Source organism: Methylobacterium sp. Leaf111, assembly GCF_001423285.1.
Lineage (GTDB): Bacteria > Pseudomonadota > Alphaproteobacteria > Rhizobiales > Beijerinckiaceae > Methylobacterium.
On record NZ_LMNE01000001.1, the window covers coordinates 328,314 to 779,191 of the forward strand.

The window sequence follows — 450,878 nt, forward strand, 5'->3', positions numbered from 1 at the left end:
CCAGGCCCATTGGACCGGCCCGGTGGAGCCGGCGGCGCGGGCGAAGCCCGTCATGCTGGAGAGGATCATGGCTGTCTTCGCGTTCGTCCCGGCCCCTGTGGGGAGAGGCTGGGGGTGGTCGGGGGACCCTGCCGGTTGCGGAGGCGGGTCGGTTGCAGGACATGATACGGGCTCCGCTTGATTCAAGCGGGGTCCGTATCGCTCAGCCCGCGCGGCGCTTGAGCGAAGCCGAACTCCGCCATCCCGAAGGGATCAAACGGAGTTCGTATGACACCCCGTCATTCCGAGGCGCCGCAGGCGAGCCCGGACCCGCAGGGGCGCCGGAGGCGTGCAATCCAGAGCCGCCGACGGCGCAAGGCCTTGCCCCACCTGTGTGTCTGGATCCCGGGCACCGCTGCGCGGCCCCGGGATGACGGGGTGGATCATCCGGTTGCGTGGGCGGACGCTACGGCTGCTTGAGCACCGGCACGGTCTTGGGCGAGTTCAGGTCGAAGGTCTTGTTGCGCAGGGGGTCGAGGCGCGTGCCCTCCGAGGCGTCGAAGGCCTTCGCGCGGTTGCCGGTGCCGTCGGGGCTGGCGGCCATGTTGGTGCCGTCGGGAGCGTAGGCCGAGGCGGTGCCGGGGACGGTGGGCGCACCCGGCGGATCGGCCTTGTCGACCACCGCGTCCGGCGTCGGCGTCTGGCGGGCGCGCTCGACCTGGCGCCAGCGGGCGACGTTGCGGGAATGGCCCTCCAGGGTCTCGGCGAAGGCGTGGCCGCCGGTGCCGTCGGCCACGAAGAACAGGTCCTTGGTACGCGAGGGGTTGGCCACGGCCTCCAGGGCGGCGCGGCCCGGATTGGCGATGGGCCCCGGGGGCAGGCCCTCGATCACGTAGGTGTTGTAGGGCGTGGCGCGCTCGATCTCGGCGCGCTGGATGCCGCGCCCGAGGGTGCCGCGCCCGCCCACCAGCCCGTACACGATGGTGGGGTCCGACTGCAGCTTCATGCGCTTGTTCAGGCGGTTGACGAACACCCCGGCGACGCGGGGCCGCTCGTCGGCCCGGCCGGTCTCCTTCTCCACGATGGAGGCCAGGGTCACCATCTCGGCCGGCGTCTTCACCGGGATCTCGGCCGAGCGGCGCAGCCAGATCTGGTTCAGGACCTCGCGCTGCTTGGCGCGCATCAGGTTGACGATCTGCTGCCGGGTGGCGCCGCGCTCGAACTTGTAGGTGTCGGGCAGGAGCGAGCCCTCGGGCGGGATCTCGTTGACGTCGCCGGTGAGCACGTCGTTGTCGTTGAGGCGCATCACGATCTGCTCGGAGGTCAGCCCCTCCGGGAAGGTGATGGCGTGCTGCACCTGCCGGCCGGAGGACAGGGTCTCGATGGCCTCCCCGATGCTCGCATGGGCCTTGAAGGTGTACTCGCCGGCCTTGAGGGCCTTGCCTGAGAAGCGGGCGGCCCACTCGAACAGGGCGGTGTGGGTGATGACGCCCTCGCGGCTGAGCGCCTCGGCGATCTCGGTGGTGCCGCTGCGGGGCGGGATGACCACGACCTTGTCGGCGGGCAGCGGACCCGGCTCCTTGGTCTGGCGCTCGAACAGGGTCACGCCGATCATCACGGCGATGGCCAGAACGACCGAGGCGGTGAGCAGGCCGGAGATGCGGGCCAGCAGGCCGCCGCGCTCACGGACCGGACGGTCGGGCGGCGGCGGCGCGGCGGTGGGCTTGATCGCCTCGCTGGGGCTGCGCGGCGAGAGCCGGTTGGGCAGGGCCGGCTCGTCGGAGGGCACCGGCGTCTGCGCCGGATCTGGGCGTTTGCGGAAGAACATGGACATCCTGTTCGGGCCTCAGGTCCCCGCCCCGGCCGCAGCCGGATTTTTTAGGGGAGTCCGTACGCCCGAGTCGAGAGGGGCGCACGGGACGGGCAGTTTGGCGCGCGAACTTGGTGGGTTTTGTGGCGAAGGTTGGCTTCCAGCAACCTAGGTTGTCTAATTGCTCGCGACCACCATAGTGGGAGTTCAATACGTCGTATTTTCCTCACCACCAGATTGAGTTGCCGAACGGAAACATGCGTGTGTAAGTAAATCTAACATTTTTGATCGTATTATTTGACCGGATGTGCTTGTAGATGTATCACGAGTGTTTTTTTAGATTCCGGGTGTTAATTTGATTAATAGAAATTACTTCTATGCTAAAAGATCTTCGAGATTTCTTTTCAAACTTGTCGCTCTTTCAGGATATTCTGTATGTAAATCAATCATCGACTCGCTAAATTTATTCTCTGGCACTTTATTCTTTAGTTGGCGGAACACAAACTTACCCTTAGCGCCCTTAAGTGGCCGTTGTTGCAGTGCTTTCCAGACGACTTGATTCGTTGGGCTGCCGCCTGCCTTATGTAGTTCTTCATTATGCGCCGCGCGTTGCTTTACAAACTGCTCGTTGATCGGAACTTGGTGCTGCGCTGAAATCTCGGTTAACCAAGCTTCGCACATTTCAGGTGATTGGCCAGTAAGCGACGCAAGGAAATCGATGTGACAAAATTCAGCTTCGATATCAGACTGGTCTGTTATCCAAAGCCTAATGCCATCGCTATTATAGCCGTCTTTTAGGCGATCAACCTCATCGTCTGTCAGCGAGTCGCGATCACGGTGTACAAGTATTTTAAATTTGTTGCCCAGTGAAAGCCTTAACTCCTCAGCTTCTTCTTTTTTTATAGATGTTTATAGCCTCTACCTGGCAGAATAGCGACTGCCCGTTCGATATCTGGCCACTGACGAATTAATTTCTTAAGCAAATCGTTTTTTGCATCTTCACTGATAACAATAACTTTTTTGCCGAACGCTCCCCAACCAAGAGCTAACTCAACAACAGATCTATCATCGGTCTTTTTCTGTCCATCTGCAAGCCAAACTACATTTGTGTCAGCTGGTGCTCCTCTTACGATAAAAGGTGAGTGAGTAGTCATAATTATTTTTATCGATTGCGCACGAGCGATTCTCAGCAAACTCTCCGCAAGCTTTTCTTGAACAATTGGATGCAAATGTATATCGGGCTCGTCAATAAGCAATATCGATGGCTTGAAAAGTAATATATAGCAAAATATTTTTATTAGTTGGAGATATCCAGTGCCAAGAAGTTCGAGTGGCAACGAGAGCGCCCCAATTCTTGCATCTGCATGAATATCAAAATCCGTTGCTTCGTTAAATTTTACGTCTAATTCAATCTGCCCTAACAAAGGCTGCAGCCAGCTTTCGATTTGATCAAGTTCTTGTTCTGATAAAAGATTTAAGGCATTACGAAGATATACATTTGAGTCGCCGAATGAACATGCCTTTAATACAACTCTTTTAGGATTTTTCTGTTCAACATTTGGAATTCCAGAAATTCCTGGAATAAATCCACTAAAAAATGTTTCTTCTCCGCGGAATAGCGGGCGGACCGGATCAGGAAGCTCTCCCTGAACAGAGATGCCGGCATTCCTGGCCGATCTCATTTCAAGATGCGCGGTGATTTGTCCACCTTCATCATCGATAAACTTGAAATGGACCTTCGATGACGGACTAATTGCTCGATTGCCCCAGTCGGCTCCGTGCCCGAGACGCCAATACTCGTCAGATGGGAGGTAGTCTAAATCGCTGACCCGCACCATAACTGTCGAACCTGCACGGATTCGTTCGGCTTGCCTCATTAGGCATGAAGCCAGATGGAGGGCTTGCAAAACAGAAGATTTTCCACTTCCGTTCGAGCCGACCAATATATTTAGATCTTTGAGTGGTAGATCGATACTGTCAATTCTCTTAAATTTTTCGACTCTAATTGACTCCAGTTTCATTCTGAAACCCCATGAGACCGAAAGAATAAACTGAAAATTTCAAGTATATCGCCTTATTAGATGATTAATTTAACTTAAAAAATATACAAGATATGATTTGCTGTAAATCGATAAGTATAAATATTATGAAATCAATCCACCCGCCGCATCACCAAGCTCGCATTCGTCCCACCGAACCCAAAAGAATTCGACAGCACCGTATCCACCCGCTTGCGCTTGGCCTCGTGCGGCACGAGGTCGATCGCGGTCTCGACGGAGGGGGTGTCGAGGTTGAGGGTCGGGGGCAGGATGCCGTCGCGGATGGCCAGGATCGAGAAGATCGCTTCCACGGAGCCGGCGGCGCCGAGGAGGTGGCCGATGGAGGACTTGGTGGAGGACATCGAGGCCTGGGCCGCGTGGTCGCCGAGCAGGCGCTCCACGGCCTTCAGCTCCAGCTCATCGCCCATGGGCGTCGAGGTGCCGTGGGCGTTGATGTAGTCGAGGTCGCTGGCCTGGATGCCGGCGCGCTTCACGGCGGCGCTCATGCAACGGAAGGCGCCGTCGCCGTCCGGGGCCGGCGAGGTGATGTGGTAGGCGTCGCCCGTGAGGCCGTAGCCGATCACCTCGGCGTAGATCTTGGCGCCGCGGGCCTTGGCGTGCTCGTATTCCTCGAGCACGACGACGCCGGCGCCCTCGCCCATGACGAAGCCGTCGCGGTCGCGGTCGTAGGGGCGCGAGGCCTTGGTGGGGGCGTCGTTGAAGCCGGTGGAGAGGGCGCGGCAGGCGGCGAAACCGGCGAGCGCGAGGCGGTTCACCGGCGATTCGGCGCCGCCCGCCACCATGACGTCGGCATCGCCGAACTGGATCAGCCGGGCCGCGTCGCCGATGGCGTGGGCGCCGGTGGAGCAGGCCGTCACCACCGCGTGGTTCGGGCCCTTCAGGCCGTGCGCGATCGAGATCTGGCCCGAAGCCAGATTGATGATGCGGCCGGGAATGAAGAAGGGGGAGATCCGGCGCGGGCCCTTGTCGTGCAGGGTCACCGAGGCGTCGTAGATGCCGCCGATGCCGCCGATGCCCGAGCCGACCATGACGCCGGTGGCGCACTGGTCCTCGTAGGAGGTCGGGTGCCAGTCGGAGTCGTTCAGGGCCTCGCCGGCGGCCGCCATCGCGTAGACGATGAACGGATCGACCTTGCGCTGCTCCTTCACCTCCATGAAGGCGTCGGGATTGAAGCTGCCGTCGCTGCCGTCGCCGAAGGGCACGGAACAGGCGATGCGGCAAGCGAGATCGTCGACGGGGAACGCCGTCACGACCTTGGCCGCCGATTCGCCGGCGATCAACCGGCTCCAGGTGGCTTCGACCCCGCTGGCCAGCGGCGTCACCATCCCCAAGCCCGTCACCACTACCCGACGCATCGCGCTATCCCGAACCGGTCCTGTCATCACAACGAATGGCGCGCGGAGTCCGTTTCAGGGGACCCCGCGGACGCACGACCCGTGACGTTTAAGCGGAGTTCTTCTCGAGGAACTTCACCGCATCGCCGACCGTCTGGATGGTCTCGGCGGCGTCGTCGGGGATCTCGACGTTGAATTCTTCCTCGAACGCCATCACGAGCTCGACGGTGTCGAGGCTGTCGGCGCCGAGATCATCGATGAAGTTCGCGCCCTCGACCACCTTCTCCGGCTCCACGCCGAGGTGCTCGACAACGATCTTCTTCACGCGCTCAGCGATATCGCTCATCGGTCTTGGTCCTTAGCTCTTCAAGGTCGTGATGGTGCAAGGATCTTGTGGGTGAAGAGACTTGCTGGTGGAAGGTCGGTGAAGGTGCCGTGGCCGCCGTCCCGTCCCGGGACGACCTGTTCGGATGGAGCGGCCGGTGTGTTCGATCGCGCGTTTCGGGCAAGTCACCGGACTTGTCCAGTCAGTGACCCACGTTTTTCAAACCTCCGCAACACGCTGAATCGGCACCCCCCTCGCACGGCAGCCGGGGTGTTAACACAGGGTTCCGACGCTGGCGAGAGGCTGTTCACAACCCGTTCATCGGTGTGGCCTTTTCGAGCCAATCGCCTGTTTTTTGGTCTGTGCGCCGCAGCGAAACCGGGGGTCAGAACCCCTCAATACATGGCCATGCCGCCGTTCACGTGCAGGGTCTGGCCGGTGATGTAGGCGGCCTCGTCGGAGGCGAGGTAGATCGCGGCGGCGGCGATGTCGGCGCCGGTGCCCAGCCGCCCCATGGGGACGCGGCCGAGGATGCCCTCGCGCTGCTTCTCGTTCAGCGCGTCGGTCATCGGCGAGGTGATGAAGCCCGGCGCGATGCAGTTGACCGTGAGGTTGCGGGTGGCGACCTCGGCCGCCAGGGCCTTGGTCATGCCCACCAGGCCCGCCTTGGCGGCGGCGTAGTTGACCTGGCCCGGATTGCCGGTGGCGCCCACCACCGAGCCGATGTTCACGATGCGGCCGTGGCGGCGCTTCATCATGCCCTTCACGGCCGCCCGCGACAGCCGGAACGCCGCCGAGAGGTTGACGGCGATCACCGCGTCCCACTCGTCGTCCTTCATGCGCAGCACGAGGTTGTCGCGGGTGATGCCGGCGTTGTTGACCAGGATGTCGAGGCCGCCCAGCGCCGCCTCCGCCGCCGGCACCAGGGCCTCCACCGAGGCCTTGTCGGAGAGGTCGCCCGGCACGACGTGGATTCGCTCACCCCCGAGCTCGGCCGCGAAGGCCTCCAGGGCCGCCTGGCGCGTGCCCGAGATGGCGAGGGTCGCGCCCTGCGCGTACAGCCCCCGGGCGATGGCGCCGCCGAGGCCGCCGGTGGCGCCGGTGACGAGGGCCTTGCGGCCGGTCAGGTCGAACATGGGCTTTCCTCGAGGTTCAGCCGAAGGCAGGGAACGCGGCGATGTCGTCGGGGGTGCCGACCGCGCTCGCCGACGCGCCGGCGGCGATCCGCTTGACGAGTCCGGTGAGCACCTTGCCGGTGCCGATCTCGGTGAACTGGTCGACCCCAGCGGCCGCCATGGCGGCGACGCAGTCGCGCCAGCGCACGGTTCCGGTGACCTGGGCGACCAGGGCCTCGCGAATCGCGGCGGGATCGGTGAGGGGCGCGGCCAGCACGTTGGCGTAGACCGGCACCACGGGGCTGTGCATCGCGACCTCGACAAGTGCTCTCTGCATACGAGCGGCGGCCGGCGCCATCAGCGAGCAGTGAAACGGGGCCGAGACGTTGAGCAGGACCGCGCGCTTGATCCCCCGCCCCGGGGCCAGGGCCACGGCCCGCTCGACCGCGTCCTTGTCGCCGGAAAGCACCACCTGGCCACCGCCGTTGTCGTTGGCCACCTCGCAGACCGCGCCCTCGGCGGCCTCCGCGGCGATCGCCTGCGCGGTCTCGGCATCGGCCCCGATCAAGGCCGCCATGGCGCCGGCCCCGGGGGCCACCGCGTCCTGCATGGCGGTGCCGCGGATGCGCAGCAACCGGGCGGCGTCCGCGATGGAGAAGGTGCCGGCGGCGCACAAGGCCGTGTACTCGCCCAGGGAATGGCCGGCCACGCAGGCGACGTCCCGCTTCAGGTCGAGGCCGCGCTCGGCCTCCAGCACCCGCAGGGTCGCGAGGCTCGCGGCCATCAGGGCGGGCTGGGCGTTGGCGGTGAGGGTCAGTTCCTCCACCGGGCCCTCGAACATCAGGCGGGAGAGCGGCTGGCCCAGGGCCTCGTCGACCTCCGCGAACACGTCGCGGGCCTGATGGAAGTGTTCGGCCAGCGCCCGTCCCATGCCGACGGCCTGACTGCCCTGGCCGGGGAAGATGCAAGCGCGCGCCATGGTGAAGTCCTCGTCGTGCCGGGTCGCCCCGAGAGGCTCGGCCCGGGACAGGAAGGGCGGCGCAGTCGCACCGCCCGCCACCTGTGTCAACATGGCACCGCAGCGAGGCCGGGCGCCCTACCCCTCGTTGAAGAAGTCGACCGTGCCGGAATCGAGGCTGTAGGAGGCTCCGACGATCCGAAGCTTGCCGGCCTTCAGGGGATCGAGGAGCGACGGCTCCGAAGCGCTGCGCAGGCGCTCCACCACCCGGTTGACGTTGGCGCGCACGCAGTTCTCGGTGAAGTCGCCGGGCTTGTCGCGCTGCGACAGCACCGCGGGCACGATCGGCTCGATCATCCGGCCGATCGAACCCGGAAACACGGTGTTGTTCTGAACGACGTCGATCGCCGCTTCCACCGCGCCGCAGCGGCTGTGGCCCATCACCAGCACCAGGGGCACGCCGAGCTGCGAGACGCCGTACTCGATGGAGCCCAGAGCGGCGGTGTCGACGCAATTGCCGGCGTTGCGCACGATGAACAGCTCGCCGAGGCCGCGCCCGAACAGGATCTCCGGCGACACGCGTGAATCTGAGCAGCTCACCAGCACCACGAACGGGGTCTGGCCCAGCGCGATCTCGATCCGGCGCTCGCGACCCTGGACCGCGCGGACAGGGCTGTCGGTCTGGTAGAGGCGGTTGCCTTCCTTCAGGGCCTCCAGCGCCTGGTCGGCGGTCAGGGTCGTCTTCTTGGTCGAAGGCGCCGCGGCGAAGGCGAGGGTCGGCAACGCCGTGGCCGCGAAGCATCCGGCCCCGAGCCGGCATCCACAGCCGAGCAGGCTGCGACGACTGAGTATCGTGGTCATGGTGGAATATCCCCCCTCGCCCGGCCGATGCACCGCCGCGCCCGGATCTTCTAAACCGTGCCGCAGCACCGCGTCGCTGAGGCGTTATGCGGGACCGCAGAAAGGGATTGCCGGAGGATCGCCGAACGTGCGCAACGGGATAGACCCGCCGCAGCGCTTGTTGCCCGGCGTCAAGGGGTGTATGAGGCGGGCTCAGCCCAGAAATTCCGTCCGAGGAAGGAGCCGTCCGCCATGGCTCGCGTCACCGTTGAAGACTGCATCGACAAGGTCGAGAACCGCTTCGAGCTGGTTCTGCTGGCCAGCCACCGTGCTCGCCTGCTCGCCGCCGGCGCGCCGCTGACGATCGATCGCGACCGCGACAAGAACCCCGTCTGCGCCCTGCGCGAGATCGGCGACGAGACGATCACCGCGGACGACCTGAAGGAGCAGCTCATCCACTCGATGCAGAAGTACGTCGAGGTCGACGAGCCGGAGGCCGAGACCGTGCCGCTGCTGTCGAGCTCGCCGGCCGCTGCCGCCGTCGCCCCCCCCTCCTCCAGCGACGACAGCGCCGTCCAGTTCGATCGCATGAGCGAGGAAGACCTGCTACGCGGCCTCGAGAACCTGGCGCCGCCCACCGAGACGGACGACGAGGCCGAGTAGGCCATCGTCGATTCCCCAGATCCGATGAAGGACCCGGCCGCTGCGCCGGGTTTTTTCGTCTCGGGACCCCGGAATCGCGGCCGATGCGACGCCGTGGGGCTGGCGTGCCCGCGTGCGATGCGGGACACATCATGGGAACGGATCCGGTACCGGGGCCGTCGCGCGTGAAAGGGTCTTCCGGCGGATGATGCGCCAATACGAACTTGTCGAGCGGGTGAAGCGCTACAATCCCGCCGCGAACGAGGCCCTGCTGAACCGCGCCTACGTCTACGCCATGCGCGCCCACGGCACGCAGAAACGGGCCTCCGGGGACCCTTTCTTCGCCCACCCCCTCGAAGTCGCCGCGATCCTCACCGACCTCCGGCTCGACGATGCCACGATCGTGGCGGCCGTTCTGCACGACACCGTGGAGGATACGGCGGCGACCCTGGACGAGATCCGCGAGCTTTTCAGCCCGGAGATCGGCGCCCTGGTGGACGGCCTGACCAAGCTGAAGCGCCTCGACCTCGTGTCCAAGCGGGCGGCGCAGGGGGAGAATTTCCGCAAGCTGCTCCTGGCGGTGGCGGCCGATGTCCGGGTGCTGCTCGTCAAGCTCGCCGACCGCTTGCACAACATGCGTACACTCCACCACATGCGGGCGGACAAGCGCGAGCGGATCGCACAGGAGACCCTCGACATCTATGCGCCGCTCGCCGGGCGGATGGGCATGCAGGAGTTGCGCGAGGAACTCGAGGATCTCGCGCTCCGCAATCTCAAGCCGGAGATCTACGCCACCATCGCCCAGCGGCTGTCCGACCTCTCCGCCAAGTCGGAACGCCTCGTCGAGAGCATCGAGCATGACCTGACCGCCAAGCTCGCGGCCCAGGACATCAAGGCCGTCGTCACGGGGCGGCAGAAGCGGCCCTACTCCATCTCGGCCAAGATGGAGCGCAAGTCGGTCGCCTTCGAGCAGTTGTCCGACATCTTCGGCTTCCGTGTCGTGGTCGAGACCCTGGCCGATTGCTACGGCGCTCTCGGTGTCGTGCACACGAGCTGGCCGATGGTCCCAAGCCGGTACAAGGACTACATCTCGACGCCGAAGCAGAACGACTACCGTTCGATTCACACCACGGTGATCGGCCCGAAGAGCCAGCGCGTCGAGCTGCAGATCCGCACGGCGGCCATGGACGAGATCGCCGAGTACGGCATCGCGGCGCACGCTCACTACAAGGAGAGCGGCGGCAAGGACGAGATCGGCGGTGGACACCCGCGTCTCGCGACCGAGAGCGGCGCCTACCAATGGCTGCGTCGAACCATCGAACTCCTGGCTGAGGGCGACAGCCCCGAAGAATTCCTGGAGCACACCAAGCTCGAACTCTTCCAGGACCAGGTGTTCTGTTTCACACCGAAGGGTCGCCTGATCGCCCTCCCCCGCGGGGCGACCCCGATCGATTTCGCCTACGCCGTCCATACGGACGTTGGGAACTCGGCGGTGGGTGCCAAGATCAACGGCCGCATGGCACCGCTGCTGCACGAACTCGTCAATGGCGACGAAGTCGAGATCGCCCGGTCGGATGGCGCCTCGCCGCCTGCTGCGTGGGAATCCCTGGTGGTGACCGGTAAGGCGCGTTCGGCGATCCGGCGCGCGACCCGCTCGGCCGTCCGGCGCCAATATGCGGGCCTCGGACGCCAGATCCTCGATCGTGCCTTCGAGCGGGCGGCCAAGAGCTTCTCGGAGGATAAGCTCCGCGGGGCGCTGCCCCGTCTCGCTCGTCAGAGCACCGAAGATGTCTTCGCCGCCGTCGGACGGGGCGAGATGTTCTCGGGCGATGTCGTGCGGGCGGTCTATCCGGACTACAAGGACGAGCGCCGCGGTGCCCCGGCACCCCTGCCGCAGCCGACCTCGACCGACGGAGCCGGGCGCCTCAGTCTGTCCAAGGATCAGACCATGCGGCTGACCTTCCCGGAGGGGCGAAGCGCGGAGCATGGCCGCTCGGACGGGATTCCGATCCGCGGTCTCGACAGCGACCTGCCGGTCAGCTTTGCGCCCAACGGTGGTGCTGTTCCGGGCGACCGCATCGTCGGTATCCTGACGTCGGGCGTCGGCGTCACGATCTACCCGATCCAGTCGGCTGCCCTCGCCGATTTCGACAACGAGCCCGATCGCTGGCTTGACGTGCGCTGGGACGTCGAGGCCGGGACGAGCGAGCGCTTTCCGGCACGTCTCGCCCTGCAATCGATCAACGAGCCCGGCGTCCTCGCACAGATCGCTCAGGTGATCGCCGATCATGACGGCAATATCGACAATGTTTCGATGAAGCGGAAGACGCAGGATTTCACCCAAATCGTCATTGATCTCTCGGTCTGGGACCTGAAGCACCTGAACGCCATCATCTCTGAGCTTCGCGGAAAGCGGACCGTGAACAAGGTCGAACGCGTCAACGGCTGAGGCGAAGGCGCGCTTAAAAAACCCGAAGCGTCTATTTGGCCGCCTGCCGCTCCCCTTTCGCCCATCCGATCGCGTGAGGACGAGAACGCGAAGGACCCGATGCGGCACGCAGCGACGGTTGTATTTCTGGCGTGAACTTCTGCAGATTGCTGTCTGCCCGAATTCATATCCGACGAAATTTGACTTCTGACGTGATACGGCTTTAAACAATCAGAAGGTATTTCAGTCGACAAAGCTTCGTTGCGTGATCAATCCGTTCTTTTTTGCTTCGAGTGCATTCTGAGCATCTGCAACCAGGGCTGAGGAGCAAGCATAAGGTTCGGGGTCGCCCACCATTTTTTACAAAGATATTCGTTTTTTGTCTTCCTCTTAAGCGGGTCAACCCATGAGCGCACAACAGCGCAGCGCCATATTTATTGATGGCGCGAATCTTTACGCAGCGACAAAGGCACTCGGGTTCGACATCGATTACCGACGTCTTCTCCGAGAGTTCCAGTCAAGAGATTCGCTTCTTCGCGCCTTTTATTATACGGCAATTGTTGAAGACCAAGAATATTCGTCCATTCGTCCGCTGATCGATTGGCTCGATTACAATGGCTTTCGTGTCGTCACCAAGCCTGCGAAGGAATTCGTCGATTCGATGGGTCGGCGGAAGGTGAAGGGCAATATGGATATCGAGCTGGCGATCGACGCGCTCGAACTGGCCCCCCATATCGACCACATGGTGCTCTTCTCCGGCGATGGGGATTTTCGGTCCCTGGTCGAGGCGATGCAGCGCCGCGGTGTTCGGGTCACGGTCGTCAGCACGATCCAGACGCAGCCCGCGATGATCGCGGACGATCTGCGCCGGCAGGCCGACGAGTTCGTGGATCTCGCGCAACTGATCGCACGGATCGGCCGCGATCCCGGCGAGCGAAGCCCGCGCGCCCCGGACAGCCGAAATTCCGGCGATACGGGAACCCGCTTCCGCGGCGAGACGCCGGAGCGCTCGGCGCGGCCGAGCCCCGCTCTGGAAAGCCGTTACGGCATTCGCCAGAGCGATGAGGCGGTCGAGCCCTGAAACGTCGGAAGACTGGCGCTTGCCGCAGAGACTGAAGGATAAGGCCGGGCGATCCCGTCGCCCGGTCGAACGTCATGCCGGCCGACGGGTATCGAGCCGTCCTGGCAGAAGTCATCGGCACCTCGGTCGAGGCACAAGAGCAACGTTTGGGCGACAGCCTATCCCGTCGCATAAGCTTCGTTCCAGCGTTTGTAGCGGCGCGTGACGGCGATGCCGGAATGGCGCAACCTGCTCCGTGACGTCTCCAGCTCAAATTGGAGGCGGCGATCACGGTGCAGACGATCCTGTCCCGCGTGACCGATGCGCCGTCTGGGCCGATGTCCGGCACGACCCGTTCCTGCCGCTGGCCGGCGGGGACCCAGTGACGATGCTCGGTGTGGCCCGCCGGCGGACGCGGATGGCGTTATGGGTTCTCGGCCGCCTTCGGAAAACAGGGCTAGCGCGCAACGTCTGACGACCCGTAGGCGCCCGGACAGCGGACGCGCTGCCGCATGTCGTCTGACCCCGATCTTAATGGCCGCGGCATTGCCCGGGCTTGCGAACCACTCGTGGCCTCAGCCCTTGTCACGCATGATGCGGGCGCGGTCGCGCTGCCAATCCCGCTCCTTCGAGGCCTCGCGCTTATCGTGCAGCTTTTTGCCCCGACCGAGGCCGAGCTCGATCTTGGCGCGTCCCTGCTCGTTGAAGTAGATCTTCAGCGGCACCACGGTGAAGCCCTCACGCTGGGTGGCGCCGATCAGCTTGTTGATCTGCTTACGATGGAGCAGGAGCCGGCGGGGCCGCTTGGTCTCGTGGTTGAAGCGGTTCGCCTCGACGTATTCCGGGATGTAGGCGTTAAACAGCATCAGGTCGGTGCCGGACGGGCCTGCATAGGCCTCCCCGATCGTCGCCTTGCCCTTGCGCAGGGATTTGACCTCGGTCCCCGTCAGGGCGAGTCCGGCCTCCAGCGTATCGGTGATCTCGTAGTGGTAGCGGGCGGCGCGGTTATCAGCGACGACGCGGCGGTTCGATTCGGGTTTGGGAGCCATCACAACGTCGGGTCAGGCCGGTCGCGCCATCGCGACCGGGCCGAGGAATATGGTTCTGCGCGGACCGCTTTGCCAGTCGGGCTCAGGCGTCGAGCAGGCCCGCGTGACGCAGGGCTGCGTCGACCAAGGTTTTCGTCTCTGCACTGACGGTGAGGAGCGGCAGCCGGACCTCGTCGGTCATCAGACCGAGCCGCGCGAGCGCGTACTTCGCCGGTGACGGGTTCGGCTCCACGAACATGCTGGCGTGCAGCGGCATCAGCCGGTCCTGGATCTGCAGCGCTTTGGCATAGTCGCCACCGAGGCTCGCCTCCTGGAGATCGGCACAGAGCCGTGGCGCGACATTCGAGACCACCGAGATGCAGCCGTGGCCGCCATGAGCGTTGAAGCCGAGCGCCGTCGCATCTTCGCCCGAAAGCTGGATGAAGTCTTCGCCCATGGCTTGGCGCTGCAGGCTGACCCGGTCGAGCTTGGCCGTTGCGTCCTTCACGCCGGCGATGTTCTTCAGTTCGTACAGGCGCGCCATCGTCTCGACGCTCATATCGACGATGGAGCGCCCGGGAATGTTGTAGAGGATGATCGGAATGCCGATGGCGTCGTTCACGGCCTTGAAATGCGCGTAGAGGCCGGCCTGGGTCGGCTTGTTGTAGTACGGCGTGACCACGAGTACGGCATCCGCTCCCGCCTTCTCGGCGTGGCGGGCGCGCTCCACCGCCTCGGCAGTGGAATTGGAGCCGGCGCCAGCGATCACGGGAACGCGGCCGGCGGCCTCCTCGATGCAGATCTCCACCACCCGGTCGTGCTCGGCATGGCTGAGGGTCGGGCTCTCGCCGGTGGTACCGGTGGGAACGAGCCCGTGGATGCCCTCGGCGATCTGCCAATTCACGAATTTGCGAAAGGCCGCCTCGTCGAAGGCGCCGTCCTTGAACGGAGTCACGAGGGCGGACATCGCGCCCCTGAGGCGTCGTGTGGAGGTCTCGGTCATCCTGGCGTTCCCAGACGTCGGTCTCGTCATGCGCCGGTTGTCCGGCAGCGGCACCGCTTCGCGCGGACGGGGAGACATAGGCCGTCGCCCGCACCGGCGCAAACGCTGCTTTCATGGGGTTAATGCCTTCTTAATGCCCTTCGGGTGAGCTTGAAGGTCTGTCCACGGTGATGGGACTGGAAGAACCATGGTGTTCTCGACGCAACGCGCGGCCCTGATACTGGCCCTCAGCCTGGCTTCGGCCGGCGCTCTCGCGGCCTCGGCGGGCCCGGACGGGGAGCCGAGCCTGCGGCCGGCGAGCGACGCGGTGGCGCCCTCCGCGGCACTGCCCGAAGCCAAGATCCCCGACCCGGTCGCGGCGGACGCGCTCAAGATCGACGCGAAAGCACCGGAGGCCGCCCCGAGCCAGGTTCTTCCCGCCGCCGCCAAGGCCTATGCCTCCGCCGACCCTGAGGCCGGCATCGCGTTTCCGCTTCCCGACGCGGCGGTTTCGCCCGCAGCTCCGATTCCCGATGTGCCGGACCCGGCCCGGGCGGCACAGGTGGCGCCTGACGTGGACCTGCCGGCCCTGCGCCAAGCCATCGACGCCTATCGCAAGGGGCGCGTCTCCGAGGGCGACCGTCTGCGCGACGGGGTCAAGGACCCGGCCGCGCGCGCGCTCCTCGAATGGGTGGCGATCCGGGCCGGTGCCGGCATCGGCTTCGAACGCACCGTCGCCTTCACGCGCAGCAATCCCGACTGGCCGGCCGGCCCCCTCCTGCGCCGCCGCGCCGAGGAGGCCTTGCTGACCGAGCGCAGGAATTCCGCCACGGTGCGGGCCTTCTTCGCCGCCTCGCGGCCGGCGAGTGCGCCGGGCAAGTTCGCTCTGGCGCTGGCCTTCAAGGCCGACGGCCTCGACGGGGACGCCGCCGCTCTGGTGCGCGACCTGTGGCGCTCGGAAACCTTCGGCCGGAATCTCGAGACGAAGGTGCTGGATGCCTTTCCGACGGTTCTGACCCGGATCGATCACCGCTACCGCATGGAGCGGGCCCTTCTGAAGGAGGATTACGACACGGCCGGTCGCGCCGCGACCCTGGCCGGCGGCAGCTACGCGACCCTGGTCCGTGCCCGCCGAGCCGTGGAGGACAAGAGTTCGACCGCGCCTGCCGCCCTCAACGCGGTCCCGCCGTCGCTGCGCAGCGATTCCTCCTACATCCTGTCCCGGGCGCAGTACCTGCGCCGCCACGACAAGGTCGTGGAGGCGGCCGCGATTCTGGCCACCGCGCCGACCAACGCGGACGTTTTGGTCGACGGCGACGAATGGTGGGTCGAGCGCCGGATCGTCGCCCGCAAGCTCATCGACGCCAACGACCCCGCCGCCGCCTATGCGGTGGCCCGCGCCCCCTGCGCCCGCACGGTGGAGAAGCGCATCGAGGCCGAGTTTCACGCCGGCTGGATCGCCCTTCGCTTCCAGGACGATGCCGCGAAGGCGGCGCAGCACTTCGACGAGGCCGCCCGGATTGCCGAGACGCCGATCTCGCTCGCCCGCACCGCGTATTGGCAGGGCCGGGCCGCCGAGGCGATGGGCCAGGCCGGGTCCGCCAAGACCTTCTACGAGCGCGCCGCTCTCCAGCCCATCGCGTATTACGGACAACTGGCGCGGACCAAACTCGGACGTTCCAGCCTGTCCCTGCGCAGCATCCCCAGCCTCGACGCGACCCAGCAGGCCGCCTTCGACCAGCGCCTCTACGTCCGTGCCCTGAAGATGCTGGAGGCTGCCGCGATCCGCGACCTCGCGCTACCGCTCTACATCGATACGGCGAACCGCCTCACGGATGCGGCCGAACTCGAAGCGCTCGGCAACGTCGCCGCAGAGCAGCGCAACTCCCGCGCCCTCGTCGCCATCGGCAAGATCGCGGTGCAGCGCGGGCTACCGCTCGACGCCCACGCCTACCCGACCATCGGCATCCCGAACTACGAGGCTTCGGCCGCCGTTCCCCTGGTGGAGAAGGCGATGGTCTTCGCCATCGCTCGGCAGGAAAGTCAATTCGACCCGCAGGCGCAATCCAGCGTGGGCGCTCGCGGCTTGATGCAGATGATGCCGGCCACCGCCCAGCGCACGGCGCGCCGGGTCAGCGCCAGCTTCGACCCGGACCGCCTGACCAGCGACCCCGCCTACAATGCCCGCCTTGGTCAGGCCCATCTCGGCGAACTGATGGAGGATTGGCGCGGCTCCTACATCCTTGCCTTCGCTTCCTACAATGCCGGCGGCGGGAACGTGAAGAAATGGATCGACGCCTACGGCGATCCCCGCAAGGGCGGTGTCGACCCCATCGACTGGGTCGAGCGCATCCCGTTCACCGAGACGCGCAACTACGTTCAGCGGGTGATGGAGAACCTGCAGGTCTACCGCAATCGCCTGGACGGCAAGAGCGCCCTCCTCATCGACGGCGACCTTCAGCGCGGGGCGCGCTGAAGGTCGCGTGGTCAGGCGGGTCCAGCCGCGCTACTTGGCAGGGTCTCCCCCGCTTGCCCCGGATCCGCCGTGCCCGAACCCGCCGAAACCGCCGCCGTCACCGCCGCCGTCCTGGTCATCGGTGACGAAATCCTGTCCGGGCGCACCAAGGACAAGAACATCGGTACGATCGCGGACTATTGCACCGCCATCGGCATCGACCTAAAGGAAGTGCGGATCGTTCCCGACGAGGCCGACCGCATCGTCCCTGCCATCAATGCCCTGCGCGTTTCCTACACCTACCTGTTCACCACCGGGGGCATCGGCCCGACCCACGACGACATCACCGCCGACTGCGTGGCTGCCGCCTTCGGCGTCGCGATTGACGTGGATCCGCGGGCGAAGGCGATGCTGCTGGAGCGCCACAAGCCCGAGGACCTCAACGAGGCCCGCCTTCGCATGGCACGCATCCCCGCCGGGGCCGATCTCATCGCCAACCCGATCTCCAAGGCGCCGGGCTTCCGCATCGACAACGTCATCGTCATGGCGGGTGTGCCGGGGATCATGCAGGCCATGCTCGACAATGTCGGGCCGACGCTGGTGACCGGCGCCAAGGTCCTGTCGGAAACGATCGAGGCCGGCAATCTACCCGAAGCCAATTATGCCGGCGGTCTCGCGGCCATCGCCAAGGCTCATCCCACGGTCTCGATCGGCTCCTATCCGTCGATGACGCCGAACGGTTTTGCCAATCGCATCGTGGTGCGCGGCCGGGAAGCCACGTCTCTGGACGCCGCCCGGGCCGAGGTGGACGCGCTGCTCGCGAGATTGCGCAGCGGCACGCCCGCCTGAAGAATCCCAGAACCGGCCCGCTCCCATCGTGATCGCCCTCTTCGTCTGGCTCGGCTCGATAAGCGACGATGCCGGGCGCCTCTTCCCGCCGGCCCTGATCGGAAACATCTTCAGTGACACCGCCCTGGTGGCGGTTCTGAACTTCGGTCGGGTCGCGCCGGAGGTCGAGGCGCAAAGAGCCTCCGACGGTGCGGTGTGAGCCCTCCCTAATCGTTCTGGTCGGGCCGACCCCGGACGTAGCCGTGCGAGATGAGGCGATCCCGGCGCAGGGTCCGGCGCTCGGCCTCGCACAGGTCCGTGAGGGCATCGGCCACCGCGCGATGGAGCGCGAGAACCGCATCGCCGCCGGCCTCTTCCAGGTAGGCGGCCACGATCGCCGCCGCAGGCGAAGTCCAGGCAGGCGTGGAGGTGGACCGTGGCTGCATAAGCGATCCTGAGTAAGAACATATCAGGAACATGCGGCCGAAGGTCAGGAATGGTCAACCGATCTGTCGAGCTTTTCCTCGCCCTCCCGACATCTCGGGAGCCGGCACACGCAAATGTGCCGGCGCCGACGTCAGGCTCGGACCAGGCCCTTGCCTTTCACGGCAGCCGCGAGGGCCTTCAGGTTACGGTTGAGATCAGCGATCTCATTCAGGGCGATCGTCTTGTGGCCGTCCTTGACCGCGCGCTCGATGTCACTGACCTGGTCGGTGGCGATGCGCTTCAGTTCGGCGGCGAGCTGGTCCCGTGTCATCGTCGCTCCTGTCACGGCTGGAGGGGTGCCGGACCGGGATAGCGCGACGTGCTTAACCGGCCGTTGTCGGCCCCCGCAGTGCATCGCGGCTCGCATGCCGACGGGGCCGTCCGCCGGAATTTCTTACGCCGTCTGACGCTTCCGAGGGGGGTGTGGCTTGCGGGGCATAGTCGGCTCGGACAACCGCGAGTAGCTTGACGGCAACTCTCCGACCCTGGGACAGACACCCCGATGATTGCAAAGACTTTCCTGGCTGGCCTCGCTTCGCTCGCCGCCATCGGCGCAGCAAATGCCGCCGACCTTCCGCGCCGTCAGGCGCCCCCGCCGGTCTTCGTGCCGGTGCCGGTCTTCACCTGGACCGGTTTCTACGTGGGAACGCACAGCTCCTACACCTTCAGCGACAGCCAGACCATTCGCACGGTCGGCAACAACGCCAACACCGCCACGAACGTCGCTCTCGGCCGCCGCGCTCCCAGCTTCAAGGCCGAGCAGGATGGCATCGGCAACATCGGTGGCGGCATCGGCTATAACTACCAGTTCACCCCGGGCTCCGGCTTCGTCGTCGGCGCCGAGGCCGACGTCACCTGGACCGACATCGGCAAGCGCCGCGACTATTTCGGCCCGGCCATCGCCCAGAACAACTTCATCCCGGATCCGAGCAGCTACCGGAACCGTCTGAACTATCTCGGCACCGTCCAGGGTCGCCTGGGCTACGCTTTCGATCGGTTCCTCGTGTACGGGACCGGTGGTTTCGCCTACGGCGAGGTCAAGTACCAGGCCGACTTCTTCAACACCGCCAACCAGCTGGCCTATTTCGGTCGCTACAAGGGCATGGAGACGGGCTACGTCTACGGCGGCGGAATCGAGTACGCGATCCCCACCGACAGCTTCCTGAACCGCTTCAACTTCATCGGCGGCCTCCTCGGCGCCAGCGCCATCACGCTGAAGGCCGAGTATCTCCGCTACGACCTCGGCAGCCGCAACGTTCTGGTGAACAACACCGGTCTCGGCGCTCCGGCGACCGGCTCGTACACCTCGCGCTTCAACACCGAGGGCAACCTGATCAAGGCTGGTTTCAACTACAAGTTCGGCTCGATGTAAGCTTCGATCCGGCGGCCCCGCGGGGCCGTCGCGTTCGTGGCCCGCAAGGAAAAGCCCCGCTCTCGCGAGCGGGGCTTTTCGCTGTTCGAAGGGGGTTCGCACGCAGATCAGGTCCGCCAGGGGTGCGCGGGCAGCTCCGTCGACCCGATGCAGCTTGCGCCGGCCAGCGCCACCGCATGGTCGTTCTCGACCGTCGATCCGCTGACGCCGATGGCGCCGGACATCTCGCCGTCCTTGTCGACGATCGGGATGCCGCCCGGGAAGGTGATCAGGCCGTCGTTCGAATGCTCGATCCCGTAGAGCGGTCCGCCGGGCTGCGAGAGCTGACCGATCTGCCCGGTCATCATGCCGAAGAAGACAGAGGTCTTGGCCTTCTTCTGCGAAATGTCGATGGAGCCGACCCAGGCGCCGTCCATCCGGTAGAAGGCCTTCAGGTTTCCGCCGGAATCCACGACGGCGATGCACATCTGTGTGCCGAGCTCCGCGGCCTTCGCGCGGGCGGCCTCGATGGCCTTGTGCGCGTCTTCGATGGTCACGTGCATGATGGTATCTCCCTGAATACCTGGTGAGGGTCTTATGTCATGCGCCCGTCAGTCGGCTCGCTCTTGCAGGTTTGCCGCAACGCTTGGCCATGGCGGGCGTGGATTAACGAATGACGGGCGGTCTTGGTGCCGGCCAAGCTGCGGACCGGTCACCAAACAAAAGGGCCGCCCCGAGAGGGGCGGCCGAGTTGCGGGTTTCGTCAGGCGTCGGGCCGAGCCCTCAGCTCGCCGACATCGCGTTGGCCTTCTCGATCAGCGCCTCGGCCATGCGGATGGAGGCGATGTCGATGAGGCGGCCGTCGAGGGACACGGCGCCCTTGCCGGCCTTGGCGGCATCTTCCATGGCCGCCAGGATGCGGCGAGCCTTGTCGACCTCGGCAGCGGACGGGGTGAACACCTCGTTGGCGAGGTCGATCTGCGAGGGGTGGATCGCCCACTTGCCTTCGAAGCCGAGCGCGGCGCAGCGGCGGGCAGCGGAGGTGTAGCCGTCCGGATCGGAGAAGTCGCCGAAGGGACCGTCGATCGGGCGCAGGCCATAAGCGCGGCAGGCGACCATCATGCGGGCCTGGGCGAACAGCCACGGGTCCTGCCAATGGGTCTCGCGGTTGCCGGCCTCGTCCTTGTCGGTCAGGACCGAATAGTCCTTGTTCACGCCGCCGATGACGGTGGAGCGGGCGCGGGTCGAAGCGGCGTAGTCGGCGACGCCGAAGGACATGGCCTCCAGGCGCTTCGACGAGGTGGCGATCGCCTCGACGTTGGCCATGCCGAGAGCGGTTTCGATCAGGACCTCGAAGCCGATCTTCTTCTCGCGCTTTTTGGCCTGCTCGATCTGCGTCACCATCACGTCGATGGCGTAGACGTCGGCCGGCACGCCGACCTTGGGGATCAGGATCATGTCGAGGCGCGGACACGCTTCAACGATGTCGACCACGTCGCGGTACATGTAGTGGGTGTCGAGACCGTTGATGCGGATCATCATGGTCTTGTTGCCCCAGTCGATCTCGTTGAGCGCCTGGATGATGTTCTTGCGGGCCTGCTCCTTGTCGTCGGGAGCGACCGCGTCTTCGAGATCGAGGAAGATCACGTCGGCCTTCGAGGTGGCCGACTTCTCCATGAAGGTCGGGTTGGAGCCCGGGACGGCGAGTTCCGAGCGGTGGAGGCGCGGCGTGGCCTGTTGGATCAGGGTAAAGCTCATGGGGATTCCTTCCTGTTGCGAATGATTGGGTCGTTCAGGAGACCCGACGGTCGGGCCACCATACCCGTCCGGGTGCGGCTGCGCGCAAGACCGAGGGCCGGTGGCGGTCTTCGGTCTTGGGACAAATGGATCACCCCGTCGCGCCGAAGCCGACGGCGATGCAATTGATCGAGAGCAGCAAGGCGGACTTCACCGCCTCGCGTCGATCCTCGTCCTCCTCCGAGCGGAAGCGGCGCAGGAGCTCGACCTGCTCGCGGCTGACCTGGTTGATGGTCGGCAGGCGCCCGTTGAGGCGGTCGCGGAACAGGGGGAAGCGCTCGGCGAGCTCGCGGCCGCCGCTGACCCGCAGGGCCATCTCGCGGGTCAGGGCGTACTCGGCCTCGATCATCGGGAAGATGCTGTTGCGCGCGTTCTCGTCGGGGACGAGGCTCGCGTAGTCGCGCGCGATCTCCAGATCGACCATCAGCAGCGTCTTCTCGACCTCGTCGAGGATGAGCCGGAACGGCTTCGATTCAGCGAACAGCCGCCGCAGCTGGGCCTCGCCCTGCTGACCGCGCACGTCGAGGAAGCTCTTGAGGCCCGAACCGACACCATACCAGCCCGTGATGACGTGGCGGTTCTGCGACCAGGCGAACACCCACGGGATGGCGCGCAGGTCGGAGAGCGACCGGGCGCCGAAGCGACGGGCCGGGCGGGAGCCGATGTTGAGGAGCGCGATCTCGTCGAGGGGGCTCGCGGCGCCGAAATACGTCACCAGGTCGGGGTGCTGGATCAGGTTGACGTAGGCCGCGCGCGAGGCGCCCGACAGCGCCTCCAAGCAATCGTCGAACTCGTTACGGGGGATCTTGGCGGCCTCGCGCTCCGACTTCAGGGCGTGCTCGAAGACCGAGGAGGCCAGAAGCTCCATCTGGTAGGCGGCGGTGCCCCGGTTGGCGTACTTGAACGAGACGACTTCGCCCTGCTCGGTGGTGCGGAAGCGTCCGTTGATCGAGCCCGGTGGCTGGGCCGCGATGGCCCGTGCGGTCGGAGCGCCGCCGCGGCTGACCGAACCGCCGCGGCCGTGGAAGAACGCGATCGGCACGCCGGAGGCCTTGCCGAGCTGGGTCAGCTTGTCCTGCGCCTTGTAGAGTTCCCAGTTCGAGGCGACGAAGCCGCCGTCCTTGTTCGAATCCGAGTACCCGATCATCACCTCCTGGACGCCCCCCTGCCAGCGGGTCGAGCGGCGCACCACCGGGATCGAGAACAGCTCCTTCATGATCGCGGGCGCGGCGCGGAGATCGTCGATGGTCTCGAACAGCGGCACGATCGGCAGGCAGCAGATTTCGGTGCCGGTGGCGTCGAGGAAGTTGCCGGCCTCCTTGGCCAGCAGGTAGGCGCCGAGGATGTCCTGCACCGAGCGGGTCATCGATAGGATGAAGGCGCCGAAGGCTTCGCGGTCGAGCTGCTCACGCATCTCGCCCACCAGCGCGAAGGTCTCTAGGGTCTCGCGGGCGTCGTCCGGCAGGTCGTCGAAGCTGCGCTCCCCGGTCCGGGGTTTGGCCAGTTCCTCGATCAGCCACTTCTTCCACTCGGGTGAGTCGACGTCGGGCGGGGTGCGGTTCTGCCCATGGGACTGGATCCACAGGGCCTGCAGGGTCTTGGTGGTGCGGGTGGTGTTCTCGCGCAGGTCCAGGCGGACGGTGGAGAAGCGGAAGATCTCCACCATGCGCCGCACCGGGCGCACCAAGTCGATCGCCAGCGAGGCGCATTTCGCGTCGGCGAGCCCCTGCTCCAGGGTCCGCAGGTCGTTGATGAGGCCGTCGGCACTCGGGTAGTCGGGTCCGGTCGAGCGCTGACCCTTGTTACGCAGGATCGTCGCCTCGAGCTTGCGCAGGATGCAGGTGAGGAACTGCCGATAGGCCTCGCCCGGGTTGCGGTTGGCGATGGCGCGGCCGTCGCCGCTCTCGGCCAGCATCTGCGCCAATTCGGCCTTGAAGGTCGCCGGCACCGGCAGCGAGCGTTCGGTGAGGGAGAGCGTGCGCCCGAGGGCCGTCACGCCGTCGCGGTAGCGCCGCAGGGAGGCGAGCGCGTTGCGCTGCAGGGTGGTGCGGGTGACGGACGAGGTGACGTAGGGGTTGCCGTCGCGGTCGCCGCCGATCCAGGAGCCGAACTGGAAAAACGCCGGCACCTCGAACTTTTCGTCCGGGTAGTACTGCGCCAGGCTCTCCTCCAGGGAATAGAGCACCTCGGGCAGCATCTCGAACAGCGTCTCGTCGAAGAAGTGCAAGCCCCAGGCGACCTCGCGCTCGACGGTGGCCTTCTCCAGGTGGAGTTCGCCCGTCATCCAGACGAGCTCAATCTGGTCGCGCAGCTCGTTCATCAGGCCGTTGCGCTCGCGCTCGGTCCAGCGCGGCAGTTCCAGCTCGCGCAGCACGAGGTAGATGCGGCGGAACTTCTCCAGCACGGTGACGCGCTTGCCCTCGGTGGGATGCGCGGTGATCGTTGGGCGGATTCGGAGATCCTTGAGCAGCGCGTGGATTTCCGGAGCCTTGATGCCATTCGCCGCCGCATCGGCCAGCACGGCGCTGAAGCTGCCGCTCAGCGCCTCGCGGCCCTTGGTGCGCTCGACCTGACGGCGCCGGCGCATGGCGGCGTTCTGCTCGGCGATCGAGAGGAGCTGGAACCAGATGCCCTGCACCTGCAGCGCGCGGGCCAGCAGCTCGGGCGAGAATTCCGAGATGTTGGCGCGGCCGTGCAGCACGTCCTCGAGTTCGGGCTCGTGCCGGCGGGCAACGTCCAGAAGGGCATGGAACAGGATGTCGAGCGCTTCCTTCGACGAGGTGCCCGTGATGACGGGCGGCGCGAAGGCGTGGTCGACGGCTCCGACCGGGGCGTGAAGGGTATCCGTCATCGAAGGCCACCTCGAGGGAAGTATTAGCCGATTGACCGCGACGGAGGCAGCCAATGGATTGGTCTGTTGCGCCCCGCCGGCATGGGATCGGCGCCAGCCGTCGGGTTTTCAGTCGCGTCGCCCCTCCCCACACGCGCGATCGATTTCGGCTAGGCCGGCGATCCGCCGGGGGGGAGCGGTGAGTCGAGTTTCGAATGTCGGCGCGTGGCCGATCCGCAGGACGGATCGGCGTCGGCTCACGCCGCCAGCTTGCGCATCACCTGCGCCACCGTCGTGCCGAACTCACCGGGGCTCGGAGCGACCGTAAGACCGTAGGAGCGCATGATCTCGGCCTTCTCGGCGGCGGAATCGCCGGTCGCCGAGATGATCGCACCGGCATGGCCCATGCGGCGGCCCTTCGGGGCAGTGAGGCCGGCCACGAAGCCGATGACCGGCTTCGTCATGTTCTCCTTGATCCAGGCGGAGGCCTCGGCCTCCTGCGGACCGCCGATTTCGCCGATCATCAGGACGGCCTTGGTCTCCGGGTCCTGCTCGAACAGGGCAAGATGATCGAGGAACGACGATCCGTTGATCGGGTCGCCGCCGATGCCCACCGAGGTGGTGATGCCGATACCCTCGTCCTTCATCTGCGCGGCGGCCTCGTACCCGAGGGTGCCGGAGCGCGAGATCACGCCGACATTGCCCTTCAGGTAGATGTGACCGGGCATAATGCCGAGCATCGACTTGCCGGGCGAGATGATGCCGGCGCAGTTCGGGCCCACCACCATGGTGCGCTTGTCCTTGGGGTAGCGGCGCAGATAGCGCTTCACCCGCATCATGTCCTGGGCCGGGATGCCGTCGGTGATCGAGCAGATCAACGCGAGGCCGGCATCGGCCCCTTCCATGATGGCGTCGGCCGCGAAGGGAGGCGCCACGAAGGTGATGGAGGTGGTGGCGCCGGTGGCTTCCACGGCCTCCCTGACGGTGTTGAACACCGGCACGCCGAGATGAGTCTTGCCGCCCTTGCCGGGGGTGACGCCGCCGACGACGTTGGAGCCGTACTCCATCATCTCCTTGGCGTGGAAAGTGCCCTTGTCGCCCGTGATGCCCTGGATGATGATCGGGGTCTTCTCGTCGATCAGAATGCTCATGACGTATCCTCCCCGTTCTTAGTTGGCGCGCTTGGTCGCGGCGCAGGCCTCGACGGCCTTGGCGGCGGCGTCGGACAGGCTGTTGGCGGTGATGAGGTCGAGGCCGCTCTCGGCCAGGATCTTCTGGCCCGCCTCGACGTTCGTGCCGGCGAGCCGCACGATCAGCGGCACGTCGATCTTCACCTCGCGCGCCGCCTGAATGACGCCCTGCGCGACCCAGTCGCAGCGGTTGATGCCAGCGAAGATGTTGACGAGGATCGCCTTCACGTTGCGATCCGACAGGACGAGGCGGAAGGCCGTGGCGACCCGGTCCGGCGAGGCGCCGCCACCGACATCGAGGAAGTTCGCGGGCTCGCCGCCGGCATGCTTGATCATGTCCATGGTGGCCATGGCGAGGCCGGCGCCGTTCACGATGCAGCCGATCTCACCCTCGAGGCCGATATACGAGAGGTTGTGCTCAGCGGCCTGGGCCTCGCGCGGGTCGCCCTGCGAGGGGTCGTGCATGTCGGCGATGTTGCGCCGGCGGAACATGGCGTTGTCGTCGAAGGACATCTTCGCGTCGAGCGCCAGGACCCGGTCGTCCTTGGTGACGACCAGGGGGTTGATCTCCAGCATGGTGCCGTCGCAATCGCGGAACGCCCGGTAGGCGTTCATGATCGTCTTCACGGCGGCCGACACCTGCTTGATATTGAGGCCGAGCTGGAACGCGATCTCGCGGGCCTGGAACTGCTGCAGGCCGACGGCGGGTTCGACGACCACCTGGATCAACGCCTCCGGCTCATTGGCGGCGATCTCCTCGATGTCCATGCCGCCGCGCTGGGAGGCGATGACCCGCACGCGCTCGGCCTTCCGGTCGAGGACGTAGCCGAGGTAGAGTTCGCGCTCGAACGGATCCGCGGTCTCGACGTAGACGCGCTGGACCGGCTTGCCCTCGGGCCCCGTCTGGAGGGTCACGAGGCGCTTACCGAGGAGATCCTTGGCGGCGTCGCGCACCTCGTTGTAGGTCCGGCACAGCTTGATCCCGCCGGCCTTGCCGCGGGCGCCGGCGTGGATCTGCGCCTTCACGGCCCAGAACGATCCTCCGAGCTCGGTCGCGGCGTAGACCGCCTGGTCGGCGCTGAAGGCCACGGCTCCCTTGGGAACGGCGACACCGAAGCCGGCAAGCAGTTCCTTGGCCTGGTACTCGTGCACGTCCATCAGCGTTCTCCTCGGCGTTTCTTTCTTGGGGCGACTGTCTCGTAAATTTCACTTCACGGAAAGTGCTTCGCCATTTATATTTTTTTAAATTACCGTTCACTCTGCCTTGAGGAACGGTGAACTGTATTCAATTTGCACAAGAGCTGCCCCGATGGCGTCGGGAGCAGCTCTTGTTACCTCTGATCGTCCGGTTTGTCTTGAGCCGATGCCTCGCGGAACCGCCCGGACGTTCCCGAGGCCGACTCACCTTGGGGCCCGAGTCGGATCGCGCCTCAGTTCACCTTGGCCTTGACGACCTCATAGATGGACTCATTCAGCGGACCGGCCGAGCCCAGGAGGGTTTCGAGTTCGCGCAGGCGCTCGTCTGCGAAGGCGCGGTCGTCGAGGCCCTTGGCGTTGACGTAGACGTTCAGGGCCGCGCTGCGCAGGCCCGCATGCGCGGAGAGCACCGCAACACCGGCATCCGAGATCACGTTCAGGTTGCCCTTTTCGGCGACCGTCTGGGCGAGGTCGATGACCTTGCGGCAGGCGCGGCAACATTCGAGCGGCACGTCGGTGGCGACCTTGAGGGCGGCCTGGATCCGGTCCGCCCGCGCGGCCTTCTCCTCGTCGGTGGTCTTGGGAAGCCCATAGGCGCCCATGACCGCGTCGAAGGCCTCGACGTCGTCGGCGATCATACCGGTGAGTTCGGCGCGCAGGGCCTCGGACTGTCCGAGGATCTCCTTGAGCTCGCCCTCGACCTCGACGTACTTCTTCTTCCCGATGGTGAGGTTGCACACCATGCTGAGGAGGGCGGCACCCATGGCGCCCGAGATGGCGGCGGCACCGCCGCCGCCGGGCGTGGGCGCCGAACTCGCCAGACCATCCAAGAAGGTCTGGATCGTCTCGTGCGCGGGATTCTCTTTCTCCGCCATGGCGATCAGGCCATCTTCTTGGCGAGCGCGTAGATCGCCTCGGCGTCGAGCACCTGCTCGGTGTTGTCGAAGAGCTGGCCGACGCAGGCGCGGTGCAGCTTGAGCTTCAGGCCGCCGATGCCGAGCGCGCCGAACACTTTCTTGCCGTGCCGATCCTTGCCCTTGTCCATGGCCTCGATGCCGCCGAAGCCGAGGGGCGGCTGAGCGTTGTAATCGGCCACGAACTCGATGCTGGCCTCGTCCTTCCAGGCGTCCTCGGGCAGGAGCTCGAGGCCGATGGCGCCGGCCGAGAACACGAGGTTCTGGCCCTTGACGATCTGCGCGCGCGAGGCGGCGTCGGGCGTCTCGGCGGCCTTGATGTTCACCTTGAAGCGGGTGTTGATCTGGTCGGCGGCGGCCTGGGCCTTGTCGAGGGAGCGACCGCACAGGATGACGTCGGCGCCTTCCTGCGCGAGGAGCGCGGCCGAGCGCATGCCGACCGGGCCGGTGCCCGCGAGCACGACGGCCTTCTTGCCCTGGAGCGACCCGGCCGCCTTTTGCACCAGCGCGACGCCGGCGGCGGCGGTGGTGTTGGAGCCGTTGGAATCGAGCATGATCGAGACGCGGAACGGGCCGAAGAAGCGCTTCTTCACCGCCTCGAACACGGCCTCGCCGGCCGCCATGCTGCCGCCGCCGACGAAGATCGCCGTCGACTTCTTCTCGGAGCCGCCGCGGGTGTAGATCGTGCCGTCGACCAGTGCGCCGACATTGTCCGGAGTGACGTTGCCGTAGCCGGTGATGTGATCCGCGCCGCCATCGTAACCGACGACCACGTCGAACACGCTCGGGACGGCGTCGGTGTCGAATTGGAACAGCAGCTTCTTCATGTCTTCAGGATCCCTGTCGGTTCCGCGCTCGGCACGGCTGGCGTTTGGTTTCGATTTGGTCGATCGCTTCGGCGATCACGATGCGCCCCCGCGCGAGTGGGGAGCGCGGGCCCGCGTCACACTACGTTCTGCGGCTTGCCGGCGACGAAGGCCTCAACATTGTCGACGAGCTGGTCGGCGAGAATCTGCATGGCCTCCTTGCTGGCCCAGGCCACGTGCGGCGTGACGATGAGGTTGGGCAGGTCGAGCTCGCACAGGATGTTGCCGTTCTTGGGCGGCTCGGTCATCACCACGTCGAAGCCGGCGCCGCCGATGGTGCCCGCCTTAAGGGCTTCGGCTAGAGCCTCCTCGTCGACGAGGCCGCCGCGCGCGGTGTTGATGAGGAGCGCGTGCTTCTTCATCTTCGCGAGTTGTTCGCGCCCGATCATGTTGCGGGTTTCGGGCGTCAGCGGCGCGTGCAGCGTGATGACGTCGGACTCGCGCAGGATCGTCTCGAAATCGACGAGGCCCTCCTGGGGGAACACGTCGTAGGCGATGACCGTCATGCCGAGGGCTTCCGCCCGCTTGGCGATGGACTTGCCGAGCGCGCCGTAGCCGACGATGCCCAGCGTCGAGCCGGCGATGTCGTGGATCGGGTAGTCGAAGTAGCAGAATTGGGTCGACTTCGCCCAATCGCCCCGGCGCACGGAGTTGGCGTAGGGCACGATGGCCCGGCGCAGGGCGAACATCAGGCCGATCACGTGCTCGGGCACCGTGTTGAAGGCGTAGCCGCGGATGTTGACGATGGTGATGCCCTGGGCCTTGGCGGCCTCCTTGTCGACCACGTCGGTGCCGGTGGCGGCCACCGCGATCAGCTTGAGGTCGGGGAGCTGCTTCAGGGTTTCGGCCCGCATCGGGACCTTGTTGATCAGCGCGATCTCGGCACCCTTCAGGCGCTCGACGATCTCCTCCGGCGTCCAGGTCGACTCGTACTCGACGTACTCGTGGGGGAAGTTGAACTCACGGACGTTGGCGTCCAGGGACTCGCGGTCGAGGAACACGATCTTCTTCGTCATGGAATCCTCTGGCCGATCCGGCCAAGTCTCGGATAGGGCACGTCACGGGTGGGGTCGAGGTCGTGGCCGGGATGGGCGAACCCATCCCGGCCGAACGTCTGGCTTCGAAAGATCCGGAACCCGGAAAGGCTCAGGACTTCGAGAGCGGGTTCTCGCGCAGGTAGCTCGAGGCGGCGGCGACGCCGGAGCCGGGCTGGACCTTCACGCCGTGATCGAGCATCGACATCTCGGCACCCGCGATGGCGCCCAGCAGCGACAGTTCGTTCATGTCACCGACGTGACCGATGCGGAACACCTTGCCGGCCACCTGGCTCAGACCGGCGCCGAGCGCTAGGTTATAGCGCACGTAGGCGTGCTTGATGATCGCGGCGGCGTCGACGCCCTCCGGCACCAGGATGGCCGTGACCGTGTCGGAGTTCCACTTGGGCTCCTTGGCACAGGTCTTCAGGCCCCAGGCGGCCACGGCCTGGCGGGTCGCCTCGCCGAGGACGTGATGGCGGTGGTAGACGTTCTCGAGGCCTTCCTCGTTGAGGCAGGCCAGGGCCTCGCGCAGGCCGTAGAGCAGCGGCAGCGACGGGGTGTAGGGGAAGTAGCCGGCCGGGTTCTGCTTCTGGTGGTCGGCCCAGTCGAAGTACACGTGTGCGAGGCGGTCGTTCTGGCCCGACGAGGTGTCGGCGGCCTTGAGCGCCTTCTGGCTGACGCAGATCACGCCGAGGCCGGCGGGGAGCATCAGGCCCTTCTGCGAGCCGGCGATGGCGCAATCGACCTTCCACTCGTCCATCTTGAAGGGGAGCGAGCCGATCGAGGAGACGCCGTCGACGAACAGCAGGGCCGGGTGGCCGGCGGCGTCGATCGCCTTGCGCACGGCACCGACATCGCTGGTGACGCCGGTGGCGGTCTCGTTATGGACGACCATGACGGCTTTGATCTCGTGGTTCTTGTCGGCGCGCAGGGCCTCGCCGATCCGCTCCGGGTTCGCACCCGTGCCCCACTCCTCGTCCTGGACGATGACTTCCAGGCCGAGGCGCTGGGCCATGTCGATCCAGAGGTGGCTGAACTGGCCGAAGCGGGCGGCCAGGACCTTGTCACCGCGCGACAGGGTGTTGGACAGGGCGGATTCCCAGATGCCGGTGCCGGAGGCCGGGAACAGGAAGATGGTGCCCTCGGTCGAACCGTAGACGGCCTTCGTGTCCTGAAAGAGCGGCTTGGTCAGCGTGGGGAAGTCCACCGAACGGTGATCCTCGGACTGCACCATCATCGCGCGCATCACGCGATCCGGGATGTTCGTCGGGCCCGGGACGAACAGGTGGTTCCGGCCGGGACGTCGCGTTGCCGCCATGATGTTTTCTCCGTTTCTCACGTTAGTGACCACACGCGCCCTGGCGTGCGGCGACAATGATGCGCCGAGGGTTGAAGCGGATCGCACGGAGCGTCCCGGGACGATCCCGAGTGCTCGTAGCGGCCGCTGGTTAGATGAATCGCGGGACGAACTCGTACGTGCGCGACCTGTGGACGGATACAGGACCCAGGTCCGCCCGCGCCGAAGAAAGCCCTTCGACGCCCGTCGCCGCGCGCGCCACCGAATACCACAAGCCTCTTCTCCATGGGCCGGGTCGCGCGACACGCGCTGACCGCTGGGCCGTTTCAGCGTCGTCGTCCCCGGGGACGGCACCCTTAGTTCGCCTCGATGGGCTCCGGTCATGCGTTCTCGAACGCCGCCCGGTGGGGCACCTTGAGCGGGACTATGCCCGGCTTCCCGCCGAAAGGAAAACCCGAAATACTTGGTCTCAAATCAAAATTTTTTTTGTGGAAGAAGAGCTTACGTCGCGGCGCCGAAGGCGGCCGGTCTGACAAGGCCGACGTCATCAAACTGATACGGGAATCCGGTTTGGCTCCAGGGATCGGAGGCTGTCCCGGAGGCGAACGTGGGCGAAGACACCGAGACGACCCGCGTCCGGACCCTGTTCCTGTCCGACATGCATCTGGGGACCAAGGGTTGCCAAGCCGATCTGCTGCTGGAATTCCTGCGTGATTACGATGCGGACGAGATCTACCTCGTCGGCGATATCGTGGATGGCTGGCAACTCAAGTCCGGCTGGTACTGGCCGCAGAGCCACAACGACGTCGTGCAGAAGCTCATGCGCAAGGTTCGCAAGGGCTCGACGCTGGTCTACGTCCCGGGCAACCACGACGAGTTCCTGCGCGATTATATCGGCATGACCTTCGGTGGCATCGAAATCGCCGATCAGCGGGTGCATGAGGCCGCCGACGGCAAGCGCTACCTCGTCATCCACGGCGACCAATTCGACATGGTGGTCCGCCATGCCCGGTGGCTCGCGTTCCTGGGCGACGGCGCCTACACCTTCGCCCTCTTCGTGAACACCTACGTCAACACCGTGCGCCGCCGCCTCGGCCTCGCCTACTGGTCGCTCTCCGCCTGGGCCAAGCTGAAGGTCAAGAACGCCGTCAACTTCATCGGCAAGTTCGAGGAATTGCTCAGCGCCGAGGCCAAGCGCGTCGGGGCCGACGGGGTGATCTGCGGCCACATCCACCACGCGGCCAACCGGCAGATCAACGGTCTCACCTACCTGAACACCGGCGACTGGGTGGAATCCTGCACCGCCATCGTCGAGCACTACGACGGCACCATGGAGGTGTTGCACTATCCGAGCCTGCTGAGGGCCCGCGCCGGGCGGACCGATCTCGTCGACCGCACGCGGCCCGACGGAGCCCGGGCGGTCGCGTGAGGCTCCTCATCGCGACGGATGCCTGGCATCCGCAAGTCAACGGCGTGGTCCGCTCCCTGGAGAACATGGCCGCGGCGGGGGCTGCCTACGGCTTTGACCCGGTGTTCCTGACCCACCAGGACTTCGCCTCCCTGCCCCTGCCGGGCTATCCCGAGATTCGGGTCGCCTACGCCACCAAGCGGCACGTGGCGCGCCTCTGGGACGATCTGCAGCCCACCCACGTCCACATCTCCACGGAAGGGACCGTGGGCTATGCCACGCGGCGATACTGCCTCGCCCATGGCCGCCCGTTCACCACGAGCTATCACACCCGCTTCCCGGAATACCTCTCCGCCCGGGCCCCCGTGCCCGAAACCTGGAGCTATGCCTGGCTGCGCCGGTTCCATGGCGCGGCCAACGGCACCATGGTCTCGACCCCCTCCCTGGAGCGCGACCTCCACGCGCGCGGCTTCACCAACCTGATACGCTGGACGCGCGGCGTCGACACCGAGCTGTTCCGGCCTCGCCCGCCGGATGCGCCGGACCTTGCCGGGCTGCCGCGGCCGATCTTCCTCTCGGTGGGACGGCTCGCGGTGGAGAAGAACCTCGAGGCGTTCCTGCGCCTCGATCTGCCTGGAACGAAGGTCGTCGTCGGCGACGGCCCGGATCGGGCGCGCCTCGCGGGGATTGCGCCGGCGGCCCGCTTTCTCGGCATCCGCACCGGCGCCGCCCTCGCCGCCCTCTACGCCGCTGCCGACGTCTTCGTGTTTCCGAGCCTGACCGACACCTTCGGAATCGTGCTTCTCGAAGCCCTCGCCTGTGGCGTCCCAGTGGCCGCCTATCCCGTCACCGGGCCCCTCGACGTCATCGGCCGGACCGGTGCCGGCGTCCTCGATCACGACTTGCGTGCGGCCGCCCTGGCCGCCTTGGCAATTCCGCGGGAGCGTTGCCGCAGCGAAGCCCTGCGGTACACCTGGGCCGAGAGCGCGCGGCAGTTCTACGACAACATCGCACAAGCCCATGGCAGCACGTCCGTCCGGGTTCGGGCCGCGGGCACGCCATCGCGGGGCATCGTCGAACTCGGCTGACGCGTGGACCCGACTGGCCACGCACGCTAGGGGAAGGGATCAGCCCCCTGCCCGGACCCTGCCCGATGCCGCCCTTCGACCCGCGCCTGGCGGAGACCTACCCGGCCGTGATCGGCTGCGACGAGGTTGGGCGGGGGGCCCTCTGCGGCCCGGTGATCGTCGCGGCGGTGTGGTTTGCGCCGGCTGCATTCCCGCCCGAGCTTCTGGCGCGTCTCGACGACAGCAAGCGCCTGAAGGCGGCCGAGCGCGAGGCGTTGACTCCACTCATCCGGGCGTGGGCCCGCGTCGCGGTGGCGGCCGGATCGCGCGCGCTGGTGGACCGGATCAACGTCCGCGCTGCCACCCTCGACGCCATGCGGCGCGCGGTCCTCGGCCTGCATCTCGACGCACCGGTCTGGGTCGACGGCCGCGACACGATTCCGGGACTCGCCCTCCCCGGCCGCGCCGTGGTGGGCGGCGACCGGCTGGTGCCGCAGATCGCCGCCGCCTCCATCGTGGCCAAGACCCTGCGCGACGCATTGATGCGTCGGCTGGCCGGGCGCTACCCGGACTACGGCTGGGCGAGCAACGTCGGCTACGGCACGCGCACCCATCTCGCCGGCCTTGCACACCGCGGCCGCTCGCCCCATCATCGGCTCAGCTTCACGCGCGCCTACGATCTCAGAACAGGCTCAACTGGTCGCGCGGAACCCTGAACAGGTCGACGCGCAGGCGACGACGGACTTCGGGATAGCCGAGGCGCTGCCGGGCGAGCCGCATGCGCTGGCGGATCAGGTCGGCATAGGCGCCGGTGCCGGTCATCCGCGTGCCGAAAGCGGCGTCATAGGCCTTTCCGCCCCGCGCGGCGCGGACCAGCGACATGACGTGGCGCTGGCGGCCTGGGTAATGCTCGGCGAACCAGTCGTTCACCAGGTCATCGAGTTCGAGCGGCAGGCGCAGGAGTACGTGGCTCGCCTCCACGGCGCCGAGCGCCCGGGCCCGGGCGAGGATCGCCTCCAGCTCGTGGTCGTTCAACGAAGGGATGATCGGCGCGGCGATGACCATCACGGGAATGCCCGCGGCGCTCAGGCGGGCAATCGCGTCCAGGCGCTTTTGCGGATGCGGCGCGCGGGGCTCCAGCCGGCGTGCCAGGACGGGATCGAGGGTGGTCACCGAGATCGCGACCTTCACGAGACCGTCGCGCGCGAGGTCGGTGAGGAGGTCGAGATCGCGCACGACGAGATTCGATTTCGTCACGATGCCGACCGGGTGGCGGAACCGCGCCAGGACCTCCAGCACCGCGCGGGTGACGCGATGCTCCCGTTCGATCGGCTGGTAGGGATCGGTGGCGGTGCCCAGGGCGATCGTGGCGGGACGGTAGCCCGGTGCCGACAACTCCGTTTCGAGCAGAGCGCCGGCACCCACCTTCCGGAACAGCTTGGTCTCGAAGTCGAGGCCCGGTGACAGGCCGACATAGGCGTGGTTCGGACGGGCGAAGCAGTAAACGCAGCCGTGCTCGCAGCCGCGGTAGGGATTGATCGAGCGATCGAACGAGATGTCGGGCGAGGTGTTGCGGGTGATCAGCGTGCGGGCATGCTCCGGCCGCACCTCGGTCCGGACGGGGACCGCCTCCTCATTCCCGGACCAGCCGTCGTCGAAGGTTTCCCGTCGGGCCGCCTCGTACCGTCCGCTCGGATTGGCCGTGGCACCCCGGCCCCGCCGCCCCATCGGCTGCGGTGTGGTCTCGCCGAGGCGTCGCGCAGCCGCGGGGCCGGCGGACGATGGGCGAGTGGCGTCTGCTGGCATGGGCGAGGTTCATCCGTTGGGATCGGACGAGAACGTATCATGAACAAATGCTCGGGGCGCTGCAAAAATTTCAGGCAGAACGCGTGTCGTGTCGCGTTTCTACCCATTTGCGTCCTCTGCGTCGCCGCGATGTGGCTTGGCGCTACGCGAAAATACGGTATGCGCGCGCATGCTTTCGGCTCTCATCTCCGTGGCGCGGCCTGCCGACCCCGATTCCGTCGATCATCTCGCCGATACGCTAGGCGCGCTGGTCGCCGGAGTTGCGGCAGGACTCGTCGGTGACGCGGTGATCGTCGTGCCGGTCGCGAATGCGATGATCGAGGCCGTGGCCGAGGCGACCGGCGCGACGGTCGTTCTGCGTGGTCGTGGGTCGTCGCCCTGGTCGGCCGGTGCAAAGATCGCGCGCCGGGACTGGGTGCTGTGTCTCGAGGCCGGCGATGTTCCCGCCGAGGGTTGGATCCGTCTTCTGGACCGCTTCATTGGGACGGCCCGCCCGGAGGTGTCTTTGGCCCGCTTGCGCCGCCCCCATACCGGCCTGCCGGCACGCCTGGCCGCCGGAGGGGAGCGCGTCATCGGCGTGAACGCTCCACGCCCAGGCGATCTGGTGCGCCGCGAACGCCTGCTGGCGGGCCCGAAATTCATCCGCCGTTTGAAGGCCCGCCCGCTCGCGGCGCGCCTCGACCGGGCGTAATCGCCGCGGATCGCGGGTCGACCGTCCCGCCTACACCGAGATCGAAGCGCCGCGACGCAGGTGCTCGTCTAGGCGGGGCATGATCTCGACGAAGTTGCAGGGCCGATGGCGGTAGTCGAGCTGCGCGGCCAGGATGCCGTCCCAAGCGTCGCGGCAGGCGCCGGGAGAGCCGGGCAGAACGAAGATGTAGGTCGCGTTCGCGACGCCCGCCGTGGCGCGCGACTGCAAGGTCGAGGTTCCGATCTTGTCGTAGGAAATGCGGTGGAAGACGGCCGAGAAACCATCCATGCGCTTCTCGAACAGGGGCTCGATTGCCTCGGGCGTCACGTCGCGACCCGTGAAACCGGTGCCGCCCGTGGTGATGACCACGTCGACGGCCGGGTCACGGCTCCAGCACTCGACCTGTCCGCGGATCGCCTCGACCTCGTCGGGGACGATGGCGCGGGCGGCCAGGGTGTGCCCCGCCGCCGTGAGGCGCTCGACGAGGGTGTCGCCGGAGCGGTCGTCCCCCTCGCTGCGGGTGTCCGATACCGTGAGGACCGCGATGGCCAGCGGGATGAAGCTGCGGGTCTTGTCGGATGCGACCATCTTGGAATGCCTTCAACCGAACGCGGGCGGGACGGGACCGATCCTACGCGAAAGTCCCGCCCCCCGACAGCGCGCCGGCTGCAGCTCAGTTCCGCGCGGCCCGGAACGTGTCGCAGGATTTCGTCTGTCCGCTGCGATAGCCGGTCATGAACCAGCGCATCCGCTGCTCGGATGAGCCGTGCGTGAAGGAATCCGGCACGGCATACCCCTGCGACTGCTTCTGAAGCTTGTCGTCGCCGATGGCGCTCGCCGCCTGCATCGCCTCTTCGATGTCGCCCTGCTCCAGGGCGTTATACTTGTCGTTGGAATTCTTGGCCCAGACGCCCGCGAGGCAGTCGGCCATGAGCTCGGTGCGCACGGACAGCTGGTTCGCCTCGGTCTTGGTCGACGCGTTCTGCTGGCGGCCCTGGACCTTGCCGAGAATGCCGAGTTCGTCCTGGACGTGATGGCCGACCTCGTGGGCGATGACGTAGGCGTAGGCAAAGTCGCCCTTCACGCCGAACTTCTGCTCCATCTCCTTGAAGAACGAAGTGTCGAGATAGACCTTCTTGTCGATCGGACAGTAGAACGGCCCCATGGCGGCCTGGGCCGAGCCGCAGCCGCTGCGGGTGCCGCCGGTGTAGAGCACCATCGCGGTCGGGCGGTACTGGCGGCCCGTCTGGTTCGGCAGGACCTCCTTCCACACGTCCTCGGTGTTGCCGAGGATCGCGGCGGCGAAGCGCCCGCTCTCGTCCGTCGGCTTGGTCTTGCGCTGGGCCTGGGTCTGGGGGTCGACCTGCTCCTGGCGCGGGCGTCCGCCGCCGGACATCTGCTCGGCACCGCCGATCAGGACCGCCGGGTTGATGCCCGTGACCCAGCCGATGATGCACAGGATCACGATGGTGCCGATGCCAAGGCCACCGGCTCCGCCGCCGGGAAAGCCGAACCCACCACCGCCGCCACCTTCGCCGCGCCGATCCTCGACATTGTCCGACGAGCGGAAATCTTCCCAGCGCATGATCTCGTTACACCCTGTCCGGCCACGCGGCGTCACACACGGCCGCGTGAAGTAAGTCGCAGCTACGGGATACGGTTCCGCTTGGGCGCCGGCCCGAGCGGGCTCAGGCCTTCCCGTCGAGGGCGGCGCGCAAGGTCCGGAAGTCCCGCCAGGCGAGGCGCTTCTGCAGCGGCTGGCGAAGGAGATAGGCCGGATGCAGCGTCGCCAGGGCACGGATCTCGCGGCTCCCGACGCGGTAGGGGTAGAAGCGACCGCGCGCCTTCAAGATGCCGTCCTTGGTGCCGGTGATCGCCTGCGTCGCCGGGCTGCCGAGGCAAACGATGAGGTCCGGATCGGCGAGTTCGATCTGCCGTTCGATGAACGGCCTGCAGATCGAGACCTCCTGAGGGGTCGGGTTGCGGTTCCCCGGCGGCCGCCACGGCACGATGTTGGTGACGTAAGCGTTCGTCCGGTCGAGGCCGATGGCCGCCATCATGCGGTCGAGAAGCTTGCCCGAACGGCCCATGAAGGGTTTGCCGACGCGGTCCTCGTCGGCCCCCGGGGCCTCGCCGATGAACATCAGCTTCGCCGCCGGATTGCCGTCGGCGAAGACGAGGTTCTTGGCGGTGAATTTCAGCGGGCAACCATCGAAGCCGGCGAGCAGCGCCTCCAGCTCGTCGAGGCTCTGCACGTCGCGGGCCCGCGCACGCGCATCGCCGGCCGCCTCCCCAGGCCTGGACGCGGCCGACTGGCCGAAGGTCCGGGCCGGCGGCGGGACCGCGCCGCGCTGGGGCAAATCGGCCAGGACCATGCCGGCGCCGGGCAAGGGTGGCCGCGGCGGGGCCGGCGCGTCGCGCAAAGGCGTGGGCCGTGCGGGGGGCGCCGTCATCGGCTCGGGCGCCTCGGCCTCCGAGAAGCGATCGTGGGGCGCCTCGTCGAGGAAGAGGTCGAGTCCGGCCTCGACGTGAAAATCGAGGCTGGCGATGAGATCCCGCTGGCGGTCGTCGCTCTGGCTCATGATCCCGATGTGGCGCCTCACGCAGTTGTGGACAACCGGGCGTGCGACGCTGCGCACTGCCTTTTGACCCGCGCGACATCGTCACCCGCTGCCCCCGAGACCTTGGCGCCGCTTGCGTTCTCAGGTTGGAATGGGTTGAGAGTGATCGCCGGACACGGGATCGTCGGTCCGTAGACGGACGATCGGGACGAATGACGAGGGCCCCGCGGCAAAGCAGGGCCTCACAGGAGGATGACGGATGGCGCTGCCCGAACGCGAGGCGATGGAATTCGACGTGGTCATCGTGGGGGCCGGGCCGGCCGGGCTCGCGACCGCCATCCGCCTCAAGCAGTTGTCCGCCGATGCCAGCATCGTCGTGGTGGAGAAGGGCTCAGAGGTCGGTGCCCACATCCTGTCGGGCGCGGTGATCGATCCCTCGGGCCTCGACGGCCTGCTGCCCGGCTGGCGCCAGGACGAGGCGCGCCCGCTCAAGACGGCGGTCGCGCGAGACGAGTTCATGTTCCTGACCAAGAACAGCGGCCTCACCATGCCGAACCTGTTCTTCCCCAAGCTGATGTCGAACCACGGCAACTTCGTTGGCTCGCTCTCGAACGTGACGAAGTATCTCGGCGCCAAGGCCGAGGAGCTCGGCGTCGAGATCTACCCGGGCTTCCCGGCATCCGAGGTGCTCTACGACGAATCCGGCGTCGTCGTGGGCGTCGCCACCGGCGACCTCGGCATCGGCAAGTCCGGTGAGCCGCGCGACGACTACACCCGCGGCATGGAGTTGCGGGCCAAGTACACGGTCTTCGGTGAGGGCGCGCGCGGATCGCTGACCAAGACGGTGATCGATCGCTTCAAGCTCAACGCTTACAGCGACCACCAGAAGTACGGCCTCGGCGTCAAGGAACTCTGGCAGCTCGCCCCTGACAAGTTCCAGGCCGGCCTCGTGCAGCACACCATGGGCTGGCCCCTGCCGAACAAGGCCGGCGGCGGCTCCTGGCTCTACCATTTCGACGACGGCCTGCTCTCGGTCGGCTTCGTCACGCACCTGAACTACGAGAATCCGACCCTGTCGCCGTTCGAGGAGTTCCAGCGCTTCAAGACCCACCCGATGATCGCCGAGACCTTCGACGGGGCCAAGCGCATCGGCTACGGCGCGCGCGCCATCATGGAGGGCGGCTGGCAGTCGGTGCCGAAGCTCGTGTTCCCGGGCGGCTGCCTCGTGGGCGACTCCGCCGGCTTTGTGAACGTGCCCCGCATCAAGGGCTCGCACAATGCGGTCCTGTCCGGCATGCAGGCGGCCGAGGCCCTGGCGCAGGCACTCGAATCCGGCCGGCAGGGCGACGAGCTCGAGACCTACGAGAACGGCTGGCGCGACAGCGCCATCGGCCAGGACCTGAAGCGCGTGCGCAACGTCAAGCCGCTCTGGTCGAAGTACGGCACGCTCGTCGGCGTCGGGCTCGGCGGGCTCGACATGTGGTCGAACACCATCCTGGACGCCTCGCCCTTCGGAACGCTGCGCCACGGGAAGCCGGACCACGCGACGCTGAAGCCGCTGAGCGAGGTGAAGCCGATCGTCTATCCCAAGCCCGACGGCAAGCTGACCTTCGACCGACTCTCCTCGGTCTACCTGTCGAACACCAATCACGAGGAGGACCAGCCGGCCCACCTCAAGGTGCGGAACATGGAGCTGCAAAAGGCCTCCGAGCACGACGTCTACGGTGGCCCGTCTGCCCGCTACTGTCCGGCCGGCGTCTACGAATGGGTGGAGGATGCCGGCGCCAGCGACGGCGTACGCTACCAGATCAACGCCCAGAACTGCGTCCACTGCAAAACCTGCGACATCAAGGATCCGAACCAGAACATCAACTGGGAGACCCCGGAAGGACCGGGCGGGCCGAACTACCCGAACATGTGAGGGGGCCGGTCCGCTGCCCGGATCACGGTCGAATGAGGGGGGATGGCGGGCGCAGGGGCCGCCATCCTTATGCCTTGCGAGGATGGCGGTAAGAGTCCAGTGTCCCGCCCCGAACTAGCCCGGCCACCGAGATGGCCGGTGCGCAGGAGCCGTGATCGGTGCCCATGAACGGAACAGCCAAAACCAGCCGGACCGGCCGCCGGGTCCTCTCGGCCCTCGCCGTCTGCCTCGCGAGCTCGTCGACGGCCTACGCGGCTCAGCCGCGGGAATCCGCTCCGATCTCCGAGTACGAGCCCGCGGAGTCGCTGGAGGGCAACTTCCTCTCGGCCTACATCGCCGGTGCCTCCAAGGACACTGCAGCCGCAGCGAGCTACTACCGCGAGGCCGTGAAGGCCGATCCCCGCAACGCCGAGCTGCTGGAGCGGGCCTTCGTGTCGCTGCTCGCCGACGGCTCCCTGCCGGACGCCTTCCGGGCCGCCGAACGCCTGACCAGCCGCGACGGATCGAACGGCCTCGCCCAGCTCGCCCTCGGCGTGCGCCAGATCAAGGCGGGACAGTTCGCCCAGGCCCGCCAGAACTTCGCGCGCAGCGGCCGGGGGGCCGCCGCCGACCTGACCGGGACGCTGCTCACCGCCTGGGCCTTCGCCGGGGCCAACGACGGCAAGCGCGCGCTGGAGACCATCAACAAGCTTAAGGGCGAACGCTACTACAACACCTTCCGCGACTTCCATGCCGGGCTGATCGCCAGCCTCGTCGGCGATCAGGCGGAAGCCGAGCGCCGCCTCAAGGCCGCCTACGACGCCGACCGCAACACCCTGCGCATCGTCGACGCCTATGCGCGCTTCGAGGCCCAGGCCGGCCGCACCGACCTCGCGATCCAGGCCTATACCGAGTTCGACAAGCTGCTGCCGCGCCACCCCATCGTGCGCGATGCCCTGACCAAGCTGAAGGAGGGCAAACCCCTCAGCCGCCTCGTCAACTCGGCGCAGGAGGGCGCGGGCGAGGTGCTGTACGGTCTCGGCTCGGCCGGCTCGACCCAGGGCGACGAACTGCCGGCGGTGGTCTACCTGCGCCTCGCCCTCTACCTCGCCCCCGAGCACGCCCTCGCGCGGCTCACCCTTGCCGACATCCTCGACCGGATGAAGCAGACCGAGCGGGCCAACGAGGCCTATTCGCAGATCCCCACCACCTCGCCCCTGCGCCTCAATGCCGACGTCCAGGTCGGACTGAACCTGGAGCAGATGGGCAAGGGCGACGAGGCCATCGCCCATCTCGATGCCGCGATGAAGGCGCATCCGGACGACATCGACGTCGTCACGGCGCTCGGCAACGTCCAGCGTTCGCGCAAGAAGTACGAGGAGGCGGCGGAGACCTACAGCCGTGCCATCGCGCTGATCGGCGACAAGCCGGCCGCGAACTATTGGACGACGTTCTACTTCCGGGGGACCGCCTACGAGCGCGCCAAGCAGTGGCCGAAGGCCGAGGCCGACCTGAAGAAGGCCCTTGAGCTGGTGCCCGCGAGCCAGCCCGGCGCCCGGGCCCAGGTGCTGAACTACCTGGCCTATTCCTGGGTCGATCAGAACATGAACATCGACGAGGCCTTCACGATGCTGAAGCAGGCCGTCGATGCGGCCCCGCGCGACGGCATGATCATCGACAGCCTGGGTTGGGCCTATTTCCGCCTCGGCCGCTGGGACGATGCGGTGCGCGAGCTGGAAAAGGCGATCGAGCTGAAGCCCGGCGATCCGACCATCAACGACCACCTGGGCGACGCCTACTGGCGCGCCGGGCGTCGCCTGGAGGGCAAGTTCCAATGGCAGCACGCCAAGGACCTGAACCCAGAGCCGGACGACCTCGAGAAGATCAATGCCAAGCTCAAGGACGGCTTGCCGGAACTCGAGAAGCCCGCCGCCACCGCCGAGAATCCGCCCGAGAGCAAGGTGAACCCCGAGCTGCCGAAGGGCGCCCCGGCCCCGAACGAGCCCCCGGGCGCGGCCGATAAGAAGAGCGGCGGTTGATCGGCCCGAAGGCTTGACGGAACGCGCGTCGCGGGGCCAGACCGGCCCCGCGACTGCCCGACCCGTGAGCCCCGAGTGTCCGTGCCCCTCCTCGTCACCCGCGCTCCGGCGAAAATCAACCTCACCCTTCACGTCCTCGGCCGCCGGGCCGGCGACGGCTATCACGAGCTCGAAAGTCTCGTGGTCTTCACCGGCGCAGGCGACACGCTCAGCCTGGAGCCGGGTCCCGACCTAGCGCTGACCGTTTCGGGGCCGACGGCCGGCCCGGCCGGCCCCCTCGACGACAACCTCGTCATCCGCGCGGCGCGTCATCTCGCCCGCCTTCGGCCTGGTCTCCGCCAGGGCACCTTCCATCTCGTGAAGCGCCTGCCCGTCGCCGCAGGCATCGGCGGCGGCTCTTCCGACGCCGCGGCGGCCCTGCGCCTTCTGGGCCGCCTGAACGACATCGCCCCCGACGATTCGGACCTGGTCGCGGCCGCCCGTGCCACTGGCGCCGATGTCCCGGTCTGTCTTGTCCCACGCGCCCGCATGATGGCGGGCGCTGGCGAGGCCGTCGGACCCGCCCTGGATATGACCCCGCTGCCGGCGGTCCTCATCAATCCGGGCGTCCCGGTCGAGACTGCGCCGGTGTTCCGCGCGCTCGGGCTCGCGGTCGGCGATCGCCACGGCACCGGCGCGCATCCCGTCATCGCCCCCGGTCTCGGGGCGGAGGCCCTCCTGCGCGCGATCACCCCTGCCCGCAACGACCTCGAAACCCCGGCGCGGAGCCTCGCCCCGGTGATCGACGTGGCGCTCGGGGCCCTGCGGGCCGCCTCCGGATGCCGCTTGGCGCGGATGTCGGGGTCCGGCGCGACGGTGTTCGGGATTTTCGGGCATCGGTCCGAGGCGGCCCGCGCCGCACGCAGCATCGCGGCAGTTCATCCAGGCTGGTGGGTCACGGCAGCGATGCTGCGCTAAGCATTCGCCCTCTTGGTGGGATAGCAACTTTCCGTGCAACGGCGCCGACTTCAGACGTCAGCTTTACGCTCGCTCAAGGTTTGAGGCTGCAGGATCGGCGCGCGCAAGGAGCGGTGCATGCCCGACCAAAAAAACAACTCGTGGGGAGAGGGCGAGCTCCGAGAACTCCTGTGCCTGATGATGATCGGCTCCTGCATCTGGATCGTCGGCACTCAGCTGGGGTTCTTCACGGTTCTCATCGACGCGACCCGGACGCATCAGCTTCAGGATCTGCTGATGCTGTCCCTCTGCATGAGCCTGGGCGTGGTCGTGGCGGCCATCCGCAAGTCGTTCAAGCTGCGCAAGGCGATGCAGGATCGGGACGGGGCCGAGGCGCATGCCGAGGCCGTCGCACGCCACGATGCGATGACGGGTCTCGCCAATCGCCGCCTGTTCGGCGAAACCCTCGCGGCGCGCATCCGCGTGGCCACCGGTCTCCCGCGGGTCGCCGTGATGCTGATCGATCTCGACCGCTTCAAGCCGGTGAACGACGTCCATGGTCATGCCGCGGGTGACGCCGTCCTCTGCGTCATCGCCGATCGCCTGCGGGCCCTCGCGCCGCCCCAGAGCCTCGTCGCGCGCCTCGGGGGCGATGAGTTCGCTCTTCTTCTCGACACCGACAGCGATCCGGAAGCTCTGGCGCGGCTCGCGCAGGGCATCATCGCCTCGCTCTCTCAGCCGATCGCCTGGACCCAGAGCCGTCTCGAGATCGGCGCCACCATCGGAATCGCGACGGCGACGGAGGAGAGCCGCACCGCCGAGGCGCTGCTGCACGCCGCCGATGTCGCCATGTACCAGGGCAAGCGGGATGGGCGCGGGACCTACCGGTTCTTCCATCTCGACATGGGTCAGGCCCTGAAGGCACGCGCCCGGCTCGAAGGGGAATTGCGGGTCGGCATCGAGCAGGGCGAGATCGAGCCGTTCTACCAGCCAGTGGTGTCGCTGCCCGGCCGCGATCTCATCGGGTTCGAGGTGCTGGCCCGCTGGAATCATCCCCGGCTGGGCGTCCTGACCCCGGCCGATTTCATCAGCCTGGCCGAGGAGACCGGTCTGATCGCCGAGCTCACCTGGTCGCTGATGCGCCGGGCCTGCCGGGACGCTCGGCTCTGGCCGGCCCATCTCCAGCTGGCGATCAACATCTCGCCGCTGCAGCTGCGCGATCCGCACCTGCCCGAGCAGATCCTCGGCATCCTGACGGAGACCGGGTTCGCACCGGGTCGCCTGGAGATCGAGATCACCGAGACGGCCCTGGTGAACGATCTCGAAGCGGCGCGGACCGCTCTGAAATCGCTCCAGAGCTTTGGCGTCCGCATCGCCCTCGACGATTTCGGGACTGGATATTCCAGCCTCTACCACCTGCGCGAACTGCAGTTCGACAAGCTGAAGATCGATCGCAGCTACGTGGAATCGATGCGGCTGAGCAGCGAGCGCGCCAAGCTCGTGGATGCGATCATCGCCCTGGGCTCCAGCCTCGGCCTTCTCACCACGGCCGAGGGCATCGAGAGCGGGACCAGCGTCGATTGGCTTGCCGGCCAGGGGTGCACCTACGGCCAGGGCTACCTCTTCGGGCGGCCCATGGACAAGGCCACCACCGACGGTCTTCTCACGCAATGGTCCGACGACGCGGGCCGGATCGTGATCGCGCCGTCCCTGGCCGAAACGTCCGAGGTCACCGATTGCGAGCACGTGGCCCTCGCTCCGCCGCCGGTCATGCGCCAGGCAGCAGCCTGACGATCCGACGCTGCGCCGGGACGCTCAGTGCGCCCGGGCGATGCAGAAGTCGACGACCTGCAGCAGGGCGTGCTTCATCGGGCTCGGCGGGAACGTCTTCAGGGCATCCCGGGCCCGGTCGCCGTACAGGCGGGCGCGCGCCATCGTTTCCTCCAGGGCGCCGTGACGCCGCAGGATGGCGCGCGCTGTTTCGAGATCGTTGTCCGTGACCTCGCCGAGTTCGAGCGTCCGCTTCCAGAAGCCGCGCTCGCTACCCGTGGCACGACGCACCGCCAGGACGATGGGTAGCGTGATCTTACCCTCGCGAAAATCGTCGCCGACATTCTTGCCCAGGGTATCGCTGGTGCCGCCGTAATCGAGGACGTCGTCGATGAGCTGGAAGGCGATGCCGAGGTTCATGCCGTAGGCGCGGCAGGCTGCCTGCTCGGCGGCGTCGCGCTGAGCCAGGACCGGACCGACCTCGCAGGCGGCGGCGAACAACTCCGCCGTCTTGGCGCTGATCACCGCGAGATACTCGGCCTCGCTCGTTTCTGTGTTCTTCGCCGCGGTGAGCTGCATCACCTCGCCCTCGGCGATGATGGTGGCCGCCGCCGACAGGATGTCGAGGGCCTTCAGCGATCCGACCTCCACCATCATGCGGAAAGCTTGGCCGAGGAGGAAATCGCCCACCAGGACGCTGGCCTCGTTCCCCCACTTGATGCGGGCCGCCACCTTGCCGCGACGCATGTCGCTGCCGTCGACCACATCGTCGTGCAGGAGGGTCGCGGTATGCATGAACTCGACGCTGGCGGCGAGCTTCACCGCGCCGTCGCCGACATAGTGGCAGAGATCGGCGGTCGCGAGCGTGAGGATCGGCCGGAGGCGCTTGCCGCCCGAGGAGATCAGGTGGTTGGCGACTTCGGGAATCATCTGGACGTCGGATCCGGTGCGGGACAGGATCGTCGCGTTGACGCGCTCCATCCCACCGGACACCAGGGCGACGAGGTCGGCCAGGCTCGCCTCGGGATCGGGACTTCTCTCATCGATCGGAACTACGACGCCCAAGACCTTGAGGCCTCCCGCTTCCCTACGCCAACGCGGCGCGATCCAATCGACCGCGTCCGTGACACCCCATCGCATGCGCCCGGAGACGCTGCAACACGCACCATGCCGCAAGCTATACATCCGTAGGCGGTGCCCGGGATGGCGCCGGGGAGAGCGTGTATGACCGAACTCATTCGCAGCAACGACGTGGTCCTGATCGGGTTCGCCCAGTCGATCCTGGAGGCCGCAGCCATTCCGGCCCTCGTCGCCGACCAGCACATGAGCCTTCTCGAAGGCTCCATCGGCGCCTTCGCGCGGCGTCTCCTGGTGCCGCGGGATCAGGCGATGCAGGCGCGCCGCCTGCTCACGGATGCGGGCCTCGCCCACGAGTTGCGGGATGCCTGAGCCCGGGGCCGATCTCTGGCTCGGCGGACGGCTTCGCCTGATCCAGCCGCCGCGCGGCGCGCATCGGGCCGGCACGGACGCGGTCCTTCTGGCGGGGCTCCTGGCACCCGAGTCCGGTGCGGTCGTCTGCGACGTCGGGGCGGCGAGCGGTGCGGTGGGCCTCGCGGTCGCCCTGCGGAGCCCCGACTGCCGCGTGGTGCTGGTGGAACGCGACCCGGACCTGGCGGCTTACGCCCGGTGCAACGCAGAGGCGAATGGCCTGGTAAACCGCACGACGGTCATCGAGGCGGACGTGCTGGCGCCCGGACTGCGTCGGCAAGCCGATGGCCTGACGCCCGGCCTCGCCGACCTCCTCCTGACGAACCCGCCCTACTTCGAGCCCGGACGACACCGGCCCTCCCCCGTGACCGGCAAAGCCAGCGCGCATACCTTTTCGGGCGGCGGGATCGAGGCCTGGATGCGCAGCTGCGTCGATCTGCTCCGCCCACAAGGTCGGCTCGGCCTGATCCACCGGGCGGATCACCTCCCCGCCTGCCTCGACGCCGCCCGCGGCCGCTTCGGCGCGCTGGCGATCCGGCCGGTCCACGCCAAGCGGAATCAGCCGGCGATCCGCATCCTCGTGAGCGGCGTGAAGGGAAGCCGGGCTCCGCTGCGGCTCCTGCCGCCCGTCGTCCTTCATGACGACGAGGGCCGCTTCACCCCGCACGCCGCGGCCCTTCACGAGGGTCGCGGGTGGGTCGATGCCGGCGTCGAGGTCCCCTGAGGGGCGCGCTCAGTAGAACGTCCGGACCCGATAAGGCCGATGCCAGCCGTGATGGCGGTGGCCCCAGCCGTGGTGCCGGCGCCAATGGTGGCGGCGATACCCGTGGTGGCGATGGTGCCAGTGCCGGCGGTGATGCCAATGACGCCGATGTCCGTGCCACCGGGCCTGCGCCACCAGGGGGGCCTGCGCACCGGCCTCGATACCCGCCACGGGCATCGGCGCGGCGGTCGCCGTCGCTCCAAATCCCATCGCACCGGCCAGCATGCCGAGTGCCAGGGCCATCCAACGCATCATGCGCATGGTCGCGTCTCCTTCGCTGCTGCGCGGGCCTCCCCGGGAGGCGCGCGGGCCGCCACGATGCGGCGGCGTGAGGCGACAACGGCGACGCTGGCAAAAGGGTTCGCCCCGCCCCACCTCACCGCTCGAGCGACCCTGCCCTCCGTGGCCGACGCGCAACACCCTTCTGCTCCTCCGATCCGAGTCGAGGCCGCATGCCCGTTTCCCTGCCTGGTCCCCTGCGCGCGCTGCTTCCCCGACGCTGGCGCCGTGCGGAGCCGCGCGTCGCCGTCCTGCGGCTCAGCGGGGCGATCGGCGCCGTGTCGCCGTTCCGCGCCGGACTGTCGATCGGCAGTCTCGCGAGCAGCCTCGATCGCGCCTTCGCGACGCCCGGCATCGCCGCCGTCGCGCTGGTCATCAACTCACCCGGCGGCGCTCCGGCGCAATCGCACCTGATCCATCAGCGCATCCGCGCCCTGGCGGTCGAGAAGAAGCTCCCGGTCCTGGCCTTTGTGGAGGATGTGGCGGCGTCCGGCGGCTACATGATCGCCTGCGCGGCCGACGAGATCATCGCCGATCCGATGTCGCTGGTCGGATCGATCGGCGTCGTCTCGGCCGGGTTCGGATTCGACCGGCTGATCGAGCGCATCGGCATCGATCGCCGGGTGCACACCCAGGGCGAGGCCAAAGGGATGCTCGACCCGTTCCGTCCGGAGGATCCGGCCGACGTGGCGCGTCTCAAGGCCATCCAGACGGATGTGCAGGCCCTGTTCACGGCCCTCGTCGGCGCCCGCCGCCCGAGGCTCGCGCCTAATGGCGAAAACCTGTTCACGGGGGCTGTCTGGACCGGCCAGCAGGCGCTACCGCTGGGTCTCGTCGACGGCCTGGGGGATGCCCGCTCGACCCTGCAGGCACGCTACGGCGACAAGGTCGACCTCGTCTTTATCGCCGAGAAGAAGGGCTCGCTCGTCGCCCGCCTGTTGCGGCGATCGGCGCCCGGCAGCAGCATCGCGGGCGAAGTCCTGGCAGCGATCGAGGATCGCGCGGCCTTCGCCCGCTACGGCTTGTAGGATCTCAGCGTTTGCAACTTTCAGCGCTTGCAGCTCTCGGTGCCGTAACCGGCATAGACCACCCGGACCTTCCGGGCGCAGGTCTCGGCAACGGCGGGGGCCGGCACGGCCGCAATATCGATCGGCGTCACGGCGGCGGGCATTGTGACCGTATCCGAATACTCCGCCGTGGCGAGCGCGTTCGACGCCGTGATCACCAGCGGGGTGGCCACCAGGGATGCTGCGACGAGGGCGGCGAAGACTGTGAAGGACGAGCGCATGGCGCGATGTTCCAAATTGTCGACCGCCCTTGAGGATGGTGAGAACCCTTTGATTGCCTAATAAACTTGGCAGCAAGCGAGACCGTTCCACCGCTAAGGCGGATCGTGGCCGAATTGTGTGTGGCGACGCACGCCCATGGTGCGGTGCCGTCGCTTGACACGACCGGGCCGCCTCTTAAACGCTGGCCGCCCCTCCACGGACCGGAAAACCCATGTCGAGCGCCGTCGATCTAGCGCCCAAAACCTCGTTCCAGGGCCTGATCCTGACCCTGCAGCGATTCTGGGCGGCGCAGGGCTGCGTGATCCTGCAGCCCTACGACATGGAAGTCGGTGCCGGTACCTTCCACCCGGCGACGACCCTGCGGGCGCTCGGCCCGAAGCCTTGGAAGGCCGCCTATGTCCAGCCCTCGCGGCGGCCGAAAGATGGCCGCTACGGCGAGAACCCGAACCGGCTGCAGCACTATTACCAGTTCCAAGTGATCCTGAAGCCGAACCCGCCCAACCTGCAGGAGCTTTACCTCGCTTCCCTCGACGCCATCGGGGTCGACTTGAAGCTGCACGACATCCGCTTCGTCGAGGACGACTGGGAGAGCCCAACCCTCGGGGCCTGGGGCCTCGGCTGGGAGTGCTGGTGCGACGGCATGGAGGTGAGCCAGTTCACCTATTTCCAGCAGGTCGCCGGCTTCGAGTGCGCCCCCGTGGCGGGCGAACTCACCTACGGGCTTGAGCGGCTGGCAATGTACGTCCAGGGCGTCGAGAACGTCTACGACCTGAATTTCAATGGTGGGACGGGCGAGGATCGGGTGTCGTACGGCGACGTCTTTCTCCAGTCCGAGCAGGAATATTCCCGCCACAACTTCGAGGCGGCGGACACCGCCATGCTGTTTCGCCAGTTCACCGACGCGGAAAAGGCCTGCCGGACCTATCTCGACGCCGGTGCGCCGGAGGACGAGACCAGCCGGCACCGGATGGCGCAGCCGGCCTACGACCAGTGCATCAAGGCGAGCCACGTCTTCAACCTGCTCGACGCCCGGGGCGTCATCTCGGTGACCGAGCGCCAGAGCTACATCCTGCGGGTGCGCGAACTCGCGAAGGCCTGCGGGGCGGCGTACCTGCGCACGGCGGGTGGTGGCGCGGCGTGATCCGCAACGCCGACCGCGCCCGTCACCCCGAACACCATTACCTGGACGCCGCCTGATCCCATGCCCGACCTCCTTCTCGAACTGCGCTCCGAAGAGATTCCCGCCCGCATGCAGCGGCGGGCGGCCGACGACCTGAAGAAGCTCGTCACCGACGCCCTCGTGGAGCGCGGCTTCCTCTACGAGGGCGCCAAGGCCTTCGCCACGCCGCGCCGGCTGGCGCTGCACGTGGCCGGCCTGCCGCCGCGCGGCCAGGACGTGCGCGAGGAGCGCAAAGGGCCCCGGGTCGGGGCACCGGAGGGCGCGGTCCTGGGCTTCCTGAAGAGCGCTGGGCTGGCGAGCCTCGATCAGGCGACCATCGTCACCGACCCGAAGAAGGGCGAATTCTACGTCGCGGTGATCGAGCGGCCCGGGCGCGAGACCCTCGACGTCCTCGCCGAGATCCTGCCGCAGATCATCCGCGGCTTCCCGTGGCCGAAATCGATGCGCTGGGGCAAGGCCTCGGCACAACCGGGCGCCCTCCGTTGGGTGCGTCCGCTCCAGTCCATCGTGGCCACCTTCGGACCGGAGACCGAGACGCCGGACGTGGTGCCGTTCGCAGTGGACGGCATCGTTGCCGGAACCACGACCTACGGCCACCGATTCCTGGCGCCGGAGGCCATCGAGGTCCGGCGCTTCGACGATTACGTGCAGGCCCTGGAGCGCGCGAAGGTTGTGCTCGACGTGGAGCGGCGCAAGGACATCATCCTGCACGACGCCCGCGACCTCGCCTTCGCGCGGGGCCTCGAACTGGTGGAGGACGAGGGGCTGCTGGAGGAGGTCGCCGGCCTCGTCGAATGGCCCGTGGTGCTGATGGGCTCCTTCGACGAGGCCTTCCTCGACATCCCGTCGGAGGCCATCCGCGCCACCATCCGGGCCAACCAGAAGTGCTTCGTCCTGCGCCAAGCCGGCACCGACACCCTCGCGCCGGCCTTCGTCCTGACCTCGAATCTGGTCGCCAGTGACGGTGGCCTCGCCATCACTGCCGGCAATGAGCGGGTGGTGCGCGCCCGGCTGTCGGACGCCAAGTTCTTCTGGGAGACCGACAAGGCGATCCGCCTCGAGGACCGGCTGCCGAAGCTCGACAGCATCGTGTTCCACGAGAAGCTCGGCACGCAGGGCGCGCGCGTTCAGCGCATTGCGGCCCTGGCCCGCGAGCTGGCACCCCTGGTCGGCGCCGACCCAGACCAGGCCGAGCGTGCCGCGACGCTCGCCAAAGCCGACCTCGTCACCGAGATGGTCGGCGAGTTTCCCGAGCTTCAGGGTTTGATGGGGCGCAAGTATGCGGCACTGCAGGGCGAACCTTTGAGTGTCGCAGCGGCGATCGAGGACCACTACAAGCCGGTCGGTCCTTCCGACCGGGTCCCCACCGATGCCGTCGCCGTGGCCGTGGCGCTCGCCGACAAGCTCGACACCCTGGTGGGGTTCTGGTCCATCGACGAGAAGCCGACGGGCAGCAAGGACCCCTACGCCCTGCGCCGCGCGGCGCTCGGAGTGATCCGGCTGCTCATCGAGAACACCGTCAAGCTGTCGCTGCTTCGCGACGGCTATCAAGCCGCCGCCGACGGCCATGCGAACTACGGCAACCCGGCGAATGAAGACGCGCCAGCGAGCGCCGCTGACGCGGATGCCGCAAGCCTCCTCGGCTTCTTCGCCGATCGCCTGAAGGTCTACCTGCGCGACAAGGGCGCCCGGCACGACCTCATCGACGCCGTCTTCGCCCTGCCGGGCCAGGACGATCTGCTGATGGTGGTCCGCCGTGTCGAGGCCCTCGGCACCTTCCTCGAGACCGACGACGGCCGGAATCTGTTGGCCGGCTACAAGCGCGCCGCCAACATCCTGCGCATCGAAGAGAAGAAGGACGGCCGCGCCTACGACGCTGCCCCCGACACGGCCCTGGCCGCCCACGGCGAGCCGGAGGAGCGGGCCCTCGCCGAAGCCCTGGCGGCGGCGCGGGACACCGCGTCGGCGGCGGTGGCGGCGGAGGATTTCGCCGGGGCCATGCAGGCTCTCTCCACGCTGCGCGCTCCGGTGGATGCGTTCTTCGAGCGGGTCACGGTGAATGCCGATGATCCGGCCCTGCGCGAGAACCGTCTCGCCCTGCTCAACGCCTTGCGGGCGGCGACCCGCGAGGTCGCAGACTTCTCGCGCATCGAGGGCTGAGCGGCCGGATTTAACCCCTCAAGGCTCGGCTTGGAACCGTGTCCGGGCCGCGCGGATGGCGGGGTGATTCCGCTCCGCCCAGTCCACCAGCCCGGCGAGGGGCCGGAGCAACGAACCGCCCAGGGGCGTCAGGCTGTATTCGACGCTGGGTGGGCTCGTGGGAAACACGTGCCGTGTGACGAGACCGTCGCGCTCCAGGTCGCGCAGGGTCTGCGTCAGCATCCGCTTCGAGATGTCGGGGATCACCCGGTGGATGGCGCCGAACCGGCGGGTGCCGCCGGCAAGGGACGCGATGATGAGGGTCGTCCACTTGTCCCCGAGGTGACTCAGCACGTCGCGGACCGGGCAGTGATGCGGGTCGAAGCCGAGATCCTGCCAAGCCGCGAACCGCTCCGCGAGATCAGGGCCATCGGTCATGGGCGGTTCCCTCCGGGTAACCAGGGTTCAAAAACCTGCCGCCTTACGGGGCCTGTCGGTCTCTTTTATAGACCTTGTGGAGAGTCAGAACCACGAGGCAGCCCGACATGTCCCAGATTCCGTCATCGAGACTGTTCGTCACTGGAGCCACCGGCCAACTCGGACGGCTCGTGATCGCGGCCCTTCTGCGGCGGGTCCCCGCCGCCCGGATCGTCGCCGGCGTCCGGCAGGGCGAAGGCCCGGCGGCGCAGGACCTTCGCGCACAGGGCGTCGCGGTGCGCGTGGCCGACTACGCCCGCCCGGAAACCCTCGCGGAGGCCTTCGCGGGAATCGAACGGCTGCTGCTGATCTCCTCCAGCGAGATCGGTCAGCGCGTGACCCAGCACCGGAACGTCATCGCGGCCGCCGCCCGGGCGCGCGTTGGTCTGATCGCCTATACCAGCCTGCTGCACGCAGACACCTCGCCGCTCGGACTTGCCGAGGAGCATCGCGCCACCGAGGCGATCCTTACGGAGTCCGGCCTGCCCGCCATCATCCTGCGCAATGGCTGGTACACCGAGAACTATACGGCGTCCCTGCCGTCGGCCCTCGCGCACGGCGTCCTGCTCGGAAGCGCCGGGACGGGACGGATCTCCAGCGCCGCCCGTGCCGACTACGCCGAGGCCGCCGCCGCGGTGCTCACCGGTGACCAAGCAGCCGGGCGCATCTACGAATTGGCGGGAGACGAGGCCTACACCCTGCCCGACTTCGCGGCGGAAGCCGCGCGGGCCTCCGGCCGGCCGCTCCGCTACCAGGATCTGCCGCCCGCGGATTACGCGGCGGCCCTCCTCGCGGCGGGCCTACCGGAAGGGGTCGCGCGCCTCCTCGCGGATTCCGATGCCGGCGCCGCCCAAGGTGCCCTGTTCGACGACGGCCACGCCCTGCGTGACCTGATCGGCCGGCCGACGACGCCCTACGCCAGCGTCGTCGGGGCCCTCGCGTAAGGTCTCAGACGAAATCGGCAGGGCATTGTTCACTGAGGGGACGAGATCCAGAAGATTTCGGCTGGTCCGCCAGCCAACAAGCGGAACGGTTTCTGGATGAACGCCGTTGGGGCTGCAGATTTTCCTCAAGGGAGATGTTCATGCGCAACCCCATCATCGCCGCCCTCACCCTGGCAACGCTCTTCGGCGCTTCGGCCGTGCAGGCGGAGACCACGGTCATCCGCCGCGATGCGCCCGACGCCGTCGTTGTCGACCGTCCGTCCACCGAGAGCCGCACGGTCGAGCGCCGGGAATCCAGCGACGGGTGCTCCTCGAAGACCGTGACCAAGGAGAACGATCTCGGCGACCGCAAGACGGTTACCAAGGAGAGCTGCGACTGAACCCAGCGTCCGAGTTCGGATGGCTGCAACGCCCGCTCCGGTCCAACCGGGGCGGGCTTTCGCGTTTCAGAGGGTCTTTTCGTAGCGCCAGGCTTCCATGCCATCCTCGTAGTAATCTGGGATGACGGCGAAGCGCGTGTAGCCCCGCCGTTCGTAGAGCCGGATTCCGGCACCGTTGTCGGCTCGGACCTCGAGGCGCAGGCGTGCGCAGCCATGAGAGCGCGCATCCGCTTCGGCGGCATCGAGGACGAGGCTGCCGAGCCCGAGACCGGCCCGCGCCGGGGACACGGCGATGGAGGAGAGGCGAGCGCTGCGGCTGCCGCGTCGGCGCTCCAGGGTGGCGGAGCCCACAAGGGTCGCCTGCCCCGCCGCGTCGTGGGTGAGCGCGACGAGAAGCGACATGCTGGCCGAGCGAATCGCGTGGCGAATCGCCCGCCGCTCGGCACGGTCGCTGGCGAAGGCGGCGTGTTCGAGGGCCACCAGGGCGTCGAGGTCGGCCAGGGTCGCGGGGCGGATCTCCACCACCGGCGCCGGATCGGGCTGGATCGAGGGCGCCCTCACCGGGCCGTCCAGGGATAGACCCAGGTTTCCGTCAGGGCACGGCCGGAGGTTCGCAGGAAGACGCGCAGGTCCGTCGCCTGGCCCGGCGCCTCCAGGGTCACGTCGAGAGCGGCCCGCAGGCCGCGGATATGCGGGTTCGGCGTCACCGAACTGTGCGTGATGTGGCCGGTGGAGGTGCTGGCCACCACCTCCACCCGGCTCGGATCGGCGCGATAGTAGTCGAGGTCGCCGCCGGCGAAATCCACGAGGAAGCGCCGCGTCAGGCCGCCCTTGGCCTCTTCGGCCTTGGTGGTGCCGCTGGCCACCGGGGCGACGCTGAACGTGTTGATCACGCGCCCCCCCGGATGGAGGGGGGCGCCGCCGACGGCGCGAACCCGGTAGGACAGTGGGACCGGCGTGCCCGCCGGATAGGGGTTCGCCGGCCGCCAGCACGCGACGACGTTGTCGTTGGTCTCGGTGTCGGTGGGCAGCTCCATCAACATCACCGCGCCCTCCCCCCAGGGGCTGTCCGGTTCCACGAAATAGCCGGGCCGGCGGTCGTAGGAGGCTTCGAGGTCCTGGTAGGTCTCGAAGGTCCGATCGCGCTGCATCAGCCCGAAGCCCTTCGGGTCGCGGTCGATGAAGCTGGAGATGCGCCGGTCGCGCGGATTGTGCAGCGGGCGCCACAGCCATTCCCCGCTGCCCGCCGCGATCTGAAGCCCGTCGGAGTCGTGAAGCTCCGGCCGGTAATCGTCGGCGTGGCGGCGGTCGTTCTCGCCGATGAAGAACATCGAGGTGAGCGGTGCCAGGCCCACCGTCGCGAGGTCGACCCGCGGGATCAGGGTGGCGCGCACCGCCACGCTGGTCTCGTCACCCGGCGTCACGGTGAACTGGTAGGCGCCGGTGAGCGAGGGGCTGTCGAGGAGCGCGTAGAGCGTCAGGGCATCGTCGGCTTTCTCCGGCGCGCCCACCCAGAACTCGCGGAACACCGGAAACTCCTCCGGACCGCCCTGCCCCTCGACGTTGACCGCCAGCCCCCGGGCCGAAAGCCCGTAGAGCTGATCGCGTCCGAGGAAGCGATAGTAGCTGGCCCCGAGGAAGACGACGAGCTCGTCGAGCAGGTTCGGCTTGTTCAGCGGCGCATGGATGCGCAGACCGGCGAAGCCGAGATCGACCGGCAACGCCTTGTCGAGCTTGGTGCGCCCCATGTCGTAGAGGCTCGACTGGTAGGGGATCGGCGTCGCCACGCCACCGCGCACGAGGTTCACCGTCACCGGACGGGTGTAGAGGAAGCCGAGATGGAAGAGCTGGAGCCGGAACGGGCTCCCCTCCCCGAGGAAGGCCTTGTCGGGCTTGAAGCGGATGTCGCGCCAGGCGTCGTAGTCGAGCTTGGCGATCGGTGCCGGCAGGGCCGGGACGCGCGGATCATGGGCGACCTTGGCCAGGTCCTGCGCCCGGCGCTCCACGTCGGCGAAGCCGAACGGGGTCTCCGGGCGCCCCTCGCGGCGTTGGGCCCGCGCCTCCCCGGTTGCTGCCAGGAGAGTCGTGGCCGCGAGTCCCTGCACGATTCTGCGCCGGTTGGGTTTTGACATCGTCCTGCGATCCGGTGCGCCTGTGGGAAAACCGTGCGCTTGATGGCCCGTCCGCACGGGCTTGGGAAGGGCCCATCGTCGGCCGGACGGCGGTGTCCGCGGCGTTTCTGCAACAGCCCAGGAAGACAACCCGGTTTCGGGTGAAAGATCGCGGTTTTCCCTTGTGGGGAGAACACCCTGACCGTATATGCGCCTTGCCCAATTTCGCACGTGCCTGTGGCCGCGTGTCGGTTGGTGGGCATCCGGCCAACTGCCGGACAGCCGCCAGGGGTCTTAAAGGATCGATGGTCGACAGGGTGGATTCCCTCCGGCCGGCATCCAGGTGGCAACACCGGACCCCGACAACAACCGGCAGCCGGAGGCGAAACCGGCGAACCCCGCTCTCCACGGGGGACGCAGCTTAAAGCAACGACGAACGGGCTTTTTTGGTCTCGTCGGCCCTCCAAAGGCCGGCACCGAAGAGGCTTGTTTCTCTTTGCCCGGCGTGCGGTGGGGGTCCTCCCTTCCAATCCAAGGCAGCTTCCGGGTGCTCTCGCGCCCGCTGCGCTTCGCGTGTCTCCAAAGCACGCGGTGCGTCGCGACGCAGCGCCCCCAGACGCCGGACGGCTCACGTCGTCCTGACATTCGACAGCGCGCCCCTTGAGGGCGGCCGCGAACCTATGGGTTGGAACGACCATGACCGATCGTATCCGCGATTTCCTCCGCGCACGCCGCGACATGGGCCAGGACGAGGGCCCGGTGATGGTGCTCGACCTCGAGGTCGTGCGCGACAACTACACCGCGTTCGCCCGTGCCCTGCCGGACACCCGGGTATTCTACGCCGTGAAGGCGAACCCGGCCCCCGAGGTCCTGCGCCTCCTCGCCGAGATGGGCTCCTGCTTCGACACGGCCTCGGTGGTCGAGGTGGAGATGGCGCTCGCCGCCGGTGCCACCGCCGACCGCGTCTCCTTCGGCAACACCATCAAGAAGGAGCGCTGCATCACCCGCGCGCTCAAGCTCGGCGTGCGCCTCTTCGCCGTCGATTGCCAGGCCGAGGTCGAGAAGATCGCCCGGGCCGCCGAGGCCGCGGGCGTCGCGGCTGCCGATGTGCAGGTGTTCTGCCGCATCCTCTGCGACGGGGCCGGGGCCGAATGGCCGCTGTCGCGCAAGTTCGGCTGCGTGCCGGAGATGGCCGTCGACGTGCTGGAGCACGCCCACCGCCAGGGTCTCACGGCCTATGGCGTCTCGTTTCACGTCGGCTCGCAGCAGGGCAACACCGGTGCCTGGGACGGCGCGCTCGCCTCCGCCGCCGCGATCTTCGAGGAGTGTGCCCTGCGCGGCATCAGCCTGTCGATGGTCAATCTCGGTGGCGGCTTCCCGACCAAGTACCTCAAGGCGGTCCCGGGCGTGGAATCGTACGGCGACGCGATCTTCCGCGCCCTGACCAAGCATTTCGGCAACCACATGCCGGAGACCATCATCGAGCCGGGTCGCGGCATGGTCGGCAATGCCGGCGTGATCGAAGCCGAGGTGGTGCTGGTCTCGAAGAAGTCCGACGCCGAGGACGAGGTGCGCTGGGTCTACCTCGACATCGGCAAGTTCGGCGGCCTGGCCGAGACCATGGACGAGTCGATCCGCTACGCGATCCGCACCGAGCATGACGAGGACCGCATGGCGCCCTGCGTACTCGCCGGCCCGACCTGCGACTCGGCGGACGTGCTCTACGAGAAGGTGCCCTACCCGCTGCCGGTGTCGCTCTCCATCGGCGACAAGGTGCTGATCGAGGGGGCCGGCGCCTACACCACGACCTACGCGGCGGTCGCCTTCAACGGTTTCCCGCCCCTCCAGCAATACGTCATCTAAACGCCTTCACGGTCATGACGCGAATGCCGGGCATTCCCCATGGGGACGCCCGGCGTTGAAACTCTCCACGCCCGTCCCGTTCAGGCCGGCGGACCCGGCCGCAGCCTGAACGGATTCGTCCTGTCGCCTGCCCAACGTTCGGGAGGGGTGCGGCCTTGGTCCAGATCCGTGATGAAGTGGAAGGCGACGTCGTCGCCCGCGAGCACCTCCTCGACGCCTGCTTCGGCGAGGCACGCCGCCTGAAGACGTCCGAGCGCCTGCGCGAGGGGCGGCTTCCTGCGGAGGGCCTCGCCCTAGCCGCCGAGCAGGACGGTCGCGTCGTCGGCACCTGCCGTCTCTGGCATGTCGAGTCGGGTTCCCGGCGTCCGGCCCTGCTGCTCGGGCCGTTGGCGGTCGACCCGGCGATCCAGGGGCTCGGCCTCGGATCAATCCTCATGCGGGCGGCCCTGCGTCGCGCGGAGCGTCTCGGGCACGGCGCGGTGCTGCTGATGGGGGACGCGCCCTACTATGCGCGCTTCGGATTCTTGGCGGAGCGTGCAGAGGGGCTGTTCATGCCCGGTCCGTTCGCGCGCGAGCGCTTCCTCGGCCTGGAACTGCGTCCGGGCGCGCTGGCCGGCGCACGGGGCATCCTGCGGGCTTCGGGCGCCTGGGATCAGGCGGCGCCCATCCCCCTGGGGCCGGCGGTGACCGAGATCGGCGCGGAGTCCCGACGACGGGTCGCCTGACGGCCGTTCCGGCGCAGCCGCCGGTTAGATCGCAGTGTGATAGTCGGTCTTGGCAGCGAGGTCGCAGCGGCGCTGAAAGGCGGCCTCGTTGCGACGCGTCACCGCGCGAAGCAGCGAGGCGGCGAGCGTGATGATGCCGGGATCGCGATCGATGGGCTCGTCGACCGGAGCGGCGAGGCGCGAGGCGATGAGTGCGAGCATGGCAGATGTCCGTGGCGTCGAAGGGGCGGACGCTTCCTCGTCTAGGGTCGCTCTTGTTCTGTTGCAGTGCAATATCGGTGGGTGGAACCGCGCTCGCAATGCGCCGAGATGGGATGTCGCCCTGCGTGCAGGGCATGCGCCCCTTCAATCTTCCGTAAGACTTGGTGCATGGCGCATGACGCGGTCGCGTCCTGGCGGTTGACCGCCGGAGCCGCAAACGTCACTGAGCCCGTCGCTTGTTCGTCATTTGCGCCGCCTAAGGCATGCGGTCGCCGTGCGAAGACTGAAATCGACACGTCTCTGAGAAGGACATCACGCCCATGACCGAAGCCGCCACCACCTGGCCCGTCCACGGCCGCATCACCGGCCCCATCGTGATGATCGGCTTCGGCTCCATCGGACGCGGCACGCTCCCGCTGATTGAGCGACACTTCGCCTACGACAAGGCCCGCTTCACGGTCATCGAGCCGTCCGACGCGCACAAGGCCCTGGCCGATCAGCACGGCCTGCGCTTCGAGCAGGTCGCGCTGACCAAGGAGAACTACCGCGAGATCCTGACGCCCCTCCTCACCGAGGGCGGCGGCCAGGGCTTCTGTGTGAACCTCTCGGTCGACACCTCGTCGCGGGCGATCATGGAGCTGTGCCGCGAACTCGGCGCCTTCTACATCGACACCGTGGCGGAGCCCTGGCCGGGCTTCTACTTCGACAAGACCAAGAGCCAGGGCGACCGCACCAACTACGCTCTGCGCCAGGAGATCCTGGACGCCCGCACCGCGAACCCCGGCGGCATCACCGCCGTGTCGTGCTGCGGCGCCAATCCCGGCATGGTGTCGTGGTTCGTGAAGCAGGCCCTCCTCAACGTCGCCGGCGATCTCGGGCTGAAGATCTCCGAGCCGAAGGACCGCGCCGGTTGGGCCGCGCTCATGCGCGAGGTCGGCGTCAAGGGCGTCCACATCGCCGAACGCGACACCCAGCGCGCCAAGTCGGCCAAGCCCATGGGCGTCTTCGTCAACACCTGGTCGGTGGAGGGCTTCGTCTCCGAGGGCAACCAGCCGGCCGAGCTCGGCTGGGGCACCCACGAGACCTGGAAGCCAGAGAACGCCCGTGAGCAGGAGAAGGGGTCGCGCTGCGCGATCTACCTGCTCCAGCCCGGCGCCGACACCCGTGTGCGCTCCTGGACGCCGACCGCCCAGTCGCAGTTCGGCTTCCTCGTGACCCACAACGAGGCCGTCTCGATCTCCGACTACTACACGGTGCTGGAGGGCGAGCGCGCCGCCTACCGCCCGACCTGCCACTACGCCTATCACCCGGCCAACGACGCGGTCCTGTCGCTTCACGAGATGTTCGGGAACGGCGGCAAGGTGCAGGAGCAGCACCACATCCTCGACGAGACCGAGATCGTGGACGGCATCGACGAGCTCGGCGTCCTCCTCTACGGCCACGCCAAGAACGCCTACTGGTACGGCTCGCAGCTCTCCATCGAGGAGACCCGGCGCATCGCCCCCTACCAGAACGCCACGGGCCTGCAGGTCACCTCGGCGGTGCTCGCCGGCATGGTCTGGGCCCTGGAGAACCCGGAGGCCGGCATCGTCGAGGCCGACGAGATGGACTTCCGGCGCTGCCTTGAGGTGCAGACGCCGTATCTCGGCCCCGTCGTCGGGGTCTACACCGACTGGACCCCGCTGACCGGCCGCCCGGGCTTGTTCCCCGAGGACATCGACACCAGCGATCCCTGGCAGTTCCGCAACGTGCTCGTGCACGGCTGAGCCGCCCCGTCGTCGCGTCCCCGGCACGGCTTCCGCGCCGGGGACGCGAGCGATGCATCGAAGCCCGTTGTGCCCGGGACTGACGGACGGCTACGATGGCGTTGCGCTGCGATGCGCGCCATCTTCGTCTCCAGCCAGGACTGAGCCGCCCGGTGCCCCACTTCGAAGATTTCTACGCCAACAAGCTGCGCGGTTCGCTCGGGGTGACCGATGCGGAATCGGTCCTCGACCTGCGCGAGACCAATCGTCCGACCGCGGAGGCCTCCCTCGCGGACATGCTGGAACGCAGTCGCTTCGGGAAGGGCAAGACGGTGGCGATCCGCCTGGCTCCACCGCCGGAGGGCGGGGGCGAAACCCTGTTCCAGCCGATCGGGCGCCTGCTCCTCGACGCGAAGCGCAAGGGCCTCGTCGATCGCCTGCAGACCCTCCCGGCCGGCGATGGCCTCGGGTTCTACGTGGCACTATCCGGTAAGGCTGTGCGTTCCTCCGACGGATAACGTCGCGCGACCCCGGGAAATGCCTTGCTCACCCTCGGACACAACACCATCGAGCGCGTCGCTCGATTCGGCTACGGCGCCCGCGGCATCGTCTACTGCATCGTTGGGGGGCTGGCGGTGCTGGCCGCCATCGGCCAGGGCGGCCGTGCCGGTGACAGCGAGAGTGCGCTCCGCTGGGTCCTCGCCGGACCGTTCGGCGTGGTGCTCGTCGGTTTGATCGCGGCCGGGCTGCTGGGATTCGCCGTCTGGCGCTTTATCGAGGGCCTCACCGATGCCGACCGGCGCGGGACCTCGCTGAAGGGCCTGACCGTCCGGCTCGCCCATCTCCTGAGCGCCGCGATCTATACCGGCCTCGCCATCACCGCCGCGAGCCTCGCCCTTGGCCTCGGGCGCGGGGGCGGCGACGCCGCCCAGGATTGGACGGCCTGGCTTCTGGCCAAGCCCTTCGGCCTGTGGCTCGTGGGCCTGATCGGCCTCGGGGTGATGGGGGGCGGTGTCGCCTTCCTGGTCAAGGCGTTCAAGGGCGACGTCACCGATCGCCTGAAGCTCGATGCCGACCATTGCCGCTGGGCCAAGCCCGTGGGCCAGTTCGGGTACACCGCCCGGGGCGTCGCCTTCCTGATCATCGGCGGGTTCTTCATCGCGGCGGCCTGGTATCAGGCTTCTTCGGAGGTCAAGGGTCTGGCCGGCGCCTTCGCGGCGTTGCGCGCGCAACCCTATGGCTGGGTGCTGCTCGCCATCGTGGCCGCGGGCCACTTCGCCTTCGGCGCTTTCGGCCTCATCCAGGCGCGCTTCCGCCACATCGACGCGCCGGACATCGACCAGACCGACGACGCCGTGGCCGCAGCGATTCGCGCGGTACGCTGACGCTGCTCAGGAACAAATTCAGACCCGCGTCGATTGAGGCCCCAAACTGAAGGATGCGCAGCGACGGCGATGGGTCGAGGCGGCGCGCCTGTCAGAGGGGGGAAGACATCATGCGAATCCATTCGACACGCCTGGTTGGCAGCCTCGTGGCCCTGGGCCTTGGCCTGTCCGCCGCTCCCGCTTTCGCCCAGGGCATCTCCATCGGTCCCGGCGGCGTCCAGGTCGATCCGGGCTACCGCCGCGGCTACGACGATCGCGGCCCGCCGCGCAGCGAGCTGACGCGCGGTGAGGCTGCCCGCATCGCCCGCCGCGAGGGTCTGGTGGATGTCGACGGCGTCGACCGCCGCGGCCCGCGCCTGATCGTCCGCGGTTCGGACCGCCGGGGCGACGACATCTCCGTCGTTCTCGACAGCCGGTCCGGCGAAGTGCTCGACGTCCGTCGCTGAGCCGGCAGACCGCGAAAAACTTCGCATCGGTCGAGGCCCGGCAGGCGATGCCGGGCCTTCGTCATGTCTGGCTGCGGGCGAAGCGTTCCAGACCGTCCCGCGCCGTGCCCTCCGGCCTCCATCCCAGCGATGCCAATCCATCCGCGCGCGCGACGAGGCTGGTCGAGAGGCGGGCATAGGCCGCCTCCTGTCCGGCCATCCGACAGGCGAGCCCCAGCAACACGGACGGCGTCGGCAGAAGGCCGGCGCTTCGTCCGAAGCCGGCCCGCAACGCCGTGACCATCTCGCCCGGCGTCAGCGGGTCGGGCTCGGCCACGATGAGCGGGCGACGCAAGGGACCGGGCGCTTCGAGCGCCACGGCGACCGCCTGCGCCAGCGATTCCACCGAGACGAGGGAGCGGCGGCCCCTGAGGCTGGCAAGGGGCAGCGGCATGGCGGAGCGCGCCAGTTGCACAAGGGTCGCGACGTTGCCCTTCACGCCGGCGCCATAGACCAGCACGGGGCGCAGAGCGACCCAGTCGAGCCCCGTCTCGGCCAGGGCCGCTTCGGCTGCGAGCTTCGAGCGCCCGTAGGCGTCGGTCGGGGCGGCCAGATCGGACTCCGTCACGATCCCGGCCGCCGAGATCCCGGTCTGCGCCCGGATCGAGGACAGGAAGACGAAGCGTTGGACCCGGGCGCGAACCGCGGCCTCGGCGAGCCGCAGGGTCGCTTCGGTATTGGACGACCGGAAATCGTCCTCGGGCGTGCCCGACATGGTCAGCGACAATCCGGCGGAATGCACCACCGCGTCGACCCCTGCGAGGGCCGCGGCCATGTTCATCGGCCGGGTCAGGTCGCCGACGACGGCGCTGCTCGCGCCCTCCGCGACCTCGACCGGCCGACGGAGCAGGACGCGCACCCGAAAGCCGCGCTGCGACAGGCTTCGCAGCAGGTGCCGCCCGATGAAGCCCGTGGCGCCGGTGAGTGCGATCAGCGGCCCACCCATGGGACGAACCCCTCCTACGGCAGCAGCGCCGTGACCTCGATCTCGACCTTCATCTCGGGACGCAACAGGCCGGCGACGATCACGATCGTGGCGGCGGGCCGGATCTCAGCCAGGTTCCGGCCGCAGACCCCGAGTACCGCCTCGGCCTCCGTTCGATCCGTCACGTAGTAGGTTGCCCGCACGATGTCCGCGAGCCCGGCCCCGGCCTGTCCCAGGACGTCGCCGATGGTGCGCCAGCAGGCCTCGGCCTGGTCGGCCGCCGAGACCGGCATCGTCATCGTGGCATAGTCGTAGCCGGTGGTGCCGGCCACGAAGACGAAGCCGCCTTGCACCACGGCGCGGGAATAGCCGTAGGCCGACTCGAAGGGCGAGCCGGAGTCGATCAGGCGCCGTGTGCTCATCCGCGTCGCAGCGCCTCTAGGACCTTGGCCCCTGGCCGGCCGGTGGGCGGCATGCCGAGGCTGCGCTCGACCTCCTTGATGGCGTCGCGGGTCTTGGACCCGACCTTGCCGTCCGGCTCGCCGACGTCGAAGCCGCGCTTGGTCAGGCGGGCCTGCAGGTCGCGGCGCTCGGCCCGCGACAGCGGCGGATCGTCGGTGGGCCAGTCGGCCTGGATGCCGCCGCGACCGCGGAGGCGGTCGGACAGCACCGCGATGGCGAGACCGTAGGATTCGGCGGCGTTGTAGGAATAGAGCGCGTCGAAGTTCTTCGTCACCAGGAAGGCCGGTCCGTCGATGCCGGCCGGAAGCAGGATACCGGCAGGTCCCTCGCCCGAGAGTGGACGGCCGTCGATGCGGGTGACGCCGAGGGAGGCCCAGTGGGCGATCGCCTTCTTGTTCTTGCGCCCCGCCGCGCCGGCATTGAAGCCGCGCGGCACCTTCACCTCGTAGCCCCAGGGCTGGCCGTTGTTCCACCTGGCCACGCGCAGGAAGTTCGCCGTGGAGGCGACCGCGTCCGGCACCGAATCGACGAGGTCGCGGCGCCCGTCGCCGTCCCCGTCGACGGCGAGGCGCTGATAGGTTGTGGGCATGAACTGGGTCTGCCCGAAGGCGCCGGCCCAGGAGCCGTTCAAGCGGGAGGGATCGATATCGCCGCGCTCGATGATCTTCAGGGTCGCCATCAGCTCGCCCTTGAAGAACTCCTTCCGGCGATGATTGGCGCAGATCAGGGTGGCGAAGGACTGCACCAGCGGCATCTTGCCGAGGTTCTTCCCGAAGTTCGACTCGACGCCCCAGACCGCCGCGATGGTGTGCCGGTCGACGCCGTAGCGAGCCTCCGCATTGGCCAGGGCCTGCGCGTGCTGGCGCATGGCGGCCTTGCCGTCGTCGACGCGCTCCTCGTCCACGAGGGCGGCCATGTAGTCCCAGATCGGCGTCTTGAACTCGGGCTGAGCCTGAGAGAGTTCCAGCACCTTCTCGTCGTAGGTGATCCCGGCCGTCGCCGCACGGAAGGTCTGGGCCGAGATGCCCTGCGCGGCGGCCTGTGCCTGCAGGCTGCCGAGGCAATCCTGGAAGTCGGCCCGGGCCGGTGCGCAGATCGCCAGGAGGGCCGCGGCCGCTCCGCAGGAGAGGGTCGCCGTCTTACCCGATCGGCCGAATGCCATCGTGTTCTCCGCCAATGCGTTCGTTGAAACTGTGATCGCCGATTCAGGCGATACCAGGGTTAACGAACGGTTGAGGCCGGAGCGGAATGCTCCGGGGCGGTCGCCCTCCGGACCCGGCCACCCCGAGCCCAACCGCGCTGCGATCGAGCGGAGGGCCGGGTTCGCCCGAATTCAGGCCAAGCCGCGCGCGGCGAGCTTCTCTTCGTAGGCGTCGATGGCGGGCGCCCGCTTCAGGGTCAGGCCGATCTCGTCGAGGCCGTTCAGGAGGCTCTCCTTGCGGCCGGGATCGATGTCGAAGTGCAGGGTGCCGCCGTCGGGCCCCTTGATGGTCTGGGCCTCGAGATCCACCGACAGGGTCGCGTTGGAGCCACGCTCCGCATCCTCGAACAGCTTCTCCAGGTCTTCCGGCGAGACCGTGATCGCCAGGATGCCGTTCTTGGCGCAGTTGTTGAAGAAGATGTCGGCGAAGCTCGTGGAGATGACGCAGCGGATGCCGAAATCGGTCAGGGCCCAGGGCGCGTGCTCGCGCGACGAGCCGCAGCCGAAATTGTCGCCGACCACGAGGATCCTGGCGTTGCGGTAGGCCGGCTTGTTCAGGACGAAATCCGGGTTCTCGGAACCGTCGTCGTGGTAGCGCATCTCCGAGAACAGGCCCTTGCCGAGGCCGGTGCGCTTGATGGTCTTGAGATACTGCTTCGGGATGATCCGGTCGGTGTCGACGTTGATGATCCGCATGGGCGCCGCGACGCCCTCCAGGGTGGTGAATTTTTCCATGATGCCGGTTGCCGTGGTCTCGCGATGCGCGGCGGCCTCTCCCAGGAACGGTCGGGGCGTCGCGCTTGGGCGATATCTAACAGCCAGGGGGCGCCCCTGAAAGACGGGGGCCGCGCGTCTCGCGATCGTCGCGCATCGCGCCTATGCTCCCTGTCCGGCACGACACGAGGGGCGGCGATGACCGAGACCACCAACCAGTTCAAGAAAGCGCCCAAGCGCAAGAAGGAAAAAGCGCGCTCGGTGACAGTGTCGCCCGAGATGCGCCAAGCCTACGCGGACCTGATCAAGCAGAAGGAAGAGCGTGAGGAATACGCAAAACACCTGCCCTCCGAGAAGGGCAGGTGAGGGTCGCTCCGAACCCGCCCGCCGAAACGGGCGGGCCGTGACGGCTTCCGCCGCCTAGCGCTTTCCGGCCTCGATCACGTCCTCGACCGTGCGCAGGCCGGCGCGGGGCGCGTTGACGAGGCAGGCCATGTTGCCCGGGGCGTGCTGGTTCTTCCACATCTTGGTGTGGGCCTGGGGGATCTTCTCCCAGGGGAAGACCTCGCTCATGCACGGGTCGATGCGCTGGTCGAGGACGAACTGGTTGGCGGCCGAGGCCTGCTTCAGGTGGGCGAAGTGCGAGCCCTGGATGCGCTTCTGGCGCATCCAGACGTAGCGAGCGTCGAAGGTGATGTTGAAGCCCGTGGTGCCGGCACAGAACACGATCATGCCGCCGCGCTTGGCCACCAGGGTCGAGACCGGGAAGGTCGACTCGCCCGGATGCTCGAACACGATGTCGACGTCGTTGCCCTTGCCGGTGATGTCCCAGATCGCCTTGCCGAACTTGCGGGCTTCCTTGAGCCAGGTGTTGTACTCAGGCGAGTTCACCTTCGGCAGCTGGCCCCAGCAGTCGAATTCCTTGCGGTTGATCACGCCCTTGGCGCCCAGGCTCATGACGTAGTCGCGCTTGGAATCGTCGGAGATCACCGCGATGGCGTTGGCGCCCGAGGCGGCGCAGAGCTGCACGGCGAACACGCCGAGACCGCCAGAGGCGCCCCAGACCAGGACGTTCTGGCCCGGGCGTACGGTGTGCGGGGCGTGACCGAACAGCATGCGGTAGGCGGTGGCGAGGGTCAGCGTGTAGCAGGCCGCCTCCTCCCAGGTCAGGTGCTTGGGGCGCACCATGAGCTGGCGCGACTGCACCCGGCAGAACTGGGCGAAGGAGCCGTCGCCGGTCTCGTAACCCCAGATGCGCTGGGATGGGGAGAACATCGGGTCGCCGCCGTTGCACTCCTCGTCGTCGCCGTCGTCGCGGTTGCAGTGGACGATGACCTCGTCGCCGACCTTCCAGCGCTTCACCTTAGCGCCGACCTTCCAGACGATGCCGGAGGCGTCCGAGCCGGCGATGTGGTACTCGCCCTTGTGCACGTCGAAGGGCGAGATCGGCTCGCCGAGGCCCGCCCAGACGCCGTTGTAGTTCACGCCGGCGGCCATGACGTAGACCAGCACCTCGTCGTCGCCGATCTCCCAGACGGGCAGAACCTCGAGCTGGTGCGACTGCTCGGGCGGCCCGTGCCGCTCGCGCCGGATCGCCCAGGCGTACATCTTCGCCGGCACGTGCCCGAGGGGCGGCACTTCGCCCATCTCGTACAGGTCCTTCAGTTCCGTCGTGCTCGACGCAGCGCTCGCGGCCATCTTGGCTCTCCCCGTCACTTCTTGTGCTGCTCGCTATATCGGCGAACCGAGAGCCGTCCAAGAGCCCGAACCGCCAAGAATCTTTTCGGCTGAGGCCAAGAAACCTTCACGCCCACAAGAAGAGGCCACTTCTTGAGCCGACGGCATCCTGTATTCAATATTCTCGTGATGCACCGGGCCTTTAGCGCCCATCGTACAGAGGCTTATCTGCCCGTGGCCCACCTCCCGACGATCTGCCGCCCGCGGCAGCGCCGCGATACGGCCCGACGCCGCCTTGTACCAATGTCCAATTCGCGGATGTGCGACGGGGCTACCCGACCCACCCAGCTTTGCGGAAGTTGTCCACAGGTCGCTGGGACCGTCCCCGGAAGGCCGGGCTGCGGCACCAGGGTTGGACCGCACGGTCCCCCCGATGGGCGGCACGTTTCCGTGAGTTCGAGGGCGTCGACGAGACCGCGCAGACCTGGGCTGCCGCGGATGGTCTTTGGTGCTGATGACGTGGCGAACGCGCTTCGCTAGGGTGCGCCGCAAGTGATCGACAGCAGTCAAATGCAATTTGAGATCACATCAAATTCAGTCTTGAGGGAGTGTTCCGGGATGAGCGGACAGGCAGCGGTCGCCGAGACCAAGCGCGACAAGCCGTGGATCATCCGCACCTATGCGGGTCATTCCAATGCCAAGGAGTCGAACGCGCTCTATCGCGGCAACCTGGCCAAGGGACAGACCGGCCTCTCGGTGGCCTTCGATCTGCCGACCCAGACCGGCTACGACCCCGACCACGAGCTCGCCCGGGGGGAAGTCGGCAAGGTCGGCGTGTCGATCGCGCATCTCGGCGACATGCGGACCCTGTTCGACCAGATTCCGCTGCAGCAGATGAACACCTCGATGACGATCAACGCCACGGCGCCGTGGCTGCTGTCGCTCTATCTCGCGGTGGCCGAGGAGCAGGGCGCGCCGTTCGCAGGGCTTCAGGGCACCACCCAGAACGACATCATCAAGGAATACCTCTCGCGGGGCACCTACGTGTTCCCGCCCGCGCCGTCCCTCCGGCTGACCAAGGACGTGATCCTGTTCACGACCAAGGAAGTGCCGAAGTGGAACCCAATGAACGTCTGCTCCTACCACCTGCAGGAGGCCGGGGCGACGCCGGTGCAGGAACTGTCCTACGCGCTCGCCATCGCCATCGCGGTGCTCGACACCGTGCGCGACGACCCCGATTTCGACGAGGCCAGCTTCGCCGACGTGTTCAGCCGGATCTCGTTCTTCGTGAACGCGGGCATGCGGTTCGTCACCGAGATCTGCAAGATGCGGGCGTTCTCCGAGCTTTGGGATGAGATCGCCCAGGAGCGCTACGGCATCACCGATCCGAAGAAGCGAATCTTCCGCTACGGCGTTCAGGTGAACTCGCTCGGACTGACCGAGCAGCAGCCCGAGAACAACGTCCACCGCATCCTCATCGAAATGCTCGCCGTGACCCTGTCGAAGCGGGCGCGCGCCCGCGCCGTGCAGCTGCCGGCCTGGAACGAGGCCCTCGGCCTGCCGCGCCCCTGGGACCAGCAATGGTCGATGCGCATGCAGCAGATCCTCGCCTTCGAGACCGACCTCTTGGAATACGAAGACATCTTCGACGGCTCGAAGGTCATCGACGCCAAGGTCGAGGCCCTGAAGGCCGAGACCCGCCAGGCTCTTGAAGAGATCGGCGGCATCGGTGGCGCCGTGGCGGCGGTTGAGACCGGCGCCCTCAAGCGCGCCCTGGTGGAATCTAACGCCCGGCGCATCTCGGCCATCGAGGCCGGCGATCAGGTCGTAGTCGGCGTGAACAAGTTCCAGGCCGGCGAACCCTCGCCCCTCACCGCCGGCGAGGGCGCGATCTTCACCGTCTCCGAGACGGTGGAGATGGAGGCCGAGCAGCGCATCCGCGAGTGGCGGTCCAAGCGCGACGGCAAGGCGGTGGAGACCGCCCTTGACGCGCTCGAGGCTGCGGCGCGCTCGGGCGCCAACATCATGCCGGTCTCGATCGCGGCGGCGAAGGCCGGCGTCACCACCGGCGAGTGGGGCGGGCGCCTGCGCCAGGTCTTCGGCGAGTACCGCGCCCCCACCGGCGTCACCCTGGAGACCATCTCCTCGGGGGCGGCCCAGGACGCCAAGCTCCTGATCGCCGATCTCGGCGAACGTCTTGGCGAGACCCCGAAGCTGGTGGTCGGCAAGCCCGGCCTCGACGGCCATTCCAACGGCGCCGAGCAGATCGCGCTGCGCGCCCGCGACGTCGGCTTCGACGTGACCTACGACGGCATCCGCCAGACCCCGGCCGAGATCGTCGCCAAGGCCAAGTCGACCGGCGCCCACGTGGTCGGCCTGTCCATCCTCTCGGGCAGCCACGTGCCGCTGGTGCGGGACGTCCGGGCCAAGATGCGCGAGGCCGGCCTCGACCACATCCCGCTGGTGGTCGGCGGCATCATCTCGCCCGACGACGAACTGGTGCTCAAGAACATGGGCGTCACGGCGGTCTACACCCCGAAGGACTACGTCCTCGACACCATCATGGTGGGCATCGCCAAGGTGGTGGAGCGCGCCCTCGACAAGCGCGCCGCCGAGCAGGCCGATGCCAAGGCCGGCATCGCGGGCGCGACACCGCGCGGCGACACGTCTGAAAAGGTGTTCTGACGAACCACGCTCACGCGTCGCCCTCCTGCATGACGCAGAGGGCGCCGCGCTCCGGGAGCGCCCGGACGGGAGCGTGATCGCTCCCGGCGCCGCGGAGCGGCGGCGGTCGGCCCTCAGCCCGTCACGGCTTGCCCACGTAGCGGTCGCGCCCCGCGCTCAGGCTGCACAGGAAGGCGCCGGCCGCGATGGTGCAGAACAGGGCCGTCGAGGCGGCCCAGGTGCCCGTCAGATCGTGCGCCAGCCCGAAGCTCAAGGGCCCGAGGGACGCCACCGTATATCCGACGCTCTGGGACATCGCCGCGAGGCTGCCGGCGGTGGCCGGATCGCGGGCGCGCAGGACGATGATCGTGAGGCCGAGGCCGAACAGGCCGCCGAGGCCTGCTCCGAGCAGCATCCCGACCGGCAAGGCCCAGGCGAGCGGGCCGTAGACCAGGGCGACGAGGGCCAGCACGCAGAGGGCGAGCAGGCCCGCCGCGAAGCCCCGCTGATCGCGGACCCGGGCCGCGAAGGACGGCACCAGGAGCGCGGCCGGCGCCTGCCCGATGCTCATCAGCGAGGACACGAAGCCCGCTTCCACCGCGCTGAGCCCCCGATCGTGCAGCACCAGGGGCAGCCAGCCGAACATGATGTAGGCCAGCGACGATTGCAGGCCCATGAAGCCGGTGACCTGCCACGCGAGGCGATCGCGCCATAGGGAGATCCGCTGCGCCGCGCCGGGGGCGGTCTCGGGTGCCCGGGCGAAGGGGGCCCAGGCGAGGGTGGCCGCCAGGGCAGGCACGGCCCAGAGGGCGAGCGCGGCGGGCCAGCCGCCGAGCCCGTCGGCGAGGGGCACCGACAGGCCTGCGCCCGCCGCGGCGCCGAGGCAGAGCACCATGGTGTAGAGGCCGGTGACGACGCCCGTCAGGCCCGGGAAGTCGCGCTTGACCAGGCCCGGCAGCAGCACGCCCGAGAGACCGATGCCGAGGGCGGCGAGGCAGGCGCCGACGAAGAGCGGTCCCAGCCCCCCGAGGCCGCGCAGGCCGGAGCCGAGGGCGACCACCGCCACGGCGAGGAGCACGCCGCGATCGGAGCCGAGGCGTCGCATCACCCAGGGGCCGAGGGTGCAGGCGAGGCCGATGCAGAGCACCGGGAGCGTGGTGAGCAGCGCCGCCCCGGCCGCACTCAGGGCCGTCTCGGCGCGGATGCGCTCGAGGAGCGGGCCGACGGTCGTCAGGGCCGGACGCATGTTGAAGGCGACCAGCATGATGCCGAGACCGAGCAGGATCGGGCGGGCCGTGATCCGCAGGGTGGTCTTCACGCGCTTCGCCGCCGTGCCGCCAGGAGGGTCAGGAAGCATCCGACCCAGACCAGACCGAAGGGCAGGTCGCCGAGGCGGGCATAGAGGGTCCGGCCCGGCAGGCGCGCCGGAAGATCGGCGTCGAGGACGCCCTCGACGCCCAGCGGCAGGCTGGCGGTGATCCGGCCATGGGCGTCGATCACGGCCGAGATGCCGGTATTGGCGTCGCGGACCAAGGGGAGCCCTTCCTCCACGGCGCGCAGGCGCGCCTGGGCGAGGTGCTGGCGCGGCCCCGGCGTGTCGCCGAACCAGGCGTCGTTGGTGAGGTTGAGGATCAGCCCCGGCACCAGCGGCGGACCGTTCGGCGTCGCGCCGGGCACGATCGCCCCCGGAAAGATCGCCTCGTAGCAGATCGTCGCCGCCACCGGCGGCAGGCCCGGCACGGTCATGATCCGCTGGGTCGCCCGGTCGCCCGCCGTGAAGCCCCCCGGAATCGAGACGAACTGCCGGATGTGCAGGGCGCGCAGGGTCGCGTCGAGGGGGCCCGGCAGGTACTCGCCGAAGGGGACCAGGTGGACCTTGTCGTAGATGTCGCCGAATTTCGGTCCGCCGGAGAGCGTCAGGATGCTGTTGAAGAAGCGCGGCCGCTCGTCGCCCACCGGCACCTTGGCCCGGGCCGCGCCGGTGATAAGCTGCTTGCCCGGCGGGAACGCGGCGGCGATCCGGGCCAGGGCCTCGGGGTCGCGCTGGATCAGGAACGGGAAGGCGGATTCCGGCCAGATCACGTGGGTGACGTCGGCGATGCCGGAGCGGTCAGGCGCGGCGGCGCGGTCGCTGAGTTCGAGGTAGCGGTCGAGGATGTCCTGGCGGTTCTCGGGCCGGAACTTGGCGTCCTGGTTCAGGTTCGGCTGGACGAGGCGCAGGCGCACGCCCTGGACCACCGGATCCGCGATGGCCGGCACCCGTCGGGCGCCGAAGCCCGCGAGCCCCGCGAGGGCGAGAGCGGCGAGGCCGAGGGGAACGAAGCGGCCGCGCCACGTCTCGGCGACCGCCAGGGTCGCGGGCGCGGCCGCGACGAGGATCGCCAGGACGGTCAGGCCGTAGAGGCCGACCACGGCCGCGCCCTGCATCAGCCAGAGGTTCTGGCCGAGCGCCATGCCCAGGGTGTTCCAGGGGAAGCCGGTGAAGAGATGCCCGCGCAGCCACTCGCAGGCGGAGAGGCCGAGCGCGAGGCTGACGAGGCGCAGCGCCCCCCGAAACCAGAGCAGGCGGGCCAGCGCGAAGCCGAAGGCGTAGAACAGGGCGAGCACCGCCGGCAGGCCGACGACGCCGAGGGGCAGGGCCCAGAGAAATTCCTCGGCCTCCACCAGGAAGGCGGAGCCGAGCCACCACAGGCCAGCGGTGAGGTAGCCGAAGCCCCAGGCCCAGCCGATCACCGCGCTCGCGAGAACCGCGCCGCGGGTGGCCTGGCGCCCCGTGGCAGCTCCGTCGACGAGCCAGACGGCAACGCTCAGGGAGACCACGAGGGCGGGGAACAGCCCGAAGGGCGGCATGGCGAGGGCGCCCAGCGCGCCGGAGGCCATCGCGACGGCGAGGCGGCGCCAGCCGGCGGTCAGCATGACCCACTGGGCCAGGGCGGCGAGCGGTCCCGTCGCCGGACCGCGCCCGACGCGGTCCGCGAGGATCGAGGTCATGCCGGCTCCGTCACGCGGCCGGCGATTCGGGCGCGGGCTTCGGGGCGGGCAGCGCCAGAGGCACCACCGCGGTGATGCGGGCGTCGCCGCGCTGCAGGCGCAGGCGCTTCACCCGGCGCGGATCGGCGTCGAGCACCTCGAATTCGAGATCGCCCGGTCCGCTGATGAGCTCGCCCCGGGAGGGCACCCGCCCGGCGAGGGTCACGATCAGACCGCCGATGGTGTCGATCTCCTCGGCCATCTCCCCGACGGCCGCTACGAGGTCGACACCGCTCGCGGCCGAGACCTCGGCGAGGCCGGCCCGGGCATCGGCCACGAAGACGTCGCCCTCCCCGTCGACGCGCTGGACGAGGTGTCCCTCGGCGACGTCGTGCTCGTCCTCGATGTCGCCGACCACCACCTCGATCAGATCCTCGATCGAGATCAGGCCGTCGGTGCCGCCGTACTCGTCGATGACGAGGGCCATGTGGGTGCGGGTCGCCTGCATCCGCACCAGAAGGTCGATGGCCGGCATCGAGGGCGGCACGAACAGCACGGGGCGCTGGATGCGGGTGGCGGCCAGGGTGGCCGAGAGGTCGACATTGGCGAGGTTGAGGGTGCGCAGGGCCCGCGCGCCCCGCCGCGCCCGGGGCGGCAGCACGGGGGCGGCCTCGCCCTCGGTCGCCGGGGCCACGGGCGGCGTGCGACGGCTGCCGGCCTCGGCCCGGGCCGCGATGTGGTCGACGAAGTCGCGGATGTGGACCATGCCGCGGGGGTCGTCGAGGGTCTCGCCGTAGACCGGCAGGCGCGAATGCCCGGCCGTGCGGAACAGCTTCAGGAGATCGCCGAGGCTCGTCTCCATCGACACCGCGACGATGTCGGCCCGGGGGATCATCACGTCGTCGACCCGCACCTTGTGCAGGCCGAGGACGTTCTTGAGCATGGCGCGTTCGAGGGGCGAGAACGCGTTCTCGCCGGTGTCGGGCTCGGCTAGCGCGTCCTCGATGTCGTCGCGCAGCGAATCGCGTGGACGAAGGTGGAAGACGTGCAGGAGTCGGTCGTACCAGGGCTCGCGGGCCTGGCTCTCACCGTCGCCGGAACTGGGCGCGGCCTGGGCCGCGCCGCGACTTCGATCGTTTGTCATGTCTCTCTGATCTGGAGTGTCAGGCGGGATCGCCGCTCACGGGGCCGCTCGCTCGGCAGGCGGTTCTGCCGAAGAGGGGTCGGGCGCATAGGGATCGGGCACGCCGAGGGTACGGAGGGCCGCGACCTCGAGGACTTCCATCGCATCGGCATCCGCCTCGCCGGTCTCGTGGTCCTGACCAAGGAGGTGAAGGGTGCCATGGACGAGGAGATGGGCCAGATGATCGCTGAGCGGCTTCGACTGCTCCGCACTTTCGCGCAGCATCGTGTCATACGCAAGAACCACGTCGCCCAGGGGCACCGGCATGCCCGCATGGGCGGGTTGCGCCGGCGCCGGGAAGGACAGCACGTTGGTGGGCTTGTCCTTGCCGCGCCAGGTCCGGTTCAGGTCTTGAACCACCGCGTCGGTGGCCAGCAGGATGCTGATCTCGACCGGCCCCTCGGGCGGCGCGGGGGCCACGGCGAGGCCGGCCTCGACGGCCCGAATCACGAAGGCTTCGAGGTCGGGCGCGACGCTCTCCCAGCGCGGGTCCTCGATCGCGACGTCGATCTCCGCCTCGCCGGCGCGGCCGGCGCTCACGACAGCGGCCTCCGGCGCGAGACCGTCTGGCGGTCGGCGTCGCCCTCCCCGTGGGCCGCGGCCTCGTAGGCGGTGACGATGCGGCGCACGAGGTCGTGGCGCACCACGTCGACGTCCCGGAAGGTGATGCGGCCGATGCCCTCGACGCCGTCGAGGACGCGCACCGCCTCGACGAGGCCGGATTTCTGGCCCGGCGGTAGGTCGATCTGGCTCGGATCACCGGTGATGATCATGCGGGAATTCTCACCGAGGCGGGTGAGGAACATCTTCATCTGCATGGACGTGGTGTTCTGCGCCTCGTCGAGGAGCACCACGGCGTTGGTCAGGGTGCGGCCGCGCATGAACGCGAGGGGCGCGATCTCGATGACGCCGGTCTGCAGGCCGCGGTCGACGTGGCGGGCCTCCATGAAGTCGTAGAGGGCGTCGTAGATCGGCCGCAGGTAGGGGTCGACCTTCTCGCGCATGTCGCCAGGGAGAAAGCCGAGACGCTCGCCGGCCTCCACGGCGGGGCGCGACAGGATCAGGCGCTCCACGTGCCCCTGTTCCAGCAGCGACACGGCGTAGCCCACGGCGAGCCAGGTCTTGCCGGTGCCGGCCGGCCCTTCGGCGAAGACGAGCTCGTGGCTGCGCAGGGCCTTGATGTAGGCGTCCTGCGCCGCGTTGCGGGCACGCACCGCGCCGCGCTTGCGGGTGGCGAGCTGGTCGAACACGGCCCGGTCGGGCTCGGCGCTAACCTCCGCCGCCGGGAACAGGTTGCCCTGCTGCGTCGTCTCGTGGATCGCCCCGTCCACGTCGCCGAGGGTCAGGGGCAGGCCGCTCGCCTTCACCCGGGCATAGAGCCGCTCGAACACCTTGCGGGCCTTCTCGGCCGCCTCGACGCCGCCCTTGACCACGAGATGGTTGCCGAGCGCGGTGGCGGTCACGGCCAGGCGCCGTTCGATATGCGCGACGTTCTGGTCGTACTGGCCGAAGACCAGGCTCGCGAGTCGATTGTCGTCGAAGGTCAGGGAGACCTCCTCGGTCTCGACCAGGCCCTCGATCCGCGCCGCCGGGCCGCGCCCGCGCAACGCGCCACCGCGTCCACTCGACCCTTCAGATCCCGGCACGCCGTCGTCCTTCATTCATTACAGGGGGTCCGCGCCGACCGTCCGAGGCCGCATCGCATCGCAGACGATTCCGAGATGGTCGCCCGGGGCGCGCCGGACAGGGGCGGATCGGCGCGGCGTATCGACCGACGGGGCCGGAACGCGCCCTCAAGCCGCCGCCGCCGTGCCGCCGAGGGCCTCGCCGAAGAGGCTGTTCGAGCCGGCGCGGATCACCCGCACAGGAACGACGGTGCCGATGGTGGAGGCCGGCGCGTCGAACTGGACCGGCAGGAGATGGGGCGTCTTGCCGGCGACTTGGCCGGGATGGCGTCCGGCCTTCTCCACCAGCACCTCGACCACGTGCCCCACCGCGGCTGCGTTGAAGGCGTGGCGCTGCGCGTCGAGGAGGGTCTGGAGCGCGGCGAGGCGCTCGGACTTCACGGCTTCCGGCACGGCATCGGCGCTGTCGGCCGCCGGGGTACCGGGGCGCGGGCTGTACTTGAAGGAGAAGGCGCTGGCGAAGCCGATCTCGCGCACCAGCCGCATCGTGTCCTCGAACTCGGCGTCCGTCTCACCGGGGAAGCCGACGATGAAGTCGGAGGACAGGGCGATGTCGGGCCGGGCCGCGCGCACGCGCTCGATGATTCGGCGATAGGCGTCGCCGGTATGCTTGCGGTTCATCGCCTTGAGCACCCGGTCGGAGCCCGACTGCACCGGCAGGTGCAGGTAGGGCATCAGGGCCGGCAGGGTGCCGTGGGCGGCGATGAGGTCGTCGTCCATGTCGTTGGGATGGCTGGTGGTGTAGCGCAGGCGCAGGAGGCCCGGGAGGCGCTCCAGGGCGCGCATCAGCGCCGGCAGGGTCGCGCTCCCGCCGTCCTGGCCCAGGCCATGATAGGCGTTCACGTTCTGACCGATGAGGGTGATCTCGCGGACGCCGCCGCGCACCAGCTTCTCGGCCTCGGCCAGGATCGCGTCCACGGAGCGCGAGACCTCGGCGCCGCGGGTATAGGGCACGACGCAGAAGGCGCAGAACTTGTCGCAGCCCTCCTGCACGGTGAGGAAGGCCGTGACCCCGTGGGTGCGGCGGGCCGGCAGGTGGTCGAACTTGTCCTCGGCCGGAAACTCGGTGTCGACCACGCGCTTCGAGGCCGAGCGCGCCAGCAGGTCCGGCAGGCGGTGATAGTTCTGCGGGCCGACCACCACGTCGACGGTGGGGGCGCGGGCCAGGATCTCGGCCCCTTCCGCCTGGGCGACGCAGCCGGCGACGACGATCCGGGTCTCGTACCCAGCCTCGGCCCGCTCACCCTTGAGCACCCGCAGCCGGCCGAGCTCGGAATAGACCTTGTCGGCGGCCTTTTCGCGGATGTGGCAGGTGTTCAGGATGACGACGTCCGCCTCCTCCACCGCGTCGGTCGCCGCATAGCCCTCGGCACCCAGCACGTCCGCCATCCGGGCGGCGTCGTAGGCGTTCATCTGGCAGCCGTAGGATTTGACGTAGGCTTTCTTCAACGGTCCGATTCCGGTGACAGCACTTCCGCGCCGCGCATAGCACGGTTCGTCTGCGGCGTCGCGATCCCTCGCCCCGGCGATGCGCCATCCTCGATGCCGGGGCGAATCCGGGGACCCGACCAGACCGGCCCCAGGGGTGGCCGGCCGGTGACGCCGCGCTGGAGTGCGGCGCGCACCGAGGCCTCCGCCAGGGCGGTGGCGCGCTTGCGATCCGTGCCGGCCTCGACGGCGATCGGCGCGCCCCAGACCACGTGGACGTCGATGGGGCCGCCGTCGAAGAAAGCGGAGAGATGGGGCGCCAGCTCCATGTCCCCGTACCAGGCCACCTCCGGGCGCTGATGGCGGACGAGCGGCAGGCCGTTGCGGCGGGGATAGGTGATGGCGAGCGGCTGAAGCCGGATGCGGGCGGGACCCTCCCCGGCGACCGCCGCGCGGGCGGCGCCGACCAGCGAGGAGCGGAACGGCAGCAGCCGGGTGCCGTCCCCGGTGGTGCCCTCCGCGAAGAGCACGATGAGGTCGCCGCGGCCGAGGCGCTGCGCCACCGTGGCGTTGACGGCGGCGGTGTCGGCCCGGCGCGCCCGGTCGATGAACACCGTGCGCTGCAGCCGCGCCAGGGTGCCGATGACGGGCCAGCCGGCGATCTCGGACTTCGCCACGAAGGACAGCGGCCGCAGGGAGCCCAGGACGATGATGTCGAGCCAGGAGACGTGGTTCGCCAGCACGAGCGCCGGTTCATCCGCCGCCGGCGGCGAGCCGCTCTGGGTCACCCGCAGGCCGAACAAGGCGACGAACACCTGGTGGAACAGCACCGGCATCCAGGCCGCGATCCGGCCGCGTCCGAAGCGCAGGCTGAGGAGGTGAGGCCCGACGATGACGAGGAAGACCACGACGCAGAGCGCCAGGCGGCAATACGCGCCGAGGCGGGACATCGGCTGGCTAGCGCGCGCCGGGTGGCGTCACGCCAGCACCGCCGTCATGGTCAGGGCCGTCGCGCGGGTTCCGTCGGCCCGGGTGTAGTACCCCGTCCGCTCGCCCACCTGCCGGAAGCCGTGGCGCGCGTAGAGCTTCAGGGCCGGCGCGTTGCCCTCGTCGACCTCGAGGTGGACCGTCCGGACGCCGGACTGGACGAGGTGCTCGAGATGGGCGGCGACGAGCTTGTGCGAGAGGCCGCCGCCGCGGGCGGCGGGCGCCAGCACGACGGTGAGGATCTCGGCCTCGTCGGCCGCCCGGCGCGACAGGACGAAGCCCTGGATCGCACCGTTCTTCCACAGGGCATGCGCCTCGGTCGAGCGCTCGCACAGCATGCGCTCGAACTCGTGCGCGTCCCAGGGCCGCGCGAAGGCGGTGGCGTGGATGCGCGCCAGGGCCCGAGCCTGGCCGGAATCCCGCAGCAGCGTGACGTAGGGCGCCGTGCCCCAGGCTTCCCACCAGGCGGACCAGATCTCGAAGGGCCAGAACGGCGTCAGCGAACGGGTCATCGGCGGGCGAGCCTCGCGTGGTCTTGCGGCTGGGCGTCGGGACCGCGGAGGTAGAGGGGACGCGCCAGCGCCTGGGCGGGGTCCGCCAGCATGCCGAGCGAGGCGACCCAGGCGATCTCGGCCGCGCCGGTGCCGGCGACCGCCACGTCGAGGCCCCGGGCCTTCGCCGCCTGGGCGACCAGGGGCGCGCCGGAGCCGACGAGGGTGACGACGCCATCGAGCATCGCCGCCGCCTCGGTCACCGGGAGGTGGCTCGGCGGCACGACGATCCCGTCCGTCATGCTCATCGCCTGAAGGTAGACCGATCCGTGCCGGGCATCGATCGCGGCCACGATCAGGCCCTCGCCGTTCTGGGCGAGCAGGGGCGCCAGCAGGGCCGACAGGGTCGTGACGCCGACCACGGGGATGCCGGTGGCCAGCCCCACGGCCCGGGCCGCAGAGAGCCCCACCCGCAGGCCCGTGTAGCTGCCCGGCCCGACCGTCACGGCGACGCGGTCCAGGGCCTCGAAGCCGCCCTCGGCCCGCGCGACGACCCGCTCGATCATCGGCAGCAGCGCCTCAGCATGGCCGCGGCCGAGGACCATCGACTCGTGCGCGAGGAGATCGTCGGTCGAATCCGAGGCGATGCAGACGGAACAGGCGTCGAGCGCCGTGTCGATGGCGAGGATACGCAAACTCACTCCCGATCGTGCCACACCCCCGGACCGCGCGAAGGCGTCCGGGGCCACGACTTTAAGACAAAAACGGCCGCTCCGTCAGGGCGGAGCGGCCATCGTGGAGAAATTCGGGCGAACCTGTTGCGGCTTTGCGTCGGCCCGCCGGAATGTCGGGCCTCAGATCGCCTGGACTTCGCGGATCTCCGGCAGGAAGTGGCGGAACAGGTTCTGCACGCCGTTGCGCAGGGTCGCGGTGGAAGACGGGCAGCCCGAGCAGGCGCCCTTCATCTCCAGGTAGACCACGCCTTCCTTGTAGCCCCGGAAGGTGATGTCGCCGCCATCGCTGGCCACGGCGGGGCGCACGCGGGTCTCGAGCAGGTCCTTGATCGTCTCGACGGTCTCGAGGTCGGCCGGGTCGAAGAACTCCTCGGCGTCGTCGCTGCCGGCGACGTGGCCCTCGGCCAGGGGCGGGGCGCCGGACTGGAAGTGCTCCATGATGGCGCCGAGAACCGCCGGTTTCACCTGCGGCCAGAGGTTGTCGTCCTCGGCCTTGGTGACCGAGATGAAGTCGTGACCGAGATAGACGCCCGAGACGCCGGGCACGTCGAAGAGCCGGCTCGCCAGGGGCGAGCGGGCGGCGGCCTCGGAATCGCGCGCCTCGAAGGTGCCCTCGGGCAGGACGACCCGGCCGGGCAGGAACTTCAGGGTGGCGGGGTTCGGGGTGGCTTCGGTTTGGATGAACATGGTGGACAGGATCCTCGTCCGCTGCGCCGGTTCAAGGCCGGCCGGGAATGGCGGCGGACGTCCCCGCCGCACCCTCCATGTGGACCGCGCGCGGGATTTTCTCAACCGCGTCCGCGCCACGCCGCCCGCGCGGGGGGGCGTTCACCGGCCATTGGACAAGGGGCCGCACCTCGTGTAAGGCCCGCCTCAACTCAAAACAGGATGCCGAAATCCTGACGCACGCGGTCCCATCCGGGGGCCTCGGGCGCGCACCGGCAGGAACTTGACCATGAACATCATCCAGCAGCTGGAGCAGGAGCAGATCGCTTCGCTCGGCAAGACCATCCCCGATTTCCAGCCCGGCGACACGGTGACCGTGAACGTCAAGGTGAAGGAAGGCGAGCGCACCCGCGTGCAGGCCTACGAGGGCGTGTGCATCGGCCGCTCCGGCGGCGGCCTCAACGAGAGCTTCACCGTCCGCAAGATCTCCTACGGCGAGGGCGTCGAGCGCGTGTTTCCGCTCTACTCGCCGCTGATCGATTCGATTGCCGTCGTCCGTCGCGGCAAGGTGCGTCGCGCCAAGCTGTACTACCTGCGCGACCGTCGCGGGAAGTCCGCCCGCATCGTCGAGCGCGCCGACCGCCCCGCCGAGAAGGCCGCCAAGGCCGATGCCTCGAAGGCGAACAAGGACGCCCGCAAGGCCGAGAAGGCCGCCAAGAGCGCCGCGAAGACCGCCGCCGAGTAAGATTTGGGGTGAGACCCGGGCGGCGCACCGCGCCCCCGCCCCCGCCATCAGGCCCGCTCGAGCGATCGAGCGGGCCTTTTTTCGGTTTCGGCGATCAGGCCTGCGCGACCGCGGGGTGCGCCGCGATCGTCCAACCGCTGGCCGCCCAGCCCTGCCGGGCGATGCGCGCGGTGAGATCGTTCTCGGTGATCCAGGCCAGGGTCTGCGTCGACGGCATGGCCCGGGCGAAGTGGTAGCCCTGTACGGCCGGGCATCCGAGCTGGCGCAGCAGCTGGAACTGCGCGTTCGTCTCCACCCCCTCCGCCAGGACCGTCACCCCGAGGGTGCGGGCGAAGGCCAGGATGGCCTCCAGGAGCACGCGGTCCCGGGGACTGTCGACGATTCCCTGGATGAAGCTCCGGTCGACCTTCAGGCCGTCGAAGCGCAGGTCGCGCAGCGACCCGACCGACGAGTAGGCCACCCCGAAATCGTCCACGATGATGCCCACCCCCATGTCGATCAGGGCGTCGACGTCCTTGCCGCCGCGCTCGTTCGAGTAGACCGCCTCCTCGGTGATCTCGAGGGCGATCCGGGCGGCGGACAGGCCGTGCCCGGACAGTTCGGCCGCCACCATGTCGGCGATCGGATAGGCCCCGAACTCGTTGGGCGAGACGTTGACCGAGACCACGACGGACTCGTGCCCGTTCTCGTCGAGAACCTGCGCCATGCGGCAGGCCTGCCGCAGGATGGTCCGGGTCAGGGCCTGCGATCGACGGGTGGCGGCGGCGGCGGCGATCGCGTCCGGGGGAGAGATCCAGCCCAGCGCCGGATGCTTCCAGCGCAGGAGCGCCTCGACGCCCATGACGAGCCCGGTTTCGCAGTCGAGCTGCGGCTGGAACCAGGCCTGGACCGCGCCGCTCTCCAGCGCCTCGGGGAGATCCCGCTCGATGACGTGGCGGGCCTTCAGCTGCGCGCCCATGCTCGCGTGGAAGGGGCGCCAGGTGCCGCGTCCCGCCGTCTTGGCGGCATAGAGGGCGAGATCGGCCTGGCACTGCAGGTCGGTAAGGGTGTGGGCGTCACCCGGATACCGGGCGATGCCGACGCTGGCCCCGGCCTGCATGGTGCGGCCGGATCCCGTGACGAGGACGGCGAGCTGCGCCACGATCTCCCCCGCCAGCCTCGGCCCGTCCTCCTTCCCGGACCGGTTGGGGATCAGGGCTGCGAACTCGTCGCCGCCGAGCCGGGCCACCACGGCATCCTCTCCGAGAATCCGCCTCAGGCGTGCGCCCGCCTCCGCCAGGACCTCGTCGCCCACGGCATGCCCGAAGGTGTCGTTGATGACCTTGAAGCGGTCGAGATCGATCAGCAGAACCGAAAATCCTTTCCCATGCGCCGCCCCGTCCCTCAACCACGCCTCGAAGGCTGTCTGGTAGGCGGCCCGGTTGAGCAGGCCGGTCAGGTGATCGTGGGTCGCCGCATATTCCACCCGGCGCAGGGCCTGTTCCGCCGCGATGTTGGCGGCCTTCAGCGATGCGGCCAGCTCCGTGGCTTCCAGCTTCAGGCGGCTCGACCGCAGGTAATGCATCTCCTGATCGGTCGCGTTGCGGATCATCAGCACCGCGAGGACGATCAGGTTCGCGGCGATGAACGGCGAGCTCGGCGCGTCCTCGACGAGGAACAGGACCGTCAGGATCGTGAGGCTCGGAAGCATGAAGGCGATGGCGGGCGCGCGGGACACCTTGCTCTGGATGACCCCGACGTTCAGGCTCCAGAAGGCCAGGGCGATCGCGACGGACTGGGTCTGTCCGTTCCAGGCGAGGCCGATCAGGGCCACGGCCCAGCACAGGCCCGAGAACAGGGCCCCGATCCACGCAAAGGCCAGGATCCGGCCCGGGTGCCGGGTGGCGTGGTCCCGCTTCAGCCATCGGGCGGCGATCAGAGCGCGAGCGAGATTGAGCAGACCGTTGAGGCCGACGAAGGCGAGGATGAGCCCACGCGGCACGAGGTCCCACATCATACCGCCGAGGGACACCGAGACCAGAACGTTCGCGATCAGCGTCGCGGGCATGCCCCGCAGAACCGCGCGCGCCCGATCGCGCTCGATGATCGTTTCGACGGAGTTTTTCTGGTTCGCGATCAATGCCGATCTCTAGTCCTGCGCCGCAATAGCCTGAAACTTCCTCATGCCTGGCATTTAGCGACCCGATCTGTAAACATATCGTGCTCAGTTCTGGAAACACCTTCGCTCGTCACAATAAGAGCCGCCGAATAGACTGCCCGATAAGCGTCAGTGCTCAGCGTTCCCAGAAGACGAATCCCGAGGTTCGCGACCGTCGCGCGATGTATTCGCCTCGCGTCCCGATGGATGTCGTCGCGTCGACCCCTCCGTTGAGGGCTCCTTCCGATCCGCCCTGGACCTGCCGTGCACCGGGGACCGACCAACGAAAAAGTCCCGCAGGGTCGCTTGACCCTGCGGGACTCGATCAGTCTTCGTTATGGGAAGGGCGGTCTATTCGGCGGCGATGCTGTGGGCCTGGCTGCCGTCGGTATAGGTCTCGGCCTGGAGGCGCTGGCCCGGAGCCGCGCGGCCCGGCAGCGGCGGCAGAGCACGGGCCTTCTCCAGGTCGATGCCCGCACCCTCGGCGACGCGGCGGCCGTAATCCTCATCCGCATGGAGGAAATGCCAGACCATCCGCAGCTGGATCGGCTCCGGGCACTGCTTCATGTCGCCGACGAGGTTGGCGATCAGGTCCTCGCGCTCCCAATCCTGGAACGAGCGGTAGCGCACGCCGGCCTGGGTGTAGTCGTCCTCGGTGCGCGAGGTCTGGTAGCGACCGAGGTTGCCCTGGACCGGCTGGTGGTAGTCCTTGGCGGGCTTGGGAGCCTCCCGCAGACCCTCGGCCAGGGTCGAAGGCTCGTAGTTGATGTGGCGGTTCGGACCCGTGCCGTCGACGCCGTAGGTCATCTGGCCGTCGCGCTGGTTCGAATAGACCTTCACGCCCGGCTGCGGGGCGTTGATCGGCAGCTGCAGGTAGTTGGCGCCGACGCGGTAGCGCTGCGTGTCCGAGTAGGACAGCGTGCGCCCCTGGAGCATCTTGTCGTCCGAGAAGTCGATGCCGTCCACGAGGACGCCCGTGCCGAAGGCCGACTGCTCGACTTCCGCGAAGAAGTTGTCCGGCACGCGATCCAGCACCATGCGGCCCACCGGCAACAGGGGGAAGTCCTCCACCGGCCAGAGCTTGGTGTCGTCGAGGGGATCGAACGACAGGTGGTCGTTCGGGCCGTCGGGCATGATCTGCACGCAGAACTCCCACTCGGGGAAGTTGCCGGCCTTGATGTTGTCGTAGAGGTCACGGGTGGCGTGGCCGACATCCTTGGCCTGGATCTCGGACGCCTGGGCCGAGGTCAGGTTGCGGATGCCCTGCTTGGGCTCCCAGTGGAACTTGCACAGCACCGCTTCGCCCTGGTCGTTGACCAGCTTGTAGGTGTTGACGCCCGAGCCCTCCATCTCGCGGTAGTTGGCGGGGATGCCCCAGGGCGACTTCAGGTGCGTCACCATGTGGATGGCTTCGGGGTGCTGCGCCACGAAGTCGAAGAAGCGCCACGCCTCCTGACGGTTGGTCACCGGGTCCGGCTTGAACGCGTGGATCATGTCGGGGAACTTGATCGCGTCGCGGATGAAGAAGACCTTGAGGTTGTTGCCCACCAGGTCCCAGTTGCCGTCGACGGTCTTGAACTTCACCGCGAAGCCGCGCGGGTCGCGCTCGGTCTCGGGCGACTCCTTGGCGCCGGCGACGGTGGAGAAGCGCACGAACATCGGGGTCTTCACGCCGGTCTCGTTCAGGACGCGGGCGCGGGTGTACTTGGAGGCGGGCTCGTTGCCGATCTTGCCATACGCCTCGAAGTAGCCGTGGGCGCCGGCGCCGCGGGCGTGGACCACGCGCTCCGGAATCCGCTCCCGGTCGAAATGGGTGATCTTCTCGATGAACTGGTAGTTCTCGAGGGTCGCCGGGCCGCGCTCGCCCACCGTCCGGGTGCTCTGGTTGTCGCGAACCGGGTGGCCTTGGCGGGTGGTGAGAATCGGGCGCTGATCGCTCATGCGGTGCTCTCTCGTTCGGAACAGATCGACGCGGCGGTGGCCGCGTTCAGACCTTGGCTGAAAACCTGGAATGGTTCTGAGACAGCCTTATGGCCCGCCGCGAGCGATTTGGCCAATGCATCGTGGCGAACGCGATGATAGTCACAGCCTATGAATATGTCCGGCCTGTCCCTGCGGGATCTCGAATACGTCGTCGCCGTGGCGGAGGAGATGCATTTCGGCCGGGCTGCCGAGCGCTGCAACGTCAGCCAGCCGACCCTCAGCGTCCAGGTCCGCAAGCTGGAGGACCTCCTCGGCCTCGCCCTGTTCGAGCGCGGCAACCGCCGGGTGATGCTGACGCCGGCCGGGCAGACCATCGTGCGGCAGGCCCGCATCGTCATGGCGGAGGCCCAGCGCCTCCTCGTGCTGGCGAGCGAGGGGCGCGGCGCGCCGCTCACCGGCCGCCTCGTCCTGGCGGCGATCCAGACCCTCGGGCCCTACCTGTTTCCCCTGATCCTGCGGACCCTGCGCCAGGACTTCCCGCTCCTCGCCCTCGCCCTGAGCGAGGCGCGCACGGCCGAGATTCTCGAAGGGCTGCACAACGGGCGCATCGACGCCGCCCTGATCTCCTTGCCGGTGCCGGCGTCCGGGCTCACGGTGTCACCCCTCTTCGTCGAACCGTTCCAGCTCGCCTGCCCGGCCGAGCATCCCCTCGCCCGGGGCGGCGCCCTGCGCGCCACCGACATCGCCGGCCCCGACCTGCTCCTCCTCGACGAGGGCAACTGCCTGCGCGACCAGACCGTGGCGGCCTGCGGGGCCGGCTCGGCCGCCGGGCGCCACGCCACCAGCCTGGAGACCCTGCGCTCGATGGTGGCGGCGGGGGCGGGCTACACCCTGCTCCCGGCCCTGGCAGTGCCCTCCGGTCCCGATCCCAGCGGCCTCACGGTGACGCGCAGCTTCGACGTTGATGGGCCGGGGCGCACCGTCGCCCTGGCCTGGCGCACCAGCGATCCGCGGGCCGACGGCCTCGCGCACCTGGCGGCGTTCTTCCGGGCCCACGCGCCGGCGGGCACCACGGCCTGCCGGGACGACGGCATGCCCCGTCCGCGCGCCGGGCGCCGTGACAGCGTCAGCGATCCGGTGTAGCGCCCGGCGCGACGGGCGTTCCCTGCCCGGCCCATTCCCGGCATCACCGTGCTCTCACTGCGCTTCATCGGCCGTTGGGCGGCCCTCCTCGGCGCCTCCGGCCTGCTGGCCTACGGCCTCGACCGCGCGCATTTCCCGGCGGCTCTCCTGCTCGGGCCGATGGTGGCGGCGATCGCCTTCGGGGTCAGGGGCGCGAACCTGTCGGTGCCGAAGTTCGGCTTCCAGGCCGCCCAGGCGATGATCGGCTGTCTCGTCGCCCACACGGTGACGGGTGAGATCGTCGGCACCGTGGTGGATGACGGCTTCCTCATCCTCGCGGTGGTGCTCGTCACCGTCCTGGTCGGCGGGGCGGTCGGCTGGGCCCTGACCCGCCTGCGCATCCTGCCGGGGTCGACCGCCGCCTGGGGCTCGTCGCCCGGCGGCGCCGCCGCCATGGTGGCGATGTCGGAGGAATACGGCGCCGATCCGCGCCTCGTCGCCTTCATGCAGTACGTGCGCGTGGTCGCCGTGGTGCTCTCGGCCTCCGTCATGGCGCGCCTGCTCACCAACGTCTCCGACGTGGTCCCGGCCTCCGATCCCGTCACGGTGGCCCCGCTCGCCCTCCTGGCGACCCTGGCTGTCGCCGCCTGCGGCGCCGGCCTCGCCAAGCTCCTGCACCTTCCGGCCTTCGCCTTGACCGGGCCGATGCTGCTCGGCGCCGCCCTGCACGCCTCCGGCCTGGTCTCCATGGCCCTGCCGATGCCGATCCTCGACCTCGCCTACGCCACCATCGGCTGGTATGTCGGCCTGCGCTTCCGGCGCGAGACCCTGCGCGAGACGCTCAGCGCCATGCCGGGCATCGTCGTGGCCACCCTCGGCGTGATCGCCCTGTGCGGCGGCTGGGCCTACGGCCTGACCTTCCTGCTGCCCGTCGACTTCCTCACCGCCTACCTCGCCACCAGCCCGGGCGGTCTCGATTCGGTGGCCATCATCGCGGTCGGCTCGAAGGTCGACGTCTCCTTCGTGCTGGCGGTGCAGACCCTCCGGCTGTTCGTGGTGCTGGTGACGGGGCCGATCGTGGCGAAGTGGATCGCCCGCGGCGCCCCGGCGGCGCCCTGAGACAGCGCCCGGACATGCACGCCCTCTACCTCGCCTTCCTGAATTCCTGGCGCGGCCTCGTGCACGGCGCCCGGACCGAGCGGGCGGTGCGCCTGGAACTCATGCTCCTCGCCCTCGGGGTTCCCCTGGCCCTCCTCCTCGGGTCGGGCCTCTGGGTCCGGGTCGCCCTGGTGGCGAGCCTGCTCCTGATGCTCGCCGCCGAGTTCCTGAACACCGCGGTGGAGAAGCTCTGCGACCACCTCCACCCGGCCCGGCACCCGAAGATCGGCATCGTCAAGGATCTCGCCTCGGCCGGGACCTTCTCCGCCCAGGGAATCGCCGCCCTGGTCTGGATCGCGGCCCTGATCGAGCGGCTGTCGGGTCAGCCCTGAAGCCCGGGGAATTTCTCCGAGAAGATCCGCCGGTTTCGTAAAGCCGCGGGGGCCGGTCCGATCTGGACAGGACCGGCACGGTCCTTCAACGCTGACCGCTCGGTCGATCCCTGATGGAACGACCGGAGTCAACCGAGGTGCGTTCATGGCCGTTGCCACAATCCTGAGACGAACACTGTTCGGCCTCAGCGGTCTACTTCTTCTCATGCCTCCAGCGAGCGCGGCGGACCTGCCGAAGATTGCGGTCATCGCCACCGGCGGCACGATCGCGATGAAGCTCGACCCCACCACCCACGCGCCGGTGCCGGCGCTCTCCGGCGAGGACCTCGTCGCGGCGGTCCCGAAGCTCAAGGACATCGCCGCGATCGCCGTGACGGAGTTCAGCAACGTCCCCAGCGACTACATGGGACCGGACCGCTGGCCCGGCCTGGCCCGCAAGGTCGACGAGATCCTGGCCGATCCCACGATCCGCGGCGCCATCGTCCTGCACGGCACCGACACGCTCGACCAGACCGCCTACTTCCTCGACCTCACCGTGAAGAACGACAAGCCGATCGTGCTGGTGGGCGCCCAGCGCAACGCCTCCGACTGGGATTCGGACGGGTCGCGCAACCTGCTCAACGCCGCCCGGCAGATCCTCGCCGACGGTTCGACCGGCATGGGCGTGACCGTGACGCTCAACCACCACATCAACGCCGCCCGCGAGGTGCGCAAGACCCACACGAGCAACGTCGAGACCTTCAATTCCGGCGATGCGGGCTTCCTCGGCTACGTCGACGAGGATCGGGTCGTGTTCAGCCGCAAGTCCCTGCGCCGGCAGACCCTGCCCCTGCCCGACCGCATGCCGCAGGTCGATCTGGTGGCGATGTATGCGGGGGCCGACGGCAGCCAGGTGCGTCATGCGGCCGAGACCGGCGCAGAGGCCATCGTGGTCGAGGCCTATGGCTGGGGCAACATGAACGCCGAGATGCACGACGCGATCGCGGAGGTCATCGCCAAGGGCGTGCCGGTCGTCGTGGCCACCAAGGTCTATGACGGCCGCGCCCTGCCGGTGTACGGCTTCAAGGGCGGCGGCAACACGCTGCTGAAGGCCGGCGCCGTCTTCGCCGACGACCTGACGCCGGACAAGGCGCGCATCCTCACCCTGATCGCGCTGCCGAAGACCAAGGACCGCGCGGCCCTGCAGGCCCTGTTCGACCGGTAGCCCCTGCCGCCCCGCGACGGCGGCCACGCCGCCGTTGCGGGGCGGGAACCGGGCCGGCGCCCCGCGACAGCGCCTCGCTCGCTTCTGGCGCGCCGAGCGCCTATGTGCGGGGCGAGTCCCCTCGCACCGCAGCACCGCCGGAGCCCGTGTCTCCTTGACCGACTACATCCGCAAGATCCTCACCGCCCGCGTCTACGACGTCGCCATCGAGAGCCCGCTGGACCCGATGCCGCGCATGTCGGCGCGTCTGGCCCGCCCAGTGCTCCTGAAGCGCGAGGACCTGCAGCCGGTCTTCTCGTTCAAGCTGCGCGGCGCCTACAACAAGATGTGGGGCCTGGCCCCCGAGCTGCTCGCCAAGGGCGTCGTCTGCGCCTCGGCCGGCAACCATGCGCAGGGCGTGGCCCTGGCGGCCGCCCGCCTGAATGTCCGCGCCGTGATCGTGATGCCGCGCACCACCCCGGCGATCAAGGTCGACGCCTGCCGGGCGCGCGGGGCCGAAGTCATCCTGTTCGGCGATGCCTTCGACGAGGCCCTGGGCCATGCCCGGGAGCTGGAGGCGCGCGACGGCCTGACCTTCCTGCATCCCTTCGACGATCCCGACGTGATCGCCGGCCAGGGCACCATCGGGATGGAGATCCTGACCCAGCATTCCGGGCCGATCGAGGCGATCTTCGTGCCCGTCGGGGGCGGCGGCCTCGCGGCGGGCGTCGCCACCTTCGTGAAATACCTGCGGCCCGAAACCAAGGTCATCGGCGTCGAGCCGGACGATGCCGCCTGCATGGCTGCGGCGCTGGCCGCCGGGAAACGCGTGGTGCTGCCCACGGTCGGCCTGTTCGCGGACGGCGTCGCCGTGCGCGAGGCCGGCGCCGAGACCTTCCGGCTCTGCCGCGAGTACCTCGACGAGGTCATCACCGTCGACACCGACGCCATGTGCGCGGCGGTGAAGGACATCTTCGACGACACCCGCGCCATCTCGGAGCCCTCCGGCGCCCTGGCCCTGGCCGGCGCCAAGGCCTACGCCGCCCGGCAGGAGGGCGGCACCGGCACCCTGGTGGCGATCTCCAGCGGGGCGAACCTCAACTTCGACCGCCTGCGCCACATCGCCGAGCGCGCCGAGCTCGGCGAGCAGCGCGAGGTCCTGCTCGGCGTCACCATCCCCGAGCGGCCGGGCGCCTATCGCGCCTTCATCCAGACCCTCGGCCCCCGGGCGATCACCGAATTCAACTACCGCTACGCCGCCGGCGCCGACGCGCAGATCTTCGTGGGCATCAACCTCGCCGGCGGCCTGCGAGAGAAGCATGCCCTGATCGATTCGCTGAAGGCCGCCGGCTACCGCACCGTCGACATGAGCGACAACGAGATGGCCAAGGTCCACATCCGCTACATGGTGGGCGGACGCGCCACGGGCCTCGCCGACGAGCGGCTCTACCGCTTCCAGTTTCCCGAGCGGCCGGGGGCGCTGATGAAGTTCCTCGACGCCCTGGGCGACGGCTTCGCCATCACGCTGTTCCACTACCGCAACCATGGCGCCGATTACGGCCGGGTCCTCGCCGGCATCGACGTACCGCCGGCCGAGCGCGCCCGCTTCGATGCGGCGATCGAGGCCCTGCACTACCCGTGCGTCGACGAGACCGACAACCCGGCCTACCGGATGTTCCTGGACGACGGCCAGGGCATGGCCGGCGTTGCGGCCTGAAGCAGGCCGGCGGCATCGCCGGATCAGGGGCAGTGGTGAACGAGGTGTCGATCGCCCGCACGTCCCTTCGTCCGCGCAGCCACAAGACTTGACAAGCGCCGGGCGGTTGTCGCGCACGGACTGGAATTCTGGATACGCTGCCAGATTGTCCCGAACGAAAGTTTTAATTCAACATTTCTCCGTAGCAACGACGTCCGCACTTCCTCTTCGGGCGTATCCCATGGCACGTTTGACCAGCCTCAACTTTCGTCTGCCCGCGATCACCGTCGGTCTGGCCCTCGTCAGCGCCACGGTGATGGGCGGGCTGAGCTGGTACAGCGCCCGCTCCGGCCTGGTCGACGCGGCCCGGGAGCGCCTCCAGTTCGCCGCCTCGGCCCGGAAGGCGGGGATCGAGCTGATCGCCGAACGGATCGGCGGAGACCTCGTCACGGTGGCGGGCAATCCGCAGGTCGGCGGCAACTTCGGTGATCTGGCCGAAGCTCTCGACCCCGCCAAGCCCGACTTCGCCGGGCTCGTCCGGACCTATACGGGTGGCGCGAACCTCGAGGCGCGCCTCGGGGCGGAGGCTTCGGGCACGATGTACGGGCGCCGCCACGCCAAGGTGCAGGAGGTCGCCCGCAAGCTCCTCGAGCGCCCGGGCTACGCCGATCTCGTCTTCGTGTCGGAGGACGGGCGCGTCGTCTACACCACCACCAAGGGCGCCGATTTCGGCCAGGCCCTGTCCGAGCCCGCGCTGGCCTCGACCGGCCTCGCCCGCCTGGTGGCGCGCCTGAAGAGCGCCGATTCCGACGCGACGCTGTACGAGGACTACGCCGCCTATCCGGCGGAGGCCGTCCCGTCGGCCTTCATCGGCCGGGCCATCGCCCGCCGCGCCAACGTCGCCATGGGTACCGGCCAGGAGGCCGCGCGCATCGGCTTCGTCCTCCTGCGCCTGACTCCCGCCCTGTTCGATCGCACCCTCTCGGACCGCGCCGGCCTCGGCGAGACCGGCCAGATCCTCGCGGTGGGCGCCGACGGCGCCCTGCGGTCCAACCCGCCCCTGTCCCCGGCCGTCACGGCCGGCAAGCCCGCGACCGACCTCGGCCTCGACAAAGCGGAGCTCGCCAGCGAGCACCCCTTCACCTACGCCAACGGGAGCGACCGTCGGATGGTGGCGACCGCCAAGGTCTCGGTGCTCGGCGCCCCCTGGACGATCCTGGCCGAGCAGGCCGAGGACGAGACCCTCACGGCGGTGGGCACCCTCACCCGGGCCCTGGCGGTCACGGCCCTCGCCGTCCTCGCCGCCACGGCGATCCTCGGCCTCCTCTTCGCCCGCACCATCGTGGGTCCCCTCGGCGCGCTGACCCGGGCCCTGCAGGCGCTGGCCCGGCGCGAATCCCTGGCCGAGGTGCCGGGCAGCCGGCGTGCCGACGAGATCGGCGACATCGCCCGGGCCGTCGTCACCATCCGCGACATCTCTTTGGAGGAGGCCGCGCAGCAGCTGAAGACCACCGAGGCGGCGCGCCTGCGGGAGGAGACGGAGCGGCGGACCCTGCTCCGCGACCTCGCGGACCGCTTCGAGCGCTCCGTGGGCGGCATCGTCGGCACGGTTTCGCAGGCCTCCGGCGACCTGCAGGGCGCCGCCACCGGCATGACCGAGGCGGTGGCCGGCACGGCCCGGCGCTCGACTTCCGTGGCGGCCACCGCGCAGGAGACCGCGGGCAACGTCAACTCCGTGGCGGTGGCGGCCGAGGAGCTCGGCGCCACGGTCGGCGAGATCGGCCGCCAGGTCGAACAGGCCGCGACCATGTCGGCCCAGGCCGTGGACGAGGCTGGCCGCACCGCCGCCACCATGCAGACCCTGTCCGAAGCCGCGACCCGGATCGGCGACGTGGTCGGCCTCGTCTCGCAGATCGCCAGCCAGACCAACCTGCTGGCCCTGAACGCCACCATCGAGGCGGCGCGGGCCGGCGAGGCGGGCCGCGGCTTCGCGGTCGTCGCCGCGGAGGTGAAGAACCTCGCCGAGCAGACCAGCCGCGCCACCACGGAGATCGCCGAGCAGGTCGATGCCATCCGCTCGGCCACCACCGGCGCCACCGGGGCGATCCGCAGCATCGTCACGCGGATCGAGGGCATGAGCTTCGTCACCAGCAGCATCGCCGCCGCGGTGGAGGAGCAGGGCGTGACGACCCAGGAGATCGTGCGCAACATGGGCCAGGCCTCCTCGGGCACCGGTGTCATGAGCCAGGACATCGAGGCGGTGGCCCGCTCGGCCGCCGAGGCGGGCGCGACGGCGGACCAGGTGCAGCGGGCCTCCGCGGACCTCTCGCGGCAGTCCGAGCAGCTGCGCACGGAAGTGGCGAGCTTCCTCGCCACCGTCCGGGCCGCCTGATCGCGGCGGCCGGCGGTGGACCGCCGGGAGGTGATCGGGGAGGCTTGGTTACAGGGCGGGCGGCGGGGCCGGCCATGTCCGTGGCGGGGTTGACCCCCGGGCGGGCTCGGGCCCAATGCCCCGGCACAACCGGGACACCGCCTCGATGCCGCCGCTCTTCGCCCTGCCCTTCCCCGCCATCGATCCGGTGGCGGTGGCGATCGGGCCGATCACCATCAAGTGGTACGCCCTCGCCTACATCGTCGGCCTGCTGGGCGGCTGGTACTATGCCCGCCGGCTGGTGGCGGCGGACCGCTACTGGGGCGTGGTGCGCCGCCCGAGCCTGAACGACATCGACGACCTCATCGTCTGGGTGGCGCTGGGCGTCGTGCTGGGCGGCCGCATCGGCTACGTGCTGTTCTACAACCTGCCGCTCTACATCGCCGACCCCATCGAGATCCTGGCCATCCGCAACGGCGGCATGTCGTTCCACGGCGGCTTCCTCGGCGCCGTGCTGGCCATGGTGCTGTTCGCCCGCTCCCGGAAGCTCCAGGCCCTCACCCTCCTCGACCTCGCCGCCGTCGTGGTGCCGATCGGGCTGTTCTTCGGGCGGATCGCCAACTTCGTGAACGGCGAGCTCTGGGGCCGCATCGCCCCGGACTTTCCCTACGCCATCGTGTTTCCCACCGGCGGCCCCCTGCCCCGGCACCCGAGCCAGCTCTACGAGGCGGCCACCGAGGGCGCTCTCCTGTTCGTGGTGATGATGATCGCGGTGCGGGCCCGCGGCTTCCGCAGGCCCGGCCTCATGGGCGGCATCTTCGTCCTCGGTTACGCCGTCGCGCGCACGTTCTGCGAGTTCTTCCGCGAGCCCGACCGCCAGCTCGGCTACCTGTTCGGCACCGAGACCTGGTCCACCGGCGGCATCACCATGGGCATGGTGCTGTGCGTGCCAATGGCGCTCGTCGGCCTCGCCGCCATCGTCCTGGCCCTGCGCGGTACCACCCGCCCGCGCGTGGCGATCGAGGACGGGACGGCGTCGCCCGCGAAGGTCGATCCGGCGTGACGAGCCCGCTCTTCGCCGCGATCCGCGACGAGATCCTGGCCTCGGGTCCGATCGGACTCGACCGCTACATGACCCTCTGCCTCGGCCATCCGGTGCATGGCTACTACCGCACCCGCGACCCCCTCGGGGCGCGGGGCGATTTCGTCACCGCCCCCGAGATCAGCCAGATGTTCGGCGAGCTGATCGGGATCTGGATCGCGGCGACCTGGGAGGCGATGGGCGCTCCCCCCGACCTCGCCCTGGTGGAGCTCGGCCCCGGTCGCGGCACCCTGATGCAGGACGCCCTGCGGGCGCTGTCCCGCGCCGCGCCGGCCCTGCGCCCGGCCCTGCACCTCGTGGAGACGAGCCCGGTGCTCCGGGGCGAGCAGGAATCCCGCCTGTCGAGGGCGGCCCCGACCTGGCACGAATCCCTCGACACCCTGCCGTACGGCCCGAGCCTCGTCGTCGCCAACGAGTTCTTCGACGCCCTCCCCGTCCGCCAGTTCCAGCGGGCCGAGCGCGGCTGGTTCGAGCGCCTCGTCGGCCTCTCGCCGGACGGCAGCGCCCTCGCCTTCGGCCTGGCGGCGGAGCCCGACACGCGCATCGCCGCGAGCGGCCCCACCGGCGTCCTGATGACCCTGCCGAGCGCCGCCCTGGACGCCGTGCGCGGCCTCGCCCGCCGCGTGGTCGCCCACCGGGGCGCCGTCCTCCTGGTGGATTACGGCCACGTCCGGCCGGGCTTCGGCGATTCGCTCCAGGCCGTGCGCGGCCACGCCTTCGTTCCGCCGCTGGCCGCCCCCGGCGAGGCCGACCTGACCACCCACGTGGATTTCAGCGCCCTCGGCCGGGCCTCCACCGGCGAAGGGGCGATCCTGCACGGCCCCGTGGACCAGCGCGACTTCCTTCTGGCGCTGGGCCTGCGCGAGCGCGCCGAGGGGCTGGGCCGGACCGCGAGCGAGGCGCAGCGCGAGGCCATCACGGCGGCGGCGACCCGCCTGACCGATCCGTCCCGGCGCGGCATGGGCAGCCTGTTCAAGGCGATGGCGTTCTCGGATGCGACGCTCGCGGCGCTGCCGGGGCTTCCGCCGGCGGGGCGATGATCGGACAGGTCGGCTCAGTGGGCGCGGCGGGCGAACCACAGGGTCCCGAGGCCCAGCGCCAGGGCGCCGAGTGGGAACAGCAGCAGGGTCAGAGTGTGGGCGTCCATGGCCGAACCCTCGATGGCGGGACTCCCCATGCCGACGAACCCGCGCCGCGTGTCGGAGCGGCAGGATGCCCGTGCAGGCCGTGCCCATCAACCGCAAAACTTGACTCAGGCCCGCCGTCGGACTAACCGCCTCCCTATTCATTCGACGGTCTGATCGTCACCACGAACGCCGACCGGCCCCGCGAGGCCGGAGGTCAACGCCCGACAGCGCGATGCGCCCTCGGGCGGGTTTCGCGTTGGGGACAGGGCGTCGGCCCCGGCCACACCGTCGTCGCGAGTCCCGATGCCCAACGCTGCCGCGAACACGACCCTGCGCATCGAGGATGCGGTGAACGACACCTGCCCGTGGTCGGGCAAGCCGATCGCGGCCGATTCGCTCACCCTCTACAACGGCGCGGTGGTGGGCTTCTGCGACCCGGGCTGCCGGGACAAGTTCGCCCAGGCGATCCGCGGCTTCGAGGACGCGCTCCAGGCGCGCCGGGCCGAGAGCGCGGGCGTCAACCAGTGACCGGTCCGACGACGATGCCGGTCCAGGGAGCCTGACGCATGTTCGAAGGCCTGTCCGATCGCCTCTCCGGAATCCTCTCCGGCCTCACGCGCCGCGGCGCCCTCACCGAGGCCGACGTCACCGCCGCCCTGCGCGAGGTCCGGCGCGCCCTGCTGGAGGCCGACGTCGCCCTCGAGGTGGTGCGCGGCTTCACCGAGAAGGTGCGCGAGAAGGCCGTCGGCGCCGTCGTCCTCAAGTCGGTCACCCCCGGCCAGATGGTCGTCAAGATCGTCAACGACGAACTCGTAGCGATGCTGGGCTCGGAAGCCGGCATCATCGATCTCAACGCCCCGGCCCCCGTCGCCATCCTGATGGTCGGCCTGCAGGGCTCGGGCAAGACCACCACCACCGCCAAGATCGCCCGCCGGCTGGTCGCCCGCGACAAGCGCCGGGTGCTGCTGGCCTCCCTCGACACCCGCCGCCCGGCCGCCATGGAGCAGCTCGCGATCCTGGCCAAGCAGGTCGAGGTCGAGAGCCTGCCGATCGTCGCCGGCCAGTCGGCGGTTCAGATCGCCCGGCGCGCCATGGACGCGGCCCGCCTCGGCGGCTTCGACGTGGTCATGCTCGACACCGCCGGCCGCATCACCCTCGACGAGGCGCTGATGGCGGAGGCGGCCGAGGTCAAGGCCGCCACCAACCCGCACGAGGTGCTCCTCGTCGCCGACGCCCTCACCGGCCAGGACGCGGTCAACACCGCCCGCGCCTTCGACGAGCGCCTCGGCGTCACCGGCATCGTGCTGACCCGCATGGACGGAGATTCCCGCGGCGGCGCGGCCCTCTCGATGCGCGCCGTCACCGGCAAGCCGATCAAGCTCGTCGGCACCGGCGAGAAGGTCGACGCCCTGGAGGAGTTCCACCCCTCCCGCGTCGCCAACCGCATCCTCGGCATGGGCGACATCGTCTCCCTCGTCGAAAAGGCGGCCGAGACCATCGACCACGAGCAGGCGCTCCGCACCGCGGAGAAGATGCGCAAGGGCAAGTTCGACCTCGACGACCTGTCGATGCAGCTCGCCCAGATGGAGAAGATGGGCGGCATCGGCGGCCTGATGGGCATGCTTCCCGGCATGGGCCAGATGAAGAAGCAGGTCGAGAACGCCAATCTCGACGAGAAGATGTTCAAGCGCCAGCGGGCCATCATCTCGTCGATGACCGCCCAGGAGCGGAAGAATCCCGACATCCTCAAGAATTCCCGCAAGAAGCGCATCGCGGCGGGCTCGGGGACGAAGGTGGAGGAGCTCAACAAGCTCCTCAAGATGCACCGGACCATGGCCGATATGATGAAGGCGATGGGCTCGGGCAAGCGCGGCATCGGCCAGGCCCTCGGCTCGATGTTCGGCATGGGGGGCGGTGGAATGCCGGGCGGCATGCCCGGCCTGCCCCCCGGCATGCCGGAGCCGACGCCGGAAATGATCGCCGACATGCAGAAGCAGCTCGGCGGCAAGCTCCCCCCGATGCCTCCGGGCCTCGGGGGCAAGATGCCGGGCCTGCCCGGGCTCGGGGGTCCCAAGGGCCCCGGCGGCCTGCCGGGTCTCGGCGGATTCCCCTTCGGGAAGAAGAAGTAGCGACGGGGGCGTAGCGCATAGCGAGTCGGGTTCGCCCCCACGGACTCGCCATTCGCTACGCGCGCCTCGCCCTCACACGACACACTGACCTTTGGAGTAGAACCATGTCCCTCAAGATCCGTCTCACCCGTGGCGGCGCCAAGAAGCGCCCGTACTACCGCATCGTCGTCGCCGACGCCCGCGCCCCCCGCGACGGCCGCTTCATCGACAAGGTCGGCGTCTACGACCCGATGAAGGCCAAGGACGATCCGGCCCGCATCGTGCTCGAGGCCGACAAGATCCAGGCTTGGCTCGCCAAGGGCGCCCAGCCCACCGACCGCGTCCTGCGCTTCCTCGACGCCGCCGGCCTCGCCAAGCGCCCCGCGCGCAACAACCCGCAGAAGGCCGAGCCAGGCGAGAAGGCCAAGGAGCGCGCCGCCAAGCGTGCCGAGAAGGCCGCCGCCCCGGCCGAAGACGCCGCGGCCTGAGGTCCCCCGCATGGCCCGTCGTCCCGGAGGCACATCGACCCACGGTGACGGCGGGCGCCGTGCGCGGCCCGGCCGCATCGGCAGCGCGGCGGCCACCTCGGCCCACCGGCCGCGGCCCGAGGCCGACGCGCCCCTGCCGCCCACCGACCCGAGCCTCGTCCAGATGGGCGAGTTCGGGCGGGCGCACGGGCTCAACGGCGAGGTCCGGTTGAAATCCTACACCGGCGACCCGCAGGCGATCGCGTCCTACGGGCCGCTGATCGGCGCCGACGGCCGCCGCGTCGAACTCACGGACGTCCGGCAGGCCGGCGGCGCCTCCCCCGACCTGCTGGTCGTGCGGGTGAAGGGCGTCGGCGACCGCACCGGCGCGGAAGGCCTCAACCGCCTCGCCCTGTACCTGCCGCGCGAGCGTCTCGGCACCGTGTCGGACGCGGACGAATTCTTCACCGCCGACCTCGTCGGCCTCGCGGTGGTCGACACGCAGGGCACGGTCCTGGGCACCGTCGCGGACGTGCCGAACTACGGCGGCGGCGATCTCCTGGAGATCAAGCCGGCCCTGGGCGGCGCCACCGCCCTCCTGCCCTTCACCAAAATCTTCGTGCCCGAGCTCGACATCGCCGGCGGCCGCGTCGTGGTCGATCCGCCGGAGGACCTGTTCGCCCCGGCCCAGCCGCGCCCCCCGGACGAGCCCGCCTGAGGGGAAGGCGGCCGCGCGATCGCGCCGACGCCGCCGATTGCCGAAATCCCTCTTGCCCGGACGGGAAAGAGTCCTCCGCCTGCGATCTCCGCACCCGGCCGCGCGACGCACCCGGCCCTCAGGCGGCGTCGGCCTGCGCGCCCGGTGCCCCCTCGCCCGGTGCGCACGCGCTCCACGGCGGACCGATGCAGGTCCGGTTGCGACCACTCCCCTTCGCGGCGTAGAGCGCCGCGTCGGCGACGCGGTAGAGCTCTCTGGCCCCTCTCGCCCCCGCGCGGACCGACGCGGTGCTGGCCAGGCCGATGCTCACCGTCAGGGCGCCCGCCGGGATGCCGGCGGCGGGTAGCCCGAGGCGGCGGACTTCGGCATGGACGGCGTCGGCCACCCGCTGGGCGCCCGCCCCGTCCGTTCCGGCGAGCAGCATCACGAACTCCTCGCCGCCCACCCGGCAGACGAGATCGCCCGGGTGGCGCGCACTCGCCAGGAGGCAGCGCGCCAATCCCTGCAGGACCTCGTCCCCGACGGCGTGTCCGTGGCGGTCGTTCACGGCCTTGAAGTGATCGGCGTCGATGACCAGCAGGGAGAACGGCGCGCCGCCGGAGCGACCCGACCGTTCGACATCCGCCAGGGCCTCCTCGAAGCGGCGCCGGTTCGGCAGGCCGGTCAGCGGATCGGTGAGGGAGAGGCGCGCCAGTTCCACCTGCATCCGTCCCCTGTGCCGGAGCTCGCGCCCGAAGAGCAGCGAGAGGCCGGCGCAGAGCCCGCACAGGATCGACACGATGCTGCCGATCACCAGCGCCTTGGCGCGCCACTCGGCATCGATCTCGTCGGGCGCCAGGGTCACGGCGAGGATCAGGGGGAGGTCGCCGATCCGCGTGAAGGTGTGGTGGCGCGGCTCGGTGCTGCGGACGGCGCTGCCGAGGAAGCTGCCGCTGCCCTCCCGCACGAAGCGCTGAAAGGACGGCGAGGCCGCGACGCTGTCCCCGATCGCGCCTTCGAAGAAGGGGTGCCGCATGATGCGCCGCCCGTCTCGGGCGTAGAGGTTGATCGCGCCCTTCGCGCCGAGGGCGAGATTGGCGAACAGGCGGCTGAAATAGGTGAGCTTCAGGGAGGCCTGGACCACGCCCCCGAAGCTGCCGTCCGGCTTGTTGATCCGGCGACTGAGCACGATGATGGGGACGCCGAGCATCCGAGAGGTCATGGGCTCGCTGATGAACAGGCCGAGGTCGGGCCGGTCGCGATGGGCGCGGAAATAGCTGCGGTCGGCGTTGCTCAGGGGCCGGGCCGGGACCGCGTTCGCGTCGTAGACGGTGTCGCCGTTCTCGTCGACCACGAGGAAGACCCCCATGTCCCGTGCCGTGACGGCCCGGTCGAAGAGGATGAGCTGGCGCAGGGCCGGACCCACGGCCGAGAAGCCCGGCGCCGCGAGGTTGTCGACGGCGCCGCGCAGGGAGAGGTCGACGATCTCGACGTTGCGCGCGATGTCGCGTTCGATGACCTGAAGCAGGTTGCGGGACGTCTGCGCGGCCTTGTCCCAGGCATCGTTGCGCAGATCGACCAGCATCAGGCCGGACACCACGAGGAGGCCGAGAGGCGCCAGGACGCCGAGTCCGATCCAGGCTCGCGCCGCGTTCAGGCGGCTCGTGAGATCCGGCAGCATCCGCATCGGCGACTCCGAAACCTCCGGTTGTGCATTCCGGACTCAGATGCCACGGAAAGTCCTAAGCAGAGCTTGTCGGTCCCCAAGCCGGAAACCAACGCGGTGACGCCGGAGCCCATTTGTCTCAGCAAACCACTTCGGGACGCCGAGGCCGGGAGTCGCCGGGCGGTTCCGCGGCCTTGGGGGGCCCGGTGGGGCACCTTTTCGGGTCACATGGCGCGGCGATCCGACTCGGAGGAAGGGCATGGCCCCGGCTGAATCAGGCCCCGCCTGGGCTGCCGCATGCCCGCTCCGGTCGAGTCCGACGGCACCTGTCACGCGCGGGTCCCCTCTCCAGGACGGAGAGGGACGGATGGAGTGTGGAACCGCGTCGGATGGGGCATGCCCCTCACCCCGGCCTCCGCCCGCACGGAAAAGGGGTCCTGATCCGACCGAGCCACCCGAGGCCATCCATCGGACGGGGTCTCAGGCGGCGCGGACGCCCGAGAGGAACCGGCTCACCTCGGCGCTGAGATGCTCGGACTGGCGCGACAGCTCGGAGGCCGAGGCGAGCACCTGCGTGGCCGCCGCACCGGTCTCCTCCGAGGCCCTGGCCACGCCCGAGATGTTGCCGGTGACCTCGCTCGTGCCCTGGGCCGCCTGGGCGACGTTGCGCACGATCTCCTGGGTGGCGGCCCCCTGCTGCTCGACCGCCGCGGCGATGCCGCTCGCCATTCCGTCGATCTCGCGGATCCGGCCGGTGATGCCCCCTATCGCGGAGACCGCCTGGTCGGTGACGCCCTGGATCTCGCCGATCTGGCGCGCGATCTCCTCCGTCGCCCGGGCGGTCTGCCCGGCCAGCTCCTTGACCTCCGTGGCAACCACCGCGAAACCCCGCCCCGCTTCGCCGGCCCGCGCCGCCTCGATGGTGGCGTTCAGTGCCAGCAGGTTGGTCTGCCCGGCGATGTTCGAGATCAGCCCGACCATGTCGCCGATCCGGGCCGAGGTGGTCCGCAGGGCCTGGACGAGCTGGCCCGTCTGATCCGCCTCGCCGACGGCCGCCTGCGCGAGCCCCGCCGAGCCTTGAACCTGTCGGCCGATCTCCTGGACCGAGGAGCCGAGTTCCTCGGCGGCGGCCGCCACGGTGCCGACGTTCGACGCGGCCTCCTCGGCCGCCGCCGCGACTTGGCTGGACTGGGCCGCCGTCTCCTGGGCCGTCGCGGTCATCTGCTGGGCCGTCGCCTGCAACTCCGTCGCCGAGGACGAGACGAGACCGACGATGCCGCCCACGGCGCGCTCGAAGCCGTCCGCAAGCTCGATCATCGTGCGCCTGCGTTCCGTCACCGCGGCCGAGTCGGCGATGCGGCGGATCTCGGCCTGTTCGGCCGCCTTCTGCGCCACCATCGTCTTGATGCCCTCAACCGCGCGGGCGACCGCGCCGACCTCGTCGCCGCGGCGCGCCTCCGGGATCGTCGCCTCGAAGGAGCCCTGCGCCATGCGCTCGAGAACGCCGACCAGGCTGGCCAGCGGCCGGGTGATCCCCAGGATGCCCACGAAGGCGGCGGTCAGGAGGCCGGCGAGCATGCCGAGGGTGCTGAACAGGATCAGGCTGTGGCGGGTGGCATTGGTCTGGGCAGTCAAATCGGCCGAGCCCTTCTCCATTGACGCGGCGATGTCCTCGCCGAGCTGGCCGCCTTCCTGGACCATGAGGGCGAAGGTCGGGTCGATGGTGCGGTGCACCAGAACGATGGCCTCCGCGTTCCGGTTCGCCGTCCCCAGCCGGCGGACCTCGGACACGTCTTGCATGAACCGCTCGACGCGAGCGGTCTGCGCCTCGACGCGGGTGCCGAAGGACGGGGCCTGCAGACGCAGGTCGGCGAGGGCCTGGCGCATCGGCGCGAGCGTGGCCTCGAATCCGTCATTGGCCACCTTCATCTGGGCGTCGTCGGTTTCCGCGATGACCCGGTAGACCCAGTAATTCATCTCGAAAACGAGCCGGTTCACCCGGCGGGCGGTCGCCGCACCCTTGGCATCCCGTGAGATGAACACACTATAGGCATTGTCGATCTCCGTCATACGCCCCTGAGCGAACCAGACACAGACGCCGACCATTATTGCGATGAGCGCTACGATGGCTCCCAGCTTCGGTAAAATCTTGACCCTGGATAAAAACGACATGGGAGCACCCCGGATTTTCCGGCCAAGATCCAGCACGCCGATTAAAGTTTAATGGAGATTGCGGAGGATTTCTTCTTCTAGATGAACTGAAACCCGTCATTTCGAGAAGCCCGGTGGTGCGGATCGATCCGAGACCGCTCGAAGCCGCGGATCATCCCCGATCCAGCTCGGCGCGAGCGCGGCCGAGGCCCACCTGCCTTCCCCGGATCAGGCGCCCGGGGAGACGTCGCGGAGCTGGCCGATGAGCCAGCGGCCGGCCGGGCCCGGCGGACGCTCCATCGGGTAGACGGCCCACATCGGCAGGAACAGACCGCCCTTCGGCAGGGCGGCGACGTCGAGGCGCACGAGCTGACCGTTGGCGAGATCCTCGGCCACCACGTCCAGGGGCATGCCGCCCCAACCGAGGCCGGAGCGCAGGAAGGCGTGCTTCGATCCGAGGTCGGCGAGCCGCCAAGTGCGCGGCGAGAACACGCCGAATTCCCGCCCCTTGGTCAGGTCGCTGCGGTCGGTCAGAACGAGCTGGACCTGTTCGGCGAGGTCGGCGGTGGCGATCGGGCCGGTCCGGCGGGCGAGCGGGTGAGCGGGCGCCGCGACCATCACGAGTTCGATCTGCCGCAGGGGCTCGCGGGCAAGTTCGGGAGGCAACAGGGGCGTCGCCCCCGCCACCGCGAAGGCGCAGCGTCCGTCGAGGACCGGCGCGATCACCGCCCCCAGGGTCTCGACCTGAATGCGCAGGGGCGTCTCGGGGAAGGCCGGCTGGAAGGCCGCGACCGCCTGCGTCACCACCTGGATCGGAAACAGCACGTCGAGGACGATGCTCACCTCCGGCTCCAGGCCGCCGGCGAGGTCGCGGGCCTGCGCCTTGAAGGTCTCGGCAGCCGCCACCGTGGCGCGCGCATGGGCCAGGAGCACGCGCCCGGCCTCCGTCAGCACCGGGTACCGGCTGGTGCGGTCGAACAGCTTCACCCCCGACTGGGCTTCCAGGTTGGCCAGGGACTGGCTCACCAGGGACTGGGCGCGTCCGAGCTTGCGTCCGGCGGCCGAGAAGCTGCCGGTGTCCACGGCGGCCACGAAGGTGCGGAGCTGATCGAGGGTGAGCGGGTCGAGCATCCATCTGCCAGGGTGATGGGACGCATCGAATGATAGAGGCTTCGCTGAGAGAGGGCCACCACCTAGATCGGGACCCACAGCCGAGCCGCTCCGGCCCCGGCGATCGCAGACCCGGATGATCCCCTATGTCCGTCACCCTCACCGCCTCTCCCGCTCCCACGCGCGCCCGCACCGTCTCGGCCTGGGCGCTGCAGGGTCTCCTCGCCCTCGTCTTCCTCGCGGCGGGCGGCGCCAAGCTCACCGGCGCGCCGATGATGGTGCAGGTCTACGACCTCATCGGCGTCGGCCAGTGGTTCCGGATCGTCACCGGCCTCGTGGAGGTCGCCGGCGCCGTCGCCCTGCTGATCCCCGGCTTCGCGGGCCTCGCCGCCCTCTGGCTCGCCGCCACCATGGTGGGCGCCGTGATCGCCCACTTGGTCGTCCTGCCCACGCCCGCCGCCCCGGCCGCGGTGCTCCTCGTCCTGACCGCGACCCTGGCCTAGCTGCGCCGGGACCAGACCCGCTCGGTCCTGGGCCTGCGGCGCTGATCGGCGGAACCCCTTCGCTGCCCGTCGCCCCCGCGTCACGTCGCCCCCGCCCGCGAGAAACCCCACCATGGACATCGGCATCGACAGCTTCGCCGTCACCCTCCCCGATCCGAAGACGGGCCGGACCCTCTCGGCGGCCGAGCGCATGGAACGCCTGCTCGACGAGGTCGAAGCCGCCGACCGCTCCGGCCTCGACGTGTTCGGCATCGGCGAGCATCACCGGGCGGAGTTCCTCGACGCCGCCCCCGCCGTCATCCTGGCGGCCGCGGCCGCCCGCACCCGTCGCATCCGCCTGACCAGCGCCGTGACCGTGCTGATCGCGGCCGATCCGGTGCGGGTCTTCCAGGACTTCGCCACCCTCGACCTGATCGCCCGGGGCCGCGCCGAGATGGTGGTCGGACGGGGCTCCTTCGGCGAGGCCTACCCGCTCTTCGGCTTCGCGGCCGAGGACTACGACGCCCTGTTCGCGGAGAAGCTCGAGCTGCTGCTCGCCCTGCGCGCGCAGACCCACGTCACCTGGCGGGGCCGCTTCCGCCCCCCCGCTCACCGGCCAGGGCGTCTACCCGCGCCCGTACCAGGAGCGCCTCCCGATCTGGGTCGGCGTGGGCGGGACGCCGGCCTCCTTCGCCCGCGCCGGTACCCTCGGCCTGCCCCTGATGGTGGCGATCATCGGCGGCCGCTTCGAGCGCTTCCGGCCCCTGGTGGAGCTCTACCGCGAGGCCGGCCGCCGGGCCGGGCACGCCCCCGAGACCCTGAAGGTCGGCGTCCACGCCATCGGCTTCGTCGCCGACACCGACCGCGCGGCCCGGGAGGCGTTCTATCCGGGCTGGGCCGCGATGTTCGGCAAGATCGGGGCCGAACGCGGCTGGCCGAGTTCCGGCCTCGAGGAGCAGTTCGCCGCCATGTGCGCGCCCGGCGGGTCCTACCTCATCGGCGCCCCGGAGACGGTCGCCGCGAAGGTGCGGGCCGCCGACGCCGCCCTCGGCGGCCTGTCCCGCCTCACCTTCCAGATGAGCTCGGCGATGCAGGAGCCGGAGGCGATGCAGCGCTCCATCGCCCTGCTGGGCACCGAGGTGAAGCCGCGGCTGACGGCGGCCGCCTGACACTCCCGCCCCGTCACCGCCCCGCCGAATCGTGAAACCCGGATAACCGGCCGTTAAGAGTCGCGTGGGTAGATTTCCCACGTATCGACGGCCGGGCTTTCCCGGTGCCCCGAACCCCCGTGCGCCCCCATGAGCACCATCGCCTCCGCGGCCTCCCCGGTTTTCGCTCCGCGGCCGCCACCGCGCCCTCACGGGGCGATGACGGAGCAGATGGCGTCGACCATCTCCAGCGAAGTGTCCGCCGGCGCCCTGAGCGGCACGGACGCCACCGCCCTCACCTCGGCCCTCACGGCGATCGATACGGGCCTGACCGCAGGGTCGAAAGGCAAGGCCGCCGGGGGAGCGGCGGCGGCGCGCGATCCGGCCTCCCTGACGGACCGGATCGACGGACTGATCGCGGATCAGGTCAGCGCCGGCACCCTCACGGACGATCAGGCGGGCGCGCTGAAGGCACTCTTCGCCAGCGGCGGGCAGAGCACGCTCGCGTCGCAGGCCAACGGTGCGCGCGAGGCGGGCGGCCCGCCCCCCGGTCCGCCGCCGGACGGCGCGGCGTCCAATTCGGATGACGACACGACGAACGGCTACGCCACGCGCGCCTCGGTCAGCGACCTCCTGAGCAGCTTCATCAAGCAGTTGCAGAGCGTTCAGGTCACCGGGTCCGCCTACGGCGCCAATGGAACGAACCGCACCAGCAGCGCCTCCTCGGCCCTGGTCCTCGACACCAGCGCCTGAGGGCGGAGTCGCCCACCCGCTCACCGCGCGCGCTTGGACGCCCCATCCTTGGTGCCCCGGGTGGTCTCGTCCCGGCAGGGGCGGATGGAATGCGGATTCGGCCGGTCGGCGGCGGCGGGCGCCGCGAAGATCGCGAGGTAGCCGACGCCGCCCTCCAGCACCGAGAAGCCGGTCTGACGGTATCCGGCGGCCGTCAGCTCGCAGGCGAGCAGCGCCGGCGGCGTGCCGTGCCGCGAGGGCAGATCGTCGGCGTCGACGATCCCGACCCGGCCGCCCGGCTTCATCATCGGCGCGAGGTTGTGGAGCAGGCCGAAGGGCTGGGCGATCTCGTGGTACATGTGGACCAGCACGGCGGCGTCGAGGGAGGCCGGCGGCAGGCGTGGATCGTGCGGCTCGCCACGCACCACCGTGACGTTGGTAAGCGCGCTCTTGGCGATGCGCCCCTCCAGGCCCGCCAGGTAGCGCGGCGTCACATCCTCGGCATAGACGTGTCCCTGGGGACCGACCCGCTCGGCCATCCGCACCGTGTAGTAGCCGCTGCCCGCGCCGATATCGGTGACGCTCTGGCCGGCCGCGATACCCATGAGCCGCATCACCTGCCCGACCTCGTCGACCGAATCGCGCTGCGCCTCCGAGGCCCAGAGCGGGGCGACGATCTCAGCCACCGGCCGGTCGGGCTTCGGGAAGGCCGCGGCGGGCGCGCCCGCCGGAGCCAGGGGCTCGGCCGCCCGGACGGGCCGCAACAGGCCGAACCCCGTCAGGGCCAGCGCCAGGGTGACGGTCCGGACGAGGGCAACGAGGAGCCGGGGACGGAGCGAGGGGGAAGCGGCCATGCAGGCTTAACCCGCCGTCGCCGGATCGGTGCCACGTTGACCCGGCGCGCCTGCGCGCGCCAGTAGGCACCATGACCGCCAGTCCCTGGAACGCCACCGTCCTCACCCTCTATCCGGAGATGTTTCCGGGGCCGCTCGGGGTGTCCCTGTCCGGGGATGCGCTGGCGCGGGGCACCTGGAGCCTGGAGGCCCGCGACATCCGCGAGCACGGCCTAGGCCGGCACCGGGCGGTGGACGACACCCCCGCCGGGGGCGGCGCCGGCATGGTGCTGCGCTGCGACGTCCTCGCCGCCGCCATCGACGCCGCGGGCGCGCCCGACGATCCCCGGCCCCGGCTCCTGATGAGCCCACGGGGCCGCCCCCTGACGCAGGCGCGCGTCCGGTCCTTGAGCGCGGGGCCCGGCGTGCTCGTCGTCTGCGGCCGCTTCGAGGGCGTGGACGAGCGCGTGATCGCCGGGCGCGGCCTCGAGGAGGTCTCCATCGGCGACTACATCCTCTCCGGCGGCGAGATCGCCGCCCTTGTGGTGCTCGACGCCTGCGTGCGCCTCCTGCCCGGCGTGATGGGCAAGCTCGCCTCCGGCGAGGAGGAGAGCTTCGAGACGGGCCATCTCGAATACCCGCACTACACCCGCCCCCGGGACTGGGAGGGCCGGGCGATCCCGGACGTACTCACCGGCGGCAACCACGGCGCCATCGCGCGATGGCGCCGGGCCGAGGCCCTGCGCCTCACCCAGGAGCGCCGACCCGACCTGCTGCGCTCCCGCGAAGACTGACGCGTCGCCTCCGGCCGGGTTGCCCCGCCACCCGCACCGGGCATAGTCGCCGGGATCCGAACCGGGAGAGGCCGATGCCGAACGAGCGCGTAACGATCCGGACGCCCGACGGGGATTGCCCGATGGACGTCCTGGTGCCCCCCGGCCACGGGCCGTGGCCGGCGGTGATCCTCTACATGGATGCCGGGGGAATCCGGCCGGCGATGCGAGACATGGCCCGGCACCTGTCCGAGGCCGGCTACGTCGTCGCCCTGCCGGATCTCTTCTACCGCTACGGGCCCTACGGCCCCTTCGTGCCGCGGGAGGTCTTCGCCGGCGACTTCCGCGCAACCCTCGGCCCGCTGATGGCCACGACCGATCCCCAGAAGGCGGCGGGGGATACGGACGCGATCCTGGCCTATCTCGATACGCGCGCCGACGTCGCGGGCGCGACCGTCGGTGCCGTGGGCTTCTGCATGGGTGGCGGCATGGCGTTGGCCGCGGCGGGGCGGAACCCGGATCGCTTCGCGGCGGTGGCCAGCTTCCACGGCGGCAACCTCGCCACCGACGCACCGACGAGCCCGCACCGGTTCGTCGCGAAGCTGCGGGCGGAGGTCACCATCGCGGCGGCCGAGAACGATGGCAGCTACCCGCCCGCGATGGCCGAGCGCCTGGAGGTGGCCCTGACGCAGGCGGGCGTCCGGTACAATTCCCGGATCTACCCGGCCGCCCACGGCTGGATGATGCCGGACTTCCCCGTCTAGGACGCCGAGGCCGCCGCGCAGGGATGGGACGCGCTGCTTGCCCTGTTCCGCCGAACCCTGCCGGGCGGCCCCCGCGCGGGCGCATGAGGCGTGCGGGGACCGCGCGGAATGCAGCCGTCCCGCACGGCCCACGCGACCGTTTCAGGCGGCGAGGTCGCGCATCACCGCGATGAGGTCCGACTTGCCCTCGAAGCCGATGCCGGGAAGCTCGGGCATGACGATATGCCCGGCCTCGACCCGCACCCCGTCCGGGAAGCCGCCATAGGGCTGGAACAGGTCCGGATAGCTCTCGTTTCCGCCGAGGCCGAGGCCCGCCGCGATGTTCAGTGACATCTGGTGCCCACCATGCGGGATGCAGCGCTTCGGCGACCAGCCGAACTGCTCCAGCACGTCGAGGGTGCGCAGGTACTCCACCAGGCCGTAGGACAGGGCGCAGTCGAACTGCAGCCAGTCGCGGTCCGGGCGCATGCCGCCGTAGCGCAGGAGGTTGCGGGCGTCCTGATGCGAGAACAGGTTCTCGCCCGTGGCCATCGGACCCGGATAGAATTCCGACATCGCCGCCTGCAGGGCATAGTCGAGGGGATCGCCGATCTCTTCGTACCAGAACAGCGGGTACTGGCGCAGCATCTTGGCGTAGGCGATGGCGGTCTCGAGGTCGAAGCGCCCGTTCACGTCGACGGCGAGCTGCGCGGCCGAGCCGATCTCCGCGAGCACCGCCTCGATGCGGCGCTGGTCCTCCGCGATCGGAACGCCGCCGATCTTCATCTTCACCACGGTGTAGCCGCGGTCGAGGTAGCTGCGCATCTCGGCGCGCAGCTGGGTGTCGTCCTTGCCCGGATAGTAGTAGCCGCCCGCCGCGTAGACGAAGACGCGCGGGTCGGCCTCGATGCCCTTCTGCTCGGCGAGCATCCGGAACAGCGGCTTGCCGGCGATCTTGGCGGTCGCGTCCCAGATCGCCATGTCGAGGGTGCCCACCGCCACCGAGCGCTCGCCGTGGCCGCCGGGCTTCTCGTTGGTCATCATCGCCGCCCAGAGCTTGTGCGGGTCGAGGTTGTCGCCGGCCGCGTTCAGCACGCTCTTGGGGTCAGCTTCCAGGAGGCGATTGCGGAAGCGCTCGCGGATGAGGCCGCCCTGGCCGTAGCGGCCGTTCGAGTTGAAGCCGTAGCCCACCACCCGGCGGCCGTCGCGCTCGACGTCGGTGACGACGGCGACGAGGCTGGCGGTCATCTTCGAGAAGTCGATGTAGGCGTTGCGGATGGGCGAGGCGATCGGCTTGGTGACCTCGCAGACGTCGACGATGCGCATGGGGACTCTCCTGGGTTCACTGGGCGGAGGGAAATGGGTGGGGTGACGGGGGCGCGGCCTCAGGAGGCGAGCGCGGCGGGCAATGCCCGATCGGCTCCCGGCCGGGTCTCGGCCGGAACGACGTCGGCGGCGGCGATGGCGGCCCGGTTGCGGTAGGCCTCCTCGGCCCTGCCGCGATCGAAGGCGCCCTCCCACTGGGCGATCGCGATGGTGGCCACCGCGTTGCCGATGAGGTTGGTGACCGCCCGCGCCTCGTTCATGAAGCGGTCGACGCCGAGCAGGAGCACGAGGCCGGCGACCGGGACGGTGTGGAGGCTCGACAGGGTGGCGGCGAGGGTGACGAACCCGGCCCCGGCCACGCCCGCGGAGCCTTTCGAGGTCAGGAGCAGCACCCCGAGGACGACGAGCTGGTCGCCGAGGCCCAGTGGCGTGTTGGTGGCCTGCGCCACGAAGATCGCCGCCATGGTCAGGTAGATGCAGGTGCCGTCCGCGTTGAAGGTGTAGCCCGTGGGCAGCACCAGGCCGACGACGGATTTCTCGCAGCCCAGCCGTTCCAGCTTGGCCATCATGCGCGGCATCACGGCCTCGGTGGAGCAGGTCCCGAAGGTGATGAGGATCTCGTCCTTGAAGTAGCTCAGCACCTTGGCGAGGGAGAACCCGGTCCAGGTGCAGACCGAGCCGAGCACCAGCACGACGAACAGGATCGACGTGGCGTAGACGCCGAGCATCAGGTAGGCGAGCGACCAGACGGTGCCGAACCCGTACTTGCCGATGGTGAAGGCGACCCCCGCCCCGGCCCCGATGGGGGCCAGCCGCATCACCATGGCGACGACGCGGAACAGCGCGTCGAGCAGGCTGTCGATGACGGCGACCACCGGCTTGCCGCGCTCGCCGGCCTGGACCAGGGCGAGGCCGAGCAGCAGCGAGATCAGGATGATCTGCAGCATGGCGCCCTTGGCGAAGGCATCCACGATGGTGGTGGGGATGATGTCCATCAGGAAGCCGACGAAGCCCGGCTGCGCCTCGGCCCGCTTGGCGTAGGCGGCGATGGCGCTGCCGTCGATGTGGCTGGCGTCGATGTTCATGCCCACGCCCGGCTGCATCAGGTTGACCACGACGAGGCCGATGACGAGGGCGAGCGTCGAGACGACCTCGAAGTAGACGAGCGCCCGCACGCCGATGCGCCCGACCTCCTTCATGTTGCCCATCTTGGCGATGCCGACGACGATGGTGCCGAAAATGACCGGCGCGAGCAGCATCTTGATCAGCTTGATGAAGCCGTCGGCCAGGGGCTGGAGCGTCACGGCGACCTCCGGCAGCAAGACGCCGACAAGACCGCCCAAGACAATCGCAATGAAGACCTGAACATAGAGCCTGCCGAGCCATGACTTCATGCTCTGTTTCCTCCCATCTACCACGTTCTGGGCAGTTTCCTCGGTGATCCCTCTTGTGGGGCTTGGCGTTGTGCTTACGCCTGGACAGCCGCGCTCGGCCAATGCCATGTTCGGTTCGCGCTATGCAGGGACGGCATCGGACGGGCGGATGGACCTGGACTGGCTGAAGGACTTCCTCGCGCTGGCCGAGCAGAAGACGTTCTCGCGCGCGGCCGAGGCGCGGAGCGTGACGCAGCCCGCCTTCAGCCGCCGCATCCGGGCCCTGGAGGACTGGGTCGGTACGCCCCTGTTCCTGCGCGGGGCGCAGGGGGCGACGCTGACGCCGGCCGGACTCCACTTCCAGCCGGCGGCCCAGGACCTGCTGCGGAGCCTCGAGCGGGCGCGGCGGGAGGCGCAGGGGGTCGGCGCCCAGGACACCGCGACGCTGTCGATCGCGGCGACGCACGCCCTGTCCTTCACGTTCTTCCCGGGCTGGGTCCGGCAGGTCATGCAGTCCCGGATGCTCGGGACCCTGAACCTCGTCTCGGACAGCATGGAAGCCTGCGAGCAGATCATGCTGTCGGGCGAGGTCCACTTCCTGTTCTGCCACTTCCACGCGGATGCGCCGACGCGCTTCGATCCGGACCGGTTCGAGAGCGTCCGGGTCGGGCACGACCTCCTCGTTCCGCTCTGCGCGCCGGCTCCGGGCGGCGCGGGCACCTGGTCGCTGCCCGGATCGCCCGACGACCCGATCCCCTACCTGGCCTACAGTCAGGCCTCGGGCCTCGGGCGCATCCTCGCGAGCTGCCGGACGGGCGCGTCGCTCCACCTCGCGACCCGCTTCACCTCGCACCTCGCCGCGACGCTGACGACCATGGCGCGCGAAGGCCACGGCGTCGCCTGGCTGCCGCAGACGGTGGCGGCCGAGGACCAGGCCCGCGGCCAGCTGGTCCGGGCCGGGCCCGACGCCTGCGACGTGCCGATCGAGATCCGTCTGTTCCGGTCGCCGGAGTGCCGCAACCACGCCGCCGACGCGCTTTGGGCCTATCTCCGCGACACGTGACCCGCGCCGTCATCGGGAGATCCGTTTCGCCCCGGCTCGTGTGCGGTCCGATCCCGGCCGGGCGGACGACCGCTTGCGTCCCGTGCGGCGCGGGTCCATTGGCGTCGGTGGGCCACTCCTCCCCAACGAGGAGCTCTCATCTGGAAGGATGACGCACGTGACCAACCGACCCGCCACGCGCCCCCGCGTGCCGAATTTCTCCTCCGGCCCCTGCACCAAGCGTCCGGGCTGGAGCCTCGAGGCCCTGGCCGACGCGCCGCTGGGCCGCTCGCACCGCTCGGCCATCGGCAAGGCCAAGCTCAAGGAGGCCATCGACCTCACCCGCAGCGTCCTGCAGGTGCCGGCCGATTACCGGATCGGCATCGTGCCGGCCTCCGACACCGGCGCCGTCGAGATGGCGATGTGGTCGATGCTGGGCCCGAAGACCGTCGAGGTCGTCGCCTGGGAGGCCTTCGGCCTCGAATGGGTCACCGACGCCCTGAAGGAACTGAAGATCGCGCCGCGGGTGCATGTCGGCGATTACGGCGTCCTGCCCGATCTGTCGGCCGTCGACACCCGACGAAACGACGTCATCTTCACCTGGAACGGCACCGCCGCCGGCGTCCGCGTGCCGAACGGCGACTGGATCGCCGCCGACCGCGAGGGCGTCACCATCTGCGACGCGACCTCGGCGGCCTTCGCGATGCCACTGGACTGGGCCAAGCTCGATGTCGTCACCTTCTCCTGGCAGAAGGTCATGGGCGGCGAGGCCGCGCACGGCATGATCGTGCTCTCGCCCCGCGCCGTCGCCCGCATCGAATCGAACGTCCCGGCCTGGCCAGTCCCGAAGGTCTTCCGCCTGGCCAAGGACGGCAAGCTGATCGAGGGCATCTTCAAGGGCGACACCATCAACACGCCCTCGATGCTGGCGGTCGAGGATTACCTCGACACCCTGAAATGGGCCGCGCGCATCGGCGGCCTGCCGGCGCTGCACGCCCGGGCCGACGCCAACGCCCGGGTCATCCACGACTGGGTGGCGCGGACGCCCTGGATCGGCCACCTCGCCGCCGATCCCGGCACCTACAGCAACACCGGGATCTGCCTCGTCCTCACCGACCCGGACATCCTCGCCATGGGCGACGCCGTCGTCGGTGCGGTCGCCAAGGGCATCGCCGACACCCTGGACCGCGAGGGCATCGCCTTCGACATCGGCGCCTACCGGGATGCTCCGGCCGGCCTCAGGATCTGGTGCGGCGGCACGGTCGAGTCCGCGGACCTCGAGGCCCTGACCCCGTGGCTCGACTGGGCCTTCGCGTCTGAGAAGGCGAAGCTCGCCCGGGCCGCCTGACGCCCGCGCGACCTCGACGTCACCCGCGTCGTATACCGTGCGCGCGACGGAGCCGCTGTCCGGCCCCGTCGCGCGTCGGTTTTCCCCCGCCCGAGCCGGACACCGCCATGCCCGCGCCCAAGGTGCTCATCTCCGACGCCCTCTCCGAAGCCGCCGTGCAGCGCCTGCGCGACCGCGGCCTCGACGTCGACTTCCGGCCCGAGCTCGGCCGGGATCGCGACGCCTGCGCCGCCCTGATCGGTACCTATGACGGTCTCGCGATCCGCTCCACCACCAGGGTCACGGCCAAGCTGCTGGCGCAGGCCGACCGTCTGAAGGTGGTCGGTCGCGCCGGAATCGGGGTCGACAACGTCGACGTGGCGGCGGCCAGCGCCCGCGGCGTCATCGTGATGAACACCCCCTTCGGCAACGCGATCACCACCGCCGAGCACGCCATCGCGATGATGTTCGCCCTCGCCCGGCAGATCCCGCAGGCCGACGCCTCGACCCAGGCCGGCCGCTGGGAGAAGGCCCGCTTCATGGGCATGGAGCTGACGGGCAAGACCCTGGGGATCATCGGCTGCGGCAACATCGGCGCCGTCGTCGCCGACCGGGCGATCGGTCTCAAGCTCAAGGTGATCGCCTACGATCCCTACCTCACGCCGGAGCGCGCCGTCGAGATCGGCGTCGAGAAGCGCGAACTCGACGCGCTTCTCACGCGGGCCGACCTGATCAGCCTGCACGTCCCGCTGACCGAGCGGACCCGGAACATCCTCTCGGCCGACGCCCTGGCGCGGACGAAGCCGGGCGTCCGCATCATCAACTGTGCCCGCGGTGGCCTGGTCGACGAGGTCGCACTGCGCGCTGCCCTCGAGTCCGGCCAGGTCGGGGGCGCCGCCTTCGACGTGTTCGCGACCGAGCCGGCTTACGAGAACCCGCTCTTCGGGCATCCGAACGTGGTCTGCACGCCCCATCTCGGCGCCGCGACGAAGGAGGCGCAGGAGAACGTCGCCCTGCAGATCGCGGAGCAGATGGCGGACTACCTCCTGCAGGGCGCCGTCGTAAACGCCGTCAACACGCCGTCGATCTCGGCCGACGAGGCGCCGCGCCTGAGACCCTTCGTGGAGCTGGCCGAGAACCTCGGCTCGTTCCTGGGCCAGCTCACCGACGCGCCGATCCACGGCATCCGGGTGACGTATGAAGGCGCGGTAGCGGCGATGAACACCCGCGCACTCACGGCGGCCGCCGTCACCGGCGTGCTCCGCCCCGTCCTGTCGGGCATCAACATGATCTCCGCCCCGGCGGTGGCGCGCGAGCGCGGCATCCGTGTCGAGGAGGTCACCCGCGCCGGCGGGGCACCCGATTTCGGATCGGTGATCCGCATCACCGTCGAGGCCGAGGACATGCCCCGCGATGCCGCCGGCACGGTCTTCCACGACGGCAAGCCGCGCATGATCGAGATCCGCTCCATTCCGATCGATTCCGCCTTCGCAGAGCACATGCTGTACGTGCGCAATCACGACCAGCCGGGCTTCATCGGACGCTTCGGCAGCGCGCTCGGCGCAGCCGGCGTCAACGTGGCGACGTTCGCCCTCGGACGCGATGGGATGGGCGGCAATGCCATCTGTTTCTGCGCCGTCGATGCGCCGGTCTCGAAGGACGTTCTGGCTAGCATCGCCGCGATCCCACAGGTGAAGCGGGTGCGGCCGCTGCGGTTCTGAGAATTTTGCGGTCTCGACAGATCGGGCCGCAAGCTGGCCTCCCGACCGCATTCTGACGTAAACGCCGTCCAACGACGAGGCTTCTCGGCCTCGAAACCGCCAGCATCCGGATCCCCCCATGAAGATCGACGGCAAGCCCTACCGCACCATCTTCCCCGCAGAGGACGGCGCCTCCGTGGCAGTGATCGACCAGACCCGCCTGCCCTTCGCCTTCGAGCTGAAGACGCTGTCCACCCTGGAAGAGGCCGCGGTGGCGATCCGCACCATGGTCGTGCGCGGCGCCCCGCTGATCGGTGTCACGGCCGCCTATGGGCTCGCGCTCGGCCTGCGCGCGGATGCCTCCGAAGCCGGGCTCGACCGGGCCGTGGCGATCCTCGCCGCCACGCGGCCGACCGCGATCAACCTGCGCTGGGCCCTCGACCGTGTCGCCGCCAAGCTTCGCACGGTGCCGGCGGTCGAGCGCGCAGCCTTCGCCTACGCGGAGGCCGGCCGTATCGCCGAGGAGGACGTGGAGAGCTGCCACGCCATCGGCGTCCACGGTGCACAGATCCTGAGCGACCTGCACCGTCAAAAGAATCGCACCATCAACGTGCTGACCCACTGCAACGCCGGCTGGCTCGCGACGGTGGATTGGGGAACGGCCCTGGCACCCATCTACGTGGCGCACGATACCGGCGTGCCGGTCCACGTTTTCGTGGACGAGACTCGCCCTCGGAACCAGGGCGCGGCCCTGACGGCGTTCGAACTCAACGCCCACGGCGTCCCGCACACCGTCATCGCCGACAATGCCGGCGGTCACCTCATGCAGCACGGTGCCGTCGACGTCTGCATCGTCGGCTCGGATCGTACCACGGCCTCGGGTGACGTCTGCAACAAGATCGGCACCTACCTGAAGGCGCTGGCCGCCAGCGACAACCGGGTGCCGTTCTACGCCGCCCTGCCCTTCTCGACGATCGATTGGACCCTGGACGACGGCGTGCGCGAGATCCCCATCGAGGAGCGCGACGGACGCGAGGTCACGCATCTCACCGGGCGTCTGGCCGATGGCGGCTTCGCCACCGTCGAAGTCGTCTCGCCGGGAAGCCCTGTGGCGAACCCCGCCTTCGACGTGACGCCGGCACGCCTCGTCACCGGTCTCATCACGGAGCGCGGCGTCGCCGCGGCCGATGCCGAGGGGCTTCTCGGCCTTTACCCGGAACGGCGCAAGGCCGCCTGACCCCTCAGGCGTCGGATGCCCATTGCCAGAACACAGAGCCAGTGAAGGCGAAGACTTTCTCGCCGCGCTGGTTTACGCCAGTGTTCTGGTGGGAGGCGAGGCCCCAGCCGGGGCGCGACGCGGTCTCGCGCTTGTCGATCAGGGTACAGCTGTATCGGATCGTGTCGCCGGCATAGACCGGCGCCAGCCAGCGCATGTCGCGAAAGCCCGGTGAGGGACCGAGTTGCGGGACCGGACCGGTCTTCGCCGTATAGGCGATGTCGCGGCCGCGGGTGATGTGGAGCCGTTTCATCCAAGCGGCAGCGGTATGCCAACCGGAGGCGCAGAGCGCGCCGAAATGGGTGTGCTGGGCGGCCTCCGGGTCGAGGTGGAACGCCTGCGGGTCGTAGGCTTGCGCGAAGGCCATGACCGCCTCCGGCGTGAAGTGGTGGCCGCCGAGATCCCGCACGGCACCGATGGGTGTCGCTTCGAGGAAGTGGAGCTGTTCGGCATCGTCGGGCTCTGCGGACGGCACGGCGTCCGCAGGCGATACGGCCCGCGGCGGCAAGGAGGCCACGCCGCGCCGCGGAAACATCACCGTGAAGATCTGTGTCATCACGCGCTCGCCATCCCCGTTCAGGACGGTCATCGCGAAACCGACGAAGCCGCGGTCCGGCTTCGAGTTCGAGGCCCGGCAGGTGTCGACCCGGACCGAGATGCTCAGGCGATCGCCCGGCAGCACCGGCCGGATCCAGCGCAGCTCGTTGATCCCGGGCGAGCCCATCGAGGTAGCGCCGCGGAAGACATGCTTCTGCAGGAGACGCATCCCGAAGCCGGCGGTCTGCCAGCCGGAGCCGATCAGCTGACCGACGAAGGTTTCCTTGGCGGCCTCTGGGTCGAGGTGGAACGGTTGCGGGTCGAATTCCTGAGCGAAGGCAATGATCTCGGCTTCTGTCACCGTCAGCGGACCACCCTCGATCACCGTACCGGGCGTGAAGTCCTCGAAGGTGATGCCGTTCATGCGGATCCTTTCAGGCGCTGGAACTCGACGGGCCGAGGGACGGCTCGCCGATGCGGGAGCGAGGCCGCCCTCGCCCGTGTCAGATCAGTTGGCGAAGCGGAAATGCAGCACGTCGCCGTCCTGCACCACGTATTCCTTGCCTTCGAGGCGGAACTTGCCGGCCTCCTTGGCGCCGGCTTCACCCTTCAGGCTCGTATAATCGTGGAAGGCGATGGTCTCGGCGCGGATGAACCCCTTCTCGAAGTCCGTATGGATCACGCCGGCGGCGGCGGGAGCCCGGGTGCCTTTTTCGATGGTCCAGGCGCGCGCTTCCTTGGGCCCCACCGTGAAGTAGGTGATGAGGCCGAGAAGCTCGTAGCCGGCGCGGATGACACGATTCAGGCCGGGCTCGGCGAGACCGACAGCCTCCAGGAAATCGCCCTGGTCGCCGAGCGGCATCACGGCGATCTCGCTCTCGATCTTGGCGGAGACAACGACCGCCTTGGCGTCTTCCGCCTTGGCGCGGGCCATCACGGCATCCGAGTAGGCGTTGCCCTTGTCGGCATCGCCTTCATCGACGTTGCAGACGTAGAGGACGGGTTTCGCCGTCATTAAGCCGAGGCTCTGGAACAGGTGCTCCTCCTCGGGCTTACGCTGCACGAGGCGCGCGGGCTTGCCTTCGCGCAGCAGCGGCAGGGCACGCTGGACGAGATCGAGGGTCTCCTTGGCCTCCTTGTCGGCGCCCTTGGCCTTCTTCTCGAGGGCGATGACGCGCTTCTCGAGGCTGTCGAGGTCGGCGAGCATCAGCTCGGTCTCGATCGTCTCGATGTCGGCCGCTGGGTCGACCTTGCCCTCGACATGCGTCACGTCGCCGTCGGTGAAGCAGCGGACCACATGCGCGATGGCGTCGACCTCGCGGATGTTGGCGAGGAACTGGTTCCCCAGGCCTTCGCCCTTCGAGGCGCCGCGCACGAGGCCGGCGATATCCACGAACGTGAGCCGGGTCGGAATGATTTCCTTCGAGGCTGCGATCCTGGCGAGATCGTCGAGACGCGGATCCGGCACCGCCACCTCGCCGACATTCGGCTCGATCGTGCAGAAGGGATAGTTCGCCGCCTGCGCCGCCGCCGTCTGCGTCAGCGCATTGAAAAGGGTCGACTTGCCGACGTTCGGCAGGCCGACGATGCCGCATTTGAAGCCCATGGGTCACCTGTCCGTTCGCGGGTCCGCTGAAAAGCTGCCCGCGTGAAATCCGATGTCACCGCTGCGGTCAATCGCGCGCGTTGACCTGTTTGACGTCGTCCCAGCCGCGCCCCGCCATGGCGAGGTGGACCTTGTTCTGAAAGCTCGCATCCTCGCCACCGGCCAGCAGGGGCGCATGGTCGGCGATGGCCCGGCAGAGGTCGTCGACCCAAGCCTCCTCCGCCTTGCCGAAGTTGTTCAGCACGTAGGCGTGCACCAGAGCCTTGTCCCCTGGATGTCCGATACCGAGGCGGACCCGGCGGTAATCGTTGCCGCATTGCGCCGTGATCGAGCGCAGCCCATTGTGGCCGGCATTGCCCCCCCCCGTCTTCACCCGCAGCTTGGCCGGGGCGAGATCCAGTTCGTCGTGCAAGACGATGACGTCGGAGAGGGCGATCTTGTAGAAGCGCTGCGCTTCCTGCACGGCACGCCCGGATTCGTTCATGAAGGTCTGCGGCTTCAGCAGTATCGCCCGCTCGGACCCGAGGGCCACTTCGGCGATCTCCCCCTGGAACTTTTGGCGCCACGGTCCGGCGCGGTGCACGCGCGCGATCTCGTCCACGGCGAGGAAGCCGATATTGTGGCGGTTCCTGGCGTAGCGTGGGCCGGGATTACCGAGGCCGACGATCAGGCGCATTGCGCGAATCGATCCAGACAAGTTTTCGCATCGGAACGTCGCGGGCGTCCCCGGAAACGGAGATGCCCCGGCCTGATGGCCGGGGCACCCGCAAGGATGGGGTGAGACAGGGCTTGCGCCCCAGGCTCAATCCTCCTTCTTCTCGTCCTCGCCGGCCTCCTCGGTGGCCTCTTCTTCGGCCTTCTCCTCGGCGGCCTCGGCGGACTGCGCCTCGGCGATCGCGGCCTCTTCGGCCTCGACCTCGGCGCCAAGCACGGTCGGCGGCACGATGTTAGCGACGGTGGCGTCGGGCTCACCGGTGAAGGTGGCGCCGGACGGCAGCTTCACGTCGGTGATGTGGATGGCATCGCCGATATCACGGCCGGTTAGATCGATCTCGATGGCATCCGGGATCGCGTCGGGCGCAACCTCGAGCGCAAGCGTGTGAAGCACGACGTTGAGCGTGCCGCCCTTCTGCTTGATGCCGGGGGCCGCGTCCTCGTTCAGGAAGTGGACCGGGACCTCGACCGTGATCGACTGGCCGGCAACGACGCGCAAAAAATCGACGTGGATCGGCACGCCGGACACCGGATCCAAGTGGAAGTCGCGCGGGATTGCGCGAGTCTTCTTGCCGCCCGCATTGATCTCGAACAGGGTGGTCTTGAAGCCACCAGCGTAGATCAGCGTGCGGACGCGGACCAGGTCGACGGCGATGGACTGCGGAGCCTGACCGCCACCATAGATGACGGCGGGAACTTGACCCTGGCGACGAACGGCCCGGGCGGCCCCCTTGCCGACCCGGTCGCGTGCCACGGCCTCAAGCGTCTTGACTGCGCTCATGGCGTGATCCTTTTGAAAATGAAAATCTCGGGAAAACGCGAAAGGCCGCCCGAAACGGACGGCCATGCCCCGATCCCCGAAGCGCCCGTGCCTCCAAGGGTGTCTGGCGGGCGCTGGCGCGGCCTATACCCGCAAGTAACGCGCGGCGCAACCGAGGCGTCGTCCGGACGCGGTCATTTGGTCGCGAGCCGATCGCCCCAAGGCGATCCATCCGACCCGGATCCGCATCGTGGACCGAAGCCTGGCTGACGATATGTCGGCGTGCAGCTAGGCGAGCCCGGCCGGAGACACGAGCGCGCTATCTTACTAATCGAATCTATAGAGCGGATAATTTGAGAGATCTTTCGCTTTCGGCCACGAGGCATTAACGAAAACGCTCCAATGGGAAACGTCCCACTGGAGCGCGGATCGGAGAGATACTGCCCTGACGCACGGGGCGGTCGTCTTAACGAACGGACACGTCAGCGGTCTCGGCAATGACCCGCCGGGTGGCAGGCACGCGTGGGGTCAGGGAAGGCGTCGTCGTCAACTCGGAAGTGGGACGCACGGTGGCCGTTGCGCGGGCCTGCTCGCGATACAGCGGCGGCATAAGGAATGTACGGTCGTCCGCCATCGCAGTATTGGCAAGGCTGGCCGTTGCGAGGGTCGCGAGAATCAAGATACGGCTGGTCATGACAGGTGTCCTTCTTTTCACCGGAGGTCCATGCCTCATCCGGTGATCGCAATGTATTTGCACCGCACCATCATTCAAACAGGTGATTTCAATAATTGATATCGATGAAATCAATGAGAGGGTAATGCGTATGGCTGGCCGCGTCCCCTTCAGTCGGCGCCACCGGCATCAAGCCGTGCACCCGAGCCTTTGAGGGGTGTGGTTCGCTTGACCGCAGACGGAGCCAGCAGGCTTGCTCACGGTGACAATCCCGCCCGGGGAGAACGATAGTACTTGGGCACCCGTCGTGCGGGCAGCGACGCGCTCCGTCGCGGGGAAGGTCTCGGCCGCGCCCCGATTCCACGTTTCGAAGGTTTGGCTCCAGGCTTCATCGGTGTGCAGTTCGGCAGCATCAGCCCAAGCGACGCGTTCACCCCAATTAAGCCCCGCTATCGCCGCGACGGTAGAGTAGGCGTGTTTGAACTTCGCGGCCCAGCAGGCGGCCCGCGCCGAGCAACTTGCCAACGTTGGGTAGGACACCTTTCTATCCGAGGTTGCCGACCTCCAGGGTCAGCAATTGCGGTGCCGCAGCGCGATCTCATCAATCGATCCCGTCAGCGACTCTGAAACCATAAGCCTTGGTCACAGCGAATCACGAGAAGATTCCCGCCCCAAACCGACGGCTCGTTCACCCTGGCGGATCTATTCTTCCGCATCGAGGAAGGAATGGATGCTATGACACGACCGATCGTATGGGCGCTCGGAGTGACGGCAGCCGCCGCAATGTGGGCCGTCGGGCTAGCAGAGCGATTCCAACGTCCGCTGGCCCCGGAGACTGCCATCATTGCCACGCCGCTGGGCGAGCGCGCCATGGGCGCATCGGTGCGAGGCGGCCCGAGCACCCTGACGCTCTTCTCCGATGCGCAAGGACACTTCTCGACCGATGCGGTGATCGACGGGAAGCGTCTACGCATGTTGGTCGATACCGGTGCAACAGCCTGCGCCTTCACTTACGAGGATGCAGAGCGCGCGGGCTTGCGGGTCGGCGAACACGAATTCCGCGTACCGGTCCAGACTGCCAACGGTACCATCCTGGCGGCGCCGGTGCGTATTCCTGAAATACGGATCGGCACCATCACCGTTCAAGGGGTCAACGGCATGGTCATGCCTCGCGGGCGCCTGTCCACCAGCCTCCTCGGCATGTCCTTTCTGAAGCGCTTGAACGAGTTCAGTATGAATGGAGGCCGCCTCACCCTGCGGGGGTGACCCTGTCGACGTCCTATCGGGTCCAAGGTGTCAACGATCAGGCCCCGCCCGTGGGCCCAGTCGTCGGCACCTGAGACCATCCGAGACGTCCTCAATGGCCCTGGCTGACCACAGCTTTGAGCCTGTACAGGGCCTCCAGGGCCTCGCGTGGCGTTAGCGCGTCCGGATCGATGGCTTCGAGAGCGAGGCGCAGGGTGTCGTCGGGCGCTTCGGAGACCGGCTCCGGCATCGGCGGCGGCGCCAGATTGGCAAAGAGCGGCAAGTCGTCGATGCGGGGCCTTGAGGGTCGGTCGCGCTCGGCTTTCTCGAGATGCTTCAGGATCGAACCCGCGCGGGCGATCACGCCGGCCGGAAGGCCTGCCAGCCGTGCCACCTGCAACCCGTAGGAGCGCTCGGCCACGCCCGGCACCACTTCATGCAGGAAGACGACTTCGCCCTTGTGCTCGGCCACCCGGAGAGTCGCGTTGTCGAGGTGGGAAAGGCGCTGTCCAAGGGCGGTAAGCTCGTGGAAGTGGGTCGCGAACAGGGCGCGGCCGCCATTCTGCTCGTGCAGGTGCTCAAGGCAGGCCCAGGCGATGGAGAGGCCATCGAAGGTCGCGGTGCCGCGACCGATCTCGTCCAAGATCACGAGGGAGCGACGGGTCGCCTGATTCAGGATCGCAGCGGTCTCGACCATCTCGACCATGAAGGTCGATTGCCCTCGGGCGAGGTCGTCAGCGGCACCAACGCGGGAGAACAGCCGATCGACGACGCCGAGGCGAACGCGCGCCGCCGGCACGAACGCGCCGATCTGCGCCAGGACGGCAATCAGCGCGTTCTGACGCAGGAAAGTCGACTTGCCGCCCATATTGGGACCCGTCACCAGGCGGATGCGCCCGCGCCCCTCCCCCGACAGATCGCAATCGTTGGCGATGAAGGGAGCCCCGGAGCGGTGGAGCGCCGCCTCCACCACGGGATGGCGTCCTCCTTCCACCACGAAGGCGTAGCTTTCATCGACAAGAGGGCGGCGCCAGTCGCGCTCGACCGCGAGTTCGGCGTGCGACGCGGCCACATCGAGCCGCGCGAGGGCCTCGGCCACTTCAGCAATAGCGGTTGCCTGCGTCAGGACTCGTCCGGCGAGGGCATCGAACACGGCGTTTTCCAAGGCCAGGGCCCGGTCGGATGCACCCGAGATCCGGCTTTCGAGCTGGCCGAGTTCGATACTGGTGAAGCGCATCGCATCGACCATGGTCTGGCGATGGATGAAGGTCTCGCGCATCACACCTTTGAGGCAGGCCTCGCCCACCCCCTGCGGCACCTCGATGTAGTAGCCGAGCATGTTGTTGTGTTTGATCCGAAGGGTACGACAGCCAGTCTCCTCGGCGTAACGCGCCTGCAGGGCAGCGATGACCTTTCGTGAATCCTGGCCGAGCAGTCGGCTTTCGTCGATCTCCGAATCGTAGCCGGGGCGTACGAACCCCCCATCTTGACGCTTCAGGGGGAGGTCGTCGGCCAGCGCCGCACGAAGTTCCGACACCAGGGCGCGGTCCACGGCAGCAAGGCAGGTCGCGACCGCCAAGAGATCCTCCGGCAGGCGCACAAGGCTCCCACATCGATCGGCGAGATCCTGCGCCGCGTCGAGACCATCACGGAGAGCCGCGAGGTCACGTGGGCCGCCCCGTCCTAAGGCAAGACGCGAGAGGGCTCGGGCGAGATCCGGCGCTCTTGCGAGGCTGTCGCGGAAGGCGGCGCGGGTAGGCGCATCATCGACCAGGAACTCCACAGCTGCGTGGCGGTGCCGGATCGCCTCGAGATCAGTCAGGGGGCCGGCGAGGTGCTCCGCAAGGAGGCGGGCCCCACCCGCGGAGACAGTCCGGTCGATGGCGTCCAGCAGGCTTCCCTTACGCTCACCGGATAGGGTTCGGGTCAGTTCGAGATTGGCACGGGTGGATGCATCGATGGAGAGGGTCGCGGCGGAACTCTCTCGAGTCGGCGGTGACAGGGTCGGACGCGCACCGACCTGTGTACGCTCGATGTAAAGCAGTGCCGCCCCTGCGGCGGCGATCTCGGCCCGCCCGAACTGGCCGAAGCCCTCCAGAGTCGAAACCCCGAATTGCGCCTTGAGCCGCCGTTCTGCCGCGGAGAGTTCGAGTTCAGCCTGGGCCAACGGCGTTACGGGGGCCGAGCATTCGCGCCACAACCGGGCGAGCGCCGGATCGGCGTGAATGGTTTCCGACAGCACGATCTCGCGCGGATCGTGCCGGGCGATCGCGGAGTCGAGTTCGCCGGACGGCACCTCGCTCAGGGAGAAGCGCCCCGTCGAGATGTCCACGGCTGCAAGACCATAGACGGAGGCCGTTTCCCCCGCCTTACGACGGGCGATCGCGAGCAGGATATTCGCACGAGCCGGATCGAGGAGGTGATCTTCGGTGATGGTCCCGGGCGTGACAAGTCGGACCACTTCGCGCCGGACGACGGATTTTGGACCCCGCTTCTTCGCTTCGGCTGGATCTTCCGTCTGCGCACAGACCGCAACACGATGGCCGAGCGCGATGAGGCGGCTGAGGTAGTCGTCGGCGCGATCCACCGGCACGCCGCACATGGGGATGTCGGTCCCGCCGTGCTTCCCCCGTTTGGTGAGCACGATCCCCAAGGCGCGGGATGCGATTTCCGCATCCTCGAAGAACAGTTCGTAGAAATCGCCCATCCGATAAAACAGAAGGCAATCGGTGTTAGCGGCCTTGATCTCGATATACTGCGCCATCATCGGGGTGGCGCCAGCCGTCTCGAGGACGGCCGTACTGGTCGCGTAATCCGAGGGAGCGGAACCGGACTTGGCAACGGAGCGGGCGATGCGCTGTGACATGGGCTCAGCATAGCAGAGCGGCCGTCGGAGAATCAGCGCGAGGATGCGTCTCGCCTGGGGAGAAGCAAAAAAGCGCCAGCGCTGGGGAATGTGAAAAGGGCCGACGTGCTCTGCACGTCGGCCCTACGATCAACCGGACTGCTGTGACCGACGCCGATGATCAGTAGCGCGGGCCGCCTGAGGTGTTGCCCTTCTGCTGCTGATAGCCGGGCTGCGACGGATTGCGGGAATTCGGATCGCTCATCATCCGCGATCGCGGCATGCGGTGCATGCGGCGGTGATGACGGTGATAGCGCATGCCGCGGTGGTGACGGCGATAAGCGACCTGGTCGACCACTTGATCACCGGCGACGGCAAGGGCAGGCGTTGGCATCACGGGAGCGGCCGACGCAGACGTCAGTCCGATGGCGCCGAGCAGAGTGCTGGCGGCCAGAGCGATCGCAAGTTTCGTCATGAGTTCCATCTTCCGTCGACGCGCCCGTTGCGCATCCAGCGAACAAGTCCTTCCAAGTGAATCCGTTCCCATTCGTGGGCATCGAAGATGCCACTCTTTGCGAAGATTTGTTGGGATGAAAGAGACAATGGAAGCCCGCGTGCGGGGCAGCTCAGCGAGCAGTCTTCAGATGCATTGCTCTTCGACGGCAGATTCGGACGGGTTCATGGAAAAGAACGCTGTCCGGGACCCACCGGCGATTGGCGCCTTCATTGCGCGCGTGCCGGTGCTGCGTGATGCCGACTGGCTGTTGAAGCAACGCCACCGTCGACGTTTCGCCGATCCCCCCGCTTGAACGTTCAGCTGGAGAATTGGGCTTGTTTCAGGAGTAGGCGATGTCCTGGACCGTCCCTTGGAGCGAATCGGTCAAAGCAGGCTTATCCGAGGAGGATGTTGTGTCGCATGTCTATCTCGCCATACGAGGCGAAGAGGAGGCGTTACGCGTCGCGTGCGAATTCTTGAATCAAGGGTTGATCGTCTGGTCGATCCGGCGGGATCATGGAATCCTGGAGATGGACCGACATCGCATCTTTCATCACTTCAATCCGCTCACCTCGTAGGTCGCCAGATCGGATCTCTGGATCTTCGCTCTGTCCTACCCCCGGGACGGGCCGGCACGCTCGTTGGATGAAGCGAGGGATCGGTATCGGGCGAGCACGAAGATTTATCGCGCTAGACTACGGGCAGAGGAAGTGAGCTTCAGAAGGCGTTGGTGCGGCGGGTGATTTCGGCCAGGACGGTGCGCAGGAGGATCTGGAGGTCGAGGCGCAGGCTCTGGTTCTCGATGTACCAGAGGTCGAGGGCGGCGCGGCGCTGCATGTCGGCCAGGGTGGAGGAGGATCTGGAGGTCGAGGCGCAGGCTCTGGTTCTCGATGTACCAGAGGTCGAGGGCGGCGCGGCGCTGCATGTCGGCCAGGGTGGGGGTGGGCCCGCGCGAACCGTTGATCTGGGCCCAGCCGGTAATGCCGGGCTTGACGGCGAAGCGGTGGCGGTAGGTCGGGATCTCGGCGCCGTAGTAGAGGTCGTGGGCCAGGGCATGGGGGCGCGGGCCGACCAGGGCCATGTCGCCCTGCAGCACGTTGAGGAGCTGGGGCARCTCGTCGATGCTGGTCCGGCGCAGCAGGGCGCCGACGCGGGTCACCCGGGCGTCGCCCCGGGTGGCCTGGTGCACGACCGCCCCGTCATCCAGCACGCGCATGGTGCGGAACTTGTAGATCTGGAACGGGTGCCCGTCCTTGCCRGTRCGGGTCTGGCGGAACAGGACCGGGCCCTTGCTGTCGAGGCGCACCAGGAGGGCGACCAGGACCAGSAGCGGGGCGACCAGGAACAGGGCCAGGGCGGCCAGGGTCTGGTCCAGGGCGGGGCGGAGGGCCGCCAGGCTGGGACGGGCAAGGCYGGGAYGGGCAAGGCCGGGATGGGATGGGGTCAGCGCGGTCGTGGTGGTGCCGACGGGAAGGCCCTTCCGAGCAGAAGTGGTGTCCATCGTGACAGTGCCCTCAGAATAAGCAGACATCGATTCCCATCAGCCCGTGGCGCTGAAGCGAAACAGGCCAGGTCCATCCCGTACTACAGCGAACAATGACTACGGAAAGCATCAATAGCAGGAATTAGGCTAAATTCCTTGTAAACCATACCCTTGAATTACGACAAACCGAAGGCAGCAGCATGCACGAAAATACAGGTTTGGCAGTATATTTGCCGGCATATTGAAACATATTTCAGTTATTTGAAATGGTACTATCTGAAGTAACCATCGATATTCAAATTCGTGCTCCCGCCCCCTGTACTTCACTAAGGAAGTGCATGTTGACGTCGATGATCCGCCAAATGCCTGGCCCATCAGGGTGACAAAGCCGATGGTTGCACATGCCATGCAGAGCCCGGCGTCATGCGTGGTCGGTGCCCCCCACGGGTCTATGGGCGCCTACTCATCGCTCAGGCTTACCCACCAGGCCGACTCGACCGCAACTTTCGAGTGTCGTGTTCCTTCGGGATTGGCGCGGGGGGACAGGTCGATGCTCGTCATCTCATGTGATGGACGACATCCGCAGGATCGGTCTGACCTTTCCGAAATCCTGGCGTGCCATTACGGCACACACGTCGACATTTGCAATCCGGTACGTTGCTGCGCCGCTAATTCTGCAGGTCGTTGCGCAATCGGATCCTGCGCCCTTAATTGGGCACATCTGAATGCATCCCTCAACACGTTTTCGAGCCTGTCGGCAGTCCTGAGCCGGCAGCGAACGGATACTTTCGGGAAGGGAGAAGTACACTCAGCTCATGCTGAAGATCGGCCGAACGTTGCTCGATTTCCCGAACCTTCTTGCGTCCATCCACGAAACTTGCGGGAAAGAAGCCTCCGCCGACGATCCGTTCAGTTGGGTCGCTCAGTCGCGCCAAGGTCCAGTGCTACCACCAACCGTTTAGGGGCCGGCCGGGTCGAGGGGTCCATAGGTCGGGTTCGCCAAAACCGGCGGGCGGGCGTTCGGCCGTGGCGCGCAAGGCGGGACCTTCGGAATTCACCTCCCGGATCCGCGACCGCCGCCCTTCGTCCAGGGGTTTAGGTGCCGCCGTCAGGGCGGGCACAGTTCGCGCCGTCACCGCGGGCTTCTTCTGCACCGACCGCCGGGCTTCCGGGGTTTTGCCGTCCGCCCCGCGCGCAACCAATAGGTTTCCTGGGCTCAGGCCGAGGGCGATTTTCATACGGGAGTCGTACCCGTAGAGGTCGGGTAGGGTCCGCACCGTGCCGGCCTCGTCCACCGACATCGTGAAATAGGCGAGGTGTACCGGCAGCTTTTCACTCAGGCGGATCTGGCGCTCGCCCTTCCCGATCAGCTTCTTCAAGCGCTCACTCGACCAGGCTTCAGGCAAAACTGCGTCGGCGAACCGGAAGGGATCCTCCACGCGCACACAGCCATGGCTTAGGGCACGGTGAGCGGAGGAAAAGAGGGTTCGGTTCGGCGTATCGTGCAGATAGACGGCGTGGTTGTTCGGGAACATAAACTTGATGAAGCCAAGAGCGTTGCGCTCCCCGGGCGGCTGACGCACCGAGACGTTGCCGTTGCGGTAGACCACTTCGTAGCCCCGACGGGCCGCGTAGTTCGGGTCGCGGGCGAGACCCGGCAGGAACTCGTTCTTCAGGATCGAAGGCGGGACGTTCCAAGAGGGATTGACGACGGCGTACTCCATCATCCCCGAGAAGATCGGTGTGGGCGATTCCGTTTTGCCGACGATCACGCGTGCTTCGTCGCGCTGACGCCCATCCCGGACGACCCGTAGGCGGAACTCCGGGATGTTGACCATGACGTAGTCGCGGCCGAGGTCGGAGGGCAACCAGCGCCAGCGCTCCATGTTCACGATGAGCGCGGCCTCCGCGTCGTCGGTGCGGGCTGCGGACTCGGGCCGGGAAAGAGCGGACACTGTTTGCAGGGTCAATGTGCCATTCGGGGCTAGACCTCGCGCGCGCTGGAACGCCGTCACGGCCGCGACCACGCCGGCATCGTAGAATTCTGGATTGCCCGGTCCGGCATCGAGGGTGCCGGCCGTCCGGGTTTCGAGTCCAAATCGCCTACGCAGGGCCGGAACGCGCGGGTCCGTCATGCCGAGCTTGAGCACTGGCCCCGGCGGCAGATGCACACCGGCCGCGGACGGAGTCTGGCCGTTACCTCGCAACACCGCGAGGCGCGCCTTCAGGGAGAGGTAGCCCGACTGAGCCGGATTGTAGCCCTGCAGCAGCGAACCGGCCGACGCGCCGCCGGATGCGATGCGGGCGAGGACGGCATCCGGTGCCGGCAAATCGAGGACCGGCGTGATCAAGCGAGACAGGTTGGCAAGATGGATGCGACCACCGCGCGCATCCCGTGCATAGAGCACGACGGCGGCCGAGAGCTTCAGGTCCGCATCCGCGATCTGCGCTTCGGTGGCGCCCTGCGTTCCAAGAACCGGCACAGGATAGGCGGACGCCGCTAGACCGTCCTCCCCCGCGGAGGCCAGACGGGCGGCCGCGGATTTTGCCGCAGGCGTGAGTGCTCCATCGACGATCCAGACCGGCTTGAAGGCACCCAACGCATAGAACGCCTGAATGGCCTCGCGATCCTTCGTCGAGAGCCGGAAGAGGAGCGGTGTCGGATCGGCAAGCCGGGTGGCGATGGCAGCGGCCTGCGGGTCGGTCGGCAGGGGCGGCGGTGCCGTTGCTTCGCTCGCAGAAGGCGTTCCCGGAATGGACGCGTTCGCGTCCGGTCCCCTCGCCGCAATCGGACCCGCGCTATCGGCAGACGGATCGGGCCTGGCTGCCTCGGGCGCGCCCGGATCGACCGAGGCGTTCCGCGTAACCGGGGTCGCGGAGGCTGCATCCGGAGCCTGTGCGTGTGAAGGCTGGGCCTGCGATTTCTGAGCGTCGGATGCGCGACCCTCTTGCTGCCGCATGTCGGAAACCTGGGCCTGGGCCCCATAGGCTGAGCAGCCCGCCAGCAGTGCGGACAGCGCGACGGAGGCAGAGCGCAAAACGCCCATGATGGCAACTCCTCGGGACCGACCATACCGGCCGATAGCATTAGGATAATCGGACCAGGCGGCCGCGTGCGCAATCGCACGATCGCCGATGAGAGGTCTCAGGCAGCAGCCTCGTCGACCTTGTCCTCTTCCGCGAGACCAAGATCCTTGAGTTTCCGGTAAAGGGTAGATCGGCCAATTCCGAGGCGGCGTGAGACCTCGGACATTCGGCCGCGATAGAATTGGAGTGCGAAGCGAATGATCTCTGCTTCCAAGCCGTCCATCGTCTTCATCTCGCCGGTCTCTTCCGCGACCAGACTCATGGCATGCGGATCGCGCACTTCCACCCGGACGATCTCCCTCACGGGCTGCGGCGCGCCGCCCTGCACCATCGGCTGGATCGGTGCGGCGGGAATCCGGATGTCGAAGCCTTCTACCTGGGCGGCGATCTGCGGGAATTCGGACACCGTGAGTTCGTCGCCATCCGCCAGCACCACCGCGCGGAACAGAGCGTTTTCCAGTTGGCGGACGTTACCCGGCCAGCCGTACCGGGTTACGAGCGCCATCGCCTCGGGTGTGATGGCTCTGATCTTCTTGCCTTCTTCGGCCGCGAAGCGCGCGCAAAAGGAGCGCACCAGATCAGGAATGTCCTCGCGGCGAGCCCGTAACGGCGGCAGCGTCATGGGGAAGACGTTCAGGCGATAATACAGGTCCTCGCGGAATCGGCCCTGCTTGACCAAGTCGAGGAGCGAGCGATTCGTCGCCGAGATCAGACGGATGTCCACCCGTACGCTGCGCTTTCCGCCCACCGGATCGACCTCACCTTCCTGGAGAGCGCGCAAAAGCTTCACCTGTGCATCGAGGGGCAGTTCGCCGATCTCGTCAAGGAAAAGCGTTCCACCCGAGGCTTCGACAAACTTGCCAACATGACGCTCGGTAGCGCCCGTGAAGGCGCCCTTCTCGTGGCCGAACAGGGTGGACTCGACGAGGTTGTCGGGGATCGCGCCACAGTTGACGGTGACAAAGGCCTTGCCGCGTCGATCGCCGGACCCCTGGATCGCCCGTGCCAGCACCTCCTTGCCGACGCCGGACTCCCCTTCGATCAGCACCGGGATGTTCGATTTGGCCGAGCGCTCGGCGAGGCGGATCACGCGCTCCATATCCGGGCTCCGCGATGTCAGATCCTTGAAGCTCAGCGCGCCTGAGGCGCGCCGGCGCATGCGGCGGACCTCTTCCTCGAGCTGATCGACCTTCAGAGCGTTCTTGATCGAGACCTGCAGACGCTCGGCACCGGCTGGCTTGACCACGAAATCCGTGGCGCCCGCACGCATCGCCGTGACAACGGCATCGATCGAGCCGTTCGACGTCTGAACGATCACCGGCACGTCGAGGCCGGTTCTGCGCATCTCGGACATGACTCCCAGTCCATCGAGGCCACCGGGCATGACGAGGTCGAGAAGTACCACATCGATCGCATCGCCAGCGCGCAACGCCTGGAGGCCCTGCTCGCCACTCTCGGCCACCCGCGCCTCGAAGCCGAGGCGCCGAACCATCGTTTCGGCGAGGCGGCGCTGCACGGGATCATCGTCGACGATCAGGACCGTTGTCGACATGGGGCAGCCTCGCTGTTCGCAAGCGGACGGCATCCGGCGACACGAGGGTCGTCCGGGCGTCATCGTCGCTGGCGTGTTTCGTTTCGAACCGCAGGGTGCCCCAAGAGCGTAAAGCCGTGCTTAACGACGATCCGACTTTTGCGGAGCGGAGAGCGTTCGGCACGCCCCCCACTTCACACCCCCTGACAAACCGTCCAGACCCGCAGGATTCTGATCGACTCGGATTGATCGGACGGCCTTTGCACTCGATATCACCGCGCACGGACCTGACCGGTCCGAGAGGGAACCAGATCATCATGCCGAGCCGAGCCGTCGCCACTGCCAGTCGTTCGGGCATCGTCGCGAATGCGGAAGGGGCCAGCGCTGCCAGAGTCGCCGCGCATGCGGCCGATCTGGGGGCTTTGCCGGAATGGGACCTTACCGACCTGTATGTTGGGATCGATTCTCCCGATTTCTCGGCTGATCTGGTCCGCGCCGAAGCGGATTGTGCCCGGTTCTCCGAGCGCTACGCCGGTCGCCTCGCCGAGATGGCGGCCGCGTCGGATGCCTCGGCCCAACTAGCCGAGGCGGTCGCGACATACGAAGGCATCGAAGATCTGCTCGGACGCCTGATGTCTTTCGCGGGCTTGGTCTATTCCGGCGACACCACCGATGAGCTCAGGGAAAAATTCTACGGAGACACGCAGGAGCGGCTGACGGCGGCCTCCAGCAATCTGTTGTTCTTTGCCCTCGAACTGAACCGAATCTCAGACGAGTCGATGGATCGGGCCATGGCGGATGGGCCGCTCAACCATTACGCGCCTTGGCTGGAAGACTTACGGCGCGAGAAGCCGTTCCAATTGGACGATCGCACCGAGAAACTTTTCCTGGAGAAGTCCGTCACCGGGCGCTCGGCCTGGAATCGGCTCTTCGACGGTACGATCGCGGCGCTCCGCTTCCCCGTGCAGGGTGAGCAGCTTACCCTGGAGCCGACCCTCAACAAGCTTCAGGATCCGGATGGCGCCATTCGACAGGACGCTGCGGGCGCTCTCAGCGAAGTCTTCCGTGCGAACCTGCGCACTTTTACGCTGATCACCAACACGCTCGCCAAGGACAAGGAAATTTCCGACCGCTGGCGTGGCTTCAAGGACGTCGCGGATGCGCGTCATCTCTCGAACCGCGTCGAGCCCGAGGTGGTCGCCGCGATGGTGGAGGCCGTCCAGGCCGCGTATCCGCGGCTGTCGCACCGCTATTATCGCTTGAAGGCCAAGTGGTTCGGCGTCGAGGCTCTGCCCTATTGGGACCGAAACGCTCCTCTCCCCAAGGTCGATCAGCGCACCATTCCGTGGAGCGAGGCGCGTGACACTGTCCTCGACGCCTACCAGGCGTTCTCTCCGCAGATGGCCGACATCGCCCGGACGTTCTTCGACCGCAACTGGATCGACGCTCCGACCCGCCCCGGAAAGGCGCCCGGCGCCTTCGCGCACCCGACCGTGCCCTCGGCCCACCCCTACGTCCTGGTCAACTACCAGGGCAAGCCGCGGGACGTGATGACTCTTGCGCACGAGCTCGGCCACGGCGTGCATCAGGTCCTCGCCGGCCCGAACGGCGCCCTGATGGCGCCTACGCCTCTGACCCTAGCCGAGACTGCCAGCGTCTTCGGTGAGATGCTGACCTTCCGCCGCCTCCTAGCCGCCACCACGAACACGAACCAGCGCCGCGCCATGCTGGCGGCGAAGGTCGAGGACATGATCAACACGGTCGTGCGCCAGATCGCGTTTTACGCCTTCGAGCGGAAGGTCCACCTCGCCCGGGCACAGGGCGAGCTGACCGCCGAGCAGATCAACGGCCTCTGGATGTCGGTGCAGGCCGAGAGCCTCGGTCCGGCGATCGCGCTCGATGCGGGTTACGAGCCGTTCTGGGCCTACATCCCTCACTTCATCCATTCGCCGTTCTACGTCTATGCCTATGCTTTCGGCGATTGCCTTGTGAACTCGCTCTACGGCGTCTACGCCAAGGCCGAAGTCGGGTTCGTGGAGCGCTACTTCGCCCTCCTGTCGGCTGGCGGTGCCAAGCCCTACGGAGAACTCCTGGGCCCCTTCGGCCTTGACGCCCGCGACCCTGGCTTCTGGCAGATCGGACTGTCGATGATCGAGGGCATGATCGCTGAACTGGAGGGGATGGAGGCTGCGTAAGCGCTCAGCGATATGAGCGATGGAAGAAGGATGCCTCTCGTTGTTCGTCCCGGACAACGGGGGGTGGTTCATCGGTGGACCCGGCGCCTCGCTCGTCCCGGGCTGACCAGCCCGTCCCGTGGCATCGCGAAGGGCGATCCAAGTGAAACATGCCGGAGCTGTAAGGGTAATTCGCGGGCTCGCCACCGGTGAGAGTGACGTCGGCTGACTGACACGCCCAATTTTCGATGATCGGCCCGGCACTGGACTGTCGAGCCGCGACCCATGAGCCCGCTGCCCTGGCGTGATCGATCACTGCGCTTATCTCCGAAGAAAGTTTCTCCCGACGAGTTGATTGATCCCGATGGCCGACACCGATCGTGAAGCCAACCGCTTCTCCGCCCGCGCAAGTCGCTATGCCCGCGTCGGCGCCAATGTCGGAGGGGTGGCGGCGCGCATGGCCGGCGCGAAGCTGTTCGGCGGAAAGGAGGCTCCGACCAATGCGGTAGCCCTCGCGCAAGCCCTTGGCGGTTTGAAGGGCCCGATCATGAAGGTAGCGCAGCTTTTGGCGACGGTGCCGGACCTGTTGCCGCCCGATTACGCCACCGAACTGCAGAAGCTTCAGGCCGATGCGCCTCCGATGGGCGCCGCTTTCGTCAAGCGACGCATGATCTCCGAACTGGGGGCCAATTGGCAGACCCGATTCCGGACCTTCGACCTCAAACCGGCGGCAGCTGCCTCCCTCGGTCAGGTCCACCGCGCCACGGCCCTCGACGGCACGCACCTCGCTTGCAAGCTTCAATACCCGGATATGCAATCGGCCGTAGAGGCCGACCTTAAACAGCTTGAAGTCGCATTTGCCCTGCATCGGCGGATGTCCACGTGGCTCGATACCCGTGAAATCGCAAAAGAAATCGGTGCCCGTGTCCGCGAGGAACTCGACTACGAGCGCGAGGCCAAGCATGCCGTCCTCTACGGCGACGTCCTTCGCGACGTCGATGCGGTCCGCGTGCCTGCCATCCACAAGGATCTCTCGACGAAGCGCCTCCTGACGCTCGGCTGGCTCGACGGGCAGCGCATCCTCGATTTCGCCGAGAGTCCAGTAGACGTCCGCAATCGTCTGGCCCGGTCGATGTTCAAGGCCTGGTGGCATCCGTTCAGCCGTGCCGCCGTCATTCACGGCGACCCACACCTTGGCAATTACACGGTCTTCTCAGAAGGGGGCGAGGCGCGGGGGATCAACCTGCTCGACTACGGCTGCGTCCGCATCTTCCATCCACGCTTCGTCGGCGGTGTCGTCGACCTGTATCGGGGCTTGCTCACCAACGACAACGCACGCATCGTCCATGCCTACGAGACCTGGGGGTTCAAGAATCTCAACAAGGAACTCGTTGAAATCCTGAATATCTGGGCGCGCTTTATCTATGGGCCGATCCTGGAAGATCGCACGCGAACCGTGGCCGACGGGGTCAAGCCCGGCGAGTATGGGCGCCGACAAGCCTTCGAGGTTCATCAGGCCCTGAAGGCACGCGGTCCGGTTACGATCCCGCAGGAATTCGTCTTCATGGACCGGGCGGCGGTCGGCCTCGGCGCCGTCTTCCTGCATCTCCGGTCGGAGCTGAACTATCACCAGTTGTTCGAGGCCGAGATCGACCGTTTCTCCCTCGCGGATCTCGAAGGGCGACAGGGCGAGGCACTGGCAAAGGCAGGACTTGCTTCTCCGGCTTGAAAGCGTGGCCACAAAAAGCCGTTCGAGGCGATTGCCGGGCGCGCATGTCGATTGCGAGCGACCTTGGCTTGCGCTAAATCCCCTTGGAACAAATCAAGATGATGCCCAAGGGGACGCCCACAAGATGGCTGATACCAAGACCGTGTCCGGCGCGCATTACAGCCCGGCGATGGATGAGAAGACCCACGAGCAGACCTATCGCGGATTCGTTCGGTTCGTAGAGATCGGCACCGGTGTTGTGCTGTGTTGGGTTCTGGCCCTGGCGGTCGGCGGTATCCGCGAGGCCTGGCTGACGGCGATCTTCGGTGTAATCCTTTCCGGTATCGCCGGTGCGGTCGGTGCTCTCGCCCCCGCGATCGGCTGGAAGGCCCCCCTGGCGGTCGGCATCCTGCTGGCGCTTTACCTCGCTTTCGCCTGATCACTCTCCAACCACAACTTGACTGATTTGCGGGTCGCCTTCGGGCCGTCCTTTAAGGAGCATTCCTGCATGCGCATCGCTGTATTATCGGAAACCGATCCCGCGGAGCCGCGGGTCGCGGCGGTGCCAGAGACGGTCAAAAAGTTCATCGGCCTCGGGGCCGACGTCACCGTCCAGTCTGGTGCCGGTCTGAAGGCCGGCGTTCCGGACGCCGATTACGAGGCCGCCGGGGCCTCCATCGCCGGATCGGCCTCCGAGGCCGCCGGGTCCGCAGACCTTGTTCTGAAGGTCCGGCGTCCCTCGGCCGAGGAGATCGCCCTCCTGCCGCGCGGCGCCACGGTCATCGCAATCATGGATCCGTACGGCCACGAGGCCGAACTCGGTGCCATGGCGGAGGCCGGTCTCGACGCCTTCGCTATGGAGCTGATGCCCCGCATCACCCGCGCGCAGGTGATGGACGTACTGTCGTCCCAGGCCAATCTTGCGGGTTACCGCGCCGTGGTCGACGGCGCGTCCGAATACGGCCGTGCCATGCCCATGATGATGACCGCCGCCGGAACCGTACCGGCCGCCCGCGTCTTCGTCATGGGTGTCGGCGTTGCCGGCCTTCAGGCTATCGCAACGGCCCGCCGGATGGGCGCGGTGGTCACCGCCACCGACGTGCGCCCGGCCACCAAGGAGCAGGTCGAATCCCTCGGCGCCAAGTTCGTCGCGGTCGAAGATGAGGAGTTCAAGCAGGCCGAGACTTCCGGCGGATACGCCAAGGAGATGTCGACCGAGTACAAGAAGAAGCAGGCCGACCTCGTCACCACCCACATCGCCAAACAGGACATCGTCATTACCACGGCGCTGATTCCGGGCCGGCCGGCGCCGAAGCTTGTCTCGGAGGCGATGGTCGCCTCCATGAAGCCCGGCTCGGTCCTGGTCGACCTCGCAGTCGAGCGCGGCGGCAACGTCGAGGGCGCCAAGCCCGGCGAAGTCGTGGTGACCGACAAGGGGGTGAAGATCGTCGGCCATCTCAACGTGGCCGGCCGCCTCGCGGCGACGGCCTCCAGCCTCTACGCCCGCAACCTCTACGCCTTCGTCGAGACCCTGGTCGACAAGGAGTCCAAGGCCCTGGCGGTGAAGTGGGACGACGAACTCGTCAAGGCGACCAACCTGACCCGTGACGGCCAGGTCTCGCACCCCTCGTTCCAGCCCCAATCCTGATCCCGCCGGAGGATACGATGGCTATGCTTCCCCCCGATCAGGCCGCCGAGCAGGCGCGCGCCGCCGCCGCCGCGGCCCGAACTGCCGCTGACATCGCGCAGCAGCACGCGCTCCAGGCGCAGAAATACGCCGACGGCCTCGGTCACGGCCTCAGCGCCGTGACTCACGGAGCCGTCGACCCGACGGTCTTCCAGCTCGCGATCTTCGTCCTGGCAATCTTCGTGGGCTACTATGTTGTCTGGTCAGTTACCCCGGCTCTGCACACGCCGCTGATGTCCGTCACCAACGCGATCTCGTCGGTCATCATCGTCGGCGCCCTGCTCGCCGCCGGCGTGCCTTACGTCGAGCACGGCACCGGATGGGCCCGCTTCTTCGGCTTCGTCGGCATCATCCTCGCCAGCGTGAACATCTTCGGCGGGTTCCTCGTCACTCAGCGCATGCTCGGCATGTACAAGAAGAAGGCCTGAGACATGTCCCAGAACGTCTCATCCCTTCTCTACATCGTCTCCGGCGTCCTGTTCATCATGGCGCTGCGGGGGCTCTCGCACCCGACCACTTCGCGACAGGGCAACCTGTACGGCATGATCGGCATGGGCCTCGCCATGCTCACCACCCTGGTCGGCCATCCGCCAGCCGGGCTCGGCGCCTGGGTCATTGTCATCTTGGGCCTCGCCATCGGCGGCGGTGCCGGCGCAGTCATCGCCAAGCGTGTGCCGATGACGGCGATGCCGCAGCTCGTGGCCGCCTTTCACTCCCTCGTCGGCCTTGCGGCCGTAATGGGCGCGGCGGCAACGCTCTACGCGCCGCAGGCGGTCGGCATCCTCGAGAACGGCCACATTCACAAGGAATCGCTGTTCGAAATGGCGCTCGGCGTCGCCATCGGCGCCATCACCTTCACGGGCTCGGTCATCGCGTTCCTGAAGCTTGATGGCCGTATGTCCGGCAAGCCTATCATGCTGCCGCAGCGGCACCTCATCAACATCGGCCTCGGCGTCGCCCTTGTGGTGCTGATCGCAATCTTCATCGGCAACGAGAGCAAGGCGATCTTCTGGTTGATCGTGCTGCTGTCCTTCGTACTCGGCGGCCTCCTCATCATTCCGATCGGCGGCGCGGACATGCCCGTCGTCGTCTCGATGCTGAACTCCTACTCGGGCTGGGCCGCGGCTGGTATCGGCTTCACCCTGGGCAACCTCGCGCTCATCATCACGGGTGCGCTGGTCGGATCGTCCGGTGCGATCCTGTCCTATATCATGTGCAAGGCGATGAACCGCTCGTTCGTCTCCGTCATCCTCGGTGGCTTCGGCGGTGACGCCGCAGCAACCGGCGCCGGTGGCGCTGTCGAGACCCGTCCGGTCAAGCAGGGCTCGGCCGACGACGCGGCCTACATCATGAAGAACGCCGAGCGCGTCATCATCGTGCCGGGCTACGGCATGGCTGTAGCCCAGGCCCAGCACAGCCTTCGCGAGATGGTCGATATGCTCAAGAAGGAAGGTGTGGACGTGAAATACGCGATCCACCCGGTCGCCGGCCGCATGCCCGGTCACATGAACGTGCTGCTCGCCGAGGCGAACGTGCCCTACGACGAAGTCTTCGAGCTGGAGGACATCAACGGCGAGTTCCCGCAAGCCGACGTGGCCTTCGTGATTGGTGCCAACGACGTCACCAACCCGGCGGCAAAGACCGACAAAGCCTCGCCGATCTACGGCATGCCGATCCTGGACGTCGAGAAGGCCAAGACCGTCCTGTTCATCAAGCGCGGCATGGGCTCAGGTTACGCCGGCGTCGAGAACGAGGTGTTCTTCCGCGATAACACCATGATGCTGTTCGGTGACGCCAAGAAGGTGGTCGACAACATCCTCAAGAATCTCTGATGCGACCGCGGGCGCTGGCCCGCGAGACCTTCCTCGAGGGGCCGGCGCGTGTTCGCCGGCCCCTTTGTCGTTTGGGATGCAGTCCTGCGTCCCAGATGGCGCTATGATCCCCCCGTGTCAGCCGCCCTCGCCCTCGACGCGCCTCGCGCGTTCCTCGACATCTCCCACTCGGTTCTCGGCCGGCCCTGGCGCGACCGCTGCGCCGATCCGGCCCTCCAGGCTTACGCGGCGACGATGGTGCAGGCGCATGCCCTGCCCGAGTTGCTGGCCCGGGTCCTGGCCGGGCGCGGCATCCGACCGGCCGAAGCGGAGGCGTATCTGCAGCCGCGAATGCGCGACCTGATGCCGGACCCGAACTGCTTGGTCGATATGGCGACGGCTACCGAGCGGCTCGCGCGCGCTGTTCTGACCGGCGAGCGAGTGGCGGTATTCGGCGACTACGATGTCGACGGTGCAGCCAGCGCGTCGCTCCTGGCCGGCTACCTGCGTAGCCTCGGCCTGATCGTCCAAATCCACATTCCTGACCGAATCACCGAAGGCTATGGCCCCAACGTCGCCGCCGTCGAGGCTCTGCGGGAGGCCGGCGCTACGCTGCTGATCACCGTCGATTGCGGCACGAGCGGACACGCGCCCTTGGAGGCCGCAGCGGCAGTCGGCCTTGATGTCGTCGTCCTCGACCATCATGGCGCCCCAGAGCACCTGCCCCCGGCCCGTGCGCTCGTGAACCCGAATCGCCTCGACGACTTGTCGGGGCTCGGCCATCTCTGCGCCGCTGGGGTCGTCTTCCTTACGCTTGTTGCGCTAAACCGGCGACTTCGGCGAGAACCGGAATTCGTCGATCGGCTGCCTGACCTCGCCGAGTCGCTCGACCTCGTTGGCCTGGCCACCGTCGCGGATGTCGTCCCGTTGGTTGGCCTGAATCGCGCCTTCGTCGTGCAAGGCCTTAAGGTGATGCGCGCCCGCGGCCGCATTGGTCTCGCAGCGCTTCTGGATGCTGCGTCTCTGACTGAGCCGCCAGAGGCTTGGCACCTCGGCTACCTTGTCGGCCCGCGCATCAATGCCGGGGGGCGCATCGGGAATGCGGCTCTTGGGGCAACCCTCCTCACCACGGCCGACCCGGCCGAGGCTGCACGGATTGCGGCGGAACTCGATCGGCTCAATCGCGAACGTCAGGTCATCGAGGCGACAGCGGTCGCCGCCGCCGAGTCCGAGATGGACCACGCGCTCAGTCTCGATCCCGAGCAACCGGTGCTGGTGGCCGCGTCCACCGACTGGCATCCCGGCGTCGTCGGGCTCATCGCGGCGCGCTTGAAGGAGCGCTTCGGCCGCCCGGCCTTCGCTTTCGCCCTTCGGCCGGACGGCACCGCAACCGGTTCGGGTCGATCGATCGTCGGTGCGGATTTAGGGCACGCGGTCCGCACGGCGGTCGAGGCAGGGGTTGCCCTGAAGGGTGGAGGCCACGCTATGGCGGCGGGCGTCACGCTGCCTGGTCCGAACGTCACGGGTTTTCGCGATCACCTCACGGCTGTTCTATCCGAGACCGTTGCCGAGGCACGGGCTGTCGAAGCGCTTCTGGTGGATGGCGCAATGAGCGCGGGCGGTGTCACCGCCGAACTCGTGCGCACGATTCACCGGGCCGGCCCATTCGGATCCGCGGCCCCGGAGCCGACCTTCGTCCTGCCGCGACACCGCATCGTGGACGCCGCGGTCGTCGGTCATGGGCACGTTCGAGCCCGTCTGCGAAGTCGGGATGGCCAGGCCATCGGCGCCATCGCATTCCGTTCGGCACAGGGTCCTCTCGGACAGGCAATCCTATCCAGCGTCGGCCGAGAGGTGCATGTCGCTGGGACGCTGTCCGTGGATACCTGGCGTGGCGCTGAGCGTGCCCAAATGCGCATCTGCGATCTCGCATATTTCGATTGAGCGATGCGGTTGACTCCCGCCCGGGCGGTCATCATAAGGACGGCGCGCCGTCGAAAGACGGTCGGTTTGGGGGAATGTCCCGAGCGGCAAAGGGGGCGGACTGTAAATCCGCTGCGTAAGCTTCGTAGGTTCGAGTCCTACTTCCCCCACCAAATCTTTACCGAGATCCCGAAACTCTCCGGGATGTCTCTAGCCTCGGCGACCTATTACAAAGGTCGGCGATGCGGGTGTAGCTCAATGGTAGAGCAGCAGCCTTCCAAGCTGAATACCCGGGTTCGATTCCCGGTACCCGCTCCATCCGATTTCTGAATCCGACGCCGCTGAAGCGGCATGAAAACTTCTCCATCGTTTGCCGAGGGTCCGAACGAGGCCGATTGATCGGTTGCTTGGTGCGGGTTGGCTCGCGCAACGACGTTTTGCGTTGGCTTTCCAGCGGTTGATATCGACGGATGGGGATGTCCTCCCCTAGCGAACCAAGGGGGCGAAGCGGCGAACCCTCCGTGACGATCTCGACACATCGGCGCGCGGCCGTCGCATCGATCAGCCTTTCGTCGACGTGCCTGCCCAAATCGCGTTCGCCGCACCTAGGCTTTGGTACACCGTGGACACAGACGGGGGTGGAGGAATCGCTTCGTGCAGCGGGAGCGCCTACCTCTGCCCCAGATGAGTTAGGAACAAAATCTGACCTGTGTGCCTGCGCACACCCTGGCACGATTTCGCCACGGTTCAGACTTAGCCGTTGCACATCGAGCGGCGAAGTGTCGAGGACCCGGTAAACCGGACGTTTACGGTTTTCGGCAACCTTGCGTTCACCATGATCCGTGCCCCGCGCGCGAATGGGTAGAGGGTGAGACCACGGTGGGTAAGCTTCTGCGGAACGGCCGGACGACCCATCGCCCCGGCTCTTGGAAGCGGGCCGGACGTCTGACCGTCTTCGGTGCCAGTTTCGGTCTGGCTCTGGCGGGTGGAACCCGCGGCACCCAGGACGCCGTCGCCAACGGTGATACGCGGACTCTTTCGATTTATCACACCCATACCAAGGAAAGCCTGACGGTCACCTTCAAGCGCGACGGACGTTACGACAGGGCGGCTCTGGAGCAATTGAATTGGCTCTTGCGCGACTGGCGATCCGATGAGCCGATCAAAATGGACCCTCGCCTGTTCGACACGGTCTGGGAAGCCTACCGGTCGGTGGGTTCGCAGGAACCGATCAACGTCGTCTCTGCCTATCGCTCGCCCGGCACCAACGCGATGCTGCGCCGGCGATCCAAGATGGTCGCCGAGTACAGTCAGCACATGCTCGGCAAGGCGATGGATTTCTACCTGCCGGATGTGTCGATCGACCAAATCCGGGCCATCGGCATGCGAATGCAGAGGGGCGGCGTCGGTTGGTATCCCCGCTCCGGCTCCCCCTTCGTGCACCTCGACGTTGGCTCGGTCCGCTCATGGCCGCGTATGACGCACGATCAGTTGGCCCGTTTATTTCCGGATGGAAAGACCGTTCACCTGCCCTCGGACAATCGCCCCCTGCCCGGCTACGAAATGGCCCGTTCCGAAATCCTCTCGCGCGGCGGAACCGTTCTTGGGGTCACCGAGGTGGCGCAAATGGACGAGGACGACGGGCCGAGCATCAAGGGGTTCTTTGCCAGCCTCTTCGGCGGCGGCCGCGCGCAAGATACCGCACCGCCCGTGCAGGCAGCGACGAAAGCGTCGGAGCGAGCCCGAGCGAGGACGGCAGCCGTGGTGGTCGCCAGCGCCGATCCCGAGGACCCGGTCGGTGCGCGCACGGCGCTCGCCTACGCGGCACCCGCCGCGGATGAGGCCCTCAAAAGCAATTTCCTTCGTCGCGACGGCAGTGACGCCCAGAGCCTCCTGACCAGCGAAACGCCCACAACTGCAACGTCAGCCTCGGATACGGTCGCTTCTGTGGCCCTGCCGCTGCCGCCCCGTCGTCCGGCGGAATTTGCAGCGGTGACCGCCGCCCTGACGATGCCTCTACCGCCCCCACGGCCCGTCGTACACCTTGCCGGCCTCGGCAATGCCGGCATGGCCAATCTCTCCCCGTCGATACCCCCCCGTGCAGCCCTCGTGCCAGCCAATGCCGATCCGCGAACGCAGCTCAATGCTCTCTTCGTGGCGGCTGCCGCGAATGTCGAGCCCGCGAGTCGGATGGCGCCGGTGAGGCTTGCCAACGCGAAGGCAAAGCTCGACGGAGCGCCGACCGCGATTGTCTTGCCGCAAGTCGGCGTCGCCACCCGCTTCTCGGCCCGAAGCCCAGGCGACGACCTCGCGGCCTCGCGATTTACTGGCTCGGCCACACGCGTCGTACCCGGCACACGCTGATCGCAACGCGCTCACTTGCCTGTAACGCGACAGATTAACTTTGCATCCCGCTTGAGGTCGGAGGAACCGTCGAAGTTCCTCGGACGCGAGCGCACGAACCGGTAGGTCGCGACCCGGCGGAGTGAGGCTCGGGACTGACCGTGGAGGTCGTCCATCAGAAGCGCGACGGGCGTTCGCATTACGAGAACCGAGAGGGTAGTTCGCTGCCACGGACCACCTCGTCCGCCCATGAAATATCTGCCCCGAACACAACGTGTGGCTTGCCCAGCATTTTCCTTGCCGACACCAAATTTTTAAAACGGCCCACCAATCGGAAGCATCGCGACAGACGATCAACCGAACAAATCTTCACTGAACAGCCTGGAGGTAAGTTAAGTTATCATCGAACCCATAGTCCAAAATGAAAGGTGAAACTGATGTCAGTCTATCAAACTGATTAATCTGAGCGCTTTTATAGGACGATGTTCAAACGCGTAATTTGTAAAAAGATGTTTTTCAAAGACTGGCAGAGCACTTTGCAATTATGAACTTGAATTTCGAGGGGAATCCGGCTTTCGCGAAGATTTTTATTGTGTGCGAAAGCCTCGCCGATCCGCCAAATGGGGTATGCCATTCCGAATTCATTTCAAAGACAAGGAGGTGTCTGCGGCGTTGGAAGGATCAGGCAACCTTTCGATGAGGACCGCAATAGCTCAAACACCCAAGGAAGGCGGTTCTTGATGTTCAAGGTAAGTGCAAGTTTCCTGCTGGCAGGTATTGCTCTGGCCGCCGCTGCCCAGGCCTCGCCGCGGCGTCGGATTGCCTTGGAATGGGCTGGCGGTACGCTGCTCATTGCAGGCCTTGGTCTTCTCGGCGCAGGACTCCGTTTGTTTCGATAACGTGCCGGCCGGCGGGCCCGGTAAGCCGATCGCTCCGGTATGTACCGAACGGGACTCCCGATCCGGCTGCCCTATGTGCAGGACATGACACGCATTCACGTCCGCACGCTCGGGATGGCACTCCTGATCGCCCTTAGCCCGATACGCGCTTTGGCCTCGGGAGACGCACCGGCCTTCCTGCTTGTCGGCCTCGATGGCAAAACGTTCTTCACGCTGGATGGCAGCCGCAACGGACCGAACGGGAGTGATGCCGTTGGGATCATCGACGCCAGTGATGAGGCACATCCTCGCTTGGTCCATACCCTAACTCTCGACAACTCGGTGTACGGACCGCCGACGAACCTGCGGGTCACGCCGGACGGGCGTCTCGGTTTGGTCGCAAGTTCGGTGCTGATGCACCATGACGGTACCGCTTGGTACGCTCACGCGGACAATCGCCTGCATGTCATCGATCTGACCGCGACGCCACCGCGCCTCATTGAGACAGTCGAGGTTGGACAGCAACCCTCCGGTATCAGCATTTCGAGGACCGGCGATCTCGCGCTCATCGCCAATCGCGAGGGACGCAGCGTCACCGTGCTCTCAATCCTCGGCTCAAAGGTTCGGCCGGTCGCAACGATCGATGTGGGCGATGAAGCTGCGGCGGTCGCCTTCGCTGCGAATGGACGGCGCGCCTTCGTCGCAAAGAACAAAGCGGCGCGTATTGGCGTCCTGTCGATCAATGGCACTTCGGTGCGCTATGAGCCGGAGTACGATATGCCAGTTGGCGCAGGGGTCTACGGGCTCGATGTGACGCCCGACGGAACGCTCGCGCTCACTGGGAACACCGGACAGGAGCCAAGCGACGGGCACGCCGATACCATCAGTGTCATTCGCGCCGATGGTCGACGCCCGGTCGTCCTCGATCACCTGGGAATCGGCGACACGCCGGAAGCACTGGTGATCGCGCCGGACGGCCGACATGCCGCCGTCTCGATCGTCCGGGGGTCGAGCGCAGCACGTGGAAGCCCGGGCTATACGCCGACTGGCGCTGTCGCGTTGCTGACCCTCTCGTCACAGAGCGTGCAGATGACGTCCCAGGCGGAAGCGGGCGCCGTCACGCAGGGTGTCGCATTCAGTCCCTCCGGCGATTACGTTTATGTCTGTAATTACGTCGACCGGAACTTGGGCATCTACCGCATCTCGGGCGATACCCTGATCGATACGGGCAATCGCCTATCGCTTCCCGGCCAACCCGCGTCTCTGGCCGGACGATAGGATCGTCGATGCCGAGGGATGCACGCAAAACCTCACTTCAGCCGCTTCTCCCTCGCCCGAGACAAAGCCATGGCTGACGAACCGGCGCAGTCCGCTCGAAGCGTTCACTATGTGGGGTTTCGCGATGATCGCTATTGGAACGCGTACCGTCTCTTCGGCGGTCCCCGGATCACCCACCGGCGCTGGGACTTCTACGCCACGCGCGACGTCGGTCCCAACGATATCGTAATCTTCGCGCAAGGTGACGACACCCAGCCGATCACCGATCGGAACGCTACGGACCTCGATGAACGTTGGCTCTAGAACCCGTCGAATACCCAGCCACGGGGTTGATGCAACGACCGCCGAGGTCACGCGCCGTCAAGGGGGAGCGTAACCTCGACAAGGCGCGAGGCGGTGACTTAAGCAGCCTGTTTGCGGCCCTTGGTCTTCGGCGGGACCTCTTCGTCTTCGTTGCGGTTCGCAACCTGACCGAGGCCGATTGACTTCGCGAGTTCCGAACGCATGGCGGCGTAGGACGGGGCGACCATCGGGTAATCGGCCGGGAGGCCGTAACGCTGCCGGTAGCTGTGGGGATCAAGGCCGTGGCTGCTGAGGTGACGCTTCAGCGTCTTGTAGCTCTTGCCGTCGAGAAAGCTGATGATGCCGTCCGGCATCACGGATTTGCGGATCTGGGCGGGCGTCGGCTTTTCGGGCGCAACCTCCTCGGCGGTCTGGGCGGCACCGGTGACGAGGCCGTTGAGCGCGGCGTGCACATTGCGGATCAGATCCGGTAGATCGGTGGTCCGGACTGGATTGTTCGATACATACGCCGCGACGATGTCGGCGGCGAGATCGACGAAGTCGGTCGTTTGAATTTCGGTGCTTTCGGACATGCGTAATTTTCTTTTCCCTGTGCCCCCAAGGCAGCAGATCGCCCATTCGTAGACATTTATCAAGCGCCCGAGGCCAAATTCGGCGATGAACATGCCTGACATGCGCATCACAGATAAGAGATGTCCACAACAGAGACGCTGCATGCGGAAGCGTACTCGCGATTATTGCTTGTGTGCTCGGCCACGTCCGCCGGCACAACCATCGGGCCGCGGTGGATAGGTCGAGCGTTGTCCATACTGCCCGATCCGATGTGGAGTCGCAGCGATTTCCGGTTTGTCGCGTGACGCCGCCACGCCCAGAACTCCTTGGCATCGGGGCTTGCTACCGGCCGGTTGCGGTCTGATCCTGCACGATGCTGTCCTGACGCGCCTGACGCTCCCCTTGCCGACGCCCGAGCCAGAGACTGTTCAGAAGCCATGCCACGGACAGCGGGACCGCCGTCACGGCGACAGCGGTCGAACCGAGCCCCAGAGCGGCGATCCCGGCGAATGACCAGGCCCCGACCTGATCACCGACGCGATACACCACCGTGTCGATGAAGTTCTTCGCCTTATAGCGATCCTCTCGCGGTACGACCGTGAACAGCACCTCACGGATAGGCCGTGCAATGGCGAAGTTTCCGGCGCGTCGCAGAACCTGGAAGAGCACAATGGCGGTGATCGTCGGCGAAACGGCCAGGACCGCGAAACCCAGGATGCTGGCCGCTGGCAGGACGGCCAGGGCCGGCCCCACACCGATCCGGCGCACGATCCGTCCGGTCAGGAAGAATTGCACGCCAAGAGTGAGCGCGTTCACCAGCAGATCCACGCTTGCGAAGAAGGCCGTCTGCGCACCTCGATCGGGAAAGCTGCGCTTCGCGATGCCGGCTTGTTCGAAATACAGGAACGTCGATGTGGTCGAGAACAGCAACAGGAACAGACTGATATTCAGAAGGTAGGGTGACCGGAGCGTCCGCGTGATACCCGCGAAGGCGCTGCCACCGATGGCCTCGGCGGCCGGTGCATCACCGGCGGTTGGTGCCTGACGCAGGCGGTCCGACAAACGGGCGAGTCCGCGCATGCTGAAGACCGCCGCCTCGAGAAGGACTGCCGCGCCGGTCAGGAGGGCCCAGGTCGGCACGTCGCGAGCGAGGATGGCGGTGGTCGCCGAGCCCGCGATGGCCCCGAGGGTCGCCCCGGCTGCGATGAAACCGAACAGCCGCTTACCCTGCTCCGTCGAGAAGACATCGACGATGGTAGCCCAAAAGACCGAGACGACGAACAGGTTGAAGATCGACAACCATATGAAGAACGCACGGCCGATCCAGATATTCCCTTCCGGACCCGCGAGGTACAGAGTAGCGGCGAAGACGAGAATGTTGGCCGCGAAGAACCGATAGGTGAGCGGTACGAACCGCGCCCGCGGCAGCGTTTTCACGAGCCAGGCGAAGGGCAGGTTAAGAGCCAGCATCCCCACCAAAGTGCCCGTGAAGAGCCAGGGCAGATTCTCGATGCCGCCCGCCAAGCCCATCTGGTCGCGGATGGGACGGAGCACATAATAGGCCGCCAGGATCGAGAAGATGTACGCCCACGACCAGGCAAGTGCCGGTGCCTCGCCCGGCCGCATATCGACGAGGCGCCCAAGCCAAGCAGCGGCCTGCTGACCCGCCGGCACTTTGGGTGATGCGCCGGCGGACGTTTCACCACTCAAGGTGTGACACCCAGGCGCGTGCGCAGGTCCGGAGCGGTAAGTTCGAGCCCGAAGCCGGGCGAGCCCATGGCGAAGCTGTCCGCCGTCCTGAGAGGTCCGACGACCACCGGAGCGAAGCCCGCATCGGTGACGAGCTTCGACACTTCCGCGACGGACTGAGGGTCGTCACCTGCGAGGGGGATCGCCATCCGGCCCCCTTCGCGGTGAGCGTTCTGGGCGAACACCTTGTAATTCGCCGCGTTGAAGGCACGAACGATGTGGGCGCCAATCAGGTACTTGGCCGAAACGGCTGCGATGCCGCTCGCCTGGACCTCGCCGTAGACCTCGCCGTCGCGGGCTTGGGTGGCGTTACCGGCATCGATGACGATCTTGCCCTTCAGGGCGGCACCGTGATCCTGCGCGATCTGTGGATACGCCTTATAGGGAACCGCCACCAGCACGACGTCGCCGAAGGCGATCGCTTCGGCCGGAGTCCCGGCGCGGGCCTTGGGTCCCAGCCCGTCGACGAGGCCCTTCAGGTCTTCTGGGTGCCGGGACGACAGCATTACCGGATGGCCGGCCCTAGCCCACAGGCCGCCGAGTGTGCCGCCGATATTGCCGGCACCGATGATCCCGATGCGCATCGGCTCCGATTCGGTCTGCGCCCAGGCGGAGCCGACTAGAGCGAAGGCGACGGCAGCGCCGGAGACGTGCGCGAGGATCGAGCGGCGTTTCACGAACTCAAAGTGCATCGACGAGGGCCTCCATGCGGGTGCGTTGCGCGGCATCGGGCAGACGGCCCCGTGCGGCGCCGAGGTTGTCCTCGACATAGGCCACCTTGGCCATGCCGGGGATCGGGCAAGTCACCGCTTGGTGCGCGAGGACGTATTTCAGGAAGAATTGGGGCCAACTCGCGCAGTCGAACTCCGCAGCCCAGGGTGGCAGCGCGCGCCCTTGCACGGCCTTGAACAGGCGATCGCGCCCGAAGGGAACGTTGACCATCACGGCGGTCCCGCGCTCCTTTGCCAGGGGCAGGATGCGCGCGGCAGCGCTGCGATCGTCGAGGGCGTAGTTCACCTGGATGAAGTCCAGGGTCTCGCGCGTCATCAGCGCTTCGAGATCCGCAAGCTGACTGTCGCGCCAGACCGTTGCGCCGAGATACCGGATCTTCCCCTGCGCCTTCAGATCGCGAAGGGTCGCGAGATTTGCATCCGGATCGATGAGGTTGTGGACCGCGATGAGGTCGATCACCGATGTCTTCATGCGCTGGAAGGATCGCGCGATCTCCGCCGCGCCGGCCTCCCGGCCCGGCGTCCCGACCTTGCTGCACAGGAACACCTTCTCGCGCAGGCCATCCTGGCTGAGGATCAGTCCAAGCACGTCCTCGGCGGTGCCGTAGCTCGGCGCGGTATCGATGACCGTTCCACCGAGCGCAACGAACCGCTGGACCGCCTCGCGCAACGGCGCGATCTTCTCCGGCGTCGGTTCGACCTCGTAGCGACGCGACGTACCGATGCCGATCACCGGCAGGGTTTCGCCGGATGAAGGAATTGGGCGGCGGAGTAATCCGGAGAATTGCGCCTTCTCGGCCATCGCCCTGCGCTTCAGCGGACCTGCCGACAGAGGCAGAAGAGCGGCGCCGGCGATGACGGCGCGTCGATTGGGATGCATCGGGGCACGAACTCCAGCGAGGCGAGCGTCCGGACCATCTAGGGCCCGGTGCCGGACTTCGACATATCCACTGGCGCACGGATCGTGCCTGCGACGGCCGGTGGCGAAGGACGGCGTATCCGTCACGGGCCGGAGCAGCGGGCGATGCAGGGCGGCGTCAACGTCGCGCACGGAAGGTCCGTGCATCGACCTCCAGCGCCTTCATCCGCGAGGCCAGGGTGGTCGGCCGCAGGCCGAGCAGTTCGGCGGCGCCCCCCGGGCCGAAAACCTTGCCGCCGGCCAGGGTCAGGGCTCCCTCGATCTCGGAGCGGTCGCGGGCGCGCCGCTCAAGCTCCGTCAACGGGTTCAGGATCGGCAAGGCCATGGCGACGGCGTCACGGCCGCGCGGCGGTAAATCGACTTCCGGCAAGTCGAGATGGAGCCGCCCACGCACCGCGAGGATCGCCCCCCGCTCGATCACGTTCTCCAGTTCGCGGACGTTTCCCGGCCACGGATAGCGGCTGAGGCGGCGCGCGTCGCCTTCCGTGAGCCGCGGCTCGGCGATGTTGAGCCGCCGCGCCGCGCCCTTGAGGAAGTGCTGGGCGATCAACGGAATGTCCTCGGGCCGCTCGCGCAAGGGACTCGCGGCGATCGGAAAAACGTTGAGGCGAAAATACAGGTCCTCGCGGAAGCGACCGCGCCGCACCTCCTCCCGCAGGTCGCGATTGGTGGCCGCGATCAGCCGGACGTCGACCGCGCGGGTGCGCTCCTCTCCCACCCGCTCGAAGGAGCGCTCCTGCAGCACCCGCAGCAGCTTGCCCTGGAGGTCCAGGGGAATTTCACCGACCTCGTCGAGGAACAGCGTGCCGCCATCGGCGAGTTCGAAGCGCCCGACCCGGTCGCGGACGGCCCCGGTGAAGGCGCCCTTCGCGTGGCCGAAGAACTCGCTTTCGAACAGCTCTCGGGGCACGGCGGCGCAGTTCACCCGGATCAGGGGGCGATCGGAGCGGCGGCTGGCCTCGTGGATCGCTCGCGCGATCAGCTCCTTGCCGGTGCCGGATTCACCAGTGACCAGCACGGTCGCGTCGGTGCCCGCGACCACGTCGATCTGGCGAAGGGTCGCTTCGATGGCGGGTGAGCGGCCGATGATGCCCTGGTGATGGCTTTCGAAGCGGATTTCTTCCTTGAGGTAGGCGTTCTCGAGCTCCAGGCGCTCACGCAGGGAATCGACCTCGGCGAGCGCCTGACGCAGCCGCTCGTCGGCCTCGCGCCGGGGGCCGACGTCGCGGAAGACGATGACGGCGCCGAGGAGCTGGCCTTGGTCGCGGATCGGCGTCGATGTGTATTCCACGGGGAACGCGCGTCCGTCACGCCGCCAGAACACCTCGGTGTCGACCTGATGCACGACACCGTCGCGAAACGCCGCGTAGATCGGGCAATCGTGATGGTGATAGTGCGCCCCGTCCGGATGCGTGTGATGCACCGTGGCGTGCATGTCCCGCCCGACGAGGTCGGCGGCGGTCCAGCCCAGCATGCGCTCGGCGGCTGGGTTGACGAAGGTCGTCACCCCCTCCGCGTTGACGCCGTAGATGCCCTCCCCGGCCGCCCGCAGGATGAGCTGGTTCTCGCGTTCGAGATTGCGGAAGACCCGCTCCATCCGCTGCCACTCGGAGAGGCCGGCCCGCATATGGGCATCGGCCTGCGCATCCACCTGGCGCCTACGGCGCGCGTCGAGGTCGGCCAGGGTCACCAGCATCAGCGGTGGGTGGCCGAGGAGGAGCGAACCGGCATATTCAAGGCGCAGGGCCTTGTCCGCACCATGCCGCGGCGTCAGGGCGTCGGTCCACCAATGGCCCTTGGCCTGGACCGCCTGCGTGAACACGATCAGCGTCGGGAGCTGGCCCGGATGCAGGACGCTCGCCGGCAGGCCGCGCAGCACGGTGTCGGGATATCCGAGCAGATCGGCGGCCGCCGGGTTGGCATCCGCGACGCAATCCCGATCCGGGTCGAGGACCAGCATCGCCTCGCGGCTTTCGCGAAACGCGATGCCGAGATCGAGCGGAGCGGGCGGAATCGTCATCTGCCCTTATGTTATTACGAGATCTCGTTGCGCAACCACGATCTTTCGTGAACCACGATATTTCGTGTTCAGGCCCTACGAGGTCAAGCATCTGCTTTCACTCAACAAACAGTCGTTGTCGATCCTGGCATGGGGGTTGCTCATAAGTGTGCAGTTTCCAGTGGCGAGGCGACCATGGCCCTGTTCGACAATCCCTTCGATGCCACCCGACGCCTTGGCCGAGGCGGCTGCTCCTGCGGCGCTCACCGTTCGCAGGGTGAACACGATGCGGCCCAGCCGACGGGCGACGCGGCCCTGCAGCGGGTGGTCGACGGGACGGTGATGCGGGCGCTGTTTCCCCACGATGCGGAGCGGCGGGCGTTCCTGCGCAGCGTCGGAGCCGCGACAGCCTTGGCGGCCGTCAGCCAGTTTCTGCCCACCCGCCTGATCGCCGAGGCTTTTGCCGAGGGCGCCAAGCCCGAAAAGACCGACCTGAAGATCGGCTTCATCCCGATCACCTGCGCCACGCCGATCATCATGGCGAAACCCATGGGCTTCTACGAGAAGCAGGGCCTGAACGTCGACGTGGTGAAGACGGCCGGCTGGGCGGTGATCCGCGACAAGACCCTGAACCGCGAATACGACGCCGCCCACATGCTGGCGCCGATGCCGATCGCGATCTCGCTGGGCGTCGGTTCGAACCCGCAACCCTACACGATGCCGGCGGTGGAGAACGTGAACGGCCAGGCGATCACGCTCGCCATGAAGCACAAGGACCGGCGCGACCCGAAGGACTGGAAGGGCTTCAAGCTCGCGGTGCCGTTCGACTATTCGATGCACAACTACCTGCTGCGCTACTACCTCGCGGAGGCCGGCATCGATCCCGACGCGGACGTGCAGATCCGCGCCGTGCCGCCGCCCGACATGGTCGCGAACCTGCGGGCCGACAACATCGACGGGTTCCTGGCCCCGGATCCCGTGAACCAGCGCGCGGTCTATGACGGCGTCGGCTTCATCCACATCCTGTCGAAGGAGATCTGGGACCGGCACCCCTGCTGCGCCTTCGCCGCCTCGCAGGACTTCATCACCCAGACGCCCAACACCTACGCAGCCCTGCTGCGGGCCATCATCGAGGCCACTACCTACGCCTCCAAGCCGGAAAATCGGAAGGAGATCGCCGCCCAGATCGCCCCGGCGAATTACCTGAACCAGCCCGTCACGGTGGTGGAGCAGGTTCTCACCGGCACCTTCGCGGACGGCCTCGGCAACGTGCGCAAGGTGCCCGACCGCGTCGATTTCGATGCCTTCCCGTGGCAGTCCTTCGCCGTCTGGATCCTGACGCAGATGCAGCGCTGGGGTCAGATCAAGGGCGATGTCGACTACGCGGCGGTAGCCGCCAAGGTCTATCTCGCCACCGATGCCGCCCGGCTGATGAAGCAGAACGGGCTTACCCCGCCCGAGACCACCAGCAAGACCTTCGCGGTCATGGGCAAGACCTTCGATCCGGCCAAGCCGAAGGAATATCTCGCGTCCTTCAAGATCAAGCGGGCGGGTTGAGCCATGGCCACCAGCCTGTCCCTCCGCGCCGGCCTCGTCTCGCTGGGCCTGCTGCTGGCGTTCCTGCTCACATGGCAGATCGCGGTCAGCGGCACGGGCAAGACCGAGGCGATGGACCCGGAATACGCCGCCCTGATGGGCGCCAGCGCCACCACCGGCAAGTCGGCGATGCCGGGGCCCCTCGATGTCGGGGCGACGATGTGGAAGCACCTCAAGGACCCATTCTACGACCGGGGGCCGAATGACAAGGGGCTGGGCATCCAGCTCGCCTACTCGATCGGCCGTGTAGCGCTGGGCTACGGGCTCGCCGTGATCGTGGCGATCCCGATCGGCTTCCTCATCGGCATGTCGCCCCTGATGGGCCGGGCCCTCGATCCCTTCATCCAGCTCCTGAAGCCGGTTTCGCCTTTGGCCTGGATGCCGCTCGCCCTCTATACGATCAAGGATTCCGGGCTCTCGGCGATCTTTGTGATCTTCATCTGCTCGCTCTGGCCCATGCTGATCAACACCGCCTTCGGCGTCGCCGGGACCCGCCGGGAATGGCTGAACGTCGCCCGCACCCTTGAGGTCGGACCCTTCCGCCGGGCGGTCACGGTGATCCTCCCGGCAGCCGCCCCCACCATCCTCACCGGCATGCGCATTTCCGTCGGCATTGCTTGGCTCGTCATCGTGGCGGCCGAGATGCTCGTGGGCGGCACCGGCATCGGCTACTTCGTCTGGAACGAGTGGAACAACCTCTCGATCACCAACGTGATCACCTCGATCCTGGTGATCGGCCTCGTTGGCATGATCCTCGACCAGTTGCTGGCGCAGGCACAACGCCTCGTCACCTTCCCGGAGTGAGCGCCATGACCGCCCTCCTCCCGTTCCGCTCCAAATCCTCGGACAAGACCGGAGACGCCCGCATGTCGTCCCAGACCATGCCGTCCTCGGAAAAATTCATCTCGATCGAGGGCATCGCCCGGCGCTATCCGGCGCCGGGGGGCAAGAACACCACCGTGTTCGAGAACCTGTGGCTGCCCATGCGCCGGGGCGAGTTCGTCTGCATGATCGGCCATTCCGGCTGCGGCAAGACCACGGTCCTGAACATCCTGGCCGGGCTGGAGGCGCCGAGCGAGGGCGTCGTCATTGCCGACGGGCAGGCCATCGAGGGGACCAGCCTCGATCGGGCGGTGATCTTCCAGGGCCACGCGCTCCTGCCCTGGCGTACGGTGCTGGGCAATGTCGCCTACGCGGTCGCGTCGCGCTGGCGCCAGGCGCCCCGGGCCGAGGTCGAGGCCAGGGCCCGCAAGGCCATCTCGACGGTGGGGCTCGCCGGGTCCGAGCACAAGCGGCCGTCGGAACTGTCGGGGGGGATGAAGCAGCGGGTCGGCATCGCGCGCGCTTTGGCCATCGAGCCCAAGATCCTGCTCATGGACGAGCCCTTCTCGGCCCTCGACGCGCTCACCCGGGGCACGTTGCAGGACGAGGTCCGGCGGATCTGCGTCGAGACCGGACAGACCGTGTTCATGATCACCCACGACGTCGACGAGTCGATCTACTTGGCCGACCGCATCGTGCTGATGACCAACGGCCCCCAGGCCAAGGTGGCGGAGATCGTCGAGAATCCGCTGCCGAAGGTCCGCGACCGCACGCAGTTGCATCATGCGCCCGGCTACTACGCGCTGCGCAACCACCTGATGGACTTCCTCGTCAGCCGCTCGAAGACGCTCCGTGACGCGATGCCTGCCGGTTACGACCAGCGCCACCCGCCCGTGATCCGCCCGAGCCTCAGCGAGGCCGATGCCACCGCCCTGTCGGCGGACGCGCCCCCCGCCTGGCGCGCCTGACCTTCCCTCACCCACTCGCCACGGAGACCCAAGCCATGAAGCGCGAAGACCTCACCGAGAAGCTGCTCGACATCAAGCGCGAGAAGGGCTGGACCTGGAAGTACATCCAGGATGAGATCGGCGGCATCTCGCCGATCCTCATCACCGCCGCCTGCATGGGCCAGATGAAGCTGCCCAAGGCCCAGGCCGCCAAGGCCGCTGCCTTGTTCGGCCTCAGCCAGTCAGAGGAGCGCATGCTGAACGAGGCGCCGTTCCGCGGCTCGATCGCGCAGATGCCGCCCACGGACCCGCTGATCTACCGCTTCTACGAGCTGGTGATGGTCTACGGCACCACCTGGAAGGAACTGATCCAGGAAGAGTTCGGCGACGGCATCATGTCGGCCATCGATTTCAACATGACCATGGAACGTGAGCCCAACAACAAGGGCGACCGGGTCAAGATGAATCTCTCGGGCAAGTTCCTACCGTACAAGTACTACGGCAACGAGGAAGGGGTCCCGGATTACGGCTTCAAGGAAGGCTGATTGGAGCGAGGCCGCTCGGCCTGCGCGTGAGCGGCCTCGACGCATCGTTCTGTACTTCGGCTTTCATCAAGCCATCGCGGATCCCCGTGGGGCGTGACGACACGGCCATCCGTGAAAGGCAGGCGATCGCGAGCCTGACAGCTTCATCATTCCGGGGCGCCGCAGGCGCGCCCGGACCCGAAGGGGCGCGGCCGGAGGCGTGCAATCCAGAACCGCCGACGCGTGGAAGGTCTGCACCTCCTGCGTGTCTGGATCCCGGGCTCCGCTGCGCGGACCCGGGATGACATGGTGCTGCAGGCAACCTGGTTGGAAGTCTCGGACCGGGACGGTCCCACAACGCCCGGGTGCCGTCCGATCTCATTCCATCGTGGGCGCGAGCTTCTTGACGCTTTCCACGTCCTCGCCGAGCCAGGCCGCATTCTTGGCGGTGCCGTCGAAGGTGGCGGAAGTCTTGAACAGCTCGTACTTGCCGTGAAGCGCGTAGGGCTTGCTGCGCTCCAAAAGCTCGGCGACGGTCGCCTTGTCCATGGGCTTGAAGGTCTTCACCGCCTCGAAGGCCTGGTCGAGGTCGCGCTGGCTCTCAATGCCGGTGATCACCACGGTGGTCGGCAGGTTCAGGGAGAAGTGCAGGTATTCCAGCGGCTTGATCGGCGCGTCGCTCTTCAGGATGACGCCGTCGCCGAAGGTTTTCATGCCGAGGGCCGCAATTCCGTGCTGGACCAGGTAGGGCAGCACGAGATGCCCGAACGAGCGGAAATGCGCGTCCATCACGTTGAGCGGCATCTGCACGGAATCGAACTGGAATCCGCGCTCCTCGGCGACTTCGAGCATCTGAAGGTGGATGCGCGGGTCCTTGTGGCCGGTGAACCCGATGTAGCGCAGCTTGCCGGCCTTCTTGGCCTCCACGAAGGCCTCCATGGCGCCGCCCTCGGCGAAGACCCGGTCCGGATCGTCGAAGCGCAGGATTTCATGGTGCTGCACGAGGTCGATGCGATCGGTGCGCAGGCGCTTGAGGGATTCGTCGATCTGACGCATCGCCTCCTGCTTCGTGCGACCGTCCATCTTGGACATCAGGAAGACCTTGTCGCGGTAGCCGCCCTGTGAGAGGGCGACCCCCATGCGCAGTTCCGAACGGCCGCCGTTGTAGTCCCAGCAATTGTCCATGAATGTGATGCCGCGTTCGATGCCGGCATGGATGAGGCGGGTCGCCTCGTCGTCGGAGACCGCGTTCTTGCCGAGGTGGAAGCCGCCCATCCCGATCGCCGAGATCTTCTCGTCGTGGCGACCAAAGGACCGGTACAGCATCTCGCCCCGGCGCTCGCCGGGATCGCTGAGCAAAGGCAGGTCGGCCGGGTCCTTCGGCCGGGTGTTGGGCAGGCCGGGGGCGGTCACGGCCGCGCTGGCGCTGCTGGTGGCGGCGAGTCCGGCGCCGGCTGCGGCGCCCTGGAGAAAGCTGCGGCGTTCCATGTCTGCTCTCCGGTGTGAAGGGGGGTGTTGCGGGATGCGCGCGGCATGTCAGGCCGCCGTCCCCTCGACGCGATTGGCTTCCGAGAGGGTGCGGGCGGCCTGGAGCAGGCGCATCGCCGCGCAGGCGGCCCCGTAGCCGTTGTCGATGTTGACGACGGTGATGCCGGGGGCGCAGCTCGCCAGGATGGCGTCGAGGGCCGTACGGCCGCCCTCGGCTACCCCGTATCCGACGGAGGTCGGCACCGCGATCAGGGCGCTGGCGACGAGGCCGCCGACGACGCTCGGCAGGGCCGCGTCCATGCCGGCGGCCACGATGAGAATCGGATGAGCGCGAATTTCGTCGAGCCGGGTGGTCAAGCGCCAGAGCCCGGCGACCCCGACATCGGCGAAAAGGGTCGTGGCATGCCCTTGATAGGCCAAGGTCCGCACGGCCTCCCGAGCGACCGGAACGTCGGAGGTCCCGGCGGCGACGATGCCGATCCGGGCCGGCCCGGTGAGCGGCCGAGCTCGCCCGAAGATCGCCGTGCGCGACACCGCGCAGTAATCGATCCGGTCCCGGTGATGCCCGGCAAGGGCCGCGTGCTTGTCGGCGTCGAGGCGCGTCAGCAGCAGCTGCGCGCCGCGCGCCGCGGCGGCGTCCAGGATCGCGTCGATCTGCACCGGGGACTTGCCGGCCGCGTAGATCGCCTCCTCGAGGCCGATCCGCTCGGGTCGGGCGAAATCGAGGACGAACTCGTCGGAGACGCTCATCGTGCCGCTCCCGTCAGGAAGGCACTGCCGGTGCGGTAGACCGTGAACCGCACCGGAATCTCCGGCAGGTTTGCCGGGGCACCCGCGCGGATCTGCGCCGCCAGCGCGGTCTGGCGTGTGCCGTCCAGGGCAGCGAGGCTGACGGGGTCGAGCTCCACCACGATCCCGGCGGCCCGGACGCGGCAGCGCACGGCACGGCGCGGTCCGATCCCCGCCCCGAGGCTGCGACTCACCAGGCCCTCGACGGCGTGGATGAAGGCGAGGGTCTCGGGCTCGATTCGGATCCCGGTCTCGACGCGGCTCGACAGGCAGGGTGCCGCCGGAAGCTCCGCCACCGATCCGAGACCGAGCGCTCGGGCGAGCGATCGCACCGTGGCCTTGTCCAAGCCGGCCTCGACGTAGGGATGGCGGACGCCGTGCTCGCGCGCCGCGTCGAGGCCCGGGCGGTACTCGCCGAGATCGTCGAGGTTGGCGCCCGACACCATGATCCGGTCGGTGACCTGACGAATCCTGCCGTAGAGGTTAGTCTTGCAGAAGAAGCAGCGATTGACCGGATTGGCCCGGTAATTCGGGTCGGCGAACTCGCCGGCTTCGACCACGCGCAGGGACCAGCCCGCCCGCGCCGCCTCGTCCCGGACCCGCTGCGTCGCCTCGACGGGCACCGCCGGCGAAGCCGCGTGGACCATCAGCGCCCGGTCGGCCCCGAGCAGGCGGTGGGCGGTCTCGGCAAGAGTCAGGCTGTCGACACCGCCGCTGACCGCGACTGCGAGGGGTCCGATCGCGAGCAGGAGGTCGTTCAGACGTTGCAAGACCTCGGGGCTCATGCCGCGCCTCCCGCCTCGTCATCCGCCCGGAGCGCCAGGGCCTCGGCGGCGCGGCGCAGGCCGGCACGGTTGGCGTGGGTCTCCTGCGCGATTGCGTCGTCGGCCTCCGCCTTGGCGGTGCGTCCACCCGGCCGGTCGACCACCTTCACCCGCACGGTCTGACCCTCCACCGTGACCGTGTGCATCCGCCGCGGCAGGGCTGCGCCGGAGACGATGCGATGTCGCAGGCCGATCGTGGTGGTTTCGCGGAAGCAGGCCGCGATCGCCTCCTCCAGCGCGCTGGCTCGGGCGAGCGCCCGCACATGGGTCATCATCCGTCCCTTCTTGCCGACGACCGGCATCTGGACGACGTCGAAGATGTCGGGGTGCCTGCGCAGGCGATCGAGGCCCATGCCGAGGTCCTCCGCCGATTGATCGTCAACCTCGAACTCGATCACGCCGAGGTCGCGGTGCTCGCCGCTCCCGTTCGACGTCGCCGCCTCGTACGCCACCGCGCGCAGGCAGTTGCTCAGGCCCGGCAGCACCTTCGTGCCGAAGCCGATGCCCGACCCCTTCAGGATCCGCGGCGCCGCTGGAAGCGGCGGTGCGATGTCCCGCAGGTAGCACAGGATCGCGGCCCCCGTCGGGGTGACGCGCTCACCCGGCACACCGTCGTCCAGGGTTTCGAAGCCCTCGACGAGGAGACTCGTGGCCGGGGCCGGCACGGGCAGCGGCCCGTGCTGGGTCTGGACCCGGCCCGAGCCGAGGGGCAGGGCCGACACGCTCCAGGCCTTCGCATCCAGGGCCGCGATCAGGTGGGCGGCCGCCACGATATCGGCGATCGAATCCCAGGCGCCGACCTCGTGGAACGCCACCGCCTCGACGGCGATGCCATGCACCCGCGCCTCGGCCTCGGCCAGACGGGTGAAGATACCGATCGCGTGGGCGCTGACGGTGGACTCGAGCGGACAGGCCTGCAGGTCCGCGCGAATCTGCGACCAGTGGCGATGCCCGTGACCGGCTCCGCCGGCGGGATCGTGTCGGTGGCCATGCTCGTGCGCGTGATGGCGATGCGTGTGACCGGGAGCGACGCCGTCCCGATGCTCCGCACTGCGCGCGACGACGAAGCGGCGCCCGGCGAGGATGCCGTCGTTGTGTCCGACGAGTTCGCACGAGACCCCCGGCAAGGCGGCTCGGATGCTCCCCAGCACGCCGGCTTCCCGGTCGGGAAAGAGATCGAGAAGGGCGGCGGCGAACATGTCGCCGGCGACGCCGCCAAGGGCGTCCAGATGAATCTGCATGCGTGTCGTGTTCGTTGTCCCGTCACCGCGAGGAGCGAACGCGACATCGTTCGGAAAGGTCCGGCGGCAAGCGCCTCGGCCCGGAGACCGAAGGCCGCAGCGACGGTGCTCAGTCAGCCCGGATCTGGAGCGGGCCGACGATCTTCGCCCAGAACGAGCACCCGCACGGCAGCGGCTGCGCGGTCCCTGCGGAGGACGGGGTTTCGCAGGTGAGCAGATGCCGGAGCAGCCGCTCCATCTGAGCCACCTGATAGGGCTTCTGCATCACCGGGATGGCCTGGTAGGCGGGCTCGATGCCGGAGAGACCGTAGCCCGTCGCGAAGATGAAGGGGATGCCCCGTTCGAACAGGGCGTCGGCCACGGGATAGCTGCAGGTTTCCCCGAGATTCACGTCGAGGATCGCCATGTCGAGGTCCGCCCCGCGGGCCAAGTCGATCGCCTTGTCGAGGCGCATGGCGACCTCGACCTCACAACCCAGATCGAGGAGCATGTCCTCGCCGAGCATGGCAACAAGGCTCTCGTCTTCCACCAGTAGAACGCGCCGTCCCTGAAGGCCGCTCATCGGGCGGTCCGTCCGGTCACCCGTTCCTGCCCATGCCACCCGAGGGCGGTCAGCGGGATCCGGAGACGGCAGGTCACGCCTGTCGGCGCGAAGGTCAGGTCCGCGCTGCCGTCGAATTCCATCGGCAGTTGGCGCTCGATGAGCCGGCTGCCAAATCCCTTCCGCGTGGGCTCCGCGACCGGCGGCCCGCCCGTCTCGGTCCAGACGAGTTCGAGGCGCTCGCCCGACTCCCCCGGCTCCAGGGTCCAGGATACGCCGACCCGGCCTTCCGGGACGGACAGCGCGCCGTACTTGGCCGCGTTCGTCATGAGCTCGTGCAGCGCCATCGCGAGGGTTACGGCGACCTTCGGATGCAAACGGGTGTCCGGGCCGACGAGGTCGAAGCGCGCCGTATCGACCTCGGCCAGAGCATGCGGTGCCAGGGCGCCCTCGACGACGCTGCGCAGGCTCGCGCTCTCCCAGTTCTCGGCCGTGAGCACGTTGTGCGTGTTCGACAGAGCGACCATCCGCGCATCGAAGGTCTGGCGCACGGCGACGTCGGTATTGCCCCTGAAGGTCTGGGCGGCGATCGACTGAACGGTCGCCAGCGTATTCTTGACCCGGTGGTTGAGCTCGTTGGTGAGCAGGCGCTGACGCTCGGCGGCCGCCTTCTCCTCGGTGATGTCACGCACCTCGATGATCGTGCCGATGATGCGGGTTTCGTCGTCGCGGATGGGACTGGCGGTGAATCCGACCGGGTAGAAATGTCCGTCCTTATGAACGAACACCTCCTCGCCGCGCTCCTGGTTGTTCTCCGGAAAGGCGCGGTCGATGGCGCATTCCGCGAGCGGGAACGGGCGGCCATCCGGGTAGGTGTGATGGACGATGTCGTGCAGCGGGCAATCGCGCGCGAGCACCTCGGTCAAGCTGAAACCGGTGAGCAGTTCGGCGGCACGGTTCATGTAGACGCAGTGCTGGCGGTCATCCATCAGGAAGATGGCCACCGAGGCATTGTTCAGGACCGCGTTGAGTCGCCGCTCCGTTTCGTACAGCTGCGAACCGCGCCGCAGGGTCGTCAGGGTGGTCGTGGTCGTATCGAACGTCTGCATCGGTCCAAAACTCGGCACGAACGATCGTTTCCCGGAACGGACAGCGATGCCGCTGGCCAGTGAACAACGAAAAGGCGGTGCAGGGTCATCCATCGGCCAGGGCCGACACACTGCAGGCACAGGTCTAACGTCAGCGCCTATCGCAATCCATGGTCCGCGCAATGGTTCCGACGCCTTCGCCGTCATGCTCGACAGCGCGTGAGCGACGCGCCGACGGGCGTGGGATAGGGAGGCGTGACGCGGCAGAACCCGCGATGGACACGGCTTCGAGCTGCTTCGCAACCCCTACGCGGTCGAGGATCTATTCCGGAACCTCCGACGCGCGGTGGCGCATGCCGCGAGTCATTAGCGCCACGGGTGAGAGCGCGCTCGTGATCGGACGCGAATGAACCGGAGCGACCGGCTCCGGGTTGACGCGCAACAGAGCCGTGCGAACGACGAACGCCATGGGACGTCCCCCCCGGCGTGCGGCTCAACCATCAGGATACGAAAAATGAGCGACGGTGCGACCGCCAGCGACAGCCCCTTCATCAAGGGCCGCAATGCCCGCCTCTACGGCAGGCAGCGCGAAAGTTGCCCCTATGCCGAGGGAAGCGAGGACCGAGCCGCCTGGATGCAGGCGTTCGACGAGGCCTCCGACGATCGTCCGGAAAGCGAAACCGGTACGATCGATCCTCAATCGTCCGTCAAAGCCTGAGCCGGGCCTATCACCCGGTGCGCTAAGAACCGGCGGCTCGGCACCCGAGCCTCGAACCGAGGCAGACCGACGCCTCGGTTCGAGTCATCCATCCAGACTCCGGCGACCGAGTTGCAGGTAACTCGGGTTGAATTCGGCCAATTCGCTGAGGGTGGCCCAGTCTAGGATGGTCAGCCGCTTGCCGGACAAGGCGATGAGCCGCTGGCGGCGAAGGGCCTGCAGGGAACGGTTGACGTGCACGTTCGACAACCCGACGGTGACGGCGATGTCGCTCTGCGTGAACGGTAGTTCGTAGGTCATCCCCCGGGTCAGCCCCACCGCGTTGAGGCGCAGGTACAGTTCGCAGAACAGATGCGCGATGCGCTCGACGGCCGTCCGGCATCCGATGTTGACGATCCACTCGCGGAGCGTGGCCTCGTTGACGAGGATGCTCATCCGGAGGGCCTGCCGGATGGCCGGGTGTTGCCGCAGGATCGCCTGCAGGGCATCCGCGTTCACGCGCGCCACACGGCAGGGTGAGAGCGTGCTCACGGCGTGATCCATCCGATTGATGAGGCCGGCTTCCAAATTGCAATGGTCACCGGGGACCAGGAAGGCGGTGATCTGCCGTGCACCGTTCTGACGGAACTGGTTGCGACAGGCGAACCCCTTCACCACGATCAGAACGCCGTCGGCGGGCTCTCCCTCGCGCAGGATGTCGGTATGAGCGGGGTAGTCCCGCGCGGTCGTCGCCAGACGTGACAGTGCATTCCGATCCTCCGTCGACAAGTCCTGGAACGCTTCGAGCTTCTGTATCAGCGCAGACGCGGGCGACTCCATCATGGGGACGAGGACGCGATCGCCGGACGTTTGACTGCTGAGGGCCTGTCCCATGTCACACACTCCCGATCGCAAATTCGTCGTGGGCACTCACGACGTCCCAGGGGATCGTGGGCTTCGCGAGCCAAGCCGCGTCGCCGAAACCCCGCGTGATCGGATCCTCGCGATGGCAGGTCGTTGGCAGAACGAAGGTCACACTGTGCCTGCGGAAACACCGAAAGGGCCTTGAGCGGTCGCCATCCTGGCGCCGTGGCTCGATGACGGGCGGATCGACGCGTTGGCGCCTCCGAAGCGCCCCGGTCGCCGCCGCCGTCGTCAGCGGGCCGGCAACGCGAGAATCGGCCTTCCGGAGGATTTCGTACAAGTCGAGGGGGAGAATCGTGTCGCTTTCGGCGACCGGCCCCCGTGATGTTCCGGCTTCTTCCATCACTCGACCCTGTTTTCGAGACGGAGCCAGATCCCATCAGACCCGGAACACAAGTAAGCCCCTTATCCATTATCGATGCAAGTGCAGTATCGATGCAAGTGCAGTTGCCGATTTCGATCCGCAAGATTCCATGCGTCAACTGTGTGTGCGATACGAAACAATCATTTGTTAGACGCAGAGATCTGTCCAAAATCTATTACACGTGAAGGTGTCGCACTGACGTGATGGATCAGCCATCGGATATGCAACTTAGGATAGATTCACAACCGTGGCTGTTCCGTGGGCCGGAAATTCAGCGACCGCCATCGCTCCGCGCCATGGCGCTCACCGGCAAATCATCCGCCAGTATCGACGAAAAACGACATGTTGGTTTATGCATCCTGTACTTAAGGATCTATTCAGTCTTCTGTTCAAATCAATCGCCGAAAGTCGATGATTGCATTGCGGTTCGCATGCGGACCCATGACTTTCGGTCGGAGAGGGTCGGAGGATCTCGAATGGAAATTGCACGCCTGCTTCACACCTTCGCGGGTCCTGTGATGGCCCTCGTCGGCACGCTGCCGTCGTGGCGGCGGCCCGCCGCACCTCCCCCGGTGCTGGAGGGACCGGTCGAGCGGACCTACGACTTCCCGGCGCTTCAGCCGCGGGAATCCGCGTATTGGCCTGAGCGCTCACACATCCTGTCGGGCAAGCCGGAGCAGACGGCGACCTACGTCTACAGAAGCCCCGACGGCCTGTTCGCCGCCGGCATCTGGACCTGCCAGCCCGGCAAGTTCCGCATCGACTTCGGCCGGGCGGAGTTCATCCAACTGATCGCGGGCGTGGTGACGGTGACGGACGCGGAGGGCGTCGCGAAGACCTACCGGGCCGGCGATGCCTTCGTCACGCCGGCGGGCTTCTCCGGCACCTGGGACGTGATCGAACCGGTCAAGAAGCACTTCACCTGGTACGGTCCCGAGCCGGTCTGGTAGGGCGGCCTCGCGCCCTACTCGGCGGCGTCGGTGATCCGGAAGCCTTCGATGCCCTGGCGCTCGGGATTGATCGCCGCCAGGGCGCGCTTGGCAGCTTCCAGGGGGTGTTCGGCCTCGATTCGCACGGAGGAGAGATCCGGGCTCTTGTAGACGGTAACGATGGTGTCCATCACCTCGGTCAAGGTCGTCCGCTTGTCTTCCGGGGCCGCGATCAGCAGTTGCAGCCCCCACGCCTGATAGAGATCGACCAGGGCCTGACTGTTGCGCACGTCGAGCTTGGAGAACGCCTCGTCGAGAAGGCAGAGGCCGAGGCCGGGGTTCTCGTCGCCGGGTCGGTCGCCCGGATAATACGCCGAGGCGAGCGACGCCGCGATGGCGACGTAGAAGGGCGCCTGCGCTTCGCCGCCCGAACCTCGCAGCGCGCGGTTCGACATCGTGGTGCGGTTTCCCGCCCGATCCCGCATACCGATCTCGTAGACGAAGTAGTTCCGGTAGTCCGCGAGGCGCGCGGCGCTCTCCTCACCGGCGATCAGGGCGGTGATCTCGTCGATCGCCGCCGCGAGCGGACCATCGGGAATCGCGCCGCCCTCGTCCGGCAGGATCGCCTGGGCCGCATCCGGCGAGCGGGCGACCTCTGTCGCCAGGGCATGGACGGCGGCGTAGCGCCGATCCACCTCGGCCTCGAAGGCATAGGTCTGCCCCGTGAAGGTCTGGCTCGACAGGCGCTCGTTAAGGGCCTCGAGCCGGGCGCGTACGCGCTCGAACTTGTCCGCGAGCCGGGTCAACAGGTCTTCGATCATCAGGCGGCGCATCTCGCTCTCCGCCCGCCGCGCCTGGTCCCGGTAGCGCCGCAGTTCGTGGCTCGCCACCTCGTCATGGGCCCGCTTCGCCCAGCCGTAGCCGAAGGAGGCCGGCACGTCGCCCGCCCCCAGCGGATTTTCCACCCGCCACTGCACGCAGTACTCGGCGAGGTCGCGCTCGGCCGCCCTGCCCTGCGTTCGCGCCGTCTCCGCCGCTTCACGGGCTCGCGCACGCCCGGTATTGGCATGGCTCGCCAGCGCCTTGGCGTCGAGATCCGCACGCTCGGCACGCAGCGTCGCGAGCGCCTTCGGGTCGAAGGCGTCCGGACGCACGAGCCGGATGCGCATGCTGTCGCCGCCTGCCCAGCGCTGATACGCGGTCCGGCGCGCCTGGAGCGCAGCACGGGCGGCCTCGCGGCTCGCCGCAACCTTGGCCTTCAGGCCGGCCTCCTCGCCCAGCAGCAGGTCTCGCTTCGGCTCCAGCACCTGGACGAGCTCGGTGAGATAGGCCGAACGCTCCTTGGCGAGCTCCGCGAGCTCGGCCTCCAGGACGCCGGTCTCGGCCCGCTCGACGCTCTCCCGCTCCGTGGTCAGGCTGCGGCGTCGGCCCTCGATCGCGTCCGCCTCGGCGCGCAATTCAGCGAGATCCAGGTTCGTTTCGGACAGGCGGCGCGCGAGGGCGGCCCCGATCCGGGCCGCTTCCCGCAGGACATCGGCCTCTGCCCGGGCTCGGCGCGCCTCGGAGACCGCTTGCTCCCAATCCTGGCGGCTCTCTGCGGTCGGACCCCGGTGGCCCCGGGTCATCATGAGCTGGACCGGGCGCACCACCGAATAAGCCATGCCCGAGGTCGAGCGCCCGCTCGGGGCCACGGCCCGGCTCATATGCGCGAGGGCCGCGTCGTTCGGGGCGAGATCGTAGCCGCCGAGGCGCGCCCCGAGGAAGGCCTGCGCGTGGGGATCGGCCGTCTCGATCAGGGCGAGCGGACCCTCGTCGTCGCGCCCGCCGCGCCGCCGGGCCGTATCGCTCGTCTTTACGAGGAGACAGCGGTAGAACTGGCTCTTGCGCGCTTCGAGATGCGCGAACGCTTCGTTGAGGCGGTCCGGTTGCACGACCAGCGCCTCGCGGGCGCCGCCAAGGAGGCCCTCGAGGGCCTGCCCCCATTTTGGATCGATGATCTCGGCCAGCTCGCAGATCGGTGTCGCCACGATGCCGAGGCGGGACAGCTCTTCGCGGAACGCCGCCACGTCCGAGGACAGACGCGGCGCCGCCCCCCGCCCCGCGCTCGGTGCCGGCGCGCGGGACTGCGCCTCGTTCTCGAGGGCGCGGGCCCGCAGGGCCGCGTCCTCCGCCGCCCGCTCGAGGGGCGCGGCGATCGGGGGCATTCCAGCCAGTCCGGCGATCAGCGCGGCGAGCGGACCGTCCGACCGCAGGGTTTCTTCCGGATTGGCCTCGCGTCGCAGACCCGATCGGGCGCAGGCCTCCACCAGGCGGGCGGCCTCCGGCGAAACCTTGCGGATTTCGCCGAGGATCACCGCGAGCTTGCCGGTATCGAGGACGATTCCGACCAGTTCGGCGACCCGGGCGGCCAGGTCGCGTCGGTCGCGGGCCAGCATGGCGAGGCCGGCGTTCGAGGCGGCGAGGCGCCCCTCGGCGGCGGTTCCGGCGAGCAGCGCCTTCTTACCCGCGATCTCGCCGTCGATTTCACGCACGAAGCCCTGGCTGGTGGCGACGCTCTCGCGCGCGATGCGCAGGCGCTCGGCGACGTCCTTGAGGGTCTGGCGGGCGGTCACAGTGTCGATGATGCGCCGACGCAGGTCCGCATCAGCGGCGCGCAGGTCTCCGAGAACCGAGGCGAGGCTCGCCTCGGCCCAGGTCTCATAGCGCCCGACGATCCGGGCGAGGTGGGCGAGGCGCCGTTCCAACTCCTCGATGGTCTCGAGGAGGCGCCGCCAGGTCTCCACCGATTGCCGGATGCGGGCAACGTCCAGGGGTTCGGGTTCGAGCACGAAGGACCGGACGAAGGCGGACGAATCGAAGATCGGCTTGAACGCCACGGCGTTGGAGAAGGTGCGCAGGAAGTGGCGCGGCTCCGGCACCGCCGCGCCCTCGCGAAGGTTTCCGAGGAGTTCGGCGGTGAAGCGCTCGCCGGACGCTCGGTACTCGTCGAAGGTAGTCCCGCGGGTGCGCAGGTCCTTGGCGATCTCGGCCCAGGGCGCGACGAAGCTTCCGCCCGGCGCCTCACGGACGTAGTCGGCGACCTCGAAGCGGTGGCCGACATGGACGAAGCGGGACAGGGTCGTCTCGCGGCTGTCTTCTGCCCGGGCCGCCAGGGCGAGCCCGGCGGAGACGACGCGCCCCGTGGTCTCGTTCTCGAAGACCAGGACGATCAGTGTCTCGCAGGCTTCACGGGTAGGGCGTCCGCCCTCGGCCGGATCGCTGATCCAGCCGAGGCAGTAATCCCGCACGGTCCGGGCGCTGCGTCCCGAGGCCGAAGCGTTGAGGGCGAGGCGGCTGGCATTGTTGCCCGCCAGCACCGTGCCGACCGCATCGAAGATGGTCGACTTGCCGGCCCCCGTAGGTCCCACCAGCGCAGCCGCGCCCCGGATCCGAATCTGCTCGCGGCGGATCAGGTACCAGTTCGAGAGGACAATATCGGTAAGGCGGTACACGGCCGGCGCTGACGATCCCGAGTTCGAGAAGACACCCCTCGCATGAACGCTGAGCGCCCGGGATGCAAGCCGGCGGGGCCGCCGGCCTGGGGACGCGGCACCGCTGGGCGAGAGTCGGGACGATCCCACGCTCCCCGCGCCGCGTCGCGTCGTGGGTGACCGCGGAGTTGGGACTGGCGAGGGAGGCGATTAATGCGGCAATCTCCTCCAAGGCGATGTTGCGCTGACTCAGCGAGAGAGGGCGGTGGACCCGGAAGAACCCGGCGTCCATGACATCGGCCGGCGCCGTTGGGTCCTCCGAGCGGATCGTCGTTACCGCTTGATCGCGCCTGTTCCGGGCGCATCCCGCGATGGTCGCGCCGCCGGGCGACCGGAACCGATGCTCGAAGGCTGGAAGCCAGGGGATTGCGAGGACAAGAACGCCCTCGACGCGGTGGGCGATCGACTCTCACCGCGGATGCGCAGCCTCCTCGATTTCCTCGGCAAGCGCGTGCGGATCGACGCCTGAGACCTCACGCCTCCTCGTCGCCGCGCGCAGCCCCCCAGGCTCGGACCTGATCCATCCAGGCGTCCGGCGACAACACCGCGATCCCGGGCATCACCATCAAGGGTGTGATCTTCTCGACCTTGTCGCGTTCGCCGAGGCGCAGGGCCCCCTTGCGCGCGAACAGACGGAGGATCTCGGTGAGTCGAGCCTCTTCCGGCGGATCGCTACGCGTAGCGGTGCGGATCGATTCGACGATGTCGTCGGTCGTGCATTCCACGACACCCTCGGTGGTCACCCGGTGGGCACGCAGGCCTTCCTCGTAGGCGAGACGCAGGGCGAGCAAGACCAGAGTCTCGTCCTTGCGCAGGCGCTCGGCCTGGGCATCGTGACGGACGCCCTCGGGCGGAACCCGCAGGCACACCATCTGATCGCGATGCATCACGTCGAACTGGTAGCCGAGGCACGCGAAGTAGGCTTGGAAGAAGGGCGCGTAGTGCCGTGCGAGCTCATAGGAGCGCCCGATGCCCGGTGTTCCGGCATAGACGCATTGGCTCTTCAGGAGGACCTGAAGCGCCCGGGTCAACTCCTCTTCCGAAGGCGCGCGGGCTCCGGGCGGCGGCAAGTCCTCACCGTCGACGATGGCGCGAAACGATTCGAGCATGGCTGGCCTCGCGGTCGCGGGATCTGCCCGCGCCGGCCGGTGTCTCTAGCGCCTCGCGGCGACGCGCGCCAACGGTCGTGGCCGCGAGCGGGTCCGCGAGAGTGCGACGCCAGTTCCGCGATGTCGCTCAGGCCGCGACGGCCGGCGTCGCACGGAAGAGCGAGAGGCAGGCCGTGTCGCGGTGCATGCTGAGGATCGAAGCGCGGTCGAGCGAGGGATTCGCCGCGAGAACGCGCTGGACCTCGGAAACGATCGCCTCGTAGCGGGCCGGATCGTAGTTCGGTTCCAGCGGGCTGACCGCAATGTAGGTCTCGACCACCAGGACCCGCTCACAGCGCTCCCGGCCGACTTCCGCGGCAATCCAGGCGGACTTGATCAGGCATTTGGCGCTGGTCATGGACGAACGCTCCCGCAGTCTTCTCGAATTTCGTGTCGCATCGCGCGAATAAAGTCCAGCGGAGCATGAACCCGTCACAGTAGTTTGCCAAGGCCCGGGATTAAACCGGGATCATCAATTCAACCGTTCGCGACGAACGCCGTCGCGCAGAGAATTCGGCCGTGAAGGCAGCATAGCCGCGACCGGACTCGGACGGCCCCGGATCTAGCGGCGCAGCGTCGGCGCCCGCTCCAGCAGGAAGTCCGGGCAATCGAGCCAGCCATTCGACACCCGACCCTCCATCCGCGAAAGCCGATAGCGGCCGCGCAGGCTCCCGTCGAACAGGACGTCGATCTCCCGCAGGCGCTGGAACACGACGAAATCGTCGACGTCGGCGATCCGGATCTGGGAGCCCCGGATGGTGCGCTCCGGCCCGAGCCGTGCCTCGATAAAGGCCACGATCCGCTCGGGCGTGACCGCGACGCGCTCCCGGAACGCGTCCTTGGCGGCGATGAAGGCTTCGATGACGGGATCGATCTCGATCTCGGGCAACGGCTCGGATTCGATCGCCGCCCGGCGCAGGCGCGGTGCGTAACAATGCGGCTCGCCGATCGGGGGACGGAACAGCGAGACCTGGGGATCGGGCAGGCCGGCGAGGTCGTCATCGCCACCAGCCACCGCGCGCAGGGCCGCGGCCGTGCGCTCGATCCGGTCGGAATCCCGATGGTCCAGGTAGCGCAGCGTGGCGGCGATCCGGCGCTCGAGCCGGGCGACGATGTCGGCGACCACGTCGAGGTGGCGATCGAGACCCTCGAAGATCGCCAGGATCTCGGCCAGATCGCCGCGGACGGCGCGCTCGGCCGTCTCCCGGTCGGGCGCCCGCCCCTCCCGGAGACCCGCATCGGTCAGGGCGCGCAGGGTGAGGGGATCGCGCAGGGCACGGCCGGCCTCGCGCACGATTCCCGACCGGAAGCGGAAAGGATTGAAGCGGGTGTGCAGCGTCCGGTAGTCGCTGACGAGGTGCCGCGCGACGAACTCCTCGAAGTAGAGGCGCAGGGCGACGCCCTGATCCGCCTCGCGCAGGATGCGCTCCTCGCTCTTGCGCATCGATCCAGCAAGGCTGCGCAGATGACTGAGGAAGGTACGGGCCGACTTGGCCGCGTTGACCAGGGCCTCGGACCTCTCGGCGGGGTTGGCGATCGCGCTTTCCAGGCTGCCCAGCACGTCGAGGACGGCACCGCCGTAGGAGCGCCGCTCGCCCCTGTCGAGCCGCGCCAGTTCCTCGATGACCATCCGGGCCTCGGGGTCGAACTCGACCACCGGAACATAGCGCTCCCGCCGCTCCACCAGCCAGCCGGCATCGAGAAGGCGACGATAGACGACCGAGCGGCGCTCGCTCGGTTCCACCGTGCCGGAGGCGTCGTCGTCGATCTCCCGGTCCACGAATTCGGCGGCGAAGTCACCGATCGCCGTCAGAAGTTCGCTCTTGCGCAGGGGTTCGGCGGTGTCCCCGAAGACCCGACCGTGCAGGTGCAGCAGGAGCGCCGCATTGAAGGCCCGGCTCGGCGAGGCGAGCGGCTTGAACAGGTCGTCGGAGAGGTGTGTGAATAGCATGGCGAAGCCGGCAGAGATCAGCCCTGCCCGGCGCGGAGAGTCAAATCGCCGGAGGGGTTGCGCGCGGATCGCCCTGAACTCAGGACGTGAACCGCGCGTTGTCCACCGGTCGTTCGCGTTCTGCGAAGCCAGTTGTTTTCGTGGAGTTTGCGATGTCTGTCCGCCGCCGGAGCACCTTGCTCCTCGCCCTGTCCGTTCTCGCTCTGCCGCTGGCGTCCGGGGGGCCGGTCCATGCACAACCGGCCTCGGACGGAACCGGCGCCGGGTTTGCCCAGCCGCAGCCGGGGGCGATGCGGGGATCCAAGATGATCGGCCTTCCGGTGGTGGGCATGGACCATGTGCGGGTCGGATCGATCGAGGACGTTCTCATCGGCGACGCCGGGAAGGTCGAGGCGGTGGTGATCGGCGTCGGCGGCTTCCTCGGAATCGGCGAGAAGCTGGTGGCAATTCCCTACCACTCGCTCGCGTGGAACATGAAGGACGTTCCCCTCACGCGTGGGCCGACCTCGGTGGTCACACCCGAGACGAAGCCCAGCACCGAGGCCGCAGCCCGCGTGCAGCCCGAGACCATGCCGGGGGCCGACACGACGCGCGAGGTCCTGGGCGCCGTCCAGAACAAGCACACCGATCAGGTCACGGCGACCACCGGCACGGTCGACGAAAACCGGAAGGCGCCCGCCGATCGCGCCACAGTGCTGGCCGGCGGTGTGCCCGTCGAGGCCGAGATCCGCATGACCAAGGCACAGCTCAACGCGGCGCCGGCCTTCCAGTACGGAGCGGCCCGCCAGGCCGACAAGTAGCCGTGGAGACCACGATGACGATGACCCGAACTCTCACCACGAGTGCCTTCCTGTGGACGGCAACGCTCGGAAGTGCGCTCGCCCAGCAGACCAATCCGGCCCCACCGATCCCGGAGACGGGACCCGCCGGCTCGAATTCCGCCGCCGCCAACGCGGCGGCGACGGATTTCAACTGGATCTGGCTGAGCCTCGTCATCGCGGTCGTCGCGCTGGCAGTCTGGTACGTCGCCCGGCGCCGGCAATCGGGAAACATCCGCTGAGAGCACAACGCCCGTCGATCCGATCGGCAATTCGTGAACGCCGTTTCCACGAGAGGGCAACGGCGTTCATCGAACCGACAGCTCACGACGCAGATGCTCTGCCCATTCAGCCGGGCCCGAGGGGCTCAGAAATCGGACGAGGTTCACCACATGACCCAATCCAAATTCACCCTCGTCACCTTATCACTTTTTCTCTCAGCCTCAGCGGTGCTGCCGGCCCTTGCGCAGTCTGACGCAGCGATTCAGCGCCGCGACAACGGGCGAGCGGCTGCGGAGCGCCGCGATCTGAACCGCGCTGAGCAATCAAGCGCCGATGATCGCAGGTCCGTCGGGACGGACCGGGCCAGGGAATATCATGATGGCGCAGTCTTGCGCCGAGACGAACGGCGCGGAGACCGAGCCGCCATCGCGCGGGATCAGGCGGCCATCAACCAGGACGGGGCAGGTCTGCGCAGAGACAATCACACTGCGGCTGTCGGTCGGAGTGCCGTGAACCGAGATCGTGCCAGGGCCGATCACGGCGCCGCCGTCGTCCGTCGCGATCGGCACTGATTAGATGAGAGCGCCGGGTAATCGCAGGATTGCCCGGCAGATCGATCCGGGAAACCGTCCTGCGGCACCGTTCGGACCGCAGGCGTGACGAGGTGCGGCCCGGAGGACTCGTCGTTCGTACGAGCGGCGGGTCCAGCGACTACTCAGCGACGCCTTCCACGACGTCCACGAAGCGCGCGCTCAGGCCCTCACACCCGGGGCACCACGGCGAGCGGTAGAGGCCGTAGGCGAAGAAGCACCCGGCGAAGTTGGCGTAGCCCGTCGGGCCGGCGTAATCGACGATTAGCTTGTCATCGACTCTCACCTTCAGCAGGCCCTCGCCGCCGGCCCCATCCGCGAAGTCGATGGCGACTGCATAGGAGCGATCCCGCTGCAACGGGACGACGGCCTCCGGTCCCAGATCGACGTGACGGCCTTGTTCCTGAGATCCGGCCGTGGGGAAGGTGGCGAGATCGACGTAGAGGACTTCCTCTCGAGCGTGAGGGGCCTGCGGCCTGACCCCGATCGAGAAGGGCGGATTTCGCCAGCGCTCGCCCGGGCTCGGGCGTGCGTTGTATTGGCTGACGATGCACCAATCGTGCGTCATCAGCAGGCCCGGGAGAACGTTGATCGTGAAACTGGCCCGCATCGTTTTTCCGGGTGGATGAACATCGCGTCGACTTGCGTCGAAGACCGCCATCGCCCGGGCCGGCGCGTCCCGCAGCCGGCCCGCGTAATGACGCGCTTCATTCGCGGAAAGGTCACCCTTCTGGATGCTGAAGGTTCGCACCCTTCGGCCATCAGACAACTCGTCCCTGCACGCCCCTCGGGTGACAGGGAGGTCGAACCGCCATGCCGGCAGGATGAACCGGACCCCGTGACCGTCTTCCAGGATCTCCTCGCCGTCGGTGTGCTCGATGAACTCGGTCATGATTCACCGATAGGCCCTGGAGCGAGATGGCGGCAAGGCACTCGACGTGGCGCCGTCCGCATGCCCGCATCGCATCCCGATCGGTGTCAGGGCGCGCACCCTGCGCGACGCATTCTCGTCGCGCATCGCCGCAGCCGGCAGGCTTGCGGGAGCCGGCGTCACCCGTCTCGAAGAAAAGATCCATGAACGATTGCCCCGCCCGGAGGGCAGCTCGACCCGACTCTTTCCCCGATGATCCGGCTTCCCCGTACGAAAGCTTCGGCCCTACTTGCTCGCGTTGGGGAAGAACAGCTCCTTGCCCTCGATCTTGTAGCTCGCGATCACCGCCTGCCCCTCTTGTGAGATCAGCCAGTCGATGAAGGCTTGGCCCTCCTTCGCCTTCACGTTCGGATGCTTGGCCGGGTTCACCAGCATCACCCCATAGGGATTGAACAGGCGCTTGTCGCCCTCGACGAGAATGGTGAGATCGCCGCGATTCTTGAACGCGAGCCAGGTCCCGCGGTCGGCCAGGAGGTAAGCGTTCAGGGCCGAAGCGGTGTTGAGGGCCGGTCCCATGCCCTGGCCGATGTCGCGGTACCAGTCGCCCTTGATGTCCGCGAGATCGACGCCGGCTTCCTTCCAGGTCCGCAACTCCGCACTGTGGGTGCCGGACCGGTCGCCGCGCGAGACGAAGGGAGCCTTGGCCACCGCGAGCTTGCCGAAAGCCGCGACCGCGTCGCCCCCACGGACACCGGCCGGGTCGGATTTCGGTCCGATCAGGACGAAGTCGTTGTACATCACGTCCCAGCGCTTCGTGGCGAAGCCCTCGGCCAGGAACTTCTCCTCGGCCGGGCGATCATGCACCAGAACCACGTCGGCATCGCCCCGGCGGGCCGCGTCGAGGGCCTGTCCGGTGCCGAGGGCCACGACCTTCACGGCGATGCCGGACTTCGCCTCGAAGAGCGGCAGCAGGTGCTTGAACAGGCCCGATTGCTCGGTGGACGTGGTGGAGGCAACGACGATGGAGGCCGGTTCGGCTCGGACGCCGGATGCGGCACCGAGCGCGAACAGGAGGCCGAAGGTCAGGAGGCCGCGGCGAAGGATGTCCAAGGAAGTTCTCCGGTGATGTAGGCCCGCGTTTCGGGGGCCCGGGGCGAGGTGAGAAGCGTGCGGGTCGGACCCTGCTCGACGGCCCGCCCTCGGGCGAGCACGACGACGTCGGCGGCGAGCCGCGTGACCTGTCCGAGATTGTGGGAGACGAGCACCACCTTCGTGCCCTGCCGGGCGATTTCGGCGATCAGGCCCTCGACGAGTTCGGTGGCGCCCGGATCGAGATTGGCGGTCGGCTCGTCGGCGAGGAGGAGATCGGGTTCGACCGCCCAGGCCCGCGCGAGGGCGAGGCGCTGCTGCTCGCCGCCGGAGAGGCGGGTCGCCGGCGCCGAAGCCCGGTCGCCGAGGCCGACGCGCGCCAGGGCAGCGTGGGCGCGCCGCGTCCGCTCGATCCGCGACAGGCCGAGGGGCGTCAGCGCGAGGGCGACATTGGCGAGCGCGCTGGCCCGCAGGAGAGCCGGGCGCTGGAAGACGAAGGCGCGCCGCACAGGGCCGGCGCCGACGATCCGCACCGACCCGGCATCGGGTGCGAGCAGGCCGTCGATGACGCGCAGCGTGGCGCTCTTGCCGGCGCCGTTCGGCCCGATCAGCGCCGTGATGCCGGCGGCGGAAATCCCGGCGCTCAGGCCATCCAGGATAGTGGTGCCGTTCCGGGCGAGCGCGAGGTCGCTGAGTTCGATCGCGGGCATCGGCTCAGCCGTAGGCGCGCGCGGCGTGGGCGCGCAGGGTCGCCGCCAACGCGTTGATCAGGATGACGAGCCCGATCAGCACCAGCCCGAGCGCGAGGGCCAGACTGAGGTCGCCCTTCTGGGTCTCCAGAGAGATCGCCGTGGTCATCGTGCGGGTGTGACCATCGATGTTGCCCCCGACCACGAGGACGGCGCCGATCTCCGAGATCGCGCGCCCGAAGGCGGCCAGGGCAGTCGTCACGAGGGAGAAGCGCGTATCGTGGATCAGCGCGAGCGCCCGGCGCGGGGCCGACAGTCCGAGCGAACGCAGTTGCTCACCGAGATGCGCCTCGGCATCGGCGACCACCTGCCGAGTGAGCGCCGCGACAAGGGGCGTCGCCAGTACGGCCTGGGCAGCCACCATCGCGCCCGGGGTAAACAGGAGACCGAGCGACCCCAGCGGGCCGGAGCGCGACAGCACGAGGTAGAGCACCAACCCGACGATCACCGGGGGGAGCCCCATGAAGGCGTTCAGCAGCCCGACCAGTACCGATCGCCCCGGAAACATGGCGACCGCCAGAAGGGCCCCCACCGGGATCCCGATGCCGAGCCCGATGCCCACGGCGGTGAGGCTGACACGCAGGGAAAGCCACGCGATCACGAGGACATCGCGGTCGAGGGTCGCCAGACGTGAGATCGTCTCCTGAAGGGTCTGAAGCATCGTCACCGGGCTGCACGGAACCTCGCGGGATGATACGGAGGAGCGGGAAAGATCAATAGGAAAGACTTTGCCGATGCGTGTATCAACGCCTCTCACGCTGCAGGCTGATGGCAATTGGAACGGTCTCGCGCTGCGGCCGACCTTCGCCCTGCTGCACGCGCTTTCCACCTCCACCTCGCTGCTCGTCGCCGCGCGAAGACTCGGAATTTCCTATCGTTCTGCCTGGAGCCGGGTCTCGGACCTTGAAGCCGCCCTCGGACAGCCGGTGGCGATCAAGACCAAGGGGCACGGCACGGTGCTCACACCGTATGGCCGTACGCTCCACGCGACGCTGTCTGGGATGTACGATCGGCTCGGCCCCCTTCTCGCCGCCGAGGCGGACCGGATGACGGAGGCCTTGCGCAGACTGGAGGCCCGTCAATTGCCCCCCCTGAGGCTCGCAGCGAGCCACGATCCGCTGCTTCTGGGTGTCGTCGAAGCCCGGGCGGACGTGGAGCTCGCGATCGCCGGAAGCCTCGACGCCCTGTCGCATCTTCGTACCGGGAGCGCGGATGCGGCGGGCTTCCACTACGGCTCCGAAGGTCCGGCCCCGGATCCCTTCGGTGCCGTGTTCCGCGATCCGGACCTCCGCGTCCGACCGTTGTTCCGGCGTCAGCAGGGCCTGATGCTTCCGCCTGGCAACCCGCACGGGGTCACCGGCGTCCGCGACATCGCCCGCCTGGACCTGCGCTTCGTGAACCGCCAGCGGGGTGCCGGGACGCGCATCTGGTTCGAACGTCTCTGCGCCGAGGCCGGTCTGGAGAGCCGCGCGATCCGGGGGTCGCAGACCGAGGAATTCACCCATCAGGCCGTCGCCGCGCTCATCGCCACCGGCACCGCGGATGTCGGCATGGGGACACCCGCGATCGCCGAGCGCTTCGGCCTCGCTTTCCAGTCCCTGGGCTGGGAAACTTACTTCCTGGCCGCCCGCACCACCATTGACGAGGCGTTGTTAACGCAATTGACGGAGGCCGCCGGACGAGCGGCGTCCGTCACCCTCGGCTACCAGAGCACGGCGTGCGGATAGAAGGTGAGGATGTCGCCCGCGGCCACGGCCGTCACCGCCTCGTCGAGTTCGACGAGGCCGTCGCTCTCCGTCAGCGACGAGAGCACACCGGCACCTTCGCGGGGGTACTTCACGGCCTCCAGGACGGCATCGGGCCCGCGGGCGACGCTGACGCGGACGAATTCGCGCCGGCCCGCCTTCTTGCGATAGGCGAAGGCGGCCCGGACGGGCTGGCCGAGGGGTGCAACGTCGTTTGCGCCGCCCAGGCGCGCGAGGAGTGGGCGCACCACGAACAGGAGCGTGACGTAGACGGCACCGGGATTGCCCGGCAGCCCGACGAACGGCGTACCGTCGACAACGCCCATCGCGACCGGACGGCCGGGCTTGATCGCAAGGCGCCAGAACATCAGCGCGCCGACCGCCTCGACGGCGGCCTTCACGTGGTCCTCCTCACCGGAGGAGACACCGCCCGAGGTCAGGATCAGGTCATGATCCCGGGCCGCTTGCCGCAGGCGCGCCGCGAGGGCATCGGGTTCATCGCGCAGGATGCCGAGATCCGCGACCTCGGCTCCGAGGCGGGCGAGCAGGGTCGCGAGCATCACGCGGTTCGAATCGTGGATCGCGCCGGAGGGAAGCGGCGCGCCCGGCTCTGTAAGTTCGTCGCCGGTGGAGAACAGGGCGACCCGCAGGCGCGTGCGCACGGCGATCCGGTCATGGCCGGAAGCGGCCGCGAGGGCGAGATCCTGTGGCCGCAGGCGCCGCCCAGCCGGGATCGCGCAGGCCCCGCGGGCGATGTCCTCACCGGCGTCTCGAGCGTTGGCGCCGCGTTTCAGCCCGGGGGGCAGCGCGACGACGTCGCCCTCGCGGCGCACGTCCTCCTGCATGAACACCGTGTCGGCCCCGGGCGGCATCGGAGCCCCGGTGAAGATCCGGATCGCGCCGCCAGCGCCCGAGATTCCCTCCGCGGCCGTCCCCGCGGGGAGTCGACCGCGGACCAGGAGCCGCGTCTCGCCCTCCAGGCTGAGGTCACCGTGGCGGATCGCGTAGCCGTCGACGGCGGAATTCGGGAATGGAGGCACGTCATGGAGCGCCAGGACGGGCTCGGCCGCCACGCGTCCATCGGCCAGCCCGAGCGGCAGCCACTCGGTCCCGGCCAGGATCGGCAGGCGCTCGCCGATCAGCGCCACGGCGTCCTCGATGCGCATCAGCGCACCGCCGAACGCGAAGCAGTCGTCGGTCAACTGGGCCATGGCCCCTCCAGGTGCGCCAGCGCCGTCTCCAGCGGTTCCGACAGGGCGAGGACGAGGTCGGCGATTCGCGCGATGGCGTCGAGATCGACGATCGGCACCGGAGCATCCGTGAAGGGCTGGTCGCTCGCGACCGCCACGATCCGGGGATCGTCGGGGTAGATCGGCGGCTTGCCGTTGGCGGCGCGGTGGACCTCGAGCTTGGCATGCACGTCGCGCTTGAAGCCCTCGACGATGACGAGATCGCAGGGCGAGAGCCGGCGCAGGAGCTCGCCAAGTCGCGCTTCCCGCTCGGCGCCGATCTCGTGGATCTGGACCCAGCGCCGCGACGACGACACGATGACCTCGGACGCCCCTGCCTCGCGATGGACGTAGGAATCCTTGCCGGGATGATCGACGTCGAAGGCGTGGTGCGCGTGCTTGATCGTTGCGACCTTCACGCCGCGCGCCGTCAGCAGCGGGATCAGCCTGGACAGGAGCGTGGTCTTGCCCGCGCCGCTCCAGCCCGCGAGGCCGATGACCCGGGCGGGGTTCACGGTGCCTCCGCGGGCGAGAACCCGGCTTCGCTGAGGAGGGCGCGGGTCTCGGGATCGCGCAGGCAGGCGAGGAAGGCGGCGAGTGCCGGCCGTTCGCGGTGCTCGGCGCGGTAGGCGAAATCGTAGCGCTCATCGGCGAGCGGCAGAAAACCGAGGCCGTAGGCCCGCGCCACGGTGGCGATGGCGACGCCCCAATCGGCCCGCCCCTGGGCCACTGCCGCCGCCACGGCGTTGTGCGAGCGCGGCTGGTTCCAGAACCCGGGCGGACGGGCGCCCTTCAGGAGGCCGTCGACCAGGGCGCGGGTGCCCGAGCCGGTATTCCGGTTGACCATCACGATCTCGGGTTCGGCCAAGGCCGCGGCGACAGCCTCGTCCGGCAAGCAGCCCTCGAACAGGGGATGGCCGGGCTTGAAGACAACGCCCTGCAGGCGTCCCCAGCCTTCGGCCAACTCCAGTCCGGGCCCGAGGAACGGCCGGTTGTAGATGCCCGTCTCGGTGTCGAGGAGATGCATCGCGGCGAGGTCGCACTCCCCCCGGCCCAGGGCGGCGAGCCCCCCGGCCGAGCCGACCCAGATGGGCCGTGCACGAAGTCCGTGCTCCGCGAGTCGCCCGATCACCCGGTCGAGTCCGACGCAGTGACTGCCGATGATCGTCAGATCCGGCGGTCGGACGCCGGCACCGAGCCGGGTGACCGACACGGTTTCCCCGACCTCCAGGCCGGCCCGGGCGGCGGGAACCGCGAAGAAGCCGTCGGCCTGCGAGAAGGCCGTCACCGAGCCGGATCCCTTGGGTAGCGGCAGGGCGCGCAGGCCGCCCTCCGTCTCGGCCAGGGCGGTCATCACGAATTCCGTGCGCCCGCGCTCGGAGGGCACGCGCTGAGGCAGGATCGCCGGGACAAAGGTGTCCTCCCGCGGCGCCAGGCCGGCCATCGCCCGCACCAGCGGCACCACGACGTCGTGGAACGTGAACATCGCCGACGTCGGAAAGCCCGGCAGGACGACCACGGGCGTCTGTCCCGCGACCGCGAGGCAGAGGGGCTTCCCAGGTTTCAGGGCGACCCCGTGCACGAGGATGCCGGGTTCGCCGAGGCGCTGAAGGATGCGGTGCGAGACGTCGCCGGCCCCCTTCGAGGTCCCCCCCGACAGGACGACGATGTCGCTGTCGGCGATGGCGGTGCGGAGGGCCGCATCCAGGGCGGCCTCGTCGTCGCGAACGATACCGAGTGGCCAAACGGTGCCGCCATTCTCGCTGACGGTCGCGGCCACGATCGGCCCGTTGGAATCGTAGATCGCCCCGGGCTTCATCGCCTGGCCCGGCGCCACCAGTTCGTCGCCGGTCGAGAGAATCGCGACCCGGGGCCGGCGGACGACGTCGATGGCGGCGAGGCCGCAGGCGGCCAGCATGCCGATCTCGCGCGCGGTGATCGGCATTCCCTTGCGCAGGACCGTCTCGCCCGAGGCCATGTCGGCCCCGGCATAGCCGATGAACTGGCCCGGCCGGGCCGGACGGACGAGGTCGATCGCGAGGCTGTCGGGGCGGAACTCGGTCTGTTCGACCATCACGACGGCATCGGCGCCGCGCGGGACGACTCCGCCGGTGGCGATCGGCGTCGCGGTGCCGGTGGCCACGGCCATGACCGGCGCGACCCCACAGGCGAGGATCTCGCGGTTCAGGATCAGGCGCCGCGGCCGCGCCTCGTCCGCGCCCTCGGTATCCGCAGCGCGCAGGGCGAATCCGTCCACGAGGGCGCGATCGAAGGGCGGCACGTCGATGGGTGAGGCGACGTCGTGGGCCAGGACGCGCCCGAGTGCGTCGACGAGGGACACGGTCTCGGCCGCGAGGGCCGCGTGCGGCACCGCCGAGCGGAAGCGCGCGAGGGCCTCTTCCCGGCTGACCACCGTGAGGAATTGCTCCTGGCGCGCGGCCTGCGCCAGCCGGTCCAGGAAGGCGTCTTCCGCGGCGGTGTCGGTGGGCACGGCGTCGCTCACAGCGCGAGCCCCGGGACGACGCGGCCGGCCGGATATCCTTCCGATTCCGGTCCGACGAGGATCGCCGCATCGGCGTGGATCAAGCTGGCCAGCGCAAGATCGCTGCCGCCCAGCGGCAGAAGGCCGTCAGGCATCCGGCGGGCGAAGACGATCTCGCTCATGCCGATGGTGGAGGCGATCTTGCCCAGAAGCGGTGCGCCGCTTCCCGCCGGAGCCCGAGCTCCGGACAGACTCGCGATCAGCGGGCGCGCGAGGGCGACGAAGGCGCCGAGCGCCGCGTCGGGGCGCCCCGGCAGCAGAATGACGGGCCGTCCTCCCACCTCGCCGAAGCCCGCGGTGTCCCCCGGCTGGAGGGCGATGCCATGCGCCCGCACCGTTCCAGCCAGGGCCAGTCCGGCGGAGGCGTGGTCGTTGTGTCCGAACCCCGTCCCGCCGATCGTCAGAACGGCGTCGCCGTCCTGTGTTCTGAGCACATCCGCGATCGCGTCCGGTGTGTTGGCGGCCACGATGCTGGGCACCAGCGCGCCCGCCGCGGTGATCCAATGCGCCAGGAGGGGGGAGAGCGTGTCGGCCTCGGGCGCTCCCGCGACGATCAGGGTCAGGCGGGGACGGCGTAGGGCGAGACTCGCGAAGCCGGCCGCCTGAAGGGCCAGCCGGTGCAGGGCCGTCACCCGCTGACCGGTGGCGAGGAGCAGGGTGCCGGGCGAGGCTTCGGCACCGGCCGTACGCACGCCCTCCCCCATCGGGACATCGGCCACGATGGACGATCCCTCGATGGCTTCGGGGGGCAGGATCGTGTCCGCATCCTCCGGCAACCGCGCGCCGGCCTCGATCCAGGGCGGGCGGCGCACGACGAGAATCGGTGCGAAAGGCGAGGCGCCGACGACGTCCGCACCGCGCACGGCCCAACCGTCCCGCAGGGCCGTCGCAAATTCCGGAATGGCCCGCGGCGCATGGCAGTCGACGGCGCCGGTCCCGCCGAGGCCCTCGGCGAGAGGCACCGCCTCCGGTGCGACCGGGACAAGGTGCTCCGTCAAGAGACGAACGGCCTGCGTCAGTGGCATGAGGGCCGAGGATGCGGTCCGGCGCGGACCGGGTGCCGCTGCGGGCGAGCCGGCCTCCGGTTCGAGGGCGCTGCGGTCGGATGCGATCATGCGTCGAGCGATGCGCCATCGCCGAGCGATGATCAAGCGCCCCCCGGGTCTCCCGCGTCACCGGGTCCCGTCTCCATGCAGCGACATCTCTCTGGCGGATCGTCTAAATTCGCGCGCCGGGCCGGTATCCCGGCGTTTCCTCGCGGGGGATGCAGTGCAGGTATTCGGCAAAGCCTTGGTCGATCGTGTCCCGTCCCGGCGGGCACTCGCCCTCTGCGTTCTCGCCTCCGTCCTGTCAGGATCACCCGCGGCTGCCCAGTTGCGCGGCCACGGCGGCCCGGTTCGGGCGCTGGCGGTCGCGCCGGGGGGTGCCCTCGCGATCTCGGGCGGCTTCGATCAGGCCGCGATCCTGTGGGCGATCGACAGCGGCAGCGCGCTCACCGTCCTGCGCTTCCATGACGGGGCCGTAAACGCGGTCGCCGCCTTGTCCGAGGGCGGCTTCGTCACGGCCTCGGAAGATGGCCGTATCGCGCTCTGGCGCGCCGGCCAACCCGAGCCGGAGCGGGTCTTCACCGAACATGCGGGGCCGGTGGCGGCGCTGGCGGTCTCGCCTGACGGATCGCTGCTGGCCTCGGCCGCCTGGGACGGAACCGCCCGGATCCGCCCGATCGCCGGCGGCCCGGCCCGCGTGCTCGCGGGGCACCATGGCAACGTGAACGCCGTCGGCTTCCTGCCGGATCGGCGGCCGGTCACCGCCGGCTACGACGCCACCGTGCGGATCTGGCCGCGGGCCGACGACCCCGCGGGCGTGCCCATCGTGGTCACGCTGCCCACCATCCTGAACGCGCTGGCAGTGACGCCGGACGGCGAAATCGCAGTCGCGGGCGGGGACGCGGTCGTACGCCTGTTGCACCCGGACGGATCGGTCCGCGCCTCAGTCGATGTCGGGCCGAACCCGGTCATCGCGCTCGCGCCCTCCCCCGATGGCCGCCGGATCGCCGCCGCCACCGCCGGCGGCGCGGTCGCGGTGATCGACCGGGAATCGGGTACGATCCTGCACCGCCTCGTCGGGCCGGGCCTGCCAGTCTGGTCCATCGCGTGGCGCCCGGACGGACGCGAACTCCTCACGGGCGGCAGCGACCGGCTGATCCGGCGCTGGGATGCCATGAGCGGCGAACCGATCGGTCCCCTGGCGATGCCGCGTCCGTCGGATGCCCTGGCCGCGTATCACGGGGACCGGGGCGCCGAGGTGTTCCAGGCCTGCGTCGCGTGTCACGCTCTCACCCCGGAGGACGGCCCCCGCGCCGGCCCCACGCTCGCCGGCATCATCGGCCGGCGCATCGCCACCGCGCCGGGCTACCGCTATTCCGACGCCTTGAGGGGCATGGACATCGTCTGGGACGCGCGCACCATCGCTCGGCTCTTCGAAATAGGCCCGACCCGCTACACACCGGGGACGCGGATGCCGGAGCAGACGATCAACCGGGCGGAAGACCGGGAGGCACTCGTGAAGTTCTTGGAGAGCGCGACGGCGACGCGCTGAATCCGGCTCACAGCGTCCGGATCATGTAACGGGCCTCGCCGCCGTAGCTGGCGAGCGTCCTCGCCGTCGCGTCGCCCGGCGCGCAGCTTCGAAAGCCGTGGCGCTCCCAGAACCGCACGGTCCCGTTGACCGCCACCAAGGCCAGGTCGTGCAGCCCGGCATCCCGCATCCGGCCGATCAGGAGCGCCAGACCCGCTCTGGCCTGCCCTGCACCGGCGAGCGCCGGGTCGATGCCGAGGTCATGCAGGTAGGCAGCGCCCTCCGCCGACGGCACGGGCGCGAGTGATCGGTTCAAGGGCGGAACTCGTCCAAGCGGCCAGGGATACGCAACCGCATACCCCGCGACGCCTGCATGCGCGTCGCTCAGAGCCAGACACAGGCGGGCTCCCAACGCGAGCCGTTCGCCGAAATGCGCGGCATCCTCCGGATGGTCCGGGAACAGCCGGTCGGCCAGGGCGACGACCTGTACGAGATCCCGTTCCTCCATGCTCCGCCACGTCCAATCGCCCATGGCAGCGGCCGATCCGGCTAGATCGCCTCGCCGCGGGCGGCGCGCTCGCGGAGATAATCCTCCGTGGTGCGCGGGCGGTCGCGCTCGGGGCCGGCATGGGGATCAAAGCCCTGATTCACCGCGACCTCGACACGACAATCTTCGCACATCATGAGGGCCTGCACGCGCGCTTCGCCGGCTTCGCCCCGGAACATCCAGTGCCGATCGCGCAGCTTCTCCACTACGCGCTCGATGGTGCTGCGCGTGCCGAAGGGCTTGGCGCAGGCGATGCACGCGAAGGGCTCCTCCTCCTTCAACACCCGCCGTGGCGCGGCCCAGGCCTCGAAATCGACGCCCGGCTTCAGGGTGATGACACTCTCCGGGCAGGTATTCGCGCAGAGACCGCACTGCACGCAGAGGCTCTCCTCGAAAGCGAGGAACGGCCGGTCGGCACTGTCCGACAGTGCATGGGTCGGGCAGGCGCCGACGCAGGCCAGGCAGAGCGTGCAATCCTCGGTGCGGAACTCCAGGCCGCCGAATGGAGCCCCCCCGGCCAGCGCGATGCGCGCCACCGGCTCGGGGGCTGCCGCATGCATCTCGTTGAAGGCAAAGCGTAGAACCTCTCGCTTGCCGCCGATCGGCATGAAACGAGAGGGAACGCCGGCCGCTTTTCCGACCCGCTGTCCTGTCAGGGTGGCGCCCAGAACATCCGGGTCGTCGGTTTCGATCAGGGAGACGACCGGCTCTGAGGTTCCGCTGCCAAAACCGAGCCCGCGCGCCAGGGTGTCGCCGAGGGCCACCGCCCGGCGCAGACTGTCGAGGTCATGCTTGGGTCGGTCGCGGGCGAGAATGCGGACCCCGGCGGCGCCGTACGCAAAGAGTGCCGCGAAGGCCTCCGGGCCCAGTTGCGTGATCTCGTTCACCCGCACGGGCAGCACGTGGGCCGGCAGGCCGTCTCCATGACGGGCGAGGGCGTCGATCAGGGGTTCGCCGTGGTCGCCATCGTGAAACAGTATCACGCCGTCACGACCGCCAGCGGCCTGGTAGGCGACCATCAGGGTCCGCAGCCGGCGCATCAGCGCATCGGCCGGCGGCAGGGCATAGGCGGCAGCCCCGGTCGGGCAGACCGATGCGCAGTTTCCGCACCCGGCGCAGATATAGGGATCGATCGCCACCGTATCGCCCGCTGGCGCGATCGCCCCCGTCGGGCAAACCTCGAGACAGCGGGTACAACCGGTGATTCGGGAGCGTGAATGAGCGCAAAGCTCGGCGTGGAAATCCACGAAGCGCGTCTTGTCGAAGGTGCCGACAAGGTGTGACGCCTCCGTGATCAGGCGCTCGACCGCCGCCGGATCTCTCGGATCCGCGCGGAGATAGCCGAGCCGGACCTCGTGCGCCGGAAACAGGGCGGTGCCGCCGGTGACGTCGAGGACGATGTCGCAGGTCGAAGTGGCGCCGTTGCGGCTCGCTCCGAACAGGAGATGCGATCGGGACGACGGAGCCGGCAGGGCATAGTCGTCGATGCGCAGCTCGAAGGCCCCGAGCCGTCCCTTGGCGCCAGCGATCGTCCCCTGCACGATCGGAAAGTCATTGCGCTTAGGCGGCTCGACCGTTTCCGGCCGACTTAGAAGCACCGTCACGTCGAGGTGCTCCGCGAGACGGCGGCCGATCTCGATGGCGGTCGCATCGCGACCATAAACAAGTGCGATGCCCTGGCTCTCGATCGCGACGGTGGCTGCATCCGGGACCGGCTCGGCGCTGGCGGCGAGCAAAGCTGCCATCTTCGGACCAGCCGCGTCACCCTGGGACGACCAGCCTGCCGTCTCGCGAATTTTGGCGTAGACCACCCGGTCCTCGGCGCCGAGCTCGGAGGCGACCTCGTCGAAGAGGGGCGACTGCAGGGTGCAGGATACGGTGACCGCACCGCCCGCCTGCACGGCGCCCCGAAATCGGTCGAGCTCGCGGCCGCAGAGCTGATCGGCCACCCTGAGCGTCCCGCCGCACCCACGCCCGATCGCCTCGGCATCGAGCGACATCGTCTTCTCGCAGGTGCAGGCGAATACGATACGGTCGGACACGGACGAACCCTGGATGGATCTGGGGAAGCTGACGCAGACGACGGGCCGGCACAGCGATGGCCTCTTCGCGTCGTCGTTCGTATCTCATATACTCAAATGGTTCAAAACTGCGATCCGACACCGGAGCGCAGCGACGACACGTCCCGCGCGCATCTTGCGCCTTGTGACTCGGTCGCCGGGACGACATCTCGGTGGCAGCGCTTCTCCCGCAACCGGTTCCTCGCGAGTCCTGCCTTCTCCGTGACGACAACCCCAGACCTCGAAATCCGATCGACAGCACTCGCTCTGCCACCGGCATTCACCGGCCGCCTGGTGGGAGGTGCCTGCGATGCCTTCACGGAAGCCCGGTCGCTGGCCGAGCATCAGGGGGCTGATGCGGCGGGCACCCTCGTGCTCACCGAACGCGCGGGCGTGCTCGACCTTGCAGTGGTTCTGGCGCCGGAAGAGCCGCTGGTCTCGGCGCGCCGCGCATTCCTGGCTGCCATGACGGCCCTGGCCGACGCTGTCGGCGCGCATGGTCCACCGGAGATGCCGCTGACCTTCGGCTGGCCCGACGTGCTCGTCTTCGACGGCGCCCGGCTCGGGGGTGGACGGTTGGGCTGGCCCGCCCACTGCCCGGAGGAATCGACGCCGGACTGGCTCGTCTTCTCGGCCATGCTTCTTCTCTCGAAAGGAGCCACCGGCGATCCGGGGCTCACTCCTGGTTCGACGGCCCTCGACGAGGAGGGCTTTCCGGCGGACATCCGGTTTCCGCTGGTGGAGAGCTTTGCCCGCAATCTGATCCGGACGTTCTCCCTTTGGACGGAAGATGGCTTCGACGGGATCGCCGCCCGCTACCTCGCGCACCTGCCGACACCGCCGGGCGTGCCGGTCCATATCGATCGGGCCGGCGACGTCATTCTGGGACAGTCCGAGCGCTGGCCTCTGGCACGGCTGCTGCGCGAACCGGCATGGCTTGATCCGGAAACCGGGACGGTCCGTTTATGAGGGCGCTCAAGCTGCCGCGCACACTGCGGCTCGACCCCTCTGATACCTTCGTCTTCGCGCATCCGGCCGAGCCGGGTGAATGGGCGGTGACGGGGTCATTTCTCTTCTGGGACCAGGATCTTTCCGCCCTGGAGGGGAAAGCGCGCGCCGCCTTCCGGTCCGGTTTCGTCGGAGTGACGTCTCTCGGCTTCTCGACCCTGGTGGTGGTGACCGAAGCGTCCGAAACCGAGCGCGATGCTGCGGTCGAGGATTTGGCTCGACATCTTCACGAGCGTCTCGGTGCACCGGACCGGGTGACCGCACGGGCGGCGGCCCGCGAAGAGCTCGACTTCGCAGCCTCCCTCTGCGGTGTTCCCGTCGGGAGCGTCGTAGCGATGCACCGGACCCAGACGGACGGCGAGATCACCGAAGCCTTCCGGACGTTGCACCAGCGCGATGCCGGAACGCCGGGAGCCGACCGTCTGCATGCCCATGCCCGCGCCTTTCGCTTCGTGGAGACCGATGAGGAGGAACCCGAGGAACGCGCCGATCTCATCGGGCTCGCGCGCGCTTCGGCGTCCTCGGGAAACTGATCGATGCCAGCCCTCGTACCGGGACAGACCCTGCCATGACCGAATTCTGGGTCTCCAGCGGCCACCACCTAACGCAGCGCACCGAGGGTGGCGGATTGGCCGTCACCGACGAACTGATCCTCGCCTATCTGGCCCGCCCGGAGGTATTGCCGCCCGACGACGCCTGCGCCGCGGAGCGTGCCCTGTATGCCGACCTGCTCGCCCATCCACGCCGCGTCGTATCGATGGAGGCCGTGAGGGCCATCGCGGATCCGGATGCTCGGGAAAACTGGGAGGTGCTGCTTGCCTTCCGCGACCGCCTGTTGGCGACGCGCTCGATCGAGGCAGCCTATCTCGGAATGATCCGGGAGGGCCTGCAGGGCATTCCCTCGCTGTTCCTGAACCAGCTGGTCCACCTGATCCTGCGCAACGCCCTCGACGGCTGCGACGACCCGTTCGTGCTGCGCGCGGCGGAGCTGTTGTTCCGGCCTCAACGGATCAGTCGCCTCGACAACGCCGTTCTCCTGGCCGACGCCGAGGTGATCGAGGCGCGGGAAGGGAGCGCCCCCCTGTCGCCGCTGGTGAGCATGCTGGGCAAGGACGTGGCGAACGAACTCGACATCCTGAACGAGGACAATGCCTGGAGCTATTGGAGCCGCTCCGATGCATTCTCGATGGCGCTGAACCTCGGCTCCAGCATGCGCAGCCGCGAGGCGCTCGCCCGGGTGATCGAGGCCTTCGTCGGGCACCTCCTGAACGTCGAGGTTCGGGTCAACCCTCTCGACAAGCTCGAGGATTCCGACTGGCGCTGGTTCGTCGGCCTTGATGCGGAAGCGACGCGGATCGGCAACGCTCTCTGGCGCGGAGACCCGGTCTCGAACGCCGACCAGGAACGCGTCATCGCGCTCTTCAGCCTGACGTTCAGCGACCGGACGCGCCTCGAAGACTCGGTCGGCGACCGTCCGGTCTACCTCCTGCTGGCGGCGACGGGCGCGAACCTCGTGACGCTGAAGCCGCACAATCTGATCGCGGGTCTTCCCCTCAAGACAGCGCAGGCGCCTTGCTGATGCCGAACGATCCGACAATCCTCGACGAAGATGCGGGCGGACGAGCGCTGGACGACCCTGAGCAGGATCGCGCCAGGCCGCAGAATCATTTCGAGGTCGGTATCCTCGTCGCCCGACGGCGCCTGCGCGGCCCCTGGGCGACCCATGCCTGGCTGCCGGTCGCGGCACTCCCGGCGGCGCCTCCCGTCGCGAACTGGACCCCGCTTGCAGAAAACGAAGACGAATCAACGTTCTACGCCGGATCCTACGAGGTTCTCCTCCACCCCGCGGAGACCTCGCATTATCGCGACAACCTCGTGTCCGGACGTCCTTCCCTCTGGGTCTCGTTGCGTAAACTCGGTGAGGATTCTTACGAGATCGCGACTGTGACGGCGGACCCCTACGAGGGCGAGGCCATGGCGGAAGGCATCGGCGAGATCGTGGAGGCGGTCCCGATGCCGACGGAATGCCAGGGCATCCTGCTCGCGTTCTTCGAGGCGTTCCATGTCGAGCGGAAGTTCGAGAAGCGGAAGCGCGACCGGGCCGATCCGGAAGCGCTGGCGCGGGGCGGTCAGGGCAAGGGACGCGGCGAATGAGCGAGAGCCTTCTCTCACGCTGGGCGCGACGCAAGCAGGAGGTTCGTCAGCACGAGCGCGCGCAGGCGGTAACGGAACCGTCGGCGCTCGCGGTCCCGCCCGAACCGCAAGTCGTTGACGAAGCTCTGGTTTCATCGGAACCAGCGCTCGACGACGAGAGCCTGGCGGACGCGATCGCCCGGTTGCCGAAGATCGAGGATCTGACCGCGGAGACCGAGCTCGTTCCGTTTCTCAGGGCGGGGATTCCGGCGGCGCTGCGAAAAGCCGCCCTTCGGCGGATGTGGTCCGTCGATCCGGCGATCCGTGATTTCGTCAGCGAGGCCCGGGAATATGCCTACGACTGGAATACGCCCGGTGGGGTTCCCGGGCTCGGACCCATGCTCCCCACGGACGACATCACGGCAATGGTCGAGCGGATCATGACCGGCCACGCCCCGAAACCGCCGCAGGAGCCGGTCGGTATCCAAGAGGGTGACGTCGAGGTCGCGCCGTCGACCGTCCCGGTCGCGGATGAAACCGCCGCGGAAACGCAGATGGTCTCCATCCAGGACACGCCGACCGCGCACGTCGGCGCGGAGGACCTTCATCCATCGCAGAATGGCGAGCGCACGTTTCAATCGGCCCCGATTGTTTCGCCCCTGCGACGCCATGGCGGCGCGATGCCGAGCTAATGCGAAGAAACGCGATTGCCGTTCGGTGAAACCCTTTTTATTATCAATACAAACTAGACGGCACCTCAGGTGGAGCGGCGGGGGCCGGAAGGGTCGAGGAGTGGTATGCGTTCCGGTGCGTCGTTTTCAGAGCCGCCAGGGGAAGTCGGCGTCGGGGTGATGGATCGGATGGACGAGGCCACGACGGTGAGCTTGGCCCTGGACGAAGTCGATCACCTGCGCGCGCAGCAGTACGACCTTCTTGCGGTCCTCCTCGGCCGTCCTCCCACGGCGAATCTTCTTCGTGCGTTGGCGGGACTCGCGGGCGGCGACAGCGTCCTGGGCCGCGAGGTCGCTTCCCTCGCAGCCCTGGCCCGGGAGACGTCGGCGGATGCCGTGGAGCGGGAATATTTCGCGCTCTTCGTCGGTGTCGGGCGGGGAGAGCTTCTACCCTACGCCTCCTACTACCTGACGGGGTTCCTGAACGAGCGGCCCCTCGCCCGGGTTCGCGAGGATCTCTCGGGACTGGGCATCGAGCGCGACCCGGCGACGACCGAACCTGAGGATCATCTCGCGATTCTCTTCGACGTGATGGCCGGGCTCACGGCCGGGCGGTTCGAGGCCGAGCCCGGTGCCGCACGCGCGTTCTTCCTCCGGCACATCGCGCCGTGGGGCGAACGTTTCTTCACGGATCTGGAGCGGGCCAAGGCGGCGCGCTTCTATCGCCCGGTCGGGGCCCTGGGACGGGCCTTCCTCGAGATCGAGGCGGCGGCTTTCGCGATGGATGCCTGAGGCATCCGTCTCTTTGGATCATGGCGCTCGACCCCGTGTCGGAGAGCGCCGGAGGGAGTGTGTGGGCGATGGGACAGGATCAGAAGGACCAGCTCGGCCGTCGCCAATTCTTCCGCGCGCTCGGCGGCGGCACGGTGGCGGCCGCGGCCGGCATGGCGTCGCCGCTCTCGGTCACCGAGGCGCAGGCCTATGACCCCGGCACGGACGAGACCCGGTCGCGCTACCGCCTCACGGACGAGGTGAAGGCGTTCTACCGGACGAACGGCTACGAGACCCTTCAGAACAGCACGAACGCCGGAAAGAAGTGAGCCTGCGATGCTGACCAAGCGCAAGAGCGGCGAGGCGAGCCGCACCAAGCACCAGGCCGTCGCCGCGGGCCTCGCGGCCGGCGTGCTCGACCGTCGCGGCTTCCTAAAGAAGTCGGGCCTGACCGCCGGCGCCCTGGCGGCGGCCGGCACGATCCAGCTCGGATCGGTCCGTCAGGCCCGCGCCGCCGGCTCGTCGGCCGTCGGCCCCGACGTCCAGATCAAGAAGAATGTCTGCACCCACTGCTCGGTGGGCTGCACGGTGACGGCCGAGGTGGTGAACGGGGTCTGGGTCGGCCAGGAGCCGTCCTATGCGAGCCCGATCAACCGCGGCACGCACTGCGCCAAGGGCGCGGCGATCCGCGAGCTGGTCTCGTCCGACCGGCGCCTGAAGTACCCGATGAAGCTCGTCGGCGGCCAGTGGCAGCGCGTCTCCTGGGAACAGGCCATCGAGGAGATCGGCGACAAGCTCGGCGCCATCCGCGAGAAGAACGGCGCGGACTCGGTCTACTGGCTCGGCTCGGCCAAGTTCACCAACGAAGCCGCCTACCTGATGCGCAAGTTCGGCGCCTTCTGGGGCACCAACTCCGTCGATCACCAGGCACGCATCTGCCACTCGACCACGGTGGCGGGCGTCGCCAACACCTGGGGCTACGGCGCCCAGACCAATTCCTACAACGACATCCGCAACGCCAAGACGATGATCATCCTGGGCGGCAACCCCGCCGAGGCGCACCCGATCTCCATGCAGCACGTGCTGTCGGGCAAGGAGATCAACCGCGCGAACATGATCGTCATCGATCCGCGCTTCACCCGCACGGCGGCCCACGCCACCGAGTACGTGCGCATCCGCTCCGGCACCGACATTCCGGTGGTGTGGGGCATCCTCTGGCACGTCTTCCAGAATGGCTGGGAGGACAAGGAGTTCATCAGCCAGCGCGTCTACGCCATGGACGACGTCCGCAAGGAAGTCGCCAAGTGGACCCCCGAGGAGGTCGAGCGCGTCTCCGGCGTGCCCGGCGAGCAGCTGCGCCGGGTGGCGGAGAAGTTCGCCAAGGAGAAGCCCGCGACCCTGATCTGGTGCATGGGCGCGACCCAGCACACGGTGGGCACCGCCAACGTGCGCGCCCTCTGCATCCTGTGTCTCGCCACCGGCAACGTGGGCAAGCCCGGCACCGGCGCGAACATCTTCCGCGGCCACACCAATGTGCAGGGCGCCACCGATCTCGGTCTCGATGTCACCTCGCTGCCGCTCTACTACGGTCTCGTCGAGGGCGGCTGGCGCCACTGGGCCCGCGTCTGGGACGTGCCCTACGAGTGGCTGCAGTCCCGCTTCGACGAGGTTCCCGCCGCGGCCGGCCGCAAGGCCCGCTCGCGCAAGGAGAACATGGAAGCGCCCGGCATCACCTCGACCCGCTGGTTCGACGCCGTGAACCTGCCGCCGGAGCAGATCGACCAGCGCAGCCCGATCAAGGCGTTCATGGTGTTCGGCCACGGCGGCAACACCGTGACCCGCCTGCCCGAGGCCATCGAGGGCATGAACAAGCTCGAGCTCCTGGTAGTCGCCGACCCGCATCCGACCACCTTCGCGGCCCTCGATGCCCGCCAGGACAACACCTACCTGCTGCCGATCTGCACCTCGCTGGAGATGGAGGGCTCGCGCACGGCCTCGAACCGCTCGCTCCAGTGGGGCGAGCAGATCGTCAAGCCGGCCTTCGAGTCGAAGAACGACTACGAGGTGCTCTACCTCCTCGCCAAGAAGCTCGGCTTCGCCGAGACGCTGTTCAAAAACATCAAGGTCGAGAACAACGTCCCTTCGGCCGAGGATCTGCTGCGGGAGATCAACCGCGGCGGCTGGTCGACCGGCTATTGCGGCCAGAGCCCCGAGCGGCTGAAGGCGCACATGCGCAACCAGCACAAGTTCGATCTCATCACCCTGCGGGCGCCCAAGGACGACCCGGAGGTGGGCGGCGACTATTACGGCCTGCCCTGGCCGTGCTGGGGCAAGCCCGAGCTGCGCCATCCGGGTTCGGCCATCCTCTACAACACCTCCCTCCACGTGAAGGACGGTGGCAGCACCTTCCGGGCCCGGTTCGGCACCGAGCGCAACGGCCAGACACTGCTGGCCGAAGACAGCTTCACCAAGGATTCCGACCTCACCGACGGCTACCCGGAATTCACCTTCGGGGTGTTCAAGAAGCTCGGCTGGGACAAGGACCTGACGGCGGACGAACTCGCCACGATCCTCAAGATCGGCGGCGACAAGGCCGACACCGTGAGCTGGGCCACCGACCTGTCGGGCGGCATCCAGCGGGTCTGCCTCGATCACGGCGTGATCCCGTTCGGCAACGGCAAGGCCCGGGCGAACGCCTGGAACCTGCCCGACCCGGTGCCGGTGCACCGCGAGCCGGTCTACTCGCCGCGCCCCGACCTCGTGGCGAAGTACCCGACCCGCCCCGACGAGCGGCAGTTCCGCATGCCGAACATCGGCTTCTCGGTGCAGAAGGCGGCCGTCGAGCGCAACGTGGCGCGCGATTTCCCCATCATCCTCACCTCGGGCCGCCTCGTGGAATACGAGGGCGGCGGCGAGGAGACCCGGTCGAACCCGTGGCTGGCCGAGTTGCAGCAGGACATGTTCGTCGAGATCAACACCGGCGACGCCGTCGAGCGCGGCATCAAGGACGGGTCCTGGGTCTGGGTTACCGGCGCCGAGAACAGCTCGAAGGCCAAGGTCAAGGCGCTCGTCACCGACCGTGTCGGCAAGGGCGTCGCGTTCATGCCCTTCCACTTCTCGGGTTGGTACGAGGGCAAGGACATGCGCGACTACTACCCGAAGGGCACCGACCCGGTGGTGCTCGGCGAGAGCGTCAACTCGGTCACCACCTACGGCTTCGATCCTGTGACGGGCATGCAGGAGACGAAGTGTACCCTATGCCAGATCAAGGCCGCGTGAGAGGAGCGCATCGACCATGGCCCGTATGAAGTTCCTCTGTGACGCCGACCGTTGCATCGAGTGCAACGCCTGCGTCACCGCCTGCAAGAACGAGCACGAGGTGCCCTGGGGCATCAACCGCCGTCGCGTCGTGACGCTCAACGACGGCAAGCCCGGCGAGCGCTCGGTCTCGATGGCGTGCATGCACTGCACGGACGCGCCCTGCGCGGCCGTGTGCCCGGTGAACTGCTTCTACACCACGGCCGACGCGGTGGTGCTGCACTCCAAGGACATCTGCATCGGCTGCGGCTACTGCTTCTACGCCTGCCCCTTCGGCGCGCCCCAGTATCCGCGCGTCGGAAACTTCGGCTCGCGCGGCAAGATGGACAAGTGCACCTACTGCTCGGGCGGCCCGGAGCCGGACCTGTCGGTGGCCGAGTACGAGAAATACGGCTCGAACCGCCTCGCCGAGGGCAAACTCCCCCTCTGCGCGGAGATGTGCTCGACCAAGGCCCTGCTCGCCGGCGACGGCGAGATGATCGCCGAGATCTACAAGCAGCGCGTGATCAAGCGCGGCTACGGCTCCGGCGCCTGGGGCTGGAAGACGGCCTACCGCGAGACCGTGGCGATCTGATCGCCCCCTCGCCCCTGGAGCCGGCGGCCATCCGGCGGCTCCGAGACGACACGCCATCGAAAGGAACGCCGATGCGGCGGGCAGTCACGCTCCTCAGCACCCTCGTCGTCGCGACGACGCTCCTGGCCGCGCCGGGCGCGTTCGAACCGGCACGCGCCCAGAATCCGATCACGCAGGATGGGCAGAACCCCATGGGCGCCAAGCCCACGGCGGATTCGGTGAACGAAGAGTTTCTCTTCAAGAACGCGGACAAGATCACCGGCCGGATCAGCATCCCCGATCGGAAGGCCGCGAACCTGATCCAGCCGCAGGGTCGCGAGTACCAGTCGTTCCGCGAGCACTACCTCCCGTGGATCGGGGCCGCCCTCATTCTCGGCATGATCGGCGCGCTGGGGGCGTTCTTTCTCTGGCGCGGGCGCATCCTCACGGAGCACAGCCAGGAATCGGGCCGGAAGATCCTGCGCTTCAACACCTTCGAGCGCTTCACCCACTGGATGACGGCCGTGTGCTTCATCATCCTGTCGCTCTCCGGCCTGAACTACATCTTCGGCAAGCGCCTGCTGATGCCGCTGATCGGCCCCGAGGCCTTCGGCGCCCTGGCGCAGTGGGCCAAGTACAGCCACGTCTATCTCGCCTGGCCGTTCATGTTCGGCGTGGTGATGATGTTCGTGGTCTGGATCAAGGACAACATCCCGAACCGCCTCGACTGGGACTGGATCAAGGCCGGCGGCGGGTTCATCGGCAAGAAGCACCCGCACGCGGCCCGCTTCAACGCCGGCCAGAAGGGCGTGTTCTGGATGGTCGCCGGCTTCGGCGCCGCCATGAGCATGACCGGCCTGATGATGCTGTTCCCGTTCGCGCTACTGGACATAAACGGCATGCAGGTCATGCAGGTGATCCACTCGCTGATCGGCATCGCCTTCATCGCCGGCATCCTCGCCCATATCTACATCGGCACGCTCGGCATGAAGGGCGCCTACGACGCCATGGGCAGCGGCAAGGTCGACCTGGCCTGGGCGCGCGCCCACCACGATCTCTGGGTGGAGCAGGAGCAGGCGAAGACGGTGAGCGGCCCGCAGCTCTCCGGTCGCCACCCCGCCCCCGCCGAGTAACCGAACACCCTGCACGCCCGCGCGGCGAGGACCCCGACCATGAAAGCCTTCATCCTCGCCATCATCGCGGCCATCGGGCTCGGCGTCGTGGCGATGTACGCCCTCACGAGCAATCAGACGTTCGCCTATCAGGCCTTCGCGACGTCGGGCGCCCGCGTGTCGGAGCCGGGCACCAATCTCGTCGGGGAGAAGTGGAACGGGGATCCGCAGACGAACGACACCGGGGAATCGGCTCACGGCAAGGCCACCGGCGAGCCCTCCCATCCGAAGCGGTCCTGATCCATCCTGCGATCGCCGATACGAACGAAGCGCCCGGACCACAGGGGACCGAAGATGATCCGACGCCTGCCCTTCGCCGCACTGCTCCTGTCGGGCTGCCTCGCGGCGCCCGCAGCCTTCGCGCAGGATGCGGCGCCCGCCCCGGCGGCGGCGCCCGCGAAGGGACCGGCGAACCTGTGCCAGGAACTGATCGCGTTCGTGCAGAAGCCGGAGGAGAAGAAGCAGGAGGCCGCCACGCCGCCCAAGCAGGCCACCGCCGTCTCCAATGCCTCCGGCAAGAGCGACGGGCAGCCCTCCACGGCCGGCGGTGACCCGCAGCAGAAGTCGGGGCTGAGCGGGCCCACGAACACCGACACCAAGGCGCCCACCAGCGACACGCGGGCCCCCGTCAGCGACGGCAAGACCGTCCTGGCGCAGGCCAATGCCGCCGCAAAGTCTCCGCCGCCCCCCGGTGCGCCGGCGCCGAGCCCGAAGCCGGATCCCGCCGTCGTGGCGCAGCTCGAGGCCGCCGCCGGAGCGAACGACCAGACCGCCTGCCGCGCGGCCGCGCGCGCCATGCGTGTCGCCGGCGTCATCATGCCCCCGCCCCTCCTCGCGCTCGCCGCCCTGAACCCGAAGCTCTTCGCGGGATCGCAGCCCTGACGGTAGGTGGGACGGCGGAGAACGCGGAGGCGGGTCTGCCCGCGCGTCCCCTCATCGGACGGGACACGACCCTGTGCATGTCCCTGTCGGCCCGGCCGGGGCATTTCGGGTCGCGGTTCCACAACCGGCTCTACGCGCTGCTCGGTCTCGACTACGTCTACAAGGCGTTCTCGACCACCGACCTGCCCGGGGCGATCGGCGGCATCCGCGCCCTCGGCATCCGCGGCTGCGCGGTCTCGATGCCCTTCAAGGAGGCGGTGATCCCCCTCCTCGACACCCTCGATCCGTCCGCGCGGGCGATCGACAGCGTCAACACCATCGTCAACGACGGCGGCAGGCTGACCGGCGCGAACACGGACTATCTCGCCGTGCGCGCCCTGCTGGACCGCCACGGGATCGATCCGACGACGCGTTTCGTGCTGCGTGGGTCCGGCGGAATGGCCAAGGCGGTGGTGGCGGCCCTGCGCGATTCGGGCTTTCGGCATGGGACGATCGTCGCGCGCAACGCGGCGGCGGGTGCGGCCCTGGCGGAGCGGTCCGGCTTCGCCCATGCGACCGCGCTCGGCGACCGCACGGCGCCGCTCCTCGTCAACGTCACGCCCCTCGGCATGGAAGGGCCGGATGCCGGGGCCCTGGCCTTTCCGGAGGCGGCCATCGCCGCCTGCGCCGTCGCCTTCGATGTGGTCGCCCTGCCCTCCCGGACGCCGTTCCTCGCGGCGGCGGAACGCCTCGGGAAGCCGTGCATCACCGGGCACGAGGTCCTGGTCCTGCAGGGCCTCGAACAGTTCATCCGCTACACCGGCGTGACGCCGTCCTCCGCGCAGGTGGCGGATGCGGCCGCCTTCGCCCGGACCTGACGGGACGAGGGCGCGCGGGCGTTCAGCCCGCGGTCACCCGGGCGATGACGGCGGCGATCGACGCCATCGTGCCGAGGAGGCGCCGCGGTCGTGACCGGACCGGCACCCTTGGCGTTTCTTCCTCGGCGCGGACCATCCGGCCTTCGCCGCGGGGGACATCGGTCATTCGCGAACGAGCCTTGCGGGACCTCCGGCGAGCGTTCGCCGGGTGAAGGCGACGGTGCGCTTCGGGCGAGCGTCCGACGCGACGACGGGCTAGATCCGATGCCGGCAGCGCCGGTGTCGGGAGAGCGGCAGTCTACCCGCGCGGAGGGCCGTGCCGATGCCCGCCGCCTGTCCGCGCCGCGACGCGGGCCTGCGCCTCCGCCGCGAAGTAGGCGTCCAGGACACGCACGAGGTCCGGGTTCGGTTTCTTCATGCCGTTGATGAAACGCGAGATCCGCGGCTGGTTGATCCCGAGTTCCCAGGCGAGGCGCGCCTGGCTCCAGCCGGTGCGATGGAGGAACTGGCAGACGTCGGCGGGTTGGACCGGCATGGCTCCACCTGGGGCGATGGATTTCGCGCAGGGGCCTAAGGGTAGGCCCCCCAATCAGCCAAACCAGACGGTCGCCGCCCTTAATCCCTCCCGGACGATCACGTTGCCGTGATAATCGTTGCGGTTCGCATTACTTTTGATAGCGGCGCTTTAGCTAGGTTTCACCACCAAGACGTTCTGCGAGGAAACCCCATGCGACACACGATCTACGGTGCTCTATTTGCCGCCCTGCTCCCGATGGCCGCGCATGCCGAGGGGGATGCCGCGGCGGGGGAGAAGGCGTTCGCACCCTGCAAGGCCTGTCACGCCTTCGGCAAGAATGGGGTTGGACCGAACCTGACCGGCGTCGTCGGCCGCAAGGCCGCCTCGGAGGAAGGCTACACCTATTCCGCCGCGCTCAAAGGCTCGGGGATCACCTGGGACGAGGCCAACCTGCACGAGTGGCTGAAGAACCCGAAGGCGAAGGTCCCGGGAACCAAGATGGTGTTCGCCGGCTATCCCGACGACAAGAAGATCGACGATGTGATCGCCTACCTGGCCTCCAAGAAGTAGTCCCGCGCGACGAGACGCGTCACTCGTCGCGGACCGTCTCCGAACGTCGAAACGCCGCTGGAGACCTGTCCAGCGGCGTTTCGTGTCCGATCGGGAGACGGCCGGCCTATTGCGGCGTCGGAACGGGCATCGCGGGCTGATCCGGAACGGGCGATGGGGTGACCGGCGGATTGGGATCGGCGGCGCTCGCCGTCTCGGTCGACTTGGCGAGCTCGGGATAGGCGTCGATGACGTTCGCACCGTTCAGGGGCTTGCTGACCCCGTTGTGGCAGGTGGTGCAATTGACCTTCGGCACGTCACCCAGAGCGCCGAGGCGGTTCGGGGGGAACGTCGAGAGCAGCGGCTCGAGGTAATTGCCGTTGATGTCCCGCACCATCCGGATGCCGTGCCAGGCGGTGGTCCGTTGCGGCGTGCTCTGCGACCAGTTCGAGATCGCCCGGGTGTTGTGACAGAAGGTACAGTTGACCCCCAGTCCCTCCGACATGTGGATCATCAACCCGTAGGTCTTCTCCGCATCCTGGATCGGTTTGCCCTTGGTCGTCGGCAGCGCCGTCGTCGCGTTCACCCGGATCGCGTTGTTGTCGATGGTCTTGTCGGCGAGGTATTCGGTGAGGGTGTCGTAGGGGAGCGAGGCCAGGCCGACCGACGGCGCGGCCATGTTCTGCCCGTTGTTGCGGGCGATGAAGCCGCCCGGGCGATTGGGACCCGGCTGGGTGAACCAGATATTGGCCGGCACCGGCTGTCCCCGGTGGCAGGTGTAGCAGGTGACGCCCGCACCGCCGACGTGGTTCTCCTTCCAGGAACTGTTGATGTGCTGCGTCATCTGCAGCATCCGGCGGGCGACCTTCTTCTGATAGAGGCTGTCGTCGGCCATGTTCTCGGTATTGTGGCAGTAGGTGCAGCCTTGTTCGGGGCTGACCCACTCGGTCATCGACGCCATCAGGCGATTGAACTCGTTGACGCTGACGTTCTTGAGGACTTGGACGTTCTCGTAGGTCGTACCGGCGAGCTCCTCGCCGGGCTCGGCGGGATCGGCGGGCGCCGGCGCCAGGTTGGCGTCCCAGGTGTCCTCGACGGCTTCGCGGGTGTGGACCTGCGCCATCGCGGTCCCGCGAAAGCCATTCTGTTGAACCGCCAGCGGCGGTCGGTCCCAGTCGGTCAGACCGACCATCGCCACGGTGAGGAAGAAGGCGATGGAAGCTCCGAGGACGGCGAAGAAGGTCTTCATGGAGCTCCCCCTGGCAGGGTTGTGGGCGACACACTCAGCGGATCGACGACCGGCGGATAGACCTGCGGGTAGGACGGGGCGACGCCGTGCTTGACGGCCCAGAGGTACCAGTTGTCGACGACCGTCCCGGTGAGCAGGATTCCGATGCCGCCGGTGAGCGTCGTCAGGACCGCGAACCACCAGGCCCAGCGGTGGACCGATTCCATGGTGGCGTTGAAGCCCATGGTCCAGCGCCAGAACAGGGCGGCGCGCTCGGTGGCGGTGCCGCGGTCGACGATCTGGTCGATCTCGCGCTCGCCGCCGAAGCGGCTCACGGCCAGGATGGTGCCGCCATGCATCGCGAAGAGCAGCGTCGACCCGTAGAGGAAGACGATCGAGAGCATGTGGAAGGGGTTGTAGAACAGGTTGCCGTAGCGCAGCGAGAACGCGGCGGTCCAGTCGAGGTGGGGGAAGATGCCGAACGGGACGGCTTCGCTCCAGGATCCCATCAGCACCGGCCGGATGAAGCCGAGCACGAGGAACAGCCAGATCGCGGAGGCGAAGGCCCAGGGCACGTGGTAGCCCAGGCCCAGCGCCTTGGCGCGCCGGAACAGCCGCAGCCACCAGAGCAGGATCGAGGCAGTCAGGAAGAAGCCGGCGATCAGCCACCAGCCGCCCTCGGCCAGTGGCGGCAGGACTTTCAGGCCGTATTGCGGTCGCGGCGGCTCGAGGGCGAGCCAGGGCAATTGCCGCACGAACTGGATCGGATCCCAGTTCACGCTCGCCCACATGTTGAGGCCGATGATCTCGAAGGCGATCAACCCGCAAGCGAAGGAGAGCGCCCCGAGATAGCCGATGTAGATCGGGCCGACCTGCGCATTGCCGATGAGGCCGAACAGGTAGGAGTTGAACGGCGTGCCCCAGCGCTTGTTGGAGTCGACCGGGATGCCGAGGTCCGGCTGGACCGGGCGGACCTGCACTTCGGAGAAGATGTTCTGGTAGTAGGCCATGGTGTCGCGAGCCTCCCTATTCCGAGATCAGCGCCAGACGGGGAGATTGAGCCACCAGCCCCACCATTCGGGCCAGCCGCGGGTCCAGAACGGGCCGCTGATGACGATGCAGACGGCGCTCCAGAAGCCGGCCGACAGCGCCAGGAACAGGCCGAGCCGGTGGATGCCGAGCGTGCCGATCGAGTAGCCGATGGTGTCGCGGAAGAACGTGTCCTCGTGCTCGGGAGTCTTCACCACCTCGCCCTTGCCCGGATTGGTCGAGGACAGGATCAGCGAGCCGTGCAGCGAGAGCGCGAGCGTCGTGGTGAAGAAGAACGTCACCGCCAGCATGTGCGCGGGATTGTAGTGGAAGTGCAGGTACTGGTAGCCGGTGTTCGAGACCCAATCGAGGTGGCTGAGGATGCCGTAGGGGAACCCGTGCCCCCAGGCGCCCATCAGGAGCGGCCTGATCACGACCAGGGTCACATAGGCGAAGATCGCCACCGCGAAGGCGAAGGGCACGTGGTAGCCGATGCCGAGCTTGCGGCAGATCTCGACCTCGCGCAGGGCCCAGGACGAGAAGGCGCCGACGGCGCAGAAGGTGATGATCTGCCAGAGGCCGCCCTCCTGGAGCGGCGCCAGGGCGAGCCCGTACTTCAGATCGGGCGGCGCGATGTTGATCTGCCAGATGTTCCAGGTCGGTCCGAGCGCCGCACCGTAGATGATCAGCGCCGTTCCAAGCACCGAGAAGAACAGCGTCGTGACGCCGAAGAAGCCGACGTAGAATGGCCCGACCCAGAAATCGAACAGGTCGCCGCCGACCAGGGTGCCGCCGCGGATGCGGTATTTTCGCTCGAAACTCAGCATCGCCATCGCGACCTCCCCGCTACACCACGTCTCTCGACCACGTCTGTCGGCGATGGCCGACGGGGGGCTTTTGGGGGCCGCCCGCCGATCATCCGTGCTTGCGGTGCGCGCCGGTCAGGCGGGCATCGTGGGCAGAACCAGCGTCTGCGCGTTGGCGGCGCGCGGCGCCTTGGGACCTTCCAGCCAATTGAACCGGTCGGTGCTGAGCAAGATGAAGTGGATCAGCAGCGCCAGAATGAAGAGGAAGGTGAAGAGCGCCACCAGGGTGCGGCGCGGATCGAAGAGAAGCCAGACCTTGTGCATGATGAGGGTCCTTCTCAGGAGAGCAGGGAAGCGACGCCCTGGGCGGCCGTCTCGAGGGCGGCGTAGCCCTTCGGTCCGGGCAGCCAGGGGCGCCACAGCCACACGAGGATGTGGGCGACCACGGCGATCGCCGTGAAGATGATGAAGCTGGTCAAGAAGATCGCGTGGAACTCCTTGGCTTCCGGTTCCGTCAGCCCGGACAGGCTGCTCGGTTTCTCGACAATGCCATTGGCCATTGGGTCAAACCTCCGCTTTGGCTAGCCGCGCCCGCACATCCGGGTACGGTGGGTGTCACCGGACCGCGCGGAGCGGCCTCGGCGGTCCTTCCCGCCTGTTCGGACGGGAGGTCGATCGGGGGCGGGCGGAACGCCTCGACCCGAGGGCGAAGTCAGCCCATGAACACGAAGGGAATGGCCGAGACGGCCATCGCCCGGGCCTCGGCGAAGACCGAGCGCCGCCGCTGCGGCAGCGGCGTCCGGGCCTGCGGGATCACGCGCTGCACCAGCGCCGCGATGAGGAAGAACGGATAGGTGCTGGCCAGGATGATCCGGAACTGGACCTCGTCCTGATGCAGGCGCGACACCGGATTGAGCGAACGTTGCATGGGATGGGTCTCCTCTCGGCGTTCCGCGGCGGGACGCGTCCGGGTCGGGACGCGCAGGGTCGGCATCGACCGCTTGGACGGCGCCGCGCCGTTCCAATCGGAAAGGGAATGGGCGCCGAGGCCGGGACGCGCGCTCATGCGGCGGCTCCCAGGCTGGCCTCGGCGCGGGCGCGCTCGACGTGATCGGCGATCACCCGGCCTCCGCCCTCGCCGCGCGCGACGCGCTCGGCGGCATCACGCAGGCGCTTGGCCGCCGAGATCCGCACCAGCACGGGATGGGCCTCGACGAGTTCGTCGAGACGGGCCCGGGCCGCCTCGTCCCAGGGCAGCTCCCGGTGGAGCCGCGCCGGGGTCGCCTCGACCCTGTCCATGTCGCGGGCCAGCGGCAGGATGTGGAAGAGCATGTCGAACAGGGCGTTGCAGACCTCCTGGACGAGGTAGGTCGCGCCGGCGAACCCCATGAAGGGCGTGCCGGTGTGGCGCCGGATGATCGCGCCGGGGAACGAGGCCGGCACGAACACCGCCCGGGCACCGGCCTCGGCCGCGTACATCCGCTCGTTGAAGGAGCCGAACAGCACCAGAGGCGGGGTCTTCGCGATGAGGTCGCGGATCTCGGCGTTGTCGGTCTTCGCACCCGCCTTGCGAGCCACGGCGAAGTGGCAGGGCAGCCCCATCTCGTCCTCGAGAAAGTGCCGGACGCCGCGCGCGTAGGTCTCGGAGGCCACGATCCCGAAGCTCGCCGTGCCGAAGAAATCCTGCGTCACCGAGCGCCACAGGTCCCAGACCGGCTTGATCGTGGTGTGCTTCTCGCGGGCGATGAACGGCTCGGGGTCCAGGCCGAGGGCCTCGCCGAGCGCGCGCAGGAACCGCGTGGTCGAATGGATGCCGATGGGCGCCTGGAAGTAGGGGCGCTCCAGGGCCTCGCAGAGCAGGCGGCCGAACTCGCGGTAGAGGCAGATATTGGCATCCGCGTTCACCAGAGCGGGCACGTCGGCGAGGTGCGAGCCGAGGGGAAAGACGAGGTTCACCTCGGCGCCGATGCCCTCGACGAGGCGCCGGATCTCGGCGAGGTCCGAGGGCATGTTGAAGGTGCCGTAGGCCGGCCCGATCAGGTTCACCCGCGGTTTCACGCCCTCGCTGCGGGCGGGCCGAGCCGGGATGCCCTTCTTGGCGAAGCGCTTGGCGCCGTACTCGTTCCAGAGCCAGGCCATGGCCCGGTCGGCGGCCTGCCACTGATCCTCGTCGATGGTGCGCGGCAGGAAGCGCTGGAGGTTGGTGCCCTCCGGCGTGACGCCGCCGCCGATCATCTCGGCGATGGAGCCGGTGACGACGACGCTCGGCTGGGCGGGATCGAGGGTGGCGTGGGCCCGCTTCATCGCGGCCTCGGTGCCGTGGCGGCCGAGTTCCTCCTCGGCCAGGCCCGTCACCACGATGGGCAGTTCGTGCGGCGGCAGGGCGTCGGTGTAGTGCAGCACCGAGGTCACCGGCAGGTTCTCGCAGCCCACCGGGCCGTCGATGACGACCTGCAGACCCTTGATGGCGGTGAAGACGTAGACGGCGCCCCAGTAGCCGCCCGCTCGGTCGTGATCGAGGACGAGCATCAGGCCATCTCCCCGATCGGCGCGTGTTCGAACTGTCCCGGCGCGGGCTTGGCCCGCACGGCCGAGGCGACGTTCCGGCGGAGCTTGGGCACATCCTCCCAGATGCCCGCGGCATGACCCTCGCCGACCCCGTCGAAGAACGCCCGCATGGCATCGAAGCGGCCGCGGTTGCCGAGCGCCGCGTTGATGACCTTGGCCAGCGACCCGGCGCCGGCGACGCCCATCAGCGGGCGGGCCGAGATCAGGTTGGTGAAGTAGAGGGCCGGGATGCCGAGGGCCTTGGCCTTCTGCACCACCGGCGTGGTGCCGATGGCGAGGTCCGGCCGCGCGTCCCGCATGGCGCCGAGGTCGTCCTCCAGGGAGGCGCGGTAGCGCACCGTGACGCCGCGCGCCTCGAGCCAGGCCTGGTCGGCCTCCGAATAGGGCGTGCGCGGACAGGCGGTGCCCACATAGGCCAGGTCCGCGCCGCTCTCGACGAGGAGGCGCCCGACCAGCAGTTCGGACCCCTCGTACCCCGACAGCGTAATCCGGCCCCGGATCGGGTTGGCGGCGAGCGCGCCCCGGATCATCGGCAGGAGCCGGTTCTTGGCGGCCTCGACGGTGGCACGGGGCACCGCGCAGGCTTCGCCGATCCGGTCGAGCCAGTCGGCGGTGCCGTCATGGCCGACCGGGGCCGAACCCACGACGGGGCGGCCGGCGGCGGCGAATTCCCGGATGGAAGCGGTGTAGAACGGGTGGATCGCCGCGACCGCCGTGCAGTCGAGGGCCGCGTAGAGTTCGCGCCATTCCCGCGTCGGCACCACCGGTCCGGCGCTGAGTCCGAGGGGCTCCAGCAGGCCGCCGATGACGACCGGGTCGGCCGGAAACATCTCGCCGAGGAGGGCCACGGTCGGGCGCTCGGCCCGCCCCGTGCGGGGCGCCTGGACGGGACCCTGCTCGGCCTCCGAGCGGGCGAACTTCAGCATCGCCCCGGCGAGCACGTCCTTGGCTTCGGCATGGGTCGGCACCCCGAAGCCCGGCACGTCGATGCCGATGATGCGGACCCCGTCGATCGCCTTCGGCAGGAGGCGCAGGGGCACGCCCGAGGCGGTGGGAACGCAGAGATTGATGACGACGACGGCGTCGTAGTCGGCGGGTTTGGCCACCTGGAACACCGCCTCGCGGATGTCCTCGAACAGCTTGCCGGTGACCAGGGTCTCGGAGTTGAAGGGCACGTAGCCCACGCTCCGCCTGGCGCCGTAGAAATGCGACGTGAAGGTCAGGCCGTAGACGCAGCAGGCCGAGCCCGAGAGGATCGTCGCCGTGCGGCGCATCCGCAGGCCGACCCGGAGCGAGCCGAAAGCGGGGCACATGCTCTGGGGCTGGTCGTGCGGGCCGGCGGGGTAATCCGTCCGAAGCTGCTCGAGCGTCTCGGACATGCCGGCGGCCTCGGCCGCCGCCCGCATCGTCGCTCTGCCCGAGTGGCAGCCCAGGCCGTCCGCCTTCGCGGCGGCGAGGTTCACCACCTCGGCCGGGGCCGCGACGGGGGCCAGGGTCGAAGCCGGGCGCTCATGGCCGGCGCGAAGGGTCTGGCGGGCGCGGAGGTCGGCGATGTCGAGGGTGACGGCCATGATGCGTCAGACCTCGTCGTAGACGACTTCGAGGGACGGCTTCACGACCTGCGTCGTGCCGCACATGTCCGCGAAGGTGGCGGGCACCAGGGTGACGCCCCGGCCGACGGCCTCGCCCTTGAACAGGCCGAGGAGCCCATCCTGGCTGAGGGGCGTCGGATGGTTCGGCGCCGCGTCGTGGACGTTCCGGGCGAGATCGGAGAACAGGGAGCCCCAGGGGCTCTCGGGCCGTCCGATGATCTCGTAGTTCGCGCTCTTCCTGCGGATGTCGTCGTCGGCCGGGATCGAGGCCAGGACCGGGATGCCGACGGCGGCCGCGAAGGCCTGCGCCTCGCCGGTGCCGTCGTCCTTGTTGATGACGAGGCCTCCGACACCGACGTTGCCGCCGAGCTTGCGGAAGTATTCCACTGCCGAGCAGACGTTGTTGGCGACGTAGAGCGACTGGAGATCGTTCGAGCCGACGACGATGACCTTCTGGCACATGTCGCGGGCGATCGGCAGGCCGAAGCCGCCGCAGACCACGTCTCCGAGAAAGTCGAGCAGGACGTAGTCGAAGCCCCATTCGTGGAAGCCGAGCTTTTCCAGCAATTCGAAGCCGTGGATGATGCCGCGCCCGCCGCAGCCTCGCCCGACCTCGGGGCCGCCGAGCTCCATGGCGTAGACGCCGTCGCGCTTGAAGCAGACGTCGCCGATCGCGACCTGCTCGCCGGCGAGCTTCTTCTTGGTCGACGTCTCAATGATCGTCGGGCAGGCGCGTCCGCCGAACAGCAGCGAGGTCGTGTCGCTCTTCGGGTCGCAGCCGATCAGCAGGACCTTCTTGCCCTGCTGGGCCATCATGTAGCTGAGATTGGCGAGGGTGAACGACTTGCCGATGCCGCCCTTGCCGTAGATCGCGATGATCTGCGTCTCCTTGGAGGCGGCCACCGGCACGGGATCCGGCTCGATGCCGGCCTCGGCGCGAAGGGTCTCGGAAGCCGTCAGGGCGCCGCCGTTCAGCTGCGTGGCCTTCAGCTGGATGTTCATGCGGCTCTCCAATCCAGGATCATCTTCAGGCATCCGGCGTCGCCGAAGGCCGTGCGATAGGCGTCCGGTGCGTCCGCGGCCGGGCGCCGATGGGTGACGAGGTCGTCGAGGCAGAGGCGCTCCTCGGCGATGAGCGCGAGGGTCGCGGCGAGATCCTCCGGCCGCCACTGGGCGGCGACGCGGATCCGGGCTTCCCGGAGAAAGGCCGGCGCGAAGGCGAAGCCGAGGCGGTCTTCGTAGAACCCGGCGAGAACGACCTCGCCACCGGGCGCGAGGCGCGCGATCCCCGTATCGAGGATCGTGGAATCGCCGCTGACATCGAGGATCGTGGCGTAGTCGCGCCGCGCATCGTCGTCCGGAGCGAGGACGGGATAGGGACCCTCGCTCGCGCGCCGCACCGGGTTGGTCTCCCAAACCTGCGGCGTCCCCCCGAGGGCCTGGGCGATCCGCGCGACGAGGCGGCCGAGGACACCGTGGCCGATGACGAGGAGCGGCTGGCGCAGGTCGATCCCCGCCAGGGCGTGCCGCGCGGTAGCGGCCAGGGCGATCAGGGTTCCGCGCTCGCCCCACGCGCCGTCGATGGGCACGAGGCGCTCGCCGGCGCTGACGAGGTGGGACGCGGCCCCGCCGAACAATCCGCGGACCGGACCGAAGCATCGCGCGCCGGGGACGAACACCGTCTGCCCGACCCGGACGCCGCTCGCGACCCCGGCCTCGACGACCTCGCCCACGGACTCGTAGCCGGGCACCAGCGGGTAGCCCATGCCGGGAAACGACGGCATCCGGCCCGACCAGAGCAGGCGCTCGGTTCCTGTGCTGATGCCGCTCCAGCGGATCGCCACGACGGCATCGGCCGCCGTGGGAGCATCGAGAGCCAGGCATTCCAGGCTGATCCGACCGGGATCGCGGAGGACGACCGCATCTGTCTGCATCGCGCCTGCCCTCCCCCCATCCAACGACTCGGTCCGTTAAACCCCGAACCTTAATGTCATCCTAGATAGACACTTTGGAACGTCAAGACAAACTTACAGCGGAGTTGCCTTATCGCGTTGACACCAACAGGCGCGTCAGCAGAGGACGGCGCGTTGCGACCTCGACGGTGCGCCGGAAGCCTGCTTCGGAGAGAAGCGCTCTGAGTTCCTGCGCGGAGCGGCACCGCCCGCTGCCCATCGCGAGAAGGTAGAGGCCGAAATAGGCGTCCGTGATGGGCTCGCCGCCGGGCGTGCCACTCATGGGCTCGGCGAGGATGAGACGCCCGCCGGGGGGAAGCGCTTCGCGTACCACCGCGAGCAGGATGCGGACGGTCGCATCGTCGTGATCGTGGACCACGCGCACCAAAGTGATCGCGTCGGCGCCGGGCGGGAGCGGGTCCGTCCGGAAGCTGCCGCCGAAGGCCTCGAAGCGGCCCGCGAGCCCGGCGCGCATCATGCGCTCCTCGGCGCGATCGGCCACCGCCGGCAGGTCGAAGAGCCTGAGCTGAAGGTCCGGCGCGACGCGGCCGGCCGCCGTCAGGAAGGCGCCCTCGCCGCCGCCGACATCCATGAGGCAGCGGTGGCGCCGCATCGGGTAGGCCTCGAGGAGATCCTCCGCGATCAGCGCCTGGGAGGCCGACATCAGCCCGCTGTAGGACGCAACCGCGTCGCCCTGCAGATCGGGCCCGTCTCCGGACGCATAGGGCCAGTACCCGGCGAGACGGGTCGGTCCCGCCTCGCCCCGCAGGAGGGCCACGGGGTCGCGCAGGTCCTCGTAGAGCAGCGCGTGGTGCTCGATCATCCGGCCGATCGCGGGGTTCCCCACCAGGGCGGCGCCGAGATCGGCCAGGAGGCAGTGGCCGTCCGGCAGCCGGCGGATCAACCCGAGGGAGGCCGCGGCCTTGAGGAGACGCGTCCCGGCCTCGGGCGCGAGCCCCATCCGGTGGGCGAGCGCCGCTTCCGGCACCGGCCCCTCCGACAGCATGCCGAAGAGATCGAGCCGAACGCAGGCGAACAGGGTCTGCGAATAGGTGAAGCCCGCGCAGAGATCGAACAGGGCGCGCGTCCGCGCCTGGGCGATCCGCCGCGTCAGGGGAAAGCCGGCCGCCCAGCGCTGGAATCGCGGATCGGCGACGAGGCGGGCCCGTAACGCGTACCAGCGCGCCCGAAGGCCACCGGCGCCGGCCCGGGCCGGTGGATCGAGGGTGGCGCCGCGCGCCACCTTACGCCAACTCCCGTGCCAGGCTCGCCGGCAGGAAGAGCCGCGTCTGCGCCTCGATCTCGGCGCGGAGCGTCTCGGCTCCCGGACAATCCGGAATGACGTCGACGGCCTCGCGCACCAGGCGCTTCAGGCGCGTGAGCGCCCCGCTCATCCCGAGGAGGGCGGCGGCGTTCGGGCGACCGAGGGTCGAGTCGCGGCCGACGGGCTTGCCGACCTCCTCCTGACGGCAGGCGACGTCGCGCAGATCGTCGGCCACCTGGTAGGCCTCGCCCAGGCATTCGCCGAGGAGACGCCACGGGAGCGACGGTACGCCCGCCGCGGCGGCCCCCGTGACCGTCGCGGCGGCGAACAGGGCCCCGGTCTTGGCCTGTTGATACTCGGTCAACGCCACGGTCGGCTCGGACTCCCAGGCCTGGCCGGCGGCGATCCCGGAGGGCGAACCGGCCGCCCGGGCAACGAGGCCGACCAGGGCGGCGAGCCGCTTCGGATTCCGGGCCGCGCCGCGCGCCAGCGTCTCGAAGGCGGACACGATGAGGGCGTCGCCCGTCAGCACTGCCAGGGGCTCGCCGAAGGCCGCATGGACGGACGGCTGGCCGCGCCGAAGGGGCGCGTCGTCGAAGCACGGCAGATCGTCGTGGACCAGGGAGGCACAGTGCAGAAGTTCGATGGCTGCCGCCGCTGCGTCCGAGGCTGCCGGATCGTCGTCACCGCAGGCGCGCGCCACCGACAGGCACAGGCGGGGGCGGATCCGGTGACCGCCGGGGAAGACGGCGTAGCGGATCGACTCCGCGAGTCGTGGCGGCGCTCCGGGTGCTTCCAGGTGGGAAACGGCGGCGTCGAGGGCCTGCTCGATGCGACGGTTGGCGTCCATTGGCCGTAACTCCCATGCCGCTTGTTCTCGGACATCGAAAGTGTCAGTATTAATTGACATTCGTCAAGTCAGATTTACTTGACGGGAGGGAACCACGTGAAGATCGTCATCATCGGCGCGGGGATCGGAGGTCTGGTGGCGGCCCTGCGACTCGCCCATGCGGGCCTCGACGTGACGGTGCTGGAGCGGGCGCAGCGGCCGGGCGGCAAGATGCGACGCGTGCCGGTGGGCGAGGCGGCGGTCGATGCCGGTCCGACCGTCTTCACGATGCGCTGGGTCTTCGAGGAGATCTTCGCCGAATGCGGCGCGGATCTCGCCGCCCATGTCGGGCTGGAGCCGGCCGCGATCCTGGCCCGCCACGCCTGGGGACCGGGCGAACAGCTCGACCTCCACGCCGATCCGGACGCCTCCGAGACGGCCATCGCGGACTTTGCCGGGGCGCGCGAGCGCGACGGATACCGCCGGTTCCGCGCCCGGGCGGCCGAGGTCTACGCCACCCTGGAGGGGCCCTTCATTCGTGGCGAGCGCGCGAGCCCGATCGATCTGACCCGCCGGGCCGGCCTCTCGGGACTGGGCGACCTCTGGCGAATCCAGCCCTTCACGACCCTGTGGCGCGCGCTGGGCGACTACTTCGAAGACCCGCGCCTGCGCCAGCTCTTCGGCCGCTACGCGACCTATTGCGGCTCGTCGCCCTTCGCGGCCCCCGCGACCCTGATGCTGGTGGCCCATGTGGAGAGCCAGGGCGTCTGGCACGTGGCCGGCGGCCTCAGCCGCCTTGCCGCCGCGGTCGCCGATCTGGCGGCGGAGCGCGGCGCCGGATTCCGCTACGGGACGGCCGCGCGGGGCATCGCCGTTCAGGGCGGCCGCGTCGTCGGCGTCGATCTCGACGACGGCGAGCGGCTGACCGCGGATGCCGTCGTCTGCAATGCCGATGTGGCGGCCCTGGCCGAAGGCCTGCTCGGACGCGACGCCGCCCGGGCAGCCGAGACCGTCCCGGCCTCCGAGCGGTCGCTCTCCGCGGTCACGCTCTGCGCGCAGGCCCGCGCCGAAGGCTTTCCGCTCTCGCGGCACACGGTGTTCTTCTCGGGCGACTCCGCCGCGGAGTTCGCGCGCATCCGTGCCGGGCATCTGCCGGACGATCCCACGGTCTACGTCTGCGCGCAGGATCGCACCGACGCGAACGCGCCGTCGGGTCGGCCCGAGCGCCTGCTCTGCCTCGTCAATGCCCCGGCCCGGACCTTCAGCCCCTCGGAGATCGAGACATGCGTGACCACGATGCGGCGGCGCCTGAGCGCGAGCGGATTGACCCTCTCGGAGACGGCGGATTCGGTGACGACGGGCCCGGCGGAGTTCGCGCGCCTGTTCCCGGGATCGGCGGGCGCCCTCTACGGACGGGCGTCCCACGGCTGGATGGCCTCGTTCAAGCGCCCGGGGGCCCGCACGCGGATTCCGGGCCTCTACCTCGCGGGGGGGAGCGTCCATCCGGGTCCGGGGGTGCCGATGGCGGCGCAGTCCGGGCGGATCGCGGCGGACAGCCTGCTGCGGGACCGGAGCGGCGCCCGCGCTTCGATACGCGGGTGGATCGCGACGGCTACGTCTGGTGGTACGTCGATGCCCTGAGCGAGGACGGCCGCCAGGGCCTGACCATCATCGCCTTCATCGGCAGCGTGTTCTCGCCCTATTACGCCTGGGACCCCGCCCGCGACCCCTTCGATCACTGCGCCGTCAACGTCGTGCTCTACGGGGAGCGGGCCAACCGCTTCTGCATGACCGAGCGGGGCCGTGCGAGCCTCCACCGGGATGCGGACCACATACGGATCGGTCCGAGCGGCCTGTCCTGGGACGGCACAACCCTGACGATCCGCCTCGACGAGGTGACGGCGCCGATCCCCTCGCGGGTTCGGGGGACGGTGCGCCTGCGCCCGGGCGGCTTCACGCCGGGCCCCCGCACCCTCGACGCGCGGGGCCAGCACCGCTGGTGGCCGATGGCGCCCTCCTCGCCGGTGGAGGTGGCGCTGGAGGAGCCCGGGATCGCCTGGCGCGGAACCGCCTACTTCGACACCAACCACGGCGACACGTCTCTCGAGGCCGCATTTCGCGATTGGACCTGGTGCCGTGCCGACCTGCGCGACGGGGCCGCGATCCTGTACGACGTGAACCGGACGGACGGCACCCGGCAGGAACTCACCCTGTGCTTTGCCGCCGACGGAACGCCCCGGGACATCGATCCGCCGCGGCGTGTCGCGCTGCCGCCGACGCGGTTCTGGCGCATGCCGCGCGAGACGCGCAGCGACGATGCGCGTGCCGAGGTCGCGCGGACCTTCGAGGACACGCCGTTCTACGCGCGCTCGTGGTTACGCTCGACCCTGCGCGGCGAGGCGGTGAGGCCGGTCCACGAGAGCCTGTCGCTCGCGCGTTTCCGTCACCCGCTGGTCCGGCTGATGTTGCCGTTCCGGATGCCGCGCCGGACGCGCTGAAACGGATCAGGCCGGCGGGTCCTTCGCCCGCTCGGCCACCGCGCGCTGGGCCGCCGCCCGGTCGCGCCGGATGCCGCGCTTCAGGACGACGAGCTGCCAGATCGCCAGCCCGAGGGCGAGGGCGAAGACGAGACCGATGTCGAAGGCGGCGAAGAGCGGGTCGGTCACGGGCCGGCCGGCAGCGCGGCCTCGCGCGCCCGCAGGGTCTCGACGAGGTCGAGGACCCGGGCCGCCTGGGCGGGGACGTTCCACCAGGCCGTCGGCACCGGCACGGGCTGGGCGGCCACGGCCTCCACCAGGAAGGCGGTCTCGGCCAAAGCCGGCTCGGCAAGGTCTCGCTCGATCAGGCCCGGCGCGGCGGCCAGGGGCAGGAGGGCCCGGGCCATCAGGGCGGCCTTTCGCCGGCCGGGAACGCGGGCGCGGGTGGCGACCGGGTCGAGGCCGCCACGCTCGAGGTCGCGGCCGATCTCGGCGTAGATCAGGCGGGCGGCGCGGATGGCGGGCCGGCAATCGAGGGGCAGCCCGGGGATGCCCGCCTCGGCCCGAGCGTAGAGCGAGTCGGCGACGGCGAGCAGACGACCGACGATCGCCCGCAGTTCCGGGCCGGCGACCGGATCGGCGAGGAAGGCGTCCGGGTCGAGGCCGGCCTCCCGCATCCAGGCGAGCGGCAGGTAGAGGCGCCCGGCCCGGGCATCCTCGCCGACGTCGCGGGCGATGTTGGTGAACTGCATGGCGACGCCGAGGTCGCAGGCCCGGGCGAGCACGGCGGCGTCGCGCATGCCCATCAGCACGGTCATCATCGCGCCGACGCTGCCGGCGACCCGGGCCGCATAGGCGGTGAGGTCGGACAGGGTCTCGTAGCGCCGCCCCTGCGCGTCCCAGGCCAGCCCCTCGATGAGGGCGGCGGGCAGGGCCTGGGGCAGCGTGTGGCCGGCCACGAGGTCGGCCATGGCCCGGTCGGCGGGGGAATCGGAAGGGGCGTCGTCGTAGATGCGAGCAAGGCGGGTGGCGAGGCGCGCCAGGGCCGCCGGACGGTCGCGGGCCGGGGCATGGTCCACCGCGTCGTCGGACAGGCGGCAGAAGGCGTAGAGCCCGTAGGCCGGCCGCCGGACCCGGGCCGGCAGCAGGGCGGAGGCGGCAAAGAAGCTGCGCGAGCCGTCCCGGATCGCGGCCCGGCAGGCGGCATGGTCGGCGGCATCCGCATGGGGAATCGCCCAGAGCGGCGGCCGCTCCGGTTCGCGCCGGACGGCGTCGAAGAACGGGCGGGCGGGCCGAACGATTTCAGGCGAAGAGACGCGCATCCGGCACCACCGTGTCGAGAACCTTGGCCGAGGACAGGACGCCGGGAAGCCCGGCACCCGGATGGGTGCCCGCGCCGACGAGGTAGAGATTGCGGAACGCCGACGAGGCGTTGTGCGGCCGGAACCAGGCCGACTGCGTCAGCACGGGTTCCAGGCCGAAGCCGGAGCCGCGAAAGCTCAGGAAGTCGCCGGCGAAATCCGCGGGGGTGCTCACGCGGGAGGTCACGATCGAACTCGCGAGGCCCGGCATCACCGAACGCTCCAGGCTGTCGGCGATGGCCTTGCGGTAGGGCTCCGCGAGCACCGACCAGTCCTGCCCGCCGGCGAGGTTCGGCACCGGCGCCAGCACGTAGAACGCGTCGCAGCCCGGCGGCGCCAGGAGCGGGTCGGTGGCGGTGGGGCGGTGCAGGTACAGGCTGAAATCCGGCGCCAGCACCTTCCGGACGAAGATGTCCTCGATCAGTTCGCGATAGCGCGGCCCCATCAGGATGGTGTGGTGGGCGAGGTCGGGGAACTGCCGATTCGTGCCGAAGTACCAGACGAAGAGGCCCATGGAGGAGGACGAGGCCTTCAGCTTCGCCCGGTGCCAGGACCGGCCCTCCCCGCCGAGCAGCGACAGGTAGGTCTCGGCGGAATCGGCGTTCGACACGACGATGTCGGCGGCGATGCGGGTGCCGTCGGCGAGGGTGACGCCGGTGGCCGCCCCGGCCGCGACGTCGATGCGGGCCACGTCGGCCCGGCAGCGCAGGGTGCCGCCCTGCCCCTCGATCAGCTTGACGAGTCCGTCGACCAGGCGGCCGGTGCCGCCCATGGCGAAATGCACGCCCCAGCGGCGCTCCAGATGGGCGATCAGGCAGTAGATGGCGCTGGCCCGGAAGGGCGAGCCGCCGATCAGCAGGGGATGGAAGCTGAAGATCGTGCGCAGGCGCTCGTCGCGGATGTGGCGCGCCACGAGGTCGTAGACCGAGCGGTGACCGCCCAGGCGCAGCAGCGACGGCGTGATCCGCAGCATGTCGCGGACCGAGGAGAAGGCGACGTGCCCGAGCTCCTCGAACCCGACCCGGCAGATCGCGGCGCTGCGCTCCATGAAGCGCTCGTAGCCGGGAACGTCCTCGGGCGAGAACCGCGCCACCTCCGCCCGCATCGCCTCCGGGTCGCCGCTGTAGTCGAAGGTGGCGCCGTCCGGGAAGCGGATGCGGTAGAAGGGCAGCATCGGCGCCAGGGTGACGTCGTCGGCCATGCGCCGCCCGCACAGGGTCCAGAGTTCCTCGAACAGGAACGGCGCCGTGACGATGGTCGGCCCGGCATCGAACGTGAAACCGTCCTGGCGGTGGACCCGGGCCCGGCCGCCGGGCTGGTCCAGCCGCTCCAGCACCGTCACCCGGTAGCCGCGCGCGCCGAGGCGCACCGCCGCCGCCAGCCCGCCGAAGCCGCTGCCGATCACCACCGCGTGCGGGCGGGGAGACCGGGTCGTCGCGAGGCTCGACGAGTCGGCGAGTGTCAACATAACCTGACACTATTCGCGGGAGGGCGTCCGGCGCAAGGGCGATTCTGCGCCGGCCTCGCCGGCACGCCGCCCCGACCCGTCCGGCAACTCACCGGAGCCGGCGAAGGGTCAGCGCCGCGCCTCGGTCATCATCCGGACGGCGAGGCCGGCCAGGACCGTTCCCATGATCCAGCGCTGGACCACGGCGAAGGAGGGCCGGCGCGTCAGGAACAGGGCGATCAACCCGGCCGAGACCGCGATCGCGGCGTTGACCGCGACGCTGAGGACGATCTGGATCGCCCCGAGGCCGAGGGCCTGGGCGAAGACGCTGCCCCAGGCCGGGTCGATGAACTGCGGCAGGAGCGACAGGTACATCACGGCGATCTTCGGGTTGAGCAGGTTCGTCAGGAAGCCCATCAGGAACAGCTTCCGGGGACCGTCCTGCGGCAGGGCCTTCACTTCAAAGGGGGAGCGTCCCCCGGGCCGCACGGCCTGCCAGGCGAGCCAGAGCAGGTAGAGGGCGCCGACGATGCGGATCGCGTCGTAGGCAAACGGCACCGCCAGGACCAGGGCGGTGAGACCGAAGGCGGCGCACAGCATGTAGACCACGAACCCGAGGGCGACGCCGCCGAGCGAAATCAGGCCCGCCCGCGGGCCCTGGCAGATCGAGCGCGAGATCAGGTAGACCATGTTCGGCCCGGGCGTCAGCGCCATGCCGAGGGCGACCGCCGCGAACGCGAGGAGGCTCGTGGTTCCGGACATCGTCAGGTCCCCTTCCGTGAGAAGCCTGGGGGCGGGCGAGCCCGGACGGCTGGAGCGGCCGGCGCACGATCCGCGCCGGTCCCCCGTCATCGGACATCGGGGGCGCGATGGCTACGGGACACAGCCGACCAACCCCAGCCATTTCCCTCGGACCGGGCGGAGACGCTTTCGGCGCGGACCCGTCTTGCGGACCATCGGCGCGCGAAGCCACCTCGATCTCGGCGCTCGTCCGAACCGGGGCTCCGTCAAGCCCGCATGTTCGAGGAACTCGTCGTCGCGGTCACGCTGCTCGTGGCGGCCACGCTAGCGCGGCTTCGCGAGTTGCCAGGTCAGGTGGGTCCGCACGGTGGGCCAGTCCGGCGCGACGATGCTGTAGACGCAGGTGTCCCGCAGGGAGCCGTCCGCGAGGCGCTGGTGGTGGCGCAGGATGCCGTCGAGGCGCGCCCCGAGGCGCTCGATGGCGCGCCGGCTCGCCTGGTTCAGGACATGGGTGCGGAACTCGACGGCGAGGCAGCCGAGGGCCTCGAAGGCGTGGCCCAGAAGCAGGCGCTTCGCCTCGGTGTTGAGATGGGTGCGCTGGACCCGCGCGGCGTACCAGGTCGAGCCGATCTCCACCCGCGGCCCGGCGGCGTCGATGTTCATATAGGTGGTCATCCCGACGGGGCGCCCGCCGGGCCCGTCGAGGACGGTGAAGGGCAGCATCGTGCCGAGGTCCCGCAGGCCGAGCCGGCGCTCGATCTCGGCCGCCATCGTCTCCGGGGCGGGGATCGCCGTGTACCAGAGGCGCCAGAGCTCGCCGTCCTGCACCGCCTCGGCCAGGGCCGCGGCGTGGTCGTGCGCCAGCGGCACGAGTTCGACGTGCCGGCCGGTGAGGGTGACGGGCGTCAGGGCCATGGGCAGAAACCTCCCGGACGGGGGCCGGGCCGGCACCGCCTTCGGACATCCAAGATCGGACCATCCCCAATCGGGCGTCCTCGCGCCCGTCGGTGCGGCCGGGCTGCGTCCGCGTCAAGTCCCGGCGGACGGTTGGACGGCGACCTGCTCCCGGTAGGCCGCGACGATCTCGTCGGCGACGCGCGCCGGCGCCTCCTCGTGGGCGAGGTGCCCGAGGTTGCGGATGAGGCGGACCCGGGCGTCGGGCAGCCGGTCCTTCAGGGCGAAGGCGGTCTCGGGGGCGATCGCCTTGTCGTCGCCGCCGACGAGCAGCAGCGTCGGCACCGCGAGCCGGCCGATCTCCCGGTCGAGAGCGGCGAGGTTCCAGTTCGCCATCATGCCGAGGGCGCCGGCCACGTGGCCCGGGCAGCGGAAGAGGCGCCGGTAGAGATCGAGGCCGCGCGCGTCAAGGCGCGAGCCGGTGCCGCGGATCAGGCGCTCCACCGCCGGACGGTCGGCGGTCCAGGCGAAGATCCTCGGGGTGACGGGGTTCAGGAACAGCATCCGGGCGAGCCCCGGGAACAGCACCGAGGCGAGGCCGGGAAACGGCGTCAGGGCGCCGTTCAGGGCCACCAGCAGCCGGGGCGCGAGCCCGTCGAGGCAGAGCCGCACCAGGATCGCCGCGCCGGCGGAATGCCCGACCACGAGGTCCGGCGACAGGTCGAGGGTCCGCAGGAGGTCGCGGATCGCTTCGGCCATGCCGGGCAGGGACAGGCGCCCGGGCGGCAGCGGATCCGTGAAGCCGTGGCCAGGCAGGTCCGGGGCCACGACCCGGAAGTGTTCGGCGAGCAGCGGCGCGAGGCCGGCCCAGGAATGGGTGGCCGCGCCGGTGCCGTGCAAGAGCAGGACGACGGGGGCCTCCGGCGCCCCGAACTCCTGCACGTGCCAGGTCAGGTCGCCGGCGCGGACGAACCGGCTCGCGGCGCGGTTGGGCCAATCCGCGCCGTCGCGCTCCCACTGGGGCCGGTCGCTCGGCGCAGGCATCGCAGATCCTTCAGCGGGCCGAGCGGATCGCGGTGCTCATGGCCGCGGCATCGGCATAAGGAAGCGGGACATAGCGCGCGCCCATCGCTTCGGCGAGGCGCCGCGCGGTCTCCTGCGGCCGCGCCGCGGTGTCGATGAGGATCGTCCGGATGGCGTCGGCCCGCAGGAGGCCGGCGGCAATCAGGGCTTCGGCGCCGGCCGCGACCCGGCCGGGCGCCCCGGAGCGGGCGACGTTGGCGCGCCCGTCGGTGAGCACCACCACCACGGGGGTGCCGCCGCCGCGCCGGACGGCGCGGGCGAGGGTGCCGGCGGCGTCGAGGCCCGAGGCCAGGGGGGTGCCCCCGCCCCCCGGCAGGGCCGAGAGGCCGCGCCGGGCCCGCGCCAGGGCGCGGGTCGGGGCCAGGACGATCTCGGCGCCCGTCCCCCGGAACGCGACGAGGGCGACCTTGTCGCGCCTGACATAGGCCTCGGCCAGGAGCAGCTCGACGGCGCCCTTCGCCTCGGCCAGGCGCTCCAGGGCGGCCGAACCGGAGGCATCCACGGCGAAGATGGTGGTGGTCTCGCTGCGCTGGCGGAACCGCGTGATGCGAAAATCGTCGCTGCGCACCTGGATCAGGCGCGGGGCTCCCTCCGCACCGGAGCGCAGGCGCTGCCAGGGCGCGGCGGCCCGCAGGGTCGGCAGGAGGGAGAGGCGGCCCGTGCGCGGCGAGCCGGGCCGGGTGCCTGCCGGACGTCCGCTGCGCGGGGCCTGCATCACCGCGCCGACGCGCCCGGCCTTCGGGGAGGACGGCGCCGCGCCGGCTGCGCCCAGGCGGGCGAGGAGATCCGGCGGAATTGCCGCGCGGGCGGCCTCGACGAGGCTCTCGGCGCCCGGTTCGAGACCTTGATCGGACGACTCGGTCCCGTCCGATGCGGGCGACTCGGGCCGATCCGCCGGCGCCGCCTCCGCGTCCTCCGGGCTCGACGGCAGGCGCGTCGCGCGCGGGGCGAGGACGAGGCAGGCGGCCTCGCGAACGTCTCGCGCGCGAAGCGCCTTGTGCCCCGCCAGCAGGCGGGCGATCCGCAGGGCCAGCAGGGGCGCCCGGAGGGAGGCGATGCCGAGCGCGGCCGCGACCGCGCAGAGATCCGCGACCGCGGCGTCGGGTTCGAGGTCCGGGTCGTCCGGTTCCGGCTCGCCTTCGGTCGCCGCCCCTTGCGTGTCGCCCCAGGCGAGACCGGTCAGGTCGAGGCGGAAGGCCAGGCGATCGGCCAGGGCCTCGGGAACCGCGGCGTCGTCGCCCTCCCCCTCGTCGAGGAGGATGAGGCCGATCCGCGTGCGGGTCCGCGCCGCCAGTCCGTCGCGCTCGGCCCGCACCTCGCCGGCATCCAGCGCGGCGGCGAGGCGAGCGGCGGTGCCGGGCGAGAGGCGCTCGGCCATCGGCACCACCACGAGCCCGCCATCGGCATCGGCCAGAAGGCCGGACTGGGCGACGGGCCGCCCCGCCGCCAGGGTTGCGGCGAGGTCGAGTCCCCCGAGGAGGCGGTCGTCGGCGATGCCCGCCGGCATCCGGCGGACGGGCCGGGCGGGTGCGAGTTCGCCTGCGAGACGGTCGAGCCAGAGGTCCCGCACCGGGCCGGCCCCGGCCCGGACGAGGACGCCGCCGCAGGCATGTGGGTCGCGGGCGACGAGGTGCGCCACGCGCAGGGCGACGGCCCAGGCGGGGCTCATTGGCCCAGGATGTCCTCCACGGCGCGGGCGACCCGCGCGGTGGAACCCGATTCGTCGAGGGGGTTGCGGCGCAGGCGGTGGCGCAGGGCCGAGGGGGCGATCCGGGCCAAGTGGTCGAGGCCCACCGTCTCGGCGCCCTCGAAGGCCGCGAGCGCCCGTGCGGTGCGCATCAGCGTGAGTTCGCCGCGCAGGCCGTCGGTGCCGAGCGCCAGGCAGAGGCGGGCGGCGGCCTCCAGGGTGGCGTCGGGCACGGCGAGGGCGGGAAGCCGGGCGCGGGCGGCGGTGAGCGCCTTGCGGATGGCGCGGTCGGCCTTGGCGTAGCCGGCGCAGAAGGCCGCCGGATCGCGCTCGTAGGCGTCGCGGCGGCGGACAACGTCGATGCGGGTCGGCAGGTCCGTGGGCGTCGAAACCTCGACGGCGAGGCCGAAGCGGTCGAGGAGCTGGGGCCGCAGCTCGCCCTCCTCCGGGTTGCCGCTGCCGACGAGGACGAAGCGGGCGGGATGGCGGATGCTCAGGCCCTCGCGCTCCACGGTGTTCACGCCCGATGCCGCCACGTCGAGGAGGAGGTCGACGAGGTGGTCCTCAAGCAGGTTGACCTCGTCGATGTAGAGGAAGCCGCGATTGGCCCGGGCGAGCAGGCCCGGCTCGAAGGCCTTCTCGCCGCGGGTCAGGGCGCGCTCCAGGTCGAGGGCACCGACCACCCGGTCCTCGGTGGCGCCCAGCGGCAGGTCCACCACCGGGACAGGAACAGATTCGGCGCGCAGCTCCACCTGCTCGCGGCAGCGGTGGCAGTGCTCGGCCGGCCGGCCGGGATCGCAGGCATAGGGGCAGCCGACTACCGCCGCCATCGGCGGCAGCAGCGCGGCGAGGCCGCGGATCGCCGTCGACTTGCCGGTGCCGCGGTCGCCGAACACCAGCACGCCGCCCACCGACGGGTCGACGGCCGCGATGAGCAGCGCCCGGCGCATCTCGTCCTGCCCGACGATGGCCGTGAAGGGGAAGGTCGGCGTGGCCGAGGCCGTTTGGGCCCGCGGCGCCTTGACCGGACCCGCGGCCCGGAGGATCGGCGGCGTCTCGCTCGAAGGCGTCGCGGAGACCGGTTTGAGGGACATCGCTCGGATCGATCCATTCACGATCATGGGCGTGATCTTCCTTGCGCGAGACCGTGTGCGGGGTCCCCTGCCACCATGCGGGGTGCAGGGTTCGCGGGCGTCCTACTCGGCCGCCGCGCGCTGGACGCCCATCCGGCCCCAGATCGTGCTCAGCGCGCCGACGAGGTGGTCGATGTCGCCGTCGGAATGCAGGGGCGAGGGCGTGATCCGGAGGCGCTCGGTGCCGCGGGGCACGGTGGGGTAGTTGATCGGTTGGACGTAGATGCCGAACTCGTCGAGCAGGGTGTCGCTGATCGCCTTGCACAGCACGGGATCGCAGACCATCACCGGCACGATGTGGCTGTCGTTCGGCAGATAGGGGATGCCGGCGGCGTCGAGGCGGGCGCGCACCGCGGCGACCCGCTCCTGGTGCCGGGCCCGCTCGGCTCCGCTCGCCTTGAGGTGGCGGATGCTCGCCGCGGCCCCCGCCGCCACGGCGGGCGGCAGCGAGGTGGTGAAGATGAAGCCGGAGGCGAAGCTGCGCACGAAGTCGCAGAGCCTGGCCGAGCCGGTGATGTAGCCGCCATGGACCGCGAAGGCCTTGCCGAGCGTGCCCTCGATCACGTCGAGGCGGTGGGCGAGGCCGTCGCGCTCCGAGATGCCGCCGCCGCGCGCGCCGTAGAGGCCGACGGCGTGCACCTCGTCGAGGTAGGTGAGCGCGCCGTGCGCCTCGGCCACGTCGCAGATCTCGGCGATCGGGGCGATGTCGCCGTCCATGGAATACACGGACTCGAAGGCCACGATCTTCGGGCGGCCCGGATCGACGAGGCGCAGCTTGCGGTCGAGATCCTCGGGGTCGTTGTGGCGGAAGATGTGGCGCTCGGCGCGGCTCGCCTTGATCCCCTCGATCATCGAGGCGTGGTTGCCGGCATCCGAGAAGATCGCGCAGCCGGGGAGCTGGCTCCCGAGGGTGCCCAACGCCGCCCAGTTCGAGACGTAGCCGGAGGTGAAGAGCAGCGCGGCCTCCTTGGCGTGGAGGTCGGCGAGCTCGTGCTCGAGGAGGACGTGGTAATGGTTGGTGCCCGAGATGTTGCGGGTGCCCCCGGCACCGGCGCCGCAGCGATCCAGGGCCTCGTGCATGGCGTCGAGCACGGCCGGGTTCTGGCCCATGCCGAGATAGTCGTTGGAGCACCAGACGGTGACGGGCCGCGTGCCGGCCGGCGTGTGGTGGGTGGCGTGCGGGAAGCGGCCCGCCTGCCGTTCGAGGTCGGTGAAGACGCGGTAGCGACCCTCGCGATGCAGACCGGCCAAAGCGGAGCCGAAGACCTCTTCGTAGTTCATGCCCGTCCCCTTCCGTCGTTGCACGGCGGGTTTCGGCCCGCTCGCCCATCCTGCCGCCGCGGCGGCGTCGATCGCGCCGGTCCGCCGGGGCGGACCGGAAACCTGTTTCAGCGTCCCTCGGCCTCGGCGTGGCGGGGCTCGCCGACGCGAGGGCTTTCCCCGCGCGCGGCCGGGACGGGTGAGGACACCGGGCCGCCCCGGTCCGGTTTCGGCAGGCTCCACTGCCACAGAGCGGCCGAGGGCAGCGGCAGCATGAGGAAGCCGTGTTCCAGGGTGGCCAGCGCCATCAGGGTCGCCAGGATGCTGAGGCCGGCGACTTCGTGGGCGGTGATGCCCTCGGCCAGGGCCGCCAGCACCAGGGCGGCGGTGGCGAGGCCGGCCGCCGTCACCGAGACCGGGAACAGCGGGTTCATGGCGCGCACCCGCAGGTAGCTGCCGAGATAGGCGAGGTGCTCGGGCAGGAATTCGGCGTTGAGGTTGCGCACCCCGAGGAAGAGGTTCAGCCGGGCGGAGAGATTCATCCCCCACAGGACGAGGTAGGTCCACAGGGCGAAGAGGTTCGGCTGGCGCCAGATCAGGACCAGGATCGCGAGGCCGCCGGCGACGATGGCCGCCTCGTGCCACAGGCTGGTGGCCGCCGCCGCGCGAAAGCGCCGGAAGCCCCGTGCGTCGGGCGGGCAGCCCTCCGCCCGGGGGCCGGAGACGTAGCCCATGTAGTAGCTCATCTCCTGCCAGCCCCAGACCACCAGGGCCGCCGTGAAGGCGACATACGCGCCGCCCGCGCTGGCATCGCCGGCCGAGGCGCCGATGGCCCACAGCGCCAAGGCGAGCACGCCCGTGCCCGCCGCCATGCTGACCCCGTGCGTCGCGCGCGGGCGGTGGTCGAGGAGCAGGATCAGGCCGGTGGAGAACCACCAGACCAGCACCGCATAGAGGGCGGGAAGCGCGTAGGCGGCCATCCTACCAGACCGGCTCGAGGCGGATCTCCGCCGGCATCGGGTTGTCGCGGGTCGGCAGGGCGTAGAGCCTGGCGAAGTTCACCGCCGAGGCGGCGACCCAGGCGCCCTGCTTGAGCTTGCCGAGGAAGCCGCCTTGCGCTTTGGCATCGGCGATCCCCACCGAGCAGGCGAGTAGCCGGTCGAGGGCCTGCTTGAAGCGCGGATTGTCGAGGTCCAGCGTCAGGGGGAACGTCTGCTTCGAGATCTCCGAGGTGATCCGGAAAACCTGGAAGTCGTAATCGGTCGGATCGACCCCGAGGGCCTCATGGAAGGCCGGCCGGCAATGGTCGCGGACATACATGGTCGCGAAGACCGCCAGGAGGAAGAACTTGATCCAGTAGCGGTTGACGCCGGAGGTCAGCTTCGGGTTGGCCCGCATCAGCAGGGCGAAGGCCTCGCCGTGGCGGAACTCGTCGTTGCACCACTTCTCGAACCACTTGAAGATCGGGTGGAAGCGGCGCTCGGGCCTGCGCTCCAGCTCGCGGAAGATGGTGATGTAGCGGGCGTAACCGATCTTCTCGGAGAGATAGGTGGCGTAGAAGATGAACTTCGGCCGGAAGAAGGTGTACTTCTTCGATTTGGTCAGGAAGCCCAGATCGACGCCGATGCCGAAATCCTTCAGCACGTCGTTGATGAACCCGGCGTGCCGCGCCTCGTCCCGGCTCATGAAGCCGAACAGCTCGCGGATGTCGGGGTTCTTGGCGCGCTTGCGCATCTCGGCATAGAGCACGCAGCCCGAGAACTCGGCGGTGATCGACGAGACCAGGAAGTCCATGAACTCCTTGCGCAGGGCCGGGTCGAGCCCGGACATGTCGCAGTCGAACTCCGAATTGCGGGTGAAGTGGCGCTTGTTCGGATCGGCGCGCAGCTCGGCGATGAGTTTGTTCCACTCGGCCCGGACGGGCTCGACGTCGGTGCGGTCGAGTTCCTCGAAGTTGGTCGTGTAGAAGCGCGGCGACAGGAACGTCGTCTCCTGCGCGGCCTTGGTGGCCTCGTTGAGGGGCAGTTTGGGCGCGGGAGCCTTGGGAACGGACTGCTGAATGGCTGCGGTCACAGGCGCCTCCTCTCGGAAAAGCTGACTTCGTAGAGTTCGGTGAGCTCGAGGTGGCCCGCGAGCTTGGTCCAGAGCCGCTCCAGGCGTCCGGCGCGGGTCACGGTGGCGGTCCGGCGCACCACGAGGCGTTCGCCGTAGGGCACCGAGGTGGGCGCGTCGTGCACCTGCACGGCGTCGCCGGGCTCGATCTCGAAGCTGGCGTCGAGGACCACGTGGGCGTGCAGGCTCTCGGGCGTCTGTTCGATCTCGACGGTGCAGGGGACGTCGACGGTGCGGCGTCCGTTCAGCCAGGCCATCATCGTGCGGCTCCGTCGTTCGGCATCAGGCGGGCGAAGGCGGCGAAGTTCGAGGGACCGAAGGCGCCGAAATCGACGCTGCGGCCGGTGAGCGCGTCGTCGAGCCGGAGGGAGCCGTCGTCGAAGCGCGTCAGGCGGAAGGGGACGTCGCGCGGCAGGCCGGCCCGGAGCCGCCCCTGTGCGAAGCCCCGCAGGGTGGCACGGATGAAGTTGTCCGCGCCCGGGCGGACCGTGGCGACGAGGTCGCCGTGCTCGGCATCCCGCAGGGTGATCGAGCCGTCCGCCGCGTCGTCGACCCGGAGGGCGAGGCTCTGGACGGGGCGCGCCGGCTCCATCCGGGTCAGGCCGATGCTCTCGACCCGGCCGACGGTCACGGCCACCACGACGAAGCCGAGGAGGAGGCCGACGCCGGCCACGAGTCCCCGGGAGGTGCGGCCGGCGGTACGTGCGAGGGGATGCGGGTTGGATCGGGTCATCGGATCAGCTCGCAGTGGCGAGGCGCGGGCCGGGCGCCACGCGCGGCCGCAGGATGACCGGGCCGGCCGTCTCCTCCGGCGCCGCGCGATGGGCCGCCAGCGCGCGGGCCAGGATCGCGGCCACCTCGCCGCCCTGCGCCACCGTGCGCAGCATCGGCTCGGGCCGGTTCACGTGCCAGGGCCGGGCATGGGGCCAGAGGTGGAGGTAGGCGACGCGGTTGCCCGGGCGAAGGCGCAGGGGAAGATCAGCGCTGCCGTCGCCATAGAGGTGGCAGCCGGCCCCCTCCACCAGGGCGAAGGGCAGGTTCAGGGTCATCGGCAGGGCGATGCCGATCCGCATGACCACCCGGCGGTTGGTGATGGTGTAGGTGGTGGTGCGGGCCGAGAGCCAGCCGAGGAGGCCCAGGAGCAGGACCGCACCGGTGCCGATCCCCAGGGTGGGCAGGGCGAGCGACGTAGCCTCCCGAACCTGTCCGGCGAGGGCCGCCGGGAGCGCCGCCCACAGGGCCAGCCCGACGAACCAGAGGCCGACGAGGCGCAGATGCAGCGCCCGGAAGGCGATGCCGAAGCCGCAGGGGCGTCCCTGCCAGAGGATGTGCTCGCCGGCGGGCAGCGGCGCCGGCAGGCCGGGCGGCGCGTCGAAGGCGTTGGCGGGCAGGTGCGGCACGGGCCGCCTGATGGACCGGTTCACAGGATGGCCTCCTGCCGGGTGGGGGTCGCGTAGAGGGTGCCGCCGCCGTAGAACGCCATGATCCGCTCCTCTTCGTTGAGGGTGACCGAATCCGGATCCTTGGTGGTGGGGACGTCGGCGAACTGGTGCGCCAGCAGGGCTTCGCAGGTCACGCGCTGGGAGAACCGGCCGGTCCGGCAGAAGGTGGCGGGCATCAGCACCCGCCGGCCGCCGGCGCCGAGCTCGACCTCGTAGTAGCGCACCATGGATTCCCCGCGATCGACCCAGAGATCGCTTACGGTGCCGGCCACCTGCCGGTCGGCGCCGAACACCGACATGCCGATGGGGTTCGGGCCGAGTTCATGGACCACGAAGTGCTCCGCGACCCGCAGGGGCACGATGCGCTTCTCGCGATCCCAGGTCTCGTCGTGGCTGTCCTCGCGGTCGGCGTAGGAGCCGGGACCGATGGCGTCGTGCAGTCCATCCGTATCGGGCTCCAGCGGCGCGCCCGGCCAGACCTCGTGCTTGTGGCCGCGATAGGTCCAGGGGGTGCGCTCGCCGGTCTGGGGCGCGTGCTTCACGTGGCCGTTGGAGAGGAAGAAGGCCTTCGGCGACGGGATCAGGAACGGGTCCGGGGGCATCGCCCGGCCGCGGGCGGCCTCGGATTCGAGCGGGTAGCCCTCGCGGCGATCCTCGCGGCGCAGGTAGAAGACGAGGCCGGCGAAGAAGATCCAGAACGCGTAGAGGACCAGCTGCGCGACGTCGACGTAGCCCGTGATTTCACCTCTCGGCATGGCCGGTCTCCTTCAGGCTGAGCGAGGCAGGGATCGAGGAAGAGGCGTGCGGCTCTCGGGCCGGACGAGCGGGCCGATGGCCAGCAGCGTCGCGAACAGCAGCGCGATCTCCAGATGGTAGACGATGAGGTACCCGGTGGAGGGCAGGTTCAGCGCCTCGCCGAGCCGGCCGGTCTCGGCCAGATGCGCGCCGAGATCGCGCAGGATGCCGCTCGCCGCGATGGCGAGGCCAGCCGCGCTGGCCTGGACCGCGCCCCAGGCGCCGAGGGCGAGGCCCGTATCCTCCGGGCCGGCCTTGGCCATGGAGGCCGTCAGTGTCCCGTGAGCGAAGAGGCCGCCGCCGAGGCCGATCAGGGCGACGCCCACGGCGAAGAGCCGGGCGGAATCCAGGGGCGCGGCGAAGACCACCGCGGAGAAGGCCGCGATACCCACGACCGCCCCGGAGGCCGCGACCCGGAAGGCGTCGCCGCCCCGGTCGAGCCAGCGCGCCGCGATCAGGAGCCCGAGGCCGCCGCCGGCGGCCAGCAGCGCGGTCAGGGCCGTGGTGGCGGCCACCGGCAGGTGCAGGATCTGGCCACCATAGGGCTCGAGCAGGATGTCCTGCATCGAGAAGGCAGCGGTGCCGAGCCCGGTGGCGACGAGGCGGCGGCGCGCCCGGCCCTTGCCGGCATAGAGGGCCCAGGAGTCCGAGAAGGTCGGCCGGGGCAGGTCGCGCGCCGTGCGGGTGGGCGACCGGGGCTCCTGCTTCCAGAGGGCGATGCCGTTGAGCACGACGGTGAGGAGCGCAGCCCCCTGGATCACCTTGATGAGGCGCAGGGCCGAGAAATCCGCCAGCAGCAGCCCGAAGGCGATGGCGCTCACCACCATGCCGGCCAGCAGCATGACGCAGAGGAGCGCCACCACGCGCGGTCGCGCATGGGCCGGGGCGAGGTCGGTGGCCAGCGCCAGGCCCACGGTCTGGGTGGTGTGGAGGCCGGCGCCGACCATGACGAAGGCGAGCGCGGCGGCCACGTGGCCGGGCCAGGCCGGGCCGGTGGTGTCGCCCGACAGGATCAGCAGGGCGAAGGGCATGATGGCCAGCCCGCCGAACTGCAGCAACGTGCCGAACCAGATGTAGGGCACCCGGCGCCAGCCCAGGACCGAGCGGTGGGTGTCCGAGCGGAACCCGACGAGCGCCCGGAACGGCGCGAAGATCAGCGGCAGGGACAGCATCACGGCGACGATCCAGGCCGGCACCGCGAGTTCGACGATCATCACCCGGTTGAGGGTTCCGATGAGCAGCACCGCGGCCATGCCGACCGTGACCTGGAACAGGGCGAGCCGCAGCAGGCGCCCCATGGGCAGCTCCGCTGTCGCCGCGTCGGCGAAGGGCAGGAAGCCGGGACCGACGCGTTGCAGGGCGCGGGCCATGGAGGCGCCAAGGCGGGTCATGGCAGCCGCTGGAGTTCGAAGGCCTGGGACAGGTAGAACCCGCTGTTCACCCGGTGCGCGCGCGCGACCCGGACACCGGCCAGGGCCGGCTCCGCCGCCAGGCGACGGCGCAGGTCCGCCGCGCCGACGGGCACGATGGCGGGCGCCCGGTCGCCGCGCGGGAAGGCGCGGCCGGCCATGTGCATCAGCGTGAGAAGGGGCGTGCGCGGCGCGACGGTGAAGAGGATGCCGGCCTCGGTCCGGGCCGCCAGGGCCGCGAGCGCCTGCACGATGTCGGGCGTGGCGTAGTGGATCAGGGAATCCATCGCCACGACGTGGTCGAATCGGCCCAGCGCGGGGTCGAGCATGTCGCCGACCCGGAAGTCGATCCGCCCCGGGGCCGACAGGGTGGTGCGCTCCCGGGCGAGGCCGATCAGCGTCGGCGACACGTCGATGGCGACGACCTCGGCGCCGCGGCGCGCCGCCTCCAGGCTCAGGGCCCCGGTGCCGCAGCCGGCATCGAGGAGGCGCCGGCCCGTGAGGTCGTCGGGCAGCCAGGACAGGAGGTTGGCCCGCATGGCGTCGCGGCCGGCCCGCACCGTGGCGCGGATCTTCGAGACCGGCGCGTCCGAGGTCAGCCGGGCCCAGGCCTCGACCGCGGTGCGGTCGAAGTAGGTGGTGAGCTGGGAGCGGCGGGCGGCGTAGCTGTGCGAGGTCATGGTCCGGCGCCCGCTCAATCGAAGCCGAGGAATTCGAACAGGTCGCGGTCCTTCATGGGGATCGCGTTGAGCGGCTTGCCGCCGGCCCAGAGATGCGCCGCGAGACGCATGTACTCGGTGGTGACGGCTTCGAGTTCCGGCGTCGGCTCCATCTCGAACAGGGTCGACTTCTTGAGGCGCGAGCGCCGGACCACGTCGAGGTCGGGGAAGTGCGCGATGCGCTCGAGGCCCACGGCGGCATTGAAGCGGTCGATCTCGTCGGTCTTGGCCGAGCGGTTGGCGATGACCCCGCCGAGGCGCACCGGATAGTTCTTCGCCTTGGCGTGGATCGCGGCCACGATCCGGTTCATGGCGAAGATCGAGTCGAAGTCGTTGGCGGTGACGATGAGGGCCTGGTCGGCGTGCTGGAGCGGCGAGGCGAAGCCGCCGCAGACCACGTCGCCGAGCACGTCGAAGATCACCACGTCGGTGTCCTCGAGGAGGTGGTGCTCCTTGAGGAGCTTCACCGTCTGGCCGACCACGTAGCCGCCGCAGCCGGTGCCCGCCGGCGGGCCGCCGGCCTCGACGCACATGACGCCGTTGTAGCCCTCGGCCACGAAGTCCTCGATGCGCAGCTCCTCGGAGTGGAACTGCACGGCCTCCAGGGCATCGATCACGGTCGGGGCCAGGCGCTTCGTCAGCGTGAAGGTCGAATCGTGCTTGGGGTCGCAGCCGATCTGCAGCACGCGTTTGCCGAGCTTGGAGAACGCCACCGACAGGTTCGACGAAGTGGTCGACTTGCCGATGCCGCCCTTGCCGTAGACCGCGAACACCTTGGCGGTGCCGATCTTGAGGTTCGGGTCGAGCTCGACCTGGACGCTGCCCTCGGGCTGGCGCGCGGTGACGGGATTGCGGATGGCGATGTTCATGCGGCGACCCCTGCGGTGATGCCTTCGACGCGGTCCTCGAGTTCCTCCTCGGCGCGGTCGAGCGCGTCGCGCGTCTCCGCGTCGGGGGTCCAGAAGCCGCGCTGGTGCGCCTCGATCAGCCGGTGAGCCACCTTGGCCGAAGCGGTCGGGTTGAGGGCCGCCATGCGCGCGCGCATGGCGGGGTCGAGGACGTAGGTCTCGGTGATGCGCTGGTAGACCCAGGGGGCGACGCCGTTGGTGGTGGCCGACCAGCCCAGGGTGTTGGTGAGGTGCGCCTCGATCTGGCGCACGCCCTCGTAGCCGTGGCCGAGCATGCCCTCGGTCCATTTCGGGTTGAGCATCCGGGTGCGGGTCTCCAGGGAGACCTGCTCCGTCAGGGTCCGGACCACGCCTTCGCCGCGGGTCTGGTCGCTGATGAAGATCGGCACCGCCGCGCCGCGGGCTTCGGCGACGGCGCGGCCCATGCCGCCGAGACCGTCGAAGTAGTGGTCCACCGAGGTGACGCCGACCTCGACCGAATCGAGGTTCTGGTAGGCGAGATCGACGGTGGCGAGCACGGCCCCCATCAGGGCGCGCTGGGCGGTGGGCACGCCGGTGCGGCCGTAGGCGAAGGATTTGCGCCGCGCGAAGGTCTCGGAGATCTCGTCGGCCTCTTCCCAACGGCCGGATTCGACGAGCTGGTTGACGTTGGCGCCGTAGGTGCCTTCCGCGTTGGAGAACACCCGCAGGGCCGCGGTCTCGAGGTCGATCCCGTGCTCGGCCTGGAGCGTCAGGGCGTGCTTGCGCACGAAGTTCCGGTCGGACGGCTCGTCGGCGGTGGCGGCGAGATAGGAGGCTTCGGCCAGGAGCTTGGTCTGGAGCGGCAGCAGATCGCGGAAGATGCCCGACAGGGTCACGACCACGTCGATGCGCGGGCGACCCAGGGTTTCGAGGGGGATCAGAATGGCGCCGCAGAGGCGGCCGTAGCCGTCGAAGCGCGGGGCCGCGCCGATCAGCGCCAGGGCCTGGGCGATGGGACCGCCCTCGCTCTTCAGGTTGTCGGTGCCCCAGAGCACGAGGGCGATGCTCTCGGGCAGCGCCGCGCCCTCGTCGCGGTAGCGGGCCAGGAGACGCGCGGCCTGCCGCGCGCCGTCCGCGAGGGCGAAGGCCGAGGGCAGGCGGTAGGGGTCGAAGCCGTGCAGGTTGCGGCCCGTGGGCAGGATGTCCGGGTTGCGCAGGAGGTCCCCGCCGGCCACGGGGGCGATGAAGCGGCCGTCGAGGGCGGCGAGGAGGCCCCGGATCTCGTGATCCCGTGACAACAGGAGATCGGTCTCGCGCAGGGACGCGAAGGCGGCGCGGTTCGCATCGGAGGGGCCGAGACCGCCCTGCGCCAGGGCGGCGTCTATGGCCGCGCCGGCCACAAGGGCCTGGAGGCCGGCACGGGTGGGCACGAGGCCGTGGCTGGCCTCCGCCAGGGCGAGGAGGATGTCGGTCCGCTCCTCCGGCGGCGTCGCCTGCCCGACCACGTGGAGGCCGTGCGGGATCAGGGTGTGCTCCAGTTCATGGAGTGCCGTGCCGAGGCCGTGGACGTGGCCGGCGAGATCGGCGGTCCAGGCGGGCTCGGCGGCGACGAGGTCGAGGCCGGCGCCCTGGGCCTGGATCAGCTCGGCGAGATCGCGGCGCTCGCCCACCGCCTCCGGCTCCAGGCCGCGCCAGCGTTCGATCGAGGCCTTGAGGTCGATCAGGCCGCGATAGAGTCCGGCCTGGGCCAGGCTCGGGGTCAGGTAGCTCACCAGGGTCGCGGCCGAGCGGCGCTTGGCCAGCAGGCCCTCGGACGGGTTGTTGGCGGCGTAGAGATAGATGTGGGGCAGCGCGCCGATCAGCCGCTCGGGCCAGCAGGCGCCGGACAGGCCGGTCTGCTTGCCGGGCATGAATTCCAGCGCCCCGTGGGTGCCGAAATGCAGGACCGCGTCGGCGCGGAAATCCTCGCGCAGGTAGCGGTAGAAGGCCGAGAAGGCGTGGGTCGGGGCGAAGCCGCGCTCGAACAGCAGCCGCATCGGGTCGCCCTCGTAGCCGAAGCCCGGCTGGACGCCGACGAAGACGTTGCCGAACTGCGCGCCGAGCACGAAGATCTGCGAGCCGTTGCTGTTCTGACGGCCGGGGGCCGGCCCCCACTGCGCCTCGATCTCGGCGAGGTGGCGCTCGCGGCGGACATGGTCGTCGGCCGGGATGCGGTGGTGGACGTTGGCGGGCGTGCCGAACCGGGTGGCGTTGCCGCCGAGTACCGCCCCGCGCAGGGCTTCCACGCTCTCGGGCAGATCGACTGCGTAACCCTCGGCCTTCAGGGCCGCGAGGGTGTTGTGGAGGGAGTGGTAGACCGACAGGAAGGCGGCGGTGCCGATGCTGCCGGCGTTGGGCGGGAAGCCGAACAGCACCACGGCGACCCGGCGCTCGGCCCGCGCCTTGCGGCGCAGGACCACGAGGCGCTCGACGCGGGCGGCGAGCATGTCGGCGCGCTCGGGATGCACGACCATGTCGCGGGCGCTGGCGCCGAGGGAGCGGCTGGAGCGTCCGCCGAACACCATCGGACTGGTCGCGCCGTCGAGCTCGGGGATCGCCACCATCATGGTGGCTTCCACCGGCGACAGGCCCCGGTCGGAGGCCTCCCACTGCTCCAGGGTCTGGAACTCGAGGGCGTGGGCCGCGAGGTAGGGCACGTCGAGGTCGGCGAGGAGCGCCTGGGCCCCGGCGGCGTCGTTGTAGGCCGGGCCGCCCACCAGGGAGAAGCCGGTGAGCGAGACCAGCGCGTCGATGGTCGGGCGGCCGTCGCGCCGGAAGAACGCATCGATGGCCGGGCGGTTGTCGAGACCGCTGGCGAAGGCTGGCACGACGCTGAGCCCCCGCGCCTCCAGGGCGGCGATGACGCCGTCGTAATGCGCCGTGTTCCCGGCCAGCACGTAGGAGCGCATGACGAGGAGGCCGATGCGGCCCTTCAGGGCGCCGGCGGGTGCGGGCACCTTCGCCCCATCCTCGCCGATCCGGCCGGCCATGCGCGGATGATACAGCCCGGTCTCAGGGTAGCTGAGCGGCGCCGGCGCGGCGGCGATTCGGCGCCAGCCCTCGCGCGGGCCGGCGGCGTAGCGGCCGACCAGGAAGCGCACGAGGTTGGCGATGTTCTCGTCCGAGCCCGAGAGCCAGTATTGCAGGGTGAGGAAATAGGCCCGGACGTCCTGGGCCGAACCGGGAATGAACCGCAGGATCTTGGGCAGCTTGCGGATCATCGCCATCTGGCGGGCGCCGTTGCCCTGGGCGCCGGGCTTGCCGCGCAGCTTCTTCAGGAAATCGAGGGCGCCGCGCTTGGTGCTGTCCATGTCGAAGCGGTTGAGGCGGGTGGTCTTCACCACCTCGCTCGCCGACAGGCAGCCGATCATGGCGTCGCAATGCGGGCGCCGGGCCAGCAGGGACGGCAGGATCGCCCGGACGTGCTCGTCCATGAACAGCATGGTGGAGAGGACGATGTCGGCGCGGGCGATGTCGGCCTTGCAGGCCTCCAGGGCGGTGGCGTCGGTGTCCCAGGCGGCGGCCGCGTGGAAGTCCAGGGTGAGGCCCGGCAGGTCGCGGGCGAGCCGTTGGCGGGCGCGCTCCAGCGCGCTCGCCACGTGGTTGTCCATCGTCACGAGGACGACCCGGAGCGCCGGGCGCTCAGCGTCCGAAATGCGCTTTGGCATCGTACAATGTCTCGACGGTGATGAGCGGCAGGGCACGTTCCCGTGCGAAGCGCTCGGTGTTCGCGCGGGCCTTGCCCCGCACGAAGAACGGGATCTTCTTCAGTTCCTTCTCGGCATCGGTCGCCCAGGTCAGGAGAATCGGTTCTGCGGCCACAGAAGGTGCCGGGGCGACCGGCTGCGGCGCAGCGACGCCGTGCCGGGGCAGGTGCGAGGGCGCGGCGGCACCGTGGAACTCGGCATCCTCGCGGAACATGCCGAGCAGGTGTTCCTCCAGGCCCATCATCAGCGGGTGGACCCAGGTGTCGAACAGGACGTTGGCGCCTTCGAACCCCATCTGCGGCGAGTGGCGCGCGGGGAAATCCTGGACGTGGATCGGCGCCGAGATCACCGCGCAGGGCAACCCGAGGCGCTTGGCGATGTGCCGCTCCATCTGGGTGCCGAGCACGAGCTCCGGTCCCGCGGCCTGGATCGCGGCCTCGACGTCGAGGTAATCGTCGGTGATCGTGGCCTCGATGCCGTGGAGCGCCGCCTCGGCCCGGACCTCGCGGGCCAATTCGCGGGTGTAGGTGCCCAGGCCCACCACCTTGAAGCCGAGTTCCGTGGCGGCGACGCGGGCGGCGGCCAGCGCGTGGGTGGCGTCGCCGAAGATGAAGACCCGCTTGTCGGTGAGGTAGGTCGAATCGACCGAGCGCGAATACCAGGGCAGGCGCGAGGGGGCGCCGGCGAGGACGGGGGCGGGATCGACGCCCGCGGCGGCGGCCACCGCCTCGACGAAGCGGATGGTGGCCTGGACGCCGATCGGGACGATCTCGACCATCGGCTGGCCGAAGGTCTTCTGAAGGTGAAGGCCGGCGGCACGGGCGATCTCGGGATAGAGCACGACGTTGAAATCCGCCGCCCCGAGGCGCCCGAGATCGGCGGGCGTCGCACCGAGCGGCGCCACCACGTTCACGTCGATGCCGAGGGCGGCGAGGATCTTGGTGACCTCGACGAAGTCGTCGCGATGGCGGAAGCCCAGTGCCGTGGGGCCGAGGATGTTGCAGAGGGGGCGGCGCCCGTCGCGCGCGCTCGGCGTGCCGCCGGCCAGCGCCCGGACGAGGCGGTAGAGGGTCTCCGAGGCGCCCCAGTTCTCCTTCTTCTGGTAGGCCGGAAGCTCCAGGGGGATGACCGGGATCGGCAGGTCGAGGGCGCGGGCGAGGCCGCCCGGGTCGTCCTGGATCAGCTCGGCGGTGCAGGAGGCCCCGACGATCATCGCCTGCGGCTGAAAGCGCGCGTAGGCCTCTCCCACGGCGTTCTGGAAGATCGCGGCGGTGTCGGCGCCGAGATCGCGGGCCTGGAAGGTCGTGTAGGTCACCGGCGGGCGGGCGTCGCGCCGCTCGATCATGGTGAAGAGCAGGTCGGCATAGGTGTCGCCCTGCGGCGCGTGCAGCACGTAGTGCAGGCCCTGCATGGCGGTGGCGATCCGCATGGCGCCGATATGCGGCGGTCCCTCGTAGGTCCAGAGCGTGAGCTGCATCGCCTCAGACCTCCAGCCGGGCGCGGCGCTTCAGCGGGCGCGCAAACAGTTCGGCGAGGTCTCCGGCCTGGTCGTAGCCCTGGATCGGGGTGAACAGCAGCTCGATCGACCACTTGGTCGCCAGCCCTTCCGCCTCCAGCGGGTTGGCGAGGCCGAGGCCGCAGACCGTGAGGTCGGGCTTTTCCGACCGGCAGCGATCCATCTGCGCGTCGAGGTTCTGGCCCTCCACCACCTTCGTGCCGGCCGGCAGCAGCGCCAGTTCCGGCGCATGGTGCTGGCGATGGAGGTAGGGCATCCCGACCTCGATCAGCGCCGCCCCCATCTCGCGCGACAGGAAGCGGGCGAGCGGCAGTTCGAGCTGCGAATCGGGAAAGAAGAACACCCGCTTTCCGGCGAGGCGCTCCCGGTAGAGGTCGAGGGCGACGGCGGCGCGGGCTCGACCCGGGGCGGTGACGCGGGCGAATCGCTCGGCCGGGACGTCGAAGGTCTCCGCGGCGGCAGCGAGCCAGCCTGTCGTGCCCTCCGCCCCGAGGGGGAACGGCGCCGGGATCCGCTTCGCACCCCGGGCCTCGAGGGCGCGGGCGGTCTCGGCCAGGAAGGGCTGGGCGAGGAGGAAGCGGGTGTTGGGCCCGACCGCCGGCAGCGCCCCGGCGCGGCGCGCCGGCAGGAAGGCCACGTCGGCGAGGCCGAGATCCGCGAAGAGGCGGGCGAACTGGTCCTCGACCACGTCGGCCAGGGCGCCGACCACCAGGAGCGCGGGCGCCCCGGTCTCCGCGGCGCGGGGCATCTCGGGGACGAGGGCGGCGAGGCAGGCATCCTCCCCTTGCGTGAAGGTGGTCTCGATGCCGCTGCCCGAGTAGCTCAGCACCCGCACGTCGGGGTGGAAGCTGCGGGACAGGCGCTGGGCCGCTCGCGACAGGTCGAGCTTGATCACCTCCGAGGGGCACGAGCCCACGAGGAACAGCAGGCGGATGTCGGGGCGGCGCTCGATCAGGCGGGCGACCACCCGGTCGAGCTCATCGTTGGCGTCGACGAGGCCGGCGAGGTCGCGCTCGTCGAGGATCGCGGTGGCGAAGCGCGGCTCGGCGAAGATCATCACCCCAGCGGCGGACTGGATGAGGTGGGCGCAGGTGCGCGAGCCGACCACGAGGAAGAAGGCGTCCTGGATCTTGCGGTGCAGCCAGACGATGCCGGTCAATCCGCAGAACACCGCGCGCTGGCCGCGCTCCTGGCGGATGTCGCAGCCCGTCTCCAGGGCGGGAAGCGGCGCATGGGCGTTCATTGCGCGGCCTCCGCGACGAGGCGGGACGGCCGCGTGTGGAGCCGGGCGGCGCGCAGCTTCAGCACGAATTGCGCAGCGTTGACGGCGTAGGAGGCGTAGGCGGCCAGGGCGAGGCCCATCAGGCCGGCGGTGTCGAGGGCGCCGGCGGCCAGCGCTACGAGGTAGGCGGTGTGCAGGGCCAGCACGAGCATGCTGACCATGTCCTCCCAGTAGAAGGCCGGGGCGAAGAGGTACCGGCCGAAGACGGCCTTCTCCCAGATCGAGCCCGTGACCATGATCGCGTAGAGCACCAGGGTCTTCACCACCACGGACGCGTTGGCGGCGGTCGCGCCTTCACCTGTCCACAGGGTGCGCAGCACGAGGCCCAGACTCACGGCGAACACGAGGAATTGAAGGGGGGCCAGAACCCCCTGAACCAGGGTCCAGCGGGTGGCGTCGCGACGGGCGCGCTGATCGGCGTCGTAGAGAGGTCGTCTGGGCCTGTCCGCACTCCGGATCATGCTGTCCGCCCCCCTGTGGAGACCCCTTGCGACCAAGTCGCCGGGCCTCGTTGAAGGGGAGGTTAGGAAGGCGGTCCCGATGTGTCAAGCCAGCTTTACGTCAAAACGAAATGACAGATTGAATGCAAAATAGTTACAGAGTGCGTATTGATAAAGTCAGTTTCGGGCGTATCGTGCGACTTCATTGCAGAGGCCGGCCAAGCTGGCCCTCCCCGGCGCCGGGGTACTGAGGCGCGTGCTCAGACGTCCCGGAATTCGACGCGCAAGATCGAACCGACAGTAAAGCCGTCAGCCACATTGGGAGGGACCAATGGATGATGTGAGTCAGTTCGGTGATCGCTTGCGCTACGAACCTTCCAGCCGGGATGTCGCTGACCTGTGCGAATCCCGCATCAGCGCCCAGCTCGCAGTCTTCGGACAGGCGATCCGGCTGCAACGGGATCTGGCGCGCGTCGTCGAATCCGAGATCATTCCCCGCCTGATGCTGGCGCACCGGATCGAGCCGGCCCCGGAGCCGACGGACGTGCTGCCGAGCGAGGAGCAGATCGCGGCCTTCACGGCCCTCATGCTCGACCCGGCGGGCGACGACGTGGAGGGCAGGCTCGCGGAACTCCTGGCGACCGGCCTTGGGACCGACAGCCTCCTCCTCGACCTCCTCGCACCGACGGCCCGCCACCTCGGCACCCTGTGGGAGGAGGACCTCTGCGACTTCGTCGAGGTGACCCGCGCCATGGGGCGGCTGCAGCGAATCATGCGCGAGATCACGAGCCGCTTTCGCAGCGAGCCCGTGGCCCCCGCCGTGAACCGGAAGATCCTGCTGCTGCCCTGTCCGGGAGATTCCCACAGGTTTGGCCTCACCCTGGTGGAGCAGTTCTTTCGGGAAGCCGGCTGGTCGGTGACCTCGACGATCACGCAGCCGGAGACGGACAGCCTCCGCTGCATCCAGGAGGAGTGGTTCGACGTCGTGGGACTGTCCCTCGCCTCCGAGACCCTGCTTCCGACGATGACCGAGACCGTGGCGGCCTTGCGCCGGAATTCTCGGAACGAAGCGCTGCGGGTCCTCGTTGGGGGCCCGGCCTTCGCCGCCAATCCGGACAGCTTCCGGCGCGTCGGGGCCGACGCGAGCGCCGGCGACGCCCGCACGGCCCTGTCCGTTGCCGAATGCTTGCTTGATCTGCCGGTCAGACCCTGCTGAAAGACAGTTTCGATCGACACAGCCTCCCTCCCTGATCCGACCTGCCCGACCACATCCCGACGTGGTGATCCGTGACCAGCCTGGCGCTTCCTGCCGCGAGCCATGCGCTCGCGGCGCTTCAAAAGTCACTCGGCCCTCTCGACGCGCAGGCAGCGGGATTGCTGGTGGCTGCCGCGACGGACCTGTCCCTGGTCATCGACGGTGACGGCGTCGTCCGGGAAGCGACGTTCGGCAGCGCCGATCTCGCGGACGAGGGCTGCGAAGCCTGGCTGGGTCGGCCGTGGGTCGACACGGTCACGGTGGAGAGTCGCCCGAAGATCGCCGCGCTCCTCAAGGATGCCGCGCCCGGCGCCGTCACGCGCTGGCGCCAGGTGAACCATGTCTCGCCCACCGGCACCGACCTGCCCGTGCGCTACGCCGCCATGCGGTTGGCCAAGGACGGCCAGATCCTCGTCCTCGGGCGGAACCTGCGCGCCATGGCCTCGCTGCAGCGGACCCTGGCCGAGACGCAGCAGGCGCTGGAGCGCGACTACCTGCGCATGCGCGGCGCCGAGACCCGGTACCGCCTGCTGTTCCAGCTCGGCTCCGAGCCCGTCCTCGTGGTCGATGCAGCGACCCGCCGGGTGACCGAGGTGAATCCCGCCGCCTCCCGGCTGATCGGGCGGGCCGAGAAGCGCATCGTCGGCCAGGATGCGGTCGACCTGTTCGACGGCTCCTGTGTCCGCGACCTCGAATCGCTCTTCGCCGGCCTGCGAATGACCGGGCAGGCGGCCGACCTGGAGGCGAGGCTCGGGCATGGACGCGGCGCCGTGCGCGTCGCCGCCTCGCTGTTCCGCCAGGAGAACGCCACCAGCATCCTGCTGCGGCTGGCCTCGCCCGAACCCCTGGAGACGAGCGCGGCCCGTACGGGCGCCGGCGCCCTCGACGTCCTGCGCAATCTGCCCGAAGGCTTCGTGGTCACCGACCCCGCCCGCCGGGTGCTCACCGCGAATCCCGCCTTCCTGGACCTGGTGCAGCTCGCCACGGAGGAGCAGGTTCGCGGTCAGCCCCTCGACAGCTGGATCGGGCGGGAGGAATCCGAGGCCGCCGCCCTGTTCGCGACGCTGTCGCAGCATGGCTCCGTCCGCCACTTCCCCACGCAGGTCCGCGGGGCTTACGGCAGCGTCGAGGATGTCGAGATCGCCGCCGTCTCGGTCCCCGGCGGCAGCCAGCCCTGCATCGGCTTCACCCTCCGTGCGACGCCCCGGCGCGCCGCGGCCGTGGCCGGCGGGCGCGAGCTGCCCCGCTCCGTCGAGCAGATGACGGAGCTCGTCGGGCGCGTCTCGATGAAGAACCTCGTGCGCGAATCGACCGATCTGATCGAGCGCCTGTGCATCGAGGCCGCTCTGCGCATCACCCGCGACAACCGGGCCTCGGCCGCCGAGATGCTGGGTCTGAGCCGCCAGGGCCTCTACGCCAAGATGCACCGCTACGGCATCGGCGATCTCGAAGGCCGCGACGCCCCCGACGAAGCCTGACCTGCGGCGGAGAACCGGTCGTCACGAACGTCTGACCGGGCGACCGGATGTGGCGTCGCCGGGGCGCAGCCTCACGACAATGTTGTAAATCAAACTTGACACTCAGGTATGTAAAACTCTAGCGTCGTCGGTATGGCAACGCCTGCACCCAGCGCCCTCATCGAGCTTCTGAAGCCGATCACATGGTTCGCGCCGATGTGGGCCTTCACCTGCGGAGTGGTCTCCTCCGGCGCCTCGCCCACCGGGCAATGGCCGGTGATCGCCGCGGGGGTGATCCTGGCCGGCCCCCTCGTCTGCGCCACTTCACAGGCGGTGAACGACTGGTACGATCGCCACGTCGACGCCATCAACGAGCCGCAGCGGCCGATCCCCTCGGGTCGGATGCCCGGGCGCTGGGGTCTCTACGTCGCCGCGGGCTGGACCGTCCTGTCCCTCGTCGTGGCCGCCGCCCTCGGTCCCTGGATTCTCGGCGCCGCCCTGTTCGGCCTCGTGCTGGCCTGGATCTACAGCGCCCCGCCCCTGCGCCTGAAGCGCAACGGCTGGTGGGGCAATTCGGCGGTGGCGATCTGCTACGAAGGGTTACCCTGGTTCACCGGAGCGGCGGTGATGGCCGCGTCGGTGCCGGACCACCGGGTCCTGCTGGTCGCCCTGCTGTACTCGGTCGGTGCCCACGGCATCATGACCCTCAACGACTTCAAGTCGGTGGAGGGCGACGGCCGGACCGGCATCCGCTCCCTGCCCGTGCAGCTCGGAACGCTCGGGGCCGCCCGTCTCGCCTGCCTCGTCATGGCCGTCCCCCAGGTGGCCGTCATCCTCGGCCTGTTCGCTTGGGACCGGCCCTGGCACGGAACGGTCATCGGCCTCCTGCTGCTCGGTCAGTTCATCCTGATGCGCCGCCTCCTGGCCGCACCCCGCGAGCGGGCCGCCTGGTACAACGGCACCGGCACCACCCTCTACGTGCTCGGTATGCTGGTGGCGGCCTTCGCCCTCCGGCCCCTGGTCCAGGGAGGTCCATGATGCCGAACCCGACCTTCGGCTGGCTCGCCATCGTCCGGCTCGGCCTCGTGCAGACGGCCCTCGGCGCCGTCGTGGTCCTGATGACCTCGACCATCAACCGCGTGATGGTGGTGGAACTCGCCCTGCCGGCCATCGTGCCGGGCGGCCTCATCGCCCTGCACTACGCCGTCCAGGTCCTGCGCCCGCGCTGGGGCTACGGCTCGGATCGCACCGGCCGGCGCACGCCCTGGATCGTGGGCGGCATGGCGGCCCTGACCCTCGGCGGGTTCGGCGCGGCCGTCGCCACCGCCCTCGCCGAGACGCACCAGGCCGCGGGCCTCGCCCTGGCGGTGGTGTCCTTCCTCACGGTCGGGATGGGCGCGGGGGCCGCCGGGACCTCGCTCCTCGTGCTCCTCGCCACCGGCGTCGACGCCCGCCGGCGCGGAGCCGCCGCCACCGTCGTCTGGGTCATGATGATCGCGGGCTTCGCCATCACGGCGCCGCTGGCCGGGCACTTCCTCGATCCCTTCTCGGGCGACCGCTTGATCGCCGTGTCCGGCACGGTCTCGCTCCTCGCCTTCGCGATGGCGGTCCTGGCGCTGCGCGGCGTCGAGCCGGCAAAAGGGTCGTCCGGCGGCACCGAGGCGGCGGAGAAGCGTCCGTTCCGCGAGGTGCTGGCGCGGGTCTGGGCCGAGCCGGAATCCCGGCGCTTCACGATCTTCATCTTCATGGCGATGCTGGCCTACAGCGCGCAGGAACTCATCCTCGAACCCTTCGCCGGCCTCGTCTTCGCGATGACGCCCGGGGTGACCACCAAGCTCGCGGGCCTGCAGCACGGCGGCGTGCTCGCCGGCATGCTGACCGTGGCGGGCCTCACCATGGGCCTCGGCGGTCCGGTGCTCGGGTCCCTGAAGGTCTGGACCACGCTGGGCTGCCTCGGCTCGGCCCTCGCCCTTCTGGCCATCGCGGCGGGTGGCCTGGCGGGCGCCGACTTCCCCTTGCGGGTGCCGGTCTTCGCCCTCGGCCTGTTCAACGGCATCTTCGCCGTAGCGGCCATCGGCTCGATGATGGCGCTGGCCGGGGCCGGCGGCGAGGCCGAGCGCGGCACGCGGATGGGCGTCTGGGGCGCGGCCCAGGGCGTGGCCTTCGGAGCCGGCGGATTCCTCGGCACCGTCGCGGTGGACCTGGCCCGCCTCGTCACGCCGCGCGTGGTCGACGCCTATGCCAGCGTGTTCGCCGCCGAGGCGCTGCTCTTCCTGTTCGCCGCCGCCCTGGCTCTGCGCATCGCCCATGCTCCCATGACCCAAGCCCCAGCAACCCAGGTGCCGCGGGGCCGGCGTCAGCAGCTGTCGTTCGAGACATCGCTATCCACGAGGTGAGATCATGGCGGCCGACCGGGACACCGACCTCGAAACCTACGATGTGGTGGTTGTGGGCGGTGGCCCGGCGGGGGCCACCGCGGCGACCGACCTCGCGCGCAGCGGGCGGCGCGTGCTGCTCCTCGACAAGCCCGGACGGATCAAGCCCTGTGGCGGCGCCATCCCGCCGCGCCTGATCCGCGATTTCGCCATCCCCGACCATCTCCTTGTCGCGCGAATCCGCTCGGCCCGGATGGTCTCGCCCCGGGACAAGCGCGTGGACATGCCGATCGGCGACGGCTTCGTCGGCATGGTCGACCGGGCCGACTTCGATCCCTGGCTGCGGGAGCGGGCCGCCGCCGCGGGCGCGGTGCTCCGGCCCGCCACCTTCCGACACATCGAGCGCGACGCGGAGGGAGTCGCCGTGCACTATCTCCAGGACGGCTTTCCCCGCGCCGCCCGGACGCGCCTCGTCATCGGGGCCGACGGGGCGAGTTCGGCGGTGGGCCGCGCCGAGATCCCCGGCCACGCCGCCATGCGGCAGGTCTTCGCCTATCACGAGATCGTCCGCCTGCCCGAGGGGGATGCGCACGACGTCGAGGCCACGCGCTGCGACGTCTATTACCAGGGTAAGCTCTCGCCGGACTTCTACGCCTGGGTGTTCCCGCACGGCGACACGGTGAGCATCGGCACCGGGAGTGCCCGCAAGGGCTTCTCCCTGCGGGGCGCCATCCGGGCCCTGCGCGCCTCCACCGGCCTCGAGGCGGGCGAGACCGTCCGCCGCGAGGGCGCCCCCCTGCCCCTGAAGCCCCTGCGCCGCTGGGACAACGGCCGCGACGTCCTCCTCACCGGGGACGCCGCCGGCATCGTCGCGCCGGCCTCCGGCGAGGGCATCTACTACGCCATGCTCGGCGGACGCCTCGCCGCCGAGGCGGGCCAAGCCTTCCTCGCCACGGGGCAGGCCCGGGCCCTCGCGGGCGCGCGCCGCAACTTCATGCGGCTGCACGGACGCGTCTTCCTGATCCTGCGGATCATGCAGGCGGTCTGGTATCGCAACGACGGCCTGCGCGAGCGCTTCGTGTCGATCTGCCGGGATCGCGACGTGCAGCAGCTGACCTGGGATTCCTACATGAACAAGGAGCTGGTCCGGGCCAAGCCCGCGGCCCATGCGCGAATCTTCTTCAAGGATCTCGCGCACCTGTTCCGCTGGGTCTCGCCGTGAATCCCACCATGGCTCTCGACGGGGCGAGCGGCTGGGCGCCGGCCGGAATCGCCGCCATCACGGCGATCCTGGTGGCGCTGGCGGGTGGCCTCCTGACCACGACCGGGCCCTGGTACCAGGCCCTCAGGCGCCCCGCGTGGAAGCCGCCGGACTGGGCCTTCGGCCCGGTCTGGACCACGATCTTCACGCTGACGGCGATCTCGGCGGTGCTCGCCTGGAACGCCGATGCGAGCCCGGCGGCCCGGGCGGCCCTGGTGGCCGCCTACGCTGTCAACGCCGTGCTGAACATCGCCTGGAGCGGCCTGTTCTTCCGCCTGCGCCGGCCGGACTGGGCCTTCGTCGAGGTGCTGTTCCTGTGGCTGTCGATCGCGGTGCTGATCATCGTCACAGGGCGCGTGCACGGGATGGCTGCCCTTCTCCTGCTGCCCTACCTCCTCTGGGTCGGGATCGCCGCCTGCCTGAACCGGGCGATCGTCCGCCTCAACGGTCCGTTTCGGAGCGCGTGAGCGATGGAGGCCTTTCTTGCCAGCGGTCACCTCGTGGACGCCATCCTGCTCCTCGTGGCCATCGAGGCGTTGGGACTGATCCTGTGGAGCCGTCGGGCGCAGGGCGTCTGGCCGCTCGCGCTCCTGTGCAATCTGACCGCCGGCGCGGCCCTGATGCTGGCGCTGCGCGGCGCCCTGACCGGTGCCGGCTGGCCCGTGATCGCCGGATGCCTCGCCGGGGCCGGGCTGGCGCACCTCACCGAGATGGCGCTGCGCCTCGGCCTCCTCGCCCCGCCCGTCCGCCTTCGCGATCCCCACGACACGCCCATCTGACCACCCCCCAGACCCCACAGTTCCGGAGAGACGCCATGGACTACCGCCGCACCGCTCTCCGTCTGGGGACCGGCCTCGTCGTGGGATTGGCCGCCCCGGGCGTCTCGATCCATGGCGCCTCGGCCCAGGATGCCGAGCTGATCAAGCGCGGCGAGTACCTGGCGACCGCCGGAGACTGCGTCGCCTGCCACACGGCACCGGACGGGAAGCCCTTCGCCGGCAACTACGTGCTCAACACGCCGATCGGGAAGATCCGCACGCCGAACCTGACCCCGGACCCGGAGACCGGCCTCGGCCGGTGGAGCGCGGACGACTTCTACCGCGCCTTCCACGAGGGCATCACCAAGGACGGCTCCTACCTCTACCCGGCCTTTCCCTTCGCCTGGTACACGAAGGTCACCCGCGCCGATTCCGATGCGATCTTCGCCTATCTGAAGTCGCTGCCGGCGGTGCACGAGCCGCGCAAGCCCTCCGAGATTCCCTTCCCCTTCAACATCCGCACGGCACTCATCACCTGGCGCACCGCCTTCTTCACGGCCGGCGAATTCCAGCCGGACCCGCAGGCGAGCGCCGAGGTCAACCGCGGCGGCTACCTCGTCGAAGGGCTCGGGCATTGCGGCATGTGTCACAACGCCAACAAGATCGTCGGGAACAGCGGCCTGGCCGGCAAGCTCGGCGGCGGCGTCATCGACGGCTGGTACGCCCCCAACATCACCCCCGACGACCATACCGGCATCGGTGGCTGGAGCGACGACCAGGTCGTGACCTACCTGAAGACCGGCGCCGCCCCGGGGAACCAGCCAGGCGTCGCGGCGGGCCCGATGCGCCAGACCATCCAGGAATCCCTGTCGAAGATGACCGATGCGGACCTGAAGGCGATGGTGGCCTACCTGCGCACGCAGAAGGCCAAGGAGAGCTACAAGGTCAAGGACATCCAGGCCTTCAACCAAGCCGACGCCCCCGGTGCGGCGACCTATCTCAGCTACTGCTCCTCCTGCCACAAGCCGGACGGGAAGGGCGTCGAGGGGGCGATCCCGGCGCTCGCCGGCAACACCTCGGTGCAGGCGCAAGGCCCCGAGACGGTGATCCGCGTCATCCTCGGCGGCCTCTCGGCCCAGAACGGCTACGCGCCGATGCCCGCCATCGGCGCGGGCATGACCGACCAGGAGGTGGCCGACGTCACCGACTACGTCCGCAATGCCTGGGGCAATGCCGCCCCGGTGATCAGCGAGCGCGGCGTCGTCGCCACGGCGCGCAAGGTGACCGAGACGATGCTGGCCGGCACCGCGCCCTGCGCGGAGATCGCCCAGCCGGAGATCGCCAAGGCGGTGGCCGAGTCGGGGGCCGCCCAGAGCCTCGCGGGCCTCGCCCCCGAGAACTTCATCCCGATCCTCAACGCGCTCTTACCGAAGATCAAGGCCGCCGTCCCGGACGCCAAGGGCGACGACATCGTCAACGGGCTGACGACAGCCTTCTGCAAGGCCGGACGGAACGACACGCGCTACGACAAGGCCGGATGGCATGCGGTGATCGGCAGCTTCGCCAGCGTGACCTATGCCCAGCTCAAGAATCCCGAGCTGAAGGCCTCGACCATGGGTTCGACGCCCACGCCCTGACGGGATCGCCTCGAACGGGGCGGGTCGCGAAGACGGTGGACCCTGCGCCGCGGATCCTGCCGCGACGGGCCGCCCGGCATGGGCTCCGCTCCTGCGCCGGTGATGCGCCTCCCTAGCTCGCCATGGTGACGACGAGCGGGCCGTTGCGGGTTGCGACGACCGTGTGCTCGTACTGGACCGTGGGCGCCTGCGGCCGGCTGTAGAGGGTCCAGGGATCGTCCCCGTCCTCGGCGAATTCGGCCCCGAGGGAGAGGAATGGTTCGACGGTGAAGACCAGGCCCTCCGTCGCGACCCGGCGCTCGGAGGCGTCGGGCCAGGTGGCGATCTCGGTGGGCTCCTCGTGGAGGGAGTGGCCGACCCCGTGGCTCGCCAGGTTGCGCACCAGCGTGTAGCCGTTCCGGCGCGCGAAGGCGCCGACCGCCTGGCCGATGGCGGCGATCGGCTTGCCGGTGCCGACCTGGCGCAGGCCGGTCCACATCGCCCGGCGGCCATCCTTGCACAGCCGCTCCACCGCGCGGGTCACGGGCGGCACGGGGAACGAGGCGCCGGTATCGGCGAAGTAGCCGTCCTTCGCCGCGGAGACGTCGATGTTGACGAGGTCGCCCGGAGCGATCCGGCGGTCCCCCGGGATGCCGTGGGCGACCTCTTCGTTGACGCTGATGCAGGTGGCCCCGGGAAAGCCGTAGGCCAATTCCGGCGCCGGCTGGGCGCCGGCCGCCTCCAGGAGCCGGCGTCCGATCCGGTCCAGCTCAGCCGTCGTCATCCCGGGCTCGATGGCCTTCCCCATCGCGTCCAGCGTCTGGGCAACGATGCGCCCGATCCGCTTCAGCGCCGCCAAGTCGTCGTCGCTCGATACCGTCATGTCGCTGTCCCTCGGGGCCGCCCGAATGGCCGGCCGCGCGCATCGCCGCTCGTCGCGGCATTCCCATAGCGGATCGTCGGCCCCGGGACGACGGCGGCTCCCGCATGGCGGCCCTCGACGGTCGCGGGGCGATGCCCCGGCTTGCGGATCGCACCGGATCGCGTCACCAGCACCGGGATGGCCCAAACCCGCTCCCCCGACGCCGTTTCGGACCTGCCGATCGAGGACGCCCTCCCGGCCTTGCGCGACGCCCTCGTCGGAGGGCCGGCCGCGGTGCTAGTGGCACCGCCCGGCGCGGGCAAGACCACCCGGGTGCCGCTGGCCCTCCTCGACGCGCCCTGGTTGCGGCCCACCGACAAGATCATCCTGCTGGAGCCGCGCCGCCTCGCCGCCCGCGGGGCCGCCGAGCGCATGGCCGCTACGCTGGGCGAGCGCGTCGGCGACACGGTCGGCCTGCGGGTCCGGCTCGGCTCGAAGATCTCCGGCCGTACCCGGATCGAGGTCGTCACCGAGGGCGTCTTCACCCGCATGATCCTCGACGACCCGGAACTCACCGGCGTGGGCGCCGTCCTGTTCGACGAGTTCCACGAGCGCTCCCTCGACGCGGATCTCGGCCTCGCCCTGGCCCTCGATACGCAAGGAGCACTGCGCGAGGACCTGCGGATCCTCGTCATGTCGGCGACCCTCGACGGCGCACGGGTCGCCGGCCTACTCGGCACGGCGCCGGTGATCGAATCGGAGGGGCGCGCCTACCCGGTGGAGACGCGCTACTGGGACCGCGACCCGAACCGGCGCATCGAGGAGGTCATGGCCGAGGCCATCCTGCGGGCCCTGCGCGCCGATCCGGGCTCGGTCCTGGCCTTCCTGCCGGGCCAGGGCGAGATCCGCCGGGTCGCGACGCTGCTGGCCGACAAGGTCGACGCCGTCACCGAGATCGCGCCGCTCTACGGGGCGCTGACGCCCGCCGAGCAGGACCGCGCCGTGGCGCTTGCGCCGCCGGGCCGGCGCAAGGTGGTGCTCGCGACCAGCATCGCCGAGACCTCGCTGACCATCCAGGGCGTGCGCATCGTCGTCGATTCCGGACTGTCGCGCGTGCCCGTCTACGAGCCCGGCCTCGGGCTGACCCGCCTCGTCACCGCGCGGGCCTCGCGGGCCTCCGTGGACCAGCGCCGGGGACGCGCCGGGCGCACCGAACCGGGCATCTGCCACCGCCTCTGGGCGGAGGCCGCCACCAACGCCCTCGAGCCCTTCACCCGCCCGGAGATCCTCGCCGCCGACCTCTCGGGCCTGGTGCTCGACTGCGCCGCCTGGGGCGTTTCCGATCCCGCGACCCTCGCCTTCCTCGACCCACCGCCCGCGCCCGCCCTGACCGAGGCGCGGGCGATGCTGCGCGACCTCGGAGCGATCAAGGGCGAAGGGCGGCTCACGGAGACCGGCCGGGCCCTGCGTGCCCTGCCCCTGCCGCCGCGCCTCGCCCGCATGGTTGTCGGCGCGGCCGGATACGGCACAGCCCGCGCGGCGGCGGATCTCGCGGCGGTACTGGTCGAGCGCGGCCTCGGCGGGGACGACACCGACGTGACCCATCGGGCCGAGCGCTTCGCCCGCGATCGCGGCCAGCGGGCCGGCGACATGCGCCGCCTCGCCCAGGGCTGGGCCCGGCAGGCGGAGGGCTTCGCCGGCAAAGCCGTCGGCGCACCGGCCGGGCTCGACATGGGCGAAGCCGGGCCGCTCCTCGCACTGGCCTATCCCGACCGCGTCGCCCGCGCCCGGGGCCGCGACGGCGAGTTCGTGATGGCCAATGGCCGGGCCGGACGCGTCGATGCGGCCTCGGCCCTGGCCCGGGCGCCGTTCCTCGTCGTCGCCGAGCTCACCGGCAGCGCCGCCCAGGGGCGCATCCTGTCGGCGGCCCCGATCACCCTGGAGGCGATCGAGGCGTTGTTCGGACCGGTGATCGAGGCAGCGACGCAGATCGCCTTCGATCGGAGCGCCCGCGCCCTGCGGGCCCGCTCCCTGCGGCGCCTCGGAGCGCTTACCCTGGGGGAGCGCACCCTGCCCGTCCCGGCCGACCTCGCCTCGGCGGAGATCCTAGCGCGGGGCGTCGGCGAGATCGGTCTCCAGGCCCTGCCGTGGACGCCCGCGCTGACGCAGTGGCGCGCCCGCCTGCAGTTCCTGCGCACGGCCGATCCCGAGACCTGGCCCGACCTGTCCGACGCCCACCTCGTGTCCACGATCGAGGCCTGGCTGGCGCCCGAGATCGTCGGGCGCACCAGCCTCGATGCGATCGGTGCCGACGACCTGGCCCGCGCCCTCCAGGCGCTCCTGCCCTGGTCCCTGCGCGCCCGGCTCGATGCGGAAGCCCCGACACACGTCGAGGTACCCACCGGCTCGCGCATCGCCCTCGATTACGAGGCCGAGGGCGGGCCGGTGCTCGCCGTCCGGGTGCAGGAGCTGTTCGGGCTCGAACGCCATCCGAGCATCGCCGGGGGACGCATCCCCCTGGTGCTGCACCTGCTCTCGCCGGCCTCGCGGCCGATCCAGATCACCCGCGACCTGCCGGGTTTCTGGCGCGGGTCGTGGAGCGCGGTGCGCTCGGAGATGCGCGGGCGCTATCCCCGCCATCCCTGGCCCGAGGACCCGATTGCCGAGCCGCCGACCCGGCGGGTGAAGCCGAGGGGCACGTGAGCGAACGCCTCCACTCCCCCCTCGCCCTCTACGATCCGCGCGGGCGGCTCGCGGTCTCAGCCTACCGGTACCTGCTGATCCGCGCGCTGCTCCTCGGCTCCGGGCTGCTCTGCCTCGGCATCTGGCTCGCGAGCCTCGGCCTGCGCTGGGTCGGGTTCCTCGCGGTTGCCGGGATCCTGCCGGTGATGGGGGCGACGGCGATCCAGACGGTCCGGCGCCTGCACGACCGGAACCGCAGCGGCGGCTGGCTCGGCCTGTATGTCCTGGCGGAAACCGTCGGCGTCCTGCCCCTGGAGCGGGCCGTCGACACCCATCCCCTCCCCGTCATCGCCCTCGTGTCGGCGATGCTCGGCGTCTTCGTCTGGTTCTTCGTCGAGACGGTGTTCCGGGCGGGGAGCCCCGGGACCAACCGGTACGGTCCGGTCCCCGCAGCGCGTTGAGCGGGTCAGGCCGCGCGCCGGGCGGCCAGGACAATGCGGGCGGCGCTCCGGCTCGGGGGCTCGTCGTCCGGCAGCCGCATCAGGCTGTCGATGCGCGCGAGGGCTTCCACCTGCGCCTCCCGCGCCGGCTCACCCGCGAGGAGCGGCGCCACCGCCTCGGCGAGGCGCGGGGCCGTGCACTCGGCCTGGATGAATTCCGGCATGGCATTCCGCCCGAGGATCAGGTTCGGCAGCACGATCGTGGGCACCTGGATGAGGCGGCGGGCCACCGCCTCCTCGATCCGCGAGACCTTGTAGGCGACCACCATCGGCACGCCGGCCAAGGCCAGTTCCAGGGTGACGGTGCCCGAGGCCGCCAGGGCCGCCCGGGCCCGGCGGAAGGTGGCGTGCTTGGCCGCCTCGCCGTGCACGAGGGTGACCGGGCTGTCCCACGACAGCGCGAGGCGCTCGATCAGGGCCCTGTGCCGGGTCACCGCCGGCAGCACCGCCTCGATCGGGCCGAAGCGCGCCGTGAGCCGCGCCAGGGTGGCGCCGAAGACCGGCATCAGCCGCTCGATCTCCGAGCGGCGCGAGCCCGGCAGGATCGCCAGGACCGGCTGCCCCGTCATCCGGGCCTCGGCCTCGACGGGGTCCGGCCGCAGCTCCCCGAGCCGCTCGATCAGCGGGTGGCCGACATAGGTGCAGGCGGGGCCGTGAAGGCGCCGGTGCGCCTCCGGCTCGAACGGCAGGAGGGCCAGGACGTGGTCGATGAAAGGGCGCATCTTCGCCGCCCGCCACGGACGCCAGGCCCAGACGCTCGGAGAGACGTAGTCGACGATGGGCAGGTCCGGAATCCGCTTGCGTACCCGCGAAGCGACCGCGTGGGTGAAGCCGGGGCTGTCGATGATGACGAGGACGTCCGGCCGGGCCTCGACGACGTCGCGCACGGTCTGGCGGATACGGCGCAGCAGGGTGCGCAGCCGGGCGGCCACCGGCAGGTAGCCCATCACCGCCACGTCATCGATGGGAAACAGCGAGGCGAAGCCCTCCGCCACCATGGCCTCGCCGCCGACGCCGCCGAAGCGGATCGGCCGGTCGGACAGCTCGCGCAGGCCGCGCATCAGCTTGGCCCCGAGCTGATCCCCGGAATCCTCGCCGGCCACCAGCCAGATCGTCCGCTCGCTGTGCGGTGCGTTCATGATCCCGATCCCGTTCCGGCCTCCGGGCCGCCCGCGTCGGCGCCGAGGCCGAGGAGAAAGAGGCCCGCCCGGTCCGCGGCCGCGATCGTGGCCGGACGGTCGATGATCAGGGTGAAGGCCGCCTGGATGGCGAGGCCGGCGCAGCCCGCCGCCGCCGCGTTCGCCACCGTGCGGGGGCCGATCGCCGGCAGGTCGACGCGCAGGTCCTGACCGATCTTGGCGCATTTCACCAGCACGGTGCCGGGCTGCGCGCTGCCGTAGCCGAAGGGGCGGCGTCCGAGCATCCGGGCCCGGGCCAGCATCCGGTCGGTCCCCTCCGGACCCTCGACGGCCAGGGCCCGCTGCCCGACGACGACGGAGGCCTGGCCGACATCGAAATCCGACAGGGCCGCCAGTAGGGCGCGGCCGGTGACGATGGACTCCCGCGCCGCGGCATCGGGCGCGTGCCGGCCGAGCAGGCCCTCGGGCGTGAGAAGATCCGGGGCGACCTCGTGGACGCCGACCACCCCGTGGCCGTGCTCTTCCAGGAGCGCCAGGGCGCCGCGCAGGAGGCGGTCGTCGCCCCCGCCGGAGATGGCCTTGAGGGCGTCGCGGTTGCGCAGGGCCGCGGCGGCGTTGAGGATCGCGGCCGGGTTCGGCCTGGACACGCCGCCGGCCGGCACCACGGTGACCGGCCCCCAGGCCTTGAGGATCGCCAGGATGCCGGCGATGTCAAGGAGGTCGACGGTGGCGTCCGCACGGGCGCGCATCGCCCGCTCGGCGAAGCCCCGGATGGCCAGGACGCGGAACGGCCGTCCGGCCCGGTCGAGGGAGGTGGCCACGAGTTCCGGCAGGCGGCCGGCGCCCGCCACCAGGACTAGCGCCGCCGGTGCGGGAGCGATGCGCACCACCGGCACCGGGTTCGCGCTCAAGCGGCGCCCGGCGTCTCGCGCGGGGTGCAGAGCGAACGCTTGCCGCCGGCGCGGATGAAGGCGACGATCTCGGCCACGGCGCGGTGGGTCTCGAACTCGGCGGCGACGTCCTCGAGCCGCTCCATCAGCGTGCCCTCGTTGGCGAAGAGCAGCCGATAGGCACGCCGCAGGGTGTGGATGTCCTCCCGGGCGAAGCCACGCCGCTGAAGGCCGATGATGTTGAGGCCCGATAAGTAGGCCCGGTTGCCCAGGGCCATCCCGTAGGGGATGCAGTCGTTCTCCAGTCCCGACAGGCCGCCGACGAAGGCGTGCGCCCCGACGCGCGCGAACTGGATCACGGCGGCACCGCCGCCGAGGATGGCGTAGTCGCCGACGCTGCAATGGCCGGCGAGCATGACGTTGTTCGAGAACACGACGCCGTCGCCGACCCGGCAATCGTGCCCGACATGCGAATTGGCGAGGAAGGTGCAGTGATCGCCGACCGTGGTCTCGAGCCCACCCCCGGCCGTGCCGGGATTCATGGTCACGCCCTCGCGGATCAGGCAATCGGCGCCGATCGTGAGGGTCGAGGCCTCGCCCTTGAACTTCAGGTCCTGCGGCGGATGGCCGATGGAGGCGAAGGGATAGAGCCGGGTCCGGGGGCCGATCGTGGTCTGGCCGGCCACCACGACGTGGCTGACCAGCTCGCAGCCCGCCCCGAGGGTCACGGCCGGGCCGACATGGCAGAACGGACCGATCCGGACGCCCTCGCCCAGGGTCGCGCCGTCCTCGACCACCGCGCTCGGGTGGATCTCCGCGGCGGCGCTCACTCCGTCACCAGCATCGCGCCGATCTCGGCCTCGGCGACGAGGACGCCGTCGACCCGCGCCTCGCCCCGGAACCACCACATGGTCCGCCGGTGGTTCGTCTTGGTCATGTGGTAGCGCACGGTGTCGCCAGGCACGACGGGCTTGCGGAACTTGCACTTGTCGATGGTCATGAAGAACACCTGCTTGGTGCGCAGCTCGTCGCTCATGATGTGGCGGCAGCAGATGGCGCCCGCGGTCTGGGCCATGCCCTCGATCAGCAGGACGCCGGGAAACACCGGCAGGCCGGGGAAATGCCCGGTGAATTGCGGCTCGTTGATCGTGACGTTCTTGATCCCGACGCAGCTCCGGTCGCCGTCGATCTCGACGATCCGGTCGATCATCAGGAAGGGATAGCGGTGCGGCAGGAGTTCCAGAACCGTCTGGATGTCAGCCGAGCCGAGTTCACGCGGCATGTCGCTCATCGATTGCAATACCCTGCTGCGCGTCGGCGCCTCCGCCGCCCGCCTTTTTCCCGTGTGTCGCCAGACCTGGAGGATGCGCCTTCATTCGGCAGAAGCCCGGCGGATGCAAGCCCTCGGCGACGAATGCGGCGGCAACATGCCGTTCCCGCTCCCGGATGGACGCGGCCGCGCCTCACGCCTTCGGGTCGTCTCCGCCGGTGGACCGCTCGGCCAGGCGCGCCAGCGTGGTCAATTCGCGGAACCAGGCCCTCACGGGCTTGGCCGGGGTCCCGCCCCATCGGCTGCCGGGGGGGACGTCGCGGTTCACGTTCGACGACCCCGCGATCTGGGAGCCCATGCCGATCCGCAGGTGGCCGACGACGCCGACCTGACCACCCAGGACGACGTAGTCCTCGAGGGTGGTGGAGCCGGAGATCCCGACTCCCGAAACGATCACGCAGTGGCGTCCGACGACGACGTTGTGGGCGATCTGCACGAGGTTATCGATCTTGGTGCCCTCACCGATGATGGTGTCGCGGCTGGCGCCACGATCGATCGTGGTGTTGGCGCCGATCTCGACATCGTCCTGAACGATGACCCGGCCGATCTGGGGCACCTTCAGGTGCCCGCCGGGGCCCATGGCGAAACCGAAACCGTCCTGCCCGAGGCGGGCGCCCGGATGGATGATGACCCGGTTGCCCAGGAGGGCGTGGGTCAGGGTGGCCCCGGCCCCGATCGCGCAGTCGCGCCCGATCCGGACGCGGGGGCCGATGCTGGCATTCGGCCCGATGACGGTGCCGGAGCCGATCTCGGCACCAGGGCCGACGACGGCCCCCGGATCGACCCGCACGCCGGGTTCGAGGCGGGCCTCGGGATGGATGTGCGCGCCCGGGGCGACGCCGGTGGAGCCGAAGAGCGAGGCGGGCCGCATCGCCTCCGGATGAAGCCGGGCCAGCAGGCCGGCATAGATCCGGTAGGGATCCCGCAGGACGAGGGCCACGGTCTCGGCCGGGACGCGCGGGGCGAACCGGGGCGACACGAGGCAGAGCCCCGCCCGGGTCGCCGCGAGGGCGTCGCCGTAGCGGGCGTTGTCCATGTAGGCGACGTCGGCCGGCGTGGCGGATTCCAGCGGCGCGGCGCCGGTGATCACGCCCTCGGGGTTCGCCCCCTCGGGAAGCGAAACGCCAGCAGCCTCGGCGATGGCGCCGAGGCTGAGGGTGGTGGTCGCGGAGAAGAAGATCGGATCTGACATGCCGTCACAACGCGCTGCCTCCCCGAAAGGAGGCAGCGCTCCGGGTCAGAACCGCGAGCCGCCGGAGAACCGGAAGGCCTGGAGCTGATCCTTGCCGACGCGGCCGAGGTAGTTGCCGGTCGCATCGTAGGCCTTCACACCTTCATCCTTCGAGAGGGCGTAGGCGTAGTCGAAGCGGATCGGACCCAGCGGCGAGTTCCAGAGGATCGATGCGCCGACCGAGGAGCGGATCGTCATCTTGTCGCGCACGTTCACGCATTCGGGTTCGACGCCGATGGTGTTCTGGTTGAAGTTACAGGCGCCGCCCGGAGCGATACCGTTGATGAAGGCATCGCCGTTCACGTTGAACTGCGTCCGGCCGTTATAGCCGAACAGCGTACCGGCATCGGCGAACACCGCGCCCTTCAGGCCGAGATCGCGCGGCACGCCGGGAAGCGGGAACTGAACTTCGACCGTACCGCCGAAGTAGGTCGAGCCGCCGATGGCGTTCGAGCGGCTGTCGCTGATGCCGACGTCGCGCGGGCCGATGCCGTTGGGCGCGAAGCCGCGGACCAGCGACGGTCCGAGGAAGAACTGGTCGGTGATGCGAAGGGGCTGGTCGTTCAGCGCCGTGATGTGGCCGCCCTGGAAGCGGACGAAGCCGACCACGTCCTCGTAGAGTTCCTTGTAGTACCGGGCGTCGCCGGTCACGCGGAAGAACTTCGAGTCGCCGCCCAGGCCCGCGACGTCGGGCTTCAGCTCGGCATAGAGACCGTTCCGGGGCGAGCCCAGGTTGTCGAGGGTCGAGTAGGCCAGCGTCAGGCCGGCGAGCGAGGTCAGCGTGCTGCCCTGCGAACCCTTGAGCGCGATCGAGGCCTCGCCGTCAAGGGCACAGTTCGGGTAGATCGCCTGACCACCGACGTTTCGCACCGGGTCACCCGGGTTCAGACCCGGAAGCGTCGTGTTCGCGGCGTAGGTCGCAGTGTAGCCGGAGATCGGGTTCGAACAGTCGTTGTACGGCCGCTTGACCGTGTTCGGGACCTTCAGCTCGGTGTTGTAGAGCGAGTAGCGCAGCGTGATGCCGAACTCTTCGGTGATCGGCAGGCCGACGCGGAGCTGGCCACCATAGACCGTGGTCTCGTAGCGCGAGTAGCGGGTCTGGTCGCTGTACTTGTAGAAGGCGTCGAAGCCGGCGGCGAGGCGGTAGCCGAGGAAGTACGGCTCGGTGAACGAGAAGTCGAAGCCGCGCGAGTACTGGCCACCGGTACCGGCCACGCGGACGTACTGGCCGCGTCCGAGGAAGTTCGACTCCGAGATCGAGACCTCGCCGATGATGCCGTCCTGGGTGGAGTAGCCGCCCGCCACCGAGAACGAGCCCGTGGGCTGATCCTCGACGTCGATGTTGATGATCACGCGGTCGGCCGAGGAGCCCGGCTCGTTGGAGAAGCGCACCTTCTTGAAGAAGCCGAGGCCGTTCAGGCGCCGCTCGGCCCGGTCGGTCAGCACCCGGTTGTAGGCATCGCCCTCGGTGATATCGAGCTCGCGCCGGATGACGTAGTCGCGGGTGCGGGTGTTGCCGCGGATGTTGATGCGCTCGACGTAGACGCGCGGACCGTCCTCGACCACGAAGCCCAGGGCCACGGTGTGGGTGGCGCGGTCGCGCTGGCCGGTGGGACGTACCTGAGCGAAGGGGTATCCCTGGCGCCCGACCTGGTTGGTCACGCCGTTAAGGGTCCGCTCCACGTCCTCGGCGTTGTAGACGTCGCCAACCTGGGCGCGGATCTCGCCGTCGAGGGTCTGGGTGTCGAGGCCCGGCAGGCGGGAATCGATCGCCACCGCGCCGACGCGGTACTGCTCGCCCTCATCGACGGTGACGGTGACGACCCAGCCGGCATCGCCCTCGCCCTCGACGTAGCGGGCATCGGCGTTGACGACGCGGAAGTCGGCGTAGCCGTTCTTCAGGTAGTAGCGCCGGACGATGTCGAGGTCGTTGGTGATGCGATCCGGGTCGTAGACGTCGGACGTCTTGATGAAGCTGAGGAAGTTCATCTCCGAAGAGGACATCAGCTCGCGCAGCTTGGACGACGAGTAGGCGCTGTTGCCCACGAAGTTGATCGCCTTGATGCCGGTCTTGTCGCCTTCCTCGATCACGTAGATCACGTCGAGGCGGCCGTTCGGCAGGTCCACCGTCCGGTAGGTCACCTTCGCCGTCCCGCGGCCCGCGCGGCGGTAGACTTCCTTGATGCGCTGGATGTCGGCCTGGACCACGGCCTCGCTGAAGGCGCCGCGCGCCTTGGCCTCGACCTCGCCCTCGAGGGTGGCCTTCTCGATCTTCTTGTTGCCCTCGAACACCACCCGGTTGATCAGGTTGTTCTCGCGGACGCTGACGACGGTGCTGGCGCCGCTGCGGGAGACCTTCACGTCGGAGAACATGCCGCTCGCCAGCAGGTTGCGGCGGGCTTCCTCGGGCGAGCCGGAGGCGGTGCCGGTCACGTAGGACCGGATGGTGTCGGCATCGACACGCTTGTTACCCTGGACGACGATCTGCTGCGCCTGAGCGGTTCCACCGAGAACAAGGCCAGCGGCCGCCGCGGCGACTAGGACGATGGTCTGTTCCGCCGACTTACGCCGGCGCTTCCCCGTCATCGACATCATGTAATCGCCCGTCTCTTTATATCTTCAGCGCGAGTTTGCACCCGCAATCAGGCGTCCGTTTTCCGGGCGTCCTGACATCTGGTCCCAAGCTCAGCTTCTATCGGGATTCCGGCGTTAAGCAAACGCCGGGGGGTCCTGCACACCGGGGATTTTGGGGAGACGTGGCCTTCCGGTCACTTAACGCCCCGGCCCGATCGTCGAACAGGGTCAACAAACGGTTGCGCGCGAAACCCGGAGGTTCCGCGCGCGCGACGGATTGTGGTTAAGATCGAGGCGGTTGCGTGTCCCGTAGCGGGACCGGAGCGCGAACGCCGAACGGTCGCGCCCAGGCGTGTTCAGGTTCCGCGTGCGCCCCAGGACGCGCCGAGGTTGAGAATGTCGTTCCAGGCGGCGAACAGCATTAGGAACAGCACGAGGGCGAGGCCGATGCGGAAACCGATCTCCTGGGCCCGCTCGCTCAGCGGCCGGCCGCGGACGGCCTCGAAGGCGTAGAACAGCAGGTGGCCCCCATCGAGCAGGGGCACGGGGAAGAGGTTGAGGAGGCCGATCGAGACCGAGAGCAGCGCGATCAGCCCGATCAGGCCCCCGAGGCCGCCGCTCTGGGCCACGGCACCCGACACGCGGGCGATCCCGATCGGTCCGGAGAGCTGATCGGGGGATTCCCGGCCGGTGACCAGCTTGCCGATGTAGTCGATCGTCCGGTCGACCACGAAGTAGGTCTCGTAGGTCCCGAGGCCGAGGGACTGGACCGGGCCGTAATGCACGAGCTTCGCCTCGCTCGCCTTCGGACCCTGGATCCCGAGCCGGCCGAAGCGGTGACGACCGAACGGCGTCACATCCTCCTTGCGCTCGGGCACGGCCACGAGCTCGCGGGTCTCGCCGCCGCGCTCGACCGTGAAGGTCAGGCTGGAGCCGGCCGCCCCCGAAACCGTCCGCTGCATGTCGGTGAAGCTGTTGACCCGCGATCCGCCGATGGCGCGGATCACGTCGCCGGGCTCGAAGCCGGCCCGGGCGGCGGCACTGTCGGGCATCACGGCCTCGACGCGGGCCGGCGTCTCGTAACGCCCTCCGAAATAGATGGCGCCGGAGAACAGCGCGATGGCGAGGATGAAGTTGGCGATCGGTCCCGCGGCCACGATGGCGGCGCGCTTCGGCAGGGGCTGCGTCGGGAAGCTGGTGGCCCGCTCCTGTGGGGACATGCGGGCCAGGGCCTCGGGATCCGGAACGCTGGCACCGTTGGCGTCGCCGTGGAACTTCACGTAGCCGCCGAGGGGGATCGCCGAGAGCTTCCAGCGCGTCCCATGCCGGTCGTTGAAGCCGAATAGTTCCGGTCCGAAGCCGAGGGAGAAGGCGTGAACGCCGACCCCGCACCAACGCCCCACCAGGAAATGTCCCATCTCGTGCACGAACACGACGATGCTCAGCACGATCAGGAAGGGGATCACGGCGCCGAAGAAGCCGCTCGCCGTGCCGCCCATGGCGTTCAGAAAGTCCATTGGTCGATCCTCTCGGCCTCCCCCGGGGCCGTCGCTCCGCTGTAGCAGATCGGATGCGTCGAACGCGAACGCAAACCTTTTGGCCGGGGTTTGCGGTCGCAGGGGCGCATCGCGCGGCGCTGTCCCCGCATTCCCGGGGTCAGGGTAAAGAACCGCGCCGGCTTCGACTGCGCGCTCGACGTCCTCAGTGCCCGCCGCCGCCGGCCGCCGCACGGGGCCGCCGGATGAAGGGCACGGCGCAGGCCATGGCCACGAACAGGACGGTCAGAACCAGGAAGACGTCGGTGAATCCCATCACCAGACCTTGGACCCGCACGGTGTTCATCATGGCCTTCAGCGCCATCGCGTCGGCATCGCCGCCGAGCATCTCGAACTGCCGGCGGGTCATGTCCAGGCGCTCCAGCACGGCGGTGTTGGTCCAGGTGAAGCGCTCGTGCAGGCGGGCGAGGTGAAGGTCCCAGCGGTCGTTCAGGATGGTGTTGATCAGCGCGAGCCCGACGGCCCCGCCGAGGTTGCGGGTGAGGTTGTAGAGGCCCGAGGCATTCTTCATGCGCGCCGGCGGCAGGGTGCCGAGGGCGATGTTGTTGATCGGGATCATGCACAGCATCAGCGAACAGCCCCGCAGGATCTGCGGCACCAGGAGTTCCCAGAAGTCCCAGTCCTTGGTCAGGCCCGTGACCATCCAGGTGCCGGTGGCGAACCCGAGGAAGCCGAGCGCCATCATCAGGCGCGGGTCGACCTTGCCCGAGAAGCGCCCGGCGATCGGCGCGGTGGCGAACATGCAGAGGCCCGAGACGAACATCGTCTCGCCGATCTGGAGCGCCGAGTAACCGCGCACGCGCCCGAGATAGACCGGGTAGAGGTAGGTCAGGCCGTAGAGGCCGATGCCCAGGACGAAGCTGAAGAGGCAGCCGGCCGTGAAGTTGCGGTCGGAGAAGGCGCGCAGGTCGACGATGGGCTCGGCGGCCGTGAAGGCCCGCCAAAAGAAGGCGGGTCCGGCGGTCAGGCACACCACCGCGCAGGCGAAGACCGCCTCGTCGGCGAGCCAGTCGTGGTTCGGACCTTCTTCCAGCACGTATTCGAGGCAGCCGAGCATCAGCGCCATGAACACGAGGCCGAACCAGTCGAAGCGCTTGAACAGGGCCAGGTTCGGCTCGTCGAAATCGACCAGCAGGTAGGTCGACACCGTCACGAAGATCCCCGGCACGACGTTGACGAGGAACAGCCAGTGCCAGTCGAACAGGTCGGTGAGGTAACCGCCGACGGTCGGCCCGATGGTGGGCGCGAGCGTCGCCACGAGGCCGATCATCGGCGAGACGATGGAGCGCTTCGAGGGCGGGAAGATCGTGAAGGCGGAGGCGAAGACCGTGGGGATCATACCGCCGCCGATGAAGCCCTGCGCGGCCCGCCAGACGATCATCTCGTCGATCGAGGTGGAGGTGGCGCACATCAGGCTCATCAGCGTGAAGCCGCCGGCCGAGATCACGAACATCCAGCGCGTCGAGACGACCCGCGACAGGAAGCCGGAGAGCGGGATCGAGATCACCTCGGCGATGAGGTAGCTGGTCTGGACCCAGGGGATCTCGTCGCCCGAGGCCGACAGACCCGCCTGGATCTCGGCGAGCGACGCCGAGACGATCTGGATGTCCAGGATCGCCATGAACATCCCGAACACCATGCAGACGAACGCCACCATCCGGCGGCGGTCGAGCGGCGGCTCGGCGGCCGGTGCGGCCGGTCCCAGGGTGGCGGTCGCGGCCATCGCTGGCGCCTAGTGCCGGGCGGCCGTGCGGAGGCGGTCGTCTCCGGCCGCGGTCTCGGCGTTCTCGCGGGTGTCCACCCGGACGGTCACGGAAAGGCCGGGCCGCAGGAGGCCCGCTCGGGCAACGTCCGCCGGTACGTGGACCCGCACCGGCAGGCGCTGGACGATCTTGGTGAAGTTGCCGGTGGCGTTGTCGGGGGGCAGCAGGCTGAAGACCGAGCCGGAGGCGGGGGAGAGTGACTCGACCTCGCCGACGATATCGCGATCCGGATAGGCATCCACCGCGATGTGCACGCGCTGGCCCGGATGCATGCGCTCGACCTGGGTCTCCTTGAAGTTCGCGTCGATGCGGACGCTCTCCAGGGGAACCAGGGCGGCGATGCGCGAGCCCGGGGAGACATAGGCGCCGGCCTCCGCGGCCTTGTTGCCGATCACGCCGTCGAAGGGCGCCCGGATCGTCGTGAAGTCCAGATCGCGCGCGGCCCGTGCCTCGGCGGTGCGCAATTCGGCGGCGAGGCCCTCCGCCTCCTTGCCCTGCGCGCGCAGCACCTCGACATTGGCGCGCATGGCCACGAGGGCGGCCTCGGCCCCCTTCACGGCGGCGTCCGTCCGGTCGCGGTCGGCCCGCGCCTGCTCGATCCGCGCCTTGGCGACGAAGTCGACCTTCTCGAGCTGCTGCTGGCGGGCGTAATCGGCCGTGGCGCGGACCGCATCGGCCCGGTTGGCATCGATCTGGGCCGAGGCCTGCAGCATCTGCGCCTGCGCCGCCTCGACCTGCCGGGCGATCCGGGCGATGGCCGCCTGCTGGGTGACGAGCTTGTCGTGGGCGGCCTGCGCGGCGAGGCGGTAATCGCCGTCGTCGATCCGGGCGATGACGTCGCCCCTGTGCATCATCTGCCCGTTCACGACCGGAACCGCCGCGAGATAACCCGGGATCTTGGCGGCCAGGACCGAGATGTCGGCCTGGACATAGGCGTCGTCGGTGCTGACGAAGAACCGTCCGACGGTCCACCAGGCCTGCGCCTTGTAGGCCCCCCCGCCGAGGGCGGCGAGAAGCAGCGTTGCCAGAACGACGGTGCGCGTCCGCCGGGGCTTGACGCGGGCTTCGCCCGTCGACGGCGCGATGACCGCCGGCGTCATCGGCTGGGCCGGCGCGGCGGCCGGTGACGCCGAGACGGTCCGCGTCTCGACGGCGTCGGCTCGGATAGCGTCGCCTTGGGCCGGCACGGCCCGAAACCCGTCGTCCTGGCGCAAGCTCATGGCATCGATCTCATGGCTTCGATCCGGTTCTTCGAGAGAATTGACCGAACCGTTCGGTCATTTTCGGGGCTGCGAACGCTGGCGCGACCCGAGTGCTTGGGATATTGTGACTGAACCGTTCGGTCAATGAGGGTCAGGGCCATGGGGACCGCAGAGGCCCCGCGCGATGCGCGGGAGCGCACATCAGGGGAGACCGACAAGCGTCGCCAGATCCTCGACGGGGCGCGCGCGGTCTTCATGGCATCGGGCTTCGACGGGGCGAGCATGGGCGAGATCGCCAAGGCGGCGGGCGTCTCGAAGGGGACCCTCTACGTCTACTTCGACAGCAAGGAGGCGCTGTTCGAGGATCTGGCGCTCGCCGAGAAGCGGGGTCTCGCGGAGGTGCTGTTCCGGCTCGATGCGGACGATCCCGACGTGCGGGGCGTCCTCACCCGTCTCGGCCGCAGCTACCTTGCCGAGATGATCCGGCCGGAGCACGTCACGGTGATTCGGATGGTCATCGGCGCCTGCGAGAAGTTCCCGCGCCTGGGCCAGGCCTATTTCGAGGCCGGGCCGGTGCAGGGCACGACGCGCTTGGCCGCCTATCTCGATGCGCAGGTCGCGGCGGGGCGCCTGCGCCCGGCCGGTACGAATCTCGCCGCGCGCCAGTTCCTGCAGATCTGCCAGGCCGGTCTCCTGACGCGCCTCCTCTTCAACGCCGGCGACGGCGTCTCCGAGGCGGAGATCGAGCACAACGTCAGCGAGGCCGTGCGCGTCTTCCTGGCGGGCTACAGCCCCGAGGCCTGAGCCCGGGCTCAGGCCGCCGCGACGGCCTGGCTGCTCCAGCGGCGCACCTCGGCATCGATGGCCAGGGCCTCGTCGACATCCTCGGGCGCGGTCCGGTACTGCCCGGCGAAGTGCGCGCAGGCGCGCTCGACCAGGTCGGCGATGCCGTAGAAGCCGATCGCGCCCTTGATGAAGGCCGCGACCGCGATCTCGTTGGCCGCGTTCATCACGGTGGGCGCGGCACCCCCGGCGGCGAGCGCCGCGCGGGCGATCGCCAAGCAGGGGAAGCGCGCCTCGTCGGCGGCCTCGAAGGTCAGACTGCCGGCGGCGGCGAGATCGAGATGGCGGCCGCGGGCGATCGTCAGGCGCTCGCCGAGACCGAGGCAATGGGCGATCGGCACCCGCATGTCCGGCATGGCGAGGCCCGCGGTCACCGCGCCGTCGCGCCAGTAGACGAGGCCGTGCACGATCGATTGCGGATGGACGATGACATCGAGGCGCTCGGGTTCGAGGGCGAACAGGTGGTGCGCCTCGATCAGCTCCAGCCCCTTGTTCATCAGGGAGGCCGAATCGATGTTGATCTTCATGCCCATCGACCAGGTCGGGTGGGCCGCCGCTTCCGTGGGCGACGCGGCGGCGATGCGCTCGCGCGTCCAGGTCCGGAACGGACCGCCCGAAGCGGTGATGGTCATCTTCGCCACGTCATCGAGGCGGCCGTCGCCCAGGGCCTGCGCGAGGGCGTTGTGCTCGGAATCGACCGGCAGCAGGGTGGCGCCGTAGCGCTTGGCGTCGCGCATGAAGGCGTCGCCGGCGCAGACCAGGCTCTCCTTGTTGGCGAGGGCGACGGTACGCCCAAGCTTCAGCGCCGCGTGCGTCGGGCGCAGACCGGCGGCCCCGCTCACGGCCGCCACCACGATGTCGGCATCCCGGGCGACCGCCTCGAGGACGGCGCCCTCACCGGCCCCGTTCGGGATGCCGGTATGGGCCAGGGCGTCGCGCAGGGCCGGACCGGCGGACGCGTCGGCCAGGGCCACGAAATCGGGCTGCAGGTTGCCGGCGAGCCGGGCGATGGCCTCGACGTCGCGCCCCGCCACGAGACCGCCGATGCGGAAGCGGTCGGGATGCTGAAGCAGCAGGTCGACGGTCGATTGGCCGATGGAGCCGGTGGCGCCGAGAATGGTGACGGTCAGCAACGGAAGGGTCCTTCAGGCCGCCGCGAGGCGGCGGGCGATGAGATAGAGGCCGACCAGGACGGCCACGGCGAAGAAGCCGTCGAGGCGATCCATGACGCCGCCATGGCCGGGAATGGAACGGCCCGAATCCTTCACGCCGTAGCGGCGCTTGAGGGCGGATTCCACGAGATCCCCGCCCTGGCTCAGGATGGAGGCGGTGGCGCTGACGAGGGCGACGAGGGCGAGCGAGGTGGTCGCGAGGTCGCTCCTGCCATGGTCGCGCGCGACCATCACCAGGGCGACACCGGCCAACGTGCCCGCCGCGAGGCCGCCGAGCGCCCCGGACCAGGTCTTCTTCGGGCTGACCTTCGGCATCAGTTTCGGGCCGCCGAAGGTCCGGCCGGTGAAGTAGGCGATGATGTCGGTGGACCAGACCACGGCGAACATCCAGGCCGGTCCCAGGAGGCCGATGGAAGGATCGTCGCGCAGGGCGGTGGGAACCAGGGCGATCACCGCCGAGCTGGCCAGGCCCGCGAGGGCCCGCCCCCGTCCCGCCCCGCCGCGGGCCACGGCCGCCACGAGGACCGCCCCGACGGCGCCGACCCCGAGGGCGATCCCGAGCGGGGCGTCGCCGTGCAGGCAGAGGACGAGGCCGAACAGCGTCGCGGCAGTCAGCGCCAGGACGAGGCGCCGGGGCACGACCGCGCTCATGCCGATCCACTCGGCCGCGAAGACGATCCCGGCGGCGAGCCAGATCACCGCGAAGGGCCAGCCGCCGAGGACGAGGGCGGAGAGCACGATCGCGCCGAGCAGGACGGCCGACACCAGGCGGGTGTGGAACTCGCGGCTGGCGAGGAGGCCGCGCTGCGAGGCGGGTGCCGCCTCTCCGGGTGCCATGATCAGCCGGCCTTGCCGCTGAGGCCGCCGAAGCGACGGTCGCGGCGGTGATACTCGTCGACGGCTGCGCGGAAGGCGGCATGGTCGAAATCCGGCCAGAACTCCGGCACGATCACGTATTCCGCGTAGGCCGTCTGCCAGGTCAGGAAGTTCGACAGGCGCTGCTCGCCGGAGGTGCGGATCACGAGATCCGGGTCCGGGATGCCGGTGGTGTCGAGGGCGCCCGTGAGTACGTCGAGATCGATGGCATCGGGTGCGAGCCGTCCCGCCGCCACGTCCCGGGCCAGGCTGCGGACCGCCCGCAGGATTTCCTGCCGGCCGCCGTAGTTGAACGCTACGATGAGGGTCAGGCCCGTATTGGCCCGGGTGCGTTGCTCGGCCTCGTCGAGCAATCCGGCGATGTCCGCCGGCAGGCCTTCGCGCTCGCCAATGATGCGGATGCGCACGTTGTTGCCGTGGAGATCCGCCAGGTCGCGGCGGACGAAGAGCTTCATCAGACCCATGAGGTCCGCGACCTCGGCAGGCGGCCGCCGCCAGTTCTCGGAGGAGAAGCTGTAGATCGTCAGGTAGCGCACGCCGAGTTCGATGGCGGAGCGCACGGCGCGCCGGACCGCCTCGACGCCACGCCGATGCCCCTCGACCCGTGGCAGGCCGCGATCGGCGGCCCAGCGGCCGTTCCCGTCCATGATGATGGCGACGTGCGTCGGGGGCGCCGCCAGGGTAGGCAGGGGCGCACCCGGATACACCGCCGCAGCGGTCTCCGCCGCGCCCAGCGCGACGTCCGTGCCGTGCACCCGCGCCGTCTCGATCTGACGCGCGCCTTCTGAGCGACCCAACGCGCTTCTCCCCCAACCGTCTCTCGTGCCGATCACACGTGGCTCCGATCCCGATCTGGGATCCTAGACCTGCATGATCTCCTTCTCCTTGGCGGCGAGCACGCCGTCGATCTCGGCGATGAACTGGTCGGTGGCCTTCTGGACCTCGCCGGCCTGACGCTTCTCGTCATCCTCGCTGATCGCGCCGTCCTTCTCCAGCCTCTTGAGATGGTCCAGACCGTCCCGGCGGACGTGGCGGACGGCGACGCGCGCTTCCTCGGTGTACTTGTGCGCGACCTTGACCATCTCCTTGCGGCGCTGCTCGTTCATCTCGGGCACGCGCAGGCGGATGGTCTGGCCCTCGGTCTGCGGGTTCATGCCGAGGTCGGATTCCCGGATCGCCTTCTCGACGGCGGCGATCATGCCGCGGTCCCAGACCGAGATGCTGAGAAGACGGGGCTCGGGCACGCTCACCGTCGCCACCTGCGCCATGGGCATCATCGCCCCGTAGGCATCGACCTGGATCGGATCGAGGATGCTCGGGGTCGCGCGGCCGGTCCGGAGCGATCCGAGATCCCCCTTCAGCGACGTCACGGCGCCCTGCATGCGACGCTTGAGGTCATTCAGGTCGAATTCTGGAATGGCTGCCATGCTGGACTATCCCGACGCGAACTTGAGGGAATGGGTCGGGCCGCCGGGGCCCGTTCGTGGGCCTCAATGAACCAAAATCCAGTGGGTCGCAAATGGCGTTCGTGTCGTTGGGGCAGGAAACGCCCGGGCCGGGCGGGCGCGCTGCGGGCCCGAGCCTTCCCGGCCTCCACTGCAGCCGGTCCGGAGCGCGGCACGCCCTGGCTTCCCCCGACATCGGCGCGGGCGCGCAGGCGGGCAGACGCGGGCCGCGGACGGCGGGATCGGATCGAATCGCCGCAGCGGATGGAGAGTCTCACGGGCGTGCGGCGCGACCGGCATCCCCGACCCTACGCCCGGGGACGTCGCACGGCTCGATCGGCGCCCGACCCCCGTGGCGGCGATGCGCCGCAAGACGCTTGCGCCGCGCCGGCGACCGGAGCTCCTCCGGGGCTTCAAGAGATCGCCGGCCGCCCGACCTGGCGACAGGCTCGCGAACCCCTGATCAAGATCGGGCGCCACAGCCGGAAGGACATCGGCGACGTCCGCAGGCGTCGCCCACCGAAAGGCCGCGGCCGCAGTGATGCCTAGGGGACGACCTGGGTCGCCGGGGCACCACCCGTGAGGATCGCCAGGATCGAGCTCGGCGCGTGGACGGACCCGACGACGATCGACAGGCGGCTCTCGCGGGCGAGCGCGAAGGCGGCGGTGTCCATCACCTTGAGGTCGCGGGCGATGGCCTCGTCATGGGTCAGCCGGTCGTAGCGCGTGGCGGTGGGGTCGCGGTTCGGATCGGCTGAATAGACGCCGTCGACCTGCGTGGCCTTCAACACCGCATCGCAGCGCAGCTCGGCCGCCCGCAGGACGGCGGCGGTGTCGGTGGTGAAGAACGGGTTTCCGGTGCCGCCGGCGAGGACGACGACCTGGCCCTTGTCGAGGTGGTGCAGGGCCGGCTGGCGCGCATAGGTCTCGCAGATGGTCGGCATCGAGACCGCCGACATCGTGCGCGCCGGGACGCCGGCGGCGTTCAGGGCCGTTTCCAGAGCCAGGGAGTTCATCACGGTCGCCATCATCCCGAGGGAATCGCCGGTGGCCCGGTCGATCCAGCCGGCCGCCGAGATGCGGGCGCCGCGGATCATGTTGCCCCCGCCGACCACCAGGGCGATCTGCACGCCGGCCTCGCGGGTGCGGGCGATGTCGTCGGCGATGCCCGCCAGGGTCGGGGGATGCAGCCAGTACCCATCGGGTGCGGCCAGCGCCTCGCCGGAGAGTTTCACGAGGACGCGGCGAAACGGTGTGGTCTCCGGCATCGAGCCAGTCCCCTCTAACCCGGCCTGGATCAGGTCGGGGAGCCAATCGGAAGCGGAGGGGTGTCTAGCCCAAGGGAGGCCGGAACGTCGAGGGGCGGCGGCATTCCTGCCGCCGCCCCTTGGACGATTCCCTGGTTTCCGCGGGGCCTTACCCGGGACGGTCCGGCTCAGCCGCGGGCGGCGGCGGCCACCTCGGAAGCGAAATCGGGCGCCTCCTCCTTCTCGATACCCTCGCCGAGGGCGTAGCGCACGAAGGCGGCGAGCTTGACCGGCGCGCCGGCCTTGCCCTCGGCCTCCTTCAGCACCTGGGAGATGGTCTTGGAACCATCATGCACGAAGGGCTGCTCCAGGAGGGTGACCTCCTTGTAGTAGCTCTTCAGGCCGCTCTCGACGATCTTGGCGAGCACGTTCTCGGGCTTGCCGGCATTCTTCTCGCGCAGGATGTTGATCTCGCGGTCGAGGGTCGCCTGATCGACGCCGGCGGCATCGAGTGCCACCGGGTTGGTGGCGGCGACGTGCATGGCGATCTGACGGCCAAGGGTGGAGAGCACCTCGACGTCGCCCTCGGACTCAAGCGCGACGAGCACGCCGATCTTGCCGAGGCCCTCGACCACCTGGCCGTGGACGTAGGAGGCGATCACGCCCTTGGTCACGTCGAGCTTGGCGACGCGGCGCAGTGTCATGTTCTCGCCGATGGTGGCGATGAGGTTGGCGAGGCTCTCCTTGACCGTGGTCGCGGCGCCGGGGAACGTGGCGGCTTCGAGGCCGTCCAGCGTGCCGTCGGTGTTGAGCGCGAGCTTGGCAGCCTCGCGGGCGAAGGCCTGGAAGCTGTCGTTGCGGGCGACGAAGTCCGTCTCGGAGTTCACCTCGACGATCGCGGCGTGGTGGCCGGCGGACTCGACGGCGACCAGACCCTCGGCGGCCACGCGGCCGGCCTTCTTGGCGGCCTTGGCGAGGCCCTTCTTGCGCAGCCAGTCGACGGCGGCTTCGATGTCACCATCGGTCTCGTTGAGCGCGCCCTTGCAGTCCATCATGCCCGCGCCGGTCTTCTCGCGGAGCTCTTTCACCAGTGCGGCGGTGATGTTGGCCATGGCGGGTCCTTTCCGTGTCTTGTCGGATGCGAAACCTTCCCGCGGGAAGACTTCTGAAGCGAACGGGTTCAGCGAAGCTGAGTCTTTTGAAGCGACTGAGCCCGGCGCTCTTGGAAAGCACCGGGCTTCAGGAAGCAGTGTCCGATCTGGCGATGGCGGCCCGATGACGGGCCGCCGCAGCGGGATCAGGCGGCAGCGGCAGCCTCGACGAAGCCGCGGGCCTGGTCGACCCAGCCGTCGCGACCGATGCGGCCATTCAGCTTCAGGTCGGCATCGACCTTGGCGATGTCGTCGGCGCTCATGGAGGCCAGCTGCCAGTAGTGGTAGATGCCGGCCTCGTTGAGCTTCTGCACGATCTGCGGGCCGGCGCCGTGGAGCTTCGACAGGTCGTCGGGCGCGCCGCGGGGGGCCGAGAGCAGCTCAAAGTGCTCGGTGGACTCGACGAGGGCGGCGACGTCGGCCTGGTTGACCGAGCCCGACTCGACGGAGGTTGCCGCGTCGTCGTTGGCCGGCAGCTCCTCGGCGACCGGCTCCTCGGAGGCGCCGAGATCGATGCCCATCGAGCCCTGGCCGCGCGAGATGCCGTCGATGGCGGCGCGGGCGATCAGGTCGCAGTACAGGGCGATGGCGCGGCCGGCGTCATCGTTGGCGGGAACGACGTAGGTGATGCCGTCCGGGTTGCAGTTGGTGTCGACGATGGCCGCCACCGGGATCCCGAGGCGCTGGGCCTCCTTGATCGCCAGCTGCTCCTTGTTGGTGTCGATCACGAACAGCAGGTCCGGCACGCCGCCCATGTCCTTGATGCCGCCCAGCGCCTTCTCGAGCTTGTCCTTCTCCCGGGCCAGCATCAGGCGCTCCTTCTTGGTGAGGCCCTGGGCCCCGCCGTCGAGGGTCTCGTCGACCTTGCGCAGGCGCTGGATCGAGCCCGAGATGGTCTTCCAGTTGGTCAGCATGCCGCCGAGCCAGCGGGAGTTGACGTAGTACTGGGCCGAGCGCTTGGCCGCCTCGGCGATGGTGTCGGCCGCCTGGCGCTTGGTGCCGACGAACAGCACGCGGCCGCCCTTGGCGACGGTGTCGCTCACCGCCTGAAGGGCCTGGTGGAGGGCCGGCACGGTCTGGGCGAGATCGATGATGTGGATGTTGTTGCGCGTCCCGAAGATGTAGGACTGCATCTTCGGGTTCCAGCGGTGGGCCTGGTGTCCGAAGTGGGCGCCGGCCTCGAGAAGCTGACGCATGGTGAAATCGACGGCCATGTCTTTTGTACTCTCCGGTTGGTACCGCCGCGGAGGAAGCGATCGCGCCCGAGGGACGACGACCACCGGAAACGCCTCATTCAGGCATGAGGCCGGCTCCGCGTGTGGAATGGGCGGGGCCTTAACAGAGCCCGGCCGCCGAGGCAAGGTTCGCCGGCGCGGTCGATCTCACCGGATCGACGCCGCGATCGCCTGCTGGATCGCCAGGATGTTGGCGCCGCGCTTCAGGGTCTTACGGATCGGCTCGCCCCGGCCCGACACCCAGATCGCGAGTTCGGAATCGAGGTCGAAGCTGCCCGCCGTCTTCACCGAGAACGACGTGATCGCCCGGTAGGGCACGGTCAGGTACGAGACCTTCCGGCCGGTGAGGCCCTGCTTGTCCACCAGGATCAGGCGCCGGTCCGTGAACACGATGAGGTCGCGCAGGATCCGGAAGGCGACCTGCACCGGCTCGCCCTCGGTGAGGATGCCGGCCATCTGCTGGTTGACCTCCGCCGGCGAGAGATCGCTGCCGTGGCCGAGCAGTCCATCGAGAAAACCCATCGCGCGCCGTATCCCCCTGAAGCCTCGCCGCACCTATGTAGGGGCGCGTCCGCCGTTCCGTCAGGGCGCCACGTCCGTGCCCGGAGTCCGCCTCCATGTCCTTTCCTACCTCTCGGCCGAGCCGCCTCCGGCTCGGCGTCAACATCGACCACGTCGCGACCGTGCGGAACGCCCGCGGCGGCACGTCGCCCGATCCGATTCGCGCGGCCCGCGAGGCGGTCGCGGCGGGAGCGGATGGGATCACGGCGCATCTGCGCGAGGACCGGCGGCACATCCGCGACGCCGACATGGAAACGCTGGCGCGCATCCTGACGGTGCCGCTCAATTTCGAGATGGCGGCCACCGACGAGATGGTCGAGATGGCGATCCGGCTGAGGCCGCATGCCGCCTGTCTGGTGCCGGAGAAGCGGGCGGAGCGCACCACCGAGGGCGGCCTCGACATCATCAGCGGCCACGACGCCCTGCAACCCCGCATCGCCCGCCTGTCCGAGGTCGGCATCCGGGTCTCGCTCTTCGTCGAGCCGGACGAGGCGGTGATGGAGGCGGCCCGCCGGCTCGGGGCGCCGGTGGTCGAGCTCCATACCGGCAGCTACTGCGAGGCGGTGGCCGAGGGCGACGCCACGCGCACGGCGCACGAGCTCGACCGCATCGCCCGGGCGGCCACCTACGGGGCGGGACTCGGCCTGGAGGTCCATGCCGGTCACGGCCTGGCCCTCGACAGCGTCGGTCCGGTGGCGGCCCTGCCGGAGATCGCCGAGCTGAACATCGGCCACGCGCTCATCGGCGAGGCGATCTTCGTCGGCCTGCCCCAGGCGATCCGCGACCTGCGCGCTGCTATGGACGCGGCCCGGGCATGATTCTCGGCATCGGCTCCGACCTCTGCGACATCCGCCGGATCGAGAAATCGCTGGACCGTTACGGCGAGCGCTTCACCCATCGGGTCTTCACCGATGGCGAGCGCGCCAAATGCGATGCCCGCGCGGCGCGGGCCCCCTCCTATGCCCGTCGCTTCGCCGCCAAGGAGGCCTGCGCCAAGGCGCTGGGCACCGGCATCGCCCGGGGCGTCTTCTGGCGCGACATGGAGGTGGTGAACCTGCCCGGCGGCCGGCCGACCCTCCGCCTCACCGGGGCGGCCGCAGAGCACCTCGCCGCGATGGTCCCGGCCGGCCACGTGCCGAAGCTGCACATCACCCTCACGGACGACCCGCCTATGGCTCAGGCCTTCGTGATCATCGAGGCGGTGCCGGACAGCACGCCCGGGACTTAGCCGATAGCCCCCTGCGTTGCGGCGCCTTTCCGCATGGTCTATGCCGCCGGTCGACCGTCAACGACGGAAGCCGCCCGGAATCCGGGCGCGAGCGTCGGACCGGAGATGGCAGCCAGATGGAACGTGCCCGCGTGGACCAGCAGACGAAGCGTGACCTGAAGGCTGCTGACACCGGCACCTGGGCGAGCATCAAGGAGACGCTGAAGGTCGGCGGCCAGGCGCTGCTGATCGCGCTGGTGGTGCGCACGCTCCTGTTCCAGCCGTTCAACATCCCCTCGGGCTCCCTCGTTCCCACGCTCCTGATCGGCGATTACTTGTTTGTCTCGAAATATTCGTATGGCTATTCGAAGTACTCCCTGCCCTTGAGCGAGTACCTGCCCTTCACGGCCGATGGCAGGATCTGGGGCGCCGAGCCCAAGCGCGGCGACATCGCCGTGTTCAAGCTGCCCAAGGACAACGCCACCGACTACATCAAGCGCGTCATCGGCCTGCCCGGCGACAAGATCCAGATGAAGGCCGGGCTGCTCTACATCAACGACGTGCCGGTGAAGCGCGAGAAGATCGCGCCCTTCGAGACCACCGGGCCGTACGGCGAGCAGGCCAAGGCCGAGCAGTACCTCGAGACTCTGCCCAACGGCGTCACCCACCGGGTGATCGAGCGCGACGGCGACAACGGCTACTGGGACAACACCGAGCCCTACACCGTACCGCAAGGCCGGTTCTTCATGATGGGCGACAACCGCGACAACTCGACGGATTCGCGCGATCTCGCCAATGTCGGCTTCGTGCCGTTCGAGAACTTCGTCGGCCGCGCGGAGATGATCTTCTTCTCCATCGACGAAGGCACGCCGGCATGGCAGATCTGGAACTGGCCGGCGAAGGTGCGCTGGAACCGGCTGTTCACGACCATCCACTAGGACGTTATCCATCGTGACCGAAGAGGCGCGTCCCTCCAGCCGGGCGCGGCGCGCGCCCCGTCCGAAGCCCGACCTCGCGGTGCTCGAGGCGCGGGTCGGCCACGTCTTCGCCGACCCGAAGCTGCTGGTCCAGGCCCTCACCCACGTGAGCAAGGCCGGCGGGAACGGGCGGCTCGGCAGCTACCAGCGCCTGGAATTCCTGGGCGATCGCGTCCTCGGCCTCGCCATCGGCGACCTCCTCTACGAGGCGTTTCCGCAGGCCGACGAGGGCGAGCTGTCGCGGCGTCTCGCCGGGCTCGTCCGGCGCGAGACCTGCGCCGCCGTCGCGACCACCTGGGACGTCGGCCCGCATCTCGCCCTCGGCCCCGGCGAGGTCCAGAGCGGCGGACGGCGCAACCAGACCATCCTGGCGGACGTGTGCGAGTCGATCCTCGGGGCGGTGTTCCTCGATGCCGGCTACGAGGTCGCCAAGGGCATCGTCAACGCGGCCTTCACCCCCGACACCGACACGGCGGCCCCCCGCGGCCGCGACGCCAAATCGGCCCTGCAGGAATGGGCCATGGCCCGGGCCCTGCCGATCCCGTTCTACGAAGTGGTCGAACGCTCGGGCCCCGACCACGCGCCGGTGTTCCAGATCGCCGTCCGCGTCGAGGGACTGGAGGCCGGCATCGGCATCGGCCCCTCGAAGCGCCTCGCCGAGCAGGAGGCCGCCCGCCTCGTGCTGGAGCGCGAGATCACCGGCCCCGCTCCCTCCCGAACCCAGGAGACGTCGGCGGACGTCGCTGAAGGACATGCCCCCGATGCCTGACGCCGATGTGCCCGACGACGATTTCGACGGCGACGACGACTTCGCCCCGCCGCCGCTGCAGCCGCTTCCCGCGGTGACGATGCCGGAGAACACCACCGCAGGGTTCGTCGCGCTGATCGGCATCCCCAATGCCGGCAAGTCGACGCTGCTGAACAGCCTCGTGGGCACCAAGGTTTCGATCGTCTCCCGCAAGGTGCAGACCACCCGCGCCCTGGTGCGCGGCATCGTCATGCACGACACCGCGCAGATCATCCTCGTCGACACGCCGGGTATCTTCGCCCCCAAGCGCCGCCTCGACCGCGCGATGGTGCATTCGGCCTGGAGCGGCGCCTCGGATGCCGATGCGGTCTGCCTGCTGATCGACGCCCGTAAGGGCGTGAGCGAGGAGGTCGACGCGATCCTGGCCAAGCTGCCGGACGTGAAGCGCCCCAAGGTGCTGATCTTGAACAAGATCGACCTGATCCCGCGTGACCGCCTGCTGGCCCTCGCGGCCTCCCTGAACGAGCGGATTCCGTTCCTGCACACCTTCATGGTCTCGGCCCTGAACGGCGACGGCATCGAAACGCTGAAGACGACGTTGGCCGGCATGATGCCGAAGAGCCCTTGGCTCTACCCTGAGGACCAGGTCTCGGACGCGCCGATCCGGATGCTGGCCGCCGAGATCACGCGCGAGAAGCTGTACGACCGCCTGCACGAGGAACTACCCTACCGCTCCACCGTCGAGACGGACCAGTGGCAGGTGCGTCCCGATGGATCGGTCCGCATCGAGCAGACCATCTTCGTGGAGCGCGAGAGCCAGCGCTCCATCGTGCTCGGCAAGGGCGGCCAGACCATCAAGGCCATCGGCCAGGCGGCCCGCCACGAGATCGCGGAAGCGGCCGAGCAGACGGTGCACCTTTTCCTGCACGTGAAGGTGCGCGAGAACTGGGCGGACGATCCGGCGCGCTATCGGGAGATGGGTCTGGAGTTCCCGCGCGGCTGAGCATGGGCTATGAGAACGGGAGATCGACGCCGCGGCGATTCTTATCGCGCGCTGGCCGAGCCTCCCGATTTCCTGTCACGCCCTGAGCCGTCGAGGCGCGCGCGCCGTCGCGCCGGATCCCGTCACGATGTCCACCATGCCTGTCTCGGAAGCCGTCTACGGCGCGCCGCCCCTGGAACTGGTGAAGGTGCCCCTGCACGCGGTCCAGCTCTCGCCGCTGAGCCCCGGCGCGGCCCGCCTCGAGGATCTGGAGCCCGGGCGCCTGGAGCGGCTCGACATCCTGGCGCCGGCCGGGACGATCGAGCGGCGCTACGTGCTGGCCCTCGGCCTGAAGGCCCTGCGGCCCGGCGGGCGTCTGACGGCGCTGGCCCCCAAGGATCGCGGCGGCAGCCGCCTCGCCAAGGAACTCGCCGGGTTCGGCTGCGCGGTTCAGGAGGAGGCGCGGCGCCACCACCGGATCTGCGTCGGCACGCGCCCGGAAGCGATCAGCGGTCTCGAGGACGCCCTCCACGAGGGCGGTCCGCGCCACATCGACAACCTCGCCCTCTGCACGCAGGCCGGGATCTTCTCCTACGACCGCCTCGATCCCGGCACGGCCCTGCTCCTCGCCCACCTGCCGCCCCTCGCCGGCGCCGGCGCCGATTTCGGCTGCGGCCTCGGCATCCTGGCCCGGGCCGTCCTCCATTCGCCGAAGGTGACGGCCCTGACGCTGATCGACCTCGACCGGCGCGCCATCGAGATGGCGACGCGCAACGTCGGCGATCCGCGCGCCACCCTGCGCTGGGCCGATATCCGCGCCGGCGGCCTCGGCCTGTCGCGGCTGGACTTCGTGGTGATGAACCCGCCCTTCCACGACGGCGGCGCCGAGGACCAGGCCCTCGGCCAGGCCTTCATCGCCCGGGCGGCGGAAGCCCTGCGCCCGGGGGGCAGCCTCTGGCTCACCGCCAACACCCACCTGCCCTACGAGGCGCCCCTGAAGGCGGCCTTCAAGAGCGTGACGCTGAAGGCCTCGGCCGGCGGCTACAAGATCTACGAGGCGCGCCGATGACGCGGCCGGCCAAGATCGCGCAGCTGCGGCTCGACCGCCTGCTCGCCAATATGGGCTACGGCTCGCGGCGGGAGATCGCGCTCCTCACCCGCGCCGGCCTCGTGGTCCTCGACGGCTCGCCCCTGCGCGACGCGGATCAGCGCATCCCGGTGACGCCGGACCTCGCCCAGCGAATGACCGTCGACGGCGCCCCCCTCGACCCGCCGCCGGGCCTGACCCTGATGCTGCACAAGCCCCTCGGCGTGACCTGCTCGCACAAGGAGGCGGGCCCTCTCGTCTACGGTCTCCTGCCCGATCGCTGGCGCCGGCGCGACCCCGCCCTCTCCACGGTCGGCCGCCTGGACAAGGAGACCTCCGGCCTCCTGCTCCTCACCGATGACGGCGCCCTCCTGCATCGGATCATCGCGCCGAAGGCCAACGTGGCCAAGCGCTACCGCGTCGCCCTGGATCGTCGGCTGAAGGGCGACGAGGGCACGGTCCTCGCCTCCGGCACGCTGATGCTGGAAGGCGAGGAGAAGCCGCTCCTGCCGGTCGGATTCGAGGCCGAGGGCGAGACCGGCGCCGTGGTGACCCTGCACGAGGGGCGCTACCATCAGGTCCGGCGCATGTTCGCCGCTCTGGGCAACCACGTCACCGCCCTTCACCGCGACCGCGTCGGAGGCCTCGGCCTGCCGGACGACCTCGCGCCAGGCGAATACCGCGTCCTCGGCCCGGCGGAGATCGCCGCGATCTTCGCGGGCGAGGCGCCTTGACCGGTCCGGAACCGGACCTGGCGCGACCTGTTGGATCGGCGAACGCCAACCCGACGGGTGATCCGCAATGAACCGCTTCTCGACGCTCCTCCTCGCCCTCGCCCTCAGCACCGGCCCGGCGAGCCTCGCCCTGGCCGACACGCCGGGCGCCGACTGGATGCCGGCCGATCAGGTCAAGCAGAAGCTGATGGCCGCGGGCTACACCAGCATCACCGAATTCGAGGCCGATGACGGCCACTGGGAGGGCGAGGGCGTGAAGAACGGCGTCAAGATGCAGTTCCACGCCGACCCGAAGACCGGCGCGATCCTCTCGGAGAAGCCGGACAAGTAAGCCAGTCCCGATCGGTCGATCGGTCGCGAACGCCGCGATCGGCCTTCCGACCCGGCCCGCCGCGTCGCGGACTCATCGCGGCCCGCCCGCGTTGCGGGGTCGACCCGCCGGCCCGGGTGACGATCCGTTCGAAGCGGATCAGGCTCCGGCCGGCGGCTCGGACAGCCCCCCGCGTCCGAGCCGGCTTGCCAATCCCGACCGACTCGTTTATCCGCCACCCCTCGCGTTCGCTCCGGCTGGGGGCTGAACGGACGGTGCCGATTCGTTCGGCACAGGGTGAAGCCTCGTGAAGGGCCGATCCCGTCGTCCCGTGTCTCCGCCTTCGATCAACCGCTCGGGCCTTCAAACGGCTCGAAGGGCTTGGCGCCGGGCGATTGCGGATGAACCGGCCCGACGCTTCCTTCCCCGCACGTTTTTCGTGCCGTCGGGTCCCTTTGAATATGAAGGGCCCGTTAATGCCTCTCTACGAACACGTCTTCCTGGCGCGCCAGGACGTGACGGCCCAGCAGGTCGAGACCATGGTCGAGACCTACAAGGGCGTCATCGAAGCCAATGGCGGCAAGGTCGAGAAGATCGAGATGTGGGGCGTGAAGTCCCTCGCCTACCGCATCAAGAAGAACCGCAAGGCGCATTTCACGCTCCTCAACGTCGACGCCCCCCCGGCCGCTCTGGCCGAGATGGAGCGCCAGATGCAGATCTCCGAGGACGTCCTCCGCTTCATGACCGTCCGCGTCGAAGAGCTCGAGTCCGAGCCGTCGGCGATGATGCAGAAGCGCGACCGCGACGACCGCAAGGATCGTGAGCGCGGCCGTCGTCGGGACGACGAAGGTTTCGGCGGTGGTGGATTCGGCGGCGACCGCGATCGCGGCGACCGGGGTGATCGCGGCGACCGGGGCGACCGCCCCGAGCGCAGCTTCGGCGGGGAGGCTTAAGTCATGGCATTTGGTGCTGGACCCGGTGCACCCGCCGCTGGCGGGGCTGGTGGTGGTGCGGGCGGCGGACGCCGTCCCTTCTTCCGTCGTCGGAAGACCTGCCCCTTCTCGGGCGCGAACGCGCCCAAGATCGACTACAAGGACGTCAAGCTCCTGTCGCGCTACGTCTCCGAGCGCGGCAAGATCGTGCCGTCGCGCATCACGGCGGTGTCGGCCAAGAAGCAGCGTGAGCTCGCCCAGGCGATCAAGCGTGCCCGCTTCCTCGGCTTCCTGCCCTACGTGATCAAGTAAGCGCCTCGGCGCTCGCCCCGGCCCGTCACCACGGGCCGGGGCCTCACGCCGCTCGCGCGGCACACAGGTTCGTACCGGCCGATCCGACAGGTGGGCCGGGAATCGTTGGGGCCGGACGTGCCTCTAACCCTGCCCGGACCGGGACAGTGGGACAGCGGGATTGATGACACAGTTTCTCGGCATCGGTATCGGCGCGGGCCTCGTCTCCGCCCTCCTCTTCGGCGTCCTGCTGAAGGCGACGGCGCTCGCGATCCTGCTCTACCTGCTCGCCCCGCTCCCGATCCTGATCGTGGGCCTCGGCTGGAGCCACCGGGCCGCTCTCGTGGCCGCCGTCACCGGCGCCCTGGCCCTCGCCCTCGTGGTCCAGCCCTTCCTCGGCCTCGGCTTCTTCGCCTATCTCGCCCTGCCCGCCTGGTGGCTCGCCTATCTGGCGCTGCTCGGACGGCCGGGCGCCGACGGCACGATGGAATGGTATCCGACCGGGCGCCTGCTCGCCTGGACCGCCGGGACGGCCGGCCTCGCCTTCGTGGCCATCGCGGTCATCGCCGCCCCGAACTACGAGACTTTCCAGTCCCAGCTGCGGGGCATGACCCGGACGCTGATCCAGGTCCGGGCTGACCGCGCCGCCAATCCGGCGCCCCCCGCTCCGAAGCCGGACGCCCCCGAGGCAGACGCCAAGCCTCCGGCCGAGGCCCCGGCCGAGCCGGGTCCGCAGGATCCCGCCGAGGCGACCCGGACCGAGGTCGCCAACGCCCTCGCGGCCATCGCGCCCGGGCTCGCCACCCACGGCCTCACGGTCCTGCTGACCTTCTATCTCTGGGCCGCCGCCCGCATCGTGCGCATCTCCGGGCGCCTGCTCCGCCCCTGGCCGGACCTCGCCGCGACGATGATGCCGCGCCGGGTGCTGGCCGTGCTCGGAGGTGCGGTGCTGCTCGCCCTCGTGCCGGGCTATCCGGGCGTGCTCGGCGTCGCCGTGGCGGGGGCGCTCAGCGCCGCCTTCGCCATCCAGGGCCTCGCCGCCTTCCACGACCGCAGCCGCGGCCGGCCCGGGCGCCTCGCCCTCCTGCTCGGCCTCTACCTGATCCTCTTCTTCACCCAGGGCGTCGCTCTCGTCGCCCTGACCCTGTTCGGCATCGCCGATACCGCCCTCGACCGCCGCCGTCCCCGCGACGCGGCCGGACGACTCTGATCCTCCCCCCCAACCGAAGGACCAACACCATGGAAGTCATCCTCCTCGAGCGCGTCGCCAAGCTCGGCCAGATGGGCGAGACCGTGAACGTGAAGCCGGGCTACGCCCGCAACTTCCTCCTCGCCCGCGGCAAGGCCCTGCGCGCCACCGACGGCAACAAGAAGCATTTCGAGACCCAGCGCGCCCAGCTCGAGGCCCGCAACCTCGAGCGCAAGTCCGAGGCGCAGTCCGTCGCCGAGACCCTCGAGGGCAAGAGCTTCGTGCTCATCCGTCAGTCGGGCGAGACCGGCGTGCTCTACGGCTCGGTCTCGACCCGCGACCTGGCCGACGTCGTCACCGCCGACGGATTCACCGTGGGCCGCGACCAGTTCGCCCTCAACCAGCCGATCAAGACCCTGGGCCTGCACACCGTCCCGGTCGTGCTGCACCCCGAGGTGGAGGTCTCGATCACGGTGAACGTCGCCCGCTCGCCCGAAGAGGCCGAGCGTCAGGCCCGCGGCGAGTCCACCACCGAGCGCGAGGCCTTCAACCTCGACGACCTCGGTCTCGAGGTCGGTGCCGCCCTCGCCGAGGCCGGCGACGACCGCGAGTAATCGCGCCACAGGACGGTGAAGAATGGGGACGACCGGCCTTAACGGTTGACTAGTTCCGCATTTGTTCCAGCATGGACGCCCGTCATCCGCGAGGATGGCGGGCGTTTCTGCGACCGCCCTCCCCGTCCGCGCGTCCAAAGAATGCGGCCGCGACGGAACGGGAAGCCGCAAAGCGCGAATCGGCTAAGGTTCGGCTAACCATGCCGGCGCCATGGTCGGGCGATAGCGACGTGCGGCGGCGGACCACCGCGCGGACGATGAATCGACGAGTCGGAGCCTCGAATCAGCCCATGGCCCTGCCCAACGCCCTGACGGCCAACCTTCAGCCCGTCGCGCAGGAATTCCGCGTCGCGCCGCACAACATCGATGCGGAGCAGGCCCTGCTCGGCGCGATCCTGGTGAACAACGACGCCTATTACCGGATCTCGGACTTCCTCCTGCCCGAGCACTTCATGGAGGACGTCCACCGCAAGATCTTCGAGGTGGCCTCGCAGCTCATCAAGGCGGGCAAGCTCGCGACCCCCATCACCCTGAAGACCTACCTGGGCGACGCCGACCTCGGCGGCCAGACGGTGATGCAGTACCTGGCGCGCCTCGCCGCCGAGGCCACCACCGTCATCAATGCCGGCGATTACGGCCGCACCATCTACGACCTCGCCATCCGCCGCCGCCTCATCACCATCGGCGAGGACCTGGTGAACGGCGCCTACGAGGCGCCGGTGGAATCCTCGCCCCGCGACCAGATCGAGGGCACCGAGCGGCGTCTCTACGAGCTCGCCGAATCGGGCAAGTACGATGGCGGCTTCCAGAAGTTCTCCGACGCCCTCACGGCCGCGGTGGACATGGCGGCCAAGGCCTACCAGCGCGAGGGCAAGCTCTCGGGCGTCGCCACCGGCCTGTCGGACCTCGACGCCAAGATGGGCGGCCTGCAGCGCTCGGATCTGATCATCCTCGCGGGGCGCCCGGCCATGGGCAAGACCTCGCTCGTCACCAACATCGCCTTCAACGTCGCCAAGGCCTACCAGTCGGAGAAGCTGCCGGACGGCCGGACCGAGACGAAGAACGGCGGCATCGTCGGCTTCTTCTCCCTCGAAATGTCGGCCGAGCAATTGGCGACCCGTATCATCGCCGAGCAGTCGGGCGTGCCGTCCTACAAGATCCGCCGCGGCGACATCCAGCCGGCGGAATTCTACAAGATCACCGATGCCGCCCGGGACATGCAGACGATCCCGTTCTACATCGACCAGACCGGCGGCATCTCCATCGCGCAGCTCGCCGCCCGCGCCCGGCGCCTCAAGCGCCAGAAGGGCCTCGATCTCCTCATCGTCGACTACCTGCAGCTGCTCTCCGGCTCGGGCAAGCGCAGCGACAACCGCGTGCAGGAGATGACCGAGATCACCACCGGCATGAAGGCGCTGGCCAAGGAGCTGGCGGTGCCGATCATCGCCCTGTCCCAGCTCTCCCGTCAGGTCGAGAACCGCGAGGACAAGCGCCCGCAGCTCGCCGACCTGCGCGAATCGGGCTCGATCGAGCAGGACGCCGACGTGGTGATGTTCGTCTTCCGCGAGGAATACTACGTCAACAACAAGAAGCCCCGCGAAGGCACGGAGGAGTTCTTCGCCTGGGAGGCCGAGATGAACCGCGTGCACGGCAAGGCCGAGGTGATCCTGGGCAAGCAGCGTCACGGCCCCACCGGCACCGTCGAGCTGCAGTTCGACGCCAACATCACGCGCTTCTCGGACCTTGCGCAGTCCGACCGCCTGCCGGAGCAGATGTAGGCGGGCGGCTTCTGGCCGGGGCCGCCTGTGCGCCGACGCGCCTCGCGGACGATCCAGGAATCCTGTAAGATCGCCCGCATTCGTGAACCGTCGCACTCGGACGCGAGAAGGAGCGACCGTGGCACATCCCAAGCGCGTCGAGGCCGAACCGCGCCTCGGCGCCTCCTATGACGGCGATCTGGCCGCCTGGTCCCTTGAACAGGCCGGATATCTGCGTCAGCGCGCCTGGGCGAAGCTCGACATCCCCCATCTGATCGACGAGGTGGAATCGGTGGCGCGCGCGGAACGGAACGCCCTGACGAGCGCACTTCGGATCATCCTGCTGCACCTTCTGAAATGGGACCATCAGCCGGACATGCGAAGTCGGAGCTGGACGACCTCCATCCGCGTCCAGCGCCTCGCCGCGCTGGAGCGGATGGAGGACAGTCCGAGCCTCGGAGCGCAGATGGAGGACCTCCTGGCCCGTGCCTATCGACGCGCACGGATCGAGGCGGCGGCCGAGACGAATCTCCCAGAGGCCACCTTTCCCGAGACCTGTCCCTATTCCGCCGACGCGGTGCTGAACCGTGACATGCCCTGGCCCCAGGCCGCCAACGAGAAGGCGGGCATCTCATCCGAGCCCTGAATGATTTGGAACGGCGCCCGATGCTCGAAGGCACCCACGGCGCCCGCCTCACCATCGACCTCGCGGCCATCGCGGAGAACTGGCGCCGGCTCGGCGCCCAGGCGCCGGGGGTGGCGTGCGCCGCCGTGGTCAAGGCGGATGCCTATGGCTGCGGCCTCGCCCGGGTCGCGCCCGCTCTGTGGGCGGCCGGGTGCCGGACGTTCTTCGTCGCGCACCTGAGCGAGGGGATCGCGGCCCGGGCCGTCCTGCGCGAGGCGACGATCTACGTGCTGAACGGCCTCCTGCCCGGCCTCGGCCCGACGCTGGCGGCGCATGGGCTGCGGCCGGTCCTCGGCAGTCGGGAGGAACTCGCCGAATGGGCCACCCTGGCGGAGGCCGCCGCCGCCCCCCTTCCGGCGGCCCTGCACGTGGACACCGGCATGAACCGTCTCGGCCTCTCGGTGCCCGAGGCCCTGGCACTCTCGGGCGATCCGCTGATCGCGCGCGCCGGCATCGCGCTGCTGATGACCCACCTCGTCAGCGCCGAACTGGCGAGCGACCCGGTCAACGGGCGCCAGAGGGCGGATTTTGCGCGGGTCCGGGCGGCGCATCCCGGACTGCCAGGCTCCTTCGCCAACTCCTCCGGAATTTTCCTGGGGGCGGCGGCGCATCACGACCTGCTGCGGCCCGGCTACGCCCTGTTCGGCGGCAACCCGACCCCGTGGAAGCCCAACCCGATGCGGCCGGTGGTGCGGTTGGACGCGCAGGTCGCGCAGATCCGCGACGTCTCGCCGGGAGAGACCTGCGGCTATAACGGCCGCTGGCGGGCCACCGAGCCGCGGCGGCTGGCGACCCTCTCGATGGGCTACGCGGACGGCTATCCGCGCGCCGCGAGCGGACGCGGCATCGCCCTGGTCGACGGCGTCCGCTGCCCCATCCTCGGGCTGATCTCGATGGACCTCGTCATCCTCGACGTCACCGACGCCCCCGAGACCCGGCGCGGCACGACCGCGACCCTGATCGGCGACGCCCTCGACGTCGACACGGTCGGACGCGCCGCCGGCACCATCGGCTACGAGATCCTGACGGGTCTGGGTTCTCGCTATGTTCGCCATTATGTGACAGGAACCGGGGGCTGACCTCCGCCTGATCCGGGCGAGTCCTCCGGCTCCTCCAGCGGAATCGCGATGGCCAAGATCCAACAGAGCTTCGTCTGCCAGTCCTGCGGGGCGGTCTACAACCGCTGGCGCGGGCGCTGCGAGGCCTGCAACGGCTGGAACACCATCGTGGAGGAGACCGGGGCCACCGGTCCTCAGTCCGGGCCGGTCAAGACGCGGCCGAGCCGGGCCCGCGGCCGCGTCTTCGCCCTGGAGGGCCTGACCGGCGCGGTAAAGGAGGCGCCGCGCATCCCGTCGGGGATCAACGAGCTCGACCGCGTCACCGGGGGCGGCTTCGTGCGCGGTTCGGTGATCCTCCTGGGCGGCGATCCCGGCATCGGCAAGTCGACCCTGCTGATGCAGGCCTCCGCCGCCATGGCCCGCACGGGCGAGCGCGTCGTCTACATCTCGGGCGAGGAGGCGGTGGCGCAGGTGCGCCTGCGGGCCGAGCGCCTGGGCCTGACCTCGGCGGCGGTCGAACTGGCGGCCGAGACCAATGTCGAGGACATCGTCGAGACCCTGTCGCAGGGGCGCCCGCCGGCGCTCGCCATCATCGATTCGATCCAGACCATGTGGACCGAGACCGTGGAATCCGCCCCCGGCACCGTCACGCAGGTGCGCGGCTCGGCCCAGACTTTGATCCGCTTCGCCAAGACCAGCGGCACGGCGGTGATCCTCGTCGGGCACGTGACCAAGGACGGCCAGATCGCCGGCCCCCGCGTCGTCGAGCACATGGTCGATGCCGTCGCCTCCTTCGAGGGCGACCAGGGTCATCACTTCCGCATCCTGCGCGCGGTGAAGAACCGCTTCGGGCCCACCGACGAGATCGGCGTGTTCGAGATGACCGACATGGGACTGGCCGAGGTTCCGAATCCGTCCGCGCTGTTCCTCGCCGGCCGCGACCACGCGGCCCCCGGCACCGCGGTCTTCGCCGGCATGGAGGGCACGCGCCCGCTCCTCGTCGAGATCCAGGCCCTCGTGGCGCCCTCCTCCCTCGGGATGCCCCGTCGGGCGGTGGTCGGCTGGGACCCGAACCGCCTTTCGATGGTGCTGGCGGTGCTGGAGGCCCATGGCGGCATCCGCCTGGGAACGCACGACGTCTACCTCAACGTGGCGGGCGGCCTGCGCATCTCGGAGCCCGCCGCCGATCTCGCGGTGGCCGCCGCCCTGGTCTCGTCCCTGTCCGGGGCCACGCTGCCGCCCGAGACGGTGTATTTCGGCGAGATCGGGCTCTCCGGTGCGGTCCGCCCGGTGGCCCAGGCCCCGGCGCGGCTCAAGGAGGCGCTGAAGCTCGGCTTCGCCAAGGCGGTGATGCCGCAGGGGCGCGGCGAGGGCGGCGACGGCGCCCTCTCGACGGAGGCCCTGCGCCACATCGCCGACATGGTGGCGGGCATCGCCAGCAACGGTCCGCGCCGGGTCGCGCAGCGCCGCGGCCACAACCCGCCCGATTACGGCGACGACGATTAGGCCCTCGGCCGAACGGGCGGCCCGGTGAGCCGGCCTCGCTCGAGACCTCGGATCAGGTCTAGCGCCGGCCCGAGCGGAGGGCCGACAGACGATTCCGGCCGGGCGGAAGGTCAGGCCCGCGATCCCGGCGATGTGTTTCGGGGCAAAACCAGAAAACGGCCGGCACGCCGCCGAACAACGCGGCGCTCGGCCGGCTTTCTTGCCGTCGGAAACGGCCGGAGGACGTCGTCATGGAACCGGGCGTCACGCCGGACCCGCACGAGCACCGGACGGGAATGGGCCTCCACGCCAGGGTGACGGCCGAGTTTCCGCACGATATACAGGGCCGCGGCCGGGGGAAGCCGCACGATCCGGTCATCGTCGCCGCTCCGCCCCTTGAAGTGACAATCGTCAGAGATGCCGTTCTCCGTTCTCGATCTCGTCGTGCTGGGTATCGTCGTGGTCTCGGCGCTGTTGGCCGCCGTGCGCGGCGCGACCCGCGAAGTGCTCGCCATCATCGCCTGGGTCGCCGCCGCCGCCATCGCCTGGAAATTCCATCCGCTCCTGCTGCCCACCGTCAGCCAGCACGTGACGAATGCCACCGTCGCCCTGGTGGCCTCGATCGCGGCGATCTTCCTGGTGACGCTGATCGTCGTGTCGATCATCACCGTGAAGGTGTCGGACATGATCCTCGATTCGCGCATCGGCGCGATCGACCGTTCGCTGGGCTTCCTGTTCGGCGCCGGCCGCGGCTTCCTGATCTGCGTCATCGGGTGGGTGTTCCTGGCCTGGCTCGTGCAGGGCAAGATGCCACCCTGGGCGTCCGAGGCCCGCAGCCGCCCGATGCTGGAGAAATCCGGCGAGGCCCTGGTGGCCCAGCTGCCCGAGAATCCGGAAGGCTTGCTGAAGCAGTTCAAGAAGCCCAAGACCGAGACGCCGGCCGATCCCGTCGAGCCGCCGGAAGGGGAAGTCCCGGCCCAGCGCCGCACCGAAGCGCCAGCCACGCCTGCCCCGCGACGCTGATCTGCGTCCCTGCGCGCTTGGTTGCAGCGCGAAGGCCGACTACATGACGCCTTCTTGACGGTGCCCGCCCGGGATTCGCGCGGGGCCAAGCAGGGAACGACATCATCATGTCTGTAGCCAAGTCGAGCGCCCGCCCCCCTGTCGAGGTCGTGGACGGGCTCGACCGCGACGGCGACACGCTGCGCGAGGAGTGCGGCGTGTTCGGCATCTTCGGCCATCCCGATGCCTCCGCCATCGTCGCCCTCGGCCTGCACGCCCTGCAGCATCGCGGCCAGGAGGCGGCCGGCATCGTCTCCTTCGACGGGGCGGTCTTCCATTCCGAGCGCCGGCCCGGCCTCGTCGGCGATTCGTTCTCGGATCGCTCGACCATCGAGCATCTCGAAGGGCCGGCCGCCATCGGCCACGTCCGCTACTCCACCACCGGCGGCACCATCCTGCGCAACGTGCAGCCGCTCTTCGCCGAACTCGCCAGCGGCGGCCTCGCCGTGGCCCACAACGGCAACCTCACCAACGCCCTCTCGATCCGCCGCGACCTCGTGCGCGACGGCGCCATCACCCAGTCCACCTCCGACACGGAGGTGATCCTGCACCTGGCCGCCCGCTCCCGGGCGCCGCGCATCGTCGAGCGCTTCACCGAGGCCCTGCGCCAGATCGAGGGCGCCTACGCCATCGTGGCGCTCACCAACAAGAAGCTCATCGGCGCCCGCGATCCCATGGGCATCCGCCCCCTGGTGCTCGGCGAGCTCGACGGCCGCTACATCCTGGCCTCCGAGACCTGCGCCCTCGACATCATCGGCGCCAAGTTCATCCGCGACATCGAGAACGGCGAGATCGTGGTGATCTCGGAAGAGGGCATCGAATCGCTTCGCTTCGCCCCGGCCCAGCCGATGCGGCCGTGCATCTTCGAGTACATCTACTTCGCCCGGCCGGATTCGGTGGTGAACGGCAAGAGCGTCTACGCCGTACGCAAGAACATCGGCCACGAACTGGCCCGGGAATCGGCGACGGAGGCCGATGTGGTCATCCCGGTGCCGGATTCGGGCGTGCCGGCGGCGCTGGGCTTCGCCCAGGAGACCGGCCTGCCCTTCGAGATGGGCATCATCCGCAACCACTATGTCGGGCGCACCTTCATCCAGCCGACCCAGTCGGTGCGCGAGCTCGGCGTCCGCATGAAGCACTCGGCCAACCGCGCGGTGGTCGAAGGCAAGCGCATCGTGCTGGTTGACGACAGCCTCGTGCGCGGCACCACCTCGGTGAAGATCGTGCGCATGATGCGCGAGGCCGGCGCCCGCGAGGTGCATTTCCGGATCGCCTCGCCGCCGATCACCTACCCGGACTTCTACGGCATCGACACGCCGGAGCGGGAGAAGCTGCTCGCCGCCACCCACGATCTCGAGGGCATGCGCCGCTACATCGGCGCCGATTCGCTGGCCTTCCTATCCATCGACGGCCTCTACAAGGCCATGGGCGAGGCGCGGCGCGACGAGGCCTGCCCGCAATACACCGACCATTGCTTCACCGGCGACTACCCGACGGGCCTGACAGATCTCGCCATCGCGGGACCGCGGCGCCTCGCCATGCTCGCCGAAGCCGATTGAGCGTCCGATGAGCGACCCGACCCAGCCGCTCGCCGGCCGCCTCGCCGTCGTCACCGGCGCCTCGCGCGGCATCGGCCGCGCCGCCGCCCTCGCCCTGGCCCAGGCCGGCGCCCACATCGTCGCCGTCGCTCGGACGCAAGGGGGCCTCGAAGAGCTCGACGACGCCATCCGGGGCATCGGCGGCAGCGCCACCCTCGTGCCCCTCGACCTGACGGACTACGACGCCATCGACCGCCTCGGTGCGGGCATCCACGAGCGCTGGCAGCGCCTCGACATCCTGGTGGGCAATGCCGGCATCCTCGGCAACCTCACGCCGATCGGGCACGTGACGCCGAAGACCTGGGCGCAGGTGATGGAGATCAACGTCACGGCGAATTACCGCCTGATCCGCTCGTTCGATCCGCTGCTGCGGGCCTCCGATGCGGGCCGGGCCATCTTCGTGACCTCCGGCGCCGCCCAGAAGTGCCGGGCCTATTGGGGGCCCTACTCCGTCTCGAAGGCCGCCCTCGACGCCCTCGTGCGCACCTACGCGGCCGAGACCGCGACGACGCCCGTACGGGCCATGCTGCTGAATCCCGGCCCCTTGCGGACCGCGATGCGCAAGGCCGCGATGCCGGGCGAGGACGAGACGACCCTGAAGACCCCGGAGGATCTCGCGCCGCACTTCGTGCGCCTGGCCAGCCCGGATTTTTCGGAGTCCGGCAAGATCTACGACTTCCCGAGCGATCGGATCCTGACGCCGCAGATGGCGTGCTGACGCCGGACGTCGTCCCTCCTCCTCCGTTCTTCGAGACCGCCATGATCGACGTTCGCTGCATCTGCGCCATCGGCCTTCGCGGACAGCTGGGCCTCAACGGGCACCTGCCCTGGGAGGGCAACACCGATCCGCTCTTCGTCGAGGACGTGACGCGGTTCTTCGCCGTCACCATGGGCCACGTCCTGATCGCCGGGCCGAAGACCATCGCGTCGGTGCCCGAATTCGCCTTCCGGGACCGGACCATCGACGTCATCCGCAGCCACGAGGACCCGCAGGCCGTGCTGGCGCGCTATCCCGGGCGGCGCATCTTCGTGGGCGGCGGCATCGCGGTCTGGAACGTCTACGCCAAGTATATCCAGCACTGGGACATCACCCGCCTGCCCTACGACGGCGAGGCCGACCGCTGGTTCGACCCCGCCTGGCTCGTGGGCGGCCCCGCGCGGGCACAAACCGGCGCCTGACGGGTTGAGGGGAGCCACCCTTCCACAAGGCTCCCGATGACCTCAGCCCCTTACCGCTTCGGCATCGAGGAAGAGTACTTCCTGGCGGATGCCGAGACACGCGGCACCCCCCGTCGCTCGGTGAAGCCCTTCCACGTCCAGGCCGGCGAGGAATTGCCCGAGATCGGGCGCGAACTGCTCCAGTGCCAGATCGAGGTCTGCACCCCGCCCTCCACGGACTTCGCGCAGGCGCGGGACGTCCTGTCGCGCCAGCGCTCGGCCCTGGGCAAGCTCGGGCGCGAGCACGGCCTCCTCGTGTTCGCGGCGGGCACGCATCCGGTGGCGGACTGGGCGCGCCAGCTTCCCACCAAGGGCGACCGCTACCGGGGCATCCTGCGCGACGTCGGCCTCGCCGGGCGCCGCAGCCTGATCTGCGGCATGCACGTCCACGTGGAGGTGCCCGATCCCGACGCCCGCGTCGACCTGATGAACCGGCTCCTGCCCTACCAGCCGTTGCTCCTCGCCCTCTCGGCCTCGTCGCCGTTCTGGCAGGGCAAGCCGACGGGCCTCAGCGCCTATCGCCTCAGCGCCTTCGGCGAGTTGCCCCGCACCGGCCTGCCCGATCTCTTCGCCGACACGGCCGCCTACGACCGCTACGTGCGGATCATGACCCGGGCCGGCTCGATCCAGGATGCGAGCTTCCTGTGGTGGTCGCTGCGCCCCTCGATCAAGTTCCCGACCCTCGAATTGCGGATCGCCGATTCCTGCACCCGACTGGAGGACGCGCTGACCATCGCGGCGCTCTACCGCTGCCTCGTCCGTCTGATGGTGCGCCGGCCGGAGCTCAACGCCGACCTCGACGGCGTCTCCCGGGCGCTCGCCCAGGAGAACCTGTGGCGGGCCCAGCGCAGCGGCACCGAGGCCGAGCTGATCGACGAGGCGAGCGAGGAGGCCCTGCCCTTCGCCCGGGCCCTGGACGATCTCCTCGTGCTCATCGCCGAGGACGCCGCCGCCCTCGGCTGCGAAGCGGAGGTGGCGCAGGCCCGCCGTATCCTCGCGGACGGCACCAGCGCCGAGCGCCAGGCGGCCACCTTCGAGGGGGCCCGCGACGGCGACACCTCGAACCGCCAGGCCCTCGATGCCGTCGTGGATTGGCTGGCGCAGACGACCTGCGGAGCGGCCTGAGCCCGAGGCTCAGCCCTTGTTTTCCCGGTCGAAGGGATTCTTCGAGGTGCGCAGGGACAGCCGGATCGGCGTACCGGGCAGTTCGAACGCCTCACGCAGGGCGTTGACGAGGTAGCGGGTGTAGGATTTCGGCAGGCCGTCGAGCTGGTTGCCGAACAGGGCGAAGTGCGGCGGCCGCGCCTTCACCTGGGTGGCGTAGCGGATCTTGATCCGGCGGCCCGACACCGCCGGGGGCGGGTTGCGCTGGGTGGCGGCGCTGAGCCAGTCGTTGATCCGCGAGGTGGAGACGCGGGTGCTCCAGATCTCCTCGGCGTTGGTCACGGCCTGCATCAGCTTGTCGATGCCTTCGCCGGCGAGGCCGGAGAGCGGCACCACGGAGACGCCGCGGACCTGCGGCAGCAGGCGGGTGCAATCCTCGCGCAGCTTCTTCAGGAGGCCGTTCTGGTCGGCCACGAGGTCCCACTTGTTCAGGCCGATGACGAGGGCGCGGCCCTCGCTCTCGATCAGGTCGACGATAGTCAGGTCCTGCTTCTCGAACGGAATCGTGGCGTCGAGGAGCACCACCACCACCTCGGCGAAGCGCACGGCGCGCAGGCCGTCAGAGACCGCGAGCTTCTCGAGCTTGTCGTCGATGCGCGCCTTGCGGCGCATGCCGGCGGTGTCGTGGAGCTTGATCCGGCGGCCGCGCCATTCCCAGTCGAGGGAGATCGAATCGCGGGTGATGCCCGCCTCCGGACCGACGAGCAGGCGCTCCTCGCCGAGCATCCGGTTAATTAAGGTCGACTTGCCCGCATTGGGGCGGCCGACGATGGCGACCTTGAGGGAGCGGTTCGACGGATCGTCGTCGTATTCCTCGTCGTCGTCGTCGGGCTTCGGCAGGGACTCGATCAGCGCGTCGTGCAACTCGCCGATGCCCTCGCCGTGCTCGGCCGAGAACGGGATCGGGTCGCCGAGGCCCAGGGAGAACGCCTCGTAGGCGCCCGACAGGCCCGCGCCCCCTTCCGCCTTGTTGGCGATGAGAATCACCGGGCAGCCGGCCCGCCGCACCATCTCGGCGAAGGGCTGGTCCGCCGGGAGCACGCCCGCGCGGGCGTCGATCACGAACAGCACCACGTCGGCCTCGAGGATCGCGGCCTCGGTCTGAGCGCGCATGCGGCCGATCAGCGAGCCGGGATCGGCCTCTTCGAGGCCGGCGGTGTCGATGATGCGGAAGACGAGACCACCGAAATTGACGTCGCCCTCGCGCCGGTCGCGGGTCACGCCGGGGCGGTCGTCCACCAGGGCGAGCTTCTTGCCCACGAGGCGGTTGAACAGGGTCGACTTGCCGACGTTCGGCCGTCCGACGATCGCGACGGTCGGCATATCCATGGTGTGCTCGTTTCGATCAGGCGTCCGTGAGAAGCGGGTCGAGGGCTCAGCGCGTGACGGGTGGGGGAGCGGCCGGGGCGGCGGGGGCCGCAGCGGTCACGGTGACGGGTCCGCCGGCCACCAGGGCCGCGTAGACCTCGATGCGCTGGCGCAGGTTCTGCGGCGTCTGCGGGTCGGCGTTGATCTGGTCGAACCAGCGCCCGGCGCCGTCGTAGTCGCCGCGCTTCAGGGCGACGAGGCCCAGCATCTCGCGGGCGGTGTGGCGGAAGGGGCCGTTCGGCGCGGCGAGGCCCTGGAGCGTCGCCAGGGCGGCGTCGGGCTCCGTGCCGTCGAGGCGCAGCAGGGCCGAGCGCAGGCGGGCGAGGTCACGCAGGCCCGTGCTCACGCGGGTGTCGTTGGCCAGCGCGTCGTACTCGGCGGCCCCGGCCTTCGGGTCTCGCTTGGCGGTCTCCGTGGCGGACCGGAAGCGCGCCAGGAGGGCGTAGCCGGACGGTGCATCGCTCTCGATCGCCTCGAAGGCCTTGTCGGCTTCCGCGGCCTTGCCCTCACGGGCGAGGCGGTTGGCGACCTCGAAGCGCTCGGAGGCCGCCTCGGCGCGCACGCGCTGGTCGTGCTGCCAGTAGCGCCAGCCGCCGACAGCGACCACCACGAGGACCGCCAGGGCGATGATCACGCCGCTGTAGCGGCGCCAGATCTCGGCGACCTGATCCCGGCGATAGTCCTCGTTGACCTCGCGGATGAACTCGTTGTTTTCGGCCATGTCGTCTCACGCCGATCGGGAACCGAGCGGCCGCTGCATGAAGATGAAGGCTTGCGCCTATCACAGGCGCAGGCGGTTGGCGACCGGCTTCGACGCGAGGCCCTTCGGTCCGGACGCGTCTCAGGCCTGGCCCGGCCAGGCGGCGACGCCGATCAGGAGCGGATGCAGGTAGCGCGCGAACGCGAACCAGACCGCCAGCCCGATCACCACCGCCAGGGCGTCGTTGCGCCAGCCCGCCGGTGCGGCGGCGGGGCCGCCATGCTGCGCGGCCACGGCGCCGGGGGCGAGGGCCCGCCGCTTGGCGCTGATCCGGGCCATCACCGCCCAGGCGAGGAAGCTGCCGAACAGCAGGATCGAGCCGAGGTCGCCATTGGCCAGCAGGTGCGCGGTGGCCCAGATCTTCACGGCCAGCAGCATCGGGTGCTTGGCCCGGGCGCGGATGTGCCCCGGCAGGTAGGCCGAGGCCAGGGCGACGAAGGCCAGGGCGGTCAGGAGCAGGGCGAGGTGGCGGGTCCAGACCGGCGGGTCCCACACGGCGATGTAGCCGGACTGGCGATAGCGGTGGAAACCGTAGGCGATCAGCACGAGGCCCAGGAGGGAGGCCAGGGTGTAGGCGAGCTTGTAGCGGCCCTCGCCGACCTGATCGATCACCCGCGCCCGCCGTGCCCGTGCCATGGAGAAGGCATGCGTGCCGAGGAAGAGCACGAGCCCGAGGATGAGGAGGAGCATGGAAGGCCTTCGCGGGAGGGCGTCGGGGATCTGTGGACAGGGCCGGAATCGGACGCGTGCGCACAATCGAACTGTAACGGTTCAAAACCCAATCTGCGGCCGATGTCCAGGGACCCCCGATGACGCGCCCCCTTCCCCTCGCGGCCCAGCTCCTGCTCGCGCTGGTCTGCCTCGGCGGCCCGGCGCGCGCCGCCGCGGAGCCGCCGCTCTCCGCCCTGACCCTGGTCGGCCCCCCGGTGGTGATGTTCAAAGCCGGGCGCGACGCCTGCGACGGGGTCGACGTGCCCGACGCCTCGGCCCGCGCCTTCCGCGAGGCCTCAGGCGCCGTCGCCCTGTTCGGCATGCACTACCGGAACCGCGCCTTCCGCGGTCCCCGCCTCGACGCCCTGAAACTGGACTGCGCGGTGGTGCTCGAATCCGGCGGCAAGGCCGATCCGGCCGCCTACGACGACGCCTCGTGGATCACCGCCACCTGGACCGAGGACGGCCGCGCCGTCGCCGCCCTGGTCCACCACGAGTACCGGGCCAACGAGCATCCGGGCCGCTGCCGCGCCAAGGAGTACATGGCGTGCTGGTACAACAGCGTGGTGGCGGCCGCCTCGACCGATGGCGGACGCAGCTTCACCCGCGCGACCCCACCGGTGGTCGTGGCCGGCGCCCCCTTCCGCCAGGAGGTCGGGCAGGGCAGCCATCGCGGCTTCTTCAATCCGTCGAATGTCTTCTCGGACGGGATCTGGCGCTACTTCCTCGCCTCCACCACGGGCTGGACACGGCCCGGCAGCGACCAGTCCGCGGGGGTCTGCCTGTTCCGCACCCGCGATCCCGCCGACCCGACGCAGTGGCGCGCCTGGACCGGCACCGGCTACACGGCGGCCTTCCCCGACCCCTACGCGAAGCCCGCCAAGGCGGCGGCGACCTGTGCGCCGGTCGCGCCGTTCCCGACACCGGTCGGGGCCGTCGTGCGCCACCGGGGCAGCGGCGCCTGGATCGCGGTCTTCATGGCCAAGGCCGGGCCGGGCTTTCCGCAATCTGGCTTCTACTGGACCACCTCCCGCGACCTGCTGGACTGGGACACGCCGCGCCTGCTCCTGGCCGGCGCCACCCTGTACGACGATCCCTGCCGGGCGCCCGGCGGACTCATCGCCTACCCGTCGCTGCTCGATCCCGACGCGCAGGGGCGCAACTTCGACGACACCGGCGACACGGCCTTCCTCACCTACGTGACCCTGCGCACCGAAGGCTGCACCATCACCTCCGATCGCGACCTTCTCCGGCGCAACCTCGCGATCAAGGTGTGGCCGTGAGCCCCGCCTCCGGCCGCCGCACGAGGTCGATGAAGGCCTGCAGCGGCGGGGGGATCTGGCGCCGGCCGGCATAGTACAGGAACAGCCCGGGGAAGCTCGGACACCAGTCGGGCATCAGGCGGACGAGCCGACCGGACGCCAGGAGGTCGGCGACGCTGTCCTCGAAGACCAGGCCGAGGCCGAGCCCCGCCAGGGCCGCCTGCACGATCATCTCCTGATCGTTGACGACGAGGGGACCGTCGACGGAGACCGCCAGCGCCCGCCCGTCCTTCTCCAGTTCCCAGCGATACACCGCACCGCCGGGAAAGCGCTGCCGGATGCAGCGGTGCGCCACGAGATCGGCCGGGCTCTCGGGCGTCGGCCGTCCGGCCAGATAGGCGGGGGCGCCCACTAGGGCGAAGCGCTGGGGCCCTCCGAGGGGCACCGCGATCATGTCGCCGGCCAGGTGCTCGCCGAACCGGACGCCGGCATCGAACCCGCCGGCCACCACATCGGTCAGCGCATCGTCCCCCACGACCTCGACGCGGACGCCGGGATAGAGCGCGAGGTACCGCGCCACCAGCGGCATCAGGACGAGCCGGCAGGCCGAGCGCGGCGCGTTGATGCGCAGGGCGCCACCGAGCGTGGCGCGGAACGCGCCGGCGGCTCCGACCGCCGCGGCGATCTCGGCCAGGGCCGGCCCGATCCCCGCGAGCAGGGCCGCCCCCGCCTCGGTCGGCGCGACGCTGCGGGTGGTCCGGTGAAGCAGACGCACCCCCATCCGGGTCTCCAGGCCCCGCAGGGCGTGGCTCAGCGCGGAGGGGGACACCCCGAGTTCGAGGGCGGCCCGCCGGAAGCTGCCGTGCCGGGCGATGGCCGCGAACGCCGCGAGGTCCGCGAGGTCGGCCCGCTGCATTGATGAGCCTCGCTCAACGGTTCGTCCAGGAGTGTCGATCTTATCGCTGATCCGGCCCCATGGCACACCGATGCGGCGAATTCCGAATCCAGGCACCGCGATGCGACAGCACCCCCTCGGCCAGACCGGCCTCACCATCTCCGTCCCCGGCCTCGGCTGCATGGGCATGTCCAAATTCTACGGGCCGGCCGACGAGACGGAGTGCCTCGACGCCCTCGCGGCGGCCCTCAACCTCGGCTACGACTTCCTCGACACCGCCGACACCTACGGGCTCGGCCATAACGAGACCCTATTGGGCCGCTTCCTGAAGGGCCGCCGCGACCGGGTCGTGCTCGCCACGAAGTTCGGCATCGTCCGCCCCTACCACAGCCCCGACGACAGCGCGAAGCGGCGGATCGACAACACGCCGGCCTATCTCACCGCGGCCTGCGAGGCGTCGCTGACCCGGCTCGGCGTCGAGACCATCGATCTCTACTACTGCCACCGTCGCAACCCGGAGACCCCGCTAGCCGAGATGATCGGCGCGATGGCGCGCTTGGTCGAGCAGGGCAAGGTGCGCGGACTCGGTCTGTCCGAGGTCTCGCCCGAAACCCTGCGGGCCGCCCACGCGATTCATCCGATCGCGGCGGTCCAGAGCGAGTATTCGCTGTGGAGCCGGGGAGCCGAGGACGAGATGCTGCAGACCTGCCGTGACCTCGACGTCACCTTCGTGGCATACGCACCGCTTGGACGCGGGTTCCTCACCGGCACCCTCGATCCGGCGCGGCTCGCCGCGGACGATTTCCGCCGGGGAAATCCGCGCTTCCAGGCCGACGCCCTGGCCCGGAATCAGCGTCTGCTCGACGGGCTCGCGGCCGTCGCAGCCCGCCGGAACGCCAGCTCCGGCCAGATCGCCCTCGCCTGGCTCGTCGACCGGGCACCGGGCGTGGTGCCGATCCCCGGTACCCGGCGCGTGGCCCGCCTCGCCGAGAACGCCGCCGCCATGGACCTCGCGCTCACCCCCGGCGAGATCGCCGAGCTCGACGGGTTGTTCCCGCCCGGCGCCGCCGCCGGCGCCCGCTATGCCGAGGGCGGAACCGCCGGCATCGAGGTTCTGTGACGACCGCCGTCAGAACTGGCGCAGATACGGAGCCGGCTTCTGGCCGAGGATCCGCCAAGTCCCTGCGAGACCAAGGAGAATTGCGAAGGCGACCGCGAGGGCCGCCGCGAGGATCGCCCCCGATAGGTCGAGGGTGAACTCGAGCTTCATCACCCGGGTGACGATGACCCAGCCCGCCAGGGTGCCGGCGGCGAGGCCGAAGATCGCCGTGGCGAGGCCGAGGGCGCCGTATTCGAGGGTGTAGGCCGCCAGCAGCCGGCCCCGCGTGGCGCCCAGGGTCTTGAGCACGACCGCGTCGTAGAGCCGGGCGCGGTGCCCGGCCGCGAGCGCGCCGGCCAGAACGAACAGGCTCGCCACCACGGCGACGCCGCTGGCGCCGCGAATGGCCAGGACCAGCTTGGCGACGATGTCGCTCACGGCCTCCAGGGCCTCCTTCACCCGCACGCTGGTGACGGAGGGGTAAGCCTTTGCCACGTCACGCAGAATTTCCGCCTCTGCCTTGGCGTCGGGTCCGTTCGGCAGGGTGAGGGTCGCCAGATCGGAGTGCGGCGCGCCCCGGAACGTCCCCGGCGAGAACACCATGACGAAGTTGATCCCGAGCGAGCGCCACTCGACCTTGCGCAGGTTGGCGACCCTGACCGTCAGCGTCCGCCCCAGGACGTTGACCGTCACGTTGCTGCCGACGGCGAGGTTGAGCTTGCCCGCCAGTTCGGCATCGAAGGACACGAGCGGCGTCCGAGCCTCCTCGGCGGTCCACCAGTGACCGCCGACCAGAGACGAGCCCTCGGGAAGGTCGTCGGCGTAGGTGATGCCGCGGTCCCCGTCGAGCACCCAGGCGGCATCCTCGGGCGCCTTGATCTCGCCGGCCGGAACGCCGTTCAGGGCGGTGATCCGACCGCGCATCATCGGAACGCGTTCGATCTTCGCCCCCGGCGAAAGGCCGCCGAGGAAGGCGTGGAAGGCGTCCGCATCGCTCGACGGGATGTCGAGGAAGAACAGGTTCGGCGCCTTGGCCGGCAGGGAATTCGTCAGCGTCCGCCGAACGTTGGCGTCGATCAGGCTCAGGGTGACGAGAAGGGTCACGCCGAGGCCAAGGGAGAGCACGATGGCGGGCGTGAGCGCTCCCGGCCGATGTAGGTTCGCCAGGGCCATGCGGGGGGCGGCGAGACGCGGGCGCGGGAGCCGTCGCGCCACCGCCATCAGCCCGAGGGCGACGAGGCGCAGCAGCCCGAAGGCGAGCCCGGCGGCAACGATGAAGACGAGCGCCAGGCGCCGGTCAAAGGCGGTAAACAATGCCAGCCCGATCAGCCCCACGAGGGCGGCCGCCAGGATCAGGCGATAGCGCAGGCGGGTGCGGGCAGAACCCGGATCGACCACGTCCCGGAACAGCCCCGAAACGGGGATGTCGTGGGCGCGCCCCAGGGGCAGGATGGCGAAGGCGACCGCCGTCAGGAACCCATAGGCCGCCGCAAGAGCGAGCTCGCCGGGTGCGAGGGTCGGATTCAGCGGCAGCGGCAGGGCATCGTGGAACAGGGCGTCGAGGCCGAAGGGCAGGAGCGCGCCCACCGCGAGGCCGGTCGCGATCCCGAGGGCGGCGATCAGGAGGACCTGGGTCAGGTAGAGAACCACCACCTGTCCGCCCGGCGCACCGACACTCTTCAGGGTGGCGATGGAGCCGCGCTTTCGCTCGACGAAGGCCGCGACCGCATTGGCGACGCCGACGCCGCCGACGATGAGCGCGGTCAGGCCGACCAGGGTGAGGAACTGGGTGAAGCGTTCGATGCTCTTGGCAAAGCGCGGATCGGCGTTGGTGCGCGCCCGCATCTCCCAGCCCGCATCCGGCGCGGCCTGGGTTATGGCTGCGGCGCGCGATTCGAGATCGGCGTCCCCGACGCCCGGGATCTGCAGGCGGTAGCTCCAGCGGTTCAAGCTGCCCGGCCGGATCAGGCCCGAGGCGGTCAGAGCCTCATGCGTGATCAGCACCCGGGGGCCGAAACCGATGCCGTTGGCGATGCGATCGGGCTCCGACACGAGGGTGGCGCGGATCGCGAACGGCCGGCCCGCAATGGTGATCCGGTCACCGACCTTCAGGTCGAGGCGGGTGAGCAGGGCGGGGTCCGCCACCGCGCCGGCAGCGCCGTCGCGGTCGGCCAGGAGATCGGCGAGGGGTTCGGCCGGATCGGTGACGAGTTCGCCGGTGGTTGGGTAGTCGGCGCCCACCGCCTTCAGCTCGACCAGGGCCGCACCGGTCTCACCGGCCACGGCCATGGCGCGCAGGGTGGTCACCACGGAAACGCGCCCCTGGGCGTCCAGGGCGGCCCGCTCCTCGGGCGTCGCCTCCCGGTTGATCAGGCTGTAGGTGAGATCGCCGCCGAGGATACGCGCACCCTCGCGGCCAAGACCATCGGTGAGCGAGCGCGAGATCGAGGCGACGCCGGCGATGGCGGCGACGCCGAGGGCGATGCAGGCGAGGAACACGGTGAAGCCCGACAGCCCGCCGCGCAATTCGCGCAGCGCGAGGCGCAGGGTGAGTGGAACGTGCCCCCCTGAGGAACGTCCGCTCGGGTTGGGAAGGGTGCCATGCATCGGGTCAGGCCTGGACCGGCACCAGTGCTTCCACCCGGCCAGAGCGGAGGCGGACGGTGCGGTCACAGAGACGCGCGAGGCCGGGGTCGTGGGTGACGAGGACGAGGGTCGCGCCGCGGTCGCGCTTCAGGGCGAAGAGCAGGTCGACGATCTGGCGACCGGTCGCCTCGTCGAGGTTGCCGGTCGGCTCGTCGGCCACGAGGATCGCGGGGTCGGGCGCGATGGCCCGCGCGATGGCGACCCGCTGCTGCTCGCCACCCGAGAGCTGGGCCGGATAGTGGTGCAGACGGTGGCCGAGCCCGACCGCCTCCAGCTCGACCTGTGCCCGGCGGTGCGCGTCGGGCTGGTCGGCGAGTTCCAGGGGCAGCGCCACATTCTCCAGGGCGGTCATCGTCGGGACGAGGTGGAAGGCCTGGAACACGATGCCGATGCGGCGCCCGCGAAAGCGCGCCAGGGCATCCTCGTCGAGGCTTCCGAGATCGGTGCCCTCAACCAGGATGCGGCCCGAATCCGGTCGTTCCAGGCCCGCCATGACCATCAGCAGAGTCGATTTGCCGGAGCCGGAGGGACCCACGAGACCGACCGCCTCGCCCGGCGCCACGTCGAGGGAGATGCCGCGCAGGACATGGACGCGCGCCGCCCCACGGCCGAGGCTGAGGTCGATGTCGGAGAGGGCGATGGTCTGCGCCGTCGGCGCAATGGGGTTGTCGGACTTCAACGGGCGACCGATCTGTGTGCAGCTGTCGTCATCGTGACGGCGGGCAAGGTGGATTCAAGGTTCGGGGTTGTGATCGAATGGGTCTGTGTGGAGTCTCACGCCTCGCCGATATGGTCCGCTCACGGGCGGCGCGCCATGCCGGGCTCGGCCTCGCCGCTCTGATGACGCTCTTTGCCGCACTCGGGCTCGGCACGATGCCATCGCACGCCACGCCCGACGTGCCGCCGGTGAAGCTGGTGGCCTTCGGCGACAGCCTGACCGCCGGGTATCGCCTGCCCGCGAACGCGGCCTTTCCGGTGGTGCTGGAGCGGGCCCTGAAGGCACGCGGACGCGTCGTCACGGTGGCGAATGCGGGTGTCTCGGGCGACACCACGACCGGAGGCCTTGATCGCCTCGACTGGTCGGTCCCCGACGACACCAACGGCGTCATCCTCGAACTCGGCGCCAACGACATGCTGCGCGGCACCGACCCGGCGGTGACCCGCAAGGCCCTCGATGCGATGATCGAGCGGCTCAAGGCACGCGGCATTCCCGTGCTGCTTGCGGGGATGAAGGCCTCCCCCAACCTCGGGCCGGACTACGCCGCGCGCTTCGACGCGATCTACCCGGACCTCGCCAAGCGCTACGACCTCGTCCTGTACCCGTTCTTCCTCGACGGCATCGTCGGCGACCGGCAGGCCCACCTGGACGATGGCCTGCATCCGAACGCCAGGGGCGTCGAAACGATCGTGGCCGGCATGTTGCCGACGGTCGAGACCTTCCTCGACCGTCTCCATCCGCAGGCGCGCTGAGCCCGTGCCCCGCCTGTTCACCGGCCTTGAAGTTCCCCCCGACCTCGCGCAGGCGCTCGCCCTGAAGCGCGGCGCTCTGCGCGGAAGCCGCTGGATCGAGCCCTCGGATTATCACATCACCCTGCGCTTCCTCGGCGATGTCGAGATCGACCTCGCGGAGGCGCTGCACGAGCGCCTGATCGAGGCGCGACCCCGGTCCCCCTTCCCCGTGACCCTCGACGGTATGGCGAGCTTCGGCGGCGACAGGCCGCGCGCGATCCTCGCCACGGTGCTGCCAACCCCGGAGCTTCTCGACCTTCAGGCCGAACAGGAGCGCCTGGCACGCCAAGCCGGGGCCGAGCCGGAACGGCGCAAGTTCACGCCGCACGTCACGCTCGCACGCCTCCGACGCGAGGCCGGCGCGGAGGATGTCGCGGCCTATCTGGGCGAGCGCGGCCTGTTCACGCCCCTCACCTTCACGGCGGAGCGTGTGACGCTGTTCTCGGCGCGGGAATCGAAGGGCGGCGGTCCCTACGTGGTCGAGGCAGCCTACCCATTCGGATAGGGAACGGGCGCGCGGAGACGTCAGAGGCGGCGCAGTGCCACCGACTCGATGCGGTGGCTGGCCCCCTTGGCGAGGATCAGGCTGGCCCGCTGCCGGGTCGGCAGGATGTTGTCACGCAGGTTCGGCAGGTTGATGGTCGTCCAGAGCGTATCGGCGATCTCGATCGCCTCGGATTCCGTTACCTCGGCGTACTTTCGGAAATAGGAGAGCGGATCGCGGAAAGCGGTCTGGCGCAGGCGCAGGAAGCGATTGACGTACCAGCGGTGCAGGTCGTCCTCGTGGCCGTCGAGGTAGATCGAGAAGTCGAAGAAGTCCGAGACGAACGGGATCGCGGTGCCGTCGCGGGGCAGGCGCGCCGGCTGCAGGACGTTCAAGCCCTCGACGATGAGGATGTCGGGCGATTCGATGATCCGCTCCTCGCCCTGCACCACGTCGTAGACGAGGTGAGAGTAGAGCGGCGCCGCGACACGCTTCTTGCCGGCCTTGATGTCGGTGAGGAAGCGCAACAGCGCGGCCGTGTCGTAGCTTTCGGGGAAGCCCTTCCGCTCCATCGCGCCCATCCGCTTCAGCTCGGCATTGGGCAGCAGAAAGCCGTCGGTGGTGATGAGGTCGACCTTGGGGGTGTTGGGCCAGCGCGCGAGCAGGGCGGCGAGGACGCGGGCGGAGGTCGACTTGCCCACGGCCACAGATCCGGCGAGGCCGATGATGTACGGTACCTTCGTCTCGTGCTCGGCGAGAAGGAAGCGCTGGGTCGCCTTGAACAGGCCTTGCGTCGCTGCCACGTAGAGTGAAAGCAGCCGTGAAAGCGGCAGGTAGATCGCCTCCACCTCCTCGACCGATATCGGATCGTTGAGGGATTGCAGGCGCGCCACCTCCTCCGCCGCCAGAGTCAGGGGGGTGTCGGCACGCAGCTGAGCCCATTCTTCTCGGGTGAACAAGCGGTAAGGCGACAGCCGCTCCGAGCCCTGGCCGGTGACTGGGTCCTGGCCCCGGGCGGTCGGGCGTTCGATCACGGCAGGCGGCATCGTGAAAAGCGATTCGGCGTTCACGCGGGGCTCCGGGAGGCCTTCTCCGCGATCCCGCTCTGAACCGTGCGCCGCTCGAGCTCGGCCAGCACCTCGTTCAAAGTCACGCCACCGACCCGCAGCAGGACTAGGAGATGGTACAGCACGTCCGCGGCCTCGTTGATGAGGCCGGATCGGTCACCCTGTACGGCGGCGATCGCCGCCTCGACCGCCTCCTCGCCGAGCTTCTTGGCCGGTTTGGCCGGGCCGCCGGCTAGGAGCTTTGCGGTGTAGGAAGTCTCGGGAGACGCTGCCGCACGATCCGCGACGAGGGCTTCGAGATCGCTGAGAGTGAACTGGGTCATACAATCCTGGTCCCGGCGAACCGGGCCTATCGTGCCGTGCAACCAAGCGTGCGGCACGATGGATCATGACGCAAGGGCTGCGAAGGTCCGCCTCAGAGATCGAGGCGCATGGAGAGACCGGCCGCGGCCATGTGGACCTTGGCCTCGGATACCGTGTGCTGCCCGAAATGGAAGATCGAGGCCGCCAGAACCGCACTGGCACCGCCTTCGCGGACTCCCGCCACCAGGTCGTCTAGGCCGCCCACACCGCCCGAGGCGATGACCGGCACCGTGACGGCATCGGAAATGGCCCGCGTCAGGCCGATATCGTACCCGGAGCGCATCCCGTCGCGATCCATCGAGGTCACGAGCAATTCACCGGCGCCGCGGGCCGTGACGGTGCGGGCGAAGGCGATGGCGTCGATGCCGGTGGGCTTGCGTCCGCCATGGGTGAAGATCTGCCATTCCGGCGCCTCGCCGGGACCGGAGGTCCGCTTGGCATCGATCGCCACGACGATGCACTGGCTACCGAACTTTTCCGCACCGCGGGCGACGAAATCGGGATCGTTCACGGCTGCCGTGTTGATGGAAACCTTGTCGGCCCCGGCCAACAGAAGAGTGCGGATATCCGCCACCGTACGGATGCCACCACCGACGGTGAGCGGCATGAAGCAGGCTTCCGCCGTTCGGCTGACGACGTCGAGGAGCGTCCCGCGATCCTCATGGCTCGCCGTGATGTCGAGGAAGCAGAGCTCGTCGGCACCAGCCGCGTCGTAGGCCTTAGCCGCCTCAACGGGATCGCCGGCATCGCGCAGTTCCAGGAACTGGACGCCTTTTACGACACGGCCGTCCTTGACGTCGAGGCACGGGATGATGCGAGTTTTGAGCACGAATAACCTCGGATGCGTCAGGCCGCCGGAGCCTCATCGGGCGCACCGGTCGCGCGCCGGATGGCCGCCAGGGCCTCGCGCGGGTCGATCCGCCCGTCGTAGAGGGCACGGCCTGTGATGGCGCCGGCGAGGAGCGCGCAGTCCGGTTCCAGGATGCGGTGGACGTCCTCGATCGAGGCAAGGCCACCGGAGGCGATCACCGGGATGGTCACCGCGCGAGCAAGGCCGAGGGTCATCTCGATATTGAGGCCCTTCAGGATGCCGTCGCGGGCGATGTCGGTGTAGATGATGGCGGCAACGCCCGCGTCCTCGAAGCGACGCCCGAGTTCCTCCGCCGTCATGCTGGAGGTGGTGGCCCAGCCCTCGACCGCGACGCGGCCGTCCTTGGCGTCGATGCCGACCGCGATCTTGCCCGGATAGAGGCGGGCGGCCTCGCGCACGAAGGCGGGATCGCGCACGGCGGCAGTGCCGATGATGACGCGGCTGACGCCTTTAGCGAGCCAAGCCTCCAGGGTCCGCATCTCGCGGATGCCGCCGCCGAGTTGCACCGGAAGCGTGGTCCGCGCCAGGATCGCATCGACGGCATCCGCGTTCATCGGTGCGCCCGCGAAGGCGCCGTCGAGGTCGACGACGTGAAGCCAGGAGAAACCCTGCTCCTCGAAGACCGCCGCCTGGGCCGCAGGATCGTCGCTGAACACGATGGCCTGGGCCATGTCGCCCTGAACGAGGCGGACACAGCGCCCTTCCTTGAGATCGATGGCCGGAAACAGGATCACGCGTCGGTTCGCTTTCGGGTGGAACGGGTCACAGGTGGGGTCTGCGCCTCAGGGACGCCAGCGGAGGAAGTTGGCGAGCAGTGCGAGGCCGAGCCGTTGGCTCTTTTCCGGGTGGAATTGGGTGCCGGCGACGTTGTCGCGCGCCACCATCGCGGTGACCGAACCGCCGTAATTGCTGTGGGCGACGCGATCTTCCATCCGCTCAGGCGACAGCGCGTAACTGTGTACGAAGTAGGCGTGCAGTCCGCCCGCGCCCGTCGGGATCTCCGACAGCAAAGCGTGTGGCCGGTCGATCTCGAGGGTGTTCCAGCCCATGTGGGGTACCTTGAGGCCGGGATCGTTCGGCTGGATCGGACCGACATCGCCGGGAATCCAGCCGAGGCCCGCGGTCGTGTCGTATTCCAGGCCCCGCGTCGCCAGGAGCTGCATGCCGACGCAGATGCCGAGGAACGGGCGACCCCGCTCGTGCGCCGCATGGGTCATCGCCTCGACCATGCCGGATAGGGCGTCGAGGCCGCGGCGACAATCGGCGTAGGCGCCGACACCGGGCAGAACCACCCGGTCGGCCTTGGCGACCGCCTCGGCCTCGCTCGTCAGGACGATGCGCGTCGCGTCGAGGCCGGCCTCCCGAGCCGCCCGCTCGAACGCCTTTGCGGCGGAATGCAGGTTGCCCGAGCCGTAATCGATGATCGCGACGGTCTCTGCACTCACCGCCGACCCTCGCTGAATGGGAACATGCCGATGGCAAGGTCACTCGGCGGCACCGAGATGCCGATTTGGGACGCTGGTCCGGTGCGCCCTGTGGGAACACCGTCCAGCCAGCGTGCAGCAGCCTTCATTTCGGCCTCCTCGGCATTCGCGGCCGTCACGGCGTCGCGCACCGGACGCCCCGCCCGGGCGTAGGTCCACCGTCGGAGGGACGAAGCCTCCAGTCCGATCAGGAGCGAAACGAGGACCGTGATGACGAAACCGGCGATCGGCGTCAGCCCGAGGAACCGCCCCCCGAACGCCACCACGGCCAACAGCGCCAGAACACCGAGGCCGGCGAGCCAGAGCCGGTGAAAGAAGAACCAGAGCGGCCCGAAAGCGAAAGCCGGCCAGGAGAAGCCATCCGGCACGAGGTGCGCCCGCTCGAGACCGTGTGCCTCGCCGACGAGGGCCCCCTTCGCGGGGTGCAATGTGTAGGTGCGCATCACGTCTAGCATCCTCCCTGCCGACCCGACGGGCGGATCAGAGCGATCCCTTGGTCGAGGGAACACGGCCGCCCTCGCGGGGATCGATCGACACTGCGTGCCGCAAGGCGCGGGCCAAGCCCTTGAAGCAGCTCTCCGCGATATGGTGAGCATTCTCACCGTAGAGCGTCTCGACGTGCAACGTAATGCCAGCGTTCATGGCGAAGGCCTGGAACCACTCGCGGACGAGTTCCGTATCGAACTGTCCGATTTTTTCGACCCGAAAGTGGGTTCGGAACACGAGGAACGGGCGGCCCGAGATATCGATGGAGACCCGCGTTAGGGTCTCGTCCATCGGCAAATGGATGTCGGCATAGCGGCCGATGCCGCGCTTGTCCGCGAGGGCCTGCGCGAAGGCCTGTCCCAGGGCGATGCCCGCATCTTCCACCGTATGATGGTGATCGACATGGAGATCACCCGTGACCGCCACGTCGAGGTCGAACAGCGCGTGGCGCGCGAAGAGCTCGAGCATGTGGTCGAAGAACCCGACCCCCGTCGAGACTTGAGCCCGCCCCGTCCCGTCGAGGTCGAGCGCGACCTGCACGTCGGTCTCCGCTGTCTTGCGGCTGATGCGGGCGGCGCGCTTGGCCTCGTGGGTCACGGTTCGGTTCCGGTTTGGGGAAGAACCCGCCTTCTAGAGGGAAGACTGGGTCGCGGAAAGGGTGGACGGAGCCGATTTCACCGGCGCTCCCGGCTACTCAGCGGTGCAGGACTCGGCCCGCCACCGCGTCGAGCTTGGCGAGTAGGGCTGGGTCGCGCTGCGCGGGAGCGGTCATGATGGCGCCGTCGAGGGCGTGCTCCGTACCGACGGGGCAGGGCTCGCGCTCGGCCGGGAAATCGCGGGCGAGACGGGCGACGAGGCGCGCGGCCTTGTCGGCATTGGCTCGCGCCACCGCCACCACGGCAGCGACGTCGACGGCATCGTGGGTCGGGTGCCAACAGTCGAAATCGGTCACCATCGCGATCGTCGCATAGGTGATTTCGGCTTCGCGGGCGAGCTTGGCCTCCGGCATGTTGGTCATGCCGATCACGTCGTAGCCGAGCGCCTTGTAAGTGGTCGACTCGGCATAGGTGGAGAATTGCGGACCCTCCATGCAGACATAGGTCCCGTCGCGATGGACCGCGATATCCTCCGCCTGTGCCGCCGCAGCGATGCGCGCCTGCAGCGTCGGTCCGACGGGATGCGCCAGGGAGACGTGGGCAACGCAGCCATCGCCGAAGAACGAACCGGCGCGGCCGTGGGTGCGGTCAACGAACTGATCGACGAGCACGAAAAGACCGGGATGCAGCTCGGCTTTGAACGAGCCGCAGGCCGAGAGCGAGACGAGGTCGGTGACACCAGCCCGCTTCAGCACGTCGATGTTCGCGCGATAGTTGATACCCGATGGCGAGAAGCGGTGCCCGCGGCCGTGGCGGGCGAGGAACACCACCTTCGTCGCGCCGATGCGGCCGATACGCAGCGCGTCTGAAGGCGCGCCCCAGGGGGATTCGATCCGCTCCTCGCGGACATCCTCCAGGCCGGGCAGGTCATAGACCCCGGACCCGCCCATCACGCCGAGCACCGCTGCCGTCATCCCGATCTCCAAAAGTTAGCGCCGGTCGCCCTTCCCTGGGACGCCGGCGCGGGTCGTGTCAACGGAGGACGGGCAGCCCAGAAGGACTGCCCGAACCGGATCAGTAGGTCTTGTGCAGTTCGGGCTGGAGTCCGTGGACCTCGCCGCCGACCTTCGCCCAGATCTTCTTCTTCACGTAGTAGAGTAGACCGGAGAGCACGAGCAGGAACAGGATCACCCGTAAGCCGAGAGCCTTGCGCGCCATCATGTGGGGCTCGGCCGCCCAGGCCATGAACGCCGCAACGTCGCGGGAATACTGCTCCGTGGTCTCCGGCACCACCGGCTCGCCCTTGTCGTTCTTGGCGTAGGTCACCTGCCCATCGCTGATCGGCTTCGGCATCGCGATGAGGTGACCGGCATAGTACTTGTTGTAGTAGGTGCCAGCCGGAATCTCCTTGCCGGCCGGCGGATCCTCGTAGCCGTTCAGGAGCGCGTGAATGTAGTCAACGCCCTGCTCCGAGAAGCCGATGAACGGCATCGCGTCGAGGACGAACCACGGGAAGCCGCGCTCGTAGGTGCGGGCTTTGGCCAGCACGGAGAAGTCCGGCGGCGCCTTGCCGCCATTGGCGGCGGCCGCCGCCTTCTCGTTCGGGAAGGGCGACGGGAAGGCGTCGGCAGCGCGGGCGGGACGGTCGACGTCCTCGCCGGCATCGTTCTGCTCCTTCACCTTGTACTGGGCGGCGAGTTCCTTGACCTGCCCGGTGGTGAAGCCAGGCCCTCCCTCCTCCGAGAGGTTGCGGAAGCGCACCAGGCTCATGCTGTGACAGCTCGAGCAGACTTCCTTGTAGACCTGAAAGCCGCGCTGAAGCTGAGCTTGGTCGAAGCGGCCGAAGGTGCCAGCGAAGCTCCACTTCTCACGGGGCGGATGGGGAGTTCCCTCATCCGCCGACGCGACGGTGATGCTCATGACAGCCGCGATCAGGGTTGCGGCGAGGACGCGGGTCGTTTTCATGGTTCTCAAAAGTCCCCTGCCTTCAACCCTTGGAGGACGGTGCGGCTGCGGCGCCGACCGGCATGCCGGACCCGCCCACCTGCTTTCCGGGACCCGTCACCGTCTCGAGGATCGAGCCCGGAAGAGCCTTCGGCGTCTCGAACAGGCCGACCAGCGGCATCACGAGCAGGAAGTGCAGGAAGTAGTAGGCCGTGCAGATCCGGGCGGCGATGACGTAGCCACCCTCCGGCGGCTTGGCGCCGAGCCAACCGAGCACCACGCAGACCACCACGAACAGCCAGAAGAACTGCCGGTAGATCGGGCGGTAATTACACGAGCGAACCCGGGACGTATCGAGCCAAGGGGCCAGGGCCAGGATGAGCACGGCGCTGAACATCAGAATGACGCCGCCGAGCTTGTCCGGCACGGCGCGCAGGATCGCGTAGAACGGCAGGAAGTACCATTCCGGAACGATGTGGGCGGGCGTCACCGCCGGGTTGGCCGGCACGTAGTTGTCAGCGTGACCGAGATAGTTCGGCTGGTAGAAGATCCAGTAGGCGAAGAAGGCGAAGAACACGACCGAGGCGAAGACATCCTTGATCGTCGCGTAGGGCGTGAAGGCCACCGCGTCCTTGCCCGACTTGATCGGAATTCCGGCCGGATTGTTCTGCCCCGTCACATGCAGCGCCCAGATGTGCAGGATCACCACGCCGGTGATCATGAACGGCAGGAGGTAATGCAGCGAGAAGAACCGATTCAGGGTCGGATTGCCGACGGAGTAGCCGCCCCAGAGCAGGCTCTGGATCGTGTCACCCACCACGGGGATCGCGGCCAGGATGTTCGTGATGACGGTGGCACCCCAGAAGCTCATCTGGCCCCACGGCAGGGTGTAGCCGAGAAAGGCGGTCGCCATCATCAGGAGGTAGATGATTACGCCCAGGATGTAGAGCACCTCGCGCGGCGCCTTGTACGACCCGTAATACAGCGCCCGGAAGATGTGGACGTAGACCGCCACGAAAAACATCGATGCGCCGTTGGCGTGCATGTAGCGCAGCAGCCAGCCGTAGTTCACGTCGCGCATGATGTGCTCGACGGAGTTGAACGCATTAGCGGCCGACGGGTCGTAGTGCATCGCCAGCCAAACGCCGGTGACGATCTGCGACACCAGCATGGCGATCAGGATCGCGCCGAAGGTCCAGAAGTAGTTCAGGTTCCGCGGCACCGGGAAGGAGACGAAGGACGAATGCACCAGCCCGATCAAGGGGAGGCGCGATTCGAACCACTTCGCCAAGGCGCTCTTGGGAACGTAGGTATTGCCGTGTCCGCTCATGGGGCGACCCGCTCCAAATCCTGTTTCAGGGTGTCAGGCGACGGCCTTGCCGCCCTCCTCGCCGATCCGGATCTTGGAGTCCGACTCGAAGACGTAGGGGGGGATCGGTAGGTTCGTCGGGGCGGGACCCCGGCGTACCCGGCCCGACGTGTCGTAGAGGGAGCCGTGACAGGGGCAGGACCAGCCCTCGTACTGTCCTTGATGGCCGATCGGCACGCAGCCGAGATGCGTGCAGTTGCCGTAGACGACGAGCCACTTGGCGTGGCCTTGCTTTACGCGAGCCGAATCGGGCTGCGGATCGATCAGATCGGTGAGCTTCACCTCGGAAGCTTCCTTGATCTCTTTCTCGGAGCGACTGCGCACGAAAATGAGCTTGCCGCGCCAGAACACGTTGACGATCTGGCCTTCCTGAATTGGCGTCAGGTCGACTTCGAGGGGTGCGCCGGCCGCGATGGTCTCGGCATCGGGCGCCATTGAGGCGACGAAGGGCCAAGCCAAGGCACCGGCCCCGACGGCCAGTCCCGCGCCCGTCGCGAGGAACATGAAATCGCGACGCGTGCCGTCCGGCGCGCCGTGGGAGCTGTCGGGATCGGCTGCCGTGTTCGCCAAGTGTCAAACTCCAAGCATGATTGCGCCGGGCGACCCTGATCCCAACCCTGCGTCCAGGGCCGGCCGGGACCTTAGAGGCTTTAAAAGGAATGTCATCCCGGCGGGACGGAAGCACCATCCCACATGATTGTGCAATGCGACCCCGCGTCACCCGAAGTCAAGGCGCGAAGCCTTTCAGAACGTGCGGTTTCTATTCGTGGAGCGACCCCGTCGCGGGGGTGGCGCAGGAAGACCACAGAAGACATGCGCACACGCGCGGACCAGCTCGAATCCCGCCGGCGGCCATGCACATGCCGGGGGTATCGACAGCGGCACTCCACTGGGTGGAATTTGGAAGAATATCTCCGACCGCCGGTTCCGCGGGCGGACGCTGTCCAGCGGCGTGCCGGCTCGAAGAGCTCGCATTGCAACCGGCACAAGCTCTGGATCCGAAAGCGGCGCTGACTTTACGCGCTCCGGTTGCATGCCTTCCGCCGATCCTTCACCTTACCCCGCCTGGGCGCGATCGGCCGGATGGAGTACCTCGGCCGGACTGACTCGACAGCTCTGTCGGGGCGCTCGGTCCGGGCAGAAGCGCCGAAAGATTCGATGGATACCCCTGATCTGCAGTCCCCGCCGGCCGTGCTGCTGCGCATCGTCGCCGCCCCGGTGGTCTTTTACTGGCGGACGACGCCACGTCTGCGGATTGTCGGCGGAACTCCCCCGATGATCGCGGCGAACCTCGCGGGCGGTGAGGACGAGGCGCATCCGAATGCTACGGAAAGCGTGACCCGCTGGCGCGCGTTCCAGACCGTCGCAGGCACTGACTTGGCGATGAACCTCGAAAACGTCGTCGCGGACGCGGCGGCACGAAAGGGCCTACCATCCTGTTCCTCTTCCGCCGCGCGCTCTCGTTTCTCCTCGTCGTTTCGAGAGCCGCCCCGCGGGTCTCGATTGACGGCAGGGCGATCGCCACCGATCCCCTTGCGGTGAGCACGATCTCGAAACACGCTCAGTCGACGACCATAGCGGGAGCCGCAGGCGCCCGCCTAGCGGAAGGTATAGGCTGGCTCTACTCGCGACATCGGACGGCGCAGTTCGGAGGTGCGACGTGAAGGGAGCACTCCAAGGGCTTCAGGTCATCGGACGGATGCTCCAGCGCAGAAGGCGTGATGCGCCAAAGCGGGTGCTTCTCGACGCCGAGGTCCTGCGCGACGCGTTCGAGGCCTTTCCGGATCCGCAATTCATCGTCGCGCTCCGACCCGGCGACGAAGTTCGGCTCGAGGACTGGAACGCAGCGGCGCGAAACCCTTACGACAGCGCCGACGCCATGGGTCGCGCATTTGCCGATCTGCTGCCTGCAAGTCAGGCGGCGCTGTTGCGCGCCGGCGTCGAGCGGGCGGCCACGACCGGTGCGAGTCTTCGCATTCGGAGCGAGGCCGCGGGTGTCGAAGGTCAGAACGCGTACGAAGCGACCTTCGTCCCGCTTCGGGTGACAGGTGCGCAGGCAGACCGACGGGTCATGGTCAGCCTACACGACCTCGGACCCTCGAGGCAGGTGGACTCTGGGCCGCCGGGGCCCGATCGGCACACCGGCGAGGCCGGGTCTTCGGCTCTTCGAGGACAGGGACCCATCGAATCCGATCCCGACCGCCCCCCCACCGAATCGGCTTCGAAGCGAATCGGATCAGATCGCCGCCCGGCTGAGGCGCCCCCGGCCTCGGTTCGAGCGGATCTGATGGAGCGGCGGCCCGCTGATGAGCGCGTGCGGGAAAGCGAGGCGCGCTATCGCCTGTTGGCCAACTACACCTCGGACCTCATCGTCCTCGACGATGTCAGCGGCCGACATCTCTACATCTCGCCCGCGGTGACGAGCATGCTCGGCTACACCGTGGACGAGGCCAATCGCATGGGTCTTCGGACGCTCGTCCATCGGGAGGACATCGCAAACCTCTCGGCAATTCTGCATGCTCTTGGGCTCGGGCAGCCGACCGGATCGGTGATCTACCGGATGCGGCACCGTTCCGGGCATGACCTCTGGGTCGAGGCCGCCTTTCGGCGAATTGAGGAGCAGGGCGAGATCCAGGTCATCCAGGCGATCCGCGACGTCACGCAGCGACAGAGACAGGAGGCCGACCTGCACAGCGCTCGCATCGCAGCCGAGGCCGCCGTGCGTGCGAAAGCTGAATTCCTGGCCACCATGAGCCACGAGTTGCGCACACCGTTGGCGGGCATCCTCGGCGTGCACGACCTTCTCCAGGGCGATGCCAGCCTCAACCGAAACCAGGCACGCCTCGTCGGTCTCGCGCAGGAAGCGGGGCGCTCGCTCCTTACCATCGTGAACGACATCCTCGATGTCTCGAAGATCGAGGCCGGTCGCCTCGTGATCGAGTCACCCCCTTCAGCCTGGCCGGGCTGATCGAGGGCTGTCGGGAGCTCAGCGTCGAGATCGCACAGGGCCGCGAGATCCGCGTTGCCACGCAGATCGGACCTGATGTCCCGGACTGGGTCCTGGGCGATCCGACCCGATTGCGCCAGGTCATCCTCAATCTCACCGCCAACGCCATCAAGTTCACGCCCCAGGGCTCCGTCACCATGCGCGTGGCCTGGAAAGCGGCATCGAACGGCGGTCCGAGGCGGCGACCGGCCCTGCGGATCGAACTCATGGATACCGGGATCGGCATCCCGGAAGATGTCCTGCCCCACCTGTTCGAGCGTTTCGCGCAGGCGGACGGATCGATCTCGCGACGCTATGGTGGAACCGGTCTCGGCCTCACCATCTGCAAACGCCTGGTGCACCTGATGGGCGGCGAGATCGGTGCGCTGAGCCGGGTCGGCGAGGGCTCTACGTTCTGGTTCGAGGTGCCGCTGCGGCTCGCCGAGGCGGAGAACGATGTCGAGCACTCGCGGCTCGCCACTCTCAGCCGACCATCGCCGCAGCGCTGGCGCATCCTGTTGGCGGAAGACAATTCGATCAACCAGGAGATCATCGGGACGGTGCTGCGCCACAAGGGTCACACCGTCACGGTGGTGGATGACGGAGAGCAGGCGGCGACGGCGGCCTTCGGCCATGAACGTCCGGACCTGATCCTGATGGACGTGCAGATGCCGGGACTGGACGGTCTCGCAGCGACCCGCGCGATCCGCGCCCGGGAGCGGCAGGAAGGGCATTCTCCCACCCTGATCATCGCACTGACCGCCAATGCCATGCCCGAGGAGATGGAGCGGTGCCGCGCCGCCGGTATGGACGCACATGTCGCGAAGCCGATCGAGTGGCCGATGCTGTTCGAGACCGTCGAGCGCCTGGCGGCGCGGGTCGAACCAGCCGACCGCGAGGACATGCTCGCCCTCACAGAGGAACGCCCCGCCCCGTGAGGGGCGAGGCGTTCGAACGCGCGACGATGGTGTGTCAGCTCAGTACGCGGCCGGGTCGGCACTATCGCTCGGCGAGACGAAGGCTTTCGCCATGGCCTCGCTCATCGGCAGGTTCAGGTTGATGCCGCGCGGCGGAATCGGCTTCGTGAACCACTTGTCGTAAAGCGCCTTGCCATCGGGGCTTTTGTAGAGCTTGGCGGTGGCTTCGTCGGCGACGGCCTTGAAGGGCGCGTCATCCTTGCGCAGCATGATGCCGTAGGGCTCGGGTTTCGAGAGCGCCTCGCTGGAGATCGCGTAGGCACCCGGGTCCTTCGAGCTGGCGGCCAGCGAGGCCAGCAGTACGTCATCCATGACGAAGGCGACCGCGCGGCCAGTCTCGACCATCAGGAAGGCTTCGGCATGATCCTTGGCCGGCAGGATGGTCAGGCCGAGATTGCGTGCAGTGTTCGCCTCGTTAATCTGGCGGATATTGGTGGTGCCCGAGGTCGAAACCACGGTCTTGCCCTTCAGATCGTCGATCTTGTCGAGCTTGGCCGACTTCTTGGCGACGAAGCGAGTGGCCGTCAGGAAGTGGGTGTTGGTGAAGGAAGCCTGCTTCTGACGGTCGGCGTTGTTCGTCGTCGAACCGCACTCGAGGTCGATGGTGCCGTTGGCGATCAGCGGGATACGGGTGGCCGAGGTGACCGGATTCAGCTTCACCTCAAGGTTCGGAAGCTTCAAATTCGTCTTCACGGCCTCGGCGATCTTCTGACAGATCTCAAGGGCGTAGCCGACCGGCTTCTGGTCGCCGTCGAGGTAGGAGAACGGAACCGACGCGTCCCGGTAGCCGATGGTGATCGTATTGGTTTCCTTGATCTTCTTCAGGGTTCCGGTGAGCTCTTGCGCCTGGGCGCTCCCTACCGCGAGTACCGACAGCGCGAAGCTGACGGCAACGGCGGATAGGGTGGATCTCTGGTGACACGAACGCATCTGCGGGCTGACTCCGGAAGGTCGATCACGGTTCGGCGATCGACAGGATTGACCTGGGCAACGTAGCAGCGGCACGAGCCGCCGCAATCGTTGTTTTTGCGATGTGCAAGCTGGCAACGCCCCCGCCCCTGGCAAAGCCCGTGCCGAATGATCCCGCTACGTAGATTTCGTCAGGTCTCGCCCATGCAGATCAACACTCGGTACGCAAAAAGGCCCGACTTCTCAGCCGGGCCAGTTCGCATGTCTCGAAGATTCGGATCTGTGAGGATCCGGGCTCGCAAGGAGCCCGGATTGAGCCGCTCTGCGGCCTTAGAAGTCGCGCTGAACGCGGCCGCGGATCTGGAAGGTGTCCGATGCAGTCACAGTGCGCACTGCTCCGCTGGCGATGGAAGCAGCGGTGACGTTACCGGTGGAACGGGTCTGGTCAACGACGCGACCGTCCTGAACACCAACCTTGGTGTAGAAGCCTTCCAGACCGATATCGAGGTCCTTAACCGGCGACCAGATGATGCTTCCACCAGCAACAATCTGGTAATTGTCACGCAGGACGGGGCTGACGGCGAAGGACGCCTGACCCGGAATACCGGTGAACTGACCAGTCGAACCCAGCGTCTGGAACACGGCGGCGTTGGCGGCGCGGGCACCGTTGGCAAAGTTGAGCTCGCCGTAGCTGGCGAACACGGCCGAACGCCACTCAGGCGACCAGTAGTGCAGCAGCGAACCGACCACCGTGAAGCTGGTGGACAGCTCGATCTTGCCCGTGAACGGGTTGAGCGTCGCATCGGACATGTAGGGGTCGAACGCAGCGCCGTTGATGGTGCTGGCGCGCGAGGCGTAGCTGCCGTTGTACGAGGAGTAGCCAGTGTAGAGGGTCGCACCCTCGCCATAGGCACCCTGCAGGTACAATGTGTCGCCTGGGGCGATGAAGGGCAGGTTGATCTTGGCACCGGCCTGCACGGCCCAGCCGTACTCGCTGGGCGGACGCTGGTTCACGATCGCAGCGCCGGTCACGCCCGGGATGAAGGGCGCGGTCAGGATGCCGCCGTTGAAGTTGGTTGCATTGCCGGCGATGGCGTTGCCGGTGTTCAGCTCCTTGACGGCAGCAGAGAGCTGCATCGAGCCCCAGGCCGCATCATAACGAAGCACACCGACGAAGTCAGGCATGCGGTTACGCTGGGCCACGTCCACGTTGCCGTAAGTGCCGACGCCGGTCACGTTGTTGATGCCGATGAGCACCGGCGAAGTCGCACCCGAGAAGGCGACATTCTGAGACTGTGAGCCGGCCGGAGCGAAGTTGGCATTCGCACCGAACTGCTGCGAATAGATCGTGTTGCGACGGAAGGACGGATCTTCCAGCGAGATCGTCGCCGAGAGGCCGCTGTCGCCGAGCTTGCTCGTATAGGCGAGCAGGTTGGTGGACTGCAGGTCCGAGTTGGCGGTCGCGCCGGCGAACTCGAAATCGTGTGCGTAAAAGTCGAAGAACGAGGAAGCGCGACCGGCGGTGAGACCGGCGAACTGGATGAAGGCTTTATCGGTGTTCACGAACTGCTGGACACGGCCGGCCTGATCCTGGCCGGTCGCACCGAACGCGTTGCCGATACGCTCCTGGGTGCCCGAACGGAGGCCGCCGGTAGCGCCGGTGCGCGAGGCGAACTGGAGACGCACGAAGGCGCGCAGGGTGCCGTAGGCGGTCTGGGTGCGGGCATCGACGTTGATGCGGGCGAGGCCGATATAGCCGGTGGTATCACCGTTCGTGCCTGAACGGCTGTCGGTCGGCTGGTAGCCGACGTCAAGGCGAGCGCGGCCCGAGAGACGGATGCAGGTATCGGTGCCCGGGATGTAGAAGAAGCCGGCGCCGTAGGCGGAGCAGACGCGGACGTACTCGATCGGAACAGCTTTCTTGACCGGAAGGTCGGCTGCCTGTGCTCCTGCGACCGCAGCAAAACCTGCCGCGGAGGCGAGAAGCGAGCTCTTCAAGAGCTTCATTGATATCTCCAAAAGCTTCGAGACCCGAGGGAAGGCTTACTGCGCCCGAGACCTCTATGGATCCCGGTGTCGCGTGGCCCTTTATTCTTGAATGACCGAGCGTTGACCGCTGGAAATTGACTTGCTGCTCTGGCGTTGCCCCCAGTGCAGGATCACTCTGTGCGAGGTGGTTCCTCGCGGCAACTCGGAATCGTGATCGGCGAAGCGGTTCCAAGGCGCTGTTGCGGCGCTGCAACGTTCCGCAGGCGACTAAGTAACTGTTCTGTGGGCAGGTTTTCAGCGCTCCGGCCACCGTTCTACAGTTCGCTCCGAAGGACGCGGAGACCGCCAAGTCCTCGAAAATACGAAATAATCTGTGATCTTTGACACATTCCGATACCTTGGCGTTCAGGACTATTTCTCGGAAGCGTACCCAGCCGGCCAATCTGCAGGGCAGACCCTCCGGCATGCTGTGGATCGCCGCCTGGGACGGATCTGCCGCTGGGCCTCGCGGCGGACGCGTCCCGACAACCGGCGCCGAATCGGGTCGCGCGGCGACAGAAGCCCGTGGCGTCCGTCCGGGATCGACCAAGCGATCAATCCTGCAAGCCGATCACCTCAAAGTTGGTGCGTAGCTCATCGGACATCGGCACATTGAGACGGATGCCGGTCGGCAGGCGCTCGAGGAACCAGCGCTTTTAGATCCAGCGCAGCTCGCGGGATTCGGCAAGACGCTGCAAGGTTACGGTGACGAAGCCGGCGAGTTGCGGAACATCAGCCCATAGGGCTCGAACGAGAACTTGTCGGGCCCGACCGTGTCGGCGGAGCCGCCCGGCCCCGCGGCGGCGATCAAGCCGTAGAGCTGGACATCGTCGGGACCGAGGCATCCGCATGCCTGTCCCGGACCATCGCGAAGGGTTCGGCATGGTCGTGCCCAGTCCTTAGGGTGACAGGGATGCCGAGACGAGCGAAGAGCGCGCACACCACACTCCGTAGGTGGTACCGGCGGTGACCGCCACCGTCCGGTAGGCCAGATCGCGGAATGAACCGACCGGAGCACCGCGCTCCACCAGAAGCTTGATCGCGCTGACATAGGTGATGGGCGAGAAGGCCGCCATCTTCCGCCGCTCGGCATTGTCCGTGGTTGAGCCGCACTCGAGGTCGATCCGCCCGGACGTCACCGCCGCGATCCGCGTCTCCGACGTCACCGGCTCATACAGCACCTTCAAATCCCTACGCCCGAGTTCCGTCCCGATGTCGTCGACGACCTCCAGGCAGAGGTCGGGGGCGTAGCCGACGGGTTGGCCGGACGGGTCCCTGAAGGAGAACGTCAGGGCGTTCTCTCGATTAGCGAAGGCGGACGGTGGCGGTCCCGCCGATCGTCTTTAGGGAGCCGGAGAGAACGTCGATCGCCTAGGATGGATCGTCGCTGGCCAGCAAGCCGACGCTGGCCAGGACTCCCACGAACGGTGCGACGTGCTGACATGTGAGTCCTCGCCACGAAGCCGTACCGGTGCATCGGACGTCGCCCCGCGACGCTTGCGACCGCTTGCTACGCGACCGGTTCCGGCAGTGGACTGACTTAATGATCCAGACGCTGGTCGGTAAACGATAGTTGCCCTTCTTACTTGGCCAACGCCACGGTCGCGACGCTGTTGCGCAGCACGTTGATGGCCGAGCGGCCCTCGCCGGGCCGGAGAATGTTGACCATCATCAAACCGAGAAGCAGCGAGAAGAGCGAGGCCCCCACGAACCAGAACATCGCCCTGCCCCCGACGCGACCCACCGAAGCCGTATCGCCCCTATGTACGATGCCCGCAATGAGCGTCGAGAGGACGAGCGGCGCAATGATCATCTTGATCAAGCGCAGGAAGACATCACTGATCAGGGCGCTGTATCCGGAGATCTCCTTCGAGGTCTGCGGGTCAGGCCACGTGATGTTGCTCAGTTACCCAACAGCGATCTCGAGCAACATTTCATTGAGGATGGAGGTGGTGAGCCTGAACTGCATCGCTTCCACCCAACTGCCGCGCCTGATGGCGCTCCGCACTGGGAACTAAGCGTCTGGTTCACCCGACACAGTTCAGCACTGGGCGTGCGAGGCTTGAGGTCGCGCCATCGGCCAGAGAATGAAACTCCGGGCCGGACCATGCATTTCAGGCCCTCATCGCAGAAGACTAACCTTTTTCCGGCTACAGCAAAGTGCGTCAATCGGCCGAGAAATTGTCAGGCGCCTCGCAGGCGCAGGGCCGCCTCGGCCGAGCGCCGGATGAGATCCGGCTCCGGTGCGCCCGGCGGGACGACCCAGCTTCCACCGACGCAGAGCACCGGCTTCAGGGCGAGCCAGTCCGGTGCAGTTGCTTCGGAGATGCCCCCGGTCGGGCAGAACCGGACCTGCCCGAAGGGACCGGCGAGCGCCTTGAGTGCCTTGATGCCGCCAGCGGCTTCGGCCGGGAAGAACTTGAACCGGTCGAGGCCATGGTCGAGCCCTCGCATGATGTCCGCCGCATTGGCGACACCCGGCAGGTAGGGCACCCCCCGCGCGAGGGCGGCGCGGGTCAACGGATCGGTCAGGCCGGGGCTTACGATGAACTGCGCACCCGCCTCCATCGCCGCGTCCAGGTCGCGCGGGTTCAGGACCGTCCCAGCTCCCACTACGGCGCCTTCCACCCGCGACATGGCGCGGATCACGTCGAGGGCCGCTGGCGTGCGCAGGGTGACCTCCAGGGCGGTCAAGCCGCCCGCCACCAGGGCACGGGCGATCGGCTCGGCCTGGGCGACCTCCTCCACCACCAGCACCGGAATGACGGGAACGGAGCGCATCAGGGCATCGATGGTGGTCATGGAAAGCGTCCTTGGCGGGGTAGGCGGAGGATTCAGAGGCCGGCGGCCGCGAGCATGGCGGAGGCGCCGTGCTCGGCCCCATCGGCACCGTGGCGCATGAAGGCGAAGAGCTCGCGGCCCGTGCCGAAGGCCGGCGGCGGCGCGGCGGCGGTGTCCCGCGCGTCCCAGTCGGCGGGGTCGACGAGGACCTCCAGGGAGCCCTCCTCCGCGCTCAGGCGCACGACGTCGCCGTCGCGGATCTTGGCCAGGGGACCCCCGCCGAGGGCTTCGGGGCTGAGATGGATGGCCGCCGGCACCTTACCGGACGCGCCCGACATCCGCCCGTCGGTGACGAGGGCGACGCGAAAGCCGCGATCCTGCAGCACGCCGAGCTGCGGCGTCAGCTTGTGGAGTTCGGGCATGCCGTTGGCCCGGGGGCCCTGGAAGCGCACCACCACCACGACGTCCCGGTCGAGCTCGCCGGCCTTGAAGGCCGCCATGACGTCGTCCTGGTCGTCGAAGACGCGGGCGGGGGCCTGGATCGTCCAGCGCACCGGATCGACCGCGCTGGTCTTGAAGGTGGCCCGGCCGAGATTGCCCTTCACCAGGCGCATGCCGCCATCCGGCTGGAACGGATCGGCCGGGCTGCGCAGGATGCTCTCGTCGTGCGAGCGCTCGGGGGCGTCCTCGAAGACGAGGTCGTCGTCGATCAGCTTCGGGTCGCGGGCATGGTCGCGCAGGCGCGAGCCGGCTACTGTGAGGAGATCGTCGTGCAGGAGGCCGGCGTCGATCAGGCTGGCGATGACGTAGGACATGCCGCCGGCCGCGTGGAAGTGGTTCACGTCGCCTGAGCCGTTCGGGTAGACCTTGGCCACCTGCGGAACCACAGCCGAGAGGCGATCGAAATCCGCCCAGTCCAGGATGATGCCGGCTGCCCGTGCGATGGCCGGCAGGTGGATGGCGTGATTGGTCGAGCCGCCCGTGGCGAGCAGACCGACGACCGCGTTCACGATGGCCTTCTCGTCGATGCAGCGCCCGAGCGGCCGATAGTCGTTGCCCGAGGCGCCGATCTCGGAGAGGCGGTGCACTGCCGCCCGCGTCACAGCCTGGCGCAGCTTCGTGCCGGGATTGATGAAGGAGGCGCCGGGCATGTGCAGGCCCATCACGTCCATCATCATCTGGTTCGAGTTGGCGGTGCCGTAGAAGGTGCAGGTGCCCGCGCCGTGATAGGACGCCGACTCGCTCTCCAGCAGTTCATCGCGGCCGACCTTGCCCTCGGCGTAGAGCTGGCGGATGCGCTGCTTCTCCTTATTGGCTAGCCCCGAGGGCATCGGGCCGGCCGGAATCAGGATCATCGGCAGGTGGCCGAACCGAAGCGCCCCGATGAGGAGGCCGGGCACGATCTTGTCGCAGATGCCGAGGAGGGCCGCGCCGTCGAACATCCCGTGGCTCAGGGCTACCGCGGTGGAGAGCGCGATCGTGTCGCGCGAGAACAGAGACAGCTCCATGCCGCGCTGGCCCTGGGTGACCCCGTCGCACATCGCCGGTACGCCGCCGGCGACCTGCGCGGTCGCGCCGACCTCACGGGCGAACAGCTTCATCTGTTCGGGATAGCGGCCGTAGGGCTGATGCGCCGAGAGCATGTCGTTGTAGGCGGTGACGATGGCGATGTTCATCGCCCGGCCGGACTTGATGACGGCCTTGTCCTCGCCGGAGGCCGCGAAGCCGTGGGCCAAGTTGCCGCAATTCAGCATCGGGCGCTGAACGCCCGAGTCGCGCTCGCGGGCGATCAGGTCGAGATAGGCCTTGCGGGTCGGTCCGGAGCGTTCGATCACGCGCGCCGTAACGGCCGCGATTTCCGGGTGAAGCGCGCTCATGGCCAATTCCTCCTCAAATTCGGGCGATGCCCGCTTGCGCCGGGGGCGGCGGCCCGCGCCTGCATCAACCTCTCGCGCCAGCACGACAGGGGCGCGAAAGCGGGGCCTGATCGCAATCGGACCCACGCGCCGTCAATGGCATCCGGGCGGCGGCCTGGCCAGCACCTCCTGCAGGTTGCGGGCCAGGCCGTTCGTTAATGACTGCCAGCCGCGAGGGTTGCGCCGGGCTTGTGGTGGGTACCCAGGCGCTCGACCATCGTGGCCGTGGCGGCGTTCATGCCGACGATCTCCACAGCCACACCGTGGTGCCGGTACTTGAGCACCACGCGGTCGAGGGCATTGACCCCGCTGATGTCCCAGAAATGGGCCGCCGTGAGGTCGAGGACGATCCCCGTCAGCCCCGCTTCGCGGAACTCGAAGGCGCCGTGGAAGGCTTCCGCCGTGGCGAAGAAGATCTGGCCGGTCACCCGGTAGGTCCGCACCGTGTCGGTCCGCTCGGAGGCCACCGCGAAGTAGCGCGTCACCTTGTGGGCAAAGAACAGACCGCTCAGCACCACACCGAACAGGACGCCCTTGGCGAGGTCGTGGGTCGCCACCACCACGGCGACGGTGCCGAGCATGACGACGCTCGAGCTCTTCGGATGCGTCAGGAGGGTCCGCAGGGAGCCCCATTGGAAGGTGTTGATCGACACCATGATCATCACCGCCACCAGGGCGGCCATGGGAATCTGGGCCACGTAGGGGCCGAGCACGACGATCAGGAAGAGCAGGAAGACGCCAGCCCAGAGCGTGGAGAGCCGGCCCCGGCCACCGGACGAAACGTTGATCACCGATTGTCCGATCATGGCGCAGCCCGCCATCCCGCCGAACAGGCCGGCGCCGATATTGGCGATACCCTGCCCGGCACATTCGCGGTTCTTGTCGGAGCCCGTATCCGTCATCTCGTCGAGAATGGCCGCGGTCATCAGGCTTTCCAGCAGCCCGACCATGGTCAGCGTCAGCGCGTAGGGCAGGATGATCCGCAGGGTCTCCCAGTTCAGCGGGACCTCCGGCAGGGCGAAGACCGGCAACTGGGTGGGCATGGCCCCCATGTCGCCGACCTTGTGGATCGGTAGGCCCAGAGCCATCGAGACCGCCGTCAGGACGAGGATCGTGATGAGCGGCGAGGGTACCGCCTTGGTCAGGTACGGCAGCCCGTAGATGAGGCCGAGACCGACCGCCGTCATCAGGTAGACCGTGCTCCCCTGCCCGATCAGTTCCGGCATCTGCGCCAGGAAGATCAGGATCGCCAGCGCATTGACGAATCCCGTCACCACGGAGCGCGAGACGAAGCGCATGAGATTTCCCAGGCGCAGGAGGCCGGCCGCGATCTGCAGCAGGCCGGTGAGGATCGTGGCGGCGAACAGGTAGCCGAGGCCGTGCTCCTTCACCAGCGACACCATCACGAGGGCCATCGCCCCGGTCGCGGCGGAGATCATCGCCGGGCGTCCTCCCGCGAAGGCGGTGATCACCGCGATGCAGAACGACGCGGAGAGGCCGACCTTCGGGTCCACCCCGGCGATCAGTGAGAAGGCAATCGCCTCCGGGATCAGGGCCAGGGCGACCACGGTGCCGGCCAGGATTTCACGCGTGATATTGGGAGCCCACTGGCTCCGCAGGTTGGTCAGGGTCATGGAAATGGGACATCCAATCGTTCCCGCGCGCAGTCGGGCGGCCGGGAATCGAGACGGGGAATGCGAGACAGGCCACCCGACGCGCATCGCGGGGCGGCCATCATGGAACCCGAACGGAAGGCGGGCGCCGAGGAGAGCGGAGCTACGGCGGCGTGGGCCGTGCGTACAATCTGGCTCGATCCTTCAACATGTGGTGGGTCTTAACAGGATTCCGCCGCGGTGCAATGGACGCCGAGTCCGTGCCGGGAGGGGCCGACGCTCCGCGCGAGGCACGAATGGCGTTTACGCGCATGCAAGCAAGGCGCGTATAGGCTCTGCTCGATCGTCGGTGAACGCGCCTCATGTCCGAAACGAATTCCAGCCTGATCGAGGCTGCGCGCCGCAGACCTGGCACCGTCTGCGGCTGCCAAGAGACCTCGAAGCACAATTCACCGAGACGACGCGCTGGTCCCGGGCGACCTACATCCAGTCGTGGCTGCTGATCTTCATCGTCTTCAATGTGCTGTCACTGAAGATGGACATCGACCTGCTCGGTCCAGAGCAATTTGTGGTTCCGGCTTTCCTGACCCTGGGCGTGTTCCTGCCTGCGGGATTCTCGGCGATCACGGCGCTGCGCGGCATCACCAGTGCCCGGCGCCAGGCCGGGATCGTCATCGGCATCTCCGTGCTCGACATGGTGATCGTCCTGAACAGCGCCCGGATCGCGCCGCGGACCCATGCGGACACCTACCTGATCCTTGCGGTGATCGTGCCCATGGTGGTCGGGATGATCGCGCCGCTCTCGTTCCGGCACAGCCTCGTCCTCTGCGGAAGCGCCTTCTGTCTCTACGCGGCCTACGCCGTCGCATTCGTTCTTCCGCGCAGCGAGGCGACCGGACTGCCGCTCCTGATCGCCAGCCTCACCCTCGTCCCCATCAAGCTCGCCTATACCCGCGAATGGACGCGCAAGGAGGCCTTTCTCCTGACCCTGGAAAAATCCGCCCGCGACGTCGATCTGGCGGCCGCCAACGCGCGCCTGACGGTCCTGTCCGAGACCGACAGCCTCACCGGGCTCCGCAATCGGCGCAGCGCCACGGCCCAGATCTAGGCCGGATGGGGCGAGGCTTGCGCAGGCGGCGCCTGGGCCACGCTGGTGCTCATCGACATCGACGCCTTCAAGCGTCTGAACGACACGGCCGGCCATCCCGAAGGCGACCGCTGCCTGAGACAGGTGGCCGAGACGCTCGCTGCGGCGGCAGCCCGCCACGGCGCACAGGCGGCCCGCTACGGGGGCGAGGAGTTCATCGTGTTCCGGCCCGGAGCGGACCCTTCGGAGGCGGCGCGAATCGGGGAGAGTCTGCGACTGGCGATCCAGGCCCTGGCCTATCCCCATCCGGGTCTTCCCGACGGCGCCTGCATCACCGTCAGCATCGGGGTCGCAACGGCGCATGGAGGCCTGGGAACTCCCGCGATCACGGCCGCCGATCTCCTCAAGGCGGCGGACGATGCCCTCTATCGGGCCAAGCGCGGCGGACGGAACCGGGTCGAGAGCACGATTCTGGCGCCGGCCTCGGCCACATCCGAGGCGGCGCGAACCAGCGCCTTCGGCTGAGGGCGCCGAACAGCGAGATCCATCGCTTGGTTCGACCCGCCTAATCGAGACCGTCACCGACGAAATAGGCGTCACCGTCCCCGGCCGGGTCCCGGAAATCATAGACGGGGGCGCGGCGCGACACCAACCCGACGGCGGCGGCCGGCCGATAGGCTGCGGAGGGCTCGCGCCCCATCTGCATGCCGGCGGACATCACACCGTCCTCGGCGCCGCGGCGGCGCCGCGACGCCATCACGGAACTGCCCTCGATGACCACCCGGGTCTTGCCCATGCCCTCAGCCTTGACGAGGCTGAACAGGGTCGCGGCATTCCTTGGGGCAAGCCTAACACAACCATGGGATGCCGCGCTGCCGAGGCGCCGGGTGTGATTGGTCCCGTGGATCGCGTGGCCCTGCCCGGTGAAGAAGATTGCGTTCGGCATCGGAGCGTCGTCGAACTCCCGTGAGAAGTGCGTGCGCTCCATTCGGAACGGCCGATGGGCTCCGCTGGGAGTGTCGTAGCCGTCCACGCCCGTGGAGACGGGCCAGTCGTAGCGGGTGTGGCCATCGACCGTCACGGTCATGCGCTGCGCGTCCTTGTCGACGGCGATCAAAACCTCCGCCCAGGCAGGACAGGTCAAGAACGTCGCCAGGGCGAAACCGGAGACCAGTGACGTCAGACGGGAACGCATCGGAATCCTCGAAAACACAAACAAAGCCGGACTGCCTACGCTTGCCGCGCGCGTTGGTTCCAGCGCAGCGCGGATCAGGCGTCGGCGGTCGATTCCGGTCGACGAACCTCGGCAGCCGCCGCCTTCATCACATTTGCCACGAGCACATAGGTTTCCACCCAGGCCTCCCGGACCGCGGGGGTAAAATCCGGGCCCAGGCCCTGCTCCAGCGCCCAGAGCAGGGCGGCGCCCACCGGTTCATAATGCGCGGCCTGGGTTCCGAACGAGACATGCTGTCGGCCCAAGGTCTGCAGCGTCGGCACCACCATCTCGGGCTTATGCAGATTGGTGACCGCAAGCCCCAGCATCGCCATCAGTTTTTTCTTCTGCTCGCGCATGTCATCCGGAAACATCGGCCGAACCTGCGGAGCGATCTCGAACAGGCGTCCATAGAAAAGGTCTGCCGCAGCGCCGGCGATCGGCCGAACTTTGGCGAAACTGTCCTGGACGAGAACAACTTGTTCCGGGGTCATGCGGAGCTCTACGCGGGAGGAAGGGATTGCGGCGCGAACGCCGCGTATGACGTTCTTGCCCCGGCAGCGAAATCCCACAAGAGAGAACCCTGTTATAACCTGCGATAGGGTCGATTCGCGAGGGGGCATTCCCCGCGACGGACGTTTCTCCGATGAAACTGAACGGTTGCCGCCAACGCGCTTCAGCCTGGGTGCAGCGCCGCCTTGGCAATCTTCTTCTGAACAGCCGGGACAGCACCGGTTGGGCCACCGAGACCGCGCACGATGCCGGACTCCTCGACAAAGCAGGGGATGGGCGATGAAGACGTTGGCAGCTTTCACAGCCGTTGCGCTCTTGGCGATGGGCACGTTCGGAACGCCAGAGGCGCAGGCCCGGGGCCAGGGCGGCGCCATCTTGGCAGGCGTGATCGGGGGGCTCGCGGCGGGCGCTCTCCTGGGAACCGCCGCCTCGGAAGCTCACGAGGCTCCTGCCTACGGCTACGGTTACGGCCCTCCCGAACCCCGCTATGCCGAAGACGACGAGGCTCTCATCGTGCGCGACCGCCCGGCACCGCTGGTTCGCCACTACGGGTACGACGAGGCCCCGGTCTATCGCAGATCGCGTACCGTGGTCCGAACCTATCGTGAGGAATTCGGCGGATACGGCTATCGCCGCGCCGGATACGGGGATCGTCCGGACTGCGACCGTCCCTACGGCCGTGGCGGCTGGTAGTCAGGCCCCTCTCGAAGGCCGGCCGGGCGAACCGGACGGCCTCCTTCCAACGTCACCAGGGACGCCGGCGCAACCGTCTGTGCCGAGTCGCGTTGTCACTATTCGCGGGTAGATAGACTATCCGTCAGCGAACGGCGCCGTAGCCGACTGTTAGGATGGATTTCGAATACCTTTATCTTTGCTTTCCTCGCCCCGACAATTGCAATCGGACGTCCTTTCGCGTCGGGGTCGACCGCGCCTTGGCGCTCTCGTTTCCGCCTCAAATGGACGGAGACCTTCCCGATCGGCTGATACACTCTCTGGAAGCGCTGATCGCCGTCCTCCCGCCGCACTATGAAGCGGGCGGGCGATCACGACCGAGCTAGCTTCCCGGCGTAGCCGAGGGCGGAGCGCCGGGCGTGTGAGGTTCATCGCAGAGGCCGGCCGAAGGCGGGAAACCATCCCGCGGATTCGACCCATCGACACGCATGACGCCTCGGCAAGCGAAGATGCGCTCCTTCCTTCGGTACCGACCTGGGCGGGCGTGGTGCCCGAAGATTTCGGGCGGCGCCCAACGCGAGGGATGGTCGTGGTCGCGCACGACAGATGGACCTCCGAGTTCTGCCGAAGCGTTCCCCCGGGTGTACGTCGATGTGGAGTCCAGGACCTTGGCGCATGACCTCAGCTATCCGCCCCTGAACCAACCGAAGGAGGTGGCGGACGGCGTCTGGATCGTCGATGCCGCACCGATTCGCGCGGGCGGCATTCCACTCCCTTTGCGGATGACGGTGCTGCGACTGTCCGGCGGTGAGCTGTTGCTCCACTCGCCCGTTCCGCACCACCCGGGCCTTCAACGTGCCGTGGAGGGACTCGGGCGTATCGGGCACCTCGTAGCGCCGAGTGTCGGGCATTGGATGTTCCTGAAGGACTGGCAGACCGTTTGCCCCAACGCGATCACCTGGGCGGTGCCGGGGCTCGAAGGCCGGAGCCAGGTGCGCCGCTCTGGCCTCGCGATCGATGCGGAATTGGGAGACCAGCCGCCACGCGTCTGGGCGAACGAGATCGATCAGGTCCTCGTCGCCGGACCCGTGTTCCAGGAAATCTGTCTGTTCCATCGCCCAAGCCGGACCCTCCTGCTGACGGATCTCATCATCAACCTCGAGGGCGACCTTCTGCCGGTCTTCGCGCGCCCCCTGGCCCGTCTGCTCGGCATCGTCGCCCCGGATGGCAAGGCACCGCTCTACCTGCGAGTCCTTCTGCGCCTGAATTATCGGGACACGGTCCGCGCCGCGCAGCGTCTCGTCGGCTTTCATCCGGACCGGGTGATCTTCGCGCACGGCCAATGGTTCAACCGCGATGCCGCCGATGCACTCCGGCGCTCGCTCGCCTGGATCCTCGACGAAGACCGCGCCTCGGCTCGACTGTCTGCGGACGGCGAGATGTCCACCCGAGCGCCCCTGCGTTCGACGGCACTCGCGGGCGTGGCCCTCGCGGGTGTCGTGGGGCTTTTCGTCTATCTCCGTCGGTCGCGGCGCTGATCGTCGCTGCAAGCCGATGAATGCAGAGACAGGATCGCGTGAGTTGGTGCGGACGGCGGGAGACCCTTCGTACCACTCTATTCCATTGTAAACGTTGATGTTTTTTCAACGCTATCGAAGGGCTTTGTAGCGGTCTTTGTAGCGATTGGCGAGCGGGAGCCCATTACAGGCTCCCGAACCAGTTAGCGGGTGGTGGTACGGCTGACGCCCGGATTAACGGCATCCACATGCTGCACCCTGGCCTTGCGTGGCATCAGACCGGCCAGTCCAGCTAAACCTAGAAGGCCAAGCCAACCCCAACTGGTGTCATCCTCGCGCCTGACCGTAGTGGTGGGTACGTTGCTCGTCGTGTTTGCTCCAGGCACCGTGCTCGGTGTCGCTGGCGCTGTGACAGCGTTGTTCGAGGGGTTCGTAGCCTGTGCGAAGGCGGGGGTGGCTAAAAAGATGGTAAGAACGGCGGCGGTAATCAGCTTCATGGCAAATTCCTCAGGTGATAACAATCAGAGGGGAAAGCATTAGCCGCGCTTTAACGTTCCTCGCTATGCCCGTTTATTTATTTTCATTTACCGAAGATTACGTCGGATTTCATCGCGGTTGCGCAGGAGAACTTAGAGGCTCGGAAGGCGTACAAGGGACGTTGGAGTACAGGACCGTCCCTCGCACGAGAGGACTTTAGTACCGACGGTCGCTGCTGTCGCTCATTCGCCGCGCAACGTAGTCCCCCGAGTAGGACTTCTGCCCGAACACCAGCCACCCGATGCCGAACCCAATGGTGCCCGCAATGAACATGCTGGCCACTGTGGTGGTGTCGGCATTGCTCACGGCGCGTCTGCCATGGCGGTAGTAGTTGGCACCACGCCTGGAGAGATCATCCACCATCTCAGGGGCTCGATCGCTGACGCTGCGAAGCGTCTCCTTCGCTTGACCGGCAACGGTGCTCAGGGTGTCATTAGCTTTACCCGTCAACACCGGCCCCTCAATCCCCGGCACCGGCCTCTTGTAGCCCGGCTGCCCAGCCACTCTGCCATTTTCGTCGCGGTGCTCGGTGTCTGCCAAGGTGGTCTCCTGTGTCAGCTATCGATGCACTTAGCGGTAGGCTCGCTGCCTACCAGCTCAGCTAGCCCTTCTTGTTGGCTCGGCTGTGCCCGACTGCGCACCCGGCAGCGGCACCTACCTTCCCGTGGCCAGCCATCTTCCCAGCCACGCCACCGACGATGGCACCCTTGATGCAGCCCTTGGCTTCCACAGGGCTGACATTGGCGAGCAGCCCAAATGCGAGGCAGGCGGTGAGTGCGAGAGTGGTCTTCATGGCGTGGTCCTCCGATTGTTGTGGTATGCCAACCGGAGGCGGGACCCGAGCGTTCCCGTGGTCTTACGGGGCCGAAGAGCGTATCCTCGTCGGCAGCCCTCTATTGAAGGCCCTTGGCATGCGCACGATCACTCGCAGCCTCCTCGGTGCCCCGTTCCTGCTGGCCACGAACGCTTACGCCTCGCAGGGGCCCGGCGCGAGACTGGGAACGGCGAGCCCCGACCTGCAGGCCTTCACCCTCACCATCGTGCTCTTCCAAGTCGTCGCCATCCTCGTCTTTGCGACGGCCCGCATCATTGGCTTCTGGGAGGGGCCTTCCCAGGACTACGATAGGGCCTGTCGCAAACGCGAATGCGCCTTCGTTCACGGATCGTTAGCCATCCCTGACCAGCTTGCCGCCTCCGCCTTGGAGCCGGCCCATGATCCTGTCTGCCATCGCCGCCAAGCTGAAGCAGCGCTCCAAGGCTGACTTCAAGGGCCGGCACTACGAGGCGTCGCTCATCGTGCAGGCCGTCTCCTGGTACCTGCGCTATCCGCTCAGCTACCGCGACATCGAGGAGTTGTTCCTGGAGCGTGGCCTGAAGGTCGATCACAGCACCCTGAACCGCTGGGTCTTGGCCTACGCGCCGCGGATCGAGAAGCGGTTGCTGCAGTTCCGCAGACCGCACTGCGGCTCGGTCCGGATCGACGAAACGTACATCAAGGTGCGAGGTGAGTGGCGCTACCTATACCGGGCCGTCGATAAGCACGGGAACCCTGTCGACTTCCTGCTGACCGCCAACCGCGATCTCGATGCGGCCAAACGCTTCTTTCGCAAGATGCTTTCGGCCGAGCCGTTGCTCGCCCCAGACCGCATCGGCACGGATGGCGCCGGCACCTACCCGCGGGCCATCGCCGAGAGCCGGAAGGCGGGCCTGCTGCCGGGAACGCCGATCCACTACGTCACCAAGCATCTGCAGCAGGGGATCGAGAGCGACCACTTCCGGGTTAAGCGGTCGATGCCGCGGGTGGGCGGCTTCCGCTCGTTCAACACGGCGCGGCGCACGATCCAGGGCTTCGAGGCCATGCTGTGGCTGCGCAAGGGCTTCGGCTTTGCCGGCGCATGGACCGTGCGCGAGCAGAACCGGATGCTTGCCGTCTGCTTCGGACTTTCACAGGCGAACAAAGCATGAAAATGGGGAGGTAGAGGCCTTTCTGCGCCCTATACCCAAGCTTGCGACAGGCCCAAACGCTGTGCTGGAAGCTCAGTCCACCATCTCAGGCTCTGAGGCAGCCTCAGCCTGCTCGTGTTGTCTGCACAGCTGCAGCGTTCTCACTGAGCATGTAGCCCCGTCCCCAAACCGTCTCAACGTAGTTCCTGCCCCCTGACGCGTTAGAGAGCTTCTTGCGCAGCTTGCAGACGAACACGTCGATGATCTTGATCTCCGGTTCGTCCATGCCACCATACAGCTGGGACAGGATCATCTCCTTCGTGAGGGTTGAGCCTCTGCGAAGAGCCAGCATCTCAAGCAGCTGGTACTCTTTGGTGGTGAGATGCACACGATCACTGCCCACCATAGCTTGTTGCGCGCCGATGTTAAGCGACAGGTCACCGCAGGTGATCACCTGATCGCTGTGACCATTTGAGCGGCGGACGATCGCGTGGATGCGGGCAACGAGCTCATCCTTGTGGAAGGGTTTGGTGAGGTAGTCGTCGGCGCCGAAGCCGAGCCCCTTCACCTTGTCCTCGATGCCAGCCATACCGGAGAGGATGAGGATGGGCGTCTTGATCTTCGAGGCTCGTAAGGACCGCAGCACCTCGTAGCCTGAAATATCGGGCAGGGTCAGATCCAAGAGGATGATGTCGTAGTCGTAGAGCTTGCCGAGATCGATTCCCTCCTCACCCAGGTCAGTGGTGTAGGTGTTGAAGCTCTCGGACTTGAGCATCAGTTCGAGGCTTGCGGCGACAGAGGCATCGTCCTCGATCAGCAGCACGCGCATGGGAACGATCCTCCGAAGGTTGAGACATCCTGAAGAGACATTGGTAACAAACCGTTAAGGTGCAGCGCCAACCCAGCACGAGGCTGGCGATCAGACAGTTCGGATGCTCTCATGCGGACTTAAGCGCTGGAGTATGGACCGCGGAAGAGATCGCCCAGCGCCTTTCGCCGGAACAGAGTTCGCCAGCGTCTCCGCTGATGCTCGGGGCGGTCGTGCTTCATGTGGCAGCGCTGACAGAAGGCAGCGAGGTTCTTCGGCCCGTTGTTGGCGGTGTCATGATCGCGGTGCCCTGTTGCCAGAACCACCCGCGTCGTGCGCACGCGTCCGAGCACGTCGTCTGCTCCGATCGCAAGGCAGATGAAGCGACCTGCTCCGTCGCGCCAGGAAGCGCCTTCAGCATCCCACCAGCGTCCGTCGCCAAGGTGGAAAACGCGCTGTCCATGCGGACGGGCGCAGACCTCGCATCGGCCACCCGCACGCTTGAAGCGGATGACGGCCGAGAGCTGTGGCCAATCGATAGGATAGAAGAAGCGGTGCTCACGTCGGATCGGCATCCGCGTCAGGCCTGCCGTGCTGCATCCGCAGCGGCGGCCTGACTGCGGGCCCGGGCCTGAGGGAAGTAGTTGTAGAAGGTGTCCCGGCTGATCCCCAGGCGCTTGGCGATGGCCGCAATGGAGATAGTGCCCGATTGTAGCAGAGCACGCGCGGCCTCGATGTCAGCTTCGGTCAGCTTCTTGGGCCGACCGCCTTTGCGCCCTCGCGCCAGGGCAGCCTTCAGCCCCTCCATGGTGCGCTCGCGATTGAGGTCGAGGAAGTACTCAGCCATGGCGCCGTGCATCTGCAGGGCAAAGCGCCCATGCGCCGTGTCGCTGTCGAACTGCTCGGTCAGAGACCGGAAGTGGACCTCGTTCTTCCGCAAGCTGTCGATGGTGCGCATCATCTCGACCAGCGAGCGACCGAGCCGATCGAGCTTCCAGACTACCAGGACGTCGGTAGGACGCAGGTAAGCAAGCGCCGCTTCGAACTCGGGGCGCTTGGTCCCAGCCTTGCCGGACTTCTTCTCCTCGAACAAGCGCTCGCACCCAGCCTTGGTCAGCGCGTCACGCTGCAGGTCGAGGTTCTGATCGAGGGTGGAGACGCGGGCATATCCGACAAGCATGTCAGGATAGTGGATCAAACGCGTTTAGTCCGCAATAGAAAATCGGTCATACTTTTCTGACATTTTTAGGCCGGTTTGTTGCTTGGCCGTTCTCACGTTTGCGCAATGCCCGCAAAACGGTCGTTTAGCTGACACTTAAACCTGTTAGAAAAGGCTGAGAAGCCTTAGAGAGCGTCGGCCCAGCCGGGCGAATATAAAATCACTCGGCCGGACGGTAGATGAACCTGGAAACTGTGGGGCACCTTGCTGTTCGGAACGTTGATCAGCTCGACTCGCATCCCAAAGCTCTTCTCGGCGTCGGGATCGGACATGTCGTGGATGATGCAGGGAACTCGCGTGCCATCCGCGAACACCGCGACGCCTTGCTCGGCCATCTCTGTGCGCTCGAACTGCCGTCGATCCTTGAACTGATTTAGATCCTTCGCGCTGTGTCGATCCACCCTCGTTCTCTCCCATGCCCGGTATTGATGGGTCCATAAAACAGCGGTGGCCTTACAAGGTTATTAAGGGCGCAACGCACGGCTGCCATATTCGAGGGCGCAGCTGCTGGCTCAACTAGAGGCTGGAACTGAGTTGCTGTTCGGTCTCGGCGGGACCTCGCCACGGACGGCTCTGCGGCTCCCGTGTACGGTCAGTGGTAGCAAAACGTGCAAGCCATCAAGGCCGCTGAGGCGTTGCGTGTCGTATATGTGACACGACCAAAGCTCTTTCGGCCACAGTATGCTAAAATCACAGTATCGCCGCATTTGAACTCAATTCACGCAGCCGTTGCCAGCGCAATAACAATTGTAAGCCTGCTTAAGATCTCGGCAGCAGAAAGTCTTACTTTTTTCTTAACCGGCACGTGAAAGGCTCCGCCGTGGCCCTGCCCGTCTCTGGATCATCTACCTCGACGATCACCCAGTCCGTTGACGGGGAGACCACCTATGGAACAGCCGGCAATGACCTCATCGTCGGTTACGGTCGGACGGGGATCGGAAGCGGCTCGCTAATCGGCAGCCTCGGCGACGACACCTACATCGTCCATTCCCAGAAGCATCGCGTGGTCGAGAAGATCAACGAGGGCATCGACACAGTTCAAGCAGACACGTCGTACACGCTGGCAGCCAACGTCGAGAACCTGACGCTTGTTGGAACCGGTGCTAACCAGGCGATCGGCAACGCATTAAACAATATCCTGATCGGAAACAGCAATAAGAACATCGTCGACGGTGGTCTCGGCGACGACGAAATGACCGGCGGCGACGGCGACGACGTGTTCTTTGTTGCCGGCCACGACACGATCATGGATTTGACCGCAGACGACTACGTCAACTTACAGAACTTCTCCAACTTCACAAGTTTTTCACAAGTGAAGGGGGCCATGCGGACGGTTGGCTCCGACACGGTCCTGACAATTGATGCGGACGACAGCGTCATCTTAAAGAATACGGCCTTGAGCTCGCTGACGGCGAGCTCGTTCATATTAGCCAACCAGGTCAGCAATTATCAGCTGGCCTTCAACGACGACTTCAACACCTTCAAGCTCAATCTCGGAACCGGAAGCACAGAGAACTGGTATCCGCTCTTCCCACGCGCCGGCCTTGCGGGTCATACCACGGTCGATCACGGCTCGATCCAGTATTTTACCTACGCCGAGGATGAGGGAACCTACGGCAAGCCGATCGGCACGAACCCCTTTGCGCTCAAGGATGGCGTGCTGACGATCAGCATGAACCCCGTCGCGGAGGCGGATAAGTTCAAATACTACGGCTACGGTTACACCTCTGGTAATATTGATAGCATCGGCAGTTTCCATCAGACGTACGGCTACTTCGAGATCCGGGCTCAACTGGTGTCCGGTCAAGGCCTGCACAACGCCTTCTGGCTGCTGCCGATGGACGGTTCGTGGCCCCCGGAGCTCGACATCGTCGAGGCGCGGGGTGTGGACCCCACGCACACCATCGGCGGTGTGCACTGGGGATCGGGGGCCTCCGCCGGAACCTTCTCCGTGCCCACGGCCACGACTGAGTTCCACACCTACGGCCTGGATTGGGAGCCCGACTACCTGACCTGGTACATCGACGGGGTCGCGGTGCGCACCATATCGACGCCCAAGGGGCTCGACGTGCCGATGTACATGCTCGCCAACCTCGGCGGAGGCAGCGACTGGGCCGGCGATCCGGATGCGACCACGCCGTTCCCGGCCAATATGAAGATCGACTACATCCGCGCCTATGCGAGCGAGCATACGATCGAGAAGGGTGTCCCGTTCAACACCGTCGGGACGGCTGCGAACGAGAAGCTGTATGGCACCAACTTAGGCGACACCCTGAACGGCGGTCTCGGTGACGATGCCCTCTATGGCGGAGCCGGCAACGACACGCTGACGGGCGGTGGGGGCAAGGACCTGTTGGACGGTGGCTTCGGCGACGACACCTACATCGTCACTGCCACGACGGACCAGATCGCCGAGGGCGGGAACAAGGGGATCGACACTGTTCAGACCGCGCTAAGCAGTTGGACCCTGACGCTCAATGTCGAAAACCTGAGCTATACGGGCTCGGGCGACTTCAACGGCAGCGGGAACAGCGAAGACAACATCATCAAGTCGGCGGGGGGCAACGACTTGCTCAACGGCGGGGCTGGTGATGATCAGCTCTATGGGGCCGGCGGAAACGATACGCTGAACGGTGGTGACGGTGACGACGTTGCATACGGCGGATCGGGTGACGACCTCCTGCGCGGCAACGCTGGGAACGACAAGCTCTTCGGCGGGGATGGCAAGGACATCATCAGGGCCGATGACGGCGACGACACCATTGACGGGGGCGCCGACGACGACGCCCTGCAAGGCGGCCTGGGCAACGACGTCATTGTCGGCGGCAGCGGCAACGATCTCCTGAACGGCAACGAGGGCAACGACACGTTGTCCGGCGGGATTGGGGACGACACGTATTACGTCGACTCGGCCGACGACACCGTCATCGAGAAGGCAAACGAGGGCATCGATCTTGTCCGGAGCACGTTCGGAACCTTCACGCTGTCCGAGAATGTGGAGAACCTCCTTTTCACCGGCACCGGCGACTTCAGAGGTACCGGCAACGCCCTCGCCAACAAGATCAGTGGCGGTGCCGGCAACGATGTGCTCGACGGGCGGGGCGGCGCCGATAGCCTGACTGGCGGTGCGGGCAACGACATCTTCGTCATGCGCGCGGGTGAGGCGAATGGTGACCGGATCGTCGACTTCGCGGGCGCCGGCGTCGACGGAGGCGATATCCTCCACCTTGTCGGCTACGCGGCGAACGCCACCATCGAGCAGGTCAACGGGACCGACTTCTACGTTATCGCCTCGAACGGCACGACCGAGACGATTGAGATCAACAATGTCTTCACTCTGAAGCCGGGCGACTTTGCGTTCAGCGGAACCGGAGCTCCCCAGACGGTCGAAACGAGCGCCCAGGCGTTCACGCTGCCCGATGGATCGGTGAACCTCGTGTTCACCGGCACGGGCGGGTTCTCAGGCACCGGCAACGCGCTCGCCAACAGCATCTCGGGCGGCAGTGTCAACGACCGCCTCGACGGTGCGAGCGGCAGAGACTCACTGCGGGGTGGCAGCGGCAATGACACCTACATTGTCGACAATGTCGGCGATGCCGTGATCGAGTCGGCCGGGCAGGGCACCGACCGGGTGCTGAGCAAGGTCAGCTACACCTTGGCCGATAACGTCGAGAACTTGGCATTGTGCACCAAGGCAGCGATCAACGGCACCGGCAACGCTCTCGCCAACAAGATCGTCGGCAATGCTGGCGCCAACGTACTCGATGGGCGAGGCGGTGCGGACACCCTGACAGGCGGGCTGGGTGACGACACCTTCGTGTTCCGCCTCGGCGAGGCCCACGGCGACAAGGTCACGGACTTCACCGGTGCCGGTTTGGCGTCGGGCGATCACCTGGAGTTCTACGGCTTCGGCGCAGGCGCAACGTTCACCCATGCAGCGAACTCGGACCTCTACACCATCACGGCGGATGCGGCGCATGGTGGGGCGAGCGAGACGTTCCAGCTCGTGGGCGTGACTAACCTCGACCTGCTCACAGGCACTGGCCACAACGACGTCCTGCTGTTCGCCTGAGGCGAAGCAGACCAGACCCTATGGCTTACCCCTCCGCGGGTGAGCCATAAGAACACGCCTGAGAGTACCGGGCACCATGACGATCAGATGGTGACCATCTCGGCACAAGCCAGGCCGTGCTGCATTCAGATCGCCAAATGTGGCTTCTGGACAGCCCTTCCTGACGGGTTTGAGTGTCAGGTTTACGATCGAATATCCGGCGCCGTTGAGCTATGCAGCTTGCGCAGGTGTAGCCTCCGGTAGGCATGCCAGTGGACGAGCATATCCAGATGCTTTTGATCTCTGAAAAAACTGATTGCTTTCAGAACACGTCAAAGCGTTGCATCTGCAAGATAGGCCAGCCTTCAGCTGTGTAAACCTCGCTCAGATCGATGAGGAAGTCACCGAGCCTCCTAGTGGTTAAGGTCTGACGGTTGAGTCCGCGTGGGGTTTCGGTTTGAGGCCTGTCCTGCGAGTCTGGCGGGATGCGCAGTGGCATCTCCTTCACGCTCTNCTAGTGGTTAAGGTCTGACGGTTGAGTCCGCGTGGGGTTTCGGTTTGAGGCCTGTCCTGCGAGTCTGGCGGGATGCGCAGTGGCATCTCCTTCACGCTCTCCAGTTCGGATCGGCTTCGGCTCGAAGCGCTCGTTGCGGATCGAAACACGCCGCAGAAGCACGTCTGGCGCGCCCGTATCGTGCTGCTGAGCGCCGATGGGCTCGGGACGCATGCGACCATGCGTGAGGCGGGCGTGTCCAAGACCGTGGTCTGGCGCTGGCAAGACCGTTTCGCGCAGGAGGGCGTCGACGGGCTCCTTCGGGATAAGACGCGGCCGGCGCGCATCCCGCGGCTCGGACCGGAGGTGGCGGCGCGCGTGGTCGCTCTGACGCAAGGAGATCCGCCCGGCGAGACCACGCATTGGACGGCCGCCGCCATGAGCAAGGTCGCGGCCATCAGCATCTCGTCGGTGCAGCGGATCTGGCGCGGGCATGGTCTGCAGCCGCATCGGATCCGGCAGTTCAAGCTTTCCACCGACCCTGCCTTCGCAACCAAACTGCGCGATGTCGTCGGGCTCTACGTCGAGCCGCCGGCCCATGCCGTCGTGCTCTCGGTCGACGAGAAGAGCCAGATCCAGGCGCTCGCCCGCACGCAGGCCCCGTTGCCGATGAAGCCGGGCCAGCCGACGACGCGCACCCACGACTACAAGCGCCACGGCACCACGACCCTGTTCGCCGCCCTGGACGTGCTGGAGGGCAAAGTGATCGGCCGCTGCATGCAGCGCCATCGGCATCAGGAGTTCATTCGCTTCCTCAATACGGTTGAGGCTGCGGTTCCGGCGGGCAAGATCGTCCACGCGATCCTGGACAACTACGCCGTCCACAAGCACCCGAAGGTCCGTGCCTGGCTCGACCGCCACCCGCGATGGACCTTCCACTTCACCCCAACCTCAGCCTCATGGCTCAATGCCGTCGAGGGCTTCTTCGCCAAGCTCGCAAAACGCCGGCTCCGACGCGGCGTGTTCGGATCGCTGATCGAGGTGCAGGCGGCCATCAAGCGCTTCATCGCTGAGAGCAACGGCGACCCAAAGCCCTTCGTCTGGACTGCCGACCCGGATCGCATCATCCAGGCCGCAAAGCGCGGGCACCAAATGTTAGACTCGCACCACTAGNGCTGAGAGCAACGGCGACCCAAAGCCCTTCGTCTGGACTGCCGACCCGGATCGCATCATCCAGGCCGCAAAGCGCGGGCACCAAATGTTAGACTCGCACCACTAGAGCATGTTCAAGCGAGGTGGATTCCGGCTCGCGTGAAGAAAATGCGACCACACAATAGATCAGGGCAATTTCGGTGATCCAGAGATCACCGAAATTGCCCTAGCCGCCCGGAATCGCCAGGGGATTGTGGGTCAGCGCCGCCGCGTCGGGCGCATCGATGCGCGGCCGTCCGAGGAAGGCGTCCCACAGGCGGGTGACGAAGGCCGGGTCGAGGTCGCGCAGAATCAGGACGAGGCGCGAGCGATGGTCGGCATCGGGCCAGGCCTCGAGATGGACCGGGGCGTGGATCACGTGCTGCACCCCGTGCACCACCAGCGGCCGGTCGGGGGCATCGGCCAGGGCCACGAGCCCCTTCAGGCGCAGCAGGTTCGGACCGTGGGCCGAGCGCAGGAGATCGAGGAACATCTCGAAGGCGGCCCGGGGCACGGGCACGTCGCTGGTCAGGCTGAAGGCGCGGATCGCGGCATCGTGCCGGTTCACGTCGTGCCGGTGGTGGCCGTGGTGGTGGTGCCCCGCGTGGTCGTGCCCGTGATGGGCCTCGCGCGCGGCCTCTTCGCCGAGCCAGGCGCGCACGTCATCGCTCTTGCCGTCGAGGCCGAACAGGCCGCCGAGGAGCTCGGCGGGCGCCACCGCGGCCGCGTGCAGGGGCGCCGTCGGGTTCAGGGCCCGCAGGCGCGCCTCCAGGGCGCGGCCGTCATCCTCCGCCAGATCCCGTTTCGTCACCACGATCTGGTCGGCCACCGCCACCTGCCGCACGGCCTCGGCATGGGCGTCGAGGGTCGCGGCGCCGTTGACCGCGTCGACCACGGTGACGACGCCCTGCAGGCGGTACCGGATGACGAGGTAGGGATGGTAGATCAGCGCGTGCAGGATCGGGGCGGGGTCGGCGAGGCCCGTCGTCTCGATCACCACCCGGCGGAAGGGCTGGATGCGGCCGTTGTCGCGCTTGCGCAGCAGGTCTTCCAGCGTCGCGATGAGATCGCCCCGCACCGTGCAGCACAGGCAGCCCGCCCCGAGCAGGACCATGTCCTCGTCGATCCGCTCGATCAGCAGATGGTCGAGGCCGATCTCGCCGAACTCGTTGACGATGACCACGGTGTCGGCCAGCGCCGGATCGCGCAGCATCCGGTTCAGCAGCGTCGTCTTGCCGGCCCCGAGGAAGCCGGTGAGGACGGTGAGCGGGATCGGCTCGGGCGCGCGGGGATCGGGCTTGGACAGGTCGGTCATCCCCCTGACCTAGCCCTCCGGGCGGCGGCGCTCAATCCTCGTGGGTGTTATAATGTTACAGAACACACACGTGTGGGGTTGGCGCATGGGGCTGAAGCAGGGCCGTCGTCCCGGAACGCATGATATAACGCATACCGTCATTCCGGGGCGCCGAAGGCGAGCCCGGAATCCAGAACCGCTGACTGTGGACAGTCCTGCACCTTCGGCGTGTCTGGATTCCGGGCTCCGCTCCGCGGCCCCGGAATGACGTGGGGCTGAAACGGGCCCGTGGGCGAGGCCGGCCGCACCGCGCGAACCGCCCCCCGAAACCGTCCTACTCGTCCGCCTGGGCCTTGCTGGCCGCCTTGGTCGCCTTCGCCTTGGCGGCGGCACCGGCCGGCTTGTTCTCGGCCTTGGCACCCGCCTTGGGGGCCGCCTTCGCCGCCGGCTTCTTGACCGCGCCGACTTTCAGCTTCGGCGCGCCCTCCATCACGGGCGTCGACTCGGCGGGGGCGTAGGCGCTGGCCGTGGCCGGAACGCCGGCCTTGCCGCGGGCGAGGGCCTTCTTCGGCTCGGGCTTGGCGGCGGCCTTCGGGGCGGGGGCGGCCGCCTTGGCCTGGTGCGCGGCCTCGCGCTTGGCCGCGACCGCCTCGAGCTTGGCCTTGCGGGCCTCCGCGAGCTTGGCGGCCTTCTCCGCCTTCTCGGCCTCTTCCTGCTCGTTCAGCGCGATGGCGCCCTCGGCCGGGTCGCGGCCGATCCAGACCAGGATCGGCTGCAGCGGGGCGCGGGGCGGCAGGGCGCGGTTGCGCAGGGCGGCGCTGTTCATGGTGGCGAAGGCCAGCGCCGCGGAGGGCGGGGCGGCGGCGGCCATCAGCTGCGCGTTGGCGTTGTCGGCGCTGGCGCCGGCGGCGCTCGCGCTGGCCGTGATGGCGCCCTGGCCCTCGTCCACCGGCATCGGCTTCTTGCGGTCGCAGATGTAGGGCCGCATGTCCGGCGGCTCCGAGAGGCCGGAGGACGGCAGGGCGTCGAGGGTCTGGGCGCCCCAGCCGGGGGACTGGCTGAAGCCGTAATCGAACAGGTCGGCCGCCTTCAGGTCGCGCTCGCGGGCGCTGGGCTGGCCCATCACCACGGTGAGGATGCGGCGTCCGTTGCGGGTCGCGGTCGCCACCACGTTGAAGCCGCCCGAGCAGATGAAGCCGGTCTTCATGCCGTCGGCGCCGGCATAGCGGCCCAGGAGACCGTTGTGGTTGGCCATCACCGAGCGGCCGAACTGGATCGCGCTGATCGAGAACAGCGCGCGGCTCTCGGGGAAGTCGCGGATCAGGGCGCGCCCGAGGACCGCCATGTCGCGCGCCGAGGTCCATTGCCGGGCATCGGGCAGACCGTTGGGGTTGGTCCAGCGGCTCTCGCGCATGCCGATGCGCTGGGCGGTCTCGTTCATCATCTGGGCGAAGCCCTCGACGGAGCCGCCGAGATTCTCGCCGATCGCCCAGGCCACGTCGTTGGCCGACTTGACCATGATGATCTTCAGGGCGTTGTCGAGGGTGAGCTTGGTGCCCGGGCGGAACCCCATCTTCGAGGGCGGCTCGGCGGCGGCCGCCGGCGAGATGGTCAGGAGCGTGTCGAGGGAGAGCTTGCCCTGCCGGACGAGGTCCAGGGCGACGTAGGTCGTCATCAGCTTGGTGATGGAGGCCGGGAACCACGGGTCCGTGGCCGCCTGCCCGTAGATCACCTTGCCGGAATCGACATCGACCACGAGGATCGGTGCGGTGGTGGCGCTCGCGGAACCCGCACCCAGCAGGCCCGCCGCCACCGCGAGACCGACGACGAGGCGCCTCAACAATCCGTTCGACATCAGGCCTGTCTCAAGAAGGAACGCCCCGGCCCAATCGATGATCGGCCCTGGCGGGAAGCCGGTCAACGGCCAAGCTGGCATGCCACCCCTCCGGGAGCGGCGGCAAGCGCGCCTCGCCGGATCGTGACACGGTCTCCACAAAGCCGCGTTCCGTGGCAGGAGCATGGCAGAGCCTCTCGCAGACGCGAGAGGCCGGCGGAATCATGGTATACCGCCGCCCTCCGCATGGGTGGGGGCCGCCGGGCCCCGTGGTGCCCGCGCCGGGGACCGCTTATGTGCGCGTGGGGCGCTTATCGCGGCCGACGGATGTTTCAGAGGATGGGGTGCGCTTGGCCCGGACGGTTCGCCGGGGCGGGTGCCGAGGACGTGATGGCGTACGCAGTCAAGGAACTGTTCCACACCCTGCAGGGCGAGGGCGCGCAGGCCGGCCGCGCGGCGGTGTTCTGCCGCTTTGCCGGCTGCAATCTCTGGTCGGGCCGCGAGGAGGACCGCGCCACCGCGGCCTGCCGGTTCTGCGACACCGACTTCGTCGGGATGGATGGCGAGGGCGGCGGGCGCTTTTCCACGGCGCCGGACCTGGCCGACGCCATCGCGAAGACCTGGGCCGGCGGGCCGCGTCACCGCTACGTCGTGTTCACCGGCGGCGAGCCGCTGCTCCAGCTCGACGACGCCCTGATCGCGGCCGTCCACGCAGCCGGCTTCGAGATCGCGGTGGAGACCAACGGCACCCTGGCGGCCCCGGCCGGGATCGACTGGATCTGCGTCAGCCCCAAGGCCGGCAACCCGATCGTCCAGCGCAGCGGGCACGAGCTCAAGCTCGTCTTCCCGCAGGCGGAGGCGGGACCGGAGGCCTTCGCGGATCTCGACTTCCGCCACCACTGGCTCCAGCCCATGGACGGGCCGGACCGGCTCGCCCACACCGCCGAGGCGGTCGCCTATTGCCGGCGCGACGCGCGCTGGCGCCTCTCGCTCCAGACGCACAAGATCATCGGGATTCCTTGAGGATCCCGCCCGCTCGCACCATGAAGATTGCTCGATGAAGATCACCCAAGCCTTCACCTTCGAGGCGGCCCACCGCCTGCCGAACGTGCCCGAGACCCATCGCTGCCACCGCATGCACGGGCATTCCTACCGGGTCGAGCTCACCCTCTCGGGGGCCGTCGATCCGGCCAGCGGCTGGGTGGTGGATTTCTTCGACGTCGAGCACGCCTTCGCGCCGGTGCTGGCGCGCCTCGACCATTACTGCCTCAACGAGATCGAGGGGCTGGAGAACCCCACCGCCGAGCACATCGCGGCCTGGATCTGGGACCGCACCAAGGCGGCGCTGCCGGCCCTCTCCTCCGTGAAGGTCTACGAGACGCCGATGTCCTGGGCCGAGTACGAGGGCGAGAGCCAGCGATGAGCGCGGGGCGCGCCCTGGTCCTGTTCTCGGGGGGCCAGGATTCCACCACCTGCCTCGCCTGGGCCCTGGAGCGCTTCGCGCATGTCGAGACCCTCGGCTTCGATTACGGCCAGCGCCACCGGATCGAACTCGACTGCCGGGACGCCCTGCGGACGGGGATCGCGGCTCTGAAACCCGAATGGGCCGCGCGCCTCGGCGACGACCATACGCTCGCCCTCGACGCCCTGGGCCAGGTCTCCGAGACGGCGCTCACCCGCGACACCGCCATCGCGTTCGAGGCCGGCGGATTGCCCAACACCTTCGTGCCGGGCCGCAACCTCCTGTTCCTGACCTTCGCGGCGGCGCTGGCCTATCGCCGCGCGCTGACGCACCTCGTCGGCGGCATGTGCGAGACCGACTATTCGGGCTACCCGGATTGCCGGGACGACACCATCAAGGCGCTGCAGGTGGCGCTGAACCTCGGCATGGACCGGCGCTTCGTCCTGCACACGCCCTTGATGTGGATCGACAAGGCCGAGACCTGGGCCCTGGCCCGGGACCTCGGCGGACAGCCGCTGGTCGACCTCGTCGTCGAGGACAGCCACACCTGCTACCTCGGCACCCGCGGGGACCGCCATCCCTGGGGACACGGCTGCGGCCAGTGCCCGGCCTGTGATCTGCGGGCCCGGGGCTATGCCAAGTTCGTCGCCGAACCGGTCGCCTGAACCGCCGGCGCCCGGGCCGCGATCCGGTCGAGGAGGACGTGCGGCACCGTCAGGGCCGACAGCATCCGCAGGGTGAGGCACAGCAGGGTGGCGGCGGGGTCGTCCGTGCCGGCGGCGTAGAGCGGCCACAGGGCTGCGCCGAGCAGGAGGGTCAGGCCGAACACCGGCAGCGACGCGCGGACGGCCTTGCCCATCGTGTCGATGCCCGGCGCCCGGGTCGGATCGCGCACCAGCGCCCGCATGTGCCGGGGACCGTGGAGTCCGACGAAGTACAGGGTGAAGGCGGTGAGCGGCGGCAGCAGCCAGAAGGCGGCCGCCAGGGCGGCCATCTCGCCGCGCACGGACCAGGGTCGCCGCCCCGCGAACACCCAGGAGGCCGCGAGGGCGAGCCAGACCCAGGACGCCGCCACCCACCAGCCGGGAAGCACCGGCATCGGCAGGCGCGTGACGGCCGCGAACAGCCCGGCGGTCTCCTCGGGCCGCAGCAGCGCCGGCAGCGCGACCGGCAGCCCCCCGCGCACCAGGACCTCGAGGGGCCGGTCCGGGCCGGCATCCTCCTCGCCGAAATGCAGGACCGACAGGGCGAGGAAGCCCGCCAGGGTCGCCAGCGGGGCGACCTGCCAGGCGAGCAGGACCAGGCCCGCGAGGCCCAGATACGGAACCGCGAAGATCCCGAACCAGGCCCATCCGAAGCGGGGGCGCAGCAGGGGCGCCGCCACGGCCCCGTCCAGGGCGCCGTGCGGCACGCCGAGCCCGATCACCACCGCCAGGGCCGCGAGCCAGGACGCCTCGCGCGGCAGGGCCGCGGAGGCGACGAGGGCGAGCGCCGTGCCGGCCCCCGCCAGGGGCAGGAGCCCCGCGAGGGACGCGCGCGCCGCCATCCGGATCAGGCCGCCCGGCGCAGGGGCTTGGCCGTGACCGTGCCTTCGGCGAGGTCCCGGTCGACGGCCCGCGTGGTCTGCAGCGTCGCCATCACGCCGTAGACTACCTTCGCGGTCAGATCGAGGATCGCCACCACGGCCAGGGCCACGGCGGGGGACAGGAAGCCGAGGCCGTCCTGGCCGACGAGGAGCACCACCGGATAGGCGCACCAGACCGCCGAGAGGAACACGGCGTTGCGCAGGAAGGCGGAGCGAACATCGGCCCGTTCGGCGGCGTTCTCCTCCCGCAGCTGCACGAAGATCCCATAGAACACGGCCAGGAACGCGCCGCAGGAGATGGCGAACCAGGTCCACTTCACCCAGGCGACCGTCGAGAGGCCGAAGGCCAGGGCGGTGACGATCATGATCAGGTCGGAGCCGACGAGGCCCCAGACGACGGCCGGACGGCGCATCCCCGAATGCATCGCCGTGCGGGCGAGGCCGACGAGCAGCAGGGGCGTGGTGAAGGTCCAGTCGATGTAGCGGGCGAAGTAGAACTGCCGCGCGGCGTCGGCCGCTTCCGGACCGGCCGGCAGGGCGATGCTCCCCTGCCCCGTCGCCATGGCGAAGTAGGAACAGGCCGCGATGATCGGCACGATCCCGTGGATGATGGCATCCGCCTCCTCCGCGGGGGTCCGCCGCTTCCCGAGGAACAGAATCGCGGCGGCACCGGCCGCCATGCCCGCGAAGCCGAGCCAAAGCCAGAATTGAGGCGTCATCAACATCTCGTTGCTACAGGGATGAAAGGCTCGCCCCGAACGTGGCGGCACCCCTGCCCAAGTTGCCTCGGCGTCGATCGTTGCACGGAGAAGAGGTCACAGTCGGGTGAGACCGGAAGGCCTCCGCCGAGCCATGCGCGAAATGCAGGGGCAGGACCGGAAGGCCGGCCTCGCATCGGCAAATCGGCAGCGACGATCGCGGATGCGGGCCGCGGCGCCGCCCCGGAGCGACCCTGCTTCCCCTTCACGCCGGAGCCGCAGATTCAGGCCGCAATACCGAGGGCCGCGATTCGCCCTCTCGGGCAAGCCGACGCCCGATATTGCAGTAAAGAATAGGGTTCTGTTTTAATCCGCTATCACGAAAATTTTATTACCAAGAGATTCATTGGAATTTCTGTTGCACATGGATCACTGCGACACCGGAAAGCGGCGGATCTGCTTCGGAATACGACGCCTGAACGCCGCAAGATCTATGCATGGTCGCAAGGGATCGGCATGTCGAGGGTGGGCGGGCACCGTCCCTCCATCCCGAAAGTCCTGAACCCGAAGGCCCTTTGCCGATGCTCAAGACGCTGCTCCTGGCCGGCGGTGCCGCCGCGCTTCTCTCCAGCGCCGCCGCCGCCGCCGACCTGCCCCGCCGTCAGGCCCCCCCGCCGGTCTTCACGCCCATCCCGGTCTTCACTTGGACGGGCGCCTATTTCGGTATCAATGCTGGCTACGCCTTCAGCGAGAACGACACCATCCGCACCACGGGCATCAACACCCCCGGCGGCGCGCAGCTGCAGAACAACGTCGTCAACGGTCTGCGTCAGGCGTCCGTGCGGAATGCGTCGGAAGGATTCACCGGCGGCGGCCAGGTCGGCTACAACTATCAGTTCACCCCGGGCAGCGGCATCGTGGTCGGCCTCGAAGCCGATGCGCAATACACCGACCTCCAGCGCACCACGACCCAGGTCATCTTCAACCCGGTCTTCAACCCGAACCAGCTGACCAACAGCTACCGCACCGAGCTGTCGTTCCTCGGCACCGTCCGCGGCCGGATCGGCTACGCCTTCGACAAGTTCCTGATCTACGGGACCGGCGGCTTCGCCTACGGCGACGTCACCCAGCGCATCACCTTCACCACCGGCCTGCCCGTCACCTATGCGGGGTCGCGCTCCAATATCGAGACCGGCTACGCCTATGGCGGCGGCATCGAGTACGCCCTGCCCACGGACTCGTTCTTCAACTTCTTCAAGTCCAGCGCCGTGACCCTCAAGGCCGAATACCTGCGCTACGATCTCGGCAGCCGCAATCTGCTCGTCGCCAGCGTCGGCGGTCCCGGTGTCGGCTACAACAGCCGCATCTCCACCGAGGGCAGCCTCGTCCGCGCCGGCCTGAACTACAAGTTCGGCAGCTACTAGGCCCGACCCGGCCGACACCCCGGGAATCGCGCCCTGGGTGTCGGCTCCGTTGTCTCCCGACCTCGATCCGTTTGCCCGTGGGGTGCGCCCGTGATGAGACCGAACCTGCTGCTCCTCGGCGGTATCGCCGCCCTCGCCTGCTCGACGCCTGCGAAGGCCGAACCCGAGACGCAGGCCATCGTCGACGCCCTGTTCAAGGCCGGCGGCAATCAGCCGAACGTGCGCGGGAGCGGGGCCAAGGGCGTCTGCGTCACGGGCAGCTTCACGCCCTCGGCCGAAGCGCAGGGCCTGTCCAAGGCGCCGCACTTCAGCCGCGCCCCCGAGAAGCCCCTGCCGGTGACGGCCCGCTTCTCCATGGGGGGCAGCAACCCGAAGGTCTCCGACAAGGCCAAGCCCGTCACGCGCGGCTTCTCCATGCGGATCAACCACCCCGCCGGCGACATGGTGTTCGTGTTCATCTCTGCCCCGGTCTTCGGCTCCAAGACTCCGCAGCAATTGCTCGATTTCGCCAGCGTGCGGGCGCCGGGACCGGACGGAAAACCGGATGCCGAGAAGATCAAGGCGTTCGGGGTGGCCAACCCCGAGACGACCCGGCAGGCGGCCTGGCTGAACGCGCGCCCGGTGCCGGCGAGCTACGCGGGCGTCGATTACTGGGGCGTCCACGCCTACACGCTCACCGACGCCGCCGGAAAAGCCACGGTGGCCAAGCTGAAGACGGTGGCGACGGCGGGCCAGCTCGGCCTCACGGACGACGAGGCCAAGGCCAAGCCCGACGCGTTCTACGCCGACGAATTGACGGCGCGTCTCGCGCAGGGGCCGGCGACGTTCGACCTCGTGGCGATCCTCGGCGAGCCCGGGGATCCGACCCAGGATCCCACCGTCCTCTGGCCCGAGGAGAATCGCAAGTCGGTCAAGCTCGGCACCCTGGCGATCGCCGCCCTCGCACCGGCCGCCACCTGCGACGCGGCGACCTTCGATCCGGTGGTCGACCTGCCCGCGGGCGTGGCCGGCCCCGCCGACGACCCGATGTTCGCCATCCGCTCGCCGGCCTACGCGATCTCGCTGTCGCGGCGGGCGAACTGAGGCCAAGCACCCGGCCGGGGCGGTCCCGGACGGGCTATGGCGGGATGCCGGCCCGGGACAGCCCATGGTGCGGAGCGACCCCCGTACGGCGGCACCCGGGTCGCGATGGACGACCGCATCGCGACCGGGCGATCCGCGCTTGGTCCGCGCCCTAAGCCCAGGCCCGGAGCCCCTCCGGCGTCGTGAATTCGGGGGGCCGGACGTCGCGGGCGGCGCCGCGCGTCGCGTCGATGCCCTTCGGGAAACCGCTCCGGCTCCGATAATCCGCACGGACGCGCTCCGAGGGCGCCAGGGGGGCGTCGGACAGGGCCTGGGCGCAGAGCACGTCGATCACGCCGACGCCCGCCAGGGCGCCGAGGGCGATGCCGGTGTTGGCGCGGTGGCGCGGATCGCCCGTGAGGCCGGGCAGGACGGTGGCGACGTCGAGGACGTCGCCGGCCACCCGGGCCCAGATCCACGGCGTCGGATCGTGGGAGCCGAGGATACCGGCGCCCTGGACGATCTCACGCACACCGTAGGCGCGCACCAGCGCGCCGGCGCGGGGCATGCCGAGCCGGCGCGCGATGGCGTCGCCGCAGGTCAGCTCGGTGATCCCGAGGGCGAGGGAGAACCAGCCGAGGCCCTGCGCCACCTGGCGCGTGGCCGGATCGGGCCGGCGCCGGCGGTCCGAGGACAGCCGGGCGGGCGGGACTTCGGGCCTCATCCGACCGGAACGAACGGTCGGATCCGGACGGGACGCGGATGCGGGCATGCGGACTTCCTCCATCGGGAAAGGGGCGGCGCTCAGGGCCGGAGCACGACCTTGATGCAGTTGTCCTTCTTGTCGCGGAACGTCTTGTAGAGATCGGGCCCGTCTTCGAGGCGGCCCCGGTGGGTGATGACGAAGGAGGGGTCGATCTGCCCGTCGGCGATCCGCTTCACGAGGTCGTCAGTCCAGCGGTTCACATGGGTCTGGCCGGTGCGGACGGTGAGGCCCTTGTTCATCAGGGCGCCCATCGGGATCTTGTCCACGAGGCCGCCATAGACCCCCGGAATGGAGAGGATGCCGGCCGGGCGGCAGACATAGATCATCTCGCGCAGGACGCTGGCCCGGTCGCTCTCCAGCATCATCGCCTGCTTCAGGCGGTCGTAGGCGTGCTCCAGGGCGCGGGGGGCGTGCGCTTCCATGCCGACGGCATCGATGCACTTCTCCGGACCCTTGCCGGCCGTGAGCTGGTTCAGCCGCTCGACGGTGCTCTCCGTGCCGTTGTCGATGGTCACGGCGCCCCCGGCCCGGGCCATCTCCAGGCGCTCGGGCACGCGGTCGATGCACACCACCTGCTTGGCGCCGAGCAGGATCGCCGAGCGGATCGCCATCTGGCCGACCGGGCCGGCGCCCCAGATCGCCACGGTGTCGGTGGGCTGGATGTCCGCCTGCACCGCAGCCTGCCAGCCGGTGGGGAAGATGTCGCCGAGGAACAGCACCTGCTCGTCGGTGAGCCCCTCCGGCACCTTGATGTGGGTCTTGTCCGCGAAGGGGACGCGGACGTACTCGGCCTGGCCGCCCGCATAGCCCCCGGTGAGGTGGGTGTAGCCGAAGAGGCCCGCGGTGGTGTGCCCGAAGACCTTGGCGGCGAGGTGCTTGTTGCGGTTCGAGCGCTCGCAGACCGAGAAGAAGCCACGCTTGCACTGGTCGCATTCGCCACAGATGATCGTGAACGGGATCACCACCCGTTCGCCCTTGCGCAGGCTGCCGCCGACGCCCTTCCCCGTCTCGACCACCTCGCCCATGAACTCGTGGCCCATGACGTCGCCCTTCTCCATGCCGGGCATGACGTGGTCGTAGAGGTGCAGGTCCGAGCCGCAGATGGCGCAGGCCGTGACCTTGATGATCGCGTCCCGCTCGTCCTCGATCCGGGGATCGGGGACGGAATCGCAGCGAATGTCCTGAGCGCCGTGCCAGACGAGAGCCTTCATCGTATCTCTCCCACGTGCGGTGTCGTGTCGCCGATATGCTGAGAACCCGGCGACGGGACGTGAGTTCGGTTCGGGATCGCAGGTCTCAATCGGGCGCGAGGATCGGTTCCGGAACCAGCGCGTCGCGCTCCAGGCGGAGGAAGTCGATCAGGCGCTCCGCGAGGCGCCCCGGCGGGCGGCCCGCCGGCCGGATCAGCGCGGTCTCGATCGGCAGGGCCGGCCGGAACGGGCGCAGCACGATCGGCAGGCCGGTGAGTTCGCCGGCCGGGACCGGATCGACGATGGCGAGGCCCAGGCCCTCCGCGACGAGCCCGCAGCGCGCCGCCGTGTACTGGGCCATCAGGGGAAAGCGCGGCACGCACCCGGCCTCCGCGAACCGCGCCTCGACGGCCTCCTGGAACAGGCCGGGACCGCCGGCGATCAGGGTCTCGCCGACGAGGTCCTCCACCCCGATGGCGCGCCGGCGGGCCAGCCGGTGCCGGCGCGGCAGAGCGCAGACCGCGTCGACCGTGAGGAAGCCCTCGGCCGCCACCCCCGCATGGCCGGAGCGCGGGCGGGCGAGGCCGAGGTCGCACCGGCCCGAGGCGGTCCAGGCCCAGATCGTGTCGGGGCTCGGCACATGGACGGCGACGCGGGCACCCGGATGCTCGGCCATGAGGCGCCGGATCGCTCGCGGCAGCAGGCGGGAGGCCAGGGACGGCTGGCAGGCGACGCGCAGGGGCCCGGTGCCGAGCTCGCGGATCTGCCGGGCGGCGTGGGTCAGCTGTTCGAGGCCGGCATGGCTCCGCTCAACCTCGCGGGCGAAGGCCTCCCCCTCGGGCGTCGGCCGGGCGGTGCCGTGGCCGCGCACGAACAGCGAAAGGCCGGTCTCGGCCTCGAGCTGGGCCATGGCCCGGCTCACGTGCGGCTGGCCGATGCCCAGCGCGGCGGCGGCCCGGGTCATCCCGCCATGGCGCATCACCGCGCGAAAGAGATCGAGATGGCCCGGATTGATCATGCCTCATCCGCATGGAAACGCGCCGATCCGTCATTTGACGGCATGGCCACGGAATGGTTGTCAAGGCGCCCGTGTCCCGAACAGGTGCCAGGCCGATGCTCAACCTCCTGCTTCCCGTGGCCCTCTCCGTCATGGCGGGCGCCAGCATCGTGGTGCAGCAGGCGCTGATCGCGAATCTGCGGATCGCCCTGAATTCCTCCGCCTGGGCGGGCTTCGCCAGCTACTTCGTCGGCCTCCTGTCCATGGTGGTGCTGGCCCTGGCCCTGCGCGACCCGCTGCCGGCGGCCAGCCTGACCGGGCGCATTCCGTGGTGGGGCTGGAGCGGCGGGTTCTTCGGCGCGGTCTTCATCGCGCTCGCCACGATCCTGGTGCCGGAACTCGGCGCGGCGACCTTCCTGGCCCTCCTCGTCACCGGCCAGATGCTGGCCTCGGTGGCCTTCGACCATTTCGGCTGGCTCGGCCTCGCCCAGCGCGAGCTCGACGCGACCCGCGTGGTCGGCGTGGCGCTCCTGATCGGCGGCGTGGTGCTGATCCGGCGCTGATCCGGCCGGTTCTCAGGCGCCGAGCCCCTGCAGGACGATTTCCCGGCGGTGCGGCCGGTCCCGGTGCTCGACGAGGTAGATCCCCTGCCAGGTCCCGAGGGCGAGGCGCCCGCCCCTCACCGGGATCGCCAGGTTCGAATCCGTCACCATCGTGCGGATATGGGCCGGCATGTCGTCCGGCCCCTCGGCGCCGTGCGCGTAGCCGGCATGGCGCGGCGCGAGCCCGTCGAGGGCGGTAAGGAGGTCGGTCCGCACATCGGGGTCGGCATTTTCCTGGATGGTCAGGGAGGCCGAGGTGTGCCGGCAGAACACGGTGACGAGGCCCTCCGCGATCCCGCTCTGCGCGCGGAAGGCCTCCACCGCCCCGGTGATGTCGGTGAAGCCCTGGCCGGGCGTCGAGACCGTGACCGTGGCCGCCGCCTGACGCGCCACCGGGCCGCTGGCGAAGCCCTGCAGCGCACCGATCTTGCCCGCCTGCCTCATCCGTGCGTCTCCGTCAGGGTTTCGCCCGGCGCGATCTCGCGCTCGCCCCGGGCCAGGATGGTCTCCAGGGCGTCGATCCGGTCGGCCTCCGCCGCCGGCTTGTCCCAGCGGATGCGCGCCACCCGGGGAAACCGCATGGCGACGCCCGACTTGTGCCGGGTCGAGCGCTGCACCCCCTCGAAGGCGATCTCGAGCACGAGGCCGTGGTCGAGGCCGTAGGACACCTCGCGCACCGGGCCGAAGCGCTTGGTGGTGTTGTTGCGGACGTAGCGGTCGAGCTTCTGCAGCTCGGCATCGGTGAAGCCGTGATAGGCCTTGCCGACCGGCACGAGCTCGGGCGTGCCGTCCTCGCGCGCGCGCCAGACCCCGAAGGTGTAGTCGGAGTAGAACGACGAGCGCTTCCCGTGTCCGCGCTGGGCGTACATCATCACGGTGTCGACGCGGAACGGCTCGCGCTTCCATTTCCACCACGGCCCCTTGGGCCGGCCCGGCAGGTAGACGCTGTCGCGGGCCTTGAGCATGACGCCCTCGATGGCGTCGGCATCCTCGCCCGCCCCCACGGCGGCCGGGTCGGCGCGGGCCGCGGCCAGATCCGCCCAGGTCGCGAAGGGCACCAGGGGCGAGAGGTCGATGCGGGCGTGATCGAGGGCGGCGACGAACGCCTCCAGGCGAGCCCGGCGCTCGGTGAAGGGCAGCGGGCGCAGGTCCTCGCCGTCCGCCTGCATCAGGTCGTAGGCGCGGACATGGGCCGGGAACTCCTCCAGGAGCTTCGGGGTCACGGCCTTCCGGTTCAGGCGCTGCTGGAGCACGTTGAAGCTCTGCACGCGGCGCTCGCGCAGGATCAGCAACTCGCCGTCGATGGCCCCCGAGAAGGTGATCGCCTCGGCCAGATCCGGGAAGGCGCCGGAGATGTCCTCGCCGGTGCGCGAGTAGATCCGCGCCACCTGTTCCCCGGCCGCGTCCCGTCCGCCGACGAGCTGAACCCGGATGCCGTCCCACTTCCACTCGCCGGAAAACGCCGCCGGATCGAGCTTTTCGAAATCGCCCTCCTCGTCGATGGGGTGGGAGAGCATCGGCGGCCGGAACGGGGCCGGGTTCAGGGTGGTGGGGCGCTCGCCCCGGCCCTCGACCCAGGCGAACAGGGTGGCGTAGGGCGGCTCGAGCCCGTGCCAGACCTCCTCGACCGCGTCGGCCTCGTGGCCGCCCAGCGCCCCGATGGCGGTCTTGGCGAGGCGCGCCGAGACGCCGACGCGGAGCGCGCCGGTGATGAGCTTCAGCAGCGCCCAGCGCCCGGTCTCGTCGAGGGCATCGAGCCACGCGGCGATGCGGGCGGGCAGGTCGGGCTTCTTCACCGTGCCCAGCGTCTCGACCACCTCGGCGAGCGTCGGCACGTGCGGGGGCGGGTTGTTGTGGCCGGGGCCGATGACCGGCTCGCCGTCCGAGGGCACGGGCGCCGGCCAGATCAACGCCGTGGTCTCGGCCAGATCGCCCACGTAGTTGTGCGACAGCCCGAACAGCACCGGGTCGACGCGGGCTTCGACCAGGCCCCGGATCATCGCCGGCTTGGCCTCGCGAAAGGTCAGGCCGCCGGTCATCGCGGCGAGCGCGTAGCCGCGCTCCGGGTCGGGAGCGTGGGTGAAGTAGTCCTGCAGCAGGCGCAGCTTGGCGTTGCGGCGCGGCTCGTAGGCGAGGCGGTCGAGGAGGTGGGCGAAGTCGTTCATGCGACGGCCTCCTCCGGCGGGGCGACCGGCTCGGACTCGCCGTCGTCGCCGTAGCCGAGGAGGTGCAGGGGCTTGGCCTTGATGCCCTTCGTCCCGCACCAGTGCACCAGGGCGTCCTCCTGCCCGTGGGTGACCCAGACCTCCCCGGCCCCGGTCTCCAGGATGGTGCGGCAGAGATCGGGCCAGTCGGAATGGTCGGAGATGCAGAGGGGCAGCTCGACCCCCTTCTGCCGGGCCCGGGCCCGCACCCGCATCCAGCCCGAGGCGAAGGCCGTGACGGGGTCGGGGAACTTGCGCGACCAGACGTCCTGGATCGACGAGGGCGGGCAGAGCACGATGGCGCCGTGCAGCTTGGCCCGCTCGGTGGCCACCACCTTGGGGGTCTCGCCGAGCGGAATGCCCTCCTGCTTGTAGAGCTCGGTCAGCTTTTCCATGGCGCCGTGCAGGTAGATCGGCCGGTCGTAGCCGGCCTCCCGCAGCAGGGCCATCACCCGCTGCGCCTTGCCGAGCGCGTAGGCGCCGACGATGTGGGCGCGCTCGGGGAACAGGGCCACGGAATCGAGGAGCTTTTGCACCTCGTCGCGGGTGTCCGGCATCCGGAATACCGGCAGGCCGAAGGTCGCCTCGGTGATGAAGACGTCGCAGGGCACCACCTCGAAGGGCAGGCAGGTCGGGTCGTCGGCGCGCTTGTAGTCGCCCGACACCACCACCCGCACGCCCTGCGCCTCGATCGCGATCTGGGCCGAGCCGAGCACGTGCCCGGCGGGGGCGAAGCGCACGGTGACGTCGCCGATGCGGATCGCCTCGCCGAGGGGGGCCTCCTGCCGGCTCGCGCAGAAATCGGCGCCATAGCGCACCGCCATGATGCGCAGGGTCTCGCCCGTGGCCATCACGCGCCCGTGCCCCGCCCGGGCATGGTCGGCATGGCCGTGGGTGATGAGGGCGCGCGGCACCGGCCAGGTCGGATCCACGTGGAAGCCGCCGAGGGGGCAGTACAGGCCCTCGCGGGTCAGGGTGAGAAGATCGCTGGCGCTGAAACTCATTGGCGCGGCATATAGGGCGCCCGACGCCCATGCGCAGCCACATGTCCCGCACGATCACCTCCGGCGACCTTCGCGCCGACCGGCGCTACGCCTACGCCCAGGACTGCCTCGACGACGGCGATCCGGACGCTGCCGCCGAGATGGCGGAGCAGGCCCTGGAGATCGCCCCCCGCTTCGCCCCGGCCTGGTTCCTCCTCGGCCGGGCCCGCGAAGGCCGGTACGCCCAGAGCGGGCGGGCCAGCGATCACCACGCGGCCCTGCGCGCCTACGCCAGCGCCCTCGACCTCGACCCCGAGGACGCGCAGGGCGCCCGCCTCGCCCTGGTGCGCATCGGCGCCGGCGAGGCCGCCAGCGCGATCTCGCCGGGCTACGTCCGGGCGCTGTTCGACGCCTACGCGCCGCGCTTCGACCGCCACCTCGTGGAGGGCCTGTCCTATCGCGGGCATACGCTCGTCGCCGATGCGCTCGAGGCATCGGCAGGTCCGGCCACGCCCCTCGGGTGGGTGATCGACCTCGGCTGCGGTACCGGGCTCGTCGGGGCCGCCCTCGCCGGCCGGGCGCAGTTCCTGACCGGGATCGACCTCTCGCCCGGGATGCTGGCCGAGGCCGGGCGGCGTGGCGGCTATCACCGGCTGGTGGAGGGCGAGCTGGTGGCGGCGCTCGGTGCCGAGCCCCCCGCCTCGGCCGATTGCGTCACGGCCGCCGACGTCATGATCTACGTGGGCGATTTCGCCGGCGTGGTCTCCGGCAGCGCCCGCGTCCTGCGCCCGGGCGGGCGCTTCGCCTTCACGGTGCAGTCCCATCCGGGCGACGGACTCATCCTGGGAGCGGATGCGCGCTACGCCCATGGCGACGCGCTGGTGCGGGAGACCCTGGCGGGGGCGGGGCTCGCCCTCGAACGCGCCGAGCCGGCCTTCGTGCGACGGGAAAACGGCGCCGACGTCCCCGGCCAAGTCATCGTCGCCCGGCGGCGGTAACATTCACGTGTCCGTCGCCGCCCTTGAGCGCCAGCGCACGACGCGGTTGAACCAAACGGGAGCGTGACTGTTGCCCCGGACGCATCGGAGCACCCCGCCCGGGACCTGACGTCGAGGTCCGGCGGTGCACCGAGCGTATCGGCCTTACGCCACCGTAGTTCAGCCGCCGCACGGGACGGAGGATAGCAACCCTATGGCAGAGACGCAGAACAAGTCGTTTCCGGCGAGTGCCGCGACGCGCATCCCCTTCGCGCTGGCCCTCTCGGCCGTGGCCGGTTGCGCCGATTCCATCGGCTTTCTCGAATTCTCGCAGCTCTTCATGTCGTTCATGAGCGGCAACACGACCCGGTTCGGCGTCTCAGTCAGCCGCTTCGACTGGGAGAGCACGTCGCGGGTCGCCTCGGTCATCGTCCTGTTCTGCTTCGGCGCCTTCGCCGGCACCCTGATCGCCGCCTGGGTCGGGCGCTGGCGCCTCTCGGTGCTGCTCCTGCTGCAGTCGGTGCTCCTGACCATCGGGCTCATCGTCCCCCACGGCACCTTCGCCTTCCCGCTCCACGCCTACCCGATCGTCATCGCTCTGGGCCTCCAGAACGCGACGCTGCAGGACGAGGGCGGGCGCAGCCTCGCGCTCACCTACGTCACCGGCGCGGTGGTGCGGTTCGGAACCGGGCTCGCCAACCTGATGCTCGGCACGGTGGCCCCCTCGTTCTGGATCCAGGCCCCCCTCTGGGCGGCGCTGAGCACCGGCGCGGTCATCGGCGGCTTCCTGCAGATGCGCTACGGCGAGGATGCGTTCCTGTTTCCGGCCGCGGTCTCGGCGCTGCTCGCCCTCATCGCCCTGGTGCTGACGATCATGAAGCCGGGCAGCCGCTACGTCAGCGGAGAGGTCGAGACGCATCCGCCGGATGGTACGGCGGCGGCCAAGATCTGAGTGGCGATCTGAGCGGAGATCCGAGGCGCGGCCCCTAATCCAGGCCGCTGCCGCGCAGGCGCTTGGTGGCGCTCCGCTTCGACTTCTCGTCGAGGCGGCGCTTCTTCGAGGCCAGCGTCGGGCGCGTGGCGCGCCGGGGCGTCGGCGGCACCGCCGCCTCGGCCACGAGTTCGGCCAGCCGCTCGCGGGCATCGGCCCGGTTGCGGTCCTGGGTCCGGAAGCGCTGGGCGCTGATCACGATCACCCCGTCGACGGTGAGGCGCCGCCCCGCCAGCCGCATCAGGCGGACGGCCACCGCGTCCGGCAGGGCGGCCGACCGCCGGGCGTCGAAGCGCAGCTGCACCGCCGTCGAGAGCTTGTTGACGTTCTGTCCGCCGGGGCCGGACGCACGCACGAAGGTTTCCTCCAGCTCCGCCTCGTCGATGGCGATGTGGGGCGTGCATTGAAGGGCCACGGCGGAATCTCTCGCAGGATCTGGAATCAGGTCGCCGCGTTCAGGCTGCTTCGGCGGGCGTGCGGGCGCGCACCGCCAGGGCGTGGAGTCCGCGCTGGAAGGCCGGCTCGAGGGCGGCGTTGACGAGGCGATGACGTTCGACGCGGCTCTTGCCCTCGAAGGCGGCCGCGACCACGTCCAATCGGAAGTGCGTCTCTCCTTCGGGCCGCGCTCCCGAATGGCCCGCATGCAGGTGCGATTCGTCGATCACCGCCAAGTCCTGCGGCGCCAGTTGCACCCGGAGCGTGTCGGTGATCCAGTCCTTCAGGGTCACGGTCTCGGTCATCGCGGGCGTCTCCTCGTTTTTGGACTGCGGTCAAGCGCCGGCGTCCGGTCTCACGCGTCAACCCCCGAACACCGCATGCGGCATCAGGCCCGCCGCTCTTGTGTCTCCGACCCACCCCCTCATAATCGCCCCATCATGGATCTCAACTCGCCCCTGTTCGACAGCATCCGCATCAAGCCGTCCTGCGACGAGCCGAAGACGGCCGCAGCCCAGACCTGCGAGACGCCCGGGTGCAAGAACCCCGGCCTCTACCGCGCGCCCAAGGGCCGCAAGGCGGAGGGGCAGTACTGGCGTTTCTGCATGGATCACGTGCGCGCCTACAACGCCACGTACAATTACTTCGACGGCATGAACGATGCGGCCGTGCAGGCCTTCCAGAAGGACGCGATCATCGGGCATCGCCCGACCTGGGCGATGGGCGTGAACCCGGCCACCGCGGGGGAGCGCGGCAAGGCGGCGCCGAAGCGCGATTGGGCCTATGTCGATCCCCTGGACATCCTGCGGGCCGAGGGCGTCGGCGAGACCGCCCGGCGCAAGGCCGCACCCGAGCCGCGCCGACCCCGGCACTCGGCGGCGACCCTCAAGGCTCTCGACGTACTCGGCCTCGACGAGAACGCGGATTCGGCGGCCATCAAGGCGCAGTACAAGACCCTGGTGAAACGCTTCCACCCCGACGCAAATGGCGGCGACCGCTCGTTCGAGGAACGTCTGCGCGACATCATCCGGGCGCACGATGCCCTGCGCGCCGCCGGCCTCTGCTGACGCGGCGACCGACGCCGGCCCGAGGTTCCGGCATGATCGATGCACGTTTTCTGGGTCTCCCCTGCTCAGGATGGGGCGGCAATTGCCGCGTGAGGCCCTATATGCAGTTCCGACACCCCTTGGCGCCGCCCGGCGCCGACCTTTAGATGGCGGTCGCGCGCGGCTCATCGTCCCCGAGCCGCGAGACCCCGAAGTCCGACATAGCCCGCGTGTTCCGTGACACCCCCGCGGCACCCGCGCCCCGACGAGGTCCTTATGCTTTCTGACGTCTCGCCCGCCTCGCTCCCCGACCGGGAAGTCTCCGTCCGAGAAGCCTTCGGCATCGACCTCGATCTCCGGGTCCCGGCCTTCTCGCAGAGCGAGGAGCACGTGCCGGACCTCGATCCGGACTACATCTTCGACCGGGAGACCACCCTGGCGATCCTGGCGGGCTTCGCCCGCAACCGGCGCGTGATGGTCACGGGCTATCACGGCACCGGCAAGTCCACCCATATCGAGCAGGTCGCGGCACGCCTCAACTGGCCCTGCATCCGGATCAACCTCGACAGCCACGTCTCGCGCATCGACCTCGTCGGCAAGGACGCGATCGTGCTGCAGGACGGCAAGCAGGTCACCGCCTTCCAGGACGGCATCCTGCCCTGGGCGCTGCAGAACAACGTCGCCCTGGTCTTCGACGAGTACGATGCCGGCCGCCCCGACGTGATGTTCGTGATCCAGCGCGTGCTGGAACTCTCGGGCCGCCTGACGCTGCTCGACCAGAAGCGCGTGATCCGCCCGCACCCGGCCTTCCGCCTCTTCGCCACCGCCAACACAGTGGGCCTCGGCGATACGTCCGGCCTCTATCACGGCACCCAGCAGATCAACCAGGGCCAGATGGACCGCTGGTCGATCGTCACCACCCTGAACTACCTCGCCCATGACCGCGAGGTCGACATCGTGCTGTCGAAGGCGGCGCACTACCAGCGCGACGGCGGCCGGGACATCGTCAACCGCATGGTGCGCGTGGCGGACCTGACCCGCAACGCGTTCATGAACGGCGACCTCTCCACGGTCATGAGCCCCCGCACGGTGATCACCTGGGCCGAGAACGCCGACATCTTCCAGGATATCGGCTTCGCCTTCCGGGTGACCTTCCTCAACAAGTGCGACGAGCTGGAGCGCACCCTCGTGGCGGAGTTCTACCAGCGCGCCTTCGGCAAGGACCTGCCCGAGAGCGCCTCGAACGTCGCCCTGAGCTGACCCCCTCCCGTCCGTTTCGAGGAAACCGTCGACCCGCATGTCGATCTCCAACCGCAAGCCCGGCGACCGGCGCGAGCCCGTCGCCGAACCGCTCAAGCGCTCGGTGGCGGGCTGCCTGCGCGCCATCGCCAAGCGCTCCGAGATCGAGGTGGTCTATGCCAGCGACCGCCCGGCGCTGACGGGGGATAAGGCGCGCCTCCCCGAACCGCCGCGCAAGCTGACGCCGGAAGACGTCGCGATCCTGCGCGGGAACGCCGACTCGATGGCCCTGCGGCTCGGCTGCCACGACGTGGCGGTGCATCGCCGGCTGGCGCCGGAGAATGCCGGCGCCCGGGCGGTCTTCGACGCGGTCGAGCAGGCCCGCGTGGAGGCGATCGGCTCGCGCCGCATGTCCGGCGTCGCCGCGAACCTCTCGGCGATGCTGGAGGACCGCTACCATCGCGGCGGCAAGTACGAGGACATCACCGACCGGGCCGACGCGCCGATGGAGGATGCCGTCGCCCTGATGGTGCGCGAGCGCCTGACCGGTGCGGCGCCCCCGGAGGCGGCCCGCAAGATCGTCGACCTCTGGCGCACCCACATCGAGGAGAAGGCCGGCCCCAACCTCGACGGGCTGATCGGCTCGATCGAGAACCAGCGCGCCTTCGCCCGCTCGGTGCGCGACCTCCTCAGTTCCCTCGACATGGCGGACGAGACGCCGTTCGATCCCGAGGACGACGAGAACGAGGACGACAACGAGGCCCAGGACGACGAGCAGACCCCGAGCGAGGGCGAAGCCGAGGAGCAGTCCCAGGGCGACCGCTCCGAGATGGAGACCTCGCAGGAGGCCTCCGACGAGTTGCAGGAGGGCGCCACCGAGGCCGCCGATGCGCCCTCGGGCGAATTGCCCGACGAGGCCGAGAACGCCGAATCCGAGGAAGCGTCGGAGGCCTGGCGGCCGCCGTCGCAGCGGGCGAACGAGCCGCGCGGGCCGGAATACAAGGTCTTCAACCCGCGCTTCGACGAGATCATCCACGCCGAGGACCTTTGCGACGCCGAGGAGCTGGCGCGCCTGCGGACCTATCTCGACAAGCAGCTCGCCCATCTCCAGGGCGTGGTCGGGCGCCTCGCCAACCGGCTGCAGCGCCGGCTCCTGGCCCAGCAGAACCGGGCCTGGGACTTCGACCTCGAAGAGGGCCAGCTCGATCCCGCCCGCCTCGTGCGCGTGGTCACCGACCCGTTCCAGCCGCTCTCGTTCAAGCGCGAGAAGGACACGAATTTCCGCGATACCGTGGTGACGCTCCTGCTGGACAATTCCGGCTCGATGCGCGGGCGCCCGATCACGGTGTCGGCGACCTGCGCCGACATCCTGGCGCGGACCCTCGAGCGCTGCGGCGTCAAGGTCGAGATCCTGGGCTTCACCACGCGCGCCTGGAAGGGCGGACAGTCGCGCGAGGCGTGGCTCGCCGGCGGCAAGCCGAACACGCCGGGGCGCCTCAACGACCTGCGCCACATCGTCTACAAGAGCGCCGACGCGCCCTGGCGCCGCGCGCGCAAGAACCTCGGGCTCATGATGCGCGAGGGCCTGCTCAAGGAGAACATCGACGGCGAGGCGCTGGACTGGGCGCACAAGCGCCTGCTGGCCCGGCCCGAGCAGCGCAAGATCCTGATGGTGATCTCGGATGGCGCGCCGGTCGACGACTCGACCCTGTCGGTCAATCCCGGCAACTACCTCGAGCGCCACCTGCGCTGGATGATCGAGGACATCGAGACCCGTTCGCCGGTGGAACTGCTGGCCATCGGCATCGGCCACGACGTGACGCGCTACTACCGCCGCGCTGTGACGATCATCGATGCCGAGGAACTGGGCGGCGCCATGACGGAAAAGCTCGCCGAACTCTTCGAGGAGGATTCGGGCACGTCGGCGCCGCAGAAGCGGGCCGCCGGCGGGCGGCGGTAGCGTGTGTCAGGGATAAGGGGGAACCGGTTACCCGGAAAAGACTCACGCTGAGAAAGGATTAGGGAGTCTGTCCGGTTCAGGATGAACCGGACAGACTCTCGGGCTCACGCTGCCCTCTGCGCCAGCGCGTCGAGGGCGGCCGCGACGGCGTCGGCATCGAGCCGGCGGATGACGGGCCCCGAGGTCCAGACCAGCATCGGCACCACGCGGTGGCGCGGGTAGATCTCCGCCAGGAGCGCGGCATAGAGAGCGATCTGCCCGGCTTCCGCGCGCGGCAGAGGCGCCCCGTCCCGCGGGGGCCGGCCCGTCTTGAAGTCCGCGACCCAGACCGTGTCCGGGGCGATGGCCAGGCGGTCGACACGACCGAAGACCGGGCGCGAGACGCCACCGACCACGACCCGCCCCGACAGCGTCACCTCGGCCCGTGCCTCCGGCGCGAAGAGCGGCGCCAGGTCGGGCTCCGCGAACAGGTGCAGGGTCGCGGCCACGATGCCGTCCTGCTTGGCACGGTCGAATCCGGGTGCACGGGCGCGCACGAAGGCGGTCGCGGCGGCCTCCCGCTGGGCCGGGTCGATCCGCGGCAGGTGCTCCACCAGGGAATGGATCAGGGTCCCGCGCCGACGCGCCTCGCTGTCGGCCTGCCGGTGGCCCGGCTGGCGGCGGGTGTCGGCGGCCCCGAGGGCGCCGGACGGCGTCACCGGAGGGGCGGCCTCGACCTCGGCCGGGACGGGGGCCTCCAGCCAGGCCGGCAGGTCCGGCGGCCCCTCCGCCGCGGAGGGGGACGGGGCCGCCGGCTCCGCCGCGCCGCCGTCGCGCCACAGGGTGGCGGGGCCGTGGGAGGTCTCCAGGACCTCCCCGAGACCGAAGGACCGTTCCAGGCCGGTACGGACCATCTCGCACCAGGCGGCCTCGCTCGGGGCCTCGTGCCCGCGATAGGGCGCGATGACGAGGCGGTCGGCGGCACGGGTCATCGCCACATAGAGGAGGCGGTTGTGCTCTTCGCGGGCCCGGGATTGCAGGGTGGCGCGGGCCTGGGTCACGGCCTCGCAGTCGCCGGCCTTGGCCCCGGCCCAGACCGGCGGCAGCAGCGCGGCGCCGTGGCCGAACCGCTGTGCCCCCGGCACGAGCGGCAGGAGCGGCGGGTCGTTGCGCCCCAGGGCCTCGCAGCCGTCGATGACGACGACCACCGGGGCCTCCAGCCCCTTCGCCCCGTGCACCGTCATCACCCGGACCTCGTCGCGGCCGGAATCGAGATCGCGCTTGACCGTGTGGCCGCCCTCTCCGCGCCCCGGAACGGTGTCGTAGCGGGCGAGGAACCCGCCGAGCGAGGGCGCGTCGGGCGCCTGCTCGGCCTGGGCCGCCGTCATCAGGAAGACGTCGATGGCGTCGCCGGCCTCGCCGCCGAGGCGGGAGACCAGGGCGCGGCGGCCGCCGCGGGCCCCGAGCAGCGCCGCGTAGAATCCGAACGGGCCCTCGCAGGCCGCGAGGGTGATCCAGGACGTGAGGGCCGCGTGGCCGCGGATCGCCGCGGGGTCGCCGGCCGCCGCATGGCGCGCGAGGGAATCCTCCAGGGTTTCGTCGAGGTCGCGCCGTCCGGCGATGCGCACGAGGTCGTCGTCGTCGAGTCCGACCAGGGGCGTCTTCAACGCGCCGGCGAGGGTCAGGTCGTCGGCCGGCAGGAGGCCGGCGCGGCCCACCGCCACGAGGTCGTTGACGGCGATGTGGGCGGCGATGTCGAGGCGGTCCTGGCCGGCGACGGGCACGCCGAGGGCCTTCATGGCGCGGATGACCTCCTCGAAGGCCGCCGAGCGCTTGCGTACCAGGATCAGGATGTCGCCGGGGCGCCAGACCCGGCCGGTCTCGTCGCCGGCGGTGATCCAGGTCAGGGCCGCCCGGGCGACCCGGCGTGCGGTGACGATGGCCGGCGCGTTGGTCTCCGGCGCGTCGACGGGGGCGGCCCAGGCATCGGGCTCGGGCTCGTCCGCCGGCTCCTCGATGGGCCAGAGTTCGACGGTGCCGGGCGCCGTGACCCGGGCGGTGCTGTGGGTGGTGCCGACGGCCGCGTCCTCGAAGGACAGGCCCTCGTAGTGCTCGGGGATCGCGAAGGTGGCGTCCACGGCCCGCAGGACCCCGCCGGCCGAGCGGAACGACAGGTTCAGGTGGACGTCCTCGAAAGCGAGGTCGGCGCCGGCAGCCGCCCGCTGCCAGGCGCGCCGGGTGGTCTCGAACTCGCGGGGCTCGGCCCCCTGGAAGCTGTAGATCGACTGCTTGGGGTCGCCGACGGCGAAGCGGGTCCGGGCGACCTCGCGGGCGCCCTCGCCGGAGGCGAACTCGGCGGTGATGCGGCGCAGGATCTCCCACTGGTGCGGGTTGGTGTCCTGCGCCTCGTCGATGAGCACGTGGTCGACGCCGCGGTCGAGCTTGTACAGCACCCAGGTGGAATCCACCCGGCCGAGGAGGTCCAGGGTCTTGTGGATCAGGTCGTCGAAGTCGAGGGCGCCGAGGCGGGCCTTCTGGGCTTCGACCCGGCGGTGGATCTCGCCCGCGAGGGTGAAGAGCGCGCGGGTGCGTTCCAGGGCGCGCACGCCGCGCAGGGCGTCCCGCAGCGGCTCCAGGCGGTCGCGCTCGTCGCACAGGGCCTGCTTGGCATCCTCCGGCACAGCCTTGGTGCCGAGGCTCCTGTCGGCCTTCGGGGCGCCCTCCTTGGTGAAGAAGACCCCGAGGTAAGTCTCCAGGGCCTCGGCGGGCGCGGCCGCCGCCGCCGCCGCGAGCAGCCTGTCGGCGATGCCGTCGTCGGTGGCCTTGCCGGTGCGCAGGCGGCCGGCGAACGCGGTGAGATCGCCCAAGCCCCCGTCCAGCATCCGTGCCTCGATCGCCGCCGCGCTGTCGCCGGGCCGGACGCCGAGGGTGTCGGCCAGCGCGGCGAAGGGGCCGTCGAGGCCGACGCGGCTGTCGAGCACGTCGCGGGCCCGCATGGCGCTGCGGATCGCCTTGCGCAGGGCGTCCCCCGTCGCCTCGGGGCCGACGACGGCGAGGGCCTCGCCGAGAGGCCGATGCCCGCCGCCGATGGCATCGGCGAGCACGTTGCCGGTCTCGATCCGGAAGGCCTCCGCGGCCTGGGTCTCGTCCAGCACCACGAAGCGCGCCGGCACGTTCGCCTCGAAGGGGAACATGTGCAGCAGGCGCTCGCAGAGGGCGTGCAGGGTCTCGATCTTCAGGCCGCCCGGCGTCTCCACCGCGCGAGCGAACAGCCGCCGGGCGACCTGCAGGGTCTTGCGGGCGGGGCGCTCCCCCGTGAGTTCCGTGAGTTCGGCCGAGAGGGCGGCGTCGTCCAGCGTCACCCAGCGGCCGAGGACCCGGAACACCCGGATCGACATGTTGGCCGCCGCCGCCTTGGTGAAGGTGAGGCAGAGGATGCGGGCGGGCGGCGCCCCGTCGAGGAGCAGGCGCACCACCCGGTCGGTGAGGACCTTGGTCTTGCCCGCGCCGGCATTGGCCGAGACCCAGGCCGAGGCGCGCGGATCGGCGGCCTGGCGCTGCGCCGCCTTGGTGAGGTCGTCGACGACGAAGGTTTCTCGAATTGACATTATGCCTCCCCCTCGCCGCCGAGCGACCATTCGAGCACCCGGGCGAGGTGGTCGTAGTCGCCGTAGGACTTGGCGTATTTCGGGTAGGGTCGGGAGGTGTAGGCGGCCTCGCCCGTGAGGAAGCGGGCGACGAGGCCGCGGAAGCGGGCGACGTGCTCGGCCACGATGGCGGCGACCTCGCGCTCGTCGCCCCGCGGCGGCTTCACCGCCAGGGGCTCGAAGGGTTTGCGGCCGCCCGAGGCGTGGACGTAGAGGAGGTCCGGCGTCAGCGTGGTGGCGGGGAAGCCGTCGAAGGCCCCGGCCATGAGCATCGCCGCCTCCAGGGTGAGCTGGGGGGAGAACCCGGCGAAGACCTCCTTGTTGCTCGGCGGCAGCCCGGTCTTGAAGTCGACGATGCAGGCCCCGCCGTCGCGGCGCCGCTCGATCCGGTCGGCCCGCGCCCGCAGGGTGAAGGTCTCGGTGCCCATCGGGATCACCCATTTGCCGGAGATTTCCGGGTGCACCCGGCCCAGCTGCGCCCGGCGCTCACCCTCCCAGGCGAGATATTCTTCCGACAACCTCACGAAGCGGGGCCACCATTCCGCGTACAGCGAAGGGTAGGTATCGTTGATTGACGCAAAGGCGTTCGCCGCCATGCCGGCCAAGACCTCTGCTGCCAAGGTGCCGTCCGGAAGGGAATCCGGGTAGCGCTCGGCGAAATCTCCGAGAATCTCGTGGATCAGCGTGCCGCGGTCGGCGGCCCCCGGCTCGGCCGCCACCGGATCCAGCGGATCGAGGCCGAGGACGTGCCGGGCGAAGATCACGTAGGGGTCGCGCACCAGGGTCTCGACCTCGGTGACGCTCAGGGACCGCGGGAACAGGGCCGGATCCGGCTTCGGACGGGGCTGCTTGAGACGGGCCTGCGCCGGGCCGGTACCCTGGTCGAGGGCGGCGGCGTAGGCCGAGAAGCGGCGCCCGGCGGCCAACGCCCGGTTCCAGCCGGCGTCGCCCGTGAAGGCGCGCAGGCGCTGCAGGAAGCGCGACGGCACGGTCGGTGCGCCTTCGCGCTTGCCCGCCCGGGTGATGAGGGCGTCGTGGTGGCCGAGGGCCTGGACGAAGTCGTGGGCGCTCTGGCCGATCCGGCGCTCGGGCGGGTTGAGGCCGATGCGCTCGCGCATGGGCCGGTTGAGGAAGGCGTCGGTGGTGGTCTTCATCGGCCAGACGCCCTCGTCGAGGCCGCCGAGCACGACCCGGTCGACGCTCATCAGCCGGGCCTCCAGCAAACCGAGGATGCGCAGGCGCGGATGCGGGCGCCCGTCGCTGCAGGCCACCAGCCGCTCGCGGGCGAGCGCCGTGAAGAAGGCGGGGTAGTCGCCGAAGCGGCCGGGCAGCAGGCCGGGTTCGGCCATCTCGAGGTCGTCGAAGAGGGTGTCGAGCACGCCGAGCGAGGCGTCGTCGACGGCCTCGCCCTCGGCCGCGTCGATCAGCCGGTCGAAGGTGGCGCGGTGGCAGGCGGCGTAGGCGACGAGGTTGCCGACGCCGCGGTGATCGGCGTCGAGGAAGCCGTCGAAGGCCTCCTGCAGCCGGTCCAGGAGTCCGGCGGCGAGGTCCCAGTCGCGCTCGGTCAGGCGGCGCTTGGCGCGGGGCCGTCGCCCGGTGGCGCTGCGCTGGTCGGCCAGGGCCTGCCGCAACCCGGCGAAGCGCGGCGCCGGGGCGGGCCCGCGCAGGGTGCCGATCTCCAGGGCGGCGGCGGCCCGGACCACGTCCCTGCGCGGCAGGCCGAGGCGGACATAGGGATGGGACAGGAGCGTGATCAGCCGGGCCGGCTGGAGATCGGCCGCGACCTCGGCGGCGAGCCGCGCCAGGCGCCCAGCCCGGCTGCGCGACAGGGCCTCGCCGCCGGAATCCTCCGCGACGATGCCCCAACGAGCGAGTTCGGCCGCGACACGCAGGGCCAGGGCGCGGTCCGGGGTCACCAGAGCCGCGGTCGCGCCCGGCGTTTCCAGGGTCTCGCGCAGGGCGATGGCGATGATCAGCGCCTCTTCCCGCTCGTCGCTGGCCTCGACCACGGCGAGGCCCCGCAGGCCCTCCTCCGCCAGCCGCGCGCGGTCGGCAGGGTCGAGGGCGGCCCAGGCCTCGGTGGTCTCGGCCGGGCGCAGGGCCTGCGACAGCAGCCCGAAGCGGGCGTGGGACTCGGCAGAGGTCTCTCCGAGGGTCGCCACCTGCGCCCGGTCGCGGTCGAGACCGGCCGGACCGAGGAGGCGATGCAGGACCGCCTGCGGATGGCCGTGGGCGATCTCGCGCGAAAAGCCCTCGCCGGTCTCGATGGCGTCCCAGCCGTCGCCGTCGAGCTCGGAGTCGAGGCCCGGCAGAACCACGGCGCCGCGGGGCAACCCGGCCACCGCGGCGATCAGCTTCGCGGTAGCCGGCACCGAGCCGGTGGAGCCCGCCACGATCACCGGGTCGGCGGGCCGATCCCGCATCAGCCGGTCGGCTTCGGCCAGGACGAGGCGGCGCGAGCGCGAGACCGGGTCGCTCATCCCGCGCTCGGCGAGGATCCCGGGCCAGGCCTCGGCGGCGATCCTCACGAAATCCAGGGTCAGGCCGAAATAGCGCGAGTACTCGGCCTCCACGGCGCCGCCGATCTCGTCCCAGGGCAGCCCCTCGACGGTGAGCGCGTCCATGAGGCGTTCGAGGTCCGCGGCGAGCCCGATCGCGTCGGCGGGGGAGGACGGCACCAGGAAGGGCACGTCGTCGTCGATGGGCAGCAGCGTGCGGTCCACCGCCTCGGCCCAGCCCTGAACGAGGCGGGCGAGGATGAGGCGGCGCTCCAGAGGCGGCATCGCCGGGGCGAGACGGTCGGGACCGTTCTCGAGGAGCGGGTTGGCAGCGAGATCCAGCTCCGCCTCGTCGGCCTCGCCGAGGGGGACCATCCGGGGCAGCAGGGCGGCGTGACCGAGGCGCGCGGCGAGGATCGCGGCCAGCGCCCGCACCGCCCTCTGGGTCGGCAGGTAGAGGGTGACGGAGGCGAGCGCGAAGGGGTCGTCGCCGATCGCGCCCACGAGGCGCCCCGAAATCAGGGCGTCGGCGAGGGTCGGCAGGAAGGGCGCGCCGGGCGGGATCGAGAAGACGTGGGCGGTCGGGACGTCTGAGGTCGGCATCCCACCCTCCATGCCACCAAATCCCCGGCCCGGGAATGCGATGCCCCGCGGAATCGCCGACCTGCGCTCAGAGCGTCGGCGCCGTGGACTTCACCCGAGCCTCGGCCGCCGTGATCGCCTCCGGCGTGCCGACGTGGAGCCATTGCCCGTCGAGGCGCAGGCCATGCAGGCGGCCGGCCGCGATGGCCCCGTCGAACAGGAGGTTGAGGGAGAAGGCCCCTTCCGGGGTCCCGGCGAACAGGCCGGGCTTCAGGATGGCGACGCCGGCATAGATGAACGGCGCCACCTCGCGCTCGCCGCGGCGCTCCAGGGCCCCGGACGAATCCATCGCGAAGTCGCCGTTGCCCTCGTAGCCGAGGCTCGTCGCGGTCGGGGCGACGAGGAGGAGGATGTCCATCGCCGCCGGGTCCCAGGCGGCGATGAGGCGGCCGAGATTCGACTCCGGGCCCTCCAGCCAGAACGAGTCGGCGTTGAAGACCACGAACGGGTCCTCGCCGAGGAGCGGCAGGGCCTTCTTCACGCCGCCACCGGTCTCCAGCAGGGCGTCGCGCTCGTCCGAGAGAACGATCGCCGGGGCGGTCCGGCGCTTGCCCACGTGCCCCTCGATCAGGTCGGCGAGGTAGTGGACGTTGACCACCGCCTCGGTGATGCCGCCCTCCGCCGCCCGGTCGAGGGCGTGGTCGAGGAGCGCCCGGCCGGCCACCTCCACCAGGGGCTTGGGCACCGTCGCGGTGATCGGGCGCATGCGCTTGCCGAGGCCCGCCGCGAGGACGAAGGCGCGGGTGATGGGGGCTGTGTCGGACATGGCGTTCGTCTCGTCGGAGAGGTCTCGGGCGGGCGCGGCCGCCCTCCGGCAGCCTCCCCGCGGGCATCGCGGGTCTTCAGCCGCCCTCGGCCGGTTCGCCCGCGGCCTTCGGCACGAGGTGCGGCAGGTGCGCCTCGTGCCAGAGGCGCAGATGGGTCAGGGCCGGGTGGTTGAGGTTGCGCGCGAGGTAGCCCTCGATGCGCGGCAGGTGCGCGAGGTAGGCCGGCTTGCCGTCGCGCCGGTCGAGGCGGGCGAAGATGCCGAGGATCTTGGTGGCGCGCTGGGCGGCCAGCACCGCGTAGGCCCGGGCGAAGGCCTGCATGTCGAAGTCGGGCTCGCGGGCCCGGCGCTCGCGCACGTAGAGGCCGAGGAGGCGCAGCTCGAACTCGGCGGTCGCGTCCACCCGAGCGTCCTGGAGGAGCGAGGCGACGTCGTAGGCCGGATGGCCGAGAACCGCATCCTGGAAGTCGATGACGCCGATGCGCTCCAGCCCCTCGCGCTCGGGCAGCCAGATCAGGTTCGGCGAGTGGTAGTCCCGCAGGGTCCAGGTCGGGCGGTCGGGCTTGATGCTGTCGAGCACCTCCGCCCACAGGGCCACGAATTCGGACCGGGCCGCGTGGGGCAGCTCGCCCCCCCGGATCGCCGGGCAGTACCAGTCGGGCAGCAGTTCGGTCTCGAACACCAGGGCTTCGAGGTCGTAGGGCGGCAGCACGTGGTCGATGCCGTCGGCCACGGGGAGGACGCCCGGCAGCTCGGTGGCGTGGAGCTTGGCCAGGAGGCGCACCGCCTCGGCGTAACGCTCCGGGCGCGGCCCGTTGGCGTCGACCACCGGTTCGGTGCCGAGATCCTCCAGGATCAACAGACCCTCGGCGAGGTCCTCGCCGTAGATGCGGGGCGCCGAGAACCCGAGGGCGCGCAGGCCGCGATCCATGCCGACGAAGGCGTGCACGCTCTCGGCGAGCTTGACGATGGCGCTGTAGGGGCGGCCGTTGCGGACCGGGGGGCCGTCGGCGCGGGGCGGCGAGATCATCAGCACGGCGGTCTTGCCGTCCGGCTTCACGAGCCGCTCGTAGGCCCGCGAGGAGGCGTCGCCCTGCATGTTGACGCGGGCGGCCTCGTCCCAGCCGCTGCGGACGAGGAGGAGGCGCAGCGCGCGCGCCCGCTTGAGCCGGGCGGCCATGCCGCCGCTGCCGTCGATGCGGGCGAAGCGCGCCCCGTCCCCGAACTCGGCCCGCAGGGACAGGTCGACGGTCAGCATCGGCGCGTCGCGGTGTCCCAGGCGCTCGGGCCACTCCACCAGGGTGATGGCGGTCTCGGCCATCTCGTCGAAGCCGAGCTCGACGAGTTCGTCGGGGCTGCGCAGGCGGTAGAGGTCGGCATGCACGATGGCCCGCCCGTCGGCGGCCTCGTAGGGCTGGATCAGCGTGAAGGTCGGGCTCGGCACGTCGAGGTCCGGGTCGCCCACGAGTTCCCGGATCAGCGCGCGCGCGAGGGTGGTCTTGCCGCCGCCGAGGCCGCCGGACAGGGCGACGATGTCCCCCGGCACGAGGAGCCCCGCGAGGAAGCGGCCGAGATCCTCGGTGGCGCTCTCCTCCGGCAGCATGATCTCCCAGGCCGATTTCACCTCACGCTGGGGCGTGTCGGCACCATCCTCGTTCAACGCCCAACTCCTCCATGGCCGTGCGCCGCCCCGGCCGGACCCGGATCGCGCGGAGCCCCGCTGTCATACCGGAGCATCCTTAACCAAATCGCGGACGGACCGAAGGCTCCATGGGGACGCCCCCGTCCGGCGCCCCTACTCGGCGGCATCCCGCCGCGCGGTCGGCTCGGTGATCGGGAAGGTGCAGGTGACGCGGGTGCCGGCGCCGGGGGCCGAGTCCAGGCCGACGCGTCCGCCATGCAGTTCCACGAAGGAGCGCACGATCGACAGGCCGAGGCCGACGCCGCGATGGCGGGTGCCGAGGGTGTGGCTCTCGAAGCGGTCGAAGACCCGCGCGGCGACGTCGGGCGGCATGCCCTGCCCCTGGTCGGCCACCGCCAGGGTCAGTTCCGAGGCGTTGCGGCGGACCTCCACGCGGACCTGCTGGCCCGGCGCCGAGAAGCCGACGGCGTTCGACAGGAGGTTGAACAGGATCTGGCGGACGCGCTTGCCGTCGGCCACGAAGGTGCCGACGTCGTCGGGCACGTCGAGATCGAGGGCGATGGCGGAATCGGCGAGCCGGTCCTCCAGCCCGCGCACGGCGGCATCGACGGTGGCGCGCACGTCGACCACCTCGCGGGTGAGCTCGAGGGAGCCCGCATCGATGGAGGCGAGGTCGAGGATGTCGTTGATCATCACGAGCAGCGCGCCCGACGAGCGCATGATGTGGCCGGAATACTCGCGCTGGCGCTCGTTCAGGGCGCCCACCGTCTCGTCGCCGAGGAGCTGGGTGAAGCCGATGATGTTGGTGAGCGGCGAGCGCAGCTCGTAGGAGACGTGGTTCACGAAGGTGTCGCGCAGCTGCGAGGTCCGCTCCAGGGCGTCGTTCTTGTCGGTGAGCGCGCGCTCCACGTTCACGCTGGCGGTAACGTCGATGAGGGTGAGCAGCGTCGCGCCCTCGGGCAGCGGTTGGGCGGCGCAGTCGAGCACGGTGCCGTCGACGATCTCCAGGCGGCAGGTCAGGCCGGCGCGGCTTTCCAGGCCGGTGATGGCGCCACGGATGTCGATCCACGGGTCTTCGTCGGGCGAGAGGGTCTGGCAGGCGGCGATGACGGCATCGACCCGGGGGCGCTCGCGCAGGGTCTCGGGATCGAGGCGCCACAGGGTCGCGAAGGCACGGTTGGCGAAGGTCAGCCGGCCGTCGGCGCCGAACACCGCCACGGGCTCCTTCAGGGTGTCGAGGGTCTCGGCCTGGACCCGCATCAGCGCGTTGTAGCGGGATTCGAGCTTCATGTTCTCCGAGACGTCGTCGAACAGGTAGGTCAGGCCGCCCTGGGGGTTGGGATCGGCGACGACGCGCAGCGAGCGCCCGTCGGGCAGGTACCACCAGGCCTCGTTGGCCTCCACGGCGCGGTAGGCGGCGAGCACGTCGGCCTTCCAGGACTTGAAGTCGGCCTGCTCGGGCAGTTTCCGGGCGGCGCGCAGCCGGTCGAGGATCTCGCCGTCGAGGGGGCGGCCGTCGAGGAAGGCCGGGTCGAGGTCCCAGAGCTGGCGGTAGGCGGCGTTGTGGAAGATCAGGCGCTGGCGGGCGTCGAACATCGCCACGGCGGTGGGCAGCTGGTCGAGGGTGCGGACGTTGGCATCCATCTGCCGCTGCAGGTCGGCGCGGACGCTCTCGAGCTCCGAGACGTCGACGGCGATGCCGACGCGGCCGGTCTCGATGGCGCTCTCGGTGACGTCGAGGGTCCGCCGGCCGCCCGCCACCACGGCGGAGAGACGATGCGGGACGCGCCCCCCGGTGGCCAGGCGGCCGGATTCGTCGCGGGCGATGAGGTCCCGGGCCTGCCGGTCGAGGAGCTCGACGCCGGCCTCGAGGGCGTGCTCCCGGGTGCCCCCCTCCACCGCCGCGACGTAGGCGAGGTTGACCCAGGCGAGCGCCCCGTCGCGGTTGCGGCGCCAGACCGGATGCGGGATCGCGTCCAGGAGACTGCCGAGCGCCGAAAGGCCGCGCTTGGCCTCGTACAGGGTGAGGCGCAGGTCGATGAGTTCGCGCTTCTCGTCGGTCGTCTCGCGCAGGCGCAGGATCGCGCGGCCGGACAGGGCCTGCCCGTGCGCGTCGATGAAGCGGCCCGACTGGGTGCGCAGGCTCAGGCGGAAGCCGGCGCCGCGGGCGCGCAGCGCCTCGACGGCCGTGTTCAGGGCGTCGGCGTCGACCGCATGCAGCCAGGTCTCGAAGCCGGGCAGGCCGGGATCGGCGTCGCCGGGCGCGCGCCGGCCATCGATGAGGCCGAGATCGCCCTCGATGGTCGGCGCGCCGCGGCCCGACCAGGTGATGAGGACCTGGCGCTCGGCGTTCAGGAGCATTTCGGCGCGGTCGTGGGACTCGCGCAGGGCCGACAGCTCGGTCACGAGGTCGCGCTCGCGCCGGGTCCAACGGCTGCGCTCGCGCATGTGCAGCAGGGCCACGATGGTGGCGAACACCGTCAGGCCGATCAGGATGGCGAGACCGGCCGCGTTGTGCGTGTGTTGCCCGAACCCCGAGACGGCAGCGCCGGCATCCAGCCCCGTCCCGGCCGCCCGCGCCGGGGGACCGGCCACGGCGACGGCGAGAGAGCCGGCGCACAGCAGGGCGCGCGCCGTTCGTTCGACCCTCATGATCCGTCCCGCCTCCACGAATCTTCGATGAGACGCCGAAAGGCGCCCATCCCGCAACCGGCCGGAGGCCGGCTGCGAGCCACTCCATCTGAGGAATCAGCCCACACTAGCGCGAGGCGGAATCGTCCCGGAAGAGGCTTAAGCTTAACTTTAGAGGCTTCGGAGGCGATGGCCGCGCAGGAGCGCAGAAAAGCCACACTGCGACGGCGCGTCCGGCAGGGACCGGACGCGCGAAGCCCGGCACGGGGCCGGGCTTCGCAGGAGCCGATCGGAGGTCGTCGCGGCGCCCCGCGAGGGGCGCCGGAGCGGTCTTCAGTAGCGGTAGTGGTCGGGCTTGAACGGGCCGTTCTCGGAGACGCCGATATAGGCGGCCTGGTCGGGACGGAGCTTGGAGAGCTTCACGCCGATCTTCTCGAGGTGGAGGAGCGCCACCTTCTCGTCGAGGGCCTTCGGCAGGGTGTAGACCTGCTTCTCGTACTTGCCCGGGTTGGTCCAGAGCTCGATCTGGGCCAGGGTCTGGTTGGTGAAGGAGGCCGACATCACGAAGGACGGGTGGCCGGTGGCGTTGCCGAGGTTCACCAGGCGTCCCTCCGACAGGAGGATGATGCGGTGGCCGTCGGGGAAGGTGATCTCGTCCACCTGCGGCTTGATGTTCGACCACTGCATGTTCTTCAGGCCGGCGACCTGGATCTCGTTGTCGAAGTGGCCGATGTTGCACACGATGGCGCGGTCCTTCATCGCCCGCATGTGCTCGATGGTGATGATGTCCTTGTTGCCCGTCGCGGTGACGAAGATGTCGGCGCGCGGCGCGGCCTCCTCCATCGTCACGACCTCGTAACCTTCCATCGCGGCCTGGAGCGCGCAGATCGGATCGACCTCGGAGACGAGGACGCGGCAGCCGGCGTGGCGCAGCGACGAGGCCGAGCCCTTGCCCACGTCGCCGAAGCCCGCGACCATGGCGACCTTGCCGGCCATCATCACGTCGGTGCCGCGACGGATGCCGTCGACCAGCGACTCGCGGCAGCCGTAGAGGTTGTCGAACTTCGACTTGGTGACGGCGTCGTTCACGTTGATCGCCGGGAAGAGGAGCTTGCCCTCCTTGGCGAGGTTGTAGAGGCGGTGCACGCCGGTGGTGGTCTCCTCGGAGACGCCCTTGATCGAGTCGGCGAGGCCCGCGAACCAGCCCTTCGGCTTCTCGCTGAGCTTCTTCTTCAGGAGCGCGAAGAAGATCTCCTCCTCCTCGGATTCCGGCTTGTCGAGGAAGGCGGTGTCGCCGTTCTCGGCGCGCAGGCCCAGGTGCACGAACATGGTGGCGTCGCCGCCGTCGTCGAGGATCATGTTCGGCAGGCCGCCGTCATGCCAGTCGAACAGCTTCGAGGTGTAGTCCCAATACTCCTCCAGGGTCTCGCCCTTGATGGCGAAGACCGGGATGCCGGCGGCCGCGATGGCGGCGGCGGCGTGGTCCTGGGTCGAGTAGATGTTGCAGGAGACCCAGCGGATGTCGGCGCCCAGCGCCTTCAGGGTCTCGATCAGCACGGCCGTCTGGATCGTCATGTGCAGCGAGCCGGCGATCTTCGCGCCCTTCAGGGGCTGCGACGGACCGAATTCCTCGCGCGTGGCCATCAGACCCGGCATCTCGGTCTCGGCGATCGAGATCTCCTTGCGGCCGTACTCGGCCATACCGATGTCCTTGACGATGTAATCCTGGGCCGGGGAAATCTGGGCCATTTCGTAATTGCTCCGTCTCTCGTTGCGTCTCGGCGAGGCCTATAGCAGGGCGCCGGGCCAGAGGCAATCAAGATATAAAGATGTCTTTATGCGAATGATTCCAGTCGGTCCCGCCTGGGCCGATCGGTCGCCCGCGCGTTACAAATCCCGCAGAACGTGTGTTTTAGGGATCGGTTGTGTCTGCGCCGGGCCTGCGACTCGGGCATGCTCCGGCGCAGTGTTCCCAAGAGCGGGGCAGCTTCCATCATCCGGCACGTCGTCCTGGCCAGCGCCATCGGTCTCGCTTCGGGCGTGACCGCCCAGGCGAGCCCGATGCGCGTGGCCACGTTCGAGAAGGTCGTGTTCGGAAGCAGCCGGCTCACGGCCGCCTCGTTCTCCTCGCTCGATCCGGCTTGCAAGTCTCTCGGCCCGATGACGATCAGCCTGATCGAAGCGCCGCATGACGGCCGCGTGCAGATCGCGCAGGGACAGGATTTTCCGAGCTTCCCGATGTTCAATGCGCGGGCGCACTGCAATGCCCGCAAGCGGCCCGCGACCTTCGTGTTCTACACCGCGGCGCCCGGCTATACCGGCCGCGACGCGTTTGCGCTCGAACTGGTCGATCCCGTGGGAAATGTCAGCCGCGTCCGCTACCGCGTGACGGTGCGGTGAGCCTCACCCCTCGTCGCGCAGCTGCCGGCGGATGATCTTGCCCGTGGTGGTCATCGGCAGATGATCGCGAAACGCGATCGCGCGCGGGTATTCGTGGGCCGAGAGGCGGGTGCGCACGAAGGCCTGGATCTCGGCGGCCAGGGCATCCGAGGCCTCGTAGCCCGGGCGCAGGACGACGTAGGCCTTCACGATCTCGGTACGGAGCGGGTCCGGCTTGCCCACCGCGGCGGCGAGGGCCACGGCCGGGTGCGCGCCGAGGCAATCCTCGATCTCGGTGGGACCGATGCGATAGGCGGCCGAGGTGATGAGATCGTCCTCGCGCCCGACGAAGTGGACGTAGCCGTCGGCGTCGCGCCGGGCGGTGTCTCCGGTGAGCATCCAGTCACCGAAGAACTTCTTCGCCGTCGCCTCGGGCTGGTTCCAGTAGCGCAGGAACATCACGGGGTCGGGCCGGGCGACGGCGATCTCGCCGGGCTCGTCGGCGGCGGCCTCGCTGCCGTCCGGCCGCAGGATCGCGACCCGGTGCCCGGGGACCGGGCGTCCGGTGGAGCCGGCCCGCGCCACCCCGGCCGCCCGGCAGGCGGCCAGGACGAGGTTGCACTCGGTCTGGCCGTAGGCCTCGCCGATGGTGAGCCCCAGTTCGCGCCGCCCCCAGTCGAAGGTTTCCGGACCCAGGGCCTCGCCGGCGGAGGCGATGTTGCGCAGGCGGGACAGGTCGAAGCGCCCGCGCGGATCGGCGACGCCGCGCAGCATGCGCAGGGCCGTCGGCGGCAGGAACGCGAGGGTGATCGCCCGCTCGGCGATCAGCCGGAACGCGGCCTCCGGCTCGAACCGGAAATTCGGGCAGGCCAGCACCGGCACGCCGAAATGCAGGCTCGGCAGCGTCGCGTTGAGGAGGCCGCCGGCCCAGGCCCAGTCGGACGGCGTCCACATCCGGTCGCCGGCCTGCGGCGGAAAATCGTGCATCATGCAGAAGCCCGGCAGATGCCCCAGGAGCACCCGGTGGGCGTGCAGCGCGCCCTTGGCCGGCCCGGTCGTACCGGAGGTGTAGATCATCAGGGCGGGATCGTCGGCCCGGGTGTCGACCGGCACGAACCCGCCCGGCGCCTCGGCGAGCAGGGCATCGCAGCCGAGGGCCTCGCCCCGCGCGCCGTCCACGCAGACGACGAGGTCGAGGTCCGGCAGGTCGGCGCGGAGGGCCTCGATCTTGGAAAGGCCCGCCGCGTCGGTGATCAGGACGCGGGCCCCGGCATCGGCCAGGCGGTAGCGCAGGGCGTCCGGCCCGAACAGGCCCGCGAGCGGCAGCGCGATCGCCCCGAGCTTGTAGGCGGCCGCATGGGCGATCACCACGGCGGCCGATTGCGGGAGCAGGACCCCGACGCGGTCGCCGGGCACCACGCCCCGGGCCCGCAACCCGGCCGCCAGACGATCGGAGCGATCCTTCAGGTGGCCGAAGGTGACGTCCGAGACCCGCGCCCCGACGAGCTCCTGGATCGCGACCCGATCGGGCGCGCGCAGAGCCCAGCGGTCGCAGACATCGACGCCGATGTTGAACCGCTCCGGGATGTCCCAGGCGAACCCGGCGACGAGCCCGGCATAATCGGGGGCGGATCTCAGCACGGCGGACGACTCAGGCTTCGCGGGCCTTGAAGGCACCGGCGAAGGCGAAGTCGCTGATCGGCCGCCGCCCGTTCGGCACCTCCTTGGCCCGCTGCTCCTCGGTGAGATCGGCCGGGTTCGCCGCGCGCCCGACGGCGTAGGCCGCCTCGACCTGATGGTCCGGCGGCACGTTGAGCACGCTGACGGAGCGCGCCTTGTCGAACCCGCCCATGCCGTGCACGTGCCAGCCCTGGCGGATCGCCTGGAGCTGGAAGTTCGCCGAGGCGGCCCCGGTGTCGAGGGAATGGCTCGCCGAGGGCGTCAGGCCGTCACCGGTCTTCATCAGCTTGCTCGAGACCAGGACGACGAGGGCGCCGGCCCCCTCCGCCCACTTGCGGTTTCCCGGCACCAGCAGGTCGAGGAAGGTCTCCCAGGCCGGGGTTCCGCGCAGGGCGTAGACGAAGCGCCAGGGCTGGGAGTTGTAGGAGGACGGCGCCCAGCGGGCGGCCTCGATCATCCGCAGAAGCTCGGATTCCGGCACGGCCTCGCCCGTGAAGGCGCGCGGGGACCAGCGCTCGAGGAAGAGCGGATCGATGTCGTGGTCGGGCTGGCGTGGGTTCGAGAGGGTCACGGGCAGGCTCCAGAAGGCGTAGAGATCCGGGTCGAGGGGTGGCGACGGGCAGCCCCGAACGCGGTCCGCGGCGGCGCGCGTCCGGATCTGGACGAGGCATGCACGAGGTGGCCCCCGGGAGGCAATCGTCCATTCGGTCGGGCACCGTCACATCCCAAGATTGTCAGGCACATTTTTACACGTCCTGGTCATTCTGTGCCATCGATCGCTCGGATTTTAGCGTTCGGGGCAAGCATGCCGACAGGAGTTGCGGTCACTCTTGCCCGTGGGGCCGAACGCTTGGCCCGGGGGCCGAACTCTTCGCCCGGGAGCCGAACTCTTCGCCCGGGAGCCGAAGTGGCTCGCCTGCCCGTCGCCCGCTTGCCCATGGATTTTTCCGCGCGTGATCGCTTCGTCTGCTGCCCGATCGTCCGACGATCCGGGCTCCCTGTCGTTTCGCGCCAGCGACCGTCTGCTGGTGCTCATCGAACGGACGCTGCAGGCGACGCGCTGGCGCCTCGTCTTCCCGGCCGAACTCGAAAGCCGGTTCGAGGCGGAGACCGGACGCCGGCGGGTTCGGCACCTGCGGCGCACCACCCTCATCGGCCTCGCGGTCTTCCACCTCTATGCCGGGGCCGCCTTCGTCACCACGCCCGACGTCGCGATGCTGAACCTGGTCCTGCGGTTCGCCGTGATGACGCCGCTGGCCATCGGGATCTTCGTGGGCCTGAGCCGGGTGAGCGCCCCCATTCGGGAGGCCCTGTGCGGCCTCGGCGTCCTGGCAGCGGTGACGATCCCGGTGCTCACGCTCTGGCTCGGCCACGGACCCAACGTCGCCCACGCGACCACGGCGATCTGGCTGACGGTGATCTTCGCCAACATCTCCCTGGCACTCCGGTTCACCTGGGCCTGCATCGTCTCCGGCACCACCGCGCTCGCCGGTGGCCTCGCCATCGCCGCCCACCCGGAGATTGCCTCGGATCTGGCAGGCCTGGTCCGGCTCGACATGCTGATCGGCATCGCCTTCAGTCTGGGGGCCGCGCATGAGATCGAGAGCGCCAACCGACGCAACTACCTCTACACGCTGCGGGAATCCTTGCGGGCGCAGCAGCTCGTGGTCGCCAACGCCCGGCTGACCCGTCTCTCGACCACGGACCCGCTCACGGGCCTCGCCAATCGGAGAGCCTTCTCGCAGCGTCTCGAAGCCCTGTGGCAGGCCTCCCGCGACGGCGATCCGTTCGCCCTGATGCTGGTGGATGTCGACCACTTCAAGCGCTTCAACGACCATTACGGACACGGGGCGGGCGATGCTTGCCTGTGCGAGATCTCGCGGCTGCTGACCGCCCGGGTCAGCGGGACCACCGACCTCGTGTCGCGCTACGGCGGCGAGGAATTCGCCCTGTTGCTGCCGGGCCTCGACAGCGCGGCGGCCATCGTCCTGGCGGAGCGGGTCCGCCAGTCGCTCAATGCCCTCGCCCTGCCCCATGCCGGGCGCGGCGACGGCCTGGACCACGTCACCATCAGCGTCGGCGTCGCGGCGAGCCCGGACGGCGCGGAGACCCCGGCCGCCCTGGTGGAGGCCGCCGATGCGGCGCTCTACCGGGCGAAGTCGGCGGGGCGCAACCGCACCAAATGCGAGGGCGCGCCCCCTCGCGCGGGGACCGGACCGGGCCTCGAGGTCGAGCCGGCCCTGGCCGCCTGGCCGGCCGGTGGGACCCCGCCCCGGCGACGCTCGGCCTGAGCGCCGCCGGACCGGGACCGGACGTCAATCGACCACGCGCGCCGTCGGACGATCGTTGCCCTGGGCGGTCTCGTCGTGCCAGGCGCCCTGGCTGTCCTGGTAGCGGATGCCCTCCGTCGAACCCGGAACCTGCTGCTCGGCCGCGGCGGCCTGGGCCGCCTGCAGGGCCTCGTCATGGCTCGGATAGGTCTCTGAGAACACGTCGCCGACCTTGTAGGCGAAGCCGCCATCGTGCTCGACGATGCGATAGGTGATCTCGGACATCGGCTGTTCCTTCCCGTTTCACGCACCCGCGCGTCTGCGAGCGCAGCATCCGGGAGGGCGAACACGGGGCGGTTCGGGAGGTTCCGCTCAGTGTCGGGTCGGGCTCGCCCAGGACAGGTTGGGAAGCGCCGCCGCGCAGCCCGCGATCAGCGAACCGCGCACATCGGCGGGGTCGTAGCCCGGCCCATCGGGAAACCCGATCGCGTGGGTGGTTTCGCTATCGGAGCGGCGGATATGGGCGACCCAGCCCTCCGGCGCCCGCTCGAAGGCGATCTCGAAGACGATACCCGCCTGCTCGAACCGGTGCGGCTTCATCATCCCGTTCCTCGACCCGTCCCGCGCCAGCCCGGATCTCAGGGTGATTCCGGGGCGGCCTCTCGCGGGATGTGGGGGTTTGCGATATCGGGACAAGGCAGTCAGCCGACCCCGGGAACACGCATGCGCCGCCTTTGCCTCGCTCTCCTCCTGACGCTGCTGGGCGCGGATCAGGGCGCCCGGGCGGAGTTCAGCCTGTTCGGCAGCGCCGATCGCACCCCGGCCAATCCCTTCGCCTCGAACTACGCCTCGCCGCCGGTGCGCGGGACGTCGGAGCGGGCCCGGCGCCCCCGCCGCGCACCGCCTCCACCGGGGTCCCTGCGCCCGCCCCGGGACATCCCGCGCTGAACGCTCAGGCGGCGGGCAGCGCGTTGGCGATCGCGGTGACGATGCGCGGATCGTTGGGCTCGACCGAGGACGAGAAGGCGCCGATCAGGCTGCCGTCGCGGTCGACCAGATACTTATGGAAGTTCCAGCCGGGCGTGCTGCCGGGCTTCTCGGCGGCCGCCCAGCGATAGAACGGATGCGCGGCGGGACCCCGGACATGGGTCTTGGCGGTGACAGGGAAGGTCACGCCATGGTTCTTGCGGGCGGCCTCCGCGATGGCGACGCCGTCCAGGGGTTCCTGGTTGCCGAAATCGGGCGACGGCACCGCGATGACGGTGAGGCCTCGGTCACCGAAGCGGGTCCAGAGGCCCTGCAGCCCCGTGAATTGCCCGGCATAGCCGCAGGCCGTAGCCGTATTGACCACGAGGATGGGCCGACCGGCATAGGCCGAGAGCGGCAGGGTTCCGCCCTCCGGCGTCTCGAAGGCGAAGTCGCCCGCCTTCCTGGCGTCGGCCACGGCCGGGCGGACTCCGCAGACGAGGGCCCCACCGAGCAACGCGAGGGCGTGACGGCGCGGCAACCGCGCGAGCCGGGCGTTGGCGGGCCGGGCGTTGGGCAGCAGGACGTTCGACATGGTGCGGCACCCCGTTACGGGCGCGCGGACCGGTTCCGCCGCCCCTTGGACCGAGAAATCTAAGGCCCGACCGGCGTTCGTCCATTCACCATGCCGGATCGCGGGAACCTTTGGCGGAAGCTTGAACTTGAGCTGTGGCACCACGGCCCCCCTCGTTCGCCCTTCGGCCCGACCTTTCGAAAGACTTCGTCCATGCGCAGCCTGTTGCTCGGCACGACTCTCCTCGCTGCCAGCGCCACCCTCGCCCTCGCTCAGTCGCCGGATGCCACCGCGCCCGCCGCCTCGCCGGCACCGGTCCAGGCCGCCCCCGCGACCCTCGCCAACGATCTGCGCCCCACCTTCGTGGTGCAGAACAAGAGCGACATGGTCACGTCGAAGCTGGTTGGCCTGACCATCCAGAACGCCGCCAACGAGACCATCGGCGAGATCGCCGACGTCGTGCTCGACGAGAAGAATACGGTCAAGTCGTGGGTGGTCGGCGTCGGCGGCTTCCTCGGGATCGGCACGAAGTACGTGGCCATCGACCCGAGCGCCATGAAGCTCGTCCGCGTCGACGACACCACCCTGAAGGCGACCATCGACACCAACAAGGACCAGCTCCGCGCCGCGCCGGAATACGTCTACCTCGGCAAGGCCAAGCCCAATGCGGATGCCACCAAGACGAACACGGATGCCAATCCGAAGCCGGCGGACGCCCCCAAGGCGCAGTGATCCGGCCCGGATGGGTTGAACGGACGCCTTCGCATGCCTGCGAGGGCGTTTTTCGTTTCCGGGCATCGCAGGTCTGACCCGCACCGGACCGTCAGAAAACCGTCACGTCGTTGGGGTATTCGGCTCGCCAATCGGAGGCCAACGGCACCGCCGGTCGATCCCGAAGGGGACGCTTTCGAAGAGCCGGTCGCGTGCAGCGAAGGCGGATGAGATCAGGCAGGGCTGCGCAGAGCGTCCCGCACCGTGCTGGCGACGTTGTCGATGCGCCGGACCGCGATCAGGCCGTCGCGGTCGTCGGGGAATTGGGCGTCGAACAGCTCCTCGAGCCACGGCGTCGGATCGTCTTCGCTCGCCAGCGATTCCAAGTCGCTGGCAAAGACGATGCGAAGGTCCGGGCGTAGAGCACGGGCTTCCAAGGCCAGCTTCTGGCAGCAGAGCTTGCCCTGCAGGCTGACGTCCGTCACGAGAACATCGACGGGAAGGCCGAGGGCCAGGACCGTCATCGCGTCGACGCCGCAATCCACCGTGGTGGCCGCGAAGCCCGCTCGTCGAATCTGCGACGTCACCTCATCGCGCCAATGCTTCTGGCGACCGGCGATCAGAACCTGAACGCCGTAGGCGCCACCTGGCGAAGTCGGTCGTTCCATAGTCGAGACTCCCCCCTCGCGCCTGGACATCCGTGCCGATCACCTCGGAAACTGTGCGTCGCAGCATGCTATGTCACGTTCGCTCGTACAGACAAGCCCCCCATCCTGCCGAGGCGAGTGTCTTTCGGGCCCGCCTTCGTCTGATGTCCCGGACCGTCGACCCGGAGAACTCCCGCACGACACGATGCTGCACCGCAGCACTGGCTCAGGTCTGCAAGCGGATCCCCTGGACAAGTCCCTGGTCTGACAGGACTCGTGGCCGTCGCGTCCGATGCGACAGGGGGATGACGGTGGTCGCGGTTGACGCGGACGGCGCGCGCGGGGCAACACCGGCCTCGCCGCGCGCCCGAGACGGCCGCGGAGATCCGGAGCCCTCGCCCATGTCGTCTGCCAAGAGCCCCCCCGTCTCGCCGCTGGCGCCCCAGACACAACCGCAGCTCCCGGCGATTCGCGGCGTCGGGCTCGCGACCGCGCAGGCGGGCATCCGCTATTCCGGGCGGACCGACGTGCTCTACGTGGCGCTCGCCGCGGGCACGCAGGCGGCCGGCGTGTTCACCCGCTCGAAATGCCCCTCCGCTCCGGTGGATTGGTGCCGCGAGGCGCTGGGCAGTGCGGGTGCCCGAGCCCTCGTGGTGAATTCCGGCAACGCCAATGCCTTCACGGGCCTGCGCGGGCGCGAGGCCGTTGCACTGACGGCCCGGATCGCCGCCGAGGCGGCACAGTGCCGGCCGGAGGAGATCTTCATCGCCTCCACCGGCGTGATCGGCGAGCCCCTCGACGCCAGCAAGTTCGAGGGCGTGCTGGCCGACTGCGCCGGGCGGACCCGGGACGGCGCCGAGGCTTGGGCCGCGGCCGCCCAGGCCATCATGACCACCGACACCTTCCCCAAGCTCGCCACGCGCCGGGCCACCATCGACGGCGTCACCGTCACCCTCAACGGTATCGCCAAGGGCGCGGGCATGATCGCCCCCGACATGGCGACGATGCTGAGCTTCGTCTTCACCGATGCCGCCCTACCCCAGGGGGTGCTCCAGGCGCTCCTCTCCGCCGGCACGGCCACCAGCTTCAACTGCGTGACCGTCGACGGCGACACCTCCACCTCCGACACCCTGATGCTGTTCGCGACGGGCGAGGCCGGCAACGCCGCGATGTCCGATGCCGGCGATCCGCGCCTCTCCGGGTTCCGCGCCGCCCTCGACGACCTCCTGGTCGATCTGGCCCAGCTCGTCGCCCGGGATGGCGAGGGGGCCCGCAAATTCGTCACCGTGCGGGTCACGGGGGCGACCAGCGACGCCTCGGCCCACCGCATCGCGATGTCGATCGCCAACTCGCCCCTGGTGAAGACCGCCATCGCGGGCGAGGATGCCAACTGGGGCCGGGTGGTGATGGCGGTGGGCAAGGCCGGCGAGCCGGCCGACCGCGACCGCCTCGCGATCTGGTTCGGCGACGTGCGCGTGGCGCGCGCGGGCGCCCGCGATCCCGATTACAGCGAAGCGGCGGCGAGCGCCGTGATGCGCGAGTCCGACGTCACCGTGCGGGTCGATCTCGGTCTCGGCGAGGGCAGCGCACGCGTCTGGACCTGCGACCTGACCAAGCTCTACATCGAGATCAACGGGGATTACCGCTCATGAGGCGCGCCCAGGCGGTCGCCCTCTCCGCCTTCCTGGCGCTCGCCCTGCTCGACGTCCCGGGCGCGGCGCGGGCCGAGGACAGGCCGGGGCTCGCCGAGGGCCGGATCAGCGTCGTCGGACGCGCCAGATCCGAAGTGGCACCGGACTTCGCCTCGGTGGAGATCGGCGTCGAGGCCAGGGGCGCGACCCCGGCCGCCGCCCTCGACGGCGCCAGCACCGCCGCGAAGGCGATCCTGGCGCTGGCCGCCGACTTCAAGGTGCCGGAGGCGGATCTCGGCACCTCCGCGGTGACGCTGCAGCCGGTCACCCGCTCGGTCCGACAGGCGGACGGGTCCTTCGCCGAGAAGCCGGACGGCTACCGCGCCGCCAACACGGTGCGGGTGCGCCTCGCCGATATGGGGCGCCTCGGCGACCTGATGCGGCGGGCCCTCGACGGGGGGGCGAACCGCATCGACGGCGTCGGCTTCGGCCTGCGCGATCCCGACGCGGCCGAAAGCGCCGTGCGCAGCGCGGCGATGAAGGATGCACGGACCCAGGCCGAACGGCTGGCCGAGGCGGCCGGCGTCACCCTCGGGCGGGTGGTGTCGATCCAGTCCCCGGCGACGTCCTCGGGGCCGCCGATCGCTTTCGCGGCGCCCGCGCCCATGCGCGCCAAGCGCGGCGGCACGCCGGTGCCCCTCGTCGCCGGCACCATCGAGACCGCCGCCGATGTCGCCGCGACCTTCGCGATCGCCCCATGACCCCGGCGACGCCCGCGCCCCTGCGCATCCTCCTCGTCGTCGCCGTCGCGCTGGTCGACACCGATGGACGCGTGCTCCTCGCCCAGCGCCCGCCCGGCAAGCAGCTCGCCGGCCTCTGGGAATTTCCCGGCGGCAAGGTCGACCCGGGCGAGCGGCCGGAGGAGACCCTGATCCGCGAGCTCTTCGAGGAACTCGGCATCACCGTGCAGGAGGCCTGCCTCGCCCCCCTCACCTTCGCGAGCCACGCCTATCCGGACTTCCACCTCCTGATGCCGCTCTACATCTGCCGGCGCTGGGACGGGTTGCCGCGCTCCATGGAGGGGCAGGCGCTGAAGTGGGTGCGTCCGCGCGACCTCAAGGACCAGCCGATGCCGCCGGCCGATGCGCCGCTGATTCCCTTCCTGCTGGATCTGCTCGGACCCTGATCCAGTTCTGACGGGCAGATCCCGTCCGGCGCGATCTGCCCTGTCGGGAAACGACTTGCCCTGTCGGGAGAGGGAGAACGGTGCATGGCACGCAGGGCAGCGGCGAAACCGGCGACGAAGGCGGCGGCCGTTCGGCCGCCCGTTGCGGACACGTCCGCCGCGAGCAAGCCCGAGCGCGCCGCGAGCGCGCCCAAGCGCGCCGCGAGCGAGCCCAAGTCCGACGCGAGCAAGCCTAAGCGCGCCTCGCGAAAGACCACGCCGAGCCCCGAGACCCTGACCGCGCTCGGGCTGGAGCGCCTGATCGGCCTCGTCCTGTCGGAGACGGCGCGGAACCCGACCTTCAAGAAGCTGGTGACCGCGGCGGTGGCGAGCCTGCAGGGGCCGGACGCCATCGCGGCGCTGATCGACCGGCGGCTCACCGCCCTGGAGCGGGGCCAGGGCTACATCGACTGGCAGAAGCAGCGGGCCTTCGCCGCCGATCTCGACGCCATGCTCACCACGGTGGTGACCGAGCTCGCCGCCCTGGACCCGCGGGCGGCCCTCGACCGGCTGATCCGCTTCCTCGGCGGGGCCAACGACGTCCTCGGACGCGCGGAGGATTCGAGCGGGCGCATCCACGGGGTCTACGAACGGGCGGTCGATGCGGCCGCTTCCCTCATCGTCGATCTCCCCGCGGACGCAGCGGCCGGGGTCGCCACGGGGCTGGTGACCCGCCTCGGCGCCGACGGGTACGGCTTCGTGGAGACCCTGATGCACGACCTGATCCCGCGGCTGCCGGAGGCAGCCCTGCCCCCCCTCGACGCGGCCCTCGCGGACGCCACGCCCCCGGCCGCAGAAGGCCGGACCGGCGGCGAGAAGGCGTGGGCGTCTCAGCTCGCCCGCAGCCGCCTCGTGCGCATGCGCCAAGCCCTCGCCGACCGGGCCGGCGACGTCGATGCCTTCATCGCCTTCGAGCAGGCGGTGTCGCCCGAACAGCCGGACCGGGTGCGGATCGCCGAGCGTCTGCTGGCGGCGGGCCGGGCCCCGGAGGCCCTGGACTGGATTCGCCGTCCGCAGAAGCGGGGACCGGTGGTGGTCACCCGGGAGGCACTGCTCACCGGGCATTTCGACCCCGATGCCCCGGAACGCGCGCGACAGGCCGTGGAGATCCGCATCCTGGACAGCCTCGGCCAGACGCAGGCCGCGCAGGCCCTGCGCTGGGAGGCCTTCGGGCGCAACCTCGACCCCGCGATGCTGCGGACCTATCTCGCCAAGCTGCCCGACTTCGAGGACGACGCGGCGCTGGATCGGGCCTTCGATCATGCGGTGGCTCATCCGGACCGGTACCGGGCGCTCGCCTTCCTCACGCACTGGCCGAATTCGACCCGCGCCGCTCGCCTGGTGATGGCCCATCGCGGCAGCTGGGACGGGAGCCGCTACGAGATCCTGGCGCCCGCCGCCGAGGCCCTGGAGCGGACGCAGCCGGAGGCGGCGGCCGAGCTCTACCGCCTGCTCATCGATTCCATCCTCGAGCACGGCCGCAGCGCCGCCTACGGCCACGCGGCCCGCTACCTCGAGGCCCTCGACGGGCTGACGGAGGATCCGGAGGCCTATCGCGGCACGCTGCGCCGGCTTCACGGGCGCAAGGCCGCGTTCTGGTCCCAGGTCCGGGACTGAGGGCCGGGCCTGCTCAGTCCTGCTCGATCGGGTCGATCTTGTCCGGATAGAACGCGAGATGCCCGGCGATGGCGGCCACCGCCGGATAGGGTGCCTCGTAGCTCCAGACCGCGTCTGGCCGGGTGGCGTCCGGCGTCGTCAGCGTGAAGTAGCGGGCGTCACCCTTGTAGGGGCAATGGCTGTGGCGGACGCTCGGGGTGAAGTGCGCCCATCGGGCATCGGCCCGCGGAATGTAGAAGACCGGCGGATAGTTCGCCTCGGTGAGCACGAGGGCGGACTCGGTCTCCGCGATGAGCGTCCCCGCGAGCCGGAGACGCAACTTCCCCGGATGCGGCGCGACGGTGATCGGATGGTCGGGTCCGGGCTCTCTCATGATTCCTGTCCCTCGGTCTTGCGTTCGGTGGTGCCCAGGGCCTCGGCGAGGCGCGTCTGGGCGGTGCCCGGCTTCAGGGGCTTCTGCTGGCTCTCGTGCGGGGCCCAGCCGGAAAGCCACAGGATCTCGAAGCTGGCACGCAGGCGCCCGTCCGGATCGGCGAAGCGCTCGGCGTAGAGCGCGGCGGCCCGCAGAAGCGTGTCGCGGCGCAGGGGGGTCCGGCGGCGGTCGACCAGGACGTTGGTCAGCCCCATGGCACGCAGGTCGTGCATGAGCGCGATCGGATCGCGGTAGCGCACCGTGACGGTCTCGACGTCGGTGACCGGCAGGGCGAAACCGGCCCGCTGAAGCAGGCTGCCCATCTCGCGGACCTCGGCGAAGGGGGCCACGCGCGGGCTGACGCCGCCCTCCACCTCGCTCTCCGCCTGCCCAAACACCTGGCGCAGCTCGGTCAGGGTCCGGCCGCCGAGGAGGCAGCCGATGAACAGCCCGTCGGGGCGCAGAGCCCGGCGCAACTGCGCCAGGGCACCCGGCAGGTCGTTGACGTGCTGCAGGGCGAGGAGCGAGACGGCGAGGTCGAACCGGGCGGGGGCCAGCGGCAGGGCTTCGGGGTCGGCCAGCACCGCGCCGGCCTCCGCCCGGGGTGCCAGACGGGTGACGTGCCCGACCCGACCGGAGGCGCGCAGGCGCTCGGCGGCGAGGGACGCGGGGGTGCCGAGGTCGACGGCCTCCGTGAAGGTCCGCAGCACCGCGCCGAGGCGGTCGTCGAGATCGTCGACGACCCGGCGCAGCAGGAAGTCGGCATAGCCGGCCCGGTGGGCACGGGCGAGGCGGCGGCGGGCGAGGCCCGTATCGAACAGCGGAGGCGCGGTCATCACGATCTAGATGGAGCGCCGACGGCGCGGGCGCCAGCCGCTACCGGGACGGAACGTCTCTCCGTCCCTCGCTGTTGAGGCCCAGCGATTCGACGACGAATCGAGGAGATCAGACGCCATGAAGTCCATCCTGTTCGGCGCGGCCCTCACCCTCACGGGCATCAGCCTTGCCACCACCGGAGCCGAGGCCAAGGGTTGCATCAAGGGCGCCCTCGTGGGCGGCGTCGCCGGCCACGTGGCGGGTCATGGCGTCCTCGGCGCCGCGGCCGGCTGCGCCGTCGGCCGCCACCAGGCCAACAAGCGCGACCGCGAGCAGAACCCGGCCCAGCCGCAGCCGCAGACCCGCTGAGAACAACCAGGGGTCGCATCCGCTTGGTGCGGGTGGTAGGATGGCCGTCATGGCTCCTGCCGCCCGCGCCGTCACCACGGGATTGCGGGCCGCCCTCCGCGGCGGCCTCGCCCTCGTCTATCCGCCGACCTGCCCCGGCTGCGGCGGCGCCATTGCCGACCCGCACGCCCTCTGCGCCTGCTGCTGGTCGGGGCTGCGCCTGATCGCGCCGCCTTGCTGCGATCGCTTCGGGACCCCCTTCGCCGTCGATCACGGAACCGGCGCCCTGCTGTCCCCCCGCGCGATCGCCGATCCCCCGGTCTTCGCACAGGCGCGGGCGGTGGCGCTCTACGAGGGCGTCGCCCGCGACCTCGTGCACCGGCTGAAATATGAGGACCGCCTGGACCTCGGCCCCGTCCTCGCCGGGATGATGGCGGGGGCCGGCGCGGCGCTCCTCGCCCGCGCGGATTGCCTCGTGCCGGTGCCGCTCCACCGCTGGCGCCTGTGGCGCCGCCGCTTCAATCAGGCCGCGCTCCTGGCGCGCCGGATCGGCCGGATCGCCGGGCGGCCTTTCGAGCCGGGCGCCCTCGCGCGCGTGAAGGCGACGCGCCCGCAGGTCGGCTTGAGCCGGGTGGCCCGGGCGACGAACCTCCAGGGCGCCTTCCAGGTGCCGGAGTCGATGCGCCCCCGGCTTCAGGGGCGGCGCATTCTCCTGATCGACGACGTGATGACCACCGGCGCGACGGCCAACGCCGCCGCGCGGGTGCTCCTGCGCGGCGGCGCGGCGGCGGTGGATGTCCTGACCTTCGCGCTGGTGGCGGAGGAGATCGGCTGAGGGGCGCGGTTCAGGCCGTCAGCGGGCCGAGACGGCCGGCCTCGGCGGGCTCCGGCGTGCCCGGCGTCAGCACCTTGCCGCGCGGGCCGACCCAGGTGCCGACCCATTTGCGCTGCCACACCAACAGGCAGACCAGCACGAGCGCGGCGAAGACGGCGTAGCCGACGAAGCCGAGGGCGAAGGAGCCGGTATACTGCTTCGACAGGCCCATCACGTTGGGCAGGATGGCGCCGCCGAGGGCTCCGACCTCGCCGATCATTGAGCCGGCCACCGCCGTGTTGGCGGGCCAGCGCAGGGGCACGAGCTGGAACAGGGCGCCGTTGCCGGCCCCGAGGGCGGCGAAGCACAGCATGAACAGGGCCGTGGTCAGCGCCAGGGAGGGCGACGCGGTCAGGAGCAGGAACGAGCCCACCGCGGCGATCAGCACGACGGACAGCACCAGGATGCCCCCGAGGCGGTCGGCGAAGTAGCCGCCGGCGACGCGGATGCCGGATCCCATCAGCGCCGCCAGCATGGTCAACCGGCCGGCCTCGACCTTGGTCACGGCGAACTGCTCGTAGAAGAAGGTCGGCAGGAAGTTCGACAGGCCGATGAAGCCGCCGAAGGTGATGATGTAGATCAGGTTGAAGGCCCAGCCGTCCTTCTGGAACAGGCAGGAGACGTGCTCCCGGAAGGACTGGTGCTCGGCGTCCGGCGGCTCCTTGGCGAAGACGATCATGACGATGAGCGGGATCGCCATGGCGCAGCCGGCGAAGCCGTAGACGGTCTGCCAGCCATAGGCCTGGGCCAGGGGCGGCGCGAACAGCACGGCCAGCACGGTGCCGGAATTGCCCGCCCCGGCGATGCCCATGGCGAGGCCCTTGTGCTCCTTGGGGAACCAGCCCGAGCCGAGGGACAGGGCGACGCCGAAGGAGGCCCCGGCGATGCCGAGGAGCACGCCCATGGCGAGCACCTCGTCGTAGGTGTTCACGTAGAAGAAGCCGAAGGCCATCGCGAACATGATCACCGTCATCTCGGTGATGGCGGCGTTCTTGCGGCCGATATACTGGGCCAGCACCCCGAGCGGGAAGCGCATGATCGCACCGGCCAGGATCGGCAGCGAGATCATGAATCCGGTCTGGGCCGGGGTCAGCTTGTAGGTCTCGGTGATGAACGGACCCATGGCGCCGTTGAGCACCCAGATCGCGAAGCAGAAATCGAAGTAGAGGAAGGCGGCAAACAGGGTCGGAGGATGACCGGATTTCATCACGGTCTTGAAGCTGGCCATGGAGTGCGTCTCGAGGTTCGCGGCCGCAGGGCGGCCGCTCATGCCAAGGGATCCGGACTCACGCCGTCCGCATGCGGAGCGCCTTTGCTCCGCGCGTCGCCGACCGGCGACGGATCGAGCCAAGCACCGAACGTGCCAATTTTTCGGAATGCCGTTCCTCGCCACGCTGACCCGATGCGCAGGCCTTCGCCTGCGGCGGTCCACGGCGCCGGATTGCCGCGCGAGACGGCACTGCCCAGGAAATGTCCAGGGTCGAGGCGCAGGCATGCGGCGACTCATACGAAAGTCGTTCGATCCCTTCCGGAGGGCGGATCCGGGCTTGGCTCGAGCGCCGCGCAGGCGTGCCGATCCGGGGACCGCTTCGATCGAGCGCAGCCCGTCTCAGCCGTCGGCCTGGAAGGCCGCCAGGGGCGCGGCGATGGCGCAGGTGACGCCGTCGGCGGGGAAATCGAGGGCGATGGTGCCGCCGACCTGGCCGGCGAGCCCACGCTCGATGAAGCGCGAGCCGAACCCCTTGCGGGTCGGCCGCGTCACCGGGGGGCCGCCGATCTCGGCCCAGGAGAAGGCGAGGGTCGGCTCGCCGGCCTCGTCGCGGACCTCCCAGCGGATCGCCACGTGGCCATCCTCATCCGAGAGCGCCCCGTACTTGGCCGCGTTGGTGGCGAGCTCGTGCAGCATCAGCGCCAGGGACAGGGCCGGCTTGGCACCGATCTCCAGGTCCGGCCCGTCGAGGCGGAAACGGCCCGCGCGATCCTCGTGCAGCTTCAAAGCGCCACGCACCACCGGGCCGATCAGGGTGCTGCCGAGGGCGCCGCCCATCAACAGGTCATGGGCTTGGCCCAGGGCGATGAGGCGGCCGGCGAGCACCTCCTTGGCCGTGTCCACATCGATGGCGCTGCGCATGGTCTGGGTCGCGATCGACTGCACCATCGCCAGCAGGTTCTTCATCCGATGGCTGAGTTCGCGGTTGACCAGCTCCTGCTGCTGCTCGGCCCGCAGGCGGGCCACGGCGGCGCGGGTGCGGTCGACCACGTTGCGCACGAAATCGAGGATGTCCGGCGTCCAGTCCCGCCGCTTCGAATCGTGCAGGCAGAACACCGCCACGAGCTGCCCGCGCTCCATCAGCGGCAGGTTGATGACGGTGCGCACGTCGAGGGCGCGGAAAGCCTCGAATCGGTCGGCGGTGCGGGGGTCGGTCTCCACGTCCGCGATGACGACGTCGCGCCCCTGGCGCAGCTCCGACAGGTAGGAGCCGTAATCGGCGTAGCGGTGGCGTCCGACGAGGGTGCTCGCCCCCGGCACGGTCCAGTCCCGGATGATGTCGAGATAGACGCCCGAATCGTCCAGGACACCGTAGGCGGCGCGGGTCAAGCCGAGGGTCCGACCCGCGATCTCGGCGGCCACGAACGCGATTTCGCCGGGATCCTGCAACTCCCGCAGGCGCTCACCGAGCTCGACCAGGGCCGCCTGACGCTCCTCGGCGCGCTTGCGCTCGGTGATGTCCACCGACGCCCCCGGAAACCGCAGCGGCGTCCCGTCGGCGGCGCGCACGAGGCTTCCGCGGGCGATCACCCAGCGATGGGAGCCATCCAGCTGGAGGATCCGATACTCGCAGGCGAATTCCTTGGCCCCCGCGAAGAGGCGGTCGAGCTCCTCCTGGAATCGCGGCAGGTCGTCCGGGTGGAAGTTCCGGATGTAGTCCGCCAGGGGCGCGCCCAGGGCGGCGCGCTCCGGATCCACGGTGTAGATCCGCGCGAAGTTCGGATCGGCGTAGACCACGTCGTCGCGCAGGTCCCAGTCCCAGGTGCCGATCATGCCGGACGCGTTGAGGGCGAGGCTCAGGCGCTCCTCGCTCCGGCGCAGCCGGGCATTGGCCGTTTTCCGTTCGGTGATGTCCGTCAGGGTCAGGACGGCGCCCTGCACCACCCCGTCCTCGACGATGGGGGCGTTGCTGGTGATGACGTCGATGGGTGATCCGTCCTGACGGAAGAACGTCGCCTCGCGGTCGCGCAGGGCGACGCCGCTGCGAAGGGAGCGGACGACCTCGCAGTCCTCGCGCGGGAACGGCCGCCCGTCGGGATGGTGGTGATGGGCCGTGTCGTGGAGGTTGCGGCCGATCAGGCTGCCGCGGGGCCAGCCGAGCATCGCCTCGGCGGCCGGATTGGCGAAAATGACGACGTCGTCCTCGTTCAGGCGGAACACCGCCTCGCTGAGGTGATCGGTGACGGTCTGCAGGAGGGCCGTCTGCTTGCGCAGGGCCTCGTCCGCCTGGCGCTGGGCCGTGCGGTCGCGCAGGATCTTGAGATAGCCGACCTGCCGGTCCGCCTCATCCTTGAGGGGCATCATCTCGCCCATGCCCCAGAAGCGCGAGCCGTCCTTGCGCATGTGCCAGCGCTCGTCGTTGGCCCGGCCGAGATCGCGGGCGACGCGCATCTCGTGATCGGGTATTCCGCGCGTCCGGTCTTCCGGCGTGAAGAAGAAGTCGGCGGGCTGGCCCAGAATCTCGGCCTCGCTCCAGCCGAGGACGCATTCGGCGCCTGGATTCCAGCTCGTGACACGGCCGGCGAGATCCAGGGTGACGATGCCGTAATCGATGGCGCTCCCGATGATCGCCGCATTGTGTCGGTCGCTCGCGCGGCGCTCCTTCAGGGCGCGCCGCAGGTTGAGCTCGGTCATCACCTGGCCGGCGAGGGTGCGCAGGATGAAGCCCTGCGCCTCGGAGAGCTCGCGCGGCCGCGTGTCGAGGACGCAGAGGGTCCCCAGGGCCGTCCCCTCCGGCGTGCGCAGGGGCATGCCGGCGTAGAACCGGACGTGCGGTTCGCCGGTGACGAGGGGGTTTTCCGCGGTGCGCGAATCCCGCGTCGTGTCGGGGATGACGAAGAGCCCGTCCTGCCGCACCGCGTGGGCGCAGATCGACTCCGTGAGCGCGGTCTCGGGGCGCGCGAAGCCGACCCGGGCCTTGAACCATTGGCGATCGGTATCCACCAGGGAGACCAGCGAGACCGGCATCTCCAGCAGACGGGATGCGAGCGTCACGATGTCCTCGAACGCGTCCTCGGGCGCGGTATCCAGGATGTCGTAGCGCGCCAGAGCCTCGGGCCCCGTCTCGGGCGCATCGCCGGTCCTACTCAATCGTCCCTCCGGCCACGCTCCCCCCGATGCCCTTCGGCTCGGACGATCCTGCACCCTTGATCCTCGCACAGGACCGACGACGGTCGATCCGACGCGTGCCCCGCAAGCTTTAGCGAAGCGCGGGCGATTGTCCTACGTTCAACCGCCGGCGGATCATCAATTTCGCGCAAATGAATTTTGCACGGATGCATTCGGGCGGTGCGCGGGACGCCTTACCGGCAGACCGTGATGCTGCGCACCACCCAGCCCTCGTCGGCCTGCCAGAGCTTGCGCCGGGTGCGCTGGCAGGTGGGGTTCTCCGGCTCGCTGGAGGTCCAACTCGTCACCGGAGCGGCGGGCTCCGCGACGCGCGCGGTTCGGCTGCGGCCCGCCTGCCCGTCCGTGGGCACGAGGAAGACGAGCAGGAGGACCGCGAGCGCCGCAGGGCGCGCGCGGTGACGGGGACGCGGGGGGACCGGCACGGGTCGCGTTCCATGTATTCGAGAGAGGGCTTGGCGGAGGACCACCTATGTCGGCACGACGCGGCACATTGCAATCGATCGCCCATCCCGGCCGGGGGCTGATCACCGCTTTTTCATAGACATGGTGAAAGCACGATGCCGGCGTATTCGCGCGGGTCTTCGGAAGGTTTTCCGGATGGTTTCCAGACCCTATGATTGTGCCCGCACTGCATCGCCCCCGAACTTTGGTGCCCCTGCAGGGCTGCCCGTCGTTCAGATGACGTGACGGCTCTGCGTCGACTTGCTAGGCCCGGGCTTGAACGACCCATCTCCGACGACTTCCCGAGCAACGTCCATGCCTCAGACGACCCGCCGCACGCTTCTCACCGGGGCGACGACGAGCCTCGCGCTTCTCACGCCCGTCGGGTCCGCCCTCGCGCAGGGGCGCGGACTCTTCGGCGGCGCCATCGATGGGAATGGCCCCTACGACGATGAGCGCCTCTATCGCGACGAGGAGGGACGGCTCTACCGTCGCCGGGGCGGCCAGTACGTGCCCTATTCCGAGCGTGGATCGGACCGCGGGTTCGAACCGGCGCGCAGCCAGCGCGGCCGCGCCGTGGCGGACGATCCGGATGCGGATCTCTACGCCCCGCGGCAGGTGCCGCCCGCCTCGGTGCAGCAGGCCGCTCCGGCCAAGCCCGTCGACGATGGTCCCATCGACTTCAACCGCGCCTACGCGGCGGTCACAGACGAGCCCTTCCCCGTCTACGCCTTCAACTGGCGCAAGGCGAACCCGTCCTTCCTGCGCCAGGAGGTCGCCTATACGGGTTCGGAAACCCCGGGCACGATCGTGGTCGACCCGCGGGCCCATCACCTCTTCCTCGTCCAGCCCAATGGCCGGGCGCGTCGCTATGGCGTGGGCGTCGGCAAGCAGGGCTTCTCGTGGGCCGGCGCCTCGACGGTGAACTCCAAGCAGATGTGGCCGGACTGGTATCCGCCCAAGGAGATGATCGCCCGCACGCCGAAGCTGGCGCGCTCCGTCTCCCAGCTCCAGAGCGGTCTCGGCGTGCCCGGCGGTGCGCACAATCCCCTCGGGGCCCGGGCCCACTACTTGTGGCAGGGCAACAAGGACACGCTCTACCGCATTCACGGGACGCTGGAGCCGGAGTCGATCGGCAAGAGCGTTTCGTCGGGTTGCATCCGGATGATCAACCAGGACGTCATCGATCTCTACGGCCGCGTCGAGATCGGCTCACGCGTGGTGGTGCTGAGCTGACGGAAAACGGCCTCCCCCTCACGTCGTGAAGGGGGAGGCCGCGGCCTGCATATTCGCCCTGACGGTGCGGGCTCCGCGCCGGGCGCGGAGGCGGGCCGCTCAGGCCTCGGTGATCTCGCCTTCGCGCACCGCGCGCTCGCTGCTCCCGGACTTGATCCGGTAGAACGGTTCGCCGGTCTGATCCTCGGGGACGAGGCGGACGATCTCGAAGACGTCGGAGATATCGCTCTTCGGGGCGGTGTAGCCGATCTGGGCGCGGCGCACGCGCTGGCCGATCTTGAACTTGTGGGACATGGCGCTTGTCTCCTCGGTGGAGGTTCGGCGGACTGACGTCGCGCCTGAGGTGGGCCCGCCCGTCGCGGCGGCCCCGATGATGCGGTCTCGTCCCGAGGGACGGAACCGTCGGGCGGATCCGCGCCGAATCCGCCGTGGGGTCGCGGGATCGAACGATCCCGCCGACGGAAACCGTCAGCGGCGCGCCTTGGCCTTGCGGGCGGCGTAGCGCGCATCGCGCTGAGCCTTCTGCTCCAGGCGTGCGGCAGCGGCCTGCGCCACCTTCTCCTCGGCGGCGCGAATTTCCTCGGCGGCCTGACGCTCGCGCTCGGCCTCGGCCTCCGCGGCGCGCTGCGCCTCGGCCTCGAGTCGGGCCTGCTCGCGGGCCGCGACGCGAATCTCGCGCTCCCGGGCGATCTGAGCCCGCTCGGCCTTGCGGGCGACCACGACCGGATCATCCGCGGCCGGGCGGTCACGGAAGCGGGCCAGCGCCGCGGCACGGGCTTCGGTCGCGGCCTTGAGGCGGTCGGTCATCGAGTTCGGGTTGAATTGGCTCACACAGGATCCTGTCATGCGGGAGGCCGCCGACGGCGCGCTCCCCTGGAATCGGGTCTCAGAACACAAGCAAGCCGCCTCCCATCCGGGAAGCGGCTCTCGAAACAGGTTGGGCTCCACACGGGAGCCCGCCGTGATCAGACGGTCTGGAGGCTGCCGGCGGACTGCTTGCCGCTGCGCTTGTCGGTTTCCATCTCGTAGGAGACCTTCTGGCCTTCCGCGAGGCCGCGCATGCCGGCACGCTCGACGGCCGAGATGTGCACGAACACGTCGCTTCCGCCGTTATCCGGCTGGATGAAACCGAAACCCTTTGTCTCGTTGAACCACTTAACAGTACCGACAGCCATCGTATTCCTTCGCCCTTGCGGGCTTCATCTACCGGAGGTCCACGCGATCATGCGCGGCCGTCTCCGTCATCAGTTCAAGACAGAGCTCTCTGGCACACGATTTCGTAACGAAACCGCGCCATCGAGGTTCAGCCGTTGAATTGATCGTTAATCTCTACGCGCTTCGCGGCCGATTAGCAAATCGAATTTCAAATCCCGCGGCACGGGACGCGAATCCCGCGGCCGAAATATCTGTGTCGGCCGGGTGTATCTCTCGCTTTCTTCGCGGAATATCCCCTCGAGATTCTGGTCCTGGGGCATCGTTCGCATGGGGTCCGTGCGGTCCAGATCCGTGGGCGCGGGTCGTGCCGACCGCAGCGCCTCCGGCAGGGCCGCGGCCTGCCGTACGATCCGGTCGCCGGGGCGGAACCAGATGACGCCATTCCTATTAACGACATCGATCCCGCGCCCAACAGTCGTGACCCGGCCTTGCACGCTTCGCCATCCGTCCAACACCCTCCAGACGGGACTTTCCCACTCCGGAGCGTGCAGTTCTCAAGCGGCGATTACCCCCAGGAAGACGCCGCTCAGATCTATCAATTGATGTTTGCCAGCTCTGCGCTGGTGACGCCCCTGGCAACGCCCTTCCACGTGGAAATCACCAGTTTCTGGTCGGAACACCTGCGGTTTCATTTCATGGACGGCGTTCCGTTCCTCTTTCACCGGACGGCGCAGAAGCTCGGCTTCGATGGCCTCGACGCGATCGTTCTCCAACATGTCGAGACCGGCGACATCGTTGCCAACTTCGATGGCCGTGACGTGCGGACCGGGGCCGGGTCCGTCTACGCCATCGACTTCTCCCGGCCCGTGCTCATCCGCGACGCTCCGGACATCCCCCGGCAACGCCGCAATTTCGTCGGTATGCCGCGCGCCTTCGCCCGCCGCTGGTTCGGCCCCCTGGATGCGATCCATGGCCTCGTCATTCCGCCGGACATCGCCGCGCCCTACACCGCCCATCTCCTGCGCTTGCGCGACCGCCTGCCGCACTGGACCGCCCTCGACGCCGAGGCCGTCGCCCAGACCGCGACTCTGATGGCCCAGGCCATCACCGCCGCCCTGGGTCACGGCACGTCCCTCAGCGATCCGGCGCGGCTGCACCAGAAGGCCCGTCTCTATATCGAGGCGAATCTGGGCAATCCCGACCTGAGCGCCGCGGAGGTCGCGCGCAGCATCGGCGCCTCGCGCTCCAGGCTCTTCGCGATGTTCCAGCCCGTCGGCGGCGTCGAGTGCTTCATCCGCTCCGCCCGGCTGGAGCGCATCAAGGCGGCGCTCAGCGCGCCGGCGCAACCGCACCCCATCGCCGTGCTCGCCGAGGCGGTCGGGTTTCGCAGCTCGGCCCAGCTCAGCCGGCTGTTCCGGCAGCATTACGGGATGACGCCGTCGCAGTTCAGCGCCAGGGCCGATCCCGGCGGCGTCCGGCGGATCAGCGAGCGGGCGTGAAGCGGATCGGCGGACGCGCTACAAGGCGAGGGCGACCTTGACCACGGCGCCATCCTCGGTGTCGGGCCGGACCGTGAAGCCGAGCTGGCGACAGACCGCGAGCATGGGTCGGTTCTCGCGCAGGACCGTCCCCTCGACCCGGGAGAGCCCCTCGACCCTGGCCCAGTCGATCATCAGGCTCATCAGGGCGTGGCCGAGGCCTGTTCCCTTCCGGTCGCCGTGGATCAGGATGGCGTATTCGCCGCTCTCATGGTTGGCATCGGCGTGGAGACGGACGGCGCCGAGCATCATTCCGGTGGCCGCGTCGATCGCCACGAAGGCGATGGCGCGGGCGTAGTCGAGTTGCGTGAGCTTGGCGAGGAAGGCGTGGTTGAAGTCCCGCACCGGTGCGAAGAAGCGCAAGCGCAGGTCCTCGGCGCTGACCGACTGGAAGAAGGTGAGGAACAGCGCCTCGTCCTCCGGCCGCACCGGCCTTACCGTGACGGTCTCGCCCCGGAGGTGGAGGGTGCGCTCCCACTCCACCGGATAGGGTCGGATCGCGAAGCGCGGATGGTAGGCGCCCCGGGCGCGGCGGCCGGCCGCGGTCTCGGCCGCCACCATCACGCGGGCATCGAGGGCGAGGGCGCCGGTCTCATCGGCGAGGAGCGGATTGATGTCGAGCTCGCGCACCTCGGGACAGTCGGCCGCCAGTTGCGCCAGCTTCACCAGGACCAGCGCCACCGCGTGGCGGTTCACCGCCGGCACGTCGCGATAGGCGGCGAGACGCCGGGCGACGCGGGTCCGGTCGATCAGCTCCGAGGCGAGGCGCAGGTCGAGGGGGGGCAGGCCGAGGGCCCGGTCGTCGATGACCTCCACCGCCGTGCCGCCCCGCCCGAACACCACCACCGGCCCGAAGGTCGGGTCCTCGGCGAGCCCCGCGATCAGCTCGCGCTGCTTGCCGCGCCGGATCATCGGCTGGACCGCGAAACCGGTGATCCGCGCCTCCGGCGCCAGCCGCCGGGCCCGGGCGAGGATGTCGGCGGCGGCTGCCCGCACGTCGGCCTCGCTGGTGAGATCGAGGCGCACGCCGCCGACGTCGGACTTGTGCACGATGTCGGGCGAGACGACCTTGAGCGCCACGGCGCCGCCCTGCGCGATGATGGGCCATGCGGCCGTCGCGGCCGCATCGATGTCGGGCGCCAGCGCCAGCGGCACACTGTCGATGCGGTAGGCGGCGAGGAGGTCGGCCACGGCGACGGGGTCGAGCCAGGTCTGCCCCTGGGCCACGGCGCGTGCGACGACGGCGCGGGCCGCCTCGACGTCCGGCGAGAAGTCGCGCGGCAGCGAATCCGGCGTGCGCATCAGGTCGTCCTGCGCCTCGCGATAGCGCACGAGGTGCAGGAAACCCTCGACGGCGGCGTCCTCGGTGGAGAAGCGTGGAATGCCCGCGGCGGCGAGGCGTCCGACCGCCTCGGCCTCCTCACCGATCGTCACGGCGAAGACCGGCTTCTTGCGTGCGCCGTTCCGACGGATCCGGGTCACGGTGTCGGCGATCGCTCCGGCGACCTCCGTGCCGTCCGAGCGGGCCGTGGGCACGTGGACGGCGAGCACCGCGTCGTTGCCCGGATCCGCCAGCAGCGGCGCGAGGGCGTCGGCATAGGCCTCCGGTCCGGCGGCGACGCCGAGATCCACGGGATTGCCGAGCGTCCCGGCCGCCGCCAGGGTGCCGCCGCGATCCGCGAGCCGGTCGGCCGCCAGGGCGCCGATCCCGCGTCCGTTGCCCAGGATCGCGAGGCGATGCCCCGGGAAGGGGCGCTGGCGCCCGAGCGTCTCCACCGCGGAGAACATCGCATCCAGGCTCTCCACCGCGAGCAGTCCGGCGCGGCGGAAGGCCGCCTCGTAGACGGTGTCGGGCCGGGCGAGCGCGCCCGTATGGGTTGCGGCGTGCCGGGCCGGAGCCCGGTGGCGCCCCGCTCGGAGCACCACGACCGGCTTGGCGCGGGCGGCCGCCCGCGCCGCCGACATGAACTTGCGCGCATCCACGACCGCATCGAGGGAGAGCAGGATCGCCCGGGTGCGGATGTCGGCCGCGAAGTGGTCGAGGCAATCCGCGACGTCGATATCGCAGGCGATGCCGAGGGACAGCACCGCCGAGAAGCCCACGTCCCGGCGCGCCGCCCATTCGACGATGCCGGCGGCGACGGTGCCCGACTGCGAGACCAGCGCCAGGTCGCCGGCCTTGGGGGGCCGGGCCAGGAGACTCGCATCGAGGTGGGCGCCGGGAACGGAGAGGCCGATGCTGCCGGGCCCGAGGAGGCGCAGGCCGTGGCGGCGCGCCTCCGCGCGAGCCGCCTCGCAGATCGCATCGCCGACATCCGGCGTCAGGATGACGGCACCGGCCGCACCGCGCAGCCCGGCCTCCGCGATCTGCTCGGGAATCGCTTCGGCCGGGGTCGCCAGGATGACGAGGTCCGGCACCTCGGGAAGGTCGGCGAAGCGTGGAATCTGACCGGCGGCCGCATCGGAGCCGAGGCAATGGATCGGCCCCGGAAAGCCGCCGCGACGGAGATTGGCCAGGGCCGCCTCGGCCAGCCCATCCGGCCCGGCATCGAGACCGACCAGGGCGATCGCGCGCGGGGCGACCAACGCCTCGAAGCGGTACGTACTCATCGGCCGACCTGCCTCTGCTCGGGTGACGGGGCGGTCGCTCCTGAACCGTCCCGGCAGCAGGAGCGTCGCCGGCTTGGTAACCGGGTCGGATCGCGAACGCGTCCGGCAGGCGGTGTTATAGACCGCCTGCGCCCGACCGGTAGGGCGTTCGCGTCCGGAGACCCGCATGCCGTCCCAGCCTCCCTCTCCCGCCACCGAATCGACGGACGGAGCGATCCGTGCCGACATCGTCGCCGCGATGCGCGACCTTCTCACGCTCGGTCTGAGCCAGGGCACTTCCGGCAACGTGTCGGTGCGGGCGGGCGACGGCTTCCTCGTCACGCCGTCCGGCATTCCGGCCGAGACGCTGCGGCCGGAGGATCTCGTGGCGATGCGGTTCGACGGCGGTTTCGCGCACCCGCTCGCCCCCTCCTCCGAGTGGCGCTTCCACCGCGACATCCTCGCGGCACGTCCGGAGGTGAACGCGGTGGTCCACTCGCATCCGACCCACTGCACCGCCTTCGCGATCTGCGGGCAGGACATTCCGGCGGTGCACTACATGATCGCGGCGGCCGGTGGACCGACCGTGCGCTGTGCCCCCTACGCGCCCTACGGCACCGAAGCCCTGTCGGCGGCGGCCCTCAACGCCCTGGAGGGACGGATGGCCTGCCTCCTGGCCAATCACGGCATGATTGCCGTCGGAACCGATCTTCGAAAGGCCCTCTGGCTCGCGGTGGAGGTGGAAGCGCTCTGCCGCCAATATGCGGTGGCGCTTCAGGTCGGAAATCCCGTGGTGCTGCCAGACGACGAGATCTGGAGAACGGTGGAACGGTTCAAATCTTACGGTCCGCGCAGCCGAACGGACGGGTGATCAGGTCTCGCACGGCCCGGGACAGGTGTCGAAATCGTCCGTTCCGGACCTTTTCGGGCGGACCTGCGTAAATTTTTACGCAGGTCCGTGCGTGGCCGCGGATAAAAACACGCGGCCTCCACAGTCTGTACGAGCCGGTTCGCATCTAGATTTTGTATTCAAGAGCCATTTTAGCGCTCCGGCCGGCTCTGGCGGTAATCGGCCCTAGAGGTCCGCTTTAGCTCAAATTTCGATGCAGACCTGGTCTGTAAGAGATCACATTTCCTCCCGTAGAAAATTATTTTTCCGGTTCCCCGATCTGAACCGTGAGGCATTAGGGCGCCCCGTCGCCCAGTCCGTGCAGGAACAGGCAAAATCGCGCAAATTTAGTCCAGTTCGTCGGAATGGCAGTGGTTGCTGGTCTATTCCAGTTCACCAGACATCGACCGGATGCGACCTATAAGAGACCTGATGAGGCTCTTGCCTTTTGCTTTGCTTCATCATAGCAAGCAGCAAGTCACAACCATGACGCGGCAGCCAAACCTCCCAACCGGCACGACGCCCTCGGGGTGGGTGGTATTCAGAACGCAACGAGAGATTCAGAATGAGCACCGAGAACGGAATCCTGCCGGACTACATCGAACTCGCGGCCGACATCGTGTCCGCATTCGTGAGCAACAACTCGGTTCCGATCGCTGACCTGCCGGCGCTGATCGGCTCGGTGCACGCCACCCTGAGCAAGCTCAACCAGGTCGGGACCGAGGAGAAGGCGGAGCCTCTGACTCCGGCCGTGTCCATCAAGCGCTCGATCACGCCGGACTACGTCGTCTGCCTCGAGGATGGAAAGAAGTTCAAGTCTCTCAAGCGTCACCTGCGGACGCGCTACGAGATGACACCCGAGCAGTATCGCACCAAGTGGAACCTCCCGAGCGACTATCCGATGGTCGCCCCGAACTACGCGGCCGCCCGTTCGGAGCTGGCCAAGAACATGGGTCTCGGCCAGCAGCGTCGGAAGCAGGAGAGCGTGGCCGTCGAGACCGAGGCCAAGGCGGAGTCGGCTCCGCGCGGGCGTCGGCCCAAGGTGGCGGCACAGGCCTGACGCCAGGACGCGCAGGCTTGGCGCCGGAACGCGATTGACGCCGGAGGGATGACGAACGAGGCCGAGGTGCATCGCCTCGGCCTCGTTCGTCTTGTCCACAGCTTGTCGACTGCTCCTGCACTGATCTTGGCAGATCCGGTGAAACGACGCGTTTTACAGATCGGGTCGGTATTCGAACCGGCACGATGCCGCGGGAAGGTCGATCCGGCGCGCTAACCCGCAAGATCTCCGGGCATCCGGAGCACTTTCTCCCCTCCGCGACCCGGACGGCGTTAGAGAACGCGCAACCCTCCGCTGCCACGGTCGGGTCCACCGCGGTCGAGGGTCGAACGATCCCGGCCCTCTTCCGGTTGGGACCACCACATGTCGGGTCGATCGCAGCTCGTGGCGCGCCTGTTCTGGACGTCCGTGCTCGGAGGGGGCTGCGCCCTCTGGTTCGGGCAGCCCGGCGCCATCGGAGCCGGACTGGCATGGGCCGGTGTCGTCCTTCACCATCTCGACCGGCCGCAGCGCCTGCGCCGGCTGATCCGGAGGATCGCACGCCCCCATGCGCCGACCCTGGCCCTGCGGCGGCGACAGGAATGCTTCGTCGATGCCTACGGCAACCTGATCAGCGACGGCTGGGAGCGCGAGCGAACCTACTTCGCCGAGCGCACGGTGGTGCCGCAGTTGGAGGCCCGTGGTCGCGGCGACGAGATCGACGGAGCCTGGGACGACATCCTCGCCATCATCGAACGGGTGGCGGATGGAGTGCAATTGCCGGACGAGAGCGAGGCGCCCGAGGAGGGCATCGCCTACGAGCGTTACTGCGCGGGACGTCTGCGCGAGGCAGGCTGGAACGCGCGCGCCACCCAGGCCAGCGGCGATCAGGGCGCAGACATCGTCGCGGAGCAGGCCGGGACGCGTCTCGTGGTCCAGTGCAAGCGCTACGGGCGTCCGGTGGGCAACGGCGCCGTGCAGGAGATCGCTGCGGCGATGCGCTACTGGTCCGCCGACATGGCGGCGGTCGTCTCGAATGCCGGGTTCACCCCAGCGGCGCGCAAGCTCGCCGCCGCCACCGGCGTCCGGCTGCTGCACCACGACGCCCTCGCCGAATTGCAGCCCGCGCCGCCGGTCGCCCCGCCGCCCGGCGCCAAGCGGCGCGCGGTTCGTCCCCCGCGATCATCCCTCGCCGAGCGGTAGCCAGCGATGGCCCTGCGCGGCCAGGAGCGCGGTGGCGCCCTCCGGCCCGTCGCTTCCGGCGGCGTAGGGCTCCACCGGCGCATCGGTCCAGGCCTTGAGCAGCGGATCCACCACCGCCCAGGCTGCCTCGATGCTGTCGGCCCGCTGGAACAGGGTCGCGTCGCCGATGAGGCAATCGTAGAGCAGCGTCTCGTAACCGACGCTCGGCGTCTCGCGGAAGAAATCCCCGTAGTCGAAGGCGGCGGTGACCCGGCCGAGATCCAGGCGTGGCCCGGGCCGCTTCGCGTTCATCTCGATGTCCATCCCCTGCTCGGGGTCGATGCGAAAGCGCAGGACGTCGGGGGTTACGGGCGCATCCGGCGTCGCGAAGGGCGAGTGCGCCGGCGGCCGGAAATGAAGGGCGATCTCGGTGACGCGGTCGGTCATCCGCTTGCCGGTGCGCAGGTAGAACGGAACGTCCTTCCAGCGCGGGTTGTCGATGGCGAGCTTCAGGGCGACATAGGTCTCGGTGTGGGAATCGCGGGCGACGTCGGGCTCATTGCGATAGGCCGGCACCGCGTACCCGTGCTCCTGACCCGCCCCGTATTGGCCGCGAACCGCCTGCGCGGGCTGGACCGGTTGCACCGCCTGGATGAGCCGGGCTTTCTCGTCGCGGACATCCTCGGCGTCGAGACTCCTGGGCGGCTCCATCGCCACCATGCAGAGCAGCTGGAACAGGTGGTTCGGCACCATGTCGCGCAAGGCGCCCGTGGGCTCGTAGAAGGCGCCGCGCGCCTCGACCCCGATGGTCTCCGCCGCGGTGATCTCCACGTGATCGACGTGGTCGCGATGCCAGACCGGCCCCAGCAGGCCGTTGCCGAACCGGATCGCCAGGATGCTCTGAACCGTCTCCTTTCCGAGGAAGTGGTCGATGCGGAAGAACTGGCTTTCGGTGCCCTGCTCGAGGATGCGTGCGTTCAGGGCGCGGGCCGATTCAAGGTCACTGCCGAAGGGCTTCTCGATGACGACGCGGCGGAAGACGCCCGCCTGCTCCTTCAGCAGGCCCGCCTCCCCCAGGGCATCGACGATCGGGCCGAAGAAGCGGGCCGAGACCGCGAGATAGAAGATGACGTTGCCGGACAGCGCCTGAGCGAGGCCCGTGAAGGTCTCGGCGGCGGTGAAGTCCCCTTGGCGGAAGCTGAGGCGTTCGCTGACGAAGCCCCAGGCCTTGGGATCGATGTGGTCGGGGTGGAATTCCGACGTCCGGTCCGTGGTGAAGGACTGCATCGTCTCGGAGAGGGCATCGCGCCAACCCTCATCGGTATTGGCGTTGTGGTCGACACCGATGATGCGGAACGCCGGGTCGAGCAGGCCACCGGCCGCGAGGTTGTAGAGCGCCGGCATCAGCAGCCGCTTCGTGAGGTCGCCGGCGGCCCCGAAGATCACCAGCGTGCAGGGGGGGGCCGCCGAAACGTGCTGATGCTCAGGTGTCGCGGCGGGTGCTTTGGCGGGGGGTATCTGGTCCATGGCCCACGGCCTCCACTCACGGTTGCGGCGCGGCGCGCCGGAAAAATCCGCTCGTCAACCTGCGGCGCCCCGGCGACGTTCCGGCCAAGGTCGTGCCGGATCGCGTGGGCTGACCCGACCGGGACGCGGGGCCGGTCCCTATTCGTCGGTGCGGACGGCCTGGCCCGAATCCACCGGCAGGCGGGCTTCCTTGAGGTCCTCCCCGCTCGGCAGGCTACGCACGTCCCAGCCGCCGCCCAGCGCGCGGATCAGCGAGACCGCGGTGGTGAAACGGTTGAGGCGGATCTGCAGGGCGGCGACCTCGTTGTTCAGGGCGAGCGCCTGGGCCGTGACCACGGTGGTGAAGTTCTGCGTTCCGGCCCGGTACTCGTTCAGGGTGATCTCCACGGCGCGGCGGGCCGAGGCCACGGCCTCGTCCTGGGCCACCTGCTGCCGGGCAAGGATGCGCACGCCGGCAAGGCCGTTCTCGACCTCCGAGAAGGCGGTGAGCACGGTCTGGCGGTAATTGGCCACGCTGGCGTCATAGGCCGCGCGGGTGATGCGCAGGGCCGCCGCGCGGGCGCCCCCGTCGTAGAACACCTCCGTGCCGGCGGCCGCCACCGACCAGACCTGGTTGACGGCGGAGAGCAGGCCGTTGGCCGGGTTGCCCGAGATGCCGCCGGAGGCCGAGAGCGTCACGGTGGGGTAGAAAGCCGCCACGGCGACGCCGATCTGCTCGCTCTGGGCCTGGACGTTGCGCTCGGCCTGCGCGACGTCGGGGCGCCGCTCGAGAAGCGTCGAGGGAATGCCGACCGGCACGGCGGGCGGGCGCGCGGCGAGCGGCGCCACCGGCAGGCTCAGCTCCGACGGCGGCCGACCCACGAGGAGCGCGATGGCGTGCTCGAAGGTGGCGCGCTGCAGGCCGATGGCGATGGCCTGGGCCTGCGTGGTCTGGAGCTGCGTCTGGGCCGTGATCACGTCCGAGCGTGCGGCGACGCCGGCATTGTACTGGTTCTCGGTGATCGCGAGGCTCTTCTTGTAGCCTTCGATGTTCTCGTTGAGCACGCGCTGGAGCGAATCCTGGTAGCGCAGCGTCAGGTAATTGGTCGCGACCTCGGACTGGAGCGTCAGGCGCACCAGGGCGAGTTCGGCGGCGCTGGCCTGGGCCGTGGCGACCTCGCTCTCGATGTTGCGGCGGATGCGGCCGAACAGGTCGAGTTCCCAGCTGGCCTGACCCTGGAGCGAGACGTTGGTACGCTCGATCCCGAGGGAGCGGGACCGCGAGACACTGGGGGCGCCGGTGACCGTGGGGAACAGGGCGGCGCGGGCCTGGGCGACGAAGGCGCGCGCCTGCTCGTAGGCGGCCACCTGGACCCGCAGGCTCTGGTTGTCGACATCCACGAGGCGGATCAGGCGGTCGAGGGTGGGATCGCGGAACACCCGCCACCAGTCGCCGCGCTCGGCCCCGTCATTGGGCGCGGCCGGACGCCAGCCCTTGCGGCTCGCCACGTAGGCGGCGCTGTCCTCGCGGGTGCCCCCCTGCTTGAACGCCAGGGGCGTCTCCACCGAAGGACGCGCGTAGTCCGGCCCGACCATGCAGCCGGACACGAGCCCGGGCAGGCCCAAGAGGGCGAAGAGTCCGGGGCGCAGCCTCATTCGGCCGGGCTCAGGGCCGCGCCGGCCGCCGGCGCGCGGCGGCGCAGCCGGTCGAGATACAGGTACACGACGGGGGTGGTGTAGAGGGTCAGGATCTGGCTCACGATCAGGCCGCCGACGATGGCGATGCCGAGGGGCCGCCGCAGTTCGGAGCCCTCCCCGCCGGCGAGGATGAGGGGCAAGGCGCCGAGCATCGCGGCGAGCGTTGTCATCATGATCGGGCGGAAGCGCAAGAGGCAGGCCTCGAAGATCGCCTCCTTCGGGGAGGCTCCGCGCGTGCGCTCGGCATCCAGGGCGAAGTCGATCATCATGATGGCGTTCTTCTTGACGATGCCGATGAGCAGGAAGACCGCGATCAGTGCGATGACGGTGAATTCGGTGCCGGACACGAGAAGCGCCAGCAGCGCGCCGATGCCGGCCGAGGGCAGCGTCGAGAGGATCGTGACGGGGTGGATGAAGCTCTCGTAGAGGATGCCGAGGATCGTGTAGACCGCCAGCAGCGCGGCCAGGATCAGCAAGGGCTGACGTGAGGACGATTCCTGGAAACTCTTGGCCGAACCCGCGAATTCGCCGTGGATGGTGGCGGGCAGGCGCAGGTCGGTGATGGCTTGTTCGATGGCGGCTGTGGCATCGGACAGGCTCTTGCCGGGCACGAGATTGAACGAGATCGTGGTGGCGACGAACAGGCCCTGGTGACTGACCTGCACGGGCGCGTTGCCGGTCTCCAGGCGGGCGAAGGCCGAGAGCGGAATCATCGTCTCCTTGGCGCTCGACACCGGCGCGCTCGACGAGGCGCCGCCCTTGCCGCCCGCGATGGCGTTGGCGGCGGCGTTGCGGGCCGAATCGGTGGCGATGGAGGCGGCACTGGCGTCGGCGGCCGCCGTCGCGCCGACGGCGCCGGTCGCCGCGACTCCGGTCGGGGCGCCCGCCACCGTGCCGGCCACCGCGTTGGTGGTGGCCGAGCCCCGCGCCTTGCCGCCCGAGGTCGAGACGTAGAGCATCTTCAGGGTGTCGGGGCTCTGGAGGTAGCGCGGCGCGATCTCCATCACGACGTGATACTGATTCAGAGGGTTGTAGATTGTCGAGACCTGGCGCTGGCCGAAGGCGTCGTAGAGCGTGTTGTCGATCTTGTCCGGGGTCAGGCCGTAGCGGAAGGCGCTGGCCCGGTCGATCACGAGTCGGCTCTCGAGGCCGCCCTCCTGCTGGTCGGAGGTGACGTCGGCGAAGATCGGGTTCTTCTGCAGCGCCTGCACCAGCTTCGGCGCGGCGGCGTAGAGCTCCTCCGCCGTGTCGCCCTGGAGGGTGTACTGATACTGGGCGAAGCTCTGGCGGCCGCCCATGCGCAGGTCCTGGCGCGGGAACAGGTAGAGGCGGGCGCCGGCGACCTGCGACAGCTTCGGGCGCAGGCGTGCCATCACGGCGGTGATCGACTCACGCTCGCCCCGGGGCTTGAGGCCCACGAAGACGTTGGCCGAATTGGTGCCGCGCCCGCCCGTGAAGCCCACGACGCTGTCGACGGCGGGATCGGCCTGCACGATGGCGGTGGCCTGTTCCAGCTTCTGCTTCATCGACTGGAACGAGATGCGCTGGTCGGCCTGGATGCCGCCCATCATCTGTCCCGTATCCTGCTCGGGAAAGAAGCCCTTCGGCACGATGACGTAGAGGTAGACGTTCAGGCCCACGGTTGCGAGCAGCGAGAGGGCGACCAGCCGACGATGGCGCAGGGCGATGCGCAGGGTGCGCTCGTAGCCCCTCAGCATCCCGTCGAACCCGGCCTCCAGGACGCGCACGAACCCGTTCGGCCGCACGGTCTCGTGGGGGGCCTCGCGCCGCAGGAGCAGTGCGCACATCATCGGCGTGGTGGTGAGCGAGAGCACCAGCGAGATCAGGATCGCCAGCGAGAGCGTGACGGCGAATTCCTGGAACAGGCGCCCGACGATGCCGCCCATCAGGAGGATCGGCAGGAACACCGCCACGAGCGACAGGCTCATGGAGATGACGGTGAAGCCGACCTCGCGCGAGCCGAGGAGCGCCGCCTCGACCCGGGGCCTGCCCTTCTCGATGTGGCGCTGGATGTTCTCCAGGACCACGATGGCGTCGTCCACGACGAAGCCCGTGGCGATGATGAGCGCCATCAGCGACAGGATGTTGAGGCTGTAATCGAGCAGGTACATCGCCGAGTAGGTCCCGACGATGGAGATCGGCACCGCGACGGCCGGGATCAGCGTGGCCCGTCCCGAGCGCAGGAACAGGAACACCACGAAGACGACGAGCACGACGGCGATGAGCAGCGTCTCCTCGGTTTCGGCCAGGGAGGCCCGGATGGTGGCGCTGCGGTCTCCCGTGACCATGAGGTCGATGTCGCCCGGGAGCGCCGCCGTCACCTGCGGAATCGCCGCCTTCAGCCCCCGGATCGTGTCGACGACGTTGGAGCCGGGCTGCTTGTAGATGAACAGGATCACGCCCGGCTTGCCGTTCACCAGGCCGAGGTTGCGCCGGTCCTCCACCGAATCCTCGATCGCGCCCACATCGGTCAGGCGTACGGCGGCGCCGTTGCGATAGGCCACCACGAGGTCGCGGTAATCGGCCGCCACCCGGCCCTGGTCGTTGGCGTAGAGCTGGTAGTGGCGCGTCTCCGTCTCGATGGCGCCCTTCGGCGAGTTGGCGTTGGCCGACGCGAGCGCCGCACGGATGCCCTCGAGGCCGATGCCGTAGTTGAAGAGCGCCGTGGGATCGAGTTCGACCCGCACGGCCGGCAGCGACGAGCCGCCGATGTCGACGTTCCCGACCCCGGGGAGCTGGGACATCTTCTGCTGCACCACCGTGGCGGCGGAATCGTAGAGTTGGCCCGGCGTCAGGGTGTTCGAGGTGAGGCCCAGGATGAGGATCGGCGCGTCGGCCGGGTTGAACTTCCGGTAGGTGGGATTCGACCGGAGGGCCGTCGGCAGATCGGCCCGCGCGGCGTTGATCGCGGCCTGGACGTCGCGGGCCGCGCCGTCGATGTCGCGGTTGAGCCCGAACATCAGCACGAGGCGGACCGAGCCGAGCGAACTCGTCGAGGTCATCTCGGTGACGTCCGCGATGGCGCCGAGGCGGCGTTCCAGGGGCGCCGCCACCGTGGTGGCCATGGTCTCCGGCGAGGCGCCGGCCATCTGCGCCTGGACCAGGATGACGGGGAAATCCACCTGCGGCAGCGGCGCCACCGGCAGCTTCAGGAAGGCGAAGATGCCCGCGAGCAGCACGCCGATGGTCAGAAGCGTGGTGGCGACGGGCCGCCGGATGAACGGCTCGGAGACGTTCACGGCAGCGCCTCGACGCTGTCGGCGCCGCCGGCGCGGCGGCCGGAGAGGCGGCGCTCCAGGCGATCGAAGGCGAGGTAGATCACCGGGGTGGTGAACAGGGTCAGCACCTGGCTGACGATGAGGCCGCCCGCGATGACGATACCGAGCGGCTGGCGCAGTTCGGAGCCGACGCCGGTGCCGACGATGAGCGGCACCGCCGCGAACAGGGCCGCCAGCGTGGTCATCAGGATCGGCCGGAAGCGCAGGATGCAGGCCTCGTAGATCGCGTCGCGCGGGCTCATGCCCTCCTCGCGCTCCGCCTGGAGCGCGAAGTCGATCATCATGATCGCGTTCTTCTTCACGATGCCGATGAGCAGCACGATGCCGATGATCGCGATGATGTCGAGGGAGAGCCCGAACAGCATCAGGCCAATCAGCGCCCCGATGCCGGCCGAGGGCAGCGTCGACAGGATGGTGATCGGGTGGATGAAGCTTTCGTAGAGCACGCCGAGGACGATGTAGACGGTGACGATGGCGGCCAGCACCAGGAAGAGCTGGTTCGAGAGCGCCGACTGGAAGGCGAAGACCGAGCCCTGCGGCACCACGCGGAAGCTCGGCGGCAGGTCGATCGACCGGCGTGCCGCCTCCACCGCCCCCACCGCATCGCCGAGCGCCACGCCGGGCGCGAGATTGAACGACACGGTGGTGGCGGGGAACTGACCGAGATGGCTGATCAGCAGCGGCGCCCGCCGCTCGCTCACCTGGGCCACGGCCGAGAGCGGAACCTGGCCGGAGGCGACCGTGGAGGACGGCAGGTAGATGTGGTCCAGGCTCTCGATGGTCTTGTGCAGGTCCGGGTCGGCCTCGAGGATGACCCGGTACTGGTTCGACTGGGTGAAGATCGTCGAGATGATGCGCTGACCGAAGGCGTCGTAGAGGGCGTTGTCGACGGTGGCCGGCGTGATGCCGTAGCGCCCGGCGGTCGGGCGATCGATGGTGATGTAGGCGGCCAGGCCGCTTGCCTGAAGGTCGCTCGCCACGTCCATCAGCAGCGGGGAGGCCTGCAGCGCCCGCACGAAGCGCGGCACCCAGGTCTCGAACTCGGTCAGGTTCGGGTTCTCCAGGATGACCTGGTACTGGGTCGCGCCCACCGCCGTATCGATGGTGAGGTCCTGCACCGACTGCAGGTAGAGGCGGATGCCCGCGACATCGGTGGTGGCCGCTTTGAGCCGTTCGATGATCTCGGGCGCGCGGGCGATGCGCTGATCCTGCGGCTTCAGGTTGATGAGGAAGCGGCCGGAATTCAGGGTGACGTTCTGGCCGTCGACCCCGATGAAGGAGGACAGGCTCTGCACGTCCGGGTCCTTGAGCACGACGGCGGCGAGCTTCTGCTGGCGCTCGGCCATGGCGGCGTAGGAGACGGTCTGGTCGGCCTGGGTGACGCCCTGGATGACGCCGGTATCCTGCACCGGGAAGAACCCCTTCGGGATCACCACGAACAGGTAGGCGGTGAGCGCGATCGTGCCGAGGGTCACGATCAGGGTCAGCGTCTGGTGGCGAAGCACCACCCGCAGCATGCGGCCGTAGCCGGCGATGATGCCGTCCATGCCCCGGCGCGCGGTGCGGGCGACGATCCCCTCGCGCCGGTCCGGGGCACCGGGCACGTGCGCCTTCAGCAGGCGGGCGCACAGCATCGGCACGAGGGTGAGCGAGACCACCGCCGAGATGATGATGGTGGCCGCCAGCGTGATCGCGAATTCGTGGAACAGGCGCCCCACCACGTCCCCCATGAACAGCAGCGGGATCAGCACGGCGATCAGCGAGACGGTGAGCGAGATGATGGTGAATCCGATCTCGCGGCTGCCCTTCAGCGCGGCCTCGAGGGGGGAATCGCCCTCCTCCACGTGGCGGGCGATGTTCTCGATCACCACGATGGCATCGTCGACCACGAAGCCGGTGGCGATGGTGAGCGCCATCAGCGACAGGTTGTCGAGGGAGAAGCCGTAGAGGTCCATGACCGCCAGGGCGCCGATCAGGGAGAGCGGCACCGACAGGCTCGGGATCAGGGTCGCGGAGACGCTGCGCAGGAACAGGAAGATCACCAGCACCACGAGGCCGATGGCCAGCGCCAGCTCCACCTGCACGTCGTGCACCGAGGCGCGGATGGTCGTGGTGCGGTCGGTGAGCACGGTGACGCCGATGGCGGCGGGCAGGGTCGCCTGGAGCTGGGGCAGCAGCGCTTTGATCTTGTCGACGGTGCTGATGACGTTGGCGCCGGGCTGGCGCTGGATGTTCAGGATGACGGCGGGCGTCTCGTCCATCCAGGCGCCGAGCTTGGTGTTCTCGGGACCGTTGACCACGTCGGCCACGTCCGAGAGCCGGACCGGCGCGCCGTTCTTGTAGGCGATGATCGCGTCGTCATAGGCCTTCGGGTCGCGGATCTGATCGTTGGCGTTGATGGAATAGGACTGCGTCGGCCCGTCGATGGTGCCCTTCGGCGTGTTGACGTTGAGGTTGGTGACCGTGGTGCGCAGGTCGTCGATGTTGAGGCCGTAGGCGGCCAGGGCGCGGGCGTTGAAGCGGATGCGCACGGCGGGGCGCTGTCCGCCGCCGGTGCTGACGAGGCCGACGCCGGCCACCTGGGAGATCTTCTGGGCCAGTCGCGTCTCGGCCAGATCGCGCACTTCGGTGAGCGGCAGGGTCTTCGACGTCAGAGCGAGGGTCAGGATCGGCGCATCGGCCGGGTTCACCTTGGCGTAGATCGGCGGCGCCGGCAGGTCCGAGGGCAAGAGGTTGCCCGCCGCGTTGATCGCGGCCTGGACCTGCTGCTCGGCGATGTCGAGGGCGAGATCCAGGCTGAACTGCAGGGTGATGACGGAGGCGCCGGCCGAGCTCTGCGACGTCATCTGGTTGAGGTTGGCGAGTTGTCCGAACTGCCGCTCCAGCGGCGCCGTCACCGCCGAGGTCATCACCTCGGGGCTGGCGCCCGGATAGAAGGTCTGAATCTGGATCGTCGGGTAGTCGACCGACGGCAGGGCCGAGACCGGCAGGTTCAGGTACGACACCATCCCGACGAGCAGGATCGCCAGCATGAACAGCGTGGTGGCGACGGGCCGCAGGATGAAGAGGCGGGACGGATTCATCGGCTCATTGCGCCTCGGCCGGCCGCTGCCGGCGGCGCTCGCGCTTCTGGCTCTCGGGCGCGACGGCATCCGCCTTGGCGGCGTCGGGCTTGGCCCCCTCCGTCACCGGCGCGGCGGCCGGCGTGCTCTGAGCCTCCGCCGGCGCGCCCCGACCACCGGCCGGCTTGCCCTGCGCATCGGCCGCATGATCGCGGTGCGGGGCGCTCCGGGCCTTGCCGGCCTCCTCGGTGATGCGCACCGGTGCGCCGTCGCGCAGGCGGTCGGTCCCGTCCACGACCACGCGGTCGCCGATGTTCAGTCCCTCGGTTACCACCGTACGGGGGCCATCCGCCTCGCCGAGCTTGATCGGGCGGACGACGACCTTGTCGTCGCCCTGCAGCAGGTAGACGTAGGTGCCCGGCGTCCCGCGCAGGATCGCCGCCGTGGGGACGATCGGGGCGTCGCGCACGGTATCGACGACGAGCTTGGCGTTGACGAACTGGTTCGGAAAGAGGGCGTCGTCCTGGTTCTCGAAGATCGCGCGCAGCTTCACCGTTCCGGTGGTGGTGTCGATCTGGTTGTCCACCGTGTCGAGGACGCCGGTGGCGATCACGTTGGTGTCGCCCCGGTCGTAGGCCGTGACGATGAGCTTGGCGCCCGACCGCACGCGGCGCATCACCCGCGCGACGTCGTCCTCCGGCAGGGTGAAGACCACCGAGATCGGATGCAGTTGGGTCACAACCACGATGCTGGTCGAGGCTGCCGTGATGTAGTTGCCCTGGTCGATCTGCCGCAGGCCGACGCGGCCTTCCACCGGCGAGACGATGCGGGTGTAGGTGATGTTGAGCTTCTGCTGGTCGACCAGGGCCTGGTCGGCCGCCACCGTGCCCTCGTTCTGCTTCACGAGGGCCCCTTGCGTGTCGACGTTCTGCTTCGAAATCGAATCCTGCTGGGAGAGCCGCTGAAAACGGGCGAGATCGAGCTTCGAGTTCTGCAGCAGGGCCTGATCGCGCATCAACTGGCCCTGATACTGGGCGAGCTGGGCCTCGTAGGGGCGCGAATCGATCTGGGCGAGGAAATCGCCTTTCTTCACGGTTTGGCCCTCGCGAAAGCCGATCTCCGTGAGGTAGCCGCTGATCTGCGAGCGCACCGTGACGGTGGCGAGGGGCGTGACCGTGCCGAGGCCGGCCAGCACGATCGGGATGTCGCCCGCCGCGACCGTGGCGATGCCTACCGCCTGAGCCGGCTCGCCATGGCCGCCGCGCCCACCAGCTCCCTTGCCGCGCCCGGACGTGGCGGCGACCTGGGTCTCCATTTTCGGCGCGAGGTAGAAGCGGTATCCGGCGTATCCGCCCCCCGCCAGGATCAGGAGAAGGACGAACCAGAGCCCCGCCCGGCTGCGACGGGCCGGTGGTGCGGTGCGCGACTCGCGCGGCAGCACATCGCCCGGGCGCGCGTCGTCCCGGAGTGTCCCGGGGTATTCGCGCGCTGTCTCGGTGCGGATGGGAGAGGTTTCGTTCATGGCCTGACGATCATGGCGTGTTGCGGACGGCGTTGCGAGCGGAAGAACCGGCAGGCTCTCACGAGACCAACGGCCGCCGGCGCAACGCAATCCCGGTCCCCATGCCCGGTCGGCGCATGTCCGATCGACGCTTGGCCAGCCGGTGCTCGGCCAGTCGATGCTTGGCCGGATCGGCAGGGGCTGCCGATGGGGAGGACATAAGGTCCATGGGCGCCCCGGGACAGGATCGAGCGACGTCGCACCCTGCGCCCCGCATCGGCGGGTCTCGCCCGACCCTGGATCTGCTCCAAGCGAAACTCGACCCCGGCCGGTCCCAGGTCTCGAAGGCGGTCGCGGCACGGCATGGGAGACGCTCTAGGGAACCAATGCGACTCCAGTGCGGCCTTCGCGTTTCCACCGTATTGCTGTCGCGCCGGCACCCGGAAATCCCTGCCGAGACGCGCCCGGTTACGCGGCCAGCCCTCCGACAGACGAGAAAAGGCCGCCGCTGGGGGAAGCGACGACCTCTTCTTGGGAAGGACCGGAGCGGCGACGACACGTGTACGGAACGAGGGGGCGAAGTCCCGCGCTGGCAATCACCGCTCCAGCCGTAAGTAGAGAGTTACGTGATGGCTGATGAAAGTCAACAATCGTCAGGCCACCCGCCCGGAGGTGGTTCGGGCCGCGTGCGAGGACGCACATTTCACCGGGGCGAAGGGGCGTGCTACGCCACGGCTCGCCGCGCCGTTCCCCTTCCCCGAACCCCCGCTCTCCATGAATCCCGTCCTCGCCGATCTGCCGACGACCATCTTCACGGTGATGTCGGGCCTCGCCCGCGACCTCGGCGCGATCAATCTGGGTCAGGGCTTCCCGGACGATCCGGGACCGGAGGATGTCCGGCGCAGGGCCGCCGAGGCCGTGCTGCACGGCGACAATCAATACCCGCCGATGATGGGCTTGCCCAACCTGCGCCGGGCGATCGCGGCGCATTACGCGCACCACCAGGGGCTGGATCTCGAGCCGATGGCGGAGGTGATGGTGACGTCGGGGGCCACCGAGGCCATCGCCGCCGCCCTGTTCGCCCTGATCGCGCCGGGTGACGAGGTCGTGCTGTTCGCCCCCCTCTACGACGCCTACCTGCCGCTGGTGCGCCGGGCCGGCGGCGTCGCGCGCATCGTGCCGCTCCAGCCCCCGCAGTTCCGCCTCGACGCGGACGCCCTGGCGGACGCCTTCTCGGATCGGACGAAGCTCGTCGTCCTGAACAATCCGCTCAATCCCAGCGCCACGGTCTTCGGACGGGAGGATCTGGCGCTCCTCGCCTCCTTCTGCACCCGGCACGACGTGGTGGCGGTCTGCGACGAGGTCTGGGAGCATATCGTCTTCGACGGCGCACGACATTGCCCGCTGATGGCGCTCCCGGGCATGCGCGACCGGACCGTGAAGATCGGCTCGGCCGGCAAGATCTTCGGCCTGACCGGCTGGAAGGTCGGCTTCGTGATGGCGGCGCCGGCCCTGCTGCGGGTGGTGGCCAACGCCCACCAGTTCCTCACCTTCACGACGCCGCCCGCCCTGCAGGAGGCGGTGGCCTACGGGCTCGCCAAGGACGACGCCTACTTCACCGGCATGCGCGCGCGCTTCGCCGCCTCCCGCGACCGCCTGTCGGCGGGCCTCGCCGAGCGCGGCTTCCGGGTGCTGCCTTCCCACGGCACCTACTTCCTCACCGTCGACCTCGCGCCCCTCGGCTGCGACGACGACGTCGCGTTCTGCGACGACCTGGTGCGCCGGCACGGCGTCGCCGCGATTCCGATCAGCGCCTTCTATCCGGATGCGTCCGTGCGCCACCTCGTGCGGCTGTGTTTCGCCAAGGCCGACGACGTCCTCGACCGGGCCCTCGACCGGCTCTCCACCGTCGCGCGGCAGGCGGCCTGATGGGCGGGTTCGCAGGGGCGGCGCTTGCGGGCGCACGGGACCGGGGCCACATCCCGACGCATGACCACGCCGCGCCCTTCCCCCAGGCTGGACTTGCCCCGGAGCCCGACCATGGACTTCACCCAGACCGCCGGTGCCACGACCCGCTTCCGACCCAAGGCGGACGACCGCGAGGCGACGCTGCTGCGCCTGGAGGCGTTCGCACACCTCATGGATTCGGCCTTCGTGATCCCCGGCATCAACCGGCGGGTGGGCCTCGACGCCCTGGTGGGTCTCGTCCCGGTGGTGGGCGACGTCGCCGGCATGCTGCTGGCCTCCTACATCGTGGTGGAGGCGCGCCGGCTCGGGGCGCCGCGCTGGCTCATCGCCCGGATGGCCTTGAACATCGCGGCCGACGGGGCGCTCGGTGCCGTGCCCCTGGCGGGCGACCTGTTCGATGCGGCGTTCAAGGCCAACCGCCGCAACGTGCGCCTGCTGCGGCGTCACCTCGAGCGGCATGGCGGCTTGCGCCCGAACGAGATCGAAGGCACGGCGACGCACATCGACGGCTGAGATCCGACCCACGGGGGGGCGCCCGATGAACGAGGTCGCGCGTCCCGACAGCGCCCGGGCAGTCGCCCTGCCCCCGCCGGGTCGGGGCCTCTCGCCCTTGAACCGACGGCGGCTCGCCAATTTCCGGCGCAATCGCCTGGGCTACTGGTCGTTCCTGATCTTCACGGCCCTGTTCGTTACGAGCCTGTTCGCCGAGTTCATCGCCAACGACCGGCCGCTGGTGGTCTCGTACAAGGGCGAGATGCTGTTCCCGGTGATCATCGACTACCCGGACGAGAAGTTCGGCGGCTTCTATGCCCGGCCCAACTACCGCTCGGCGGAGACGCGCAAGGAGATCGCCGACAACGGCTGGGCGATCTGGCCGCCGATCCCCTATTCCTACGATACGATCATCAACGGCCTGCCAACCCCCTCCCCCTCGCCCCCGACCTGGATGCTGACGGAGGCCCAGTGCCAGAACGTCGGCAAGTCCTGCTCCGAACTCGAGACGCACTGGCTCGGGACCGACAACACCACCCGCGACGTGCTGGCGCGCATCATCTACGGCTTCCGCATCTCGGTGCTGTTCGGGCTGATCCTCGCCCTGATCTCCTCGGTGATCGGGGTGATCGCCGGGGCGGTGCAGGGCTATTTCGGTGGCTGGGTCGACCTCGCCCTGCAGCGCTTCATCGAGGTCTGGAGCGGCATCCCGACCCTCTACCTGATCATCATCATCTCGGCCTTCATCGAGCCGGGCTTCTTCGTGCTGCTGGGCATCCTGCTGCTGTTCTCGTGGGTGTCCCTCGTCGGAGTCGTGCGCGCGGAGTTCCTGCGGGCCCGCAACTTCGAGTACGTGCGCGCCGCCCGGGCGCTGGGCCTCTCGAACATCCGCATCATGAGCCGCCACCTCCTGCCCAACGCGATGGTGGCGACGCTGACCTTCCTGCCCTTCATCCTCAACGGATCGATCGGGACGCTGACCTCCCTCGACTTCCTCGGCTTCGGCCTGCCCCCCGGCTCGGCCTCGCTGGGCGAATTGCTGGCCCAGGGCAAGGACAACATCCAGGCCCCCTGGCTCGGACTGAGCGGCTTCTTCGTGGTGGCGGTGATGCTGAGCCTGCTGGTCTTCGCCGGCGAGGCTGTGCGCGATGCCTTCGACCCGCGAAAATCCTTCGCCTGACAGCCGTTTGCCGCCGCGGCGGGGAGCTTTGGGGGAGCCTTGAGAGAGCTCTTCAGAGCGGGCGCTGGCGACCGCCGTCGAGCAGCCAGCCCCTGGCACGGAGGAGCAGGGCCGGCCGGACCCGGGCGACGTCGTCGCCATCGACGAGGGGGGAGGCCGCGAGGGCGGTGAGGTAGGCCTGTTCGCTGGGCCGGCAGGTGCGCAGGGCCGCGTCGGCGGCGATGACCCGGCTGGAGAGGACGACCTCGAGGGCGAAGTTGCGGTTGAGGCAGGCGCGCCAGGAGGCGTGGCGCTCGGCCACGCTCGGAGCCTCCTGCGCCGCTGCGGACGCGACGAGCAGCATCAGCAAAGCGGGCGCAGCGGCGGTGCGGAGGTGATGGCGGAACGTCATGGCGGGGTATCCCGGAGCGGGACCACCCTCGCGCCCCCACGCTTAACTGCCCCTTAAAGGATCGGATTGTCCACGATCCCACACGGGGACAACGTCAGCGGTTGGCGGTGGTGACGGGCGAGGCGGCCCGGCCCAGGGACACCCAGGCGACGGCATCCTGGCTCTCGCGCTTGATGAAGGTGTAGCCGGTCTGACGCCAGGGCAGGATCGTGCTGGTCTTGTTGTCGAGGATGAGGTCGCCGCGATCCGTGATCAGGGTCAGAACGGCGTGCCCCTCGCCCTTCTCGTCGATCACGACCGTCATCCGCATCGCCCGGCGCGGCAGCCCGGCCTCGGCCAGGAGCTTGCGCTTGAGGAGCTGGAAATCTTCGCAATCGCCCGAGCCGTCCTCGGCGAGGTCCCAGCGGTCCGCGACGCGCAGGTGGTCCATGTCGGTGACGGCGACGAGGGACTTGTTTACCCGGCGGTTGACCGAGACGATGGTGTTCCAGATCGTCGGCGTCAGGGTGATCTGAGCCGGCTCGGCGCCGTTCACCGCACACTCCGTCGCGTAGGCGGCGCAGAAATCGACCCAGGCGGCGATCGGGCGGGTCTGGGCGCCGGCGCTGATGGCGCTCGGGACGGTGGGCAGGGCTGCCAAGGTCTGCGCCTCCGCCCCCGACAGGGCGGCGAGGCCCGCGAACAGCGTCGCGGCGCCGAAGGCGGCGAAGCGGGTCGTCAGAGCCGAGAACCGCTGGGAAAACCCGTACCGCATGACCGCCCTTGGCCCCGTTAAGCTTCTGTTAACGAATGTCCCACGGCCGGCGTTGCACCACAATCGGCGGGTTAAGAAAAGGTTAACGGTGTGGATGGCGGCGCTTCGGTTCGCCGTCATGGCGTTCGGTCGACGCACCGATCCACCGCGACACGCCCGAGATCGGCGGCGGGAACGACGCCGTCCCCGTACGGCCGCGCAGCATTGCCGGACTGAATTTCATCGCGTGTCCGTGTTGCGGTCGAGGATTGTTTTGCCGGACGCCGAACAATCTCGGGTCGATCTGCATGCGACGGAGTCTCGGCTGGGCTCGCACGCCGCAAGTGTCCCGGGGTCGGGCGGAGGGACGCTTGTCACCGGAATAGGAGGCCCCATTTCCACCTGCGAGGGCGCAATCAGACCGAGACGACGAGACTTCGATGATTGAGGCAGATCGACCCTTTCCGACCGCCCGGCTGGCCACGGCGCGGCTGGTGCTCGCCGCAGCCCTGGCGGCCGTGATGATCCCCGCCGCTCGGGCGCAGGAGATGCCCTACGTGAACCCGGAGAGCGGGACGTTCCTGATCCATGGCAATTACTGCGGACCGGGCAATCGCAGCCCACGCCCGCCCATCGATGCCCTCGACCTAGCCTGCATGCATCATGACATCTGCTCGCCACCACGTGGGCAGATTGCCACCTGTGCCTGCAACGACCGCCTGCATGCGGAGGCCGAGGCGGTGTCGGCGGATTCGCGTCAGCCGCAGGGCCTGCGCGACACGGCCGGCTTCGTCGCCGACACCGCCCTCGCCCTGCCCTGCCGCTGACGCCATGCCCCGAGGCGCACCGCCCGACTCGGGTTCCTGTTGGCCTTAGGCCTGGGGCAGGTCCGGCGTGATGCCGAGGTTGGACAGGCCCTCTTCGAGAAGGTCGCCCGCATTGGGGATGCCGAGGATCTCGTGTGCGGCCCCTTCGCCGACCGCCTCGCGCTCGCGGGCGAAGCGTACCGCCTCGGACCATTCCTCGGGCTCCATGTCGCCGCGCCCGATATAGAGGAGCGCCAGGAGGTCGGCGCGCTCGTCGTCGTTGAGGGCGCCGATCATCGACCGCAATTCTTCCTCAGTGGCGTCGTCCGTGCCCGAGACGAGCACGTCGGTGGCCCCGTCATCGGTGGGGTTGGAGCCGGAATCGGGGTCGGTCGCCCCTTCCTTCACATCGACGGCGCGCACGCGCAGGATGATCTCGGTGACCTTGTCGACGGCGATGTCCATGAACGCATTCCCGCTTCGGCGGCCGCCGGCAGCGGCGGTCCTGAGCAGCGACAACGGGCCAAGCCCGATCCGGTTCGCGCCGACCGCGTCCGGCCGACACCGATGACGCGCTGGATCGGGGGTCTCGACGGGTGCCGTGGGGCCTGGGCCGGGGTCCTCCTCGATCTCGACGACCCCGCTCGCTTCCGCGCCGTACGCGTCGCTCGGCCGGTCGACCTCCTCGACGGTCCCGAGGCGCCGATCCGCGTGGGGATCGACTGTCCCATCGGTCTGGAGGCACACGTGACCGGCGGTGGACGAAGTGCCGATCGGGCAGCACGCGCCGTCCTGGGTGCCGGGCGGGCCAGCGTGTTTCCGGTGCCGGCCCGCGCAGCGGTCTATGCGGCGACCTACGAGGACGCGAAGGCGCTGTCGCGGGCGCACAGCACGCCGCCCTTCGCGCCCTCGATCCAGTGCTGGAACATCCTGCCTGCCATCCGGGCGGTCGATGGGCTGCTGCGCGCCCGCCCGGATCTCATGGCGCGCCTTCACGAGGTCCATCCCGAGATCGTGTTCCGCTGCCTCAACGGCGGACGTCCCCTGGCGGCGGGCAAGAAGGGCCCGGCACGCCAGGCGGGCCTTTCCGAACGCCGCGCCCTGCTCGGACGCGCCGGCCTGCCCGAGGGCCTGATCACGGGACGGCCATCCGGGGTCGGTGCCGACGACCACTTCGATGCGCTGGCCGCCCTCGTGGTCGCCCGCGATCTCGCCGAGGGCCGTGCCCGCCCCCTGCCCGATCCGCCCGACCGGGACGGCGAGGGCCTTCCCGTCGCGATCTGGATGCCGGCCGATCCGCCGGGCCACCCCCTGGCCGCCAGCGAAATCCCTGCTAGATCGGGGAGCTGAAGCGGGGCGGCGGGAATGGACATGAGGCAGGATCTGACCGTTCGGGACATCGCCCGGGCGCTGGTGTTCGATCCCGATCACCGCCTGTTGCTCATCGCCTACGAGTCCGTGCGCCCGATCGATCCGAGCAAGCCGGAAGACCGCACCTTCTGGTTCATGCCCGGGGGCGGGCTGGAGGCCGGCGAGACGCATGTGGAGGCCTGCCGGCGCGAACTGTCCGAGGAAATCGGCGTGGCGGATGCCGAAATCGGGCCGCAGGTCGCGTCCTGCGACGGCCCCTTCCACCTGTTCCGGACCTCCCGCTACGCCCGCGAGCGCTACTTCGTTGTCCGCCTGCCCAACGCGACCGTGGACACGAGCCGCCTGGCCGAGACCGAGGACAACCCCGTCCTCGGCACCCGCTGGTGGACGCTGGCCGAACTCGCGTCCACCTCCGAGCGCATCGAGCCGAGGGGGCTGGTCGAGGTCGCCCGCGACATCGTTGCCGGGACGATACCGGCGGCGCCAGTCGTCCTAAACTGGCGGGAGCAACCGTAGCCATCCGGCGCGCCACGCGTTGGCGCGCCTTCCACGACACCCATGAGCGAGGATCAACCCATGTTTCCAGAGACGCTGAAGGCCGGCTACCGCTCCTTCATCGACGGACGCCTAACTGACGAGGCCAAGCGCTACGCCAAGCTCGCCGAGGGCCAGAGCCCCGAGGTCCTGATGATCAGCTGCTGCGACAGCCGCGTCTCGCCGGAGGTGATCTTCGATACCGGACCGGGTGAACTCTTCGTGATCCGCAACGTCGCCAACATCGTCCCCCCGCACGAGACCGGCGGCGATTATCACGGCACTTCGGCGGCGATCGAGTTCGCGGTGGAGGGCCTGGAGGTCAAGCACATCGTGGTGCTGGGGCACGCCACCTGCGGCGGCATCAAGGCCTACGCCAACCCCGCCAAGCCCCTCTCGAAAGGTGACTTCATCGGCAAGTGGGTCTCCCTGGTCGAGCCCGCCGCCAGCAAGGCCGGCGACACGGAGGCCCCGGACTACCTGACCCGCCTCGAATACGCGATGGTCGCGCAGAGCCTCGAGAACCTGATGACATTCCCGTTCGTGCGCAAACGTGTGGAAGGCGGGCAGCTGACCCTGCACGGGGCCCACTTCGGCATCGCACGCGGTGAATTGCTCCTGCGCGACCCCGAGACCGGCGCGTTCAAACCCGCTATCGACCAGGCGGGACGCAGCCTGAGCCCGGCTTCGATGATCGGCTGCGCCGAGGCTTAAGCCCGCCCTGGAACGAAAAAGGACGCCAGGCCCCGAGGCTTGGCGTCCTTCTCGATCGTCGCACCACGCCGGGCGATGAAGCCCGACGTGGTGCTGGCACGGTTCAGCGGGCGCCCGGAAGGCTCTGCGCCATCTGGTAATGGGCCTGCAGGACCGGCAGGGCCTGCTCCGCATGGGCGCGCAGGGCCGGGTTCGGGCCCGAAGCGGCGTAGGAGCGGAACATGCCAATGGTCATTTCGTGCGACTGGACCTGCATGCGGCCGTAGAGACGGTCGAAGCGCGGACCGGCGGGCGTCTGCGACAGCTCGGCGAGCATGGCCTGCTGCTGCGGGTTCGGCTGGATGATGGTGGTGCCGGCCGTGGTGTCCACGTCGCCGCGCAGGGCCTGGCTGCCCGTCGCCGCGCCGCGGGCCGCGCCCGAACCGATCCCCTCGACGCCCCCGATGGGACCGCCGCTCAGAGTGCCGCCCACTGCGCCGGCGGCAGCGCCCGTGGCCGCACCGACCGCACCACCCGCGACCGCGAGCGGGGCGGTGATCAGGCCACCGAGACCCTCGTTGCCACGCACCGCGGCGTAGTTGTTCTCGCCACCGGCCAGCGCGACGTTGGCGGCGCGGTGGTCACGGATCGCATCGCGGGCGAAGCGCAGCACCTGCGGGTTGCGGCTCTTGTTGATCGCAATCTGGCTCGACTGAATCTCGAAGGCGTTGGCCTGCATGGCGTCCATACGGAAATCGCCCATGCTCTGCGCGAAGGCGGGAGCGGACAGGGCGGTCATCAGGGCGGTGAGAGCGAGAGTTTTCTTGATCATGTGTTCCTCAAATCCGGCGAGACAGTGCAGCTCGAACGCGCCAAGGCTATTTCTTCCCGACGCGAAGCCCGCCTGTCACGATTGGGGGGCCAACGAGGAAGTTCCGAAGGGGTTCCCAACTTGGACAAAGTCTTTTCTGAGCTTTTTCCAAAAGCGACTGACCTTTGAAATGGCCAAGCTTATCGATCGATTAGTCGGTGTGCCGTGCCTCTTGGTTTGGCGACGCAGAGGCCTCGGGAAAACTTCAGGCGGCCTCGGCCATCCTGTTTTCCGGGACCGCGTTTCGCACTAGCTTGGGCCCATCGTGTCGCTGCGAGGAAGGCTCCCAATGAAGACCCTGCTCGTTCCCGTCGCGTCCCACGACGCCCTGCCCTCGGTCTTCGAGACCGCGATCCTCACCGCCCGCCGGTTCGGCAGCCTCATCGAGGGCGTCTCCCTGCGGCCGGCCCTGGCCGAGTACGTTCCCGTCGACATGGTCGGCGGCATGACCTGGCTCCGTGACGAGGAGGCCGACAAGGTCGAGGCCGAGCGCGCCGGGCGGCAGTTCATCGACTTCATGACCCGGGCCGGCCTGCCGCTCGCGGCCGAGGGCCCGTGCAACCCGGAGGCCCTGGCCGCCGGTCCGCGCTACCGCTGGCGGGCCGACGTGCCGGCCGGCGACGGCTTCCTGGGCCAGCACGCGCGCCTGTTCACCGCCACGGTGGTGGGCCGGCCCGGCACGGAGGACGGCGCCCCGCGTATGACCACCTTCGAGACCGCCCTGTTCGAGAGCGGCCGTCCGATCCTGTTGGCGCCGCCGATCGCCCCGGCCACCCTGGGCGAGGCGATCCTGATCGCCTGGAACGGCTCCACCGAGACCGCCCGCGCCGTGGCCTTCGCAATGCCGTTCCTGCGGCAAGCCAAACGGATCCGCGTTATCAGCGTCGAGGGTGGGACGGTGCCGGGCCCGACCGCCGAGGAACTGGCCCGCGCCCTGGCCTGCGAGGGCATCGGCGCCGACTTCCGGGCCCATTCGGCCGGCCGGCGGACCCCGGGAGAGGTCTACCTCGCCGAGGCCGAAACCTTCGGGTGCGACCTCCTGATCAAGGGCGCCTACACCCAGAGCCGCCTGCGCCAGATGATCTTCGGCGGCCCGACGAGCCACCTCCTCGCCCATGCGGCGATCCCAATGCTGATGGCCCACTGATCGATCCGCATCGCGCGCAATTGACTTGCGCACGTAGAAGATCGGGAGCACCGTTCCGGCGGCCGGTTCGAACCGGTTGCCAGGAATCCTCTGCATGAAGTCGCTGACCCTTGTCCTCGCCCTGTCCGGCCTCGCTCTCGGCCTGCCGGCCATGGCCGACTCCCCCGTCGTCCGCATCCGAGGCACGATCGAGGCGGTGGACGGCACCAGCGTCACCATCAAGCCGCGCCTCGGCGCCCCGGTGCAGGTGAAGCTGGGCGACTCCGTCCGGGTCGCCACCGCCAACAGCGCCAAGATCAGCGACATCCAGACCGACAGCTACATCGGGACCGCGGCCACGCCGCAGCCGGACGGAACCCTGAAGGCTCTCGAGGTCGCGGTGTTCGCGCCGAGCATGCGCGGGACCGGCGACGGCCACTATCCGTGGGATCTCGAGAAGGAAAACACCATGACCAACGGCGCGGTGGGGGCCCTCTCGGGGACCACCGACCGAACGATCCGGGTGACCTACAAGGGCGGCGAGAAGACCATCACGGTGCCGGAGGGCGTGCCGGTCGTGGCCCTCGCCCCCGGGGATGCCAGCAAGATCAAGCCGGGCGCCCGCGTGGTCGCCTTCACCAAAGCGGATGCCGGCGGCGTCGCGGTGGCCGACCGGATGATCGTGGGCGAGAACGGCACCGTCCCGCCGATGTGAGCGGAGGCGCAGCCAGCCCCATCGCCTGAAGACGCCCGGAACACCGGGTGGGGCGGGCGCCCCGCGCCCGCCCTCCAACACCTTAGGGAGAACGCCATGATGAAGACGCTGCTCACCGGCCTCACCGTCGGCCTCGCGCTCGCCGCCGCACCGGCGCGTGCCGCCGACGTGGTGCGCTACCGCGGCACCATCGAGTCGGTCGATGGTTCGACCGTCACGATCAAGCCCCGCATGGACGAGACCAAGACCGTGGTCTTCGGGGACGACACCAAGATCCTGGCCGCCAGCACGGGCCAGCTCTCCGACATCAAGTCCGAGAGCTACATCGGCACCGCCGCGATCCCCCAGCCCGACGGCACCCAGAAGGCCCTGCAGGTGACGGTGTTCGCCTCTTCCCTGCGCGGCACCGCCGACGGCCACTATCCGTGGGATCTCGGCTCCAACTCCACCATGACCAACGGTGCCATCGGCAGCCTGTCCGGCACCGAGGGCCGGACTCTGCTGGTCAAGTATCAGGGCGGCGAGAAGAAGGTCGTGGTGCCGCAGGACGTGCCCGTGACCCTGGTCGATCCGGGCGAGAAGAGCATCGTGGTTCCGGGCGCCAAGGTGGTGGCCTTCACCAAGGCGGGCGCGGACGGCAAGCTCAACGCCGCCGTCCTGATCGTCGGCCGCAACGGCACCGTCCCGTCGATGTGATCCCCTCCCCGGCCCCTCCGCGATCGCGGATGGGGCCGGGATTTCCATCCCCAAATCTCGAGGTCCCGTTGGCGATCGTCCCCGAAACACCGTCGCGCCTCGTGGTGATCCACCCGCTCGTGGTGCGGATCACCCACTGGATCAACGCCGTCTCGGTGTTCTGCATGCTGTTCAGCGGCTGGGCGATCTACAACGCCTCGCCGCTCTTTCCCTTCGTATTTCCCAAATGGGCCACTCTCGGCGGCTGGCTCGGCGGCGCCCTCGCCTGGCACTTCGCCGCGATGTGGCTCTTCGCCCTCAACGGCCTCGCCTACCTCGCCTACGGACTCCTGGCCCGGCACTTCGCCACCAGCTTCCTGCCCCTGAGCCCGGGCGCGATCTGGCGCGACGCCCGCGCGGCCTTACGACTGCGGTTGAGCCACCGGATCGGGCGCTACAACGCCGTCCAACGCCTCGCCTACCTGATCGCCATCGTGCTCGGCCTCCTCCTCGTCGCCTCCGGCTGCGCCCTGTGGAAGCCCGTGCAGTGGCAGACCCTGGCCAACCTGTTCGGTGGTTATGAATGGGCGCGGCGGGTCCATTTCGGCGCCATGGCGGGTCTCGCCGGCTTCATCCTCCTGCACCTCGCCCTCGTGGTCATCGTGCCGAGCACGCTGCTGGCGATGATCACCGGGCGTGCCCGCATCACCGAGGAGACCTCCGCCTGATGTCCCGCGATCCCGAAACCGCCGCCCGCCTGAAGGCCCTGCGCAGGGACATCGCCCCGGACCTCGCCAGCCTGGAACGACGCATGCTCCTGCGGGGCAGCCTCTCGGTCGGCGCCCTGACGCTCCTGTCCGGCTGCGATCTCTCCACGGGGAGCAACGGCACCCTGGCCGACCGGGTGCTCTGGGCGATGTCGCGGGCCAACGACCGGGTCCAGCAATGGCTGTTCGACCCCACGACCCTGGCCCCCACCTACCCGGCCTCGATGATCGATACGCCGTTCCGCTTCAACGCCTTCTACCCGCCGGACAACATCCCGGAGATCGACGAGTCGACTTGGACGCTCGAGGTCTCCGGCCGGGTCGCCGACAAGACGCCCTGGACGCTGGCGAAGCTGCGCGCCCTGCCGCAGGAGAGCCAGATCACCCGGCACATCTGCATCGAGGGCTGGAGCCAGATCGGGCAGTGGAGCGGCGTGCCGCTGCGAACCTTCCTGGAACGGAGCGGCGCCGACCTGACCGCCAAGTATGTCGGCTTCAAATGTGCCGACCGCTATTACGGCAGCCTCGACATGCCGAGCGCCCTGCATCCCCAGACGATCCTGGCCCTCGATTTCGCCGGCCAGCCTCTCGCGCCCGAGTACGGCTATCCGCTCCGCGTCCGGGTGCCGACGAAGCTCGGCTTCAAGAGCCCGAAGCACATCGCGGCGATCTTCGTGACCAACGATTATCCAGGCGGCTACTGGGAGGACCAGGGCTACAATTGGTTCAGCGGGATCTGAAGCCGGCCCTCGCATCGGCCACGGTTGCGCGCTACATCGCAGCGGCATGGAACCCGACTTCGCCCTCGACTCGCAGCTCGCCGCCGACACCGTGCACGTGGGCGACCTCGCCCTCTGCAGCGTCCTCCTCATGGACGATGCCCGCTTCCCCTGGCTGATCCTGGTGCCGCGCCGGGCCGGCGCCAGCGAGATCACGGACCTCGCGCCGGAGGATGCCCGAAGCCTGATGGATGAGATGCGGATCGCTACCGGGGTGATGCTGGCGCTGGCCAAGCCCGACAAGGTCAATGTCGCGGCCCTCGGCAACGTGGTGGCCCAACTCCATGTCCACGTGATCGGGCGCTTCCACTCCGATCCGGCCTGGCCGAAGCCCATTTGGGGCATCGGCACCGCGACCCCCTACCCGCACCATGCCCGCGCCCAGATGATCGAGCGCATCGGCGCCCTGTTCGCGGCGGCCTGAGGCGATGGTCGATGCCTCGGGCCAGCTCGGCTACGTCCACAGCCGCCTCGTGCGCCACTCCGCCGAGAGCGCGTCCGCGATCCCCGACCTCGACGCGCCCGGCGCGCGGATCCTCGTCCTGGCCGGCGACCGCGTCGTACTGGCCGGCGACACGGCACTCCTGACGCCGGAGGCGGCCGCCCGGACGGGCCCGCGCAGCCTGACGCTCTATCTCGGCCGCCTGGACGGCGACCCGGTCTTCGCCGCCGCCGTTCCGGCGGAGCTGGCCGAGGGCCTCGAGGCCGATCCGGGATTCCGGACCAACGACCTGCGCAGCCTCGCCGGCGAGGGCCGGATCGCGCCCCATGAACTCGGGCTCCTCGCCACGGCGAAGTCGCTGCTCGGCTGGCATGCGCGTCACGGCTTCTGCGCCCAGTGCGGAGCGCCGACGACCCTCGCGGCCGGCGGCTACCGCCGCGAATGCACGGCCTGCGGGACGCATCACTTTCCCCGCACCGACCCCGTGGTGATCATGCTGATCACCCGGAGCGATGCCTGCCTGCTCGGGCGCTCGCCGCGTTTCCATGAGGGCATGTATTCCTGCCTCGCCGGCTTCCTGGAGCCCGGCGAGACCGTCGAGGACGCCGTGCGGCGCGAGACCTTCGAGGAGGTCGGCCTGACCATCGGCGCGGTGCGCTACCACGCCTCGCAGCCCTGGCCATTCCCGTCCTCGCTGATGATCGGCTGCGTGGCCGAGAGCCTCGACGCGACCATCACCCTCGATCCAGAGGAACTCGCCGACGCGCAATGGTTCTCGCGGGACACCGTCGCGGCGATGCTCGAGGGCCGCCATCCCGACGGCCTGACCACGCCGCCCCCCCTGGCGATCGCCAACCTCTTGATGCGGGCCTTCGTCGAAGGGCGGGCCTGAGGCCCCGCCCCGGCCGGCTCATCCCAGGACGCGGATCGGCGCCCCATCGAGGAAAGCACGGATATCCTCCACGATCTCGGGGAAATAGGTGCGGTAGTTCCGCTCGGTCACGTAGCCGAGATGCGGCGTCGCCAGCACGTTGGGCAGGGTGCGCCAGGGCGAATCCGGCGGCAGCGGTTCAGTCTCGAAGACGTCGAGGCCGGCACCGGCGATCCGGTTCTCGGTGAGGGCGGCCAGGAGGGCGGCCTCGTCCACGATCGCGGCGCGGGAGGTGTTGATCAGGAACGCCTCGGGCCGCATCCGGCGCAGGGCCGCGTCGTCGACGAGGCCGCGGGTGCGGGCGCCGAGGACGAGGTGGATCGAGACCACGTCGCTCGCCGCCAGCAGCGCCGCCAGCGAGGGCGCGAGGGCCACGCCCTCGGCCGCGGCCCGCTCGGCCGTGAGATGGGGACTCCAGGCGCTGACCTCCATGCCGAAGGCCTGGCCGATCCGGGCGACCCGGGCACCCGTCTTGCCGAGACCGACGAGGCCGAGACGGCGGCCGGCCAGGTCGCTGCCGACGCTCGACTGCCAGGGTCCGCCCGTCCGCAGGGCCTGCACCTCCGGCACGAGGTGGCGGGCGAGCCCGAGGATCAGCGCCCAGGTCAGCTCCACCGGCGGCTCGGGGTGGCTGGCGGTGCCGCAGACCGTGACGCCGTGCGCCCGCGCGGCGGCCAGATCGATCGAGGCGTTGCGCATGCCGCTGGTGAGGAGGAGCTTCAGCTTCGGCAGCTGCGCGAAGAGGTCGGCCGGGAACGGCGTGCGCTCGCGCATCATCACGACGATCTCGCAGTCCCGGATCGCGTCGACCAGCGCCTCCCGCGACGCGAAGGTGGTCCGCAGGTCGCGCAGGGTGAGGCGGTCCGACAGCCCAGACCAGTCGGCCATGGTGGGGCCGACGCCCTGGTAATCGTCGAGGATCGCACAAGTGAGCATGGGACATCCTGTCAGGGGAGGACCGGGCTAACGCACAGCGAACAGCTTGGCCAGCCGCCCTCGAGACTTTGACTCCGCGACGCGAAACCGGCACCCCGGGATCCGAAACGATCACGATTCGTTCTCGACTGCAGACGGGTGCAGCGGAGCCGGGAGGAAGATGGGGTCGATATTCGAACCGCCCGCTTATGCCGAGCTCGCCGTCACCACGAACTTCTCCTTCCTGCGCGGGGCCTCGCATCCCGGCGAGATGGTGGGGCAGGCCGCCGAACTCGGGCTCCACGCCATCGGCATCGCCGACCGCAACACCCTGGCGGGCGTGGTGCGGGGCCATGCCGAGGCGAAACGGCGTGCCGCCGCCGGCGAGCCCGGCATCCGCTTCCTGCCCGGCGTGCGCCTCGTGACCGAGGAGGGCTTCGAGGTCGTGGCCTACCCGATGGACCGGGCCGCCTATGGCCGCCTGTGCCGGCTGCTGACCCTCGGCAACCGCCGCTCCGAGAAGGGCCAGTGCCGGTTCGATTTTTCGGAGCTCCTGGCTGCCAGCGAAGGCCAGATGCTCATCGCGGTTCCGCCGGAGCGGCTCGGCGAGGACGACCCCTTCCTCGGCCATGTCCGACAGCTCGCCGCCGAGGCCCCCGGCCGGGTCACCCTGGCGGGGAGCCACCGCCGGCGCGGCGACGAGCGTCGCCGCCTCGGCCGCCTGGCCGCCTGGGGCGAACGCCTGGGCGCCCCCCTGGTGGCGGTCTCGGACGCGCTCTACCACCACCCGGACCGGCGTCCCCTGCAGGACATCGTCGCCTGCATCCGCGAGGGCTGCACCCTGGCGGCTGCGGGCTATCGCCTGGAGGCCAATGCGGAGCGCCACCTGCGGCCGGCGGCCGAGATGGCGCGCCTCTTCGCCGATCATCCCGAGGCCCTGGCCCGCACGATCGAGATCGCGGAGACCTGCAGCTTCTCCCTCGACGAACTGACCTACGAATACCCCGACGAGCCGGTGCCGCCGGGTTTCACCGCACAGGGCTATCTGACCGACCAGGTGATGAAGCGCGCCCAATGGCGCTATCCCGACGGCATTCCCGAACAAATCGTGAACACGATCCAGGATGAGCTGCGGCTCATCGAGAAGATGAACTACGCGCGCTACTTCCTCACCCTGTTCGACATCGTCGAGTTCGCGCGCAAGCGGGGCATCCTGTGCCAGGGGCGCGGCTCGGCGGCCAATTCCGTGGTCTGCTACTGCCTCGGCATCACGGCGGTCGACCCCACCGAGATCCGGCTGCTGTTCGCCCGCTTCATCTCGGAGAACCGGGCGGAGCCCCCCGACATCGACGTCGACTTCGAGCACGAGCGCCGCGAGGAGGTGATCCAGTACCTCTACGACCGCTACGGCCGCGACAGGGCCGCGATCTGCGCCACGGTGATCCACTACCGCCCGCGCAGTGCCATCCGGGAGGTCGGCAAGGTCCTCGGGCTGCCCCCCGACATCACCGGCGTGATGGCCGACACGGTTTGGGGCTCCTGGGGCAAGGACCTGCCCGACGCGCATATCCGGCAGGCCGGGCTCGACCCGGACAATCCGCGGATCCGGCAGGCGCTGGAACTCGCCCACGCGCTGATCGGCTTCCCGCGCCACCTGTCGCAGCATGTGGGCGGCTTCGTACTGACGCGCGGACGCCTCGACGAGACCGTGCCGGTGGGCAACGCCGCCATGGCGGACCGCACCTTCATCGAATGGGACAAGGACGACATCGACGTCCTCGGCCTGATGAAGGTCGACGTGCTGGCGCTCGGCATGCTGAGCTGCCTGCGCCGGGGCGTGGATTTCCTGGCACGCGATTACGGGCACGACTATCCGACGCTGGCCGACCTGCCGCGCGCGGACGAAGCCACCTACGCGATGCTGGCCAGGGCCGATTCGGTGGGCGTGTTCCAGGTCGAGAGCCGGGCGCAGATGTCGATGCTCCCGCGCCTGAAGCCGCGGGAATTCTACGACCTCGTGGTGCAGGTGGCGATCGTCCGGCCGGGGCCGATCCAGGGCGACATGGTCCACCCGTACCTGCGCCGCCGCCAGGGGATCGAACCGGTCGAATACCCCTCCCCCCATCCCGATCACGGGCCGGCGAACGAACTCGAGAGCGTGCTCAAGCGGACCTATGGCGTGCCCCTGTTCCAGGAGCACGCCATGCAGATCGCCATCACCGCCGCCGGCTTCGAGCCGCACGAGGCCGACGGCCTGCGCCGGGCCATGGCCACCTTCCGGCACAACGGCCAGATCGTGAACTTCCGCACCAAGTTCGTTGAGGGCATGGTGACGCGCGGCTACCCGCGCGACTTCACCGAACGCTGCTTCAAGCAGATCGAGGGCTTCTCCACCTACGGCTTCCCCGAGAGCCATGCGGCGAGCTTCGCCCTGCTGGTCTACGCCTCGGCCTGGATGAAGTGCCGGCATCCCGACGTCTTCCTCGCCGCGATCCTCAACTCCCAGCCGATGGGCTTCTACCAGCCGGCGCAGCTCGTGCGCGACGCTCGCGCCCACGGGGTCGAGGTGCGCGGCGTCGACGTCAATGCGAGCGATTGGGACTGCACCCTCGAACCGGCCCTGGAGCCCCCGCCCCCCGGCGTCCCGCGGCGCTTCGCCGTGCGCCTCGGCCTGCGCCAGGTGAGCGGGGTGCCGCAGGCCGCCATGCACCGCCTCGTGGCTCTGCGGGGCAACGGCTATGCCAGCATCGAGGGCCTGCAGGCGGCCCTCGCCCTGCCCCGCAATGCCCTGGAGCGGCTGGCGGAGGCGGATGCGTTCCGCTCCCTCGATCTCGACCGGCGGGCCGCCCTCTGGGCGGTGCGGACCCTGGAGGGCACCTCCGCCCGCAAGGCGGCCCTGCGGACCGACGGCGACCGGCGGGCGCATCTCCTCGACACGCCGATGCCGCTCTTCGCCTTCCATGCCGATGACGGGCTGTTCCGGGCCGAACCCGCCGTGGCCCTGCCCGCCCTGGCGGCCTCGGAGCACGTGGCGGAGGACTACGCCGCCACCGGCCTCTCCCTGAAGGGCCACCCGGTGGCGTTCTTCCGGACGCGGCTCGCCCGGATCGGCGCGATCCCGGCTCGCGACCACCATGACGGGTCCCGCGTGGCGAACAATGCCCGCGTCACCGTGGCGGGGCTCGTCCTCACCCGGCAGCGGCCGGGCACGGCGCGCGGGACGGTGTTCCTGACCCTGGAGGACGAGACCGGGATCGCCAACGTCATCGTCTGGCGCGACGTGTTCGAGGCCAACCGCGCGACCGCCATGGGCGCCCGCTTCCTGGCGGTGCGCGGCCGGGTGCAGCGCCAGGGCCTCGTGGTGCACCTCCTGGCCGAACAGTTCCGCGACCTCTCGTCCGCCTTGCGCGACCTGCGCACCGGCGGCCTGCGGCTACCGCCCGAGACCACCGACTTCGGCGCCCCGGAGGATCGACGAATTTACCGCAGCCGCGATTTTCATTGAGGCCGAATCGCGACTACGGGCCGAACCCGCTGGCCACTCGGCCTGCCCAAGACTAGAGCTGTTCCAAACCTCGACGAGACCCACGACGCTGCCCCACTCATCGACACACGCCCCCTGGTGGAAAGGCTGGCAGGTCGTGCATGCGACCGAGCGCCTGCGCGCGCGCGCGTGGCTGGGCGAGGGGGCCGCCCTGACCGCTTCGGCCCTCGCCCTCGGCCTGCGCTTCGCCCTCGACGACATCCTGCCGCCGGGCTTTCCCTACCTGACGTTCTTCCCGGCCGTGATCCTCACGACCTTCTTCTTCGGCCTGCGGCCCGGCATCACCTGCGCGGCCCTGAGCGGCTTCGCCGCCTGGTACTTCTTCATCCCACCTGCCAGCACCTTCCTCATCGACGGGCCGACCGCCCTGGCCCTGTGCTTCTACGTGTTCATCGTCGCGGTCGACATCGCGCTGATCCACGTCATGCACCGGGCGGGCGAGCGGCTGCGCACCGAACGGCAGGTCTCGGCGGGGCTCTACGAGCAGCAGCGCACGATGTTCCAGGAGCTGCAGCACCGGGTCGCCAACAACATGCAGTTCGTGGCCGCCCTGCTGACCCTGCAGAAGCGCAAGGTCGGCAACGATCCGAAGGCGGCGCTCACCGCCCTCGACGAGGCCCGGGTGCGGCTGGAGACGATCTCGCGGATCCATCGGCGCCTGTACGACCCGAGCAGCATCGAGCGCCCGGTGGGGCAGTACCTCAAGGAACTCTGCACCGATCTCCTCGACGCCACGGGCGCCCAGAACATCGTCTGCCTCGTCGACACGCCGCCCCTGCGGTTCGATCTCACCCAGCTCACCACCCTGTCGCTCCTCGTGGTCGAGGTGGTGACCAACGCTCTGAAGCACGCCTTCCCGGACGGGCGGCGGGGCACCATCACGATCCAGCTCGAGCAACTCGATGCGGAGCGCCTGCAACTCGTCATCGCCGATGACGGGCGCGGCATGCCCGCGGATTTCGACCCGGACGCCACGCGCAGCCTCGGCTTCCGCATCGCACAGGGCCTCGCCGGACAGCTCGGCGGCCAGCTCACCTACAGCAACGAGGGCGGCACGGTGGTCCGCCTCGCCTTCACGCCCTGAGGGGCCTCACCTCCCCGGACAGCCCGACCATGCGATTGCGCAGCGCCCTCCTGCCCCTCCTTCTCGGCGCGAGCCTGCTCGGCCCCGGCCTCGCATGGGCCGACGCGTGCGACGACCTCGCCGCCCGGATCGCCAGCGCCATGGGTGGAAAGGTCGGCCGGCGCACCGGCCCCAGCATCGACCTGCGGGTCCCCGGCGGCCTGAAGCTCGACCTGACCTGCCGGGCGGAGCCCATCGTGCAGGCCGCCTCCTCCGACCCGACGCCCTCGGCCGCCTACTTCGCCGATCTCGCCCTGGCGGCCGAGATCGTGGTCGGCGAGGGTGCCGGTGCGGTCCAGGCCGCCATCGCCACGGCGCACGCCACCGCCCTGAAGGAGCGGCGCAAATCCTTCATCCAGCAGAACGGCTGGTCGGCGAGCTGCTACACCGACGCCAGCGGCTCGATCCGCACCCTGTGCTCGGTGGGACGGATCCCGCCGGGTTAGGAGGCTCCTTCTCCGGATGCGCGGATCACCCTGGATCCGCGCCCCGTCGCAGCTCCGAAAGGATCAGTACTCGATCACGTCTTCCAGGGCGTAGTGCTTCACCGTCTTCCGGTTGGCGATGAGCTCGTCGATGGTCGGCTCGCCCTTCATGGCGCGGCTGATCGCGAGCTTCGTCGCCTCGTAATTCGTCCGGTAGAGATCCTTGCGGTCGACGTCCGGGTCGGATCCGCAGCGCTCGTCCAGCCAGATCATGATGATCATGCAAAGCTCGTCGAGCCCGTCCTTGGGCAGGACGCCCTCGATCACGCAGTCGATGATGGCGTCCCCCGTGGCGGCCTGGACGACACCGCCGAGCAATTCGGCATACTCGGCCGTATGAATCGTGACCTTCGTGGTCATCATCGTGGCCGGGCGTACGAGCTGGTTGAGATCGCGCACCACGAACATCCGGGTGTGGCCCTGGACCTGGCCCATCATGCCGGCGAAGGCCTGGCCCACCGGGCCGCGGGTGGAACCGATCAGCACCTCCGGCATCGCGTCGGTGTACTGCCCTTCCGCCGCGAGCACGGTCGCCTCGCCGGTACGGAACCAGATCTCGGACATGGGGTCTTCCTTCCCTGAATGATCGCCGTGCCCGGGGGCCGGGATGGGTCGGGGCGCACAAACACCAGAGGGCGGCACGGCGTCAATCGCGGGGCGGATCTTCCGGCCCCTGGCCTCACGCCATCGGATCGGTCATGCAGGATCAGTCATGCAGGATCGGTTATGCAAGATCGGCTATGCAGGACCGCCGGCGACCGGGAGGGTCGAGGGCACGGGAGAGGCGCAAAGCCCATGAGCGGAGAACGGGACTGGAGCATCGCGGTGGCGGCCGCGCCTGATGGTGTCCGGGTCGAGATCGGCCTGCCCGGTACGAACGGCGCCCCGGTCACGGCAATCCTCGCCCTCGACCGCGAGGAGGCCCGAACCCTGGCGCGGGCGCTGCTGGCGGCATCGGGCGACGCGATGGAGCGGACGTTTCCCCGCGCCTCGGGCTCCGGGGAACGCTAGAGACCGACGCGGTTGCTGCGGCCCGGCAGGGTCTGCACCTTGGCGTCGCGGGGCTCGATCGGCGCCGCGCAGGTGTAGGTGAACTCGGTCTGCAGGTCGGTGAACACGGTCTCGCCGCGGACCCGGCAATCCTCGCGCCCCGTCTCGTTCAGGTAGGTGCGCGCCGCATCGCGGAAGCGCTTGACCCGGGTCAGGGCCGGATCGCCGCCGGCGAACGCATCGTCGATGCCGCAGCCGGTGGTCTCGCGCAGGGCGTTGGAGACGATCAGCATCTTGCGGACCCGGCGCTGGTCGTAGACCTCGTAGGGGTCCTTGCAGCCGATGGTGACGACCTGGGGCGTCAGGCTGACATAGGTCTTGGAGATGTAGGCGAAGCCGGTGCAGCCCGAGGCGATCAGCCCGAGCGCGACGGTGGCGACGAGGGAGCCGGTGAGCCGGTACACGATTCAGACGCCCTTCGCTGGTCTCGGGCCATGGTCGGTCCGGATCGGCATTGAAGCGCAGGCGCGCCCACGGTCAAGCCTCCGCCGGCCACATCCCGGTGTGATTCGATCCCGCCCCGGCTTCCGGGACGGGATCGCCCATCCTACTCGGCGGCGGCCGCGAGGTAGCGGGCCGGATCGTAGTTCAGGATCGGGCCGAGCCAGCGCTCGACCTCGCGCACATCCATGTCCTTGCGGACGGCATAGTCCTCGACCTGGTCGCGCTCCACCTTGGCGACGCCGAAGTAATGCGCCTCCGGATGGGCGATGTAGAGGCCCGAGACCGAGGAGCCCGGCCACATGGCGTAGGACTCGGTGAGCTTCACGCCGATGCGCGATTCCGCCTTGAGGAGATCGAACAGCGTGACCTTCTCGGTGTGGTCGGGCTGCGAGGGATAGCCGGGCGCGGGACGGATACCGGCATATTCCTCGCGCACGAGGTCTGCCGGCGTGAAGGTCTCGTCGGCGGCGTAGCCCCAGAACTCGCGGCGGACCCGCTCGTGCATGCGCTCGGCCAACGCCTCGGCGATGCGGTCGGCGAGCGCCTTGACCAGGATCGAGCGATAATCGTCGTTGGCCCGCTCGAAGCGCTCGGCGATGCGCACCTCCTCCAGGCCCGCCGTGACGACGAAGCCGCCGACATAGTCGGCGATCCCCGTCTCGGCCGGCGCGACGAAGTCGGACAGGCAGGTGTTGGCGCGCCCGTCGCGCTTCGTCAGCTGCTGGCGCAGGCCGAAGAAGGTCGCGAGGGTCTCCGAGCGGCTCTCGCCGGTGAACAGCGTGATGTCGTCGCCCAGGCTGTTCGCCGGCCAGAAGCCGATGATCGCCTTCGGGTTGAACCAGCGCTCGGAGACGATCTGGGCCAGCATCTCCTGGGCGTCGTCGAACAGGGCCTTGGCGGCCGGCCCCTGGTTGGGATCCTCGAAGATCGCCGGGTAGCGGCCCTTGAACTCGTAGGTCTGCAGGAACGGCGTCCAGTCGATGTAGGGCACGAGGTCCGCGACCTCGTAGGAGCTGTAGACCCGCACGCCGGTGAAGCTCGGCTTCTTCGGCTGGTAGCCCGACCAGTCGATCCGGAACGGGTTGGCGCGGGCTTTCGCCAGCGGTAGGCGCTGCTTGTCGAGCTCCGAGCGGGCATGGGCGTCCGAGACCTTGCGGTACTCGGCGCGGATGTTGGCGATGGTCGAATCCCGCGTCTCCTTGGAGAGCAGGCTGGAGACCACGCCGACGGCGCGGCTCGCATCGGTGACGTAGACGGTCTGGCCGCGGTTGTAGGAGGGATGGATCTTCACCGCCGTGTGGACGCGGCTCGTGGTGGCGCCGCCGATGAGGAGCGGCACGTCGAAGCCCTCGCGCTCCATCTCGGCCGCGACGTGCACCATCTCGTCCAGCGACGGGGTGATGAGGCCGGACAGGCCGACGATGTCGACGTTCTCGCGCTTGGCGACGTCGAGGATCTTGGCCGCCGGCACCATCACGCCAAGGTCGATGATCTCGTAGTTGTTGCAGGCGAGCACGACGCCGACGATGTTCTTGCCGATGTCGTGGACATCGCCCTTCACGGTCGCCATCAGGATCTTGCCGGCGGCCTGGCGCTTGCCGTCGCCGCCGTTGGCGAGCTTCTCCGCCTCCATGAAGGGCTCGAGATAGGCGACCGCCTGCTTCATCACGCGGGCCGACTTCACCACCTGCGGCAGGAACATCTTGCCCGAGCCGAACAGGTCGCCCACCACGTTCATGCCGGCCATGAGCGGGCCCTCGATGACGTGGAGCGGACGCTCCACCCCGAGGCGGGCCTCCTCCGTGTCGGCGACGATGTATTCGGTGATCCCGTTGACGAGCGCGTGCTCAATGCGCTTCTCGACAGGCGCCTCGCGCCAGGACAGGTCGGCGGTCTTGGCCTGGACGCCGCCGCCGGACTTGAAGCGTTCGGCCGCCTCCAGCAGGCGATCGGTGGCGTCGTCGCGCCGGTTGAGGACGACGTCCTCGCAGAGTTCGCGCAGCTCGGGCGGCAGCTCGTCGTAGATCGCGAGCTGGCCGGCATTCACGATGCCCATGTCCATGCCGACCTGGATCGCATGGTAAAGGAACACCGCGTGCATGGCCTCGCGCACCGGCTCGTTGCCGCGGAAGGCGAAGCTGAGGTTCGAGATGCCGCCCGAGATGTGGGCGTGGGGTAGGGTCTCGCGGATGGTCTTGGTCGCCTCGATGAAGGCGACGCCGTAGCCGTTGTGCTCCTCGATGCCGGTGGCGACGGCGAACACGTTCGGGTCGAAGATGATGTCTTCCGGCGGGAAGCCGACCTCTTCGGTCAGGACCCTGTAGGCCTTGGTGCAGATCTCGACCTTGCGCTCCAGCGTGTCGGCCTGGCCCTGCTCGTCGAAGGCCATCACCACGATCGCCGCGCCGTAGGAGCGGCACACCCGGGCGTCGTGGACGAACTTCTCGACGCCCTCCTTCATGGAGATCGAGTTCACGATCGCCTTGCCCTGGACGCACTTGAGCCCGGCCTCGATGACGTGGAACTTCGAGGAATCGATCATCACCGGCACGCGGGCGATGTCGGGCTCGGCGGCGACGAGGTTGAGAAACTCCACCATCGCCTTCTCGGAGTCCAGCAGACCCTCGTCCATGTTGACGTCGATGATGCTGGCGCCCGCCGCCACCTGGTCGCGGGCGACGTCGAGAGCGGCGGCGTAGTCGCCGGCGGTGATGAGCTTCCTGAACTTGGCCGAGCCGGTGACGTTGGTGCGCTCGCCGACGTTCACGAAGGGGATCTCCTTCGTCAGCGTGAACGGCTCCAGGCCCGACAGGCGCATCAGGCGCGGCACTTCGGGAATGGCGCGGGGCTTCACGCCCTCTACGGCCCGCGCGATGGCGCGGATGTGGTCCGGCGTGGTGCCGCAGCAGCCGCCGACCATGTTGACGAGGCCGGCGGTGGCGAACTCGCCCACCAGCTTGCCCATGGCCTCGGGGCTCTCGTCGTAGAGGCCGAACTCGTTGGGCAGGCCGGCATTCGGGTAGGCGCAGACCAGGGTGTCGGCGATGCGCGACAGCTCCGAGATGTGTCCGCGCATCTCCTTGGCGCCCAGCGCGCAGTTCAGCCCGATGGTGAGCGGGCCGGCGTGGCGGAGCGCGTTCCAGAATGCCTCCGGGGTCTGGCCCGAGAGGGTGCGGCCGGAAAGGTCGGTGATCGTACCCGAGATCATGATCGGCAGGACCATGCCCCGTTCCTCGAACACCGCCCAGGCGGCGGCGACCGCCGCTTTGGCGTTCAGCGTGTCGAAGATGGTCTCGATCAGGATGAGCTCGGCGCCGCCATCCATCAGGCCGCGCACCTGCTCCTCGTAGGCCTGTTTGACCTGGTCGAAGGTCACGGCCCGGTAGCCGGGATTGTTGACGTCCGGCGAGATCGACAGGGTGCGGTTGGTCGGGCCGATGGCGCCGGCCACGAAGCGGCGGCGGCCGTCTTGGCGCTCGGCGAGCTGGGCGGCCTCGCGGGCAAGGCGCGCGCCTTGCGCGTTCAGCTCGTGGATGATCGATTCCATGCCGTAATCGGCCTGGGCGATCGTGGTGCCCGAGAAGGTGTTGGTCTCGCAGACGTCGGCCCCGGCCAGGAAGTAATCGAGGTGGATCTGCCGGATCGCGTCGGGCTGGGTCAGGATCAGGAGGTCGTTGTTGCCCTTCTGGTCGTGCGCATGGTCGCCGAAGCGGTCACCGCGGAAGTCCGCCTCGCCGTAGCCCAGGCGCTGGATCACAGTTCCCATCGCCCCGTCGAGGACGAGGATTTTCTCGCCCGCGCGCTGGCGCAGGGCGGCTTCGATCTCTTTTCCGTCGACGGGGCGCAGGTCGGTCATGGGTTTCTCACGCGTCGTTCCGGGACCGCGGCGCGGCACCCGGAACCCGGAACCGCGACGGGTCCGGACAGTGAAGTTCGACAGGGTCGGCGTGTCGGATCCCGGACTCGCCTTCGGCGCCCCGGGATGACGTTTGCTTATGCCGCCTTGGCGGCGACCTTGGGTGCCTGCGCCCGCAGGCCGAGCACGTGACAGATGGCGTAGACGAGGTCGGACCGGTTCATCGAGTAGAAGTGAAAGTCGTTGACGCCGTGGTCGACGAGGTCGAGCACCTGCTCGGCCGCCACCGCCGCCGCCACGAGGCGCCGGGTCTCGACGTCGTTGTCCAGCCCCTCGAACCGGGCCGCGAGCCAGTACGGCACCGAGGCGCCGGTCCGGCGGGCGAAGTTCGCCGCCTGCTTGAAGTTCTGCACCGGCAGGATGCCGGGGATGATCGGGATGTCGATGCCGGCGGCGCGCACCTTGTCGACGTAGCGCAGGTAGATGTCGTTCTCGAAGAAGAACTGCGTGATCGCCTGGTCGGCGCCGGCATCGACCTTGGCCTTCAGGGCGTCGATGTCGGCGTCGAGGGAGGAGGCCTCCGGGTGCTTCTCCGGATAGGCCGAGACCGAGACCTTGAAGTCGCCGATGCGCTTGATGCCGGCGACGAGATCGGAGGTCTGGGCGTAGCCGCCCGGATGCGGCCGGTAGGCCGTTCCGATCCCGTCCTGCGGGTCGCCGCGCAGGGCCACGATGTGGCGTACGCCGGCATCCCAGTAGGATTGCACGACGGCGTCGATCTCCTCGCGGGTGGCGTCGACGCAGGTGAGGTGGGCGGCCGGCTGGAGGCTCGTCTCCTTGACCATCCGCGCGACGGTGTTGTGGGTGCGCTCGCGGGTGGAGCCGCCCGCACCGTAGGTCACCGAGACGAATTTCGGCTGCAGCGGCGCGAGGCGCTCGATCGAGGACCAGAGGATCTTCTCCATCTCCTCGGTCTTCGGGGGGAAGAACTCGATGGAGACACGGATCGGACGATAGCTGTCGCGGCTGGCGCGATGGTGGGAGGCGGAAGGCATCGGGTCGTCCTCTCTGTCGATCGGTTCAGACGGTCGTCGATCAGGTTCGGGTGCAGGTGGAAACGGGCCGTCGCCCTCAGGCGACGGCCCGCTCCGGGATCATCTCGGGCGCGGGGGCCGCCCTCTCGGCCGCATCGGTGGCCAGCCAGAGGGTCACGGTCAACTGGTCCTCGACCTCGCCGGTGGGGGCGAGGTCCCGGGTGGTGACGGTGGGCAGGCCCGCATCGTTGAGCCAGCCCGTCACCTGCTCGGGCGCGAAGCCGAGACGGCGATGGGCCTGGGCCTCGCGCAGGAACTCGAGGTCGTGGGGGGCGAAGTCCACCACCAGCAGGCGCCCGCCGGGGGCGACGAGACGCGCGGCCTCGCGCAGGGCCCGGGTCGGATCGTCGAGGTAGTGCAGCACCTGATGGACGACGACGAGGTCGAACCCGCCGCGCCCGAAGGGCGGCGCGTGGATGTCGCCCTGGCGCAGGTCGACCCGCGACAAGCCGAGGCGTTCCAGGTTCGCCCGCGCCACCGAGAGCATCGCGTGGTTGGAATCGAGCCCGACCGCCCGGGCGGCGCGGCCCGCCAGGAGCCCGAGCATGCGCCCGGTGCCGGTGCCGAGATCGACGAGGTTCTGGATCGGCCGGTCGCCGAGCACGTCCAGGACCGCGGCCTCGACGATGGCCTCCGGCACGTGCAGCGAGCGCAGATGGTCCCATTTGGGGGCGAGACGGGCGAAGAAGGCCTGGGCGGCCTCGGCCCGCTGGGTGCGCACGGCCTCCAGGCGGGCGAAATCCTCCGAGAGCGGCGCCCGGGCGGCATCGAGCCCGGCCACCAGCGGCTCGACCAGGGAGGCCCGATCCTCCACAAGGCGGAAGAAGGCCCAGGCCCCCTCGCGGTGCCGCTCCACCAGACCCGCCTCCACGAGCAGCTTGAGATGGCGCGAGATGCGCGGCTGCGACTGGCCCAGAATGTCGGTCAAATCGGAAACCGAGAGCTCTCCGGCGGCCAGAAGTGCGAGGATGCGCAGGCGCGTCTCCTCGGCCGCCGCCCGCAGGATGGCGAGGGCGTCCGGAAACGGTAGGGCCGTGGCCGAGGAAGGTCCCGCGTTAGACATAAAGATATCTTTATGTGAAAACGAAAGCCCTGACAAGCGCCTCGGGCACCCCATTGGGATCGATCGCGCGGTCGTTCAGGGCCCGTTCCAGAGCCAGGCCGCCCCGCGGACACCGGAGGCGTCGCCGTGCCGGCTCGGGCGGATCGGCGTGTCGAACGCATCCGAGAAGACGTGCGGCGCCACGCGTTCAGGGAGGCCCGCGAGGATCTCCGGCACCCGCGAGAGGCCGCCGCCGATGACGATGACGTCCGGGTCGATCAGGTTGACCCCGTGGGCGATGCCGCGCCCGAGGCGATCCAGGTAGCGGTCGACGGTCGCCCGGGCCTCCGCGTCGCCCGCCCGCAGGGCCGCGATCACGCCCTCGCCCCGGGTCGCCGTACCGGTGCGGCGGGCGTGGTCGGCGGCCAGCGCCGGACCGGAGACCCAGGTTTCGAGGCATCCGTGCCGGCCGCAATAGCAGGCGGGGCCGGGACGCTCGTCGTCGCGGGGGGATGGCAGCGGGTTGTGGCCCCACTCGCCGGCGATCCGGTCACGTCCCGAGAGGGCACGGCCCCGAAGGGCGATCCCGGAGCCGACGCCGGTCCCCAGGATGATGGCCCAGACGACGGGCAGGCCGGCGCCGGCGCCGTCCACGGCCTCGGAGACCGCGAGGCAGTTGGCATCGTTCTCGAGACGCACCGGGCGGGCGAGACCTCGCTCGAGATCCTGCGCGAAGGGCCGGCCGTTCAGCCAGACCGAGTTCGCGTTCTTGACGAGTCCGGTCCGCGGCGAGATCGCGCCGGGCATGCCGATGCCGACCGTGCCGGGGGCTCCCGCTCGCGCCTCCAGGTCGCAGACCAGTCCCGCGATGGCCGTCAGCGTCGCGGCGTAATCGTCTCGCGGCGTGGCGATCCGCTGCTCGGCCCGCGTCGTGCCATCGGACGCGAGGGCGATCCCGGCGATCTTGGTGCCGCCGAGATCGATGCCGATGCGCAGAGGTTCGGACAGGTCCGGGTCCCGTCAGCGCGCCGCGGCCGGGATCGGGGACGCCGCCGCGGCGGTGGCGCTCGACTCCATCTCGGGTGCGTGGTCGGAGATGTCGGTGCCGATGGAAACCGGGTGCGCCATGACCTGGCGCAGCTTCTCCGTGTCGAGCTCGCCCTCCCAGCGGCTGACCACCACGGTGGCGACGCCGTTGCCGATCAGGTTCGTGATGGCGCGGCACTCCGACATGAACTTGTCGACGCCGAGGATCAGGGTCATGGCCGCCACCGGCACGGGGTTGTTGGGGATGGCGCTGAGCGTGGCCGCCAAGGTGATGAAGCCCGCGCCGGTGACGCCGGACGCGCCCTTGGAGGTCAGCATCGCCACCAGGATGATCGTGGCGTACTGGCCGAAGGACAGGTCGGCCCCCACGGCCTGGGCCAGGAACAGCGAGGCCAGGGTCATGTAGATGTTGGTGCCGTCGAGGTTGAACGAGTAGCCCGTCGGGATCACGAGGCCCACCACCGAGTCCGACGCGCCGAGGCGGCGCATCTTCGTCATCATGTGCGGCAGCACGGTCTCGGAAGACGACGTGCCGAGGACGATCAGGAGCTCGTCCTTGATGTAGGCGAGGAACTTGAAGATCGAGAATCCGGCGACCCGGGCGATGCCGCCGAGCACCAGGATCACGAACAGGAAGGCGGTGACGTAGAAGGTGCCGACGAGCCAGGCGAGGTCGATCACCTTGCCGATGCCGTACTGGCCGATGGTAAAGGCCATGGCGCCGAAGGCCCCGATGGGGGCGAGCTTCACCGCCAGGCCGATGATGCGGAAGAAAATCTGCCCGGCCGTGTCGATGGCGTGGGTGATGGCCTCGCCGCGCTGGCCCATCCCGGTGACGACGACGCCGGTGAGGATCGAAATCAGCAGCACCTGCAGCAGGTCGCCGGTGGCGAAGGCGTCGAAGAAGCTCTTCGGGATCAGCGCCATGATGTGGCCGGTCACCGAATCGTCGGCGGCCATCTTGGCGTATTTCTCCACGGCCTTGGCATCGAGCTTGGTGACGTCGGCATTGAAGCCGGCACCCGGCCTGACGACCTCGCCCACGAGAACGCCGATGAGCAGCGCGATGGTGGAGACCACCTCGAAGTAGACGAGCGCTTTCAACCCGACGCGGCCGACCTTCTTCAGGTCGCCGATCGAGGCGATGCCGTGCACGATGGTACAGAAGATGATCGGCGCGATCATCATCTTGATCAGGGCGATGAAGGCATCCCCGAGCCACTTGACCGACTTGCCCCATTCGGGCTGCAGCCAGCCGAGGAGCACGCCGAGGGCGATCGCGATCAGCACCTGGATGTAGAGCACCTTGTACCAGGGCTCCTTGACCGGACGTGGGACCGCGGCCGGTGCCGTTCCGTACGTCGTCGCCTGGGCCATGATCCCTCCCGCTGCGCTCTGCGCAACCCACCGATTGTTAATCCCGACGCTAGCCAGTTTATTCGCGTCGCTCAATCGCGGGCGGTGGGCTGCAATGACAAACCACGAGCGCTTACATGCCCTTCGCGGGAAAAGGTTCCGGCGGCGGGCAGGCAGACTGGCGCCGGGAGATCGCCAGTTTCGGCTCTCGGCGCGGATGCGGATCTTCGGCACGGGTGCGTGCCGGCGCTCGCGCGAGGGCCGGCCGCGTGGGACAGGCCTCGCCCCACGCGTCGCCGGCCGCTCGCGCCCATCGGACCGCGCCGGCGCCCGTTCCGGCCCGGATCACTCGGAGGGCGGGGCGAACCGCCCTGTCCGGCGACGGTCGCTCAGGTCTGCTGCGTGCGACGGGGACGAACGGTCCAGCGCTCGAACTCGGCGGCGATGTCGTCCTCGCCGCGCGCGGCGCCCTTCGGCTGCGGGTTGCCGAGCGCCTGCGACAGGCTCTCGATCACGTCGTCGATGCGGGAGTCGATGGCGGGCGCGCCCTCGGCGGCAGGCTCGCTCGCAGGCTCCGGCTGTGCGTGCGCATCCCCCGCCTCGGGGACCGCGGCCGCCTGCGCCTCGACCGGAGCAGGCTCCTCGGCCGGAGGAGCGGGCGCGGGTGCGGCCTCGGCGGCGACCGGTGCCGCCGCCGCGCTTCCGCCCGCGACCCGGCGCAGCGCCTTCATCATCCCGTCGCCGTCACCGGCATTGGCCTTCGGGGCGCCGTAGCGCCCGAAGCCGAAGCGCGGCTCGATCAGGTCGAGAACGGCGTCGAGGGCGGCATTGGACAGGCCGATCTCGCCGGGATGCGGCACGCCCTGCAGGGCCACCGCGTGCCGGTCGTAGCTCGGATCGCCGGTGACCTCGGGACCGAACCAGGCCGGCACCGGGAAACCTTGGCCCTCGTCGGCGCCGTCGAAGGACACGCTCACGAGGTCGAACTCGCCGGGCGCCACGTAGCGGTCGATCAGCGCCTCGCGGCCGCCGCCGAGGGCGAGCGCCGTGCGGTCATAGGCGGCCTTGCCCGAGCAGACATCCATCAGCGCATCGCCGTGCGCGCGCGGCACATCGGTGCGCTCTTCGCTGGACGTTCCGTCCGGTGCGGTGGTCACCAGGACGAGGTGGCAGGCCTGCCCGTCGACCCGGACGTAGGAGACGCGGCCGGCCTGGGGGGCGAAGTAGCCCTCTGTGATCCGGGAGCCTCCGCGCTCCTTGCGGATGAGGCGGACCAGGGCGGGGGCCACGAGAAACCGGCGTACGAGGCTCATCGACATTCTCCGCGATGTCGGTCGACCCGGCGATAGAGATCCGGGCGGACACTGACGTCAGGGCCGCCGACCTCCCGCGACGCGAGGTGGACAGACCGGCTTTCAGGTGGTTCCCCGCGCCGAGCCCGGCGGCCCTCCACGTGGAACAATGACATAGGATATGATCTGCGTTCATTCCCCGCGTAGCCGGGGCAGATCGGTTAATAATTCTCGTTCCGGACTAAGCAAAACGACGGCGAAATCAAGACCATCCCCGCCGTCGCTCCCCCTCATCCGTCGATCCGTCCCCATCGAAACCCGATCGGTCCCTCGTGTCGATGCCCGTCAGGCCTCCGGCTCGAAGCGCAGGGAGAGGCCGTTCATGCAGTAGCGCAGTCCGGTGGGCGGCGGACCGTCATCGAAGACGTGGCCGAGATGGCCCTTGCAGTGGGCACAATGCACCTCGGTGCGGGTCATCCAGTGGCTGCGGTCGACGGTCGTCTCCACCGCGTCGTCGAGGGGATCGAAGAAGCTCGGCCAGCCGGTCCCGCTCTCGAACTTGGTGCCGGTGACGAAGAGCGGGGCGTCGCAGCCGGCGCAGTGGAACACGCCCGGACGCTTCTCGGCGTTGAGGCAGCTGGTCCCGGCCCGCTCGGTGCCGTGCTCGCGCAACACGCGATACTGGTCCGGCGTGAGGATCTCGCGCCATTCGGCCTCGCTGCGGGTCTGGATCTCGTCCGCGGTGGCCGAAGACATGGAGGAAGAGGACGTGGGGGAAGAGGACGTGGGAGGCGAAGACATCGGGCCTGTGCTCCTCAGAGGCGGGGACGATGCCGCTTAGATAGGCCCCCGACGCCCCCGTGGGGAGGCCGCCCTCAGGCGACGGCGCCGAGGGTGTCGGCCATGCGCGCCCGGCGGGCGCCCATGGGCCGCTCGGGGCCGGTGGTGGTGTCGCGCGCGGTCTGGTGCTCCATCTCGGCGTTGATCTCGCCACCCAGGAGGACGATCGTCGTGGAGATCCAGATCCAGGTCATGAAGCCGATCGCGGCACCGAGGGAGCCGTAGGTCTCGTTGTAGTTGCCGAAGCTGGAGACGTACCAGGAGAACAGGATCGACGCGAGGAGCCACAGCAGGCCCGCCACCGCGCCGCCGACCCCGACCCAGCGCCAGCGCGGCCGCTGGCGGCTCGGACCGTAGCGATAAAGCAGGGACAGGCCTCCGAGGAGGACGACCAGGAGCGCGGGCCAACGCAGCAGGGCGACGAGCCAGGCGGTGTCGCTCAGGCCCACGAACGTGAACACCACCGGCAACACGACGATGCCCGTGAGGGCCAGGATGGTGAAGACGAGCGCCCCGATGGTAAAGGTGAGCGAGCGCAGGTTCAGCATGATGAAGGAGCGCTTCTCCTCCTCCTCGTAGACCACGTTCAGGGCGTCGAACATCGCCTTCATGGCGGCGTTGGCGCTCCAGAGGGAGAGCAGAAGGCTGGTGAAGAAGGTCAGGCCGAGGGTGCCGTTGCCTTTGGCGGCGATGCGCTTGACCTGGTCGCCGATGATCTCGATGGCGCCGGAGGGCAGCACGCCCTGCATGCTCGCGAGATGCTCGTTGATCGAGCCGACATCCGCCACGAGGCCGTAGCAGGAGACGAGCGCGGCGATGGCGGGGAACAGCGAGAGCAGCGAGTAGAAGGTCACGCCCGCCGCCACCGACAGGACCCGGTCCTGATTGAACTCGAGATAGACCCGGTAGAGGATGTCCTTCCAGCCCGAGGCGGTGATCTCGGTGGGCGAGCCCGCGGCGCGCCCGCGCGCGACCTGCGTCGCCGCGACGTAGGCCGCCGCCGCCCCCTCGTGGGAGCGGGCGCCCGGCTCCGTGGAGGGCTGGGCGGGCTCGGCGGCGGGACGCGTCCGGGTCGCGCGCCGGGGTGCGGCGGCGAGCGCGATCAGCGCAGTCCCGAGCAGCAGCGTCCACAGGATGGAATTCGCCGCCTCACCATCGGGTACGGGACTGCGGCGGAAGGGAGATGGCATGGCAGGACCGGAACGGGATGGACGGTGCTTCGGCGCCGCGTCGTCTCGGCGCCCGGGATCAACGTGACGCAGGCTTGACCGTTCCGGCTCCGGCCACGCCTCCTCGGGCTTCCGCATCGCGCCCGATTTCGCAAGTTGATCGTCTCACGGCCCAATCTCGGCGCAGATCAAGCGACGGCGGACATGACCGAAACAAGCGGTGCGCTTCCCCGACCGCGTCAGCACACCGCCTTGAACCTTAAAGACATCTCGACCGGACGCAGGCACGCCTCAGATCTCGCACAACCAATCGAACAAAACCTTGAAAGACAACATTTCTAGATCGATGATTGCTATACCGCGCATCTCTATTATTTTAGTTAAATATTAGAAGATCATAAATAGTATTTTAACCAAACAATACCAGTCTCCCGCATCACGGAAGCTCTCATATTCGATGGCTTTTCAACCCGCGGAGCCAAGCACGTGCGTTTCGTCAATCAAGCCAGCGTCCTGGCGAAGATCGCCCTTCCCCTGTTCGCCCTGGGCGCCCTCAGCATCGGGCTCGTCCTCTACGCCCGCGCGTCGCTGAACAACATCGCCGACCAGTCGCGACAAGTGATCGAAGTTCTCAGCGCGCGGCAGGAAGCTTACCTCAAGGCGCAGCTGAAAATCGCGGAAGCGGCCCTGTTGACCCGGAACATCATCCTGGAAACCGAAGAAGTCCCGATGGCGCAATACAAGGCGCAGTATGCGTCGGCCACGGCCGGGGCGCTTGAGGTCATCGATACGCTGATCGCACTGGCCGAAACGCCGGAACGCCGCAAGATCGGTAAGGATCTGCGAAGCTTGGCTGAGGCCTATTTCGCGGTCCTGGCGCGGTCCATCGAGCACGGGCTCCGGAATGAGAATGCAGTCGCAGCCCAGATCGTCCAGCACGATGCGCAACCCGCCCGGCTCAATCTGAACAGGCTGGTGGAGCAGCGTGCGCAGCGGGTCGCCGAGGAGATGAAGGCCGGCAAGCAGGCGCTCGAAGCGGACATGTCGATCGCGATCGAACGGCTGATCACCGTCACCGCCATCGGTCTCGTTCTGGCTGCCCTCCTGTGCGGCACCATCGTGGTCTTCGGAATCACCCGGCCGCTGGGCCGTCTGGTCGTGATCCTGAACCGCATGGCCCAGGGCGAGATCGATGCAGACATTCCTGAGGCCCGGCGCGGCGACGAGATCGGCGCCGTCGGCAAGGCGGTGGACGGCATCAAGGCGATGGTCGCCCGGAAGAGTGCCGAGGAAGCGCAGATCCGCCGCATTGCCGACGAAGCCGCAGTGGCCGCACGCCGCGCAACGATGATCGAACTCGCCGACAGCTTCGAGGGTGCCGTGGGCGGCATCATCGGCATGGTCTCCGCGTCGTCGACCGAACTGCAGGCGACGGCGGGGACCCTGACCACCACCGCCCGCGAGACCGCATCGCAATCCATCACCGTGGCGACGGCCACCGAGGAAGCCTCCGTCAACGTGAGCACCGTGGCGGCGGCCGCCGAGGAACTCGGCAACTCTGTGCACGAGATCGGCCGCCAGGTCTCGAACTCCTCCCAGATGGCGCAGTCGGCCGTGACCGAGGCCGACACCACCTCGGCCCTGGTCCAGGAGCTGAGCGCCGCCGTGTCCCGGATCGGCGACGTGGTGAGCCTGATCTCGACGATCGCCGGCCAGACCAATCTGCTGGCCCTCAACGCCACCATCGAGGCGGCCCGCGCCGGGGAGGCGGGACGCGGCTTCGCCGTGGTGGCGGCGGAAGTGAAGGAACTCGCCAACCAGACCGCCCGGGCCACCGACGAAATCGGAAGCCAGATCGGGCATATCCAGGGTGCCACGGGCCACGCGGTCACGGCGATCGGCTCGATCACGACGCGCATCCGCGACATCAACACGGTGGCGACGGCGATCGCGGCGGCAGTGGAACAGCAGAGCGCCGCGACGCAGGAGATCGTCCGCAACGTGGCCCAGGCCTCGGTGGGGACCACGGACGTCACCAGCACCATCACGGGCGTCGCCCAGGCGGCCGAGGAGACCGGCGCAGCCGCCGCCCAGGTGCTCGGGGCCGCCGGGGAATTGTCGCGTCAGTCGGAGCACCTCAGCGCCGAGGTCCAGAACTTCCTCGGCACCGTCCGGGCGGCGTAGCGGACGGACCCAGCGAAGGCCGTCCCGCGCTGGGGCCCGCCGGCGGTGCCGCCTCAGGCGCCGCCGGGCGCGTAGAGGCCCGCATGGGCGTCCCGCAGCAGGTTCTTCTGGACCTTGCCCATGGTGTTGCGCGGCAATTCCTCGACGAAGAGGACGCGCTTGGGGCACTTGTAGCGGGCGAGCCGGCCTTCGAGCGTGCGCAGGATCGCGGCCTCGTCTGGCACGTCGGCCCGGCCGACCACCACCGCCGTGACGCCCTCGCCGAAATCGGCATGGGGCAGGCCGATCACCGCGGACTCGACCACGCCCGGGAGGGCGTCGATCTCGTTCTCGATCTCCTTCGGGTAGACGTTGTAGCCCCCCGTGATGATGAGGTCCTTGCCGCGCCCGACGATGTGGACGTAGCCGTCCGGGTCGATCTTGCCGAGGTCGCCGGTGATGAAGAAGCCGTCGGCCTTGAACTCGGCCGCCGTCTTCTCCGGCATCCGCCAGTAGCCCTGGAAGACATTCGGACCCTTCACCTCGATCATGCCGACGGCATCGGCCGCCAGGACCGCCCCGGTCTCCGGGTCGACCACCCGCACGGCCACGCCCGGCAGGGCCGGGCCGACGGTGCCCGCCACCCGCGCGCCCGCGTAGGGGTTCGAGGTGTTCATGTTGGTCTCGGTCATGCCGTAGCGCTCGAGGATGGCGTGGCCCGTGCGGGCCTGCCAGTCGCGGTGCGTCTCGGCCAGCAGCGGCGCCGACCCCGACACGAACAGACGGATTCCGGCGGTGGCGTCCGGCGTCAGGCCGGCCTCCTTCAGCAGGCGGGTGTAGAAGGTCGGCACGCCCATCATGGCGGTGGCGCGCGGGAGCAGGGCGAGGACCTGGGTCGGATCGAACCGCCCCAGGAACAGCATCGTTCCGCCGCTGGCCAGCACCGTGTTGGTGGCGACGAACAGGCCGTGGGTGTGGAATACCGGCAGCGCGTGGAGCAGCACGTCCTCCGCCGTGAAGCGCCAGGCCTGGACGAGGGTGCGGGCGTTCGAGGCGAGGTTCTCGTGGCTCAGCATGGCGCCCTTGGAGCGCCCCGTGGTGCCCGAGGTGTACAGGATGGCCGCGAGGTCGTCCGGGCCGCGCGCCACGTCGGAGAAGGCTTCCGTCTCGGCATCGGCGGCCTCGGCCAGGGTGCCGTGGCCCCGCGCGTCGAGGGTGTGCACCACCGGCACGCCGGCATCCCGCGCTACGGGCGCGAGGGCCTCGTGCTTGGCCGGATCGCAGACGAACAGGGCCGGCTCGGCGTCGCCCAGGAAGTAGGCGATCTCGGTGGGGGTGTAGGCGGTGTTCAGGGGCAGGAACACCGCCCCGGCCCGAACCGCGCCGAGATACAGGAACAGGAATTCCGGGCTCTTCTCGGCCTGCACCGCCACCCGGTCCCCGGGCTTCACCCCGGCGGCCGCCAGGGCCGCGGCGTAGGCGCCCGAGCGCACGATGAGGTCCGCGTAGGAGTAGCGGGCGCCCTCGCCGGTCTCCAGGAACAGCTTGGCGGCGGGATCGGCCGGCAGGCTCTGGCGAACGAGGTCGAAGAGGTGATTGGTCATCGGCGTTTCGGACATGACGGGGACGGATACGCTGTCGATCGTCGGTTTCCTACGATCTTCGCTTCGCTCCATCGAGGTGGCGGGAAATGCGATGTCGCCCGAGGGCGGCGTGGGTGGACGGCTCAGGCCTCGGCCAGGGCCACCGCCCGCATCGGCGGCAGGTTGCTCCGGAGCTCGCGGCTCACCGCGCTGGAGGCGGCGACGGTGCCGAGATTGGCGTAGGTCTCGTGGTTCTTCTCGATGGCCGAGAGGTCGTAGAGATAGTTGACCATCAGGCCGCGCGATTGGGCGAGCCCCTTGGGGGAGACGTCACCGAGGAAGTTCAGCCGCTCCAGCCGGGCGCCGTTGCCGAGATGGAACCGGGCGACGGGGTCGAGGGGCCGCCCGCGCTCGTTCTTGGCGCGCAGGAAATAGGCGGCCGCCGCCGGGATCATCGCCTTGCGCACGGCCTCGCACTTGGCCTTGTCGGTCTGCCAGTCCGGTTCGTCGATGATGCGCAGGGCCTCGACGTCGTCGCGGGTCAGCCCCTGCGGCGCGTCGGAGCGGCGCTCGCGGTCGAGCCAGGCGGAGAAGCCCGGGACCGGCGAGAGGGTGACGAAGGTCTTCAGGCTCGGGATCTCCCGGGCGAGGTCCTCGACCACCTGCTTGATCAGGAAGTTGCCGAAGGTGACGCCGGCCAGCCCCTTCTGGCAGTTCGAGATCGAGTAGAAGATCGCCGTGGTGGCGGCCTTAAGCGGCAGGGGTTCGCGCTCATGGGCCAGGATCGGCGCGATGGCGGGGGCGATGCCGGCGGTGAGCGCGACCTCGACGAAGATCAGCGGCTCGTCGACCAGGGCGGGATGGAAGAACGCGAAGCAGCGCCGATCCGTCGGCTCGATCCGCCGGCGCAAGTCGTCCCACCCGGTGATCTCGTGCACCGCCTCGTAGCGGATGATCTTCTCGAGGATGTGGGCCGGGGTCGTCCAGTCGATGTGGCGCAGGACCAGGAAGCCGCGGTTGAACCACGAGGCGAACAGGTGCTCGAAATCGCTGTCGAGGCTGTCGGCGGCGTCGATGAGGTCGGGGTCGGCCTCCTCCTGACGGAGCTCGCGGCGCAGCCCGAACAGGTCCTCGCGCATCCGCACCAGGGCGCGGGTCCCGTCCTTGGCGAGGTTCAGGCGACGGATGAGTTCCTGGCTCCGCGGCTCAGCCGCATCGTGGAGGGCGCCCAGGGCCGCCCGGGTCGGATCGGCCCGGTAGGCCGCGATCGCCTCGTCCACGGCGGCATGGTCGGCGGCGAACTCGGTGGCGACGAGGCGCAGGAAACCGGTACGCTCGGGCCGGGCCAGGGTGGCGTAGCGTTCGAGGATCAGCCGGGCCAGGGCCACCCCGGAGGCCTCGCCGCGCCGGGAGATCAGATCCTCGCAGAGCTTGACCAGTTCCTGGGCGGTGGCACGGGCCGCCAGGTCACCCCGCCCGATGCCGATGAGATCCCGGCCCCGGTCGCTGATGGTCTGGAGCAGATCGCCGAAGAAAGAGATCGCCGCCATGGCACGCCGCCTGCCCCCTCACTGGCGCCCGACCTGGGCGCACCGGCGGCCCCACGCGTCGTAGGGTCCCGGCTTGGCCGCTACCTTAGGGCGGCTCCACGCGCAGGACCAGAGACCGTGGCCGTAAAGACGCGCAGGGCGGGGGCGCGGCCCTAATCCTGGCCGGAAGCCGGGGCGATCTCCGCCTGGTCCGCCCGCTCGCGCCAATCCACGACCCCGTGCTGCCGGGCGAAGCGCAGTTCGGCGGCGCGCAGCGCGCGCATCGGATCCCGGGCGCGGGTGATGTCCACCGAGCCGACCGTGAACGGCACACCCAGGATCTGCTTGGCAAAGTTGACGCGGTAGGTCGCCATTCGAAACTCCCTGGACGATGAGCGCGGCCTTGCAGGAGCGCCGACTTGACCTCCGCGAACGCCGCGACTCACCGGGTCCGATTTCAATCAGAGCGCAAGTTGCGCAGAATTCCAAGTGCAGGGTGCAGGAAGGAAAGCCGCAACACAG

Annotated in this window: 418 protein-coding genes, 2 tRNA genes and 2 pseudogenes (1 of these 422 only partly in view); 186 read left to right on the forward strand and 236 right to left on the reverse strand. The window is 69.1% G+C overall.

The features are described from left to right. From ASF41_RS01395 to ASF41_RS01425, 9 genes are all read right to left on the reverse strand, one after another. Nucleotides 1-69, reverse strand: partial view of a YicC/YloC family endoribonuclease gene (locus ASF41_RS01395; RefSeq protein ID WP_056490215.1) — the beginning only. 810 nt of this gene lie to the left of the window's left edge; 69 of the gene's 879 nt are visible here — the first part of the coding sequence; its start codon is at nt 67-69; its stop codon lies beyond the left edge, outside the window. A gap of 376 nt (nt 70-445) precedes the next feature. Then, nucleotides 446-1,807, reverse strand: a complete 1,362-nt coding sequence (gene mltG / locus ASF41_RS01400; RefSeq protein WP_056490221.1) for an endolytic transglycosylase MltG — start codon at nt 1,805-1,807, stop codon at nt 446-448. A 357-nt stretch (nt 1,808-2,164) separates the two neighbouring features. Beyond that, on the reverse strand, nt 2,165-2,470 hold the full coding sequence (locus ASF41_RS25530) for a hypothetical protein (RefSeq protein ID WP_200941240.1): 306 nt from the start codon (nt 2,468-2,470) through the stop codon (nt 2,165-2,167). 218 nt (nt 2,471-2,688) lie between these two features. Next, nucleotides 2,689-3,810 carry an ATP-dependent endonuclease gene (locus tag ASF41_RS23450; protein WP_200941241.1) on the reverse strand — a complete coding sequence of 374 codons (1,122 nt, stop codon included), beginning with the start codon at nt 3,808-3,810 and terminating at the stop codon, nt 2,689-2,691. Between the two features lie 131 nt (nt 3,811-3,941). After that, nucleotides 3,942-5,204 (reverse strand): beta-ketoacyl-ACP synthase II, encoded by a 1,263-nt coding sequence (fabF, locus tag ASF41_RS01405; RefSeq protein ID WP_056490222.1) that lies wholly within the window; start codon nt 5,202-5,204, stop codon nt 3,942-3,944. Nucleotides 5,205-5,292: 88 nt separating this feature from the next. After that, nucleotides 5,293-5,529 (reverse strand): acyl carrier protein, encoded by a 237-nt coding sequence (locus ASF41_RS01410; protein WP_018044468.1) that lies wholly within the window; start codon nt 5,527-5,529, stop codon nt 5,293-5,295. Nucleotides 5,530-5,903: 374 nt separating this feature from the next. Next, nucleotides 5,904-6,644 (reverse strand): 3-oxoacyl-[acyl-carrier-protein] reductase, encoded by a 741-nt coding sequence (fabG, locus tag ASF41_RS01415; protein WP_056490225.1) that lies wholly within the window; start codon nt 6,642-6,644, stop codon nt 5,904-5,906. Between the two features lie 16 nt (nt 6,645-6,660). Beyond that, nucleotides 6,661-7,602, reverse strand: coding sequence for an ACP S-malonyltransferase (gene fabD, locus ASF41_RS01420; protein ID WP_056211430.1), 942 nt, complete (start codon nt 7,600-7,602; stop codon nt 6,661-6,663). A 117-nt stretch (nt 7,603-7,719) separates the two neighbouring features. Next, entirely contained in the window at nt 7,720-8,442 is a 723-nt protein-coding gene (locus tag ASF41_RS01425) for a carbonic anhydrase (RefSeq protein ID WP_056272808.1), read from the reverse strand. Between the two features lie 231 nt (nt 8,443-8,673). On the opposite strand from ASF41_RS01425, the gene rpoZ reads away from it, so the two are divergent. From rpoZ to ASF41_RS01440, 3 genes are all read left to right on the forward strand, one after another. Continuing rightward, entirely contained in the window at nt 8,674-9,084 is a 411-nt protein-coding gene (gene rpoZ, locus ASF41_RS01430; RefSeq protein ID WP_056211011.1) for a DNA-directed RNA polymerase subunit omega, read from the forward strand. 184 nt (nt 9,085-9,268) lie between these two features. Further along, entirely contained in the window at nt 9,269-11,512 is a 2,244-nt protein-coding gene (locus ASF41_RS01435) for a bifunctional (p)ppGpp synthetase/guanosine-3',5'-bis(diphosphate) 3'-pyrophosphohydrolase (protein WP_056490232.1), read from the forward strand. A gap of 385 nt (nt 11,513-11,897) precedes the next feature. Continuing rightward, nucleotides 11,898-12,572 carry an NYN domain-containing protein gene (locus tag ASF41_RS01440; RefSeq protein WP_056211007.1) on the forward strand — a complete coding sequence of 225 codons (675 nt, stop codon included), beginning with the start codon at nt 11,898-11,900 and terminating at the stop codon, nt 12,570-12,572. A gap of 554 nt (nt 12,573-13,126) precedes the next feature. Here the strand turns inward: ASF41_RS01440 and smpB are convergent. After that, complete coding sequence (gene smpB, locus ASF41_RS01445) at nt 13,127-13,600, reverse strand: SsrA-binding protein SmpB (protein ID WP_056189358.1); 474 nt, start codon at nt 13,598-13,600, stop codon at nt 13,127-13,129. An 82-nt stretch (nt 13,601-13,682) separates the two neighbouring features. Continuing rightward, nucleotides 13,683-14,582 (reverse strand): 4-hydroxy-tetrahydrodipicolinate synthase, encoded by a 900-nt coding sequence (gene dapA, locus ASF41_RS01450; protein WP_056211006.1) that lies wholly within the window; start codon nt 14,580-14,582, stop codon nt 13,683-13,685. 187 nt (nt 14,583-14,769) lie between these two features. Between dapA and ASF41_RS01455 the strand changes: the two genes are divergently transcribed. From ASF41_RS01455 to ASF41_RS24545, 3 genes are all read left to right on the forward strand, one after another. Next, nucleotides 14,770-17,037 carry a transglycosylase SLT domain-containing protein gene (locus ASF41_RS01455; protein ID WP_056490239.1) on the forward strand — a complete coding sequence of 756 codons (2,268 nt, stop codon included), beginning with the start codon at nt 14,770-14,772 and terminating at the stop codon, nt 17,035-17,037. Nucleotides 17,038-17,106: 69 nt separating this feature from the next. Further along, nucleotides 17,107-17,865: a molybdopterin-binding protein gene (locus tag ASF41_RS01460; protein ID WP_056490242.1), complete on the forward strand. Its 759-nt coding sequence runs from the start codon at nt 17,107-17,109 to the stop codon at nt 17,863-17,865. Between the two features lie 28 nt (nt 17,866-17,893). Then, complete coding sequence (locus ASF41_RS24545; RefSeq protein WP_200917636.1) at nt 17,894-18,064, forward strand: hypothetical protein; 171 nt, start codon at nt 17,894-17,896, stop codon at nt 18,062-18,064. Between the two features lie 7 nt (nt 18,065-18,071). Here ASF41_RS24545 and ASF41_RS01465 read toward each other — a convergent pair whose 3' ends face one another. Next, nucleotides 18,072-18,290 carry a hypothetical protein gene (locus ASF41_RS01465; protein WP_056211000.1) on the reverse strand — a complete coding sequence of 73 codons (219 nt, stop codon included), beginning with the start codon at nt 18,288-18,290 and terminating at the stop codon, nt 18,072-18,074. 131 nt (nt 18,291-18,421) lie between these two features. Further along, nucleotides 18,422-18,601 (reverse strand): hypothetical protein, encoded by a 180-nt coding sequence (locus ASF41_RS01470; RefSeq protein ID WP_056189372.1) that lies wholly within the window; start codon nt 18,599-18,601, stop codon nt 18,422-18,424. A gap of 231 nt (nt 18,602-18,832) precedes the next feature. Here ASF41_RS01470 and ASF41_RS01475 point away from each other — a divergent pair, with 231 nt between their 5' ends. Continuing rightward, on the forward strand, nt 18,833-19,702 hold the full coding sequence (locus tag ASF41_RS01475; protein WP_056272825.1) for an outer membrane protein: 870 nt from the start codon (nt 18,833-18,835) through the stop codon (nt 19,700-19,702). A gap of 107 nt (nt 19,703-19,809) precedes the next feature. Here ASF41_RS01475 and ASF41_RS01480 read toward each other — a convergent pair whose 3' ends face one another. The 9 genes from ASF41_RS01480 to ASF41_RS01520 all read right to left on the reverse strand — a co-directional run bounded on the left by ASF41_RS01480 (nt 19,810) and on the right by ASF41_RS01520 (nt 30,830). Continuing rightward, nucleotides 19,810-20,244: a heme-binding protein gene (locus ASF41_RS01480; protein WP_056210996.1), complete on the reverse strand. Its 435-nt coding sequence runs from the start codon at nt 20,242-20,244 to the stop codon at nt 19,810-19,812. Between the two features lie 220 nt (nt 20,245-20,464). Further along, a complete protein-coding gene (locus ASF41_RS01485; RefSeq protein WP_056210994.1) occupies nt 20,465-21,439 on the reverse strand; it encodes a CoA ester lyase in 975 nt (324 codons plus the stop codon). Nucleotides 21,440-21,569: 130 nt separating this feature from the next. Then, nucleotides 21,570-24,329: a phosphoenolpyruvate carboxylase gene (locus ASF41_RS01490; RefSeq protein ID WP_056490245.1), complete on the reverse strand. Its 2,760-nt coding sequence runs from the start codon at nt 24,327-24,329 to the stop codon at nt 21,570-21,572. Nucleotides 24,330-24,565: 236 nt separating this feature from the next. Further along, entirely contained in the window at nt 24,566-25,459 is an 894-nt protein-coding gene (sucD, locus tag ASF41_RS01495; protein WP_056353730.1) for a succinate--CoA ligase subunit alpha, read from the reverse strand. An 18-nt stretch (nt 25,460-25,477) separates the two neighbouring features. Beyond that, nucleotides 25,478-26,656, reverse strand: a complete 1,179-nt coding sequence (locus tag ASF41_RS01500; protein WP_056210987.1) for a malate--CoA ligase subunit beta — start codon at nt 26,654-26,656, stop codon at nt 25,478-25,480. Nucleotides 26,657-26,928: 272 nt separating this feature from the next. After that, nucleotides 26,929-27,570 (reverse strand): methenyltetrahydrofolate cyclohydrolase, encoded by a 642-nt coding sequence (gene fchA / locus ASF41_RS01505; protein WP_056490248.1) that lies wholly within the window; start codon nt 27,568-27,570, stop codon nt 26,929-26,931. A gap of 5 nt (nt 27,571-27,575) precedes the next feature. Beyond that, a complete protein-coding gene (locus ASF41_RS01510; protein WP_056210983.1) occupies nt 27,576-28,436 on the reverse strand; it encodes an NADP-dependent methylenetetrahydromethanopterin/methylenetetrahydrofolate dehydrogenase in 861 nt (286 codons plus the stop codon). A gap of 116 nt (nt 28,437-28,552) precedes the next feature. Further along, nucleotides 28,553-29,491, reverse strand: coding sequence for a D-2-hydroxyacid dehydrogenase (locus ASF41_RS01515; protein ID WP_056490251.1), 939 nt, complete (start codon nt 29,489-29,491; stop codon nt 28,553-28,555). Between the two features lie 130 nt (nt 29,492-29,621). Next, nucleotides 29,622-30,830, reverse strand: a complete 1,209-nt coding sequence (locus ASF41_RS01520) for an aminotransferase class V-fold PLP-dependent enzyme (RefSeq protein ID WP_056210979.1) — start codon at nt 30,828-30,830, stop codon at nt 29,622-29,624. A gap of 586 nt (nt 30,831-31,416) precedes the next feature. Between ASF41_RS01520 and ASF41_RS01525 the strand changes: the two genes are divergently transcribed. The 3 genes from ASF41_RS01525 to ASF41_RS01535 all read left to right on the forward strand — a co-directional run bounded on the left by ASF41_RS01525 (nt 31,417) and on the right by ASF41_RS01535 (nt 34,000). Continuing rightward, entirely contained in the window at nt 31,417-32,238 is an 822-nt protein-coding gene (locus ASF41_RS01525; protein ID WP_056210977.1) for a UDP-2,3-diacylglucosamine diphosphatase, read from the forward strand. Then, nucleotides 32,235-33,305, forward strand: a complete 1,071-nt coding sequence (locus ASF41_RS01530; protein WP_056490255.1) for a glycosyltransferase family 1 protein — start codon at nt 32,235-32,237, stop codon at nt 33,303-33,305. Before ASF41_RS01525 ends, ASF41_RS01530 begins: the two co-directional genes overlap by 4 nt. Before the next feature lie 65 nt (nt 33,306-33,370). Further along, nucleotides 33,371-34,000 carry a ribonuclease HII gene (locus ASF41_RS01535; protein WP_156653172.1) on the forward strand — a complete coding sequence of 210 codons (630 nt, stop codon included), beginning with the start codon at nt 33,371-33,373 and terminating at the stop codon, nt 33,998-34,000. Here ASF41_RS01535 and ASF41_RS01540 read toward each other — a convergent pair. After that, nucleotides 33,966-35,090, reverse strand: coding sequence for a PA0069 family radical SAM protein (locus ASF41_RS01540; protein WP_056490258.1), 1,125 nt, complete (start codon nt 35,088-35,090; stop codon nt 33,966-33,968). The genes ASF41_RS01535 and ASF41_RS01540 overlap by 35 nt on opposite strands. A gap of 169 nt (nt 35,091-35,259) precedes the next feature. On the opposite strand from ASF41_RS01540, the gene ASF41_RS01545 reads away from it, so the two are divergent. After that, nucleotides 35,260-35,781, forward strand: a complete 522-nt coding sequence (locus tag ASF41_RS01545; RefSeq protein ID WP_056210969.1) for a hypothetical protein — start codon at nt 35,260-35,262, stop codon at nt 35,779-35,781. Nucleotides 35,782-35,811: 30 nt separating this feature from the next. Here the strand turns inward: ASF41_RS01545 and moaB are convergent, their stop codons facing one another. The 3 genes from moaB to ASF41_RS01560 all read right to left on the reverse strand — a co-directional run bounded on the left by moaB (nt 35,812) and on the right by ASF41_RS01560 (nt 38,363). Next, complete coding sequence (gene moaB / locus ASF41_RS01550; RefSeq protein ID WP_056490261.1) at nt 35,812-36,369, reverse strand: molybdenum cofactor biosynthesis protein B; 558 nt, start codon at nt 36,367-36,369, stop codon at nt 35,812-35,814. A gap of 85 nt (nt 36,370-36,454) precedes the next feature. Beyond that, complete coding sequence (locus ASF41_RS01555; RefSeq protein ID WP_056490264.1) at nt 36,455-37,366, reverse strand: neutral zinc metallopeptidase; 912 nt, start codon at nt 37,364-37,366, stop codon at nt 36,455-36,457. A 103-nt stretch (nt 37,367-37,469) separates the two neighbouring features. Next, the gene (locus tag ASF41_RS01560) at nt 37,470-38,363 is read right to left on the reverse strand and encodes a uracil-DNA glycosylase family protein (RefSeq protein ID WP_056490267.1); all 894 of its coding nucleotides are present in this window, start codon (nt 38,361-38,363) and stop codon (nt 37,470-37,472) included. A 238-nt stretch (nt 38,364-38,601) separates the two neighbouring features. Here ASF41_RS01560 and ASF41_RS01565 point away from each other — a divergent pair, with 238 nt between their 5' ends. The 4 genes from ASF41_RS01565 to ASF41_RS01580 all read left to right on the forward strand — a co-directional run bounded on the left by ASF41_RS01565 (nt 38,602) and on the right by ASF41_RS01580 (nt 45,008). After that, nucleotides 38,602-40,263: an electron transfer flavoprotein-ubiquinone oxidoreductase gene (locus tag ASF41_RS01565; protein ID WP_056210961.1), complete on the forward strand. Its 1,662-nt coding sequence runs from the start codon at nt 38,602-38,604 to the stop codon at nt 40,261-40,263. 164 nt (nt 40,264-40,427) lie between these two features. Continuing rightward, entirely contained in the window at nt 40,428-42,281 is a 1,854-nt protein-coding gene (locus ASF41_RS01570; RefSeq protein WP_056490270.1) for a tetratricopeptide repeat protein, read from the forward strand. An 81-nt stretch (nt 42,282-42,362) separates the two neighbouring features. Next, the gene (locus ASF41_RS01575) at nt 42,363-43,238 is read left to right on the forward strand and encodes a 4-(cytidine 5'-diphospho)-2-C-methyl-D-erythritol kinase (protein ID WP_056491195.1); all 876 of its coding nucleotides are present in this window, start codon (nt 42,363-42,365) and stop codon (nt 43,236-43,238) included. A 117-nt stretch (nt 43,239-43,355) separates the two neighbouring features. Continuing rightward, nucleotides 43,356-45,008, forward strand: coding sequence for a bifunctional diguanylate cyclase/phosphodiesterase (locus ASF41_RS01580; protein WP_082503902.1), 1,653 nt, complete (start codon nt 43,356-43,358; stop codon nt 45,006-45,008). A 24-nt stretch (nt 45,009-45,032) separates the two neighbouring features. Here ASF41_RS01580 and ASF41_RS01585 read toward each other — a convergent pair whose 3' ends face one another. Next, nucleotides 45,033-46,052, reverse strand: coding sequence for a polyprenyl synthetase family protein (locus ASF41_RS01585; protein WP_056490273.1), 1,020 nt, complete (start codon nt 46,050-46,052; stop codon nt 45,033-45,035). Between the two features lie 159 nt (nt 46,053-46,211). On the opposite strand from ASF41_RS01585, the gene ASF41_RS01590 reads away from it, so the two are divergent. Together ASF41_RS01590 and ASF41_RS01595 are read left to right on the forward strand one after the other, a co-directional pair. Next, complete coding sequence (locus ASF41_RS01590; RefSeq protein ID WP_056210955.1) at nt 46,212-46,436, forward strand: DUF2007 domain-containing protein; 225 nt, start codon at nt 46,212-46,214, stop codon at nt 46,434-46,436. Continuing rightward, nucleotides 46,429-47,199: a tRNA1(Val) (adenine(37)-N6)-methyltransferase gene (locus ASF41_RS01595; RefSeq protein ID WP_056378393.1), complete on the forward strand. Its 771-nt coding sequence runs from the start codon at nt 46,429-46,431 to the stop codon at nt 47,197-47,199. Before ASF41_RS01590 ends, ASF41_RS01595 begins: the two co-directional genes overlap by 8 nt. 9 nt (nt 47,200-47,208) lie before the next feature. Here the strand turns inward: ASF41_RS01595 and ASF41_RS01600 are convergent, their stop codons facing one another. Further along, on the reverse strand, nt 47,209-47,499 hold the full coding sequence (locus ASF41_RS01600) for a twin-arginine translocation (Tat) (RefSeq protein WP_200927201.1): 291 nt from the start codon (nt 47,497-47,499) through the stop codon (nt 47,209-47,211). Between the two features lie 191 nt (nt 47,500-47,690). Here ASF41_RS01600 and ASF41_RS01605 point away from each other — a divergent pair, with 191 nt between their 5' ends. Beyond that, nucleotides 47,691-48,545, forward strand: a complete 855-nt coding sequence (locus ASF41_RS01605; protein WP_056490276.1) for a S49 family peptidase — start codon at nt 47,691-47,693, stop codon at nt 48,543-48,545. 20 nt (nt 48,546-48,565) lie between these two features. Here ASF41_RS01605 and ASF41_RS01610 read toward each other — a convergent pair whose 3' ends face one another. Continuing rightward, nucleotides 48,566-48,805 (reverse strand): hypothetical protein, encoded by a 240-nt coding sequence (locus tag ASF41_RS01610; protein ID WP_056490280.1) that lies wholly within the window; start codon nt 48,803-48,805, stop codon nt 48,566-48,568. 212 nt (nt 48,806-49,017) lie between these two features. Here ASF41_RS01610 and ASF41_RS01615 point away from each other — a divergent pair, with 212 nt between their 5' ends. Further along, nucleotides 49,018-49,947, forward strand: a complete 930-nt coding sequence (locus ASF41_RS01615) for a glycine--tRNA ligase subunit alpha (RefSeq protein WP_056378387.1) — start codon at nt 49,018-49,020, stop codon at nt 49,945-49,947. Nucleotides 49,948-50,007: 60 nt separating this feature from the next. Beyond that, the gene (glyS, locus tag ASF41_RS01620) at nt 50,008-52,146 is read left to right on the forward strand and encodes a glycine--tRNA ligase subunit beta (RefSeq protein ID WP_056490283.1); all 2,139 of its coding nucleotides are present in this window, start codon (nt 50,008-50,010) and stop codon (nt 52,144-52,146) included. 18 nt (nt 52,147-52,164) lie between these two features. Here the strand turns inward: glyS and ASF41_RS01625 are convergent, their stop codons facing one another. Further along, on the reverse strand, nt 52,165-52,563 hold the full coding sequence (locus ASF41_RS01625) for a helix-turn-helix domain-containing protein (protein ID WP_056490286.1): 399 nt from the start codon (nt 52,561-52,563) through the stop codon (nt 52,165-52,167). Between the two features lie 107 nt (nt 52,564-52,670). On the opposite strand from ASF41_RS01625, the gene ASF41_RS01630 reads away from it, so the two are divergent. Together ASF41_RS01630 and ASF41_RS01635 are read left to right on the forward strand one after the other, a co-directional pair. Beyond that, complete coding sequence (locus ASF41_RS01630; RefSeq protein WP_056490289.1) at nt 52,671-53,546, forward strand: SDR family oxidoreductase; 876 nt, start codon at nt 52,671-52,673, stop codon at nt 53,544-53,546. Nucleotides 53,547-53,686: 140 nt separating this feature from the next. Then, nucleotides 53,687-53,926, forward strand: a complete 240-nt coding sequence (locus ASF41_RS01635; RefSeq protein WP_056491197.1) for a hypothetical protein — start codon at nt 53,687-53,689, stop codon at nt 53,924-53,926. Nucleotides 53,927-53,992: 66 nt separating this feature from the next. On the opposite strand, the gene ASF41_RS25840 is transcribed toward ASF41_RS01635, so the two are convergent. Both ASF41_RS25840 and ASF41_RS25845 read right to left on the reverse strand, forming a co-directional pair. Next, complete coding sequence (locus ASF41_RS25840) at nt 53,993-54,487, reverse strand: N-acetyltransferase (protein ID WP_056490292.1); 495 nt, start codon at nt 54,485-54,487, stop codon at nt 53,993-53,995. Continuing rightward, nucleotides 54,484-56,058, reverse strand: coding sequence for a glucan biosynthesis protein (locus ASF41_RS25845; RefSeq protein WP_056490295.1), 1,575 nt, complete (start codon nt 56,056-56,058; stop codon nt 54,484-54,486). Before ASF41_RS25845 ends, ASF41_RS25840 begins: the two co-directional genes overlap by 4 nt. 675 nt (nt 56,059-56,733) lie before the next feature. Between ASF41_RS25845 and ASF41_RS01650 the strand changes: the two genes are divergently transcribed. Together ASF41_RS01650 and ASF41_RS01655 are read left to right on the forward strand one after the other, a co-directional pair. Next, nucleotides 56,734-57,900, forward strand: a complete 1,167-nt coding sequence (locus ASF41_RS01650; protein ID WP_056210934.1) for a type III PLP-dependent enzyme — start codon at nt 56,734-56,736, stop codon at nt 57,898-57,900. A gap of 155 nt (nt 57,901-58,055) precedes the next feature. Next, a complete protein-coding gene (locus tag ASF41_RS01655; RefSeq protein WP_056490298.1) occupies nt 58,056-58,625 on the forward strand; it encodes a GNAT family N-acetyltransferase in 570 nt (189 codons plus the stop codon). 24 nt (nt 58,626-58,649) lie between these two features. Here ASF41_RS01655 and ASF41_RS25535 read toward each other — a convergent pair whose 3' ends face one another. Further along, on the reverse strand, nt 58,650-58,826 hold the full coding sequence (locus tag ASF41_RS25535; protein WP_200941242.1) for a hypothetical protein: 177 nt from the start codon (nt 58,824-58,826) through the stop codon (nt 58,650-58,652). Between the two features lie 320 nt (nt 58,827-59,146). Between ASF41_RS25535 and ASF41_RS01660 the strand changes: the two genes are divergently transcribed. The 4 genes from ASF41_RS01660 to ASF41_RS01675 all read left to right on the forward strand — a co-directional run bounded on the left by ASF41_RS01660 (nt 59,147) and on the right by ASF41_RS01675 (nt 62,402). Next, the gene (locus tag ASF41_RS01660) at nt 59,147-60,592 is read left to right on the forward strand and encodes a homospermidine synthase (protein WP_056378377.1); all 1,446 of its coding nucleotides are present in this window, start codon (nt 59,147-59,149) and stop codon (nt 60,590-60,592) included. A 152-nt stretch (nt 60,593-60,744) separates the two neighbouring features. After that, nucleotides 60,745-61,089 carry a hypothetical protein gene (locus ASF41_RS01665; RefSeq protein ID WP_056210929.1) on the forward strand — a complete coding sequence of 115 codons (345 nt, stop codon included), beginning with the start codon at nt 60,745-60,747 and terminating at the stop codon, nt 61,087-61,089. 24 nt (nt 61,090-61,113) lie between these two features. After that, a complete protein-coding gene (locus ASF41_RS01670) occupies nt 61,114-61,956 on the forward strand; it encodes a DUF1206 domain-containing protein (RefSeq protein ID WP_056490301.1) in 843 nt (280 codons plus the stop codon). Nucleotides 61,957-62,066: 110 nt separating this feature from the next. Continuing rightward, a complete protein-coding gene (locus ASF41_RS01675) occupies nt 62,067-62,402 on the forward strand; it encodes a hypothetical protein (RefSeq protein ID WP_056490305.1) in 336 nt (111 codons plus the stop codon). A gap of 61 nt (nt 62,403-62,463) precedes the next feature. Here ASF41_RS01675 and ASF41_RS01680 read toward each other — a convergent pair whose 3' ends face one another. The 4 genes from ASF41_RS01680 to leuD form a co-directional block, all read right to left on the reverse strand. Next, nucleotides 62,464-63,387, reverse strand: a complete 924-nt coding sequence (locus ASF41_RS01680; RefSeq protein ID WP_056490308.1) for an NAD-dependent epimerase/dehydratase family protein — start codon at nt 63,385-63,387, stop codon at nt 62,464-62,466. A 14-nt stretch (nt 63,388-63,401) separates the two neighbouring features. Then, nucleotides 63,402-63,788 carry a RidA family protein gene (locus ASF41_RS01685; protein WP_056378370.1) on the reverse strand — a complete coding sequence of 129 codons (387 nt, stop codon included), beginning with the start codon at nt 63,786-63,788 and terminating at the stop codon, nt 63,402-63,404. Then, a complete protein-coding gene (locus ASF41_RS01690) occupies nt 63,785-64,990 on the reverse strand; it encodes a lytic murein transglycosylase (protein WP_082503904.1) in 1,206 nt (401 codons plus the stop codon). The genes ASF41_RS01685 and ASF41_RS01690 overlap by 4 nt, the downstream gene beginning before the upstream one ends. Before the next feature lie 171 nt (nt 64,991-65,161). Then, nucleotides 65,162-65,764 carry a 3-isopropylmalate dehydratase small subunit gene (gene leuD, locus ASF41_RS01695; RefSeq protein ID WP_056490311.1) on the reverse strand — a complete coding sequence of 201 codons (603 nt, stop codon included), beginning with the start codon at nt 65,762-65,764 and terminating at the stop codon, nt 65,162-65,164. 177 nt (nt 65,765-65,941) lie between these two features. On the opposite strand from leuD, the gene ASF41_RS25540 reads away from it, so the two are divergent. After that, a complete protein-coding gene (locus ASF41_RS25540) occupies nt 65,942-66,109 on the forward strand; it encodes a hypothetical protein (RefSeq protein WP_200917632.1) in 168 nt (55 codons plus the stop codon). Nucleotides 66,110-66,163: 54 nt separating this feature from the next. Here the strand turns inward: ASF41_RS25540 and ccrA are convergent, their stop codons facing one another. Continuing rightward, nucleotides 66,164-67,441, reverse strand: coding sequence for a crotonyl-CoA carboxylase/reductase (gene ccrA, locus ASF41_RS01700; protein ID WP_056210916.1), 1,278 nt, complete (start codon nt 67,439-67,441; stop codon nt 66,164-66,166). Nucleotides 67,442-68,038: 597 nt separating this feature from the next. Between ccrA and ASF41_RS01705 the strand changes: the two genes are divergently transcribed. After that, entirely contained in the window at nt 68,039-70,105 is a 2,067-nt protein-coding gene (locus ASF41_RS01705) for a protein meaA (RefSeq protein ID WP_056490313.1), read from the forward strand. A gap of 121 nt (nt 70,106-70,226) precedes the next feature. Here the strand turns inward: ASF41_RS01705 and ASF41_RS01710 are convergent, their stop codons facing one another. The 10 genes from ASF41_RS01710 to ASF41_RS01755 all read right to left on the reverse strand — a co-directional run bounded on the left by ASF41_RS01710 (nt 70,227) and on the right by ASF41_RS01755 (nt 80,249). Beyond that, complete coding sequence (locus ASF41_RS01710; protein WP_244479516.1) at nt 70,227-71,402, reverse strand: MFS transporter; 1,176 nt, start codon at nt 71,400-71,402, stop codon at nt 70,227-70,229. Continuing rightward, a complete protein-coding gene (lnt, locus tag ASF41_RS01715; protein ID WP_056490316.1) occupies nt 71,399-73,075 on the reverse strand; it encodes an apolipoprotein N-acyltransferase in 1,677 nt (558 codons plus the stop codon). The genes ASF41_RS01710 and lnt overlap by 4 nt, the downstream gene beginning before the upstream one ends. A 10-nt stretch (nt 73,076-73,085) precedes the next feature. Next, nucleotides 73,086-74,198: a hemolysin family protein gene (locus ASF41_RS01720; RefSeq protein ID WP_056490320.1), complete on the reverse strand. Its 1,113-nt coding sequence runs from the start codon at nt 74,196-74,198 to the stop codon at nt 73,086-73,088. Nucleotides 74,199-74,234: 36 nt separating this feature from the next. Next, nucleotides 74,235-74,777, reverse strand: a complete 543-nt coding sequence (gene ybeY, locus ASF41_RS01725; protein WP_056490322.1) for an rRNA maturation RNase YbeY — start codon at nt 74,775-74,777, stop codon at nt 74,235-74,237. Beyond that, complete coding sequence (locus ASF41_RS01730) at nt 74,774-75,898, reverse strand: PhoH family protein (RefSeq protein WP_056210906.1); 1,125 nt, start codon at nt 75,896-75,898, stop codon at nt 74,774-74,776. The genes ybeY and ASF41_RS01730 overlap by 4 nt, the downstream gene beginning before the upstream one ends. A gap of 132 nt (nt 75,899-76,030) precedes the next feature. Then, nucleotides 76,031-77,371: a tRNA (N6-isopentenyl adenosine(37)-C2)-methylthiotransferase MiaB gene (gene miaB, locus ASF41_RS01735; protein WP_056490326.1), complete on the reverse strand. Its 1,341-nt coding sequence runs from the start codon at nt 77,369-77,371 to the stop codon at nt 76,031-76,033. After that, nucleotides 77,368-78,300 (reverse strand): 1-acyl-sn-glycerol-3-phosphate acyltransferase, encoded by a 933-nt coding sequence (locus tag ASF41_RS01740; protein ID WP_082503910.1) that lies wholly within the window; start codon nt 78,298-78,300, stop codon nt 77,368-77,370. Before ASF41_RS01740 ends, miaB begins: the two co-directional genes overlap by 4 nt. Before the next feature lie 27 nt (nt 78,301-78,327). Then, complete coding sequence (locus ASF41_RS01745; RefSeq protein ID WP_056490330.1) at nt 78,328-78,849, reverse strand: GNAT family N-acetyltransferase; 522 nt, start codon at nt 78,847-78,849, stop codon at nt 78,328-78,330. Then, nucleotides 78,846-79,523, reverse strand: a complete 678-nt coding sequence (tsaB, locus tag ASF41_RS01750) for a tRNA (adenosine(37)-N6)-threonylcarbamoyltransferase complex dimerization subunit type 1 TsaB (RefSeq protein WP_056210900.1) — start codon at nt 79,521-79,523, stop codon at nt 78,846-78,848. Before tsaB ends, ASF41_RS01745 begins: the two co-directional genes overlap by 4 nt. Nucleotides 79,524-79,682: 159 nt before the next feature. Beyond that, nucleotides 79,683-80,249 (reverse strand): NifU family protein, encoded by a 567-nt coding sequence (locus ASF41_RS01755; RefSeq protein WP_056353627.1) that lies wholly within the window; start codon nt 80,247-80,249, stop codon nt 79,683-79,685. A 268-nt stretch (nt 80,250-80,517) separates the two neighbouring features. Between ASF41_RS01755 and rplS the strand changes: the two genes are divergently transcribed. After that, nucleotides 80,518-80,973 (forward strand): 50S ribosomal protein L19, encoded by a 456-nt coding sequence (rplS, locus tag ASF41_RS01760; RefSeq protein ID WP_056210896.1) that lies wholly within the window; start codon nt 80,518-80,520, stop codon nt 80,971-80,973. A gap of 94 nt (nt 80,974-81,067) precedes the next feature. On the opposite strand, the gene ASF41_RS01765 is transcribed toward rplS, so the two are convergent. Together ASF41_RS01765 and ASF41_RS01770 are read right to left on the reverse strand one after the other, a co-directional pair. Continuing rightward, a complete protein-coding gene (locus ASF41_RS01765; protein WP_156653174.1) occupies nt 81,068-83,020 on the reverse strand; it encodes a bifunctional diguanylate cyclase/phosphodiesterase in 1,953 nt (650 codons plus the stop codon). Between the two features lie 441 nt (nt 83,021-83,461). Beyond that, nucleotides 83,462-85,051, reverse strand: a complete 1,590-nt coding sequence (locus ASF41_RS01770) for a catalase (protein WP_056490336.1) — start codon at nt 85,049-85,051, stop codon at nt 83,462-83,464. Nucleotides 85,052-85,201: 150 nt separating this feature from the next. Here ASF41_RS01770 and ASF41_RS01775 point away from each other — a divergent pair, with 150 nt between their 5' ends. From ASF41_RS01775 to rimM, 12 genes are all read left to right on the forward strand, one after another. Continuing rightward, nucleotides 85,202-86,176 carry a LysR substrate-binding domain-containing protein gene (locus tag ASF41_RS01775; protein ID WP_056272934.1) on the forward strand — a complete coding sequence of 325 codons (975 nt, stop codon included), beginning with the start codon at nt 85,202-85,204 and terminating at the stop codon, nt 86,174-86,176. Nucleotides 86,177-86,224: 48 nt separating this feature from the next. Next, a complete protein-coding gene (locus ASF41_RS01780) occupies nt 86,225-87,274 on the forward strand; it encodes an AbrB family transcriptional regulator (RefSeq protein ID WP_056490338.1) in 1,050 nt (349 codons plus the stop codon). A gap of 14 nt (nt 87,275-87,288) precedes the next feature. Beyond that, entirely contained in the window at nt 87,289-87,645 is a 357-nt protein-coding gene (locus ASF41_RS01785) for a diacylglycerol kinase (RefSeq protein WP_056491203.1), read from the forward strand. 145 nt (nt 87,646-87,790) lie between these two features. Next, nucleotides 87,791-88,849 (forward strand): asparaginase, encoded by a 1,059-nt coding sequence (locus tag ASF41_RS01790; RefSeq protein WP_407067247.1) that lies wholly within the window; start codon nt 87,791-87,793, stop codon nt 88,847-88,849. Between the two features lie 34 nt (nt 88,850-88,883). After that, complete coding sequence (gene ilvA / locus ASF41_RS01795; protein ID WP_082503912.1) at nt 88,884-90,545, forward strand: threonine ammonia-lyase, biosynthetic; 1,662 nt, start codon at nt 88,884-88,886, stop codon at nt 90,543-90,545. Between the two features lie 220 nt (nt 90,546-90,765). Continuing rightward, nucleotides 90,766-92,916 carry a methyl-accepting chemotaxis protein gene (locus ASF41_RS01800; RefSeq protein WP_056490347.1) on the forward strand — a complete coding sequence of 717 codons (2,151 nt, stop codon included), beginning with the start codon at nt 90,766-90,768 and terminating at the stop codon, nt 92,914-92,916. 145 nt (nt 92,917-93,061) lie between these two features. Beyond that, a complete protein-coding gene (gene lgt, locus ASF41_RS01805) occupies nt 93,062-93,958 on the forward strand; it encodes a prolipoprotein diacylglyceryl transferase (protein WP_056491205.1) in 897 nt (298 codons plus the stop codon). Further along, nucleotides 93,955-95,037: a class I SAM-dependent methyltransferase gene (locus ASF41_RS01810; RefSeq protein ID WP_056490350.1), complete on the forward strand. Its 1,083-nt coding sequence runs from the start codon at nt 93,955-93,957 to the stop codon at nt 95,035-95,037. The genes lgt and ASF41_RS01810 overlap by 4 nt, the downstream gene beginning before the upstream one ends. Nucleotides 95,038-95,427: 390 nt before the next feature. Beyond that, a complete protein-coding gene (locus ASF41_RS01815; protein WP_056210880.1) occupies nt 95,428-95,652 on the forward strand; it encodes a hypothetical protein in 225 nt (74 codons plus the stop codon). A 38-nt stretch (nt 95,653-95,690) separates the two neighbouring features. Beyond that, complete coding sequence (gene ffh, locus ASF41_RS01820) at nt 95,691-97,253, forward strand: signal recognition particle protein (protein WP_056210878.1); 1,563 nt, start codon at nt 95,691-95,693, stop codon at nt 97,251-97,253. A 104-nt stretch (nt 97,254-97,357) separates the two neighbouring features. Further along, nucleotides 97,358-97,720, forward strand: a complete 363-nt coding sequence (gene rpsP, locus ASF41_RS01825; RefSeq protein ID WP_055957770.1) for a 30S ribosomal protein S16 — start codon at nt 97,358-97,360, stop codon at nt 97,718-97,720. 10 nt (nt 97,721-97,730) lie between these two features. Continuing rightward, nucleotides 97,731-98,417 carry a ribosome maturation factor RimM gene (gene rimM, locus ASF41_RS01830; RefSeq protein ID WP_056210876.1) on the forward strand — a complete coding sequence of 229 codons (687 nt, stop codon included), beginning with the start codon at nt 97,731-97,733 and terminating at the stop codon, nt 98,415-98,417. 118 nt (nt 98,418-98,535) lie between these two features. Here the strand turns inward: rimM and ASF41_RS01835 are convergent, their stop codons facing one another. The 3 genes from ASF41_RS01835 to ASF41_RS01845 all read right to left on the reverse strand — a co-directional run bounded on the left by ASF41_RS01835 (nt 98,536) and on the right by ASF41_RS01845 (nt 103,344). Next, nucleotides 98,536-100,083, reverse strand: coding sequence for a sensor domain-containing diguanylate cyclase (locus ASF41_RS01835; protein ID WP_056490354.1), 1,548 nt, complete (start codon nt 100,081-100,083; stop codon nt 98,536-98,538). A 459-nt stretch (nt 100,084-100,542) separates the two neighbouring features. Beyond that, complete coding sequence (locus ASF41_RS01840; protein WP_056490356.1) at nt 100,543-102,234, reverse strand: methyl-accepting chemotaxis protein; 1,692 nt, start codon at nt 102,232-102,234, stop codon at nt 100,543-100,545. A 207-nt stretch (nt 102,235-102,441) separates the two neighbouring features. Next, entirely contained in the window at nt 102,442-103,344 is a 903-nt protein-coding gene (locus ASF41_RS01845) for a LysR family transcriptional regulator (protein WP_056353587.1), read from the reverse strand. A 125-nt stretch (nt 103,345-103,469) separates the two neighbouring features. On the opposite strand from ASF41_RS01845, the gene ASF41_RS01850 reads away from it, so the two are divergent. From ASF41_RS01850 to ASF41_RS01860, 3 genes and pseudogenes are all read left to right on the forward strand, one after another. Beyond that, nucleotides 103,470-103,826 (forward strand): DoxX family protein, encoded by a 357-nt coding sequence (locus ASF41_RS01850; RefSeq protein ID WP_056490359.1) that lies wholly within the window; start codon nt 103,470-103,472, stop codon nt 103,824-103,826. A gap of 112 nt (nt 103,827-103,938) precedes the next feature. Next, nucleotides 103,939-104,974: pseudogene (locus tag ASF41_RS01855) on the forward strand (Atu2307/SP_0267 family LLM class monooxygenase). A gap of 210 nt (nt 104,975-105,184) precedes the next feature. Next, the gene (locus ASF41_RS01860; protein WP_244479517.1) at nt 105,185-105,706 is read left to right on the forward strand and encodes a hypothetical protein; all 522 of its coding nucleotides are present in this window, start codon (nt 105,185-105,187) and stop codon (nt 105,704-105,706) included. A gap of 20 nt (nt 105,707-105,726) precedes the next feature. Here the strand turns inward: ASF41_RS01860 and ASF41_RS01865 are convergent, their stop codons facing one another. Further along, nucleotides 105,727-106,539: a class I SAM-dependent methyltransferase gene (locus tag ASF41_RS01865; RefSeq protein ID WP_082503924.1), complete on the reverse strand. Its 813-nt coding sequence runs from the start codon at nt 106,537-106,539 to the stop codon at nt 105,727-105,729. 71 nt (nt 106,540-106,610) lie between these two features. On the opposite strand from ASF41_RS01865, the gene trmD reads away from it, so the two are divergent. Further along, a complete protein-coding gene (trmD, locus tag ASF41_RS01870) occupies nt 106,611-107,312 on the forward strand; it encodes a tRNA (guanosine(37)-N1)-methyltransferase TrmD (protein WP_056210863.1) in 702 nt (233 codons plus the stop codon). Nucleotides 107,313-107,386: 74 nt separating this feature from the next. Beyond that, the gene (locus ASF41_RS01875) at nt 107,387-108,055 is read left to right on the forward strand and encodes a dienelactone hydrolase family protein (protein ID WP_244479518.1); all 669 of its coding nucleotides are present in this window, start codon (nt 107,387-107,389) and stop codon (nt 108,053-108,055) included. A gap of 141 nt (nt 108,056-108,196) precedes the next feature. On the opposite strand, the gene ASF41_RS01880 is transcribed toward ASF41_RS01875, so the two are convergent. Then, on the reverse strand, nt 108,197-109,360 hold the full coding sequence (locus ASF41_RS01880; protein WP_056490364.1) for a mandelate racemase/muconate lactonizing enzyme family protein: 1,164 nt from the start codon (nt 109,358-109,360) through the stop codon (nt 108,197-108,199). Nucleotides 109,361-109,419: 59 nt separating this feature from the next. Continuing rightward, entirely contained in the window at nt 109,420-110,754 is a 1,335-nt protein-coding gene (gene dctA, locus ASF41_RS01885; RefSeq protein WP_056490368.1) for a C4-dicarboxylate transporter DctA, read from the reverse strand. A gap of 148 nt (nt 110,755-110,902) precedes the next feature. On the opposite strand from dctA, the gene ASF41_RS01890 reads away from it, so the two are divergent. The 4 genes from ASF41_RS01890 to mtnA all read left to right on the forward strand — a co-directional run bounded on the left by ASF41_RS01890 (nt 110,903) and on the right by mtnA (nt 116,039). Then, nucleotides 110,903-111,796: a LysR family transcriptional regulator gene (locus ASF41_RS01890; protein ID WP_056490372.1), complete on the forward strand. Its 894-nt coding sequence runs from the start codon at nt 110,903-110,905 to the stop codon at nt 111,794-111,796. A 148-nt stretch (nt 111,797-111,944) separates the two neighbouring features. Then, nucleotides 111,945-113,123 carry a phosphoserine transaminase gene (locus ASF41_RS01895; RefSeq protein ID WP_056210855.1) on the forward strand — a complete coding sequence of 393 codons (1,179 nt, stop codon included), beginning with the start codon at nt 111,945-111,947 and terminating at the stop codon, nt 113,121-113,123. Nucleotides 113,124-113,230: 107 nt separating this feature from the next. Beyond that, on the forward strand, nt 113,231-114,823 hold the full coding sequence (gene serA / locus ASF41_RS01900) for a phosphoglycerate dehydrogenase (RefSeq protein ID WP_056490375.1): 1,593 nt from the start codon (nt 113,231-113,233) through the stop codon (nt 114,821-114,823). A 118-nt stretch (nt 114,824-114,941) separates the two neighbouring features. Further along, the gene (gene mtnA / locus ASF41_RS01905; RefSeq protein WP_056490378.1) at nt 114,942-116,039 is read left to right on the forward strand and encodes an S-methyl-5-thioribose-1-phosphate isomerase; all 1,098 of its coding nucleotides are present in this window, start codon (nt 114,942-114,944) and stop codon (nt 116,037-116,039) included. 4 nt (nt 116,040-116,043) lie between these two features. Here the strand turns inward: mtnA and ASF41_RS01910 are convergent, their stop codons facing one another. The 5 genes from ASF41_RS01910 to ASF41_RS01930 form a co-directional block, all read right to left on the reverse strand. Continuing rightward, nucleotides 116,044-117,039, reverse strand: coding sequence for a MaoC family dehydratase (locus ASF41_RS01910; protein ID WP_056490381.1), 996 nt, complete (start codon nt 117,037-117,039; stop codon nt 116,044-116,046). A gap of 84 nt (nt 117,040-117,123) precedes the next feature. After that, nucleotides 117,124-118,221, reverse strand: coding sequence for a redox-regulated ATPase YchF (gene ychF / locus ASF41_RS01915; protein WP_056272986.1), 1,098 nt, complete (start codon nt 118,219-118,221; stop codon nt 117,124-117,126). A gap of 67 nt (nt 118,222-118,288) precedes the next feature. Further along, the gene (gene pth / locus ASF41_RS01920) at nt 118,289-118,897 is read right to left on the reverse strand and encodes an aminoacyl-tRNA hydrolase (RefSeq protein WP_056210839.1); all 609 of its coding nucleotides are present in this window, start codon (nt 118,895-118,897) and stop codon (nt 118,289-118,291) included. A 126-nt stretch (nt 118,898-119,023) separates the two neighbouring features. Next, entirely contained in the window at nt 119,024-119,716 is a 693-nt protein-coding gene (locus ASF41_RS01925; protein ID WP_056210838.1) for a 50S ribosomal protein L25/general stress protein Ctc, read from the reverse strand. Between the two features lie 445 nt (nt 119,717-120,161). Next, nucleotides 120,162-120,389, reverse strand: a complete 228-nt coding sequence (locus ASF41_RS01930) for a hypothetical protein (protein WP_056210837.1) — start codon at nt 120,387-120,389, stop codon at nt 120,162-120,164. A 714-nt stretch (nt 120,390-121,103) separates the two neighbouring features. On the opposite strand from ASF41_RS01930, the gene ASF41_RS01935 reads away from it, so the two are divergent. Continuing rightward, nucleotides 121,104-121,634: a TIGR02281 family clan AA aspartic protease gene (locus ASF41_RS01935; RefSeq protein WP_056211415.1), complete on the forward strand. Its 531-nt coding sequence runs from the start codon at nt 121,104-121,106 to the stop codon at nt 121,632-121,634. A 91-nt stretch (nt 121,635-121,725) separates the two neighbouring features. Here the strand turns inward: ASF41_RS01935 and mutS are convergent, their stop codons facing one another. Then, on the reverse strand, nt 121,726-124,380 hold the full coding sequence (gene mutS, locus ASF41_RS01940) for a DNA mismatch repair protein MutS (RefSeq protein WP_244479552.1): 2,655 nt from the start codon (nt 124,378-124,380) through the stop codon (nt 121,726-121,728). Between the two features lie 259 nt (nt 124,381-124,639). Then, nucleotides 124,640-124,933 (reverse strand): hypothetical protein, encoded by a 294-nt coding sequence (locus ASF41_RS01945; RefSeq protein WP_056211411.1) that lies wholly within the window; start codon nt 124,931-124,933, stop codon nt 124,640-124,642. A gap of 205 nt (nt 124,934-125,138) precedes the next feature. Between ASF41_RS01945 and ASF41_RS26385 the strand changes: the two genes are divergently transcribed. Further along, a complete protein-coding gene (locus tag ASF41_RS26385; RefSeq protein ID WP_274534703.1) occupies nt 125,139-125,267 on the forward strand; it encodes a hypothetical protein in 129 nt (42 codons plus the stop codon). A 40-nt stretch (nt 125,268-125,307) separates the two neighbouring features. Beyond that, complete coding sequence (locus ASF41_RS24550) at nt 125,308-125,532, forward strand: hypothetical protein (protein WP_156653175.1); 225 nt, start codon at nt 125,308-125,310, stop codon at nt 125,530-125,532. Between the two features lie 139 nt (nt 125,533-125,671). Here ASF41_RS24550 and ASF41_RS26565 read toward each other — a convergent pair whose 3' ends face one another. The 4 genes and pseudogenes from ASF41_RS26565 to ASF41_RS01960 all read right to left on the reverse strand — a co-directional run bounded on the left by ASF41_RS26565 (nt 125,672) and on the right by ASF41_RS01960 (nt 131,076). Further along, the gene (locus ASF41_RS26565; protein WP_156653189.1) at nt 125,672-125,791 is read right to left on the reverse strand and encodes a sugar transferase; all 120 of its coding nucleotides are present in this window, start codon (nt 125,789-125,791) and stop codon (nt 125,672-125,674) included. 22 nt (nt 125,792-125,813) lie between these two features. Further along, nucleotides 125,814-126,485 (reverse strand): annotated as a pseudogene (locus ASF41_RS26520) (sugar transferase); the annotation flags it as partial. Between the two features lie 896 nt (nt 126,486-127,381). Next, nucleotides 127,382-129,484: a L,D-transpeptidase family protein gene (locus ASF41_RS01955; RefSeq protein ID WP_056490384.1), complete on the reverse strand. Its 2,103-nt coding sequence runs from the start codon at nt 129,482-129,484 to the stop codon at nt 127,382-127,384. 98 nt (nt 129,485-129,582) lie between these two features. Further along, on the reverse strand, nt 129,583-131,076 hold the full coding sequence (locus ASF41_RS01960) for a sigma-54 dependent transcriptional regulator (protein ID WP_056490386.1): 1,494 nt from the start codon (nt 131,074-131,076) through the stop codon (nt 129,583-129,585). A 296-nt stretch (nt 131,077-131,372) separates the two neighbouring features. On the opposite strand from ASF41_RS01960, the gene ASF41_RS01965 reads away from it, so the two are divergent. From ASF41_RS01965 to ASF41_RS02020, 12 genes are all read left to right on the forward strand, one after another. Beyond that, the gene (locus ASF41_RS01965; RefSeq protein WP_056219351.1) at nt 131,373-133,250 is read left to right on the forward strand and encodes a M3 family oligoendopeptidase; all 1,878 of its coding nucleotides are present in this window, start codon (nt 131,373-131,375) and stop codon (nt 133,248-133,250) included. 343 nt (nt 133,251-133,593) lie between these two features. Next, nucleotides 133,594-134,958: an AarF/ABC1/UbiB kinase family protein gene (locus tag ASF41_RS01970; RefSeq protein WP_056219348.1), complete on the forward strand. Its 1,365-nt coding sequence runs from the start codon at nt 133,594-133,596 to the stop codon at nt 134,956-134,958. Between the two features lie 124 nt (nt 134,959-135,082). Next, nucleotides 135,083-135,376 (forward strand): aa3-type cytochrome c oxidase subunit IV, encoded by a 294-nt coding sequence (locus ASF41_RS01975; protein WP_056219345.1) that lies wholly within the window; start codon nt 135,083-135,085, stop codon nt 135,374-135,376. A gap of 69 nt (nt 135,377-135,445) precedes the next feature. Then, the gene (locus tag ASF41_RS01980) at nt 135,446-136,585 is read left to right on the forward strand and encodes a Re/Si-specific NAD(P)(+) transhydrogenase subunit alpha (RefSeq protein ID WP_056219340.1); all 1,140 of its coding nucleotides are present in this window, start codon (nt 135,446-135,448) and stop codon (nt 136,583-136,585) included. 17 nt (nt 136,586-136,602) lie between these two features. Then, on the forward strand, nt 136,603-137,052 hold the full coding sequence (locus ASF41_RS01985) for a proton-translocating transhydrogenase family protein (protein ID WP_056219337.1): 450 nt from the start codon (nt 136,603-136,605) through the stop codon (nt 137,050-137,052). A gap of 3 nt (nt 137,053-137,055) precedes the next feature. Continuing rightward, nucleotides 137,056-138,456, forward strand: coding sequence for an NAD(P)(+) transhydrogenase (Re/Si-specific) subunit beta (locus ASF41_RS01990; RefSeq protein ID WP_056219333.1), 1,401 nt, complete (start codon nt 137,056-137,058; stop codon nt 138,454-138,456). A 114-nt stretch (nt 138,457-138,570) separates the two neighbouring features. Further along, complete coding sequence (gene recJ / locus ASF41_RS01995) at nt 138,571-140,379, forward strand: single-stranded-DNA-specific exonuclease RecJ (protein WP_056490389.1); 1,809 nt, start codon at nt 138,571-138,573, stop codon at nt 140,377-140,379. Nucleotides 140,380-140,447: 68 nt separating this feature from the next. Beyond that, nucleotides 140,448-140,531: transfer RNA gene (locus ASF41_RS02000), tRNA-Tyr, on the forward strand. Between the two features lie 71 nt (nt 140,532-140,602). Beyond that, nucleotides 140,603-140,676 (forward strand) — tRNA-Gly (locus ASF41_RS02005). Between the two features lie 561 nt (nt 140,677-141,237). Further along, nucleotides 141,238-142,722: a DUF882 domain-containing protein gene (locus ASF41_RS02010; RefSeq protein WP_082503930.1), complete on the forward strand. Its 1,485-nt coding sequence runs from the start codon at nt 141,238-141,240 to the stop codon at nt 142,720-142,722. A 962-nt stretch (nt 142,723-143,684) separates the two neighbouring features. Then, nucleotides 143,685-144,857, forward strand: a complete 1,173-nt coding sequence (locus ASF41_RS02015; RefSeq protein ID WP_056491211.1) for a hypothetical protein — start codon at nt 143,685-143,687, stop codon at nt 144,855-144,857. Nucleotides 144,858-144,926: 69 nt separating this feature from the next. Next, nucleotides 144,927-145,160, forward strand: coding sequence for a hypothetical protein (locus ASF41_RS02020; protein WP_056490392.1), 234 nt, complete (start codon nt 144,927-144,929; stop codon nt 145,158-145,160). 98 nt (nt 145,161-145,258) lie between these two features. On the opposite strand, the gene ASF41_RS02025 is transcribed toward ASF41_RS02020, so the two are convergent. The 5 genes from ASF41_RS02025 to ASF41_RS02045 form a co-directional block, all read right to left on the reverse strand. Beyond that, the gene (locus ASF41_RS02025; RefSeq protein WP_056219319.1) at nt 145,259-145,732 is read right to left on the reverse strand and encodes a MucR family transcriptional regulator; all 474 of its coding nucleotides are present in this window, start codon (nt 145,730-145,732) and stop codon (nt 145,259-145,261) included. 322 nt (nt 145,733-146,054) lie between these two features. Then, the gene (locus ASF41_RS02030; protein WP_244479553.1) at nt 146,055-147,338 is read right to left on the reverse strand and encodes an NTP/NDP exchange transporter; all 1,284 of its coding nucleotides are present in this window, start codon (nt 147,336-147,338) and stop codon (nt 146,055-146,057) included. 80 nt (nt 147,339-147,418) lie between these two features. Then, nucleotides 147,419-148,153: an NADPH-dependent F420 reductase gene (locus tag ASF41_RS02035; RefSeq protein ID WP_056490395.1), complete on the reverse strand. Its 735-nt coding sequence runs from the start codon at nt 148,151-148,153 to the stop codon at nt 147,419-147,421. Then, nucleotides 148,143-149,072, reverse strand: coding sequence for an aldo/keto reductase (locus ASF41_RS02040; protein ID WP_056490399.1), 930 nt, complete (start codon nt 149,070-149,072; stop codon nt 148,143-148,145). Before ASF41_RS02040 ends, ASF41_RS02035 begins: the two co-directional genes overlap by 11 nt. A 157-nt stretch (nt 149,073-149,229) precedes the next feature. Beyond that, entirely contained in the window at nt 149,230-151,131 is a 1,902-nt protein-coding gene (locus tag ASF41_RS02045; RefSeq protein ID WP_056490402.1) for a sigma 54-interacting transcriptional regulator, read from the reverse strand. A gap of 174 nt (nt 151,132-151,305) precedes the next feature. Between ASF41_RS02045 and ASF41_RS02050 the strand changes: the two genes are divergently transcribed. From ASF41_RS02050 to cynS, 4 genes are read left to right on the forward strand one after another with little or no spacing between them, the layout of a single operon-like run. After that, nucleotides 151,306-152,667, forward strand: coding sequence for a CmpA/NrtA family ABC transporter substrate-binding protein (locus ASF41_RS02050; RefSeq protein WP_056490405.1), 1,362 nt, complete (start codon nt 151,306-151,308; stop codon nt 152,665-152,667). 3 nt (nt 152,668-152,670) lie between these two features. Next, a complete protein-coding gene (gene ntrB, locus ASF41_RS02055; protein WP_056490408.1) occupies nt 152,671-153,510 on the forward strand; it encodes a nitrate ABC transporter permease in 840 nt (279 codons plus the stop codon). A gap of 5 nt (nt 153,511-153,515) precedes the next feature. After that, nucleotides 153,516-154,496, forward strand: coding sequence for an ABC transporter ATP-binding protein (locus ASF41_RS02060; protein WP_056490411.1), 981 nt, complete (start codon nt 153,516-153,518; stop codon nt 154,494-154,496). A gap of 35 nt (nt 154,497-154,531) precedes the next feature. Further along, nucleotides 154,532-155,020, forward strand: a complete 489-nt coding sequence (cynS, locus tag ASF41_RS02065) for a cyanase (RefSeq protein WP_056219292.1) — start codon at nt 154,532-154,534, stop codon at nt 155,018-155,020. 357 nt (nt 155,021-155,377) lie between these two features. On the opposite strand, the gene ASF41_RS02070 is transcribed toward cynS, so the two are convergent. From ASF41_RS02070 to ASF41_RS02095, 6 genes are all read right to left on the reverse strand, one after another. Next, entirely contained in the window at nt 155,378-156,487 is a 1,110-nt protein-coding gene (locus ASF41_RS02070) for an aldo/keto reductase (protein ID WP_056490414.1), read from the reverse strand. A gap of 48 nt (nt 156,488-156,535) precedes the next feature. Next, nucleotides 156,536-157,237, reverse strand: a complete 702-nt coding sequence (gene larB / locus ASF41_RS02075) for a nickel pincer cofactor biosynthesis protein LarB (RefSeq protein ID WP_056490418.1) — start codon at nt 157,235-157,237, stop codon at nt 156,536-156,538. Further along, a complete protein-coding gene (locus ASF41_RS02080) occupies nt 157,234-158,061 on the reverse strand; it encodes a hypothetical protein (RefSeq protein WP_056490421.1) in 828 nt (275 codons plus the stop codon). The genes larB and ASF41_RS02080 overlap by 4 nt, the downstream gene beginning before the upstream one ends. Beyond that, complete coding sequence (locus tag ASF41_RS02085; RefSeq protein WP_056490422.1) at nt 158,058-159,341, reverse strand: LarC family nickel insertion protein; 1,284 nt, start codon at nt 159,339-159,341, stop codon at nt 158,058-158,060. Before ASF41_RS02085 ends, ASF41_RS02080 begins: the two co-directional genes overlap by 4 nt. A 109-nt stretch (nt 159,342-159,450) precedes the next feature. Then, the gene (locus tag ASF41_RS02090; RefSeq protein ID WP_056490425.1) at nt 159,451-159,903 is read right to left on the reverse strand and encodes a response regulator; all 453 of its coding nucleotides are present in this window, start codon (nt 159,901-159,903) and stop codon (nt 159,451-159,453) included. Further along, nucleotides 159,900-160,991 (reverse strand): sensor histidine kinase, encoded by a 1,092-nt coding sequence (locus tag ASF41_RS02095; RefSeq protein WP_056490428.1) that lies wholly within the window; start codon nt 160,989-160,991, stop codon nt 159,900-159,902. The genes ASF41_RS02090 and ASF41_RS02095 overlap by 4 nt, the downstream gene beginning before the upstream one ends. Nucleotides 160,992-161,484: 493 nt before the next feature. Between ASF41_RS02095 and ASF41_RS02100 the strand changes: the two genes are divergently transcribed. Next, on the forward strand, nt 161,485-161,688 hold the full coding sequence (locus ASF41_RS02100; protein WP_056219272.1) for a ribosome modulation factor: 204 nt from the start codon (nt 161,485-161,487) through the stop codon (nt 161,686-161,688). Between the two features lie 84 nt (nt 161,689-161,772). Here the strand turns inward: ASF41_RS02100 and ASF41_RS02105 are convergent, their stop codons facing one another. After that, nucleotides 161,773-162,561, reverse strand: coding sequence for a Crp/Fnr family transcriptional regulator (locus tag ASF41_RS02105; RefSeq protein WP_244479520.1), 789 nt, complete (start codon nt 162,559-162,561; stop codon nt 161,773-161,775). Nucleotides 162,562-163,431: 870 nt separating this feature from the next. Here ASF41_RS02105 and ASF41_RS02115 point away from each other — a divergent pair. Next, entirely contained in the window at nt 163,432-163,905 is a 474-nt protein-coding gene (locus tag ASF41_RS02115) for a cupin domain-containing protein (protein WP_056219264.1), read from the forward strand. A 14-nt stretch (nt 163,906-163,919) separates the two neighbouring features. Here ASF41_RS02115 and ASF41_RS02120 read toward each other — a convergent pair whose 3' ends face one another. Further along, a complete protein-coding gene (locus ASF41_RS02120; RefSeq protein WP_056490435.1) occupies nt 163,920-167,375 on the reverse strand; it encodes an SbcC/MukB-like Walker B domain-containing protein in 3,456 nt (1,151 codons plus the stop codon). 379 nt (nt 167,376-167,754) lie between these two features. On the opposite strand from ASF41_RS02120, the gene ASF41_RS26390 reads away from it, so the two are divergent. Beyond that, nucleotides 167,755-167,883: a hypothetical protein gene (locus tag ASF41_RS26390; protein WP_274534743.1), complete on the forward strand. Its 129-nt coding sequence runs from the start codon at nt 167,755-167,757 to the stop codon at nt 167,881-167,883. A gap of 4 nt (nt 167,884-167,887) precedes the next feature. Here ASF41_RS26390 and ASF41_RS02125 read toward each other — a convergent pair whose 3' ends face one another. The 3 genes from ASF41_RS02125 to ASF41_RS02135 all read right to left on the reverse strand — a co-directional run bounded on the left by ASF41_RS02125 (nt 167,888) and on the right by ASF41_RS02135 (nt 170,513). Continuing rightward, on the reverse strand, nt 167,888-168,523 hold the full coding sequence (locus tag ASF41_RS02125; RefSeq protein WP_056219257.1) for a DUF4194 domain-containing protein: 636 nt from the start codon (nt 168,521-168,523) through the stop codon (nt 167,888-167,890). 127 nt (nt 168,524-168,650) lie between these two features. Continuing rightward, nucleotides 168,651-168,920, reverse strand: coding sequence for a hypothetical protein (locus ASF41_RS02130; RefSeq protein ID WP_056219253.1), 270 nt, complete (start codon nt 168,918-168,920; stop codon nt 168,651-168,653). Between the two features lie 204 nt (nt 168,921-169,124). Then, the gene (locus ASF41_RS02135; protein ID WP_056219250.1) at nt 169,125-170,513 is read right to left on the reverse strand and encodes a Wadjet anti-phage system protein JetA family protein; all 1,389 of its coding nucleotides are present in this window, start codon (nt 170,511-170,513) and stop codon (nt 169,125-169,127) included. Between the two features lie 305 nt (nt 170,514-170,818). Here ASF41_RS02135 and ASF41_RS02140 point away from each other — a divergent pair, with 305 nt between their 5' ends. After that, a complete protein-coding gene (locus ASF41_RS02140) occupies nt 170,819-171,313 on the forward strand; it encodes a PRC-barrel domain-containing protein (protein WP_244479521.1) in 495 nt (164 codons plus the stop codon). Between the two features lie 14 nt (nt 171,314-171,327). After that, nucleotides 171,328-171,573 carry a hypothetical protein gene (locus ASF41_RS02145; protein ID WP_244479522.1) on the forward strand — a complete coding sequence of 82 codons (246 nt, stop codon included), beginning with the start codon at nt 171,328-171,330 and terminating at the stop codon, nt 171,571-171,573. A 691-nt stretch (nt 171,574-172,264) separates the two neighbouring features. Here the strand turns inward: ASF41_RS02145 and ASF41_RS02155 are convergent. The 4 genes from ASF41_RS02155 to ASF41_RS02170 form a co-directional block, all read right to left on the reverse strand. Beyond that, nucleotides 172,265-173,035: a hypothetical protein gene (locus ASF41_RS02155; RefSeq protein ID WP_056490440.1), complete on the reverse strand. Its 771-nt coding sequence runs from the start codon at nt 173,033-173,035 to the stop codon at nt 172,265-172,267. A 264-nt stretch (nt 173,036-173,299) separates the two neighbouring features. Then, the gene (locus tag ASF41_RS02160; protein ID WP_056490443.1) at nt 173,300-174,124 is read right to left on the reverse strand and encodes an extracellular solute-binding protein; all 825 of its coding nucleotides are present in this window, start codon (nt 174,122-174,124) and stop codon (nt 173,300-173,302) included. Continuing rightward, entirely contained in the window at nt 174,097-174,813 is a 717-nt protein-coding gene (locus tag ASF41_RS02165) for a phosphate ABC transporter ATP-binding protein (RefSeq protein WP_056273084.1), read from the reverse strand. Before ASF41_RS02165 ends, ASF41_RS02160 begins: the two co-directional genes overlap by 28 nt. Before the next feature lie 4 nt (nt 174,814-174,817). Beyond that, a complete protein-coding gene (locus ASF41_RS02170) occupies nt 174,818-175,513 on the reverse strand; it encodes an ABC transporter permease (RefSeq protein ID WP_056490446.1) in 696 nt (231 codons plus the stop codon). 73 nt (nt 175,514-175,586) lie between these two features. Between ASF41_RS02170 and ASF41_RS02175 the strand changes: the two genes are divergently transcribed. Beyond that, the gene (locus tag ASF41_RS02175; protein ID WP_056490450.1) at nt 175,587-176,579 is read left to right on the forward strand and encodes a substrate-binding domain-containing protein; all 993 of its coding nucleotides are present in this window, start codon (nt 175,587-175,589) and stop codon (nt 176,577-176,579) included. Here ASF41_RS02175 and glp read toward each other — a convergent pair. The 4 genes from glp to ASF41_RS02195 are packed head-to-tail and all read right to left on the reverse strand — an operon-like array spanning nt 176,555 to nt 181,483. Next, nucleotides 176,555-177,808 carry a gephyrin-like molybdotransferase Glp gene (gene glp, locus ASF41_RS02180; protein ID WP_056490453.1) on the reverse strand — a complete coding sequence of 418 codons (1,254 nt, stop codon included), beginning with the start codon at nt 177,806-177,808 and terminating at the stop codon, nt 176,555-176,557. The genes ASF41_RS02175 and glp overlap by 25 nt on opposite strands. After that, entirely contained in the window at nt 177,796-178,341 is a 546-nt protein-coding gene (mobB, locus tag ASF41_RS02185; protein WP_056219221.1) for a molybdopterin-guanine dinucleotide biosynthesis protein B, read from the reverse strand. The genes glp and mobB overlap by 13 nt, the downstream gene beginning before the upstream one ends. After that, on the reverse strand, nt 178,338-180,317 hold the full coding sequence (locus ASF41_RS02190; protein ID WP_244479524.1) for a molybdopterin biosynthesis protein: 1,980 nt from the start codon (nt 180,315-180,317) through the stop codon (nt 178,338-178,340). Before ASF41_RS02190 ends, mobB begins: the two co-directional genes overlap by 4 nt. 8 nt (nt 180,318-180,325) lie before the next feature. Continuing rightward, nucleotides 180,326-181,483 (reverse strand): molybdopterin-binding protein, encoded by a 1,158-nt coding sequence (locus tag ASF41_RS02195; RefSeq protein WP_082503934.1) that lies wholly within the window; start codon nt 181,481-181,483, stop codon nt 180,326-180,328. A 232-nt stretch (nt 181,484-181,715) separates the two neighbouring features. Here ASF41_RS02195 and ASF41_RS02200 point away from each other — a divergent pair, with 232 nt between their 5' ends. Beyond that, the gene (locus ASF41_RS02200; RefSeq protein WP_407067253.1) at nt 181,716-182,966 is read left to right on the forward strand and encodes a c-type cytochrome; all 1,251 of its coding nucleotides are present in this window, start codon (nt 181,716-181,718) and stop codon (nt 182,964-182,966) included. Nucleotides 182,967-182,973: 7 nt separating this feature from the next. Here ASF41_RS02200 and ASF41_RS02205 read toward each other — a convergent pair whose 3' ends face one another. Both ASF41_RS02205 and ASF41_RS02210 read right to left on the reverse strand, forming a co-directional pair. Further along, nucleotides 182,974-183,477, reverse strand: coding sequence for a GNAT family N-acetyltransferase (locus tag ASF41_RS02205; RefSeq protein ID WP_082501241.1), 504 nt, complete (start codon nt 183,475-183,477; stop codon nt 182,974-182,976). A gap of 17 nt (nt 183,478-183,494) precedes the next feature. Next, nucleotides 183,495-185,492, reverse strand: a complete 1,998-nt coding sequence (locus tag ASF41_RS02210; RefSeq protein ID WP_056490458.1) for a 4Fe-4S binding protein — start codon at nt 185,490-185,492, stop codon at nt 183,495-183,497. Nucleotides 185,493-185,774: 282 nt separating this feature from the next. Between ASF41_RS02210 and ASF41_RS02215 the strand changes: the two genes are divergently transcribed. The 13 genes from ASF41_RS02215 to ASF41_RS02275 all read left to right on the forward strand — a co-directional run bounded on the left by ASF41_RS02215 (nt 185,775) and on the right by ASF41_RS02275 (nt 196,917). Next, nucleotides 185,775-186,521 carry a biotin/lipoate--protein ligase family protein gene (locus ASF41_RS02215; RefSeq protein ID WP_056490460.1) on the forward strand — a complete coding sequence of 249 codons (747 nt, stop codon included), beginning with the start codon at nt 185,775-185,777 and terminating at the stop codon, nt 186,519-186,521. Then, nucleotides 186,518-187,093, forward strand: a complete 576-nt coding sequence (locus ASF41_RS02220) for a DUF6505 family protein (protein WP_056490463.1) — start codon at nt 186,518-186,520, stop codon at nt 187,091-187,093. The genes ASF41_RS02215 and ASF41_RS02220 overlap by 4 nt, the downstream gene beginning before the upstream one ends. Before the next feature lie 35 nt (nt 187,094-187,128). Next, complete coding sequence (locus ASF41_RS02225) at nt 187,129-188,139, forward strand: DUF6352 family protein (RefSeq protein WP_056490466.1); 1,011 nt, start codon at nt 187,129-187,131, stop codon at nt 188,137-188,139. Beyond that, nucleotides 188,139-188,714, forward strand: a complete 576-nt coding sequence (locus tag ASF41_RS02230; RefSeq protein ID WP_082504007.1) for a DUF3305 domain-containing protein — start codon at nt 188,139-188,141, stop codon at nt 188,712-188,714. Before ASF41_RS02225 ends, ASF41_RS02230 begins: the two co-directional genes overlap by 1 nt. Beyond that, on the forward strand, nt 188,711-189,385 hold the full coding sequence (locus ASF41_RS02235) for a DUF3306 domain-containing protein (protein ID WP_056490468.1): 675 nt from the start codon (nt 188,711-188,713) through the stop codon (nt 189,383-189,385). The genes ASF41_RS02230 and ASF41_RS02235 overlap by 4 nt, the downstream gene beginning before the upstream one ends. Nucleotides 189,386-189,553: 168 nt before the next feature. Then, complete coding sequence (locus tag ASF41_RS02240; protein ID WP_244479525.1) at nt 189,554-190,156, forward strand: molecular chaperone; 603 nt, start codon at nt 189,554-189,556, stop codon at nt 190,154-190,156. Nucleotides 190,157-190,224: 68 nt separating this feature from the next. Continuing rightward, a complete protein-coding gene (locus ASF41_RS02245; protein WP_056219196.1) occupies nt 190,225-190,464 on the forward strand; it encodes a formate dehydrogenase in 240 nt (79 codons plus the stop codon). 7 nt (nt 190,465-190,471) lie between these two features. Beyond that, the gene (locus ASF41_RS02250) at nt 190,472-193,414 is read left to right on the forward strand and encodes a formate dehydrogenase subunit alpha (RefSeq protein ID WP_056273118.1); all 2,943 of its coding nucleotides are present in this window, start codon (nt 190,472-190,474) and stop codon (nt 193,412-193,414) included. Between the two features lie 16 nt (nt 193,415-193,430). Continuing rightward, nucleotides 193,431-194,027: a formate dehydrogenase FDH3 subunit beta gene (gene fdh3B / locus ASF41_RS02255; protein WP_055955987.1), complete on the forward strand. Its 597-nt coding sequence runs from the start codon at nt 193,431-193,433 to the stop codon at nt 194,025-194,027. Between the two features lie 71 nt (nt 194,028-194,098). Next, nucleotides 194,099-195,139 (forward strand): formate dehydrogenase subunit gamma, encoded by a 1,041-nt coding sequence (locus tag ASF41_RS02260; protein ID WP_056490475.1) that lies wholly within the window; start codon nt 194,099-194,101, stop codon nt 195,137-195,139. A gap of 39 nt (nt 195,140-195,178) precedes the next feature. Beyond that, a complete protein-coding gene (locus ASF41_RS02265) occupies nt 195,179-195,418 on the forward strand; it encodes a hypothetical protein (RefSeq protein WP_056219187.1) in 240 nt (79 codons plus the stop codon). A gap of 54 nt (nt 195,419-195,472) precedes the next feature. Further along, complete coding sequence (locus ASF41_RS02270) at nt 195,473-196,060, forward strand: hypothetical protein (protein WP_056353424.1); 588 nt, start codon at nt 195,473-195,475, stop codon at nt 196,058-196,060. Between the two features lie 53 nt (nt 196,061-196,113). After that, nucleotides 196,114-196,917, forward strand: coding sequence for a shikimate 5-dehydrogenase (locus ASF41_RS02275; RefSeq protein ID WP_280138122.1), 804 nt, complete (start codon nt 196,114-196,116; stop codon nt 196,915-196,917). Between the two features lie 298 nt (nt 196,918-197,215). Here the strand turns inward: ASF41_RS02275 and ASF41_RS02280 are convergent, their stop codons facing one another. Further along, a complete protein-coding gene (locus ASF41_RS02280) occupies nt 197,216-197,452 on the reverse strand; it encodes a helix-turn-helix transcriptional regulator (RefSeq protein ID WP_056490486.1) in 237 nt (78 codons plus the stop codon). Between the two features lie 192 nt (nt 197,453-197,644). Between ASF41_RS02280 and ASF41_RS02285 the strand changes: the two genes are divergently transcribed. Further along, a complete protein-coding gene (locus ASF41_RS02285) occupies nt 197,645-198,004 on the forward strand; it encodes a cytochrome c family protein (protein ID WP_056219179.1) in 360 nt (119 codons plus the stop codon). 106 nt (nt 198,005-198,110) lie between these two features. Here the strand turns inward: ASF41_RS02285 and pufC are convergent, their stop codons facing one another. The 12 genes from pufC to ASF41_RS02345 form a co-directional block, all read right to left on the reverse strand. Continuing rightward, nucleotides 198,111-199,232 carry a photosynthetic reaction center cytochrome PufC gene (gene pufC / locus ASF41_RS02290; RefSeq protein WP_056490490.1) on the reverse strand — a complete coding sequence of 374 codons (1,122 nt, stop codon included), beginning with the start codon at nt 199,230-199,232 and terminating at the stop codon, nt 198,111-198,113. After that, complete coding sequence (gene pufM / locus ASF41_RS02295) at nt 199,229-200,221, reverse strand: photosynthetic reaction center subunit M (RefSeq protein WP_056219173.1); 993 nt, start codon at nt 200,219-200,221, stop codon at nt 199,229-199,231. Before pufM ends, pufC begins: the two co-directional genes overlap by 4 nt. Nucleotides 200,222-200,248: 27 nt before the next feature. After that, on the reverse strand, nt 200,249-201,073 hold the full coding sequence (pufL, locus tag ASF41_RS02300; protein WP_055956014.1) for a photosynthetic reaction center subunit L: 825 nt from the start codon (nt 201,071-201,073) through the stop codon (nt 200,249-200,251). 108 nt (nt 201,074-201,181) lie between these two features. Next, nucleotides 201,182-201,370, reverse strand: a complete 189-nt coding sequence (gene pufA, locus ASF41_RS02305) for a light-harvesting antenna LH1, alpha subunit (protein ID WP_018043293.1) — start codon at nt 201,368-201,370, stop codon at nt 201,182-201,184. Between the two features lie 14 nt (nt 201,371-201,384). Then, nucleotides 201,385-201,606: a light-harvesting antenna LH1, beta subunit gene (gene pufB / locus ASF41_RS02310; protein ID WP_056273133.1), complete on the reverse strand. Its 222-nt coding sequence runs from the start codon at nt 201,604-201,606 to the stop codon at nt 201,385-201,387. A gap of 152 nt (nt 201,607-201,758) precedes the next feature. After that, the gene (locus ASF41_RS02315) at nt 201,759-201,974 is read right to left on the reverse strand and encodes a hypothetical protein (RefSeq protein ID WP_056491224.1); all 216 of its coding nucleotides are present in this window, start codon (nt 201,972-201,974) and stop codon (nt 201,759-201,761) included. A gap of 134 nt (nt 201,975-202,108) precedes the next feature. Beyond that, entirely contained in the window at nt 202,109-203,575 is a 1,467-nt protein-coding gene (gene bchZ, locus ASF41_RS02320) for a chlorophyllide a reductase subunit Z (RefSeq protein ID WP_056273136.1), read from the reverse strand. Beyond that, nucleotides 203,575-205,185 (reverse strand): chlorophyllide a reductase subunit Y, encoded by a 1,611-nt coding sequence (bchY, locus tag ASF41_RS02325; RefSeq protein ID WP_056353408.1) that lies wholly within the window; start codon nt 205,183-205,185, stop codon nt 203,575-203,577. The genes bchZ and bchY overlap by 1 nt, the downstream gene beginning before the upstream one ends. Before the next feature lie 6 nt (nt 205,186-205,191). After that, complete coding sequence (locus ASF41_RS02330; protein ID WP_056490493.1) at nt 205,192-206,208, reverse strand: chlorophyllide a reductase iron protein subunit X; 1,017 nt, start codon at nt 206,206-206,208, stop codon at nt 205,192-205,194. Continuing rightward, nucleotides 206,205-207,140 carry a chlorophyll synthesis pathway protein BchC gene (gene bchC, locus ASF41_RS02335; RefSeq protein ID WP_056353403.1) on the reverse strand — a complete coding sequence of 312 codons (936 nt, stop codon included), beginning with the start codon at nt 207,138-207,140 and terminating at the stop codon, nt 206,205-206,207. Before bchC ends, ASF41_RS02330 begins: the two co-directional genes overlap by 4 nt. Nucleotides 207,141-207,249: 109 nt before the next feature. After that, nucleotides 207,250-208,401 carry a methyltransferase gene (locus ASF41_RS02340; protein WP_056490496.1) on the reverse strand — a complete coding sequence of 384 codons (1,152 nt, stop codon included), beginning with the start codon at nt 208,399-208,401 and terminating at the stop codon, nt 207,250-207,252. 1 nt (nt 208,402) lies between these two features. After that, nucleotides 208,403-209,272, reverse strand: a complete 870-nt coding sequence (locus ASF41_RS02345) for a polyprenyl synthetase family protein (protein ID WP_056353397.1) — start codon at nt 209,270-209,272, stop codon at nt 208,403-208,405. 96 nt (nt 209,273-209,368) lie between these two features. Between ASF41_RS02345 and crtD the strand changes: the two genes are divergently transcribed. Both crtD and ASF41_RS02355 read left to right on the forward strand, forming a co-directional pair. Further along, nucleotides 209,369-210,892, forward strand: coding sequence for a 1-hydroxycarotenoid 3,4-desaturase CrtD (crtD, locus tag ASF41_RS02350; RefSeq protein WP_244479526.1), 1,524 nt, complete (start codon nt 209,369-209,371; stop codon nt 210,890-210,892). Further along, nucleotides 210,850-211,749, forward strand: coding sequence for a carotenoid 1,2-hydratase (locus ASF41_RS02355; RefSeq protein WP_200941244.1), 900 nt, complete (start codon nt 210,850-210,852; stop codon nt 211,747-211,749). The genes crtD and ASF41_RS02355 overlap by 43 nt, the downstream gene beginning before the upstream one ends. 6 nt (nt 211,750-211,755) lie before the next feature. Here the strand turns inward: ASF41_RS02355 and ASF41_RS24560 are convergent, their stop codons facing one another. The 22 genes from ASF41_RS24560 to bchF all read right to left on the reverse strand — a co-directional run bounded on the left by ASF41_RS24560 (nt 211,756) and on the right by bchF (nt 235,685). Further along, entirely contained in the window at nt 211,756-211,917 is a 162-nt protein-coding gene (locus tag ASF41_RS24560) for a hypothetical protein (RefSeq protein WP_156389829.1), read from the reverse strand. Next, a complete protein-coding gene (locus tag ASF41_RS02360) occupies nt 211,914-213,050 on the reverse strand; it encodes a phytoene/squalene synthase family protein (RefSeq protein WP_056490499.1) in 1,137 nt (378 codons plus the stop codon). Before ASF41_RS02360 ends, ASF41_RS24560 begins: the two co-directional genes overlap by 4 nt. Beyond that, nucleotides 213,031-214,557 (reverse strand): phytoene desaturase, encoded by a 1,527-nt coding sequence (locus tag ASF41_RS02365; RefSeq protein WP_056490502.1) that lies wholly within the window; start codon nt 214,555-214,557, stop codon nt 213,031-213,033. Before ASF41_RS02365 ends, ASF41_RS02360 begins: the two co-directional genes overlap by 20 nt. A gap of 108 nt (nt 214,558-214,665) precedes the next feature. Beyond that, complete coding sequence (locus ASF41_RS02370) at nt 214,666-215,298, reverse strand: LysE family translocator (RefSeq protein ID WP_056490505.1); 633 nt, start codon at nt 215,296-215,298, stop codon at nt 214,666-214,668. A 303-nt stretch (nt 215,299-215,601) separates the two neighbouring features. Continuing rightward, on the reverse strand, nt 215,602-216,192 hold the full coding sequence (locus ASF41_RS02375; RefSeq protein WP_056353376.1) for a GNAT family N-acetyltransferase: 591 nt from the start codon (nt 216,190-216,192) through the stop codon (nt 215,602-215,604). Nucleotides 216,193-216,306: 114 nt separating this feature from the next. Further along, nucleotides 216,307-217,215, reverse strand: coding sequence for an alpha/beta fold hydrolase BchO (gene bchO / locus ASF41_RS02380; protein ID WP_056490507.1), 909 nt, complete (start codon nt 217,213-217,215; stop codon nt 216,307-216,309). Between the two features lie 10 nt (nt 217,216-217,225). After that, nucleotides 217,226-218,923, reverse strand: a complete 1,698-nt coding sequence (locus ASF41_RS02385) for a magnesium chelatase subunit D (RefSeq protein WP_056490510.1) — start codon at nt 218,921-218,923, stop codon at nt 217,226-217,228. Next, entirely contained in the window at nt 218,920-220,035 is a 1,116-nt protein-coding gene (gene bchI, locus ASF41_RS02390) for a magnesium chelatase ATPase subunit I (RefSeq protein WP_056491230.1), read from the reverse strand. The genes ASF41_RS02385 and bchI overlap by 4 nt, the downstream gene beginning before the upstream one ends. A 102-nt stretch (nt 220,036-220,137) precedes the next feature. Beyond that, a complete protein-coding gene (gene hemA / locus ASF41_RS02395) occupies nt 220,138-221,355 on the reverse strand; it encodes a 5-aminolevulinate synthase (protein WP_056490513.1) in 1,218 nt (405 codons plus the stop codon). 107 nt (nt 221,356-221,462) lie between these two features. Next, nucleotides 221,463-222,314, reverse strand: a complete 852-nt coding sequence (gene puhE / locus ASF41_RS02400; protein WP_082503937.1) for a putative photosynthetic complex assembly protein PuhE — start codon at nt 222,312-222,314, stop codon at nt 221,463-221,465. 1 nt (nt 222,315) lies between these two features. Further along, nucleotides 222,316-223,359 (reverse strand): magnesium-protoporphyrin IX monomethyl ester (oxidative) cyclase, encoded by a 1,044-nt coding sequence (acsF, locus tag ASF41_RS02405; RefSeq protein ID WP_200917666.1) that lies wholly within the window; start codon nt 223,357-223,359, stop codon nt 222,316-222,318. Between the two features lie 44 nt (nt 223,360-223,403). Further along, nucleotides 223,404-223,706, reverse strand: a complete 303-nt coding sequence (locus ASF41_RS02410; RefSeq protein WP_407067248.1) for a hypothetical protein — start codon at nt 223,704-223,706, stop codon at nt 223,404-223,406. Further along, nucleotides 223,703-224,179 (reverse strand): photosynthetic complex assembly protein PuhC, encoded by a 477-nt coding sequence (puhC, locus tag ASF41_RS02415; RefSeq protein ID WP_082487672.1) that lies wholly within the window; start codon nt 224,177-224,179, stop codon nt 223,703-223,705. Before puhC ends, ASF41_RS02410 begins: the two co-directional genes overlap by 4 nt. A 4-nt stretch (nt 224,180-224,183) precedes the next feature. Further along, complete coding sequence (gene puhB, locus ASF41_RS02420) at nt 224,184-224,837, reverse strand: photosynthetic complex putative assembly protein PuhB (RefSeq protein ID WP_407067254.1); 654 nt, start codon at nt 224,835-224,837, stop codon at nt 224,184-224,186. Nucleotides 224,838-224,866: 29 nt separating this feature from the next. Further along, nucleotides 224,867-225,643 (reverse strand): photosynthetic reaction center subunit H, encoded by a 777-nt coding sequence (gene puhA / locus ASF41_RS02425; protein ID WP_056273189.1) that lies wholly within the window; start codon nt 225,641-225,643, stop codon nt 224,867-224,869. A 12-nt stretch (nt 225,644-225,655) separates the two neighbouring features. Next, the gene (locus ASF41_RS02430; protein WP_056273192.1) at nt 225,656-227,074 is read right to left on the reverse strand and encodes an MFS transporter; all 1,419 of its coding nucleotides are present in this window, start codon (nt 227,072-227,074) and stop codon (nt 225,656-225,658) included. Continuing rightward, the gene (gene bchM, locus ASF41_RS02435) at nt 227,071-227,772 is read right to left on the reverse strand and encodes a magnesium protoporphyrin IX methyltransferase (protein WP_056490516.1); all 702 of its coding nucleotides are present in this window, start codon (nt 227,770-227,772) and stop codon (nt 227,071-227,073) included. The genes ASF41_RS02430 and bchM overlap by 4 nt, the downstream gene beginning before the upstream one ends. 14 nt (nt 227,773-227,786) lie before the next feature. Continuing rightward, on the reverse strand, nt 227,787-228,680 hold the full coding sequence (bchL, locus tag ASF41_RS02440; protein ID WP_056219099.1) for a ferredoxin:protochlorophyllide reductase (ATP-dependent) iron-sulfur ATP-binding protein: 894 nt from the start codon (nt 228,678-228,680) through the stop codon (nt 227,787-227,789). Further along, a complete protein-coding gene (locus ASF41_RS02445; protein ID WP_056490519.1) occupies nt 228,677-232,387 on the reverse strand; it encodes a magnesium chelatase subunit H in 3,711 nt (1,236 codons plus the stop codon). Before ASF41_RS02445 ends, bchL begins: the two co-directional genes overlap by 4 nt. Next, complete coding sequence (bchB, locus tag ASF41_RS02450; protein ID WP_056490520.1) at nt 232,362-233,903, reverse strand: ferredoxin:protochlorophyllide reductase (ATP-dependent) subunit B; 1,542 nt, start codon at nt 233,901-233,903, stop codon at nt 232,362-232,364. Before bchB ends, ASF41_RS02445 begins: the two co-directional genes overlap by 26 nt. A gap of 4 nt (nt 233,904-233,907) precedes the next feature. Beyond that, nucleotides 233,908-235,185 (reverse strand): ferredoxin:protochlorophyllide reductase (ATP-dependent) subunit N, encoded by a 1,278-nt coding sequence (locus ASF41_RS02455; RefSeq protein ID WP_056490523.1) that lies wholly within the window; start codon nt 235,183-235,185, stop codon nt 233,908-233,910. Beyond that, nucleotides 235,182-235,685, reverse strand: coding sequence for a 2-vinyl bacteriochlorophyllide hydratase (bchF, locus tag ASF41_RS02460; RefSeq protein ID WP_056490527.1), 504 nt, complete (start codon nt 235,683-235,685; stop codon nt 235,182-235,184). The genes ASF41_RS02455 and bchF overlap by 4 nt, the downstream gene beginning before the upstream one ends. Nucleotides 235,686-235,995: 310 nt before the next feature. Here bchF and ASF41_RS02465 point away from each other — a divergent pair, with 310 nt between their 5' ends. From ASF41_RS02465 to ASF41_RS02500, 8 genes are all read left to right on the forward strand, one after another. Next, entirely contained in the window at nt 235,996-236,880 is an 885-nt protein-coding gene (locus ASF41_RS02465; RefSeq protein ID WP_056219082.1) for a B12-binding domain-containing protein, read from the forward strand. 71 nt (nt 236,881-236,951) lie between these two features. Further along, nucleotides 236,952-238,397 carry a transcriptional regulator PpsR gene (gene ppsR / locus ASF41_RS02470; RefSeq protein ID WP_056383172.1) on the forward strand — a complete coding sequence of 482 codons (1,446 nt, stop codon included), beginning with the start codon at nt 236,952-236,954 and terminating at the stop codon, nt 238,395-238,397. A 132-nt stretch (nt 238,398-238,529) separates the two neighbouring features. After that, nucleotides 238,530-239,414, forward strand: coding sequence for a chlorophyll synthase ChlG (gene chlG, locus ASF41_RS02475; protein WP_056219076.1), 885 nt, complete (start codon nt 238,530-238,532; stop codon nt 239,412-239,414). Beyond that, nucleotides 239,411-240,772, forward strand: coding sequence for a BCD family MFS transporter (locus tag ASF41_RS02480; RefSeq protein WP_056490535.1), 1,362 nt, complete (start codon nt 239,411-239,413; stop codon nt 240,770-240,772). The genes chlG and ASF41_RS02480 overlap by 4 nt, the downstream gene beginning before the upstream one ends. Nucleotides 240,773-240,776: 4 nt before the next feature. Then, nucleotides 240,777-241,973 carry a geranylgeranyl diphosphate reductase gene (locus ASF41_RS02485; RefSeq protein ID WP_056490538.1) on the forward strand — a complete coding sequence of 399 codons (1,197 nt, stop codon included), beginning with the start codon at nt 240,777-240,779 and terminating at the stop codon, nt 241,971-241,973. Between the two features lie 8 nt (nt 241,974-241,981). Further along, the gene (locus ASF41_RS02490; protein WP_056273776.1) at nt 241,982-242,479 is read left to right on the forward strand and encodes a TspO/MBR family protein; all 498 of its coding nucleotides are present in this window, start codon (nt 241,982-241,984) and stop codon (nt 242,477-242,479) included. 3 nt (nt 242,480-242,482) lie between these two features. Then, entirely contained in the window at nt 242,483-242,791 is a 309-nt protein-coding gene (locus ASF41_RS02495; protein WP_056219067.1) for a hypothetical protein, read from the forward strand. Nucleotides 242,792-242,826: 35 nt separating this feature from the next. Further along, entirely contained in the window at nt 242,827-244,407 is a 1,581-nt protein-coding gene (locus ASF41_RS02500) for a cytochrome c (RefSeq protein ID WP_056490541.1), read from the forward strand. A gap of 112 nt (nt 244,408-244,519) precedes the next feature. On the opposite strand, the gene map is transcribed toward ASF41_RS02500, so the two are convergent. Beyond that, nucleotides 244,520-245,269 carry a type I methionyl aminopeptidase gene (gene map / locus ASF41_RS02505; protein ID WP_056490546.1) on the reverse strand — a complete coding sequence of 250 codons (750 nt, stop codon included), beginning with the start codon at nt 245,267-245,269 and terminating at the stop codon, nt 244,520-244,522. Between the two features lie 177 nt (nt 245,270-245,446). Here map and hrpB point away from each other — a divergent pair, with 177 nt between their 5' ends. Together hrpB and ASF41_RS02515 are read left to right on the forward strand one after the other, a co-directional pair. Then, entirely contained in the window at nt 245,447-247,951 is a 2,505-nt protein-coding gene (hrpB, locus tag ASF41_RS02510; protein ID WP_056490549.1) for an ATP-dependent helicase HrpB, read from the forward strand. Further along, complete coding sequence (locus ASF41_RS02515; protein WP_056490552.1) at nt 247,948-248,391, forward strand: DUF805 domain-containing protein; 444 nt, start codon at nt 247,948-247,950, stop codon at nt 248,389-248,391. Before hrpB ends, ASF41_RS02515 begins: the two co-directional genes overlap by 4 nt. 5 nt (nt 248,392-248,396) lie before the next feature. On the opposite strand, the gene lpxB is transcribed toward ASF41_RS02515, so the two are convergent. The 9 genes from lpxB to ASF41_RS02560 all read right to left on the reverse strand — a co-directional run bounded on the left by lpxB (nt 248,397) and on the right by ASF41_RS02560 (nt 260,133). Further along, on the reverse strand, nt 248,397-249,569 hold the full coding sequence (gene lpxB / locus ASF41_RS02520) for a lipid-A-disaccharide synthase (RefSeq protein ID WP_056490556.1): 1,173 nt from the start codon (nt 249,567-249,569) through the stop codon (nt 248,397-248,399). After that, nucleotides 249,566-250,480 (reverse strand): LpxI family protein, encoded by a 915-nt coding sequence (locus tag ASF41_RS02525; RefSeq protein ID WP_082503939.1) that lies wholly within the window; start codon nt 250,478-250,480, stop codon nt 249,566-249,568. The genes lpxB and ASF41_RS02525 overlap by 4 nt, the downstream gene beginning before the upstream one ends. Further along, nucleotides 250,477-251,289 (reverse strand): acyl-ACP--UDP-N-acetylglucosamine O-acyltransferase, encoded by an 813-nt coding sequence (gene lpxA, locus ASF41_RS02530; RefSeq protein ID WP_056353316.1) that lies wholly within the window; start codon nt 251,287-251,289, stop codon nt 250,477-250,479. Before lpxA ends, ASF41_RS02525 begins: the two co-directional genes overlap by 4 nt. Continuing rightward, a complete protein-coding gene (gene fabZ, locus ASF41_RS02535) occupies nt 251,286-251,741 on the reverse strand; it encodes a 3-hydroxyacyl-ACP dehydratase FabZ (protein WP_407067255.1) in 456 nt (151 codons plus the stop codon). The genes lpxA and fabZ overlap by 4 nt, the downstream gene beginning before the upstream one ends. A 181-nt stretch (nt 251,742-251,922) precedes the next feature. After that, complete coding sequence (gene lpxD, locus ASF41_RS02540; protein WP_056490559.1) at nt 251,923-252,981, reverse strand: UDP-3-O-(3-hydroxymyristoyl)glucosamine N-acyltransferase; 1,059 nt, start codon at nt 252,979-252,981, stop codon at nt 251,923-251,925. 45 nt (nt 252,982-253,026) lie between these two features. Continuing rightward, nucleotides 253,027-255,615, reverse strand: a complete 2,589-nt coding sequence (bamA, locus tag ASF41_RS02545) for an outer membrane protein assembly factor BamA (protein ID WP_056490561.1) — start codon at nt 255,613-255,615, stop codon at nt 253,027-253,029. Nucleotides 255,616-255,950: 335 nt separating this feature from the next. Then, the gene (rseP, locus tag ASF41_RS02550) at nt 255,951-257,111 is read right to left on the reverse strand and encodes an RIP metalloprotease RseP (protein ID WP_056273249.1); all 1,161 of its coding nucleotides are present in this window, start codon (nt 257,109-257,111) and stop codon (nt 255,951-255,953) included. Nucleotides 257,112-257,295: 184 nt separating this feature from the next. Further along, the gene (locus ASF41_RS02555; protein WP_056490564.1) at nt 257,296-258,873 is read right to left on the reverse strand and encodes a DHA2 family efflux MFS transporter permease subunit; all 1,578 of its coding nucleotides are present in this window, start codon (nt 258,871-258,873) and stop codon (nt 257,296-257,298) included. A 9-nt stretch (nt 258,874-258,882) separates the two neighbouring features. Beyond that, nucleotides 258,883-260,133, reverse strand: a complete 1,251-nt coding sequence (locus ASF41_RS02560; RefSeq protein WP_056490567.1) for an HlyD family secretion protein — start codon at nt 260,131-260,133, stop codon at nt 258,883-258,885. A 141-nt stretch (nt 260,134-260,274) separates the two neighbouring features. Between ASF41_RS02560 and ASF41_RS02565 the strand changes: the two genes are divergently transcribed. After that, nucleotides 260,275-260,919: a TetR/AcrR family transcriptional regulator gene (locus tag ASF41_RS02565; protein WP_056273260.1), complete on the forward strand. Its 645-nt coding sequence runs from the start codon at nt 260,275-260,277 to the stop codon at nt 260,917-260,919. Nucleotides 260,920-260,927: 8 nt separating this feature from the next. Here ASF41_RS02565 and dxr read toward each other — a convergent pair whose 3' ends face one another. The 8 genes from dxr to ASF41_RS02605 form a co-directional block, all read right to left on the reverse strand. After that, nucleotides 260,928-262,091, reverse strand: a complete 1,164-nt coding sequence (gene dxr, locus ASF41_RS02570) for a 1-deoxy-D-xylulose-5-phosphate reductoisomerase (RefSeq protein WP_056219027.1) — start codon at nt 262,089-262,091, stop codon at nt 260,928-260,930. Nucleotides 262,092-262,103: 12 nt separating this feature from the next. Continuing rightward, nucleotides 262,104-262,967, reverse strand: a complete 864-nt coding sequence (locus ASF41_RS02575) for a phosphatidate cytidylyltransferase (RefSeq protein WP_056490570.1) — start codon at nt 262,965-262,967, stop codon at nt 262,104-262,106. A gap of 2 nt (nt 262,968-262,969) precedes the next feature. Continuing rightward, on the reverse strand, nt 262,970-263,713 hold the full coding sequence (locus ASF41_RS02580; RefSeq protein ID WP_056491233.1) for an isoprenyl transferase: 744 nt from the start codon (nt 263,711-263,713) through the stop codon (nt 262,970-262,972). 153 nt (nt 263,714-263,866) lie between these two features. After that, on the reverse strand, nt 263,867-264,433 hold the full coding sequence (gene frr / locus ASF41_RS02585) for a ribosome recycling factor (protein WP_056490573.1): 567 nt from the start codon (nt 264,431-264,433) through the stop codon (nt 263,867-263,869). Nucleotides 264,434-264,996: 563 nt separating this feature from the next. Then, entirely contained in the window at nt 264,997-265,719 is a 723-nt protein-coding gene (gene pyrH, locus ASF41_RS02590) for a UMP kinase (protein ID WP_056219019.1), read from the reverse strand. A 167-nt stretch (nt 265,720-265,886) separates the two neighbouring features. Continuing rightward, a complete protein-coding gene (gene tsf / locus ASF41_RS02595; protein ID WP_056273267.1) occupies nt 265,887-266,810 on the reverse strand; it encodes a translation elongation factor Ts in 924 nt (307 codons plus the stop codon). A gap of 185 nt (nt 266,811-266,995) precedes the next feature. After that, entirely contained in the window at nt 266,996-268,063 is a 1,068-nt protein-coding gene (locus ASF41_RS02600; protein WP_056273270.1) for a 30S ribosomal protein S2, read from the reverse strand. Nucleotides 268,064-268,231: 168 nt separating this feature from the next. Continuing rightward, on the reverse strand, nt 268,232-268,606 hold the full coding sequence (locus ASF41_RS02605) for a PH domain-containing protein (protein ID WP_056490576.1): 375 nt from the start codon (nt 268,604-268,606) through the stop codon (nt 268,232-268,234). Nucleotides 268,607-268,701: 95 nt separating this feature from the next. On the opposite strand from ASF41_RS02605, the gene ASF41_RS02610 reads away from it, so the two are divergent. The 21 genes from ASF41_RS02610 (at nt 268,702) to ASF41_RS02710 (ending at nt 287,704) form a co-directional block, all read left to right on the forward strand. After that, entirely contained in the window at nt 268,702-269,463 is a 762-nt protein-coding gene (locus ASF41_RS02610; RefSeq protein ID WP_056490580.1) for a pyridoxine 5'-phosphate synthase, read from the forward strand. Continuing rightward, nucleotides 269,460-269,873 carry a holo-ACP synthase gene (gene acpS, locus ASF41_RS02615; protein ID WP_056353278.1) on the forward strand — a complete coding sequence of 138 codons (414 nt, stop codon included), beginning with the start codon at nt 269,460-269,462 and terminating at the stop codon, nt 269,871-269,873. The genes ASF41_RS02610 and acpS overlap by 4 nt, the downstream gene beginning before the upstream one ends. A 116-nt stretch (nt 269,874-269,989) precedes the next feature. Next, a complete protein-coding gene (lepB, locus tag ASF41_RS02620; protein ID WP_056218999.1) occupies nt 269,990-270,790 on the forward strand; it encodes a signal peptidase I in 801 nt (266 codons plus the stop codon). Nucleotides 270,791-270,803: 13 nt separating this feature from the next. Then, the gene (gene rnc / locus ASF41_RS02625) at nt 270,804-271,598 is read left to right on the forward strand and encodes a ribonuclease III (protein ID WP_056218996.1); all 795 of its coding nucleotides are present in this window, start codon (nt 270,804-270,806) and stop codon (nt 271,596-271,598) included. A gap of 79 nt (nt 271,599-271,677) precedes the next feature. Beyond that, the gene (gene era / locus ASF41_RS02630) at nt 271,678-272,580 is read left to right on the forward strand and encodes a GTPase Era (RefSeq protein ID WP_156389836.1); all 903 of its coding nucleotides are present in this window, start codon (nt 271,678-271,680) and stop codon (nt 272,578-272,580) included. Between the two features lie 127 nt (nt 272,581-272,707). Then, nucleotides 272,708-273,628 carry a class I SAM-dependent methyltransferase gene (locus tag ASF41_RS02635; RefSeq protein WP_156653176.1) on the forward strand — a complete coding sequence of 307 codons (921 nt, stop codon included), beginning with the start codon at nt 272,708-272,710 and terminating at the stop codon, nt 273,626-273,628. 14 nt (nt 273,629-273,642) lie between these two features. Further along, nucleotides 273,643-274,380, forward strand: a complete 738-nt coding sequence (locus ASF41_RS02640) for a pseudouridine synthase (RefSeq protein WP_156653192.1) — start codon at nt 273,643-273,645, stop codon at nt 274,378-274,380. A gap of 67 nt (nt 274,381-274,447) precedes the next feature. Next, nucleotides 274,448-274,711, forward strand: a complete 264-nt coding sequence (locus tag ASF41_RS02645) for a PepSY domain-containing protein (protein ID WP_056273282.1) — start codon at nt 274,448-274,450, stop codon at nt 274,709-274,711. A 455-nt stretch (nt 274,712-275,166) separates the two neighbouring features. After that, nucleotides 275,167-275,643, forward strand: a complete 477-nt coding sequence (rpsF, locus tag ASF41_RS02650; RefSeq protein WP_055956175.1) for a 30S ribosomal protein S6 — start codon at nt 275,167-275,169, stop codon at nt 275,641-275,643. A 3-nt stretch (nt 275,644-275,646) separates the two neighbouring features. Continuing rightward, nucleotides 275,647-275,934, forward strand: coding sequence for a 30S ribosomal protein S18 (rpsR, locus tag ASF41_RS02655; RefSeq protein ID WP_056173092.1), 288 nt, complete (start codon nt 275,647-275,649; stop codon nt 275,932-275,934). A gap of 163 nt (nt 275,935-276,097) precedes the next feature. Next, a complete protein-coding gene (locus ASF41_RS02660) occupies nt 276,098-277,123 on the forward strand; it encodes a DUF2232 domain-containing protein (RefSeq protein WP_056273286.1) in 1,026 nt (341 codons plus the stop codon). Between the two features lie 29 nt (nt 277,124-277,152). Beyond that, nucleotides 277,153-277,716 carry a 50S ribosomal protein L9 gene (gene rplI / locus ASF41_RS02665; RefSeq protein WP_056218980.1) on the forward strand — a complete coding sequence of 188 codons (564 nt, stop codon included), beginning with the start codon at nt 277,153-277,155 and terminating at the stop codon, nt 277,714-277,716. Nucleotides 277,717-278,006: 290 nt separating this feature from the next. Beyond that, nucleotides 278,007-279,494, forward strand: a complete 1,488-nt coding sequence (locus tag ASF41_RS02670; RefSeq protein ID WP_056218979.1) for a replicative DNA helicase — start codon at nt 278,007-278,009, stop codon at nt 279,492-279,494. A gap of 118 nt (nt 279,495-279,612) precedes the next feature. Then, nucleotides 279,613-280,119, forward strand: a complete 507-nt coding sequence (locus ASF41_RS02675) for a DUF29 domain-containing protein (RefSeq protein ID WP_082503944.1) — start codon at nt 279,613-279,615, stop codon at nt 280,117-280,119. Between the two features lie 20 nt (nt 280,120-280,139). Then, a complete protein-coding gene (gene alr, locus ASF41_RS02680) occupies nt 280,140-281,237 on the forward strand; it encodes an alanine racemase (RefSeq protein ID WP_056490585.1) in 1,098 nt (365 codons plus the stop codon). A 48-nt stretch (nt 281,238-281,285) separates the two neighbouring features. Next, nucleotides 281,286-282,722 carry a DNA repair protein RadA gene (radA, locus tag ASF41_RS02685; RefSeq protein WP_056218973.1) on the forward strand — a complete coding sequence of 479 codons (1,437 nt, stop codon included), beginning with the start codon at nt 281,286-281,288 and terminating at the stop codon, nt 282,720-282,722. Between the two features lie 396 nt (nt 282,723-283,118). After that, on the forward strand, nt 283,119-283,724 hold the full coding sequence (locus ASF41_RS02690) for a CvpA family protein (protein WP_056218968.1): 606 nt from the start codon (nt 283,119-283,121) through the stop codon (nt 283,722-283,724). Between the two features lie 107 nt (nt 283,725-283,831). Beyond that, a complete protein-coding gene (gene purF, locus ASF41_RS02695; RefSeq protein WP_056218966.1) occupies nt 283,832-285,322 on the forward strand; it encodes an amidophosphoribosyltransferase in 1,491 nt (496 codons plus the stop codon). Nucleotides 285,323-285,329: 7 nt separating this feature from the next. Then, nucleotides 285,330-286,079, forward strand: coding sequence for an SDR family NAD(P)-dependent oxidoreductase (locus ASF41_RS02700; protein WP_056490588.1), 750 nt, complete (start codon nt 285,330-285,332; stop codon nt 286,077-286,079). 41 nt (nt 286,080-286,120) lie between these two features. Then, nucleotides 286,121-286,540 carry a dihydrofolate reductase gene (locus tag ASF41_RS02705; RefSeq protein ID WP_056273789.1) on the forward strand — a complete coding sequence of 140 codons (420 nt, stop codon included), beginning with the start codon at nt 286,121-286,123 and terminating at the stop codon, nt 286,538-286,540. Nucleotides 286,541-286,576: 36 nt separating this feature from the next. Continuing rightward, nucleotides 286,577-287,704: a carboxylate-amine ligase gene (locus ASF41_RS02710; RefSeq protein WP_056490590.1), complete on the forward strand. Its 1,128-nt coding sequence runs from the start codon at nt 286,577-286,579 to the stop codon at nt 287,702-287,704. Between the two features lie 9 nt (nt 287,705-287,713). On the opposite strand, the gene der is transcribed toward ASF41_RS02710, so the two are convergent. From der to ASF41_RS02725, 3 genes are all read right to left on the reverse strand, one after another. After that, entirely contained in the window at nt 287,714-289,072 is a 1,359-nt protein-coding gene (gene der, locus ASF41_RS02715) for a ribosome biogenesis GTPase Der (protein WP_056353257.1), read from the reverse strand. A 46-nt stretch (nt 289,073-289,118) separates the two neighbouring features. Further along, nucleotides 289,119-289,832, reverse strand: a complete 714-nt coding sequence (locus tag ASF41_RS02720; RefSeq protein WP_056218953.1) for a tetratricopeptide repeat protein — start codon at nt 289,830-289,832, stop codon at nt 289,119-289,121. 120 nt (nt 289,833-289,952) lie between these two features. After that, nucleotides 289,953-290,561, reverse strand: coding sequence for an NnrU family protein (locus ASF41_RS02725; protein WP_056490593.1), 609 nt, complete (start codon nt 290,559-290,561; stop codon nt 289,953-289,955). Between the two features lie 119 nt (nt 290,562-290,680). On the opposite strand from ASF41_RS02725, the gene ASF41_RS02730 reads away from it, so the two are divergent. Continuing rightward, nucleotides 290,681-291,865 (forward strand): hypothetical protein, encoded by a 1,185-nt coding sequence (locus ASF41_RS02730; protein ID WP_056490596.1) that lies wholly within the window; start codon nt 290,681-290,683, stop codon nt 291,863-291,865. Here ASF41_RS02730 and ASF41_RS02735 read toward each other — a convergent pair. Continuing rightward, nucleotides 291,849-292,760 (reverse strand): LysR family transcriptional regulator, encoded by a 912-nt coding sequence (locus ASF41_RS02735; RefSeq protein WP_056353252.1) that lies wholly within the window; start codon nt 292,758-292,760, stop codon nt 291,849-291,851. The two genes, ASF41_RS02730 and ASF41_RS02735, sit on opposite strands and share 17 nt — an antisense overlap. Nucleotides 292,761-292,860: 100 nt before the next feature. Between ASF41_RS02735 and ASF41_RS02740 the strand changes: the two genes are divergently transcribed. After that, complete coding sequence (locus tag ASF41_RS02740; RefSeq protein WP_056490599.1) at nt 292,861-293,859, forward strand: aldo/keto reductase; 999 nt, start codon at nt 292,861-292,863, stop codon at nt 293,857-293,859. 9 nt (nt 293,860-293,868) lie between these two features. On the opposite strand, the gene ASF41_RS02745 is transcribed toward ASF41_RS02740, so the two are convergent. Together ASF41_RS02745 and ASF41_RS02750 are read right to left on the reverse strand one after the other, a co-directional pair. After that, nucleotides 293,869-296,445 (reverse strand): ABC transporter permease, encoded by a 2,577-nt coding sequence (locus tag ASF41_RS02745; RefSeq protein ID WP_056490609.1) that lies wholly within the window; start codon nt 296,443-296,445, stop codon nt 293,869-293,871. A 4-nt stretch (nt 296,446-296,449) separates the two neighbouring features. Beyond that, nucleotides 296,450-297,163: an ABC transporter ATP-binding protein gene (locus ASF41_RS02750; RefSeq protein WP_244479528.1), complete on the reverse strand. Its 714-nt coding sequence runs from the start codon at nt 297,161-297,163 to the stop codon at nt 296,450-296,452. Nucleotides 297,164-297,273: 110 nt separating this feature from the next. On the opposite strand from ASF41_RS02750, the gene ASF41_RS02755 reads away from it, so the two are divergent. Together ASF41_RS02755 and thpR are read left to right on the forward strand one after the other, a co-directional pair. Further along, nucleotides 297,274-297,954, forward strand: coding sequence for an arylesterase (locus ASF41_RS02755; protein ID WP_407067249.1), 681 nt, complete (start codon nt 297,274-297,276; stop codon nt 297,952-297,954). Between the two features lie 4 nt (nt 297,955-297,958). Then, nucleotides 297,959-298,498, forward strand: a complete 540-nt coding sequence (thpR, locus tag ASF41_RS02760) for an RNA 2',3'-cyclic phosphodiesterase (RefSeq protein WP_056490612.1) — start codon at nt 297,959-297,961, stop codon at nt 298,496-298,498. 20 nt (nt 298,499-298,518) lie between these two features. Here the strand turns inward: thpR and coaA are convergent, their stop codons facing one another. From coaA to petA, 11 genes are all read right to left on the reverse strand, one after another. Then, the gene (gene coaA / locus ASF41_RS02765; RefSeq protein ID WP_056219487.1) at nt 298,519-299,523 is read right to left on the reverse strand and encodes a type I pantothenate kinase; all 1,005 of its coding nucleotides are present in this window, start codon (nt 299,521-299,523) and stop codon (nt 298,519-298,521) included. 20 nt (nt 299,524-299,543) lie between these two features. After that, nucleotides 299,544-299,867 carry a phosphoribosyl-ATP diphosphatase gene (locus tag ASF41_RS02770; protein ID WP_056490615.1) on the reverse strand — a complete coding sequence of 108 codons (324 nt, stop codon included), beginning with the start codon at nt 299,865-299,867 and terminating at the stop codon, nt 299,544-299,546. A gap of 92 nt (nt 299,868-299,959) precedes the next feature. After that, the gene (gene hisF / locus ASF41_RS02775) at nt 299,960-300,736 is read right to left on the reverse strand and encodes an imidazole glycerol phosphate synthase subunit HisF (RefSeq protein ID WP_056383236.1); all 777 of its coding nucleotides are present in this window, start codon (nt 300,734-300,736) and stop codon (nt 299,960-299,962) included. A 17-nt stretch (nt 300,737-300,753) separates the two neighbouring features. Further along, the gene (gene hisA / locus ASF41_RS02780) at nt 300,754-301,512 is read right to left on the reverse strand and encodes a 1-(5-phosphoribosyl)-5-[(5-phosphoribosylamino)methylideneamino]imidazole-4-carboxamide isomerase (RefSeq protein ID WP_056490618.1); all 759 of its coding nucleotides are present in this window, start codon (nt 301,510-301,512) and stop codon (nt 300,754-300,756) included. A gap of 48 nt (nt 301,513-301,560) precedes the next feature. Further along, nucleotides 301,561-302,223: an imidazole glycerol phosphate synthase subunit HisH gene (gene hisH, locus ASF41_RS02785; RefSeq protein ID WP_056490621.1), complete on the reverse strand. Its 663-nt coding sequence runs from the start codon at nt 302,221-302,223 to the stop codon at nt 301,561-301,563. Beyond that, nucleotides 302,220-302,705 (reverse strand): DUF2628 domain-containing protein, encoded by a 486-nt coding sequence (locus ASF41_RS02790; protein ID WP_056490631.1) that lies wholly within the window; start codon nt 302,703-302,705, stop codon nt 302,220-302,222. The genes hisH and ASF41_RS02790 overlap by 4 nt, the downstream gene beginning before the upstream one ends. A 37-nt stretch (nt 302,706-302,742) precedes the next feature. Then, the gene (gene hisB / locus ASF41_RS02795) at nt 302,743-303,345 is read right to left on the reverse strand and encodes an imidazoleglycerol-phosphate dehydratase HisB (protein ID WP_056490634.1); all 603 of its coding nucleotides are present in this window, start codon (nt 303,343-303,345) and stop codon (nt 302,743-302,745) included. Between the two features lie 97 nt (nt 303,346-303,442). Continuing rightward, a complete protein-coding gene (locus tag ASF41_RS02800; protein ID WP_056218913.1) occupies nt 303,443-304,318 on the reverse strand; it encodes an S-methyl-5'-thioadenosine phosphorylase in 876 nt (291 codons plus the stop codon). A gap of 100 nt (nt 304,319-304,418) precedes the next feature. Beyond that, nucleotides 304,419-305,309 carry a cytochrome c1 gene (locus ASF41_RS02805; protein WP_056490637.1) on the reverse strand — a complete coding sequence of 297 codons (891 nt, stop codon included), beginning with the start codon at nt 305,307-305,309 and terminating at the stop codon, nt 304,419-304,421. Nucleotides 305,310-305,331: 22 nt separating this feature from the next. Beyond that, complete coding sequence (locus tag ASF41_RS02810) at nt 305,332-306,618, reverse strand: cytochrome b N-terminal domain-containing protein (RefSeq protein WP_056490640.1); 1,287 nt, start codon at nt 306,616-306,618, stop codon at nt 305,332-305,334. A 33-nt stretch (nt 306,619-306,651) separates the two neighbouring features. Further along, nucleotides 306,652-307,227, reverse strand: coding sequence for a ubiquinol-cytochrome c reductase iron-sulfur subunit (gene petA, locus ASF41_RS02815; protein WP_056218904.1), 576 nt, complete (start codon nt 307,225-307,227; stop codon nt 306,652-306,654). A gap of 513 nt (nt 307,228-307,740) precedes the next feature. On the opposite strand from petA, the gene ASF41_RS24565 reads away from it, so the two are divergent. The 3 genes from ASF41_RS24565 to ASF41_RS02825 all read left to right on the forward strand — a co-directional run bounded on the left by ASF41_RS24565 (nt 307,741) and on the right by ASF41_RS02825 (nt 310,581). Beyond that, on the forward strand, nt 307,741-308,199 hold the full coding sequence (locus ASF41_RS24565) for a hypothetical protein (RefSeq protein ID WP_156653177.1): 459 nt from the start codon (nt 307,741-307,743) through the stop codon (nt 308,197-308,199). A gap of 118 nt (nt 308,200-308,317) precedes the next feature. After that, entirely contained in the window at nt 308,318-309,625 is a 1,308-nt protein-coding gene (locus ASF41_RS02820; RefSeq protein ID WP_156653178.1) for a PAS domain S-box protein, read from the forward strand. Between the two features lie 92 nt (nt 309,626-309,717). Continuing rightward, the gene (locus tag ASF41_RS02825) at nt 309,718-310,581 is read left to right on the forward strand and encodes an ATP-binding protein (RefSeq protein ID WP_407067256.1); all 864 of its coding nucleotides are present in this window, start codon (nt 309,718-309,720) and stop codon (nt 310,579-310,581) included. Between the two features lie 39 nt (nt 310,582-310,620). On the opposite strand, the gene ASF41_RS02830 is transcribed toward ASF41_RS02825, so the two are convergent. The 7 genes from ASF41_RS02830 to ASF41_RS02860 form a co-directional block, all read right to left on the reverse strand. Further along, nucleotides 310,621-311,550: an amino acid ABC transporter substrate-binding protein gene (locus tag ASF41_RS02830; protein ID WP_056490649.1), complete on the reverse strand. Its 930-nt coding sequence runs from the start codon at nt 311,548-311,550 to the stop codon at nt 310,621-310,623. A 309-nt stretch (nt 311,551-311,859) separates the two neighbouring features. After that, on the reverse strand, nt 311,860-313,536 hold the full coding sequence (locus ASF41_RS02835) for a porin (protein WP_056218894.1): 1,677 nt from the start codon (nt 313,534-313,536) through the stop codon (nt 311,860-311,862). Between the two features lie 920 nt (nt 313,537-314,456). Beyond that, nucleotides 314,457-314,849 carry a transporter substrate-binding domain-containing protein gene (locus ASF41_RS25860; RefSeq protein ID WP_244479555.1) on the reverse strand — a complete coding sequence of 131 codons (393 nt, stop codon included), beginning with the start codon at nt 314,847-314,849 and terminating at the stop codon, nt 314,457-314,459. A 290-nt stretch (nt 314,850-315,139) separates the two neighbouring features. Next, nucleotides 315,140-315,463 (reverse strand): cation:dicarboxylate symporter family transporter, encoded by a 324-nt coding sequence (locus ASF41_RS23460; RefSeq protein WP_348271620.1) that lies wholly within the window; start codon nt 315,461-315,463, stop codon nt 315,140-315,142. Nucleotides 315,464-315,741: 278 nt separating this feature from the next. After that, the gene (eda, locus tag ASF41_RS02850; protein WP_056490656.1) at nt 315,742-316,359 is read right to left on the reverse strand and encodes a bifunctional 4-hydroxy-2-oxoglutarate aldolase/2-dehydro-3-deoxy-phosphogluconate aldolase; all 618 of its coding nucleotides are present in this window, start codon (nt 316,357-316,359) and stop codon (nt 315,742-315,744) included. A 32-nt stretch (nt 316,360-316,391) separates the two neighbouring features. Next, entirely contained in the window at nt 316,392-318,215 is a 1,824-nt protein-coding gene (gene edd, locus ASF41_RS02855) for a phosphogluconate dehydratase (RefSeq protein ID WP_056490658.1), read from the reverse strand. Between the two features lie 194 nt (nt 318,216-318,409). Next, complete coding sequence (locus tag ASF41_RS02860; protein ID WP_156653180.1) at nt 318,410-319,888, reverse strand: SulP family inorganic anion transporter; 1,479 nt, start codon at nt 319,886-319,888, stop codon at nt 318,410-318,412. A gap of 328 nt (nt 319,889-320,216) precedes the next feature. Here ASF41_RS02860 and ASF41_RS25865 point away from each other — a divergent pair, with 328 nt between their 5' ends. Beyond that, the gene (locus ASF41_RS25865) at nt 320,217-320,975 is read left to right on the forward strand and encodes a hypothetical protein (RefSeq protein ID WP_244479529.1); all 759 of its coding nucleotides are present in this window, start codon (nt 320,217-320,219) and stop codon (nt 320,973-320,975) included. 45 nt (nt 320,976-321,020) lie between these two features. After that, entirely contained in the window at nt 321,021-321,479 is a 459-nt protein-coding gene (locus ASF41_RS25870) for a GGDEF domain-containing protein (protein WP_244479530.1), read from the forward strand. Nucleotides 321,480-321,519: 40 nt separating this feature from the next. On the opposite strand, the gene ASF41_RS02870 is transcribed toward ASF41_RS25870, so the two are convergent. Both ASF41_RS02870 and ASF41_RS02875 read right to left on the reverse strand, forming a co-directional pair. After that, entirely contained in the window at nt 321,520-322,149 is a 630-nt protein-coding gene (locus ASF41_RS02870) for a L,D-transpeptidase (protein WP_082503948.1), read from the reverse strand. A gap of 74 nt (nt 322,150-322,223) precedes the next feature. Beyond that, nucleotides 322,224-322,661 (reverse strand): globin family protein, encoded by a 438-nt coding sequence (locus ASF41_RS02875; RefSeq protein ID WP_056490661.1) that lies wholly within the window; start codon nt 322,659-322,661, stop codon nt 322,224-322,226. A 298-nt stretch (nt 322,662-322,959) separates the two neighbouring features. On the opposite strand from ASF41_RS02875, the gene ASF41_RS25545 reads away from it, so the two are divergent. Both ASF41_RS25545 and ASF41_RS02885 read left to right on the forward strand, forming a co-directional pair. Next, on the forward strand, nt 322,960-323,373 hold the full coding sequence (locus ASF41_RS25545; protein ID WP_082503951.1) for a hypothetical protein: 414 nt from the start codon (nt 322,960-322,962) through the stop codon (nt 323,371-323,373). A 692-nt stretch (nt 323,374-324,065) separates the two neighbouring features. Further along, on the forward strand, nt 324,066-324,890 hold the full coding sequence (locus ASF41_RS02885; protein ID WP_244479532.1) for a DUF4336 domain-containing protein: 825 nt from the start codon (nt 324,066-324,068) through the stop codon (nt 324,888-324,890). A 182-nt stretch (nt 324,891-325,072) separates the two neighbouring features. Here ASF41_RS02885 and ASF41_RS23465 read toward each other — a convergent pair whose 3' ends face one another. The 3 genes from ASF41_RS23465 to ASF41_RS23470 form a co-directional block, all read right to left on the reverse strand. After that, entirely contained in the window at nt 325,073-325,366 is a 294-nt protein-coding gene (locus tag ASF41_RS23465; protein WP_082503953.1) for a WGxxGxxG family protein, read from the reverse strand. Between the two features lie 196 nt (nt 325,367-325,562). Then, entirely contained in the window at nt 325,563-325,946 is a 384-nt protein-coding gene (locus tag ASF41_RS02890; RefSeq protein ID WP_156653181.1) for a hypothetical protein, read from the reverse strand. A gap of 61 nt (nt 325,947-326,007) precedes the next feature. Continuing rightward, entirely contained in the window at nt 326,008-326,199 is a 192-nt protein-coding gene (locus ASF41_RS23470; RefSeq protein ID WP_082503955.1) for a hypothetical protein, read from the reverse strand. A 118-nt stretch (nt 326,200-326,317) separates the two neighbouring features. On the opposite strand from ASF41_RS23470, the gene ASF41_RS02895 reads away from it, so the two are divergent. Together ASF41_RS02895 and ASF41_RS02900 are read left to right on the forward strand one after the other, a co-directional pair. Beyond that, the gene (locus ASF41_RS02895) at nt 326,318-326,668 is read left to right on the forward strand and encodes a hypothetical protein (RefSeq protein WP_156653182.1); all 351 of its coding nucleotides are present in this window, start codon (nt 326,318-326,320) and stop codon (nt 326,666-326,668) included. Beyond that, nucleotides 326,619-327,371, forward strand: a complete 753-nt coding sequence (locus ASF41_RS02900; RefSeq protein WP_056490674.1) for an IS6 family transposase — start codon at nt 326,619-326,621, stop codon at nt 327,369-327,371. The genes ASF41_RS02895 and ASF41_RS02900 overlap by 50 nt, the downstream gene beginning before the upstream one ends. 103 nt (nt 327,372-327,474) lie before the next feature. On the opposite strand, the gene ctrA is transcribed toward ASF41_RS02900, so the two are convergent. From ctrA to ASF41_RS25765, 4 genes are all read right to left on the reverse strand, one after another. Next, the gene (ctrA, locus tag ASF41_RS02905) at nt 327,475-328,179 is read right to left on the reverse strand and encodes a response regulator transcription factor CtrA (RefSeq protein ID WP_056490677.1); all 705 of its coding nucleotides are present in this window, start codon (nt 328,177-328,179) and stop codon (nt 327,475-327,477) included. A 119-nt stretch (nt 328,180-328,298) separates the two neighbouring features. After that, entirely contained in the window at nt 328,299-328,733 is a 435-nt protein-coding gene (locus ASF41_RS25875) for a hypothetical protein (RefSeq protein ID WP_082503957.1), read from the reverse strand. Between the two features lie 5 nt (nt 328,734-328,738). Continuing rightward, the gene (locus ASF41_RS02910) at nt 328,739-329,338 is read right to left on the reverse strand and encodes a recombinase family protein (RefSeq protein ID WP_056490680.1); all 600 of its coding nucleotides are present in this window, start codon (nt 329,336-329,338) and stop codon (nt 328,739-328,741) included. Between the two features lie 164 nt (nt 329,339-329,502). Next, complete coding sequence (locus ASF41_RS25765) at nt 329,503-329,778, reverse strand: hypothetical protein (RefSeq protein WP_210166973.1); 276 nt, start codon at nt 329,776-329,778, stop codon at nt 329,503-329,505. A gap of 419 nt (nt 329,779-330,197) precedes the next feature. Here ASF41_RS25765 and ASF41_RS02920 point away from each other — a divergent pair, with 419 nt between their 5' ends. Further along, the gene (locus ASF41_RS02920) at nt 330,198-333,449 is read left to right on the forward strand and encodes a family 16 glycosylhydrolase (RefSeq protein WP_056490687.1); all 3,252 of its coding nucleotides are present in this window, start codon (nt 330,198-330,200) and stop codon (nt 333,447-333,449) included. Nucleotides 333,450-334,014: 565 nt separating this feature from the next. Beyond that, nucleotides 334,015-335,094: an IS630 family transposase gene (locus ASF41_RS02925; protein ID WP_056490690.1), complete on the forward strand. Its 1,080-nt coding sequence runs from the start codon at nt 334,015-334,017 to the stop codon at nt 335,092-335,094. 205 nt (nt 335,095-335,299) lie between these two features. Here ASF41_RS02925 and ASF41_RS02930 read toward each other — a convergent pair whose 3' ends face one another. Together ASF41_RS02930 and ASF41_RS02935 are read right to left on the reverse strand one after the other, a co-directional pair. Next, nucleotides 335,300-336,427 (reverse strand): GTP-binding protein, encoded by a 1,128-nt coding sequence (locus ASF41_RS02930; RefSeq protein ID WP_056275534.1) that lies wholly within the window; start codon nt 336,425-336,427, stop codon nt 335,300-335,302. Between the two features lie 313 nt (nt 336,428-336,740). After that, nucleotides 336,741-338,261 carry a D-alanyl-D-alanine carboxypeptidase family protein gene (locus ASF41_RS02935; RefSeq protein WP_056215067.1) on the reverse strand — a complete coding sequence of 507 codons (1,521 nt, stop codon included), beginning with the start codon at nt 338,259-338,261 and terminating at the stop codon, nt 336,741-336,743. Nucleotides 338,262-338,630: 369 nt separating this feature from the next. On the opposite strand from ASF41_RS02935, the gene queE reads away from it, so the two are divergent. Genes queE through queC form a run of 3 tightly spaced genes read left to right on the forward strand, consistent with a single transcriptional unit; the run spans nt 338,631 to nt 340,367 of the window. Continuing rightward, a complete protein-coding gene (queE, locus tag ASF41_RS02940; RefSeq protein ID WP_056352631.1) occupies nt 338,631-339,263 on the forward strand; it encodes a 7-carboxy-7-deazaguanine synthase in 633 nt (210 codons plus the stop codon). 34 nt (nt 339,264-339,297) lie between these two features. Then, a complete protein-coding gene (gene queD / locus ASF41_RS02945) occupies nt 339,298-339,663 on the forward strand; it encodes a 6-carboxytetrahydropterin synthase QueD (protein WP_056215059.1) in 366 nt (121 codons plus the stop codon). Next, nucleotides 339,660-340,367 (forward strand): 7-cyano-7-deazaguanine synthase QueC, encoded by a 708-nt coding sequence (gene queC / locus ASF41_RS02950; RefSeq protein ID WP_056490693.1) that lies wholly within the window; start codon nt 339,660-339,662, stop codon nt 340,365-340,367. Before queD ends, queC begins: the two co-directional genes overlap by 4 nt. On the opposite strand, the gene ASF41_RS02955 is transcribed toward queC, so the two are convergent. Both ASF41_RS02955 and ASF41_RS02960 read right to left on the reverse strand, forming a co-directional pair. Beyond that, nucleotides 340,334-341,248, reverse strand: a complete 915-nt coding sequence (locus ASF41_RS02955; RefSeq protein ID WP_056490695.1) for a Brp/Blh family beta-carotene 15,15'-dioxygenase — start codon at nt 341,246-341,248, stop codon at nt 340,334-340,336. The genes queC and ASF41_RS02955 overlap by 34 nt on opposite strands. A 5-nt stretch (nt 341,249-341,253) precedes the next feature. After that, complete coding sequence (locus tag ASF41_RS02960) at nt 341,254-342,006, reverse strand: bacteriorhodopsin (RefSeq protein ID WP_056215049.1); 753 nt, start codon at nt 342,004-342,006, stop codon at nt 341,254-341,256. A 560-nt stretch (nt 342,007-342,566) separates the two neighbouring features. Here ASF41_RS02960 and ASF41_RS02965 point away from each other — a divergent pair. Both ASF41_RS02965 and ASF41_RS02970 read left to right on the forward strand, forming a co-directional pair. Beyond that, nucleotides 342,567-343,409 carry an outer membrane protein gene (locus tag ASF41_RS02965; RefSeq protein ID WP_056352622.1) on the forward strand — a complete coding sequence of 281 codons (843 nt, stop codon included), beginning with the start codon at nt 342,567-342,569 and terminating at the stop codon, nt 343,407-343,409. A gap of 93 nt (nt 343,410-343,502) precedes the next feature. Next, nucleotides 343,503-344,492: a catalase family peroxidase gene (locus ASF41_RS02970; RefSeq protein WP_056490698.1), complete on the forward strand. Its 990-nt coding sequence runs from the start codon at nt 343,503-343,505 to the stop codon at nt 344,490-344,492. Nucleotides 344,493-344,643: 151 nt separating this feature from the next. Here ASF41_RS02970 and ASF41_RS02975 read toward each other — a convergent pair whose 3' ends face one another. The 3 genes from ASF41_RS02975 to ASF41_RS02985 all read right to left on the reverse strand — a co-directional run bounded on the left by ASF41_RS02975 (nt 344,644) and on the right by ASF41_RS02985 (nt 347,445). Next, complete coding sequence (locus tag ASF41_RS02975) at nt 344,644-345,195, reverse strand: hypothetical protein (protein WP_056490701.1); 552 nt, start codon at nt 345,193-345,195, stop codon at nt 344,644-344,646. 80 nt (nt 345,196-345,275) lie between these two features. Further along, entirely contained in the window at nt 345,276-346,448 is a 1,173-nt protein-coding gene (locus ASF41_RS02980) for a zinc-dependent alcohol dehydrogenase (protein WP_056215031.1), read from the reverse strand. Between the two features lie 85 nt (nt 346,449-346,533). Further along, nucleotides 346,534-347,445: a LysR family transcriptional regulator gene (locus tag ASF41_RS02985; protein ID WP_056275502.1), complete on the reverse strand. Its 912-nt coding sequence runs from the start codon at nt 347,443-347,445 to the stop codon at nt 346,534-346,536. A gap of 95 nt (nt 347,446-347,540) precedes the next feature. Between ASF41_RS02985 and ASF41_RS02990 the strand changes: the two genes are divergently transcribed. Beyond that, the gene (locus tag ASF41_RS02990; RefSeq protein ID WP_056215022.1) at nt 347,541-347,987 is read left to right on the forward strand and encodes a DMT family transporter; all 447 of its coding nucleotides are present in this window, start codon (nt 347,541-347,543) and stop codon (nt 347,985-347,987) included. A 12-nt stretch (nt 347,988-347,999) separates the two neighbouring features. On the opposite strand, the gene ASF41_RS02995 is transcribed toward ASF41_RS02990, so the two are convergent. From ASF41_RS02995 to ASF41_RS03005, 3 genes are read right to left on the reverse strand one after another with little or no spacing between them, the layout of a single operon-like run. Then, nucleotides 348,000-348,470, reverse strand: a complete 471-nt coding sequence (locus tag ASF41_RS02995) for a secondary thiamine-phosphate synthase enzyme YjbQ (protein ID WP_056381356.1) — start codon at nt 348,468-348,470, stop codon at nt 348,000-348,002. After that, a complete protein-coding gene (locus tag ASF41_RS03000) occupies nt 348,467-350,191 on the reverse strand; it encodes a cisplatin damage response ATP-dependent DNA ligase (RefSeq protein WP_056490704.1) in 1,725 nt (574 codons plus the stop codon). The genes ASF41_RS02995 and ASF41_RS03000 overlap by 4 nt, the downstream gene beginning before the upstream one ends. Then, entirely contained in the window at nt 350,188-351,234 is a 1,047-nt protein-coding gene (locus ASF41_RS03005) for a ligase-associated DNA damage response exonuclease (RefSeq protein WP_056215010.1), read from the reverse strand. The genes ASF41_RS03000 and ASF41_RS03005 overlap by 4 nt, the downstream gene beginning before the upstream one ends. Nucleotides 351,235-351,275: 41 nt before the next feature. Between ASF41_RS03005 and ASF41_RS03010 the strand changes: the two genes are divergently transcribed. After that, nucleotides 351,276-352,211 carry a class I SAM-dependent methyltransferase gene (locus ASF41_RS03010; protein ID WP_056491242.1) on the forward strand — a complete coding sequence of 312 codons (936 nt, stop codon included), beginning with the start codon at nt 351,276-351,278 and terminating at the stop codon, nt 352,209-352,211. 193 nt (nt 352,212-352,404) lie between these two features. Beyond that, complete coding sequence (locus tag ASF41_RS03015) at nt 352,405-353,142, forward strand: YoaK family protein (protein ID WP_056215006.1); 738 nt, start codon at nt 352,405-352,407, stop codon at nt 353,140-353,142. A gap of 34 nt (nt 353,143-353,176) precedes the next feature. Here the strand turns inward: ASF41_RS03015 and arfB are convergent, their stop codons facing one another. Together arfB and ASF41_RS03025 are read right to left on the reverse strand one after the other, a co-directional pair. Next, nucleotides 353,177-353,596 carry an alternative ribosome rescue aminoacyl-tRNA hydrolase ArfB gene (gene arfB, locus ASF41_RS03020; protein WP_056215003.1) on the reverse strand — a complete coding sequence of 140 codons (420 nt, stop codon included), beginning with the start codon at nt 353,594-353,596 and terminating at the stop codon, nt 353,177-353,179. A gap of 40 nt (nt 353,597-353,636) precedes the next feature. Further along, nucleotides 353,637-353,921, reverse strand: coding sequence for a BolA family transcriptional regulator (locus ASF41_RS03025; protein WP_056215000.1), 285 nt, complete (start codon nt 353,919-353,921; stop codon nt 353,637-353,639). A gap of 135 nt (nt 353,922-354,056) precedes the next feature. Between ASF41_RS03025 and ASF41_RS03030 the strand changes: the two genes are divergently transcribed. From ASF41_RS03030 to cobT, 3 genes are all read left to right on the forward strand, one after another. Beyond that, a complete protein-coding gene (locus ASF41_RS03030; RefSeq protein WP_056214996.1) occupies nt 354,057-354,683 on the forward strand; it encodes a J domain-containing protein in 627 nt (208 codons plus the stop codon). A gap of 255 nt (nt 354,684-354,938) precedes the next feature. Then, nucleotides 354,939-355,922, forward strand: a complete 984-nt coding sequence (gene cobS / locus ASF41_RS03035; protein ID WP_056214992.1) for a cobaltochelatase subunit CobS — start codon at nt 354,939-354,941, stop codon at nt 355,920-355,922. A 37-nt stretch (nt 355,923-355,959) separates the two neighbouring features. After that, nucleotides 355,960-357,861, forward strand: a complete 1,902-nt coding sequence (cobT, locus tag ASF41_RS03040) for a cobaltochelatase subunit CobT (protein WP_056490707.1) — start codon at nt 355,960-355,962, stop codon at nt 357,859-357,861. Nucleotides 357,862-357,965: 104 nt separating this feature from the next. On the opposite strand, the gene addA is transcribed toward cobT, so the two are convergent. From addA to ahcY, 6 genes are all read right to left on the reverse strand, one after another. Next, nucleotides 357,966-361,448, reverse strand: a complete 3,483-nt coding sequence (gene addA, locus ASF41_RS03045; RefSeq protein WP_056490710.1) for a double-strand break repair helicase AddA — start codon at nt 361,446-361,448, stop codon at nt 357,966-357,968. After that, a complete protein-coding gene (gene addB, locus ASF41_RS03050) occupies nt 361,448-364,588 on the reverse strand; it encodes a double-strand break repair protein AddB (RefSeq protein WP_056490712.1) in 3,141 nt (1,046 codons plus the stop codon). Before addB ends, addA begins: the two co-directional genes overlap by 1 nt. 67 nt (nt 364,589-364,655) lie before the next feature. Continuing rightward, the gene (locus tag ASF41_RS03055; protein WP_056490718.1) at nt 364,656-365,393 is read right to left on the reverse strand and encodes a nucleotidyltransferase family protein; all 738 of its coding nucleotides are present in this window, start codon (nt 365,391-365,393) and stop codon (nt 364,656-364,658) included. 76 nt (nt 365,394-365,469) lie between these two features. After that, complete coding sequence (gene tsaE, locus ASF41_RS03060; protein ID WP_082504014.1) at nt 365,470-366,996, reverse strand: tRNA (adenosine(37)-N6)-threonylcarbamoyltransferase complex ATPase subunit type 1 TsaE; 1,527 nt, start codon at nt 366,994-366,996, stop codon at nt 365,470-365,472. A gap of 192 nt (nt 366,997-367,188) precedes the next feature. Next, nucleotides 367,189-369,687, reverse strand: a complete 2,499-nt coding sequence (locus ASF41_RS03065; protein ID WP_056381590.1) for a PAS domain-containing sensor histidine kinase — start codon at nt 369,685-369,687, stop codon at nt 367,189-367,191. A gap of 312 nt (nt 369,688-369,999) precedes the next feature. Next, on the reverse strand, nt 370,000-371,406 hold the full coding sequence (gene ahcY / locus ASF41_RS03070) for an adenosylhomocysteinase (RefSeq protein ID WP_156653194.1): 1,407 nt from the start codon (nt 371,404-371,406) through the stop codon (nt 370,000-370,002). A 327-nt stretch (nt 371,407-371,733) separates the two neighbouring features. Here ahcY and ASF41_RS03075 point away from each other — a divergent pair, with 327 nt between their 5' ends. Continuing rightward, nucleotides 371,734-372,066, forward strand: a complete 333-nt coding sequence (locus tag ASF41_RS03075) for a hypothetical protein (RefSeq protein ID WP_210166974.1) — start codon at nt 371,734-371,736, stop codon at nt 372,064-372,066. Nucleotides 372,067-372,069: 3 nt separating this feature from the next. Here ASF41_RS03075 and ASF41_RS03080 read toward each other — a convergent pair whose 3' ends face one another. Together ASF41_RS03080 and ASF41_RS03085 are read right to left on the reverse strand one after the other, a co-directional pair. Further along, nucleotides 372,070-373,686 (reverse strand): AMP-binding protein, encoded by a 1,617-nt coding sequence (locus ASF41_RS03080; protein ID WP_056490729.1) that lies wholly within the window; start codon nt 373,684-373,686, stop codon nt 372,070-372,072. A 10-nt stretch (nt 373,687-373,696) separates the two neighbouring features. After that, a complete protein-coding gene (locus ASF41_RS03085; RefSeq protein WP_056490732.1) occupies nt 373,697-374,296 on the reverse strand; it encodes a nitroreductase family protein in 600 nt (199 codons plus the stop codon). Nucleotides 374,297-374,678: 382 nt separating this feature from the next. Here ASF41_RS03085 and ASF41_RS03090 point away from each other — a divergent pair, with 382 nt between their 5' ends. Further along, the gene (locus tag ASF41_RS03090; protein ID WP_056490734.1) at nt 374,679-376,016 is read left to right on the forward strand and encodes a diguanylate cyclase; all 1,338 of its coding nucleotides are present in this window, start codon (nt 374,679-374,681) and stop codon (nt 376,014-376,016) included. Nucleotides 376,017-376,040: 24 nt separating this feature from the next. On the opposite strand, the gene ASF41_RS03095 is transcribed toward ASF41_RS03090, so the two are convergent. Together ASF41_RS03095 and ASF41_RS03100 are read right to left on the reverse strand one after the other, a co-directional pair. Continuing rightward, nucleotides 376,041-376,280 (reverse strand): hypothetical protein, encoded by a 240-nt coding sequence (locus tag ASF41_RS03095; RefSeq protein ID WP_056275467.1) that lies wholly within the window; start codon nt 376,278-376,280, stop codon nt 376,041-376,043. Between the two features lie 87 nt (nt 376,281-376,367). Continuing rightward, nucleotides 376,368-376,598 carry a hypothetical protein gene (locus ASF41_RS03100; protein ID WP_244472713.1) on the reverse strand — a complete coding sequence of 77 codons (231 nt, stop codon included), beginning with the start codon at nt 376,596-376,598 and terminating at the stop codon, nt 376,368-376,370. A gap of 120 nt (nt 376,599-376,718) precedes the next feature. Here ASF41_RS03100 and ASF41_RS03105 point away from each other — a divergent pair, with 120 nt between their 5' ends. Next, the gene (locus ASF41_RS03105; protein ID WP_056275463.1) at nt 376,719-376,943 is read left to right on the forward strand and encodes a hypothetical protein; all 225 of its coding nucleotides are present in this window, start codon (nt 376,719-376,721) and stop codon (nt 376,941-376,943) included. Nucleotides 376,944-376,947: 4 nt separating this feature from the next. On the opposite strand, the gene ASF41_RS03110 is transcribed toward ASF41_RS03105, so the two are convergent. Then, entirely contained in the window at nt 376,948-377,556 is a 609-nt protein-coding gene (locus ASF41_RS03110) for a glutathione peroxidase (RefSeq protein WP_056490737.1), read from the reverse strand. A 192-nt stretch (nt 377,557-377,748) separates the two neighbouring features. Here ASF41_RS03110 and ASF41_RS03115 point away from each other — a divergent pair, with 192 nt between their 5' ends. Continuing rightward, entirely contained in the window at nt 377,749-378,267 is a 519-nt protein-coding gene (locus ASF41_RS03115) for a PRC-barrel domain-containing protein (RefSeq protein ID WP_056214946.1), read from the forward strand. Nucleotides 378,268-378,479: 212 nt separating this feature from the next. Here the strand turns inward: ASF41_RS03115 and ASF41_RS03120 are convergent, their stop codons facing one another. Continuing rightward, a complete protein-coding gene (locus ASF41_RS03120; protein ID WP_056214943.1) occupies nt 378,480-378,914 on the reverse strand; it encodes a hypothetical protein in 435 nt (144 codons plus the stop codon). Between the two features lie 380 nt (nt 378,915-379,294). Between ASF41_RS03120 and argJ the strand changes: the two genes are divergently transcribed. From argJ to ASF41_RS03140, 4 genes are all read left to right on the forward strand, one after another. After that, nucleotides 379,295-380,545: a bifunctional glutamate N-acetyltransferase/amino-acid acetyltransferase ArgJ gene (argJ, locus tag ASF41_RS03125; RefSeq protein ID WP_056490738.1), complete on the forward strand. Its 1,251-nt coding sequence runs from the start codon at nt 379,295-379,297 to the stop codon at nt 380,543-380,545. Then, a complete protein-coding gene (locus ASF41_RS03130) occupies nt 380,542-381,285 on the forward strand; it encodes an SIMPL domain-containing protein (RefSeq protein WP_056490741.1) in 744 nt (247 codons plus the stop codon). Before argJ ends, ASF41_RS03130 begins: the two co-directional genes overlap by 4 nt. After that, on the forward strand, nt 381,282-381,710 hold the full coding sequence (gene mutT, locus ASF41_RS03135; protein WP_056214936.1) for an 8-oxo-dGTP diphosphatase MutT: 429 nt from the start codon (nt 381,282-381,284) through the stop codon (nt 381,708-381,710). Before ASF41_RS03130 ends, mutT begins: the two co-directional genes overlap by 4 nt. Nucleotides 381,711-381,794: 84 nt before the next feature. After that, a complete protein-coding gene (locus ASF41_RS03140; RefSeq protein WP_244479533.1) occupies nt 381,795-383,366 on the forward strand; it encodes a DUF6880 family protein in 1,572 nt (523 codons plus the stop codon). A 13-nt stretch (nt 383,367-383,379) separates the two neighbouring features. Here the strand turns inward: ASF41_RS03140 and ASF41_RS03145 are convergent, their stop codons facing one another. Further along, nucleotides 383,380-383,739 (reverse strand): DUF427 domain-containing protein, encoded by a 360-nt coding sequence (locus ASF41_RS03145; protein WP_056490743.1) that lies wholly within the window; start codon nt 383,737-383,739, stop codon nt 383,380-383,382. Continuing rightward, nucleotides 383,736-384,614 carry a methyltransferase domain-containing protein gene (locus tag ASF41_RS03150; RefSeq protein WP_200941245.1) on the reverse strand — a complete coding sequence of 293 codons (879 nt, stop codon included), beginning with the start codon at nt 384,612-384,614 and terminating at the stop codon, nt 383,736-383,738. Before ASF41_RS03150 ends, ASF41_RS03145 begins: the two co-directional genes overlap by 4 nt. A gap of 118 nt (nt 384,615-384,732) precedes the next feature. On the opposite strand from ASF41_RS03150, the gene ASF41_RS03155 reads away from it, so the two are divergent. After that, nucleotides 384,733-384,963 carry a hypothetical protein gene (locus tag ASF41_RS03155; protein ID WP_056214928.1) on the forward strand — a complete coding sequence of 77 codons (231 nt, stop codon included), beginning with the start codon at nt 384,733-384,735 and terminating at the stop codon, nt 384,961-384,963. Nucleotides 384,964-385,012: 49 nt separating this feature from the next. Next, nucleotides 385,013-385,777, forward strand: a complete 765-nt coding sequence (locus ASF41_RS03160) for a ComF family protein (protein WP_082503959.1) — start codon at nt 385,013-385,015, stop codon at nt 385,775-385,777. A gap of 10 nt (nt 385,778-385,787) precedes the next feature. Here the strand turns inward: ASF41_RS03160 and ASF41_RS03165 are convergent, their stop codons facing one another. From ASF41_RS03165 to ASF41_RS03175, 3 genes are all read right to left on the reverse strand, one after another. Next, the gene (locus ASF41_RS03165) at nt 385,788-387,044 is read right to left on the reverse strand and encodes a nitrate/nitrite transporter (protein ID WP_056215392.1); all 1,257 of its coding nucleotides are present in this window, start codon (nt 387,042-387,044) and stop codon (nt 385,788-385,790) included. Nucleotides 387,045-387,425: 381 nt separating this feature from the next. Next, entirely contained in the window at nt 387,426-390,176 is a 2,751-nt protein-coding gene (locus ASF41_RS03170; RefSeq protein ID WP_056490749.1) for a PAS domain S-box protein, read from the reverse strand. Between the two features lie 212 nt (nt 390,177-390,388). Then, nucleotides 390,389-390,637: a hypothetical protein gene (locus ASF41_RS03175; protein ID WP_056214919.1), complete on the reverse strand. Its 249-nt coding sequence runs from the start codon at nt 390,635-390,637 to the stop codon at nt 390,389-390,391. A 334-nt stretch (nt 390,638-390,971) separates the two neighbouring features. On the opposite strand from ASF41_RS03175, the gene ASF41_RS03180 reads away from it, so the two are divergent. Then, nucleotides 390,972-391,892, forward strand: a complete 921-nt coding sequence (locus tag ASF41_RS03180; protein WP_056214916.1) for a L,D-transpeptidase — start codon at nt 390,972-390,974, stop codon at nt 391,890-391,892. A gap of 99 nt (nt 391,893-391,991) precedes the next feature. On the opposite strand, the gene ASF41_RS03185 is transcribed toward ASF41_RS03180, so the two are convergent. From ASF41_RS03185 to ASF41_RS03195, 3 genes are all read right to left on the reverse strand, one after another. Further along, nucleotides 391,992-392,186, reverse strand: a complete 195-nt coding sequence (locus tag ASF41_RS03185; RefSeq protein ID WP_055947626.1) for a hypothetical protein — start codon at nt 392,184-392,186, stop codon at nt 391,992-391,994. A 174-nt stretch (nt 392,187-392,360) separates the two neighbouring features. After that, nucleotides 392,361-392,723 (reverse strand): DUF6481 family protein, encoded by a 363-nt coding sequence (locus tag ASF41_RS03190; protein ID WP_274534727.1) that lies wholly within the window; start codon nt 392,721-392,723, stop codon nt 392,361-392,363. 134 nt (nt 392,724-392,857) lie between these two features. Continuing rightward, complete coding sequence (locus ASF41_RS03195; protein ID WP_055947623.1) at nt 392,858-393,067, reverse strand: cold-shock protein; 210 nt, start codon at nt 393,065-393,067, stop codon at nt 392,858-392,860. Nucleotides 393,068-393,649: 582 nt separating this feature from the next. Between ASF41_RS03195 and ASF41_RS03200 the strand changes: the two genes are divergently transcribed. Continuing rightward, nucleotides 393,650-394,546 carry a helix-turn-helix domain-containing protein gene (locus ASF41_RS03200; protein ID WP_056214913.1) on the forward strand — a complete coding sequence of 299 codons (897 nt, stop codon included), beginning with the start codon at nt 393,650-393,652 and terminating at the stop codon, nt 394,544-394,546. Nucleotides 394,547-394,564: 18 nt separating this feature from the next. Here the strand turns inward: ASF41_RS03200 and ASF41_RS03205 are convergent, their stop codons facing one another. Continuing rightward, a complete protein-coding gene (locus ASF41_RS03205) occupies nt 394,565-397,195 on the reverse strand; it encodes a bifunctional acetate--CoA ligase family protein/GNAT family N-acetyltransferase (RefSeq protein WP_056490753.1) in 2,631 nt (876 codons plus the stop codon). A gap of 166 nt (nt 397,196-397,361) precedes the next feature. Between ASF41_RS03205 and ASF41_RS03210 the strand changes: the two genes are divergently transcribed. The 3 genes from ASF41_RS03210 to ASF41_RS03220 all read left to right on the forward strand — a co-directional run bounded on the left by ASF41_RS03210 (nt 397,362) and on the right by ASF41_RS03220 (nt 400,305). Next, nucleotides 397,362-398,045 carry a class II aldolase/adducin family protein gene (locus tag ASF41_RS03210; RefSeq protein WP_056490756.1) on the forward strand — a complete coding sequence of 228 codons (684 nt, stop codon included), beginning with the start codon at nt 397,362-397,364 and terminating at the stop codon, nt 398,043-398,045. Between the two features lie 583 nt (nt 398,046-398,628). Beyond that, entirely contained in the window at nt 398,629-399,123 is a 495-nt protein-coding gene (locus ASF41_RS03215) for a MucR family transcriptional regulator (protein ID WP_056214905.1), read from the forward strand. A 363-nt stretch (nt 399,124-399,486) separates the two neighbouring features. Further along, a complete protein-coding gene (locus ASF41_RS03220) occupies nt 399,487-400,305 on the forward strand; it encodes a restriction endonuclease (RefSeq protein WP_082503963.1) in 819 nt (272 codons plus the stop codon). Here the strand turns inward: ASF41_RS03220 and zwf are convergent. The 5 genes from zwf to ASF41_RS03245 all read right to left on the reverse strand — a co-directional run bounded on the left by zwf (nt 400,285) and on the right by ASF41_RS03245 (nt 411,371). Next, entirely contained in the window at nt 400,285-401,811 is a 1,527-nt protein-coding gene (gene zwf / locus ASF41_RS03225) for a glucose-6-phosphate dehydrogenase (RefSeq protein WP_056490759.1), read from the reverse strand. The two genes, ASF41_RS03220 and zwf, sit on opposite strands and share 21 nt — an antisense overlap. A 138-nt stretch (nt 401,812-401,949) precedes the next feature. After that, nucleotides 401,950-403,446, reverse strand: a complete 1,497-nt coding sequence (locus tag ASF41_RS03230; RefSeq protein WP_156394130.1) for an efflux transporter outer membrane subunit — start codon at nt 403,444-403,446, stop codon at nt 401,950-401,952. Next, the gene (locus ASF41_RS03235; protein WP_056490764.1) at nt 403,443-406,748 is read right to left on the reverse strand and encodes an efflux RND transporter permease subunit; all 3,306 of its coding nucleotides are present in this window, start codon (nt 406,746-406,748) and stop codon (nt 403,443-403,445) included. Before ASF41_RS03235 ends, ASF41_RS03230 begins: the two co-directional genes overlap by 4 nt. Beyond that, a complete protein-coding gene (locus ASF41_RS03240; protein ID WP_056490767.1) occupies nt 406,745-409,870 on the reverse strand; it encodes an MdtB/MuxB family multidrug efflux RND transporter permease subunit in 3,126 nt (1,041 codons plus the stop codon). Before ASF41_RS03240 ends, ASF41_RS03235 begins: the two co-directional genes overlap by 4 nt. A gap of 4 nt (nt 409,871-409,874) precedes the next feature. Beyond that, nucleotides 409,875-411,371 (reverse strand): MdtA/MuxA family multidrug efflux RND transporter periplasmic adaptor subunit, encoded by a 1,497-nt coding sequence (locus tag ASF41_RS03245; protein ID WP_056490770.1) that lies wholly within the window; start codon nt 411,369-411,371, stop codon nt 409,875-409,877. Nucleotides 411,372-412,124: 753 nt separating this feature from the next. Between ASF41_RS03245 and ASF41_RS03250 the strand changes: the two genes are divergently transcribed. The 3 genes from ASF41_RS03250 (at nt 412,125) to ASF41_RS03260 (ending at nt 414,990) form a co-directional block, all read left to right on the forward strand. Further along, complete coding sequence (locus ASF41_RS03250) at nt 412,125-413,279, forward strand: aminotransferase (RefSeq protein WP_056275414.1); 1,155 nt, start codon at nt 412,125-412,127, stop codon at nt 413,277-413,279. Nucleotides 413,280-413,390: 111 nt separating this feature from the next. Beyond that, complete coding sequence (locus ASF41_RS03255; RefSeq protein ID WP_056214886.1) at nt 413,391-413,831, forward strand: DUF4112 domain-containing protein; 441 nt, start codon at nt 413,391-413,393, stop codon at nt 413,829-413,831. 25 nt (nt 413,832-413,856) lie between these two features. Further along, nucleotides 413,857-414,990 (forward strand): ABC transporter permease, encoded by a 1,134-nt coding sequence (locus ASF41_RS03260; protein ID WP_056490773.1) that lies wholly within the window; start codon nt 413,857-413,859, stop codon nt 414,988-414,990. Nucleotides 414,991-415,042: 52 nt separating this feature from the next. Here the strand turns inward: ASF41_RS03260 and ASF41_RS03265 are convergent, their stop codons facing one another. From ASF41_RS03265 to ASF41_RS25770, 3 genes are all read right to left on the reverse strand, one after another. Next, nucleotides 415,043-415,381 carry a hypothetical protein gene (locus tag ASF41_RS03265; protein ID WP_056490776.1) on the reverse strand — a complete coding sequence of 113 codons (339 nt, stop codon included), beginning with the start codon at nt 415,379-415,381 and terminating at the stop codon, nt 415,043-415,045. 94 nt (nt 415,382-415,475) lie between these two features. Beyond that, nucleotides 415,476-416,135 carry a transglutaminase-like cysteine peptidase gene (locus ASF41_RS03270; protein WP_056214877.1) on the reverse strand — a complete coding sequence of 220 codons (660 nt, stop codon included), beginning with the start codon at nt 416,133-416,135 and terminating at the stop codon, nt 415,476-415,478. An 82-nt stretch (nt 416,136-416,217) separates the two neighbouring features. Further along, a complete protein-coding gene (locus ASF41_RS25770; RefSeq protein ID WP_210166975.1) occupies nt 416,218-416,424 on the reverse strand; it encodes a hypothetical protein in 207 nt (68 codons plus the stop codon). A 130-nt stretch (nt 416,425-416,554) separates the two neighbouring features. On the opposite strand from ASF41_RS25770, the gene ASF41_RS03275 reads away from it, so the two are divergent. After that, on the forward strand, nt 416,555-416,941 hold the full coding sequence (locus tag ASF41_RS03275; RefSeq protein ID WP_056490779.1) for a hypothetical protein: 387 nt from the start codon (nt 416,555-416,557) through the stop codon (nt 416,939-416,941). Nucleotides 416,942-416,986: 45 nt separating this feature from the next. Here the strand turns inward: ASF41_RS03275 and ASF41_RS03280 are convergent, their stop codons facing one another. Further along, complete coding sequence (locus ASF41_RS03280; protein WP_056214871.1) at nt 416,987-417,385, reverse strand: DUF3775 domain-containing protein; 399 nt, start codon at nt 417,383-417,385, stop codon at nt 416,987-416,989. A 102-nt stretch (nt 417,386-417,487) separates the two neighbouring features. Between ASF41_RS03280 and ASF41_RS03285 the strand changes: the two genes are divergently transcribed. From ASF41_RS03285 to ASF41_RS03295, 3 genes are read left to right on the forward strand one after another with little or no spacing between them, the layout of a single operon-like run. After that, complete coding sequence (locus tag ASF41_RS03285) at nt 417,488-418,270, forward strand: DUF429 domain-containing protein (protein WP_056490782.1); 783 nt, start codon at nt 417,488-417,490, stop codon at nt 418,268-418,270. Nucleotides 418,271-418,291: 21 nt separating this feature from the next. Next, complete coding sequence (locus tag ASF41_RS03290; protein ID WP_244479534.1) at nt 418,292-418,807, forward strand: NUDIX hydrolase; 516 nt, start codon at nt 418,292-418,294, stop codon at nt 418,805-418,807. Nucleotides 418,808-418,867: 60 nt separating this feature from the next. After that, nucleotides 418,868-419,539: a carbonic anhydrase gene (locus tag ASF41_RS03295; RefSeq protein ID WP_056214861.1), complete on the forward strand. Its 672-nt coding sequence runs from the start codon at nt 418,868-418,870 to the stop codon at nt 419,537-419,539. A gap of 103 nt (nt 419,540-419,642) precedes the next feature. On the opposite strand, the gene ASF41_RS03300 is transcribed toward ASF41_RS03295, so the two are convergent. After that, nucleotides 419,643-420,350, reverse strand: coding sequence for a DUF4142 domain-containing protein (locus ASF41_RS03300; protein ID WP_056214857.1), 708 nt, complete (start codon nt 420,348-420,350; stop codon nt 419,643-419,645). Between the two features lie 328 nt (nt 420,351-420,678). Here ASF41_RS03300 and ASF41_RS03305 point away from each other — a divergent pair, with 328 nt between their 5' ends. The 7 genes from ASF41_RS03305 to nudC all read left to right on the forward strand — a co-directional run bounded on the left by ASF41_RS03305 (nt 420,679) and on the right by nudC (nt 425,785). Beyond that, nucleotides 420,679-421,536 carry a universal stress protein gene (locus ASF41_RS03305; RefSeq protein ID WP_056490785.1) on the forward strand — a complete coding sequence of 286 codons (858 nt, stop codon included), beginning with the start codon at nt 420,679-420,681 and terminating at the stop codon, nt 421,534-421,536. Between the two features lie 94 nt (nt 421,537-421,630). Beyond that, on the forward strand, nt 421,631-422,230 hold the full coding sequence (locus ASF41_RS03310; protein WP_056490788.1) for a hypothetical protein: 600 nt from the start codon (nt 421,631-421,633) through the stop codon (nt 422,228-422,230). Between the two features lie 96 nt (nt 422,231-422,326). Beyond that, a complete protein-coding gene (locus ASF41_RS03315; RefSeq protein WP_056490791.1) occupies nt 422,327-422,926 on the forward strand; it encodes a hypothetical protein in 600 nt (199 codons plus the stop codon). A 68-nt stretch (nt 422,927-422,994) separates the two neighbouring features. After that, on the forward strand, nt 422,995-423,633 hold the full coding sequence (locus ASF41_RS03320) for a cytochrome b/b6 domain-containing protein (protein WP_244479535.1): 639 nt from the start codon (nt 422,995-422,997) through the stop codon (nt 423,631-423,633). Continuing rightward, nucleotides 423,633-424,412, forward strand: coding sequence for a molybdopterin-dependent oxidoreductase (locus ASF41_RS03325; protein ID WP_056490797.1), 780 nt, complete (start codon nt 423,633-423,635; stop codon nt 424,410-424,412). Before ASF41_RS03320 ends, ASF41_RS03325 begins: the two co-directional genes overlap by 1 nt. A gap of 46 nt (nt 424,413-424,458) precedes the next feature. Beyond that, the gene (locus ASF41_RS03330) at nt 424,459-424,875 is read left to right on the forward strand and encodes an HIT domain-containing protein (RefSeq protein ID WP_056490799.1); all 417 of its coding nucleotides are present in this window, start codon (nt 424,459-424,461) and stop codon (nt 424,873-424,875) included. Nucleotides 424,876-424,879: 4 nt separating this feature from the next. Then, nucleotides 424,880-425,785: an NAD(+) diphosphatase gene (nudC, locus tag ASF41_RS03335; protein ID WP_056490803.1), complete on the forward strand. Its 906-nt coding sequence runs from the start codon at nt 424,880-424,882 to the stop codon at nt 425,783-425,785. An 18-nt stretch (nt 425,786-425,803) separates the two neighbouring features. Here nudC and ASF41_RS03340 read toward each other — a convergent pair whose 3' ends face one another. Further along, complete coding sequence (locus ASF41_RS03340) at nt 425,804-426,760, reverse strand: D-2-hydroxyacid dehydrogenase family protein (protein ID WP_056490807.1); 957 nt, start codon at nt 426,758-426,760, stop codon at nt 425,804-425,806. 160 nt (nt 426,761-426,920) lie between these two features. On the opposite strand from ASF41_RS03340, the gene ASF41_RS03345 reads away from it, so the two are divergent. The 3 genes from ASF41_RS03345 to ASF41_RS03355 all read left to right on the forward strand — a co-directional run bounded on the left by ASF41_RS03345 (nt 426,921) and on the right by ASF41_RS03355 (nt 431,852). Beyond that, on the forward strand, nt 426,921-430,244 hold the full coding sequence (locus tag ASF41_RS03345; RefSeq protein ID WP_056490810.1) for an error-prone DNA polymerase: 3,324 nt from the start codon (nt 426,921-426,923) through the stop codon (nt 430,242-430,244). A gap of 136 nt (nt 430,245-430,380) precedes the next feature. After that, entirely contained in the window at nt 430,381-431,367 is a 987-nt protein-coding gene (locus ASF41_RS03350; protein ID WP_056214823.1) for a sensor histidine kinase, read from the forward strand. A 29-nt stretch (nt 431,368-431,396) separates the two neighbouring features. After that, nucleotides 431,397-431,852 (forward strand): hypothetical protein, encoded by a 456-nt coding sequence (locus tag ASF41_RS03355; protein ID WP_056275370.1) that lies wholly within the window; start codon nt 431,397-431,399, stop codon nt 431,850-431,852. 63 nt (nt 431,853-431,915) lie between these two features. On the opposite strand, the gene fae is transcribed toward ASF41_RS03355, so the two are convergent. Continuing rightward, nucleotides 431,916-432,455 carry a formaldehyde-activating enzyme gene (gene fae / locus ASF41_RS03360; protein ID WP_056214816.1) on the reverse strand — a complete coding sequence of 180 codons (540 nt, stop codon included), beginning with the start codon at nt 432,453-432,455 and terminating at the stop codon, nt 431,916-431,918. Nucleotides 432,456-432,686: 231 nt separating this feature from the next. Here fae and ASF41_RS03365 point away from each other — a divergent pair, with 231 nt between their 5' ends. After that, nucleotides 432,687-432,902, forward strand: a complete 216-nt coding sequence (locus ASF41_RS03365) for a hypothetical protein (RefSeq protein ID WP_056215381.1) — start codon at nt 432,687-432,689, stop codon at nt 432,900-432,902. Here ASF41_RS03365 and ASF41_RS03370 read toward each other — a convergent pair. The 9 genes from ASF41_RS03370 to ASF41_RS03410 form a co-directional block, all read right to left on the reverse strand. Further along, complete coding sequence (locus tag ASF41_RS03370) at nt 432,899-433,345, reverse strand: hypothetical protein (RefSeq protein ID WP_056214814.1); 447 nt, start codon at nt 433,343-433,345, stop codon at nt 432,899-432,901. The genes ASF41_RS03365 and ASF41_RS03370 overlap by 4 nt on opposite strands. Nucleotides 433,346-433,488: 143 nt before the next feature. Continuing rightward, a complete protein-coding gene (gene metH / locus ASF41_RS03375) occupies nt 433,489-437,241 on the reverse strand; it encodes a methionine synthase (protein ID WP_056381300.1) in 3,753 nt (1,250 codons plus the stop codon). A 137-nt stretch (nt 437,242-437,378) separates the two neighbouring features. Then, on the reverse strand, nt 437,379-438,296 hold the full coding sequence (metF, locus tag ASF41_RS03380; RefSeq protein ID WP_056214808.1) for a methylenetetrahydrofolate reductase [NAD(P)H]: 918 nt from the start codon (nt 438,294-438,296) through the stop codon (nt 437,379-437,381). A gap of 76 nt (nt 438,297-438,372) precedes the next feature. Next, complete coding sequence (locus ASF41_RS03385) at nt 438,373-439,398, reverse strand: metalloregulator ArsR/SmtB family transcription factor (protein ID WP_056214805.1); 1,026 nt, start codon at nt 439,396-439,398, stop codon at nt 438,373-438,375. 75 nt (nt 439,399-439,473) lie between these two features. Next, nucleotides 439,474-440,373 carry an ROK family protein gene (locus tag ASF41_RS03390; protein WP_056214800.1) on the reverse strand — a complete coding sequence of 300 codons (900 nt, stop codon included), beginning with the start codon at nt 440,371-440,373 and terminating at the stop codon, nt 439,474-439,476. 24 nt (nt 440,374-440,397) lie between these two features. Continuing rightward, entirely contained in the window at nt 440,398-441,801 is a 1,404-nt protein-coding gene (locus tag ASF41_RS03395; RefSeq protein WP_056490813.1) for a dicarboxylate/amino acid:cation symporter, read from the reverse strand. A gap of 368 nt (nt 441,802-442,169) precedes the next feature. Continuing rightward, on the reverse strand, nt 442,170-443,093 hold the full coding sequence (locus ASF41_RS03400; protein ID WP_056275692.1) for a hypothetical protein: 924 nt from the start codon (nt 443,091-443,093) through the stop codon (nt 442,170-442,172). Between the two features lie 324 nt (nt 443,094-443,417). Beyond that, nucleotides 443,418-443,828, reverse strand: coding sequence for a peptide-methionine (R)-S-oxide reductase MsrB (gene msrB / locus ASF41_RS03405; RefSeq protein ID WP_056214794.1), 411 nt, complete (start codon nt 443,826-443,828; stop codon nt 443,418-443,420). 119 nt (nt 443,829-443,947) lie between these two features. Continuing rightward, nucleotides 443,948-445,102 (reverse strand): YihY/virulence factor BrkB family protein, encoded by a 1,155-nt coding sequence (locus ASF41_RS03410; protein ID WP_056214791.1) that lies wholly within the window; start codon nt 445,100-445,102, stop codon nt 443,948-443,950. 465 nt (nt 445,103-445,567) lie between these two features. On the opposite strand from ASF41_RS03410, the gene ASF41_RS03415 reads away from it, so the two are divergent. Next, a complete protein-coding gene (locus tag ASF41_RS03415) occupies nt 445,568-447,265 on the forward strand; it encodes a methyl-accepting chemotaxis protein (RefSeq protein ID WP_056490816.1) in 1,698 nt (565 codons plus the stop codon). Between the two features lie 53 nt (nt 447,266-447,318). Here ASF41_RS03415 and ASF41_RS03420 read toward each other — a convergent pair whose 3' ends face one another. From ASF41_RS03420 to ASF41_RS03430, 3 genes are all read right to left on the reverse strand, one after another. Then, on the reverse strand, nt 447,319-448,848 hold the full coding sequence (locus ASF41_RS03420; protein WP_244479536.1) for a malonyl-CoA synthase: 1,530 nt from the start codon (nt 448,846-448,848) through the stop codon (nt 447,319-447,321). A 122-nt stretch (nt 448,849-448,970) separates the two neighbouring features. Then, complete coding sequence (locus ASF41_RS03425) at nt 448,971-450,377, reverse strand: malonyl-CoA decarboxylase (RefSeq protein ID WP_056352535.1); 1,407 nt, start codon at nt 450,375-450,377, stop codon at nt 448,971-448,973. A gap of 152 nt (nt 450,378-450,529) precedes the next feature. After that, nucleotides 450,530-450,730, reverse strand: coding sequence for a hypothetical protein (locus tag ASF41_RS03430; RefSeq protein ID WP_056214779.1), 201 nt, complete (start codon nt 450,728-450,730; stop codon nt 450,530-450,532). Nucleotides 450,731-450,878 lie beyond the last annotated feature (148 nt).

Excerpts from the sequence above, each read along its gene's own strand:
- ASF41_RS02235 (WP_056490468.1), top strand. The coding sequence starts at position 188,711 with ATGAGCGAGAGCCTTCTCTCACGCTGGGCGCGACGCAAGCAGGAGGTT.
- ASF41_RS02455 (WP_056490523.1), bottom strand. The coding sequence starts at position 235,185 with ATGAACGCCCATGCGCCGCTTCCCGCCCTGGAGACGGGCTGCGACATC.
- ASF41_RS03065 (WP_056381590.1), bottom strand. The coding sequence starts at position 369,687 with ATGAGGGTCGAACGAACGGCGCGCGCCCTGCTGTGCGCCGGCTCTCTC.
- ASF41_RS01485 (WP_056210994.1), bottom strand. The coding sequence starts at position 21,439 with ATGAGCTTTACCCTGATCCAACAGGCCACGCCGCGCCTCCACCGCTCG.
- ASF41_RS01600 (WP_200927201.1), bottom strand. The coding sequence starts at position 47,499 with ATGCGCATGATGCGTTGGATGGCCCTGGCACTCGGCATGCTGGCCGGT.
- ASF41_RS02560 (WP_056490567.1), bottom strand. The coding sequence starts at position 260,133 with ATGAGCTTGCGCCAGGACGACGGGTTTCGGGCCGTGCCGGCCCAAGGC.
- ASF41_RS03305 (WP_056490785.1), top strand. The coding sequence starts at position 420,679 with ATGAAGACCCTGCTCGTTCCCGTCGCGTCCCACGACGCCCTGCCCTCG.
- bchL (WP_056219099.1), bottom strand. The coding sequence starts at position 228,680 with ATGAACATCGCCATCCGCAATCCCGTCACCGCGCGCCAGCCCGAGGGC.
- ASF41_RS03290 (WP_244479534.1), top strand. The coding sequence starts at position 418,292 with ATGAGGCAGGATCTGACCGTTCGGGACATCGCCCGGGCGCTGGTGTTC.
- ASF41_RS02645 (WP_056273282.1), top strand. The coding sequence starts at position 274,448 with ATGAACCGCTTCTCGACGCTCCTCCTCGCCCTCGCCCTCAGCACCGGC.
- ASF41_RS02660 (WP_056273286.1), top strand. The coding sequence starts at position 276,098 with ATGACACAGTTTCTCGGCATCGGTATCGGCGCGGGCCTCGTCTCCGCC.
- map (WP_056490546.1), bottom strand. The coding sequence starts at position 245,269 with ATGACGGTATCGAGCGACGACGACTTGGCGGCGCTGAAGCGGATCGGG.
- ASF41_RS02480 (WP_056490535.1), top strand. The coding sequence starts at position 239,411 with ATGATGCCGAACCCGACCTTCGGCTGGCTCGCCATCGTCCGGCTCGGC.
- ASF41_RS03185 (WP_055947626.1), bottom strand. The coding sequence starts at position 392,186 with ATGTCCCACAAGTTCAAGATCGGCCAGCGCGTGCGCCGCGCCCAGATC.
- bchC (WP_056353403.1), bottom strand. The coding sequence starts at position 207,140 with ATGCAGACAGATGCGGTCGTCCTCCGCGATCCCGGTCGGATCAGCCTG.
- ASF41_RS25540 (WP_200917632.1), top strand. The coding sequence starts at position 65,942 with ATGACCGAGACCACCAACCAGTTCAAGAAAGCGCCCAAGCGCAAGAAG.
- ASF41_RS26565 (WP_156653189.1), bottom strand. The coding sequence starts at position 125,791 with ATGCAGCGCCGCGCCGCCCTCGACCTCTGGTACATCGAGAACCAGAGC.
- ASF41_RS02710 (WP_056490590.1), top strand. The coding sequence starts at position 286,577 with ATGACCTCAGCCCCTTACCGCTTCGGCATCGAGGAAGAGTACTTCCTG.
- ASF41_RS02265 (WP_056219187.1), top strand. The coding sequence starts at position 195,179 with ATGAAAGCCTTCATCCTCGCCATCATCGCGGCCATCGGGCTCGGCGTC.
- mutT (WP_056214936.1), top strand. The coding sequence starts at position 381,282 with ATGACCCCGGCGACGCCCGCGCCCCTGCGCATCCTCCTCGTCGTCGCC.
- ASF41_RS01990 (WP_056219333.1), top strand. The coding sequence starts at position 137,056 with ATGTCCCAGAACGTCTCATCCCTTCTCTACATCGTCTCCGGCGTCCTG.
- fabD (WP_056211430.1), bottom strand. The coding sequence starts at position 7,602 with ATGGCGCGCGCTTGCATCTTCCCCGGCCAGGGCAGTCAGGCCGTCGGC.
- ASF41_RS02610 (WP_056490580.1), top strand. The coding sequence starts at position 268,702 with ATGTCCTTTCCTACCTCTCGGCCGAGCCGCCTCCGGCTCGGCGTCAAC.
- ASF41_RS02145 (WP_244479522.1), top strand. The coding sequence starts at position 171,328 with ATGACGATGACCCGAACTCTCACCACGAGTGCCTTCCTGTGGACGGCA.
- rplI (WP_056218980.1), top strand. The coding sequence starts at position 277,153 with ATGGAAGTCATCCTCCTCGAGCGCGTCGCCAAGCTCGGCCAGATGGGC.
- ASF41_RS01680 (WP_056490308.1), bottom strand. The coding sequence starts at position 63,387 with ATGGGTGGGCCGCTGATCGCACTCACCGGCGCCACGGGCTTCATCGGG.
- ASF41_RS02485 (WP_056490538.1), top strand. The coding sequence starts at position 240,777 with ATGGCGGCCGACCGGGACACCGACCTCGAAACCTACGATGTGGTGGTT.
- glyS (WP_056490283.1), top strand. The coding sequence starts at position 50,008 with ATGCCCGACCTCCTTCTCGAACTGCGCTCCGAAGAGATTCCCGCCCGC.
- cobT (WP_056490707.1), top strand. The coding sequence starts at position 355,960 with ATGTCGATCTCCAACCGCAAGCCCGGCGACCGGCGCGAGCCCGTCGCC.
- ASF41_RS01595 (WP_056378393.1), top strand. The coding sequence starts at position 46,429 with ATGCCTGAGCCCGGGGCCGATCTCTGGCTCGGCGGACGGCTTCGCCTG.
- ASF41_RS02790 (WP_056490631.1), bottom strand. The coding sequence starts at position 302,705 with ATGCGCACCTACACATTGCACCCCGCGAAGGGGGCCCTCGTCGGCGAG.
- ASF41_RS01580 (WP_082503902.1), top strand. The coding sequence starts at position 43,356 with ATGCCCGACCAAAAAAACAACTCGTGGGGAGAGGGCGAGCTCCGAGAA.
- ASF41_RS26385 (WP_274534703.1), top strand. The coding sequence starts at position 125,139 with ATGGAAAAGAACGCTGTCCGGGACCCACCGGCGATTGGCGCCTTCATT.
- ASF41_RS03255 (WP_056214886.1), top strand. The coding sequence starts at position 413,391 with ATGGACTTCACCCAGACCGCCGGTGCCACGACCCGCTTCCGACCCAAG.
- ASF41_RS01615 (WP_056378387.1), top strand. The coding sequence starts at position 49,018 with ATGTCGAGCGCCGTCGATCTAGCGCCCAAAACCTCGTTCCAGGGCCTG.
- ASF41_RS03220 (WP_082503963.1), top strand. The coding sequence starts at position 399,487 with ATGTCGGGTCGATCGCAGCTCGTGGCGCGCCTGTTCTGGACGTCCGTG.
- lepB (WP_056218999.1), top strand. The coding sequence starts at position 269,990 with ATGGAACGTGCCCGCGTGGACCAGCAGACGAAGCGTGACCTGAAGGCT.
- ASF41_RS01740 (WP_082503910.1), bottom strand. The coding sequence starts at position 78,300 with ATGTCCCGCCTCGGCGCGTATTGCCGCCTGGCGCTCTGCGTCGTGGTC.
- hrpB (WP_056490549.1), top strand. The coding sequence starts at position 245,447 with ATGGCCCAAACCCGCTCCCCCGACGCCGTTTCGGACCTGCCGATCGAG.
- ASF41_RS02015 (WP_056491211.1), top strand. The coding sequence starts at position 143,685 with ATGACACGCATTCACGTCCGCACGCTCGGGATGGCACTCCTGATCGCC.
- ASF41_RS03130 (WP_056490741.1), top strand. The coding sequence starts at position 380,542 with ATGAGGCGCGCCCAGGCGGTCGCCCTCTCCGCCTTCCTGGCGCTCGCC.
- ASF41_RS03120 (WP_056214943.1), bottom strand. The coding sequence starts at position 378,914 with ATGGAACGACCGACTTCGCCAGGTGGCGCCTACGGCGTTCAGGTTCTG.
- ASF41_RS02125 (WP_056219257.1), bottom strand. The coding sequence starts at position 168,523 with ATGCTCGAATCGTTTCGCGCCATCGTCGACGGTGAGGACTTGCCGCCG.
- ASF41_RS02365 (WP_056490502.1), bottom strand. The coding sequence starts at position 214,557 with ATGTTGACACTCGCCGACTCGTCGAGCCTCGCGACGACCCGGTCTCCC.
- zwf (WP_056490759.1), bottom strand. The coding sequence starts at position 401,811 with ATGGACCAGATACCCCCCGCCAAAGCACCCGCCGCGACACCTGAGCAT.
- ASF41_RS02970 (WP_056490698.1), top strand. The coding sequence starts at position 343,503 with ATGAGACCGAACCTGCTGCTCCTCGGCGGTATCGCCGCCCTCGCCTGC.
- ASF41_RS01930 (WP_056210837.1), bottom strand. The coding sequence starts at position 120,389 with ATGACCAGCCGTATCTTGATTCTCGCGACCCTCGCAACGGCCAGCCTT.
- ASF41_RS01790 (WP_407067247.1), top strand. The coding sequence starts at position 87,791 with ATGGCCGTTGCCACAATCCTGAGACGAACACTGTTCGGCCTCAGCGGT.
- ASF41_RS03410 (WP_056214791.1), bottom strand. The coding sequence starts at position 445,102 with ATGCCATCTCCCTTCCGCCGCAGTCCCGTACCCGATGGTGAGGCGGCG.
- rimM (WP_056210876.1), top strand. The coding sequence starts at position 97,731 with ATGGCCCGTCGTCCCGGAGGCACATCGACCCACGGTGACGGCGGGCGC.
- ASF41_RS02965 (WP_056352622.1), top strand. The coding sequence starts at position 342,567 with ATGCTCAAGACGCTGCTCCTGGCCGGCGGTGCCGCCGCGCTTCTCTCC.
- ASF41_RS01565 (WP_056210961.1), top strand. The coding sequence starts at position 38,602 with ATGGCGCTGCCCGAACGCGAGGCGATGGAATTCGACGTGGTCATCGTG.
- ASF41_RS03340 (WP_056490807.1), bottom strand. The coding sequence starts at position 426,760 with ATGCTCACTTGTGCGATCCTCGACGATTACCAGGGCGTCGGCCCCACC.
- trmD (WP_056210863.1), top strand. The coding sequence starts at position 106,611 with ATGACCGCCAGTCCCTGGAACGCCACCGTCCTCACCCTCTATCCGGAG.
- der (WP_056353257.1), bottom strand. The coding sequence starts at position 289,072 with ATGGATATGCCGACCGTCGCGATCGTCGGACGGCCGAACGTCGGCAAG.
- ASF41_RS02430 (WP_056273192.1), bottom strand. The coding sequence starts at position 227,074 with ATGACCCGCCTTGGCGCCTCCATGGCCCGCGCCCTGCAACGCGTCGGT.
- ychF (WP_056272986.1), bottom strand. The coding sequence starts at position 118,221 with ATGGGCTTCAAATGCGGCATCGTCGGCCTGCCGAACGTCGGCAAGTCG.
- ASF41_RS02875 (WP_056490661.1), bottom strand. The coding sequence starts at position 322,661 with ATGACCCCGGAACAAGTTGTTCTCGTCCAGGACAGTTTCGCCAAAGTT.
- ASF41_RS03395 (WP_056490813.1), bottom strand. The coding sequence starts at position 441,801 with ATGGCCCAGGCGACGACGTACGGAACGGCACCGGCCGCGGTCCCACGT.
- ASF41_RS01705 (WP_056490313.1), top strand. The coding sequence starts at position 68,039 with ATGAGCGGACAGGCAGCGGTCGCCGAGACCAAGCGCGACAAGCCGTGG.
- ASF41_RS01865 (WP_082503924.1), bottom strand. The coding sequence starts at position 106,539 with ATGGCCGCTTCCCCCTCGCTCCGTCCCCGGCTCCTCGTTGCCCTCGTC.
- ASF41_RS02930 (WP_056275534.1), bottom strand. The coding sequence starts at position 336,427 with ATGACCGACCTGTCCAAGCCCGATCCCCGCGCGCCCGAGCCGATCCCG.
- ASF41_RS01895 (WP_056210855.1), top strand. The coding sequence starts at position 111,945 with ATGACGCACGTGACCAACCGACCCGCCACGCGCCCCCGCGTGCCGAAT.
- puhA (WP_056273189.1), bottom strand. The coding sequence starts at position 225,643 with ATGCCGAGAGGTGAAATCACGGGCTACGTCGACGTCGCGCAGCTGGTC.
- ASF41_RS03200 (WP_056214913.1), top strand. The coding sequence starts at position 393,650 with ATGTTTGCCAGCTCTGCGCTGGTGACGCCCCTGGCAACGCCCTTCCAC.
- leuD (WP_056490311.1), bottom strand. The coding sequence starts at position 65,764 with ATGGAAAAATTCACCACCCTGGAGGGCGTCGCGGCGCCCATGCGGATC.
- radA (WP_056218973.1), top strand. The coding sequence starts at position 281,286 with ATGGCCAAGATCCAACAGAGCTTCGTCTGCCAGTCCTGCGGGGCGGTC.
- ASF41_RS02575 (WP_056490570.1), bottom strand. The coding sequence starts at position 262,967 with ATGGCACCCGGAGAGGCGGCACCCGCCTCGCAGCGCGGCCTCCTCGCC.
- ntrB (WP_056490408.1), top strand. The coding sequence starts at position 152,671 with ATGGCCACCAGCCTGTCCCTCCGCGCCGGCCTCGTCTCGCTGGGCCTG.
- ASF41_RS03280 (WP_056214871.1), bottom strand. The coding sequence starts at position 417,385 with ATGGACATCGCCGTCGACAAGGTCACCGAGATCATCCTGCGCGTGCGC.
- ASF41_RS03115 (WP_056214946.1), top strand. The coding sequence starts at position 377,749 with ATGCGCAGCCTGTTGCTCGGCACGACTCTCCTCGCTGCCAGCGCCACC.
- ASF41_RS03195 (WP_055947623.1), bottom strand. The coding sequence starts at position 393,067 with ATGGCTGTCGGTACTGTTAAGTGGTTCAACGAGACAAAGGGTTTCGGT.
- ASF41_RS02980 (WP_056215031.1), bottom strand. The coding sequence starts at position 346,448 with ATGAAGGCTCTCGTCTGGCACGGCGCTCAGGACATTCGCTGCGATTCC.
- ASF41_RS23450 (WP_200941241.1), bottom strand. The coding sequence starts at position 3,810 with ATGAAACTGGAGTCAATTAGAGTCGAAAAATTTAAGAGAATTGACAGT.
- ASF41_RS25535 (WP_200941242.1), bottom strand. The coding sequence starts at position 58,826 with ATGCTCGCACTCATCGCCTCGCGCCTCGCCGCTCCGGTCGACGAGCCC.
- ASF41_RS02090 (WP_056490425.1), bottom strand. The coding sequence starts at position 159,903 with ATGAGCGGCCTTCAGGGACGGCGCGTTCTACTGGTGGAAGACGAGAGC.
- ASF41_RS01860 (WP_244479517.1), top strand. The coding sequence starts at position 105,185 with ATGGCGTCGACCATCTCCAGCGAAGTGTCCGCCGGCGCCCTGAGCGGC.
- ASF41_RS26390 (WP_274534743.1), top strand. The coding sequence starts at position 167,755 with ATGCTCGAAGGCTGGAAGCCAGGGGATTGCGAGGACAAGAACGCCCTC.
- ASF41_RS03355 (WP_056275370.1), top strand. The coding sequence starts at position 431,397 with ATGCGATTGCGCAGCGCCCTCCTGCCCCTCCTTCTCGGCGCGAGCCTG.
- dctA (WP_056490368.1), bottom strand. The coding sequence starts at position 110,754 with ATGAAGTCATGGCTCGGCAGGCTCTATGTTCAGGTCTTCATTGCGATT.
- ASF41_RS01970 (WP_056219348.1), top strand. The coding sequence starts at position 133,594 with ATGGCCGACACCGATCGTGAAGCCAACCGCTTCTCCGCCCGCGCAAGT.
- ASF41_RS02205 (WP_082501241.1), bottom strand. The coding sequence starts at position 183,477 with ATGGGCGATTGGACGTGGCGGAGCATGGAGGAACGGGATCTCGTACAG.
- ASF41_RS02935 (WP_056215067.1), bottom strand. The coding sequence starts at position 338,261 with ATGTCGAACGGATTGTTGAGGCGCCTCGTCGTCGGTCTCGCGGTGGCG.
- eda (WP_056490656.1), bottom strand. The coding sequence starts at position 316,359 with ATGACCACCATCGATGCCCTGATGCGCTCCGTTCCCGTCATTCCGGTG.
- ASF41_RS01590 (WP_056210955.1), top strand. The coding sequence starts at position 46,212 with ATGACCGAACTCATTCGCAGCAACGACGTGGTCCTGATCGGGTTCGCC.
- ASF41_RS03310 (WP_056490788.1), top strand. The coding sequence starts at position 421,631 with ATGAAGTCGCTGACCCTTGTCCTCGCCCTGTCCGGCCTCGCTCTCGGC.
- purF (WP_056218966.1), top strand. The coding sequence starts at position 283,832 with ATGTCTGTAGCCAAGTCGAGCGCCCGCCCCCCTGTCGAGGTCGTGGAC.
- ASF41_RS01470 (WP_056189372.1), bottom strand. The coding sequence starts at position 18,601 with ATGACACGGGACCAGCTCGCCGCCGAACTGAAGCGCATCGCCACCGAC.
- ASF41_RS02770 (WP_056490615.1), bottom strand. The coding sequence starts at position 299,867 with ATGACCCAGTTCACTCTCAGCGATCTCGAAGCCCTCGTCGCGGATCGT.
- ASF41_RS01850 (WP_056490359.1), top strand. The coding sequence starts at position 103,470 with ATGTCCGTCACCCTCACCGCCTCTCCCGCTCCCACGCGCGCCCGCACC.
- ASF41_RS03055 (WP_056490718.1), bottom strand. The coding sequence starts at position 365,393 with ATGTCCGACACAGCCCCCATCACCCGCGCCTTCGTCCTCGCGGCGGGC.
- ASF41_RS03400 (WP_056275692.1), bottom strand. The coding sequence starts at position 443,093 with ATGAGCCTCGTACGCCGGTTTCTCGTGGCCCCCGCCCTGGTCCGCCTC.
- fae (WP_056214816.1), bottom strand. The coding sequence starts at position 432,455 with ATGTCCGAGATCTGGTTCCGTACCGGCGAGGCGACCGTGCTCGCGGCG.
- ASF41_RS25530 (WP_200941240.1), bottom strand. The coding sequence starts at position 2,470 with ATGTGCGAAGCTTGGTTAACCGAGATTTCAGCGCAGCACCAAGTTCCG.
- ASF41_RS02195 (WP_082503934.1), bottom strand. The coding sequence starts at position 181,483 with ATGATCGCATCCGACCGCAGCGCCCTCGAACCGGAGGCCGGCTCGCCC.
- ASF41_RS02385 (WP_056490510.1), bottom strand. The coding sequence starts at position 218,923 with ATGAGCCCCGCCTGGGCCGTCGCCCTGCGCGTGGCGCACCTCGTCGCC.
- larB (WP_056490418.1), bottom strand. The coding sequence starts at position 157,237 with ATGAGCGTCTCCGACGAGTTCGTCCTCGATTTCGCCCGACCCGAGCGG.
- edd (WP_056490658.1), bottom strand. The coding sequence starts at position 318,215 with ATGAGCGCGCTTCACCCGGAAATCGCGGCCGTTACGGCGCGCGTGATC.
- ASF41_RS02990 (WP_056215022.1), top strand. The coding sequence starts at position 347,541 with ATGCTCAACCTCCTGCTTCCCGTGGCCCTCTCCGTCATGGCGGGCGCC.
- ASF41_RS02735 (WP_056353252.1), bottom strand. The coding sequence starts at position 292,760 with ATGCAGCGGGCCGACCTCGCGGACCTCGCGGCGTTCGCGGCCATCGCC.
- ASF41_RS02700 (WP_056490588.1), top strand. The coding sequence starts at position 285,330 with ATGAGCGACCCGACCCAGCCGCTCGCCGGCCGCCTCGCCGTCGTCACC.
- ASF41_RS02495 (WP_056219067.1), top strand. The coding sequence starts at position 242,483 with ATGGAGGCCTTTCTTGCCAGCGGTCACCTCGTGGACGCCATCCTGCTC.
- ASF41_RS02555 (WP_056490564.1), bottom strand. The coding sequence starts at position 258,873 with ATGGCCGCGACCGCCACCCTGGGACCGGCCGCACCGGCCGCCGAGCCG.
- ASF41_RS02985 (WP_056275502.1), bottom strand. The coding sequence starts at position 347,445 with ATGATCAATCCGGGCCATCTCGATCTCTTTCGCGCGGTGATGCGCCAT.
- ASF41_RS03110 (WP_056490737.1), bottom strand. The coding sequence starts at position 377,556 with ATGTCGAACGTCCTGCTGCCCAACGCCCGGCCCGCCAACGCCCGGCTC.
- ASF41_RS01605 (WP_056490276.1), top strand. The coding sequence starts at position 47,691 with ATGCCCGTTTCCCTGCCTGGTCCCCTGCGCGCGCTGCTTCCCCGACGC.
- ASF41_RS23470 (WP_082503955.1), bottom strand. The coding sequence starts at position 326,199 with ATGAAGACCACTCTCGCACTCACCGCCTGCCTCGCATTTGGGCTGCTC.
- dapA (WP_056211006.1), bottom strand. The coding sequence starts at position 14,582 with ATGACCGAGACCTCCACACGACGCCTCAGGGGCGCGATGTCCGCCCTC.
- ASF41_RS02240 (WP_244479525.1), top strand. The coding sequence starts at position 189,554 with ATGGACGAGGCCACGACGGTGAGCTTGGCCCTGGACGAAGTCGATCAC.
- ASF41_RS02800 (WP_056218913.1), bottom strand. The coding sequence starts at position 304,318 with ATGACGGCAGCGGTGCTCGGCGTGATGGGCGGGTCCGGGGTCTATGAC.
- ASF41_RS03275 (WP_056490779.1), top strand. The coding sequence starts at position 416,555 with ATGATTGAGGCAGATCGACCCTTTCCGACCGCCCGGCTGGCCACGGCG.
- ASF41_RS01500 (WP_056210987.1), bottom strand. The coding sequence starts at position 26,656 with ATGGACGTGCACGAGTACCAGGCCAAGGAACTGCTTGCCGGCTTCGGT.
- bchZ (WP_056273136.1), bottom strand. The coding sequence starts at position 203,575 with ATGCTCGTCCTCGATCACGACCGAGCGGGCGGCTACTGGGGCGCCGTC.
- ASF41_RS03285 (WP_056490782.1), top strand. The coding sequence starts at position 417,488 with ATGACGCGCTGGATCGGGGGTCTCGACGGGTGCCGTGGGGCCTGGGCC.
- ASF41_RS02740 (WP_056490599.1), top strand. The coding sequence starts at position 292,861 with ATGCGACAGCACCCCCTCGGCCAGACCGGCCTCACCATCTCCGTCCCC.
- ASF41_RS02230 (WP_082504007.1), top strand. The coding sequence starts at position 188,139 with ATGCCGAACGATCCGACAATCCTCGACGAAGATGCGGGCGGACGAGCG.
- ASF41_RS02175 (WP_056490450.1), top strand. The coding sequence starts at position 175,587 with ATGCGTGTATCAACGCCTCTCACGCTGCAGGCTGATGGCAATTGGAAC.
- ASF41_RS02225 (WP_056490466.1), top strand. The coding sequence starts at position 187,129 with ATGACCGAATTCTGGGTCTCCAGCGGCCACCACCTAACGCAGCGCACC.
- ASF41_RS01800 (WP_056490347.1), top strand. The coding sequence starts at position 90,766 with ATGGCACGTTTGACCAGCCTCAACTTTCGTCTGCCCGCGATCACCGTC.
- ASF41_RS01465 (WP_056211000.1), bottom strand. The coding sequence starts at position 18,290 with ATGCAGCCACGGTCCACCTCCACGCCTGCCTGGACTTCGCCTGCGGCG.
- ASF41_RS02705 (WP_056273789.1), top strand. The coding sequence starts at position 286,121 with ATGATCGACGTTCGCTGCATCTGCGCCATCGGCCTTCGCGGACAGCTG.
- ASF41_RS03245 (WP_056490770.1), bottom strand. The coding sequence starts at position 411,371 with ATGAACGAAACCTCTCCCATCCGCACCGAGACAGCGCGCGAATACCCC.
- ASF41_RS02040 (WP_056490399.1), bottom strand. The coding sequence starts at position 149,072 with ATGCATCCCAATCGACGCGCCGTCATCGCCGGCGCCGCTCTTCTGCCT.
- rseP (WP_056273249.1), bottom strand. The coding sequence starts at position 257,111 with ATGGACTTTCTGAACGCCATGGGCGGCACGGCGAGCGGCTTCTTCGGC.
- cobS (WP_056214992.1), top strand. The coding sequence starts at position 354,939 with ATGCTTTCTGACGTCTCGCCCGCCTCGCTCCCCGACCGGGAAGTCTCC.
- ASF41_RS02140 (WP_244479521.1), top strand. The coding sequence starts at position 170,819 with ATGATCGGCCTTCCGGTGGTGGGCATGGACCATGTGCGGGTCGGATCG.
- ASF41_RS01475 (WP_056272825.1), top strand. The coding sequence starts at position 18,833 with ATGATTGCAAAGACTTTCCTGGCTGGCCTCGCTTCGCTCGCCGCCATC.
- ASF41_RS03240 (WP_056490767.1), bottom strand. The coding sequence starts at position 409,870 with ATGAATCCGTCCCGCCTCTTCATCCTGCGGCCCGTCGCCACCACGCTG.
- ASF41_RS01510 (WP_056210983.1), bottom strand. The coding sequence starts at position 28,436 with ATGAAGAAGCTGCTGTTCCAATTCGACACCGACGCCGTCCCGAGCGTG.
- ASF41_RS02690 (WP_056218968.1), top strand. The coding sequence starts at position 283,119 with ATGCCGTTCTCCGTTCTCGATCTCGTCGTGCTGGGTATCGTCGTGGTC.
- ASF41_RS02330 (WP_056490493.1), bottom strand. The coding sequence starts at position 206,208 with ATGAACATCCAGCTGAAGGCCACGCAGCTGAACGGCGGCGCCCTGACG.
- ASF41_RS02910 (WP_056490680.1), bottom strand. The coding sequence starts at position 329,338 with ATGCTTGTCGGATATGCCCGCGTCTCCACCCTCGATCAGAACCTCGAC.
- ASF41_RS01730 (WP_056210906.1), bottom strand. The coding sequence starts at position 75,898 with ATGAAGGACGACGGCGTGCCGGGATCTGAAGGGTCGAGTGGACGCGGT.
- ASF41_RS03250 (WP_056275414.1), top strand. The coding sequence starts at position 412,125 with ATGAATCCCGTCCTCGCCGATCTGCCGACGACCATCTTCACGGTGATG.
- ASF41_RS03300 (WP_056214857.1), bottom strand. The coding sequence starts at position 420,350 with ATGATCAAGAAAACTCTCGCTCTCACCGCCCTGATGACCGCCCTGTCC.
- ASF41_RS03150 (WP_200941245.1), bottom strand. The coding sequence starts at position 384,614 with ATGACCGCGCCTCCGCTGTTCGATACGGGCCTCGCCCGCCGCCGCCTC.
- ASF41_RS01910 (WP_056490381.1), bottom strand. The coding sequence starts at position 117,039 with ATGAACGGCATCACCTTCGAGGACTTCACGCCCGGTACGGTGATCGAG.
- ASF41_RS03025 (WP_056215000.1), bottom strand. The coding sequence starts at position 353,921 with ATGACCGAGACCGTGACCCTGAAGGACTGGATCACCGACACGCTCCGG.
- ASF41_RS03325 (WP_056490797.1), top strand. The coding sequence starts at position 423,633 with ATGTCCCGCGATCCCGAAACCGCCGCCCGCCTGAAGGCCCTGCGCAGG.
- ASF41_RS02050 (WP_056490405.1), top strand. The coding sequence starts at position 151,306 with ATGGCCCTGTTCGACAATCCCTTCGATGCCACCCGACGCCTTGGCCGA.
- rpoZ (WP_056211011.1), top strand. The coding sequence starts at position 8,674 with ATGGCTCGCGTCACCGTTGAAGACTGCATCGACAAGGTCGAGAACCGC.
- alr (WP_056490585.1), top strand. The coding sequence starts at position 280,140 with ATGCTCGAAGGCACCCACGGCGCCCGCCTCACCATCGACCTCGCGGCC.
- ASF41_RS02315 (WP_056491224.1), bottom strand. The coding sequence starts at position 201,974 with ATGCAACGTTCGCTCAATCCGGTGTCGCGCCTGCATCAGGACGAGGTC.
- ccrA (WP_056210916.1), bottom strand. The coding sequence starts at position 67,441 with ATGGCCGCGAGCGCTGCGTCGAGCACGACGGAACTGAAGGACCTGTAC.
- ASF41_RS01785 (WP_056491203.1), top strand. The coding sequence starts at position 87,289 with ATGCACGCCCTCTACCTCGCCTTCCTGAATTCCTGGCGCGGCCTCGTG.
- addA (WP_056490710.1), bottom strand. The coding sequence starts at position 361,448 with ATGTCAATTCGAGAAACCTTCGTCGTCGACGACCTCACCAAGGCGGCG.
- ASF41_RS02210 (WP_056490458.1), bottom strand. The coding sequence starts at position 185,492 with ATGTCGCTCGATGCCGAGGCGATCGGGCGTGGGTGCGGCGGGACGCTC.
- ASF41_RS02025 (WP_056219319.1), bottom strand. The coding sequence starts at position 145,732 with ATGTCCGAAAGCACCGAAATTCAAACGACCGACTTCGTCGATCTCGCC.
- lgt (WP_056491205.1), top strand. The coding sequence starts at position 93,062 with ATGCCGCCGCTCTTCGCCCTGCCCTTCCCCGCCATCGATCCGGTGGCG.
- ASF41_RS01815 (WP_056210880.1), top strand. The coding sequence starts at position 95,428 with ATGCCCAACGCTGCCGCGAACACGACCCTGCGCATCGAGGATGCGGTG.
- ASF41_RS02925 (WP_056490690.1), top strand. The coding sequence starts at position 334,015 with ATGCGCAGTGGCATCTCCTTCACGCTCTCCAGTTCGGATCGGCTTCGG.
- ASF41_RS03230 (WP_156394130.1), bottom strand. The coding sequence starts at position 403,446 with ATGAGGCTGCGCCCCGGACTCTTCGCCCTCTTGGGCCTGCCCGGGCTC.
- ASF41_RS02080 (WP_056490421.1), bottom strand. The coding sequence starts at position 158,061 with ATGAGCCCCGAGGTCTTGCAACGTCTGAACGACCTCCTGCTCGCGATC.
- ASF41_RS01770 (WP_056490336.1), bottom strand. The coding sequence starts at position 85,051 with ATGAGCGATCAGCGCCCGATTCTCACCACCCGCCAAGGCCACCCGGTT.
- ASF41_RS02270 (WP_056353424.1), top strand. The coding sequence starts at position 195,473 with ATGATCCGACGCCTGCCCTTCGCCGCACTGCTCCTGTCGGGCTGCCTC.
- ASF41_RS03425 (WP_056352535.1), bottom strand. The coding sequence starts at position 450,377 with ATGGCGGCGATCTCTTTCTTCGGCGATCTGCTCCAGACCATCAGCGAC.
- ASF41_RS03030 (WP_056214996.1), top strand. The coding sequence starts at position 354,057 with ATGGATCTCAACTCGCCCCTGTTCGACAGCATCCGCATCAAGCCGTCC.
- ASF41_RS03145 (WP_056490743.1), bottom strand. The coding sequence starts at position 383,739 with ATGAGAGAGCCCGGACCCGACCATCCGATCACCGTCGCGCCGCATCCG.
- ASF41_RS02115 (WP_056219264.1), top strand. The coding sequence starts at position 163,432 with ATGGAAATTGCACGCCTGCTTCACACCTTCGCGGGTCCTGTGATGGCC.
- ASF41_RS01560 (WP_056490267.1), bottom strand. The coding sequence starts at position 38,363 with ATGAGCCAGAGCGACGACCGCCAGCGGGATCTCATCGCCAGCCTCGAT.
- ASF41_RS25875 (WP_082503957.1), bottom strand. The coding sequence starts at position 328,733 with ATGCCGATCCGACGTGAGCACCGCTTCTTCTATCCTATCGATTGGCCA.
- ASF41_RS02635 (WP_156653176.1), top strand. The coding sequence starts at position 272,708 with ATGTCCACCATGCCTGTCTCGGAAGCCGTCTACGGCGCGCCGCCCCTG.
- hemA (WP_056490513.1), bottom strand. The coding sequence starts at position 221,355 with ATGAACTACGAAGAGGTCTTCGGCTCCGCTTTGGCCGGTCTGCATCGC.
- ASF41_RS02245 (WP_056219196.1), top strand. The coding sequence starts at position 190,225 with ATGGGACAGGATCAGAAGGACCAGCTCGGCCGTCGCCAATTCTTCCGC.
- ASF41_RS02995 (WP_056381356.1), bottom strand. The coding sequence starts at position 348,470 with ATGAGGCAGGCGGGCAAGATCGGTGCGCTGCAGGGCTTCGCCAGCGGC.
- ASF41_RS01720 (WP_056490320.1), bottom strand. The coding sequence starts at position 74,198 with ATGACAAACGATCGAAGTCGCGGCGCGGCCCAGGCCGCGCCCAGTTCC.
- bchY (WP_056353408.1), bottom strand. The coding sequence starts at position 205,185 with ATGGCCGTCACCCTCGACATCGCCGACCTCCGCGCCCGCCAGACCCTT.
- ASF41_RS03365 (WP_056215381.1), top strand. The coding sequence starts at position 432,687 with ATGAGCGGAGAACGGGACTGGAGCATCGCGGTGGCGGCCGCGCCTGAT.
- ASF41_RS02860 (WP_156653180.1), bottom strand. The coding sequence starts at position 319,888 with ATGACCCTGACCAACCTGCGGAGCCAGTGGGCTCCCAATATCACGCGT.
- ASF41_RS01625 (WP_056490286.1), bottom strand. The coding sequence starts at position 52,563 with ATGACCGATGGCCCTGATCTCGCGGAGCGGTTCGCGGCTTGGCAGGAT.
- ASF41_RS01965 (WP_056219351.1), top strand. The coding sequence starts at position 131,373 with ATGCCGAGCCGAGCCGTCGCCACTGCCAGTCGTTCGGGCATCGTCGCG.
- ctrA (WP_056490677.1), bottom strand. The coding sequence starts at position 328,179 with ATGCGCGTGCTGCTGATCGAGGACGATGCCTCTGTCGCCGCAAGCCTC.
- ASF41_RS01660 (WP_056378377.1), top strand. The coding sequence starts at position 59,147 with ATGACCGAAGCCGCCACCACCTGGCCCGTCCACGGCCGCATCACCGGC.
- ASF41_RS01490 (WP_056490245.1), bottom strand. The coding sequence starts at position 24,329 with ATGACGGATACCCTTCACGCCCCGGTCGGAGCCGTCGACCACGCCTTC.
- rpsF (WP_055956175.1), top strand. The coding sequence starts at position 275,167 with ATGCCTCTCTACGAACACGTCTTCCTGGCGCGCCAGGACGTGACGGCC.
- ASF41_RS01630 (WP_056490289.1), top strand. The coding sequence starts at position 52,671 with ATGTCCCAGATTCCGTCATCGAGACTGTTCGTCACTGGAGCCACCGGC.
- ASF41_RS01945 (WP_056211411.1), bottom strand. The coding sequence starts at position 124,933 with ATGACGAAACTTGCGATCGCTCTGGCCGCCAGCACTCTGCTCGGCGCC.
- ASF41_RS02500 (WP_056490541.1), top strand. The coding sequence starts at position 242,827 with ATGGACTACCGCCGCACCGCTCTCCGTCTGGGGACCGGCCTCGTCGTG.
- ASF41_RS02870 (WP_082503948.1), bottom strand. The coding sequence starts at position 322,149 with ATGCGTTCCCGTCTGACGTCACTGGTCTCCGGTTTCGCCCTGGCGACG.
- ASF41_RS03005 (WP_056215010.1), bottom strand. The coding sequence starts at position 351,234 with ATGAGTTTCAGCGCCAGCGATCTTCTCACCCTGACCCGCGAGGGCCTG.
- ASF41_RS01935 (WP_056211415.1), top strand. The coding sequence starts at position 121,104 with ATGACACGACCGATCGTATGGGCGCTCGGAGTGACGGCAGCCGCCGCA.
- queC (WP_056490693.1), top strand. The coding sequence starts at position 339,660 with ATGAGCGCGGGGCGCGCCCTGGTCCTGTTCTCGGGGGGCCAGGATTCC.
- ASF41_RS03000 (WP_056490704.1), bottom strand. The coding sequence starts at position 350,191 with ATGAACGACTTCGCCCACCTCCTCGACCGCCTCGCCTACGAGCCGCGC.
- ASF41_RS01925 (WP_056210838.1), bottom strand. The coding sequence starts at position 119,716 with ATGAGCGCAGTCAAGACGCTTGAGGCCGTGGCACGCGACCGGGTCGGC.
- fabZ (WP_407067255.1), bottom strand. The coding sequence starts at position 251,741 with ATGCCGCGTGAACTCGGCTCGGCTGACATCCAGACGGTTCTGGAACTC.
- ASF41_RS02155 (WP_056490440.1), bottom strand. The coding sequence starts at position 173,035 with ATGACCGAGTTCATCGAGCACACCGACGGCGAGGAGATCCTGGAAGAC.
- tsf (WP_056273267.1), bottom strand. The coding sequence starts at position 266,810 with ATGGCCAACATCACCGCCGCACTGGTGAAAGAGCTCCGCGAGAAGACC.
- ASF41_RS02085 (WP_056490422.1), bottom strand. The coding sequence starts at position 159,341 with ATGCAGATTCATCTGGACGCCCTTGGCGGCGTCGCCGGCGACATGTTC.
- ASF41_RS01535 (WP_156653172.1), top strand. The coding sequence starts at position 33,371 with ATGCCGCCCTTCGACCCGCGCCTGGCGGAGACCTACCCGGCCGTGATC.
- ASF41_RS03155 (WP_056214928.1), top strand. The coding sequence starts at position 384,733 with ATGAAGTCCATCCTGTTCGGCGCGGCCCTCACCCTCACGGGCATCAGC.
- ASF41_RS02445 (WP_056490519.1), bottom strand. The coding sequence starts at position 232,387 with ATGCCAAAGCGCATTTCGGACGCTGAGCGCCCGGCGCTCCGGGTCGTC.
- ASF41_RS02830 (WP_056490649.1), bottom strand. The coding sequence starts at position 311,550 with ATGCGTTCGTGTCACCAGAGATCCACCCTATCCGCCGTTGCCGTCAGC.
- ASF41_RS01745 (WP_056490330.1), bottom strand. The coding sequence starts at position 78,849 with ATGACCCGTTCGCTGACGCCGTTCTGGCCCTTCGAGATCTGGTCCGCC.
- puhE (WP_082503937.1), bottom strand. The coding sequence starts at position 222,314 with ATGGCCGCCTACGCGCTTCCCGCCCTCTATGCGGTGCTGGTCTGGTGG.
- ASF41_RS02375 (WP_056353376.1), bottom strand. The coding sequence starts at position 216,192 with ATGGCCCTGACGCCCGTCACCCTCACCGGCCGGCACGTCGAACTCGTG.
- ASF41_RS01960 (WP_056490386.1), bottom strand. The coding sequence starts at position 131,076 with ATGTCGACAACGGTCCTGATCGTCGACGATGATCCCGTGCAGCGCCGC.
- ASF41_RS03215 (WP_056214905.1), top strand. The coding sequence starts at position 398,629 with ATGAGCACCGAGAACGGAATCCTGCCGGACTACATCGAACTCGCGGCC.
- bchM (WP_056490516.1), bottom strand. The coding sequence starts at position 227,772 with ATGACCTCGCACAGCTACGCCGCCCGCCGCTCCCAGCTCACCACCTAC.
- lpxB (WP_056490556.1), bottom strand. The coding sequence starts at position 249,569 with ATGAACGCACCGCACAGCGAGCGGACGATCTGGCTGGTGGCCGGCGAG.
- ASF41_RS24565 (WP_156653177.1), top strand. The coding sequence starts at position 307,741 with ATGGAGTACCTCGGCCGGACTGACTCGACAGCTCTGTCGGGGCGCTCG.
- ASF41_RS02745 (WP_056490609.1), bottom strand. The coding sequence starts at position 296,445 with ATGCATGGCACCCTTCCCAACCCGAGCGGACGTTCCTCAGGGGGGCAC.
- ASF41_RS02670 (WP_056218979.1), top strand. The coding sequence starts at position 278,007 with ATGGCCCTGCCCAACGCCCTGACGGCCAACCTTCAGCCCGTCGCGCAG.
- ASF41_RS03100 (WP_244472713.1), bottom strand. The coding sequence starts at position 376,598 with ATGATGAAGCCGCACCGGTTCGAGCAGGCGGGTATCGTCTTCGAGATC.
- ASF41_RS02130 (WP_056219253.1), bottom strand. The coding sequence starts at position 168,920 with ATGACCAGCGCCAAATGCCTGATCAAGTCCGCCTGGATTGCCGCGGAA.
- ASF41_RS01980 (WP_056219340.1), top strand. The coding sequence starts at position 135,446 with ATGCGCATCGCTGTATTATCGGAAACCGATCCCGCGGAGCCGCGGGTC.
- ASF41_RS01690 (WP_082503904.1), bottom strand. The coding sequence starts at position 64,990 with ATGGCATTCGGCCGATCGGGTAAGACGGCGACCCTCTCCTGCGGAGCG.
- ASF41_RS02345 (WP_056353397.1), bottom strand. The coding sequence starts at position 209,272 with ATGGACGCCAACCGTCGCATCGAGCAGGCCCTCGACGCCGCCGTTTCC.
- ASF41_RS23465 (WP_082503953.1), bottom strand. The coding sequence starts at position 325,366 with ATGAAGCTGATTACCGCCGCCGTTCTTACCATCTTTTTAGCCACCCCC.
- acpS (WP_056353278.1), top strand. The coding sequence starts at position 269,460 with ATGATTCTCGGCATCGGCTCCGACCTCTGCGACATCCGCCGGATCGAG.
- ASF41_RS01440 (WP_056211007.1), top strand. The coding sequence starts at position 11,898 with ATGAGCGCACAACAGCGCAGCGCCATATTTATTGATGGCGCGAATCTT.
- ASF41_RS01570 (WP_056490270.1), top strand. The coding sequence starts at position 40,428 with ATGAACGGAACAGCCAAAACCAGCCGGACCGGCCGCCGGGTCCTCTCG.
- ASF41_RS03330 (WP_056490799.1), top strand. The coding sequence starts at position 424,459 with ATGGAACCCGACTTCGCCCTCGACTCGCAGCTCGCCGCCGACACCGTG.
- msrB (WP_056214794.1), bottom strand. The coding sequence starts at position 443,828 with ATGTCTTCGGCCACCGCGGACGAGATCCAGACCCGCAGCGAGGCCGAA.
- ASF41_RS02900 (WP_056490674.1), top strand. The coding sequence starts at position 326,619 with ATGATCCTGTCTGCCATCGCCGCCAAGCTGAAGCAGCGCTCCAAGGCT.
- ASF41_RS03420 (WP_244479536.1), bottom strand. The coding sequence starts at position 448,848 with ATGACCAATCACCTCTTCGACCTCGTTCGCCAGAGCCTGCCGGCCGAT.
- lnt (WP_056490316.1), bottom strand. The coding sequence starts at position 73,075 with ATGACCTCGATCCTCGCGGACCGCGTCGGGCGCGGTCCGGCGACGGGA.
- ASF41_RS03295 (WP_056214861.1), top strand. The coding sequence starts at position 418,868 with ATGTTTCCAGAGACGCTGAAGGCCGGCTACCGCTCCTTCATCGACGGA.
- ASF41_RS03105 (WP_056275463.1), top strand. The coding sequence starts at position 376,719 with ATGCGCCGCCTTTGCCTCGCTCTCCTCCTGACGCTGCTGGGCGCGGAT.
- ASF41_RS01955 (WP_056490384.1), bottom strand. The coding sequence starts at position 129,484 with ATGGGCGTTTTGCGCTCTGCCTCCGTCGCGCTGTCCGCACTGCTGGCG.
- ASF41_RS03345 (WP_056490810.1), top strand. The coding sequence starts at position 426,921 with ATGGGGTCGATATTCGAACCGCCCGCTTATGCCGAGCTCGCCGTCACC.
- era (WP_156389836.1), top strand. The coding sequence starts at position 271,678 with ATGCCGGAGAACACCACCGCAGGGTTCGTCGCGCTGATCGGCATCCCC.
- ASF41_RS01480 (WP_056210996.1), bottom strand. The coding sequence starts at position 20,244 with ATGCACGTGACCATCGAAGACGCGCACAAGGCCATCGAGGCCGCCCGC.
- ASF41_RS03430 (WP_056214779.1), bottom strand. The coding sequence starts at position 450,730 with ATGGCGACCTACCGCGTCAACTTTGCCAAGCAGATCCTGGGTGTGCCG.
- ASF41_RS03140 (WP_244479533.1), top strand. The coding sequence starts at position 381,795 with ATGGCACGCAGGGCAGCGGCGAAACCGGCGACGAAGGCGGCGGCCGTT.
- ASF41_RS25845 (WP_056490295.1), bottom strand. The coding sequence starts at position 56,058 with ATGTCAAAACCCAACCGGCGCAGAATCGTGCAGGGACTCGCGGCCACG.
- ASF41_RS03180 (WP_056214916.1), top strand. The coding sequence starts at position 390,972 with ATGCCTCAGACGACCCGCCGCACGCTTCTCACCGGGGCGACGACGAGC.
- sucD (WP_056353730.1), bottom strand. The coding sequence starts at position 25,459 with ATGAGCATTCTGATCGACGAGAAGACCCCGATCATCATCCAGGGCATC.
- ASF41_RS02565 (WP_056273260.1), top strand. The coding sequence starts at position 260,275 with ATGGGGACCGCAGAGGCCCCGCGCGATGCGCGGGAGCGCACATCAGGG.
- addB (WP_056490712.1), bottom strand. The coding sequence starts at position 364,588 with ATGCCGACCTCAGACGTCCCGACCGCCCACGTCTTCTCGATCCCGCCC.
- fabG (WP_056490225.1), bottom strand. The coding sequence starts at position 6,644 with ATGTTCGACCTGACCGGCCGCAAGGCCCTCGTCACCGGCGCCACCGGC.
- bamA (WP_056490561.1), bottom strand. The coding sequence starts at position 255,615 with ATGATGTCGATGACGGGGAAGCGCCGGCGTAAGTCGGCGGAACAGACC.
- ASF41_RS01435 (WP_056490232.1), top strand. The coding sequence starts at position 9,269 with ATGATGCGCCAATACGAACTTGTCGAGCGGGTGAAGCGCTACAATCCC.
- ASF41_RS01545 (WP_056210969.1), top strand. The coding sequence starts at position 35,260 with ATGCTTTCGGCTCTCATCTCCGTGGCGCGGCCTGCCGACCCCGATTCC.
- ASF41_RS02250 (WP_056273118.1), top strand. The coding sequence starts at position 190,472 with ATGCTGACCAAGCGCAAGAGCGGCGAGGCGAGCCGCACCAAGCACCAG.
- ASF41_RS01675 (WP_056490305.1), top strand. The coding sequence starts at position 62,067 with ATGCGAATCCATTCGACACGCCTGGTTGGCAGCCTCGTGGCCCTGGGC.
- frr (WP_056490573.1), bottom strand. The coding sequence starts at position 264,433 with ATGGCAGCCATTCCAGAATTCGACCTGAATGACCTCAAGCGTCGCATG.
- ASF41_RS25545 (WP_082503951.1), top strand. The coding sequence starts at position 322,960 with ATGAAGACGTTGGCAGCTTTCACAGCCGTTGCGCTCTTGGCGATGGGC.
- ASF41_RS01520 (WP_056210979.1), bottom strand. The coding sequence starts at position 30,830 with ATGGCGGCAACGCGACGTCCCGGCCGGAACCACCTGTTCGTCCCGGGC.
- ASF41_RS01410 (WP_018044468.1), bottom strand. The coding sequence starts at position 5,529 with ATGAGCGATATCGCTGAGCGCGTGAAGAAGATCGTTGTCGAGCACCTC.
- ASF41_RS02060 (WP_056490411.1), top strand. The coding sequence starts at position 153,516 with ATGACCGCCCTCCTCCCGTTCCGCTCCAAATCCTCGGACAAGACCGGA.
- ASF41_RS03385 (WP_056214805.1), bottom strand. The coding sequence starts at position 439,398 with ATGTCTAACGCGGGACCTTCCTCGGCCACGGCCCTACCGTTTCCGGAC.
- pufB (WP_056273133.1), bottom strand. The coding sequence starts at position 201,606 with ATGGCCAATGGCATTGTCGAGAAACCGAGCAGCCTGTCCGGGCTGACG.
- puhC (WP_082487672.1), bottom strand. The coding sequence starts at position 224,179 with ATGACCCGATCCAACCCGCATCCCCTCGCACGTACCGCCGGCCGCACC.
- ASF41_RS25770 (WP_210166975.1), bottom strand. The coding sequence starts at position 416,424 with ATGCAGATCGACCCGAGATTGTTCGGCGTCCGGCAAAACAATCCTCGA.
- ASF41_RS02720 (WP_056218953.1), bottom strand. The coding sequence starts at position 289,832 with ATGGCCGAAAACAACGAGTTCATCCGCGAGGTCAACGAGGACTATCGC.
- pufC (WP_056490490.1), bottom strand. The coding sequence starts at position 199,232 with ATGAAGACCTTCTTCGCCGTCCTCGGAGCTTCCATCGCCTTCTTCCTC.
- ASF41_RS01755 (WP_056353627.1), bottom strand. The coding sequence starts at position 80,249 with ATGTTCATCCAAACCGAAGCCACCCCGAACCCCGCCACCCTGAAGTTC.
- bchI (WP_056491230.1), bottom strand. The coding sequence starts at position 220,035 with ATGTCCCTCAAACCGGTCTCCGCGACGCCTTCGAGCGAGACGCCGCCG.
- argJ (WP_056490738.1), top strand. The coding sequence starts at position 379,295 with ATGTCGTCTGCCAAGAGCCCCCCCGTCTCGCCGCTGGCGCCCCAGACA.
- pyrH (WP_056219019.1), bottom strand. The coding sequence starts at position 265,719 with ATGCCGGAGACCACACCGTTTCGCCGCGTCCTCGTGAAACTCTCCGGC.
- ASF41_RS01515 (WP_056490251.1), bottom strand. The coding sequence starts at position 29,491 with ATGACGAAGAAGATCGTGTTCCTCGACCGCGAGTCCCTGGACGCCAAC.
- ASF41_RS02030 (WP_244479553.1), bottom strand. The coding sequence starts at position 147,338 with ATGCGGCCGGGCGAGGCACCGGCACTTGCCTGGTCGTGGGCGTACATC.
- ASF41_RS02165 (WP_056273084.1), bottom strand. The coding sequence starts at position 174,813 with ATGCCCGCGATCGAACTCAGCGACCTCGCGCTCGCCCGGAACGGCACC.
- ASF41_RS02260 (WP_056490475.1), top strand. The coding sequence starts at position 194,099 with ATGCGGCGGGCAGTCACGCTCCTCAGCACCCTCGTCGTCGCGACGACG.
- ASF41_RS02360 (WP_056490499.1), bottom strand. The coding sequence starts at position 213,050 with ATGCGCGTCTCTTCGCCTGAAATCGTTCGGCCCGCCCGCCCGTTCTTC.
- fchA (WP_056490248.1), bottom strand. The coding sequence starts at position 27,570 with ATGGCGGAGAAAGAGAATCCCGCGCACGAGACGATCCAGACCTTCTTG.
- ASF41_RS01835 (WP_056490354.1), bottom strand. The coding sequence starts at position 100,083 with ATGCGGATGCTGCCGGATCTCACGAGCCGCCTGAACGCGGCGCGAGCC.
- ASF41_RS01775 (WP_056272934.1), top strand. The coding sequence starts at position 85,202 with ATGAATATGTCCGGCCTGTCCCTGCGGGATCTCGAATACGTCGTCGCC.
- ASF41_RS03260 (WP_056490773.1), top strand. The coding sequence starts at position 413,857 with ATGAACGAGGTCGCGCGTCCCGACAGCGCCCGGGCAGTCGCCCTGCCC.
- ASF41_RS02045 (WP_056490402.1), bottom strand. The coding sequence starts at position 151,131 with ATGACGATTCCGCCCGCTCCGCTCGATCTCGGCATCGCGTTTCGCGAA.
- ASF41_RS01455 (WP_056490239.1), top strand. The coding sequence starts at position 14,770 with ATGGTGTTCTCGACGCAACGCGCGGCCCTGATACTGGCCCTCAGCCTG.
- ASF41_RS01985 (WP_056219337.1), top strand. The coding sequence starts at position 136,603 with ATGGCTATGCTTCCCCCCGATCAGGCCGCCGAGCAGGCGCGCGCCGCC.
- ASF41_RS02975 (WP_056490701.1), bottom strand. The coding sequence starts at position 345,195 with ATGAGGCCCGAAGTCCCGCCCGCCCGGCTGTCCTCGGACCGCCGGCGC.
- ffh (WP_056210878.1), top strand. The coding sequence starts at position 95,691 with ATGTTCGAAGGCCTGTCCGATCGCCTCTCCGGAATCCTCTCCGGCCTC.
- ASF41_RS02960 (WP_056215049.1), bottom strand. The coding sequence starts at position 342,006 with ATGACGCCTCAATTCTGGCTTTGGCTCGGCTTCGCGGGCATGGCGGCC.
- fabF (WP_056490222.1), bottom strand. The coding sequence starts at position 5,204 with ATGCGTCGGGTAGTGGTGACGGGCTTGGGGATGGTGACGCCGCTGGCC.
- ASF41_RS02755 (WP_407067249.1), top strand. The coding sequence starts at position 297,274 with ATGGTCCGCTCACGGGCGGCGCGCCATGCCGGGCTCGGCCTCGCCGCT.
- ASF41_RS01425 (WP_056272808.1), bottom strand. The coding sequence starts at position 8,442 with ATGACCACGATACTCAGTCGTCGCAGCCTGCTCGGCTGTGGATGCCGG.
- ASF41_RS02035 (WP_056490395.1), bottom strand. The coding sequence starts at position 148,153 with ATGCACTTTGAGTTCGTGAAACGCCGCTCGATCCTCGCGCACGTCTCC.
- ASF41_RS02370 (WP_056490505.1), bottom strand. The coding sequence starts at position 215,298 with ATGTCCGGAACCACGAGCCTCCTCGCGTTCGCGGCGGTCGCCCTCGGC.
- ASF41_RS01685 (WP_056378370.1), bottom strand. The coding sequence starts at position 63,788 with ATGAGCACACGGCGCCTGATCGACTCCGGCTCGCCCTTCGAGTCGGCC.
- chlG (WP_056219076.1), top strand. The coding sequence starts at position 238,530 with ATGGCAACGCCTGCACCCAGCGCCCTCATCGAGCTTCTGAAGCCGATC.
- ASF41_RS02020 (WP_056490392.1), top strand. The coding sequence starts at position 144,927 with ATGGCTGACGAACCGGCGCAGTCCGCTCGAAGCGTTCACTATGTGGGG.
- ASF41_RS01635 (WP_056491197.1), top strand. The coding sequence starts at position 53,687 with ATGCGCAACCCCATCATCGCCGCCCTCACCCTGGCAACGCTCTTCGGC.
- ASF41_RS01540 (WP_056490258.1), bottom strand. The coding sequence starts at position 35,090 with ATGCCAGCAGACGCCACTCGCCCATCGTCCGCCGGCCCCGCGGCTGCG.
- ASF41_RS03210 (WP_056490756.1), top strand. The coding sequence starts at position 397,362 with ATGCCGTCCCAGCCTCCCTCTCCCGCCACCGAATCGACGGACGGAGCG.
- queE (WP_056352631.1), top strand. The coding sequence starts at position 338,631 with ATGGCGTACGCAGTCAAGGAACTGTTCCACACCCTGCAGGGCGAGGGC.
- bchF (WP_056490527.1), bottom strand. The coding sequence starts at position 235,685 with ATGATCCGGAGTGCGGACAGGCCCAGACGACCTCTCTACGACGCCGAT.
- ASF41_RS03205 (WP_056490753.1), bottom strand. The coding sequence starts at position 397,195 with ATGAGTACGTACCGCTTCGAGGCGTTGGTCGCCCCGCGCGCGATCGCC.
- ASF41_RS24550 (WP_156653175.1), top strand. The coding sequence starts at position 125,308 with ATGTCCTGGACCGTCCCTTGGAGCGAATCGGTCAAAGCAGGCTTATCC.
- lpxD (WP_056490559.1), bottom strand. The coding sequence starts at position 252,981 with ATGTCAGATCCGATCTTCTTCTCCGCGACCACCACCCTCAGCCTCGGC.
- ASF41_RS01890 (WP_056490372.1), top strand. The coding sequence starts at position 110,903 with ATGGACCTGGACTGGCTGAAGGACTTCCTCGCGCTGGCCGAGCAGAAG.
- ASF41_RS02835 (WP_056218894.1), bottom strand. The coding sequence starts at position 313,536 with ATGAAGCTCTTGAAGAGCTCGCTTCTCGCCTCCGCGGCAGGTTTTGCT.
- ASF41_RS02280 (WP_056490486.1), bottom strand. The coding sequence starts at position 197,452 with ATGCCGGTCCAACCCGCCGACGTCTGCCAGTTCCTCCATCGCACCGGC.
- ASF41_RS02730 (WP_056490596.1), top strand. The coding sequence starts at position 290,681 with ATGACGCGCCCCCTTCCCCTCGCGGCCCAGCTCCTGCTCGCGCTGGTC.
- glp (WP_056490453.1), bottom strand. The coding sequence starts at position 177,808 with ATGGCCCAGTTGACCGACGACTGCTTCGCGTTCGGCGGTGCGCTGATG.
- mltG (WP_056490221.1), bottom strand. The coding sequence starts at position 1,807 with ATGTTCTTCCGCAAACGCCCAGATCCGGCGCAGACGCCGGTGCCCTCC.
- ASF41_RS01650 (WP_056210934.1), top strand. The coding sequence starts at position 56,734 with ATGACCGATCGTATCCGCGATTTCCTCCGCGCACGCCGCGACATGGGC.
- bchO (WP_056490507.1), bottom strand. The coding sequence starts at position 217,215 with ATGCCTGCGCCGAGCGACCGGCCCCAGTGGGAGCGCGACGGCGCGGAT.
- pufL (WP_055956014.1), bottom strand. The coding sequence starts at position 201,073 with ATGGCGATGCTGAGTTTCGAGCGAAAATACCGCATCCGCGGCGGCACC.
- tsaE (WP_082504014.1), bottom strand. The coding sequence starts at position 366,996 with ATGCTGCCGGAGGAGAGCGCCACCGAGGATCTCGGCCGCTTCCTCGCG.
- ASF41_RS02805 (WP_056490637.1), bottom strand. The coding sequence starts at position 305,309 with ATGAAAACGACCCGCGTCCTCGCCGCAACCCTGATCGCGGCTGTCATG.
- ASF41_RS03165 (WP_056215392.1), bottom strand. The coding sequence starts at position 387,044 with ATGGCCAGCTTCAAGACCGTGATGAAATCCGGTCATCCTCCGACCCTG.
- ASF41_RS02895 (WP_156653182.1), top strand. The coding sequence starts at position 326,318 with ATGCGCACGATCACTCGCAGCCTCCTCGGTGCCCCGTTCCTGCTGGCC.
- pth (WP_056210839.1), bottom strand. The coding sequence starts at position 118,897 with ATGCGCCTGATCGTCGGCCTCGGTAATCCCGGCCCACGCTACGCCAGG.
- metF (WP_056214808.1), bottom strand. The coding sequence starts at position 438,296 with ATGCCTTCCGCCTCCCACCATCGCGCCAGCCGCGACAGCTATCGTCCG.
- fdh3B (WP_055955987.1), top strand. The coding sequence starts at position 193,431 with ATGGCCCGTATGAAGTTCCTCTGTGACGCCGACCGTTGCATCGAGTGC.
- nudC (WP_056490803.1), top strand. The coding sequence starts at position 424,880 with ATGGTCGATGCCTCGGGCCAGCTCGGCTACGTCCACAGCCGCCTCGTG.
- ASF41_RS02810 (WP_056490640.1), bottom strand. The coding sequence starts at position 306,618 with ATGAGCGGACACGGCAATACCTACGTTCCCAAGAGCGCCTTGGCGAAG.
- ASF41_RS02135 (WP_056219250.1), bottom strand. The coding sequence starts at position 170,513 with ATGCTATTCACACACCTCTCCGACGACCTGTTCAAGCCGCTCGCCTCG.
- ASF41_RS02285 (WP_056219179.1), top strand. The coding sequence starts at position 197,645 with ATGCGACACACGATCTACGGTGCTCTATTTGCCGCCCTGCTCCCGATG.
- ASF41_RS03010 (WP_056491242.1), top strand. The coding sequence starts at position 351,276 with ATGTCCCGCACGATCACCTCCGGCGACCTTCGCGCCGACCGGCGCTAC.
- rpsP (WP_055957770.1), top strand. The coding sequence starts at position 97,358 with ATGTCCCTCAAGATCCGTCTCACCCGTGGCGGCGCCAAGAAGCGCCCG.
- cynS (WP_056219292.1), top strand. The coding sequence starts at position 154,532 with ATGAAGCGCGAAGACCTCACCGAGAAGCTGCTCGACATCAAGCGCGAG.
- mutS (WP_244479552.1), bottom strand. The coding sequence starts at position 124,380 with ATGATGGCGCAGTATATCGAGATCAAGGCCGCTAACACCGATTGCCTT.
- moaB (WP_056490261.1), bottom strand. The coding sequence starts at position 36,369 with ATGGTCGCATCCGACAAGACCCGCAGCTTCATCCCGCTGGCCATCGCG.
- ASF41_RS01845 (WP_056353587.1), bottom strand. The coding sequence starts at position 103,344 with ATGCTCGACCCGCTCACCCTCGATCAGCTCCGCACCTTCGTGGCCGCC.
- ASF41_RS02600 (WP_056273270.1), bottom strand. The coding sequence starts at position 268,063 with ATGGCCGTCGATTTCACCATGCGTCAGCTTCTCGAGGCCGGCGCCCAC.
- ASF41_RS03160 (WP_082503959.1), top strand. The coding sequence starts at position 385,013 with ATGGCTCCTGCCGCCCGCGCCGTCACCACGGGATTGCGGGCCGCCCTC.
- ASF41_RS03095 (WP_056275467.1), bottom strand. The coding sequence starts at position 376,280 with ATGTCCGAGATCACCTATCGCATCGTCGAGCACGATGGCGGCTTCGCC.
- bchB (WP_056490520.1), bottom strand. The coding sequence starts at position 233,903 with ATGCAGCTCACGCTCTGGACCTACGAGGGACCGCCGCATATCGGCGCC.
- smpB (WP_056189358.1), bottom strand. The coding sequence starts at position 13,600 with ATGGCTCCCAAACCCGAATCGAACCGCCGCGTCGTCGCTGATAACCGC.
- ASF41_RS02100 (WP_056219272.1), top strand. The coding sequence starts at position 161,485 with ATGAGCGACGGTGCGACCGCCAGCGACAGCCCCTTCATCAAGGGCCGC.
- ASF41_RS01975 (WP_056219345.1), top strand. The coding sequence starts at position 135,083 with ATGGCTGATACCAAGACCGTGTCCGGCGCGCATTACAGCCCGGCGATG.
- ASF41_RS02220 (WP_056490463.1), top strand. The coding sequence starts at position 186,518 with ATGAGGGCGCTCAAGCTGCCGCGCACACTGCGGCTCGACCCCTCTGAT.
- rplS (WP_056210896.1), top strand. The coding sequence starts at position 80,518 with ATGAACATCATCCAGCAGCTGGAGCAGGAGCAGATCGCTTCGCTCGGC.
- ASF41_RS01765 (WP_156653174.1), bottom strand. The coding sequence starts at position 83,020 with ATGCCCGCGACGCTGATCGCGAACGTTCTGGTCTCGGTGTCCCTCGGC.
- queD (WP_056215059.1), top strand. The coding sequence starts at position 339,298 with ATGAAGATCACCCAAGCCTTCACCTTCGAGGCGGCCCACCGCCTGCCG.
- ASF41_RS02465 (WP_056219082.1), top strand. The coding sequence starts at position 235,996 with ATGGATGATGTGAGTCAGTTCGGTGATCGCTTGCGCTACGAACCTTCC.
- rpsR (WP_056173092.1), top strand. The coding sequence starts at position 275,647 with ATGGCATTTGGTGCTGGACCCGGTGCACCCGCCGCTGGCGGGGCTGGT.
- ASF41_RS03270 (WP_056214877.1), bottom strand. The coding sequence starts at position 416,135 with ATGCGGTACGGGTTTTCCCAGCGGTTCTCGGCTCTGACGACCCGCTTC.
- ASF41_RS02725 (WP_056490593.1), bottom strand. The coding sequence starts at position 290,561 with ATGCTCCTCCTCATCCTCGGGCTCGTGCTCTTCCTCGGCACGCATGCC.
- ASF41_RS01840 (WP_056490356.1), bottom strand. The coding sequence starts at position 102,234 with ATGTCGTTTTTATCCAGGGTCAAGATTTTACCGAAGCTGGGAGCCATC.
- ASF41_RS01555 (WP_056490264.1), bottom strand. The coding sequence starts at position 37,366 with ATGCGCTGGGAAGATTTCCGCTCGTCGGACAATGTCGAGGATCGGCGC.
- ASF41_RS02095 (WP_056490428.1), bottom strand. The coding sequence starts at position 160,991 with ATGCAGACGTTCGATACGACCACGACCACCCTGACGACCCTGCGGCGC.
- ASF41_RS03315 (WP_056490791.1), top strand. The coding sequence starts at position 422,327 with ATGATGAAGACGCTGCTCACCGGCCTCACCGTCGGCCTCGCGCTCGCC.
- ASF41_RS02955 (WP_056490695.1), bottom strand. The coding sequence starts at position 341,248 with ATGGCGGCGCGCGCGTCCCTCGCGGGGCTCCTGCCCCTGGCGGGGGCC.
- ASF41_RS02170 (WP_056490446.1), bottom strand. The coding sequence starts at position 175,513 with ATGCTTCAGACCCTTCAGGAGACGATCTCACGTCTGGCGACCCTCGAC.
- ASF41_RS01610 (WP_056490280.1), bottom strand. The coding sequence starts at position 48,805 with ATGCGCTCGTCCTTCACAGTCTTCGCCGCCCTCGTCGCAGCATCCCTG.
- coaA (WP_056219487.1), bottom strand. The coding sequence starts at position 299,523 with ATGCCGCCTGCCGTGATCGAACGCCCGACCGCCCGGGGCCAGGACCCA.
- ASF41_RS02410 (WP_407067248.1), bottom strand. The coding sequence starts at position 223,706 with ATGATGGCCTGGCTGAACGGACGCCGCACCGTCGACGTCCCCTGCACC.
- ASF41_RS01880 (WP_056490364.1), bottom strand. The coding sequence starts at position 109,360 with ATGCGCATCGTCGACGTCTGCGAGGTCACCAAGCCGATCGCCTCGCCC.
- metH (WP_056381300.1), bottom strand. The coding sequence starts at position 437,241 with ATGACCGACCTGCGCCCCGTCGACGGAAAAGAGATCGAAGCCGCCCTG.
- mtnA (WP_056490378.1), top strand. The coding sequence starts at position 114,942 with ATGAAGATCGACGGCAAGCCCTACCGCACCATCTTCCCCGCAGAGGAC.
- serA (WP_056490375.1), top strand. The coding sequence starts at position 113,231 with ATGCCCGCGCCCAAGGTGCTCATCTCCGACGCCCTCTCCGAAGCCGCC.
- ASF41_RS02605 (WP_056490576.1), bottom strand. The coding sequence starts at position 268,606 with ATGGGTTTTCTCGATGGACTGCTCGGCCACGGCAGCGATCTCTCGCCG.
- pufA (WP_018043293.1), bottom strand. The coding sequence starts at position 201,370 with ATGCACAAGGTCTGGCTTCTCTTCGATCCGCGCCGCACCCTGGTGGCG.
- pufM (WP_056219173.1), bottom strand. The coding sequence starts at position 200,221 with ATGGCCTACTACCAGAACATCTTCTCCGAAGTGCAGGTCCGCCCGGTC.
- ASF41_RS03265 (WP_056490776.1), bottom strand. The coding sequence starts at position 415,381 with ATGACGTTCCGCCATCACCTCCGCACCGCCGCTGCGCCCGCTTTGCTG.
- ASF41_RS01875 (WP_244479518.1), top strand. The coding sequence starts at position 107,387 with ATGCCGAACGAGCGCGTAACGATCCGGACGCCCGACGGGGATTGCCCG.
- ASF41_RS02105 (WP_244479520.1), bottom strand. The coding sequence starts at position 162,561 with ATGGGACAGGCCCTCAGCAGTCAAACGTCCGGCGATCGCGTCCTCGTC.
- ASF41_RS03015 (WP_056215006.1), top strand. The coding sequence starts at position 352,405 with ATGGCAGAGACGCAGAACAAGTCGTTTCCGGCGAGTGCCGCGACGCGC.
- ASF41_RS02490 (WP_056273776.1), top strand. The coding sequence starts at position 241,982 with ATGGCTCTCGACGGGGCGAGCGGCTGGGCGCCGGCCGGAATCGCCGCC.
- ASF41_RS02070 (WP_056490414.1), bottom strand. The coding sequence starts at position 156,487 with ATGGAACGCCGCAGCTTTCTCCAGGGCGCCGCAGCCGGCGCCGGACTC.